Annotated in this window: 374 protein-coding genes, 3 rRNA genes, 7 pseudogenes and 3 riboswitches (1 of these 387 running past the window's edge); of the genes and pseudogenes, 216 read left to right on the plus strand and 168 right to left on the minus strand. The window is 63.0% G+C overall.

The features are described 5' to 3' along the window. Positions 1 to 65 precede the first annotated feature (65 nt). Positions 66 to 791 carry an anti-sigma factor family protein gene (locus FA94_RS26450; RefSeq protein WP_035556823.1) on the minus strand — a complete coding sequence of 242 codons (726 nt, stop codon included), beginning with the start codon at positions 789 to 791 and terminating at the stop codon, positions 66 to 68. Between the two features lie 269 nt (positions 792 to 1,060). Between FA94_RS26450 and FA94_RS26455 the strand changes: the two genes are divergently transcribed. From FA94_RS26455 to FA94_RS26465, 3 genes are all read left to right on the plus strand, one after another. Continuing rightward, a complete protein-coding gene (locus FA94_RS26455) occupies positions 1,061 to 1,339 on the plus strand; it encodes a DUF4148 domain-containing protein (protein ID WP_035556826.1) in 279 nt (92 codons plus the stop codon). Between the two features lie 114 nt (positions 1,340 to 1,453). Beyond that, positions 1,454 to 2,545 (plus strand): catalase family peroxidase, encoded by a 1,092-nt coding sequence (locus FA94_RS26460; RefSeq protein WP_035556829.1) that lies wholly within the window; start codon positions 1,454 to 1,456, stop codon positions 2,543 to 2,545. After that, positions 2,542 to 3,069, plus strand: coding sequence for a cytochrome b (locus tag FA94_RS26465; protein WP_035556832.1), 528 nt, complete (start codon positions 2,542 to 2,544; stop codon positions 3,067 to 3,069). The genes FA94_RS26460 and FA94_RS26465 overlap by 4 nt, the downstream gene beginning before the upstream one ends. Before the next feature lie 22 nt (positions 3,070 to 3,091). On the opposite strand, the gene FA94_RS26470 is transcribed toward FA94_RS26465, so the two are convergent. Beyond that, positions 3,092 to 5,587 carry a GcvT family protein gene (locus FA94_RS26470; RefSeq protein ID WP_035556835.1) on the minus strand — a complete coding sequence of 832 codons (2,496 nt, stop codon included), beginning with the start codon at positions 5,585 to 5,587 and terminating at the stop codon, positions 3,092 to 3,094. Positions 5,588 to 5,982: 395 nt separating this feature from the next. Between FA94_RS26470 and FA94_RS26475 the strand changes: the two genes are divergently transcribed. Next, the gene (locus FA94_RS26475) at positions 5,983 to 6,768 is read left to right on the plus strand and encodes a DeoR/GlpR family DNA-binding transcription regulator (protein WP_035556838.1); all 786 of its coding nucleotides are present in this window, start codon (positions 5,983 to 5,985) and stop codon (positions 6,766 to 6,768) included. A gap of 229 nt (positions 6,769 to 6,997) precedes the next feature. Beyond that, positions 6,998 to 10,501, plus strand: coding sequence for a DEAD/DEAH box helicase (locus tag FA94_RS26480; RefSeq protein ID WP_035556841.1), 3,504 nt, complete (start codon positions 6,998 to 7,000; stop codon positions 10,499 to 10,501). 437 nt (positions 10,502 to 10,938) lie between these two features. Here FA94_RS26480 and FA94_RS26485 read toward each other — a convergent pair whose 3' ends face one another. After that, a complete protein-coding gene (locus FA94_RS26485; protein ID WP_197070246.1) occupies positions 10,939 to 12,159 on the minus strand; it encodes a Fic family protein in 1,221 nt (406 codons plus the stop codon). A 740-nt stretch (positions 12,160 to 12,899) separates the two neighbouring features. Between FA94_RS26485 and FA94_RS26490 the strand changes: the two genes are divergently transcribed. The 4 genes from FA94_RS26490 to FA94_RS26505 all read left to right on the plus strand — a co-directional run bounded on the left by FA94_RS26490 (position 12,900) and on the right by FA94_RS26505 (position 18,421). Continuing rightward, positions 12,900 to 13,637 (plus strand): response regulator transcription factor, encoded by a 738-nt coding sequence (locus FA94_RS26490; protein WP_035556844.1) that lies wholly within the window; start codon positions 12,900 to 12,902, stop codon positions 13,635 to 13,637. Continuing rightward, the gene (locus FA94_RS26495) at positions 13,634 to 15,088 is read left to right on the plus strand and encodes a FecR family protein (protein WP_051980760.1); all 1,455 of its coding nucleotides are present in this window, start codon (positions 13,634 to 13,636) and stop codon (positions 15,086 to 15,088) included. Before FA94_RS26490 ends, FA94_RS26495 begins: the two co-directional genes overlap by 4 nt. Positions 15,089 to 15,154: 66 nt before the next feature. Then, on the plus strand, positions 15,155 to 17,776 hold the full coding sequence (locus FA94_RS26500) for a CHASE2 domain-containing protein (protein WP_035556849.1): 2,622 nt from the start codon (positions 15,155 to 15,157) through the stop codon (positions 17,774 to 17,776). A gap of 36 nt (positions 17,777 to 17,812) precedes the next feature. Beyond that, entirely contained in the window at positions 17,813 to 18,421 is a 609-nt protein-coding gene (locus FA94_RS26505) for a DUF4136 domain-containing protein (RefSeq protein ID WP_035556852.1), read from the plus strand. A 45-nt stretch (positions 18,422 to 18,466) separates the two neighbouring features. Here FA94_RS26505 and bluB read toward each other — a convergent pair whose 3' ends face one another. From bluB to FA94_RS39255, 4 genes are read right to left on the minus strand one after another with little or no spacing between them, the layout of a single operon-like run. Beyond that, the gene (gene bluB, locus FA94_RS26510; protein WP_035556855.1) at positions 18,467 to 19,138 is read right to left on the minus strand and encodes a 5,6-dimethylbenzimidazole synthase; all 672 of its coding nucleotides are present in this window, start codon (positions 19,136 to 19,138) and stop codon (positions 18,467 to 18,469) included. After that, entirely contained in the window at positions 19,122 to 20,420 is a 1,299-nt protein-coding gene (locus FA94_RS26515; RefSeq protein WP_035556858.1) for a cobyrinic acid a,c-diamide synthase CobB, read from the minus strand. Before FA94_RS26515 ends, bluB begins: the two co-directional genes overlap by 17 nt. 3 nt (positions 20,421 to 20,423) lie before the next feature. Further along, positions 20,424 to 21,026 carry a cob(I)yrinic acid a,c-diamide adenosyltransferase gene (gene cobO / locus FA94_RS26520; protein WP_035556861.1) on the minus strand — a complete coding sequence of 201 codons (603 nt, stop codon included), beginning with the start codon at positions 21,024 to 21,026 and terminating at the stop codon, positions 20,424 to 20,426. Then, positions 21,023 to 21,445, minus strand: a complete 423-nt coding sequence (locus FA94_RS39255; protein ID WP_035563086.1) for a cobalamin biosynthesis protein — start codon at positions 21,443 to 21,445, stop codon at positions 21,023 to 21,025. The genes cobO and FA94_RS39255 overlap by 4 nt, the downstream gene beginning before the upstream one ends. A 238-nt stretch (positions 21,446 to 21,683) precedes the next feature. Further along, a riboswitch (cobalamin riboswitch) is annotated at positions 21,684 to 21,962 on the plus strand. 89 nt (positions 21,963 to 22,051) lie between these two features. Here FA94_RS39255 and cobW point away from each other — a divergent pair. From cobW to FA94_RS26545, 4 genes are all read left to right on the plus strand, one after another. Continuing rightward, positions 22,052 to 23,143 (plus strand): cobalamin biosynthesis protein CobW, encoded by a 1,092-nt coding sequence (cobW, locus tag FA94_RS26530; protein ID WP_035563089.1) that lies wholly within the window; start codon positions 22,052 to 22,054, stop codon positions 23,141 to 23,143. 6 nt (positions 23,144 to 23,149) lie between these two features. Next, positions 23,150 to 26,980 carry a cobaltochelatase subunit CobN gene (gene cobN / locus FA94_RS26535; protein ID WP_035556863.1) on the plus strand — a complete coding sequence of 1,277 codons (3,831 nt, stop codon included), beginning with the start codon at positions 23,150 to 23,152 and terminating at the stop codon, positions 26,978 to 26,980. Positions 26,981 to 26,997: 17 nt separating this feature from the next. Continuing rightward, on the plus strand, positions 26,998 to 28,200 hold the full coding sequence (locus FA94_RS26540; protein ID WP_081936119.1) for a magnesium chelatase ATPase subunit I: 1,203 nt from the start codon (positions 26,998 to 27,000) through the stop codon (positions 28,198 to 28,200). Positions 28,201 to 28,349: 149 nt separating this feature from the next. Continuing rightward, positions 28,350 to 28,889 (plus strand): vWA domain-containing protein, encoded by a 540-nt coding sequence (locus tag FA94_RS26545; RefSeq protein WP_051980761.1) that lies wholly within the window; start codon positions 28,350 to 28,352, stop codon positions 28,887 to 28,889. Positions 28,890 to 29,110: 221 nt separating this feature from the next. Here the strand turns inward: FA94_RS26545 and FA94_RS26550 are convergent, their stop codons facing one another. Then, positions 29,111 to 30,049 carry a flagellar brake protein gene (locus FA94_RS26550; RefSeq protein ID WP_035556872.1) on the minus strand — a complete coding sequence of 313 codons (939 nt, stop codon included), beginning with the start codon at positions 30,047 to 30,049 and terminating at the stop codon, positions 29,111 to 29,113. A 593-nt stretch (positions 30,050 to 30,642) separates the two neighbouring features. Between FA94_RS26550 and FA94_RS26555 the strand changes: the two genes are divergently transcribed. The 3 genes from FA94_RS26555 (at position 30,643) to rrf (ending at position 35,754) form a co-directional block, all read left to right on the plus strand. Continuing rightward, positions 30,643 to 32,173, plus strand: a 16S ribosomal RNA gene (locus FA94_RS26555). Between the two features lie 388 nt (positions 32,174 to 32,561). Beyond that, positions 32,562 to 35,441 (plus strand): 23S ribosomal RNA (locus FA94_RS26560). A gap of 199 nt (positions 35,442 to 35,640) precedes the next feature. Then, positions 35,641 to 35,754, plus strand: a 5S ribosomal RNA gene (rrf, locus tag FA94_RS26565). Together the 16S, 23S and 5S rRNA genes form the textbook arrangement of a ribosomal RNA operon. A gap of 108 nt (positions 35,755 to 35,862) precedes the next feature. On the opposite strand, the gene FA94_RS26570 is transcribed toward rrf, so the two are convergent. The 3 genes from FA94_RS26570 to FA94_RS26580 form a co-directional block, all read right to left on the minus strand. Then, a complete protein-coding gene (locus FA94_RS26570; protein WP_156126829.1) occupies positions 35,863 to 36,957 on the minus strand; it encodes a lipocalin-like domain-containing protein in 1,095 nt (364 codons plus the stop codon). 125 nt (positions 36,958 to 37,082) lie between these two features. Next, positions 37,083 to 39,656, minus strand: coding sequence for an FtsX-like permease family protein (locus tag FA94_RS26575; RefSeq protein WP_035556874.1), 2,574 nt, complete (start codon positions 39,654 to 39,656; stop codon positions 37,083 to 37,085). Next, positions 39,646 to 40,413 (minus strand): ABC transporter ATP-binding protein, encoded by a 768-nt coding sequence (locus tag FA94_RS26580; protein WP_231585032.1) that lies wholly within the window; start codon positions 40,411 to 40,413, stop codon positions 39,646 to 39,648. The genes FA94_RS26575 and FA94_RS26580 overlap by 11 nt, the downstream gene beginning before the upstream one ends. A 700-nt stretch (positions 40,414 to 41,113) precedes the next feature. Here FA94_RS26580 and FA94_RS26585 point away from each other — a divergent pair. From FA94_RS26585 to cyoD, 5 genes are all read left to right on the plus strand, one after another. Continuing rightward, positions 41,114 to 42,667, plus strand: coding sequence for a complex I subunit 4 family protein (locus FA94_RS26585; protein ID WP_035556877.1), 1,554 nt, complete (start codon positions 41,114 to 41,116; stop codon positions 42,665 to 42,667). A gap of 371 nt (positions 42,668 to 43,038) precedes the next feature. Further along, on the plus strand, positions 43,039 to 43,938 hold the full coding sequence (gene cyoA, locus FA94_RS26590) for a ubiquinol oxidase subunit II (RefSeq protein ID WP_035563097.1): 900 nt from the start codon (positions 43,039 to 43,041) through the stop codon (positions 43,936 to 43,938). A gap of 3 nt (positions 43,939 to 43,941) precedes the next feature. After that, positions 43,942 to 45,930 carry a cytochrome o ubiquinol oxidase subunit I gene (cyoB, locus tag FA94_RS26595; RefSeq protein WP_035556878.1) on the plus strand — a complete coding sequence of 663 codons (1,989 nt, stop codon included), beginning with the start codon at positions 43,942 to 43,944 and terminating at the stop codon, positions 45,928 to 45,930. Continuing rightward, complete coding sequence (gene cyoC, locus FA94_RS26600) at positions 45,930 to 46,550, plus strand: cytochrome o ubiquinol oxidase subunit III (RefSeq protein WP_035556881.1); 621 nt, start codon at positions 45,930 to 45,932, stop codon at positions 46,548 to 46,550. Before cyoB ends, cyoC begins: the two co-directional genes overlap by 1 nt. Next, positions 46,551 to 46,883, plus strand: a complete 333-nt coding sequence (gene cyoD / locus FA94_RS26605) for a cytochrome o ubiquinol oxidase subunit IV (RefSeq protein ID WP_035556882.1) — start codon at positions 46,551 to 46,553, stop codon at positions 46,881 to 46,883. 108 nt (positions 46,884 to 46,991) lie between these two features. Here cyoD and FA94_RS26610 read toward each other — a convergent pair whose 3' ends face one another. Together FA94_RS26610 and FA94_RS26615 are read right to left on the minus strand one after the other, a co-directional pair. Next, a complete protein-coding gene (locus FA94_RS26610; RefSeq protein WP_081936121.1) occupies positions 46,992 to 48,878 on the minus strand; it encodes a capsular polysaccharide export protein, LipB/KpsS family in 1,887 nt (628 codons plus the stop codon). Beyond that, positions 48,879 to 50,027, minus strand: coding sequence for a glycosyltransferase family 4 protein (locus tag FA94_RS26615; protein ID WP_035556886.1), 1,149 nt, complete (start codon positions 50,025 to 50,027; stop codon positions 48,879 to 48,881). A gap of 161 nt (positions 50,028 to 50,188) precedes the next feature. On the opposite strand from FA94_RS26615, the gene FA94_RS26620 reads away from it, so the two are divergent. Together FA94_RS26620 and FA94_RS26625 are read left to right on the plus strand one after the other, a co-directional pair. After that, positions 50,189 to 51,355, plus strand: a complete 1,167-nt coding sequence (locus tag FA94_RS26620; RefSeq protein WP_051980764.1) for a polysaccharide biosynthesis/export family protein — start codon at positions 50,189 to 50,191, stop codon at positions 51,353 to 51,355. A 112-nt stretch (positions 51,356 to 51,467) separates the two neighbouring features. After that, positions 51,468 to 52,772 (plus strand): glycosyltransferase family 4 protein, encoded by a 1,305-nt coding sequence (locus FA94_RS26625; RefSeq protein ID WP_035556889.1) that lies wholly within the window; start codon positions 51,468 to 51,470, stop codon positions 52,770 to 52,772. Positions 52,773 to 52,848: 76 nt separating this feature from the next. On the opposite strand, the gene FA94_RS26630 is transcribed toward FA94_RS26625, so the two are convergent. From FA94_RS26630 to FA94_RS26670, 9 genes and pseudogenes are all read right to left on the minus strand, one after another. After that, entirely contained in the window at positions 52,849 to 55,428 is a 2,580-nt protein-coding gene (locus FA94_RS26630) for a hypothetical protein (protein WP_035556891.1), read from the minus strand. 166 nt (positions 55,429 to 55,594) lie between these two features. Further along, the gene (locus FA94_RS26635) at positions 55,595 to 56,479 is read right to left on the minus strand and encodes an SDR family oxidoreductase (protein WP_081936123.1); all 885 of its coding nucleotides are present in this window, start codon (positions 56,477 to 56,479) and stop codon (positions 55,595 to 55,597) included. Next, positions 56,476 to 56,907 carry a hypothetical protein gene (locus FA94_RS26640; RefSeq protein ID WP_035556894.1) on the minus strand — a complete coding sequence of 144 codons (432 nt, stop codon included), beginning with the start codon at positions 56,905 to 56,907 and terminating at the stop codon, positions 56,476 to 56,478. The genes FA94_RS26635 and FA94_RS26640 overlap by 4 nt, the downstream gene beginning before the upstream one ends. 12 nt (positions 56,908 to 56,919) lie before the next feature. Further along, a complete protein-coding gene (rfbG, locus tag FA94_RS26645) occupies positions 56,920 to 58,062 on the minus strand; it encodes a CDP-glucose 4,6-dehydratase (RefSeq protein WP_231585144.1) in 1,143 nt (380 codons plus the stop codon). Continuing rightward, entirely contained in the window at positions 58,050 to 58,841 is a 792-nt protein-coding gene (gene rfbF / locus FA94_RS26650) for a glucose-1-phosphate cytidylyltransferase (protein ID WP_353611445.1), read from the minus strand. The genes rfbG and rfbF overlap by 13 nt, the downstream gene beginning before the upstream one ends. 55 nt (positions 58,842 to 58,896) lie before the next feature. Continuing rightward, positions 58,897 to 61,269, minus strand: coding sequence for a glycosyltransferase family 32 protein (locus FA94_RS26655; protein ID WP_035556896.1), 2,373 nt, complete (start codon positions 61,267 to 61,269; stop codon positions 58,897 to 58,899). Positions 61,270 to 61,448: 179 nt separating this feature from the next. Beyond that, positions 61,449 to 62,090: pseudogene (locus tag FA94_RS26660) on the minus strand (ABC transporter ATP-binding protein); the annotation flags it as partial. Next, entirely contained in the window at positions 62,087 to 62,878 is a 792-nt protein-coding gene (locus FA94_RS26665; RefSeq protein WP_408307147.1) for an ABC transporter permease, read from the minus strand. The pseudogene FA94_RS26660 and the gene FA94_RS26665, both read right to left, overlap by 4 nt. A 12-nt stretch (positions 62,879 to 62,890) precedes the next feature. After that, on the minus strand, positions 62,891 to 64,045 hold the full coding sequence (locus tag FA94_RS26670) for a KpsE/RkpR family capsule polysaccharide export protein (protein ID WP_035563119.1): 1,155 nt from the start codon (positions 64,043 to 64,045) through the stop codon (positions 62,891 to 62,893). 462 nt (positions 64,046 to 64,507) lie between these two features. Here FA94_RS26670 and FA94_RS26675 point away from each other — a divergent pair, with 462 nt between their 5' ends. The 10 genes from FA94_RS26675 to FA94_RS26720 all read left to right on the plus strand — a co-directional run bounded on the left by FA94_RS26675 (position 64,508) and on the right by FA94_RS26720 (position 82,577). Beyond that, positions 64,508 to 65,716, plus strand: a complete 1,209-nt coding sequence (locus tag FA94_RS26675; protein ID WP_035556899.1) for a capsule polysaccharide biogenesis protein — start codon at positions 64,508 to 64,510, stop codon at positions 65,714 to 65,716. Then, positions 65,709 to 66,494, plus strand: coding sequence for an SDR family NAD(P)-dependent oxidoreductase (locus FA94_RS26680; protein WP_035556902.1), 786 nt, complete (start codon positions 65,709 to 65,711; stop codon positions 66,492 to 66,494). Before FA94_RS26675 ends, FA94_RS26680 begins: the two co-directional genes overlap by 8 nt. Further along, positions 66,495 to 68,030 carry an LTA synthase family protein gene (locus FA94_RS26685; RefSeq protein WP_035556905.1) on the plus strand — a complete coding sequence of 512 codons (1,536 nt, stop codon included), beginning with the start codon at positions 66,495 to 66,497 and terminating at the stop codon, positions 68,028 to 68,030. It abuts the gene before it with no gap. Beyond that, positions 68,027 to 75,745, plus strand: coding sequence for a type I polyketide synthase (locus FA94_RS26690; protein WP_051980766.1), 7,719 nt, complete (start codon positions 68,027 to 68,029; stop codon positions 75,743 to 75,745). The genes FA94_RS26685 and FA94_RS26690 overlap by 4 nt, the downstream gene beginning before the upstream one ends. Next, positions 75,745 to 76,659 carry a UDP-3-O-acyl N-acetylglycosamine deacetylase gene (locus FA94_RS26695; protein WP_035556909.1) on the plus strand — a complete coding sequence of 305 codons (915 nt, stop codon included), beginning with the start codon at positions 75,745 to 75,747 and terminating at the stop codon, positions 76,657 to 76,659. The genes FA94_RS26690 and FA94_RS26695 overlap by 1 nt, the downstream gene beginning before the upstream one ends. Before the next feature lie 54 nt (positions 76,660 to 76,713). Next, entirely contained in the window at positions 76,714 to 78,051 is a 1,338-nt protein-coding gene (locus FA94_RS26700) for an aminotransferase class I/II-fold pyridoxal phosphate-dependent enzyme (RefSeq protein WP_035556912.1), read from the plus strand. 53 nt (positions 78,052 to 78,104) lie between these two features. Further along, on the plus strand, positions 78,105 to 78,758 hold the full coding sequence (locus FA94_RS26705; protein WP_035556915.1) for a GNAT family N-acetyltransferase: 654 nt from the start codon (positions 78,105 to 78,107) through the stop codon (positions 78,756 to 78,758). Positions 78,759 to 78,910: 152 nt separating this feature from the next. Beyond that, positions 78,911 to 80,341 carry a mannose-1-phosphate guanylyltransferase/mannose-6-phosphate isomerase gene (locus tag FA94_RS26710; RefSeq protein ID WP_035556917.1) on the plus strand — a complete coding sequence of 477 codons (1,431 nt, stop codon included), beginning with the start codon at positions 78,911 to 78,913 and terminating at the stop codon, positions 80,339 to 80,341. 262 nt (positions 80,342 to 80,603) lie between these two features. Beyond that, entirely contained in the window at positions 80,604 to 81,980 is a 1,377-nt protein-coding gene (gene cysS / locus FA94_RS26715; RefSeq protein WP_035556921.1) for a cysteine--tRNA ligase, read from the plus strand. Positions 81,981 to 82,184: 204 nt separating this feature from the next. Then, positions 82,185 to 82,577, plus strand: coding sequence for a carboxymuconolactone decarboxylase family protein (locus FA94_RS26720; protein WP_035556923.1), 393 nt, complete (start codon positions 82,185 to 82,187; stop codon positions 82,575 to 82,577). A gap of 132 nt (positions 82,578 to 82,709) precedes the next feature. On the opposite strand, the gene FA94_RS26725 is transcribed toward FA94_RS26720, so the two are convergent. Then, positions 82,710 to 83,396, minus strand: coding sequence for an HAD family hydrolase (locus FA94_RS26725; protein ID WP_035556926.1), 687 nt, complete (start codon positions 83,394 to 83,396; stop codon positions 82,710 to 82,712). Between the two features lie 242 nt (positions 83,397 to 83,638). Between FA94_RS26725 and FA94_RS26730 the strand changes: the two genes are divergently transcribed. The 7 genes from FA94_RS26730 to FA94_RS26765 all read left to right on the plus strand — a co-directional run bounded on the left by FA94_RS26730 (position 83,639) and on the right by FA94_RS26765 (position 89,056). Continuing rightward, positions 83,639 to 83,959: a YXWGXW repeat-containing protein gene (locus tag FA94_RS26730; RefSeq protein ID WP_035556927.1), complete on the plus strand. Its 321-nt coding sequence runs from the start codon at positions 83,639 to 83,641 to the stop codon at positions 83,957 to 83,959. Positions 83,960 to 84,284: 325 nt separating this feature from the next. Then, positions 84,285 to 84,980 (plus strand): RNA polymerase sigma factor, encoded by a 696-nt coding sequence (locus FA94_RS26740; protein WP_279614041.1) that lies wholly within the window; start codon positions 84,285 to 84,287, stop codon positions 84,978 to 84,980. Continuing rightward, positions 84,977 to 85,393, plus strand: coding sequence for a hypothetical protein (locus tag FA94_RS26745; RefSeq protein ID WP_035556933.1), 417 nt, complete (start codon positions 84,977 to 84,979; stop codon positions 85,391 to 85,393). The genes FA94_RS26740 and FA94_RS26745 overlap by 4 nt, the downstream gene beginning before the upstream one ends. Beyond that, complete coding sequence (locus FA94_RS26750; RefSeq protein ID WP_035556935.1) at positions 85,390 to 85,941, plus strand: periplasmic heavy metal sensor; 552 nt, start codon at positions 85,390 to 85,392, stop codon at positions 85,939 to 85,941. The genes FA94_RS26745 and FA94_RS26750 overlap by 4 nt, the downstream gene beginning before the upstream one ends. Before the next feature lie 70 nt (positions 85,942 to 86,011). Then, positions 86,012 to 87,601, plus strand: a complete 1,590-nt coding sequence (locus FA94_RS26755) for a DUF1800 domain-containing protein (protein ID WP_035556938.1) — start codon at positions 86,012 to 86,014, stop codon at positions 87,599 to 87,601. Between the two features lie 5 nt (positions 87,602 to 87,606). Beyond that, on the plus strand, positions 87,607 to 88,749 hold the full coding sequence (locus FA94_RS26760) for a DUF1501 domain-containing protein (RefSeq protein ID WP_035563126.1): 1,143 nt from the start codon (positions 87,607 to 87,609) through the stop codon (positions 88,747 to 88,749). 91 nt (positions 88,750 to 88,840) lie between these two features. Next, positions 88,841 to 89,056, plus strand: a complete 216-nt coding sequence (locus FA94_RS26765; RefSeq protein ID WP_035556941.1) for a YXWGXW repeat-containing protein — start codon at positions 88,841 to 88,843, stop codon at positions 89,054 to 89,056. 8 nt (positions 89,057 to 89,064) lie between these two features. Here the strand turns inward: FA94_RS26765 and FA94_RS26770 are convergent, their stop codons facing one another. From FA94_RS26770 to FA94_RS26785, 4 genes are all read right to left on the minus strand, one after another. Further along, complete coding sequence (locus FA94_RS26770; RefSeq protein ID WP_035556944.1) at positions 89,065 to 90,426, minus strand: sensor domain-containing diguanylate cyclase; 1,362 nt, start codon at positions 90,424 to 90,426, stop codon at positions 89,065 to 89,067. 280 nt (positions 90,427 to 90,706) lie between these two features. Then, entirely contained in the window at positions 90,707 to 91,951 is a 1,245-nt protein-coding gene (locus FA94_RS26775) for an MFS transporter (protein ID WP_081936127.1), read from the minus strand. Positions 91,952 to 92,018: 67 nt separating this feature from the next. Further along, positions 92,019 to 92,540 (minus strand): flavin reductase, encoded by a 522-nt coding sequence (locus FA94_RS26780; protein ID WP_035556947.1) that lies wholly within the window; start codon positions 92,538 to 92,540, stop codon positions 92,019 to 92,021. Then, entirely contained in the window at positions 92,533 to 93,936 is a 1,404-nt protein-coding gene (locus FA94_RS26785) for an LLM class flavin-dependent oxidoreductase (RefSeq protein WP_035556950.1), read from the minus strand. The genes FA94_RS26780 and FA94_RS26785 overlap by 8 nt, the downstream gene beginning before the upstream one ends. Before the next feature lie 227 nt (positions 93,937 to 94,163). Here FA94_RS26785 and FA94_RS26790 point away from each other — a divergent pair, with 227 nt between their 5' ends. Further along, positions 94,164 to 94,733, plus strand: a complete 570-nt coding sequence (locus FA94_RS26790) for a helix-turn-helix domain-containing protein (protein ID WP_035556953.1) — start codon at positions 94,164 to 94,166, stop codon at positions 94,731 to 94,733. Between the two features lie 23 nt (positions 94,734 to 94,756). Here the strand turns inward: FA94_RS26790 and FA94_RS26795 are convergent, their stop codons facing one another. Next, positions 94,757 to 95,125 (minus strand): BON domain-containing protein, encoded by a 369-nt coding sequence (locus FA94_RS26795; RefSeq protein WP_035556956.1) that lies wholly within the window; start codon positions 95,123 to 95,125, stop codon positions 94,757 to 94,759. Between the two features lie 441 nt (positions 95,126 to 95,566). Between FA94_RS26795 and FA94_RS26800 the strand changes: the two genes are divergently transcribed. Continuing rightward, complete coding sequence (locus tag FA94_RS26800; protein ID WP_035563130.1) at positions 95,567 to 96,361, plus strand: IclR family transcriptional regulator; 795 nt, start codon at positions 95,567 to 95,569, stop codon at positions 96,359 to 96,361. A 28-nt stretch (positions 96,362 to 96,389) separates the two neighbouring features. On the opposite strand, the gene FA94_RS26805 is transcribed toward FA94_RS26800, so the two are convergent. Then, positions 96,390 to 98,195 (minus strand): acyl-CoA dehydrogenase, encoded by a 1,806-nt coding sequence (locus FA94_RS26805; protein WP_035556958.1) that lies wholly within the window; start codon positions 98,193 to 98,195, stop codon positions 96,390 to 96,392. Between the two features lie 265 nt (positions 98,196 to 98,460). Here FA94_RS26805 and FA94_RS26810 point away from each other — a divergent pair, with 265 nt between their 5' ends. Genes FA94_RS26810 through FA94_RS26825 form a run of 4 tightly spaced genes read left to right on the plus strand, consistent with a single transcriptional unit; the run spans position 98,461 to position 103,504 of the window. Further along, positions 98,461 to 99,234 (plus strand): SDR family oxidoreductase, encoded by a 774-nt coding sequence (locus FA94_RS26810; RefSeq protein ID WP_035556961.1) that lies wholly within the window; start codon positions 98,461 to 98,463, stop codon positions 99,232 to 99,234. 23 nt (positions 99,235 to 99,257) lie between these two features. Then, positions 99,258 to 100,982 (plus strand): long-chain fatty acid--CoA ligase, encoded by a 1,725-nt coding sequence (locus tag FA94_RS26815; protein WP_035556964.1) that lies wholly within the window; start codon positions 99,258 to 99,260, stop codon positions 100,980 to 100,982. Then, positions 100,979 to 102,553, plus strand: coding sequence for a class I adenylate-forming enzyme family protein (locus FA94_RS26820; protein WP_035556966.1), 1,575 nt, complete (start codon positions 100,979 to 100,981; stop codon positions 102,551 to 102,553). Before FA94_RS26815 ends, FA94_RS26820 begins: the two co-directional genes overlap by 4 nt. A gap of 45 nt (positions 102,554 to 102,598) precedes the next feature. Continuing rightward, positions 102,599 to 103,504 (plus strand): SDR family oxidoreductase, encoded by a 906-nt coding sequence (locus tag FA94_RS26825; protein ID WP_035556967.1) that lies wholly within the window; start codon positions 102,599 to 102,601, stop codon positions 103,502 to 103,504. Between the two features lie 137 nt (positions 103,505 to 103,641). On the opposite strand, the gene FA94_RS26830 is transcribed toward FA94_RS26825, so the two are convergent. The 7 genes from FA94_RS26830 to FA94_RS26860 all read right to left on the minus strand — a co-directional run bounded on the left by FA94_RS26830 (position 103,642) and on the right by FA94_RS26860 (position 110,795). Beyond that, on the minus strand, positions 103,642 to 104,838 hold the full coding sequence (locus FA94_RS26830; protein ID WP_035556969.1) for an ABC transporter substrate-binding protein: 1,197 nt from the start codon (positions 104,836 to 104,838) through the stop codon (positions 103,642 to 103,644). Between the two features lie 80 nt (positions 104,839 to 104,918). After that, positions 104,919 to 105,626: an ABC transporter ATP-binding protein gene (locus FA94_RS26835; RefSeq protein ID WP_035556971.1), complete on the minus strand. Its 708-nt coding sequence runs from the start codon at positions 105,624 to 105,626 to the stop codon at positions 104,919 to 104,921. Next, positions 105,613 to 106,377, minus strand: a complete 765-nt coding sequence (locus FA94_RS26840) for an ABC transporter ATP-binding protein (protein ID WP_035563132.1) — start codon at positions 106,375 to 106,377, stop codon at positions 105,613 to 105,615. The genes FA94_RS26835 and FA94_RS26840 overlap by 14 nt, the downstream gene beginning before the upstream one ends. Next, positions 106,370 to 107,374 carry a branched-chain amino acid ABC transporter permease gene (locus FA94_RS26845; RefSeq protein WP_035556973.1) on the minus strand — a complete coding sequence of 335 codons (1,005 nt, stop codon included), beginning with the start codon at positions 107,372 to 107,374 and terminating at the stop codon, positions 106,370 to 106,372. The genes FA94_RS26840 and FA94_RS26845 overlap by 8 nt, the downstream gene beginning before the upstream one ends. Further along, entirely contained in the window at positions 107,371 to 108,234 is an 864-nt protein-coding gene (locus FA94_RS26850; protein ID WP_408307168.1) for a branched-chain amino acid ABC transporter permease, read from the minus strand. Before FA94_RS26850 ends, FA94_RS26845 begins: the two co-directional genes overlap by 4 nt. Before the next feature lie 63 nt (positions 108,235 to 108,297). Then, complete coding sequence (locus FA94_RS26855) at positions 108,298 to 109,344, minus strand: porin (protein ID WP_035556977.1); 1,047 nt, start codon at positions 109,342 to 109,344, stop codon at positions 108,298 to 108,300. Between the two features lie 530 nt (positions 109,345 to 109,874). Then, a complete protein-coding gene (locus FA94_RS26860) occupies positions 109,875 to 110,795 on the minus strand; it encodes a LysR family transcriptional regulator (RefSeq protein ID WP_035556979.1) in 921 nt (306 codons plus the stop codon). Between the two features lie 121 nt (positions 110,796 to 110,916). Between FA94_RS26860 and FA94_RS26865 the strand changes: the two genes are divergently transcribed. The 6 genes from FA94_RS26865 (at position 110,917) to FA94_RS26890 (ending at position 118,023) form a co-directional block, all read left to right on the plus strand. Further along, entirely contained in the window at positions 110,917 to 112,026 is a 1,110-nt protein-coding gene (locus FA94_RS26865; RefSeq protein ID WP_035556981.1) for a tartrate dehydrogenase, read from the plus strand. A 176-nt stretch (positions 112,027 to 112,202) separates the two neighbouring features. Further along, positions 112,203 to 113,498, plus strand: a complete 1,296-nt coding sequence (locus tag FA94_RS26870; protein WP_035556983.1) for an MFS transporter — start codon at positions 112,203 to 112,205, stop codon at positions 113,496 to 113,498. Between the two features lie 404 nt (positions 113,499 to 113,902). After that, the gene (locus FA94_RS26875; protein ID WP_035556985.1) at positions 113,903 to 115,081 is read left to right on the plus strand and encodes a quaternary amine ABC transporter ATP-binding protein; all 1,179 of its coding nucleotides are present in this window, start codon (positions 113,903 to 113,905) and stop codon (positions 115,079 to 115,081) included. Then, on the plus strand, positions 115,074 to 115,976 hold the full coding sequence (gene choW, locus FA94_RS26880; RefSeq protein WP_035556986.1) for a choline ABC transporter permease subunit: 903 nt from the start codon (positions 115,074 to 115,076) through the stop codon (positions 115,974 to 115,976). The genes FA94_RS26875 and choW overlap by 8 nt, the downstream gene beginning before the upstream one ends. A gap of 7 nt (positions 115,977 to 115,983) precedes the next feature. Continuing rightward, the gene (locus FA94_RS26885; RefSeq protein WP_035556987.1) at positions 115,984 to 116,982 is read left to right on the plus strand and encodes a GlxA family transcriptional regulator; all 999 of its coding nucleotides are present in this window, start codon (positions 115,984 to 115,986) and stop codon (positions 116,980 to 116,982) included. A gap of 105 nt (positions 116,983 to 117,087) precedes the next feature. Further along, on the plus strand, positions 117,088 to 118,023 hold the full coding sequence (locus tag FA94_RS26890; RefSeq protein ID WP_035556988.1) for a choline ABC transporter substrate-binding protein: 936 nt from the start codon (positions 117,088 to 117,090) through the stop codon (positions 118,021 to 118,023). A gap of 141 nt (positions 118,024 to 118,164) precedes the next feature. Here FA94_RS26890 and FA94_RS26895 read toward each other — a convergent pair whose 3' ends face one another. Next, the gene (locus FA94_RS26895) at positions 118,165 to 119,232 is read right to left on the minus strand and encodes a GlxA family transcriptional regulator (protein WP_035556989.1); all 1,068 of its coding nucleotides are present in this window, start codon (positions 119,230 to 119,232) and stop codon (positions 118,165 to 118,167) included. A gap of 1,208 nt (positions 119,233 to 120,440) precedes the next feature. Between FA94_RS26895 and FA94_RS26900 the strand changes: the two genes are divergently transcribed. The 15 genes from FA94_RS26900 to FA94_RS26970 all read left to right on the plus strand — a co-directional run bounded on the left by FA94_RS26900 (position 120,441) and on the right by FA94_RS26970 (position 146,326). After that, positions 120,441 to 121,835: an L-serine ammonia-lyase gene (locus tag FA94_RS26900; RefSeq protein WP_035556990.1), complete on the plus strand. Its 1,395-nt coding sequence runs from the start codon at positions 120,441 to 120,443 to the stop codon at positions 121,833 to 121,835. A gap of 36 nt (positions 121,836 to 121,871) precedes the next feature. Beyond that, a complete protein-coding gene (locus FA94_RS26905; protein WP_035556991.1) occupies positions 121,872 to 123,116 on the plus strand; it encodes a sarcosine oxidase subunit beta family protein in 1,245 nt (414 codons plus the stop codon). Positions 123,117 to 123,136: 20 nt separating this feature from the next. Continuing rightward, positions 123,137 to 123,463 carry a sarcosine oxidase subunit delta gene (locus FA94_RS26910; protein WP_035556993.1) on the plus strand — a complete coding sequence of 109 codons (327 nt, stop codon included), beginning with the start codon at positions 123,137 to 123,139 and terminating at the stop codon, positions 123,461 to 123,463. After that, entirely contained in the window at positions 123,460 to 126,462 is a 3,003-nt protein-coding gene (locus FA94_RS26915) for a sarcosine oxidase subunit alpha family protein (RefSeq protein WP_035556995.1), read from the plus strand. The genes FA94_RS26910 and FA94_RS26915 overlap by 4 nt, the downstream gene beginning before the upstream one ends. After that, a complete protein-coding gene (locus FA94_RS26920; protein ID WP_035556997.1) occupies positions 126,452 to 127,108 on the plus strand; it encodes a sarcosine oxidase subunit gamma in 657 nt (218 codons plus the stop codon). The genes FA94_RS26915 and FA94_RS26920 overlap by 11 nt, the downstream gene beginning before the upstream one ends. Before the next feature lie 109 nt (positions 127,109 to 127,217). Then, positions 127,218 to 127,481, plus strand: coding sequence for a hypothetical protein (locus tag FA94_RS26925; protein WP_035556999.1), 264 nt, complete (start codon positions 127,218 to 127,220; stop codon positions 127,479 to 127,481). 139 nt (positions 127,482 to 127,620) lie between these two features. After that, positions 127,621 to 129,039, plus strand: coding sequence for an MFS transporter (locus FA94_RS26930; RefSeq protein ID WP_035557000.1), 1,419 nt, complete (start codon positions 127,621 to 127,623; stop codon positions 129,037 to 129,039). A 426-nt stretch (positions 129,040 to 129,465) separates the two neighbouring features. After that, the gene (locus FA94_RS26935) at positions 129,466 to 130,038 is read left to right on the plus strand and encodes a GNAT family N-acetyltransferase (RefSeq protein WP_051980771.1); all 573 of its coding nucleotides are present in this window, start codon (positions 129,466 to 129,468) and stop codon (positions 130,036 to 130,038) included. Positions 130,039 to 130,258: 220 nt separating this feature from the next. Continuing rightward, complete coding sequence (locus FA94_RS26940; RefSeq protein ID WP_035557001.1) at positions 130,259 to 130,594, plus strand: DUF6916 family protein; 336 nt, start codon at positions 130,259 to 130,261, stop codon at positions 130,592 to 130,594. A gap of 58 nt (positions 130,595 to 130,652) precedes the next feature. Further along, complete coding sequence (locus tag FA94_RS26945; RefSeq protein WP_035557002.1) at positions 130,653 to 131,261, plus strand: phage tail protein; 609 nt, start codon at positions 130,653 to 130,655, stop codon at positions 131,259 to 131,261. Positions 131,262 to 131,437: 176 nt separating this feature from the next. Next, positions 131,438 to 140,107, plus strand: coding sequence for a DUF4347 domain-containing protein (locus FA94_RS26950; protein WP_051980773.1), 8,670 nt, complete (start codon positions 131,438 to 131,440; stop codon positions 140,105 to 140,107). Beyond that, positions 140,104 to 141,882: a TolC family protein gene (locus tag FA94_RS26955; RefSeq protein ID WP_231585033.1), complete on the plus strand. Its 1,779-nt coding sequence runs from the start codon at positions 140,104 to 140,106 to the stop codon at positions 141,880 to 141,882. Before FA94_RS26950 ends, FA94_RS26955 begins: the two co-directional genes overlap by 4 nt. Before the next feature lie 38 nt (positions 141,883 to 141,920). Further along, positions 141,921 to 142,730, plus strand: coding sequence for an efflux RND transporter periplasmic adaptor subunit (locus FA94_RS26960; protein WP_081936372.1), 810 nt, complete (start codon positions 141,921 to 141,923; stop codon positions 142,728 to 142,730). A gap of 5 nt (positions 142,731 to 142,735) precedes the next feature. Further along, on the plus strand, positions 142,736 to 144,175 hold the full coding sequence (locus tag FA94_RS26965) for an efflux RND transporter periplasmic adaptor subunit (protein ID WP_051981321.1): 1,440 nt from the start codon (positions 142,736 to 142,738) through the stop codon (positions 144,173 to 144,175). 36 nt (positions 144,176 to 144,211) lie between these two features. Beyond that, complete coding sequence (locus FA94_RS26970) at positions 144,212 to 146,326, plus strand: site-2 protease family protein (protein WP_051980775.1); 2,115 nt, start codon at positions 144,212 to 144,214, stop codon at positions 146,324 to 146,326. A 26-nt stretch (positions 146,327 to 146,352) separates the two neighbouring features. Here the strand turns inward: FA94_RS26970 and FA94_RS26975 are convergent, their stop codons facing one another. Continuing rightward, positions 146,353 to 146,766, minus strand: a complete 414-nt coding sequence (locus tag FA94_RS26975) for a cupin domain-containing protein (protein WP_035557003.1) — start codon at positions 146,764 to 146,766, stop codon at positions 146,353 to 146,355. A gap of 17 nt (positions 146,767 to 146,783) precedes the next feature. Continuing rightward, entirely contained in the window at positions 146,784 to 147,974 is a 1,191-nt protein-coding gene (gene ampC / locus FA94_RS26980) for a class C beta-lactamase (RefSeq protein WP_035557004.1), read from the minus strand. Positions 147,975 to 148,274: 300 nt separating this feature from the next. Here ampC and FA94_RS26985 point away from each other — a divergent pair, with 300 nt between their 5' ends. Beyond that, complete coding sequence (locus tag FA94_RS26985) at positions 148,275 to 149,327, plus strand: glycoside hydrolase family 18 protein (RefSeq protein WP_035557005.1); 1,053 nt, start codon at positions 148,275 to 148,277, stop codon at positions 149,325 to 149,327. Positions 149,328 to 149,357: 30 nt separating this feature from the next. On the opposite strand, the gene betA is transcribed toward FA94_RS26985, so the two are convergent. Genes betA through betI form a run of 3 tightly spaced genes read right to left on the minus strand, consistent with a single transcriptional unit; the run spans position 149,358 to position 153,148 of the window. Beyond that, the gene (betA, locus tag FA94_RS26990) at positions 149,358 to 151,046 is read right to left on the minus strand and encodes a choline dehydrogenase (RefSeq protein ID WP_035557006.1); all 1,689 of its coding nucleotides are present in this window, start codon (positions 151,044 to 151,046) and stop codon (positions 149,358 to 149,360) included. Positions 151,047 to 151,060: 14 nt separating this feature from the next. Beyond that, positions 151,061 to 152,530, minus strand: a complete 1,470-nt coding sequence (gene betB / locus FA94_RS26995) for a betaine-aldehyde dehydrogenase (RefSeq protein ID WP_035557007.1) — start codon at positions 152,528 to 152,530, stop codon at positions 151,061 to 151,063. Positions 152,531 to 152,560: 30 nt separating this feature from the next. Next, the gene (betI, locus tag FA94_RS27000; protein WP_035557008.1) at positions 152,561 to 153,148 is read right to left on the minus strand and encodes a transcriptional regulator BetI; all 588 of its coding nucleotides are present in this window, start codon (positions 153,146 to 153,148) and stop codon (positions 152,561 to 152,563) included. 264 nt (positions 153,149 to 153,412) lie between these two features. Here betI and fdhA point away from each other — a divergent pair, with 264 nt between their 5' ends. Continuing rightward, complete coding sequence (gene fdhA / locus FA94_RS27005; RefSeq protein ID WP_035557009.1) at positions 153,413 to 154,612, plus strand: formaldehyde dehydrogenase, glutathione-independent; 1,200 nt, start codon at positions 153,413 to 153,415, stop codon at positions 154,610 to 154,612. A 142-nt stretch (positions 154,613 to 154,754) separates the two neighbouring features. Here the strand turns inward: fdhA and FA94_RS27010 are convergent, their stop codons facing one another. Then, a complete protein-coding gene (locus FA94_RS27010) occupies positions 154,755 to 155,750 on the minus strand; it encodes a GlxA family transcriptional regulator (protein WP_035557010.1) in 996 nt (331 codons plus the stop codon). 457 nt (positions 155,751 to 156,207) lie between these two features. On the opposite strand from FA94_RS27010, the gene FA94_RS27015 reads away from it, so the two are divergent. From FA94_RS27015 to FA94_RS27060, 10 genes are all read left to right on the plus strand, one after another. Next, positions 156,208 to 157,482, plus strand: a complete 1,275-nt coding sequence (locus FA94_RS27015) for a serine hydroxymethyltransferase (RefSeq protein ID WP_035557011.1) — start codon at positions 156,208 to 156,210, stop codon at positions 157,480 to 157,482. A gap of 18 nt (positions 157,483 to 157,500) precedes the next feature. After that, a complete protein-coding gene (locus tag FA94_RS27020) occupies positions 157,501 to 158,472 on the plus strand; it encodes a dipeptidase (RefSeq protein WP_035557012.1) in 972 nt (323 codons plus the stop codon). Positions 158,473 to 158,521: 49 nt separating this feature from the next. Then, positions 158,522 to 159,058, plus strand: coding sequence for a DUF5943 domain-containing protein (locus tag FA94_RS27025; RefSeq protein WP_035557013.1), 537 nt, complete (start codon positions 158,522 to 158,524; stop codon positions 159,056 to 159,058). Positions 159,059 to 159,138: 80 nt separating this feature from the next. Continuing rightward, positions 159,139 to 161,202: an NADH:flavin oxidoreductase gene (locus FA94_RS27030; protein WP_035557014.1), complete on the plus strand. Its 2,064-nt coding sequence runs from the start codon at positions 159,139 to 159,141 to the stop codon at positions 161,200 to 161,202. Positions 161,203 to 161,204: 2 nt separating this feature from the next. Beyond that, positions 161,205 to 163,118: a (Fe-S)-binding protein gene (locus FA94_RS27035; protein WP_035557015.1), complete on the plus strand. Its 1,914-nt coding sequence runs from the start codon at positions 161,205 to 161,207 to the stop codon at positions 163,116 to 163,118. A gap of 4 nt (positions 163,119 to 163,122) precedes the next feature. Further along, positions 163,123 to 164,316 (plus strand): electron transfer flavoprotein subunit alpha/FixB family protein, encoded by a 1,194-nt coding sequence (locus FA94_RS27040; protein ID WP_035557016.1) that lies wholly within the window; start codon positions 163,123 to 163,125, stop codon positions 164,314 to 164,316. Then, a complete protein-coding gene (locus tag FA94_RS27045) occupies positions 164,313 to 165,104 on the plus strand; it encodes a drug:proton antiporter (RefSeq protein ID WP_035557017.1) in 792 nt (263 codons plus the stop codon). Before FA94_RS27040 ends, FA94_RS27045 begins: the two co-directional genes overlap by 4 nt. A 73-nt stretch (positions 165,105 to 165,177) precedes the next feature. Continuing rightward, complete coding sequence (locus tag FA94_RS27050) at positions 165,178 to 166,491, plus strand: aromatic ring-hydroxylating oxygenase subunit alpha (RefSeq protein ID WP_035557019.1); 1,314 nt, start codon at positions 165,178 to 165,180, stop codon at positions 166,489 to 166,491. A gap of 33 nt (positions 166,492 to 166,524) precedes the next feature. Then, positions 166,525 to 167,778, plus strand: a complete 1,254-nt coding sequence (locus tag FA94_RS27055; protein ID WP_035557021.1) for an FAD-binding oxidoreductase — start codon at positions 166,525 to 166,527, stop codon at positions 167,776 to 167,778. Between the two features lie 133 nt (positions 167,779 to 167,911). After that, positions 167,912 to 168,772, plus strand: a complete 861-nt coding sequence (locus FA94_RS27060; protein WP_035557023.1) for a glycine betaine ABC transporter substrate-binding protein — start codon at positions 167,912 to 167,914, stop codon at positions 168,770 to 168,772. Positions 168,773 to 168,888: 116 nt separating this feature from the next. Here the strand turns inward: FA94_RS27060 and purU are convergent, their stop codons facing one another. Both purU and FA94_RS27070 read right to left on the minus strand, forming a co-directional pair. Beyond that, positions 168,889 to 169,764 (minus strand): formyltetrahydrofolate deformylase, encoded by an 876-nt coding sequence (purU, locus tag FA94_RS27065; protein ID WP_035557027.1) that lies wholly within the window; start codon positions 169,762 to 169,764, stop codon positions 168,889 to 168,891. Between the two features lie 173 nt (positions 169,765 to 169,937). Further along, the gene (locus tag FA94_RS27070) at positions 169,938 to 170,852 is read right to left on the minus strand and encodes a choline sulfate utilization transcriptional regulator (RefSeq protein WP_035557031.1); all 915 of its coding nucleotides are present in this window, start codon (positions 170,850 to 170,852) and stop codon (positions 169,938 to 169,940) included. Positions 170,853 to 171,029: 177 nt separating this feature from the next. Between FA94_RS27070 and betC the strand changes: the two genes are divergently transcribed. The 3 genes from betC (at position 171,030) to FA94_RS27085 (ending at position 174,981) form a co-directional block, all read left to right on the plus strand. Next, complete coding sequence (gene betC, locus FA94_RS27075) at positions 171,030 to 172,568, plus strand: choline-sulfatase (RefSeq protein WP_035557032.1); 1,539 nt, start codon at positions 171,030 to 171,032, stop codon at positions 172,566 to 172,568. Between the two features lie 40 nt (positions 172,569 to 172,608). Beyond that, positions 172,609 to 173,562, plus strand: a complete 954-nt coding sequence (locus tag FA94_RS27080; RefSeq protein WP_197070247.1) for a choline ABC transporter substrate-binding protein — start codon at positions 172,609 to 172,611, stop codon at positions 173,560 to 173,562. A 267-nt stretch (positions 173,563 to 173,829) separates the two neighbouring features. Then, positions 173,830 to 174,981, plus strand: a complete 1,152-nt coding sequence (locus FA94_RS27085) for a porin (RefSeq protein ID WP_035557033.1) — start codon at positions 173,830 to 173,832, stop codon at positions 174,979 to 174,981. Positions 174,982 to 175,082: 101 nt separating this feature from the next. Here FA94_RS27085 and FA94_RS27090 read toward each other — a convergent pair whose 3' ends face one another. Further along, positions 175,083 to 175,892, minus strand: coding sequence for a CerR family C-terminal domain-containing protein (locus FA94_RS27090; RefSeq protein ID WP_035557036.1), 810 nt, complete (start codon positions 175,890 to 175,892; stop codon positions 175,083 to 175,085). 139 nt (positions 175,893 to 176,031) lie between these two features. Between FA94_RS27090 and FA94_RS27095 the strand changes: the two genes are divergently transcribed. The 5 genes and pseudogenes from FA94_RS27095 to FA94_RS38200 form a co-directional block, all read left to right on the plus strand. Continuing rightward, a complete protein-coding gene (locus FA94_RS27095; protein ID WP_035557037.1) occupies positions 176,032 to 177,174 on the plus strand; it encodes an HlyD family secretion protein in 1,143 nt (380 codons plus the stop codon). Continuing rightward, the gene (locus FA94_RS27100) at positions 177,167 to 178,789 is read left to right on the plus strand and encodes an MDR family MFS transporter (protein ID WP_035557038.1); all 1,623 of its coding nucleotides are present in this window, start codon (positions 177,167 to 177,169) and stop codon (positions 178,787 to 178,789) included. The genes FA94_RS27095 and FA94_RS27100 overlap by 8 nt, the downstream gene beginning before the upstream one ends. Positions 178,790 to 178,806: 17 nt before the next feature. Further along, a complete protein-coding gene (locus tag FA94_RS27105; RefSeq protein ID WP_035563151.1) occupies positions 178,807 to 180,270 on the plus strand; it encodes an efflux transporter outer membrane subunit in 1,464 nt (487 codons plus the stop codon). 31 nt (positions 180,271 to 180,301) lie between these two features. Further along, positions 180,302 to 181,114 (plus strand): SDR family NAD(P)-dependent oxidoreductase, encoded by an 813-nt coding sequence (locus tag FA94_RS27110; RefSeq protein ID WP_156126712.1) that lies wholly within the window; start codon positions 180,302 to 180,304, stop codon positions 181,112 to 181,114. A 153-nt stretch (positions 181,115 to 181,267) separates the two neighbouring features. Beyond that, positions 181,268 to 181,563 (plus strand): annotated as a pseudogene (locus tag FA94_RS38200) (acetyl-CoA carboxylase, carboxyltransferase subunit beta); the annotation flags it as partial. Positions 181,564 to 181,586: 23 nt separating this feature from the next. Here the strand turns inward: FA94_RS38200 and lhpH are convergent. The 6 genes from lhpH to FA94_RS27145 form a co-directional block, all read right to left on the minus strand. Further along, complete coding sequence (gene lhpH, locus FA94_RS27120) at positions 181,587 to 182,594, minus strand: trans-3-hydroxy-L-proline dehydratase (RefSeq protein WP_035557039.1); 1,008 nt, start codon at positions 182,592 to 182,594, stop codon at positions 181,587 to 181,589. 33 nt (positions 182,595 to 182,627) lie between these two features. Beyond that, positions 182,628 to 183,749, minus strand: a complete 1,122-nt coding sequence (locus FA94_RS27125; protein WP_035557041.1) for a branched-chain amino acid ABC transporter substrate-binding protein — start codon at positions 183,747 to 183,749, stop codon at positions 182,628 to 182,630. 203 nt (positions 183,750 to 183,952) lie between these two features. Beyond that, on the minus strand, positions 183,953 to 184,423 hold the full coding sequence (locus FA94_RS27130; protein ID WP_035557043.1) for a ribonuclease: 471 nt from the start codon (positions 184,421 to 184,423) through the stop codon (positions 183,953 to 183,955). A gap of 143 nt (positions 184,424 to 184,566) precedes the next feature. Then, the gene (locus FA94_RS27135) at positions 184,567 to 185,325 is read right to left on the minus strand and encodes a molybdate ABC transporter substrate-binding protein (RefSeq protein ID WP_197070248.1); all 759 of its coding nucleotides are present in this window, start codon (positions 185,323 to 185,325) and stop codon (positions 184,567 to 184,569) included. 297 nt (positions 185,326 to 185,622) lie between these two features. Then, on the minus strand, positions 185,623 to 185,997 hold the full coding sequence (locus tag FA94_RS27140) for a glutaredoxin family protein (protein ID WP_035557050.1): 375 nt from the start codon (positions 185,995 to 185,997) through the stop codon (positions 185,623 to 185,625). A 280-nt stretch (positions 185,998 to 186,277) separates the two neighbouring features. Next, positions 186,278 to 186,607: a helix-turn-helix domain-containing protein gene (locus FA94_RS27145; RefSeq protein WP_035557053.1), complete on the minus strand. Its 330-nt coding sequence runs from the start codon at positions 186,605 to 186,607 to the stop codon at positions 186,278 to 186,280. Between the two features lie 461 nt (positions 186,608 to 187,068). On the opposite strand from FA94_RS27145, the gene FA94_RS27150 reads away from it, so the two are divergent. The 6 genes from FA94_RS27150 to FA94_RS27175 all read left to right on the plus strand — a co-directional run bounded on the left by FA94_RS27150 (position 187,069) and on the right by FA94_RS27175 (position 191,028). Further along, positions 187,069 to 187,290, plus strand: a complete 222-nt coding sequence (locus FA94_RS27150; RefSeq protein WP_035557055.1) for a hypothetical protein — start codon at positions 187,069 to 187,071, stop codon at positions 187,288 to 187,290. A 223-nt stretch (positions 187,291 to 187,513) separates the two neighbouring features. Next, a complete protein-coding gene (locus FA94_RS39260) occupies positions 187,514 to 187,657 on the plus strand; it encodes a hypothetical protein (RefSeq protein WP_167444682.1) in 144 nt (47 codons plus the stop codon). A gap of 19 nt (positions 187,658 to 187,676) precedes the next feature. After that, positions 187,677 to 189,467, plus strand: coding sequence for a replication endonuclease (locus FA94_RS27160; RefSeq protein ID WP_035557057.1), 1,791 nt, complete (start codon positions 187,677 to 187,679; stop codon positions 189,465 to 189,467). Positions 189,468 to 189,490: 23 nt separating this feature from the next. Beyond that, a complete protein-coding gene (locus FA94_RS27165; protein WP_156126713.1) occupies positions 189,491 to 189,745 on the plus strand; it encodes an ogr/Delta-like zinc finger family protein in 255 nt (84 codons plus the stop codon). Beyond that, positions 189,742 to 189,948, plus strand: a complete 207-nt coding sequence (locus tag FA94_RS27170) for an Ogr/Delta-like zinc finger protein (RefSeq protein WP_035557060.1) — start codon at positions 189,742 to 189,744, stop codon at positions 189,946 to 189,948. The genes FA94_RS27165 and FA94_RS27170 overlap by 4 nt, the downstream gene beginning before the upstream one ends. A gap of 24 nt (positions 189,949 to 189,972) precedes the next feature. Then, positions 189,973 to 191,028 carry a hypothetical protein gene (locus tag FA94_RS27175; protein WP_063771803.1) on the plus strand — a complete coding sequence of 352 codons (1,056 nt, stop codon included), beginning with the start codon at positions 189,973 to 189,975 and terminating at the stop codon, positions 191,026 to 191,028. A 91-nt stretch (positions 191,029 to 191,119) separates the two neighbouring features. On the opposite strand, the gene FA94_RS38205 is transcribed toward FA94_RS27175, so the two are convergent. After that, entirely contained in the window at positions 191,120 to 191,308 is a 189-nt protein-coding gene (locus FA94_RS38205; protein ID WP_081936129.1) for a hypothetical protein, read from the minus strand. Positions 191,309 to 192,428: 1,120 nt separating this feature from the next. Between FA94_RS38205 and FA94_RS27180 the strand changes: the two genes are divergently transcribed. Together FA94_RS27180 and FA94_RS27185 are read left to right on the plus strand one after the other, a co-directional pair. Beyond that, entirely contained in the window at positions 192,429 to 193,007 is a 579-nt protein-coding gene (locus FA94_RS27180) for a class I SAM-dependent methyltransferase (protein WP_035557062.1), read from the plus strand. Between the two features lie 1,085 nt (positions 193,008 to 194,092). After that, positions 194,093 to 194,464, plus strand: a complete 372-nt coding sequence (locus FA94_RS27185; RefSeq protein ID WP_035557064.1) for a hypothetical protein — start codon at positions 194,093 to 194,095, stop codon at positions 194,462 to 194,464. Between the two features lie 9 nt (positions 194,465 to 194,473). Here the strand turns inward: FA94_RS27185 and FA94_RS27190 are convergent, their stop codons facing one another. Both FA94_RS27190 and FA94_RS27195 read right to left on the minus strand, forming a co-directional pair. Further along, positions 194,474 to 195,511: a phage portal protein gene (locus FA94_RS27190; protein WP_035557066.1), complete on the minus strand. Its 1,038-nt coding sequence runs from the start codon at positions 195,509 to 195,511 to the stop codon at positions 194,474 to 194,476. Continuing rightward, entirely contained in the window at positions 195,508 to 197,286 is a 1,779-nt protein-coding gene (locus FA94_RS27195) for a terminase ATPase subunit family protein (protein ID WP_035563161.1), read from the minus strand. Before FA94_RS27195 ends, FA94_RS27190 begins: the two co-directional genes overlap by 4 nt. A 153-nt stretch (positions 197,287 to 197,439) precedes the next feature. Here FA94_RS27195 and FA94_RS27200 point away from each other — a divergent pair, with 153 nt between their 5' ends. From FA94_RS27200 to FA94_RS27350, 32 genes are all read left to right on the plus strand, one after another. After that, the gene (locus FA94_RS27200) at positions 197,440 to 198,459 is read left to right on the plus strand and encodes a GPO family capsid scaffolding protein (protein ID WP_035557068.1); all 1,020 of its coding nucleotides are present in this window, start codon (positions 197,440 to 197,442) and stop codon (positions 198,457 to 198,459) included. 40 nt (positions 198,460 to 198,499) lie between these two features. After that, positions 198,500 to 199,516 carry a phage major capsid protein, P2 family gene (locus FA94_RS27205; protein WP_035557070.1) on the plus strand — a complete coding sequence of 339 codons (1,017 nt, stop codon included), beginning with the start codon at positions 198,500 to 198,502 and terminating at the stop codon, positions 199,514 to 199,516. Then, the gene (gene gpM, locus FA94_RS27210; RefSeq protein WP_035557073.1) at positions 199,516 to 200,160 is read left to right on the plus strand and encodes a phage terminase small subunit; all 645 of its coding nucleotides are present in this window, start codon (positions 199,516 to 199,518) and stop codon (positions 200,158 to 200,160) included. The genes FA94_RS27205 and gpM overlap by 1 nt, the downstream gene beginning before the upstream one ends. Before the next feature lie 138 nt (positions 200,161 to 200,298). Next, entirely contained in the window at positions 200,299 to 200,790 is a 492-nt protein-coding gene (locus FA94_RS27215) for a head completion/stabilization protein (RefSeq protein ID WP_035557079.1), read from the plus strand. Then, positions 200,790 to 200,996, plus strand: coding sequence for a tail protein X (locus FA94_RS27220; RefSeq protein ID WP_035557081.1), 207 nt, complete (start codon positions 200,790 to 200,792; stop codon positions 200,994 to 200,996). Before FA94_RS27215 ends, FA94_RS27220 begins: the two co-directional genes overlap by 1 nt. Positions 200,997 to 201,021: 25 nt before the next feature. Next, entirely contained in the window at positions 201,022 to 201,363 is a 342-nt protein-coding gene (locus tag FA94_RS27225; protein WP_035557083.1) for a putative holin, read from the plus strand. 6 nt (positions 201,364 to 201,369) lie between these two features. Continuing rightward, on the plus strand, positions 201,370 to 201,651 hold the full coding sequence (locus FA94_RS27230; RefSeq protein WP_035557085.1) for a phage holin family protein: 282 nt from the start codon (positions 201,370 to 201,372) through the stop codon (positions 201,649 to 201,651). Continuing rightward, entirely contained in the window at positions 201,648 to 202,454 is an 807-nt protein-coding gene (locus FA94_RS27235) for an N-acetylmuramidase domain-containing protein (RefSeq protein WP_035557087.1), read from the plus strand. Before FA94_RS27230 ends, FA94_RS27235 begins: the two co-directional genes overlap by 4 nt. Continuing rightward, a complete protein-coding gene (gene lysB, locus FA94_RS38810; RefSeq protein WP_035557089.1) occupies positions 202,451 to 202,885 on the plus strand; it encodes an Rz-like lysis system protein LysB in 435 nt (144 codons plus the stop codon). Before FA94_RS27235 ends, lysB begins: the two co-directional genes overlap by 4 nt. After that, positions 202,779 to 203,012: an Rz1-like lysis system protein LysC gene (gene lysC / locus FA94_RS39570; RefSeq protein WP_231585036.1), complete on the plus strand. Its 234-nt coding sequence runs from the start codon at positions 202,779 to 202,781 to the stop codon at positions 203,010 to 203,012. Before lysB ends, lysC begins: the two co-directional genes overlap by 107 nt. After that, positions 203,005 to 203,421, plus strand: coding sequence for a phage tail protein (locus FA94_RS27245; protein ID WP_035557091.1), 417 nt, complete (start codon positions 203,005 to 203,007; stop codon positions 203,419 to 203,421). The genes lysC and FA94_RS27245 overlap by 8 nt, the downstream gene beginning before the upstream one ends. Continuing rightward, positions 203,421 to 203,891, plus strand: a complete 471-nt coding sequence (locus FA94_RS27250) for a phage virion morphogenesis protein (RefSeq protein ID WP_035557093.1) — start codon at positions 203,421 to 203,423, stop codon at positions 203,889 to 203,891. The genes FA94_RS27245 and FA94_RS27250 overlap by 1 nt, the downstream gene beginning before the upstream one ends. A gap of 86 nt (positions 203,892 to 203,977) precedes the next feature. After that, on the plus strand, positions 203,978 to 204,667 hold the full coding sequence (locus FA94_RS27255; protein WP_035563163.1) for a phage baseplate assembly protein V: 690 nt from the start codon (positions 203,978 to 203,980) through the stop codon (positions 204,665 to 204,667). Next, positions 204,664 to 205,026, plus strand: coding sequence for a GPW/gp25 family protein (locus tag FA94_RS27260; RefSeq protein ID WP_035557095.1), 363 nt, complete (start codon positions 204,664 to 204,666; stop codon positions 205,024 to 205,026). Before FA94_RS27255 ends, FA94_RS27260 begins: the two co-directional genes overlap by 4 nt. Continuing rightward, positions 205,023 to 205,937, plus strand: a complete 915-nt coding sequence (locus FA94_RS27265; protein WP_035557097.1) for a baseplate J/gp47 family protein — start codon at positions 205,023 to 205,025, stop codon at positions 205,935 to 205,937. Before FA94_RS27260 ends, FA94_RS27265 begins: the two co-directional genes overlap by 4 nt. After that, positions 205,930 to 206,472 carry a phage tail protein I gene (locus FA94_RS27270; RefSeq protein ID WP_035557099.1) on the plus strand — a complete coding sequence of 181 codons (543 nt, stop codon included), beginning with the start codon at positions 205,930 to 205,932 and terminating at the stop codon, positions 206,470 to 206,472. Before FA94_RS27265 ends, FA94_RS27270 begins: the two co-directional genes overlap by 8 nt. Before the next feature lie 2 nt (positions 206,473 to 206,474). Further along, complete coding sequence (locus FA94_RS39265) at positions 206,475 to 209,120, plus strand: hypothetical protein (protein WP_051980781.1); 2,646 nt, start codon at positions 206,475 to 206,477, stop codon at positions 209,118 to 209,120. An 11-nt stretch (positions 209,121 to 209,131) separates the two neighbouring features. Then, positions 209,132 to 209,548: an XkdW family protein gene (locus tag FA94_RS39270; RefSeq protein ID WP_035557101.1), complete on the plus strand. Its 417-nt coding sequence runs from the start codon at positions 209,132 to 209,134 to the stop codon at positions 209,546 to 209,548. A 35-nt stretch (positions 209,549 to 209,583) separates the two neighbouring features. Further along, positions 209,584 to 209,766, plus strand: coding sequence for a hypothetical protein (locus FA94_RS27285; protein ID WP_035557103.1), 183 nt, complete (start codon positions 209,584 to 209,586; stop codon positions 209,764 to 209,766). Between the two features lie 47 nt (positions 209,767 to 209,813). Then, positions 209,814 to 210,170 carry a hypothetical protein gene (locus tag FA94_RS27290; protein ID WP_035557106.1) on the plus strand — a complete coding sequence of 119 codons (357 nt, stop codon included), beginning with the start codon at positions 209,814 to 209,816 and terminating at the stop codon, positions 210,168 to 210,170. A 63-nt stretch (positions 210,171 to 210,233) separates the two neighbouring features. Next, positions 210,234 to 211,406, plus strand: coding sequence for a phage tail sheath protein (locus tag FA94_RS27295; protein ID WP_035557109.1), 1,173 nt, complete (start codon positions 210,234 to 210,236; stop codon positions 211,404 to 211,406). A 15-nt stretch (positions 211,407 to 211,421) separates the two neighbouring features. Further along, complete coding sequence (locus FA94_RS27300; RefSeq protein ID WP_035557112.1) at positions 211,422 to 211,931, plus strand: phage major tail tube protein; 510 nt, start codon at positions 211,422 to 211,424, stop codon at positions 211,929 to 211,931. A gap of 81 nt (positions 211,932 to 212,012) precedes the next feature. Beyond that, complete coding sequence (locus FA94_RS27305) at positions 212,013 to 212,363, plus strand: phage tail assembly protein (protein WP_035557114.1); 351 nt, start codon at positions 212,013 to 212,015, stop codon at positions 212,361 to 212,363. Positions 212,364 to 212,371: 8 nt separating this feature from the next. After that, positions 212,372 to 212,497 carry a GpE family phage tail protein gene (locus FA94_RS38230; protein WP_081936148.1) on the plus strand — a complete coding sequence of 42 codons (126 nt, stop codon included), beginning with the start codon at positions 212,372 to 212,374 and terminating at the stop codon, positions 212,495 to 212,497. Continuing rightward, complete coding sequence (locus tag FA94_RS27310) at positions 212,490 to 215,369, plus strand: phage tail tape measure protein (protein ID WP_035557115.1); 2,880 nt, start codon at positions 212,490 to 212,492, stop codon at positions 215,367 to 215,369. The genes FA94_RS38230 and FA94_RS27310 overlap by 8 nt, the downstream gene beginning before the upstream one ends. A 15-nt stretch (positions 215,370 to 215,384) precedes the next feature. Further along, on the plus strand, positions 215,385 to 215,816 hold the full coding sequence (locus FA94_RS27315; protein ID WP_035557118.1) for a phage tail protein: 432 nt from the start codon (positions 215,385 to 215,387) through the stop codon (positions 215,814 to 215,816). Then, on the plus strand, positions 215,816 to 216,901 hold the full coding sequence (locus FA94_RS27320) for a phage late control D family protein (RefSeq protein ID WP_035557120.1): 1,086 nt from the start codon (positions 215,816 to 215,818) through the stop codon (positions 216,899 to 216,901). The genes FA94_RS27315 and FA94_RS27320 overlap by 1 nt, the downstream gene beginning before the upstream one ends. A gap of 524 nt (positions 216,902 to 217,425) precedes the next feature. Next, on the plus strand, positions 217,426 to 217,947 hold the full coding sequence (locus FA94_RS27330; protein WP_035557131.1) for a PAAR domain-containing protein: 522 nt from the start codon (positions 217,426 to 217,428) through the stop codon (positions 217,945 to 217,947). After that, the gene (locus tag FA94_RS27335) at positions 217,944 to 218,678 is read left to right on the plus strand and encodes a VRR-NUC domain-containing protein (protein ID WP_035557133.1); all 735 of its coding nucleotides are present in this window, start codon (positions 217,944 to 217,946) and stop codon (positions 218,676 to 218,678) included. The genes FA94_RS27330 and FA94_RS27335 overlap by 4 nt, the downstream gene beginning before the upstream one ends. Positions 218,679 to 218,687: 9 nt before the next feature. Next, the gene (locus tag FA94_RS27340) at positions 218,688 to 219,860 is read left to right on the plus strand and encodes a DUF3396 domain-containing protein (protein WP_051980783.1); all 1,173 of its coding nucleotides are present in this window, start codon (positions 218,688 to 218,690) and stop codon (positions 219,858 to 219,860) included. Positions 219,861 to 219,985: 125 nt separating this feature from the next. Then, positions 219,986 to 220,255 carry a BrnT family toxin gene (locus FA94_RS27345; protein WP_035557135.1) on the plus strand — a complete coding sequence of 90 codons (270 nt, stop codon included), beginning with the start codon at positions 219,986 to 219,988 and terminating at the stop codon, positions 220,253 to 220,255. Then, a complete protein-coding gene (locus FA94_RS27350; RefSeq protein WP_035557136.1) occupies positions 220,239 to 220,601 on the plus strand; it encodes a BrnA antitoxin family protein in 363 nt (120 codons plus the stop codon). The genes FA94_RS27345 and FA94_RS27350 overlap by 17 nt, the downstream gene beginning before the upstream one ends. Positions 220,602 to 220,793: 192 nt before the next feature. Here the strand turns inward: FA94_RS27350 and FA94_RS27355 are convergent, their stop codons facing one another. Next, the gene (locus FA94_RS27355) at positions 220,794 to 221,861 is read right to left on the minus strand and encodes a glycosyltransferase family 9 protein (RefSeq protein WP_167444675.1); all 1,068 of its coding nucleotides are present in this window, start codon (positions 221,859 to 221,861) and stop codon (positions 220,794 to 220,796) included. A 107-nt stretch (positions 221,862 to 221,968) separates the two neighbouring features. Continuing rightward, a complete protein-coding gene (locus tag FA94_RS38235; RefSeq protein ID WP_081936151.1) occupies positions 221,969 to 222,496 on the minus strand; it encodes an IS21 family transposase in 528 nt (175 codons plus the stop codon). Positions 222,497 to 222,742: 246 nt separating this feature from the next. Between FA94_RS38235 and FA94_RS37395 the strand changes: the two are divergent. Continuing rightward, a pseudogene (locus tag FA94_RS37395) lies at positions 222,743 to 223,041 on the plus strand (ISNCY family transposase); the annotation flags it as partial. 317 nt (positions 223,042 to 223,358) lie between these two features. Here the strand turns inward: FA94_RS37395 and FA94_RS27375 are convergent. Continuing rightward, the gene (locus FA94_RS27375; protein ID WP_051980789.1) at positions 223,359 to 224,066 is read right to left on the minus strand and encodes a hypothetical protein; all 708 of its coding nucleotides are present in this window, start codon (positions 224,064 to 224,066) and stop codon (positions 223,359 to 223,361) included. Between the two features lie 118 nt (positions 224,067 to 224,184). Here FA94_RS27375 and FA94_RS27380 point away from each other — a divergent pair, with 118 nt between their 5' ends. Further along, complete coding sequence (locus FA94_RS27380) at positions 224,185 to 225,078, plus strand: LysR substrate-binding domain-containing protein (protein WP_035557143.1); 894 nt, start codon at positions 224,185 to 224,187, stop codon at positions 225,076 to 225,078. A 94-nt stretch (positions 225,079 to 225,172) separates the two neighbouring features. Here the strand turns inward: FA94_RS27380 and FA94_RS27385 are convergent, their stop codons facing one another. The 8 genes from FA94_RS27385 to FA94_RS27410 all read right to left on the minus strand — a co-directional run bounded on the left by FA94_RS27385 (position 225,173) and on the right by FA94_RS27410 (position 236,142). Beyond that, the gene (locus FA94_RS27385) at positions 225,173 to 225,475 is read right to left on the minus strand and encodes a hypothetical protein (protein ID WP_156126716.1); all 303 of its coding nucleotides are present in this window, start codon (positions 225,473 to 225,475) and stop codon (positions 225,173 to 225,175) included. A 237-nt stretch (positions 225,476 to 225,712) separates the two neighbouring features. Then, on the minus strand, positions 225,713 to 226,486 hold the full coding sequence (locus FA94_RS27390; protein ID WP_197070249.1) for a methyltransferase domain-containing protein: 774 nt from the start codon (positions 226,484 to 226,486) through the stop codon (positions 225,713 to 225,715). Between the two features lie 64 nt (positions 226,487 to 226,550). Next, positions 226,551 to 226,712 carry a hypothetical protein gene (locus FA94_RS38825; protein WP_156126717.1) on the minus strand — a complete coding sequence of 54 codons (162 nt, stop codon included), beginning with the start codon at positions 226,710 to 226,712 and terminating at the stop codon, positions 226,551 to 226,553. Then, on the minus strand, positions 226,679 to 227,263 hold the full coding sequence (locus FA94_RS38250) for a helix-turn-helix transcriptional regulator (protein ID WP_081936159.1): 585 nt from the start codon (positions 227,261 to 227,263) through the stop codon (positions 226,679 to 226,681). Before FA94_RS38250 ends, FA94_RS38825 begins: the two co-directional genes overlap by 34 nt. Before the next feature lie 170 nt (positions 227,264 to 227,433). Beyond that, complete coding sequence (locus FA94_RS39575) at positions 227,434 to 227,649, minus strand: hypothetical protein (RefSeq protein WP_231585037.1); 216 nt, start codon at positions 227,647 to 227,649, stop codon at positions 227,434 to 227,436. Beyond that, complete coding sequence (gene pbpC / locus FA94_RS27400; protein WP_231585038.1) at positions 227,646 to 229,754, minus strand: penicillin-binding protein 1C; 2,109 nt, start codon at positions 229,752 to 229,754, stop codon at positions 227,646 to 227,648. Before pbpC ends, FA94_RS39575 begins: the two co-directional genes overlap by 4 nt. An 85-nt stretch (positions 229,755 to 229,839) precedes the next feature. Further along, the gene (locus tag FA94_RS27405; RefSeq protein ID WP_051980791.1) at positions 229,840 to 235,074 is read right to left on the minus strand and encodes an alpha-2-macroglobulin family protein; all 5,235 of its coding nucleotides are present in this window, start codon (positions 235,072 to 235,074) and stop codon (positions 229,840 to 229,842) included. 156 nt (positions 235,075 to 235,230) lie between these two features. Continuing rightward, positions 235,231 to 236,142: a LysR family transcriptional regulator gene (locus tag FA94_RS27410; protein WP_035563181.1), complete on the minus strand. Its 912-nt coding sequence runs from the start codon at positions 236,140 to 236,142 to the stop codon at positions 235,231 to 235,233. 181 nt (positions 236,143 to 236,323) lie between these two features. Between FA94_RS27410 and FA94_RS27415 the strand changes: the two genes are divergently transcribed. From FA94_RS27415 to FA94_RS39930, 4 genes and pseudogenes are all read left to right on the plus strand, one after another. Then, positions 236,324 to 239,770 carry a molybdopterin-dependent oxidoreductase gene (locus FA94_RS27415; RefSeq protein ID WP_035557153.1) on the plus strand — a complete coding sequence of 1,149 codons (3,447 nt, stop codon included), beginning with the start codon at positions 236,324 to 236,326 and terminating at the stop codon, positions 239,768 to 239,770. A 23-nt stretch (positions 239,771 to 239,793) separates the two neighbouring features. Further along, positions 239,794 to 240,729: a bifunctional Delta(1)-pyrroline-2-carboxylate/Delta(1)-piperideine-2-carboxylate reductase gene (gene lhpI / locus FA94_RS27420; protein WP_035557155.1), complete on the plus strand. Its 936-nt coding sequence runs from the start codon at positions 239,794 to 239,796 to the stop codon at positions 240,727 to 240,729. 25 nt (positions 240,730 to 240,754) lie between these two features. Beyond that, positions 240,755 to 242,206 carry a short-chain fatty acid transporter gene (locus tag FA94_RS27425; protein WP_035557158.1) on the plus strand — a complete coding sequence of 484 codons (1,452 nt, stop codon included), beginning with the start codon at positions 240,755 to 240,757 and terminating at the stop codon, positions 242,204 to 242,206. Between the two features lie 107 nt (positions 242,207 to 242,313). Continuing rightward, positions 242,314 to 242,487, plus strand: a pseudogene (locus tag FA94_RS39930) (hypothetical protein); the annotation flags it as partial. Positions 242,488 to 242,564: 77 nt separating this feature from the next. Here FA94_RS39930 and FA94_RS27435 read toward each other — a convergent pair. Both FA94_RS27435 and FA94_RS27440 read right to left on the minus strand, forming a co-directional pair. After that, entirely contained in the window at positions 242,565 to 242,813 is a 249-nt protein-coding gene (locus tag FA94_RS27435) for a hypothetical protein (RefSeq protein ID WP_035557162.1), read from the minus strand. A gap of 583 nt (positions 242,814 to 243,396) precedes the next feature. Beyond that, a complete protein-coding gene (locus FA94_RS27440; protein ID WP_035557164.1) occupies positions 243,397 to 243,606 on the minus strand; it encodes a hypothetical protein in 210 nt (69 codons plus the stop codon). A 661-nt stretch (positions 243,607 to 244,267) separates the two neighbouring features. Here FA94_RS27440 and FA94_RS27445 point away from each other — a divergent pair. Both FA94_RS27445 and pstS read left to right on the plus strand, forming a co-directional pair. After that, positions 244,268 to 245,755, plus strand: a complete 1,488-nt coding sequence (locus FA94_RS27445) for an MFS transporter (RefSeq protein WP_051980793.1) — start codon at positions 244,268 to 244,270, stop codon at positions 245,753 to 245,755. Between the two features lie 67 nt (positions 245,756 to 245,822). After that, the gene (gene pstS, locus FA94_RS27450; RefSeq protein WP_081936161.1) at positions 245,823 to 246,914 is read left to right on the plus strand and encodes a phosphate ABC transporter substrate-binding protein PstS; all 1,092 of its coding nucleotides are present in this window, start codon (positions 245,823 to 245,825) and stop codon (positions 246,912 to 246,914) included. Positions 246,915 to 246,964: 50 nt separating this feature from the next. Here pstS and FA94_RS27455 read toward each other — a convergent pair whose 3' ends face one another. After that, a complete protein-coding gene (locus FA94_RS27455; protein WP_035557168.1) occupies positions 246,965 to 247,441 on the minus strand; it encodes a hypothetical protein in 477 nt (158 codons plus the stop codon). 11 nt (positions 247,442 to 247,452) lie between these two features. Beyond that, positions 247,453 to 248,220, minus strand: coding sequence for a DUF2092 domain-containing protein (locus FA94_RS27460; protein WP_035557171.1), 768 nt, complete (start codon positions 248,218 to 248,220; stop codon positions 247,453 to 247,455). An 824-nt stretch (positions 248,221 to 249,044) separates the two neighbouring features. Between FA94_RS27460 and FA94_RS37405 the strand changes: the two genes are divergently transcribed. Both FA94_RS37405 and FA94_RS27470 read left to right on the plus strand, forming a co-directional pair. Then, positions 249,045 to 259,415, plus strand: a complete 10,371-nt coding sequence (locus FA94_RS37405) for a YDG domain-containing protein (protein WP_197070250.1) — start codon at positions 249,045 to 249,047, stop codon at positions 259,413 to 259,415. A 68-nt stretch (positions 259,416 to 259,483) separates the two neighbouring features. Continuing rightward, positions 259,484 to 261,031 carry a ShlB/FhaC/HecB family hemolysin secretion/activation protein gene (locus FA94_RS27470; RefSeq protein WP_156126718.1) on the plus strand — a complete coding sequence of 516 codons (1,548 nt, stop codon included), beginning with the start codon at positions 259,484 to 259,486 and terminating at the stop codon, positions 261,029 to 261,031. Between the two features lie 159 nt (positions 261,032 to 261,190). On the opposite strand, the gene FA94_RS27475 is transcribed toward FA94_RS27470, so the two are convergent. The 6 genes from FA94_RS27475 to praA all read right to left on the minus strand — a co-directional run bounded on the left by FA94_RS27475 (position 261,191) and on the right by praA (position 269,677). Continuing rightward, positions 261,191 to 261,892: an AIM24 family protein gene (locus FA94_RS27475; RefSeq protein ID WP_035557174.1), complete on the minus strand. Its 702-nt coding sequence runs from the start codon at positions 261,890 to 261,892 to the stop codon at positions 261,191 to 261,193. Between the two features lie 10 nt (positions 261,893 to 261,902). Continuing rightward, on the minus strand, positions 261,903 to 262,136 hold the full coding sequence (locus tag FA94_RS27480) for a DUF2964 family protein (protein WP_051980799.1): 234 nt from the start codon (positions 262,134 to 262,136) through the stop codon (positions 261,903 to 261,905). 54 nt (positions 262,137 to 262,190) lie between these two features. Further along, on the minus strand, positions 262,191 to 263,591 hold the full coding sequence (locus tag FA94_RS27485) for an efflux transporter outer membrane subunit (RefSeq protein WP_035557177.1): 1,401 nt from the start codon (positions 263,589 to 263,591) through the stop codon (positions 262,191 to 262,193). Positions 263,592 to 263,593: 2 nt separating this feature from the next. Then, positions 263,594 to 266,755, minus strand: a complete 3,162-nt coding sequence (locus FA94_RS27490) for an efflux RND transporter permease subunit (protein WP_035557180.1) — start codon at positions 266,753 to 266,755, stop codon at positions 263,594 to 263,596. A 3-nt stretch (positions 266,756 to 266,758) separates the two neighbouring features. Continuing rightward, positions 266,759 to 268,510 carry an efflux RND transporter periplasmic adaptor subunit gene (locus tag FA94_RS39935; protein WP_035557183.1) on the minus strand — a complete coding sequence of 584 codons (1,752 nt, stop codon included), beginning with the start codon at positions 268,508 to 268,510 and terminating at the stop codon, positions 266,759 to 266,761. 684 nt (positions 268,511 to 269,194) lie between these two features. Continuing rightward, on the minus strand, positions 269,195 to 269,677 hold the full coding sequence (gene praA / locus FA94_RS27500; protein WP_035557186.1) for an alkane oxidation protein activator PraA: 483 nt from the start codon (positions 269,675 to 269,677) through the stop codon (positions 269,195 to 269,197). 895 nt (positions 269,678 to 270,572) lie between these two features. Here praA and FA94_RS37410 point away from each other — a divergent pair. The 4 genes and pseudogenes from FA94_RS37410 to FA94_RS27525 all read left to right on the plus strand — a co-directional run bounded on the left by FA94_RS37410 (position 270,573) and on the right by FA94_RS27525 (position 273,539). Continuing rightward, positions 270,573 to 271,415 carry a hypothetical protein gene (locus FA94_RS37410; protein ID WP_156126719.1) on the plus strand — a complete coding sequence of 281 codons (843 nt, stop codon included), beginning with the start codon at positions 270,573 to 270,575 and terminating at the stop codon, positions 271,413 to 271,415. Positions 271,416 to 271,512: 97 nt separating this feature from the next. Further along, positions 271,513 to 271,908: an ABC transporter permease subunit gene (locus FA94_RS27515; RefSeq protein ID WP_081936375.1), complete on the plus strand. Its 396-nt coding sequence runs from the start codon at positions 271,513 to 271,515 to the stop codon at positions 271,906 to 271,908. Positions 271,909 to 272,004: 96 nt separating this feature from the next. Next, positions 272,005 to 272,244: pseudogene (locus FA94_RS39275) on the plus strand (ATP-binding cassette domain-containing protein); the annotation flags it as partial. Positions 272,245 to 272,309: 65 nt separating this feature from the next. Beyond that, the gene (locus FA94_RS27525; protein ID WP_035557196.1) at positions 272,310 to 273,539 is read left to right on the plus strand and encodes a porin; all 1,230 of its coding nucleotides are present in this window, start codon (positions 272,310 to 272,312) and stop codon (positions 273,537 to 273,539) included. Between the two features lie 108 nt (positions 273,540 to 273,647). Here the strand turns inward: FA94_RS27525 and FA94_RS27530 are convergent, their stop codons facing one another. Then, complete coding sequence (locus tag FA94_RS27530) at positions 273,648 to 274,193, minus strand: glutathione peroxidase (protein WP_035557199.1); 546 nt, start codon at positions 274,191 to 274,193, stop codon at positions 273,648 to 273,650. Between the two features lie 255 nt (positions 274,194 to 274,448). Here FA94_RS27530 and FA94_RS27535 point away from each other — a divergent pair, with 255 nt between their 5' ends. The 7 genes and pseudogenes from FA94_RS27535 (at position 274,449) to FA94_RS27565 (ending at position 282,769) form a co-directional block, all read left to right on the plus strand. Then, positions 274,449 to 275,333: an ABC transporter substrate-binding protein gene (locus tag FA94_RS27535; RefSeq protein ID WP_231585148.1), complete on the plus strand. Its 885-nt coding sequence runs from the start codon at positions 274,449 to 274,451 to the stop codon at positions 275,331 to 275,333. A gap of 68 nt (positions 275,334 to 275,401) precedes the next feature. Then, positions 275,402 to 276,773: pseudogene (locus tag FA94_RS27540) on the plus strand (LLM class flavin-dependent oxidoreductase). A 221-nt stretch (positions 276,774 to 276,994) separates the two neighbouring features. Further along, the gene (locus FA94_RS27545; protein WP_051980803.1) at positions 276,995 to 277,336 is read left to right on the plus strand and encodes a hypothetical protein; all 342 of its coding nucleotides are present in this window, start codon (positions 276,995 to 276,997) and stop codon (positions 277,334 to 277,336) included. A 134-nt stretch (positions 277,337 to 277,470) separates the two neighbouring features. Then, positions 277,471 to 277,776, plus strand: a complete 306-nt coding sequence (locus FA94_RS27550; RefSeq protein ID WP_156126720.1) for a hypothetical protein — start codon at positions 277,471 to 277,473, stop codon at positions 277,774 to 277,776. Between the two features lie 21 nt (positions 277,777 to 277,797). Continuing rightward, positions 277,798 to 279,072: pseudogene (locus tag FA94_RS27555) on the plus strand (HlyD family secretion protein). Positions 279,073 to 279,086: 14 nt separating this feature from the next. Continuing rightward, positions 279,087 to 281,342: a peptidase domain-containing ABC transporter gene (locus FA94_RS27560; RefSeq protein WP_051980805.1), complete on the plus strand. Its 2,256-nt coding sequence runs from the start codon at positions 279,087 to 279,089 to the stop codon at positions 281,340 to 281,342. Next, on the plus strand, positions 281,342 to 282,769 hold the full coding sequence (locus tag FA94_RS27565) for a TolC family protein (RefSeq protein WP_035557205.1): 1,428 nt from the start codon (positions 281,342 to 281,344) through the stop codon (positions 282,767 to 282,769). Before FA94_RS27560 ends, FA94_RS27565 begins: the two co-directional genes overlap by 1 nt. Here FA94_RS27565 and FA94_RS38840 read toward each other — a convergent pair. The 5 genes from FA94_RS38840 to FA94_RS27585 all read right to left on the minus strand — a co-directional run bounded on the left by FA94_RS38840 (position 282,732) and on the right by FA94_RS27585 (position 286,464). Beyond that, the gene (locus FA94_RS38840) at positions 282,732 to 282,974 is read right to left on the minus strand and encodes a hypothetical protein (RefSeq protein WP_156126721.1); all 243 of its coding nucleotides are present in this window, start codon (positions 282,972 to 282,974) and stop codon (positions 282,732 to 282,734) included. The genes FA94_RS27565 and FA94_RS38840 overlap by 38 nt on opposite strands. Positions 282,975 to 283,176: 202 nt before the next feature. Next, positions 283,177 to 283,506, minus strand: coding sequence for a chaperone modulator CbpM (locus FA94_RS27570; RefSeq protein ID WP_081936376.1), 330 nt, complete (start codon positions 283,504 to 283,506; stop codon positions 283,177 to 283,179). After that, the gene (locus tag FA94_RS27575) at positions 283,494 to 284,489 is read right to left on the minus strand and encodes a DnaJ C-terminal domain-containing protein (RefSeq protein WP_035557209.1); all 996 of its coding nucleotides are present in this window, start codon (positions 284,487 to 284,489) and stop codon (positions 283,494 to 283,496) included. Before FA94_RS27575 ends, FA94_RS27570 begins: the two co-directional genes overlap by 13 nt. A 144-nt stretch (positions 284,490 to 284,633) precedes the next feature. Next, positions 284,634 to 285,323, minus strand: a complete 690-nt coding sequence (locus FA94_RS27580; RefSeq protein ID WP_035557211.1) for a CBS domain-containing protein — start codon at positions 285,321 to 285,323, stop codon at positions 284,634 to 284,636. Positions 285,324 to 285,423: 100 nt separating this feature from the next. Then, a complete protein-coding gene (locus FA94_RS27585; RefSeq protein WP_035557213.1) occupies positions 285,424 to 286,464 on the minus strand; it encodes a zinc-dependent alcohol dehydrogenase family protein in 1,041 nt (346 codons plus the stop codon). A 202-nt stretch (positions 286,465 to 286,666) separates the two neighbouring features. Between FA94_RS27585 and FA94_RS27590 the strand changes: the two genes are divergently transcribed. The 6 genes from FA94_RS27590 to FA94_RS27615 all read left to right on the plus strand — a co-directional run bounded on the left by FA94_RS27590 (position 286,667) and on the right by FA94_RS27615 (position 292,959). Continuing rightward, a complete protein-coding gene (locus FA94_RS27590; protein ID WP_081936163.1) occupies positions 286,667 to 288,340 on the plus strand; it encodes an oleate hydratase in 1,674 nt (557 codons plus the stop codon). 103 nt (positions 288,341 to 288,443) lie between these two features. After that, positions 288,444 to 289,280: a universal stress protein gene (locus FA94_RS27595; RefSeq protein WP_035557216.1), complete on the plus strand. Its 837-nt coding sequence runs from the start codon at positions 288,444 to 288,446 to the stop codon at positions 289,278 to 289,280. A 236-nt stretch (positions 289,281 to 289,516) separates the two neighbouring features. Continuing rightward, positions 289,517 to 290,914, plus strand: a complete 1,398-nt coding sequence (locus tag FA94_RS27600; RefSeq protein ID WP_063771804.1) for a PAS domain-containing sensor histidine kinase — start codon at positions 289,517 to 289,519, stop codon at positions 290,912 to 290,914. Beyond that, a complete protein-coding gene (locus FA94_RS27605; RefSeq protein ID WP_035557218.1) occupies positions 290,911 to 291,558 on the plus strand; it encodes a response regulator in 648 nt (215 codons plus the stop codon). Before FA94_RS27600 ends, FA94_RS27605 begins: the two co-directional genes overlap by 4 nt. A 146-nt stretch (positions 291,559 to 291,704) precedes the next feature. Further along, a complete protein-coding gene (locus FA94_RS27610) occupies positions 291,705 to 292,136 on the plus strand; it encodes a response regulator (RefSeq protein ID WP_035557222.1) in 432 nt (143 codons plus the stop codon). Next, a complete protein-coding gene (locus FA94_RS27615; protein WP_081936165.1) occupies positions 292,129 to 292,959 on the plus strand; it encodes a helix-turn-helix domain-containing protein in 831 nt (276 codons plus the stop codon). The genes FA94_RS27610 and FA94_RS27615 overlap by 8 nt, the downstream gene beginning before the upstream one ends. Before the next feature lie 76 nt (positions 292,960 to 293,035). On the opposite strand, the gene FA94_RS27620 is transcribed toward FA94_RS27615, so the two are convergent. Together FA94_RS27620 and FA94_RS27625 are read right to left on the minus strand one after the other, a co-directional pair. Continuing rightward, entirely contained in the window at positions 293,036 to 293,227 is a 192-nt protein-coding gene (locus FA94_RS27620; RefSeq protein ID WP_035557225.1) for a DUF2964 family protein, read from the minus strand. A 308-nt stretch (positions 293,228 to 293,535) separates the two neighbouring features. Beyond that, complete coding sequence (locus tag FA94_RS27625) at positions 293,536 to 294,777, minus strand: GNAT family N-acetyltransferase (protein ID WP_231585040.1); 1,242 nt, start codon at positions 294,775 to 294,777, stop codon at positions 293,536 to 293,538. Between the two features lie 281 nt (positions 294,778 to 295,058). Here FA94_RS27625 and FA94_RS27630 point away from each other — a divergent pair, with 281 nt between their 5' ends. Beyond that, entirely contained in the window at positions 295,059 to 295,460 is a 402-nt protein-coding gene (locus tag FA94_RS27630; protein ID WP_035557227.1) for a hypothetical protein, read from the plus strand. 120 nt (positions 295,461 to 295,580) lie between these two features. Next, on the plus strand, positions 295,581 to 296,624 hold the full coding sequence (locus tag FA94_RS27635; RefSeq protein WP_035557230.1) for a rod shape-determining protein: 1,044 nt from the start codon (positions 295,581 to 295,583) through the stop codon (positions 296,622 to 296,624). Between the two features lie 54 nt (positions 296,625 to 296,678). Here the strand turns inward: FA94_RS27635 and FA94_RS27640 are convergent, their stop codons facing one another. The 9 genes from FA94_RS27640 to atzF all read right to left on the minus strand — a co-directional run bounded on the left by FA94_RS27640 (position 296,679) and on the right by atzF (position 306,197). Then, entirely contained in the window at positions 296,679 to 297,455 is a 777-nt protein-coding gene (locus FA94_RS27640) for a GntR family transcriptional regulator (protein ID WP_035557233.1), read from the minus strand. A 35-nt stretch (positions 297,456 to 297,490) separates the two neighbouring features. Next, the gene (gene hpxZ / locus FA94_RS27645; protein ID WP_051980809.1) at positions 297,491 to 297,913 is read right to left on the minus strand and encodes an oxalurate catabolism protein HpxZ; all 423 of its coding nucleotides are present in this window, start codon (positions 297,911 to 297,913) and stop codon (positions 297,491 to 297,493) included. After that, complete coding sequence (locus tag FA94_RS27650) at positions 297,904 to 298,599, minus strand: cysteine hydrolase family protein (protein ID WP_035557235.1); 696 nt, start codon at positions 298,597 to 298,599, stop codon at positions 297,904 to 297,906. The genes hpxZ and FA94_RS27650 overlap by 10 nt, the downstream gene beginning before the upstream one ends. Continuing rightward, entirely contained in the window at positions 298,596 to 300,239 is a 1,644-nt protein-coding gene (locus FA94_RS27655; protein WP_035557237.1) for an ABC transporter ATP-binding protein, read from the minus strand. The genes FA94_RS27650 and FA94_RS27655 overlap by 4 nt, the downstream gene beginning before the upstream one ends. A gap of 2 nt (positions 300,240 to 300,241) precedes the next feature. Continuing rightward, positions 300,242 to 300,934 (minus strand): biuret amidohydrolase, encoded by a 693-nt coding sequence (biuH, locus tag FA94_RS27660; RefSeq protein ID WP_035563219.1) that lies wholly within the window; start codon positions 300,932 to 300,934, stop codon positions 300,242 to 300,244. A gap of 103 nt (positions 300,935 to 301,037) precedes the next feature. After that, the gene (locus tag FA94_RS27665; RefSeq protein ID WP_051980811.1) at positions 301,038 to 301,964 is read right to left on the minus strand and encodes an ABC transporter permease; all 927 of its coding nucleotides are present in this window, start codon (positions 301,962 to 301,964) and stop codon (positions 301,038 to 301,040) included. Continuing rightward, the gene (locus FA94_RS27670; protein WP_035557242.1) at positions 301,957 to 303,081 is read right to left on the minus strand and encodes an ABC transporter permease; all 1,125 of its coding nucleotides are present in this window, start codon (positions 303,079 to 303,081) and stop codon (positions 301,957 to 301,959) included. The genes FA94_RS27665 and FA94_RS27670 overlap by 8 nt, the downstream gene beginning before the upstream one ends. 75 nt (positions 303,082 to 303,156) lie before the next feature. Beyond that, the gene (locus tag FA94_RS27675; RefSeq protein WP_035557244.1) at positions 303,157 to 304,254 is read right to left on the minus strand and encodes a BMP family ABC transporter substrate-binding protein; all 1,098 of its coding nucleotides are present in this window, start codon (positions 304,252 to 304,254) and stop codon (positions 303,157 to 303,159) included. Between the two features lie 23 nt (positions 304,255 to 304,277). Beyond that, entirely contained in the window at positions 304,278 to 306,197 is a 1,920-nt protein-coding gene (gene atzF, locus FA94_RS27680; protein WP_051980813.1) for an allophanate hydrolase, read from the minus strand. Positions 306,198 to 306,555: 358 nt separating this feature from the next. Here atzF and FA94_RS27685 point away from each other — a divergent pair, with 358 nt between their 5' ends. From FA94_RS27685 to FA94_RS27695, 3 genes are all read left to right on the plus strand, one after another. Continuing rightward, complete coding sequence (locus tag FA94_RS27685) at positions 306,556 to 308,601, plus strand: zinc-dependent metalloprotease (RefSeq protein WP_081936170.1); 2,046 nt, start codon at positions 306,556 to 306,558, stop codon at positions 308,599 to 308,601. Between the two features lie 156 nt (positions 308,602 to 308,757). After that, the gene (locus tag FA94_RS27690) at positions 308,758 to 310,314 is read left to right on the plus strand and encodes a gamma-glutamyltransferase family protein (RefSeq protein WP_081936172.1); all 1,557 of its coding nucleotides are present in this window, start codon (positions 308,758 to 308,760) and stop codon (positions 310,312 to 310,314) included. A gap of 168 nt (positions 310,315 to 310,482) precedes the next feature. Next, positions 310,483 to 310,914, plus strand: coding sequence for a DUF1801 domain-containing protein (locus tag FA94_RS27695; RefSeq protein ID WP_035557253.1), 432 nt, complete (start codon positions 310,483 to 310,485; stop codon positions 310,912 to 310,914). Between the two features lie 22 nt (positions 310,915 to 310,936). Here the strand turns inward: FA94_RS27695 and FA94_RS27700 are convergent, their stop codons facing one another. Genes FA94_RS27700 through FA94_RS27710 form a run of 3 tightly spaced genes read right to left on the minus strand, consistent with a single transcriptional unit; the run spans position 310,937 to position 313,246 of the window. Continuing rightward, entirely contained in the window at positions 310,937 to 311,527 is a 591-nt protein-coding gene (locus FA94_RS27700; RefSeq protein WP_035557256.1) for a flavin reductase family protein, read from the minus strand. 1 nt (position 311,528) lies between these two features. Continuing rightward, on the minus strand, positions 311,529 to 312,284 hold the full coding sequence (locus FA94_RS27705; protein ID WP_035557260.1) for a GntR family transcriptional regulator: 756 nt from the start codon (positions 312,282 to 312,284) through the stop codon (positions 311,529 to 311,531). Then, entirely contained in the window at positions 312,281 to 313,246 is a 966-nt protein-coding gene (locus tag FA94_RS27710) for a polysaccharide deacetylase family protein (protein ID WP_035557263.1), read from the minus strand. The genes FA94_RS27705 and FA94_RS27710 overlap by 4 nt, the downstream gene beginning before the upstream one ends. Positions 313,247 to 313,562: 316 nt before the next feature. Between FA94_RS27710 and FA94_RS27715 the strand changes: the two genes are divergently transcribed. The 9 genes from FA94_RS27715 to FA94_RS27755 all read left to right on the plus strand — a co-directional run bounded on the left by FA94_RS27715 (position 313,563) and on the right by FA94_RS27755 (position 322,799). Continuing rightward, positions 313,563 to 314,621 (plus strand): ABC transporter ATP-binding protein, encoded by a 1,059-nt coding sequence (locus tag FA94_RS27715; RefSeq protein ID WP_035563232.1) that lies wholly within the window; start codon positions 313,563 to 313,565, stop codon positions 314,619 to 314,621. Positions 314,622 to 314,691: 70 nt separating this feature from the next. Then, on the plus strand, positions 314,692 to 315,987 hold the full coding sequence (locus FA94_RS27720; protein ID WP_035557266.1) for an ABC transporter substrate-binding protein: 1,296 nt from the start codon (positions 314,692 to 314,694) through the stop codon (positions 315,985 to 315,987). Positions 315,988 to 316,042: 55 nt separating this feature from the next. Continuing rightward, entirely contained in the window at positions 316,043 to 316,957 is a 915-nt protein-coding gene (locus FA94_RS27725) for an ABC transporter permease (RefSeq protein WP_035557269.1), read from the plus strand. 2 nt (positions 316,958 to 316,959) lie between these two features. After that, positions 316,960 to 317,865: an ABC transporter permease gene (locus tag FA94_RS27730; protein WP_035557272.1), complete on the plus strand. Its 906-nt coding sequence runs from the start codon at positions 316,960 to 316,962 to the stop codon at positions 317,863 to 317,865. A gap of 148 nt (positions 317,866 to 318,013) precedes the next feature. Further along, positions 318,014 to 319,312 carry an acyl-CoA dehydrogenase family protein gene (locus FA94_RS27735; RefSeq protein ID WP_035557275.1) on the plus strand — a complete coding sequence of 433 codons (1,299 nt, stop codon included), beginning with the start codon at positions 318,014 to 318,016 and terminating at the stop codon, positions 319,310 to 319,312. Between the two features lie 103 nt (positions 319,313 to 319,415). Beyond that, positions 319,416 to 319,934 (plus strand): SLATT domain-containing protein, encoded by a 519-nt coding sequence (locus FA94_RS27740; RefSeq protein WP_035557278.1) that lies wholly within the window; start codon positions 319,416 to 319,418, stop codon positions 319,932 to 319,934. A 301-nt stretch (positions 319,935 to 320,235) separates the two neighbouring features. Next, positions 320,236 to 321,006 carry a DUF4118 domain-containing protein gene (locus tag FA94_RS27745; protein WP_035557281.1) on the plus strand — a complete coding sequence of 257 codons (771 nt, stop codon included), beginning with the start codon at positions 320,236 to 320,238 and terminating at the stop codon, positions 321,004 to 321,006. Positions 321,007 to 321,009: 3 nt separating this feature from the next. Further along, on the plus strand, positions 321,010 to 321,906 hold the full coding sequence (locus tag FA94_RS27750) for an alpha/beta hydrolase (RefSeq protein WP_035557284.1): 897 nt from the start codon (positions 321,010 to 321,012) through the stop codon (positions 321,904 to 321,906). Next, positions 321,903 to 322,799, plus strand: coding sequence for a MipA/OmpV family protein (locus tag FA94_RS27755; RefSeq protein WP_081936174.1), 897 nt, complete (start codon positions 321,903 to 321,905; stop codon positions 322,797 to 322,799). The genes FA94_RS27750 and FA94_RS27755 overlap by 4 nt, the downstream gene beginning before the upstream one ends. Positions 322,800 to 322,879: 80 nt before the next feature. Here the strand turns inward: FA94_RS27755 and FA94_RS27760 are convergent, their stop codons facing one another. After that, positions 322,880 to 323,584, minus strand: coding sequence for a YceH family protein (locus tag FA94_RS27760; RefSeq protein WP_035557286.1), 705 nt, complete (start codon positions 323,582 to 323,584; stop codon positions 322,880 to 322,882). 245 nt (positions 323,585 to 323,829) lie between these two features. Between FA94_RS27760 and FA94_RS27765 the strand changes: the two genes are divergently transcribed. Both FA94_RS27765 and FA94_RS27770 read left to right on the plus strand, forming a co-directional pair. Then, complete coding sequence (locus FA94_RS27765; protein WP_035557289.1) at positions 323,830 to 324,402, plus strand: helix-turn-helix domain-containing protein; 573 nt, start codon at positions 323,830 to 323,832, stop codon at positions 324,400 to 324,402. Positions 324,403 to 324,408: 6 nt separating this feature from the next. Beyond that, positions 324,409 to 324,984, plus strand: coding sequence for a GNAT family N-acetyltransferase (locus FA94_RS27770; protein ID WP_035557292.1), 576 nt, complete (start codon positions 324,409 to 324,411; stop codon positions 324,982 to 324,984). 82 nt (positions 324,985 to 325,066) lie between these two features. On the opposite strand, the gene FA94_RS38845 is transcribed toward FA94_RS27770, so the two are convergent. Both FA94_RS38845 and FA94_RS27780 read right to left on the minus strand, forming a co-directional pair. Then, complete coding sequence (locus FA94_RS38845) at positions 325,067 to 325,978, minus strand: hypothetical protein (RefSeq protein ID WP_156126722.1); 912 nt, start codon at positions 325,976 to 325,978, stop codon at positions 325,067 to 325,069. Positions 325,979 to 326,351: 373 nt separating this feature from the next. Next, a complete protein-coding gene (locus FA94_RS27780; RefSeq protein WP_035557298.1) occupies positions 326,352 to 326,984 on the minus strand; it encodes a LysE family translocator in 633 nt (210 codons plus the stop codon). Between the two features lie 199 nt (positions 326,985 to 327,183). Then, positions 327,184 to 327,278, plus strand: a riboswitch (glycine riboswitch). 182 nt (positions 327,279 to 327,460) lie between these two features. Between FA94_RS27780 and FA94_RS27785 the strand changes: the two genes are divergently transcribed. Beyond that, positions 327,461 to 328,672 carry a D-amino acid dehydrogenase gene (locus FA94_RS27785; RefSeq protein WP_035557301.1) on the plus strand — a complete coding sequence of 404 codons (1,212 nt, stop codon included), beginning with the start codon at positions 327,461 to 327,463 and terminating at the stop codon, positions 328,670 to 328,672. Positions 328,673 to 328,823: 151 nt separating this feature from the next. Further along, a complete protein-coding gene (locus FA94_RS27790; protein WP_035557304.1) occupies positions 328,824 to 329,084 on the plus strand; it encodes a BON domain-containing protein in 261 nt (86 codons plus the stop codon). Between the two features lie 38 nt (positions 329,085 to 329,122). Here the strand turns inward: FA94_RS27790 and FA94_RS27795 are convergent, their stop codons facing one another. From FA94_RS27795 to FA94_RS39800, 4 genes are all read right to left on the minus strand, one after another. After that, the gene (locus FA94_RS27795; protein ID WP_035557308.1) at positions 329,123 to 330,280 is read right to left on the minus strand and encodes an acetate/propionate family kinase; all 1,158 of its coding nucleotides are present in this window, start codon (positions 330,278 to 330,280) and stop codon (positions 329,123 to 329,125) included. 12 nt (positions 330,281 to 330,292) lie between these two features. Further along, positions 330,293 to 332,686, minus strand: coding sequence for a phosphoketolase family protein (locus FA94_RS27800; RefSeq protein ID WP_035557310.1), 2,394 nt, complete (start codon positions 332,684 to 332,686; stop codon positions 330,293 to 330,295). 306 nt (positions 332,687 to 332,992) lie between these two features. After that, positions 332,993 to 333,238 carry a hypothetical protein gene (locus FA94_RS27805; RefSeq protein WP_035557313.1) on the minus strand — a complete coding sequence of 82 codons (246 nt, stop codon included), beginning with the start codon at positions 333,236 to 333,238 and terminating at the stop codon, positions 332,993 to 332,995. A 54-nt stretch (positions 333,239 to 333,292) separates the two neighbouring features. Further along, positions 333,293 to 333,415: a hypothetical protein gene (locus FA94_RS39800; protein WP_279614052.1), complete on the minus strand. Its 123-nt coding sequence runs from the start codon at positions 333,413 to 333,415 to the stop codon at positions 333,293 to 333,295. 315 nt (positions 333,416 to 333,730) lie between these two features. On the opposite strand from FA94_RS39800, the gene FA94_RS39805 reads away from it, so the two are divergent. Continuing rightward, positions 333,731 to 333,856, plus strand: a complete 126-nt coding sequence (locus FA94_RS39805) for a hypothetical protein (protein ID WP_279614053.1) — start codon at positions 333,731 to 333,733, stop codon at positions 333,854 to 333,856. Positions 333,857 to 333,973: 117 nt separating this feature from the next. After that, the gene (locus tag FA94_RS27810; protein WP_051980815.1) at positions 333,974 to 334,513 is read left to right on the plus strand and encodes an ankyrin repeat domain-containing protein; all 540 of its coding nucleotides are present in this window, start codon (positions 333,974 to 333,976) and stop codon (positions 334,511 to 334,513) included. Between the two features lie 124 nt (positions 334,514 to 334,637). Here the strand turns inward: FA94_RS27810 and FA94_RS27815 are convergent, their stop codons facing one another. The 4 genes from FA94_RS27815 to FA94_RS27830 all read right to left on the minus strand — a co-directional run bounded on the left by FA94_RS27815 (position 334,638) and on the right by FA94_RS27830 (position 338,406). Then, a complete protein-coding gene (locus FA94_RS27815; protein ID WP_035557315.1) occupies positions 334,638 to 335,330 on the minus strand; it encodes an HAD family hydrolase in 693 nt (230 codons plus the stop codon). A 14-nt stretch (positions 335,331 to 335,344) separates the two neighbouring features. Then, positions 335,345 to 336,382 carry a phosphogluconate dehydrogenase (NAD(+)-dependent, decarboxylating) gene (gnd, locus tag FA94_RS27820; RefSeq protein WP_035557318.1) on the minus strand — a complete coding sequence of 346 codons (1,038 nt, stop codon included), beginning with the start codon at positions 336,380 to 336,382 and terminating at the stop codon, positions 335,345 to 335,347. Positions 336,383 to 336,615: 233 nt separating this feature from the next. Then, the gene (locus FA94_RS27825) at positions 336,616 to 337,956 is read right to left on the minus strand and encodes a sugar efflux transporter (RefSeq protein WP_035557321.1); all 1,341 of its coding nucleotides are present in this window, start codon (positions 337,954 to 337,956) and stop codon (positions 336,616 to 336,618) included. A 153-nt stretch (positions 337,957 to 338,109) separates the two neighbouring features. Beyond that, complete coding sequence (locus FA94_RS27830) at positions 338,110 to 338,406, minus strand: DUF2628 domain-containing protein (RefSeq protein ID WP_035557324.1); 297 nt, start codon at positions 338,404 to 338,406, stop codon at positions 338,110 to 338,112. Between the two features lie 240 nt (positions 338,407 to 338,646). On the opposite strand from FA94_RS27830, the gene FA94_RS27835 reads away from it, so the two are divergent. Further along, entirely contained in the window at positions 338,647 to 338,967 is a 321-nt protein-coding gene (locus FA94_RS27835) for a thioredoxin family protein (protein ID WP_035557327.1), read from the plus strand. 91 nt (positions 338,968 to 339,058) lie between these two features. Further along, entirely contained in the window at positions 339,059 to 340,078 is a 1,020-nt protein-coding gene (locus FA94_RS27840; protein WP_035557329.1) for a class I fructose-bisphosphate aldolase, read from the plus strand. Between the two features lie 90 nt (positions 340,079 to 340,168). Here the strand turns inward: FA94_RS27840 and FA94_RS27845 are convergent, their stop codons facing one another. The 4 genes from FA94_RS27845 to FA94_RS27860 all read right to left on the minus strand — a co-directional run bounded on the left by FA94_RS27845 (position 340,169) and on the right by FA94_RS27860 (position 348,353). Then, positions 340,169 to 341,194: an alpha/beta hydrolase gene (locus FA94_RS27845; protein WP_035557331.1), complete on the minus strand. Its 1,026-nt coding sequence runs from the start codon at positions 341,192 to 341,194 to the stop codon at positions 340,169 to 340,171. A 167-nt stretch (positions 341,195 to 341,361) separates the two neighbouring features. Next, positions 341,362 to 345,576: a CheR family methyltransferase gene (locus FA94_RS27850; RefSeq protein ID WP_081936177.1), complete on the minus strand. Its 4,215-nt coding sequence runs from the start codon at positions 345,574 to 345,576 to the stop codon at positions 341,362 to 341,364. Between the two features lie 206 nt (positions 345,577 to 345,782). Next, positions 345,783 to 346,055: a hypothetical protein gene (locus FA94_RS27855; protein WP_035557335.1), complete on the minus strand. Its 273-nt coding sequence runs from the start codon at positions 346,053 to 346,055 to the stop codon at positions 345,783 to 345,785. A gap of 129 nt (positions 346,056 to 346,184) precedes the next feature. Then, complete coding sequence (locus tag FA94_RS27860) at positions 346,185 to 348,353, minus strand: hybrid sensor histidine kinase/response regulator family protein (protein ID WP_035557338.1); 2,169 nt, start codon at positions 348,351 to 348,353, stop codon at positions 346,185 to 346,187. 282 nt (positions 348,354 to 348,635) lie between these two features. On the opposite strand from FA94_RS27860, the gene FA94_RS27865 reads away from it, so the two are divergent. The 5 genes from FA94_RS27865 to FA94_RS27885 all read left to right on the plus strand — a co-directional run bounded on the left by FA94_RS27865 (position 348,636) and on the right by FA94_RS27885 (position 354,963). Next, a complete protein-coding gene (locus FA94_RS27865) occupies positions 348,636 to 350,210 on the plus strand; it encodes an FAD-dependent oxidoreductase (protein ID WP_035563238.1) in 1,575 nt (524 codons plus the stop codon). Next, a complete protein-coding gene (locus FA94_RS27870) occupies positions 350,207 to 350,389 on the plus strand; it encodes a hypothetical protein (protein ID WP_035557339.1) in 183 nt (60 codons plus the stop codon). Before FA94_RS27865 ends, FA94_RS27870 begins: the two co-directional genes overlap by 4 nt. Before the next feature lie 99 nt (positions 350,390 to 350,488). Further along, on the plus strand, positions 350,489 to 351,679 hold the full coding sequence (locus FA94_RS27875; protein WP_035557341.1) for an HlyD family secretion protein: 1,191 nt from the start codon (positions 350,489 to 350,491) through the stop codon (positions 351,677 to 351,679). 82 nt (positions 351,680 to 351,761) lie between these two features. After that, positions 351,762 to 353,348, plus strand: a complete 1,587-nt coding sequence (locus FA94_RS27880; protein ID WP_035557345.1) for a DHA2 family efflux MFS transporter permease subunit — start codon at positions 351,762 to 351,764, stop codon at positions 353,346 to 353,348. A 1-nt stretch (position 353,349) separates the two neighbouring features. Next, positions 353,350 to 354,963 (plus strand): efflux transporter outer membrane subunit, encoded by a 1,614-nt coding sequence (locus FA94_RS27885; RefSeq protein ID WP_035557347.1) that lies wholly within the window; start codon positions 353,350 to 353,352, stop codon positions 354,961 to 354,963. A 57-nt stretch (positions 354,964 to 355,020) separates the two neighbouring features. Here the strand turns inward: FA94_RS27885 and FA94_RS27890 are convergent, their stop codons facing one another. From FA94_RS27890 to glgX, 3 genes are all read right to left on the minus strand, one after another. After that, entirely contained in the window at positions 355,021 to 357,135 is a 2,115-nt protein-coding gene (locus FA94_RS27890) for an AI-2E family transporter (protein ID WP_035557350.1), read from the minus strand. 6 nt (positions 357,136 to 357,141) lie between these two features. After that, on the minus strand, positions 357,142 to 357,381 hold the full coding sequence (locus tag FA94_RS27895) for a DUF2934 domain-containing protein (RefSeq protein ID WP_035557353.1): 240 nt from the start codon (positions 357,379 to 357,381) through the stop codon (positions 357,142 to 357,144). A gap of 168 nt (positions 357,382 to 357,549) precedes the next feature. Continuing rightward, positions 357,550 to 359,766, minus strand: coding sequence for a glycogen debranching protein GlgX (gene glgX / locus FA94_RS27900; RefSeq protein WP_035557356.1), 2,217 nt, complete (start codon positions 359,764 to 359,766; stop codon positions 357,550 to 357,552). A gap of 177 nt (positions 359,767 to 359,943) precedes the next feature. Here glgX and FA94_RS27905 point away from each other — a divergent pair, with 177 nt between their 5' ends. Beyond that, positions 359,944 to 360,348: a PRC-barrel domain-containing protein gene (locus FA94_RS27905; RefSeq protein ID WP_197070251.1), complete on the plus strand. Its 405-nt coding sequence runs from the start codon at positions 359,944 to 359,946 to the stop codon at positions 360,346 to 360,348. A gap of 27 nt (positions 360,349 to 360,375) precedes the next feature. Here FA94_RS27905 and FA94_RS27910 read toward each other — a convergent pair whose 3' ends face one another. The 4 genes from FA94_RS27910 to FA94_RS27925 all read right to left on the minus strand — a co-directional run bounded on the left by FA94_RS27910 (position 360,376) and on the right by FA94_RS27925 (position 365,140). Next, positions 360,376 to 361,410, minus strand: coding sequence for a PDDEXK nuclease domain-containing protein (locus FA94_RS27910; RefSeq protein WP_035557360.1), 1,035 nt, complete (start codon positions 361,408 to 361,410; stop codon positions 360,376 to 360,378). 227 nt (positions 361,411 to 361,637) lie between these two features. Then, positions 361,638 to 362,078, minus strand: a complete 441-nt coding sequence (locus tag FA94_RS27915) for a response regulator (RefSeq protein ID WP_035557362.1) — start codon at positions 362,076 to 362,078, stop codon at positions 361,638 to 361,640. A gap of 210 nt (positions 362,079 to 362,288) precedes the next feature. Next, positions 362,289 to 363,971 (minus strand): ATP-dependent DNA ligase, encoded by a 1,683-nt coding sequence (locus tag FA94_RS27920; protein WP_035557364.1) that lies wholly within the window; start codon positions 363,969 to 363,971, stop codon positions 362,289 to 362,291. Beyond that, a complete protein-coding gene (locus tag FA94_RS27925) occupies positions 363,968 to 365,140 on the minus strand; it encodes a ligase-associated DNA damage response exonuclease (RefSeq protein WP_231585149.1) in 1,173 nt (390 codons plus the stop codon). The genes FA94_RS27920 and FA94_RS27925 overlap by 4 nt, the downstream gene beginning before the upstream one ends. Before the next feature lie 340 nt (positions 365,141 to 365,480). Between FA94_RS27925 and FA94_RS27930 the strand changes: the two genes are divergently transcribed. The 4 genes from FA94_RS27930 to FA94_RS27945 all read left to right on the plus strand — a co-directional run bounded on the left by FA94_RS27930 (position 365,481) and on the right by FA94_RS27945 (position 371,621). Further along, a complete protein-coding gene (locus FA94_RS27930; protein ID WP_035557367.1) occupies positions 365,481 to 366,383 on the plus strand; it encodes a YihY/virulence factor BrkB family protein in 903 nt (300 codons plus the stop codon). 293 nt (positions 366,384 to 366,676) lie between these two features. Beyond that, complete coding sequence (locus FA94_RS27935; protein ID WP_035557370.1) at positions 366,677 to 369,007, plus strand: hybrid sensor histidine kinase/response regulator; 2,331 nt, start codon at positions 366,677 to 366,679, stop codon at positions 369,005 to 369,007. Positions 369,008 to 369,136: 129 nt separating this feature from the next. Then, on the plus strand, positions 369,137 to 370,228 hold the full coding sequence (gene zapE / locus FA94_RS27940) for a cell division protein ZapE (RefSeq protein ID WP_035557373.1): 1,092 nt from the start codon (positions 369,137 to 369,139) through the stop codon (positions 370,226 to 370,228). A 307-nt stretch (positions 370,229 to 370,535) separates the two neighbouring features. Next, entirely contained in the window at positions 370,536 to 371,621 is a 1,086-nt protein-coding gene (locus tag FA94_RS27945) for a hypothetical protein (RefSeq protein WP_035557377.1), read from the plus strand. A gap of 125 nt (positions 371,622 to 371,746) precedes the next feature. On the opposite strand, the gene tkt is transcribed toward FA94_RS27945, so the two are convergent. The 13 genes from tkt to FA94_RS28005 form a co-directional block, all read right to left on the minus strand. After that, complete coding sequence (gene tkt, locus FA94_RS27950; RefSeq protein WP_035557380.1) at positions 371,747 to 373,825, minus strand: transketolase; 2,079 nt, start codon at positions 373,823 to 373,825, stop codon at positions 371,747 to 371,749. Between the two features lie 263 nt (positions 373,826 to 374,088). Continuing rightward, positions 374,089 to 374,643, minus strand: coding sequence for a cupin (locus FA94_RS27955; RefSeq protein ID WP_035557384.1), 555 nt, complete (start codon positions 374,641 to 374,643; stop codon positions 374,089 to 374,091). Between the two features lie 72 nt (positions 374,644 to 374,715). Then, positions 374,716 to 375,033 carry a hypothetical protein gene (locus tag FA94_RS27960; protein WP_231585041.1) on the minus strand — a complete coding sequence of 106 codons (318 nt, stop codon included), beginning with the start codon at positions 375,031 to 375,033 and terminating at the stop codon, positions 374,716 to 374,718. Positions 375,034 to 375,107: 74 nt separating this feature from the next. Continuing rightward, positions 375,108 to 375,242 (minus strand): hypothetical protein, encoded by a 135-nt coding sequence (locus FA94_RS39810; RefSeq protein ID WP_286166061.1) that lies wholly within the window; start codon positions 375,240 to 375,242, stop codon positions 375,108 to 375,110. Beyond that, positions 375,239 to 375,484, minus strand: coding sequence for a DUF6723 family protein (locus tag FA94_RS27965; RefSeq protein ID WP_035557388.1), 246 nt, complete (start codon positions 375,482 to 375,484; stop codon positions 375,239 to 375,241). Before FA94_RS27965 ends, FA94_RS39810 begins: the two co-directional genes overlap by 4 nt. A 723-nt stretch (positions 375,485 to 376,207) precedes the next feature. Next, positions 376,208 to 376,495: a PAAR domain-containing protein gene (locus FA94_RS27970; RefSeq protein WP_035557391.1), complete on the minus strand. Its 288-nt coding sequence runs from the start codon at positions 376,493 to 376,495 to the stop codon at positions 376,208 to 376,210. A gap of 9 nt (positions 376,496 to 376,504) precedes the next feature. Further along, complete coding sequence (locus FA94_RS27975) at positions 376,505 to 377,464, minus strand: T6SS immunity protein Tli4 family protein (protein WP_231585042.1); 960 nt, start codon at positions 377,462 to 377,464, stop codon at positions 376,505 to 376,507. 80 nt (positions 377,465 to 377,544) lie between these two features. Next, complete coding sequence (locus FA94_RS27980; RefSeq protein ID WP_035557397.1) at positions 377,545 to 379,482, minus strand: esterase/lipase family protein; 1,938 nt, start codon at positions 379,480 to 379,482, stop codon at positions 377,545 to 377,547. A gap of 33 nt (positions 379,483 to 379,515) precedes the next feature. Continuing rightward, positions 379,516 to 382,209, minus strand: a complete 2,694-nt coding sequence (locus FA94_RS27985; protein WP_035557400.1) for a type VI secretion system Vgr family protein — start codon at positions 382,207 to 382,209, stop codon at positions 379,516 to 379,518. Between the two features lie 285 nt (positions 382,210 to 382,494). Then, positions 382,495 to 383,781 carry a cytochrome c gene (locus FA94_RS27990; RefSeq protein WP_035557403.1) on the minus strand — a complete coding sequence of 429 codons (1,287 nt, stop codon included), beginning with the start codon at positions 383,779 to 383,781 and terminating at the stop codon, positions 382,495 to 382,497. 2 nt (positions 383,782 to 383,783) lie between these two features. Further along, the gene (locus tag FA94_RS27995; RefSeq protein ID WP_035557405.1) at positions 383,784 to 385,418 is read right to left on the minus strand and encodes a GMC family oxidoreductase; all 1,635 of its coding nucleotides are present in this window, start codon (positions 385,416 to 385,418) and stop codon (positions 383,784 to 383,786) included. Positions 385,419 to 385,420: 2 nt separating this feature from the next. Then, positions 385,421 to 385,870, minus strand: coding sequence for a sugar dehydrogenase complex small subunit (locus FA94_RS28000; RefSeq protein WP_035557409.1), 450 nt, complete (start codon positions 385,868 to 385,870; stop codon positions 385,421 to 385,423). Positions 385,871 to 386,074: 204 nt separating this feature from the next. Next, the gene (locus tag FA94_RS28005; protein WP_035557412.1) at positions 386,075 to 387,187 is read right to left on the minus strand and encodes a porin; all 1,113 of its coding nucleotides are present in this window, start codon (positions 387,185 to 387,187) and stop codon (positions 386,075 to 386,077) included. Positions 387,188 to 387,563: 376 nt separating this feature from the next. On the opposite strand from FA94_RS28005, the gene FA94_RS28010 reads away from it, so the two are divergent. After that, positions 387,564 to 388,793, plus strand: coding sequence for an AAA family ATPase (locus FA94_RS28010; protein WP_035557414.1), 1,230 nt, complete (start codon positions 387,564 to 387,566; stop codon positions 388,791 to 388,793). Positions 388,794 to 388,804: 11 nt separating this feature from the next. Next, a complete protein-coding gene (locus FA94_RS28015; RefSeq protein WP_035563244.1) occupies positions 388,805 to 390,553 on the plus strand; it encodes a cobaltochelatase CobT-related protein in 1,749 nt (582 codons plus the stop codon). Between the two features lie 31 nt (positions 390,554 to 390,584). Here the strand turns inward: FA94_RS28015 and FA94_RS28020 are convergent, their stop codons facing one another. The 3 genes from FA94_RS28020 to FA94_RS28030 form a co-directional block, all read right to left on the minus strand. Continuing rightward, positions 390,585 to 391,445 carry an MBL fold metallo-hydrolase gene (locus FA94_RS28020; protein WP_035557417.1) on the minus strand — a complete coding sequence of 287 codons (861 nt, stop codon included), beginning with the start codon at positions 391,443 to 391,445 and terminating at the stop codon, positions 390,585 to 390,587. Positions 391,446 to 391,479: 34 nt separating this feature from the next. Beyond that, positions 391,480 to 392,313 (minus strand): class II glutamine amidotransferase, encoded by an 834-nt coding sequence (locus tag FA94_RS28025; RefSeq protein WP_035557420.1) that lies wholly within the window; start codon positions 392,311 to 392,313, stop codon positions 391,480 to 391,482. Positions 392,314 to 392,404: 91 nt separating this feature from the next. Beyond that, on the minus strand, positions 392,405 to 393,082 hold the full coding sequence (locus FA94_RS28030) for a MarC family protein (protein WP_035557423.1): 678 nt from the start codon (positions 393,080 to 393,082) through the stop codon (positions 392,405 to 392,407). A 298-nt stretch (positions 393,083 to 393,380) separates the two neighbouring features. Here FA94_RS28030 and FA94_RS28035 point away from each other — a divergent pair, with 298 nt between their 5' ends. The 5 genes from FA94_RS28035 (at position 393,381) to FA94_RS28055 (ending at position 399,194) form a co-directional block, all read left to right on the plus strand. Beyond that, the gene (locus FA94_RS28035; RefSeq protein ID WP_035557426.1) at positions 393,381 to 393,599 is read left to right on the plus strand and encodes a DUF3311 domain-containing protein; all 219 of its coding nucleotides are present in this window, start codon (positions 393,381 to 393,383) and stop codon (positions 393,597 to 393,599) included. Then, positions 393,596 to 395,068 (plus strand): sodium:solute symporter family protein, encoded by a 1,473-nt coding sequence (locus FA94_RS28040; protein ID WP_035557429.1) that lies wholly within the window; start codon positions 393,596 to 393,598, stop codon positions 395,066 to 395,068. The genes FA94_RS28035 and FA94_RS28040 overlap by 4 nt, the downstream gene beginning before the upstream one ends. Before the next feature lie 293 nt (positions 395,069 to 395,361). Then, positions 395,362 to 397,005, plus strand: a complete 1,644-nt coding sequence (gene glgA, locus FA94_RS28045) for a glycogen synthase GlgA (RefSeq protein WP_035563246.1) — start codon at positions 395,362 to 395,364, stop codon at positions 397,003 to 397,005. Between the two features lie 100 nt (positions 397,006 to 397,105). After that, positions 397,106 to 397,495, plus strand: coding sequence for a VOC family protein (locus FA94_RS28050; RefSeq protein WP_035557431.1), 390 nt, complete (start codon positions 397,106 to 397,108; stop codon positions 397,493 to 397,495). A gap of 274 nt (positions 397,496 to 397,769) precedes the next feature. Beyond that, a complete protein-coding gene (locus FA94_RS28055) occupies positions 397,770 to 399,194 on the plus strand; it encodes a DUF1254 domain-containing protein (RefSeq protein WP_035557434.1) in 1,425 nt (474 codons plus the stop codon). Between the two features lie 4 nt (positions 399,195 to 399,198). Here the strand turns inward: FA94_RS28055 and FA94_RS28060 are convergent, their stop codons facing one another. After that, the gene (locus tag FA94_RS28060; protein ID WP_081936180.1) at positions 399,199 to 401,109 is read right to left on the minus strand and encodes an FAD-binding oxidoreductase; all 1,911 of its coding nucleotides are present in this window, start codon (positions 401,107 to 401,109) and stop codon (positions 399,199 to 399,201) included. 251 nt (positions 401,110 to 401,360) lie between these two features. Between FA94_RS28060 and FA94_RS28065 the strand changes: the two genes are divergently transcribed. Continuing rightward, the gene (locus FA94_RS28065; protein ID WP_035557437.1) at positions 401,361 to 402,008 is read left to right on the plus strand and encodes a glutathione S-transferase family protein; all 648 of its coding nucleotides are present in this window, start codon (positions 401,361 to 401,363) and stop codon (positions 402,006 to 402,008) included. Positions 402,009 to 402,028: 20 nt separating this feature from the next. Here FA94_RS28065 and FA94_RS28070 read toward each other — a convergent pair whose 3' ends face one another. Continuing rightward, on the minus strand, positions 402,029 to 402,919 hold the full coding sequence (locus FA94_RS28070; RefSeq protein WP_035557439.1) for a phytochelatin synthase family protein: 891 nt from the start codon (positions 402,917 to 402,919) through the stop codon (positions 402,029 to 402,031). A 238-nt stretch (positions 402,920 to 403,157) separates the two neighbouring features. Here FA94_RS28070 and FA94_RS38255 point away from each other — a divergent pair, with 238 nt between their 5' ends. Then, complete coding sequence (locus FA94_RS38255) at positions 403,158 to 403,367, plus strand: DUF1289 domain-containing protein (RefSeq protein WP_081936182.1); 210 nt, start codon at positions 403,158 to 403,160, stop codon at positions 403,365 to 403,367. Positions 403,368 to 403,386: 19 nt separating this feature from the next. On the opposite strand, the gene FA94_RS28075 is transcribed toward FA94_RS38255, so the two are convergent. The 4 genes from FA94_RS28075 to FA94_RS28090 all read right to left on the minus strand — a co-directional run bounded on the left by FA94_RS28075 (position 403,387) and on the right by FA94_RS28090 (position 407,143). Next, positions 403,387 to 404,448: a GGDEF domain-containing protein gene (locus tag FA94_RS28075; protein WP_231585043.1), complete on the minus strand. Its 1,062-nt coding sequence runs from the start codon at positions 404,446 to 404,448 to the stop codon at positions 403,387 to 403,389. Positions 404,449 to 404,515: 67 nt separating this feature from the next. Then, on the minus strand, positions 404,516 to 404,929 hold the full coding sequence (locus FA94_RS39595) for a hypothetical protein (protein WP_231585044.1): 414 nt from the start codon (positions 404,927 to 404,929) through the stop codon (positions 404,516 to 404,518). A gap of 903 nt (positions 404,930 to 405,832) precedes the next feature. Continuing rightward, positions 405,833 to 406,177: a cupredoxin domain-containing protein gene (locus FA94_RS28085; protein ID WP_035557448.1), complete on the minus strand. Its 345-nt coding sequence runs from the start codon at positions 406,175 to 406,177 to the stop codon at positions 405,833 to 405,835. A 33-nt stretch (positions 406,178 to 406,210) separates the two neighbouring features. Continuing rightward, complete coding sequence (locus tag FA94_RS28090) at positions 406,211 to 407,143, minus strand: metallophosphoesterase family protein (protein ID WP_035557451.1); 933 nt, start codon at positions 407,141 to 407,143, stop codon at positions 406,211 to 406,213. Positions 407,144 to 407,473: 330 nt separating this feature from the next. Between FA94_RS28090 and FA94_RS28095 the strand changes: the two genes are divergently transcribed. Genes FA94_RS28095 through FA94_RS28105 form a run of 3 tightly spaced genes read left to right on the plus strand, consistent with a single transcriptional unit; the run spans position 407,474 to position 410,055 of the window. Then, entirely contained in the window at positions 407,474 to 408,220 is a 747-nt protein-coding gene (locus tag FA94_RS28095; protein ID WP_035557455.1) for an SDR family NAD(P)-dependent oxidoreductase, read from the plus strand. Positions 408,221 to 408,247: 27 nt separating this feature from the next. Further along, the gene (locus tag FA94_RS28100) at positions 408,248 to 409,363 is read left to right on the plus strand and encodes an alkene reductase (RefSeq protein WP_035557458.1); all 1,116 of its coding nucleotides are present in this window, start codon (positions 408,248 to 408,250) and stop codon (positions 409,361 to 409,363) included. A 44-nt stretch (positions 409,364 to 409,407) separates the two neighbouring features. Further along, positions 409,408 to 410,055, plus strand: coding sequence for a glutathione S-transferase family protein (locus tag FA94_RS28105; protein WP_035557460.1), 648 nt, complete (start codon positions 409,408 to 409,410; stop codon positions 410,053 to 410,055). Between the two features lie 132 nt (positions 410,056 to 410,187). Here the strand turns inward: FA94_RS28105 and FA94_RS28110 are convergent, their stop codons facing one another. Both FA94_RS28110 and FA94_RS28115 read right to left on the minus strand, forming a co-directional pair. Further along, positions 410,188 to 412,362: a M1 family metallopeptidase gene (locus FA94_RS28110; protein ID WP_035557463.1), complete on the minus strand. Its 2,175-nt coding sequence runs from the start codon at positions 412,360 to 412,362 to the stop codon at positions 410,188 to 410,190. Between the two features lie 619 nt (positions 412,363 to 412,981). Beyond that, positions 412,982 to 413,596 carry an HAD family hydrolase gene (locus FA94_RS28115; RefSeq protein ID WP_035557465.1) on the minus strand — a complete coding sequence of 205 codons (615 nt, stop codon included), beginning with the start codon at positions 413,594 to 413,596 and terminating at the stop codon, positions 412,982 to 412,984. 299 nt (positions 413,597 to 413,895) lie between these two features. Here FA94_RS28115 and FA94_RS28120 point away from each other — a divergent pair, with 299 nt between their 5' ends. Continuing rightward, on the plus strand, positions 413,896 to 414,669 hold the full coding sequence (locus FA94_RS28120) for a YkgJ family cysteine cluster protein (protein WP_035557468.1): 774 nt from the start codon (positions 413,896 to 413,898) through the stop codon (positions 414,667 to 414,669). Positions 414,670 to 414,744: 75 nt separating this feature from the next. Here the strand turns inward: FA94_RS28120 and FA94_RS28125 are convergent, their stop codons facing one another. The 3 genes from FA94_RS28125 to FA94_RS28135 all read right to left on the minus strand — a co-directional run bounded on the left by FA94_RS28125 (position 414,745) and on the right by FA94_RS28135 (position 418,844). Next, on the minus strand, positions 414,745 to 415,719 hold the full coding sequence (locus FA94_RS28125) for a hypothetical protein (RefSeq protein ID WP_035563250.1): 975 nt from the start codon (positions 415,717 to 415,719) through the stop codon (positions 414,745 to 414,747). 363 nt (positions 415,720 to 416,082) lie between these two features. After that, positions 416,083 to 417,438 carry a sigma-54 dependent transcriptional regulator gene (locus FA94_RS28130; protein WP_035557471.1) on the minus strand — a complete coding sequence of 452 codons (1,356 nt, stop codon included), beginning with the start codon at positions 417,436 to 417,438 and terminating at the stop codon, positions 416,083 to 416,085. A 242-nt stretch (positions 417,439 to 417,680) separates the two neighbouring features. Continuing rightward, positions 417,681 to 418,844 (minus strand): epoxide hydrolase family protein, encoded by a 1,164-nt coding sequence (locus FA94_RS28135; protein WP_035557481.1) that lies wholly within the window; start codon positions 418,842 to 418,844, stop codon positions 417,681 to 417,683. A gap of 140 nt (positions 418,845 to 418,984) precedes the next feature. Here FA94_RS28135 and FA94_RS28140 point away from each other — a divergent pair, with 140 nt between their 5' ends. After that, positions 418,985 to 419,356 (plus strand): CidA/LrgA family protein, encoded by a 372-nt coding sequence (locus tag FA94_RS28140; RefSeq protein ID WP_035557483.1) that lies wholly within the window; start codon positions 418,985 to 418,987, stop codon positions 419,354 to 419,356. After that, positions 419,353 to 420,093, plus strand: a complete 741-nt coding sequence (locus FA94_RS28145) for an LrgB family protein (RefSeq protein ID WP_035557487.1) — start codon at positions 419,353 to 419,355, stop codon at positions 420,091 to 420,093. Before FA94_RS28140 ends, FA94_RS28145 begins: the two co-directional genes overlap by 4 nt. 89 nt (positions 420,094 to 420,182) lie before the next feature. Here FA94_RS28145 and FA94_RS28150 read toward each other — a convergent pair whose 3' ends face one another. Next, positions 420,183 to 421,184, minus strand: a complete 1,002-nt coding sequence (locus FA94_RS28150) for a DUF4148 domain-containing protein (RefSeq protein ID WP_081936184.1) — start codon at positions 421,182 to 421,184, stop codon at positions 420,183 to 420,185. A 257-nt stretch (positions 421,185 to 421,441) separates the two neighbouring features. Next, on the minus strand, positions 421,442 to 422,341 hold the full coding sequence (locus FA94_RS28160; protein ID WP_035557495.1) for a DMT family transporter: 900 nt from the start codon (positions 422,339 to 422,341) through the stop codon (positions 421,442 to 421,444). A 346-nt stretch (positions 422,342 to 422,687) separates the two neighbouring features. Between FA94_RS28160 and FA94_RS28165 the strand changes: the two genes are divergently transcribed. Together FA94_RS28165 and FA94_RS28170 are read left to right on the plus strand one after the other, a co-directional pair. Next, the gene (locus FA94_RS28165) at positions 422,688 to 425,009 is read left to right on the plus strand and encodes a PA14 domain-containing protein (protein ID WP_231585045.1); all 2,322 of its coding nucleotides are present in this window, start codon (positions 422,688 to 422,690) and stop codon (positions 425,007 to 425,009) included. 169 nt (positions 425,010 to 425,178) lie between these two features. Further along, positions 425,179 to 425,760 (plus strand): alpha-ketoglutarate-dependent dioxygenase AlkB, encoded by a 582-nt coding sequence (locus FA94_RS28170; RefSeq protein WP_035557500.1) that lies wholly within the window; start codon positions 425,179 to 425,181, stop codon positions 425,758 to 425,760. Here FA94_RS28170 and FA94_RS28175 read toward each other — a convergent pair. The 6 genes from FA94_RS28175 to FA94_RS28200 form a co-directional block, all read right to left on the minus strand. Continuing rightward, the gene (locus FA94_RS28175) at positions 425,757 to 426,476 is read right to left on the minus strand and encodes a carbonic anhydrase (RefSeq protein ID WP_035557503.1); all 720 of its coding nucleotides are present in this window, start codon (positions 426,474 to 426,476) and stop codon (positions 425,757 to 425,759) included. The genes FA94_RS28170 and FA94_RS28175 overlap by 4 nt on opposite strands. Before the next feature lie 37 nt (positions 426,477 to 426,513). Continuing rightward, positions 426,514 to 427,197 (minus strand): type 1 glutamine amidotransferase domain-containing protein, encoded by a 684-nt coding sequence (locus tag FA94_RS28180; RefSeq protein ID WP_035557506.1) that lies wholly within the window; start codon positions 427,195 to 427,197, stop codon positions 426,514 to 426,516. Positions 427,198 to 427,384: 187 nt separating this feature from the next. Next, positions 427,385 to 428,020 (minus strand): carbonic anhydrase, encoded by a 636-nt coding sequence (locus tag FA94_RS28185; RefSeq protein ID WP_035563251.1) that lies wholly within the window; start codon positions 428,018 to 428,020, stop codon positions 427,385 to 427,387. Positions 428,021 to 428,452: 432 nt separating this feature from the next. Beyond that, positions 428,453 to 428,761 carry a DUF4148 domain-containing protein gene (locus FA94_RS28190; RefSeq protein WP_035557509.1) on the minus strand — a complete coding sequence of 103 codons (309 nt, stop codon included), beginning with the start codon at positions 428,759 to 428,761 and terminating at the stop codon, positions 428,453 to 428,455. 186 nt (positions 428,762 to 428,947) lie between these two features. Continuing rightward, complete coding sequence (locus tag FA94_RS28195; RefSeq protein WP_035557512.1) at positions 428,948 to 430,099, minus strand: porin; 1,152 nt, start codon at positions 430,097 to 430,099, stop codon at positions 428,948 to 428,950. Between the two features lie 347 nt (positions 430,100 to 430,446). After that, the gene (locus tag FA94_RS28200) at positions 430,447 to 430,707 is read right to left on the minus strand and encodes a DUF1488 family protein (RefSeq protein ID WP_035557515.1); all 261 of its coding nucleotides are present in this window, start codon (positions 430,705 to 430,707) and stop codon (positions 430,447 to 430,449) included. A gap of 218 nt (positions 430,708 to 430,925) precedes the next feature. Between FA94_RS28200 and FA94_RS28205 the strand changes: the two genes are divergently transcribed. Further along, positions 430,926 to 432,422 (plus strand): MDR family MFS transporter, encoded by a 1,497-nt coding sequence (locus tag FA94_RS28205; RefSeq protein WP_035557517.1) that lies wholly within the window; start codon positions 430,926 to 430,928, stop codon positions 432,420 to 432,422. A 19-nt stretch (positions 432,423 to 432,441) separates the two neighbouring features. Here the strand turns inward: FA94_RS28205 and FA94_RS28210 are convergent, their stop codons facing one another. Continuing rightward, positions 432,442 to 433,587: an alpha/beta hydrolase family protein gene (locus FA94_RS28210; protein ID WP_035557520.1), complete on the minus strand. Its 1,146-nt coding sequence runs from the start codon at positions 433,585 to 433,587 to the stop codon at positions 432,442 to 432,444. Positions 433,588 to 433,589: 2 nt separating this feature from the next. Next, positions 433,590 to 434,558 (minus strand): AraC family transcriptional regulator, encoded by a 969-nt coding sequence (locus FA94_RS28215; protein WP_063771805.1) that lies wholly within the window; start codon positions 434,556 to 434,558, stop codon positions 433,590 to 433,592. A gap of 253 nt (positions 434,559 to 434,811) precedes the next feature. Between FA94_RS28215 and FA94_RS28220 the strand changes: the two genes are divergently transcribed. Continuing rightward, positions 434,812 to 436,398, plus strand: a complete 1,587-nt coding sequence (locus FA94_RS28220; protein ID WP_408305011.1) for a phospholipase D family protein — start codon at positions 434,812 to 434,814, stop codon at positions 436,396 to 436,398. Here the strand turns inward: FA94_RS28220 and FA94_RS28225 are convergent. Beyond that, positions 436,393 to 437,283 carry a LysR substrate-binding domain-containing protein gene (locus FA94_RS28225; protein ID WP_051980817.1) on the minus strand — a complete coding sequence of 297 codons (891 nt, stop codon included), beginning with the start codon at positions 437,281 to 437,283 and terminating at the stop codon, positions 436,393 to 436,395. The genes FA94_RS28220 and FA94_RS28225 overlap by 6 nt on opposite strands. 187 nt (positions 437,284 to 437,470) lie before the next feature. Between FA94_RS28225 and speB the strand changes: the two genes are divergently transcribed. Further along, complete coding sequence (gene speB / locus FA94_RS28230; protein WP_035557523.1) at positions 437,471 to 438,433, plus strand: agmatinase; 963 nt, start codon at positions 437,471 to 437,473, stop codon at positions 438,431 to 438,433. Positions 438,434 to 438,492: 59 nt separating this feature from the next. Further along, the gene (locus FA94_RS28235) at positions 438,493 to 439,593 is read left to right on the plus strand and encodes a polyamine ABC transporter substrate-binding protein (protein WP_035557526.1); all 1,101 of its coding nucleotides are present in this window, start codon (positions 438,493 to 438,495) and stop codon (positions 439,591 to 439,593) included. A gap of 45 nt (positions 439,594 to 439,638) precedes the next feature. Here FA94_RS28235 and cobM read toward each other — a convergent pair whose 3' ends face one another. From cobM to FA94_RS28250, 3 genes are all read right to left on the minus strand, one after another. After that, positions 439,639 to 440,364 carry a precorrin-4 C(11)-methyltransferase gene (cobM, locus tag FA94_RS28240; RefSeq protein ID WP_035557529.1) on the minus strand — a complete coding sequence of 242 codons (726 nt, stop codon included), beginning with the start codon at positions 440,362 to 440,364 and terminating at the stop codon, positions 439,639 to 439,641. Positions 440,365 to 440,503: 139 nt separating this feature from the next. Next, positions 440,504 to 441,226, minus strand: a complete 723-nt coding sequence (locus FA94_RS28245; protein WP_035557532.1) for a cobalt-precorrin-6A reductase — start codon at positions 441,224 to 441,226, stop codon at positions 440,504 to 440,506. Beyond that, complete coding sequence (locus tag FA94_RS28250) at positions 441,223 to 442,536, minus strand: bifunctional cobalt-precorrin-7 (C(5))-methyltransferase/cobalt-precorrin-6B (C(15))-methyltransferase (RefSeq protein ID WP_051980820.1); 1,314 nt, start codon at positions 442,534 to 442,536, stop codon at positions 441,223 to 441,225. The genes FA94_RS28245 and FA94_RS28250 overlap by 4 nt, the downstream gene beginning before the upstream one ends. Positions 442,537 to 442,620: 84 nt before the next feature. After that, a riboswitch (cobalamin riboswitch) is annotated at positions 442,621 to 442,799 on the plus strand. 118 nt (positions 442,800 to 442,917) lie between these two features. Here FA94_RS28250 and cobG point away from each other — a divergent pair. From cobG to cobJ, 4 genes are read left to right on the plus strand one after another with little or no spacing between them, the layout of a single operon-like run. Beyond that, positions 442,918 to 444,531 carry a precorrin-3B synthase gene (gene cobG / locus FA94_RS28255; protein ID WP_081936187.1) on the plus strand — a complete coding sequence of 538 codons (1,614 nt, stop codon included), beginning with the start codon at positions 442,918 to 442,920 and terminating at the stop codon, positions 444,529 to 444,531. Further along, positions 444,524 to 445,150, plus strand: coding sequence for a precorrin-8X methylmutase (locus tag FA94_RS28260; protein WP_035557536.1), 627 nt, complete (start codon positions 444,524 to 444,526; stop codon positions 445,148 to 445,150). Before cobG ends, FA94_RS28260 begins: the two co-directional genes overlap by 8 nt. Then, positions 445,151 to 445,882: a precorrin-2 C(20)-methyltransferase gene (locus tag FA94_RS28265; RefSeq protein ID WP_035557538.1), complete on the plus strand. Its 732-nt coding sequence runs from the start codon at positions 445,151 to 445,153 to the stop codon at positions 445,880 to 445,882. Then, a complete protein-coding gene (gene cobJ, locus FA94_RS28270; RefSeq protein WP_081936188.1) occupies positions 445,879 to 447,624 on the plus strand; it encodes a precorrin-3B C(17)-methyltransferase in 1,746 nt (581 codons plus the stop codon). The genes FA94_RS28265 and cobJ overlap by 4 nt, the downstream gene beginning before the upstream one ends. A gap of 67 nt (positions 447,625 to 447,691) precedes the next feature. Here cobJ and FA94_RS28275 read toward each other — a convergent pair whose 3' ends face one another. Genes FA94_RS28275 through FA94_RS28285 form a run of 3 tightly spaced genes read right to left on the minus strand, consistent with a single transcriptional unit; the run spans position 447,692 to position 452,340 of the window. Further along, positions 447,692 to 448,516: an alpha/beta hydrolase gene (locus tag FA94_RS28275; protein ID WP_035557544.1), complete on the minus strand. Its 825-nt coding sequence runs from the start codon at positions 448,514 to 448,516 to the stop codon at positions 447,692 to 447,694. Between the two features lie 60 nt (positions 448,517 to 448,576). Beyond that, a complete protein-coding gene (locus FA94_RS28280) occupies positions 448,577 to 451,201 on the minus strand; it encodes an AAA family ATPase (RefSeq protein WP_035557547.1) in 2,625 nt (874 codons plus the stop codon). Beyond that, positions 451,198 to 452,340, minus strand: a complete 1,143-nt coding sequence (locus FA94_RS28285) for a metallophosphoesterase family protein (protein WP_035557550.1) — start codon at positions 452,338 to 452,340, stop codon at positions 451,198 to 451,200. Before FA94_RS28285 ends, FA94_RS28280 begins: the two co-directional genes overlap by 4 nt. 201 nt (positions 452,341 to 452,541) lie before the next feature. On the opposite strand from FA94_RS28285, the gene FA94_RS28290 reads away from it, so the two are divergent. Together FA94_RS28290 and FA94_RS37415 are read left to right on the plus strand one after the other, a co-directional pair. Next, positions 452,542 to 453,822, plus strand: a complete 1,281-nt coding sequence (locus FA94_RS28290) for a DUF445 domain-containing protein (protein ID WP_035557553.1) — start codon at positions 452,542 to 452,544, stop codon at positions 453,820 to 453,822. A gap of 78 nt (positions 453,823 to 453,900) precedes the next feature. Then, positions 453,901 to 454,374 (plus strand): GNAT family N-acetyltransferase, encoded by a 474-nt coding sequence (locus FA94_RS37415; protein ID WP_051980821.1) that lies wholly within the window; start codon positions 453,901 to 453,903, stop codon positions 454,372 to 454,374. Positions 454,375 to 454,403: 29 nt separating this feature from the next. Here FA94_RS37415 and FA94_RS28300 read toward each other — a convergent pair whose 3' ends face one another. Then, the gene (locus FA94_RS28300; protein ID WP_035557556.1) at positions 454,404 to 455,252 is read right to left on the minus strand and encodes a LysR substrate-binding domain-containing protein; all 849 of its coding nucleotides are present in this window, start codon (positions 455,250 to 455,252) and stop codon (positions 454,404 to 454,406) included. A gap of 103 nt (positions 455,253 to 455,355) precedes the next feature. On the opposite strand from FA94_RS28300, the gene FA94_RS28305 reads away from it, so the two are divergent. Further along, positions 455,356 to 456,003, plus strand: a complete 648-nt coding sequence (locus FA94_RS28305) for a LysE family translocator (RefSeq protein WP_035563264.1) — start codon at positions 455,356 to 455,358, stop codon at positions 456,001 to 456,003. A 50-nt stretch (positions 456,004 to 456,053) separates the two neighbouring features. Here the strand turns inward: FA94_RS28305 and FA94_RS28310 are convergent, their stop codons facing one another. Continuing rightward, positions 456,054 to 456,734: a TetR/AcrR family transcriptional regulator gene (locus tag FA94_RS28310; protein ID WP_035557559.1), complete on the minus strand. Its 681-nt coding sequence runs from the start codon at positions 456,732 to 456,734 to the stop codon at positions 456,054 to 456,056. A 110-nt stretch (positions 456,735 to 456,844) separates the two neighbouring features. Here FA94_RS28310 and FA94_RS28315 point away from each other — a divergent pair, with 110 nt between their 5' ends. Beyond that, positions 456,845 to 457,978: an FAD-dependent oxidoreductase gene (locus FA94_RS28315; protein WP_035557562.1), complete on the plus strand. Its 1,134-nt coding sequence runs from the start codon at positions 456,845 to 456,847 to the stop codon at positions 457,976 to 457,978. 41 nt (positions 457,979 to 458,019) lie between these two features. Here FA94_RS28315 and FA94_RS28320 read toward each other — a convergent pair whose 3' ends face one another. Beyond that, positions 458,020 to 458,382, minus strand: a complete 363-nt coding sequence (locus FA94_RS28320; protein ID WP_035557565.1) for a translation initiation factor Sui1 — start codon at positions 458,380 to 458,382, stop codon at positions 458,020 to 458,022. A 243-nt stretch (positions 458,383 to 458,625) separates the two neighbouring features. Next, on the minus strand, positions 458,626 to 458,949 hold the full coding sequence (locus FA94_RS28325) for a hypothetical protein (RefSeq protein ID WP_035557568.1): 324 nt from the start codon (positions 458,947 to 458,949) through the stop codon (positions 458,626 to 458,628). 451 nt (positions 458,950 to 459,400) lie between these two features. Between FA94_RS28325 and FA94_RS28330 the strand changes: the two genes are divergently transcribed. After that, positions 459,401 to 460,168, plus strand: coding sequence for an SAM-dependent methyltransferase (locus FA94_RS28330; protein WP_035557571.1), 768 nt, complete (start codon positions 459,401 to 459,403; stop codon positions 460,166 to 460,168). A 122-nt stretch (positions 460,169 to 460,290) separates the two neighbouring features. Here FA94_RS28330 and FA94_RS28335 read toward each other — a convergent pair whose 3' ends face one another. Then, positions 460,291 to 461,049, minus strand: a complete 759-nt coding sequence (locus FA94_RS28335) for an arylamine N-acetyltransferase family protein (RefSeq protein WP_035557574.1) — start codon at positions 461,047 to 461,049, stop codon at positions 460,291 to 460,293. Positions 461,050 to 461,253: 204 nt separating this feature from the next. Beyond that, positions 461,254 to 461,373, minus strand: partial view of a GNAT family N-acetyltransferase gene (locus tag FA94_RS28340; protein ID WP_231585047.1) — the 3' portion only. The gene runs 585 nt beyond the window's last position; 120 of the gene's 705 nt are visible here — the last part of the coding sequence; its start codon lies beyond the right edge, outside the window; its stop codon occupies positions 461,254 to 461,256.

Here is a 461,373-nt window from a genome sequence, read left to right on the forward strand (position 1 = left end):
GCCTGGGCGGAATTTATTCCATCGCGTTGCGTGATGGTGAGAACGCAGGTGAGAGGCGCGGGCGTTCATCGCAGGGTCATGGCGTCGGCGGCGCGCATCAGGCCGTGGGTGCGGGCGTCGCCGGCAACCACGAAACGCTGCCGCTGCGCGGTCCATCCCAGCAGCCGCAGATCGCCGATGCGCCGCGCGGCCCACTGCGGCCGGTCCGGCGCCAGCAGCGCGAGGGTCGAGATCAGCACCACCGGCTGGTTGTCGGCGTTCAGGTAGACGAATTCGCTGGCGCGCTGAAATGGCCCAAGCGACAGCACCCGCTGGTCGACGAGCCGCAGGCCGATACCCGACAGATTCGGCGCGGCCGGGTCGGCGCGGGTCGGCGACGTTGCGGAAAACGGCGTTGCGGCGGTTTCGGCCAACGCCATGACCGCGGCGTTGTTGAGCGCCGGCACGGACACCTGGGAGGCGGCGAGCCAGCCGCTCGCGGCGGCCACCGTCAGGAACAGCGCCGCCAGCGTGTTGAGCAGGCGGTTGGGGCGCATCGCCCCGTGCGCCCGTTCGCGCCCGCCGCGTGAACCCTTGACGTGCTCCGGCGCGGGTTCGTCGGTGGTTTGAAAGGCCGCCTGGATCTGCGCGTTGAGCCGGCCGTAAAACGCCACCCGGCGCGCCTCCGCAGGTTCCTTGCCCAGATAGTCCCGCAGAAACGCGGTGCGTTCCGGCGTCAGGGTGCCGTCGGCATAGGCCTGAATGTCGGCTTCGGAAAGCGGCGAGTCGGGCGGGGCGTGGGTCGAGGTCATGGTGTCGGTGTGCGTCGAAGGTGTGCCGAAGGTGCATCGAAGGTCGGCTATCGAGGAGGCGAACACAGGGCGGGGCGTGTTTATTCCATGGATTCCCCATGATGCGCGCGCCATTTTTATTCTGCGTGGCGACGCGTGCTAACCCACTCGAAGCGCCTTTTATTCCCACCTGGAAATTTGTTTTTTATTGAGCGTGAACGCAGGAATAAAAGCTCGCAACGTGTGGTTCTCCCTCATGCAAACCTGCACAACACTCTCAGGAGTTCATCATGAAGAAGATCGCTTTTGCCGCTTTGTCCGTTGCCATTCTCGCCACCTCGTCGGGCGCTTTCGCACAGGCCAAGACACGCGCTCAGGTCTATCAGGAATTGATCGAGGCACAGCAGAACGGCCTGAATTACGTGACCGATACGTCGTATCCCGAAGTGAACCCCATCTTCGCGCAGCAGGTCCAGCAGCATAAGCAGGCGCTGGCGGCCGAAGCCGCTCGTGCAGCCGACACCGGCGGCGTCGCGAGCAGCACCGTGGAGTCGGGCAGCGCCAATTGAACGTGCCGGCTACCGGCGCGACGATCGAACGGGCGCGCCGGAAGTCGATCGGAATAGATCGCTGAATTGCGTGTTAGCCGGTCAGTGCATCTATCCGAGCAACCAGGAGGCTTCGTGCCCAAACCCCCCGTTCCCCTTTCCGGGTCAGTCTGCGTGCCGTGCCGGCTCGCCGCGATCGGCGCTGTCGTGGCGGTACTCGCCGGCGGTTTCGCCTACACCGCGGGCTGGCTGAGCCCTGCGCGATTGACCACCTCGCGCATCATCAACACGTTTCAGGCGGCCGCCGGGCAGCCGCATCCGGGCTACCGGCGCAATCATGCGAAGGGCCTGTGCGTGGAAGGCTATTTCGATAGCAATGGCGACGGCGCGGTGCTGTCGAGCGCCGCCGTCTTCGCACCCGGCCGCACGCCGGTCACGGGACGCTTCGCGATTCCCGGCGGCAATCCGTCCGCGCCGGATACGAGTACGCCCGTGCGCAGCCTGGCCTTGCTGTTCCAGTTGCCGAACGGTGAGCAGTGGCGCACCGGCATGAACTCGACACCCGTGTTCGCGGTGCATACGCCCGAGCAGTTTTATCAGCAGTTGCTGGCCGCCAAACCCGATCCGGCGACCGGCAAGCCGGACCCCGTCAAGCTCAAGGCATTCTACGCCGCCAATCCCGAGACCCAGCCTTTTCAGGCGTGGGTGAAGGGCCATCCGCCTTCGTCGAGTCTGGCCAATGGCGCGTACTACGGCATCAACGCGTTCCTGTTCACCGATCGTTCAGGCAACACGCGCGCGGTGCGTTGGGCGATGGTGCCCGATACGCCGTATGCGCCGATCACCGACGCGCAAAAGGCCGCCAAAAACTATCTCGCGGCCGATCTGAATCAGCGCCTCGACAGCGGACTCTTGCGCTGGCATCTGATCCTGACCGTCGCGCAACCGGGCGACCCGACCGGCGACGCCACGTTGCAATGGCCCGACGATCGTCAGCATATCGACGCCGGCACGCTGGTGCTGGAACACACGACGTCGCAGGAAGACGGCATGTGCCGCGACGTCAACTTCGATCCGACCGTCCTGCCGTCCGGTATCAAGCCTTCCGACGATCCGCTGCTCGCGGCGCGTTCGGCGGCGTACGCGGTGTCATACCAACGCCGGACTCGCGAAGAAGCATTGCAGCCCGCGCTGCATCGAACCCAGGCCAACGGAGATCATTCATGACGCCGACGAGTCCCCATTTCAATCCGCTCGCGCGCCTGTTGCACTGGCTCATGGCCCCCTTGATCGTCGCGATGCTGTTTATCGGCGTGGGCATGGTCGCGACCGTTTCGCACGCGCACAACACGCTGATCGCGATTCATAAACCGCTCGGCATTGCGTTGCTGCTGCTGGTGGTGCTTCGAGTGGGCGTGCGTATCATGCGCGGCAGTCCGCCGTTGCCCGACGACATGGCCGCGCCGCAGCGTTTTGCAGCGAAGGCATCGCACCTCGTGCTGTATGCGTTGATGGCGGCGATGCCGTTGATCGGCTGGGCGATGCTGTCGGCCGCGGGTTATCCGCTGCCGCTGCATCTGCCGCCGATCGCGCCGCATAACGTCGCGCTGTTCGCGCTGTTGCGCGCGTTGCATACGTGGCTCGCGTTCGCGTTGTTCGCGACCGTTTTGCTGCATCTCGCGGCGGCGCTGTTTCATGGCCTGATCCGCCGCGATGGCGTGTTTTCCAGTATGGCGCGGGGTGGGCGTTAGGCCTCGACGTTAGCCCCATCTTTTAGCCCTTCACGCGCTCCGAACGCGGGTCATACGGCGCCTTCAGGTGCAACGTTGCCGGCAGCAGATCGCCGGCAACGTCGATGGCGTACGTGCCGCTGGTCAGATACGCGGCATCGGCAGCGCCGTTCGGATGGTTCACGTAGCCCATCGCGACCGGACAACCGAGCGTGTGTCCGAACGCCGCCGAACTCACGAAGCCCACCGGTTCGCCGTCCCGCAGAATCGCTTCGCCGCCCCACAGCATGCGGTCGGCGGCGCCGTCGGCGGTCAATACGACCATGCGGCGGCGCAGCGGTTCGGCGCGCAGTTTCAGCAGCGCCTCGCGGCCACGGAACGGGATGTCCTTATCGAGTTTGCACGCGAACGACAGGCCCGCTTCGAACGGATTCGTGTCCGGTGTAAGTTCGCGGCCCCACGCGCGATAGCCTTTCTCGATCCGCAGCGAGTCGATCGCGTAGTAACCGGCGTTGACGAGACCGAACGCTTTGCCGGCTGCGTGCAGCGTCTCGTACACGCCGACCGCGAATTCGACCGGCACATACAGTTCCCAGCCGAGTTCGCCGACGTAGGTGAGCCGGGTGGCGCGTACCGTCGCATAACCGAAATCGACCTCGCGGCTTTGACCGAAGGCGAACACTGCATTGCTCCAATCCGCTTTCGACACGCTTTGCAGCAACTCGCGCGAACGCGGGCCCATCACAGCAAGCACCGCGTATTGACCGGTCACGTCGACCAGCGTGCAGTGCTTGTCGCGCGGAATCGCCTTGTCGATCATGTCGAAGTCGCGCGTGGTTTGCGCGGTGCCGGTGACGAGCAGGTACTGGTCGTCGGCGAGACGTGTGAGCGTGAAGTCCGACTCGTACGCGCCGCGCTCGTTGAGCATGCCGGTGTACACCGTGGTGCCGGGCGGCACGTCGACGTCGTTCGCGACCAGGCCTTGCAACACGGCTTGCGCGTCGCGTCCCTTGACCAGAAATTTGGAGAACGACGTCATGTCGAATAGCGCGACGCCTTCACGGCAGGCGCGATGTTCGGCGCCGCTCCAGGGCAGCCAGTTCTGCTGGCCGAACGCGTAGTCGATCTGCGCTTGCGCAGGCGTCGGCGCGAAAAAGTTGGCGCGCTCCCAGCCCATTTTGCTGCCGAAGCACGCGCCGTCGTCGCGCAGGAGCCCATATAGCGGCGAGCGGCGGAACGGCCGCGCGCTGTCGAGTTCGCGATTCGGCCAGGGCATCGCGTAGTGCAGGCCAAGCGTTTCCTTCACGCGATCGTGCAGCCATGTGTCGTTGCCGTTGAAACGCGCGAAGCGGCGGATGTCGACCGGCCATAGGTCCATGGTCGGCTCGCCCGCGACGATCCATTCGGCGAGCGCCATGCCGGCGCCGCCCGCCGACGCGATTCCCATCGAGTTGAACCCTGCGCCGACGAAAAAACGCCGCAATTCAGGCGCTTCGCCCAGCATGAAGTTGTTGTCCGGCGTAAACGATTCGGGGCCGTTGTAGAACTGCCGGACCTGTGCCGTTTCGAGCGCGGGCACGCGTTGCAGCGCGTTCTCCATCAGGATTTCGAACTGGTCCCAATCGTCCGGTAGCAACTGGAATTCGAAATTCTCGGGAATGCCGTTCATGCCCCACGGTTTCGCGTCCGGTTCGAAGCCGCCCATCACGAGGCCGCCCACTTCTTCCTTGAAATAGATGAAGCCGTCCGGGTCGCGCATGACCGGCAGGTCCGGGTGCACGCCGGGAATGCGCTCGGTGACGATGTAGTAATGCTCGGCCGAATGCAGCGGCACGGTGACGCCGCACAGACGGCCCACGGCCTTGGCCCACTGGCCCGCGCAATTCACGACGATGTCGGCGCCGAGCGTGCCTTCTTCGCCTTCCTTGTTGCGCCACGCGAGGCCGCTGACTTCGCGCGCGCCGTTCGCCTGGGCGCCTTGCTCGGTGCGCGTGTGGATGGCGGTCACGCGGGTGTCTTCGACGATGCGCGCGCCACGCGTGCGGGCGCCGCGGGCGAGTGCCTGGGTCAGATCGGTGGGATTCGCCTTGCCGTCGCCGGGCAGCCAGACGGCGCCGAGCAGGTCGTCGGTGCGCATGACCGGCCACAGGTCGCCGGCTTCGCGCGGGCTGACCACGTCGCACGCCACGCCGAAGGCGCGCGCGACGGCGGCGGTGCGCTTGAGTTGCGTCATGCGCTCGGCCGTGCGCGCCACCGACAGCGAGCCACATTGCTTCCAGCCGGTGGCGAGGCCGGTGTCGGCTTCGAGTTCCGCGTAGAGCGCGGTCGAGTAGCGGATCAGCTTCGTCATGCTTTCCTGCGCGCGCAACTGGCCGACAAGCCCGGCCGCGTGCCAGGTCGTGCCGCACGACAACTGGCCTTGTTCGAGCAGCACGATGTCGGTCCAACCCAGCTTGGTCAGATGGTAGGCCACCGAGCAGCCGATGATCCCGCCGCCAATGATGACAACGCGGGCATGGGAAGGAATGGGTGTGGACATGTGTTGAAATGCATGGTTTTAGTGTACGTAGAATGCGACAAAATTTTGGAAAAAGCAACGATCGATGAAGTTTACGGGCATTCAAATTGATGCTGACCGTGGTCGAAGATGTCCTGGTCGTATCGTTCAAGGAGTGGTGAGCATGAAATGTCCGAACTGCGGCGCGGCCGTCCTGATTAAGGAAAGTCGCGACACTGATGTTGGCGTTCAACAAGCAGGTGAAGGCGTCGCACGTCGATCCGGCGTTTATTCGCGGCGGCACGAGATCAGGCGACTTGACGTCTCCCTAGTGGCTTGTGGCTTTATGTGGGTATGCGTTGAAGTAAACTAGCAAAAATTGTTGTATTTGCTAGACTCATTCGCTCACTATCTGTCCCCACCGTGTCCCCACCGCCATGTTCTCCAACCAGCGCCAAGCTGAAATCCTGCGACTCGTCCGCGACGAGCGCACCTGCACGATCACCGATCTGGCCGCCCGTTTCGACGTCTCCGACGAAACCATCCGCCGCAATATCAAGCCGTTGATCGCGGAAGGCCTGCTGATCAAAGTCCACGGCGGCGTGATGCTGCCCGAGCGTCTCGACGAGCCGCCGTTCCAGCGCCGCATGGTGGCGAGCCTCGACGGCAAACGCGCCATCGGCGCGCGCATCGCCGAGCTGGTGCGCGACGGCGAGTCGCTGATTATCGAAGGCGGCACGACCTGTCTGCGAATCGCCGAGGCGCTGGCCGCGCGCTCGCGTCTCACGGTCGTCACCAATTCGATCGAAGTCGCCCGTGTGCTGAGCGCGCGTAACGGCAACCGCGTTTTTATCGCGGGCGGCGAGTTGCGCGCCGACGACTCCGCCGCGTTCGGCGATAGCGTGCTGGCTTTCCTGCGGCAGTTTCACGTGCGCTATGCGATCGTTTCGGTGACCGCCATCGACCTGCAGGCGCGTTTCATGGACGCGCTTCCCGCCGATGTGGCGTTTGCGCAGGCGGCGTTCGCCCAGGCCGAGCTGCGGCTCGTCGCGGCGGATCACGCGAAGTTCGGGCATAGCGCGCTGGTGCATGCATTCGGGGCGGACGCGGTCGATCTGCTGGTCACCGATCAGACGCCCGCGCCGGCGCTCGGGCAAGCATTGGCGGCGGCGGATGTGGAAGTCCTCGTGGGCGCGAATGCCGGGCCCGCTGCGGAAGTTTGACCTGTCCGCCCACGCTTAGCCCAACGCTTGCCCCAACGCAAAACGCCCGCCACAGCGTAAGCCCGCCACCGCGTAAAATGGCCGGTTACCGTAGGCGAACGGCACCGAAGACTCACTTGCGCGGACCTCAGCGACCACCGCCGCTTTACACGCAAGCGCGCGATTCGCACAATCCGCGCTCGGCTGCCTGCGCCTTTGCCAGAACAGATGAACCCCGGGATGGACCCTGATGTCGTCAGTTTTCTTTGATCGGGAACGGATTACGGAATGGCTCGGTGATCACACCGTTGCCAAAGCGCGCTCGGTCGGCGCCGTCACGAATGTGAAGTGGCACGGCGATTCCCTGAGCGGCAACGTGCAGGGCACACGCACGCTGCCGTACAAAACGCGCGTGCGATTTCGCACCGACGGCGGCCGGCCGTGGGCGCTCAGCGATTGCTCGTGCCCGGTGGGCCGCGATTGCAAGCACGTGGCCGCGCTGTTGCTCGCCGAGCTCGACTATCACGACGAGATGGACCACATCACCAACGTCAATCTCGACGACAGCGGCGAGTCCTATCCGTCGGCCAGCGCCGCCGAAAAAGCGACGCCAGCACCGAAGCCGGCCGCCGGCGTGCGCCCCGAACTGGTCAGTTGGCTCGAGCGTTTCCGCGCGCGCGCCGAAGCCGCCGATGCCGACGCCCAGAAAGCCGGCGCAGCGCGCAGCCAGACGCTGGCGTATCTGCTGAACTGGTCCAACTTCCATATGCGTCACGAGGTCGTGCTGTACCGCGCGCGTTGCAATCCGGACGGCACGGTTTTCGACGTCGACGAGCCGTGGGCCAATGTCGAAGCCGCGCTGCTCAAGCAACCCAAATTCGTCTCAGACGAAGACCTGTCGATCTTGCGCGGCCTGTGGCTCGGCCGTTCGCGCGAGGACTTCGGCCAGTTCATCCTGCGCGGCACCAGCGGCGCCGAGATGTTGCAGAAGCTGATCGCGACCGGCCGTCTGTTCTTCGAATTCAGCCCCGCGCCCGGTCGCGAAGGGCCGGCGCCGCTGTCGCGCGGCGTCGACCGGCCCGGCCGGATCGAGTGGGAGCCGCTCGCTGACGAACGCCTGCGGCCCGTGCTGTGCACCGAGCCGCGCGCCAGCATGGTGTTGCCGACCGAGCCGGTCTGGTATGTGGACGGCGTCGCGAATGAAGCCGGCATCGTGCAGTTATCGTTACCGTTCCAGCAGTTGCCCGATTACCTCGCCATGCCGCCCATCTCGCTCGCCGAAGCGCCGCTGGTCGCGTCGGTATTGCGTGAGATCGCGCCGGAATTGCCGCTGCCGCCCACCCACGACACCTCGGCGATCCGCGTGATCGACGTCGACCCCGTGCCGGTGCTGACGCTGAACAGCCACACGCTGCCGTCCACAGGCAAGACGGGCATGCGCAAAACCGAGGCGGTCGAACTGGCCGCCGTGAGCTTCGACTACGACGGCGTCAGCATCAATGTCGACAGCAACGTCACGCTGGTGCCGATGCCCGGCGGCGACGTGATTCATATCCGCCGCCGTTACGAGGCCGAAAAGAAGCGCCTGCTCGAACTGCGCCGCACCGGCTTGCAGAAAGTGCCGACCAGTCGCGTCTACGCGTCGCGTCTGCTGCCGGACACGATGCTCGGCTTGCCCGACGTCGACGCGTGGTCCACCTTCGTCAACGACGCCGTGCCCGAACTGGTCGGCCGAGGCTGGCGCGTCACGATGGCGCCGGCGTTCCGCTACAACGTGATCGAGATCGACGCGATCGACGGCACCGCGCATCAGGCGGGCGACGGCTGGTTCGATCTGGAGATGGGCATCCGCATCGGCGAGCGCAATGTGCGGCTCGAACCGCTGCTCGCCGACCTGTTCCGGCGCGACCGGCGCTGGCTGAACGGCGCGCTCGAAGCGATCGCCGACAACGAACCGATCGAGCTGAAAACCGAGGAGAACAAGCGTCTGCGGCTGCGCGCCGATCGCCTGAAACCGGTGGTGCGCGTGCTGGTCGATCTGTTCGACGCGCTCGGCGGCACCTTGGCCGACGGTGCGCCGCTGCGCGTGCCCGCCGTCGACGCCGGCCGGCTGGAAGCGCTGAATAGCACGGGCCGCTGGCAATTCCACGGCGACGATTCGGTGCGGCAACTCGCGCAGCGTCTGCAGGCCGGACCGGGCTTGCGCGAGGTGCCGGTGCCGCGCGGCCTGAAAGCGGACTTGCGCGCTTACCAGCAGCAGGGTCTCAACTGGATGCAGTTCCTGCGCGAACACGATCTCGCCGGTGTGCTCGCCGACGACATGGGACTCGGTAAAACCGTGCAGACGCTCGCGCATATCCTCGCGGAGAAGGAAGCCGGGCGGCTGACCCGGCCCGCGCTGATCGTCGTGCCGACCACGCTCGTGCATAACTGGCGCGAGGAAGCGCGACGCTTCGCGCCCGAGCTGAAAGTACTGGCGCTGAATGGCCCGCAACGCAAGGAGCGCTTCGAGTTGATCGGCGAACACGAACTGGTTCTGACCACGTATGCGTTGTTGTGGCGCGACCAGAAAGTGCTCGCCGAACACGACTACCATCTGCTGATTCTCGACGAAGCGCAGTACGTCAAGAACGCCAGCACCAAGGCTGCGCAGGCGATCCGCGGTTTGCGAGCGCGGCATCGGCTGTGTTTGACGGGCACGCCGCTCGAGAATCACCTCGGCGAACTATGGTCGCAGTTCGATTTTCTGCTGCCGGGTTTTCTCGGCAGCCAGAAAGACTTCACCAAACGCTGGCGCAATCCGATCGAAAAGAACGGCGACGGCGTGCGCCGCGCGCTGCTGGCGCGGCGCATCCGGCCGTTCATGCTGCGCCGTCGCAAGGACGAGGTCGCGAAAGAGTTGCCGGCCAAGACCACGATTGTGTGTTCGGTGGATCTGGAGGGCGCGCAGCGCGATCTGTACGAAACCGTGCGCACGGCGATGCAGGAAAAAGTGCGCGCCGCGGTCAGCGCGCAGGGTCTCGCGCGCAGTCACATCATCGTGCTCGACGCATTGCTGAAGCTACGGCAGGTGTGCTGCGATCCGCGCCTCGTCAGAACGCTCAGAACGGGCGGCGAGGTGGAGCAGTCGCTGGAAAAGCCCGCCGACCGGCGCACTAAAGCGCAGCGCGTGGACAAAATGGACAAGGCAGACAAGACCGACAAAGCCGCGCGCGCGATGCGCTCGGCCAAGCTCGATCTGCTGCTCTCCATGCTGCCGGAACTGATCGACGAAGGGCGCCGCGTGCTGCTGTTCTCGCAGTTCACCGGCATGTTGGCGCTGATCGCGGAAGCGCTCGACGAAACGGCGATGCCGTACGTGCTGCTGACCGGCGACACGACCGATCGCGTCACGCCCGTGCAGCGATTCCAGCAAGGCGAGGTGCCGCTGTTCCTGATCAGCCTGAAGGCGGGCGGCGTGGGGCTGAATCTGACCGCCGCCGACACCGTCATTCACTACGATCCGTGGTGGAATCCGGCTGCCGAAAATCAGGCGACCGACCGTGCGCATCGGCTGGGTCAGGATAAGCCGGTGTTCGTCTACAAGCTGATCGCGGCAGGCAGCATCGAGGAAAAGATCGTGGAGTTGCAGGAGCAGAAAGCGGGGCTCGCGGACAGCATTCTTTCCGAAGATGCCGCCGGCGCCACGAAGTTCTCCGACGACGACCTCGACGCGTTGTTTGCGCCGATGCCGGAGATTGAAGGCGGCCGATAAGAGGTCGAAAAACGGCGATAAGCGGCCGATAAGCGGCATTTTCTCTGCATGAAACCAGCGGCTTTAAACGCCGCCGCGATTTAGCTTCATTCGCGAACGCGGGTAGTAAAAAGACGCGTCTGTAACAAACGTCTTCGTATGTAAATTGACCTTCGCCAACCTTTAAATTCAGACGATTTTGTCGCTCGGCGCAGCCTTGATCCGGCGAGGGCGATGCTTACGTCACACGTAATAGCTACCTCGCGAACCGTTACAAAGGCAGTTCTTTCATCTTGAGCGGATTTTTCGAAGCGGCTACGTTTAGCTCACTCGTGCGGCTAGACCCCCGCGAGCGTGTGGTGTGTTGAGCGGCGTCGGCTTCGTTAATGAAGCGACGCCGCATTTTTTCAGTGTGACCGCGTGAGCCGCTCAATGACGTCACCGCCTCGCGGAATTCTTCACGCCAGTTCTTTGCCGTCCGGTGCGCCGTCGATGATGGGTACAGGAACACCGTCCGCCTCAGGCCATAAGCCTGGAAAAAGGAATCGCAGACTGAAGAAAGGCAGTCCCGGTTCCAGCGGCCCCACGCGGCTCGCGCTCCTCACGAGTCGAAGCGCAAGCAGTTGGGCGATGGTTCGCGAGGCGGTTCGGTCCGACGAAACCAGCATGGCTTTGAATTCGCCGCGCTCCAGCCGGCCTATCTGGAACAGGCGATATAGGGCGCGGCCAAGCTGCTCGGGCTGAATGGCATTGCGCGAGTGCGACATGCTGCGGCCAAAGTCGTGCGTGATCTGCAAGGCGAGGCTGCCGAAGCGATGTTCCAGCGTCGCGAACGCAAGTTGACCGGCCATGAAATTCACCTGATCGATACAGATGTCGAGCCAGAAAGAAAGAAACTGGGTCAAGCCGCTGGAACTCAGGTTGCCACGACCATCGGTGTCGTTTCGACGACGTTGGTCGGCCGCGCCGAGTGCCGCGTAATAGTCACTCTGTCGGCGAGCGAGGCCCCGCATGGGAGACCACAGTCCGTCGGTCAGTTTCAGATGCGTGAGCAACAGGTGGTTGTGCAGTCGGCTTACCCGGCCGTTTCCATCCGGGAAGGGGTGAATCCAGGACAAGCGATGCAATGCCGCTCCCGCGGCGACCACCTTGCGGCTGGTCGAATAATTGTCCACGCCGTAACGGAATTCGAAATGCCGGAGCAGGTCGGGCAGTGTGTCGACGGGCGGCGCGCGATGGGTGCCTACGGTCACTTCGATCTTGCGTAAGGCGCCCGGAATGAGCGTGCCTCTGGCTTGATCTTTCGCGTCTTTGATAACAAGCGACGCTTCCGGCAATTGCGCGTACAGATCCCGGTGAATCCGGCAGATCCAGTCCGGACTGAACTGCTGGGCCCAGGACGATTGCAATGCGACCGGTTCGAGATCCTTCTCCAGACGCATGTGGGCTATCGCGAGTTGTTGACGCCGATACGTCTCATCTTCCTCTGAGAAGTTATGTTCAATAGCCGCCTCGAGATCCGCCGGATACGTGTGCTGGCCCTCGATCTTGTTCGTGTAATAGGAATTCATCGCACGCAACAGCGGGGTAAGTGCGTCGCGAGAGGCTTGACTCGCGCTTGCTGGTAATTGCGCGGCTGCGGCCCGCAGATCGGCGACTTTATCGAGGATATCGATCATTTCGCCGTCGTTCGGAAACGCTGGCTCGAGCATGTTGCTGGCGTGCATGTGGCGAATTGGAATTTGTCTTTACCATTGAAGTATATAGAAAAATTATGGCAAATGGCGGACCTCGGGCGGATTCTAGCGCAATGAATGCGAAGCGGAACCGTGCCCGTTCCGATAAGCGTCGGCCTTGGGGCGATCAAATTCGCTTAACAATATTTAAACGATTTATTTTGAGACTGTTCCTATACTGACTCGCAAATTGTCAAATCGCCGCATCTCGAAACGACATGCGGCGTAGATATTTAAAGGCAGACGGGGCCAATCAGCCGCGAGCGAGACCAAAAACGATCCGAGTAATGACTCGCGTAACTCCTGAGTCATTCCCTTTAAGGGGCGACATCCGCGTTCCGCCGGAACCTGAGAGACGGCGGCGCGAAGCACAACAGGCAGCTCCAATCGCTGAGCCGCCCGGATAGCGGCGTCACCGCATCCGCCGAAAAGAACGGCTGTTTTTTCGATTATGATGAACTAGCCCCCCTCGATAATCCGCGCCATAAAGCCAAATTACGCGCAAATTTTGAGACGGGCGGCGGCAGAACGGAACAGGGCGCAAGGCAAAGGACCGTAAGTCGAAGAAATGCAGCCGGAGTTGGAAAGGGAACCCGGATCGTCGGCGCTTATGCCGGCATCCCGGTCATCTGCCGGCCAGCCGGCCATCAGTTACGTAGCACGTTGTCGCGTTGCGGGGATTTATGAGAATTGCTGTCCTGGATGACGATTCGGCTCAGGCCGATCTGGTTTGTCAAACGCTGTCGGCCGCCGGCCATATCTGTCACGCATTCGGCGCGGGCCGTGAACTGGTGAGGCAGTTGCGGCGCCAGACCTTCGATCTGCTGGTGCTCGACTGGAACGTGCCCGACATGTCGGGCGAAGAGGTGCTGCACTGGGTGCGCGAAAGCCTTTCCGAGCGTCTGCCGGTGCTGTTCATGACGAGCCGCGGCCGCGAAACCGATATCACTTCGATCCTCAACACCGGCGCGGACGATTACGTCGTTAAACCGGTTTCGGCCGCCGTGCTGCTGGCGCGGGTCGGCTCGCTGTTGCGCCGCGCGTATCACCTGAAGCCGGCCGCGGTGAAGGAAGTGTTTGGCGAATTCGAGTTCGATCTGGGCGCCAGGCACGTGGTGGTGCGCGGCGCGGCCGTCGCGGTGACGCAGAAGGAATTCGAACTCGCGCTGCTGCTGTTCCAGCACCTGAGCCGGCCGCTGTCGCGCGCGCACATTCTCGACGTGATCTGGAAACAGGCCGTCGACATCCCGTCGCGCACCATGGATACCCACGTTTCGATGTTGCGCAGCAAGCTGGGCCTGCGCCCCGAACATGGCTACCGTCTGACGCCGATATACGGCTATGGTTATCGCCTCGAGCGGATCGAATCCGCCACGCAGCCGGCAGCCGCCGGCGAACGCCCTGAAGCGGGGGAGGCGTGACGGTTTCCGGGGAGGTGGCAGGGCGCGGCAGTGCGAATTCGCAGCGCCGCGGCAGCGCCGTGTGGCTGGCCGCCGGGTTGGTCGCGTTGACGTGTGTTGCGTCGATGCCGGCGCAGGCGCAAGTGTCGCGCGGAGCGAAAGCGCATCCGACGGCGGCGCCTTCGTACGTTCAGTACGTGACTCATGACGGCGACACGCTGTATGACATCGCCGGCCGCTATCTGCGCGACCCGGACGATTGGGCGGTGCTGAGCCGCCTCAATCATGTTGCCGCGCCGCGCCGGATGCCCGCCGGCATCGCGTTGCGCTTGCCGGCCGACAAGCTCAAACAGGATCAGGAATCCGCGCGCGTGATCGCGACGAGTGGTCCGGCCGAGCACGCGTTCGGCCAGAGCCCGTACGTGCCGCTCACGGAAGGCGCGACACTCGGCGAAGGCGATCACATCCGCACCGGCCGCAACGGCTTCGTCTCGCTCGAATTGCCGGACGGCTCGCACGTGACGGTGGCGCAAGATGCCGAGGTGGATATCGCACGGCTGCGGCGCACCACGCTGACGGGCGCGGGCGATCGCGTTCTCGATCTGCAGCGCGGCGAAGTCGAAAGCCAGGTCACGCACGCGACGAAAAAAGACGACCGCTTCCAGATCCGCTCGCCGTCGGTGGTGGCGGGCGTGCGCGGCACGCGTTTCAAAGTGGCCTACGACGGCGACGCGCACACCACGGCGGTGGAAGTGCTGGACGGCGCGGTCGGCGTCGATCCCGCCACGCTCGACGGCCACACGCTGGCATCGGCGCCGCTGCCGGGCGTGCCGTTGCAGGCGTCCGCGCAACTCGTCAAGGCGAGCTTCGGCAGTGTCACGCGCACGGGCGGAGCGATCGGCGATCCGATGGCGTTGCTGGCGGCGCCGGCACTGACGCAGCCGGCCAAGGTGCAGGACGGCAAAACGGTCGCGTTCGATCTCGTGCCGGCCAGCGCGGCGGCGGGCTACCGCGTGCAGATCGCGCGCGACGCCGATCAGCTCGACCTGATCCGCGATCTGCGCGTCAGCGCGCCGCACGCGGACTTCGGCGAGCTCGCCGACGGCACGTACTTCGTGCGGATTGCCGCGATCGATACACACGGGCTCGAAGGCCTGCCCCAGGTGTACGCGTTCGAACGGCGTCAGTTCGGATTGTCGGCGTCGGCGGGGCCGCGCGCCGGCAGCCGCGACTATGAATTCCGCTGGTTCGTCAGCCGCAGCACGGTCGAGACGCGCTTTCGTTTCGTGCTGGCCGCGAGCGCGGATCTGCGTCATCCGATCGTCGACCGTACCGATCTGAAGGGCGGCCAACTGGTGGTGAGCGACCTGCCGGCCGGCGTCTACTATTGGACGATCGTCGCCGAGCAGTTCGAGAACGGCCGCTTCTATGAGAAGAGCAGCGCGGTCCGCTCGTTTACGCTTGCGCGCTGAGGCTGGTAGATTCTCGGGACCGGGCCGGACCTCGGCCTGCTCCAACGATTACGACCACGCAACGCCTTGTCGATCACACCCACGCGTCTGAGCCTCGATCCGCGCGCCCGCCTGGGGCGGCGCGCCGGCCGCCGTTTCCTGATCGAATGGGTGGCGATCGGCTGCCTCGGCATCGTGGTGATTCTGCTCAGTTCACTGGGCCGGCTGAGTGCGAGCGTCGATCAGCTGGTCTACGACCGCTTTCTGAGCCTGCATGCGCAGCCCGTGCTGCCCGATATCGTGGTGGTCGAAATCGACAACGCGAGCGTGGCGCAACTCGGGCGCTGGCCGTGGCCGCGTAGCGTTCACGCGCGGCTGCTCGAGCAGATTGCCAAAGCCAAACCCGCCGCGGTGATCTTCGACGTGCTGTTCACCGAGGCCAATCCGGAAGACGCGGCACTGGCTCGCGCGATCGCGCTGAGTCCGACCTATCTGCCGGTGCTGCTCACCGCGCCGGACAGCGCGGGGCACCGTAGCGTGGCCGAGCCGGTCGCGCCGCTGGCGCAGGCGGCGGCGGGGCTCGGCCATATCAATTTCGAAGTGGACAGCGACGGTATTGTGCGCAGCGTCGCGCAATTCGAGGGCGACGCGCAGTCGCGCTGGCCGCAACTGATGGTGCCCGCCGCGCAGGCGGTCGAGCGCGGCACGCTGCGGTTGAACGATGTGCGGCGGGAAGGTGTGAAGGTGGAGAGCGGAGCCGCACGCACAACTGCAAGCACAGCCGCACGCACCGCAACGCCCGCCCAAAACCAGGACAGCGACGACGAAGGCCGCTTCCTTATCCCCTTCGGCCCGAACGCACAAAGCTATACGAAGCTCAGTTTCGCGAGCGTCCTCAGCGGCGACGTCCCGGCGGACCAGTTGCGCGGCCGCATCGTGCTGATCGGCGTGACCGCGTCCGGTTTGTACGACCGTTTCGCGACGCCGGTGTCCGGCGAACTGGGCCCGCTGCCCGGCGTGTATATCCACGCGAACGTGCTCGACACGCTGCTCACCGGCCGCGAGATCGAGCCGGCCGAGCCGTGGGTGTTGTGCGCGGTCTCGCTCGTGCCGCTCGCCGCGTTGCTGGCGGGGTTTCTGGTGTTGTCGCCGCGTCGCTCGATGTTGCTGACCGGCGCGCTGTGCGCGCTTGCCGCGGCCGGCAGCGCGGCCTTGCTGTTTGGTGTACGGCTCTGGATGTCGCCGGTCCCGGCGATTCTCGGCGCGGTGGTCGTGTATCCGATCTGGAACTGGCGACGCCTCGAAATGACGATGGCCTATCTACGCGGCGAACTGCAGCGTCTCGCGGACGAACCGCATCTGCTGCCGGAGACGCCGTCGCGCGGCCGCGAGTTCGGCGGCGACGTGCTGGAGCAGCACATGGCGCTGATGGCGCAGGCCGCGCAGCGCGTGCAGGACATGAAGCGTTTCGTGTGGGACAGCCTGGACAGCATGCCGGAGCCGATCCTCGTGAGCGATGTGCGCGGCGTCGTGCTGATTGCGAACCATGCGGCGAAAGCGCATTTCGCGCGGCTCAATGCGCCGGCGCCCGAAGGCCGTTCCATGCAGGCGGTGCTGGGCGGCCTGACGCTGGTCAAGACCATCGACCGCGACGCCGCCACGGACGCGGACAACAATCTGCTCGCGCACGCACAGTGGCCCGCGCTGCTCGATCCGGCGCACCGCGAGTTCGCCGGCTTGATGGCGCAGGGCGTCGAAGTGCGGGACGCGAGCGAGTGCGATTATCTTTTGCGCTACGCGAATTGCACGAACGAACAGGGTGAGACGACGGGGTGGATCGCGGGTCTCGTCGACGTGTCGGCGCTGCACGCGGCCGAGCGTCAGCGGGAAGATGCGTTGCGGCTGCTGTCGCACGATATGCGTTCGCCGCAGGCGTCGATTCTGGCGCTGGTGGAGATCGAGCGCGCCCGCGAAGAGCCGGTGCTTGCGCGTGGCTTGCTGGAGCGCATCGAGCGTTATGCGCAGCGGGCGCTGACGCTTGCCGACGACTTCGTGCAACTGGCGCGCGCCGAATCGCAGGCGTATGTGCTTGAGCCGGTGAGTCTGACTGAGATGCTGATCGATGCCAGCGACGAGGTCTGGCCGCAAGCGCACGCCAAACGGATCACGCTGCAAACGGTCGCCGGCGCGGGAACGCAAGTTCAAACGGAAGCGGAAGCGGAAGCGGAAGCCGACGCAGACGCAGACGCAGAGGCAGACGCAGACGCAGACGCAGACGCAGACGCAGAAGAAGGCCACTGGATCTGCGCCGACCGCTCGCTGATGACGCGTGCGCTGGTCAACATTCTGAACAACGCGGTCAAGTACAGCCCGCCTGACACGCGGATCACGTGCAGTCTCGCGAGCCTTGAACCGACGTCCGTACCCGGCGGCGCGCGACGCGTGTCGTGCACGATCCGCGACGAAGGCTACGGGATTCCGATGGAACAGCAGGCCGGCTTATTCGAGCGTTTCCGGCGCTTCCACGAGACGGAGCGGCCCGAAGTAGGCGGTGCGGGCTTGGGCATGGCCTTCGTGAAGACTGTCGTGACGCGCCATGGCGGCGATGTCGCGGTGGTCAGCGCGCCCGGCAAGGGCACGGCGTTCACGATCGAACTGCCGGCGCTCGACGACGCGCAATCCGAGGCCTTCGCGTTGCCGCGCGCCTGACACGACAATGAATACGCACTTTATTGAAGCGAGAAGATGGTGAAAGCGATCCTGATCAGTGCCGCGCTGGCTGCGGCGAGTCTCACCGGTTGTGCGGGCCTGAGCGCCGACGTGCACACGGTCCACGCCACCGATGCCGTAGCGGCGTTGCAGGGCGAGCGGACCTATGCGCTCGCGCGCATGCCGTCGCAGGATGCCAGCGCGGATCATCCGCAATTCGAAAGCTTGCTGCGTGACGTGTTGGCGAAACAGGGCTTCGCCGAGACGCCGGGCAAAGCGGCGCGTTATCTGTTGTCGGTCGCGTACGACACCCGGCCGGCGGCGATTGGTGTCGACGTGAAGGATTGCGTGCCGGGCGACTGCGGCCATCAGCCGGACGCGCCGTTCGCGCTGTTCGGCGGTCCCGCCTACCGGCATGCGTTGACGCTGAGGTTTTTCGAGCGCACGACCGGCCAGGAGGTTTACAAGGTCAGCGCGGTCAGCAGCGATCGCGACGCCGATCCGTTGCACGCCGCGCCAGCGCTCGTGAAAAGCGCACTGGCGCAGTTGCCGTTCGCGGAGCCGGCGGACTGGCACGTGAAATTGCGCGAGGATGAAACCAGTGGCGTGCCGGAGGTGGTGTCGGTGAAGCCGTTGCAGCCGTAACGCGCCGGGTTTGTTGCGACGCTGTTGCGAGGGCAATGCAACGCCTCATTCCGTCCCGCTGACGGGACCCTCTCCCTGTTCCGGCCAGCGGTTCTCAAACACGCATTCCGCGAGCGGCATACGGCTCGCCCAGCGCTCGGTTTCAAGCATCGGCTCACTATAAAACCGGTCGACGTGGCCGAGACACAGAATCGCCACCGGCCGCGCGCCCGCCGGCATATGCAGCAGCGTGCGAACCGTGTCGACGTCGAACAGCGACACCCAGCCCATCCCCAAACCTTCCGCCCGCGCGGCCAGCCACATGTTCTGGATCGCGCACGCAACTGACGCGAGGTCCATCTCCGGCAACGTGCGGCGGCCGAAAATATGCCGCTCGCGGCCGTCCATCAGCGCCATCACCAGCAGTTCGCCGCACTCCAGCATGCCTTCCACTTTCAGCTTCATGAACTCTTCGCGGCGCTTGCCGAGTGCGTCGGCGGTGGCGAGCCGTTCGCTTTCGACGGTGGCGTGCAACGCCGTGCGCAGCGCGGGATCGGTAATGCGCGCGATGCGCCAAGGCTGCATATAGCCGACGCTCGGCGCGTGATGCGCCGCGTCGAGCAGACGTTGCAGCACAGCCGGATCGACCGGATCGCGCACGAAGTGGCGCATGTCGCGGCGTTCGTAAATGGCGCGGTAGACGGCGTCGCGCTCGGAATCGTTAAAAGGCGTTGCCATGGAACAGGGCGGCCGTGAAGGCCGGGTTGGAGGGCCAGTAAGCGTGCATATAGGTTGCCACGATGGCGCCGTGGCGATATAGGGCTTCGCCCGATGTCGCGCTGTTCGGCCGCGTGGCGTGGTGCAACGGCGTGAGCGGTGTGCTCAGCTTCGAGTAGTGAAACGTGTGGCCGGTCAGCGCGCCGTGCGGGCCGTCGAGCTGTTGCATGCCGAGCGCGGTGAAGCGTGTTTGCATCGTCGCGTGACCGGGCAGCAGGCCGAGCATCGGCGTGCTCGCGCCGTGCGTGTCGGTGAGCTGGTCGAGCAGGTACAGCATGCCGCCGCATTCGGCGACGACCGGTTTGCCGGCCGCCGCGTGTGCGCGAATGCTTGCCGCGCTGCGCGTGTTGCTGGCGAGCGTCGCCGCGTGCAGTTCCGGATAGCCGCCTGGCAGGTAGAGGGAATCGGCGTCTGGCGGGAGGGCTTCGTCGGCAAGCGGCGAGAAGTAGGCGAGCCGCGCGCCGAGTGCTTCCAGCAGCGTGAGGTTGGCCGGGTAGACGAACGAGAACGCGGCGTCGCGCGCGATTGCAATCGTTTTGCCTTCCAGCAGGCGCGGTAGCTTGGCCGTTGTGGGCGGGCCGAACTCGACCGGCGGCGGCAGCGCGGCCAACGCGGTTTCGGCGAGCGTGTCAGCGGCGCGATCAAGGCGCGCGTCCAGATCGTCGATCTCAGCCGCCTGGTGCAGACCGAGGTGGCGATCCGGCAACTGGATTTCGTCGCTGGCGGCAATGTGGCCGCACCAGCGCAGCCCGGCCGGCAACGCCTCTTCAAGCATCTGCGCGTGCCGCGCGGAGCCGACGCGATTCGCGAGCACGCCGTAAAACGGCACCTGCGGCCGGAATTGCGCGAGACCGAAGGCGACCGCGCCGAAGGTCTGCGCCATCGCCTTCGCCGAAATCACCGCGAGCACCGGCACGCCGAACGCGGTGGCGAGATCGGCGCTGCTCGGCGTGCCGTCGAACAGGCCCATCACGCCTTCAATCAGGATCAGGTCTGCTTCGGCCGCCGCCTGCGCGAGCAATGCGCGGCACGCGGGCTCGCCGACCATCCACAGATCGAGCGACAGCACCGGCGCGCCGCTCGCGCGCGCCAGAATCATCGGATCGAGAAAGTCCGGGCCGGTCTTGAACACGCGCACGCGCCGTCCCTGGCGCCGGTGATAGCGCGCGAGGCCCGCGGTGATCGTGGTTTTGCCTTGACCCGAGGCGGGCGCGCTGATGAAGAGCGCCGGGCACGCGGACACGGCTTAAAACTCCACGCCGCGCTGCGCTTTCACGCCTTGCTCGCGGTACGGATGCTTGACGATGCGCATTTCGGTGACGAGGTCGGCGGCTTCGATCAGCGCGTCCGGCGCGTGACGGCCGGTCACGACCACATGCAGCAGCCCGGCGCGGGCGTTCAACACGGCGAGGACTTCGTCGAGCGGCAGGTATTCGTACTTGAGGACGGTGTTCAGTTCGTCGAGGATCACCATCTGGTAATCGCCGCTTTCGATCATCCGGCGCGCTTCGTCCCAGCCTTTGCGCGCGGTGGCGATGTCGGCGTCGCGATTCTGCGTGTTCCACGTATAGCCGTCGCCCATCGTGACGAAATCGCAGTGGGCGATCGCGCCGAGGAAGTCGCGCTCCGACGTATGCAACGCACCCTTGATGAACTGCACGACGCCCAGCCGCATGCCGTGGCCCAGCACGCGCACGGCCATGCCGAACGCGGCCGTGGTTTTGCCTTTGCCGGTGCCGGTGTTGACGATCAGCAGACCTTTTTCGACAGTAGCCTGAGCCTGTTTCTTTTCGTGACCTTCGCGCCGGCGCTCGGTCATCCGTTGATGGGATTCGGGATCGGTTTTCATGGCAGGTCCTGGGGTTGGATGGCGTGGTCGGTGGAGGTGGCGATCGCCACGGTGACACCGGCATGAATCGTTTTACGTACGGTAAGGCGGGCTCGCGACGCGGTCGGTTCGCCCGCCGCAGCCAGCAGCGCGCATGGCTCACACACGCCGTCCACGCCGAGATGGTTTTTTGCCGCTGCCGAGTAGGTTTCTACCGGCACCGCCGCGATCTGCTCACGGCTGAAGAAAGCCAGCGGCAACGCATGGCGTGTGCAGAAATCAAGCAAGCCGGCTTCCCGGGATTTACTGTCGATCGATGCGACGACCCGGATCTGATCGAACCGATACGTGCCGAGCGCGACGCGCACGGCTGCTTCGATCTGTTCGGCCGAACTATGCAAGCGGCAGCCGATGCCGACACTTAGCCACGCGCGGTTCATCGCGGCGTGCATGGCGCGCGCCACGTCGTCAGCGGATTGGAAGGATGAAACAAGCAGGAGCGTTTGAGGGCTGGCATCGAGGTCATGCAATACAACGAATTCCCGTTTTACGGCCCATGCGAACGCATGAGCGGGCGCATAGGCGGGCACCAAACGCGCGCATACGATAGCACACGGTGCCCCGCCCGATAAGCCTTCGCGGCCGGTGTCGCCTTGACGTCGGCGGGCCGCGGGCCTACACTCGCACGCACTTTTGGTGCTCGTGTGCGCGCTCTCGCGCATGCAGTTAAACGGGAAACAGGGTGCCCGCCTGCAATGGAACGGGTCAACCTGTGCTGCCCCCGCAACGGTAAGCGAAATGTGGCGTCCGGTTCAGTCTCCGGCGCCGCGGAGCCGGCTTCAATGTCCACGCGCAAGGCCGCGTCGGCATGTCACCACTGGGCGAGAACCTCCTCGCCCGGGAAGGGGAAGCGGCGCTTTCGCCAGCCCGGATACCGGCCAGAACATGCAGAGCGAACGCCGCGGGGATGCGGCGCGCGCTCATGACCTCCGCACAGAACGAAACGCGCCGGCGTACCCGTGCAACTCCTACGGATGGACCTCACGATGCAAACTCAAATGCGCAAGATTCCCGTCACCATCGTCACGGGCTTTCTCGGCAGCGGCAAGACCACGCTGCTGCGGCACATTCTTCAGCATGCGGGCGGCAAGCGCATCGCGGTGATCGTCAACGAGTTCGGCGAGCTCGGTATCGACGGCGAAATCCTCAAGGGTTGCGGCATCGGTTGCGACGAAAACGGCGTCGAAACGGAAGGCCAACTGTATGAACTGGCGAACGGCTGCCTGTGCTGCACCGTGCAGGAAGAGTTCTTTCCGGTGATGGAAAAGCTCGTGGAACGGCGCGGCCAGATCGATCACGTGCTGATCGAAACCTCCGGCCTCGCGTTGCCCAAGCCGCTCGTGCAGGCGTTCAACTGGCCGCAGATCAAGAATAGCTTCACCGTCGACGCGGTGGTCACGGTGGTGGACGGCCCGGCTGCTGCGAGCGGCCAGTTCGCCGACAATCCGGTTGCTGTGGACGCGCAGCGCCAGGCCGATCCGAATCTCGATCACGAATCGCCGCTGCACGAACTGTTCGAAGACCAGTTGTCCGCGGCCGATCTGGTGATTCTGAACAAGACCGATCTGCTCGACGACGCGCAGCAAGGCGCGGTCGAGGCCGTGATCCGCGAAGAGATTCCGCCGCAAGTGAAGATCGTGCGCGCACATATGGGGCAGCTCGATCTGCATACGTTGCTCGGGCTCGAAGCGGCGTCGGAAGAAACGATCCATTTGCGCCACGACCACCATGGGTCCGCCGAGGACGCCGATCACCATCACGACGAATTCGATTCGGTGGTCGTGCAGGCGGACGCGCCGTCGCGCGAAGCGGTGATCGCCGCGTTGCAGTCGCTCGTCGAAACCAACACGATTTACCGCGTGAAGGGTTTCGCGGCGCTGCCGGGCGCGCCGATGCGGCTGGTGATTCAGGGCGTGGGCCGCCGCTTCGACAGCTATTTCGATCGACGCTGGCAGACCGGCGAAGGCGGCCGCAGCCGCTTCGTGCTGATCGGCGAAGACCTCGACCAGGCCGCGCTGCAACGCGCGTTCGATGTTGCGCTGGGCGTCGCGTCCAGCCACGAAGCGCACCAGGCGTAAGCGCTCATGCATCTGCTGCGCACGACGCCGGGCGGCTTTGTCGACGATACGCAAGGCGTGATCCGTATCGATCAGCAGCCTGCCGAGATCGTCGTGCTCAGCTCCGCCGACACCACGCTGTCGCTGCTGGCGAGCGTGTTTCCGCGTCTGGGTGAAGGCTTTCCGAGTCTGCGACTCGCGAATGTCACGTATCTGCGGCAGCCGGCTTCGGTCGACTTCTATGTTGAAGACGTGTTGCAGCATGCACGCGTGGTGGTGGTCGATCATCTCGGCGGCGAGGCATATTGGCCGTACGGCATCGAGCAGGTGGTTGCGCTCGCCGAGCGTAAGCAGCAGACGCTCGCGATGTTTTCCGGCGACCTGCAGGAAGATCCGAATCTGCTGGCGCGCAGCACCGCGGACGCCGATCTGTGCCATCAGTTGTGGCGCTATCTGCGCGAAGGCGGCGCGCAGAACGCAGAAGCGTTTTTGCGCTGCATCGCGCACCGCACGTTCGGCTGGGGACGTGAACCGGCGCCGCCGCGCGCGTTGCCCGCCGCCACGCTCTATCACCCCGAACGCGATACGCCGAGCGTGGCCGATTGGCAGGCGCGCTGGCGCGCCGGCGCGCCGGTGGCCGCGATCCTGTTCTACAAGGCGCATCTGCAGGCGGCCAATACGGCGGTGTTCGATGCGCTGATCGACGCGCTCGAAGCGCAAGGGCTCAATCCGCTGCCGATCGCGATCACGTCGCTGAAAGATGCGATGAGCCGTGACGTCGTGCAGTCGTTGTGCGCGCAACATCAGGTCGCGCTGGTGCTGAACACGACCGCGTTCGCCGCGTCCGCGATCGACGATCCCGAGCCGCTCGCACTCGCCGGCGACGCGCCGGTGCTGCAGGTGATCCTGAGCGGCGGCAATCGCGAGGACTGGCTCAAGGACAACCATGGCCTCAATTCGCGCGATATCGCCATGCATATCGCGCTGCCGGAAGTGGACGGTCGCATCATCACGCGTGCGATCAGTTTCAAGGGCCTGGCCTATCGTTGTCCGCACACCGAAGTCGATGTGGTCCGCTATCAGCCGGATCTCGAACGCGTGGGCTTTCTTGCCGAACTGAGCCGCCGCTGGTGCCGTCTCGGCACGCTCGACAACGCGGACAAGAAACTCGCGCTGATTCTCGCCAACTATCCGATGAGCGAAGGGCGGATCGGCAATGGCGTCGGGCTCGATACGCCGGCTTCGGTGGTCGGCATTCTGGCGATGCTGCGCGACGAGGGTTATCGTCTCGCCGACTTACCGGCAGACGGCGGTGCGCTGTTGCAGAAGCTCACCGAAGGCGTGACCAACGATCCGGTGGTGCGGGATTTGCGGCCGGCCTTGCAAAGCCTCGCGCTCGACGACTATCTGACTTACTTCAACGCGTTGCCCGCCGATGCGCGCGAGGCATTGAACGCGCGCTGGGGTGCGCCCGGGCAGGACCCGACGTTGCGGCGCGGCCGTTTCATGATCGCGGGATGGCGCTGCGGGCAGGTGTTCGTCGGCATTCAGCCGTCGCGTTCGCGTGAGCAGGGCGACTACGCGAGCTATCACGACGCCGAACTCGTGCCGCCGCATGCGTACCTTGCGTTCTATTTCTGGCTGCGTCATCAGTTCGGGATCGACGCGGTCGTGCATGTCGGCAAACACGGCAATCTCGAATGGCTGCCCGGCAAGAGCGTTGCGCTCAGCGAGGCCTGCTGGCCCGATCTGATTCTCGGGCCGATGCCGCATCTGTATCCGTTCATCGTCAACGATCCGGGCGAGGGCAGCCAGGCGAAGCGTCGCGCGCAGGCCGTGATCATCGATCATCTGATGCCGCCGCTCACGCGGGCCGAAACGTACGGGCCTTTGCAGGACCTCGAACGCCAGGTCGACGAATACTATGAAGCGCTGATGGTCGACCCGCGCCGCTCGAAACTCTTGCGGCGCACGATTCTGGCGACCATCGTCGAACATAAGCTGCATGAAGAGCTGAGTCTCGCGGCGCCAAACGGGCAGGACGCTGAAGATACGCTGCTGACGCGCGTCGACGCCTGGCTGTGCGAGTTGAAAGAAGCGCAGATTCGCGATGGGTTGCACACGTTTGGTCAATCGCCTGACGGTGTCCAGCGGCGCGATACGTTGCTGGCGTTGGGGCGCTTTCCCGTCGGTGATGGGCAAGGCGGCAAGGCCGGTTTGATCGATGCGCTGGCGCGCGATCTGCGGATGGATCATCTGTTCGATCCGTTGTCGGTGGATTGGTCGGCGGCGTGGGACGGGCCGCGTCCCGATGTGTTGCAGCGCGTGAGCGAGGCGCCGTGGCGGCATTGCGGCGATACGCGCGAACGGCTGGAATTGCTGGCGGCGGCGATGTTGCGTGGCGTGTGTGGCGATGGCGGCGAGTGCCGCGACGGCGGCGATCGCGCCGAATTGGATTTAACGCCGGCCGCGGGAAGTTTGCCGCAGGCGGAGCGCGTGATCGAGCGTCTGCGCAACGATGTATTGCCGCGCCTCGACGCGTGCGGTCCGCAGGAAATGATGCAGTTGAAGCGCGGCCTCGAAGGGCGTTTCGTGCCGCCGGGGCCGAGCGGATCGCCGTCGCGCGGACGCCCTGACGTGCTGCCGACCGGCCGCAATTTCTATTCCGTCGACACGCGCGCGGTCCCGACGCAAGCCGCCTGGTCGCTCGGATTGAAGTCCGCCCAGCAACTGATCGAGCGGCATTTGCAGGAGAAAGGCGACTATCCGCGCGCCATCGGTCTCTCGGTATGGGGCACCGCGACGATGCGCACCGGCGGCGACGATATCGCTCAGGCGCTCGCGTTGCTCGGCGTGCGGCCGAAGTGGGCGCCGGGCAGTCATCGCGTGACCGACTTCGAGATCATGCCGATCGACGCGTTCGACCGGCCGCGTATCGACGTCACGCTGCGCGTCTCCGGGTTTTTCCGCGATGCGTTCGCCAACGTGATGCATCTGTTCGACGCCGCCGTGCAAGCCGTGGCCGAACTCGATGAGCCGGAGGAGCTGAATCCGATTCGCGCGCGCGTGCTGCGCGAACGCGACGCGCTGATCGCGCGCGGCATGGACGCCGTCGAAGCGCGCCGGCGCGCCGGCTGGCGCGTGTTCAGCGCGCGGCCCGGCGCGTATGGTGCGGGTCTGCAGGACATGATCGACTCGCAACACTGGCAGACCGACGCCGATCTCGCGAATGCGTATCAGGCGTGGGGCGGTTACGCGTATACGCAGAAGAGCGCGGGCGAAGAGGCGCGGCAAGCGTTCGGCGTGCGCCTCGCCGCGATGGATGTGGTGCTGCAGAACCAGGACAATCGCGAGCACGATCTGCTCGATTCGAACGATTACTACCAGTTTCAGGGCGGCATGGTCGCGGCGGTGCGGCATCTGGCCGGCGATCAGCCGAGTGTGTATCACGCCGATCACAGCAATCCGGCCGCGCCGCGCGTGAGAACGCTGCATGAGGAGATCGCGCGGGTGATTCGCTCGCGCGTGGTCAATCCGAAATGGCTCGACGGCGTGAAGCGTCATGGATATAAGGGGGCGGCGGAAATTGCCGCGACCGTGGACTATCTGTACGGTTATGACGCGACCGCGCGCGTGGTCGCGGATCATCAATATGCGCTCGTTACTGAGGCTTATCTGAACGACGCGGATACCCGCGAGTTCTTGCAGCGGCACAATCCGCATGCGTTGCATTCGATTTGCGAGCGGCTGCTTGAGGCGATGCAGCGAGGGTTGTGGCAGGCGCCTGGTGAGTATCGTGGGCAGGTTGAACGGCATTTGCTCGCGAGCGAGCAGCAGATTGAAGGGGCGCGGATATGAGTTCATCGGATCAGGGTATGGACCCAAAGGCGGGCGAGAGCGTGACTCAAGGCACTGATCGAGGCGCAAACCAAGGCGTGACCCAAGGCGTGGCTCAAAGCGCAAACTCGCGCCTCGCTTTTCCGTTTGCCGCGCTGGTCGGGCAGGCGCCGTTGCAGCAGGCGCTTCTACTGGCTGCGATCGATCCAGGGTTGGGCGGCGTGCTGGTCACCGGGCCGCGCGGCACGGCGAAGTCGACCGCGGCGCGCGCGCTGGCCGAGTTGTTGCCGGAAGGACAATTGGTGAACCTGCCGCTCGGCGCGAGCGAAGACCGCCTGATCGGCACACTCGATATCGAAACCGTGCTGCGCGACGGCGCGGTGCGCTTTTCACCCGGCTTGCTCGCGAAGGCACATCGCGGCGTACTGTATGTGGATGAAGTCAATCTGCTGCCGGACGCGCTCGTCGATGCCTTGCTCGACGCGGCGGCAAGCGGCGTGAATACCATCGAACGTGACGGTGTTTCACATAGCCACGACGCGAGCTTCGTGCTGATCGGCACGATGAACCCCGAAGAAGGAGAGTTGCGGCCGCAACTAATCGACCGCTTCGGGTTGATGGTCGAGTTGCAAAACTGCTTTGAGCCGCAGGTGCGCCAGCAGATCGTGAAGGCGCGACTTGCGTTCGATCTCGATCCGCAGGGCTTTCGCGCGGACCATGCGCAGCAGCAGGCGCTTTATGTTCGGCGGATTCAAACCGCCCGGGCGACGCTGCCGCAACTCGCGTTCGACGATGCGGTGCACGCGCGGGTCAGCGCGTTGTGTATCGACGCGGCCGTCGATGGTTTGCGCGCCGATCTCGTGATGCTGCGCGCGGCGCGGGCGTTGGCGGCGCTGGAGCAGGCCGCGGCGGTGACGGCGGAGCATGTGGATCGTGTCGCCGAGGCGGCGCTGGTTCATCGGCGTCATCAGCGGGAGAGTTCGGCGCGGGGTGAGCCGCGTGATGCGGATGCCGGGCGGCAGGGGCGGGGTGGAGATGAGCTTGAGGGGCGGGGTGAGGCTGCTTCGTCGGCTTTGTCTGCTTCGTCGTCTGGGTCTTCGCAAGGCGCCGGGGTGTCGTCTTTCGGTGCTAATGCCTCCCATGGTGGTTCCAGCGAAGCCGACTGGGGTTATCTACCGCCCGAGCCCGCCGGCACCACTCAAGTCAAAGGCGTCATACCGCTCAGCGTAAAAAAACGCTGAGCCATCGGAAGGGCGCAGCCGCTGACTCACGCAGCGGTTTTCGATGGCGGCAAGGCGCGCGTGCAAGCGCAGGGCCGCTTTCGGGGTCGCGTGATCAATCGGTCGACAAGCAGGGCAAGCGCGTGGCGTGGCCGCCCACACTTGCGGCAATGCGCGGGCAGACGCTGCGCGCGGAACATCTGCGGTTCGTGCGCGAAGCGCCGCGTGGTGGCGTGCTGCATTGTTTCTTACTCGATTGTTCGGCGTCGATGCTGGCGGGAGAGCGACTCGCGCTTGCCAAAGGGCTGCTGATTGCGTTGTTCGACCGCGCGAGCGCCGCGCGTGCCGAGGCGGCGTTGGTCTGTTTCGGCGGTTCGGATGCGGATGTGCGTTTCGGGCCGGCCGTGCCGCGCTGGTGGAACGAGCGTTGGCTCACGCCGGTGGGCGGTGGCGGTGGGACGCCGCTTGCGGTCGGTGTCGGGCGAGCGGTGAGGTTGCTGGAAGACAGTGTGCGCCGCAAACCTGCCCAGCAGCGCTGGCTGTGGATCTTGACCGACGGCCGCACAAACGATGAACCGGCGCGTCCGCGCGCTGTGGATCAGATCGTAGTGGTCGATTTCGAGCGGGGCGCGATACGGCTGGGGCGGTGCGCATCACTCGCCGATGGCTGGGGCGCGCGGTACGTTACGGCGGAAGAGTTGATTGGCTGATTGAATGGGTGGGGAGGCGGCCTGGTTAAACGCTTCGGTCAAGCGTCTCGATCCAAGCGCTCAGATCAAGCGCTCAGATCAAGCACTCAGATCAAGCACTCAGATCAAGCACTCAGATCAAGCACTCAGATCAAGCACTCAGATCAAGCACTCAGATCCAACTCCCCGACCGCACGCCCAAGCAACACATCCGCCGCGCCGCTCGCCGCCCCGTCCCCGCGTCAACCGTTCGTCCAATGCGACACATCGTCCTGACGATCGAACACGAAGACTTTCATCGCCATTTGCTGCGCTGTATCTAGCTGGTCGAATTCCAGCCCATGGGTCGCCGGCTCGCCGGGACTGCCGGCTTTGTGCACATTCCGAATCACCGCGGTCGTTTCGATCTCGGTGTCCATTTCCGCCGACTTCAGCCGGAAGGCGACCCGCAGCCGCTCACCAACCGCGCCCACGGTCCACGAAGCGGCCAGCGACATGCCGAGCGCGCTAATCCCTTTCGCGAGCCCGAGGCCTTCGTACGATTCCCCCGTCTCACCGATACCGAAACGCACCGCGAGGTGCGTATTGACGCGGATCGACTTGCGTTCGCGCAGGCGACGGATCACGCCGGGCTTCGACAGCACGACGTAATCGAACGGCGAACGGCAGATCGCCTCGATCGTGCAGACGAAGCGAAACACCGCATGGCTCGCGATCGCGACGATTTCGATGTTCTCACCCAGCCCAAGCGGCAGGATCCGGCCTTGATGCAGTGGCGGCGTGACGAATAACGCGTGATTCGGCGCAAAGCCGATGATCCGGCACGGATGCATGGGCGCCCCGCTGCCGACTTGCGACCGTACGCCGATCAGTGCGCCGATTTCCAGGTGCATGTCCTTGATCGTCAACGGGTTTGCGGGATCGGCGTGAGGTTCGGCCTCGGCCGGCTCGTGCGTCGTTCGGTCCAGCAGGTCGCCGCGATACGGCTGGAAGTGCGTGAACAGGAAGTTGCGCTCGTCCGTGGTCGCGAGAATGGTCCCGTTGGTAAACAGGAGCGTGCCGTCGGCGTCGACGATCGGCCATTCGAGCGGCGCGCCGACCGGCACCGCGTCCATTGATAGAACCGCCGACGGAGCGGCGGGCGGGTTTTCCTCGGAGTGTTGCTCGACTGGATTGTCCATGGTCGGCTATTTTTGTGAGTGACGGGATATCTATGGTTGACGGACGGGTAGCGAAAAACTTTAGTTTCCGGTCGTTGGCGGGCGCGCGTGTCGTCGCTATGGTGTTGATTTGTCACGAGATCACAATCTGATCGACGCGAGTGCGATGTTCCTCCGGCAGGATCCAATTTAAATCGGATGGCTAACTAATTTTAGCGATGAGTCACGGCGACCCATCGAAGATCTTCTTCATCTTCGGAAAATATTGCGTGAAGGGGGTTGACGACCTGCGAGCCTATCTCCATAATCTCGTTTCTCTGCTGCAGATGCAGCGACGCAGAACGAAGCGGTGCCGGGTAGTTGTGAGGTTGGCGACACGCGGTGCTGGTTTGGTAGTGAATGCGTAATCGATCTTTAAAAATTAACAGCCGATAAGTGTGGGCGCTTGATGCGAGACGCGAGGTGGATCTTTCGGGGTCTGCCGCAAAGCGAAAGTATCAAGTCTCACACAGTAATGAAAGGAAGGTTTGACTGTCGAAAGACGATCGAACAATTCGTCAGTACGTTGAGTGAGCGACCGGTTCTTAACGGAACCGAAAAACAGTAACAGGTTTGAACTGAAGAGTTTGATCCTGGCTCAGATTGAACGCTGGCGGCATGCCTTACACATGCAAGTCGAACGGCAGCACGGGAGTAATCCTGGTGGCGAGTGGCGAACGGGTGAGTAATACATCGGAACGTGTCCTGTAGTGGGGGATAGGCCGGCGAAAGCCGGATTAATACCGCATACGCTCTACGGAGGAAAGGGGGGGATCTTAGGACCTCTCGCTACAGGGGCGGCCGATGGCAGATTAGCTAGTTGGTGGGGTAAAGGCCTACCAAGGCGACGATCTGTAGCTGGTCTGAGAGGACGACCAGCCACACTGGGACTGAGACACGGCCCAGACTCCTACGGGAGGCAGCAGTGGGGAATTTTGGACAATGGGCGAAAGCCTGATCCAGCAATGCCGCGTGTGTGAAGAAGGCCTTCGGGTTGTAAAGCACTTTTGTCCGGAAAGAAAACTTCTGTCCTAATACGGCGGGAGGATGACGGTACCGGAAGAATAAGCACCGGCTAACTACGTGCCAGCAGCCGCGGTAATACGTAGGGTGCAAGCGTTAATCGGAATTACTGGGCGTAAAGCGTGCGCAGGCGGTCCGCTAAGACAGATGTGAAATCCCCGGGCTTAACCTGGGAACTGCATTTGTGACTGGCGGGCTAGAGTATGGCAGAGGGGGGTAGAATTCCACGTGTAGCAGTGAAATGCGTAGAGATGTGGAGGAATACCGATGGCGAAGGCAGCCCCCTGGGCCAATACTGACGCTCATGCACGAAAGCGTGGGGAGCAAACAGGATTAGATACCCTGGTAGTCCACGCCCTAAACGATGTCAACTAGTTGTTGGGTCTTCATTGACTTAGTAACGTAGCTAACGCGTGAAGTTGACCGCCTGGGGAGTACGGTCGCAAGATTAAAACTCAAAGGAATTGACGGGGACCCGCACAAGCGGTGGATGATGTGGATTAATTCGATGCAACGCGAAAAACCTTACCTACCCTTGACATGTATGGAAGTCTGCCGAGAGGTGGATGTGCCCGAAAGGGAGCCATAACACAGGTGCTGCATGGCTGTCGTCAGCTCGTGTCGTGAGATGTTGGGTTAAGTCCCGCAACGAGCGCAACCCTTGTCCCTAGTTGCTACGCAAGAGCACTCCAGGGAGACTGCCGGTGACAAACCGGAGGAAGGTGGGGATGACGTCAAGTCCTCATGGCCCTTATGGGTAGGGCTTCACACGTCATACAATGGTCGGAACAGAGGGTTGCCAAGCCGCGAGGTGGAGCCAATCCCAGAAAACCGATCGTAGTCCGGATCGCACTCTGCAACTCGAGTGCGTGAAGCTGGAATCGCTAGTAATCGCGGATCAGCATGCCGCGGTGAATACGTTCCCGGGTCTTGTACACACCGCCCGTCACACCATGGGAGTGGGTTTCACCAGAAGTAGGTAGCCTAACCGCAAGGAGGGCGCTTACCACGGTGGGATTCATGACTGGGGTGAAGTCGTAACAAGGTAGCCGTATCGGAAGGTGCGGCTGGATCACCTCCTTTCTAGAGCTGAACGTGTCGAACGTTGAGCGCTCACGCTTATCGGCTGTGATTCTGAATGGACAATCTTCAGTGCATAGTGTTCTGCGAGCAGGTAATGCGCAGAGTACTTTGCATTGGCGATTGAGCCAGTCAGAGTGATACGTGGTTATAGCAACCATGATATCGGCTGTCGTTCTTTAACAATCAGGAAGAAGTAGTAAAGAGATTCACGAAAGCATATCTAGAGATGGGTGTGTGAGTAGGTGAATCAGGGTTGTGATTGTATCAATGTATGAAAAGGTGATCGAAAGATTGCCTTGGAATACGGCGCAACACGAATACTCAACCTGTAACGATGTGACCCGCGCTGCGTTCCCAGTGAACGCGGTATGAGACACACCCGTTATAGGGTCAAGCGAACAAGTGCATGTGGTGGATGCCTTGGCGATCACAGGCGATGAAGGACGCGGTAGCCTGCGAAAAGCTACGGGGAGCTGGCAAACGAGCTTTGATCCGTAGATGTCCGAATGGGGAAACCCACTCCGAATGGAGTATCCATGACTGAATACATAGGTCATGCGAAGCGAACGCGGTGAACTGAAACATCTAAGTAACCGCAGGAAAAGAAATCAACCGAGATTCCCAGAGTAGTGGCGAGCGAAATGGGATCAGCCTGTACTCTTTATCTTCATTGTTAGTCGAAGGCTCTGGAAAGTGCCGCCATAGCAGGTGATAGCCCTGTAGACGAAAACAGCGAGGAAGAACTAGGTGTACGACAAGTAGGGCGGGACACGTGAAATCCTGTCTGAAGATGGGGGGACCATCCTCCAAGGCTAAATACTCGTGATCGACCGATAGTGAACCAGTACCGTGAGGGAAAGGCGAAAAGAACCCCGGGAGGGGAGTGAAATAGATCCTGAAACCGCATGCATACAAACAGTAGGAGCCTCCTTGAGGGGTGACTGCGTACCTTTTGTATAATGGGTCAGCGACTTACATTCAGTGGCAAGCTTAACCGATTAGGGCAGGCGTAGCGAAAGCGAGTCCGAACAGGGCGATTCAGTCGCTGGGTGTAGACCCGAAACCAGGTGATCTATCCATGGCCAGGATGAAGGTGCGGTAACACGTACTGGAGGTCCGAACCCACTAACGTTGAAAAGTTAGGGATGAGCTGTGGATAGGGGTGAAAGGCTAAACAAACCTGGAAATAGCTGGTTCTCTCCGAAAACTATTTAGGTAGTGCCTCGTGTATCACCTTCGGGGGTAGAGCACTGTCATGGTTGTGGGGTCCATTGCGGATTACTACGCCATAGCAAACTCCGAATACCGAAGAGTGCAATCACGGGAGACAGACATCGGGTGCTAACGTCCGGTGTCAAGAGGGAAACAACCCAGACCGCCAGCTAAGGTCCCCAAATATTGCTAAGTGGGAAACGAAGTGGGAAGGCTAAAACAGTCAGGAGGTTGGCTTAGAAGCAGCCATCCTTTAAAGAAAGCGTAATAGCTCACTGATCGAGTCGTCCTGCGCGGAAGATGTAACGGGGCTAAGCAATATACCGAAGCTGCGGATGCACATTTATGTGCATGGTAGGAGAGCGTTCCGTAAGCCTGCGAAGGTGCATTGAAAAGTGCGCTGGAGGTATCGGAAGTGCGAATGCTGACATGAGTAGCGATAAAGGGGGTGAAAAGCCCCTTCGCCGTAAGCCCAAGGTTTCCTACGCAACGTTCATCGGCGTAGGGTGAGTCGGCCCCTAAGGCGAGGCAGAAATGCGTAGCTGATGGGAAGCAGGTTAATATTCCTGCACCATTGTTAAATGCGATGGGGGGACGGATCGCGGAAGGTTGTCCGGGTGTTGGAAGTCCCGGTCCTTGCATTGGAGAAGGCGCTTAGGCAAATCCGGGCGCGGAATTCAAGGGTGCGAGGCCATTCACCTAGGTGAAGAAGCAATCGGAAGTGGTTCCAAGAAAAGCCTCTAAGCTTCAGTTTAACAAGACCGTACCGCAAACCGACACAGGTGGGCGAGATGAGTATTCTAAGGCGCTTGAGAGAACTCGGGAGAAGGAACTCGGCAAATTGGTACCGTAACTTCGGGATAAGGTACGCCCCTGTAGCCTGATGCGCCTGCGCGCGTAGGGTGAAGGGGTTGCAATAAACTGGTGGCTGCGACTGTTTAATAAAAACACAGCACTCTGCAAACACGAAAGTGGACGTATAGGGTGTGACGCCTGCCCGGTGCCGGAAGATTAAATGATGGGGTGCAAGCTCTTGATTGAAGTCCCGGTAAACGGCGGCCGTAACTATAACGGTCCTAAGGTAGCGAAATTCCTTGTCGGGTAAGTTCCGACCTGCACGAATGGCGTAACGATGGCCACACTGTCTCCTCCCGAGACTCAGCGAAGTTGAAGTGTTTGTGATGATGCAATCTCCCCGCGGCTAGACGGAAAGACCCCATGAACCTTTACTGTAGCTTTGCATTGGACTTTGAACCGATCTGTGTAGGATAGGTGGGAGGCTATGAAGCGTGGACGCCAGTCTGCGTGGAGCCATCCTTGAAATACCACCCTGGTTTGTTTGAGGTTCTAACCTTGGTCCGTAATCCGGATCGGGGACAGTGCATGGTAGGCAGTTTGACTGGGGCGGTCTCCTCCCAAAGTGTAACGGAGGAGTACGAAGGTACGCTAGGTACGGTCGGAAATCGTGCTGATAGTGCAATGGCATAAGCGTGCTTAACTGCGAGACCGACAAGTCGAGCAGGTGCGAAAGCAGGTCATAGTGATCCGGTGGTTCTGTATGGAAGGGCCATCGCTCAACGGATAAAAGGTACTCTGGGGATAACAGGCTGATACCGCCCAAGAGTTCATATCGACGGCGGTGTTTGGCACCTCGATGTCGGCTCATCTCATCCTGGGGCTGTAGCCGGTCCCAAGGGTATGGCTGTTCGCCATTTAAAGAGGTACGTGAGCTGGGTTTAAAACGTCGTGAGACAGTTTGGTCCCTATCTGCCGTGGGCGCTGGATATTTGAAGGGGGCTGCTCCTAGTACGAGAGGACCGGAGTGGACGAACCTCTGGTGTACCGGTTGTCACGCCAGTGGCATCGCCGGGTAGCTATGTTCGGAAGAGATAACCGCTGAAAGCATCTAAGCGGGAAACTCGCCTTAAGATGAGATATCCCCGGGGCTTCGAGCCCCTTGAAGGGTCGTTCAAGACCAGGACGTTGATAGGTCAGGTGTGGAAGCGCAGTAATGCGTTAAGCTAACTGATACTAATTGCCCGTAAGGCTTGATCCTATAACAGGTGTGTCTCTCTCTCGACCCGCGTTAGCGCTTTAGCGCTTACACGGGTCCGATCCCCGAAGGGGAAGACACACGGTTGAGATCAGTGTTGTGCAATACAGGCACAACCCAAAGTAACACTGAGAGGCATCCTCTCAACTACTTCTTCCAGATTGGCTGTATTGCCCCAAAGGCAGTGCGGCAACAAGTCATGCCTGATGACCATAGCGAGTCGGTACCACCCCTTCCCATCCCGAACAGGACCGTGAAACGACTCCACGCCGATGATAGTGCGGATTGCCCGTGTGAAAGTAGGTAATCGTCAGGCTCCCTAGCAGAAAACAGAAACCCCACCCTAAAAGGTGGGGTTTCTGTCGTTTACGGTCACGAATTCGCAAGCAGAGGGCGGTTCGCAAAACTGCCCCGATCGAAGCGGCTACTCCTTGCCAATCCGCAGCGCATCCGCATAGCCCGTCAGTTCCAGATACGCTCGTCCCACGTCCGCGCCATCACGGCTCACGCGCACTGCGCCTTCCCAGTACACCGCACCTGTCGATTGCCGGGAATCCAGTTCCTGGTCGTCCATTAACGGATCGAGTCGCCATGTCAGCGGGCCCGTTTTCACCGACATCGAGACAGGGTACGACGTGTTGGTCCGCGGCGAACGCCACGTACGAACCGGCGTGAAATCCACCTCATCGCGACTGAACTGCGTTACCTGACCATCGGGTTTGCGAAGCGCCGCGTGTGCCCACATGGCATGTCCATCGCGACTACGCACTTTGAACGCCATCAAAGCCGAGCCGTCAGCGAGATTCGCGCCCAACCAATCCCATCCGACGGCATTCGCATCGAGCAAGGTACTCGACCATTCGTGATCGAGCCACGCCATGCCGGTCACCGCCGTGTCGCCGCGCGATGAAGCGCCGGCGCCGACCGGCCGCACGACACTGCCGCTCACGCGCAATTGAGGCTCGCTGTAGTAATAACTCGCCTGCTCGGGCCTCGGACCTTTGCGCGAATAGCCGCGTTCGCCCTGAATCAACGGCGCTTGAGAAGGCGTCAGCATGAGATGCAGTGAAAAGCCGTTGGCATCGACGGTGACGTTGTAGTGGCCGTCGTCGGCGCGGACGATTTTCCAGGTGTCGAGTTTGACGTCGGTATTAACCGGTTTTGCATAGGCGAGCCCGAAACCTTCGCGCGCGATGCGCTGATCGTGCGCAAGATGGCCGAGCGCCGGATCGCTCAACGCGGCGTGCGCGATGATCAACTGCGACGGCGCGAAGGCACTCGGATCGGCGCTGTCGTGTCCGGTTGCCGAGCGGAAAAAGGTGATCTGAAACCCGATCGGTTGGTGGTCCGGCGTAGTGAGCCAACCCGTCGCGTACCACCACTCGGTGCGAAACGCCGGGTGTGCACCGCTGTCCTGCGGCAAGGCGATCGCGTGGTCCGGTGTGACCGCGGCAAATTCAGGCGCGGCAGCAAAAGCGTTCGACGCAGTCAGAGCAACCACGCACAACAAGCCGCACATACGCTGTCGATGCACGGCATGCACGGCATGCACGACATGCGCGCAAGAGCCCAACCCATGGCGAGAGAGTGAAAGTGGGATCGTGCGCATCGCGTCGCGAATCCGCTCCAGCGGCAGAACCCCCATCACCAATCCTCCTTCACCGCGCGCACGGCATTCACCGACACCGCGCCGCGTCCCGCGATCACCGCCGTCGAACACGACGACGCCAGCATCACCAGCGCGACGGTGGCCAGCGCCGTCCACGGTACATGCAGCGACATGGTCCAATGAAACGATTGCGGATTGACCACGAACACCAGAATCAGGCTGATCGCAAAACCCAGTACGAAGCCCATCGCGATACCGCAGGCCGTGAGCATGCCGCCTTCGAGCGCGAGAATGCCAAGCACCTGCGAACGGGTTACGCCGACGTGCCGCAGCATGCCGAACTCACGCGCCCGCGCGAGCGTTTGCGCGGAGAACGTCGCGGCCACGCCGAACAAGCCGATCACAATCGCGACCGCCTCGAGAAGATACGTGACCGCGAAACTTCGGTCGAAGATGACCAGCGTATGCGCGCGGATTTCACCCGGTTGCGCAAGCTCCAGCGACGCGCCAAAGGGCAGAGCGCGGAGCCCCGCCATAACGCGTTCAACTGGCTGGCCGGGTTGAACGGTGACCGCGACCTCGGTTGCGCTCGTGTCGGCAGTCAGGCGACGGTAGTCGGCGAGCCGGATCTGAATCGCGCCGGTCTGACGCACGTAGTCGCGCCATACGCCCGCCACCACGAACACCTGTCCCGTTGTTTTGCCGAGCGGCAATCGCACACGTTGTCCCAGCTTGTAGCCATACAGATCGACCATGGCTTCGGATACCCAGATCGGCATTTCACCCGCGTGAAAATCCGCGGGGCTCAGCACTGCGCCCGTCATCTGTAAATTCGCGCCGGGATCGGCGGCGTCGATTTCGCGGGCGAGCATCACGACGTCCGGTCGTGCCGGATCGAGCGTGAGACGCGCGGTGCGCGAGAACGCGGCCGTCCTGATGCCGGGCACGGCGGCGACAAGCGCCTGCTCATCCGGCCGCATGCCGCCGGTGTCACCGTTCGGCGCGACCCGTACATACAGATCGGCGGACAGCAGATGGACCAGCCAGTCTTCGACGGAAACGCGGAAGCTCGCCACCATGATCGCCATCGCGACGATCAGCGCGAAGCTCGACAACACCCCGCCTATGGCAATCGACGCATGGCCAGGCGCATTCGCAAGACGCGCCAGCGCCAGCGTACTCGCGGCACCGGCACGACGTCGCGAGGCGAAAGCGCGGCTCGCCGCACCGAACACCAGCGCGGTCACACGCGGCATCAACGCAATGCCGCCGACCAGCAGCAACGCGACCGCCAGATAGCCGCCGATCGGTGTATCGAACCACGGCGGCATCTGCGTGAGCACGGCGGCGCCCAGCAAACACAGCAACGCGGGCCACGGTGTGGCGAGCCGCGCCAACGCGCCTTCTTCGGAACCGGCCTTGAGCGCCGCCGCGGGTCGCGCGCGGGCCGCCTCCAAAGCCGGCGCGAGGCTACCCAATACCGACACGGCAATGCCGAGCGTCAGAAACAACGCGGTCGCGAACGGTTCGAAACTGATTTGAGGCTGCACGCCGGGAAAATAACCACCGCCCAGATCGCTGCCGAAAAACCGCAGCGCGCCGCTCGCCAACGCATAGCCGAGCGCGAGTCCGGACAGCGCGCCGAGCAGGCCAAGCAGCGCGCCTTCCATCAGGATCTGACGCAGCAGTTGACCGCGCGTCAGGCCCAGCACGCGCAACATGGCGAACTGCGCGCGCCGTCGCACGACGCCTAACGCCTGGGTCGAAAACACCAGAAACGCGCCGGTGAACAACGCGACCAGCGCCAGCACATTCATGTTGATCCGGTAAGCGCGCGACAGGCGATCCGTGCGGCTTTCGGCATCGCGTGTTTCGGCGATCACCCAGCGGCTGCCGAGTTGCGTCTGCAGATCCTGTTTGAAGCGTTCGCGATTCACGCCGCGTTCGAGTTGCACGTCGACGCGCGACAGCTTGCCGAGCTTGCCGAATTTCCACTGCGCCGCGGCGATATCCATCACCGCGAGCCGCTGACCCGGCCGCGTCCTGACCAGGCCACCCGCGACGCGAAAACGCACGATCGCCGTGCCGCTTTGCAGCGCGAGCAGATCGCCGGTTTTTACGTTGAGCCATTGTTGTGCGGCTGCGGAGAGGAACACCGTATCGGACGCGAGCGTATCGAACGGGCGCTCCGTCGAGGGCACGCCGATCAGATCGGGCGCGATACGGCCGGCCTTGAATACATCGATACCGAGCAACGGCAGGGCGGCGTTCTGGCCCGGCACGGTGACATCGAGCGCCAGCACGGGACTGGCGAGCGCCACGCCGGGTTGGTCGGCGAGTCGCGGGTAGACGGACTCGTCGAACCAGGCTTGCGCGCCGCGCACCTGCAAATCGGCCTCGCCGGAAAGGCTGCGGGCCGCCGCGGAAAATTCGTTGAACGCCGCGCTGTTGATCAACTGCACCGCGTAGCCGAGCGCCACGCCGAGCGCGATCGTTGCAATCGCAACCAGTGCGCGGCCGCGATGACTGCGCCATTCCGCGCCCAGTAACCAGCGCGCGAGCACGCGATGTCCTTGCATGCGCAGCGGTTGGCGCGGGTTAGCGGACATGGCCGGAGGAGCGCGCGGGGACGCGAGCCTGGCCCGAGCCGGACTCTGAGCCGGACTCTAAGCCCTCCAGCGTCGGCCGTCCCGCCAACGCATGCAAACCCCCCTCGCTAAGAATCAGGATGCGATCGGCCACCGCCGCCGCGGCTTCCGAGTGCGTGACCATGATGGTGGCCGCGCCGGTCGCCTTGCTTTGCGCGCGGAACAGACCGAGCACGTCGTGCGCGGTATCGGGATCGAGATTGCCGGTAGGTTCGTCGGCGAGAATCAGTTTCGGGCGATGCACGAGCGCACGCGCAATCGCCACGCGTTGTAGTTCGCCGCCGGAGAGTTGCCGCGAAAAATCGTCGCCACGTCCGCTCAATCCGACCGCCGCGAGCATGTCGAGCGCGCCGTCCGTGGGTAACCCGTTGAGCAGCAGCGGCAGCGCGACGTTCTGCGCCAGCGTCAGATGCGGCAACACATGAAACGCCTGAAACACGAAGCCGAGTTTCTGCCGACGCAGACGGGTCGCCGCGTTGTCGTCGAGGCGCGCGACGGGACTGCCGTCGATGATCACGTCGCCACTATCCGCGCTGTCGAGGCCGGCGATCAGATTGAGCAGCGTCGATTTACCGACACCCGAGTCGCCCATGATCGCGACGAATTCACCAGGTCTGAGTATGAAGTCGAGCTGCGCCAGCACGATGCGTCCGGTGCCGTAGGTCTTGCTGAGGCCACGGCACTCGAGTGCGGGAACGACGTCTTCATCATCAGGCATGCGGTTTCCGAAAGTGAGGCCGACGATCGATCAGGCGTGCGCATGACGCGCACCAATCGCTGAAAGGGCTAAACGCCGCCGCCGAACCGCCGAAGTATATTCGGCTTCTGTAAGCCGCGCAGTCCGCTGCCGCGACGATCGAGGCCACTCTCAAAGAACCCGCCGGCCGATCGCCGGCGACGCCGTTTTTGAGCGCAGAGCGACGTTTCTCTAGAGTGCCGGATCAAAAAATATTTCGACTTCAACACCGGCGAAATTTTTGCCAACCACCCGAAAATGACCTCGGGAAGACCCTGAGATGCCGCCAGCGTTATTCCGGCCCATGCACCACGCCGAGGCGTCCCTGCAAGAGTCTTCAACTGACGCTTAATTGCGTTCATTTGCCGGCAAAATTTGCGCACGCCGACACGTCAAAACGGCATTGTGCGTCTGCACATTTCTACCCATTTCGCAAGGCCGTGCGTGGCAATGACGCATTGACTCGGGCGTTGCTGCATTGTTGCGCTGCAAAAGTATTCTTATCTTGGTAATCTCCCACCCTTGATCATTCGGCTGCGGGTAAACGTGAGGCGGGCACCACCGTTTCCACGTCAATTTCAGCGAAATTCAGCCTACATATCCATTTCAATGCTTTCGTTTTTGAAGGCGTTGACGCGGCGTTTTGTATTTCAAGTTTTCGACAGAGTTTTCGACAGAGCACATGCCATTGCCTCTTCTTAGCCTACTCATCTGGATCCCTATTGTCGCTGGCCTGGTGGTCTTGCGCGCGGGATCCGACGCGGCACGTAGCCGCACCCGCTGGATCGCGCTGATTGGCGCGGTGGCGGGTTTTCTGCCGGTGATTCCGCTGGTCGCGAATTTCCGCAATGACGTGACGTCGATGCAGTTCGTCGAGAACCTTCAGTGGTCGCCGACCTTTGACATCGCATGGCATGTAGGTGTGGACGGCATTTCGCTGTGGCTCGTCGCGCTGACGGCACTGACCACCATCATCATCGTGGTCGCCTCGTGGGAGTCGATCACCGAGCGCACCGCGCAGTACTTCGGCGCGTTCCTGATGCTGTCGGGTTTCATGCAGGGCGTGTTCACGTCGATGGACGGCATGCTGTTCTTCATCTCGTTCGAAGCCACGCTGATTCCGCTGTACCTGCTGATCGGCACGTGGGGCCAGGCGAACCGCCGCTACGCCGCGATCAAGTTCTTCTTCGTGTCGTTCCTCGGCTCGCTGCTGATGCTGATGTCGATGCTCTATCTATATAGCCAGACGCACAGCTTCGACCTCGCCATGTGGCGCGAGACGCATCTCGGCACGTGGCCGCAGGTGCTGATTTTCCTCGGCTTCCTCGCGGCGTTCGGCGTGAAAGTGCCGATGTGGCCGCTGCATACGTGGCTGCCGGACGTTCACCTGGACGGCCCGACCGGCGCCGCCGTGATGATTGGCATGCTGAAGCTGGGCGGCTACGGTCTGCTGCGTTTCGCGCTGCCGATCGCACCGCAGGCCAGCCACTTCTTCGCGCCGATGATGATCACGCTCTCGCTGATCGCGGTGATCTATTCGAGCCTGCTGGCGCTCGTGCAAACCGACATGCGCCGCCTGCTCGCGTATTCGACGATCTCGCACATGGGTCTCGTGACGCTCGGCCTGTTCGTCTTCAACCGCATCGGCCAGGCCGGCGCGATCGTGCAGATGCTCTCGTACGGCGTGGTGTCCGGCGCGATGCTGCTGTGCACGGGCATGCTCTACGACCGCACCAAGACCGCCTCGATCGCCGAATACGGCGGTGTCGCGAACACCATGCCGCGCTTCGCCGCATTCGTGATGCTGTTCTCGATGGCCAACATCGGCTTGCCGGGCACGTCGGGTTTCGTCGGCGAGTTCATGGTGCTGATGGGCGCGATCCGCTTCAACTTCTGGATCGGCGCGATGGCCGCTTCCACGCTGGTCCTGAGCGCGGCGTACACGCTGTGGATGTACAAGCGCGTGATCTTCGGCGCGATCGCGAATGCGCGCGTCGCCAAACTCAAGGATCTCGGCAACCGCGAATTCATGTTGCTCGGCGCGATGGCGCTGCTGGTGCTGGTGATCGGCCTCAATCCGAAGCCGTTCACCGACGCGATCGATCCGTCGGTCGGCACGCTGCTGGCTCAATCGGAACGTTCGGTGCATCCGTCGGACTCCGCGCCTGATGGTGGCGAGCATCTGCAGGCAGCGGCGCCCGCGCCGGTTGCCGCAACGACCCGCACGCCGGGTTGAGTGGAATGAAGCATTTCGCTGCTGCAGCATCCGGAGAATGGGGCTGCAGTGTCGATCTGCTTTTTTCAGTCTGGCACAAGTCTCGTCGCACGCCTCTGACGCAGCGCAACCCTTGAGGTCGCCCTGCGTTTTATTGCTTGTTTGAAGGGACTTTCGTGCTGTGACGGTTGTTTGAAGCTCAGCAAGTGAGCACGGCAAGTACTGATCCTCGCGCAAAACCTGCGGCAACGTGTCGCACAGTGCTGCGACGCAATAGATCGTTGCTAAATCGAGGCTTTATTAGCGCTTGACGTGCCCCTACTATGCGAGCGCTTACTAATGGAGAGCGGTCGAATGACGTTCGTTGAAGTCGTAAAAAAGAGGCAATGGATATGAAAGGAAAGACTCTGCGGGGGTCGATCGGTTTCCTGTCCACGAGCCTCGTGTTGTTGCTCTCGGGTTGCAGCAACCTCGATATTTTGAATCCGAAGGGGAGCGTGGGTCTGGCGGAACGCGAGCTGATCGCAACGTCCACCTGGGCCATGCTGATCGTCGTCATTCCGGTGATTGCGCTGACGCTGCTGTTCGCGTGGCGTTATCGCGCGTCGAACAAGAGCGCGGACTATCAACCGGGCTGGACCCATTCGACCGGTGTTGAAATCGCCATCTGGACGATTCCGACGCTGATCATTCTGTTCCTCGCTGTCCTGACGTGGAAGACCACGCACGAACTCGATCCGTACAAGCCGCTCGAGTCGCAGGTCAAGCCGATCAACGTCGAAGTCGTCGCACTCGACTGGAAGTGGCTGTTCATCTATCCGGACCTCGGTATTGCGTCCGTGAACCAGCTGGCGATTCCGGTCGGCACGCCGGTGAACTTCGTGATCACGTCCGACACGGTGATGAACTCGTTCTTCATTCCGCAACTCGGCGGTCAGATCTACGCCATGGCCGGCATGCAAACGCGTCTGCATCTGATCGCGGACGAAGCCGGCAATTTCGCGGGCCAGTCGGCCAACTTCAGCGGCAAGGGCTTCTCGGACATGAAGTTCCGCACGCTCGCTTCGTCGCCGGAAGAGTTCAACGCGTGGGTCGCGAAAGTACGCGCTTCGTCGGACAACCTCAGCATGGACCGCTACCACACGGTATCGGCGCCGAGCGAGAAGGACCCGGTGCGCTACTTCTCGTCGGTCGATCCGAAGCTCTTTCACAACATCATTGCCCGATACAACAACGGTAACGTCATCGACAACATGAATGACGCTAACTGTGCGCCAAAGGGTAAGGGGTAACGCATGTTCGGCAAACTCTCACTAGACTCGATTCCGTACCACGAGCCCATCATCATGGTCACGGCCGTGATGATCGCCCTCGGCGGTGCGACGGTGCTGGGTCTGATCACCTATTTCGGCAAGTGGCGCTACCTGTGGACCGAGTGGCTCACGTCGGTCGACCACAAGAAGATCGGTGTGATGTACATCGTGATCGCGCTGATCATGCTGTTCCGCGGCTTCGCGGACGCGATCATGATGCGTCTGCAACAGGCCCTCGCGTATGCGAACCCGGGCTACCTGCCGCCGCATCACTACGACCAGGTGTTCACGGCGCACGGCGTCATCATGATTTTCTTCATGGCTATGGCGTTCATGATCGGCCTGATGAACATCATCGTGCCGTTGCAGATCGGCGCGCGCGACGTAGCGTTCCCGTTCATCAACTCGCTGAGCTTCTGGATGACGGCAGTCAGCGCGATCCTGATCAACATCTCGCTGGTGATCGGTGAATTCGCGCAAACGGGCTGGCTGGCTTATCCGCCGCTGTCCGAATTGCAGTTCAGTCCGGGTGTCGGGGTCGACTATTACCTGTGGAGCTTGCAGCTCTCCGGTATCGGCACCTTGCTGACCGGCGTGAACTTCTTCGCGACGATCGTGAAGATGCGCGCCCCGGGCATGACCTTCATGAAGATGCCGGTGTTCACGTGGACCGCGCTGTGCACCAACGTGCTGATCATGGCGTCGTTCCCGATCCTGACCGTGACGCTCGCGCTGCTCGGTCTGGACCGTTACCTCGGCATGCACTTCTTCACGAACGACGGTGGCGGTAACGCCATGATGTACCTGAACCTGATCTGGGCATGGGGTCACCCTGAGGTGTACATCCTGATCCTGCCGGCGTTCGGTATTTTCTCGGAAGTCGTGGCGACCTTCGCCAAGAAGCCGCTGTTCGGCTACAAGACGATGGTGTGGGCGACCTGCGCGATCATGGTGCTGTCGTTCCTCGTGTGGCTGCATCACTTCTTCACGATGGGTTCGGGCGCCGACGTCAACGCGTTCTTCGGTATCGCCACGATGGTGATCGCGATTCCGACCGGCGTGAAGGTGTTCAACTGGCTGTTCACGATCTACAAGGGCCGTCTGGAATTCACGCCGCCGATCCTGTGGACCATCGGCTTCATGATCACCTTCACCATCGGCGGCATGACCGGCGTGATGATGGCGATCCCGGGCGCGGACTTCGTGCTGCATAACAGCCTGTTCCTGATCGCTCACTTCCACAACGTGATTATCGGTGGCGTGCTGTTCGGTTATCTGGCCGGCTTCAACTACTGGTTCCCGAAGGCGTTCGGCTTCAAGCTGAATGCAAAGCTGGGCAAGGCTTCGTTCTGGTTCTGGCAGATCGGTTTCTGGGTCGCGTTCACGCCGCTGTACGTGCTCGGCTTCATGGGCATGACGCGCCGTATCAACCACTACGACAACCCGCTGTGGCACCCGTGGCTGATCCTGGCCGCAGCTGGTGCGGGCCTGATCGCTATCGGTATCGCTTTCCAGGTGTTGCAGATCGTGGTCAGCATTCGCGATCGCAATTTGCCGGAGAACCGCGACCTCACGGGCGATCCGTGGGACGGCCATACGCTGGAATGGGCCATGAGCTCGCCGCCGCCGTCGTATAACTTCGCCATCATTCCGACGGTGCGCAAGCTGGACGCGTTCGCCGACATGAAGGCGGACAAGAGCGCGCAAGCCAAGCCGGTGTATCGCGACATTCACATGCCGTCGAACACGTCGGCGGGTCTGATCGCTGCGATGTTCTCGCTGGTCCTTGGCTTTGCCGGTGTCTGGCACATCTGGTGGCTGGCTATCATCGGTCTGGTCGGCTCGATCGGCACGGTGATTGTCTACAGCTTCCAGAAGAACGAAGGCTATTACATCCCGGCGGCTGAAGTCGCGGCGATCGAAGAGAAGCGCTCGGGCGCAGGCGCCCAGCTGGCGATGGAGGTGGATTGATGTCGAGCAATACAATTAACGTGGGCGCAGCCGCAGACGCGCATCACCACGACGCGGACCACGTGCCGTCGCATTCGGTGTTCGGTTTCTGGCTGTACCTGATGACCGACTGCATCATCTTCGCGGCGCTGTTTGCTGTGTTCGCGGTGATGGGCCACCAGTTCGCCGGCGGCCCGACCGCCAAGGACCTGTTCGAGATTCCGGGCGTCGCGCTGGAGACCACGATGCTGCTGCTGAGCAGTATCACGTATGGTTTCGCGATGCTGGGCGCGTACAAGAACCGTAAGGGCGTGTTGCTCTTCTGGCTCGGCGTAACGTTCCTGCTCGGTCTGTCGTTCCTGGTGCTGGAATTGCGCGAGTTCTCGCACCTGATCGCCGAAGGCGCGGGTCCGAGCCGTAGCGCGTTCCTGTCGTCGTTCTTCACGCTGGTCGGCACGCACGGTCTGCACGTCACGTTCGGCCTGATCTGGATGGTGGTGCTCGCCATTCAGGTAACGCGGCACCGCGACCTGACCGAACGCGACATGATTCGCCTGACGTGCCTGAGCCTTTTCTGGCACTTTCTGGACGTCGTGTGGATCGGCGTTTTCACCTTTGTCTATCTTGCGAGCGTGATCTAAATGGACCATAGCCATAACGCACACTCGGGTGAAGGTCACGGCAGCCTCGGCAGCTATACGATCGGTTTCATTCTCTCCGTTGTTCTGACCGTCGCGGCTTTCGGGCTCGTGATGACGGGCACGCTGTCCGGTGAGAATGCACTGCTCGCGATCGCGGGTCTCGCGTTCGTGCAGATCGTCGTTCACCTGGTGTTCTTCCTGCATTTGAATTCGTCGTCGGCGCAGCGTTGGAACGTGATGGCGTTCGCCTTCACGGTGCTGACCGCGGTGATCGTGATCGGCGGCACGTTGTGGGTCATGCATAACGTCAGCATGCACATGATGTCCCGCTAAGCGGAAAACGCAGCTGGTTGTTGAAAAGCCCCGCAAGACGAAAGTCTTGCGGGGCTTTTTCCTTGTCTTCGTCGCGATGCAGTTGAAGAGCCGCGGCTAGTTCACGTTCTATTGCGTGCGATTCCTGAGCCGCTGCTGGACGCGCCATGCGGCATGGCGTATTCCGTTGCGTGTCCAGCGAATTGCTTTGAGCAGCGGCCGCATGCGGTTACCGCGCACTTTTTCGAGCGGGCGGGCAGCTTGCGGCGCGAGTTGTTCCACCACGGCTTCCGGTGTGGTGAAGAGGCGCGTGTGCCAGTCCCAGTAGAGCGGATAGCGCAGCAACGCGCCCGCGCATAGCATGTCGAGCGTCAACGTGCGATGCCGCCACGGCAGCGGCGCGAGCGCGTCGTGGGTCAATCCCCAGCCGGCGTAGAACGGCAGTCCGTAGGTGAACACCGCTTTGCCGCGTAATAGCGCGTCGAAGCCGGCCAGCGACGATAACGTGTGAACTTCATGCGCCGCGTCGACGAGCGACAACAGATCGCTTTCCGTATCGACGATATCCGCGAGTTGTTGCGCGTCGACGAGTCCCTGTCGATTGCCCGACAGTACATCGGGGTGCGGCTTGTAGACCACGAAGGCATCGGGACGCAATCTGCGCACTTCGCGCAGCAACGCGTCGGCCGTGCCGATCGCGCGTGTGCCGAGGCGAATCGACGCGTCGTCGGCCACCTGGCCGGGCACCAGCACGATGTGTTTGCCCGCCGGCGCGGTCCACGCGGGCCGCCGACGACCGAGGTTGTACTTGGTGACGCCGAGTTTCACGACCTTGTCGCGCAAGGCTGCCGCGCGCGCCAATTCGGCTTCGGAGAAGGTGGTTTCGTTCAGCAGCACGCTCAGATCGCTGGGCTGGCTCGCGTCGAAATAGAGGCCGCGACGATCGATCACCTGGCTGCGCGGCGCGATCATGTCCGAGCCGAGTCCCGTCGAATGAAAGAAGCCGTCTTCAATGCGAACGCGCTGAACCTCGGGCGCGAGGCCTTCCGCGCTGCGAGCGCCCCACAGTACCGCGCATTCGTTGGTCTGCACCGATTGCGGCGTTTGCGTCCAGCGCAATGCGGCTCCGCTAGCGCCGATGTACGGCGTCGCGAACGGGCGCTTCCACCATTGGAAGCGGATGCCCACCACCTGCTGTAGATCGGCGAAGCGCTGTTGTACTGCGTGCTGCAATTCGATGCTGTCGAGCAGATCGTCGAGCGTGCCGGGTGTGTGCGTGGCCGGGTTCAGGTAGCGGGTGAAGCGCAGGAACACTACGTCGAACAAGGCGGCGAGCGTGGGGCGGGCGGTGCGTTGCGGGAAGAGCAGGTCGTCGTGGGTTAAGCCCCAGCCTGCGTAATAGGGTGTGCCGAACGTGTGAACCTGAACGCCCGCGAGCAGCGCTTGCATGCCTTCCGGCGCGCCGAGCGTAAAGACGTGATCGACATGCGCCAACGAGGCGCACAACGATTCGTGTTCGGCCACGCGTTGAATGCCGGGCGGCAACATGTCCGTCGATGCCGACAGCCAGCGCCCACTGCCTTGATCGTCCGATCGTGCGAGCCAGAATTCGGCGTGCGGATGTTTCGCGTGCGCGGTTTGCAACATACGCGCGAATGCCTGCGATGAGTTGCGTGTTGCGACTGCGCCGAGGCTGTTCGATCGCGCGCGCTCGTCGATGAGCATCACGCGGGTTGTGCGGCTGGTTTCGAGTAGCGCGGCGGGGCAGTTGCTGTGCGCGCGGCGCACGGTCGACGCATGGCTGCGCGCGAAACGTTGCATCAGACGTTCGACGGCTGACCCGGTGTACGGTCCGTCTTCTTCATCGCTACGGCTTAACGCCGAATTCAAAGCGGCAGCGAACGTTTCGGCGCGCGTATCGCGCAGCGGTACGACGAACCACGACAGTAAAGGTGTGCCCGATGGCCCGCGCGACCAGACAGGACCGGGCCAGGTGGCATCGACACGTTGCTTCATCTAGCGCAGCGTCTCGAGAAAGCCGTCGACGTGTTCGAAATGTTCTGCCCACGTGGGCTCGCGAAAGTTCTCGATACGCTTCAATTGAGCATCACGCTCGGGACTATTCGCGCGAGAGTAGGCCTGAATGCGAGCAAGCCAACCCGGACCGTCCAGTGGATCGAGGTACTCGGGAATGTTGTCGGCGATTTCGTGGAATACATCCAGATCGCTTGCGAGTACCGGTACTCTGAGTGCGAGTGCTTCGGCGAGCGGCATGCCATAGCCTTCGACAAACGAAGGGAACAAGAGCGCCTGAGCGTGTTGCAAATAGGCATGCAACTGCTCGTCGGAGCAGTGCGATTCTTCTATCACGACGCCTTTCAGGCTATCGCAGCGCTCCAGCATGTCGACGACGTTCTCGCACTCCCAACCACGCCGGCCGATCACGACGAGTTTCGGGGCGGTCGCGCCGAGTTGTTCGACGAGACGGCGCCATACGTGCAGGATGAACCAGTGGTTCTTGCGCGGCTCGATCGTGCCGAGCATCACGAAGTAAGGCGTGGGCAATGGACGCGGTGCAGGAGGGCGTTGCATGACGCCGGAGGCCAGACGTGCGACCACGCAGGGCGGTTGTTCGAGGCCGGCGCGTTGCGCTTCGGCCGTGAGCGAGTCGAGCGTGGCCTGCGAATTCATGATCAGTCCGCTTGCCCGATTTAATGCTGTGTGCATACGGCGCCGATGAATCGAATCGATGCCGGGGCGACAATATTCTGCGTGTGTCAGCGGAATCAGATCGTGAACCATGAATACGGAGCGAATCTGGCGCCGTGTCATTGCGTCGTAATAACGGTCGAATTCCATGCCGTTGTGACTGGTGTGCAACAGGATTCCGCTAAGCCTTGTTTCTCGCAGGCGATTTAGGCAGGCGCGCGCGATTAGCGCGCGAATTGCATTCCGATTTCGAGTGGACGCGAGAAGCCATGCAAACGTTTGCTGCGAATCCCGTTCACTCAACATCGTGGAAAAGCCGCGCTCGCTAAGAATGGCACGTGATTTAGCGCCGTATTTTTCAATGTAGGCGAGGCCGACGCGATCTACGCCGGTGGGCAAAAGCCCGTCAAATAGGCGCGTAAGAAGACGTGTGACGTCGAGAAAGAGGGTTGACACGTGAGCGTAGAACGGTTTTGGCGGTTTTGTTATCTGGCGCGCAGAACTTTTTTTCGTGCTTCTGCTAATCATTTTTCTCGAGAACGCGCCATTCTACCCGAGTGCATGAGACAATCCGCGCCAAAGTTTTACTTACTAACTCTTGCTAACTGTTGCAATAAATGTCGCGTCTGTCTAGTCGTATGGTTTTTGCCGCAGTCGCCTTTGGGGCGGTCTCGCTGAGTGGTTGCTCGAGTATTCCGACTTCGGGGCCCAGTACTTCACAAATAAACAATGCCGGCGCTGCCGCCAATCCGGCGGGGATCCAGATTGTCGATGTGACGGATGAGGTCGCGCGCAAGCTCTTTGCGGAGCGCAGTATCGGCGACTTCTCGGCTACGTTGGGTAATAGCACGACGTTCCAGCAGCAGCTTGGCGTAGGCGACACGATCGAGGTATCGATCTGGGAAGCGCCGCCCGCCACGCTGTTCGGCGCCGCGCAAATCGATTCGAAGGGCGGTACGACCAATGCACGTGTAACGGTTCTGCCCGATCAGACTATCGACGGCGACGGCAAGATCAATGTGCCTTTCGCCGGCGAATTGAGAGCCGTGGGCCGTACGCCGACCCAATTGCAGCGTGATATCACGGCGCGCCTGAAGAACATCGCGCACGATCCGCAGGTCCTGGTGAAGCTCTCGCGCAATGCGACGTCGTACGTCACGGTGGTGGGCGACGTGGCGAGTAGCAACCGGATGCCGCTGAGCGCGCGTGGCGAGCGTCTGCTCGATGCATTGGCGACTGCCGGCGGCGTCAAACAGCCGGTCGACAAGATCACGCTTCAGGTCACGCGTGGCGACATCGTGGCGTCGCTGCCGCTTGAAACGGTGATTCGCGATCCGCGTCAGAACGTGCCGCTGCATGCGGGCGACGTGGTCACTGCATTGTTTCAGCCGTTTAGCTTTACGTCGCTGGGTGCGACCGGCAAGAATCAGGAAATCAATTTCGAGGCGCAAGGCATTACGTTGGCGCAGGCGTTGGCTCGCGCGGGTGGCCTGGAAGATTCACGGTCGGATGCACAGGGCGTGTTTATTTTCCGGCTCGAAGACGCAAAAGCATTGCCGTGGCCGAATACGCCCGTGCGCACTACCGCGGATGGCAAAGTGCCGGTGGTTTATCGCGTGAACCTTCGTGACCCGAATTCGTTCTTCGTCGCGCAGAGTTTTATGATGGATAACAAGGATCTGCTGTACGTGTCGAATGCGCCGATCGCCGAGGTGCAGAAGTTCTTGAATGTGGTGTTCTCGGTGGCGTATCCGGTGATTACGGGGGTTCAGACGTTTAAGTAACGACGGGTCCCGTGCGCAGACCTAAGAGAGAGCGGCACGGGTTGTTGAAAATGCGAAACGAACGGCCGTTTCTGCACTGTAATGCAGACTAATTAAATAAAGAAAGGGCGAAATGAAGCGCGTTGTCGCAATCGATGGACATAACTTGGCATTGCAGCGGGGGACGGGCGTGGCCACTTACGCCAAAAATCTGGCTGACAACATCAAAGAAGCTGGCTGGGATTCGTGGAGCCTGTACGGTGGCCCAATCTCGGCCAGTCAGACGCCGCTAATGCGTGAAATCTCGTTCTTCGATTACCTTGGCGGCACAGCGCCAAAAAAAGGCTGGGTTTCGGATGCCTACGCGCAGACCAAAGAGCTGTTTCGTGCGCCTTTGGGATACAAGGTCATCGATATCCCGACGACAGGAAAAGTAGAGGCGCGTCGTTTTGCTGGACGGTTGCCGGAAGAATCGAAAATATTTAATGTTGAAAATCTATTCAACGTTTCTCGCCGTTATTTCAAAAAATATAACAAATTTCTAAGGGTTCGTTTTTCGGAGCCACCGGACGTCATGCATTGGACCTACCCTTTGCCTATCAAAGTGGTTGGCGTTCCGAATATCTATACCATTCACGATCTGGTGCCGCTACGCCTTCCATACACAACGCTCGATAACAAGCGGTACTACCATCGCTTAATAAAAGGCTGTATCGAAAACGGCAAGCACATCTGCACAGTTTCTGAAAAATCTAAAGAAGACATCCTTCGTTTGTTCGAGGTGCCTGAATCCAAAATCACGAATACGTATCAATCGGTAGAAACTAGTCTGGTGGCGGGCACCAAGAGTCAGAGTGAGGCAGAATTGGAAGTCGCCGGTATCTATGGCCTTGCCCCGCAGAGTTACTTCCTTTTCTTTGGGGCGATCGAACCGAAAAAGAACGTCGCACGACTGATCGAAGCATTTCTGTCTGCGCGTCTGGACGCAAAGCTCGTGATCGTAGGCGCAATGGCCTGGAAGTCTGGCGAGGAAATGAAGTTGTTAGATAGCATGCTAAAGCAGCGTGCCGGTTTGAGCGAGCGAATCCAGGTTTTCGATTATGCGCCTCGTCCATTTCTTCTAAGTTTGATTCGCGCGGCCAAGGCGGTCGTGTTTCCGTCGTTGTACGAAGGCTTTGGCCTGCCCATCCTCGAAGCCATGCAGTTGGGCGTCCCGACCCTCTGCTCGACCGAGGGCTCGTTGCCGGAAGTTGCCGGCAATGCGAGTGTGTACGTCGATCCGTACGACGTTGCAGCGATTGCGCGCGGGCTGAAAATACTCGATCAAGATCACGAGGTTCGTCGTCAATTGACGTTGGCGGGCGCCGAGCGGGCAATGATCTTCGACGCGCAGAGCTACCGCACGCGACTGATGAACATGTACGAGAAGGTGATGTAAGCGCGCAGTCGGACGTCGATGCTGAGCAAAATGGCCTCCTAGTTGGAGGCCATTTGACGTCGCAATTATGAATCGATCAGGTCGGCTCTTTGGGCAGACCGAGTTGATCCTCTTCCGTAGCGATTTTTTTGTAGTGCATGGCCAGGCGCCAGAGAGGAAGGGAGGCGATCGAAAGTCGATAAGTTTTGGTCCAATCTATGTAGGACCGTAATTGGGCGTTAAGGCTATCTCGCTGTTCCAGAGATCCCGTAAGTTCGGCACACGCTATGCTGTACTGCTGCGTAGCCTGTTCGAGTGACCGAGACTGTCGCTCGAGTTCGGAGGCCCGGATATCTGATTCAGCCCGAGCGCTGTCTCCGCGAGCAGATTCAACGTCGAGTTCCTGTTTGAGCTTGTCGTGCTGCTCGGTCAGCGTGGCCACCTTCATCTTGGCGGTGGCCAACTCGCGGGCCAAGCAGGCAATTTCCGCGGCCGCGGCTGAGTGTTGTTTCGCTTCTTCCGCCGATGCAACGCGAAGCCTTTCGATCTCCGCCTTTCGATCTGCCAAATCCTTGACAAAATGCGCGTGCTTTTCGCTGAATTGCTGATTTTTTGTCCGTAGATCGTCCCCTCGCGCGACCTCCGCCGTGAGCGTTTCCTGCTGTTGCTGGTGATGTTCACAAAGCGCTATCTGCGCCACGCTAAGCTTTTCGCGTTCAAAGACCGCTTCTGACAGTTCAAGCGACAGACGGGCAGATTCGTTCGCCGCAGCGATTGCTTCGGTTCGAATCTTGTCGTGTTCGCCGATCCAAGTGGCAATTTGTTCGCGCAGTTGATTGCACTCGGCCATGTAGATAATCCGCTCTTCTTCAAATTCCGCGGTTTTGTCAGCGAGCTCCCGGCAAAGCGCCTCGCGATTCTGTTGGAGGATGAGCGCGTCCGCCTGGACTGTGTCGCGCTCGCCGACAAGCTTCGTCAGTTGCTCTCGCAACTGTTCACGATCTGCAGCGGCAACGCTCCAGCGAACGTCCCACTCAGCGCCTTTGGTAGCAAATGCGAGAGCATCCGATTCGCGGTCCTTGTGCGATGTACCCAATTTTTCACCAAGCAGATTCCTCTCGGCTGTAATTGCAGCGACTAGTCCGTTAAGGCGCTCACCCGTAGCAGCAGCGCTATTCGATAGACTTTCCAATTCGAAAGACTTCGCTGCAGACTCTCGCTGCAGGTTTTCCCTTTCGGAAATGGCCGCTGTCAATTCCGCGCGCAAGGCGTCCCGCTCGAAGGCTACGTCCGCTAACTTTTGATTGACACGATCACGATCGGTGACCGCTGCTTTCCATTCGGATTCGAATACGTTGCTCTGGGCAAGAGTTTCGCCTAGTTGGCGTTCTAGTTGTTCACGCAAACAACCTTGCAAACCGTCCCGGGTGTCCTTCACACACCCTCGAAATCTGAATAGCTGTGCGGCTCGTTCAGGTGTCCACTCGGATATGTCAGTGAGCCACTTCACCGGATCACCGGATGTCGTCACCGCTTTTACCAGATCGATGAGTGGATCGATCGTTTTGTCGAGAACTTCATGCGACAGGGTGAGCCTGTTGGTAAGAAAACACAGTACCGATGCAACCTGTTCGTCGCTTAGAACGGGAGCCTCGGCAATTCTGGCCGGGTCGCTTAGGCACCAAGTATTGTATGGCGAGCGTCCAGTGACGATCACGCGCTTTTGAAACAGGAGGCCGGTCATCGCCGAAGTCGATGATATTGTGACCATTCCGTCGGCGCTAAGCAGCATGGGTTCTGAAAGTCCCAACGACAACGTTTGCGGCAGGAAGCGCAGGCGGTTTGTCGCGGCGGCCAGCGCGGCCTCCATGTCTTCGGTTAAACGCTGGCCGCCGTGGTAGGTCGGGACACCAATCCAACCAGGTGGAAGCGCTTGAGCCCACGCATAGAGAAGGTTTTCGAGCTCGATGGGTTGATATGCACCCTCATAGGTCACGGCATCGGTGGGTTGCGTCACGAGCAGAGCGACCGGACCTTCGCGCCGGAACTCGTCTAGCGCTGCGACAACCTGGACGCCGCGCGCATCTGCGATGTGGGCGGTTTGCTTGATCGCTGACAGCAAGCTCATCGCCTCACGGCGAACCTGCGCGGTCAGAGGGAGCGAGCTGATCTCGTCGGCACTCGTTTCCAGCAATGACTTCGTCTGGTGTCCGATCGGATCGAATGCCGTGCGCATGGGATGACCGAGTCGTGGCAACGGAGCTTGCTCGATGCTAAGAATAGCTATCCCGGCGAAGGCGCGTTGAGCAAACGAATTCTGCGACGACATCACAATCAACGTGGGCGCGTACAGTTTGCGGATATCAATGAGCCGCTCTAGCAGTGGATTGCTCTCTTCGGATTGGCTGTATGCTGCCTTGGCATAGCTTCTGCGTTCGTGGTTGAACGCGGCGAGCGTCTCGAACGGATTGATTTCGTAAAGTGTGACTGCTCCGGTGGCGTCGGGATGGGCATCGCTCCAATTTTTGCACGTCGACTCGTTGGCCGTTAGCGCAAATTGCCAGCCTTCTTTTTCGCAGGCGCGTCTGAAGTAGTCCACCCACAGAAAATGGGCGGATATGAGCGACGGTGAATTTCGGAAAATCACTGGCTCGAGGAAAAAAAGTACCCGCATCATTTATCCTTTCGAGGGCGTCGATAGCCGGGGCATGGCCATCATTGAGTAGCGGTAATGTACTTTGGAATTTACCCGTTCGAACACCGTGCCACTGGTTGAGACGTAAATCTCCACACTTCCTCTGCTCTTCACCACCGCAATCCTCTTTCCAATGCCCAGCAGTAATCTACGCGGCCGTGTCGTTGGTCAATGCCGTCCATGTTGGGGATTGAAGCATTTCACGCACGTAGACTTCAAGAGACTCATTCCATGTCGGCATCATGTCGATGCCAAGTGCCTGCAGTCGGGCATTTAATGCCCCTTCATTCGGAGATACCTTTGCGACCCGCGCGAAGGCGGGTCCCGGACTGACCCTGCACGATAAGCCGGAAGCTTCGACGATCGCCGCCACGTACTCAAACCGGCTAGCGACACCTTGCGCGACGACGTTGAAGACTCCAGTCTCTCCAGAATCGACAATCCTCATGACTTGCCGAGCGACACTTCCGATATAGGTCGGGTTGCCCCGTTGAGATGCATCGCTGGTCATTTCGGGCTTGCTGCGTGCTTCGAGTAGACGCTTCCAGACGAAATTTTTGCTCAGCGCCGGTGCACCTCCGTAGAGCCAACCCGTTCGAACAATGATATGACGGCAGCCGCTCTGCACGATCGCGGCCTCGCCGGCCACTTTGTTTCGGTGATGCACCGTGGTTGGGCGCAGTTCATCGGTTTCCAAGTACGGCTCGGTTTTCCAGTCACCATAGCAACCGGTGCTTGAGAAGTGAACCAGCAGTGCTCCAGCTTCACGACACGCCCGTGCCAGAATTCCGGGCAGATAGGTATTAGCCACGACGTCATCGTTTGGATTCTGCTCGGCAGATTCAACGTTGGTAGCCGCTGCGCAATTGATGACGACGGTTGGTCGCGCCGATTGGATCGACTCAACCAGCGCTTTCTCGCTTAACGTTCTGAATTGATCACGATTCAGGTGGGCGAGATCGAAGTCAGCCAGTACGTTCTGGAATGCGCCGCCTAGCAGCCCGCTACCTCCTGTGAGGACGAATTTATTCATCGTGTTTCCAACCAGGCCCACGAAAAGGCTTCAATGTCGCGTCGCTCCGACTCGGAGGGATCGTGTGGAATGCTGGCAAGGTTAAGCAGCAGGTTTGTGTCTTCTCCCAAGCCACCAAATGCGACCCATAGCCCGGGCGAGATGGTCAAGCGCCCATAAGTCTCGGCCGTGCTGGGCCCGAGCCGGAAATCACGGCTCGTATTCGATGCTTCGTCATAGACGCGAACCTGCACCTCCCCACAGGGAACCACGAAGTTGAGCGTCATGGTGCGGTGCAACTTCCAGCCTTTGATTGCGCCTTTTTCTACCATCGAAAAGTAGGCCTCACCGAAGCCAGCAAAACCATGATCAGTCGCCTTCATCCCATGCAGCACATCGCCGCCCGCAGTAACGATCCGCTTCAAAGGAGTGAATAGAATTCCCTGCATTTTGCAATGCTCCTATTGTGCCCAGGTTCTTTGGCGTTCACCCGCAGCGCGCTCGTACTCCGCGATCTGGCGAGTGGTCAGTTCCAATGCCGGAGCGTCCGATTTCTGAACGTCGCGATACCAGACTCCAGTCATCTCCATGCATTCCGCGTAAGATAGATTGGGTTCCCAACGCAGTTCTAGCAATGCTTTGTCAATATTGAGCTTGAGTAGGCTGGATTCCTGGAAAGGGGAGTTATTAGTTACGACGTAGCCTTCGCTCGGATTTTCGAAACCCCAGACTTTGGCCAGCGACGCAAGCAGTTCGAGAACCGTCGCATTCTGTTCCGCGCGCGGCCCGAAATTAAAACTCTCACCGTTAAGTTCTGCTCGATCCACCATCCTGCTGGCTAGCGTCAGATAGCCGCTCAACGGCTCAAGCACGTGCTGCCACGGACGCGTAGCGTTGGGGCTGCGAATCTGGACAGGTTTGTTGTTGCACCACGCGCGAATGCAATCCGCGACAATTCGATCGGCTGCCCAGTCGCCGCCACCTATGACATTTCCGGCTCGAGCTGTCGCCAGACGGACAGGGTGGCCCGGCTTCGTAAAGAACGAGTGAAAGTACGAATTGAAGACGAGTTCTGCCGCGCCCTTGGAGCCGCTGTAGATGTCCTTGCCACCGAGGCGATCGGTTTCCCGATATCCCCAAGGCCACTCGACGTTGTCGTAGGCTTTGTCGCTGGTAATAACAACAGCCACGCACGGCCAATCGGCCTCACGCAGCGCTTCGAGTACGGCCGCCGTCCCCATTGCGTTCACGCCGAAGGTTTCGAACGGTTCCGCATACGAGGTCGAGACGATGGCTTGGGCCGCGAGATGGAACACGAAATCGGGCTTGAACTCGCGGTGCAGGGCTCGGAGGCGCTCAACATCACGAATATCGCCAATTTCGTGGCGGATACTTTTATGAATTGAGGCTGCTTCGAACAGGGACGGAGTCGTAGGAATGCCGTTCGAGTAGCCGCACACGTGCGCACCTAGTTTCGCCAACCATGTCGCGAGCCAGCTTCCCTTGAAGCCGGTATGTCCAGTGATCAGGACCTTGCGGCCGCTGTACGCATTATTGAAAAGGGGCACGTTAAATTCTCCAGCTTTAAGCGTCATTTCCAGCATTTCCACGGGGCGTTGCCTTTGTCCCACAACTCGCGCAGAAAAACGAGATCGCGAACAGTGTCCATACATTGCCAGAATCCGTCATGGCAAAACGCGCTCAGTTCTTTATCTCTCGCAAGCAATTCAAGCGGAGTGCGTTCCAGAATCGTTTCATTCGATTCGATCAAGTCAACAATCTGCGGTTCGAAAACCATGAATCCACCGTTGATCCAACCTTCGCCGATCTGCGGTTTTTCGGTGAAAGTGGTGACCGAAGCGTCATTGATCGCGAGGCCACCGAAGCGGGCAGGCGGGCGAACGGCAGTCAGTGTTGCAAGGCGACGCTGCGCGCGATGGTGAGCCACCAGATCGCTGATATTCACATTTGCCACGCCGTCTCCGTAAGTCGCCATGAATGTGCGATTTCCGAGGAACTGCGAGGCCTGCTTGATACGACCGCCGGTCATGGTTTCCGCGCCAGTATCGAGCAGATGAACCTTCCACGAATCCTTGCCCGAGTCCTGATGCATTGTAATGCCGCCGTTTTCCAGATCAACGGTCAGGCTACCTTGACGGGTGTGGTAGTTCAGGAAAAAGTCTTTGATCTTCTCGCCCTTGTAGCCGAGGCAAATGACAAATTCGTTGAATCCGAATGAGGCATAGTTCTTCATGATGTGCCACAGAATCGGAAAACCGCCCACCTCTACCATCGGTTTGGGTTTGGTTTCCGTTTCCTCTCTCAGGCGAGTTCCCAGCCCACCGGCCAGAAGTACGACGGGAATTTTTTGGTCTTGTTGCATAGCGGATTGATAGCTAATGTTGTTTATAAGAAGCTTGGAAATGCGTGCGCGAATGTTAGATCAGCCGTTTAAGCGCGACGCCGGAAAGCGCGAAGTCTGAATGAGCGCTGACGTGCATGCGGAACTCCACTTTCTCGAGTGCCTCGTGGGCTTCAAATTCAATCGAAAAATTCTTGTCCGAGTCCAGCTTGTGAACAGGTGTCGATTTGACCACTGTGATTTCACCTGCGCTAGCGGTCACGTCGACAGCTGTGTCCTTCAGCGATTTGTAATCTCCAAAGGTATACGAAAGCTTGTATTTCCCTTTATCGAGATTGATGTACGGGCCATAAACAAGATGACCCGCCGACCGATTGGTCAGAATCTGGTTGCCGCTCTTGATGCCAATGGTGGTGCTCAATTGTGAACCATCTCCCGAGTACTGGAATTCTTGCGGGCTGGCAATGTCTTTGAGCAATGTATTTGCCTGACCGCCTTTGGTTCGCGAATGATCGAGATAGATCGAGCCGGCGTCGTGCCAGGAGCACGCAAAGTGATGGCACAAACTGGTGTTTTCGCTCAGTCCGTTCAGAATGAACGGCTGAGCCGGATTACCGGTCGGCGCGAGCGGGGAGAACCAGTCCTGCGGATAGATCTTCGTATTCGCAACGATCACGGGTGCGTCGATGTTCGGAGAGGTACCCATGCCGTCGACGTGATGCCCCTTATTGGCGAAGTACAGTGCAACGAGTTGCGGTGCCCAGAAATAAAAGCCCTTCTTACGCCATGCAGTGAAACTGCCGAAATTCGTGTACAGCTCGCACATGAATTTGCTTATTTCGCTATCGGGCTTCGAAGCCATTGAATGCGCGGTGTACCAGCCGCCTTTCTTCTCGTCAATGCCGATAAAAGCATCATATTCGGAACGCTGTTCGAGTTCTTCGATCAGGCCGCGATAGACGTCTCCGTTGACGATTTCCACGTCGGCGTCCAAATACGATCCACCGAATTCGCGGAGTACATACCATCGGAAGAAGTCAGTCAGAAACGCGTGGTCCCGTTCTGCATGCAGCTTCTTGACGTACGGGTTAATGTCCATCGGCAGGTTCGATGCGTTCCAGTGCATGATCTTGAAGTCAGGCAGTTGCTCTTGCCAGGTGCGCAAGTAAGCTTGGAATTGATCAGGCTTGCCATCGAAGCCAAAATAGATGCGGTGCAATATCTTCAGAGACTTGGTCTTCTCCAATGATTTTGTGCTCCCTACGGCCGGCGCTTTGATTACGTCTAGATCCAACTCGACAGATTTGATTGTCATACGATCAATGTTTTGAACGGACAGCACGACTTCCAGATTTTTTGCGCCATTTACGGAAGTGGAGAATGGCACAAGTAGATCCCGGTCACGGTTGAGCGGAAACGACATTCTTGCTTCATTCAGCGTGTTCGCGCCATTTCGTTCGGTAATCGCAACGTGGGCGGTGCCGTGCAGCGGGAGCGTCGTACATTGGATTCTTGCGACGTAGTTACCCTGGGGCAGGCTTGCGTAGGGACCGTACAGTGCCACGCCGTCGGGAACGTTAACTTCGATGCCGGATTCGGTTTGCACACCGACACGAGTTTGCATCCACGATGCGTCGAAATGCCGGGGAAAAGCTGATGCCTTTGCCAAGGATTCGCGATATTCCGAGAACGTTAGCGCCTGCTCCCGCGCCTTCCTTGAAAACTTGTTCTTCGAGAAATCGACGTTAGAATTGGCAAACATGTGATAGATGCACGTTTTGCCTTCCTGGTAGTCGAGCGTGTCCCCAAGGATCGTGAACTTCGGCGAGAAATAGGTTTGGGGATAAACCTTCGCCCGCGCAGCCACAACGGGGCTTTCCAGGTTTTTGAAGAAACCGTCGTCGGCTACGTTGATGCCCTTCTTCAAGAAGTGGAGTGACATCAGTTGCGGACCTATCAAACCGCGCTTTTCGCGCCACGGCCATAGGTCAGGTAAGCAGTTATCGTACAGATTCTTCATGAATTGCACGAGCTCGGCGCCTTTCTTCGCCGCGAAAGTCTGCGCCGTAGGGTGGCCGTTTTCCTTTTCTTCCACGCCGAAGAACACGTCGTACTCGTCTTGAGAGTACAGATCTTCTATCAAACCATGCAGGATCTTCCCGTCCAGCAATTCGCAATCTGCATCTAGATAGATGCCGCCATATTCGGCTAGCACTTTCCAGCGGAAGTATTCCGACAAAAATACCGGTGCACCGTTATTGAAGGCTGTCGTCGTCCATGCATTTTCGTAGACGTCGAGGTTTGTCATGTTCCAGCGCATGACCTTATAGTCCGGCATCTCCCTCGCCCATGATTCGAGGTAGTGCTCGAACGGATCATGAAAAGGGGAAAAGTTGTCGAAATAAATACGGTGAATAATCTTCGGATTACTCTGTTTCGGGATCGGCATGTTGGCCCTCTGCTGATTGATCTTGTCGACTCAGTATGTAGATCTATTTATAAATGTCCGGCGACTCAGTTCGCCGTCGTGGCTATGCCGCTGGCTTCTATGCTTTCCCCGATGTCGCTTTGGGGTTCAGTCGGGAGGCTCTCGGCGCCGCGATCGGAAGCATGAATAGGTGCGACGCCGTCCTGATAGCAGGTGTAGGCATCGTCGACACTCTCGAAATTGTGAAGTTTTCCATCTATCAGGACGGACGCCCGGTCGCAGTGCTCTCTGATATATCCTGCGTCGTGGCTCACAATGACAAGCGAGCGGTCCTTGCGACGTTCAAACAGTTCATGATGACATTTCGCGTGAAATCGACTGTCGCCGACTGCAATGATTTCGTCGATCAGGAAGCAGTCAAATTCGATCGCCATTGAGATAGCAAAGGCAAGTCTGGCACGCATGCCGGACGAATAGGCTTTTACAGGCTCACGGAGATAATATCCCAATTCGGAGAATTCATGGACGAACGGTTCCGCGACTTTCGCGTCGGCGCCGTATATTCTGCAAATGAAACGCAGGTTATCCATACCGGTAAGACTGCCCTGAAAGGCGCCCCCAAAAGCTAAGGGCCACGAAACGCTCATTCCTCGCACAATGGAGCCAGAAGAGGGCAGTTCAGCTCCACTGATCATGCGAATCATCGTTGACTTGCCTGCACCATTACGGCCCAAAATACCTACTTTTTCGCCTTTTTCGACGCGTAGGTTTATCTTGTCGAGCACTGTGCGGCGACCTTGTCGAGTTCGATAGACCTTTGAGAGGTTTTCCAGTTCGATCATTCCGGCTCCACGCGCATGCTCACATCGCGCACAAGTACGAGACCGATAAAAAGAAGGATTAGATCTGACGTAATCATGTAACTGACATCGTAGTGCGGCTTGATCAGCGTACCGAAATAGCCGCTGCGCAGCATCTCCACGCCGTGCACCATTGGAATCAGGAGGACGAATTTCTGGGCGACAGGGGGTAACCACTCAACCATGAATGGAGCCCCAGACAGGGGAAACAGCAGATAAGCAATTGTGTGCCAGATTCGATCGAGAGTTTCACTTTTCTCGCTCAACGCGCCGACCGTAAATCCGAGGCCCATACCGAGAAATGCCAGATAAATCCAACCGGCAATCATCAATGTGATGTTCTGCGGAGGGGCCATCATACCGAGCGCGACGAAGAACGTCGTTAGGAATATAAGTGACATGGTTGCGCCAGCCACTTCTAGGACAACTCGGGCAAGGAACAGGTCAATCACCCTTACATTGCGGTGATAAAGAAGGCTTTGGTTAGGAAGGATGGCGAGCGCGCATCGATTGGCGCAATTTCGCCAAAGCAGGACGGTCGAATAACCCGTCACTGCGAATGCGGTGATGGGTAGATTGCCACCATGGGTTGCTTTCGCGGCGATCCACAATGCCGTTACGCCAAGGGTGAACGACATCGGTTCGAAGAAAATCCAGAGAAAACCGATGTTATGCCGTCCATAACGGGTCAGAATTTCGCGCATGAGCAGCGCGCCAACCACGCGGCATTGGATCTGGAACGATCGATACAGCGACGTTCTTTGCTTCACCGTCATCTCCTGTTAGTCGCGATGTTCACGCATGCCCGCGAGCAACAGACTCAGAACGCCCCATAGAATCATTCCCAATGCGCACACCTCAAAAATGGACTTCAATCGCTTCGGTTCAATTGCGACGTCCGGTGTGTTCGGTTGAACCAATCTCTCCAGGTAAAGCTGTTTGCGCTGGGCTTCGGCGCGAGAATTTTCCAAGGCGGCCATTGCTGATGCTAGTTGCCTGTCAGCAAACTGCGAGTCGAGTTGCAGACGCGCGTAGGCCGCCGCTTTGCTCGACAGAGAGTTCTTGGCACCTGTCACGCCGCCTGTCGCGGCTTCAATCTGCTTTTGAAGCGTCTCGATGCTGGTCTTCAGAACCGGAATCTGCGGATTTTGCGGCGCGATCGATTGAAGTTGCAGCAACTGCGTCTGGGCGGCAAACATCTGCGTCTGAAGCGCCGTGACCTGTTGCAATTGCAATGCCGACTGCTTTTCCGGATCGAAAACCGTATAGGAATCACGATACGTCGCAAGCGCCGCTGCCGCGTCTTGTGCCTTGCCGGCTGCCGAGTCGACCTGATGCTGCGCGAATTCGACCGTGTCGGTCGCCGCGCGTTCGTTCATGCGGTTGACGAGTCGCTCGCTCATTTCGAGCAGTTTCTCGTTGATGTTTTCTGCGTCGTTAGCGGTATAGCCGCGAACCTGGAGTGTCGTAATAGCCGATGTCGAATCGAAATCCACGGAGACAACGTGCCTGCCGTAATACTTCCACAAGGCTTCGAAGCTGTCGTCGATGCTGCGTGAAAAGTGACTCAAGACGTCGCCATGATTTCCATAGGCCGTGGCAATATAGTCCTTCTGATTCAACTCCTTAAGCGCGTCTCGCGACTGAATATAGTCAATCACCGGGTAGGTATCGTCCTGCGCCCGCGAAAACCCAGTTCCTTGCAGCAACGCCCCCACCACGCTCGTCTGACTCTGCCGTTGCGCACTGCGCACCACAAAACGAGACTCGGACACATAAATATCCGAAGCGATCAACCCAAAATACACAATCGCAATAGTAGTCGGCACGACGACGGTCAGCGCAAAAATGCGGTTGACGCCCTTGATACGTTCGACCAGCCCTTTCTTTTTCCCCGAAGGCGGCAGCGCTTCGTTGTTGCTAGATACTGTTTCCAACGTTTTATCCAAACTGAATAGTTCTTCCAATCCCCATGCTGCCTGACAGGTCTAGCAAAGAGAAGGGCGGGAGCACTCGAAAACGATCTGCAGCCCAATGCGAGCGCAAACGTTTTACGTGAGCCAACACGAATCCTTACGCGATGTTTTTCCGCGACTGAAAACGCGCGATACGCGCGCAGTTCCCTTGCGCAAAACTTAACAATCGTATGCCTGCTCAATAGAGCAAGGGCGGCCGATTATAGCCACCGACTACGCCCCGCGCCATCCACTTCCTCGTCCTTCGAAAAAATTTCCCAATATTTCTAACTCTTTCTTATGTTTTATGCGGTAATGATGTATTCTCCGATGCTTGCTTAAGACCAGCAAGCCACTATTCAAACGATTCCGAGATTTCGGGGGGAAGTCACGTCATCACGGCGTACTTTTGCTCTCGCTCGGGCCGCTTTTCGACGTACTTACATGCACCGCTCCTTTCTCGCCCTGCAAGGCACGGCTTCTCCGTTCTTTAGCCGACTTGCGGTTGCATTGCGCGAGCGCGGCCATGCGGTTCGAAGAATTAATTTTTGTGGCGGCGATCTGGTGTACGCCGGAAATGGCGATGCACAAAATTTCAGCGGACAGGCGAGCGACTTAAGCGACTGGTATGTCAATCAAGTGAAATGCAACAGCTTTACCGACGTCTTAATGTTCGGTGACTGCCGCGACATTCACCGTCAAATGCATCCCATTGCACAAGCCAACGGGTTGCGCGTCCACGTTTTCGAAGAAGGTTATGTCCGCCCGCATTGGCTGACGCTGGAAAAGCACGGCGTCAATGGCCGTTCGCAATTGCCGCGCGACCCCGCCTGGTATCGCGATCAGCGCCGGGTGACGCCACCGGGCCCGCCCGGTCAACCGACCGGCTATAACCTCTACGAACGCGCATTCCACGATATCCGCTATCGCGGCGCGAACACCTTTTTCGCCACGCGCTTTCCGCATTACCGCAGCCACCGTCCGAGAAACGGCTTCTTCGAGTACTCCGGGCTGGCTGCCCGCGCATTGCGTCAACGCCAGCATCATCGCGATTCCGACCAGGTCACGCGCGAGTTGCTGGACGCCGGCCGCGCGTATTACATCTTCCCGCTGCAATTGAATTCGGACGCACAGATAGTGGTGCATTCACCGTTCGACAGCGTGCGCGAAGCCATTGCCAAAGTACTCACTTCGTTTGCCAGTCACGCGCCGGCCGACAGTTGGCTCGTGATCAAGAACCATCCGCTCGACACCGGCCTGATCGATTATCGTCGTCACGCCGAGCAACTCGCGCGTGAACTCGGTATGGCCGAGCGCCTGCGTTTCATCGACGCCGGCCATCTGCCGACGCTGCTCGATCACGCACGCGGCGCTGTCGTGGTGAACAGCACGGTGGGGTTGTCGGCGCTGCATCACCGCCGTCCTTTGATCGCGTTGGGCACCGCCATTTACGGCATGCCAGGCCTCACCTGGCAGGGCTCGCTGGACGATTTCTGGCTGCACGCCGAAGCGCCGGACATGCATCTGTACCAGGCCTTTCTGGACTACGTGGTGCACCACACCCAGATCAACGGCGACTTCTACACGCGCAGAGGTATCGCCATGGCGACGGCCGGCGCGGTACGGCGACTCGAGGCGGCCACGCATGCGTAACAGCGCGCCATGCCACGTCGTCATTACCGGCGCGAGCGCGGGGCTTGGCCGCGCGCTCGCGCATGCGTATGCGGCGCCCGGTGTGGTGCTGGGTCTGATCGGCCGCGATGCCGACCGTCTCGACGCTGTAGCGGAAACTTGTCGCGCGCAAGGCGCGCAGGTCGACGCCGGCCTGATCGACGTACGCGACGGCGCGGCGATGCAAACATGGCTCGACCAGTTCGACGACCGTCATCCGATCGATCTGCTGATCGCCAATGCGGGCGCGGCGAGCACGCTCGCGTCGGCTCAGGATTGGGAAGGGCTGGCGCGCACGGCGGCGATCGTCGACACCAATTTCTACGGCGCGATCCACGCGGCGCTGCCGGTCATTGCCCGCATGCGGCCGCGCAAGAGCGGCCAGATCGCGCTCATCAGCTCGATCGCCGCGCTGCGCGGCATGGCGATTTCACCCGCGTATTGCGCCAGCAAATCGGCGATCAAAGCGTATGGCGACTCGGTTCGCCCGATCCTCGCGCGCGACGGCGTACGCATGTCGATCGTCTTGCCGGGCTTCGTGAAGACGGCCATGAGCGATGTCTTCCCCGGCGACAAACCATTCCTCTGGTCGGCGGAAAAAGCCGCGACGCACATTCAGCGCAAATTGCAGAACGGCCGCGCCGAAATAGCATTTCCTGGTCTGCTGGCGTTCGGCATGCGTCTTCTGCCGTTGCTGCCCGCGGTCGTGGCCGACGCGATTCTCGGCGGCCTGTCGTACCTGCCACGCGAGGAGCGCTGATTGCAAGCGACGCTCGCGCTCAACCTCATCGCCGCCGCCGGTCTCGCGCTTCTGCCCGAAGCGATCGCGTTGCCGCGCGCGTCGTTGCGCCGTTCGCCGGTTTCGTTCGCGCTGCATATCGCTGCTATCGCATTGATTTACTCGTGCCTGCTGCTGATCACCGGTCGCGTGCACTTCTCGGCGTTCGTCGCGATTGCGCTGGTCGCGTTGCTGGCCGGTGTGAGCAATGCGAAATACGCGTCGCTGCAGGAGCCGTTCGTTTTTACGGATCTGAGTCTGTTCAGCCAGTTGTTCTCGCATCCGCGGCTCTATCTGCCGTTTCTCAGCGTGGCGACAGTGGCGGCGATCGTGATCGGCGTCGCGGGGGTGATCGTGGGCTTCATCGCGGAGACGCCGCTTGCGCAACGTCCGGTCGGCGCGCTCGCGTTGCTGGCCTGCGTCAGCCTTGCCGTGGCCTATCTGTGCGCCGCGCGCTTACCGCTCGCGCTGAACCCGGTCGACGACCAGAAGCGCCATGGTTTCTTCGCGGTGTTCGTCGCGTATCTGCTGAACGGTATGCAGCCTTCCACCGCGCGTCGGTTGCAGGACGCGTTGGCCGCGGGTCCGTTCGCGAGCGGCGCGCCGCAATCGGCGCCCGACGTGATCCTGATCCAGAGCGAGTCGTTTTTCGACGCGCGCCGTCTGGCGCCGTCGATCGATCGCGCGATCCTGAAGCACTTCGACCGCGCGCGTCGCGAGTCGGTCCAGCATGGCGATCTGACGGTGCCCGCGTGGGGCGCCAATACCATGCGCACGGAGTTCGCGGTGCTGACCGGCGTCGATCAGCAGCAACTGGGCTACGCGCGTTTTTATCCGTACGCCTTCGTGCGCCGCGCCTGTGCATCGCTGGCCTCGTGGTTCAAGCGCGGCGGTTATAAAACACTGGTGATTCACCCGTACTACGCGGATTTTTTCGGGCGCGACCGGGCTTTCAAACATCTGCAGATCGACCGTTTTATCGACATCAAGGCCTTCGCCGATGCGCCGCGCGCCGGTCCGTATGTGTCGGACATGGCGGTCGCGGAGTCGATCGTCGCCGCGCTCGACGAGCCGCGCAACCAGCCCGCTTTCATCTTTTCGATGACGATGGAAAACCACGGCCCGTTGCATCTGGAGCGGGTCGAGGCCGGCGAGGGCGCCGCCTTCCACGCATTGGGCGACGACCCGCGCTGGCGCGACCTGACCGCTTATCTGCGCCACCTCGCCAACGCCGACGCGATGCTCGGCCACCTGATCGCGGCATTACGCGCGCGGCGGCGCGAGACGGTGCTGTGTTTTTACGGCGATCACGTGCCGGCGTTGCCGCACGTGTTCGTCGATCTCGGGTACGAACCGTCCCGCAGCGATTACTTCATCTGGCGCAATTATGGCGACGCGCCCGCTATCCGGAAAGATTTGTGCGCCGAGCAGCTCGGGCCCGCTCTCGTTCGATCGCTCGAACCGGTGAGGCCTCGTGGCAAGCCGGCGCGCACGCTGTACCCAACAACTGAACAATGACGAAACAGATTGCAATTGTGGGGATGGCTTGCCGTTTCCCCGGCCATGTAGAGAGCCCGGAAGACTTCTGGGCGCTGCTGCGCGACGAAAAAGACGCGGTCACTCAGGTGCCGGCCGACCGCTTCGGCACGGAGTTCTATCAGCATCCGTCGAAGCGCGAAGCGGGTAAGAGCTATACGTTCTCGGCCGGCGTGCTCGACGACGTCGCGGGTTTCGACGCGGCGTTCTTCGGCATTTCGCCGCGCGAGGCGCAGCAGATGGATCCGCAGCAACGGCTGCTGCTCGAACTCGCGTGGGAAACCTTCGAGGACGCGGGCGTGCGTCCGCGCGAGATGGAGGGCAGCAACTGCGCGGTGTATATCGGCGTGGCGAGTCCGGACTACGGCAACCGTTTCGTCGACGACCTGAACGCGGTCGATCCGTATTCGGCGACCGGCAACACGCTCAGCATTGCGTCGAACCGTCTGTCGTATCTGTTCGATCTGCGCGGGCCGAGCGTGTCGGTGGATACGGCGTGCTCGTCGTCGCTGGTCGCCTTGCATCAGGCGTGTCAGGCATTGCAATCCGGCGATGCCGAGATGGCGCTTGCCGGTGGCGTGAATCTGCTGCTGCATCCGTTCGGTTTCGTGACGTTCTCGAAGGCCTCGATGCTGTCGCCGCGCGGTCGTTGCCGCGCGTTCGACGCGACCGGCGACGGCTACGTGCGTTCGGAAGGCGGCGCGCTGGTGATGCTCAAAACGCTCGACCGCGCGCTAGCCGACGGCGACACGATTCACGCGGTGATCGCCGGTTCGGGCGTCAACTCGGACGGCTACTCGCAAGGCGGCATCAGCGTGCCGGGCGCGGCCACCCAGGCGGCGCTGCTGCGCACGGTGTACGACCGCGCGGGCGTCGATCCGCGTTCGCTCGCGTATGTCGAAGCGCACGGCACGGGCACGGCGGTCGGCGATCCGATCGAAGCGCGCGCGCTGATGGAAGTGGCGTCGGCGGGGCGTGAGGTGGACCGTCCGCTGTTGATCGGCTCGGTGAAGACCAACGTGGGCCACCTGGAAACCGCGTCGGGCATGGCGGGCCTGATGAAGGCGATTCTGTGCCTGAAGCATCGCGCGGTGCCGAAGACGCTGCATTTCGAAACGCCTAATCCGGCGATCGATTTTGTCGGCGGTCGCCTGCGCGTGGTGGATCGTCTGACGCCGCTGCGTAGCGACGGGCAGCCGCTGGTGATCGGCGTCAACTCGTTCGGCTTCGGCGGGACGAATGCGCACGTCGTGCTGAAAGAAGCGCCGGGCGCTGTCGCTACGGCGCAAGCGGCTAGCGACACGCACAACGAAACCGGCAACGACATCGCACCGTTGCCGCTCATCCTCTCGGCGCGCTCGGCCGCCGCGCTGCCGGCACTCGCTGAGCGCTATCTGGCCGCGCTGGAGAACGGCACGTCGTGGAACACGCTCGCGTCGAACGCGGCGCATCGTCGGCAATGGCTCAAGTACCGCGCGGTGATCGCGCCGGCCACGTCAGACGAAGCACGCGCGGCACTCGGCGCGCTAATCGCGCCGACGCCGGATCAGACGACGTCGGCACTCGTGCAAGGCGACACACCCGGCGACGACACACGTCTCGCACTCGTGTTTTCCGGCAACGGTTCGCAGTGGGCCGGCATGGGCAAGCAGTTGCTCGAGCAGGAGCCCGTATTCAGCGCCGCGCTCGACGAACTCGACGCATTGTGGTGCGCCGACGGCAGCCCGTCGCTGGTCGCCGCGTTGCGTGAAGGCGTGAGCGCCACGCTGCTGGAAGCCACCGAACACGCGCAGCCGTTGCTGTTCGCGCTGCAGGTCGGCGTGGTGCGCGTGATCGAAGCGCGCGGCGTCGGCTTCGACGTGTGCCTTGGCCACAGCGTCGGCGAAGTCGCCGCCGCGTGGGCCTCGGGCGCGCTGACGCTGGCGCAGGCTGTTCACGTGATCAAGATCCGCAGCCGGGCTCAAGCCGCCACGCGCGGCACGGGCCGCATGGCCGCCGCCGGTCTCGGCGAAACCGCCATGCGCGCGCTGCTCGCGCAACTGGGCGTCGATGCCGATGTGGAAGTGGCGGGCGTGAACAGCCCGCAAGCGGTGACGCTGGCCGGTCCGTTGGACGCATTGCAACGGGTCGAAGCGGCAGTGAAGGAAAGCGGCCGCTTCTTCCAGATGCTGGATCTCGACTACGCGTTCCATAGCCGCCAGATGAATCCGATCGAGCCGGGCGTGCTGCAAGGCCTCGCCGATCTGACGCCGGGCGTGGCGACACGCCGTTTCGTTTCGACGGTGACGGGTGCCGAACTCGCGGGCACGGAGCTCGACGCGCATTACTGGTGGCGCAATATCCGCGAGCCGGTGCGTTTCGGCGACGCCGTCGCGCAGGTCGCGCAAACCGGCGTGCGCCTGTTCCTCGAAGTCGGCCCGCACTCGATCCTGCGCACGTACGTGACGCAAACGCTCGACGACGTCCGCGTCAGCGGCCGCTCGCTGGCCACGCTCAAGCGCCATCACGACAGCGCGCGGATGCTGCAACAGGCGATCCACGCGACGATCGCGAACGGCGCGCGCGTTGACGCGCAACGCTTCGCGCCGATGGGCGCGCGCGTGGCGCTGCCGTCGTATCCGTGGCAGCACGAACGCTACTGGCTCGGCCCGACCGCCGAAGCCTACAACCTGGTTAACCGGCGCCGCGAACATCCGCTGCTCGGCTACCGTCTGCACGAGCATGCGCTCGCGTGGGAAAACCAGCTCGATCCGGCCGGTTTGCCGATGCTCGCCGATCATGTGGTGGACGGCGGCGTGGCGTTTCCGGGGGCGGGTTACGTCGAGATGGCGCTGGCCGCCGCGCGCGTGCATTTCGGCACCGCGAGCTGCGCGGTGGAGAACCTCGAAATCCGTTTGCCGGTGGTGTTCCAGCCGCAGCATTCGAAGCTGTTCCGTTTCACCGTCGACGTTCGCACCGCGAGCTTCACGATCGAAACACGCGACCGCATGTCCGACGAAGCGTGGTCGCTCAACGTCACCGGGCGTCTGCTCGCGAGCGGTTGCGCGCTGAGCGACGATGCCGCGACGAGCCGCCTGCCGGCCGCCACGCTGACCGATCTGTTCGCCCGGCCGGCCATGTCCGGCGCCACGCTGTACGACAACACCACGGCGATCGGCCTGACGTACGGCCCGGCGTTCCAATGGGTCCGCTCGGTGCAGGTCGACGCCGACGCCGACATTGCGCTCGCGGAAGTAGACGTGCCGGCGGTGCTCGCGCAAGCGCCGGCTGACCTCGACGCTTATGCGTTGCATCCGGCCTTGATGGATAGCGGTTTTCATCCGCTGTTCGCGTTGCTCGCGGCGGCGGATCAAAGCGGTCTCGACCATGCGGCGTACGTGCCGGTGCAACTCGGCCGCATCGACTATCTGCGCGGCGACGCGATCCGCTATGTGCTCGCGCGGATCGAGCGGCGCAGTCCGCACTCGGTGGTGGCGTCGTTCGAATTCGCCGACGCGCAAGGCGCGATCGTCGCGCGGCTCGGGGCCTGCCGGTTCCGCCGCGTCGATCTGAAGGGCCGCCGTCAGCAGGCGCCCGCACGCTACACCTATATCGTCGAAGCCAAACCGCTCGCCGCCGATGTCGACGCGCACACGCTGCCTGAACCGGCCGCGTTGCTCGTCGATGCCGCCGCCGCGCTGGCCGGCCGCGAAGATCAGTCGCGCCGCCATGTGCACCTGACCGAAATGCTGCCGCTGCTCGACGTGCTGGCCGGCGCCTACGCGCTGCAGGCGCTCGACGCGCTGAAGGTGTTCGACCACGCGGCGCTGCCGGACTGCGCGCATCCCACGTTGCTCGCGCGGCTCGCGCAGATCGCCGTGGAAGACGGTCTCGCGACGCGCGACGGCGCCCGTCTCGTGCGCGACGACGCGGCCTGTGCGAACCTGCCGGGCATCGACGAACTGTGGCGCGAGCTGATCGCGCAATCGCCGGCGCACGTGGCGGAGTTGACGCTGCTCGCGCATTGCGGCGCGGCGTTGCCGGCAGTCTTGCGCGGCGACGTGAGCGGCGCGCAAATTTTGCCGCCGTCGCGCAGCAGCCTGGTCGAGCATTTCTTCGAAGCCTCGCCGACATGGACCCACGTCAACGCACTGGCCGGCGAGTGCCTGCATCGCGCGATCGAAGGCTGGAGCGAGCCGCGCCGTCTGCGCGTGCTCGAACTGGATTCGCCGTCGAGCGACGTGCTGCAACCGCTGGCGATTCACGTGCCGGTGTCGCGCTGCGATTACACGATCGCGGGCACGCATGAACAATTGAGCGGCTTCGACGCGAGCGGGCATCCGTCGATGCACATCGCCACCATCGAGTTCGGCGAGACACCGCGTCTGTCCGGCATCGAGGCGGGCGAGCGCTACGACCTCGTCGTCGCGAGCCATGTGCTGGCGGCCCAGACCGAGCCGCGCGCACTGCTCGCCGCGCTGCGCGGCTGGCTTGCGCCGGGCGCGCTGGTGGTCGTCACGGAGCCGCGCAATAGCCGCTTCGCCGACATCGTGTTCGATCTCGACGCGGAGGCCGCGCATGCGAACGCGCGCCGGGCGGCCTGGTTGTCGCCGCAAGCGCTGACGAAGCAGCTCGAAGCGGCCGGCTTCGAACAGGTCACGCGACATGCCGAACAACATCTGGATCTGGAAGGCGCGCCGACGCTGATCGTGGCGCGCGAACCGCGAGCGGCCTCGCGCGCCGCCGATGCAGGCAACGTTGCAACGCAGGCGACGCAGGCTCAACCGACGCATTGGTCCTTGCTGTACGCAGCGGATAGCGGTGATAGCGCGTCTGGCGCTGGTAGCGACACTAGCGACACACTGGCCGCCGCACTGCAAGCCGCTGGCCATTCGACGTCGACGACTATCTTGCACACGTTGCGTCACGACATGAGCAAACTGGCCGCACCGGCCGGGCACGTTCATCACGTGGTGTTCATCGCACCGGATCACAGCCTGTCCGCAAACGCGGACGGCGCCGACGTGATGCTCGCGCAGCAGCAGACCACGCTCGCGCTGGCGCAACTGGTGCGCGATCTCACCGCGGTCGCCGGCATCATGCAGCCGCAACTGTGGATCGTCACGCGCGGCGGCGCGCCGCTCGCGGCGCCGTTCGCGGACGCCGCCACGCTGCGTCCCGAGCAGGCGGCGATGTGGGGTTTGGGCCGCGTGCTGGCCAACGAACATCCGGAACTGTCGTCGCGTCTTGTCGACGTTTGCACCGGATGCCGCGACGCGGGCGCGCTGCTGGCGCGTGAACTGCTCGCCGCCGACGGCGAAGAAGAAGTGTTGCTGACGCCGCATGGCCGCTACGTGCCGCGCATGTTGCCGGCCGCGACCGCCGCGTTGCGCGACAAGGACGCTGCGCCGCTGCGCGCGCAGAACGAAGCCGCGGTGCTGGGTTTCGCGTCGCCGGGTTCGTTGCGCAACCTCGAATGGTTCGGTTTGCCGCAGCGCGAACTCGCGCCGGACGAAGTCGAAATCGAACCGGTCGCCACCGGCCTGAATTTCCGCGACGTGATGTACGCGATGGGCCTGCTGTCCGATGAAGCGGTCGAAAACGGCTTTGCGGGCGCGACGATCGGCATGGAGTTGTCCGGCCGCGTGGCGCGCGTGGGACGCGACGTCGCGCGTTTCGCGCCGGGCGACGCGGTGCTCGGTTTCGCGCCCGCGTCGTTCGCGAACCATGTGTGGACCAAGGCCGAGGCCATCGCGCACAAACCCGCGCGTCTCACGTTCGAAGAAGCGGCCACGGTGCCGACCACCTTCTTCACCGCGTACTACGCGCTGTGCGAGCTGGCGCGTTTGCGTCGCGGCGAGCGCGTGCTGGTGCACGGCGCGGCGGGCGGCGTGGGGATCGCGGCGATTCAACTGGCGCGTCATCTCGGCGCGGAAGTGTTCGCGACGGCGGGCAGCCGCGAGAAGCGCGAATTCGTGCGCCTGCTCGGTGCCGATCACGTGTTCGATTCGCGCAGCCTTGCCTTCGCCGATGAAATTCGGGAACGCACGCAAGGCGCGGGCATCGATATCGTGCTGAATTCGCTGGCGGGTGAGGCGATGGTGCGCAGCATCGACACGCTGCGTCCGTTTGGCCGTTTTCTCGAACTTGGCAAGCGCGATTTTTATGAAAACAGCCGGATCGGGCTGCGTCCGTTCCGCAACAACATCAGCTATTTCGGCATCGACGCGGATCAATTGATGAGCGCGTTGCCGGGCCTGACCGCACGTCTGTTCGACGAGGTCATGCAACTGTTCGCGGATGGCGTGCTGCATCCGCTGCCGTATCGCGCGTTTCCGGCCGAACGGGTCGAGGAAGCGTTCCGGCATATGCAGCAGGCGCGGCAGATCGGCAAGATTCTCGTGACCTATCCGGCGGGCACGCCGAGCCCCGCACGCGCGAGCTCGACGGCGGCGGCGTTGCAACTCGATCCGGCGGCGGCGTATCTGATCGTCGGCGGTACGGGCGGTCTCGGTTTCGCCACCGCGCGCTGGATGATGTCGCGCGGCGCGCGCCATCTGACGCTGGCCAGCCGTTCCGGCTCGCTCACGCCGGAGTTCGCCGAAGAAGCCGCGCGCTGGCGTAACGAAAACGGCACCCAGGTGCATGCCGCCGCGTGCGACGTCACCGACGCCGCCGCGCTCGACCTGCTGCTCGCGGATATCGGTCAGCGCGGCACGCCGCTCAAAGGCGTGCTGCATTCGGCGATGGTGATCGACGACGGCCTCGTGCGCAATCTCGACGACGCGCGTTTCGCCGCCGTGCTCGCGCCGAAGCTGGCCGGTGCGTGGAATCTGCACCAGGCCACTCGCACCGCGGCGCTCGATTTCTTCGTGGTCTATTCATCGGCGACGACTTTCCTCGGCAATCCGGGGCAGTCGAGCTACGTGGCGGCCAACAGCTTCCTCGAAGCATTGATCGTGCAACGTCGCGCGGCCGGTCTGGCGGGCACGTATATGGCCTGGGGGCCGCTCGACGACGTCGGTTTCCTCGCACGCAATGCGGAGACGCGCGAAGCGTTGCAGGCGCGCATTGGCGGTTTGTCGATCACGTCGGCGGAAGCGCTGCATGCGCTCGAACGTGCGCTGGTCGACCTCAACGCGGGCGAAGCGGTGGTGCGGCTCGACTGGCAGGCGCTGTCGCTCGGCATGCCGGCGGCGCGCGCGCGCCGTTACACCGAGTTGCACGCGCGCGGCAGTCACGAGCCGGCGCGCCAGGGCGGCGCGCAGATGCGCGATCAGATCGCCGGGCTGCCGTTCGCGGACGCGCTGCATCTGGTCGAGGAAACCTTGCAGGCGCAGATCGCGCGAATCCTGCATATGTCGCCGGAAAAAATCGAAACCGGCCGCTCGATCCTCGATATGGGCATGGATTCGCTGATGGGCATGGAGTTGGGCATGGCGGTGGAAGAGAGCTTCCAGGTCAAGCTCTCGATCATGACGATGGCCGAAGGCGCGACCGTGCATTCGCTCGCGCAACGCATCGTCGAGTCGATCCAGACTCAGGACGAGACGGCAGATAACGGCGTCGCGGCGCAGGTGGCGGCGGTCGCCGCGCAACATGCGCTCGACGTCGGCGCGCATGCGCTGGCCGATGTCGCGGATGCCATGTCGGCGCAAGCCGGCGCGTTGTCCGCATCCACGTCCGCGCCGTCCGGTGTCACGACGGAGCTCGTCTGATGCGCGCGCCGGCCGGCTGGAGCGACCGCGAAGGCACGCTTGCCCGCGAGCTGACGTTGAGCGGTCACGGCCTGCATACCGGCCGTCGCGTGAACGTGCGGATCCTGCCGGGCAACGCCGACAGTCGGCGCGGCATTGTGTTCCGCCGCGTGCAGGACGGCCGCGCGCTCGCGGAACTGCCGGTGAGTCCGACGTTGCGGCGCGGCCAGCCGCTCTGCACGATGCTCGAATCGAGCGACGGTGTGCGGGTGCGTACCGTCGAGCATCTGCTCGCGTCGCTGCTGACCTGCGAAATCGATCGCGCGACGGTCGAGCTGGATGCCGAAGAAGTGCCCATTCTCGACGGCAGCGCGCAGCCGTGGATCGACGCGATCCGCGCGTGCGGCCGGATCGGTTTGCCGCACGCCAAGCGCTTCATTCGCGTGCTGCGCCCAGTGAGGATCGCCGACGGCGCGGGCACCCGCGACGAACGCAGCATCTCGATCGAACCGTCGACTCACTATGAAATGACGGTGCGCAACGACCTGAAGGGCTTCGGCGAACTGCGCTGGGACGGCGCGCTGACGCCCGCGAGTTTCGCCGAGCAGATCGCGCCGTCGCGTTCGTATGGCCGCGTCAAATGGGCGATTCCCGCGATTCTCGCCGGCTACGTGCGCGGCATGCCGATTCTGCGCGGCGCGCGTTTGTCGTGCACCGCCGCGATTGTCGGCAACCGCGTAGTGGGCGGCATGCGCGTGCCCGACGAATTCGTGCGGCACCGCGTGCTCGATCTGGTCGGCGATATGGCCATGGCCGGCGCGCCGTTGCTCGGTCGCGTGAATGCGCTGCGGCCGAGTCACGAAATGAATTACCGGCTGGTTGCCGAACTGCTCGCCACGCCGGATGCGTGGGAGTGGGCCGAATTCACGGCTTGAACATTACCAGCGCACCGCGTGCGGGGTGGCTGGTTACGAGGTTATCGGAACACTATGGGATTGGGCGACAACATCCGCCAGCAACTCGCCGCGAAGGCGTTGATGCGGCAACTGGAACGCGTCTCCGAAGAAGCGCAGACGCCGGGCGCGCCGTTGGCCGCAGTCGGCCCGCGCGCGGTGCAGGACGCCTCGCGTGCCGCAATGTGCAGCTTCGAGACGATGCCCGGTTATCAGCAGGTCGAGATCTTGCGGCAGATGGGCGAAAAATTGCAGGTGCAGTCGCCGTTCTTCCGCGTGCACGACGGCATTGCGGGCGCGACCACGCGGATTGGCGGCGCCGAGTATCTGAACTACGCGAACTACAACTACCTGGGCCTGGCCGGCGATTCGCGGGTGTCGGCACGCGCCAAGGAAGCGATCGACCGTTACGGCACCTCGGCGTCCGCGAGCCGGATGGTGGCGGGCGAACGGCCGGTGCAGCGCGAACTGGAAACGGCGCTCGCATCGTTCTATGAAGTCGACGATTGCGTCGTGTTCGTGAGCGGCCACGCGACCAACGTGACGGTGATCGGCTCGCTGTTCGGACCCGGCGATCTGATCGTGCACGATTCGCTCGCGCATAACAGCATCGTGCAGGGCGCGCAGTTGAGCGGTGCGAAACGCCTGAGCTTCGCGCACAACGACTGGCAGGCGCTCGACGCGCTGCTCGCGCGCGTGCGCCACGACTACCGGCGTGTGCTGATCGCGATCGAAGGGCTGTACAGCATGGACGGCGATATTCCCGATCTGGCGCAGTTCGTCGATATCAAGCGGCGCCATGCAGCGTTCCTGATGGTCGACGAAGCGCACTCGCTCGGCGTGCTCGGCGAGCATGGCCTGGGCGTGCGCGAACAGTGCGGCGTGGCGAGCGGCGATGTCGATATCTGGATGGGCACGCTCAGCAAAACGCTGGCGGGTTGCGGCGGTTTTATCGCCGGCTCGCAGGCGTTGATCGACATCTTGCGGCATCTGGCGCCGGGCTTTCTGTACAGCGTGGGTCTCGCGCCGTCGCTCGCGGCGGCTTCACTGGCCGCGCTGGAACGTCTCGTTGCCGAACCGGAGCGGGTGGCGCAATTGCGCGCGCGCGGCCGGCAGTTTCTCGACGAAGCGCGCGCGGCAGGACTCGACACCGGCAAGAGCGCGGGCTACGCGGTCGTGCCGATCATCACCGGCAGCACCTTGAAAGCCGCGCAATGGGCCAACGCGATGTTCGCCGACGGCATCAACGTGCAGCCGATTTTCTATCCGGCCGTCGAAGAAAAGGCGGCACGTCTGCGGTTTTTCATCTGCTCGACGCACGAGCCCGAGCAGATCAGCCGAACCATCGCGGCGCTCAAGCGCCTGCCTCGCTAGAGAGAAGCCATTCCGCCATGCACGCCGTACAAGCCGACCGTCCCGACCTTGGTATGCCACCGCGCGAGCGCGTCTCCGCCGCGCTGAGTTTTCGTCCCGCACGGCCTGACGACGCCGACGCCTGCGCGCCGCTGATCTTCGCTTCGGGCGTGCGCGAGTTCGGCTTCTTTCTGGGCGAACCCGCTGCGACCTGCATCGATTTTCTGGGCTTCGCGTTCGGCTCGAAGCAGGGCCGTTTTTCGTACCGGCGTCACCGCGTGGCCGTGGACGGCAACGCCCGGGTGGTCGCGGTGCTGGCCGTGCACGACGGTCGCAGAACCTGGCTCGACGATCCGCACGTCGCGCTGATGCTGCTGCTGTTTTTCGGCATCCGCCGCACGGTGCGCATGCTGTTGCGCGGCCTTACGCTGGAGAGCGAATTGCCCGCGCCGAAGTCGTCGCAGACGCTGATCGCACATTGCGCGACGCACGAACAGGTGCGTGGCACGGGGCTGTTCAGCGGGCTGTTCGCCGACGCACTGCACGCCGGCTCGCTGGAACGCGACGGCGGCCGGCAGGTTGTGCTGGATGTGCTGGTCAGCAATACGCGTGCATACGCTCTGTACCGGCGGCTCGGGTTCATCGAGTTGCCGCGCCGTGCACCGGTTTCGCCGCGCCTGCCGCGCGAACTCGAATCGGTGCGGATGCAGTTTGTCGGCAGAGGCTGAGCGGGCGGTTCGACTCCCCCAGTTCAGCGGATTCAGGAATCAATAAGCCGCAGCGCAGGCGGCGCCATGACGGGTTGAGAGGTCTGTCTGGCGTTAGCGCTGTGGGACGAAGGTTTCACACCTCAATAAAAATACGTAGGAAGGGTAAGAGCATGCAGATTCATCCGGTGATTCTTTGCGGTGGAAGCGGCACCCGGTTGTGGCCGATGTCGCGTGGCGGCTATCCGAAACAGTATTTGAAGCTGACGGGCGACAACACGCTGGTTCAACAGACCGTGATGCGCCTGCGCGGCGTGGCGGACATTGCCGCGCCGATCGTCGTCACGAATAATGACCAGCGTTTTCTCGTGGCCGAACAGTTGCGTCAGGTGAACGTGGCGGCCTCGGCGATCGTGCTCGAACCGGCCAGCCGCAACACGGCGCCGGCTATCGCGATCGCGGCGTTGCTGGCGCTGCGCGATTCGCCCGAGTCGCTGCTGCTCGTGCTGCCGTCCGATCACGTGATCGCCGGTGAAGCTGCGTTCGTCAAGGCCGCCTCGGCCGCGGCGCAGATCGCCAAAGACGGCTTCCTGGTCACGTTCGGCATTACGCCGACCGAGCCGCATACCGGTTACGGCTACATTCGCACGGGCGCGAGTCTCGCCGACGGTACGACGGCTTTCGCGGTCGACTCGTTCGTCGAAAAGCCGGATGCCGAGACGGCCCAGCGTTTCATCGCGCAAGGCGGTTACTACTGGAACAGCGGCATGTTCATGCTGAAGGCTTCCACCTACATGGAAGAGCTGCGCCGCTTCGAACCGGAAATCGCGTTGCAGGCCGAGCTTTCGCTGAAGGCCGCGCAGCATGACAACGACTTCGTGCGTCTGGACGAAGCGACCTTCTCCGCAAGCCCGAACATCTCGGTCGACAACGCGGTGATGGAAAAGACCCGGCGCGCCGCCGTGGTGACCGTGTCGGATCTCGGCTGGAACGATATCGGCTCATGGACCGCGCTGGCCGACATTGCCGAGCGCGACGCGCAGAGCAATGCGCTGTTCGGCGACGTGCTGACCGATGCCGTCAGCAATTCGTACATTCGCGCCGAGCACCGCCTGGTGGCGGCGATCGGTCTGGACAACGTGGTGATCGTCGAGACCGCCGACGCGGTGCTGGTTGCGCATCGCGATCAGGCGCAAGACGTGAAGAAGATCGTCGCGCAGTTGAACGCGATGGGCCGTCACGAGTCCGTCACCCACCGCCGCGTGGTGCGGCCGTGGGGCTCGTATGAAGGCATCGACAGCGGCGACCGCTTCCAGGTCAAGCGCATTGTGGTGAGCCCGGGCGCGCAACTGAGTCTGCAGATGCATCATCATCGCGCGGAACATTGGATCGTCGTGAAGGGCACCGCGCTCGTGACGAACGGCGACAAGGAAATCGTGCTGACCGAGAATCAGTCGACCTACATTCCGCTCGGCGTCACGCACCGTTTGCTGAACCCGGGCAAGATTCCGCTCGAGCTGATCGAGGTGCAGTCGGGTGCGTATCTCGGCGAGGACGACATCGTTCGTTTCGAAGACACCTACGGCCGCGTGCCGAAGGCTTGAGGATTGATACTCGACACTCGACACGAGGATTGACCTGTGCGGGTACAACGCGTTAGCATCGACTCCATGACCGCTTCTATCGTTTCCCTTCCGTCTGCTTTGCGCGCATGCTGTCGCGGCCTGCCGAGGGGAGCTTGCGTCTAGCGAGTCGATCTGTACACGTCCGCATCCCTGAGGCCACCCGTCACACGACCGGTGGCCTTTTTGTTTTTTGGTCCGCTGATTTTGCTGATGCAATCGCTCAGCGCTGAAGGAAACCCCTATGCCGCTCGCTCTCTACGACACCTGGTCGCGCACGTTGCGCCCGTTCACGCCGCTTCGACCGGATCACGTCGGCCTGTATTGCTGCGGCCCGACCGTGTATGACCACGCGCATATCGGCAATCTGCGGACCTATGTGTTCGAGGACGTGCTGCGCCGCGCGTTGGTGCAGAACGGCTACACCGTGCGGCACGTGGTGAATATCACCGACGTCGGTCATCTGGTCTCCGACGCGGATGACGGCGAGGACAAGATGGAGAAGGGCAGCCGGCGCACCGGCGAAACGGCATGGGCCATTGCCGAACGCTACACCGCGGCGTTCCAGCACGACTGGCGCGCGTTGAACCTGCTGGAGCCGACGCTCTGGTGCCGCGCGACCGATCATATCGCCGAGCAGATCGACTTCATTGCCGAACTCGAGCGTCACGGCTACACGTACCGCACGGCGGACGGTATCTACTTCGACACAGCCAGGCAGGACGATTACGGCTATCTCGCGCGGCTCGACATAACGGGTCTGCAAGCCGGCAAGCGGGTGGCCGTGGGCGACAAGCAGCGCGCGACGGACTTCGCGCTGTGGAAGTTCAGCCCGCCCGGCAGCACGCGGCAGATGGAGTGGGAAAGTCCGTGGGGCGTCGGCTTTCCGGGTTGGCACATCGAGTGTTCGGCGATGTCGGCAAAGTATCTCGGTCCGTGGTTCGATATTCATTGCGGCGGCGAAGATCATATCGCCGTGCATCACAGCAATGAAATCGCGCAGACCCAGGCGCGCCACGGCACGCGGCTCGCCAACTTCTGGCTGCATGGGCATTTCCTGATGCTCGACGCGGGCAAGATGGCGAAGTCGGGTGGCGACTTCGTGCGCTTGCAGACCTTGATCGAGCGTGGCGTCGATCCACTGGCTTATCGCTACCTGTGCCTGGGCGCGCACTACCGCAGCAGTTTGCGGTTCAACATGGAAGCGCTGGATGCCGCGCAAGCCGCGTTGGACCGCTTGCGTAAGGCGTATCGGCAATGGCCTGAGGGTGGGGCGCCGGACGCTGAAGCGGTCGCGCGTTTCAACGCCGAGGTCGATCAGGATCTGAACCTGCCGCGCGCGCTCGCTGTGTTGTGGGACGTGGTGCGAAGCGATCTGCCGGCCGCCACGCGACGGGCGACGGTGGATTGCTTCGACCCGGTGCTCGGGCTGCGGCTCGCGGACTGGCGCGAGGACGTGGTGACGATTCCCGCCGGGATCGCGCGGCTGGCCACGCAACGCGACGAGGCGCGTGCCGCGAAAAACTGGAGCGAGGCGGATCGTTTGCGTGAGCAGTTGCGTATCGAGGGCTGGCAGATGGAAGACAGCGCGAACGGACAGGTGCTGCGCCCGCTCGACTGAGGGCTCACGCGGTTGAGTTCGTCGGACGGCGAAGCGGTGCATCTGAGCGATCTGGCGGGGCGCATGGTGATCCACGCGCACCCGTGGAAGACGCCGGGCAGTGAGCGCTGCCGTTTGGTACTGGCGCAATTCTGTGCACAATGAGTGGAAGCATGCGCGCTCGCGCATGCTTCGCCGATACCCGTCAGCCAGAAAGGAGCACGCATGAGCCAGCTTAAAGCCGTCGATTACGCCGCGGCATCGCCCGAAGTCAAAGCCGTGTACGACGACATCAAGCAGACCCGTCAGGTCGAGGACGTCAACAATTTCTGGAAGTTCATCGCCCATCATCCGCCCACGCTCGCGCGCACCTGGGACAGCTTGAAAGACGTGATGGCGCCGGGTGCGCTCGATCCGCTGATCAAGGAATTGCTGTACGTCGCGGTGAGCGTGACGAACAACTGCGGCTACTGCGTGGCGAGCCATACGGCCGCCGCGCGTCGCGCCGGTATGACCGACGAGATGTTCGGCGAACTGCTGGCCGTGGTCGGCATGGCGAACGAGACCAACCGGCTGGCGGTGGGATACCGCGTGCCGATCGATCCGGCGTTTGAATAGATGAGTAGAGGCTTGGGCAGGCGTTCGGGCAGGCGATTGAATGCGTATTGATGCCCACTTTGACGTGCGCTTCAACGCTCGCTCTTGACGCTCGCTTTTAACCCCTGCTCTTAACCCCCGCTCTTAACCCCGTTAAGCCCCGCGCCATCCCGCAAGCAGCGCCGGCAGTTCGGCCATGTCGCGAAACACCTGCACCGCGCCGACGCCATGCAGCGCGGTCACGCTGCTATGGCCGAGTTCCTGCGGGCAATAGCCGAACACGGTGGCGCCGGCCGCGACGCCCGCGGTCGCGCCCGTCACCGTATCTTCCACCACCGCGCAACGCTTCGGGTCTACGCCCAATCCGGCGGCCGCGGCCAGGTAAACATCGGGAAACGGCTTGTTGCGCGGCGTTTCGTGACCGCTGAAAACGCGTCCTTCGAAGCAGTCGAGAATGCCCGCCTTGACGAGCTGCAACTCCACCTTGATACGATCCGCGCCGGACGCCACCGCGATGCGTCCATTCAACGCCGCATGCAGCGCCCGCACCGCCGACGCCGAGCCGGGAATCGCCACCAGTTCGCGCTCGAGTGCCGCATTGCGCCGCGCGCGAAACTGCATCAGCCACTCAGGGGTAATCGCGACGCCGGTACGCGCTTCGATCAGCGCCGCTTCGTCCCGAACCGCCTTGCCGACGAAAATGCGCATGGTTTCCGCCACGCTCAACTGCCAGCCCAACTCGCCGAGCATCTCGCACAGCACGCGGTTAGTAATCGGTTCGGAGTCGACGAGCACGCCGTCGCAGTCGAAGAGTACGGCGTCGAAAGGGAAATCGGCCATCGGGGCGTGTAGAGAGAGGAGGTGGGGAAGCGGGAAAGCATACCTCACGGGTGGGCGATAACCCTTCATTTGCACAACGCCTGCTGTCATCGAGCCGACAGTGGCCCGTGAATCACACAGTCGGTCAGCCCATCTTCCACGTCATCAAACTTCCTGCCAAACAAAGCGACGGATTTTTCCCGCTGCCGCGTTCAACCAGAAACGAAGCCGCTTCTGACTTCGCCTCTTAGGGAGAAACCAACATGACATCGACCAAACCGGTCCGCCTGCTGAGCTCGGTGATTCTCGCCACGTTGACCTGTGCCGCCACGTTGACGGCCGCACCGGCCTTCGCGCAAGCCGTGATCGTCGCGCCGATGGCGCCCCCGCCGCCGCGCGTCGAAGTAATGCCGGCGCCGCGTAACGGCTATGTGTGGGATCAGGGCCGCTGGCGTTGGGACCATGGCCGCTACGTGTGGGTGCGGGGCCATTGGCAACCGGTGCGCGTCGGTTATCACTGGGTGCCGGGCCATTGGGTGCAGCGCGGTCCGAACTGGCGCTGGGTCGAAGGCCATTGGGCATGATCCCCGTGTGCGCCGTGGCAACCCACGCTATGAGGGCTTCGGCGCGCCTGAACGCTTTGCATGATTGAACCAGGCAACTTGCCATGAAAACGCTCGTGATAATTCTGCTGGCGACGACGCTCGCCGGCTGTGTGGTCTACCCGGCGCGGCCGGCGGTTTATCGTCCGGCAGTCGTCGTATATTGATCGGGGCGATGCAATCGTCGGCAGGCACAGCAGTACGCAGTGAACGCCCCGCGATTTCGTTATCCGCGCGCGGCTTGCAAACCGCTGCGCGCCCAACCCGAGGTGAGAAGGTGAAGCCAACGTGAGCAGCATCAGAAGGAGTGGCGGCAAGTGAACGACCTTCGTCCGACGACGCGATCCGCGTGGCCGGCGCAACCCCGGCCGCGACGGCCCGGGCCGCCGGGGCCAACGCGATCCGCGCGACGCAGCCGGCTCGCCGCGGGGAGCGTCACGCCTTGAGCGAACGCGATCCCGACGCGGAACTGCTTGAACAGGTCGGCCGGCAAGATCCGGCCGCCGTGCGTTCGCTCGTCGCGCGTAAATTGCCGCGCCTGCTCGCGCTCGCCACACGCATGCTGGGCGATCGCATGGAGGCGGAAGACGTGGCCCAGGAGGTGTTCGTGCGGATCTGGAAGCAGGCGTCGCGCTGGCGCGAAGGCGAAGCGAAATTCGACACCTGGGTCCATCGCGTCGCGCTCAATCTTTGCTACGACCGTTTGCGCGGCCGGCGCGAAGATCCGTACGACGAGCTGCCGGACGAGGCCGATCCCGCCGCGCTGCCCGATGCGCAACTGGAAGCGCGCGCTCAGGACGAGCGGGTGCGCACCGCGCTCGCCGCGCTGCCGGCGCGGCAACGCGAGGCGCTGGTGCTCAACTACTACCAGGAAATGTCGAACATCGACGCTGCCGCCCTGATGGGTATCACCGTCGATGCGTTGGAAAGCCTGCTGGCACGCGCGCGCCGCAATCTGCGCGCTCAACTGGCCGGCAGCGGCCTTAGCAAGGACACATCATGACGCCCGAAAGATTTCATCAGATCGTCGAGGCCTATGGCGCCGATGCGCGCCGCTGGCCGCAAACGGAGCGCGCGGCGGCGCAGGCGTGGGCCACGTTGCACCGCGCCGAAGCCGACGCGTTGCTGACCGAGGCCGCCGGCCTCGATGCGTGGCTCGCCGCCGACAAGGTCGAGCCGCCGGGCGCGGCGCTGCGCGAGCGGGTGATCCGCAGCGCGCCGGTGCGCCAGCCGGCCGCGCCACGACGCTGGTGGTGGTCGGGCGCGGCGGTGGCGGGCGTCGGCCTGCTGGGCGGCGCGGCCGGCGCGTTCGCCGTGTCGTTCTTCGTGCTGACCGAATCGGTGCCGCCGGTGCATGAGTCTTCTTATTTAACTTCGAGCTTCGGTGGGACCTCCGCCGATTGGAGCGGCGAATGAACGGCCGGTCATTGAAATTCGTGCTGGCGGCGTCGCTGGTGGTCAATGTGTTTCTGTTCGGCGCGATCGTGGGCGGCGCGTATCAGTGGCTCGCGGCGCATCGCGCGACGGCGGCGGTGACGGCGCAGCAGCGCGCGCTGCGCTTCGCCGCCGAGCCGTTGTCCGCCGAGCGGCAGCAGGCCTTTATCGCCGGCTTGAAGCAGGCGCGCCGCGACGGGCGCGACTTTGCCCGCGAGGGTAAGGAAGGGCGTCGTGAAGTGTTGCGCCTGCTGGCCGCGCCGCAGTTCGATCGCGCGGCGCTGGACGCGGCGCTCGCCCGCACGCGCGCCGCCGACAGCAATCTGCGCGCGAACGTGGAAGGCAGCGTGGCGGATTTCGCGGCGACGCTGTCGCCCGAGGAGCGCGTCGAGTTCGCCGACAGCCTGAAGGTGCGCGGTCAATGGCGCGAAACCGCGCCGGCGCCGAAGAAGAAGCCGCCCGATCAGCCGAACCAGGCCAACTCGCAGAACCCGCCGAACCCGACTTCGAGCGGATCGTCGGCGAATTAAAACGGCGTCACACGCGACGGATTTTCACGCGCGGGCCGTTTAAACCCTATCGAACGCCGAAGAGGATGGTATGGCCAACTCACCGAACCTGAATGCCGCCGCGATTGCACTGAATCGCTTCGGCCTGGGCGCGCGGGCCGACGACACGCCGCCCGCCGACCCGAAGGGCTGGTTGCTCGCGCAACTGGAGCAGTACCAGCCGCGGCCGGCCGCGTGGGCGAGCCAGCCGAACTCGGTGGCGCTGTCCACCGAGTTGCTGCAGGAGCGCATGGAGCTCAATCAGCAGAACCGCCAGAATCCGGCCGCCGATGCGGCGGGGAATCAGACGCCAAATCAGACGCCAAATCAGGCAAATGCGCAGCCCGCACCGCGACCCGGCGCGCAAGCCAGGCTCCAGCAGAATGCGCAAACGGCGGCGCAGACCGACGCAACCAACCCACCGCAAGACGCCGCTCAAACCGCCAAACAAGCCGAACGGAAAGCCATTCGCGGCGAAATACTCGACCTGTACCGCTCATCGGTGAATGCGCGGGTGGAAAGTGCGTTGACCACGCAGACGCCGTTCGTCGAGCGGTTGGTGCATTTCTGGGCCAATCACTTTGCCGTCTCCACCGAAAAGCCCGGCGTCGCCGCGCTGGCCGGTTCGTTCGAAGCCGAAGCGATTCGCCCGCACGTGCTCGGCCGTTTCGAGGACATGCTGGTCGCGGTCGAACGTCATCCGGCCATGCAGTTGTTTCTCGATCAGACGCGTTCGGTCGGACCGGACAGCATGGCCGCGCTGCGCGCCGAGCAACGCAATCCGGAGCGCAAACGTGGGCTGAACGAAAATCTCGCGCGCGAAATCATGGAGCTGCACACGCTCGGCGTGCGCAGCGGTTATAGCCAGGACGACGTCACCGAATTCGCTCGCGCGCTGACCGGCTGGAGTCTCGCCGCCGGCAGCGGCAAAGGCGCCGGCGGCAACGCGCGACGCTTCGGCGCGCAGCCCGACGCCGCGCCCGGCACGTTCGTGTTTCGCGCCGCGCTGCACGAGCCGGGCTCGCGAACCATCATGGGTCGCCGCTACGACCAGCCCGGCGAACAGCAGGCGCTCGCGATCCTGCACGACCTCGGCGCGGCACCGGCCACCGCGCAGCATATCGGCGGCAAGCTGGCGCGACATTTCGTGGCCGACAATCCGCCGCCCGGCGTGACGGAGCGGCTTGCCAGCGCGTTCGAGCGCAGCGGCGGCGATCTGCCGACGGTCTATCGGGCGCTTATCGACAGTCACGAAGCGTGGTCGCCCACGGCCGTGAAGTTCAAGACGCCGTGGGAGTGGACCATTTCGTCGATGCGCGGGCTCGGCTGGCAGGACCTCGGCAAGCTGCAGACCGCGCCGATTCTCACGCAACTCGGCCAGCCGGTCTGGCGGCCTGGCTCGCCCGCCGGTTACGACGATATCGCCGCGAGTTGGGCCGCGCCCGACGCGCTGGTGCGCCGGGTGGAAATGGCGCAGCGTTTCGCGTCGCGGGTGGGCGACCGGCTCGATGCCCGCTCGCTCGGTCAGACCTTGACGGCCGGTTCGCTCAGCGAGCCGACCGCGACGGCGGTGTCGCGGGCCGAGAGTGCCTCGACGGCGATCGCGCTGTTGCTGGTGTCGCCGGATTTTCAACGGAGATGAATGCCATGTTGTCACGCCGTAAATTTCTGAGCGTTGCCGCTGCGGGCGCCGGCGCGATGCTCGTATCGCCGCAGATCGTGTTCGCGAGTGTCGCCACCGATCGCCGTTTCGTTTTCGTGATCCAGCGCGGCGCGGCCGACGGGTTGAACATCGTCGTGCCGTACGCCGATCCCGCTTATGCGAATCTGCGCGGCGCGCTGGCGATCGATACGTCGAACGCGGCGAAGCTCGACGGCACGTTCGCGTTGCATCCGGCGCTCGCGCAAACCGCGTCGATGTATGCGAATCGCCAGGCGCTGTTCGTGCACGCGGTGGCGTCGCCGTATCGCGACCGCTCGCATTTCGACGGCCAGAACGTGCTGGAGACCGGCGGCACCGCGCCGTATCAGATGAAGGACGGCTGGCTGAACCGGCTCGTCGCCCAGTTGCCCGCCACGCGCGAAAACGCGATCGCCTTCGCGCCGACCGTGCCGATGGCGCTGCGCGGCGCGGCGCAGGTGACGTCGTACGCGCCGTCGGCGTTGCCGCAAGCGCCCGACGATCTGCTCACGCGCGTCGCGCAACTGTACGACCAGGACGCGCAGTTACGTCCGCTGTGGGATTCGGCGATGGCGGCACGCGGCCTCGCGGGCGACGCCGGCGCGCGTCAGGACCCGGCCAGCCTCGGCAAGCTCGCCGCGGGTTTTCTGTCGCGCGACGACGGTCCGCGTATCGCGATGATCGAAACCGGCGGCTGGGACACGCACAGCGCGCAGAACCCGCGTCTCGCCAATCAGTTGAAAGCGCTCGACACGATGCTCGCGTCGTTGCGCGACGGCATGGGGCCGTTGTGGAGCAAAACCACGGTGCTGGTGGCGACGGAGTTCGGACGGACCGCCGCCGCCAACGGCACGGGTGGCACGGACCACGGCACGGGATCGGTGGCGATGGTGCTGGGCGGGTCGGTGGCGGGCGGACGGGTGATTTCGGATTGGCCCGGCCTCGCGCCGCACGCGCTTTATGAAGCGCGCGACCTGAAACCGACCACGTCGCTGGACGCGGTGATTGCCGGGACGGCAGGTGAAAGTCTTGGGCTCGATCCGCAGCGCACGGCTTGCGCGTTGTTCGGTTCAACCGCGCGGCCGCTGACGGGGGTTTTGCGGGCGTAGAAGAAGCAGTAAGCAGAAACAGGAAGTAGAAGCAGAAGTAGAAGTAGAAGCGGAAAACCGGTTCACCTAAAAAACACTCAGGAGAGGAAAAATGAAAATCAGATCGTCTGTACGCGCCGTTTCGATTGCGGGTCTTTGTGCCGTGGTCCTGTCAGCTTGCGTGGTGGAACCGGCCCGGCCGGCGCAGCCCGCGCCGCTCGTCGAAGTCGTCCCGGCCGCGCCGGCGCCGGGCTATCACTGGGTGAAGGGCCACTACCGCTGGGAAGGCAATCACTGGCAATGGGTCCCGGGACACTGGGTGGGTTGAGTGAGACCTCAAGCCGCCACGCGATTCCGCCCGGCTTCCTTCGCACGATAAAGCGCCGCGTCGGCCTGCGCGAGCAGCCCGTCCGGCGCCGCCAGCTCACTGTTGCGCGTGGTGGCGATCCCCACCGACACCGTCACCCGGCCGGCCGGCGTAAACGGCGCCGCCACGCCGCGCTGCACGACCGCTACGCGCAATCGTTCGGCCAGTTGACTGGCCATCTGCGCGCCGCAATCCGGCAACACCACGACGAATTCCTCCCCGCCGTAACGCGCGATGAAATCGCCGCTGCGCCGCAGGCTCGACTGCAAGACGGCGGCCACGGCGTTTAGCGTGTCGTCGCCGTGCAGGTGGCCCAGGGTGTCGTTGAAACGTTTGAAATGATCGATGTCCACCATCATCAGCGAAAGCGGATACGCGGACGCTTGCGCGCGCGCCAGTGCTTCCGGATAGCGCTCGTCGAAGTAGCGGCGGTTGTACAGGCCGGTGAGGCCGTCGCGCGCGGCGAATTCGCTCAGCCGCGCGTTGGCGGTGTGCAATTCGCGGTACAGGTGGCTGATTTCCCAGATCAGCACGCCGAGCACGGTGCTCGACGCCAGCACCGACGCGACCCGCGCAACGTACCAGCCGATGCTGAAGCGCGAGTTCGCCGCCAGCGTCACGACGATATCGCCGAGACCGGCGAGCATCGCGACGCCGAGCCACAGGTCGAGCAGGGTGCGCAAGCGTGTCGATGCAATGAGGCAAAGCAGCGCCGCCGCACTGATGAGTGCGATGCCGATCCCGGACGGGCTATGCGGCAGCCTCGTATACGTCTCTTCGCTGACCAGCGCCGGCAGCGCGTCCGCGTGGCGGATCGCGACGTAGCAGACCAGCATCGACAGCAGCAGCGGCCCGCCGCATAGCACGCCGCCCGCCCGTGCCGCGGCGCCCGGCGCGACCAGCGGCGTGGGAAAACGCCGCCTCACCCACAGCGCGATCACTACCAGCAGCGGCGAGCCGCCGTGCCAGAACGCCCAGATCCACACCGCGCTTTGCGGACTCGCGCCGAGCAGGCCGGTGGCCGAGAACACGCCCGGAAACGCCAGCAACTGCACGGCGACGGTGACGGCCGTGTACACGTAAGCGCCGGCGAGCGCCGCCAGAAAGGCGGCCCGCGTGATCATGAATTGCGTCCACAGCAGGTAGGCCGTGAGGCCTTCCGTCGCGATGACGGCCATCGTGAAGAGCGGCAGGAACGGTGCGATCGTCGTGGCGGGCAGACGCGCGACCGGCAGCACCGCGAGCACCGTGCCCAGAATCAATCCGGAAACCGCGAACGCAGCAAGACGGTGGCGGCGGTTGACCGCCAGGCTCATGATGCTGCTTTTCATGCGACGAATAGAGTGGGGTGAAAGGACTGCGAAAGGGTTTGCGCGGTCAGGCCGGACTGTGGTCTTTCAGGCAAGCGCGCATTTTATCGGCTGATCGCGAGTTGGTCATGAAGAAATATGAACCATGACGTCGGGGCTGGTATGAAGATTGATGCGGATTAGCGCGGGTTTTAGGCGGAATCGAAGCGACCAGGTGCGTCCGTTTGGAAGCTAGGATCGCTAACTTTTCTTCAGTCGATTGCCGGTTGCTTGCGTGCTCAACTGGCCGCTCAACGTTGCTTCAACGCCGCCCGCCCGCGAGCCGCCTCGCGTCCGGCAATCTCCGCAGGCGCAGCATCGCGACACAGCCGAGCAGCGGGCCGATCGCCAGCATGCTGAAAGCGCCACGCCAGCCGGCCAGCGCAACCACGTCCGGCACCAGATGGATGCTGACGAGCGTCAGCAGAAAACCCGCGCAGGTTTGCGCGGTCAGCAGCGTGCCGATCGACGCCGGTTCCGCCAGCTCCGCGATGCTCGCCGAAAACTGCGCCGAATCGGCGATCACCGACACCCCCCAACACAGCGCGACCGTCGCGATCAGCCACACCGGCGCGCCGGGCAGCCAGCCCATCAGCGCGGCGCAGGCGCCGCTCATCGCCATGGCGCCGACCGTCAGCGTGGTGCGGCCGAGGCGATCCGCCAGCACGCCGCCGAGCCACGCGCCGAGCGCGCCGGCCGCGACCGCGCCGAAGGTCAGCCATTCGGCGGCCACGCGCGGCTGCGGCATGCCGGCCGCGGCGAAGCTCGTCTGCAGGAATACGGCGAGCCAGGCCCACATCGCATAAAGCTCCCACATGTGACCGAGATAGCCGAGATTCGCGAGCCGCAGCGCCGGGTTGCGCCACGCGGCGGCGAGCGCCGTCCAGTCGATGCGGACCGCGCGCGCCATGCCCGGCCCGACGCCGCACAGCAGGATCGCCACGCCGGCCAGCAAAGCGCAGCCGGCCGAGATGCCGTAGATCGCGCGCCAGTTCGAGCCGCCGAGCGCCGCCAGCAGATGGGGGCTCGCCGAGCCGAAGGTGAGGGCGCCGACCAGCAGCCCGATCAGCAGGCCGAGATCGCCTTTGGCCCAGGTGGCCGCGAGCCGCATGCCGACCGGATAAACCCCCGCCATGCAGATGCCGGTGATAAAGCGCAACAGGATCGCGAGCGGACTCGCCGGCGCGATGAACGCGAGCGACGCCGTGACCCCGCCGGCCGTCAGCGCGCTAGCCATGAAGAGTCGTCGCGGATCGAAGCGGTCGGCGAGCGACAGCAGCGCGCTCGTCACCGTGCCCGCGACGAATCCGGCCTGCACCGCGCTGGTCAGCAAGGTGGCTTGCAATGCGGAGAGTCCCTGCGCCTGTTTGACGATCGCCACGACCGCCGACGACGAAAACCACACGCTCATCGCGCCGACCTGGCAGAGCAGCAGGATCACCAGCGAACGCGTTTTTCCCGCCATCGCGGCGAGCGGCGGGGACGGGGTGGCCGGAGCGTTGTTCATGCGGGTCGTGGGCTGCTGGGTGGTGTGATCTTGAGCGGTGGTTCGTGGCGCTTTCGTGGAACTTCGTTCATGCCGCCGGTTCAGCGGCATGCGCCGCATGAACGGAGCGCGCGCCGACCCGATGGTAACGGCGGCCGTAGTAGATCAGCGCATCGCCGGCGCCCTGCGTTTGCACGGCCTTCACCGCGCAAAAGAATACGGTGTGCGTACCGATCTCCGTTACCGATTCGATCTCGCAGTCCAGCGACGCGAGCGCGCCATCCAGCGCCGGCGCGCCGGTCGTCAGCGTGTTCCATTGCGCGGCGGCGAAGCGTTCGTCGACCTGCAGCGCGCTGCTGGCGAAATGCGCCGCGAGCGCCTGCTGTTCGGCGCTCAGCACGTTGACGCAAAGCTGGCCGTTGGCGCGAAACGCCGCGTTATTGCGGCTGCTTCGATTGATGCAGACTAGCAGCGTGGGCGGCTCGTCCGTCACGCCGCAGACCGCCGACGCGGTGCAGCCGGCGCGACCCGCCGCGCCGTCGCTGGTCACGATGTTGACTGCCGCGCCGAGTCCGGCCATCGCGTCGCGGAAGCTGAGCTTGTCAATCATGAGCGCCTCCGTCGGCGAGGGGCTGCGCGGCCGCCCAGTCCGGCGAGCGAAAACGTGCCGCCGTGTGCGTGGCGGGCAAGCGCGCGTGACCGAACAGCTTGTCACGCAACGTGCCGTCGCGATACGCGCGCTTATACGCCCCTCGCTCCTGCAACACCGGCACGACCAGTTCGATGAAATCCTCGAAGCATTCCGGCGCGACCGTGCGCGACAGATTGAAGCCATCCACGCCGGTTTCATCGGTCCACGCGATCAGTTCGTCGGCGATCCGTTCTGCCGAGCCGACGAGCGGCGCCTGGCGGCTGCCCAGCACCATCTGTTCGAGCAGTTTGCGTTTGGTCCATTGCGGCCCGGCGGCGCGCGTCATCGCCTCGATGTTCGAGACGATCGCCTGGCTCTTGCCGGTCTCGATCGGTTCGTCGAGGTCGTAGCGCGCGAAATCGATACCGAGCGACGCGGCCGCATGCACGAGCGCCGCCTCCGAACTGACGTAACGCTGATACTCCGCGTATTTGTCCTGCGCGTCGCGATCCGTGCGGCCCGTTATGATGGTTTGGCCGAGCAGCACCTTGATATCGTCCGCGCGACGGCCGGCAGCCACGGCATGCGCGCGAATGTCGTCGACGATCGTTTTGACCGCGGGCTTCGCCTGACCGTTGACGAACACGCATTCCGCGTGTGCCGCGGCGAACTGCTTGCCGCGTGTGGAGGAACCCGCCTGATACAGCACCGGCGTGCGCTGCGGCGACGGTTCGCTCAGATGCATCGCATCGACCCGATACTGCTTGCCGTGATGATGGATCACATGCACTTTCGACGCGTCCGCATAGAGGCGCTGCTCCCGGTCGCACAGCACCGCATCGTCTTCCCAACTGCATTCCCACAGTTTGTAGACCAGTTCCATATATTCGTCCGCGAGGTCGTAGCGGTCGTCGTGCGCCATCTGGCCGGTGAGGCCGATCGCGCGGGATGCGCTGTCGAGATAACCCGTGACGATGTTCCAGCCGACCCGGCCGCGCGTCAGATGATCGAGCGTCGACATGCGGCGCGCGAACAGATACGGCTGCTCGACCGAGAGGTTCGACGTGACGCCGAACGACAGATGCTGCGTGACTGCCGCCATGGCCGGGATCAGCAGCGTCGGATCGTTGACCGGCACCTGGACCGCGCCGCGAATCGCCGCGTCGGGATTGCCGCCATAGACGTCGTAGACGCCCGCCACGTCCGCGAAAAAGATGCCGTCGAACAGGCCGGCTTCCAGCGTGCGGGCGTAGTCGGTCCAGTACTGCAAGTCCCGATAGCGGGTGGACTGATCGCGCGGATGCGTCCACAGGCCTTGCTGGATGTGACCGACGCAGTTCATGTCGAACGCGTTGAGTACGATTTCCTTCGGCATGGTGTCTTCCGGTTCGGGGACTGGGACGCTGGCGCCAGCGGTTCGTTTAATATAGTGGACGAAAAATCACTATGCAAGACATTGATTTCGGGCTTTAATCGGGTCGACGCGGGTCAATGCGTGCGGCCGACGCAGCCCGTCCAGCCCGGTTGCAAGCCCATGCCGTAGCGCTGCAAAACACGTCGATATAATTCGCCGGTGCTCACTTTGTCGAACTCTCCGCTGCCATGTCCGAATCCGTTGCTGTCGATCTGACCCAGGCGATCTCGTCGCGCGTGAAGACCGAGCGCGAGGCGCGTAACTGGTCGTTGAGCGAACTGGCGGAGCGCTCCGGCGTTTCGAAGGCGATGATCAGCAAGATCGAGCGCGGCGAGGCGAGTCCCACCGCGACGGTGCTCGGGCGTTTGTCGGGCGCGTTCGGCTTGACCTTGTCGACCTTGCTCGCGCTCGCCGAGCAGACCGGCGAACGGCTCGCACGCCACGCGCAGCAAGCGGTCTGGCAGGACCCTGAAACGGGCTATATCCGGCGGCGCATTTCGCCGCCCACCGGCGGCGTGCTCGAACTACTGGAGATCGAATTGCCCGTGGGCGTGAAAGTCCCATATCCGTCGGATGCGTTCGTGTTTCAGCATCAGCAGATCTGGGTCACGCAAGGGGTGTTGACGTTTCGGGAAGGCCGGCAGATTTACCGGCTCGAAGCGGGGGATTGTCTGCAACTCGGCGCGCCGGCCGAATGCGAATTCTTCAATGCGGGCGACGAGGTGTGCCGCTACCTCGTCGGCCTGGTTCGACGTTAAGTACGTCGGATAGCGCCTGGCGTTTAACCGCCGCCACCGCCTTGGGTGCCGATGGTGATCTTGTTGTTCACCGACTTCACGCCGGCCACCCCCTTCGCGACTTCTTCCGCTTGCGGAATCTGTGCGCCGTCAGGCACCGATCCAGTCAACGTTACCGCACCGCCGCGAGCCCGGACAAACACGTTCGACACGTCGAAGCCCTGGGCTTTCGCCAATGCTTTGCGCACTTGCAGGCCCAACGTGCGGTCCGTCTTCTTCATGGATTTTGCACTCGGTGCTGCCATGCCCATATCGCCGGACGCCATCGCATCGCTCGCCTGGGCGTAGGCGCTGGACGCCGTCGCCACACACAATGCAATGCCGAGCGCCTTCAAAAGATTGACTGTTTTCACGTTTTCTCCATCCTCGAAAAGTTGATGTCGCTTCGTTGCATGCAAAAAACCACGCGCTTGCGAGCACTTTTCTGCCCACGAGGAGCACCCTGTCTTGTAGAAGAGTGAGGCTGCGGCGCTCCCGGCGCGCTTAAACAATACTCCAGCCAACGCGCTCATGCTGGAAAAACTGGCCTCGGTGTGGTGTGTTTCGATGCGTGCGCGTCGATGCTTTCGAGGCGCCAGGGTGGCCGTTCAGAGCGCGCAAAGTTTCAGACTATAATTCCGCGACCCGGATCACCGACGATCCCTGGGCGCGGTGTGTCCTTCAAATACAGCCGTTTCGCGGGAGCGCGTTTCGTTTTGAGCAAAACCCATCACAGCCCGGCCGATCGTCCTGCCGACAGTCCCGATGTCGCCGATCCGGCGCCCGCGTCGGCTGCCTCCACCGGCGCGCCTGCGCTGCTCGCCAGCCGCACCGCGCACGAAGCGCATAAGGACGACCGGCACTTCGTCACAGCACTCGCGCGCGGACTCGAAGTGCTCGCATGTTTTCGTTCGGGCGACAAGTCGCTGAGCAATCAGGAGCTGGCGCTGCGTTGCCGGTTGCCGAAGTCCACGGTCTCGCGGCTGACCCATACGCTTACCTTGCTCGGTTATCTGATTCATCTGAAAGAGAGCGGTAAATACCGGCTCGGTACGGCTTCTCTGGCGTTGGGCAGCGCGATGCTGGCGCGCCTCGACGTGCGCAAGATCGCGAGGCCGGTCATGCAGGAACTGGCCGACATCTCCGGCGCGACGGTGTCGTTGGGCACGCGCGACCGGCTCTCGATGATCTACGTGGAGAACTGCCGCGGCTCGGTCGCACTTACGTTGACGCTCGAAGTCGGCTCGCGCATTCCGGTCGCCACCTCGGCGATCGGGCGAGCATGGCTCGCGGCGATTCCCGAGCATGATCGTCTCAGCTTCATGGAGCAGGTGCGCGAACTTGATCACGTTGCCTGGCCCAAAACCCGCCGTGGCATTGAGAAAGCGCTCGACGATTACAGCGCGCTCGGTGTGACGACTTCGTTCGGCGACTGGCAGAAGGATGTGAACGGCATTGCGCGCGCATTCCAGCCGGGCGGCGAGCTGCCCATCATGGCGATCAATGTGGGCGGCCCGTCGTTCAAGCTCTCGAAAGAGTTTCTGCTCGAAGAAGTGCGGCCGCGCCTGATCGACGTGGTGACGCAACTGGAAACGGCGCTGTCGCATTGAGCGGCAGGGCTCCGAACAAACCGCTACATCAAAACCACTGCGGCGCCATGCTAAGCGTGGTGTCGTCCAGACCACGCAACGTGGTCAGCATCAGCGAGACACGCGGCAATTCCCACCGGAAGAACCATTGGCACGCGTGCAGCTTGCCGCGATAGAAATCCCTGTCAGCCGTGTTGCTCACCTTCGGTAGCGCGGCGCTTGCAACGATCGCCTGCCGCAACCACGTCCACGCCAGCACGATATGACCGAATGCTTCGAGAAAAGCATTCGCATTGGCGAGCGCGCGTTCGCTTTCGTGGGCGAGCGTGGGCAGCAACGCCTCCACGGTGTCGGTCAATTCGCGCCATGCCTGGCTCAGCGCGTCCGCATGCGCTTGCAGCGGCGCATGAGCGTGCGCGGCGTCTAGCGTGCGTTGAATCTCGCGTTCCAGTTGCTTGAGCGCGGCACCCTGTTTCATCACCACTTTGCGGCCCAGCAGATCGATTGCCTGAATGCCGTGCGTGCCTTCGTGAATCATGTTCAGCCGGTTGTCGCGATAGAACTGCTCGACTGGATATTCACGCGTATAACCGTAGCCGCCGTGAATCTGGATCGCGAGGCTATTCGCTTCGAGACACCATTGCGACGGCCAGGATTTCACCACCGGCGTCAGCAGATCGAGCAGCAGGCCTGCTTCGGCGCGCGCGATATCGCTCTCACCAGTGTTCTGTTCGTCGACCAGACGCGCCGCGTACAGACACAATGCATACGCGCCTTCCACATAGGCTTTTTGCGCTAGCAGCATGCGGCGCACGTCCGCATGTTCGATCAGCGGCAGTTGCGGATCGAGCGGGTTCTTGTTGTCCGGGCGACGTCCTTGCGGCCGTTCGCGCGCATAGTCGAGCGACGCCAGATAGCCGCGATAGCCGAGCATCACCGCGCCAAGCCCGACGCCGATGCGCGCCTCGTTCATCATGTGGAACATGCAGGCGAGACCCTGATGCGGTTCGCCGACCAGCTCGCCGATGCACTCGCCATGCTCACCGAACGACAGCATGGTCGACGTCGTGCCGCGCCACCCCATCTTGTGAATCAGCCCCGCGAGCGCGACGTCGTTGCGCGCGCCGCGGCTGCCGTCTTCATTGACGTGGTACTTCGGCACCGTGAAGAGCGAAATACCTTTGACGCCCGGCGGCCCGCCGGGAATCCGCGCGAGCACGAGGTGCACGATGTTCTCGCTCAACTCGTGGTCGCCGCCTGAAATGAATATCTTGTTGCCGCGAATCGAGTAAGTGCCGTCTGCGTTGAGCGTGGCGCTGGTGACGAGATCGGACAGGCTCGAACCGGCTTGCGGTTCGGTGAGCGCCATGGTGCCGAACGCGCGGCCTTCGAATAGCGCCTGCAAGTACTTGCGCTTTTGCGCCGCGCTGCCGAAACGCTCGATGACATTCGCATTCGCCGTGGTCAGCATCGCGTAAGACGCGGTGGCGATGTTGGCGCTCTTGAAGAGCGACAGACAGGCAAACGAAATCACCGACGGCAATTGCATGCCGCCCCATTCGTAGTCTTTACCCGCGGCGAGAAAACCGGTGGCGCGCAATGCGTCCAGCGCCTCTTTCACTTCGGCCGGCAGGGTGACCCGCTCACCGTCGAATTGTGGTTCGTGTTCGTCGGACAGGCGGTTGTGCGTGGCGAACTTTTCGGCGGCGACCGCGTGCGCGGTATCGAGCGCTGCATGGAAGGTTTCGCGGCTGTGGTCCGCGTGCCGCGCGCGACGTGTGAGCGTCTCCGCCTCGAGCACCTCGAACAACTGGAACTCCAGATCTCGCGAATTAATGATCAGCGCATCTTGCATGAAAGAAGACCTGTTCGAAGATAAGCCGCTATGCAGAACAGCTAGACAGGGTGTGCGAAAAACACATCGCAATGTAGCTGCACAGCGCAATGGAAAAGCGCGGTATTCGGGTAAGTCCCGATCACCCACCGATCAACGACGCATGCCAGTCTATAACAAAAGTGAATGGGCGTGCTTTTATTTACAGGCCGAATTCCGGCACGTATGATGGTTGAAAAAAACTGGAATTCCAATCTGCATTGCAGAACAAATGGAGGAGCATAGGATGTCTGTGAAAGACCTGTTTCAACTGGACGCCAAGGTTGCACTGATCACCGGCGGCTCGCGTGGACTCGGCTTGCAAATGGCCGAAGCGCTCGGCGAAATGGGCTGCCGTGTGGCCATCACCGCGCGTAAGGCGGATGAGTTGGCCGAAGCGAAAACCCATCTGCAAAGCCGTAGTATCGAGGTGCAAACGGTGGTCAACGATCTGCAGCGTTTCGAGGGTATTCCTGGGTTGGTCGATGAAGTGCTGGGGGTGCATGGCCGCATCGATATTCTGGTGAACAACGCGGGCGCCACGTGGGGCGCACCCGCCGAAGACTATCCCGACGAAGCGTGGCACAAGGTGATGAACCTGAATGTCAACGCGCCGTTTTTCCTCGCGCGTGAAGTCGGCAAGCGCAGCATGATTCCGCGGCGGGCGGGCAAGATCGTCAATATCGCTTCGGTGGCTGGATTGAAGGGTTCGCCGCCCGGCATGAATACGATTGCGTACAACACGTCGAAGGCGGCGGCGATCAATTTCACGCGGGCGCTCGCGGCGGAATGGGGCAAGTACAACATCAACGTCAACGCGATCTGCCCGGGGTTTTTCCCGTCGAAGATGTCGGCGGGATTGCTCGATCAGCTCGAAGACACGATCGTCTCGCGCACGCCGTTGCAGCGTCTGGGCGGCGATGAAGATCTCAAGGGCCCGATTGTGTTTCTCGCGAGCGAAGCGTCGCGTCATATTACCGGCCAGTATTTCGCGGTGGATGGTGGGTCTATCATCGTTTGAGCGGCGGGTCGACAGGAGAGGTCATGAATCAACTTCATCATCCGCATTGGCCGCCGCAAGTGCCGTTGCATCTGACGCTGCCGGAAACCAATCTGTTCTACAACGCCGAGGTCTCGGCGGCGCGCTTTCCCGACAAGCCGTTCATCATTTTCTACGACACCCCGATCACGTTCGCCGAGTTCAAGGACGAGGCCGAACGGGTCGCGGGTTTTCTGCAGCACGAATGCCACGTCAAGGCGGGCGATCGCGTGTTGCTGTATATGCAGAACAGTCCGCAATGGATCGTCGCGTATTACGGCATTCTGCGGGCGAATGCCGTCGTGGTGCCGGTCAACCCGATGAACCTGGGCGTCGAACTGGCGCATTACGTCGAGGACAGCGGGGCGACCACCATCATCGCGCCGCAGTGTCTGTTTCCGAATGTCGAGCCGTTGATCGGCAGCGGGCCGGGACAGGGCATCGAGCACGCAATCGTCGCGACGTATAGCGATTATCTGAAGCGGCCGTCGCCGATTGCCGTGCCGGAATTCGTCGCGGCGCCGCGCAAGGCGTTCACGATTCCTGGCGTCACGCCGTGGCAGGAAGTACTCGATCGACGTCATACGCCCGGACCGCTCACGAGCCGCGCCGACGATCTGTGCGTGATGCCGTACACGTCCGGTACGACAGGCAAGCCGAAGGGTTGCATGCACACGCATCGCAGCGTGATGAGCACGCTGCTGGGCGGTTGCGTGTGGTTCGCGGCGCCGTCGGATGGCGTGCATCTGTCGGTGTTGCCGCTGTTTCACGTGACCGGCATGCAGGGCGGCATGAACGCCGCGATTTATTCCGGCGCGACCATTGTGCTGATGCCGCGCTGGGATCGCGAAACCGCCGTGCAATGCATGCAGCGCTATCGCGTGACCGCGTGGCAGTCGATCTCCACGATGATGGTCGACTTTCTGTCGAACCCGAAACTCGGCGACTACGATCTGTCGAGCCTGAGCGGCGCGCGCGGCGGCGGCGCGGCCATGCCCGACGCGATCGCGAAGAAACTCAAGGCGCTGACCGGGCTCGATTACGTCGAAGGCTACGGTATGACCGAGACGATTGCCGGCACGCACATCAATCCGCCGCATCGACCGAAAGCGCAGTGTCTCGGCATTCCGGTGTTCGACGTGGATTCGCGCGTGATCGATCCGGCCTCGCTGCAGGAGTTGCCGCAAGGCGAAACCGGCGAGATCGTCGTGAATGCGCCGCAAGTCATGCAAGGCTATTGGCGCAATCCGAAGGCGACCGAAGAAGCGTTTGTCGAACTCGACGGCAAGCGCTTTCTGCGCACCGGCGACCTGGGTCATATCGACGAAGACGGTTATTTCTTCATGACCGACCGTCTGAAGCGGATGATCAACGCGTCCGGCTACAAGGTGTGGCCGGCGGAGGTGGAAGCGCTGATGTACCGGCATCCGGCGATTCACGAAGTGTGCGTGATCGGCGTGAAAGACGAGAAGCGCGGCGAGACGGTGAAGGCGCTGGTGGTCCCCGACGAAGCGCATGCGGGCACGATCACCGAGCAGGAGATTATCGACTGGTCGCATGAGCAGATGGCGCCGTACAAGGCGCCGCGGATCGTCGAGTTCGTGACGTCGTTGCCGAAATCGGGCAGCGGCAAGATTCTGTGGCGCAAATTGCAGGAGGAAGACGCGGCGCGCACGGCGGCGCGTAGTGGTGGCGGTAACGGCAATAGCAACGGAGGCGCATCGCGATGACATGGCTTGATGCGTTACTGGATGAACCGTTCGTCTGCATTACGGATATGCTGCGTCGCTTTGCCGGCGAGCGCGGCGACCACGCCGCCTTGATCTGCGATGGCGAAGTGCTGAGCTACGCCGCGCTCGACGCGCGCGTCGATCGTTTTGCCGCCGCGTTGCAGCGCGACGGCATTCGGCCTCGCGATGCGATTGCGTTATGCGCGGGCGCCTCGGTGGATTACGTGGTGGCGTTTCTCGGCGGTTTGCGCGCCGGGGCCGCGGTGGCGCCGCTCGCGCCGTCGTCGAGCGCCGCCAGCCTGGTCAGCATGATCGGCAATGCCGGCGCGCGGCTGCTGTTTCTCGATGCCGACGTGAAGCGCCTGCTCGAACCGGTCGCCGCGCAAATCAGCGCCACGCCGATCGCGCTGGATTCGCACATGGGCAGCATCGCTCTCGATACGTGGCTCGCGCCGCAAGGCGCCGCGCCCGCCGCCGTGACCATCGACCCCGCGTGGCCGTTCAACATCATCTATTCGTCCGGCACCACGGGCACGCCGAAAGGCATCGTGCAGTCGCACGGCATGCGTTGGGCCTACGCGGCACGCACGATTCAGCGCGGCTATGGCCCGGACGCCACGACGCTGATCTCCACACCGCTGTATTCGAACACCACGCTGGTGAGCTTCATGCCGACGCTGACCTTCGGCGGCACGGTCGTGTTGATGCCGAAATTCGAGGCCACGCGTTATCTGGAACTCGCGCAGCAACACCGCGTCACGCACACGATGCTGGTACCGGTGCAGTATCAGCGGCTGATGGCGCATCCGGAATTCGACCGCTACGACCTCTCCAGCTTCCAGGCGAAGTTCTGCACCAGCGCGCCGTTCGCGGCCAGCATCAAGGCGGACGTGGTGCGTCGCTGGCCCGGCCGCCTCACCGAGTACTACGGCATGACCGAAGGCGGCGGCTCGTGCCAGCTGGAGGCCGACGTTTACCCATCCAGGCTGCACACGGTCGGCCAGCCGGTGGAGGGCCACGACGTCCGCCTGATCGACGAACTGGGGCACGAAGTCGCGGTGGGCGAGGTTGGTGAAATCGTCGGCCATTCGCCGGCAATGATGACCGGCTATTACCGCCAACCCGAGAAGACCGCCGAGGCGGAATGGTACGACCCGAGCGGCAAGCGCTTTATCCGTACCGGCGACATGGGCCGCTTCGACGCTGAGGGGTTTCTGACGCTGCTCGATCGCAAGAAAGACATGATCATCTCGGGTGGCTTCAACGTGTATCCGAGCGATCTGGAGGCAGAAGTGCGCGAGCATCCGGACGTCGCGGATGTGGCCGTGGTCGGTGCGCAATCGGAGCAATGGGGCGAGACGCCGGTCGCGTTCGTGGTGCGCCGTCCGCTTGCAGAGATCGACGCCGACACGTTGCTCGCATGGGTCAACGCGCGGGTCGGCAAGATGCAGCGGCTGTCCGCGCTGACGTTCGTCGACAGTTTGCCGCGCAGTCCGATCGGCAAGGTGTTGAAGCGCGAATTGCGCGAGCGGTTTTATCCCGCCGCGCACGAGGGAAACACGTCGGCATAGCCGAACCCATACTGAAGCTTGCAGCAGCAACCACGGGACAAACGCATGGACAATTTCTCAGACAAGGTCGCGGTGATCACAGGCGCGGGTTCGGGCTTCGGCCGGGAGTTCGCGCGGCTCGGCACGAAACTCGGCATGCGGCTTGTGCTGGCCGACGTGCAGCAGGACGCGCTCGACGAAACCTTAGCCGAAGTCGAAGCGGCCGGCGCGCAAGCCATTGCGCGTCGGGTCGACGTCGCGAAGGGCGACGAGATCGATGCGCTGGCGCGCGACACGCTTGCCACGTTCGGCAGCGTGCATCTCGTGTTCAACAACGCGGGCGTGGGCGGCAGCGGCGGGCTCGTGTGGGAAAACACCGAACGCGACTGGCAGTGGCTGCTAGGCGTCAATCTGTGGGGCGTGATTCACGGCGTGCGCGCGTTCACGCCGCTGATGCTGGACGCCGCAAAACGCGACCCGGCGTATCGCGGGCATATCGTCAATACGGCGTCGATGGCCGGCATGCTCAATCCGCCGCTGATGGGACCGTACAACACGTCCAAGCATGCAGTGGTGTCGCTGACGGAATCGCTGTATCAGGATTTGTCGCTGGTCACGCAGCAGGTGGCGTGCTCGGTGTTGTGTCCGTATTTCGTGCCAACGGGGATCGCGAAAGCGCAGCGCAACCGTCCGTCGGAACTTGAGAACGACGCGCCGGCGACACTCTCGCAGCGCGTGGCGCGAGCGCTGAGCGAGAAGGCGGTGAGTTCGGGCAAGGTGAGCGCGGAAGAGGTCGCGACGATGGTGTTCGACGCGATCCGCGCCGAACAGTTTTATATTTTCTCGCATCCGCAGGCGCTCGCCGCGGTGAAAACCCGCGCGGACGATATCGTCACGCCGCGCAATCCGACCGATCCGTTTGCCGAGCGGCCGCAGGTGCGCGAGCAGATTATCGACGCGTTGAAGGGCTGATGAGCTGATGAGCGGAGCCGGCGTGACGCACGCCGGTTTCTCGAATCAAGACGTGCTTAAAGCAATCCGCAAGAAAAAGGCGCCGTCTGAATGAACTTCAAACGGCGCCTTTCCTTTGGCCCAGCCTCAGCGCTTCACTATTTCGCCGCCGTCAGCGTGCTTAATGCCGCCGACTTCAACTGTCCACCCTGAACCACCGCCGCCAGCGGATTGCCGATCACGAAACCGCCGTGATCGTCGACCCCGGTCACGCTTTGCGGATTGTTCTGCGGCGGCAGTGCCTTCACCGCGCGGTCGAACTGGTTGCGGATCGCCGTGGCGTCGCTGACGCTGCCGGCCAGTTTCATCGCCAGCGCTGTCGCATACACCGCGGTGTAGTTCAGCGACACTTCCTGGCTCGGATCGCGTCCACCGTGACTCTTGCGGAAACGCTCGACGAACGCCTTCGCGTTCGGCGTGTTGTCGTCCGCCAGCGGCAATACGCCGATTGCGCCATTCAGCGCCGCATAGCCACCGGCCACTTTGGCCACTTCGTCGAGCTTGGCCTGGTCCATCACGATGAAGCCGCCCTTGAAGCCCAATTCGCGCGCCTGCTGCGCGACGAGTCCGGTCGGTTCGGACGGGCCGCCGATAAACATCACATCCGGTTTCGCCGCGAGCACGCGGCTCACGCCGCTGTAGAAATCGGTCGCGCGGTTATACGACATGGCGTTGTCCGCGACGATCGTGCCGCCCGCCGCTTCCCACGCCGGTTTGAATGCGGCGACCCAGACCTTGCCGTAGTCGGTATCGGTGGCGGCGAGCGCGACCTTCTTGCCGTAGGTCGCCATTTCATACTTGATGAAGGCGTTCAGATACGACGTGAAGGCCGGCGGAATCCGCACGGTGAGCTTGTTGCCGCGTTCGCTGATCTGCGGCACGCTGGTGTAGGAGAGCAACAGCAGCTTCTGCTGTTCGTTGCTGGTCTGCACCGCAAAGCCGCCGCCGGAATGCGGCACGAGCACGACCGCCGCCTGCTGTTCCTGCGCGAGACGTTTTGCGTTGATCGCGGTTTCGCTGGGGTTGTATTTGTCGTCGAGCGGCACGACCTCGAATTTGATCTGCTTGCCCGCGACCTCGATGCCGGCCTGGTTGACGTCGGCGGCGGCCATCTGCATGCCGTCGAGCACTTCCTGGCCGTACTTGGCGGCGCCGCCGCTCAACGGGCCCGAGTAGCCGATGTGCACCACCTGTTGCGCGACGGCGGGCGCGGCGCCCAGCAGCGCCAGCGCCGTCATGGCCGCCGCTGCGGTCACGGCCCGGCCGGCCTGGCCGCCAATGCGTTTGATCGTCATGCGTGTCTCCCTGGTAGTGGCGAAACGGGCGACGCTCGCGCAGCGCGAGGCCATGCCTCGAATCGTTGAAAATCGCGGATTCAGCCGCCGACGTACGCGCGCCGGATCGCTTCGTTGTTCATCAGACTCGCCGGATCGCCTTCGAGCACGATGCGCCCGTTCTCGATCACATACGCGCGGTGCGCGATCTTCAGCGCGGCGAACGCGTTCTGTTCGGCGAGCAGCACGGTGGTGCCCGCGCGGTTGATCTGCTGGATCACGTCGAATACCTGCCTGACCACCAGCGGCGCGAGACCGAGCGACGGTTCGTCGAGCAGCAGCACCTTGGGCCGCGCCATCATCGCGCGGCCGATCGCGACCATCTGCTGCTGACCGCCGGACAGCGCGCCGGCCGCGTGGTCCTTGCGTTCGGCGAGCAGCGGGAACAACGCGAACACCTGGTCTAGATTGCGCTGGTTGCCGGCCTTGTCGCCGCGATGCACGTACGCGCCGAGCGTGAGGTTCTTCAGCACCGACATGCCGGGGAACAGCTTGCGGCCTTCGGGGCACTGAATCACGCCGGTGCGCACGATCTGCGCGGGCGTCATGCCGAACAGCTCGCGCTGGCCGAAGCGCAGGCTGCCGCTCGCGGCACGGCGCAATCCGCTGGTCGCGAGAAAGATCGAACTTTTGCCCGCGCCGTTGGCGCCGAGCAGCACCACGAGTTCGCCGTCGTCCGCGTGCAGCGTGATGCCGTCCAGCGCGCGGAAGCTGCCGTAGTCGAGCGCGACGTTGTCAAACTTCAGCATGCTCGCTCCCCAGGTAAGCATCGATCACAGCCGGGTTCGAGCGAATCTCGGCGGGCGTGCCTTCGGCGATTTTCTTGCCGTAGTTCAGCACCATGATGCGATCCGCGAGCTTCATGATCATGTTCATCTTGTGTTCGACGAGGCACACCGTCACGCCGTGTTTGACCAGTTTGCGGATCAGGTCGGCCAGGCCTTCGGTCTCTTCGGGATTGACGCCGCCTGCGGGTTCGTCGAGCAGCATCAGGCTCGGTTCGGTGGCGAGCGCGAGTGCGATGGCCGCGCGTTTGCGTTCTTCCTGCGAGATGCCGCCGGCGAGCTGGTCGGCCAGCGTGGATAAGCCGACGAAGTCGAGCGCCTCGCGCGCCTTGTCGCGGCAGAGGCGTTCTTCGCGCTTCAGCCGCTTCGACTGCGTGAGCACGTCCCAGAGTCCGGAGCGGGTGCGCAAGCGATGGCCGACGATCAGGTTGTCGAGCACGCTGGCCCGATCGAACAGCGCGGTGGACTGGAACGTGCGCGCCACGCCCAGGCGCGCCATGCGGTCGGCGCCGAGCTTCGTCACGTCCTCGCCCTTGAAAAGAATGCGGCCCGAGCTCGGCAGATGCGTGCCGCTGATCAGGTTGAAGAAGGTGGTCTTGCCCGCGCCGTTCGGTCCGATGATCGCGTTGATCTTGCCGGCTTCGAGGTGCGTGCTGATGTTGTCGACCGCGACGAGGCCGCCGAAGCGTTTGCTGAGCGCGTCGATTTCAAGCATGGCGATCACCTCGCGCGGGCTGCGATTGACGCCGCGAGCGCGTGCCCTGCGAAGGCGCCGCGCGCCGCGCTCGCATCGCCTGATATAAACCGACGAACCCGTTGGGCAGAAAGATCACCAGCAGGATCAGGATCGGGCCGAACACCACGAAGCGATATTCCTGCAGAAATTGCAGGTACTGCGTGAGCCACGGAATGGCGAGCGCGCCGAGCAGCGGACCGGCGAGCGTGCCGATGCCGCCCACCAGCATGTACATGGTCATGTCGAAGGTCTGGTCGACGCCGGCCAGGTCCGGTCCGAGAAAGCGCACCGAGCCCGCATACAGACCGCCCGCGAAGCCGGCATAGACCACCGACAGCACGAAGGCCAGCACCTTGTTGCGCATCAGGTTGATACCGAGCGACTGCGCGAGGCCGTCGCTATTACGGATCGCCATGAATGTGCGGCCGAGCAGCGAATTGACGATGCGATGCATCAGCCACACGCCGAGCACCAGAAACGCGAACACGAGGTAGTAGAGCGCACGCGGATTTTCAAACGACACGAGGCCGAAACCCGACGGCGCCGGAATGCCGATAATGTCGCCCACACCATGCGTAACGCTGTCCCACTTCTCGATGACGAGAAACATGATGTAGCCGACGCACAGCGTGAAGATCGAGAAATAGTGGCCGCGCAATCGCAGCGACACGAGTCCCACCAGCACGCCGAGCCCGCCCGTCACGACACCCGATGCAACGAACGCGAGCCAGAACGGCACCTGGTGATCGACCGTCAGAATGCCGACCGTGTACGCGCCCACCGCCATGAAACTGCCGTGCGCGAGATTGAACTGCCCGGTATAGCCGGTGATCAGATTCAGCCCGACCGTGGCCAGCGCGAAGATGTACGCGGTGGACATCACGGTGAGCAGGTAATCGTTGCTGGCGAGAAATGGAAACACCAGGCCGAGCGCGAACAGCAGCGTCCACCCGAGCTTGCCGTCGAATCGTTTCATGATGCGCGCAGCTCCCTGGCGAAGAGCCCTTGAGGGCGAACCGACAGAATCACCACCAGCAGCACGAAAGCGATGATGTCCTTGTAGTCGGTCGAGATATAGAAGGCGCCGAAGCTCTCCGCCATGCCGATGATCAGCCCGCCGACGATCGCGCCCGGCACGCTGCCCATGCCGCCGAGAATGATGATCACGAAGGCCTTCAGGATCACCAGTTGGCCCATGGCCGGGTAGACGAGGTTGATCGGCGCGTAGAGCGTGGCGGCGACCGCGGCCAGCAAGCCGGAAATGCCGAAGGTCAGCATGGTGACCTTGTTGGCGTCGATGCCCATCAGCGACGCGCCGTCGCGATCCTGCGCCATCGCGATGATGCTCGAGCCGATCACCGTGTATCTGAGGAAGAGTTGCAGCAGCACCACCAGCGCGAACGCCGCGCCGATAATCAGCAGCCGTTGCAGCGGCGCGCTGACGCCGCCCAGGTCGACGATGCCCGCGTAGGGCGTGGCCATACGATGAAAATCCGCACCCCAGAGCGCCTGCGCACCCGCTTCGAGAAACAGCATCAAGCCGATGGCGGCGATCATCGGATGCAATTCGGAGGATCGCCGCAGCGGGTGGAACACCAGCCGCTCGGCGAGGATCGCGAGCGCCGCGGTCGCGAGGCCGGCGCCGAGCATGGCGAGCCAGTAGTTCAGGCCGAACCGGCTCATCAGATAGAACGACACGAACGCGCCCACCATGTAGAACGCGCCGTGCGCGAAATTCGGCACCGCGAGAATGCCGTACACCAGCGTGAGACCGAGTGCGACGAGGCTATAAATGCCGCCGAGCGTCAGCCCGTTGAGGACCTGCTGCAGAAACATATCCACGCTTGAACCCTCCGACCATTGTTGTCCGCGCACCCGCTCCTTGTCGTGCTGTCGACGCTAGAACATATGGCGGATGCCCACGTTCACGCCGGCCGTGGTGCCCGTCGCTTCGTTCAACGCGTTGTTGACGGAAATGCCGGTGTGCATCGCGCCGTGATTGGTGACGAAGCCGACCTGGCCGTACACCGCGGTCGCTTTGGATAACGAATATTCAAGCCCGGTCGAGGCCAGGATCGAATTGTTCGATGAGCTGTTGGCGTCGCGCGTGACGTACACGCCGGCGTCGATATTGAGCGCCGGCGTGATGTGATAACTGGCGCCGCCCGAATACACGCGATCGTTGAACGAGCCGGCGACCTTGTACTGCACGTACGACGCCTTGACGATCAGATTGTTGAACGTGTAACTCGCGCCGAGCGCGCGGCCGTTGAACTCGACCACGCTGGGAATCGCGATCGACGCGGCGCTGCCGCCCGCATTGCCGCTATACAACGCGGCGTCGACGGCGAGCGAGCCGAGGTGATAGCGCAGACTCGCCGAGTACTGCCGGCCCGCCTGGAAGTCGCCGGCGGCGCCGCCCAACGCCATCATCGCGCTGGCCTGCAAACCGGCAATTTCCGGCGACGTGTACGACACCGCATTCGGATTGAACAAGCCGGTCACGTACACGTTGTTCAGATACGTCACCAGGCCGCTGCCGAAATACGACATCTGTCGCGGGTCGAAGTCGTACACCGCGAGAAAGAACGGCGAGAACTGCAGGCCGGCCTTGATCGTGCCGAAGCCGCCGTCCACGCCAACCCACGCCTGGCGGCCGAACTCGTTGCCGTTCGAATTGTTGAGCGAGCCGTTCGCGACGCTGATACCGCTTTCGATTTCGAAAATCGCGCGGGTGTTGCCGCCCAGATCTTCCGTGCCGCGCATGCCGAAGCGCGAACCGGACAGGCCGCTGTCGGTGAACGAATACTGATGACCGGCGCTTTGGCCGGTCGCCGCGTTGAGCGTTTTGCTGGTGTACATCAGTGAACCGTCGACGATGCCGTACAACGTGACGCTGCTCTGCGCATGCGCGCACTGGATCGAACCCAGCGCACATGCACTCATGAATCCGAGAATGACTCCAACTCGATTGCGATGGCTTGCCGGCATGCTTCGTGTCTCCCTGGTTTTTGGAATCGAGTGAACTGGCGAAGTAATGCTTGTGTTGCAAAGTGCAGGCGATCTGCGGCGCGAAGCGTTTTCAACAGGCGACAGCGAGCCCTCGCAGGCTGATCAGGGATGCGAAATATCGGCGTGGCTGGTAAGCGCTGCGGGTGAGCTTGCCTGACGTCGTGGCGCTGGCTCCGTCGTGCGGGCCGGCGTGGCGGGGGGCTCACCGACTACGTGTTTCCGTGCAGGATGCAGGCGCAATTTCGCACGACCGTTCGCACTGTGTCAACGAGGGAAATTGCTGGTTGGACTGCAATGCAGGCCTAAATAGGGAAAACACCTGGCGCGTAGGGAGCGCTTGATTTTCCTTGTAACACTTTGTGAATAATGGTTTAAGCGAATTTACCCAGTTTGAATCAGCGCACGTACGAGTGTTCTGGAAGTTCTGCATTGCAGAACTGTGGCTGGCTCCGCGCGGAAGCCGTTCACTTCGCCTCGCGCGCCCCGAGCGTCTCGACCAGCATGTCGACGAACGCCTTGACGCGCGCCGTCATCTGCAACTGCTGCGGGTACACCGCGTAGATATCCGCGCCGGGCGTGCGGTAGTCGGGCAGCACGTGAACGAGTCGGCCGTCGGCGAGATAGTCCGCGATATCCCACTCCGCGCGCATCAGGATGCCCTGGCCGTCGAGCGCCCACTTCACGGCGATTTCGCCGTCGTTGGTGGTGAGGTTGCCGCGCACTCGCACCGTTTCGGTTTTCTCCGTCGCGCCGCGTCCGCTAGTGAGCCGCCATAAGCCGTAGCCGTCGTCGCCCTGACGGATGCCGATGCAGTTGTGCTGCGCCAATTCGGCCGGGCTGCGCGGCGCGCGCCGCTCGGCCAGATACGCGGGCGACGCGCACAGCAGGCGACGATTGCGCGCCACCTTGCGCGCAATCACGCGCGCGTCGGGTGGTTCGCCGAAACGCACGCAGACGTCGAACGCGTCTTCGCTGATGGGCGGCGGGTCGACCGAGAGTTGCAACTGCACGTCCACTTGCGGAAAGCGCCGCACGAAACGGGAGATCAGCGGCGCGACATGGCTGCGGCCGAAACCGAGTGTCGCGTTCACGCGCAGCAGGCCTTTGGGCGCCGCCTGCGAGCCGCCGAGCAACTGCGCGAGATCGTCCATTTCGCTGAGAATGCGGCGCGCGCGGGTCAGGTACAGCTCGCCTTCGGGCGTGAGGCTCATGCGCCGCGTGGTGCGGTTCACCAGCGAGACGCCCGCGCGCGTTTCCATCTGCGCCAGATGCTTGCTGACGGCCGCCGTACTCAGGCCGAGTTCGCGCGCCGCCGCGGTCAGGCTGCCGCTGGCGGCCAGCGTGGAGAAGAAGGCGAGGTCGTCGGGTTGTATCGAGGCGGTCATACGCAGCGGCCCATTGTTAACCTGAAGTTAAGGATGCTTTGAGTCTAGCAGCGTTTGCAAGGACCGTTGCCGATCTACGATGCCACTCATACCTTCACAACAGACGGACACGGAGACGCCCATGAAAACCTATCGCATCGCAACCATTCCCGGCGACGGCATCGGCAAGGAAGTCGTACCTGCGGGACAGCGCGTGCTCGAAGCGATAGCCGCGCGCAGCGACACGTTCGGCTTCGCGTTCGAGAGTTTCGACTGGGGCGGCGACTACTACCGCGAGCATGGCGTGATGATGCCGGCCGACGGGCTCGACGCGCTGCGCGACAAGGACGCGATCCTGTTCGGTTCGGCGGGCGATCCGCACATTCCCGATCACATCACGCTGTGGGGTTTGCGCCTGAAGATCTGCCAGGGCTTCGATCAATACGCGAACGTGCGTCCGACGCGGATCCTGCCCGGCATCGACGGGCCGTTGAAACGCTGCGCGCCGCAGGATCTCGACTGGGTGATCGTCCGCGAGAATTCGGAAGGCGAGTACGCGGGCGTCGGTGGCCGCGCGCATCAGGGGCATCCGATCGAAGTCGCGACCGATGTTTCGATGATGACGCGTGCCGGCGTCGAACGGATTCTGCGGTTCGCGTTCAAACTCGCGCAGTCGCGGCCGCGCAAGCTGCTGACGGTGATCACCAAGAGCAATGCGCAGCGTCACGCCATGGTCATGTGGGACGAGATCGCGTTGCAGATCTCGCAGGAGTTTCCCGACGTGCGCTGGGACAAGGAACTGGTCGACGCGGCCACCGCGCGCATGGTCAACCGGCCCGCCACGCTCGACACGATCGTCGCGACCAATCTGCAAGCGGACATTCTGAGCGATCTCGCCGCCGCGCTGGCCGGCAGCCTCGGCATTGCGCCGACGGCCAATCTCGATCCCGAGCGGCGTTATCCGTCGATGTTCGAGCCGATTCACGGCTCCGCGTTCGACATCATGGGCAAAGGGCTCGCCAATCCGGTCGGCACGTTCTGGTCGGCGGTGATGATGCTCGAGCATCTCGGCGAAGACGCCGCCGCGCGCCAGCTGATGGCCGCGATCGAACGCATCACGGCGGATCCGTCGCTGCATACCGGCGACCTGGGCGGCAGCGCGACCACGGCGCAGGTGACGGATGCGGTGTGTGCGTTGCTGGCGTCGGAAGCGGCAGGTGGAACGGCGGCCACCGACGCTAAAGCGGCCTGAAACACCGGCGGCATCCACAGCACCTGAGGCACATGAAGCACCCGAAGCACATGAGGCACCCGAAGCACCCGAAGCATCGCGCGCTCCGAGCGCGCAAGACGAGAACATAACGCCCGGGCGCACCCCGTCACGGGCGATCTCGCTGCACCCTGCAGAGATAGAGCGGAGACAGAGACATGAACACCGAATTGCAAGCCCGTGTGGTTCGCAAGCTCACCTGGCGCATTTTGCCTTTCGTGATGCTGCTGTACTTTGTGAGCTTTCTCGACCGCGTGAACGTCGGCTTTGCGGCGATCACGATGAACCACGACCTCGGCCTCACACCGACCATGTTCGGCCTCGGCGGCGGCATCTTCTTTCTCGGCTACTTTCTGTGCGAAGTGCCGTCGAATCTGATTCTGAACAAGGTCGGCGCACGGTTGTGGATTGCCCGTGTGATGGTGACGTGGGGGCTGGTGTCGGCGGCGTCGGCGTTCGTGAGCGGCCCGACTTCGTTCTATACGCTGCGCTTTCTGCTCGGCGTCGCCGAAGCCGGTTTCTTTCCCGGCATCATTCTCTATCTGAGCCAGTGGTTTCCGGCCCGCCAGCGTGCGGTGGCCGCGGCCGCGTTCATGGCGGCCGCGCCGTTGTCGACGGCGATCGGTTCGCCGATTTCCGGCGCGATCATGCAGATGCCCGCGTTGCTGGGCCTGAGGGACTGGCAGTGGCTGTTCATCATCGAAGCGATTCCCGCGGTCGTGCTCGGCTTCGTGGTGCTGAAAGCGCTCACCGATTCGCCGGACAAAGCCACCTGGCTCGCCGACGATGAAAAAGCCTGGCTCATCGCCACGCTGCGCGATGAGCGCATGGGCCGCGAATCGCAGGCCGGCCACGCGGCGGGTGCGCTCGCCGCATTGCGCGACGGCCGTGTGTGGATCATGGCGATGATTTATTTCGGCACGTCGGCCGGGTTGTACACGCTTGGTTTGTGGGCGCCGTTGATCATCCGCCAGTTTGGGTTCAGTGCGCTGGGTACGGGGGCGTTGAACGCGATTCCGAGTGTGCTGGCCGTGCTCGGCATGGTCTGGTGGGCGCGGCATTCCGACCGGCGCGGCGAGCGCACGTGGCACGTGGTGATTCCGTGCGTGGTGGCGGCCATCGGGCTGGCGTGGGCCGGCGTCGCGGATACGGCGGTGGCGGTCGTGCTGGCGCTGGTGCTCGTGAATGTCGGGATCAGCGCGGCGAAGGCGCCGTTGTGGGCGATGCCGAGCACGTTTCTGTCCGGTGCGGGCGCGGCCGCCGGTATCGCGATGATCAACTCGATCGGGAATCTGGGCGGCTTTGTCGGGCCGTTCGCGATCGGCTGGTTGAAAAGCGTGACGGGTGGTTATGCGGCGGGCTTGTATGTGGTGGCGGCGAGTCTCGCGGTGTCGGCGTTGCTTGCGTTGATGGTGGGAAGGCGCGGGTTTCGGGCGGCGCACGCGCCGCAGTGATCGTTCAATTCGCGCGAGGCGGCCGGCTGCTGCATGCGGGGTCGTCCGTGCATTCCTGATATTTCGCGTTTTCCTTACGCGCCGCCGCGGCCGCAATCGCCGTCTTGCGGCACGCTTGTTGCACCGCCGCAACCCGGCCGTGCCGGCTCAGCGCTGCGTTTTTTTCGCGTAATTCGTCGCCACTTGCTCTGGCGCGACACGCTGCCTCATCCCTCCCGACTCCCGTCAAACCCTTATCCAGCAAGCCTCCGGCCATCCGCCGCCGACTCCCGTGCGACACAGGTGTCGTATTTCCACATGTGCCTGTCGCAAATAGTCGGCAACGCGTACTTTTTTCTGGCAACTATGTATGCACAGCGCGGACGCACGTCCGCCACCGCAGCAACAGGAGAGGAGAGCGTTCAATGAATTCCCCCAAGGTCGTGGTCGAAGGGCTGTGCAAGGTGTTCGGCACCAACCCGAAACAGGCACTCAACATGCTGGCCGGCGGCGCGACGAAAGAGGACGTGTTCGCGCAAACCGGTCAGATCGTCGGTGTTCATAACGTGTCGTTCGAGGTCAAGGAAGGCGAGATCTTCGTGCTGATGGGCCTGTCCGGCTCCGGCAAGTCGACGCTGATCCGCCTGATCAACCGGCTCGTCGAACCGAGCGCCGGCAAGGTGCTGATCGACGGCCGCGACGTGGCCGCCGTGCCGCGCGCCGAATTGACGGCGCTGCGCCGCAAGGACATGAGCATGGTGTTCCAGTCCTTCGCGCTGATGCCGCAGCGCACCGTGCTGTCCAATGCGGCGTTCGGCCTCGAAGTGGCGGGCGTGAGCCGCAAGGAGCGCGAACAGCGCGCCATGACCGTGCTGGAGCAGGTCGGCCTCGCGCCGTTCGCGGAGAAGTTGCCCGCGCAACTGTCCGGCGGCATGCAGCAGCGCGTGGGTCTGGCGCGCGCGCTGGCGGTCAACCCGTCGCTGATGATCATGGACGAGGCGTTCTCCGCGCTCGATCCGCTCAAGCGCAAGGAAATGCAGAACGTACTGCTCGATCTGCAGCGCGAGCAGCAGCGCACCATCCTGTTCGTCTCGCACGATCTGGAAGAGGCGATGCGCATCGGCACGCGCATCGCGATCATGGAAGGCGGCAAGGTCGTGCAGGTCGGCACGCCGCAGGAAATCATCACCAACCCGGCCGACGACTACGTGCGGGCGTTCTTCGAAGGCATCGACACCAGCCGCTATCTGACCGCCGGCGACCTGATGCAGACCGACGCCGTGCCGCTGATGCAGCACTCGCAGCCGATCGACGCGTCGAGCGTGGCCGCGACGCTGAACGGCAGCGCCGACTACGCGTTCGTGCTCGACGGCGAGCGCAAGTTTCGCGGCTTCGTGTGCCGCGATGCGATGGGCAGCGCGTCGCCGCAACTCAATCACATCGAATGCATCCGCCGCACCACGCCGCTCGACGACGTGGTCGAACGCGTGGTGGCGAGCCGCGCGCCGCTGCCGGTCGTCGAAGCGGACGGCTCCTACTGCGGTTCGGTCAACAAGACGAACGTGCTGAACGTTCTCACGCGTCATCGAGGTTCCCATGTCTGAAGTCATTCCACTTGGCGCCTGGGTCGATCACGGCGTCCACTACCTGCTCGACCACGACGCGGCAACTTTTGATTCCATCGGCAAGGTGATCGAGAGCTTTGCCGCGCTGGTTGAACATGGCCTGCAGGCCGTGCCGATGTGGGCGCTGATGGCGTTTTTCGTGGGCATCGGGTTGTGGCGCGTGGGCTGGCGTTTCGCGACGTTCACGCTGCTGGCGCTGTTGCTGATCTACAGCACCGGCTTCTGGGATCAGATGGTGATCACGCTCGGCCTCACCCTGTCGTCGACCCTGATCAGCCTGCTGCTCGGCATACCGCTCGGCATCTGGACGGCGAAGAGCCGCACGGTCGAGACGATCGTGCGCCCGGTGCTCGATCTGATGCAGACCATGCCGGCGTTCGTCTACCTGATTCCGGCCGCGATGCTGTTCGGCCTGGGTCGCGTGCCGGGCATCATCTCCACCGTGATCTTCGCGATGCCGCCGGCGGTGCGACTCACGTCGCTCGGCATCAAGCACGTGAACCGCGAAATCGTCGAAGCAGGGCAGGCGTTCGGCTGCACGCCGTGGCAACTGCTCTACAAGGTGCAGTTTCCGAACGCGCTGCCGTCGATCATGACCGGCGTGAACCAGACCATCATGATGGCGCTCTCCATGGTGATCATCGCGTCGATGGTGGGCGCGGGCGGGCTCGGCAACGACGTGCTGGCGAGTATTCAACGGCTCGACATCGGGCTCGGTTTCGAAAGTGGACTTTCCGTGGTGATGCTCGCGATCATTCTGGACCGTATTACCGAAAGCTTCGGCCGTGCACCGGGCATGGCGCGCGCTCCGCTGCTGTCGGGCTTGCGCGGTCTCATGAAAGTGCGCCGCGAGCCGGCGGCGCAACACGGCTGAGCCGCCGATGAAGCGCGACGCGATCACACCGGTTGACGCCCCGGCCGATTCGCCGTTGTCCGGGCTGGCGCACGTCGGCTTTCTGACGCTGCCGAACTTTTCGATGATCGCGTTCACCAGCGCGGTCGAGGTGCTGCGCATGGCCAATTACGTCGGCCGAGCGGAGCACTACCGCTGGTCGGTGATCACGCCGGACGGCGAACCGGCGCGCGCCAGCAACGGCATTACGGTGAAGCCCACCACGACGCTGGCCGAAGCCGGCCTGCCGGATGTGCTGTTCGTGTGCGCCGGCTGGCACGTGCGCGATTACGTGGACGAGACGGTGATCGCGTTACTGCGCGACGTGGCTGCCAAAGGTATTCCGCTCGGCGGCATCTGCACCGGACCGTATGCGCTGCTGGCGGCGGGACTGCTCGACGGTTATCGCGCCACCGTGCATTGGGAGGACATGTCGCCGCTGAACAAGCGTTACCCGCACGTGCGTTTCGCCGACGAACTGTTCGTGATTGACCGCGACCGGATGACCTGCACCGGCGGCACCGCGCCGCTCGATCTGATGCTGAACCTCGTCGGCATGCGGCTGGGCCACGCGGTGGCGGCGCAAGTGTCCGAGCAGTTTATCGTCGAGCGGATTCGTGGCTCGACCGACTATCAGCACATTCCCGTCGACGCGCGGGTCGGCTTTTCGCGCGCGGAATTGATCGAAGTGGTGCGGCTGATGGAAGCGAACATCGAAGAGCCGCTCTCGCTCGATGAACTCGCGCGGCTCGTGCATCTCTCGCAACGTCATTTGCAGCGGATGTTCAAGATGTTCCTGAGCGTGTCGCCCACGCATTACTACCTGACACTGCGCCTGCGTCGCGCGCGTGAGTTGCTGCGTAATACGGATGCGTCGATTGGACGTGTCACCACGGTGTGCGGGTTTCATTCGCCGTGCCATTTCAGCAAGGCGTATCGCGCCCAGTTCGGGCATGCGCCGAGTGTCGAGCGGCGCTTGTCGGCGTAAATGGTCGGCGTAAAGCGTCGGCGTGAATAGTCGGCTTAAAAAAGTCTCACTGACAGAATCCGTTTAATAAAACCAGTCGAGCATCAACTACTCTGAGGGAATGCCATGAAACGTTTGTGGGCTGCGTCGTTGTGCGCGCTGTCTGTGTCGTCTGTGTTCGCTGCGGATCCCGCCACCTGTCGCGACGTGCGATTCGCCGACGTGGGCTGGACCGATATCGCGGCCACCACCGGGCTGGCGTCGACGGTGCTCGAAGGACTCGGCTACAAGCCGACCAAGACGATCGCCTCGGTGCCGATCACGTTCGCCGGCGTGAAGAGCAAACAGATCGACGTGTTCCTCGGCTACTGGTCGCCGACCATGGACCCGATGATCGACCCGTTCAGGAAGGCCGGCCAACTCACGGTGCTGCCCACGCCGAACCTGACCGGCGCGAAATATACGCTGGCGGTGCCGGATTACGCGTACCAGGCCGGTATCAAGAACTTCAGCGACATCGCAAAGAACTACGACAAGCTCGACGGCAAGATCTACGGGATCGAGCCGGGCAATGACGGCAATGCGTTGATCAAGAAAATGATCGACAGCAATCAGTACGGGCTCGGTAAATTCAAACTGGTGGAGTCGAGCGAGGCGGGCATGCTGGTCGAGGTGAACCGCGCGGTTCGCGAGAAGAAGCCGATCGTGTTCCTCGGCTGGGAACCGCATCCGATGAACGTGCAGATGAAGATCGATTATCTGTCTGGCGGCGACGACGTGTTCGGCCCGAACTACGGCGAGGCGCGCGTGCTGACGGTGGTGCCGAACGATTACTCGGCGCGTTGCCCGAACGTCGCGAAGCTGGTGTCGAATCTGCACTTCACGACCGATATCGAGAACCACGTGATGCTGCCGATCATGAACAAGACCGACCCGAACAAGGCCGCGAAAGATTGGTTGAAGGCGAACCCGGCGGTGCTGGATAAGTGGCTCGCGGGGGTGAAGACGTTCGATGGGAAGGATGGACTGCCGGCGGTGAAGGCTTATGTAGCGGGGCAGTGAGTTTGATCGGAGGGCTTTCGCGTTGCCGTGGGCGGCGCGGGAGCGCGGTTCAAATGTCGTGAACCAGTGCGTTGGACTGAGTGCCCTGGATTGTTTCAGTCCAACGCGCTGCGTCAAGGCGCAGTGCCCAGATTGCCGCCTTCAGATCGCCTGAGCGCGGCCCGGGAACGTTTCGTCGTAACCGGCGCCGTCGTCCACTTCCGCGGCCGTGCCGCGTTGCTCGCGGTACATCATCGGCGGTAAACCGAATTGCTTGCGGAATTCGCGGCCCAGATGCGATGCATCGGAGAAGCCGCAACTCGACGCGATATCGGCGACGGTTTTATCCGAGCTTGTCAGCAGCCAGGCAGCGGTGCGCAAACGCACCTGCTTCGCGTAGGCCTGCGGTGCCTTGCCGGTTTGCGCTTTGAAGAGCCGCTCGAGTTGACGCGGCGAGAGATCGAGCTTGCCGGCCAGTTCATCGAGCGATAAAGAGCGGCCTACGTGCTGTTCCATCAGCAGAATTGCGCGCTTCACTTTCGGATGTGCGGCGGGAGCGAGGCCTGGCGGATGCGGCTGCGGCGCATTGCCTTTCTGCATGTCGTCGACCAGCAGGATGCGCAGCGCTTTTTGCACCGTGGCGGTTTCGAAGTGACGCAGCAGGATCGCGGCGGCGACGTCGATCGAGGCGCGGCCACCGGAGCAGGTAATGCGTCTGCGGTCGATCACGAAGAGACGATCGGCCACTAGCGCTTCTTCATTGACCGACGGAAAGCGTTCGATGAAATCCCAATAGTGAAACCAGCTCACGCAGATGCGGTGACCTTCCAGCACGCCTGCGCGCATTAGCGAGAAGACGCCGGTGCACATGCCGACTAAGGTTGCGTCGGTCGCGGCGGCGCGGCGGATGAAGGCGAGGGTTGCATCGTTGGCTGCCGGGCCGGAATGCAGCAGGCCACCTACTACGACGACGTAGTCGAAGGGCTCGGCGTTGTCGAAGGTTTCCCATGGGGTGATCTGGATGCCGCAGCTTGCTCGCACGGGGGCGAGCGTTTCGCCTATCACGCTCCATGAGCAACGGACCGGCTTGCTGAAGTCGCCTTCGTCGGCGGACAGGCGTAGTAAGTCGACAAAGCCGGAGAACGCCGTCAGCGTGAAGTTCGGGAGGAGGATGATGCCGAAACGGATGCGTTGTTTGGGCGGGGTGTCGGCGCTGTGGAGTGGGTGCATGCGTGCAGCTTTTGGGGTTGCTTGGTGGGGCTAGCATAGCACCTGGAGGTTTTTGTTTATGCTGTGGTTTTGGGGGTGTTTTGTGCTTTGGTGTTGGCCTTTCCTTGATGCGGTAGTGGTCTATTAGCGTTGCCCCTGTGCGGGGCGGCACCTACTTCTCTTTGCCGCGGCAAAGAGAAGTAGGCAAGAGAAAGCCGCTCACACCGCTAATTCTGAAGTGGGTCCCCCGCACAGTCGCGGTAGTGGCTCATCTGGAATCTGTGTTCTCGCACATTCCGCGCTCGTGACAAAGGCGTCATTCTTCCGGCGGCGCTGCGCGCGCCGTGGCGGTCGTTCAAGCACGGCCCCTGCTAAGCGGGGCTCCCGCGCAGTTGCGGTAGTGGCTCATCTGGAATCTGTGTTCTCGCGCATTCCGCGCTCGTGACAAGGCCGTCATTCCTCCCGGCTTGCGCTGCGTGCTCGTCGGAAGGGTCCAACGCCGAATCAGTGGTGTTCCTCCGCGCAGCGAGAGCCGTCGGCTCCGCCTCGGCGACGCGCCAAAATGTGATGCTGATTTCGGCGTTGCCCACAAAGCCCCCATGTCCCGGCGAGGACCCGCCGCGGGCGCGCACAGCCCCGATGTTTTGATGAACAACCGCCACGGCGCGCGCAGCGCCGCGGGAAGAATGACGCCTTTGTCACAAGCGCGGAATGCGCGAGAACACAGATTCCAGATGCACCACTGCCGCCGCTGCGCGAGGGCCCCGCTTAGCAGGGGCCGTGCTTGAACGACCGCCACGGCGCGCGCAGCGCCGCCGGAAGAATGACGCCTTTGTCACGAGCGCGGAATGTGCGAGAACACAGATTCCAGATGAGCCACTACCGCGACTGTGCGGGGGACCCACTTCAGAATTAGCGGTGTGAGCGGCTTTCTCTTGCCTACTTCTCTTTGCCGCGGCAAAGAGAAGTAGGTGCCGCCCCGCACAGGGGCAACGCTAATAGACCACTACCGCATCAAGGAAAGGCCAACAAAACAAAAAACCACCACCACCAACCATCCCAAACCCGCCCAAAACCATAAAAAACCCGCCCAGCGCCGCATCAGGCCGCGCCCCCTGACGACCCCATCCCACGCCAATGGCGTTTTTATTCTATCGACCAAAACCCACGTGAGTTGCAATACACCAACCCCAAACCCAACCGCATAAAGCGAAACAAGGCCCCCGAAAATGAACGTCAGCGTCTTCGATCTGTTCAAGGTCGGCATAGGCCCATCCAGCTCCCACACCGTGGGCCCGATGATCGCCGCCTGCCGCTTCGCCTCCCACATCGAAGACGCCAACCTGCTGACCTTCGTGCGCAGCATCAAGATCGAACTATTCGGTTCCCTCGGCGCGACCGGCAAAGGCCACGGCACGGACAAAGCGGTCCTGCTAGGCCTGGAAGGCAATCTCCCCGACCTGATCGACCCGGACCTGATCGAACCGCGCCTGAAGACCATCCGTGAAACCAAACAGCTCACGCTACTCGGCAAACACCCCATCAAATTCGACGAACGCGACCACCTCGGCTTCTTCCGCAAGCTGATGCCGGGCGCGCCAGGCTCAGGCATCGTGCATCCGAACGGCATGCGCTTCCAGGCCTTCGACGAAAACGCGCAACTGCTCGTCGAGAAAGAGTATTACTCGATCGGCGGCGGCTTCGTGGTGAATCGCGAAGGCGATCGCGTCAACGGCCTGCGCGTCGGCGCGGAGGTCCCGCATCCGTTCCGCACCGGCGACGACCTGATGCGCGTGTGCCGCGAAACCGGCCTGTCGATCGCCCAGATCACGCTGCGCAACGAATGCGCGTCGCGCCCCGAACACGAAGTACGCGAAGGCCTGCTGGCGATCTGGCGCACCATGTCGGCCTGCGTCGAACGCGGCTGCAAGGTGCGCGGCGAGTTGCCCGGTCCGATGCACGTAAAGCGCCGCGCGGCCGACCTGTGCGCGCAACTGCGTTCGCATTCGGAAGAATCGTTGCGCGATCCTCTTTCCATGCTCGACTGGGTCAATCTGTACGCGATGGCCGTCAACGAGGAAAACGCAGCGGGCGGGCGGGTCGTCACGGCGCCGACCAACGGCGCGGCCGGCGTGATTCCCGCAGTGCTGCACTACTACGTGAAGTTCATGCACGCATCGAACGACGCCGGCATCGTCGACTTCCTGCTGACGGCGGCCGCGATCGGCATCATCTACAAGGAAACTGCCTCGATCTCCGGCGCCGAAGTGGGCTGCCAGGGCGAGGTGGGCGTGGCCTGTTCGATGGCCGCCGCGGCGCTCGCCGCCGTGATGGGCGGCACGCCCACGCAGGTCGAAAACGCCGCCGAAATCGGCATGGAACACAACCTGGGCATGACTTGCGATCCGGTCGGCGGCCTCGTGCAGATTCCGTGCATCGAACGTAACGCGATGGGCGCGATCAAGGCGCTCAACGCGGCGCGTATGGCAATGAAAGGCGACGGCCAGCACTACGTGTCGCTCGACAACGTAATCAAGACCATGCGCGAAACCGGCGCGGACATGAAGACCAAATACAAGGAGACGTCGCGCGGCGGCCTGGCCGTGAACGTCATCGAATGTTGAACACGCATTGAAAGACCGTACCCACAAGGATTAACGATGAGCCGCTATTCGATATTCAGCCTCTTGCGCAACGGGATGTCGTATCACGAGAACTGGGAGCGCCAGTGGAAGAGCCCCGAGCCCAAACGCGAGTACGACGTGGTGATCGTCGGCGGCGGCGGGCATGGTCTCGCCACGGCCTATTACCTCGCGAAAGAACACGGCGTGCGCAATATCGCCGTGCTGGAAAAAGGCTGGATCGGCGGCGGCAATACGGCGCGCAATACGACGATCGTGCGTTCCAACTACCTGTGGGATGAATCCGCCGCGCTCTACGAAAAGGCGATGAAACTGTGGGAAGGGCTCTCGCAAGATCTCAACTACAACGTGATGTTCAGCCAGCGCGGCGTGATGAATCTCGCGCACACGTTGCAGGACGTGCGCGACACGGAACGTCGTGTGAATGCCAACCGGCTGAACGGCGTGGACGCCGAATTCCTCACGCCGGCGCAGATCAAGGAAATCGAGCCGACCATCAATCTGAATAGCCGCTATCCGGTGCTCGGTGCGTCGATCCAGCGTCGCGGCGGCGTGGCGCGTCACGATGCGGTCGCGTGGGGCTTCGCGCGCGGCGCGGATCAGGCCGGCGTCGATATCGTGCAGAACTGTCAGGTGACAGGCATTCGCCGCGACGGCAGCCAGGTGATCGGCGTGGACACCACCAAGGGTTTTATCAAGGCGAAGAAAGTCGCCGTGGTGGCGGCGGGCAATACGTCGACGCTCGCGGATATGGCCGGCATACGCCTGCCGCTGGAAAGCCACCCGTTGCAGGCGCTGGTGTCCGAGCCGATCAAGCCGGTGGTGAACACGGTGGTGATGTCGAACGCGGTGCATGCGTATATCAGCCAGTCCGACAAGGGCGATCTGGTGATCGGCGCGGGCGTCGATCAATACACCGGGTTCGGCCAGCGCGGCAGTTTCCAGATTATCGAAGGCACGCTCGAAGCGATCGTCGAAATGTTCCCGGTGTTCTCGCGGGTGCGGATGAATCGCCAGTGGGGCGGCATCGTGGATGTGTCGCCGGACGCGTGCCCAATCATCAGCAAGACCGACGTGAAGGGCCTTTACTTCAATTGCGGCTGGGGCACGGGTGGCTTCAAGGCGACGCCGGGTTCGGGCTGGGCGTATGCGCACACCATCGCGCGCGACGAGCCGCATCCGTTGAATGCGCCGTTCTCGCTGGAGCGTTTTTACACCGGCCATCTGATCGACGAGCACGGCGCCGCCGCCGTCGCCCATTAACCGACTTTGGAGAGAATCAGATGCTACTGATCGAATGCCCATGGTGCGGGCCGCGCGCCGAAACCGAATTTTCCTGCGGCGGCGAGGCGGATATCGCCCGTCCGCTCGACACCGAAAAACTCACCGATAAAGAATGGGGCGACTATCTGTTCATGCGCAAGAACCCGCGCGGAGTGCATCGCGAGCAATGGATGCATGCGCAAGGATGTCGCCGCTGGTTCATGGCGCAACGCGACACGGTGAGCTACGAGATGCAGGGCTACGACACGTTCGAGCGTCCGCTGCTCGCGATGGACGGCAACGAAGGCCAGGCACAAAGCCAGGTACAAGAGGGTAAGACGCAATGAGCCAGACAGACCGACTCCCCAACGGCGGGAGAATCAATCGCGCCATGCCGCTGACGTTCACGTTCAACGGCCGCCAGTATCAGGGCTATCAGGGCGACACGCTGGCCTCGGCGCTGCTCGCGAACGGCGTGCACTTCGTTGCGCGTAGCTGGAAATACCATCGGCCGCGCGGCATCGTGACGGCGGGTGTGGAAGAGCCGAACGCGGTCGTGCAACTGGAAACCGGCGCCTATACGGTGCCGAACGCGCGCGCCACCGAAATCGAGTTGTATCAGGGGCTCGTTGCCAGCAGCGTCAACGCGAAACCGAGCATCGAAAAAGACCGCATGGCGGTCAATCAGAAGTTCGCGCGTTTCATTCCGGCGGGTTTCTACTACAAAACCTTCATGTGGCCGCGCAAGTTCTGGCCGAAGTACGAAGAAGTGATTCGCGACGCCGCCGGTCTCGGCAAGGCGCCCGAACACAACGACGCGGACCGCTACGACAAGTGCTTTGCGCATTGCGACGTGCTGGTGGTGGGCGGCGGCCCGACCGGGCTCGCGGCGGCGCATGCGGCGGCGTTGTCCGGCGCGCGCGTGACGTTGATCGACGATCAGCCGGAGCTCGGCGGCTCGCTGCTGTCGTGCCGCGCGGAGATCGACGGCAAACCCGCGCTGCAATGGGTGCATAAGATCGAAGACGAACTGCGGCAGATGCCCGATGTTAAGATTCTGTGCCGCAGCACCGCCTTCGGCTATCAGGACCACAACCTCATCACGGTGACGCAGCGGCTCACCGAGCATTTGCCGGTGACGCAACGCAAAGGCACGCGCGAACTGATGTGGAAGATCCGCGCGAAGCGCGTGATTCTCGCGACCGGCGCGCACGAACGGCCGATCGTGTTCGGCAATAACGATCTGCCGGGCGTGATGCTGGCGTCGGCGGTGTCGACCTATCTGCATCGTTACGCGGTGCTGCCGGGCCGCAACGCGGTGGTGTTCACGAACAACGACGACGGCTATCAATGCGCGCTCGACCTGAAAGCGGCCGGCGCGCAAGTGACGGTGGTCGATCCGCGCGCGAGCGAGTCGAAGGGCACGTTGCCGGCGCTCGCACGGCGCTACGGCGTGAAAGTATTGAACGGCGTCGCGATCACGGCGGCGCACGGCAAACTGCGGGTGGCGTCGGTCGAGCTGGTGTCGTACGCGAAAGGCCAGATCGGCGCTAAACAGAGTGACTTGCCGTGCGATCTGCTGGCCATGTCGGGCGGCTGGAGCCCCGTGTTGCACCTGTTCGCGCAATCGGGCGGCAAGGCGCACTGGCATGACGACAAGGCCTGTTTCGTGCCCGGCAAGGCGATGCAACCGGAGACCAGCGTCGGCGCTTGCGCGGGCGATTTCACGCTGGGCCAGGGCATCCGCTTTGCAATGGATGCCGGCATTGAGGCGGCGCGCGCGGCCGGCTTCATCGTGACGCGGCCGAATCCGGTGCAGGTGGCCGAAATCACCGAGGCGAAGATGCAACCGCTGTGGCTGGTCGGCGGTCGTGAGCTGGCAACGCGTGGGCCGAAGCAGTTCGTCGATTTCCAGAACGACGTGTCGGCTGCGGATATTTTTCTGGCGGCGCGCGAAGGCTTCGAATCGGTCGAACATGTGAAGCGTTATACCGCGATGGGTTTCGGCACGGACCAGGGCAAGCTCGGCAACATCAACGGTATGGCGATTCTCGCGCAGGCGCTCGGCAAGACCATTCCCGAGACCGGCACGACCACGTTCCGCCCGAACTACACGCCGGTCACGTTCGGCACGTTCGCCGGCCGCGAGCTGGGCGAGTTTCTCGATCCGGTGCGCAAGACCGCGGTGCACGAATGGCATGTGGAAAACGGCGCGGCCTTCGAGGACGTCGGCAACTGGAAGCGTCCGTGGTATTTCCCGAAGGGGGGCGAGGACATGCACGCCGCAGTGGCGCGCGAATCGCTCGCGGTGCGTACGAGCGTCGGCATACTCGACGCGTCGACGCTCGGCAAGATCGACATTCAGGGCCCCGATTCGGCGAAGCTGCTGAACTGGGTCTACACCAATCCGTGGAGCAAGCTGGAAGTCGGCAAGTGCCGTTACGGCCTGATGCTCGACGAAAACGGCATGATTTTCGACGACGGCGTGACGGTGCGCCTCGCCGACCAGCACTACATGATGACGACCACGACCGGTGGCGCCGCGCGCGTGCTGACGTGGCTCGAACGCTGGCTGCAAACGGAGTGGCCGGACATGCGCGTGCGGCTCGCGTCGGTCACGGATCACTGGGCCACGTTCGCCGTGGTCGGTCCGAATAGCCGCAAGGTGCTGCAGAAAGTGTGCGAGGACATCGACTTCGCGAACGCGGCGTTCCCGTTCATGAGCTATCGCGAAGGTACGGTGGCCGGTGCGGCGTCGCGGGTCATGCGCATCAGCTTCTCGGGCGAGCTCGCCTATGAAGTGAACGTGCCCGCGAACGTCGGGCGCGCGGTGTGGGAAGCGTTGATGGCGGCGGGCGCCGAATATGACATCACGCCGTACGGCACCGAAACCATGCACGTATTGCGCGCGGAGAAGGGCTACATCATCGTCGGTCAGGATACGGACGGCTCGATGACACCGTATGACGTCGGCATGGGCGGGCTGGTCGCGAAGTCGAAAGACTTTCTCGGCAAGCGCTCGCTGACGCGTTCGGACACCGCGAAGGCGGGGCGCAAGCAACTGGTCGGGCTGTTGCCGGACGATCCGTCGTTCGTGATACCCGAAGGTTCGCAGATCATCGCCGGGCCGTTTCAGGGCGACACCGCGCCGATGCTCGGTCACGTCACGTCGAGCTATTACAGCCCGATCCTGAAGCGGTCGATTGCGATGGCGGTCGTCAAGGGCGGTCTCGACAAGATCGGCGAAACGGTCACGATTCCGCTTGCGAGCGGCAAACAGATGGCAGCGAAGATCACCAGCTCGGTGTTCTACGACAGCGAAGGAGCACGTCAACATGTGGAATGAAACTCGAGGCACGGGCTCGGTCGTGGATCGCGCGGTCGGCAAGCAAACCGGCGTATGGCAGGAGTCGCCGCTGGTCGGCACGGATGCGTTGCTGAAGAAGCATCTGGCGACGGCCAACGCGGCGTTCAGATTGAGCGAACGGCCGTTTCTGGAACTGGTGAACGTGCGTGGCGATACGCGCGACGCGGCGTTCATGCAGGCGATGGAAACCGTGCTCGGCTGCCGTCCGCCGGAAAAGGCCAACACGATTGCGCGCGGCAATGGTTACGACCTGCTGTGGCTCGGTCCGGACGAATGGCTGGTGCGCTCGGCCACCGCGCACGATGCGACCCGCAGCGCGCCGTTGCAGGCGAAACTAGGCGCCGCGTTCGCGGGCGTGTTTGCCGCGGTGGTGGATATCGGCAGCGGCTATACGGTGCTTGAAATTAGCGGCACGCGCACGCGTGAGGTGCTGGCGCGCGGCTGTCCGCTCGATCTGCATCCCAAGCTGTTCGGCGAAGGGCAGTGCGCGCAGAGCCACTATTTCAAGGCGTCGATGACGCTCGTGCCGACCGGCGCGAACAGCTTCGATATCGTGGTGCGTCGCAGTTTCGCCGATTACTTCGTCAAGATGATCCTCGACGCGGCCGAGCCGCTGATGTCGTAACGCGCGGCATGGCGACCGTGCACGGCATGCGCGATGTGCCGCGCAGTTGCATTCCATGGCGAGCGGTGTCGGCACGAACCGCCCGCCATGTTGACGGCGCCAGTCCGACATGACGTCCACGCGTTTAGCCACCGCGCGCCTCACCGAGCGCGCCTGCCATGAGCACGATGCCGATGCCGCACTCGCACTGCTCGATCAGAGCATCGTGCTGCGGCATCGGCGCATCGCGCTGATCCGCTATCTGCTCGCGCAGCAACTCGGCGCGCCGCTGGAGGCGCGTCATCATCAATACGTCGAAAGAATCGCCGCGCGCCTGAGCGCGGACACGCTCGCGCGCATTGCCGGCGCCGCGCGTGCGCGCCTGCGTCCCTAGCACGCGAGCGCAGCCCGGAACGACGCCCCCGTTCCATCCCGATGACGGTTTTCTTCTATGTGGCCGATTTATGTCCACGTCTACTGAAAACCTGATCGGAGTACTCACGCGGCAACCGCCGCATCAACGAGGGGATGACATGTCCACCGCTTTCCAGCCGCGCGCGAGCGCCGCCGCCCGACTCGAACGATTGCCGTTTTCCGGTTATCACCGGACCATTTTCCTCATCATCGCCGCTGCGTTCTTTTTCGATTCGATCGATCTCGGCACGATGACGTTCGTGCTCGGCTCGATCAAGGCGGAGTTTCATCTGTCGACCGCGACGGCCGGGTTAGTGGCGAGCGCGAGCTTCTTCGGCATGGTGATCGGCGCGGCGGTGGCGGGCCTGCTCGCGGATCGGTTCGGCCGGCGGCCGGTGTTTCAATGGAGCATGGTGTTGTGGGGCCTGGCGTCGTATTTGTGTTCGACGGCGCAGAGCGTCGAGGCGTTGATTTTCTATCGCGTGCTGCTGGGTATCGGCATGGGCATGGAGTTTCCGATCGCGCAGACTTTGCTGTCGGAGTTCGTGCCGGCCGCGTCGCGCGGCAGGCTGATCGCGTTGATGGACGGGTTCTGGCCGCTCGGGTTTATCACGGCGGGCGTGGTGTCGTATTTCGTGTTGCCCGCATTCGGTTGGCGCACGGAGTTTGCGTTGCTCGCGATTCCCGCGGTGTTCGTGCTGATCGTGCGGCGCGTGGTGCCGGAGTCACCGCGTTGGCTCGAGCATCGGGGGCGTCTGGCCGAAGCCGACCAGGTGCTGGCTGAAGTCGAAGCGAAGGTGATGAAAGCGACCGGCCTGACTCAACTGCGTGCGCCGGCGATGCACACCGAGCCGGCCGCTGTGAAAGGGACGGGCGCGTTTCGCGAGATCTGGAGCCTGGCCTACCGGCGTCGCACGATCATGGTGTGGACGTTGTGGTTTTTTGCGTTGCTCGGCTTCTATGGGCTCACGTCGTGGCTGGGCGCGTTGATGCAGCAGGCAGGCTTTGCCGTGACGAAGTCGGTGCTGTACACGGTGTTGATTTCGCTCGGCGGCATTCCCGGGTTTATCTGCGCGGCCTGGCTGGTCGAGCGATGGGGACGTAAGCCCACCTGTATCGCGTCGCTCGCTGGGAGCGCGGTGATGGCGTACGTGTACGGGCAGACCGCGTTGCATGCGCAAACGCCGGCGCTGCTGATCTGTGCCGGCCTGGCGATGCAGTTCTTTCTGTTCGCGATGTGGGCCGTGCTCTATACCTATACGCCGGAGCTTTACGGCACCGGCGCGAGGGCGACCGGGTCGGGGTTTGCTTCCGCGATTGGGCGGGTGGGGTCGTTGATCGGACCTTATGTGGTGGGCGTCGTGTTGCCGGTTTTTGGGCAGGGCGGGGTGTTTTCGCTGGGGGCTTTGTGTTTTGTCGTGGCGGCTGTCGCGGTGTGGGTCCTGGGGATCGAGACGCGAGGGCTCGTGCTGGAGACGCTGGTTCAGGATGCCGTTCAGGCCGATGGCGAGTTGGGGTTGCGTCCGATTCGGGAGTAGGTTTCTGACCGCCGGCCTCGGCGTTGCCCGGCACCGAACGTCTTTTTAGTTAAGCCCCACTGCATCGAGCGAGTCGGCACGCGAGATGGAAGTGGGGCTTGCCGTTTCTAAAACCAAAACGCCAAACGCAAACCGCTATCACAAAATAAAAAATAATAAACCGCTCACCCTCAAAAAACACGATCGTGCAAAATTTCTAATTATTACAATTCAGGCAAGCGTTTAATCAAAAAGCCAGTTCATCAAATTTTCATTCTCCCGTTCCAGGTGAGCCGAAATCGATTCGCGTTGATTAACAGACCTCAACCGCAATCAGGGAAATCCCTCGTCAGCTTTTCCTTAATATTTGATTGCGGGTGCATTAACAACCGGCTACGATCCGGTCCCATACGCATCTCATAATTTCTTGTAAGAGCTTCGATCAGCATGAAAGGGACGCCGATTTCAGGCGCGACGGCCGCAGCGGAGCAACCCGCCGCGGTGTCGTTGCGAGCGTCGACGAATGCCGACCGTGAATTTCTGAAGGCCGTTTTCTTCAGCACGCGGTTCGACGAATTCGCCGCCTCGGGATTAAGCGTCACGGAGATCGACGCGTTGCTCGCGCAACAGTTCGATATGCAGGATAGCTATTACCGGCGCCATTATCCGGCCGGCCGTTTCGACGTCGTGATGTCCGGTGACATACCGGTGGGCCGTCTGTATCACGACTGGAAGCGCGGGCGCGGATTGAGCGTGATCGACATTGCCTTGCTGCCGAACTTTCGCGGCGCCGGCATCGGTACGCGGCTGATGCAGGCCTTGGTCGGGCGGGCGGCGCAGGCCGGTCTGGTCGTCAATCTGTACGTCGAGATGAACAACCGGGTGCAATCGCTTTACCGCCGGATGGACTTCGTAAAATGCGGAGAAAATGGCATTTACGAATCGCTCAGGCGAGAAGCCGCGCCATTCGGTTCGATCGTTGAACCGCTACCGGGCTTGCAGTCCAGTATCGCCGAATGAAGTTTTAAATGCGGGGCGCATATAGCACCCCGTATAACAAGAATATTCAAGTCCGGTTTGAAATATGCCGTTAATCATGCATCGGGCCGTTTCGGCGCATCGCAACGGTGTTTGAAAACCTGCGCGCGTAATACACATCGGCACACTGGCTCAATCGGTAAAAAGCGACCGGCAATTATCTTGAGCCACGGTGTGCGACAAACTCACTGCCGGGGGGCGAGTGTCTGCAATTCCTACTCATGCCGAGTTGACTGAGTCGCTCGGCAGTCTCTTCACGTTGACGTCGCCGCAGGGCTACGCGGTCGAAGCGCGCTTGAACAGCGCGCCGGCCGGCGTGCCGATGGACGACGGCTACGACTGTTATCAGGCGCGCTTCGATCTGCCGCCCGGCGTTCAACTTCCCCAGGATGTCTACCGTGTCAGCGCGCCCGACGGCCGCGCGTGGGACCTGTTCGCCACGCCGGCGCGTCCCTCGGTGGAAGGCCTGGCGTGCCTGTGCATCGTTGTGCACGTTCCCAAACCGGCGCTCCAACAGCCGGCCGAGTCCCCGCAATGACGCCGGCGATCGTGCTAACGCCCCGGCGTTCTACCCGTCGTACCTCAAGGAGATTTTCATGAGCGATCCGTATCTCGGCGAAATCCGTATGGTGGCTTTCGACTTCGCGCCGTATGGCTGGGCGCTGTGTCAGGGCCAACTCCTGCCGCTGTCGCAGAACCAGGCGTTGTTTTCGCTGCTGGGCACCCTGTACGGCGGCACCGGCACCTCGACGTTCGGTCTGCCGAATCTGGCCAGCCGCTCGCCGGTGGGCACCGGCCAAGGCGCCGGGCTGACGCAGATCGTAACCGGCCAGTCCTCCGGGCTGGAACAGTTCACGATGACCTCCGCGCAGTTGCCGACGCATACGCACCCGGCCGTGCTGCCGGCTGCGACGCTGACGGCTGCGGTCAGCGTTCCGGCTTCGACGGCGGCGACGGGCGGTGTGGAAGCGCCTGGGCCCACCACGGTGCTCGGCGAAGTCGTCGCAGGCGGACGGGCCGCCACGATGTACAACCCCGCCGCGCCGGACACGTCGCTCAAGCCGTTCAACGTCACCGTGCCGTTTCCGCAGACAACGGTGCCGATCGGCGTGGCCGGCTCCGGTTTGCCGGTGCCGTTGCGCAATCCGTATCTCGGTCTGAACTTCTGCATCGCGTTGCAGGGCATTTTCCCGACGCGCGGATAAGCCGGGCGGCGGGCGGCGAGTAGCCAAAGCCACAGGCAGCAACACGAAAGAGCAGTCGTAATCGCGGCCGCCACCTCGACGCCCCAACCGGCGGCAATGTGGCGGCCGCAGCAGCAGCCGGTAATCAGCAACCGGTCAACAAAAGGGCGCAGCGGCGGCCCGGTGGAGCGCGTGTCATGAAGATCATCCAGCAACTCATCAAACGTTTCGATGACATGCGCAGCGCGCGCGACAGCGGCGATGCCCGCCTCGACCTGCGCGGCAAACCCGCTCGTGTCGCCGCGACGCCGGCGCCGTTTCTGATGGCGCTCGAACCGCGGGTGGTCTATGACGCGTCGGTGGCGGCGGTCGCTCCGCAGCACCACGGCGCCGAAGCGCAAACGCATGCGGGCGCTGCCGCGTCGACCGAGGCGACCGTGCATGCCGCGCCGAAGACGATCGCCGAACACGACGTGCGGCACGGCAAGTCGGGCGCCAATGCCCCGGCGCAAAACAGCAAGCCGGCCAACCAGGCCGGCACCGCGGACCCGCAGAAAACCACCCAGACCAGCAGCACCGTTGCCACCCAGAAAGCCGTCCAGACCGACGCCGCCCTGAGCGCCGCGGTGATCGATCCGACCGCGGCTGCGGCTGCGCATGCGGTCGTGTTCATCGACCCGAGCGTGGTCGACTACCAGTCGCTGATCGCAGGCCTGCCGGCCGGCACCCAGTACGTCGTGCTGAACGCCAACACCGATGGCTTCGCGCAGATCGCGCAGTATCTGCAAACGCACCAGGGCATCCAGTCGATCCATCTGATTTCGCATGGCTCCGACGGCGAGATTCAAGCCGGCGCTGCGTGGCTCAATAGCGCCGATCTGTCGGATTACAGCGCCGATCTCACGGCGATCGGCGCCGCCATGGCCCCGGGCGGCGATTTCCTGATCTACGGCTGCGACGTTGCCGAACACGCCGACGGCCAGGCGCTGGTGCAGCAGATCGCGGCAATCACGCATCTGAACGTCGCGGCCTCGACCGATCTGACCGGCTCGAGCGCCGTGGGCGGCAACTGGACGCTCGAATACGACGTCGGCAACGTGCATACGCCGGTGCTGTTATCGGCGGCGGTGGAGCAGGCTTACGACCACGTGCTGGCCACCAACATCGAAAACTACACCTCCGCGACCGGCTTCGACACGGGCGGGGATGTGACGTCGTTTACGCTCGATGGCCTGATCTACACGTTCAAGGACGTGAACGGCAACCCGATCGCGATTCGTACGATCGTCACAACGGATTCGTTCCTGCAGGCGCTCGCCGACGAAAACAGCTCCGACAACGCGTTGCAGTTCAATCAGGACTCCGTGCCCGGCGTGACCTCGATCGTCGTTACACGGGTGGGCAATACGCCGTTCAATTTTCAGAGCATCGACCTGGACGTTCTTGCCGATAACGCCGTCACGGTCTACGCCGACAGCAATACGGCCGACGGCGTGTCGATCCCGTCGGACGGTAACTTCACGGCCACCACCGTGACGCTGACCGGGCATGCCTCGTTTGCGGATGCCCAAAGCATTACGATCTCCGGTGGCAACCTGTTCGCCGATTTCGGGCACCTCGTCTACGCGGACGTGGGGCCGTCGCTGACCGCCTCCACCGGTAGCGCGGCGTTCACCGCCGGCGACAACACGGCCTCGACGCCGGTTGTCGTGGACAGCCATCTGACGCTGACCGACACCACGAGTACCGGCGCGAAATCGGCCACGATCACCATCAGTAACGTCCAGACCGGCGACGAGCTTCTGTTTACGCCCAGCGGCTCGACGGGCAACATCTCCGCGGTGTTCAGCGGCAACGTGCTGACGCTGTCTTCGACAGGCGGCACCGCGACGATCGCGCAATGGCAGACTGCGCTCGAATCGATCACGTTTACCAATACCCAGATCACGCCGAACACCGCGACCCGCACGATCAGCTTCTCGATCACCGACAACAACAACGCCGTGGCGACGGCGACCCGCACCCTCACGGTCGCGGACACCGACCAGACGCCGATCGTCCACACCTCCGGCGGCGCGACGACCTATGTGGCCGGCGCTACCGCCGCCACGATCGACAGCGGTGTGACCGTTACCGACAGCGACACCACGCACCAGTCACTCGCGACGGTGACGATCGGCAACGCCGGCACGGGCGACACGCTGGCGTTCAGCAACACCAATACGACCCTCTACGGCAATATCACAGGGTTGTTTGCGGGTACGACACTGACGCTGAACGGCTCGGCCACCGACGCGCAATGGCAGGCGGCGCTCGACGCCGTCACGTTCTCGTCCGGCGCCGGCACCACGAGCGGCGCGCGCACCATCAGCTTCTCGATCAACGACGGGACGAAAACCAGCGCGTCGGCCACCAAAACGCTCAACGTGAGCCCGGTGCCGATCGTCACGACGGACTCCGGTTCGGCCTCGTTCGTGTCGGCCGACAACGCGACGTCGACGCCGGTCACGGTGGACAGCGGCATCACGGTGGCGGAAAACGGCGGCGCGGGCACGCTCGCGTCGGTCAGCGTGCAGATCACCACCAATTTCCAGCAGGGTCAGGACAGCCTGCTGTACGTCAACAACCCGGCTACGATGGGCGACATCAGCGGCTCGTACAACGCGTCGACCGGCCTTCTGACCTTGACGTCGGCGTCGCACGCGTCGCTGGCGCAATGGCAGGCGGCCTTGCGCTCGATCACGTATACCGACACCGCCGCGTCGCCCGCCACGCCGATGCGCACCATCAGCTTCACCGCCAACGACGGCTCGAATAGCGGCCCGATCGCGACGCGCACGGTCACGGTAACCGCGACCGACAACACGCCGATCGTCACGCTGTCGGGCGGCAGCACCTCGTATGTGGCGGGCGCGCCGGGCGTGGTCGTCGACAGCGGCGTCAGCGTGACGGACCGCGACTCGAACCCGACGCTGACGCAGGCCCAGATAACGATCACCAACGGTGTGCAAACGGGCGATACGCTGGTGTTCGTCAACGATAGCTTCGTGACCGGCTCCTATGACAGCACCAACCATATATTGACGCTGACGGCGAGCGGCAGCGTCAGCGACGCGCAATGGAACACCGAACTCGACAAGATCCAGTTCTCCAGCGCCGCCAATGCGACGGCCGGCGCGCGCACGCTCTCGTATGTCGTCAACGACGGAACCAAACTGAGCAACGCGGTGACGCGCACCGTGAACGTGGTCGTCGCGCCGGTCGTCACGACCGATTCCGGTTCGGCCGCCTTCGTCGCGGGCGACAACACCGCGTCGACCCCGCTCACGGTCGACAGCGCGCTCACGGTGTCCGACGGCAGCAGTACGACGCTCGTTTCGGCGACAGTGCAAATCACCAGCAACTTCAATTCGAGCGAAGACCTGCTGATCTTCACGCCCAGCGGGGCGACCGGCGACATTGCCGGCTCGTACAACGCATCGAACGGCCTCCTGACGCTGACCTCGGCGTCGCACGCGACGCTGGCGCAATGGCAGGCCGCGTTGCGCGCGGTTGCGTACGACGACCTCGCGGTCACGCCGAACAATGCGACCCGCACGATCTCGTTCATCGTCAACGACGGCGCCAACAACAGCCCGGTCGCAACCCGCACGGTGGCCGTGCAGGATACCGACCAGACGCCGATCGTCACGCTGTCGGGCAGCAACAGCGCGTACACGGCGGGCTCCGCCGCGACGATCATCGACAACGGCATCACGATCAGCGACCTCGACAATTCGACGCTCGCGTCGGCGACCGTGTCCATCGGCGCGGGCTTCCACGTAGGCGACACGCTGGCGTTGAGCAGCGACAGCTTTGTGACCAGTTCATACGACGCGACCCATGGCATCCTGACGTTGACCGCCACCAGCGGCAACATCAGCGTCGCGCAATGGATGTCCGAACTCGATAACGTCACGTTCTCCAGCGCGCCGGGCGTGCCCGCGGGCGCGCGCACCGTGTCTTTCACGGTGAACGACGGGACTGAGTCCAGCGCGGTGGTCTCGCGCACGGTGACCGTGACCGCGGTGCCGGTCCTGACGACCGATTCCGGCTCCGCCGCCTTCGTCGCGGGCGACAACATCGCGTCGACGCCGGTCGCGGTCGACAGCGGTCTGACCTTGGCCGACAGCAGCAGCACGACGCTCGTTTCTGCGACAGTGCAAATCACCAGCAACTTCAATTCGAGCGAGGACCTGCTGATCTTCACGCCCAGCGGGGCGACCGGCGACATTGCCGGCTCGTACAACGCATCGAACGGCCTCCTGACGCTGAGCTCGGCGTCGCACGCGACGCTGGCGCAGTGGCAGGCCGCGTTGCGCGCGGTTGCGTACGACGACCTCGCGGTCACGCCGAACAATGCGACCCGTACGATTTCGTTTACCGTCAACGACGGCGCCAACAGCAGCCCGATCGCAACCCGCACGGTGACCGTGACGGATACGGATCAGACGCCGCTTCTCACCACCACGGGCGGCAGCACCGCGTTCGTCGAAGCCGACAATGTCACCTCGACGCCGGTCGCGATCGATAGCGGCGTGACGATTTCGGACCTCGACAATTCGACGCTGGCGCACGCGACGGTGTCGATCACCGGCAACCTGCACAGCGGCGAGGACGTGCTTGCATTCAGCAACACCAACGCGACGCTGTTCGGCGACATCTCCGGGACGTACAACGCGCTCACCGGCACGATGCAACTGAGTTCGTCGAGCGGCACCGCGACGCTCGCGCAGTGGCAGGCGGCCTTGCGCGCGGTGACGTACACCGATACGGCGATCACCCCGAACACCGCGAACCGCACGATCAGTTTCTCCGTCAACGACGGCGCCAAAGACAGTCTGGCGGGCAGCAAGACCGTGTCGGTCACGGGCGTCGACCAAAGCCCGGTGTTGAGCGCGTCGAGCGGCAATTTCGACTATCTGCCGGGCGCGGCCGCGCACAACATCGACAGCGGCATCACGCTGACCGACAGCGACAGCACGACCATGGCGTCGGCGACGATCCAGTTCAGCTCCGGTTTCCAGAGCGGCGACCAGTTGAGCCTGAATTACAACGCGGCGACGATGGGCTTCAACTTCAACATCACGTTCGACGCCGCGGCCGGGACCTTGACGATCACCCGCACCGGCGCGATGACCCTCTCGAACTGGCAGGCGATCATCGACAACGTGCAGTTTTCGGCGGCGCCGGGCGTACCGCTCGGCACGCGCGCGCTGTCCGTGGTCACATCGGACGGCGTCAAGGACAGCAACACGCTGACGTACAACGTCGATGTGATCAGCTCCGCGCCGCAACTGTCGACCACCAGCACGGGCAGCGTCACCTTCACCGCGGGCGACAACGTGGCCGGCGTGCCGATCGTGGTGGACGGCGGGCTCAGCGTGCTCGACCCGCTCGGCAATCCGATCGTGTCGGCGATGGTGTCGATCACCGGCAACTATCAGTCCGACCAGGACGTGCTGCTGTTCGTCAACGACGGCGCGACGATGGGCGATATCTTCGGCAACTTCAACGCGGCGACCGGCGTGCTGACGCTGACCTCGTCCAGCGGCACCGCGACCGACGGGCAATGGGCTGCCGCCATGCGCGCCGTGACGTTTACCGACACGGCGGTGACGCCCGATACGGCGTCGCGTTCGATCAGCTTCCAGATTACCGACGGCACGCAAAACAGCACCACGCTGATACGCACCGTCACGGTCGCGGACACCGACCAGACGCCGATACTCGCCACCGCCAGCACCGGTTCGGCCTCGTTCGTGGCCGGTGACAACGCCACCTCGACGCCGGTCGCGATCGACACCGGCATCACGGTATCCGATCGCGACAACGGCACGCTGGCCTCGGCGACGTTCCAGATCGGCGCGGGCTTCAACGCCGGCGAAGACGTGCTGGCGTTCACCAACGACGGCGCGACGATGGGCAACATCACCGCCAGCTACGACGCCGTGCATGGCACGCTGACGCTGAGCTCGGCCAGCGCGAGCGCGACGCTCGCGCAATGGCAGGCGGCGTTGCGTTCGGTGACGTACACCGATACGGCGGTCACGCCGGACAACACCATGCGCACGATCAGCTTCACGGTCAACGACGGCGCGAAGAACAGCGCCGCACTGACGCGCAGCGTCACCGTCGCGGATACGGATCAGACGCCGATTGTCGGGTCGACGGGTACGGGGTCGGCCACGTTCGTGTCAGGCGACAACGGGCCGTCGACGCCGGTCGTCATCGACAACGGCATCACGGTGTCCGATCTCGACAACACGACGCTGGGCTCGGCGACAGTGCAGATCGGCGCGGGTTTCCATGCGGGCGAGGACGTGCTTGGCTTCACCAACGACGGCGCGACGATGGGCAACATCACCGTCATAAGCTACGACGCCGTGCACGGCACGCTGACGCTCAGTTCGACCGGCGCCACCGCCACGCTCGCGCAATGGCAGTCCGCGCTGCGCTCGGTGACCTACGTGGACACGGCGGTCACGCCGAGCGGCGCGACGCGCACGATTGACTTTACGGTGAACGACGGCACGAATCCCAGCGCCGTCTACGCGCGCAACGTCGACGTGACCGCCGCCGACCAGACGCCGATCCTGACGACCTCCGTCGGCAGCAGCGCCTTCGTCGCGGGCGACAACGTCGCGTCGACGCCGGTCGTCATCGACAACGGCGTGACGGTGTCGGACCTCGATAACACGACGCTGGCGTCGGCGACGGTGCAGATCGGCACGGGTTTCCATAGCGGAGAAGACGTGCTCGCGTTCACGAACGACGGCGCGACGATGGGCAACATCACCGCCAGCTACGACGCGGTGCACGGCACGCTGACACTCAGTTCGACCGGCGCCGCCGCCACGCTCGCGCAATGGCAGTCCGCGCTGCGTTCGGTGACGTACACCGACACGGCGGTCACGCCGGACAACACCACGCGCACGATCAGCTTCACGGTCAACGACGGCACCAAGGACAGCGCCGCGGGCACGAAGGGCGTGACCGTCGCCGACGTCGACCAGACGCCGGTGACCACGACGTCTAGCGGTAACACGGCGTTCGTGTCGGGCGACAACGCCACGTCGACGCCGGTCACGGTGGACAGCGGCCTGAGCGTGTCGGACCGCGACAATGCGACGCTCGCGTCGGCGACTGTCTCGATCACGACGGGTTTCCATGCCGGCGAGGACGTGTTGTCATTCACGAACGGCAACGCCACGACGTTCGGCAACATCACCGCTTCGTTCGACGCCACGACCGGCGTGCTGACGCTGACGTCGGCGGGCCAGTCGGCCACGGTCGCGCAATGGCAGGCGGCGCTGCGCGCGGTGACCTACATCGACACGGCGTTGCTGCCCGACAGCGCCCAACGCACCGTCAGCTTCACCGTCAACGATGGCCAGAAGGACAGCGCGGTCGGCACGAAAGCGATCACCGTGACCGCGACGGATCAGACACCTCTGGTCACCAACGGCGACACGAGTCCACTGACCTTCAACAGCGGACCGAACGCGCAGCCGGTCACGATCGCGTCGCAGATCAGCGTGACCGATGCGGACAGCAGCGCGACGCTGGCATCGGCCACGGTGTCGATCAGCGGTGGCTTCCACGCCGACCGCGACGTGCTCGCGTTCACGGGCAGCGCGGCGACCGGCAATATCGTCGGCAGCTACGACGCAACGACGGGTGTGCTGACGCTGAATTCGGCGGGCCACAGCGCAACCTTCGCGCAATGGCAGGCGGCGCTCGCTGCCGTCACCTACGTGGACAGCGCAAGCGAAACCGTCGCGAGCAGCCGGACGATCAGCTTCTCCGTCAACGACGGCCAGAAGAGCAGCGTGCCGTCCACGCGGACCGTGAACATTGCGGCGGCGCCGGTGACGGTGACCCAGCCGACGCAGTCGACACAGCCGATGCCGGCGAACCAGGTCACGCTGCCGCCGCGTGGCAACGGTGCGGGCGCGGCGTCGTCCGCGACGCAGTCGAACACGCCGAATGCGCCGTCCACGTCCGCGCCCGACATCGTCATCACGTTCCCGCGCAACCTGACCGACAGCATTTCGAACCCGCTGATCGTGCTCGACGCGTTCGCCGAAGCACCGGAAGTCGGCTCGATCCCGGCCATCCACACGGCCACCTTCAGCGCCGACGAAATCGGCACGAGTAGCTACGCGAATAGCGGCAGTGTCGGCGGTTCGAACCATCACGGTTCGCTCAGCGACACCTCGGTCGGCCCGATCGACACGACGCCCGCGCCGACCAGCGCGCCGCTGTCGCTCGATCTGCCCGCACTCGCCATGCATCTGAACGTCGCGCCGGATCAGGCGTTCGTCGTATCGCTGCCGGTCATGCTCGGTTCGAGCGAAGGTTTGCCGGTCGGCGCCGACGCGCATGTCGAACTGCGTCTCGCCGACGGCCGTCCGCTGCCGAACTGGCTGCATTACGACCCGGTGCGCGGCACGCTGAGCGGCAAAGTGCCGGCGAATCAGCGCGGCCTGCAGATCGCGATCATCGCGCACGACGCTCAAGGTCATCAGACACGCCGCGACGTGGCGATCGAATTCGGCGGTGCGAGCCGCTCCACGCAGTCAGGGCATGCCGGACACGACACATCGCACGGCGCGGCGCATCCGCCCGCCGTCGCGCCGAATGCCACCCGGGCCACCCCAGCCACGACACCGCACGCGGCGCTGCCGTTCAATAGCCCGCCGCTGGCCAAACCCTCGCTCGCCGAACAGTTCGTGCGCGCCCATGCGACGCTGCACGTGGCCCGTCCGGTCAACGCTGCTGCCACCACCGTCGCGCCCGAGACTGCCTCGCGAGGTCACGCATGAGCGTCCGCCGTTTTCCGAATCCCGTCATCTTTATAAAGAGAGCCGCTGAATTGAACTCCTCGTCCGTAGCGGTGCGTGCACCGCGTCCCGCCTTGCTGGCACTGTCGCTCGCCGTGATCTGGCTGTCGGGCTGCGCAATCAAACCCACGCCGTTCACCGAAGCCGAACGCACGCAGACCGCGCAAACCGACCGCACGTCGATGTTCGCGCAACAGCAGGCCGTCAGCGGCCCGATCACGCTAGACGAAGCCATGGCGCGCGCGATCCGCTACAACCTCGATCATCGGCTGAAGATGATGGAAGAGGCGCTCGCGCAGAAGCAGCTCGATCTGTCGAATTTCGATCTGCTGCCCAAGCTCACCGCGCAGGCCGGTTATACGACGCGCAATCATGAACTCGCGTCGTCGTCGACCAACGTGTTCACCAATGAGCAATCGCTCGCGCCGTCGTATTCGACCGACAAGAACGACCGCACCGCGGATCTGTCGTTCTCGTGGAATCTGCTGGACTTCGGCGTCAGCTACTACGAAGCGAAAGAGCAGGCGGACCACGTTCTGGTGCTCGAACAACGCCGCCGTAAAGTCGTGCAGTTGATGATGCAACAGGTGCGCGAAGCGTACTGGCAGGCGACCGGCGCGCAACGTCTGCGCGATCGTATCGGACCGCTGCTCGATCAGGCACGCGGTGCGTTGAACGATTCGCGCCAGGCGCAGCGCGAAAACCTGCGTGCGCCGCTCGATACGCTGAACTACCAGCACGCGCTGCTCGATCTGATGCGTCAGCTCGAAGAGATCCGCGATCAGCTCGAAGAAGCCAAGCCGCGTCTGGCCGCGCTGATGAATCTCGAGCCGGGCAAGGACTACACGCTCGCGCCGCCGGAAGGCTTCGCGGTGCCGACGTTCGACATGCCGATGGACCGCATGGAAGAAACCGCGCTGGAGCGTCGTCCGGAACTGGTCGAGGCGAGCTACAACGAACGGATCAGCGTCAACGAAACCCATAAGGCGATGGCGAAGATGCTGCCCGGCATCGAGTTCAGCCTGGGCACGCATTACGACAGCAACAGCTTCCTCGTCTACAACGCGTGGCGCGCGGCGGGTATCAGCGTGAGCTGGAACCTGCTGAACCTGATCAACGTGAAGAACATCAAGGGCATGGCCGACGCGCAGCTCGAAGTGGCGAAGACGCAGCGTCTCGCGCTGAGCATGGCGGTGCTGACGCAAGTGCACGTGGCCACCAGCGAGCTGAGCGCGAAACGTCGCCAGTTCGATCTGCTCAAGCAGATGAACGACGTCGATCAGCAGATTCTCGAACACACGCATAACGCGACTCAGGCGAACGCGCAGGGCAAGCTCGAAGAAATTCGCGCGGCGACCGGCGCGATGATGTCCGAGCTGCGTCTCTATCAGAGCTACGGCGAACTGGAAAACGCGTACGGGCAACTGCTCGCCACGCTCGGGCTCGATCCGGTGCCGGATACCGTCAAGGGTCACGATCTGGCGTCGTTGCAGCAGTCGATCAATCAGGAACAGCAGCGCTGGGTCGCGCTCGGCCATGGCATCGCCACCAGCGCTGTTCCGGTGGGTGCGGCGGGCGGCGTGGCCGTCAATCCGGCAAGCGCGCCGGTCAAGACGCCGGCAGCCAGCACGCCGGCCGCCGCGCAACCCGTTGCGCCGGTCAACCTGCAAGCCAACGCACAGACGGGCGCACAGACCAGCGCACCGGCCACTATCCAGGCAACCGGTCCCGCAACAGGTGGAGTCAAGACGCAATGAAGTTTTCGCAGTGTGCGGCGTGGTGTGCAGTCGCAGTCATGTTGTCCGCACAACCGGTCTGGAGCGCGCAGCCTGGCGCCCAGCCGGACGTAAAACCTGTCGCGAAGCCGGCGGTCAAGCCGGTTTCCGTGCAAGCCCCGGCGCTCGCGCCGCAGCCGGCGTCGGCGCAAACCGATGCGTCCGGCGACGCGGGCAAGATCCGCATCCAGCTCGTGTCGCGCGATCAGGTGGATCTGTCGAGCGAAATCGCCGCCAAGATCGCGACGCTGCCGTTGCGTGACGGTGACGCGTTCCGCACCGGTCAGACGCTGGTGTCGCTCGATTGTTCGCTGTACACGGCGCAATTGCGCAAGGCGCAGGCCGAAGCCGGCGCCGCCAGCGATCTGCTGAATGTGGATCAGCGGCTCGCGCAACTGCATTCGGTCGGTGAGCTCGAAGTGCAGCAGGCGGCCGCCAAACTGAAGGCGAGCAACGCCGAGGTCGCCTACATGCAGGCGACCGTGCGCAAATGCGTGATCACCGCGCCGTTCGACGGCCGCGTCTCGAAGCGCTCGGCCGCGCCGCAGCAGTTCGCGGAACCGGGCAAGCCGCTGCTGACGATCGTCGACACCAGCCGTCTCGAACTGAAAATGATCGTGCCGTCGAAGTGGCTCGTCTGGCTGAAGCCCGGCCATGCGCTCAGCGTGCAGGTCGACGAGGTCGGCAAGACCTATCCGGCGCAGGTCGCCCGCATCGGCGCGCGCGTCGATCCGGTGACGCAGACCGTCGACGTGACGGCCGCACTGGCCGGCAACGTGCCCGAGTTGCTGCCCGGCATGAGCGGCTGGGCTACCTTCGCCAGCCGATGACCGCCATGCATCCGGCGCCCGGTGGGCCGTCGCCCGGGAACCACGCGAATAACGTGCGAATCGACCCGCAGCAACTGGCCATGCTGTGGCAACTCGCGGCCCGCGCGCGCGACGCGCAGACCGAAGCGACCCTCGGCTTCACCGTGGTCAACGAAACGCTGTCGCTGCTGCCGTACCGGCAAGCCGCCTGGTGGCGCGGCACCGCGCCCGGCACTGTGGCGGCGGTATCCGGTTTGCCGGAGAGCGATCCGAATGCGCCTTACGTGCAGTGGCTCGGTGCGCTGTGCCGGGTGCTGGCGCGCGCGCCTGAAACCGCTGCACCGAGTGCCGCCGACGCGACCGTGGCAGCGCCCGCGGAGCGCGCGCGTGCCTTCACCGCGGCGGATCTCGCCGTCGATCCTTCAGCCGCGCACGTCGTGCAGGACTGGCAGGCGTGGTGGCCCGAGCATGGTCTCTGGCTGCCGCTGGCCGATCGCAGCGGCCGGTCGCTCGGCGGCGTGGTGTTCGCACGCGACGCCGCCTGGACCGCGGTGGATTGCGCGTTGCTCGGCGAGCTCGCGCAGGTCTGGGCGCATGCCTTCGCGGCGTTCGGGCCGCGGCCTTCGTGGTTCGAACGGGCGCGCGTGATTTTGAAGCCGGGGCGGCAGCAGCGTCGCGTATTGATCGGGTTGGCGATTGCGTGTCTGATTCCCGTGCGGCTGACGGTCCTCGCGCCGGCCGAAGTCACGCCGAAAGATCCGTTCGTGGTGCGCGCGCCGCTCGACGGCGTGATCGACCGTTTGTACGTGCAGCCGAACCAGCCGGTCGCAGCCGGCACGCCGCTGCTCGGTCTCGACGCCACGACGCTGCAGTCGCGCTATGCGCTGGCGCGCAAGGACTTCGATACCGCGCAGGAAGAGTATCGGCAGACCGCGCAGCTCGCCGTGACCGACGACCGCAACCGCCTCGACATGGCCGAACGCAAAGGTAAGCTCGACCAGAGCGCCGTGCAGCTCGACTACACGGCGCAGCAACTCGCGCGCGTGCGGGTCAGCGCGGCGCGCGCGGGCGTCGCGGTGTTCTCCGATCCGAACGAATGGACCGGCAAGGCCGTCGCCGTCGGCGAAAAGATCCTGTTGCTGGCGGACCCGGCGCATGTCGAACTGAGCGCGTATGTGCCGGTTGCCGATAACGTCGACGTGAAAGCCGGCGCAACGATCACGCTGTATCCGAAGAGCTCGCCGCTCGCCACTTACGAAGCGCGCATCGACTCGGTCGCGTATCGCGCCGAGCCGACGCCCGACGGCGTGCTCGCATACCGCATCCGCGCGACCTTTAGCGACGCCACGGCGCGGCCGCCGCTCGGCGCGATGGGCACCGCGCGGATTCATGGCAACTGGGTGCCGTTGTTCTACTACGTGCTGCGTCGTCCGTTGACGCTGGCGCGTCAGTGGCTGGGCTGGTAACGCCATGTGCTCCGCCCGTTTGAGTGGAATCGCAACATGAGCCGGCTGCCGCAACTTCGCCAGGAACTGACGCTCAGCGTCGGCGCGCCCTCGTCGGAAGGCGCGCCGACCTGGATGCTGCACGACCCCGCTGCGAACCGTTTCTTCCAGCTCGGCTGGCCGGCCTTCGAGCTGCTGTCGCGCTGGCCGCTCGACGACGCCAGCGCGATCGTCGCCAGTGTGAATCGCGACACGACGCTGACCGTCACGATCGACGACATGGAAGCGCTCGTGCGCATGCTCCATCAGCAGAACCTGCTGGTCGCGTGCACCGCTGCCGACGCCGACCGGCTCGCCGCCCGCGCCGAAGCAGGGCGGCTCGGCCAGGCGATGTGGCTGCTCAAGCACTACCTGATGATCCGCATTCCGCTGTGGCATCCCATGGCGTTTCTGCGGCGCACCGCGCGCTATGCGTCGTTCGCGTTTCGCCCGGTGTTCTGGATGATGATCGCCGCCTGCGCGGTGCTCGGGCTGTTCCTCGTGTCGCGCCGCTGGGACGAATTCCTGCATACGTTCCACTCGTACGCGGATCTGCAAGGGCTCGTCGCGGTCGGCATCGCGATCGGCTGTGCGAAGGTGCTGCACGAATTCGCGCATGCGTTCACCGCGCAGCGTTACGGCTGCCGCGTGCCGACCATGGGCGTGGCCTTTCTCGTGATGTTGCCGGTGCTGTACACGGATACCACCGAAGCGTGGAAAGTGCCAAGCCGCGCGAGCCGTCTGCGGATCGGCGCGGCCGGCATGCTGAGCGAACTCGCGCTCGCCGCCGTGGCAACGCTCGCGTGGAGTCTGCTGCCCGACGGCCCGCTGCGCGCCGGGGCGTTTCTGCTCGCCACCACCACGTGGATCGGCACGCTGGCGATCAACGCGAGTCCGTTCATGCGCTTCGACGGCTATTTTCTGCTGTCGGACTGGCTCAACATGCCGAACCTGCACGACCGCGCGTTCGCGCTCGGCCGCTGGTGGCTGCGCGAGTGGCTGTTCGGTTTCGACGAGCCGCAGCCGGAACCGTGCTCGCCGTCGCGGCGGCGGTTTCTGGTGGGCTTTGCGTTTGCGACGTGGTTTTACCGGCTCGCGGTGTTTTTCTCGATCGCGCTGGTCGTGTATCACGCGTTTTTCAAGGTACTGGGGCTGATGCTGTTTTGCATCGAGTTCGGCTGGTTTATCGTGCGGCCGATGTGGCGCGAAACGCTCGCGTGCTGGGAGCGTCGCGCGCAATTGCGCTGGCGGTGGCAGACCCGGCGCAGCGCGTTGCTCGGTGCGTTGCTGATCGGCTTTCTGGTGTTGCCGTGGCACGCGGGCGTGAATGCGCCGGCAGTGTTCGGGCCGCAGCATGCGCAAGGCTTGTACACGGTCGCGGCGGGTTATGTGGCGGCGACGCCGCCGCCCGCCCAGGACGGTCAGACGGTGCACGCGGGCGAGGTGCTCGCGACCATCGTGTCGCCGGATCTCGAGTACAAGCTCAAAGCCGCCCAGGCCGATGAAGCCTTGCTGCGCTGGCAGGTCGAACAGCAGGCGTTCGACGATCGTCTGCGCGAGCAGGGCGTCGCGCTGACGCGGCGCTGGGACGCGGCGCGTCAGACGATCGCGGGCTTGCAGGCGGAAATCGAACAGTTGACGATTCGCGCGCCGTTCGCCGGCACGCTCGATGTGCCGGGCGACGCGCTCGCGGCCGGCACGTGGCTGCCGCGCGGCGAGCGGCTATACGACGTGATTGGGCCCGGCGGTATCAAGGGCGACGCGTTTGTCGGCGAGAACGACGTGGGCCGCGTGCGGACCGGCGAGCCGGCGGTGTTCGTCGCGACGCTCGCGGAAATGCGGCCGGTGCATTGCCGCGTGCAGGCCGTCGACAAAGTGAATATCGGCGTGCTCGACGAGCCTTCGGTCGCGAGCCAGTATGGCGGCCCGATTCCCGCCGAGCAGGACGCGAAGACGCATCAACTGGTGCCGTTGCAGGCGACCTGGCGAGTGCGGATCGGCGACTGCGATAGCGGCAGGATGCTGACGCGCGAGTTGACGGGAAGCGCGTCGCTGGATGGCGGGCGGGAGAGTTATGCGGGCAAGTGGCTGCGTGCGCTCGTCGCGGTCATGCAGGGGGAAGGCGGCTTTTAAGCCAACTTTCGTCGCGTGGCGACCGCTCAGTTCGGTGCGGCCACGTTGAACGGCTTGCCCGGAATCCACGCCCACGTGGCCAGCACTTTTGCGCCTGCCGGGCCGGCCTTCGTGACGTGGACGACGTTCGCCGGCATCCGGTAGCTCTCGCCGGCATGCACGATCCGATCGGGCTGGCCGTCCACCTGCACGGTGACTTCCCCTTCGAGCACATACGCGACCTCCGGGCCGGTCGCTTTGTGCCGCGCTTTAGCTGCATTCGGCGGAAATTCGGCGATGCCCATGCCCATCTCGCGGTTGGTCCCTGACACGGGGACGCGTTGCAGGACGATGGTGTCTTTGGTGGGCGGTGGCGTGCCGGCTGCCTTGGCTGATTGCAGCGGTGCGCTCAGTGTCATTGCCGCCGTCACGATCGACGCGAAGCGAAACACGCGGTTCATGGCGATTCCCCTTTTGATCAACGTGCGCCGCTGGCGGCGAGTGCCGTCAGAATCCGATGCGCGACAGTGACGCGATCGTCGATCGGCACGTTCTTGTTCGCGAGCATCACGATGCCGAGCTGCTTGCCGGGGATAAACGCCACATACGCGCCGAAGCCGTTCGTCGAGCCGGTCTTGTTGATCCAGACATCCTGCTGCGGCGCTAACGGCGGCTTGATTGCGGTGACGGGGGTCGCTTTCATCGTCATCGCCGTCGAGTTGCCTTCGAGCAGGGTCTTCAACGCCACCGGAGTCGCGTACTGCTCCCAGATCAGGTCCTGCGTCATCACGCCCGCCGTGAAGTAACCCGTATGCGTCGCCGTGATCGCGCGTTGCCAGGCGCCGTCGATCTGCACCAGATTCATGTTCGCTTGCAGGAAGCGCGTCATGTCGGTTGCCGTCGTCTTGACGCCGTACGCCTCGGCGGATAACACGCCGGGCGCGACGCGGATCGGCGCGCCGTCTTTCTTGTAGCCTTGCGCGTAGTCCGGCATGCGGGCGGCCGGCACGTCGATATAGCTGTTCTTCAGGCCGAGCGCGGGGAACAGGCGCTGTTGCATTAGCGGCGTGAACGCTTCGCCCATGCTTTTGGCCGTGATCAGACCGAGCGTGCCGATGCCGGGATTCGAATACGTCCGGCAAGTGCCTGGCGCGCAACCCGGTTTCCATGCTTTGAGGTAGCCCAGAAACTGCTCGTCGTTCTGGATCTCGTCGGGCACCTGCAGCGGCAGCACGCCGGGCGTATGCGTGCCCAGATTGACGAGACGCACGTTGCCGAACGGACTGCCTTGCAGCGACGGCAAGTAGTGGCTCGTCTTGTCCGACAGCGATAGCTTGCCGCTGACCTGCGCGTACGACGCCAGCGTCGCCGTGAAGGTCTTGCTGACGGAGCCGATTTCGAACAGGGTGTCTTGCGTGACTGGCTTGCCGGTTTCCGTCGACGCCACGCCGTAATTGAACACGTAGGGCTGACCCGCCACGATCACGCCGACCGCCATGCCGTGTACGCCGTCTTTGGCCATGAGCGGTTGAATGGCGGCGTCGACCGTGTGTTGAATGTTGGCTTGCGAGGCATTGTTGTTGTTGTTGTCGGCCGCGTGCGTGGCGGCGGTGGCGCACAGGGCGACGAATGCGATCGTCGCGATTGGGGTGAGGGGGCGGAGTTTCATTTGCGTTGTTTCCTTGAATATCGGCCAGGCCGCACTATCCGATATTTACGGTTGGCTGACAATCGACGATATGTTGCGTGAGGGTAAAGAAAATCTTGTGGGCGAGGAGCGCACGCCGATTACGGACTGGTCCACTCCGGTTTCGAATCACCCGTCTTTACCTCCCTATCTGAGCAGGTGTTTTCCCCGAGGGAATTACTAAGCTGCCTGTGTGCCATTTCTGGTTATTCAGCATGCCGGGCGGATAGAGCGACCCGTTAGTGAAAATGGCCAAAATTGATTCTCACTCAGGAGAAAACTTTGAAAGCCAACATGATAAAAGGCATTGCGGCCGGTCTTTTATGCGCCGTGATCGCAGCGTGTGGTGGAGGTGCTTCAGATCCGGTCGGTGTCAGTCAAAAGAAAATGTCCCATGCCGCCGTTGTGGCGAAGGGATTTATTTTCAGTCCCTACAAAGATCTCACGATCAATATGAACTGGAACACGAATGTGATTTCCACCAACGTGACGGGGTCGTTACAACCCATTCTGAGTGTGATGCCGGGCAAGCTCAATACGCTGACCTGGGCGTTCGCCACCGGCGAATGCGGGAGCGAAAACTGGGCGGGGCTGACGCCTTCGCAGGTGGCGGGGGCGAACGTTCAGGCGGCCGTCAATGCGGGCAAGAGCTATATCGTGTCCACCGGCGGCGCGGCAGGCTCGTTCACCTGCGGCTCGGACGCCGGCTTTAGCAAATTTATCCAGACCTATTACTCGGCCAATATGCTCGGTGTCGATTTCGATATTGAAGCGGGCCAAAGTCAGGACGACATTAACAACCTGATCCAGCGCGTGATCGTTGCGCAGAGAACTTATCCCAACTTGCGTTTCAGCTTTACGATCGCGACATTGGGCGGTAATTCGCCGCAAAGCCTGGGCGGCACGGGCGAGATGGTCATGAACGCCATTCAATCCGCCGGCTTGACGAATTACACGATCAACCTGATGACCATGGACTATGGCAGTTCCATTCCCGGCAATTGCGTGGTGGGCAGTAGCGGTTCGTGCGATATGGGGCAATCGGCGGTGCAGGCGGCGATCAATCTGCATGGCTATTACGGCGTGCCGTATAGCCAGATCGAACTCACGCCGATGATAGGCGGCAACGATACGCAAGACGAGGTCTTCACCACCGCCGACGTCGCGACCGTCTCCTCGTTCGCGACGCAGAACGGCCTGGCCGGCGTGCATTTCTGGTCGTTCGATCGCGACAACGACTGCGCGCCGGGCTACGCGTCGCCCACCTGCAATAGTTATGGCCAGGCGGGCACGCTGGGCTTTACCAATCAGTTCATCGCGCAGTTGGGCCTTTGATCGACGTGAGCGAAGCCACAACGGCGGCGTTCACACCGCCGCTGTGGCCTCACGTTTTCTCGACGGCGTGCCGTTCGCGACGAAGTAGGGCGTTTCGACGCGCGCCAACGCTGTCCGTCCGCGAATCCGGTCCGCGATTTTTTCCGCGAGCATGATGGTCGGCGCGTTCAGATTGCCAGTCGTGATGAGCGGCATGATCGACGCGTCGACCACGCGCAGCGCTTCCATGCCATGGACGCGCCCCTCATTGTCTACGACCGCCATGTCGTCATAGCCCATCTTGCACGAGCACGACGGATGGAACGCCGTCTCCGCACGCATGCGCACGAAGGCGTCGAGCTGTTCGTCGGTGCTCAGCTCGGCGCCGGGGTTCAACTCACGGCCGCGATAACGGTCGAGCGCCGGTTGCCGCATGATTTCGCGCGTAATGCGAATGCCGTCGCGGAATTCGCGCCAGTCGAGCGGATCGGCCATGTAGTTGAACAGGATGCTCGGATGCACGTTCGGATCGCGCGAAGCGAGCTTCACGCGGCCGCGGCTCGGCGAACGCATCGAGCCGACGTGGGCCTGAAAGCCGTGCATCCTGATCGCGTTCGAGCCGTTGTAATTGATCGCGACCGGCAGGAAGTGATACTGGATGTTCGGCCACAAATCGTCGTCGCGTGTGCGGATGAAGCCGCCCGCTTCGAACTGGTTGCTCGCGCCGATACCCGTGCCGTTCAGCATCCATTCGAGGCCGATGCCGGGCTGGTTCCACCATTGCAACGCGGGGTAAAGCGACACCGGTTCCTTGCACTCGTACTGGATATACATCTCCAGATGGTCCTGCAGGTTTTCGCCGACGCCGGGCAGATCGTGCACGAGCGGCACGTCGAGTTCGCGCAGCCACGTCGAGCGACCCACGCCGGAGCGCTGCAACAGTTGCGGGGAGGCAATCGCGCCGCTGCACACCAGCACTTCGCGGCGCGCCTGCGCGTTCACCGCCTTGCCGTGATGCAGATACGTAACGCCGACCGCCCGTTTGCCGGAGAACAGCACGCGATCGGTCACCGCATGCGTGACGATGGTCAGATTCGGCCGCGTTTTCGCGCGATCCAGATAGCCGCGCGCCGTGCTCGAACGCCGGCCATTCGCGGTGACGGTGCGGTCCATCGGGCCGAAGCCTTCCTGCTGGTAGCCGTTCAGGTCGTCGGTACGCGGAAAGCCGGCCTGTACACCGGCTTCGACCATCGCGGCGAACAGCGGATTGTTGCCGGGCTTGCTGGTCGTGACATGCACGGGGCCGTCGCCGCCGTGATACGGATTCGCGCCCACGTCGCGCGTTTCGGCCTTGCGGAAATACGGCAGGCAATCCAGATAGGTCCAGTTTTCCAGACCCGCGCGCGTGGCCCAGCCGTCGTAATCGAGCGCATTGCCGCGGATATAGCACATGCCGTTGATCAGCGACGAACCGCCGAGCCCTTTGCCGCGACCGCATTCCATGCGGCGGTTATTCATATGCGGCTCGGGGTCCGTTTCGTAGGCCCAGTTATAACGGCGGCCTTGCAGCGGATAAGCGAGCGCGGCCGGCATTTGCGTGCGGAAGTCGAAGCGGTAATCGGGACCGCCTGCTTCGAGTAGCAGCACGCTCACGTCCGCGTCTTCAGTGAGGCGCGACGCGAGCACGTTGCCCGCCGAACCTGCACCGACGACAATGTAGTCGTATTCGTTCGAAGCCATCGCGTTTCTCCTCGTCAGAATACCGGTTGATAGGGGCCGAGTTCGACCTGCACGGACTTGATGCGCGTGTAGTGTTCGAGCGTGGTGAGGCCGTTTTCGCGGCCGACGCCCGACTGTTTATAGCCGCCCACCGGCATTTCGGCGGGCGACTCCCCCCACGTGTTGATCCAGCAGATACCGGCTTCGAGCCGATGAATCACGCGATGCGCGCGCGCCAGGTTTTCGGTCACGACGCCCGCGGCGAGTCCGTACGCGGTGTGGTTCGCGCGGCTGACGGCTTCGTCTTCGGCGTCGAAAACGAGCAGGCTCATCACGGGCCCGAAGATTTCCTCGCGCACGATACGCATCTCGTCACGACAGTCGGCGAACACCGTGGGCTCGACGTATTGACCGTTGGCGAAATGACCGTCGGTAAGACGCTTGCCGCCCGCGATCAGGCGCGCGCCTTCCTGCACGCCGCTTTCAATGTAGCCCAGCACCTTCTGCAATTGCGCGCCGCTGACCAGCGGGCCGAAGTTGGTGCGCGCGTCGTTCGGCGCGCCGACGCGAATGCGCTTCACCCGTTCCAGCACGAGCGCTTCGAAGCGTGCCATCACGCTGCGTTGCACGAACACGCGCGTGCCGTTGGTGCAGACCTGGCCCGAGCTGAAGAAGTTGGCGCTCATCGCGATGTCGGCGGCGCGTTCGAGGTTGGCGTCGTCGAACACGAGCAAGGGCGACTTGCCGCCGAGTTCCATCGTCACTTCTTTCAGCGACGAAGCGCCGGCGAGCGACATCACTTTCTTGCCGGTCTCCACACCGCCGGTAAACGAAATCTTCTCGATGTCCGGATGCGCGGCGAGCATCGCGCCTACGCGGCCATCGCCTTGCACGACGTTGAAGACGCCAGGCGGCAGGCCGGCTTCGGTGTAGATCTCGGCGAGCTTTAACGCCGACAGCGGCGTGATTTCGCTCGGCTTGAAAATCATCGCGTTGCCCGCCGCGAGTGCGGGCGCGGATTTCCAGCACGCAATCTGGATCGGGTAATTCCACGCGCCGATTCCCGCGCATACGCCCAACGGTTCGCGCCGCGTATAAACGAACGAGGTCGGCCGCAACGGAATCTGCTGCCCCTCGATGGCGGTGGCGAGCCCCGCGTAGTACTCGATCACGTCCGCGCCGGTGACGATGTCCACGGCCTGCGTCTCCGCAATCGGCTTGCCGGTGTCGCGTGTTTCGAGCGCGGCGAGTTCGTCGTTGCGCTCGCGGAGTAGCTCGACCGCGCGGCGCAGAATGCGCGAGCGCTGCATGGCCGTGAGCGAGGCCCATTCGCGCTGACCGTCGCGCGCGGATTGCACCGCACGGTCGACGTCCGCCGCCGACGCCTGTTGCACCGTGGCGAGCGTTTCGCCGGTGGCGGGGTCGAGCGTGTCGAAGGTTTCTCCGCCGGTCGCGTCGACATAGCCGCCGCCGATATAGAGACGTTGGGTTGCGAATACCGCCATGACTTGCTCCTTGCTGAAGAGTGGACTGGTCTAGGCGCGTGCCGCCAGCACCAGATCGATATATTCATTGGCCACGCGCAGTGCCGCTTTGGGGTCGAACGGTTCGCCCGACAATGCGCCGCGCAGCCACAAGCCGTCGATCAGCGCCGCGAGGCCGCTGGCCGCGCGGCGCGCCGCCGGACGCGGCAGCGCTTTCGAGAAATCCGCGCACAGATTCGAGTTCAGCCGCCGCGTGTTCACGTACTGCAAGCGCCGCAATTGCGGCTTGTGCATGCTCTCGGACCAGAACGCGAGCCAGGTTTTCATTACCGGACCACTGGTTTGCTCCGCGTCGAAATTCGCGGCGACCACCGCACGCAGTTTCGAGCGCGGGTCGGCCTTGGCGGCGCGACGGCGGCGCGACGTGGCCTGCCACAAATCGCGCAATACGTGCCGCATGGTGGCTTCGAGCAGCCCGTCCTTGTCGCCGAAATAGTGGCTGACGATGCCGGTGGAAATGCTCGCGCGCTGCGCCACGGAAGCGAGCGTGGCGCCCGCGAGACCGGTCTGGTCGATCGTGAGCAGGGTGGCGTCGATCAGTTGCGCGCGACGGATTTCGCGCATTCCGAGTTTGGGCATGGCGCTGGCAGTAACAGGGCAAAAGGCGGGCACGTATCGTTTCGCCCACCGGGTCGATGGGGCATGTTAGTTTTTTTATATTGAACGGTCAATCAATAAAAGACGGCCAGCATCAACGTGGACGCGGCTTGCGGCGGCCGTGTCGGTTCCGGTCAAACTCCTGTCGCGTTAGACCCCAGTGCTTTGTTCAGCGGGCGCTACGCTCGTTGAACGGCGTGCCGCGCGAGAGTCGGTCACGCCGCTCACAAGACATGGAGACAGACAATGAGCAGCAATCGCGGCGTCGTGTATCTCGGGCAGGGCAAGGTGGAAGTGCAGTCGATCGACTTTCCGAAGATGGTCGATCCACGCGGCCGGTCGATCGGCCACGGCGTGATCCTGAAGGTGGTGAGCACGAATATTTGCGGCTCCGATCAGCACATGGTGCGCGGCCGCACGACCGCCGAAGTCGGCCTCGTGCTCGGTCATGAAATCACCGGCGAGGTGGTCGAGGTGGGCCGCGACGTCGAGACGCTGAAGATCGGCGATCTGGTCTCGGTGCCGTTCAACGTGGCCTGCGGGCGCTGTCCCACCTGCAAGGCGCAGCACACCGGTGTGTGTCTGAACGTGAACCCGGCGCGTGCGGGCGGCGCGTATGGCTATGTGGACATGGGTGGCTGGATCGGCGGCCAGGCCGAATACGTGCTGGTGCCGTATGCAGACTTCAACCTGCTGAAATTCCCCGACTACGCGCAGGCCATGTCGAAAATCCGCGACCTCACATGTCTGTCCGACATTCTGCCGACCGGTTATCACGGCGCGGTGATGGCCGGCGTGAAGCCGGGCGCGACTGTTTATATCGCGGGCGCGGGGCCGGTGGGCATGGCGGCGGCGGCGTCTGCGCGACTGTTGGGCGCGGCCTGCACGATCGTCGGCGATATGAACGAAGCGCGGCTCGCGCATGCTCGCAAGATGGGTTTCCAGACGATCGATCTGTCGAAAGACGCCACGCTAACGGAGCAGATCGAGCAGATTCTCGGCAAGCCGGAAGTGGATTGCGCGGTGGACTGCGTGGGCTTCGAAGCGCACGGTCACGGCAGCAGCGGTTCGCACGAGGAAGCACCGGCTACCGTGCTCAATTCGCTGATGGAAATCACGCGGGCGGCCGGCGCGATCGGCATTCCCGGGCTCTACGTGACGGACGATCCGGGCGCGGCCGACGCCGCCGCACGCAAAGGCGCGCTGAGCATCCGCTTCGGGCTGGGTTGGGCGAAGTCGCACTCGTTCCATACCGGGCAAACGCCGGTGATGAAGTACAACCACAATCTGATGCAGGCGATTTTGTGGGACCGTCTGCCGATTGCGGATATCGTCAACGTGACGGTGGTGTCGCTGGATGATGCGCCGGAAGGGTATCGCCAGTTCGACGGCGGCGCGCCGCGGAAGTTTGTGATTGATCCGCATGGGTTGTTGAAGGCGGCTTGATGCGCGGTGGGGGGGCGTAGCGGGAACCTGAGAGTGCCGCACCCACAAAAACAAAACGCGTTGAACGGTGTTCCGTTCAACGCATTTTTTGTTGTCTTGGGCTTTTACGACCAAAGCCGTTCAAGCTGAATTCAAGCCGACCTCAAGCCGCCATCACCGGCATCGCCGCCAGCGAAGGCGCCTGCTTGCGCCGCTCGCGCGTGGGCGCCGTGCCGAACGCGTCGCGATAACTCTTCGAGAAGTGGCAAGCCGACTGGAACCCGCACGCCATCGTGATGTGCATGATCGACATATCGGTCTGCAGCAGCAATTCACGGGCGCGCCGCAAGCGCAGCGTCAGATAGTAATGCGTCGGCGTCATCCCCAGATGTTCGCGGAATAGCCGCTGCAATTGCCGTTGCGACATCCCCGCGAGCCGCGCGAGTTCTTCGCGCGAGAGCGGCTCTTCGATGTTGTTCTCCATCAGCGAGATCACTTCGAACAGCGACTTGTTGGCCGAACCGAGCCGCGCCACCAGCGGCATTTTCTGTTGCGCGCTGGTGTCGCGCACATGTTCGACGATGAACTGCTCCGCGATCTGCGTGACGCGCGCCGTGCCGACGCGCGGTGCGATCAGGTTCAGCATCATGTCGAGCGGCGCGACGCCGCCGGTGCAGGTCACGCGATCGCGGTCGATCACGAACAGCTCTTTCAGAAAGCGCGTGTCGGGAAACTCTTCCTTGAGCGCCGACATGTTCTCCCAATGAATCGCGCACGCGTAGCCGGCCAGCAGACCGGCGCGCGCCAGCGCATAAGTGCCCGTGCACAGGCTGCCGAGCACGCTGCCCATGCGCGCGAAACGGCGCAACGCGGACAGGTGATCGGGAGTCGTCGCGCGTTGCACGTCGATGCCGCCGACCACGAACACGATATCCGGCTGCCCGACGCATTCGACCGGACCGGTGTCGACCGACAGGCCATTACTCGCCGCGACCGGACCGCCGTCGGGACTCACGATCGACCAGCGGTAAAGCGTTTGCCCCGTCAGATAGTTCGCCATGCGCAGCACTTCGATGGCGTTGGTGAACGCGATCATTGTGAAGTTGGGGAGCGGCATGAATGCGAAATGCGACAACGACGCCGTGCGATCGGTGGACATGGGAGGAGTGATTCCTTCGAATCTGTAATGTCGCGTCGCCGTGGGGAACGGCGACTGCTGCAATTCTGAGGACTAGCGCAACTACCGTGCCATCAGGCTAAACCCTCGGTTGGCTGGCGAATGGCCTGGAACACTCAACGAACAGCACCAGAACGGAGCCCGACAAGACGGTTGGCGCACCCGAAGCGCGCACGACGTTCAGGTGCAGTGCAGCATGAGCGGGTCGCGGGCGTCGTTCAGCGGCGCGCTTGCCGCGAGCGACACGCTCAGCGACCTACGCCGACTTGTCGAAAAAGGACGTCTATGGCGGAAAAGGCAAAGAACGCGTCTGAATTCGTAAATTGACGCGCGGGGCAAGCGTCAAGAATAGACCCAATGCAGAGCGGCGACAGCGCGGCGCAAACACCGCACCGGGCGGCGCTCACGGCCCTTCCGTCAACGACTTAACGGACTTTCCATGTCGAACCCGAATCCCTTCTTCGAAGAACCGCTGGCCACCCGCGACGCGGCCGTGCGCGGCGCCATTCTGAAAGAACTCGAGCGCCAGCAGTCGCAGGTCGAACTGATCGCGTCGGAAAACATCGTGTCGCGCGCGGTGCTCGAAGCGCAGGGCTCGGTGCTGACCAACAAGTATGCGGAAGGGTATCCGGGCAAGCGTTACTACGGCGGTTGCGAATACGCGGACGTGATCGAAACGCTGGCGCTCGATCGTATCAAGCAACTGTTCAACGCGAAATTCGCCAACGTGCAGCCGCATTCCGGCGCGCAGGCGAATGGCGCGGTGATGCTCGCGCTGGTCAAGCCGGGCGACACGATCCTCGGCATGTCGCTCGACGCGGGCGGCCATCTGACGCACGGCGCCAGGCCGGCTCTGTCGGGGAAATGGTTCAACGCGGTGCAGTACGGCGTGAAGCGCGACACGATGTTGATCGACTACGAGCAGATCGAAGAGCTCGCGCAGCAGCACAAACCGGCGTTGCTGATCGGCGGCTTTTCCGCTTATCCGCGTGAACTGGACTTTGCCCGCTTGCGCAAGATCGCCGACGGCGTCGGCGCGAAACTGATGGTGGACATGGCGCACATTGCCGGCGTGATCGCGGCGGGCCGTCACCAGAATCCGGTGGAACACGCGCATGTGGTCACGTCCACCACGCACAAGACCTTGCGCGGTCCGCGCGGCGGTTTTGTTCTGACGAATGACGAAGACATCGCCAAGAAAATCAATTCGGCGGTGTTCCCCGGCTTGCAAGGCGGTCCGCTGATGCATGTGATCGCCGGCAAGGCGGTGGCATTCGGCGAAGCGCTGCAACCGGGTTTCAAGACCTATATCGACAACGTGCTCGCCAATGCAAAGGCGCTCGGCGAAGTGCTGAAGGAAGGCGGCGTCGATCTGGTGACCGGCGGCACGGACAACCATCTGCTGCTGGTCGATCTGCGTCCGAAGGGCCTGAAAGGCAATCAGGTCGAGCAGGCGCTGGAACGCGCGGGCATTACCTGCAACAAGAACGGCATCCCGTTCGACGCCGAGAAGCCCACGGTCACCTCCGGCGTTCGTCTCGGCACGCCGGCGGGCACCACGCGCGGCTTCGGCGTGAGCGAGTTCCGCGAAGTGGGGCGCCTGATCGTCGACGTGTTCGACGCGCTGCGCGATCACCCCGAAGGTCATGCCGTCACCGAACAACGCGTGCGCCGCGAGATTTTCGCGCTGTGCGAACGCTTTCCCATCTACTGAGCACGCCTGGAGCGAACCATGAGTACTCTGCACGACAACAGCATCATCATCGACGGTCTGAACATTTCGAAGTTCGAGCGCTCGGTGTTCGAAGACATGCGCAAGGGCGGCGTGACCGCGGTCAACTGCACGGTGTCGGTCTGGGAGAGCTTTCAGAAGACCGTCGACAACATTGCCGAAATGAAGCAGCAGATCCGCGAATACGGCGAGATGCTGACGCTGGTGCGCACCACCGCGGACATTCATCGCGCGAAGAAAGAGAACAAGACCGGCATCATTTTCGGTTTCCAGAACGCTCATGCGTTCGAGGACAACCTCGGCTATATCGAAGCCTTCAAGGACCTCGGCGTGAACGTGGTGCAGCTCTGCTACAACACCCAGAACCTGGTGGGCACCGGTTGCTACGAGCGCGACGGCGGCCTGTCCGGTTACGGTCGCGAAGTGATCCAGGAGATGAACCGCGTCGGCATCATGGTCGATCTCTCGCACGTGGGCGGCAAGACTTCTTCTGAAGCGATCGCCGCGTCGAACAAGCCGGTGTGCTACTCGCACTGCTGCCCGTCGGGACTGAAAGAACACCCGCGCAACAAGAGCGATGAACAGTTGAAAGAGATCGCCGACGCGGGCGGTTTTGTCGGCGTGACGATGTTCGCGCCGTTCCTCAAGCGCGGTCCGGACGCGACCGTCGACGACTATATCGAAGCGATCGAATACGTGGTGAATCTGATCGGCGAAGACCAGGTGGGGATTGGCACGGACTTCACGCAAGGCTATAGCACGGAGTTCTTCGACTGGATCACGCACGACAAGGGTCGTTATCGTCAACTGACGAACTTCGGCAAGGTCGTGAATCCGGAAGGCATTCGCACGATCGGCGAGTTTCCGAACCTGACGGCTGCGATGGAACGCGCCGGCTGGAGCGAAACGCGCATTAAAAAGATCATGGGCGAGAACTGGGTGCGTGTGTTCGGCGAAGTCTGGAGCGTTTGAATTCCACGCTGGCCTGCCACCCCCACACGTAAAAAAACGGAACCCTCACATGCAACCGCAACTGCCTATCAACGTCGATCCGGACACCGGCGTCTGGACCACCGACGCGCTGCCGATGCTGTACGTGCCGCGCCATTTCTTCACGAACAATCACACCGCCGTCGAAGAGGCGCTCGGGCTCGATGCGTACGCCGAGATTCTCTACAAGGCCGGCTACAAGTCCGCTTACTTCTGGTGCGACAAGGAAGCCGAAAAGCACGGTATCGAGGGTATGGCGGTGTTCGAGCATTACCTGAACCGACTGTCGCAACGCGGCTGGGGTCTCTTCAAGATCACCGAAGCCGATCCGTCCAGCTCGCACGCACGCATCGAATTGCATCACTCGTCGTTCGTGCTTGCGCAACCGGACAAGGTCGGCAAGCTTTGCTACATGTTCTCCGGCTGGTTCGCGGGCGCGATGGACTGGGTCAACGACACGGCGCCCGAGAGCGCGCGCAAGGGGCCGCCGTCCCATTCGCGCGAAGCGCAGTGCGCGGCCGAACACCACGACCATTGCGTATTCGAAGTGTCGCCGCTCGCGGCGTAGTGCCTGACTGACGCGTTTATCACGACGCCGACAAGCGCGCGGCAGAGCGCAACAAGCTATTTATTCCGAGGTCGATCGCGATGCGTTACCCGAACCTTTTCAAGCCTCTCACGCTGAACCAACTGACCTTGCGTAACCGCATCGTCAGCACGGCGCACGCGGAGGTGTATGCGGAACCCGGCGGCTTGCCCGGCGACCGTTATATCCGTTACTACGAAGAGAAGGCGAAGGGCGGTGTGGGCCTCGCCGTGTGCGGCGGCTCGAGTCCGGTATCGATCGACAGTCCGCAAGGCTGGTGGAAGTCGGTCAATCTGTCGACCGACAAGATTATCGATCCGCTCGCGCGGCTCGCCGAAGCCATGCACCGCCACGGCGCGAAAATCATGATTCAGGCCACGCATATGGGCCGCCGTTCGGCGTTTCATGGCGAGCACTGGCCGCATCTGATGTCGCCGTCCGGTGTGCGGGAACCCGTGCACCGCGGCAACGCGAAGATCATTGAAGTGGAAGAGATTCGCCGCATCATCCGCGACTTTGCCGCGGCAGCCAAACGCGTGAAAGATGCGGGCATGGACGGTGTCGAAATCTCGGCGGCGCACCAGCATCTGATCGATCAGTTCTGGAGCCCGCGCACCAATTTTCGGACCGACGAATGGGGTGGCTCGCTCGAAAACCGTCTGCGCTTCGGCACCGAAGTATTGAATGCTGTACGTGAAGCGGTGGGCGCGGATTTTTGCGTCGGCCTGCGCATGTGCGGCGACGAGTTTCATGAAGACGGGCTCGATCACGAACAACTCAAGGAAATCGCTCAGGCAATGAGCGAAACCGGCCTGATCGATTACCTCGGCGTGATCGGTTCGGGTGCGGATACGCACAACACGCTCGCCAACTGCATGCCGCCGATGGCGCTGCCGCCGGAACCGTTCGTGCATCTCGCCGCCGGGATCAAATCGGTCGTGAAGCTGCCGGTCATGCACGCGCAGAGTATTCGCGACGCGGGCCAGGCGGAACGGTTGCTGGCGAGCGGCATGGTGGATCTGGTCGGGATGACGCGCGCGCAGATTGCCGATCCGCACATGGTCATCAAGATCCGCGATGGCCGCGAGGACGAAATCAAGCAGTGCGTCGGCGCGAATTATTGCATCGACCGTCAGTACAACGGGCTCGACGTGCTGTGCGTGCAGAACGCCGCGACGTCGCGCGAAGAAACCATGCCGCACGTGATCGCGAAGACACGTGGGCCGAAGCGCAAGGTGGTGGTGGTCGGCGCGGGTCCGGCCGGACTGGAAGCGGCGCGCGTCGCGAAGTCGCGCGGCCATGACGTCGTGCTGTTCGAGAAGAACGACTACGTAGGCGGTCAGATCATGCTGGCCGCGAAAGCGCCGCAGCGTGAACAGATGGCGGGCATCGTGCGCTGGTTCGATATGGAAACGAAGCGCCTTGGCGTGGACCGCCGTCTCGGTGTCGCCGCCGACGACAAAACCATCATGGCCGAGAAGCCGGACATCGTGGTGCTGGCCACGGGCGGTTCGTCGTTCACGTCGCAGGTCGCGGCTTGGGGTGTCGACGAACGGCTCGCCGTCAGTTCGTGGGACGTGCTGTCCGGCAAGGTCGAACCCGGCAAGAACGTGCTCGTGTACGACGGCGTCAGCACGCACGCCGGCGCGGGCGTCGCGGATTTCATGTCGAGCCGCGGCTCGAATGTCGAGATCGTGACGCCGGACGTGAAGGTCGCCGACGACGTGGGCGGCACCACGTTCCCGATTTTCTATCGCCGGCTCTACGCGCAAGGCGTGATCCATACGCCGAATTACTGGCTCGACAAGGTCTACGAGGAAGACGGCAAGAAGATCGCCGTGATCCGCAACGAGTACACCGAGGAGCAGGAAGAGCGCGCGGTCGATCAGGTGGTGATCGAAAACGGCAGCACGCCGAACGACGAACTGTACTGGAAGCTCAAGCCGGAATCGGTGAATCTCGGTCAGGTCGACGTGCACACGTTGTTCGCGTCGGAGCCGCAACCGTCGCTCAGTGAAGAACTCGGTAATGGCCGCTTCCTGCTGTTCCGTGTCGGCGACTGCATTTCCATGCACAACATTCACGGCGCGATCTACGACGCGCTGCGCCTTTGCAAGGATTTCTGACGATGAGCCCCGTGTTTGTCATCACCGTCCTGCTGTGGTTGTCGGTGGCGGGTCTGGCGTTCGCGCTCGTCAAACGCGCCGCTTACTGGCGCGAAGGCCGCGCCACGGCGGCGGGCGCGTACGGCTGGACCCATCTGCTGACGATTCCGAAACGCTACTTCGTCGATCTGCATCACGTGGTGGCGCGCGATCCGTACATCGCTAAAACGCACGTGGCCACGGCGGGCGGTGCGATTCTCGCGATGGCGCTGGTGTTCGTCAATTACGGCCTGGCGATCTACTCGCCGTGGCTGGATAAGCTGATTTTTCTGGCCGCGCTCGTGATGCTGGTCGGCGCCGTGTTCGTGTGGCGTCGCCGGCATGGGGCGAAAGCGGTGCCGGCGCGGCTCTCGCGTGGGCCCTGGGATCATCTGCCGCTGTTGCTCGGCTCGTTCGCGCTGGGGCTCGTGCTGTTCATCGCGTTGCCGGCGGGTGCCATGTCGGGTGCGCTGGCTGTGGTCGTCGCGTTGCTGATCGCAGCGGGCGCCTTCACGATGACGTTCGGCGCGGCGCGCGGCGGTCCGATGAAGCATGCGATGGCGGGCTTGCTGCACCTGGCATTTCATCCGCGTCAGGAACGCTTTGCCGAGCGCAACGACAACGACGTCGTGCCGCCGACGGCCCTGAAGGTGCCGCTGCTCGACGCGAAGGAATACGGCGTCGGCAAACCGGTCGAGTTTCGCTGGAACCAGTTGCTCAGTTTCGACGCGTGCGTGCAGTGCGGCAAGTGCGAGGCGGCCTGTCCCGCGTTCGCCGCCGGTCAGCCGCTCAATCCGAAGAAGCTGATTCAGGATCTGGTCACCGGCATGGTGGGCGGCACGGACGCCGACTACGCGGGCAGCCCGACGCCCGGCATCCCGCTCGGAAAACACGCTGGCGCACCGGGAAAACCGCTGATTTCCACGCTGATCGAAGCGGACACGCTGTGGTCTTGCACCACGTGCCGTGCCTGCGTGCAGGAATGCCCGATGTTGATCGAGCATGTCGATGCGATTGTGGACATGCGCCGCAATCAGACGCTGGTGGAAGGCAGCGTGCCGGGCAAAGGCCCGATCACGCTCGCGAATCTGCGCGAAACCGGCAGTTCGAACGGTTACGACATCGGCGCGCGTTACGACTGGGCGGTCGATCTGCAAGTGCAGGTCGCGCAACCGGGGCGCCGGGTGGAGGTCTTGCTGATCGCAGGCGAAGGCGCGTTCGACATGCGCTATCAGCGCACGCTGCGCGCGCTGGTCAAGGTGCTGAACCGCGCGGGTATCGACTATGCGGTGCTGGGCGGCGTCGAAACCGATACCGGCGACACGGCCCGTCGTCTCGGCGACGAAGCCACCTTCCAGCAACTCGCCCGCAAACTGATCGGTACGCTTTCGCAGTATTCGTTCGGCAAGATCGTCACGGCCGACCCGCACGTGCTGCATAGCCTGCGCAACGAGTATCGCGCGCTGGGCGGTTTCTACGAGGTGCAGCATCACACCGCGCTGATCGACGAACTGGTCACGAGCGGCAAGCTGTCGCCGCGAGCGGTCGCCGCGCTGGCGGAACGCAAGATCACCTATCACGATCCGTGCTATCTGGGCCGCTATAACGGCGAGACGGAAGCGCCGCGCCGTCTGCTGAAGAGCATCGGCATCAAGGTGGTGGAAATGGAGCGCAACGGCATGCGCGGACGGTGCTGCGGCGGTGGCGGCGGTGCGCCGCTGACCGACATTCCCGGCAAGCGGCGCATTCCGGACATTCGTATCGACGACGCCCGCACGATCGGCGCGGAGATCGTCGCGGTGGGCTGCCCGAATTGCACGGCCATGCTCGAGGGCGTGGTCGGCCCGCGTCCGGAAGTACTGGACGTCGCCGAACTGGTTGCAGCAGCGCTGGAGTAACGCGATGAATACGCTCAAACGAATCGATCCGCGCCGGCCGTTCGCGATCACGGCGGAGGGACTTAAACGCATCACGCTGGGTATGACCGGCGTGGTGGGGTCATTGGAACTGATGGCGGCGTCCGGTGCGGCGCATCGCGAGCAGGTCAAAGCGCGTCGTACCACGGCCGCGCCGCAGCGCGTGCTGCTGGTGGCCGCCCATGCCGACCGTGGCGCACTGGACGATCATGCACGCCAGACGCTGGCCGGCGCCGCGTTGATCGCGGACACGCAGACCGAAGTCGTGCTGCTCGTGTTCGGTGAATTTACCGGCGACGCTGCCGCGCTCGGTGCCGACAAGCTGATCGAATTGCCGATGTTCGACCGCCGCCGCTTCGCACCGGTCGACGAACTGAACGCGCTGGCCGCGTGCGTGGTCGCGTATGCACCGGTGCATGTTTTCCTGCCCGATAACGCCACTGGCGACGGCGATCTCGGCCGTCGTTATGCCGCGGCTGCGAATGCGAGCGTCGCGACGCACGTGGTCGAGATCGACGCCGCGCATGTCGCGTCTTATGTCCACGCGAATACGGCGTTCGCCACGCGTTCGCTACCGGACGTGATATTGCTCGCGGCAAATGCCGTCGAACCGAAGTTGCCTTTTGTCGGTGCAGGCGAACGAGTCGTCTGGCGTTTCGACGGCGCGACGGCCGGCGCTGGCGGTAGTGCTAGTGCTAATGAAAGCACCGTGCGCGATCTCGGCATCGAGGAAATCGACGCCGCGCAACTGGCGCTGGAAGAAGCGGATTTCATCGTCTCGGCCGGTAACGGCGTGAGCGATGTGCCCGCGTTCGAGCGTCTTGCGGTCACGTTGGGCGCCGCGATCGGTGCAAGCCGCGTCGCCGTGGACGACGGCAAATTCACTCGCGACAAGCAGATCGGCGCGACCGGCAAGACGGTTGAAGCAAGCGTATATATCGCGTTCGGTATCTCCGGCGCGGTCCAGCATTTGCAAGGCATCAAGGATTGCCGTCATGTGATCGCGGTGAATCTCGATGCCAGCGCACCGATTGCCAAGCGCGCGAATCTGACCGTGATCGCGGATGCGCAGGAAACCATCGCGGCGCTCAACGAGGCGGCTGCCGCGGCGCGTAACGCGCGCGGCACGGGCGCTGCGCTGTTGAATTCATCCGCTGTTGCCGAAGGAGCGCTCGCATGAAGATCGCCGTGCTGGTTTCCGTGGGCCGTCATCCGGTCAGCGGCGTGGCGCGCTATAGCCGCAACGACGCTGCCGCGCTGACGCTGGCGCTCTCGCTGGTCAAAACCCACAAGGCGACACTCGACGTGTTGCACGCGGGCGGTGCATCGAATCCCGCGTTGCAGGAGTATCTGGCGCTCGGCGCTCGCTCGGTGGAAGTGCTTGAAACGCGCGCGTCCGACGGTGTGCAAGCCGACGCCGCGACTCAGCTCGCCGCGCGTCTGCGTGGTTACGACCTCGTGCTGACCGGCACGCGCGCCGAAGGCGCGTTTGACAGCGGCATGCTGCCGTATCGCGTCGCCGCAGCGCTCGACATGCCGCTAGTCGGCGCGGCGGTCGACGTCACGCTGCGCGACGGTTGCGCCGAAGTCCGCCAGTTCATGCCGAAGGGTCTACGCCGACGCGTCGAAGTGCGCTTGCCCGCGCTGATCGCCGTGCATCCGCTGGCCAATGCAACGCCGACCTACGCGTACGCCCGTTTGCGGGAAGGCACGATCCGCCCGGTCGCCGCGTCAACCGTAGTGAATGCAGACGCAACCCACGCCGACAACCTCGTCTGGACGACCCGTCCCGTGACCGCCAAACCGGTGCGCCTCGCCGCCGCCGAAAAGCGTTCCGGCCACGCCCGCATGCTCTCGGCGACGACCACCGAAAGCCGCGGCGGCAGCGTCGTAATTGAAGGGAGTTCCGTCGAAAAAGCACAAGTGATTCTGGCGTATTTGCGCGAGCATCAACTCGTGGATTACTGATTTCCGGTTCGGGCCAGCAGGCGACCAGGAGGGCCTGGCGCTGCGCCAGACGTGACATGCAACGGAGCACACAATGAAAGTTTCGGCAGACGTTCGCGCAATGATCGAACGCCGCAAAAAGAATCACACGCTGGAAGCGCCGTTCTATACGAGCGAGGCGATTTTCGCGCTCGATATGGAAGCGATTTTCCGGCAGCACTGGATTCAGGTGGCAGTGGAACCGGATGTGCCGGAACCGGGCGATTACATCACGGTGGAGATCGGCCAGGACTCGATCCTGATTGTGCGCGACGACGATATGCAGGTGCGGGCGTTTCACAACGTCTGCCGCCATCGTGGCGCGCGGCTGTGCAATAGCGACAAAGGCTCGCTCGGCAATATCGTCTGCCCGTATCACAGCTGGACGTATAACCTGAACGGCGATCTGATGTTTGCCGAGCACATGGGCGACCAGTTCGACCGCTGCAAACACAGCCTGAAATCGGTGCATGTCGAGAATCTCGCTGGGCTCATTTTCATTTGCCTGGCCGAGAATCCGCCCACCGATTTCTCGGTGATGCGTGCCGCGATGGAGCCATACATGCTGCCGCACGATCTGGCCGGCTGCAAGATCGCCGCGTCGATCGACATTATCGAAGATGGCAACTGGAAGCTCACGATGGAGAACAATCGCGAGTGCTATCACTGCGTCGCGAATCACCCCGAGCTGACCATTTCGCTTTACGAATACGGCTTCGGCTATCAACGCACGCCGGCCAACGAAGAGGGCATGGCCGCGTTCGAGGAAACCGTGGCGCGTCGCACCGCGCAGTGGGAAGCGATGAAGCTGCCCTCGGCGGAAATCGAACGGCTTGCCGATCTGGTGACGGGTTTCCGGACGCAGCGTTTGCCGCTCGATCGCGACGGCGAATCGCAGACGCTGGACGCGAAAGTGGCGTCGAAGAAATTGCTGGGCGGTTTCGAGCAGGCCGATCTCGGCGGTCTGTCGTTCTGGACCCAGCCGAATTCGTGGCATCACTTCATGAGCGACCATATCGTCAGCTTTTCGGTGATTCCGCTGTCAGCCGGTAAAACGCTGGTGCGCACCAAATGGCTGGTGCACAAAGACGCGCGCGAAGGGATCGATTACGACGTGAACAATCTGACCGCTGTGTGGCGCGCCACCAACGACCAGGACCGCGCGCTCGTCGAGTACTCGCAACGCGGCGCGACCAGCAGCGCGTATGAGCCGGGCCCGTATTCGCCGTTCACCGAAGGGCTCGTCGAGAAGTTCTGCGAGTGGTACATCGGCCGGATGGCGAATTACAGCGATGCACCCCAAACCCACGACGCCGACGGCACCATACCGGCTTCACACGGCGAAAAAGTCGTGTCTTTCATGCGCTGAGCGCGATACCGCAACCAGGAGCGGGAGTAAACAATGATGCGCGATCAGGCGACGTTTCAGGTCAGCCCCGAGTCAGCCCCAAGCCGCGCGGAGAACCGTGTCACGCAGCCGCGTTTCTGGGACGCGCTGCCGGCGCGCTGGGACAGCGATAGCGACGATACGCTCGTGTGCTGCCAGGTTCGTCAGGAAACGCACGACGTGAAGAGCTTTTTCTTTCGTGCGCCGTCCGAACGGGCTTTCGTGTTCGAACCCGGGCAGTTCATTACGCTGGAACTGGAGATAGACGGCGAGTCGGTGAATCGCTGCTACACGATCTCGTCGCCGCCCACGCGGCCGCACACGATTTCGATCACCGTGAAGCGCGTGCCGGGCGGCAAGGTGTCGAACTGGCTGCACGACAATCTGCAGGCGGGTTCGCCGGTTCGCGTGCTCGGGCCGTCGGGTGAGTTCACCTGCGCGCGGCATCCGGCGCGCAAGTTTCTGTTTCTGTCGGCGGGATCGGGCATTACGCCGCTCATGTCGATGAGCCGCGCACACCACGAACTTGGCGAAGATAGCGACATTGTGTTCGTGCACAGCGCCCGCACGCCGGACGACATCATCTTTGCGCGCGAGCTGGATCTGATCGCGTCGAATCAGGCGCACTTTCGCACGGCGTTTGTTTGCGAGCGGCTCGGCGCGCGCACGAATTGGCCTGGCGTGACGGGGTTTCTAAGCTTGCCGTTGCTCAAGCTGCTTGCGCCGGACTTCATGGAGCGCGAGATTTTCACGTGTGGTCCTGCGCCGTACATGCAGGCGGTGCGCAATCTGCTCGACGAGGGCGGCTTCGATCGCGGCCATTATCACGAGGAAAGTTTTTCGTTCGAGACCGTCAGCGAAGTGGCCGCGCAATTGACTACCGCGCATGTCGCGGATGCGTTGCAAGCCACAGGCGCTAACGCTAGCGCGGAGAGTTTTGTCGAGGCACGTGAGCAGGCGCTCGGTTTTGCGCCGGAGGTGGCGCCTGCCACGGTCGAAACGGAAACGCGTTTCAAGGTGAGTTTCGCCAAAAGCAATCGCGAGATCGAATGCGGCAGCGGCCAGCATGTGCTCGACGCGGCGAAGAAAGCGGGCGTGCGCTTACCGGCGTCGTGTACGCAAGGCATGTGCGGCACCTGCAAGGTCAAACTGGTGTCCGGTGAAGTATCGATGAAGCACGCGGGCGGGATTCGTCAGCGGGAAATCGATCAGGGCATGGTGCTGCTGTGTTGCAGCAAACCGCTGACCGATCTCGTCGTCGATAAGTAAGACAAGACGCGCGAGTGCGTGGGCAAGTCGAAGTCGCGTGTGGACAACTCAACGTCGTAAAACAACGCTACCCGGCAATTCTGGCTGGCGATTCTAAATGCTCATTGGGTGGATTGGAAACGGGAGAACGGCGATGAGACTGATCAAAAAGATACTGGTGTTGAGCGCGATGAGCGCGGCGCTGGCGGCCGGCAGCGTGAGCATGGTGTCGGCGGATACGAAGCCGACCATCAAGATCGGCTACGTGGAAGGCTGGGACGATAGCGTCGCGACGTCGAACGTGGCCGCGCAGGTGATCGAGAAGCGCCTGGGTTATCAGGTGACGCTCGTGCCGGTTGCGGCTGGTGTGATGTGGCAGGGCGTGGCGCGCGGCGATCTGGACGCGACCCTGTCGGCCTGGTTGCCGGTCACGCACGGCGCGTACTGGAACAACTTCAAGGACAAGGTGGTCGATCTCGGCCCGAACTTCAACGACGCGAAAATCGGTCTGATCGTGCCGGACAATGCCGACGTAAAAACCGTGGGCGATCTGGAAGCGAAGAAGGCGGAGTTCGGTTCACGCATTGTCGGTATCGACGCCGGTGCGGGCGTGATGCAGAAGACCAGCGAAGCGATCAAGGCCTATGGCCTCGATTATCAGTTGATGCCGAGCTCGGGCAGCGCGATGACGGCGGAACTGGCGCGCTCGGAAGCAGCGAGCAAGCCGATCATCGTGACGGGCTGGAAGCCGCACTGGATGTTCGCGAAGTACAAGCTTAAATTCCTCGACGATCCGAAGAAGGTGTTCGGCGACTCGGAGCATGTGGATAGCGTTATCAATCCTGAGCTGGAGAAGAAAGCGCCGACGGTGGTCGCGTTTCTGAAGAAGTTCCAGTGGAAGCCGGGCGAGATCGATAGTGTGATGCTGGCCACGCAGAACGGCGAGAAGCCGACTGCCGCGGCGGATGCGTGGATCAGCGCGCATGGCGATCGGGTGGATAGCTGGGTGAAGTAAGCTTGGGTTGTCTGGTTTTGTGTGAAGGAACCGCCGCTGTTTGAGCGTGACGGCTCGCAAAAAACGCCGCTTTTAGCGGCGTTTTTGTTTGTCGAAGCTATCGACGGCTATTGATGCTATTGCAGTACGACGGTTCTATCACCGTTGATAAACACCCGACGCTCGATAAACGCCTTCACCGCACGCGCCAGCGTAATGCTCTCGACGTCGCGTCCGGTGGCCAGCAATCGTTCCGGACTGTACGAGTGATCGACGCGTTCCACGACCTGTTCGATGATCGGACCTTCGTCGAGATCGTCGGTCACGAAATGCGCGGTGGCGCCGATCAGTTTGACGCCGCGCGTATGCGCCTGGTGATACGGCTTCGCACCCTTGAAACCAGGCAGAAACGAGTGATGAATATTGATCGCGCGTGCCGCCAGCGCACGGCTCGTTTCGCCGGACAGAATCTGCATGTAGCGCGCGAGAATCAGCAATTCCGCGCCGGACGTGTCGAACAGATCGAGCAGGCGCGCCTCCTGTTGCGGCTTCGTGTCCGCCGAGATCGGCAGATGATGAAACGGTAAGCCGTGCTGCTGCGCGAGCGGTTCGAGATCGCGATGATTCGAACCGATGCCGACAATATCCATTTTCAGCTCGCCCATCCGCCAGCGGAACAGCAGATCGGCGAGACAGTGCTCCAGCTTCGAGACCATGATCAGCACTTTCGGGCGCGTGCCGACGTCGTGCATGGCCCATGTCATCCTGAAGCGTTCGGCAATCGGCTCGAACTCGCGTTTGAGCGACGCGGCTTGCAGCGTTTCGTTACTGTCTACGCCGTGGAACACGCAGCGCACGAAGAAGCGCTCGCTGAGGTCGTCGTCGAACACGGTCAGTTCGTCGATATAGCAATGATGCCGGTCGAGAAAGCCGACGACAGCGGCGACCTGGCCCGCCGCGCTCGGACACGCGACGGTGAGAACCAGTTGATCGGGACGGGAATCGGCGGACATGCGCTCTCCACATAAACGATAGAACGATGCCGCAGGGCGCGGCATGCATCATCGCAGTAGAGCAAATGGACGGCATGCGCGGATAGAAGCTAACCGCCGTTGCGCTGGAACGGGTGCGCCAGGCGCGGGTTCGCAGACTGAGCTGACTGAGCTAACTGATTCAATTCACACGCTCATTCCGTATCGAGTCCGCATTCGCCGAGCAGCCATTGGCGGAATGCATTGATGACCGGTGTCGCCGCGCGCTGCGTGACGAGCAGATAGCCGCGCTCCGTGACGACGGGTGCATCGAACAGTTCGACGAGTTGCCCGGTCGCTAGTAGTTCGTCTACGAGCGGCGCCCAACCCAGCGCGACACCCTGGCCCATGATCGCCGCGTGCGCCACCAGCGTGAAGCTGTTGAATGTGATGCCGCGATGCGCGGCCGGTGTGTCGAGACCGTGCGCGGCGAACCAGTCGGCCCATGACAGCCAGCGCGCCGGTTGCGTGGGCTCCAGATGCAGCAGCGGCACGCCCGGCAAGTCGGACGGCGTGCGCAGTGACGGATGCGCGGCGAGAAACGCCGGGCTGCATACCGGCATGACGTGTTCAGGAAAGAGTTTCACCACGCCGCGCGCGGTCCAGTCCGCGTGGGCGTCGCCGAAAGCAATCGCAATGTCCGCCTGATCGTGCGACGGATCGAACACGCTCTGCGACGTGATGATTTTCACGTCGACGTCCGGCATCAGCGCCTTGAATTGCGACAGACGCGGCATCAGCCAATACGTGGCAAAGCCGAAGTCGGTAGAGAGCGTGAGCGTTTGCGGCGTGCGCCGCGCGCGGATTTCGGTGGTCGCCGCGCGGATCGTGTCGAGTGCATGGCGCACCGCGTCGAACAGCCGCTCGCCATCTTCCGTCAGCGTGACGCCGCGATGGCCGCGTTCGAAGAGCGGCGTGCCGAGCGCTTCTTCCAGTTGTACGACGCGCTGACTGACCGCCGGTTGCGTCGAACCGAGTTCTCGCGCGGCGGCCGTGAAGCTGGCGAGACGCGCGGCGGACTCGAACATCGTCAACGCCTGCATAGGCGGCAAGCGATCCTGCCTCGACATAACGCCCCCTTATAGACACATAACGAATTGCCGTCTTCACAGCCGCGAATTGGACGGCAATAGTGGTGCTCATCGCGGAGCGCATCACACATTGCGCGCGACGCCTCCCGCTTCTTGCACCGCTTCTTGCACTATTCCTGGCACCGACACTTGCGATTCTATTCGAGGCGCACTCTCATGCTTGACAGCAAAAAGAATATTCTCATTCTTATGGCGGATCAGATGACACCGTTTGCGCTCGCCGCCTACGGAAATACGCTGACGAAAACCCCCAATCTCGATCGCCTCGCCAAACAGGGCGTGGTATTCGACTCGGCCTATTGCGCGAGTCCGCTGTGCGCGCCGTCGCGGTTTTCATTTCTGTCGGGCAAGCTGCCTTCCGCGATTGGCGCTTACGACAATGCAGCGGAATTTCCGTCGCAAACGCTGACGTTCGCGCATTATCTGCGCGCCGAAGGGTATCGCACTATCCTGTCCGGCAAGATGCATTTCTGCGGCGCCGATCAACTGCACGGCTTCGAAGAGCGGCTCACCACCGACATCTATCCCGCAGATTTCGGCTGGACGCCGAATTGGGACGACTTCGATACGCGCCCGAGCTGGTATCACAACATGAGTTCGGTGCTCGACGCCGGGCCATGCGTGCGCACCAATCAACTCGACTTTGACGACGAAGTCACCTTCACCACGCGTCAAAAGCTCTTCGATATCGCGCGCGAGCGTCATGCCGGCAAAGATGCACGACCGTTCTGCATGGTGGCCTCGTTGACGCATCCGCACGACCCGTACGCCATTCCGCAAAAGTACTGGGACATGTATCGCGACGAAGATATCGCGTTGCCCACGCATCGCGATTCGTTCGATGAAGCGGACGCGCATTCCAGGCGTCTGCGCCACGTGTGCGAAACCGATCGCACACCGCCCACCGATCAGCAGATCCGCAACGCACGCCGCGCGTACTACGGTGCGATCTCCTATGTCGACGACCAGTTCGGTGCAATCCTCGACGCGCTTGACCAGTCCGGACTCGCGCAAGACACGGTGATCGTCGTCACGTCGGACCATGGTGAAATGCTTGGCGAGCGCGGGCTCTGGTACAAGATGACGTTTTTCGAGGGCGGTTGCCGCGTGCCGCTGATCGTGCACGCACCGCAGCAATTCGACGCGCACCGCGTGCGTAATTCGGTGTCGCATCTCGATCTGTTGCCGACGCTGGTCGAACTGGCGCGCGGCGATGCGCCTACCGCATGGCCCGATTCGCTCGATGGCCAGAGTCTCGTGCCGCATCTTCTCGGTACGCAGGGCGGCCACGACGAAGCCATCGGCGAGTACCTTGCCGAGGGCGCGATTGCGCCAATCGTGATGCTGCGACGCGGGCGTTTCAAATTCATTCACACGCCGGTCGATCCCGATCAACTCTACGACGTCGATGCCGATCCGCTGGAGCGCGAGAACCTCGCGGCGCGTACGGAATACGCGTCACAGGTCGCCGCGTTGAGCGAAGAGATCGCGCAGCGCTGGCATCTCGATGCGCTGCACAACGAGGTGCTGCAAAGCCAGCGGCGCCGCCGCTTTCATTTCGACGCCACGACGCAAGGCACCGTGGCGTCGTGGGACTGGCAGCCGCATGTGGATGCAAGCCAGCGGTATATGCGCAATCACATCGACCTCGACACGCTCGAAGCGATGGCGCGGTTTCCCGCTGTTGTCCGTTGATACCCGAACGCTTTATCGACCTCACCTACAGGAAGCCGACATGATGAAAAAGCTCTTCAAACAGGCGGTATCCGGCTTGGCGCTGCTTTGTGCGGCGACGACCTTCACGGCGGCTGCGGAGCCGCAATCGTGCACGCAGGTCAATATGGCGGGGCCCGGCTGGACCGATATCGACGCGACCAATGCAATGACCGGCGTGCTGCTGAAGGCGCTCGGTTACAAGCAGAACGTGGCCAATCTCTCGGTGCCGATCACTTACCAGGGCTTGAAGAAAGGCCAGATCGACGTGTTCCTCGGTAACTGGATGCCGGCGCAGGCGCCGGTCGTCAAGCCGTTCGAGGAAGAGAAGTCGATCGAGGTCGTGCATCCGAATCTGAGCGACGCGAAGTTCACGCTTGCGGTGCCGGATTACGTCGCGGCTGCGGGTATTCACTCATTCGCGGACCTCGCGAAGAATGCCGACAAGTTCGACAGCAAGATCTACGGCATCGAGCCGGGCTCGCCGGCTAATCAGAACATCAAGAAGATGGTCGACGACAAGGCCTTTGGACTCGGTAGCTGGAAGCTGGTTGAATCGAGCGAAACCGGCATGCTCACGCAAGTAGAGCGAGCCGTGCGCGATAAGAAGTGGATCGTGTTTCTCGCATGGGAGCCGCATCTGATGAACACCAAGTTCAAGCTGACCTATCTGGACGGCGGCGATAAGTACTTTGGTCCCCACTACGGCGGTGCAACCGTCAATACCGTCGCGCGCAGCGGCTATGCGGAACAGTGTCCGAATGTGGGGCGTCTTTTTAAACAACTCACGTTCAATGTCGATCTGGAAAACGGCGTGATTACCGAAGTACTGGAGAAGAAAACCGGTGTGGATGTCGCAGCGACCGAAGCACTCAAACGTCATCCGGAATTGTTAAAGAGCTGGCTGGATGGCGTGAATACCGTGAGTGGCGCCAATGGGCTGCAAGCCGTGCAGACCGCACTCGGCGTGAAGTAATGGTGATGTTGTCGCTTTAAGGTCGCTGAGCGACAGATTCATGTCGCTTCCGGTCGAATCAAACTAAATCTGGACCCGTATTCTTGTCCCGTCGATACCGCTTCGTCTGGTCAACGAAGTCATCGACGCCGGCCTCAGCCGTTTCAGTCAGTCTCAACCGGTTTCGAACTGCCCGTCATGCGAGAAGCGCGGCGCGCTGGGTGACAGCGCGCGGCAGGGATCGCTTTATCCAACGAAATAAGCAGGCAAAGAGCAGGGGAGAATCAGATGAAGAAGAACAGTGCCGTCAGCCTATCCGGACTCGCGATCGCGGCCAGCGCCGTATGCGCTTCTCCAGCGGTCCATGCACAAAGCAGCGTTACGCTGTACGGCATTCTGGATGCGGGTATTACGTATGTGAACAATGCCGGCGGTGCGCATCAATTCAAATTCGACGACGGCGTCTCGTACGGCAACCGGATCGGCTTCAAAGGTGTTGAAGATCTCGGCGGCGGATTGCAGACGGTATTCGTGCTCGAGTCGGGTTTTCACCTGGGTAATGGGCAATACGGATTCGGCGGTGCGGAATTCGGCCGTCAGGCTTATGTCGGCCTGAAGAGTAATACCTGGGGGACGGTCACGCTCGGCAATCAACTCGACATGACCGAGGAATTCGTCTTTCTGTACAACATCTCAGCGTGGGCGAGCGGCTACGCGATTCACCAGGGCGACTTCGACCGGATGAACGGCGACCGGTTGCCGAATTCGATCAAGTACATGTCGAACGACTATGCGGGCTTCTCGTTCGGCGGCATGTATTCGTTCGGCAATACCGCGGGCGATTTCCATCAGAAGAGTGCGTGGAGCGTGGGCGCGCGTTATGAGCACGCTGCGTTCAATATCGGCGCGGCTTATACGCAGTTGAACAATCCGTTCGGCATCTACGCGTTCGACCCGTACGCGATGATCGGCACCAAAACCTTCCTCGGCCAGCCGACGGTGTCCGTCGATCCGGCGACCGGAGCGGTGACTGATCTGTATAGCGCATCGTCGTTCCCGGTCGACAAGCAGGGCGCGTTCGCGATTGGTGCGGCTTATACGATCGGCAACGTGATGCTGACCGGCGACTTTACCTACACGACCATCAAGGGTCTGGGGCAAACCTCGCATATGCAGGTTTATGAAGGTGGCGCGTCATACACGATCACGCCCGCGTTGATGCTGTACGGCGGCTATCAGCACACGAGCTTTGAAGGCAACCACTGGAATCAGGGTTCGCTGGGTCTGCACTACCTGCTGTCCAAGCGCACGGATGTGTATATCTCCGGCGATTATCTGCGCGCGTCGGATGGCGTGAATGCGGTGATCGGCTATAGCTTCACGCCGTCGACGTCGAACACGCAGTCGGACGTGCGGATCGGGATGAAGCATTCGTTCTGATGCGAAGGTTGCTTGCCGCGATACCTTGCGGCAAGCACCTCGCGATGCGATGGAACCCGATGCTCGTGAAGCTCGGCGCGCGCTTCACGAAGCAGGGCGATTCAAGCCGGTTTGCGTGACTTTGCTTTGCTCGCGGCGGGCGTGATGGCTTTGGTGGGCCTGGCCGTCTTGGTGGCCTTAGCGGACTTGGCACTCGGCAAGGCCGCTTCTTCACGTTCCCGACTCCAGTGCTCAAGCAGCGTACGTGTCTGCTCGCGGATGGTCGACTTGAGCTGTTCAGCCTTCTCGGCATCGATGCTCGTCCAGCCGAGCATGGCCAACGTCGAGCGATGCGCGACGTGAAAAATCACCAGTTGCCCATGCAGGCTGAAGCTGCGGATCAGCGTCGTCGGGTCGTTGGCGGCACGCCCGGTAATGCGCGAGAGGAGCGCCGCGCTCGCATCGTTTAGCGGCTCGCGGATCTTGCACGCCAGGATATGCGTCGCGCTTTCGGGTTCATAGCCGGCCTGCTCGCGCGCAAAAAACATTCGCCGACCAGGTTTGTTCGCCTTCTCGAAAGTGCGGTCGGCCATCACGTCCTGAATGCCGAGAAATGCGTCGATCAGGACCGCGATGTCGGCGTTGTCGCGCAGCATCTGTTGCGCGTGTTCGACGGCCGGCCCGAAGCTCTCCCATGCGTCGTCCGCGAGCGCTTCGACGCAGGCGCGATAGACCCCTTCCTTATTCTCGAAGTAGTACTGCAGCGCGGGCGCGTTGACGCCGGCGCGCGCCGCGATATCGCGCGTCGACGCGCCTTCGAACCCGTGTTCGCCAAACAGCTCGACCGCCGCCTCGATGATCCGATGACGTGTTTCTTCGCCGCGCGCATAGCCGCCTTCCGGCGAGCGCCGCAGTCTCTTTGCGGTGTTCATGCGTTGTGTTCTCCGCCTTTTCCGTTTCTCTTCATGACAGCTGTAGGACACCCCTACGAGGTTCCGCAGAAATATATCACTTGACACAATTTTACCGGCTGGAATAATTGTGCCAACTGGAAACAATTGGACCACCTAGATGTCAACCACCGCAGGCTCTCCCTCCCGCCCGACTCCCGCTGACGATCAGCTTACGGCAGGCGCTCGACGTCCTTCCCGGCGAACCGTGTTAATGGCGCTCGGCGTCGTCGCGCTGATTGTCGGCGCGGTCTGGCTAGCACGCTGGTGGACCGTGGGGCGCTTTATCGAAAGCACCGACGACGCCTATCTGCAAGCCGACAGCGTCACGGTCGCGCCGAAAATCGCCGGCTACGTCACTGAAGTTTATGTCGCGGACAATCAGGTGGTGAAGCCCGGCGATCCGCTCGTGCATCTCGACGCGCGCCAGTATCGGGTGGCGCTGGACCAGGCGCAGGCCACGATCGACGCGCGCAAGGCCGACATCGAGCGAGCCCAGGCGGATATCAAACAGCAGCAGTCGAATATCGCGCAGGCCCAGGCGCAGCAGCAGGTGGCGCGTGTGAGCGCCCAGCATGCCGGCGACGAAGTGCGGCGTTACGCGCCGCTCGTTGCGACCGGTGCCGAAACCAGTGAACGGCTGGCGGAATTGACCAGCAGCCGCGATCAGGCCAACGCCACACTGGCGGCGAATTCCGCAGCGGTCGAGGCGGCCCGCTCGCAGATCGGCTCGGCCACCGCGCAACTCGCGCAGGCCCGCGCGCAACTCGAAGCGGCCCAGGCCAGCGCGCAGCAATCGCAACTCGACCTGGACAACACCGTGGTGCGCAGCGTGCTCGGCGGCAAGGTCGGCGACCGCACGGTGCGTGTTGGGCAATACGTGCAACCCGGCACGCGGATGCTGACGGTCGTGCCGGTGCAAAGCACGTATCTGCTGGCCAATTTCAAGGAAACGCAGGTCGGCCAGATGCGGGTTGGTCAGCCGGTGGAAATGCACGTCGACGCGTTGCCGGGTCATACGCTGCACGGCGTGGTCGACAGTTTCTCGCCGGGCACCGGCTCGCAATTCGCGCTGTTGCCGCCGGAAAACGCCACCGGCAACTTCACGAAGATCGTGCAGCGGGTGCCGGTGCGGATTCGCATCGACACCGGCGCGGAGACGCGCAGCGTGCTGTTGCCGGGTCTGTCGGTCAACGTGGATGTCGATACGCGCTCAGCGCGCGACCGCGACGAACGGATCGATGCCGAGAACCACCATGGCTGAGCCGGGCGCCGCAGTGCCCGCCACGCCCTCCACAGCCCCTGCAGCCACCGCGCCGCATGCCGAGGAACGCGCCAGCGTCAGCGACTGGATCGCTGTTGCCGCCGGCGCGCTCGGCGCGTTGATGGCCACGCTCGACATTTCGATCACGAACTCCGCGCTGCCGCAGATCCAGGGTGAAATCGGCGCCACCGGCACCGAAGGCACGTGGATTTCAACCGGCTATCTGATGTCGGAAATCGTGATGATTCCGCTCGCCGCGTGGCTCACGCGCGTGTTCGGCTTGCGCAATTTTCTGCTGACCAACTCGGTGCTGTTCATCGGCTTTTCGATGATGTGCGGCTGGTCGCACACGTTGCCGATGATGATCGTCGGCCGCATCGGGCAGGGCTTCGCCGGCGGGGCGATGATCCCGACGGCGCAGACCATCATCCGCACGCGGCTGCCGCTTTCGCAGATGCCGGTGGGCATGACCGTGTTCGGCCTGACCGTGTTGCTCGGGCCGCTGTTTGGCCCGGTGGTTGGCGGTTGGCTCGCTGAGAACATTAGCTGGAGCTGGTGCTTCTTTATCAATCTGCCGGTCTGTATTGCGCTGATGACCTTGCTGATCGTCGGCCTGCCGTCGGACCGGCCGCATTGGGAAGCGTTTATGAAGGCGGACTGGATCGGTATCGTCGGATTGGCGATCGGCCTCAGTTCGCTTACCGTGGTGCTGGAAAACGGTCAACGCGAGCGCTGGTTCGAATCGTCGATGATCGTGACGCTCACCTGTGTGTCGCTGTTCGGCATGCTCCTGATCGCCGCCTCGCAAATGACCGCGAAAAAACCGATCGTGCGGTTGAGCTTGATGCTCAACCCGAACTACGCCAGCGTGATCGTGATCGTCTCCGCGGTCGGCGCGGCGCTGTATGGCGTGTCGTATCTGCTGCCGCAGTTTCTCGGCGTGGTGGCGGGTTACAACGCCGAGCAGGCCGGCGCGATCATGCTGCTGTCCGGGTTACCCGCCTTCCTGATCATGCCGGTGCTGCCGAAGCTATTAAGCAAATTCGATTTTCGGGTACTGGTGATCACCGGGCTGACGTTATACGCGATCAGTTGCATGATCGACATCGACCTGACCGCGCAGAGCGTCGGCCACGATTTCGTGTGGTCGCAACTGATTCGCGGCACGGCGCAGATGCTCGCGATGATGCCGCTCAATCAGGCGTCGATGGCGGCCGTGTCGCGTGAAGATTCGGGCGACGCCGCCGGGCTCTACAACATGGCGCGCAATCTCGGCGGGTCGATTGGCCTGGCGATTATCGGCACCGTGATCGACCGGCGCACGACATTTCATGCCGCCACGATCCGCGAGTCGGTCAGCGCCAATTCGCTGATCGGTCAGGAGACGCTGGCGGCCAACGCGGCGAACTGGTTCACCCATACGGGGGATATGGCGTACTCGCAGATGCGTGCGCTCGGCCAGCTCGGTGCGCAGATCCAGGTCCAGGCCACCGTGATGACTTACTCGGAAACCTTCTATCTGCTCGGTATCGCGTTGCTTGCCTGCATTCCGCTCGCGCTGCTGTTGAAAACGCCGCGCAGGAATGCGCCGCTGCCTTCGTCCGCTGGACACTAATGCTCTTCAATCGCCCCATGATGTCCAACCGTCTGACGTGTTTCGCACTCGCCGCCGTTACGTTGCTGTCCGTCTTACCGGGCTGCACCGTCGGCCCGGATTATCACGGTGCGCCGCCGGTCGCGCAGGACGCCCGTAGCAGCGCTACTTTCGTGCGCACGCCGGCTGCCGGCACCACGGCGGCGCCCGCGTCGAACCAGTGGTGGCTGGCCTTCAACGACCCGCAACTGAACGACCTGATCGCCGCCGCGTTCGCGCACAATCCCGATGTCGATGCCGCGAAAGCGCGACTGCGGGAATCGCGCGCGCAATTGCAGCAGCAACGGGCGAACGAATTGCCGAAACTCTCCGGCGATGCGGCGGCGCTGCGCATGCGTGAGCCCGACGTGAGCGCGCTGAGCTCGTCGAGCGGAGGCAGCTCGGGTTCGTCGGGAAGAGGGCCGTTGCAGCTTTATACGGCCGGCTTCGACGCCACGTGGGAAATCGATCTGTTCGGCGGCACGCGGCGCGCGATCGAAGCGGCCTCCGCGGATGCCGAAGCGGTCGACGCCGATCTCGCGGACACGCGCGTGTCGCTCGCGGCGGAAGTGGCGCAGGCGTACATCGATCTGCGCGACCAGCAGGCGCGGCTCGCACTGGCGCAGCGTCAGGCGGAAACCGAGCAGAAAAGTTTGACGTTGACGCAGCAGCGCAGGGCGCGCGGCACGGCGGCGGACGTCGACGTCGAACGTCTGACCACGCAGGTGGAAAACACGCGCGGCACGCTGACGCCGCTCGACGCGCAAGTGACCGATTCGCTCGATCGCCTCGCCGTGCTGACCGGCCGTGCGCCTGGCGCGCTGGACGCGCAACTTGCCGACGTGCGGCCATTGCCGGCGCTGCCCGCTACGGTGGCGATCGGCGATCCATCGACGATGTTGCAGCAGCGGCCCGATATTCGCGCGGCCGAGCGACGGCTCGCGTCGAGCAATGCGCAGATCGGCGAACACGTCGCGGATTTTTTCCCGAAGGTGACGCTGCTCGGCGATATCGGTTTCAGTGCGGGCGATCCTGGGCACCTCGTGCGCAAGAGTAATTTCAGTTGGATCGGTGCGCCGTATCTGCAATGGAATGCGCTCGATTTCGGGCGTACCTTGGGTAGCGTGCATGCGGCCGAAGCCTCGCGCGACGAAGCCGAGGCGCGTTATACGAAGGCCGTGCTCGGCGCGTTGCAGGATGCGAATTCATCGCTGTCGCGCTATGGGCATCAGCGTGAGCACGTTGTGACGTTGCAGAAGGTGGAGGCGTCCGCGAGTCACTCGGCCGTGTTGATGCGGCAGCGGTATTCGGCGGGCGTGTCGACGTTGATCGATCTGCTGGATACGCAGCGGGAAGAATTTACCGCGCAGCAGAATGTGGTGGCGGGGCAGGCGGAGTTGCTGAAGGACTTTGTTTCGCTGCAGAAGAGTCTTGGGATTGGGTGGGAGGCACAGCGGGGCTAGGGCGCGATTCTTTGAAAAAACCTGCGGTGTCTTGAGCGATTCGATTGATGGGGTACGCTTGCGTTTTGACCAGCGTGAGTTTTCATCGATGAAACTGAAAAACAGAGTCGCCATCATCACCGGCGCGCAACGCGGCATCGGCTATGCGATCGCGAGACGTTACCTCGACGAAGGCGCACACGTCGTGCTCGCGGATGTGAACGATGCTCGTGACCAGTTGCCGGGTTTGAACGGCGCGCAAGGCACTGCCAGCTTTGTGAGGACGGACGTGAGCATCGATGCGCAGGTCCGTGCGCTGGTCAGCAAGACGCTCGAGTTGCATGGCCGTGTCGATATCCTCGTCAATAACGCGGGCATCGAATTTGCCAAGACCGTTGTGACAACAACGGAAGACGAGTGGGACCAACTGATGGCGGTCAATCTCAAGGGTGTCTTTCTCTGCTCGCGCGCTGTGATTCCCGTCATGCAGCAGCAAGGCAGCGGCGTGATCATCAACGTGGCGTCCGAACTGGGGCTCGTCGGCGAGGCGGGCGTCGCGGCCTACTGTGCGTCGAAGGGCGGGGTCGTCATGCTAAGCAAGGCGATGGCTATCGACCATGGGCCGCAGGGTATCCGGGTAAATTGCCTGTGCCCGGGGCCGGTCACGACGCAATTGCTCGAAGACGTTTTTGCCAGCAGCGACGATCCCGACGGTATGCGTCGAACCTTCGAAAATCAGACGGTACTGAAGCGCCTTGGGCGACCGGAAGACATCGCGGCCGCCGCCGCGTTTCTCGCTTCCGACGACGCCGCTTTTATGGCGGGAAGCGATCTGGTGGTCGATGGGGGATGGACTGCGCGGTAGGACTTTGAGGTCGGCTCGGGGCGCACCCGGGGAGCTCCAGCGCGCTAGCGTGATAGATTGAGTCTGTGTTTCAGCAGGGTGATATTGCGTCACCGATTTTCTTCACCTGCCTGGATGACGATCGATAGATCACAGGAGCGTGTATGAACTGGGGAGGCGGGACTTCCTTTCATCTCCGTGCTCACCAATCCGACGACCGGCGGTGTATCGGCAAGCTTTGCCTTTCTCGGTGACGTGGTAATCGCCGAACCGAAAGCGCAGATCGCATTTGCGGGTCCGCGAGTCATCAAGCAGACCGTTGGCGAGACCTTGCCCGACGGCTATCAGCGATCTGAATTTCTGGTGGAGCGGGGGCGATCGATATGATCGTGGACCGTCGCAAGATGCGCGAGGAGATCGCGCCCTTGGTGGCACTGCTTACGCGTCTACCGACGGACTCGATGGTCTAACTGATACCTCTGCTGCAATCGATCTACCGAACAAGGAACCCGTATGTGAGCGGGTCTCGCTCATCAACAATCCAGTTTGCGAAGCCGCACACGAAAGCGTTGCCTTCGACTTCGGGAATGACAGCCTTGAAATCACCAACAGTCGTCTCGCTCAGCACGCGGCCTTTGAACACAGTACCGATGATGGATTCATTGACAAGCGTCTCATCCTTTCCCAACCGGCCACGCAGATAGAGCTGGGCAACACGGCCACCCGTACCGGACCCGGTGGGCGAGCGATCCACTTCACGGTCCGCGAAAACGCAGCAATTCGCCTGGGTCGAACCGGCATGTCGGGGTGCGTTGGCGATGATGGTCCCGTAGATATGATTGATCTCCGGGATATGTGGATGCTCGACAGGGAACGCGGCGTTGGCGGCCGCCTTCACCTCGGCACCGAAGCGGATCAGTTCTTCCACCGACGACTCGCGAACTTCGAGTCCGTGCGGTTGGCCATCGGTGTAGAAGTAGAACGCGCCACCGAACGCAATATCGCCCGTCACCTTCCCAAACGACGGCGTGTCAACCGTGACGTCTTTTTTCCAGATGAACGACGGCACGTTGACGAAGCGTACGTTGCCCGCATGCTCGCCATCCCACTGCACGAACGCTTCGATGAACCCGCACGGCGCGTCGATTCCCACCCGTGTTTCGGGTATCTGACGCTGTACCCAGCCCAACTCGACCGCCGCGGTTGAAAGCGCAATGACACCGTGGCCGCAGTGGTCGCTGTAGCCTTCGTTGTGAAGGAAGATGATCCCGAAGTCGGCATTCGGGCTAACCGGTTCCGTCAGATACCCGCCGTACATGTCGGCATGGCCGCGCGGTTCGAACATCAGCGCGCGGCGAATGTCGTCGGCGTTCTCTTTCAACCATGCGCGCCGCTTGACGATCGTGTCGCCAGGCAGCCGCGGCAGACCGCTGGTGACGATGCGAAAGGCTTCGCCGCCGGTGTGGACTTCGACAGTCGAGAGGGTGCGGGAAATTTTCATGTGTGCTTCGTGAGGTCAGTGGGGCGATTGCGCTTACTGGCCGTACGGAACCGGCAGACCGTTCTTGATCACATACACGGTGGTCGGTGCGCCCTTGAGGTCGCCGTATTCGTCGAACGAGTAGGTGCCGGCAACGCCCTTGTAGTTTTCCCTGGCCAGTTGAGCGATGAGTTTCGCCTTGTCGGTCGTCGTGCCCGCCTTCACCATGGCATCAGCCAGCAACTTCACGCCGTCGTAGTAACTGACAGCGTAGACCTGCGTATCGGTGTTGTAGGCGGCCTTGTATTTCTGCAGGAACTCGCGGCCGGCCGCCGTCTTGTCGAGCGCAATGCCGCCCTGCGCGCAATACACGATTGAAGCTGCATCGCCCGCCACCTTGCCCATGTCCGCCGAGCAGATACCATCGCCGCCAAGCAGCTTCGCCCGGAGGCCGCGCTGGCGCATCTGCTTCGCCATCGGCGCGCCCTGTGCCGCGTAACCGCCGAAGAAAATCACGTCGGGATTCCTGGCCTTGATGGTGGTGAGAATGCCGAGAAAATCGGTCGCCGCGGAGTTGGTGAACTCCTGATCGACAATCTGGATGCCGTTTGCCTTGGCCACCTTGATGAACTGTTCGGCGACGCCCTGACCATACGCCGTGCGGTCATCGATTACCGCCGCAGTTTTGGCTTTCAGCGTCTTCGCCGCGAACTGCCCCATTGTTCCGCCGAGTTGTTCATCGCTAGCACCGATACGGAAAATGTTCTTGAAGCCTTGTTTCGTCAGGGCAGGGTTGGACGCGACCGGCAGCATCGGCACACCACCGGCATTGAAGACGCGTGACGCAGGAATAGCGACGCCCGAGTTGTACGGTCCGACAACCGCGACGACTCCGCTGTCGACCAGCTTCTGGGCGACCTGCACGCCGATTTTTGGATCAGCCTGGTCGTCTTCCGAATCGAGTTTGAACGTGACTTTCTGACCGGCAACCGTGACGCCCGTTTTGTTCAGCTCTTCGATCGCGAGACGTGCGCCGTTCTCGTTGTCCTTGCCGTTCGGTGACTGCGGTCCGGTAAGCGGAGCCGAGTGACCGATGGTGACGACGACCTGCGCGTTGGCGGACAGCGTAAATCCAGCGGCCACGGCAGCAACCGCGATTGTTGCGAGACGGCGCATACGAACTCCAGGTGAGCTAAGGGGAGGTCAGACCATTCCAGTCGGGTCGGCTGACGATGTGACTTCGAGAATGTAGGGGGGCTGCGGGCATCGGGATAGTCGGGTTAACGGTCGGCCGGCCCCTGACGTGCGACGCGGCAAGGGTCGCCTCGGCGTCGAAATTCTGTTTTATTACGGCAGCCATTCGGCTCGCCTGGCTCAAGTCATTCTGCAATGCGTTTGAAACTGGCGTAGTAATCGTCGGTGTAATAGCAGTCGCCGATCTGCCTGCGCGATCCACCGCACACGATGCGTCGCTGCCCGCGGTCCGCCGAGCCAGGCGTGCGAACTGTGTATGCGTGGTAATAGCCGCGCGGATGCAGCGGCAGTAATACCGCGCTGTTACGAAACAGGACCCCATCCTCGCCAAAAGGGTAGGGACCGCCCGCTTTGATCAAACGCAATGTTTCGGCGGCTTCCCCCGGCAATTGCGCCTTGGTGACCGTGACTGGCGTGCTCCGCGCCTGGGCGCCCGACGCGGCGGCTGTGTCGCTCGCGGATTGCCCAGGCTGAACCGGCGCCTGACTCGCGGATGCACCCGCATCCGGAGTAGCGTTTCGCGATCCGTCCTTGCCGCATCCGCCGAGGATCGCGCTCAAGGCGAGGATGTAGGAGAAAGCCCACGCTCGCATCACGAAACGGTTGTCTCCGGGTTGACTAGCATTCGACGACCATCATCCATTTGAGGGTACAGCCAACAGCGGAGCGAATCAACGTTCAGCCCGAAACTGGGATTTTTTTACTCGATAATTGCTGATTTCTTCGGTGGTCTGTCAAGTCACTTTGCACCGTTCGCGGCGAACATCTCCTTCGCCTCGGGTGAAGCCAGGAACGCGATGAAGCCTTCGGCTGCATCACGTTGTGAGGTGTTCGTCATAAGAACGGCGGTGTACGCGAGCGTGCTCTGGAGATCACCCGGGAGCGGGCCGAGGAGCTTTATGCCGGGTGTAGTCGCGATGAGCGGTATCGTACCTGCGACCATGTCGTTGCCGTTGCCCTTTAACACGGGTTCAAAAATCCCATTGGGAGTCGTGCGCACAATTTTCGACTTGAGTGTTTCTGCAATTCCCAGCTGCTCAAGGGTGTTCGCAAAGGCTTGTCCTGATTTAACACTGTTAAAGACGAGGAGGTCCGCACCGAGCAACGTGTTCCTGAGTTTCTCAACAGTTGAAATGTCGTACGCTGGACTGTCCTTGCGGTTACCGAGGCCGACGCCAACATGCGCGATTATCGGTCTGTCCCCGGCACTCACCTTGCCCGATTTCGTAAGATTGTCAGCGAAGTCCGGCTGAACGATAACAACGTCGGCCGCTTCGCCGTCTTCAATCCTTTTCTTCACAGCCGGCGATGGATCGAACACCAGCCTGACCTGGTTATGTGTCTGCTGGCGATAAAGATCGACGACCTTGGTCAAGGCGGGTTCGAGGGGGCTGTCGCTCATGACCTTAATGTCTGCTGCTTGAATTGATGCAGCGAACGTACAGAATGAGCCAGCCAGAAAGGTGCTCAAGCTGATGCGTTTAAGTTTTGCGTTCATGGAACCTGCCTCGCCGCCGGCCGACATATCAGACGAATCTCCGATTGAACCGGCAAGACCGCCAAGCCAACAACGAAGTAGGTCATGGACTGGGTCATGGCAGTCTCCTTACAAGGTCGCAAGCATGCTTTTATTGTAGGTCAGCGCTCACCGAAGTGGCGTGCGAGGAGCACACGCATCACTGACCCTGTAGCGGCTTGCCGGTGCTGAGGCGACGTTCAAATGACCGCGAGACTGCGCCGGCGACTGGCCGGAGTCAGCCGACAGGGGCCCACGGCGAAGCACTACGCACCCGCGTCAGACGATCCCGGCGAAGCGTTGCTCCAGATACGCGATGATCGCCTTGGAATCGTAAAGCCAGCGCGACTGGTCTTCTTCCTGAATATGCAGGCACGGCACCTTGATCTTGCCGCCGCCTGTCAGCAAATTCTCCCGTTGCGCGGAATCGTTTTTCACGTCGTGCAGAGTCATCGGTACGTTCAGACGATGCAGGGCACGTCGCGTCTTGACGCAGAAAGGGCACGCATGAAACTGATACAGCGACAGTCGCGCCGCTTCCTTTTTCACTGCGGCCTGACCTTGTACCGAACGGCGTTGCGGCCGCGGGCGGCTAAGGGCGTCGCCGAGCACGATTAGCTGGCCGAGACCGACACGCAGGGCTTTCATCAACATAAGGGTATCTCTAGCGGGGAATAGAAGCTGGCAAGTCTACTCGTTCCAACATCCGGTCACTTTGTAGTGGTCAAGCTTCTTTGGATACCCACGATGGGGCTTTTCAATAAATAGAAGTTTCGTATCGCACTGGCGGCGACCGATTTGCCGCCGAATGTATGCGCCTGTTGTGAAAGTCAGCGATGTAGCCCGTGATGTCGCGCCGGGCGCGTTCGTGGCTGGTGTACTCCTACATGTGGGTTGACATAATATAAAGCATCTAGCTAACTTAAAGCTGGCGTTACACCTGCGGGATCCAAGCCCCACAAGCGTTAGCGGGTAGCGCCAGCCACCGAAAACCCGTGGAAAATTTTTCCCAAGCGCCCATCCAGATCGACTGGACATCGGGCGATTTCGCGCGTTCGTAAGCTGCCGCCGCGATAACTTCCATCGGTTCGATACCGCAAGTCACAGCGATTTTCAGGGCAGTGGTTTCGTCGAAGTGGCTGCGGCCTGCGCGGTAGCCACTGATCGTCGAAGCGCGAATGTTCAGCGCTTTCGCCAGCGCGTAGTCAGATTCGACCTTGAGACAACGCTTGGCGTCGTCCAGATAGTCAACTGTTCCTTTCATCTTGTAACCCCTTGAAATTCAAGATTAACCCTGACGCGTAGCGTAGTTCGATGTTCGAGAATATGCAACGATCGAGGGTTACGAATGATTCGAGGCCTTGACATAGTTTTAGGTCTCGAACTATTCTCCGGCTGTCGCCTTGGCAACCGGTCCCAAACCCCGCCGGTGCTGGAGTTGATCCCTCCAGCCGCCGGGCGACACTTACGCGGAAAACCGTTCAAGGGGTTGAACAGGGGAGGTCAGATGCGACACATCTCGTTGCAATTCACACATTCAAGTTGCAAATCACTCGGCGCATGCGGGCGAGCGTCGGCGGAGTTCAGCGGCGAAGCGGACGCGATTCGCAGAGAGCTGAACGCACACAACGAAGTGCAACGAGCTCGCTACCGGAAGCATGCCGCAAGTCGGTTGATGACACTCGCACCTCAAGGACGCTCGCACCTAAACGCCCTAGGTGTTGCATGACGCACGTCGATATTCAACAAGCTATGCCACGTGTGGTCGCGCCGGGTGTCATGGAGTGCGGCCCTTACTTTGAACGACATGCACGCGGCGGGTATTTCATCGTCGGCCGGCGTCAAATCCACTGGTACGAAGAAGTCGTGCCACAGGGTGATTCCTATCTGCTAACGCGCGATGAGGCGCTTGGCGCTGCACTTAACGAAAAGCAAGGGCGCGAGTGAATTCCGATATCGCGACTATTGAGCAGCGGGCAGGCCGCACGGAGCTGATTGAAGACCTAGCCGCGTTCGGGGTTGGCGCTGGGGTCATGGTTCCCCCGTTCGTTCTCTACGCCCCGCAGCGCACGCTAAGCAGCGATCAAGCGGCGGCCCATGCGCTGAATGCGCTGCGGCCACTTCTGAGCAAGCTGGCGCGGCGCCGCCGTGTCATTCGCTAGGAAATTTCATGAACAAAAAGAAGCCGCAAAAGCCGATGCCGCTTTGGGCGATCTGGCTGGTTTCGCTCCTTGCCTTACTCGCATGGAGTGCTGTCAACGGGGAGCCGCAAGCCGTCGAGCCAGTCGCGGCGCGGTCGATTATCTGTAGGTGATCGGGTAGGGGGTAGGCGGATGTGGGTCTATGCAAACGCCATTGGGACGGAGTTGCCAAAGCTGCCGGCCATGCAGAAGGCGCGTAAGCGTTTGCCGTACAAGTGGTATCGCCGTGCATATCGGAAGGCCGAGGGCGCAGGTCGTGAGAGTGCCCGCAAGCGTGGCGCGGCGCATCTGTTTGACATGAACGCGGCCGATCGCAGCATGGCCGCGTTTGTAGACGAACACGCCCCGGACTCGATGCCGGTTCGCCCTGACGCATCCGATTACGAAATCTGCATGAAGGCGCGCACGCTCGCCAATAATTTTGTGCTTCGGGCGCTCGGACTCGACGCCAATCAAGCGCTTGTCGTCGCGGCTCGCACCTGTGCCGCTTACGGTGTCGTGCTGCCGAATTTCGACGAGCCGGCGCAACAGGTCCTTCGCGTGAAGTGCGAATTGTGGTGGCGCCGCCAGTTACGACGGCTGCATATCCGTTCGCTGGAACATTCGAACATCCGCCTGCACTACGTCCACTACAAAGCCGAGCCATACGCGAGCGATGAAGCGGTGCGCCGGCGCATCGCGCAGAACCGGCGCAACGCGGCCACTCTCGAATCCGTCACGCTGGAAAACGAACTCGGCCACCGTTTCACGCTCGCCGAACTTGCGGCAAAGAGCATTTCCAACAAGGCACTGAAACGCGGCGAGCTGATGACGCGTTTGCGCGGCTGTGAAGACCTTGCAATCGCGGCGCACTTCGAAGGTGTGATGTTCACGCTCACTTGCCCGAGCCGCTTTCACGCGATCCGCCAATTGGGCGACGGCACGCGGTTCATTCCGAACAAGAAATACAACGGTGCATCGGCGCGCGACGGGCAGGTGTATTTGCGCAAAGTGTGGGCGCGGATTCGTGCGCAGCTCAAACGCGAAGGCGTGACCTACTTCGGGATGCGTGTGGCGGAGCCGCACCACGACGCTACACCGCATTGGCATGGCCTGATTTTCTCGGACAACGTCGATCGCGTGTGCGCGGTGATGCGCGCTCACGGTCTGCGCGACTCGGGCAACGAAGCCGGCGCGCAGGCTCGGCGCGTGAAGTTTGAGCGCATCGACGGCGCGAAGGGCTCGGCGGTCGGCTACATCGCGAAGTACATCGCCAAGAACATTGACGGCCACGCGGTCGGCGACCACAAAACACAAGAGGGCTACATCGTGCAGGCGGATATGTGGGGCGAAGACGAAATCACACCGTCGCAGCGCGTCGAAGCGTGGGCGGCGCTGTGGGGCATCCGCCAGTTTCAGCAGTTTGGCGGTGCGCCTGTTGGCGTGTGGCGTGAGTTGAGACGCGTGAAGGTCGAAGACCTGCCAGCCGCCGAGGAATCGCCGGCAATTGTCGCCGCGTGGCATGCAGCACAGAAAACCGAAACTCACAAGGCAGATTGGGCGGAATACGCGCGAGCAATGGGCGGCATCGCCGGCGAAGAACGCTTGATTTACGTCAAGCGCACTACGCAGCATCGCGAAGGCCGTTACGGTATCGCGCCGGTCAAAGTACCCCACGGCGTCGCCGCAACGGGCGTCGCGTACATCGTCGACGGCATGTGCGCGTATTCGAAGGAGACAGAGATTTTTGTTCCGGCAACTCGCTTTGAGTGGCGGAAGGTTCAGCGCAGCGGCGAAGCCGCGAGCACTCGGACTCGTGTCAATAACTGTACGCGCAGCGTTTGGCCAGGGGTGGCCGATCCGGCTGTGCATTTGAAGCGCAGCTTCGAAGTCAGCGTCTGCGAGGAAAGGGATGGCGCGAAGTGGGACCAATGGAACCTGTAGACCGGGGAATTCCCATGACACAAATGAAGATCGACTGCCCATGCTGCGGCGGCGAAATTGACGCGCGCCATACGGAAGGTCTGTCAACAACGCTGCGGCGCATGTACTTCGTCTGCGAAGACTGCGGCTATCGCACACCGGCGGGCTTCGAGATTCTTTTCTCACTGTCGGCGTCTTCCCGGCCGCGGGAAGGCGTGTCCCTTGAAGTTCGACCGTCGCCGATGCTGCGGGGCGCGGTGAACGCGCGCACGACGATGAATCGGGAGGATCGGCCGTGAGATTCACGATCGCTTGCCCGCACTGCGGCGCTCGCGGTATCGCGCGAGCGATGGAAAAGAAGTCCGAGACGGACTGGGAGATTGACTTCCAATGCGATGACGTGACATGCGGCCATACGTATCGTACGAAGCTCGAAATGTTTCCGCCCGAGTTGCCGATACCGAAACGGCCGCGGCGATGCAACGGTGAATTGCATTTTTGATTTTCAGCATCCTCAGGAAAAACGATGAACAGCCAGAATCCTATGCCGACGAGAATCCCGTTAGTTCTGCTCGCTCTCGCAGCCACGGGAACCGCAGGCTGTCTTTCGATCTTCGCCGGATGGCAGCGCGGCGGGTTGGTCGTGGAGCGCGTGCTTTTGACGTGTTTGAGCGTCGTGCTCGTTATGGCCGCTCATTTGCTTCCTGCTTTTTGCCGTCCGCATGGTTGGCGAATCCGCGTACTTGGGGCCGCGCTGTGGGTCGGTTGCATGGGGATGACTTGTTATAGCCACGCAGTGTTTTTTGTGACGGCTCAGAAACACGCCGGCGACGCTCGCGCAGCGGCCATCCCGGCAGCCCCAATCCCCGAACGCAGTCTGACGCAGATCGCGAGTGACCGAGCCAGCGCCGTAGCGCGACTAGCCCGCGTGACTGAACGCAGATGTGAGGAAGGGTGCGCGGCGGTTCGCATAGAGCGCAAGACCCTTAGCGCGCGACTTGTGGCACTCGATGCCGAATCTACGGACGTGAGGCGCCGCGAACGGGCGCTTGATCGCGCCGATGACGAGCGCACTGCTGCGAAAGCTGACCCGTTTGCCGCGGTAATTACGGATTTCGGTCTAGCCCCCGGTCAGGCACATTTGATAGCGGGGATTGGGTTCTCTATGGTGCTAGAGGGCGTTGCCTGCTTCTGTTGGTTGCTCACGTTACGGCCCGCCTACGAGGCAGCGATTTCAGTCATTCCAGAACAGAAAGTCAGTCACGGGTTGGCCATCACGCGAGCAGCGCCGGCCAGTACGGCTGGCGGCCATTTGGGTAATGACGTCGTCAAGCCGCCAAACGTGGTTCGCTCCCCACCTAGGGAGCCGGTGAATGATCTGACCGTTGTGCATGCTGCGATCCGCGACGGCAAAGTGCGCGCGACGGTAGCCGAAATTCGCAGGCACCTGCGATGCTCGCAGGCGAAGGCCGCAGCACTTCGCAAACAGCTCGTAACAACTCAGTCGTGCGACCGTGAAGGCATCAAATTGGTGCGGAACCCATCGACAGTACGTCAAGCCAGCCTCAATTTAGGCGATTGACGCCACCAAATCCGGGCTTTGCGCGAGGGGTGTAGAGTACGTTGGAGGGGAGAGGGATGCCCTCTCCCCTAGGCCAATGGCCGTTCAGGTATTACTTATTACTGCCGTGAGGCGTTTTGTTGCGAGGAACCCAAGTGCTGCCAGGTTGGCTCGTGGGAGGGAACTGACGGTTTTCCGGCACGGTGGTGAAATTTTCCTTCAATCCACCGCGCGGACCACGCTCCTGATAAATCCCGCCCTGATTTCCCGAGTTGGTACCCGGTTTGTTGCCGTTGGCCATAAAAACTCCTATGAGTATGGCGTTGACTCGGCAAGCTATGAAACCCTTAGAACAGTAAGTTATTGCTAAATACTTCTGTATGCAATATCGTCACCCGTCCTGTCTACGCAGGGTAGCGGAAGCTTGCCAAAAGGTAATTTCCGCTTGGCGGGGTCGGTTGCAGCCGGCCCCGTCATTCTTGCTGGCACTCCCATCGCGAGAGTGCCAACCTTGCCGAGCATATACACCATCAAACTTAGATGCAACCCAGATTTAGTGGCATAAGAGCGTTGTGTCGGACGATGTTGTAGGTTTTAGATCACCATCCATCTTTAACCTGAACCGCAAAACAGCTCATATCGCAGCATTCTGATGCATCCCTAATTTTTGAGCCTTGATTTATCTGGGGTCCCACTTTCGCGGGCCGGAGTACGTGAACGCCCGCAGGCTGCGAAGCTCATCGATTTGGCGGATGCATATCGCTCCCGAATTTACCGAAGCCGTTCGGGAATCGGATACCAAGGGGCCGTTCTGTTGCCTTTTATCCACATTGGGTACGCGGTAGACACCTGCTCGGAAGTAACGTAACGAAGCCAGCTAGCCAATCGTCAAGAAAGGTCGACACGCGCATCACATTGCATCGCTCGGCCAGCCTCGAAATTTGCCGCACACCGGTCAGACTGGCGCCACGCGAAGCAGTAAACCCGCTGCATCAAAACTAGCCAGTTAAGAGGAGGGCAGGCGGGGAGGGGGACTGCGATTTAAACCGTCAAAGCGGCTGACTCCGTCCGGCCCCTGTCGTGCCGGGATGCTGCCTGCGCCGCGTGTCTAGGCGCTGGACGGTCTTGTGCGGGTCGGGGATGCGGGGATGGGGATGGCACCCTACGGGCACCTTGGGCGCTGCGTGGGGCCTGGTAGGGGGAGACGACTTGCAACGGGGCTTGCGCGGCCGGCGCGTAGGGCGGAGAACGGCCACTTTCAGACACTCGACGTCAAACGCTAATTCGCTGACAATCTGCCCGCTAACGCGAATGTTGAAAGGACTTAACCGGCCCGTCTGAACGGTCGGCATCGGTCTCCGTGCGGCCCTTATGCGGGCAACGGGAATCGTTTCAAAAACTCCCTCTAGGATATGCTCCCCATGTTCCCCGATCCTTGGCTAGACCGGTGGCTGGTATTGATCAAGGCGCGCTCCGGCGAACGGCCCGTCCTTGAGATTGGCTGTGGCTACGGCGACGATACCGCTAGCTTAGCGAAAGCCGGTTTGCGCGTGATCGGCTTTGACACGTCACGCACCTCGGTAACGTCGACCAGGATCAGAGTACCCTCTGCGCGCATCGAGCGACGAGACGTTCGTGATCCGCTTCCCGAAGATGCCACGGACCTTGGCGTTGTGTTGGCGAGTCTGTCGCTTCACTACTTTGCCTGGGCAGAAACCGTGTCGATCGTGGATCGCGTGCGATTGGCGCTACGACTGGGTGGGGTGCTGGTATGCCGACTGAACTCTATCGAGGATACAAATTTTGGCGCAGATGGATACGAGGAAATCGAACCGAACTATTTTCTGGTGAACGGACAGCCGAAGCGCTTCTTTGACGAAATCGCGGTGCGTCGACTCTTTGCGGATGGTTGGAACACGATCGCGTTAGAGCACATCACGACCGACAAATACCAAAAACCCAAAACCGCTTGGGAAGTAGTTCTTGAGCGGGTGCGGTGATCCGTTGCAGAATGGGCATCGGGTGTTCTGAGTGGCTCTATATATCTCCGCGGCGAATGAAGGGTAGCTCCTGCGTAGATGAATACGCGGGCATTCTCCACAGCTTTCGAATGACCGCTATCGAGAAATGTACAGGTCAGCTCAGGGTCGTCTACGGAAGTTTGAGGCTCAAGCGCCTCAAACCGTCTGCGGCCAACATTCTTCCTCTCGGTATGGTCGTGAACTGATGCTGGACCTCGCCCGAAAGGTTGTCGGCAATCTGCGTTACTCAGTTAGCAGCCTAAGCACCATAACGCGCTGCACTGCATCCAAGGCTTGTAATAGCGGCCACCGATTGACCGCCGACGACTGTCCTAATCTGCATTCGGTAGATGGAATGGTAGAAGTAATGGTAGTGGATCCTGCGCCCCTCCGCCCCCAAGTCCCCACGGCGAGGGAAACATTACTTGAGGCTCGAATTTCGACTTCAATGATATATATGAAAGCGGGGGTTCGTTGCTTACTACTTCGCCGCTATATTGATATCTGCTGATCGGCCCAAGCGTTTTGATTGCGACGCGATATGTCAGAGGTACATGTTTATCTACGATGATGCTCGCTGAATGTGCCACCGTATGAACTGATAGGCCAATCATAATGACATACAACATCTTTCTGCACATTGGTGGTTACCGGTTGATTGGTTTGTTCGAAGTTCGTTTGTGGTCCAAATTGATATGCAGTTTCGATCTGAATTTCGTTAGATAAAACACCAGCGACTCGGGCATCGCATCAGGTCCATCATGTCGAATAATAGCGATTGTGGATTACCACTTGCTTTCGGCCAATATGAGCTGTGAATCAACGGCCGGACGAGGCGGATTGATTGAGACAAATGGCCTCAATATCATCTTGAGTGTCCGCTCTCAGAGCTGGTGATGGACCGCTCAGGGTCGAACTGAGCCGTCGGTCTGCGGTAGTCGTCTGCGAGGCCGCGCGCACCGCCCGGGAGGTTCAAGGGTCATAGCTTACCCAGTGCGTCAAAATGGGGGCATATCATAGCCTCAGAAGTACTGTATGTTTACACAGTATTTTTGAGGCTTATCGTGAAACTCCCAGCTTTTACCCCTCCAACCCTTGACGACTTGCGGAACTGGTGGCGCGACCACCGCGGCGAAGGGGACGTCGAACGGCTGATTCTGGAGGTTCAGTATTTGCGACTCGTGCTCCTGCGACTACGCGGCGAAGCCGACGAAGCCGTCAGGCTTGCGAGGGAGGTTGATCGCAGCCTCGTCGGCCGCGATTCGCCGATCATGGAATTGCGGATTGTGCTCGCTCAGGAGGTACTACGCGTCGGCGATATCGACGATACACCGCGACACGATGCTGTACCGAGAAGCGTCCGAGAATACGCCCGCAATCCGGACGCGGTAACGTTCGAAGCTCAAAGCCGGCGCAAACGCGGGCAGGCTAAATGACGGCTGCGCCTAAGCCGCCGCCCGTTTGATGGAATAGGTATTAAATCGGACAACCTCGTCACCGACCCACTCGTTGAGCTGCGTGAAGCGGCGTTGAAGTGGTTCAATTTCGTTGGCCCCAAACACTTCGGCGGCCGTGTCTGCGGCGCCGAAACCGCCGGTGTTGCTCGGAACGACGCCGATAAGCTGCGGAGGTACGCGATGCGCGGCAAGTAGATCGTCGCGCGTTACATTTTTGATGTTGAAAAACTCGTCTTTCGCTGTGACCTCGGACACCGGAATAAGCTGAATCCCTTCCTTTTTGCCCTGTGGCGCGTACATGAACAGGTTGCGGAAATTGCCCGGTCCCTTGCTGTTTTTCAACGCCTCGCGCAGCGCGTCTACGTCTTCCTGCTTCTGGGCTGCATCTGTCATGTAGAGAATGAATCCGGCGTGCGATCCGTTTTCGTAGTAGCGGCGGCGAAACAGCGTCGCCGACTCATTGAGCCATGCCGCGTGCAGTGCGCCCAGATATTCGGGCAAGCCATACACCTCCTGATTGATATCCGGCTCTATCAGATGATGGACGGTCCCGCCCGCAAATTCGTGCTTCTCCTGGATGCCGTTGACCTGAAAATACCGCTGCAGGTCGGTTGCACGACGCATGTATTTCGACGGCGCGCGTTTAAGCGCGAGCGTCCCGCCGATTCGATTCTGCTGTTTCTCAAGATAGGCGTTTCCGAACACCATGAAGTCAAGCGCCCACTTGTCGAATTCCTCGCGCGTGAGCAACTTGTGGGGGATGAACGTGGACGACAGCACATTGCGCTTGAAGTAGATGGCGGAGCTGTGATGCACGCCGGCGCGGAAAGACTTCGCCAGGCCTGCAAATGAAACCGGTGGCTCGAACCATTCACCGGCCGACCAGCTCTCGACGTAATCCAGAATCTCGGCCCGGTCCATGACCGGCATCGCGTCGCCGAACGTGAAAGCCTCGGCGCGCGCTGGCGGTTCTGCGGGAATGGTGGATGCCGCGGCGCGCGCGTGGTTTTGTTTGCGTTTGCTCAATTGGAAAACTCCATAAAACCTGTGTTGTTGGCGGTGACGCCTTCCAGCGGCTCGTTGCCGAGTGCGTGCAGGCAAGCCCATGCAAGATCGGCGTGGCCGGTTTCCTCGCTGCGGCTCGCTTCATAGGTGACTTTCCGGCCGCTTGCGGTCATGGTTTTGCGGATCGCCATGAACGACTGCGCGAGATCGGTCCAGCCGGCGTCGAACTCGAGCCGTCCTTTGCCGATCACCGACAGGCCTTTGAGTACGAGCTGCCCTTTGACCTCAGGCGAGTAGTTGAGCGCCACCGCATGCGGATAGAACTGGCGAACGAGCTGATAAACGCCCTGGCCGATACCGGTCGTATCGATCGCCATATATTCGACGTTGTATTCCTGCGTGACGCGCTTGATCGCGTCGGCCTGGGCTTCGAAGTCCATGCCGCGCCATTGCTCCTTGTGCAGCACGCGGAACTTGCCACCCGGCACCGCCGGCGGCGCCACCACAATCAGGCCGGCCGAGTCGCCGGATAGCGCCGGGTCGTAACCGACCCATACAGGGCGCCATGCGAAAGGGCGGGGCGCCAGTGGCTTGAAGTCTTCCCAAAGCTCCCACGAATCCACCATGCAGCGCTGCAGGTCCGCGAGCGGGAAAATCGATGCCGTATCGTCGATGAAATGACACATCAGCAGGTTCAGATATTCCTCGGGGCTGTATTCGAGGCGCAGCTCGTCAAGATCGAACAGATTGCAGCCGCCGGCCACCGCGTCTTCAACCGTCACAATCTGGCGCCACTGCCGGTCTTCGCAAAGCCGGCCGCGCGCAAGCGCCTTGTGCGTGACGTCAAGATGCAGGTGATCGGCCTTCGCGCGGCCGCGATTGAAATGGTCGCCGGTCCAGAAGGAATAGGCCTCATGCTGCATGCTCGACGGCGTGGAGAAATACGTTTTTCTCCACTTGCTATGCATCGCCATGCCGGATGCGACCTTGTTCAGCTTGCGAAATCCGCCGACCCAGAAATACTCATCGAAGTAGAAGTTGCCGTGATAGCTCTGCGCGGTGCGCGCGTTCGTGCCGAGGAAATACAGCATGGCCTCGTTCGGCAACAGGATCGGCTCGCCGGACAGATCCACGTCTGCGGCCTCGCGCGCGAACTGGCACATGTACTGACGAAAGACGTGCGCCTGTGCCTTGCTCGCCGATAGAAAAATCTGGTTGCGGCCCGTCTCGATGGCGTCGACCAGTGCCTCGCGGGCGAAATACCACGTCGCGCCGATCTGCCGCGATTTCAGGAGATTGCGCGTGCGCTGGTCGCGCTGGCGATACCAGACCTTCTGGTAGTCGAACAGCGAGTCACGGAACGCCTCGACGATCCGGTCGCGCTGTTCGTCGCTGAATTCATTGCGTGCGGCCTTCTGTTTGCGCGGCGCCGTGTTGCGCGCCGCGATGTTCGGATTGAGGTCGCTTTCCCGGCCTGTCTCCCCGTACTTGTGGACACGCGCCATGCGCTCGACCTGACGCATCAGCAGATCGACTTCCTTGAAGTCGCGACCGTCCTTTTCCGGCTTCGCGATCAGCACCGCAAGCCGCGTTTCCAGCGACGACTCGATGCGTTCGATCGGCGACGCCTTGTCCCATTCGTCCCGCTGTTTCCACGCCTCCACGGTCGCGCGCTTCAACTCAAGCTGACGTGCAATCGACGTCACTCGCCATCCCTGCCAGTACAACGCGCGAGCGATGCGGCGGGGGTCGGCATTCGATTCAAGAACAGGGGTGATGTCGGCGGTTTCTAGCATGGCGCCAAGTTTCTCGCGACGCGCGCGCGAGAGCATCCCCATGCGTCTGTACCCATATCGGGGACATGCGCCAACGGTTGAGCCGCAGCGCTTGCAAACGCAAGATATGAACTCACGCAAACCAACCCTTCAGACCCTGCAGGAGACCTCACAATGCAATCTCGCAAGCTGTCGCTTATGTCGTTCGCCGTCCCGGCGATCGCATTCGCTTTTACGATGGACGCACACGCGGCAACGCTCGCCGCGAGTAGCGCCCTTAACCACGCCGATCTGATCGGCGGCCACCTCGGCGCCGGTGCGCTCGCGATCGGCTCCGTTACGGCGGCCGGCGCCGGCGAATCGGTCAAGCACGCGGCGACCCGATTTTTCCGTATCGCTGTTGAAGGTGCGACGAGCGACGGCCGGACGATCGACCGCGCATCGCTCACGCAGATGGCGAAGAACTACAACCCGGAGATGTACGGCGCGCGGCTGAACCTCGAACACTATCGCGGCATCATCCCCGACAGCCCTTTCAAGGCATACGGCGACGTGATCGCGCTTGAAACGCGCGATGAAACCGGCCCGCTCGCTGGCAAGCTCGGCCTCTATGCGCAGATCGCACCGACGCCCGACCTCGTTGCGCTCACGAAGGCAAAGCAGAAGATTTACACGTCGTGCGAAATCGATCCGTCTTTCGCCGACACGAATCAGGCGTATCTCGTTGGCCTCGCGGTGACCGACAGCCCGGCCAGTCTCGGCACGCAGGTACTTTCCTTCGCCGCGCAGAATCCGGCGGCCTCACCGTTCGCCAGCCGCAAGCTCAAGCCGACAAACCTTTTTACCGCTGCCGAAGACCCGGTGACGATCGAATTCGACGAAGCCGCCGCGCCGGCGTTTGGCGCGCTGTTCTCCCGCGTGGCCGAGCTGCTGGGCAAGTCGAAGAAGAAAGACGCCAACGACGACACACGGTTCGCCGACGTAGGACAGGCCGTTGAAACGCTCGCCACGCACGGCAAACAACAGGCTGATGCCGTGGCCTCCCTGACGCAGACCGTCAAGGAACTGTCCGAGCTTCGCGAAGCCGATCGAAAGGCATTCGACGAACTGCACACGCAGCTTTCGAAGACCAGCAACACGCCGACACGGCCGCCGGCGACCGGCGCCCCTGCTGCTGTTGTCACCGACTGCTAACCCGCATTCGTGCCCCTCACCGTTCCCGGAGAATTATTAAATGCGCAATGACACCCGGATTGCTTTCAACAAGTATGTGGAAGCGATCGAACAATTGAACGGCGTTCAGGACGCCACGCTGAAATTCGCTGTCTCGCCGAGCGTTCAACAGAAGCTTGAAACCCGCATCCAGGAATCGAGCGACTTCCTGAAACGCGTCAACATGATTGGCGTGACCGAACAGCAGGGCGCGAAGCTCGGCCTGGGGATCGGCGCGCCGATTGCAGGCACCACCGACACCACGAAACAGGATCGCGAAACGACTGACGTCAGCGACCTCGACGAGAACGGCTACGTTTGCACGCAGACGAATTTCGATTCGCACATCACCTATTCGAAGCTCGACGCGTGGGCGAAATTCATCGATTTTCAGGCCCGTTTGCGCGATGCGATCGTCAAGCGCCAGGCGCTCGACCGCATGACGATCGGCTTCAACGGCACCTCGCGCGCGGCGACTTCCGACCGCACGAAAAACCCGCTGCTGCAGGACGTCAACAAGGGGTGGTTGCAGAAGTATCGCGACCAGGCCGCGGCCCGCGTGCTGCATGAAGGCAAGACCGCCGGCAAGGTTCAGATCGGCAAGGGCGGCGATTACGAAAACCTCGACGCGCTGGTTTTCGACATCCTGTCGAGCATGGTGGACCCGTGGCATCAGGACGACACGGAACTGTTCGTTTTCTGCGGCCGTGGCCTGATGCACGACAAGTATTTCCCGATCGTCAACACGTCCCAGGCGCCGACCGAAACCCTCGCGGCTGACGTGATCATGAGCCAGAAACGCATTGGCGGCCTGCCGGCGGCAAGCGTGCCGTTCTTCCCGCCGCATGCGCTGCTGATTACCCGCTTCGACAACCTGTCGATCTACACGCAGGACGGCGGCCGCCGGCGCAACATCGTCGATAACTCGAAGCGCGATCGCATCGAAAACTATGAGTCGAGCAACGACGCGTATGTCGTCGAGGATTTCGGCTGCGGCGCGATGGCCGAGAACATCGAGCTCATGCCGAAGGCCGCGTAATGAAAAGCCCCGCCCAACGCCACTACGAACGCGTCTCGGCCGAACAGGCGGCAGCTTCGGCCGCACAGGGCGAATCGCTCGCCGGCGCGAGCGCGTACGAGCTGATGCTTGCGAAGCTGGCGGCCGACCGCCGGCGCCTGAAAGCGATCCAGTCGATCGAACGCAAGATCGACGTGAAGCGCGCCGAGCTGCTGCCCGAGTACGTGGACTATGTCGCTGGCGCGCTGCGCGGCGGGCGGGGCGCGCAGGACGATGTGCTGACAACCGTGATGATCTGGCGCGTCGACGCGGGCGACTTCGCCGGCGCGCTGGATATCGCCCGCTATGCGATCGCGCACCGGATGACGCTGCCCGACCAGTACGACCGGCCGCTCGCGACCGCGATCGCCGAAGAATTCGCGCAGGCCGCACTAGCGGCGTTCAAGCTCGGCGACACATTCGACGCCGACCAGCTCGCCGAAGTGATGGCGCTGACGAGCGCCGCCGACATGCACGACCAGGTGCGCGCGAAGCTGCATAAAGCGCTGGGAAAAGCACTACAGGATTCGGACAGGGCTGCGGCCCTCGACCATCTACGCCGCGCGTTGCAGCTCGACGAACGCGCCGGCGTGAAACAGGACATTGCCCGACTCGAAGCGAGTTGAGCGATGCGGCCAGCGCCGACGCTGGCCGCAAGTAAGGAGCCCCCCCGGCATGGCGGCGCCGGCTGACGAAACGCAACACCTGACGGAAACGCGTTTCCGACGCCGGCCCACCGCCATCATTTTTCTGAGCCATGTTCCATGAACAGCTTTATCGCGACCGCACAACCCACCACGCCGCAGACACCCGGCTCGCCGGCCGATTCCGCGATCGTCACGAACGATGGCTGGTTTCCCGACATCGACATGAACGCCTTGCGCGCGTCGATGCGGCTCGACGGCACCGTGACGTATGAACGCCTGCGCGACGCCGCGCTCGACGCGATCGCGAGCGTGAATGCGGAGCTGGCCACATGGCAGGCCGGCCACGTTGCGGCCGGTCGCACCGATCTGGCCGCTGTACCGGCGCCGAACATCGGCGGAGAAAGTGTGCAGCTCGCGCGCTATCGCCGCGCCGTCTTCAATCTCGCGCACGCCGACCTGACCGAGCGATACCGCGATTTCGACTCGACGAAGTCCGGCGGCCAGAAGGCTGAAGACCTCGAAGCGACGATCTGCGAAGCCCGCCGAAACGTTCGCTGGGCATTGAGCGACATGCGCGGGCTGTCGCGCTCCACGATTGAGCTGATCTGATGATCGTCATTGCACAACAGGGCGACACCGTCGACGCGCTGTGCTGGCGTCACTACGGCCGCACCGATGGGACCGTTGAGGCGGTCCTCGAAGCGAATGCGGGCCTCGCCGACTACGGCGTGATCCTGCCGATCGGCACCCCGGTTTTTCTTCCCGAGCTGGCGAGCGTCAACACGTCGACGCCGCTGCTGCAACTGTTTGACTGATACACACGAACCCACGGAGCCGACCATGGCCGAACCGAGTACCACTACCCTCGCACTGTCGGCCGCGATTGGCCTCGCGAGCCTCGCACCGGGCATCGACGGCAACGCGCTGATCGGCGCCTTTACGGGCGCCGCGCTCGTTGTCGTCACGTCGAAGGATATCGGCGCGTTCAAGCGCCTCGCCTACATGCTGATTTCGCTGGTGATGGGCTATCTGGCCGCACCCGAGATCGTCAACGCGACCCCGATCAGGTCAACCGGCGTGGCGGCGTTCTTCGCGGCCGCGATGGTCATTACCGTCACGCTGCAACTGATCGAGCGCGTCAAGACGCTCGACCTGTTCGCGATGTTCAGGAAAGGAGGGTAGGTCACCGTGTTCTATCACTTCACCCCTATCGCGCTGATCGCGCTGGCGGCCTATTTCGCCGCAATCGTGCGCGTGCTGACCTACCGCCGGCAGGGCGCCCGGCACCGTCGCCACGTCTCATGGATCGCCTGGGCGCTTGTCGTCGTCATGGGCGGCTCGGCGATCGAGCTGGCGCTACACGCGAAATCGACCGGCATTTTCGAAGCGGGCTCGGCGGTGATGCTGGCCCTGTTTGTCTTTGGCGTGCGCGGCAACGTCGCGCGCCTGCTCTGGAGCAATGAACCATGATGACGCACCGTTTCGGCGACCATGGCGACGACGTCGGCCTGTTGCAACGCCGTTTGATCCGCGCCGGCTACCCGCTCGACGTCACGCACCTGTACGACGACGCCACGGAGTCCGCGGTTGTCGCGTTGCAGAAGAAAACCGGCCTCGTCGACGACGGCGTCGCTGGCCCCAAGACGCTCGCCGCGCTCGCAACCGGCCAGCGCGACCCCAAACACCTCGCGCTCGCCGATCTGGTCGCAGCGGCCGACAGGCTTGGCGTGCCGCTCGCCTGTGTGCGTGCCGTCAACGAAGTGGAATCGAACGGATCTGGCTTTTTGCTCGACGGCCGGCCGGCAATCCTGTTCGAACGTCACATCTTCTGGAAACGGCTACAGGCGCGCGGCATCGACCTGGCGCCGATCGCCGCGAAGTATCCGAACATCCTTTCACAGACGCGCGGCGGCTACATGGGCAAGGCGGCCGAGTATTCGCGGCTCGCGTCGGCCGAGCTGATCGACGCCGGCGCGGCGTATGAGTCGGCGAGCTGGGGCGCGTTTCAGGTGATGGGCTATCACTGGGAACGGCTCGGCTATTCGAGCATCGACGAACTCGTCGCACGCATGGAGGACAGCGAAGGCGATCAGCTCGATCTGTTTGTGCGCTACGTGGCGGCCGATGCGGCTTTGCTTTCAACGCTGAAGGGGAGGAAGTGGGCGGCGTTCGCCAAGGGCTACAACGGGCCGGATTACGCCCGTAACCTGTACGACGCGAAGCTTGCACAGGCCTATCTGAAGTACGCAGGCACCAACAGGGCGGCCGCATGAACGCGTTCGCCGCAAAGTGCATCGCGGCCGGCGTCGCGCTGCTCGCGCTCTACGGCGGCTATCGGTACGTCACGGCGCTTCACGAAGCGCTGGTGACAGCCCAAAAACAGGCCGCCGACGCGCGGCAGGGCGCGGCCGACCGCGATGCAATCATTCAACGCCTGCTCACCGACGCCGACGACAAGGCCAACCAACAGCGCAAGCTCGATGCCGATCACTCGGCGATCGACTCGAAGCTCGCCGGCATTCGTGCCGAAATCAGGAGATACAACGATGAAAGCGCAGCATTCCGCGCGTGGGCTGCTGGTGATTTACCTGCTGACGTTGTCCGCATGCACGCAAGCCCCGCTATCACCGGCGCCGCAGATTACCTTGCAAGAGTGCCAGGCGGTAACGCGCTGCACGCTGCCGGCGATGGCACCGACGACTAACGGCCAGCTCGACGACGCGTTACACATGGTCAAAGCCGCGTGGGCGCAATGCGCGGCCAGGGTAGATATGATTTTCGACTGCCAGACCAAAGCGGCACCAACGCACGCGGCGGCCACCCATGATTAAGACGGCCAGCCTGCGTGCGGCGCTTGTCGCTGCTATCCCGGAACTCGCGATCAATCCCGAGCGCCTGACGATTTTCCTCGACGAAGGGCATATTCTCGCGACCGGCACGAGAACGCCGTCGTTCGAATACCGGTACACCGCACATGCGATCGTGCAGGACTTCGCCGGCGACTCCGACCACGTCTTTATCGCTATCGTCGAGTGGGCGCGCGCCAATCAGCCGGACCTCGTCACGAACGCCGATGAACGCGAGCGCGGCATTACGTTCGAAGCCGACATTCTCAATAATGAAACGGTCGATCTGTCGATCAGGCTGCAGCTCACCGAAAGTATCGTTGTATCGGTCGACGCGAGCGGCGCGCGCACGATCAAACACGTCGACGACTCGGCCGATCACTGGCTCGGATGATGGAAAACGATCTGCAGGCACTCGACAGATGGGCCGGCGGCCTGCTCGCGCAGCTCGAACCGGCCGGCCGCCGCGCCGTCACCCGCGACGTGGCGCGCGAGCTGCGGCGCAGCCAGCAAACTCGCATCGCCGCGCAGCGCAATCCCGACGAAAGCCCGTTCGAATCGCGCAAGCCGCGAACAGGGAAGGGCGGCAAGCTGCGCGACAAGAAGGGGCGCATCAAGCGCGCCGCGATGTTCGCGAAGCTGCGCACCACGCGCTATCTCAATGTCGAATCCGACGCGCTCGGCCTTGCTGTCGGATTCGCCGGCCGCGTCTCGCGCGTGGCGCGTGTCCACCAATACGGGCTTAGAGATAAGGTCGCGCCGAAGGGCGTCGAATACAAATACCCGGCGCGAACGCTGCTCGGTTTCACGGCACAGGATCGCGAGCTGATACGCGATCTGCTGCTGAAGCACATCACAAAATAGCCCTGTTTTCAGGGGCTAACTGTACCCGCACCCCTCACATAACCCGCGACTCGCTTCGCGCGCATGCAGCCGGCAACATGGTCGGCATGGACGCTAACGAATTCCGACGACTGATTATCAACATGATCCGCAAGGGCGCGATCATGGACGTCAATCACGCCAGCAATCCGCCGACATGCCGTGTGTCGATCGGCGACCCTGACGACCCGGACGGCGAAGGCCTGCAAACGAACTGGCTGCCGTTCCTGTCGGTTCGAGCTGGTACTACGCGCGAATGGAACCCGCCAACGAAGGGCGAAGGTGTTGTGCTGATCTGCCCGATGGGCGATCCGGCACAGGGCGTTGTTCTCTGCGGCCTGAATACCGACGCTGCGCCGGCACCGAGCAATAGCCCCGATACGCACACGCGCGCTTATCCCGATGGCGCGATCGTCGAATACAACCACGCGAATCATTCCCTCTCGGCCACGCTTCCCGCCGGCGCAACCGTCAATGTGACCGCCCCCGGCGCAGTCAACGTCAATACGAAAGAAGCTAACGTTAAAGCTGACACCGTCACGCTTGACGCGGACGTGATCGTTAAGCGGTCAATGACCGTGATCGGTGCATTCGCTTTCCAGGGCGGCATGTCCGGTAAAGGCGGCAAGGGCAAGACGATCACGATCGAAGGCGGCGCCGACTTCACTGAAGACGTGCGGGCGGCCGGTGTGAGCGTATCGGGTCACAAACACCCGACACACGGCGAATACGCCCCGACCGACGAGCCGATCAAATGAAAGGCATGGACGCTAAAACCGGCCGCTCGATCTCTGGGCTGGCCCACCTGTACCAGTCGATCGGCAAGATCCTGACGACCTCGCTCGCCTCGCGCCTGAAGCGCCGGCCGTTCGGCTCGGAAATCCCCGACCTGATCGACGCGCCGAACAATGGCGCGACGCGCGTGCGCGTCTACGCCGCGATCGCGACCGCGCTCATGCGCTGGGAACCGCGCCTGACCCTGACCCGCGTACAGCTCTCGACCGACACCACCGAATCCGGCGCCGGTGTGCAGGTCGTCGATATCGAAGGCACGGCCACCGACACCGGCGACGCTGTCGCAGCCCGTGTTCAGGTAGGCAATGGGGGTGCGGCATGAGCGTGACCCCCATCGACCTGTCGCAACTGCCGTCCCCGGATATCGTCGAAACGATCGACTTCGAAACGCTGCTGGCCGAGCGCAAAGCGCGGCTCGTCTCGCTGTATCCGGTCGCCGATCAGACCGACGTTGCCGCCGCGCTCGAACTCGAGTCCGAGCCGATGGCGATTCTGCTGCAGGAGAACGCCTATCGCGAAATCACCTTGCGCCAGCGCGTCAATGACGCTGCGCGCGCGGTCATGCTCGCCTATGCGATGGACGGCGACCTCGACCAGCTCGCGGCCCTGTTCAACATCGAGCGGCTGACTATCGCCCCGGCTGATCCGGCGAACAACGTGCCGGCCACCATGGAAGGCAATACAGACTTGCGCGCCCGTGTGCAGCTCGCGCCGCAAAGTTTTTCCGTTGCCGGCCCTGAAGGCGCCTATGTATCGCATGCACGCAATGCAGATGGCCGCGTGCTGGATGCCTCGGCAACAAGCCCCGCGCCGTGCGAAGTGCTGGTAACGGTTCTCGCACGCGACGGCGACGGCACCGCGCCGCAGGATCTGCTCGGCACGGTCGCCGCCAACCTGCAGGCCGATGACGTTCGCCCGCTCACGGACAGGGTGACAGTGCAGGGCGCGGGTATCAAACCCTACGCGGTCATCGCCGAGCTGGTTTTCTTTTCCGGGCCGGATCGTTCGGTGGCGCTTGCTGAAGCCCGTAAGCGCATGGCGAAGTACACCAGCGAGATGCGCAAGCTCGGCATGGAAATCACGCTCGACGGCATCTATGCCGCAGCGCGGCCGGCCGGCGTGCAGAAGGTGAATCTGATCAGCCCGACCGCCGGCATCGCGGTATCGAAGACCGAAGCGGCGTATTGCACGCTGATCGATCTGCGCGACGGCGGGGTGTACGCCAATGTCTAACCTGCTGCCCCCGAATTCGACGGTGCATGAACGCAATATCGCGACCGTCAACGCCCGTATCAGCGACATTCAATCGCCGCTGCGCGACCTGATGAACCCGGACACGATCCCGCTCGCGCTGCTGCCGTGGCTCGCGTGGCACCTCGGCGTCGACGCGTGGAAAGACTACTGGCCCGAACAGATTAAGCGTGCGCGGGTCAAGGCCGCGATCCCGATCGCGCGGAAGAAGGGCACGGCGGCGGCCGTGCGTGAAGTCGTCGCCACGTTCGGCGGAAATATCGCGCTGCGTGAATGGTTCCAGATGACGCCCCCCGGCGTGCCTGGCACGTTCGACATTGTGATGACCGTAAGCGCGCGCGACGGCGTGCCGGCCACGGCCGCGTATGTCGCCGACATCATCGCCGAGATCGACCGCACGAAGCCGGTCAAGGCTCACTACACCTTCACGCAAGGCTATTCGATTCAAGGCGCGCAACGCGTTGCAGCGGCCTTTCGGCCGGCCCTGTACCGCCGCCTCACACTTACGGATAAATGAACATGGCCGGAGCCCTCTTTCATATCACCGATGCTGGCCGCGCCGCGCTTGTGGCACCCGGCAACACGGGCACCAGCGCGCACAAAATCGTTGCGATCGGCGTCAGCACAGCCGCCTTTGACGCGTCCGACCGCACGCTTAAAAGTCTGCCGAGCGAGCTGAAGCGGCTGACCACGTTCAGCGGCGACAACGTCGCGCCCGACACGATTCACGTCACGTTGCGCGACGACACGCCCGACCAGTACAAGCTGTTCGGCTTCGGCCTGTACCTCGAAAACGGTGTGCTGTTCGGCGCCTACAGCCAGAGCGCTGCTGATGGTCCGATCATGGAGAAGTCGCCGGCGGCCATGGTGCTGCTGTCGTCTGACGTGCAGTTCGCCACGATCGACGCGGCGCAGCTCGTTTTCGGTGACGCCAGTTTCACGAATCCGCCGGCGACGACCGAGCGGCAAGGCGTCGTCGAGCTGGCGACGCAAGCCGAAGTCAACGCCGGCACCGACGACGTGCGCGCCGTCACGCCGAAGACCGCGGCGACCCGCTACGCGGCGCTGACGGGCGCGGCGTTCAGCGGCCCGGTATCGGCGGCGGCCGCCGCTGGTGACACCGAAGCACAGCTATACGCAAAAGGCGCAAGCGGGGCAGGCGGCCGCGAAGGCAAGCTGCGTTTTTATGGCACGTTCGGCAACAGCGACGATACGAATACACGCCTCGCCGCATCGATTCGCGCCGGCTTTAACGGCGGCAATTGGGGGACTGAATATCTCGATTTCTGCCTGAACTATGGCGCGGCGAACGACGCCGAACGCGACGCGCTGCAGGCTCGTGTGCTGCGTCTCGTTGCGGGCGGCCGCGCATTGTTCAACACGGCGGTCGACGACGGCACCAGCATCGCGCAGTTCGGCGGCAATGTCAGCACGCGTGGCGTGCATAGGTTCGGGTATGGCGCAACGGTCGGATGGGCATCGGCCGACGCGTCGGTCGCCTATTTCCGTTCGAACGGGAATGTGTCGGTCGGCTCGGAGGCGGCGGCCGGCTTCCTCGATCTCGTCGCCGGCGGCGGCGCTACGCGCGTGCGTATCCTGCCGTCCGGCCGTGTTCTGTTCGGCACCTCGACCGACGACGGCACCAGCATTGCGCAGTTCGCCGGCAACACCCGCACCTATGGTTCGCATTCCGCCGGCGCCGCCGGTACGGTAACGGCCTGGGTTGCAGCAGATACCCAGTATGGCTATTTCCGCACGGCAGGCAACGCGTCGATTGGCTCGGAGGCTGCGGCCGGTTCGACGGAGCTGATCGCGGGCAACAAGTCGTTTATCAAGGTGCTGCCGTCCGGCCGCGTGCTGATCGGCGACACCGCCAACGATGACGGCACGAACCGCATCCAGATCGACGGCCCCGCCCGCATCAACGGAAACATGTATCTCAACACCCGAGGCAGCGAAGGTCAGCTATGGATCGGCCCGAATGAGGGGTACTTCTTTGCGAACAGCAAGCAGGCGGGCTACTACTCGCCGAAGTACGGCCAATATCAATACGACTTCGCGCTCAAGAATCTCACCGTGCAGAACAATGAAGTCTGGCACGCCGGGAATCTGAATCCGCTGGATCTCGGCAAGGGCGGCACCATCTACGGTGACGTGACTTTCGCCACCGGCCGGCGACTGCTGCTCGACGAAGGCTCGGCGGCGAATCCCTCGCTGTCGTTCGTCAATGACGGTGCGCCCGATACCGGTTTTTTCCACGTTGCTGATGGCGTGTTCGCGGTTTCGAACAACGCTCGCGAAACAATGCGTTTCGGCACTGACGTTGTGTCGATACAGCGCACGTTCTTATCGAACGTCACGAATGTCACCGGGACCAACGGCGTTTTCCGGTCGTCGGGCGATATCGGCGGATCGTTCGTCGACTGGAGCACGACCGGCAACCGCATCGCAGCGGTTCAGGTCGACGCGCCAAACTTCAACACAGCCTATATGGGCATGCGCTGGACGCGCTGGGGCGGCCGGCACCTCGCCGCAATCGACGCCTATGAAGGCGGCTCGGGCACGTCCGAGCCGAGCATCGTTTTCCATCTCGACGGCCGCAATAACGCCTGGTCGTTCGGTCGTAATGAGATCGCCCGCAGCGATGGGCTTCGCGTATGGGGCGGCTGGAATTTCGATCCGGCGACCAGGCTCAACACAGCAGGCGGCACGATGACCGGCCGCCTGCTGATGACGCAGCCTGGTGCGTATGGCGAAATCGGTCTGAAGAGCACGGACGGCACCGCCATGTTCATTCGCGGGCGTGCCAGTGGCGGCGGCATGGAGTGGGTCAACAGCGCATACAACGCCGTCCCTGCCTCGATGGATGACGGCGGCAACATGACTTTTGCGGGCATCGTGCGCGTGGCCAATGGCGGCGCATGGGTCGCGACGGACGGCAACGTCTACGGCGCGGCGTGGGGCGGCTACCTCTCCAACTATCTGGCCAACAAGGCAAACGCCGGCGCGCAAGTGCGCTGGAACAGCGGCGTCGTCGAATTCGGCGCGGTCAATGTCCACTCGGAAGGCACGGCAGACCTCGGCGACCCGTGGGTCATGATCGGCTTGCGCCGGGTCGGCGACGGCGGAATTTATATCCGTGGCACATGGCTACGCAATCAATAGGACCGGCTCACATGGAACCCATTCTGTACACGCACGACATGCTGATAACCGTCATCCAGACGAAGTTTCCCGCGCTGGTTCACGGCCGCGATTTTCTCGTCGGGCATCCCGTTGATCCGGACACGAACAGGCAGACCGGCGAACCGTTCATTGCGGTCTGGAAAAGCGCCGAAATTCCGCAGCCCGACGCCGGCACGCTCAAAGCGGAGTTCGCCGCGAACGAGTCGACCTACCGCGCGATGCTGATCCGCACGTACCGCGACCGGCTGCTCGTCGCGACGGACGGCAAGGCCAATCCGCCGCAGGATGCGCCGCCCGACGTGAAAGCTCAAGCGGCCGCCTGGCAACAGTATCGCCAGACGCTGCGTGACCTGACCGGACAACCCGACTTTCCTTTCGACGTTCAATGGCCGGTCATGCCGGCCTGAAAAACAGCCTTCAACCCGAACCCGGAGTACCAACGATGAACAGGCCCAAAACCCTCACGCTCACCTTGCCGACGGACCGCATGGAAATCGTCCTGGCGGCCCTGGCCGAGCTGCCGTACCGCGTTGCACAGCCGGTCATGGACACGGCGCATGCGCAGTTTGGCGAACAGATGAACGCCGCACAAACGCCGGCGGCAGACGCCGGCACCGCCGCTTAAACGGCACTGGCACCACCAACGCTATCCAATCCTGAAGGGCTCCAGACATGGCACTCAAGAAAACAATCCTCATCGACGCAATCGGCGTCCCGGCGGCGTATCACGTTATCGACGGCGTCAACGTCAGCCGCAGCTCGAACACCACGTCGGCGATGGTCCTGAGCTACTACACCGAAGAAACGTTCAAGGCCGGTAAAAGCCCGCTCGGCATGGCGACCGCGATCGCGCTCACCGGCATTCCGCCCGAGGGTTCGGATTCATTTCGCCACGCAGAACAAATGCTCGTGCAGGCGAAGCCCGCCGAAGGCGACACCGATCCGACGCAGTATTTCGGCACGCAGAACCGCTACCTGTTTTCGGGCGCCGAAATCGTCGCCGACGCAGTGAAAACCATCCCGGCCTGACGCCGGCAAATCCACCGGGACAGGGACAACACCCACACCACCCAGCTACAGGAGCGGCACAACATGGCGCAGGACTATCACCACGGCGTACGCGTCGAAGAAATCAACCAGGGCACGCGGCCGATCCGCGCTGTCTCGACGGCGATCGTCGGCGTCGTCTGCACGGCCGAAGATGCGGACGCTACCGCGTTCCCGCTCGATACGCCCGTGCTGCTGACGAACGTTATTTCCGCGCTCGGCAAGGCCGGCAAGAAAGGCACGCTTTACAAGACGCTGAACGCGATCGGCAAACAGACGAAGCCGGTTACGGTCGTCGTGCGCGTGGCCGAAGGCAAGGACGAAGCCGAAACGACCTCGAACGTCATCGGCAAGGTGACGGCCGATGGCAAGTACACCGGCCTCAAGGCGCTGCGTTCGGCACAGGCCTCGCTCGGCGTGAAGCCGCGCATTGTCGCCGCGCCCATGCTCGATACGCAGGCCGTGGGGACCGAGCTGGCCGCCACGGCGAAGGCGCTGAAAGGCTTCGCCTACATCTACGCCGCCGGCGCAAAGACGAAGGAAGAAGCCACGGCCTACCGCAAGCAGTTCAGCGCGCGCGAAGTCATGGTGATCTGGCCGAACTTTCTTGCGTGGGACGACAACGCCAACCAGACGGTCGAAGTCCCGGCCACGGCCTACGCCGTTGGTTTGCGTGCGCTTATCGACGAGGCGACCGGCTGGCACAAGACGCTTTCTAACGTCGCGGTTAGTGGCGTGACGGGTATCAGCCTGCCGGTTTCGTGGGATCTGCAAGATCCGGACACCGATGCCGGCTACCTCAACGAACAGGACGTGACGACGCTGATCAACCGGAACGGTTATCGCTTCTGGGGCTCGCGCACCTGCTCGGACGATCCGCTGTTCGCGTTCGAGAACTACACGCGCACCGCACAGGTGCTGGCCGACACGATGGCCGAAGCACAGATGCCGGTCGTCGACGGGCCGCTGAATCCGTCGCTCGCGCGCGACATTATCGAAAGCATCAACGGCAAGTTCCGCGAGTGGAAATCGCAGGGCTATCTGATCGACGGCTCGTCGTGGTTCGACCCGGAGCCGAACACGACCGACGTTCTCAAATCGGGCAAGTCGTACATCGACTATGACTATTGCCCGGTTCCGCCGCTCGAAAACCTGATGCTTCGCCAGCGCATCACCGACCGCTATCTCGCCGATTTCGCCTCACGCGTCACGGCCTAACAGGGAGTAAGAAAGATGGGCATGCCACGCAAAATGAAGGGCTTCAACCTGTTTCATAACGGGACGAACTTTGTCGGGCAAACGAAGGAAATCACGCTGCCGAAGCTGACGCGCAAGATGGAGGACTATCAGGGCGGCGGCATGAGCGGCCCGATTCAGATCGACTTCGGGCAGGAGGCGATCCAGCTCGAATGGACGTGCGGCGGCTTCATGCCGGACGTTCTCAAGCAATACGGCATCACGAAACACGATGGCGTTTTGCTGCGATTCGCGGGCGGCTATCAGGCCGAAGACAAGGGAGGCTACGACTCGATCGAAGTCGTCGTGAAGGGCCGGCACAAGGAAATCGACTTCGGCTCCGCGAAGCCGAAGGAAGACACCGAAATGAAGATGACGACCGTGGCGAGCTATTACAAGCTTTCCGTGAACGGCGAAGACCTCATTGAGATGGACTTCATCAACATGATCGAGAAGATCAACGGCGTCGACCTGCTGCAGCAACTTCGCAACGCGATCGGCCTGTAACACGCGCAGGCCTGCCCCTCGATCGGGCAGGCCTCATCAGTCACATTCGCAATCACACTCACCACCCGCACGGATACAACCATGACCACGAAAGACACCGCTTCGCAAGACCTCGACACCACCGCGCCGGCGGCCAAAGACCCGAACACGCACACGCTCGATTTTCCGATCAGGCGTGGTGCGCAGACCATCACCGATATCACGCTGCGCCGGCCGACCTCAGGCGAGCTGCGCGGCACGTCGCTGTCGAGCCTCGTCGACCTCGATATCGCCTCGCTGCAAAAGGTGCTGCCGCGTATCAGCACGCCCACGCTCACCGAAATGGACGTGGCGCAGCTCGACCCGGCCGACCTCGTGCAATTGGGAGGTATCTTCGCCGGTTTTTTAATGCCGAAGGAAATGAAAGCGAAGCTGGACTCCCTGAACGCGTAGAAGACGCGATGGCGGATATCGCGACGGTTTTCAGCGGATGGACACCGGCCACGATGGACGCCTATTACCCGGCCGAGCTGATGGAATGGCGCGAGCGCGCGCGACTACGAAGCGGAACGAATAACGATGGATAACGCCCTGAAACTGCGCGTGATGTTCGACATGATCGACGGCATCACGAAGCCCCTGAAAACCATGCTCGCCGGTAACAAGGGGCTCGCCAGCTCGCTCAAGGAAACGCGGCGCGAGCTGGCCGATATGGGCAAGACGCAAAAGGACGTTGGCAAATTCCGCGAGATGCACGCAGGCCTGACGAACACGTCCACCAAGCTCAACGCGGCACGCGGCCGGGTGAAGGAGCTGGCCGGCTCGCTGCGCGCGTTCGGGCCGCCCTCGCAGCAGATGACGGGCGAACTGGCGAAGGCAAGGCAGGCCGCCTCCCAGCTCGGCGCCGAACAGAAGAAACAGACGGCTGGCCTGCAGGAGATGCGCGAACGCCTCGCCGGCGCTGGCATCGATACGCGCAATCTGTCGCAGCACGAACGCGAGCTGCGCACGAACATCGCGGCCACCACGGCCACGATGAATGCGCAGATGGGCAAGCTCGATGCAATCAGCGAACGCGAGCGCAAGCTGGCGACCGCCCGCAAAAGCATGAAATCCATTCAGGGTGTGGCCGCCGGCATGGCGGTCGGCGGCTATGCCGCGCGCTCGACCGGCATGGACATGCTGGGCGGTATGCATGAATCCCTCGACGAAGCGAAGAAGGTGCAGAACGAGCGCGGCCGTATTACGGCGCTCGGCCTCGGCGACCATGCGACCAAAGACGCTGAAGCCTACGTGCGAAAGATGGACGCGACCGGCACCAGCCTCGCCGAAAAGATGACCTTGATGCGCGACAGTATGTCGATTTTTGCCGACGAGCATCATGCTCAGATGGCCATGCCGACGCTGACAAAAATGAAGTTCGCGAATGAAGCCATGTTCGGCGGAGAACAGGGGCACGAGAACGAAGAGAAGTTCATGAACATGCTCAAGGTCATTGAGCTGCGCGGCGGCACCAAGAACGAAGCGACGTTCAAGAGTGAAGCGAACATGGTTCAAAAGGTGCTGTCCGCGACCGGCGGCCGCGTGGGCGGCGACGAGTGGCGCAACTTCATCCAGACGGGCAAGACGGCGGCCAAGCAGATGCGGCAGGACGCGTTCTTTTACCAGATGGAGCCGCTGATTCAGGAAATGGGCGGGCATGCCGCGGGCACCGGCGTTTCTGCCGCGTACAGCAACCTAATGCAAGGCAAGACTACCGTGCGCGCCGCAAAGCGCATGGTGGATCTGGGACTCGTCGACAAGAAGTCCGTCGAGTACACCACGACAGGAACGGTCAAGCGCATCAAGCCCAACGCGCTGATCGGCCACGAGCTTTACAACCAGTCACCGTTCGAATGGATGGAAAAAGTCCTGCTGCCGAAGCTGGCCGCGAAGGGCATCACCGACAAGGAAAAGGTTCTCAGCGAGTTCGCCACCATCATGACGAACGGCAACGGCGCGAACCTGTTTTCGACGATGTACCTGCAGCGTGACCAGATTCACAAGAGCGAGCGGCTGAACAAGGGGGCTTACGGTATCGACGACCTCGACAAGCTCGGCCGCGAGCAAACGGAAGGGAAGGAGCTGGCCGCGCTGTCCAAACTAAAAGACCTGAAAGAAGAGATGGGCGAAAAGATCATTCCGATCTATAACGCCGCGCTTGATAAAACCTCGTCTGCCGTCGACAAGATCAACGGATTCATGAAGGAACATCAGACGGCCTCCCGCGTAATTCTCGTCACGCTTGCCGCGCTCGCCGCGTTGCTGGTCGTCGCCGGTACGTTGACGATTGTGCTGGCCGGCATACTCGGCCCGATGGCGGTCCTTAAATTCAGCATGACCACGCTCGGCATGAAGGGCGGGATGTTGCGCGCCGTATTCGGCGGCCTGTCGTCGCTGCTGCGTGGCGGCGTCGTCGGGAGTCTGCGCATAGCCGGACAGGCGCTCATGCTGCTCGGCCGGCTGGCGATGGCGAATCCGCTGATCGCGGTAATCAGCCTGATCGCGCTCGGCACGTTCCTGATCTGGAAAAACTGGGACACGCTCGGTCCCAAGTTCGCGAAGATGTGGGCGGGCATCAAGGCCGGCGCGGGCAAAGCGTGGGATTGGGTCTCATCGAAATGGGGCGCATCCGTCGATTGGGTCAAGGAGAAGGGTTCGGCAATCGGCGACGGTATCAGCGCCGGATGGGACCGGGCTAAACAGATGGCCGGCGGCGTTGTCGACGGGTTGTTCGCCGATATGCAGACCGCCGCGAACGGCGGCCTGCTGGGCATTGGCGCGCTGATCCTGAATTGGTCGCCGCTCGGTCTCTTTTACAAGGCATTCGCCGGCGTGCTGTCATGGTTCGGCATCGACATGCCGGCGACGTTCACCGAGTTCGGCGCGAACCTCCTTTCCGGCCTGGTCAACGGCATCACCAGCGGGCTAGGCGCGGTGAAGGACGCGATTACAGGCGTCGCTGATTCGACTGTCGGATGGTTCAAAGAAAAGCTCGGCATCCATAGTCCAAGCCGCGTATTCGGCGAGCTGGGCGGCTTCATCGGGCAGGGCGCAGCGATCGGCATGGAAGGCGAACAGGGGCGGGTAGCGAAGGCGGCGATCGGCCTCGCCACGATCGCGGCAACCTCGTTCGGGATGCCGGCGCTGGCCAAGGGCACCGCGATCGCACAGGCGGCCTCTGTCCCGATCGTTCGGGCGACCGTACCCATTGATACCCGGCCACCCCTGACAGCGGCACCAGCGGCCGCCAGCGCGGTCGGTAATGCGGCACCGGCGGCGTTCGGCCCGATCACCATTCACATTCACGCGGCTCCGGGCATGGACCCGGCTGAAATCGGACGCATGGTGCGCGCCGAGCTGGAGCGCGCGACGCGTTCGCAACAGGCTCGCCGTGGATCGAGCCTGTCGGACCAGTAAGCGGAGAAAACAGACATGATGATGTCCCTCGACCAGTTTGTGTTTAGCCTGACCTCGGCACCGTTCAAGGAGTTGCAGCGTCAACGCAACTGGAAACACCGCACCAGCTCGCGAGTCGGCGCCCGCGACTCAAGCCAGTTCGTCGGCGTGGGCGATGACACGATCACGCTCGCTGGCACCGTCGCGCCCGAGTCGGTCGGCTCGATTGCGTCAATCAAGGAGCTGGCGACGATGGGCGACGCGGGCGACGCGTATGTGCTGGTGGACGGCGCAGGCAATGTGTACGGCGCTTTCACCATCGACTCGCTGAACGAGACGCAGACCTATCACACGACCGAAGGCATCCCGCGAAAGATCGAATTTTCGCTGACGCTGAAACGCGTCGACGATGAAGCGCTCTCGATGGTGAAACAGAAGGCGCAGAAGGCCGACGAGGAGGGCGAATAATGTTCGCGGACAAAAACAACGCCACCGGGCGAACGGCCGCGCCGGTCGATCGCGTCGAACCGCAGGCCGACTATCGCGTGACGCTCGACGGCCGCGACCTGTCGCGCCTCATCGCACCGCGTCTCATTTCCCTGTCGATTTCAGAGTCGCGCGGCGACGAAGCCGACATGCTCGACCTCGTGCTCGACGACTCGAAAAACGACCTTGCGATTCCGAAGCGCGGCGCTGAAATCAAGGTATCGATCGGCTGGGTCGGCGAGCCGCTGATCGACAAGGGGACATTCACCGTCAACGAAGCCGAACACAGCGGCGCGCCGGATATCATCACCGTGCGCGCCCGCTCGGCGTCGATGACGAATGCAATGCACGAGCGCCGGGAAAAGAGCTGGCACGGGCAGACGCTCGGCGCGATCGTGCGCGCGATCGCGACGCGCCACTCGCTCAAGCCGGCGATCGGCGCCACGATTGCGAAGATCCTGATCGACCACATCGACCAGACCCACGAAAGCGACATGTCGTTTCTGACGCGCCTCGCGAAGCGTTACGACGCCGTGATGAACGTGAAGGATTTGCGTCTGCTGTTCATGCCGATCGGCACCGGCAAGACGGTAAGCGGCAAGCCGCTAGGCGTAATCGCACTGACGCGCTCGAGCGGCGACCGACACCGTTACCACGTCGCGCAGCGCGAAAGCTATGCGGGTGTGCGCGCGCATTATCACTCCAACACGAAGGGCAAACGCAAGTCGGTTGTGATCGGCGGTGAGAACAACAAGAACATGAAGGTGCTGCCAGAAGACTATGCGACAGAAGCCGAAGCACGCGCGGCAGCGCAGGCCGAGTATGACCGCACGCAGCGCAGCCAGGCGACGTTCGACTACACGCTTGCCCGAGCGCGGCCCGATGCCTTCCCCGAAATGCCCGTGACCGTTTCAGGCTTCAAACCGGAGATCGACGCAACGCCGTGGCTGGTGAAGAAGGCGACGCACACGATCAACGATAGTGGATTCGAAACGGCGCTAGAAATGGAAATGCGAGACGATCCGACCACTGCCCGGCACCGCTCGCACTTCCGGAAAGGTGGCTAGAAAGGTTCTTTTGATAGAGTGCTGACGGTCAGTTCTGACCGGACATGCATGCCGCATGCTCCGCAAACTGCGGAGCATGCGGCCACTCTGAGAGAGCGAATGCGATGCCAATAGCGTGCACCGGAGCGGGCTTCCATAAAGCCGTCAAAGACAACATAGACGCGCTTGAGCCTGACGCGCCCACGAGCATTTCGACCTTGCCCGCCTGCGTCAGTGTTACGGCGCCCTCCGCATGGAAGCCGGGCAAATCTGCATCGTCTGGCGAGATCATCGGCGCTGTCTACGTAACCCTGATTTTGCTTACGGTCCTGTTTGTCGCCCGCATTCTCGACAACAGAGGAGTGTTAAACCGGAACCCCGGAAATCTCCGCCGCCCCAAATCCAGTCCGGATCAGGAACGCGTCTAGATCATTTATCTTCGCCGCTTTGTTAAGCCCGTCCCGCATCTCTTAATCCCCGTTCGCTTTCGCTCCTGAAATAGCACGTGCTACATTCATCAGACCAAAAAAGGGAGTGTATGCATTATGGGATTTGCGTTCATTCGTGAGGGGGACACGACCTCACATGGAGGTCGCGTGCTCGCCTGCACCGTGACCAACATGGTCGATAGCAAGCCGCTAGCGTTGTTGGGCGACAAGGTTTCTTGCCCGAAGTGCGGCGGGATTTATCCCATCGTCGACGTGAAGAATCTCGGCATGACGTTCGACGGTCGCCCTGTTGCATCTGAGGGCGACAAGACCGCGTGCGGCGCATCGCTCATCGCCAGCCAAGGCACCGCCACCGCCGAGCCCACCAGCGGCCCGCATGGGTCCATCGGCGGCGGCAAGAGCGTGTTGTCGCAAGCGAGCCAGGACACGCCCCAGCGCGGTCGATTTCAGGTGCTCGATGACGCCACGCGGCAGCCCCTCGCGAGTCACCCATACACCGTCACGTCATCGGATGGACGCGTGATTCAAGGGAAGACCGACGCGAACGGGTTTACCGAATGGCTCGAAGGGCATCAAGCCTCATCCCTATCGTTCCACCAACCGGGGACCGAGGCATGACCGGATACGCACCGGGATCGTCGTCGGGGGGCATGAGTCCAGGCGAAGGCCAAACTACCCAGGTCGGCGCCAGCGCCGCCCGACTGTCGCCGAAGGACCGCGAAATTCTGTGTCACACATTCTGCAAATGCCGGCAGATCGGCGTCGCCACTAAAGCCGGATCCGTGCAGCGTCAGCGGTGCGTCGAACAGCGCCTGGATCTGGTCAATGAGGTCTCAAGAATGGAAACGGGGGCCCCGACCGAATACCGTCCGGAGCAGCCCTACGACATGACCGCCGAACCGCCGTCCCCAATCATGGATTACGACGATCCGCTTGAGCCCCACTCCAGCATTCGCCAATGGATTCGCGATGTGTGGCCCGGAAAGGGCAAGGCGTACCAGCCCGGAGACGTCCGGCGTCCCGATGTGGTGATCGTCAACGACCCGACGCAACCGCCCGTACAATCGAACATCAAGACGGTTGTCGAAATGAAATTCCCTGGGGACCGATACGGCCCGGACCAAGAGGCTGATTACGTCGAGATTGCAGGCAGTCCGGCGAAGTTTGCACACCTTGATGCCGCCGAATGCGGTTGCGGTGACGGAGAAGGACAGAAGCAAACCGCTTCTTCGAAGCAACCCGCGCCACAATCGGACCTTGATGAACTGTACGGCGGCGGCAGTAGCGCACCCGGCAGCCCGCCGCTCGCGCCGACGCCGCCTGCCCCGATCCCTGTTCCTGCCTGGTAAGTTGACGCGATGACAAACGACGAGATTGAAGCCTGGGCAAAAGATCCGCGACGCGCGGACACGATGCCATTCGGGCTCTACGAGCCCCCACGCCGCAAGGGAATAACCGGCGCGGCGCTGGTGGTTCGGGGCACGCTGTACTTCCGCAACGGCTTCACTCCCGAGGTCCGACAGGCGCTGATCAGTTGCTTCGAGCAGTACCGTGCGGTGATCGAAGAGTACTGCCAAGCCCTCGAAGCGGCAGCCGGCAAATCACCATCCAAGACCGGGCCCCTGCGGTGGCTCTATGCTGAGGGCGAAGAACCGTCCGCGCACGACCCGGCACACGGATTCGAGCGTCTGGCGAAGACGGTTCCCGCGAACCAGACCCTGGCCGTAGCCATGACGAGCGCAGACCACAAGCTCGCCACTGGTTTCTACGATTTCACCGCGTTTGCCCTTAGCGACTGGAAAGCTGAGCGCAATCGCGGCCTCGACGCAATCACCTTCACCGTGCCCCGGGCGTTCCTCGTGCATCGCCCCGCCCGGTTTCAGGCGATGTTTAACGCCTTCGCCGAGGCCCTGCCGACCGTCCATGGTCACGCCGGCTTTGCGGTCAACGTGCCTCCGATGGGACGTAGGCCTAACGAAGCGAGCGAGTATTTCTACGCACGTCGCTTCGGGCCGGGTATAGATGTAGGCGACCCCATGCGATCGAACGTGCGAAAGCTGTTCACCAAGATCAAAACCGTTGACTGGCTAACCGCACTTAACGCGGAGCTGGTCCGCGAGGTCGGCGGAGCTTCATCGCTCGCACTCCCGCCTGACTGGTACATCAGCCAACCCTTGGGCAATGGCGGCCTGCTTATCCAGGCTGGGGCCGCACCAGAGACAGGCATCTCGGACGGACCGGGTAAGCCGGTTCTGCCTCCAGCGGCATACGTGATCCTCAACAACGCGCTGCACCCGATCGTCGTCGACACACTCGACACATTGCAGGACGGGACGCTCGACAGCACCGCACCGCTACTAAGCACCGCTGTTAGCACTGAAAGATGGTTGCGCCGGTTCGCCGTGCCGGACGACCAGATCAACGCGTGGTGGGTCGAACTGCACAAGACACCAAAGGTCACGGACGACCGAACAGCGATCGAGACGCAAACCAAAAAGCTTCGGGAGCGAATGGGCTTACCGGCGGCCTGAGTACTGGCAGATTTTCAATCTATGGGGGTTGGGCAATAGCCCGACAGAAAGCCGGGTTCATACCCGGCTTTTTGTATGCACAAAAATAGCTTGCAAGTCATAATTTTTGTGCATACAATAATGACATGCAAATCGAATTCGACCCGGCCAAAGATCAAATCAACCAAGGCAAGCACGGCGTTTCGCTGGCGATGGCCGAAGCATTCGAGATGGACATCGCGGTAGTCTGGATCGACGACCGATTCGATTACAACGAAAAGCGGTTTAATGCTCTCGGCCCGATAGGCGATCGCATCTACTCGCTTTCCTTCACTATGCGCGGCGAAACGCTACGCCCAATCAGTCTGCGCAAGGCCAACCGTAGAGAGGTGATCAAATATGTCAACGAAGCGTAAATTTCATATCCCCAGCGCCGCAGAAGATGCGGCACTTACCAAGGCGGCCGAGAGCGATGCGGACAATCTGCCGCTTACCGATGCGCAATTGAACCGCATGCGCCCCGCGCGTGAAGCGCTGCCGGCGATGGTCGGCAACCAAGCCGCAGAGGCATTGCTTAAGCGTCCCGGCCGGCCGGCGACGCCGATCGACCAGCACAAGGTACGCACGACGATCAGGCTCGATCCTGACCTTATCGACGCTTTCAAAGGCACGGGCGCCGGATGGCAATCGCGTATGAACGACGCCCTTCGTGAGTGGGCCAGCTCGCACGGCATGATTCACGGCCGCCAGAAATCTATCTAAAGAAAACGATCGTTTTCTTTACGGTTTAAGCCAGGGGCATTTGATGCCCCTTTTTCGCATATGCGGTGAAACAACCCGTAAATTTATCTACGTAACGGAAACGGTCTTCGAAAGTGGACACGAAAAAGCCTGCTGAGCGCAGGCTTTTTTACGAGTGGGTGAGGGGGGTTATTCAGCCGCAATGTCCTTTTACTAGCGCACGTTTGATAATGCGCGTTGCCGCATCGAGCGAACTTCGCTGGTTCCCCGCGAAAGTTCGCGACAATAGTTTGTCACCTCGCTGGCCACTCTCGCCGCTGCAATGCTGTTGATATCCCGCTCCGAAAAGACAGGGCGTATCTTTGAGTTTGAGTGGAGCCGCCACTCGGGCTTGATTTCACAGAAGATCGCGACGCCGGGTTTCCCCAAGGCTGCGGCGATGTGCATCAACCCGCCGTCTGCGCCGATAAAAAACGAACTCCGCTGTATCAGCTCGGCCGCGGCGGCCACATTCGGCAGGTCGATGTGTGACTCGACGTGACCGCAGTCCTGTTGTTCGCAAACTGCCCTGACCGTATCGAGCGCCGTCTCGCCTGCGCCAATCAGGATAAAACTCGGACCCGGAATCTGCTCCGGCCAACTCGAAGAAATCAGGCGCACAAGCTCTGCCCAATTTCCGTACGTGCGGCGCTTGTCGCCGCCGCCGACCGCGATCGAAATAGTGAACGGCTGCGGCCGCCTTGTGCCTTGCGCCGGGACCGTCAATGCCGGTTCGATCGGACCAGCTTCGCGCGGCTTGAAAACGCGCGCGATCTGCTCATAGGCGAGCTGAATCCTCGAAAAACGCTCGTCCCTACGATGCGCCATGATCGACAGCCACGGCGTGAACGGATGGTATTGGAGTTTCTTGAAAATGGTTTTCGTCGACAAACTCTGGACAATCACCATGTCGTATCGCGCGTCGCAATCATCCAGCGAACGAGACACGCGCCGGAATCGCTCGTCCCCGATAAACAGCTCTATTGGGCCATGAGGCATGCACAAGTCGATGGTTATGCGCGAGTCGATCAGAAACCTCTGCGACAGGTCCATGATGGAATCGCCGATCGTCGCCCAGTCGTAATACCACAAGAGTTTTCGCGTGGTCTGAGGGGCATCACTTGCAATCAAAAGCTGCTGTCCACTGAGAAGCATTAACGCATTGCGTTTAATGTTCGACACGGACAGCGCTTGCGGAATTGACAGCCTGTTCTTGAGTGTTCTGCGGCCGATACCTGCCATTGACTTCCCCGGATGAAAGCTAAAGTTATGTATTTGTAATGTTAAGAGAATTATATCTAAGAAGGCACACCGACTGAATCGGAGTCGAAGCATCCGTTCAGCGCCCGTCAGCGTGCCGATTCTTTGCGTACGTATGCTGGCGGGTCGGCACCTGCAAATAGCCGCCCAGCGCGCCACATTCGCGGCAGTTCAACCGCAAGCTCTTGCCAGCGTTCAAGTACGGCTGAAAATCTGCCTTCACTTTTCGCGCGGCGGATTTTGTCCACGACATTCCAGCCACGAACATAGAGTGCGAAGCTGCGCTGACTCGAAAGGAAATGCGGCGCGTGTATGCCGACCCACGCGAGGATTTCGGCCGGTGGCACGTCTGGCGCCGCGGGATCAGGGTCAATGTTGGGGACGACTGGGCTTTCGTCGCGCGGCGTAGGACCGCCGGGATTGGTTTGGCTGGCGCCGCTTTGCGCAAGCAGGCGAAGCAGTTCGATTCGATGCCACGGGATTGGCGAGCGGCCGGCAACGTAGTTGCGGACAGTCCGCGAGCAACAGCGGAGTTTTCTGGCAATCGCAGCGATCGTAAGGCCGCCGGTCAGCTCCAGAAACTCATGTACACAGCCGTGTCGTTGCTCTGCGAACACCTGGGAATCCCTGCGGGAAGTCTGAAGGGCGCGTAAACTAACGTAAACATTACAATCTCGCAAAAGTCGCTACAGATTGTAAGCATCGCGGTGAAGTGGTTAGCTAGATGATTTGACATAATATAAATTATCAACAATCTGTCTGTAGAGGCTAAGTTGTAATGTCCGCTTCTAGCCATGTTCAGATGTCCGCTTTCCAGCGGCATAAGCTTGACCGGCGCCGATCTTCCGGTGCCGGAGGCTGCGATGGCTGCAACGGACACGATCACCATGACGATGCACGAGGTGGACAGGTTCAAGGTCGTCCAATCGGTCGTCGACGGACGGCTGATGCCCTGGCGTGCGGCTGAAATCGGGCCGAAGGTGCACGCGGGCTGGTTTCCCGTCGACGTGAGCGCACCAGCAATCACCAGTTGCCGGCCGGCGTGGCGGATCGTGCGCTGACCCTCATCCGTGAGTTCTACGCCGATTTTGGGCCGACGCTGGCGCGCGAGAAACTGCGCAAATGTCACGGGCTGATGCTGTCCAAGAAAACGGTGCGACAACCGTCGCGCGTCGGGTTCGCCGTCACGAACCAGTCAGGGGCAGGCGCCGAAGTCGAAGGAGCGCAGGACCGGCACAAAAAAGCAGCGCGAAATCACGGTTGAGGATCTGAACACCGCGATTGGCAAAACAGCGGCCAGCCTCCAGGACTCCGTACTCAGAACCCCGTCATCCGGTTATGGGATTTATCAACCGGGTGCGAGGTCAGGTATCCACACCGGTCACGATCTCGCTAAAGGCAAAAATCGGCCAATAGCCGACTTGCCCCGGCACAATCGCATCGCCGGAAAGCGGCCATTCGCCGGGAGCGTAGGAAACATTACGGCTCGATAAACAGAAACCTTGCATATCTTCCGCTTCCGTAATTCTCGGGCATTCGACATTTCTGGTAGCACTGTACCAACCGGAAACCGGCCTTCTCACGATCTGACTCATCGCCTTCCTGAGACCAGATACCGTAACTTTTCTCTGCGAGAGTGACGAGAAAGTTCCTCTCCCCTCCCGAGAGCGTTGAGCGCTCCAGCAGATCGCACACGAGATTTGCAGTCACCACGCCAAACAGGCGGCGCTGTGCACGAGAGTCGAGCGCAACCATGAGTTGTATCGCCTCTGTGAATATTTCCTCGCCCTCCTGCGCTGACCGCTGCAACGTGATCGCAGGCAGAGCAAGCGCAGTGATATAAAACTGGTCCTGCTCATCGAAGCTGTCGAGTCGTACAGTCAAATCCTGAGCTTTCACGAGTACGGCTTGTTGACGTTTCACACGCGACCAGCAGGCAAGAGACGCGTGCGGATGTTCATGTCCTAGCTGTTCCAGATAACGTATTCCGTTCTGCCAGTCACCCAGGTGCTCGCCGAATACATGGGAAGCGAGCGCCGCCAATTCAACGAGATCGGACTCGCCCATCGGGGACGATAGCCTTGTCCAGAGCCTTTCAGCAACACCCTCAGGCTTCTTCGTATGGTCCTGCCAGTCCTGCTTCAAGGCTTGACGAAGCAATTCGTCGTTCATCGGCATCGTATTCATACACACCTCCCGTTAGATTGCCTAAATGGTAGATTCGAGGCTGGTGTGCGTACAGCGCATGTTTTACAGGTATAAGTTGCGTTCAACGCATCTTTATGAAGGAGCCACAGCGAACTATATGGATCTCAACCTGCTACTCGCGCTGAAAGCGCTGATTGAAGAGGAAAGTGTGTCGCGTGCAGCGATCAAACTTAACCTGAGTCCGTCGGCGATGAGCCGAAGCCTTGCTCGCGTCCAAGATGCTTTCGGCGATAAGGTCCTGGTTCGAGCAGGAAAGAGAATGGTGGTTACGGAAACAGCACGGCACCTGAAAGACCCGCTGGACCGGATCCTTCACGACGTCGGATTGCTGCTTGGCAGGCAACAAAAAGCGATCGCGACGGAGAGAGTCGTCAATATAAGTGCTAACGATGGATTCATTGACTCGTTTGCCGTGCACCTCATTGCAGAAGCGCACAAGGTCTGGCCGCTTGTGAAGATCCGTTTTTCGCCAAAACACGAAAAAACCCCTGAGTATCTTCGCAGTGGCGACCTCGATTTCGAAATCGGGGTGGTCGGCAACACCGGTCCGGAAATCTTGATTAGAAAGCTGTTCGATGACCGTATGGTCGGTGTTTGCAGGAAGGGACATCGACTGGCACGACGCAAAATAACACTCGACACCTACCTTGCCTTTCCGCACATTAGCGTGTCCCGTAAAGGTCGATTTCATGGGCCGATCGATGATGCGTTGAGGGTTCAGGGGCTGACACGGAACGTAATCGCTGTTGTCCCGAGCTTCAGTTCGGGTATTGAACTCGCCCAGCGTTCTGACTGGATCGCTCATGTTCCTGAAAAGCATACAGTCCAGTCCCGGCGCGACGTTGTGACCTTCAAACTGCCGATAGTCACACCAGCTTTAGCCATTTCAATCATGTGGCATCCCCGGTTTGAACACGACCCGATTCATACCGGGTTGCGAGACATGATCGTGAAAGTCTGCAGGCGGATCACTGGGGCGTCGGTGGATTGATACTTGAACGTAGGTGGCGATCAGTGAAGCCACAGCCGTGCTAGTAATGAGGGGGCTTGACGTGGGCTTACGCGGCGCCGTGAAAAGCGGCGCGCTACAGGCGGGAGTCGGCCTGGGTGCCGGCCGGTCGGCACGACGCAGAGATGCCCGGCAACGAACCGGACATATCAACTGCGACAAGTATTTCGTGCAGTCCGCTCGCCGCCTGGTCATCGCAGCTCCCCAACACCGTCTGCGCAGCTCGCAGGATCGACATGCGGGAATGCAGACGCCTTTCACAGTCGGCAACGTAACGTGCAAATTCGATAGGCTCGTCGACAGACAGTCGATCAATCAACTCTCGATCATCCTTCACGATCAATGGATTCATTCTTGCGAAACTGAAGATCCGCTTCAACGGCAAGAACCTCTGGCTGCGGACGATCGTGTCGACGCTGTTCGCCGAATTCGTCTACTCGTATGTATGCAGCTTCATCGGCGAAGGGGTCGATGTGTACGACTATTACACCAACTTCAACCCGTTCTCTCTCGCGGTGAAGTGAGCTCGCGCGTTAGCGCACGCCGCACCGGGCCGACGGTGCGGCGGCCTGGCATAGCGCCAACGCTGGCGCATTCTGCCGCCTGGTCGTGCCGCTCAGCGGCGCGCAACCATGAAGAGCCGTTCGAATGGCAGCGTGCATGAGCCATCGTCGTTCTGGTAGTGGCGCGCCAGATGGCTCGAATAGTTCTGGCAATACACCTCGAACGACGCGGGATCGAGCATGCTGCTGACCGGTCGAAGCGGCGCGCCCTTCGCCCACTCGACGAGTCCTTCGACGCCGCTGAACGTCAGCTCATAGGTCGAAGTCCAGATCTCACAGGTTACGCCGAGCGATGCCATGATGGCCGCATATTCATCCGCACCGAGCACAGGAGCCTGCCTGAGCTTTCCCTGCAACCTGCCCTTCCATTCAGCCGTCCCGGCAACCGCAAGGATTGCCGTATAGAAAGGCGTGCAGAACATGTTCGGCATCTGGATCGCAAGCGTTCCTCCCGCCGTCAACATCGCGCCCAGTCGCGCCAGTTGACGGGGGTGATCGGCGATCCACTGGAAAGACGAGCCGAGGTAAAGCAGATCGGTTCCCTCGTCGGCCTCGAATGTTTCGATCAGGCCGGTACGCCATTCGACGTCGGCCGCCGGTTGCAACTGGCGGGCCTCGTCGATCAGCGACGCGGACGAATCGATTGCATGGATGTCGGCGTGGGGATAGCGCCGGCGCAATGCAAGCGTCGAACAGTCGCCTGAACCGCACCCCAGATCCGCGATTCGGCTCGGCTCGCCCTGAATTTTCGCAATCAGTTCTTCGTTGGGCCAGTTGCGTTCCAATGCGAATAGCCTGTACTGATTCGCGTCCCATTCAGTCACCACGCCGAATCTCCCGCACTTGCCCCAACTTGCGATAATGGCCCTTCAACAGCGGGACGGATTCGAACTATGCATCGGCAAAGTGCAGCGTTTCCCGTTGCTGTTTCCTGATGTAGTTGCCCACCATGATCCTGCTGTCGGCGGCCTGAATCAGGAACATCTCTCCTGCGGAGAAGTCGGCCTCGTAATCGACAATCAACAGATCATCGGAGCGAATAATGGGCGCCATCGCACGGAAATTTTCCACTCTGGTTGCGTAGAGCGTCGATTCCGCCAGTGTCGTGTCGACACACGATGGGTCCGAAGCAGACGCTCGTTGGTTTCACCCTTGCGCCGTTGCCTGTCGAGCGGTTGATCGGCCCGCAGTTGCGCCGTAGTGACAGAGAAGAATTCGGCGACAAGCGCAAGTGTGGCGTCCGTAGGCGTGGCCGTGCGTCCGAGCAAAATATTGTTGATCGCCTTCTGCGATACGCCAGTTAGTCTGGCGAGTTCGCGTTCACTGACGCAAACGTCATCCATCAGGTATCGCAGCACATGCGCTGTGGACTGAAGCAGAACAGGTTCGGTATCGGTGCCGGCCAGGTCCGATGCAAGGTCAGCCGGGCTCACACCGAAAAAGTTGCCCAGCACCCTGAGCGTCGAGGCGCGAGGGTTTGACGCGCCGTTGACGAGCGCCTGCAGCGCAGACAGTGTGATGCCACTGCGCTTCGACAATTCATTGACGCTCGCTATACCGTGTCGGCGCATCAACGTTCGGATGTGTTGGGCGATGGTGCTCAACGTGGCTTCCTGGCAGGATGATTATCTCGTTCGCATGATAAGTGAAAACGGCTACGGCTTGACGCACATTCTGAACACCGCGTTGCATGTACGAGGTTCGACGACACGCTTCGAAATGACAATGACTTCACCTCAAGGTCTTAACGCTCGAACCATCGTTCCGCAGCCTCCTATCTCACCTCGACCGTCACCCGATCGTAACGCCCGCTTTCGTCGAACGCCGTAATCGCATAATCACCCGGCTGCGGAAACTGCACGGTCCACCCACGCCCCGCCGCAGCGCGACCGACCAGCATCCCGTTCACGAGCCAGCCGACCGTGCCGCGCGCACCATTTACACCCAGACGCACCTGTGGCGGCGCAGCGCCGTATGCGCGCTGAATCACTTCCCCGGCACTCGCGCCGGTAATCGCCAAACGCCCGCCCCACCCGTCTGCGGTGCACACCCCGGCGCCCAGCGTGGTGGATCGAGACGCCGGCTGCGCTCATCGAGCCACGGTTCGAGCACCGCGGGCCATAACGGACTTTCGGCTTCCCGCAACGGATGATCCGTGCAGTCCGACGTAGCCCGCAATCCGCTCACGGCGTCGACGGTGTAACGCAGAATCGGTTCGCCGCCGCGCACCGGATCGGGAAACGTCGGCGGCGCCACGCCACCGAGCAGCCATGCCCGACGTTGCGCGGCACACAAGGTATCGGGCTGCGTGTCGACCGCATTGCCGAGCGGCCAGCAGATCTGCGTCTGCGTCACATCCGGCGGCGGTTCGCGATGCAGCGTTGCGACCGCGTCGGGCAACGCCGCGAAGACGCTCATCATCAATGGCGTCGCCGCGTTGGCGCCGAAATAACCGGGGTTCGGCGTGCCGTCAGGCCGTCCGATCCACACGCCGACCGTGTAGCGATCCGTCACGCCGACGGCCCACGCGTCGCGAAAGCCGAAGCTCGTCCCGGTCTTCCACGCAATGCCGTGCGGCGCCCCGCGTTCTTCGATCGCGCGCCCCAACGGGCCGCCCGTCTCCAGAATATCGCGCACGATAAACGCCGCGCCCGCGCTCATCATCCGATGCTCGTCGCGCGGCGCATCGGGCGTGAGACGCGGCTGGCCCGCCATGCCGCCGCGCGCGAGCGAAGCGTACGCGCCGACCAGGTTCTCGAGCGTCGTATCGGCGCCGCCAAGAATCACCGCCAGATTCGGCGTGGCGCCGCGTGGAAAGCGTAGTGTCAAACCGCCCTGACGCAGCTTGTCGACGAAACGATCCGGGCCGTACTGGTCGAGCACCTGCACCGCCGGCACGTTCAACGAGCGTGTCAGCGCTTCCGAGACGCTCACCGCGCCGCTGAACGATTGCTCGAAGTTGCCCGGCTGATAGCCGCCGAACGATTGCGGCACATCGGACAGCAGCGACTCCGAATCGATGATCCCGGCGTCGAGCGCGAAGCCGTAGAGAAACGGCTTGAGCGTCGAACCCGGCGAACGCCACGCGCGCACCATGTCGACGTGGCTGGCGCGTTCGAGATCGCCGAAGTCGGCCGAACCCGCATAGGCGCGAGTCTCGAGCGTCGCGTTGTCGATGACGAGCGCCGCGCACGACGCATGGCGCGGCAACGTGCGCACCCGCTCGAGCAGCAGCGCCTCGACGGTGCTTTGCAGATCGGCGTCGATCGTGCTCGTCACGTGCAGTTTGCCGTGCGCGCCGCGCTTCAGGCGCTCGGCCAGCAACGGCGCCAGCATCGGCTCACGGATCGTCTGCGCGTAGACAGGCTCGGTCAGCGCATCGGCAATCACGGCAGCCGGCCAACGATCCGTCATCCGCTGCAGCACCTTGTCGCGCGCGCGCCGGGCACGCTCGGGAAAACGGTCGGGGCGCAGCAGCGACGGCGCCTGCGGCAGCACCGCGAGCATCGCGGCCTCCGCATGGCTCAGATTCGAAGGCGGCTTGCCGAGATAGGCGCGGCTCGCCGCGTCGACGCCTTCGAGCACGCCTCCCATCGGCGCATAGTTCAGATAGAGCGTGAGGATTTCGCGCTTCGAGAAATGGGCCTCGAGTTGCAGAGCGCGCAGAACCTGGTGCAGCTTGCCGGTCAGTGTGTGCGGCGTCGGGTCGATCACGCGCGCGACCTGCATCGTGATCGTCGAGCCGCCGGACACGATGTGGCCGTGCAAGGCCCACTGTGCGGCAGCGCGCACGAGCGCAAACGGGTTGACGCCCGGGTGCCACCAGAACGCGCGGTCTTCGTAGCCGATCACGGCCTCGACATAGAGCGGTGAAACCTGGGCGAGCGTGATCGGATTGCGCCAGATGTAAAGCTTGTCGGGAAACGCGCGCAGCGGCGTGCCGTCGCGCGCCGTGACGATCAACGAAAACGGTGCCGAGCGCCCCGGCGTCGGCAGCGGACAGAGACTGTCGGCGACTGAAGCCAGCACGCCGACACCAACGGCCGCGGCAAGCGCCACACGCACCGCGCGCGACGCCCGAGCCCAGCCCAACACGCGACAAGCGCGCGCCCGGCCACCTGCCCAGCGTGAACGTGCCGGCACTACCACGCGGTCCCCGTCGCTCGACACTGCCGCTACCTCAGTTGACCGTCGCAGCCGAAGCAGCGGACGAAGCCGCCCTCGCGCTGGCCGGTTCCGCCGCCACGGCGCGCGTCGCACTCGCGGCAGCAACCGGCGCCGGCGCCGCCGGCGCAGCGCTGTCGACAATCGTCATCTTCGTCTGCGGATCGAGCACGCCGAACACCTCGGGCCGGTACATATCCTGCGCGAAAAGCGGCGGCACCGTGTACTGCCCGGGCGTCACGACGCGCGCGCGGTAGAACAGATCGAGACTGCCCCAGCCGAGTTTCACCGCCGCCACGAAGCGATCGTCGCGGAACTCGACGTGCTGGATGCGGTTGCTCTGCATCGCCTCGTTGACATTGATGCCGTCCACCTTGAGGCTATCGCCGTTCTCGCCTTGCACGAGGTTCGCGTTCTCGATTTCGAGGCCGGCCGGAATCCGGTCGACGACGATGGCGGACGCCGTCACATAGCTCGCCGCGCTCGCGTGAAGATGGACCAGCACCGTATCGCCGATTTTCAGCGTCTCGTTGCCGAGGGCCGTGCCGTCCGCCTTCCGATACTCGCGGGTCAGCGAGATCTGCGGCACGCCGCTCGCGGGCTGCGGCGTGTGCACGGGGCTACCGCTCAACGCCAGTTCCACGAACAGGTGTTGATCCGACGGATTCGTCACGGTCAGCCCCTGCGCGAACTCCGTCGCGCTGACGTCGGCGAACTGCGTCGCCACGCTGTCGACGCTGCGCGTGCCGCTCGCGCTATCGATCGTCGCGCGCCACGGCTTCGGCTCCTCGGAGGCCAGTGACTGACCCAGACGGAACAGCGCGAGACGCTCCTGCGTGCTGAAGTAGTACGAACCGCGCGCTGCCATCTCACCCTGCACGCGGCCGAGCAGCGTCGCCGCCTGCGGCGCCTGGATGTTGTCGCGCCTGAGCAGCACGAATTCCATCGCCTGGTCGCGCAGATTGCTGCCGTAGTCCCACCACCAGTAGCCGCTCCGGCGCTCGACCTTGAGCCCCTGCGCGATGGCCTGCTGGCCGCGCGCGTTGTCGCCCATCAGGTTCAGCGCGATGCCCAGTTCGACCAGCGAGAGCCCCGAGTTGGCGTACACGCGCTGATCGAACAGCAGACGCAGCGTCGCGAGCGGCGCCTTGCGTTCGTGCGCGAGCACGTACGCGGCCTGCACAAGCGCTTCGTACGAGCGGTTGTTGCGCGTCACGTCGTCGATCAACTGGCGCAGCGTGTCCGGGGTCACGTGCGTGGGCAATGGCGTGATCTGCGCGCTGCCCTCCTGCAAACCGCGCAGCAGATAAGCGGTCGCCTTGCTGTAGAGCGCGTCGGGCACCGCGAAACCTTGCGCGCGTGCGTCCTGGAGGAAGCCCGTCACATAGGCGGACAGCCAGAAGTCGTCGGGCGTGTTGCCCCACAGGCTGAAACCGCCGTGCGCCGACTGGTAGCCGCCCAGCTTGCCGAGCGCGAAGTCGATCCGCTGGGCGCGCTCCTCGCGGGTGTAGACCTTGAGGCCGTAGCGCTTCGCCGCCGCCTCGTCGACGTAGAGCCACGGATAGGCACTGCTGGTCGCCTGCTCGGCACAGCCGTACGGATATTCGAGCAGCCACTTGACGGCCGCCTTCACGTCGACGGGCGGCGTGTTCGAGACGAACAGATGCGCCGACAGCGAGCCCGGATACAGACCCGCAATGGCCGGGTCGCGGATCGTGAGCGTCGCGCCCGGGTCGATCGTGTAGCGCAGCGTCTGTTGTATCGACGGGGTCGGCGCTTCCACTTCGAGCGCGTAATGACGCGTCAGCGCCACCCCCGCGCCCTGCACCGCGACGTCGATGGCATGCAAGCCTTGCTGGTCGCCGGCATCGACGTCATAGCGCAGCGTCACTTTCTGCTGCGGACGCAAGGTCACGTCGCGCGAGCCGTTCTGCACCGTGAGACCGTCCTGCGCCTTCACGTCGATCCTGAACGTCCCGGTGCCGCCCGTGAGGTTCTGCACGTCGAGGGCGAGCGTCGAGTGATCGCCAAAGTTCAGATAGCGCGGCGTCGACAGCTCGGCGATTACCGGCGCGGCGACGACCATCTCCTGGCTCTGGCTACCGAAGCGGTCAGCGGTTGCGACGACCGCGGCAAGCCGCAGCGTGCCGTTGAAGTCGGGCAGCGTCAGCGGGATGTCGGCTTCGCCGTTTGCATCGAGCGTGATGGGGCCGGTGAACAGGTCGACGAGCTTCACCTTCTTCGGCAGATCCTGGGTCGACTTAGGCGTCGTATCGCCGCCCCATTTCAGCTTGCCCTTCTTGCCCGCCAGCTTCTCGATCAGACGACCGTAGATGTCGTGCAGGTCCGCGCCGTATTGCAGCTTGCCGAAGAACCCCTGGAACGGATCGGGAACCGGGAACTTCGTGATGTTGAGAATCCCCACGTCGACGGCCGACAGCGTCAGCATCGCGCTCTGTCCTTTCGCCGCCGGCACCTTCACCTTGATCTTCACGACGGTCTCGGACTTGACCTTCGCCGGCGCGTCGATCGACACGTCGAGCCTGCGGTCCTGGCGCGCGAGCGGCAGCGCAATCAGACCGAGCGCGCGCGCCGGCGTGACCAGATCGCCTTCGTTGCCGGGGCGCAGCACCATCACGTTCACATACAGGTCGTGCCGCTGCCAGGCCGGCTCGACCGGAATGTCGACCGTGCTGCTCGCGCCGTCGATCTTCACGCGCTTCGTCCACAGCGTGCGGTCACCGTCGACCGTGATCAGCGCGCTACCGGCGTGCGGTGGCGTGATCGTCAGATGCGCGGTGTCGCCGCTGCGGTACGCGTCGCGATCGAGCTTCAGCGTCACGCGGTCGGGACGCTGGCCGGCCTGCTCATTGGTCTGCGCGTTCCAGCCCGCATAGAAGCGATAGCGCTGCGTGAGGCCGGTTGCCGCGTCGAACAGTTCGAGGCGATAGCGGCCGTATTTGACCGGCACGTGCAATTGCCCGCGACCGCCCGCCGGAATATCCAGCACGCCCGTGTACATCAGCTCGTCGGTATCCGTGAAGCCGGAGTTCCAGCCGCGCTGGTCGTCGAAGCGCCAGTAGTAGTCGCGGTTCTCGCGGAACATTCGCACCTGCAGGCCCTTGGTGGCTTTCGGATTACCGGTCTGATCGACGCGGATCACTTCGAAATCGGTGGGGGAGTTTTCCGGTGCGTAGTCGCCGGTGAACAGCGGACGAACGGCGGTCAGGACCGGCGCCGGCCAGATGGTGCGTTCGAGATTGCGTACCACCGGGCGGCCGCCCGATTCGAGCAGGCTCAGCGTAGCCCGTACCGTGACCGGCGAATGCGCGTCTTTCGCGGGATCGGCGGGAATTTCAAAAGAGAGCTTGCCGTTGTCGTCGAGCGCCTGGTCGTCGAGTTGCTGGCGCGCATGCAGCGCGTCGTCGTTCGCGTCGCCGAACTCGAAACCCGGATAGCGTGCGTTGAGCGGATTCTTATCGCGCTCGAACTCCGCGACGCCGAGCAGACGATTGCCCGCCGCCGGCGCACCGTACAGGTACATGCCCGTCACATCGACGTGGAACGCCTGCCCCGGCGCGAGCACCGCCGACGGACTTGCCAGGTCGAGCTTCATGCGCTCCGGCAGGAATTCCTCGACCTTGAACTTCACGGTCGCATTCGGCGCCTTGCTGGCCGGGTCGTTGCGCAACTCAAGCGCCCAGCCGCCGGTAGGAGCGTCCCCAGGCAGCGTGATCTTCTGCTGGTAGTAGCCGGGACGCCCGGCCACCGGTTGCCAGGTCGAGACGAACTGCGTCTTGCCGTCGGCGCGCCGCAGCGTCGCCTGCAACGGCTGCGGCGGTACGGGCCGGCCGTCGGCGTCGCGCGCGAGCACCGACATCGTGAAGGTCTCGCCCGGCCGGTACAGGTCGCGCCCACTCCACGCGAAGAGCCGCACCAGCTTGTAGTCCGACCCGGCGATGTCGAACTCGCCGAGATCGAGCGCCGCTTCGTGCACCGACAGCACCGACATCTGCCCTTCTTTCTGCGCCAGCACGAGGGCGGCGCCGTCGGGCTGCTTCGCGAACGACGCGTGTCCGTCACCGTCGGTCTGCCCGCGCCCGAGCACCTTGCCCTGTCGGTCGAGCCAGGTGATGTCCACGTTCGATACGGCACTGCCGTCGGTCAGCGAGCTGACGAAGGCTTCGGCCGCGTGATCGAAAAGCCGCAGATGCAGCCCGAGGTCGCTGACGTAGTAGTAGGTGGTCTGGTATTCGTAGCGGAAGCGCCCCGGCTGCGACATCACGGCGACGTAGATGCCGGGTTCCTGCAGCGCCTTGATCGTCTCGACCGGCAGATAGGTCACGCTGCGCCGGTCGGTTTGCTGCTCGGTCAGGAAGCGCCCTTGATAGACGCTATCCGCCATCTTGTGGAGGCCGTCGAGCGACCAGAGCGATACCGCGCCGTGCAGATCGCTGTTCAGATCGGGGTCGCGGGATTGATTGCTGTTGTCGCCGGAATCATCGTCGTCGCCCGACGAGGGCGACGGCTGCTTGCGCGCGAGCATCGCATCGATGAAGCGCGGCAACTGGTCCGGCCGCACGCGCATGAACTGCACGTCGACTTCCGGCACATTCACGGTGACCACCGGCAGGCCGCCGCTCTCCTTCGCCGGCAGCACCATGCCGCGGCTCGCGAAATAAAACGCGGGCGAGACGGCGGGCGTGTTGATCGAATAGCGGACTTCGCGGCCGAGCTTGCGACCGTCCTTGCCGGTCAGCGTGTCCTGAATCTGCACGACGTAGCGCGTCAGCGGCTCGACGTGCGGGAAGTAGAGTAAGCGCGGATTGTCGCCGACGACCCATGCGCCGGAGACGGCCACGCCACCCGCGAGATCGGTCAGCTTCTCCGACGTGCTGACTTCGCTCGCCGCCGATGCGCCTTGCGCACTGGCGGCGCTGTCGTCGCTATCTTCGCTATCGGTCGACGCGGTCGTTTTGGCGTTGCCTTTCGACGGCATCTTGAAGACGCGTACGACCTTATCGTAATCGGTGCCCGCATCGAGCGGCTGTGAAAATGTCAGCGCCAACGCCGGGTGTCCGTCGAGCTCGCGGTTGGCGGCGTCGATCACCGTGAATGGCGTGTTGGGATCGGAGGCTACGTCCGCTTCTTCCGCGTGGCCGCCATGCAGGTAGTGCACCATGGCCCAGATCGCCAATGCGGCGACGATCAGCAGGAAGGCGGCGAGTCCACGTTTGTAGTTCTTCTTCATACGACCCCTGGTCGAATTCGCTGCGGGCGCTAGAGTGGTCGGCGCAGCATTTTTTGGCAAGCGACTTTAGCATGCGTGGAAGGCGTTACGACGAGTACCTGTGCGCAAACACCTTCAACAAGACGGAAGGGCAAAGCGGCGTGATTACCGGTGCGACTACTGCGCGGTCTTTCTCCACGACCGAAACAGATCGAGCAGGACACGACATGGCGTCGACATCGCACCGCCCCTCCGCCAGACTGCGCCGACATCCATGGTCGGCACCGTCACGCTGAGATCCCGGCGACTAATCCGGTTTCCCTCCAGAGACCAGGGTCGATAGACCAGATCCGAAAGGATCGTGACACCCTGCCCGAGCGCGACAAGACTTCTTACCGCTTCGATCGATTTGCTCTGCATCCAGACATTCGGTGCGACGCCGTAACTTCCCCAGTACTTGCCGACCGTTCGCAAATGCTCGTCCATGTCCAGAAGCAGATAGTTCTCGCGCGCAACATCTTCGAGTGTGACCCGTTGCGCCTCTTGCAGAGGATGGTCAGGGGAAGTCCACAACCGGCGGGTAAAGCGAAGAATCGTCTCGTACTTCAGGGTTTTGATTTCCGCCGTGTTCGACACCAGCAGGAGCGCGATATCGAGGCGATCGTCGACGAGCATCTCCTCAATGACATCCCGCTCGCTTTCGACGATGCTCACACTCAGGTTGCCGAAACGTTGGGCAATCGTGGAAATCAGCGACGGCATCAGGTAAGCCGAGATGGTTTCGGTCACGCCGATCCGGACATGTCCCGAGATCTGTTCTGGATCTTCCTGTGCCGCTGCAACGGCGCGCTCGACCGACACCGCCGCGTGTTGCACATGGCGCAGAAATCGCTCTCCCGCCTGGGTGAGCCGAACCCCTTTCGAATGACGCTGAAGCAGCGTCACGCCCACCGCATCCTCGAGTTTCTTCAACGCGATCGTCATGGACGACTGGGACACCGCGCAAAGGTCGGCCGACTGGGAAATCTTCCCGGTGTCGGCGACGGAGACGAAGTATTCGATCTGGCGAAGCGTGATGGATGTGCTCACGGGCATAAACCTGGAAAGGCCGGGCAGCGATGGAACAGCGCTGCCTCGAAGACCGGACAGTACATCGGATCGGGCCGCCTGATATTGATCCAATATATATCAGGCTATCAAAAGTATGAATTTGTCATGATCATTTCGGCTTCCTAGCATGCCGTAATCATGAAGCGGACGATGCGAACGAATGGATACGCAGGAGAAAAAGGGGTTTTGCACGCTGTGCCGGTCGCGGTGCGGCACGATCAATGTCGTGCGTGGCGACATGATGATCAAGGTACAGCCCGACCCCACGCATCCGACCGGCCATGCGATGTGCATGAAAGGTAAAGCCGCGCCTGAACTGGTGCATAGCCCGAGCCGCGTGCTGTATCCCATGCGGCGCACGCGCCCCAAGGGTTCGGCCGATCCCGGCTGGCAGCGCATCGGCTGGGACGAAGCGCTGTCCGAGATTGCGGAGCGTCTTGCGCATTTCAGGCGCGAGAACGGCGCCGAGTCGGTTGCGTTCGGCGTGACCACGCCGAGCGGAACACCGATGAGCGACAGCATCGACTGGGTCGAGCGATTCGTCTGGTTATATGGAAGTCCGAATATCTGCTACGCGACCGAGATCTGCAACTGGCACAAGGACAGCGCCCATGTCTTTACGTTCGGTTGCGCAATGCCGACAGCGGACTACCAGAACGCCGAGCTCATCATTCTGTGGGGAAACAATCCCGCCAACACCTGGCTGGCCCAGGCCGATGCGATCGCAAAGGGTCGCCGCAACGGGGCACGGCTGATTGTCGTCGACCCGCGGCCGACAGCGCTCGCCCGCGAAGCGGACCTCTGGCTGCGCGTCCGCCCGGGAACGGACGGGGCGCTCGCGATGGCGATCGCGCGACAGATGATTGCGATCGGCAACGTCGACGATGCCTTCGTCCGGACATGGACGAATGGCCCGCTGCTGGTGCGTGCCGATACTGGCCGGTTCTTGCGGGAACGGGACATCGACAGGCACGCATCGAACAACCGGTACGCAATCTGGAACCAGGCGCTCGATCGGCTGGAACTGGTCGGCGAAGAGGTCGGCACCACGCCTTTCGATCTGTCGATGTCGGGCACGCGTTACGTCGCGATCGATGATTCGACCGGCCGCCGGACCGAGGTGGCATGCACACCGGCATTCGACCTCTATGCGAGGGCGCTCGACGACTTCACACCAGAACATGCGAGCGCGATTACCGGCGTCAGCGCAGACGACATCATCAAGGCCGCCGAGATGCTGAGGCCGCGCCAGCGTATTGCGTATCACGCGTGGTCTGGGGTTGGCATGCACACCAACGCCACGCAGACGGAGCGCTCCATCGCGACGCTGTATGCGTTGACGGGCGCGTTCGACACGCGTGGCTCGAATCGGGAACTGAAGAAGCAACCGGCCAATGTGGTCAGCAGCTACGCGATGCTGAATCCGCAGCAGCGTGCGAAAGCGCTCGGCCTCGACGAGCGGCCGCTCGGGCCACCTTCGCAGGGTTGGGTGACCGCGCGCGATGTCTATCGGGCCATCCTCGACGGCGAACCCTATCGGATCCGTGCGCTGGTCGCATTCGGCACGAACATGGTGATGTCCCAGGCGGATAGCGGCATCGCCCACGACGCGCTCTGCGCGCTCGACTTCCACGTTCACTGCGATCTCTTCGAAACGCCGTCGTCGCGCTATGCGGACATCCTGCTGCCCGTGAACACGCCGTGGGAGCGCGAAGGGTTGCGGCTCGGCTTCGAGATCAACGAGCGTGCGGTCGAACTGATCCAGCTCCGGCAGCGCATGGTGCCGCCGAGGGGAGAAAGTCGCGCGGACTACGATATCGTCTTCGATCTCGCTGTACGTCTCGGGATGGGTGACGCGTTCTTCGGCGGGAGCGTCGAAGCGGGATGGAATCACGTGCTCGAACCGCTCGGACTGGACGTCGCATCGTTGCGCGCCCGTCCGGAAGGTGTCGACAGGCCATTGGTCCAGCGCGAGCGGCAGTATGCGTCGGCGACGCCCGACGGCGCACGCGGGTTCAACACGGAGACCCTGCGCGTCGAGCTGTATTCCGAGAAGCTGCATCGCCACGGCTACCCGCCCGTTCCACACTACGTGCCGCCGCAACACGGCCAGGACGGGGACGCGAACAATCGCCGCCGTTTCCCTTGCACGCTGACCTCGATGAAGAACGGCTACTACTGCCACAGCCAGCACCGCGGTCTCCCGAGCCTGCGTCGCCGCGCACCGTATCCGGTCGCTGAACTCAACAACGCGCTGGCGGCGGAACACGGCATTGTCGACGGTGACTGGTTCCTGATCGAAACGACGAACGGCTCGGCGCGCTTCAAGGCGCGTCTCGTCGCGGAACTCGCGCGGGACGTGATCGTCGCCGAATACGGCTGGTGGCAGGCCTGCGACGAGATCGGCATGGATTCGCTCGAAGCCGGCGGTCAAAGCAACAGCAATTTCAACCAGCTCGTCTCGGCGGCAGTGCTCGATCCGGTAAGCGGCTCGTCGCCGCTGCGCTCCGTGCGTTGCCGCGTCCGGCGTGACCCGTCGATCGATCCGGCGCGTCGGGCGTGGCCGGGGCTGCGGGAATTCGTCGTGTCCGCCGTACGGCTAGAAGCGAGCGGCGTGCGAGCCGTCACGTTCCGGGCCGCGGATGGCGGGGCGCTGCCGGACTACCTGCCCGGCCAGCACGTGACCGTGCATATTCCGGCGCTCGGCGACGGCGGCACCACGCGAGCCTATTCCCTGACCGGCGCGGCTCGCGAAGACAAGCGCCGGACCTACTCCATCGCCGTGCGTCATCAAAAAGGCAACACTCGCGACGGCGTGGCTTTCGAAGGCACGATGTCCTCGTACATCCACGGCGCTCTCAAGGTCGGCGACCCCGTACTGCTTGGCGCGCCCGCCGGTACGTTCATCGTGCCGCCCGCGTTGAAGCAGCCGGTCGTGATGTTCGCGGGCGGCATCGGGATCACGCCGTTCGTCTCCTATCTGGAGTCGATCCAGGATCTGGGCGACCAGGCACCGGAGTCGCGACTCTTCTATGCCAATCTGAACAGCCGGACTCACGCCTTCCGGGAACGCATCGAAACATTGAAACGGCGCTTGCCGAAGCTGGAAGTGGTCGACTGCTACAACCAGCCCAATGACGAGGCACTGGGCCACGATTTCCAGATGCGTGGCTACCTGACGGCCGACGTGGTCAGCGACGATCTGATCCAGCGGCGCGCCAGGTTCTATCTATGCGGCCCCGAGCCGATGATGCAGGCGATTACGTCCGGGCTGATCGAGCGTGGCGTGCCGCCTGTCGACATCTTCAAGGAAGCATTCCGGTCTCCGTCCCGGCCGGCGGCCGATCCGTCAAAGCGATTCGCCGTGCAGTTCACGCGATCGCATCGCACGGCCACCTGGACACCGAGCGACGGAAGCCTGCTGTCGTTTGCGGAAAACCTCGGGATCGCCATGCCGAGCGGTTGCCGCGTCGGGCAGTGCGAGAGTTGCGCGGTCAGGGTCGTAGCGGGAGAGGTCACGCATCTGAGCGGGCACGGACCGGACGAAGCGGAGGTGTGTCTTGCCTGTCAGGCCATTCCAGCCACCGACGTCGTCATCGACGCATGAGTTCATTTGAGAAAAGGACTGACATGAAAATTTTTGACACCCTCGCGACACGCGAGGCCCTCGATTTCGAATCGCTGATCTCGCGTCTGAGACAAGCCTTTATCGACGGCTGTCATGTGCCGCTACGTCATTCGCACGTACTCAATACAGACAGCGAAAACGAGGGAACCGTTCTCGTGATGCCGGCGTGGCAAGACAACGGTTACCTGGGCATCAAGACAGTCAACATCTTTCAGGGCAACGCGAAACGCGGCATGCCCGGACTGCACTCGACCTATGTGCTGTATGACGGAAGAACCGGCGCCCCGCTTGCGCAACTCGACGGAAACGAAATCACGTCGCGCCGCACCGCTGCCGCTTCGGCCCTGGCCGCAACGTATCTGGCCCGCCGCGATGCCTCGCGCCTCGTGCTGCTGGGCGCGGGTCGGGTCGGCAGCCTGGTTCCGCTCGCCTACCGCAGCCAGTTGCCGATCGCGAACGTCGAGGTGTGGGATAGAAATCCGGAAGCCGTTGCCGCGCTGGTCGATCAATTGATCCGTTTGGGCTTCAATGCGGCGCCCGTCGCCCACCTTGAAGCGAGCGTTCGTCGCGCGGACGTCGTGACGTGCGCAACGCTTGCGACGGAACCTGTCGTATTCGGCGAGTGGTTGTCTCCGGGCTCGCATCTTGACCTGATCGGCAGCTTCACGCCGCGCATGCGTGAGGCAGACGACGCTTGTTTCCGGCAGGCGGAAATTTATGTCGATACGGACGAAGCGCCGCAAAAATCCGGCGACTTGCTCGGCCCGCTGTCTCGCGATGTCATGACGATCAGCAGCCTCAGCAGAACGCTGACGGCACTGTGTCGGGGCGAGGTCGAGGGGCGCGTCAACGACAGTCAGCGAACCGTTTTCAAAGCAGTCGGCACTGCACTGGAAGATCTGGCGGCTGCCGTGCAGGTTTACGAAAAATCAAACTGAAACCGTGACGCGAAAGGAGATCGAGATGAAAGAATTGACGGAAATGCGCAAGAGTGACGCGTCCGACGCCGAGCGTGAGGGCGTACTCGAACGAATGGCCGGCAGCGTGGCGCGCTGGTCGGAAAAGTGGTTTCCGGACGCGTATATTTTCGCGGCCATTGCGGTCGTGATCGTGGCGGCCGGCGCGCTGGCGATCGGCGCGCCGGTCAGGCAGGTCGGCATTGCGTTCGGCGACGGTTTCTGGAGCCTCATCCCGTTCACGATGCAGATGGCGATCGTCGCCATCTCGGGTTACGTCGTCGCGGTATCGCCGCCCGCGTCGAGACTGATCGACGGGCTCGCGCGCCTGCCGTCGTCCGGGCGTGCGGCGGTGGCGTTCGTCGCGCTGATCAGCATCGGCGCATCGTTGTTCAACTGGGCCATCAGCCTGATCTTCAGCGGTCTCCTGGTTCGTGCGCTTGCGCGCCGTACCGACCTGCGCATGGATTACCGGGCCGCCGGCGCGGCCGCATATCTGGGCATGGGCGCGACGTGGGCGCTTGGCTTGAGTTCGTCCGCCTCGCAACTGCAGGCGAATCCGGACAGCCTGCCCAAGGCATTGCTGGCCATCACCGGGGTGATCCCGTTCTCCGAGACCATCTTTCTGCCCCAGTCGATGCTGATGGCCGCGGTGCTGACCGCTGCGTCGTTGCTGATCGCTTATCTGTCCGCACCCAGCGACGCGCGTGCGAAGACCGCGACTGAGCTGGGGATTCAACTCGACGAAGCGCATGCGACGATCGCGCGACCGACACGCCCGGGAGACTGGCTCGAATACAGCCCGCTCATCACCGTCGTTATCGTCGCGATCGGTGCGATCTGGGGTTGGCACGAGCTCACGACGAAAGGCCCGATGATCGCGATCTCGAATCTGAACACCTACAATTTCCTGTTCCTGATGCTCGGAATGTTACTGAACTGGCGGCCACGGCGATTCCTCACCGCCGTTGCACGTTCGGTGCCGTCGGTTGCCGGCGTACTGATCCAGTTTCCGTTGTACGGTGGCATCGCCTACCTCCTGACGAAAGCGTCGGCGCCCACCGGATTGCCGCTCTCCGATCACCTCGCGCATTTCTTCGTCGCGCTGTCCTCGCATTCGTCGTTTCCCGCGGTGATGGGGGTGTATTCCGCCGTCCTCGGATTCTTCGTGCCTTCCGGCGGCGGCAAGTGGATTATCGAAGCACCCTACGTGATCGAGGCCGCCAAACTGCTGCAGGTGCACCTGGGCTGGGCGGTGACGATCTACAACGCGGCCGAGGCATTGCCGAACCTGATCAACCCGTTCTGGATGCTGCCGCTCCTCGGCGTGCTCGGGCTGCGCGCACGCGACATTGTCGGATTCACGTTCACGCAACTGGTCGTGCATCTCCCGCTGGTGATCTTCATGCTCTGGGCCTTTGCGGGGACGCTCACCTACCATTCGCCAGTCATGCCTTAACTCACGCCGCGCTCCCGATGACCGACTGACTTCGCCTCAATCCTTCCGCGCGCCGCGCACTCGAAGCAGCCGAACGATGCCGCAGCTTTACCGCGGCCGCCAACGAACGGAGTCTGACACACGGCGCGATCCGCCATCAGATCCGGCAGATCGAATCGATGCTGGAAATTTTTTCGCAGCGGCGATTTGGGAATTCTCCCCGGCTGTTCTTGCCAAAATGGCCACAGCACCTCACCGAAGATTGCTGTGGCCATATGTTCCGGCTAAAAACACTGATGTAAAACATTTACGAAAAGTCGCGACGCTGAATCACTTTATTTTTCCGCGCAGACATTTTAATTTACATCAGTGCGGAATATCAGCCGCGGTGCCAAACCGTGTTGTTCGACCACAGCAACTTACCGTCAGTCGCCAGAACACCCGTTTTAGGCGGTTGATCGTCAGTAAAATTGACGGTCAGAACCGGGGCGCCCAGGTTCGAGCTATAGCCTTGAAACGGACCGCGGCCGCCTGAATATTGAACGGAAACAACGTCCCAGGCACCGGTAATCGTGATTTTGGTATTGTTGCCATCGATCCACTGTCCTGCAAATGTGTTTGCACTCATGTCTTTATCCTCGGAATGGCCTCTCACAGGGACCAGCGAATTATTGAAGTGAGTAGGCATCTGCAATATGCAACTGGAAGGCGTTGCCCCGTTAAACGTGGCGCCACAAAAAAATCCATAATAAATAGAAAGGGCCTTCGTGGCACGCCAATAATGGACCGCTGCATTTTACAAGTAAACCAGATTGTGGGTAAAATATGATATCGGCATAAGAATGTGAAATAAAATGATTTAATTCGATTATTTCATGCCTGATAGATTGATAATCTCGTGCCGTCTCGCCTGGTTCAACTGGAGTCCACTATTCCCGATCTGATGAACTCACTTTGTCACAGGCTTGTCATTGAAATCATGAATCACTTGGTTCAAGTCAAAGGTGCTTGAAAATATCGCCGGGATACCGTGAACGAGAACCGCTGGACCTTCATTGAGACCAGAAGACGTTCTCCGGCAACGAGCGCTCGAGATCGAGGACGTGAAGCGGTGAACCGCGAAACGCCAGCGCATGCGGTTCGGGCGCAAGTTGACGAAGATCGATCGCGGGATCGAGCAACTTGAGCCTCGCGGGGCTGCCAACTAGCAGTCAGACAAACACGTTAATGATCCCGCCAATCAACCCCACCACAGGCGCAACCGCTGCAACCGCCGCGGCAACGTGGACCACGTCGCCGGCGATACGGTCCACTGTCTGAACGAAATTCGAATTCGACGACGGCGCACGCTGGTTCGACGACGACGTCGTCCATTGATTTGATGCTGCGACAGCGGAGCTCGCAAGGGAACCGATATTCACGCACACCTCCAGTGAGATCAAACAAGGGAGAACAGGTTGGCAGCCCGCATGACGACATTCAGTGCTTACCGACCCGTAACACCCCTTACTTTAAATAAGCGTTGCTGGTCGCGCTCGCCGGCGCGTCCACGTGCAACATCGCAGCCATGCGGACCTGATTCATCGGACGCTGGAATCATATGAAACATTTTCCTTTCCGGCAAGTAAGCTGTTGTGAGAGATTTGGTAAGGAAATGGAAGTTCTTTTGATAGAAATACGGCAGTGCGCGTTGAGGTTTTTCCACGCTACAAAAATCATTACGGATTCCAGATGATCTGGATTTCGCCCAATGCCCTCTAAAATTCAGTACATAGTCAGCGCACGGAACGCCATTCATACCGCTCGACAAAAACTTCACCAACGCAAAGCCCCTCTTCTTCCGTCGTCACCTGCAACGGTCATCCACGCGACCCTCGCTAAAGTCACGATACCGTCACGAAATCACCGCCACACTGCGGCTCTCAACTGCGGCCGCTTCAGCCCACCTCGTGGTGCACTTCGCGTTGAATTGAGCATAGACTTGGCAAGCGCGATTTCCATCGAGCGCTGCTATGCGCCGCACAACGCTGGTCACACGCGATTCGCCGCTGCAACAGTAATCATCTGACCAGGAGCTTACGTATGCACGACATGGCGGCTACGGACGACTTGCAAAAAGCGAATATCAAGTCGGTCCAGGAGTACATCGACGAGCGGCCGATGTGGGCAGACGGAACGCGCTTACCTTCAATTCCAATGACCAAGATGCAGTGGCGCATCTGGTCACTCGCCGCGGCCGGAAAGTTCTTTGAAGGCTTCGTCGTGTTTATGACCGGTGTCGCGCTGCCGCTAATCTCGCGCGAGTTCGGCATCGGCGCGGCGCAGAACGGCTTTATCAGTGCGGCGAGCCTGTGTGGCATTCTGGTCGGCGCGGTGGGACTGGGCGGCATGTCCGATCACTTCGGACGCAAACGCATGTTCATCGTCGAGATGATCATCTTCGTCGCGTTCCTCGTGCTGCTGGTGTTCTGCACCAATTTCGTTTCGCTGGTGGTGTGTCTGTTCGGTCTGGGCGTGGCGCTCGGTTGCGACTATCCGACCGCCCACATGATCATCTCCGAAAGCATTCCGAGTACGAGTCGCGGCAAGCTGGTGCTGGCCGCGTTTGCCTTTCAGGCGGTGGGCGCGCTGGCGGGAACGGGCGTGGGCTTTCTGGTGCTGTCGATGGTGCCGACGCTCGACGCATGGCGCTGGATGTACGGCACGGCGATTTTCCCGGCCTTGCTGGTCACGATCGGGCGCTTCTTCATTACCGAAAGTCCCAACTGGCTGCACGTACGCGGCGCGACCGATCGGGCGGAACTCGCCGCTCGCCGGTTGCTGGTTCGTTACCCGCAGTATCCGGCCGAGATCGTTCTTGCGCGCGAATTCGTCGTGGTCGGAAAAGGTGAGCACGAGAAAGGCAGCTTCCTCGCGCTGTTCGAACGGAAGAACCTGCGCGCGACGATCTTCGCCTCCGCGCCCTGGTTTCTGCAGGATCTGGGCACCTACGGCATCGGCATCTTCACGCCGACGATTCTCGCCACCGCGTTCGGCGCCAAGCCCGATCACGTGCGCAGCATCGCCGATCTGATCCTCAACGATATCCTCGCCGCCAAGGGCGCTGCGCTGATCACGGCCCTGCTGATCATCGGCATCATGTTCGCGGTTGCGCTGGCGGACAAGTTCGGGCGAATCTGGCTTCAGGTCGTCGGCTTCGTCGGCTGTGCGGTCGGCTTGCTGATCGCGTCGTTCTCCGACAGCTTCGACGGCACAGCGAAAACCGCGATGATTTTCGCGGGCTTCATGCTCTTCAATTTCATGACCAATCTCGGACCGAACGCGCAAACCTATCTGCTCGCGGGTGAAGTCTTCCCCACCTCGATCCGCGGAACCGGCGCGGGCTTCGCGGCAGCGGTCGGCAAAATCGGCGCGGTCGCCACGGCGTTTCTGTTTCCGATCCTGCTCAACAGCATCGGCACGGGTCCACTTCTTTACATTCTGGTGGGTACGTCGCTCCTCGGCGCCGTGGTCACGTGGTTGTTCCGTATCGAAACCAACGGGGTGAACCTCGACCAGATCGGCCGCTAATCGTACGCGGCCGATTACCGGCACGCGATTGAAGCAATGCTTTCGCAACAAGGCGACGGAGACTCGCATGGCTTACCCGCGTAACAGGCAGGGATTCTGGTTAAAGTGGCGCAACTTCGCAGGATGGACGCTCGGTGCGGCGACACTCACCATGCTGGTCAGTGCCCCCGGTCTGGCACAAGAGATGACGCTCAACGAAACAGGCTCGACCCTGCTCTATCCGCTTCTTACCATTTGGGTCGCGCAATACGCCAGGTCCCACCCCGGCGTTCAGATCAATATCGGCGCCACCGGTTCCGAGGCGGGTGTCCAGCAGGTGATCGCGGGCAAGGTGAATATCGGCGCGTCGGACGCCTACATGTCGGACGCGGAGATCAAACACAATCCGCGGATCATCAATGTGCCGCTGGCCATCGCCGCCCAGTCGATCAACTACAACGTGCCGGGGCTCAACGCGATTCATCTGAAGCTGGATGGCCCGACGCTTGCCGGGATTTATTCCGGTACGGTCCGCTCGTGGGACGCACCGCAAATCACGGCACTCAACCCGGGTGTGTCGCTGCCTCATCACGCGATCGTGCCGATTCGTCGCGCGGAAGGTTCGGGCGACACGTTCGTGTTCACGCAATTCCTGACGTTCTCCACGCCTTCGTGGGAGAGCGATCACGGTTACGGCACAACGATCTCATGGCCCAGCGTGCCTGCCGGCATAACGGCCACCGGCAATGCGGGCATGGTGAAGTCGATCCAGTCGACCGACTACTCGATTGGTTATGTCGGCGTGAGCTATAGCGATAACATTGCCCAGGCGAAAATCGGCACGGCGGCGCTGAAGAATGGCGCGGGCGAATTCGTCTTGCCGACCCGGGACACGATCATGGCCGGCGCTGCTTCGCTCGGCGCACGCACGCCGCCTGACGAGCGCCTCACGCTGGTATTCGCGCCCGCTAGCGACGCTTATCCGCTCGTGAACTATGAGTACGCCGTTGTCTCTACCCAGCAATCCAGTCCGGCAACCGCCGCCGCGATTCGTCGTTTTCTGCTCTGGACGATTCTGCCGTCCGAAGACAACGAGGCGTGGCTGACCGGCGCGCACTTTATTCCGTTGCCACCGCACACCTGGGAATTGAGTCAGGCGCAGATCCAGTCGATCAAATGAAAAAAGCCCTGCGCGACGCGCAGGGCTCGACGCTCATTGCGTAACGCCCCTCAGGGCTGATTGACCACGATGTAGGTCACGTTGCTGCCTTGATACTGCGGTTGATACCAGACCGTCCCGCATTGCATGTACGCGACATTGACACGCATCACCTGAACGCAACTCGGCGGCAACTGATTGGCGCGTATCACCGAGCCGACCACCGCCGACGTAACCGCCACCGTTGCGGTCACGGCCGCGGCCGTCGCGATCGGATGATAGTGGTCGTCATAACGGCCGCCGTGATTGTCGACGTTGATGTTGACGTCACGATTGCTGTTCACGTTGACGTTCTTGTTGCTGTTCACCGTGGTCCGACTCGAACTGCGGTTCACCTTGTTGCCGCCCGCCGGCCCGGGTCGATTGATGGATGCCTTGGCCTGCCCTTTTTCACGCGGTCCGGCCAGCGAGTCGGCCGACGCGGCAGCGGTGACAAGCGCAACAGCCGTGACCGCCAGCAGAACGAATTGCGAATGTGTCCGTTTCATCTGGTCACCCCTTATTCCTTGACTTTCTTGAACGGGATCGACGTATCGCCCTTGCCCGGTGCGAACGTAAAGCTGGATTCCTTGATGGCCGGCGTCAGGTTCCAGCGGTACACCGCGCTGTATTCAGGCTTGCTGTCGTCGTCGGTCGTCGTGATGACGAGCTTGCAGGGCAAGGGCTTGTCGGAGCGGGACACCCACAACTGCCAGTCGGCGCCATCCTGGCGGAACGCCAGGTGATCACACACCTTGCCGTCGACCTTCGACGGGCCGACGTACGCCGCGCTCTTGAGCGCGTCGATCTGCGACTGATCGCTGCCGAACAGGAACAGATCTTCCATGGGCAACTGCAGGCCGTAGTAGTCCTCGAACTGGTGCAAGGCATCGAGGATTTTCGGCGGTGCGTTGACCGTGGTGTAGTACTTCAGGCTCGGCGAGTACTGCGTAAGCTGTTTGCCGTTGTAGAAGTACTCGCGGCTTTGCGTGTCGGTTTCGGCTCGCGCGTAGAGATGACTTCTGCCCTGCACCACCATCTCCGTGGTGCCGAGCGTCTTGATCTTTTGCCCGTTGTCGAGCACGACATCGCGCTCCACCGCGGCGTTCACCTGGAAATCAGGCAGGCTGCGAAGGTAATCTCCCATTTGCACCACTTTATCCACGACCTGTGGATTGACCACGGCGGCGGAGTCGGCGGGTTCGGGGGCATTGGTTGCGTCGGCGGCCCAGACTGAGGTGGTCAGTGGAACCACCAGCAGACATAGCAATCTGGCGCTAGGTGCCATAGGGCTTCTCCTGAATAGTCGTAGTACAGGATCGAAAAACGACGGTAATAGCGATTTCGAACAGGCAGCTGATACGGCGGGTCAACGCGGGCCGGCCTCAGCCCAATGGTTATTGCTTGTGTTTCGTTGATGCGTATTTCAGTGACACTCAATGAAATGCGAATTCGCGCAGACATTCGAAGCCACGGATTCGAATTCGACAAGCGGTGGAGGATGGATATCCGCGTCAGACTTTACTTCAATTTTCACTGCATGCGTGATGTTGGCGATAAAAATAGGGATCAGTAATTCGTGCTGAATCGAAGTCCATATCACATATTTACAATGGTGGCGCATTCGCTGCCAAAAATTCCAGCCATTCCATTATGCGTATGCCGGGAACCCCTTGGCCAATGAACATCGGCATGCCGTGGAACGGTTGCTGTATTGCATCATCGATTGATATGTTGAATTTTTCTTTTCGGGTGCTACACTCAATTCGCGCACAATCATGCATGACAGGTGTGGCTTTCTTTTAAACCACCGCTGACTTTTCATGGAAGTCAGTGTGAAAGCGAGCCTGCGCAAGATACTGCTCGTCATGCCGGCGTTTTATCGCGTTCGCTTCGCGCAACGATTCAATCGTGAATCGTTGTAATAGACATGCCGTTGCAATACGCATTTCATTCGACTATTCGTCGTTGTCCAGATGTCCACGCAATGAAAATTCGACCTCCGCGTTAAAGGTCGATCCGTGATCGCCACCCTGCGGTTCGCGACGATTCTGCATGCCGTTTTCGCCGAAGCTTCCCATTCCGATTGCGATGCTCACGATTGACGACGCCATGAACCATATCTTTCGCCTGTGCTGGAATCGTGCTCTCAAACAGTGGGTCGTTGCGTCCGAGCTGGCCACGCGTCGATCGGCGGGCGCCTCCGGCCAATGTGGCCGAGCCGCGAAACGCGGCGTGGGTTCATCGTTCGTCGTGACGGTGTCGTTCATCGTCGCCGAGCTGGCGCATGCGGGCGGCCCGAGCGGCGGACAGATTGTCTCCGGCGCCGGCAGTATCCAGCAATCGGGCGCGACGACCACGATCCAGCAAGGCAGTCAGACGCTCCAGTTGAACTGGCAAAGCTTCAATATCGGCGCGGGCCAAACGGTCAATTTTCTGCAGCCGGGGCGCGGTTCGATCGCGGTCAATCGCATCCTGGGCAGCACGCCGAGCGAGATATTCGGGCGTCTGAACGCCAACGGCCAGGTGTGGCTGATCAATCCCAACGGCGTGCTGTTCGGCCCCACGGCGCAGGTCAACGTGGGCGGCCTGGTGGCCACTACACTGGACCTCGACGCCGGCACCCTCGGCAGCAATAGTCGCCGTTTCAGCGGCTCCGGCAAGGGCAGCGTCGTCAATCAAGGCACGATATCCGCCGCCGACGGCGGTTACGTCGCCCTGCTGGGCAACGTGGTCTCCAACCAGGGCGTGATCAGCGCGCGGCTCGGCACGATTGCGCTCGCCGGTGGCAGCGCCGCGACGCTGACGTTCAACGGCTCGCAGCTCGTGCGACTCCAGGTGGACGGCAGCACGCTGAACAACCTCGCGGAGAACCGCCAGTTGCTGATCGCCGACGGCGGCCAGGTGATCATGACGGCCGGCGCCAAAGATGCGCTGCTGGCCAGCGCGGTGAACAACACGGGCAAGGTGCGCGCGCAGACGGTCGAAAACCATCAAGGCACAATCACGTTGCTGGCGGGTATGGAAGCCGGCCAGGTCAACGTCGGCGGGACCCTGGACGCCAGCGCGCCGGGCGGCGGCAACGGCGGCTCGATCGAAACCTCGGGCGCGCATTTCAGCGTGGCGCCGGGCACCCGGATCACGGCGGCCGCGCCCAGCGGGCGGGCCGGTACGTGGCGGGTCGACCCGATCGATCTGACTATCGACGCCACCGCCGCCACCGCCATTTCGAGCACGCTGCAGGGCGGCACGAACGTCACCGAGCAGACCACGGCGTCGGGCGCCTCGGGCTTCGGCGTGCAGGCGCCGGGCGCGGGCGACATCAACGTCAATTCGGCGATCAGCTGGACCAACGCGGCCGCCAGTCTGACGCTGCAGGCGCTCAACGCGATCTACGTGAACGCGCCGGTAACCGGTGCGGGCGCGGTGACGATGCAGGCCGGCACCGGCAATCTGACCATCGCCTCGGGCGCGTCTATTGTGGGCGGCGCCGGCGTGGTGCTGGCCACCGCCGCCAACTTCGTGAACAACGCGGGCAGTGCCGCCGTCAGCACGGGAACCGCGTCGCCGTGGCTGATCTATTCGACCAACCCCATGAGCGATACGGCCGGTGGACTCACGCCTTCGTTCATCCAGTACAACGCCGCATACAACGCCACGAACCCCACCGCGCCGGTCGTCGCCGGCAACGGCTTCCTCTATGGCCTGGCGCCCACCGTCACCCTCACCGGCCTGACCGGCAGCGTGACCAAAGTCTACGACGGCACGACGCTCGCCAGTCTGAGCGGCGCCAACCTGGTGACGACGGGACTCGTCAACGGCAATATCGTCACGAAAGCCACCGGCACGTATGCGTCGGCAAATGCCGGTTCGGGCATTTCGGTCAGCTCGCCAACCTCGATCGCGAACGTCAGCTTCGCCGATTCGACCGGCACCATTCCCGTGTACGGCTACAAAGCGGCCGGCTCGCCCGCCACCGCCATCATCGGCATCATCACGCCCGCGCCGCTCACGGCCACCATTGTCGGCAATCCGACCAAGGTGTACGACGGCACCACCTCGGCGCCGCTCACGGCGAGCAATTACGGTTTCACCGGTTTCGTGGCCGGCCAGGGCGCGACGGTCAATCAGGCCAGTTCCGTCTCTTATGCAAGCGCCGACGCCGGCACGGCGATCCCGGTCAATGCGACGTTCACGTCGACGAATTTCGTCGCGAACACCGGCACGAATCTGGCGAATTACTCGCTGCCGGTCTCCGCGACGGGCAGCGGCGCCATCACGCCCGCGCCGCTGATCATTAGCGGGCTGATCGCCGGCAACAAGGTCTACGACGGCACGCGGGCCGACACGCTCAACGTGAACGGCGCGTCGCTGTTCGGCATCATCGGCGCGGACAGCGGACAGGTGGCGCTGAACGCATTGGGCGCGGCCGGCACCTTCTTTACCCCGAACGTCGGCACCGGCATCACGGTGGTCGCCAGCGGCTTCACCCTGACGGGCGCGAAGGCGTCCAACTACCAGATCAGCCCGCCCTTGAACCTCGCGGCCGACATCACGCCGAAGCTTCTGTCGATCACGGGCGTCACCGCGAACAGCAAGGTGTACGACGCTACGACGACGGCTTCGCTCAACGTCGGCAGCGCTGCCGTGTCGGGGCTGGTGCCGTCCGACAGCGGCAACGTCACCCTGTCGACGAGCGGCTCGACCGGCACCTTCAGTCAGGCCGATGTGGGCAGCAACCTGGCCGTCTCGGCGAACGGCTTCGTGCTGGCCGGATCGGCGGCCGGCAATTACTCGGTCGCGGCGCTCACCGGCGTCACGGCGAATATCACGCCGGCGGCGTTGACCATTACCTTCTTCGGTTTGCCGACCAAGGTCTACGACGGCAGCGTCAACGCCACGCTCGGCGCGGCGAACTACACGATCGCCGGTTTCGTGGGCGGCCAAGGCGCCACCATCGGACAGACCTCGTCGGTCTACGCCAGCAAGAACGCCGGGACCGGCATTGCCGTCACCGCGACGCTGGCGCCGTCGGATTTCACGCCCGCGGCGGGCACCTCGATGTCGAACTACACGTTCCCGGCCAGCCTGACGAATCCGAACGGCATCATCCAGCAGGCGCCGATCGTGGTCGGCATCATCAACAACCCGACCAAGGTTTACGATTCGACGACCACGGCGACGCTCGGCCCCGGCAACTACCAGGTGAGCGGCGCGATTCCCGGCGAGACCGTCAACCTGAATCCGGCGCCGATCACCGGCGCCTATGCGTCGCCCAACGTCGGCTTCCAGGGCGTGAGCACCAGCCTGAACGCGGCCAATTTTTCCGCGGGGCCCGGCACCCTGCTCTCCAACTACGCGCTGCCCGCCACGGCGATCGGCATGGGCACGATCGTGCAGATGGCGCTGAGCGGCAGCTTTACCGCGGCGATTACCAACAATCCGTCGAAGACTTACGACGGCACCACCGTCGCCACGATTCCCGCCGGCGACTTCACGCTGTCGGGCTTCCAGGGCAACGACAGCGCGGCCGTGTCGCAAACCATCACCGGACAATATGCGTCGAAGAATGCGGGCCAGCAGCCCGTTTCGGCCACGCTGACCTTGGGCGACTTCACGGCGGGCGCAGGCACGAATCTGGGCAACTACACGTTCCCCGTGATCGCCTACGGCGTCGGCACGATCATTCCGGCGCCGCTCACGGTCAGCATCGTCGGCAATCCGAGCAAGGTCTACAACGGCGTCGCGAGCGCGCGGCTCAACAGCGGCAACTTCCAGATCGGCGGCTTCGTGAGCGGCGAAGGCGCGACGATCACGCCGTCCACCCAGTTCAACTACGCGCAAGCCAATGCGGGCGGCTGGACCGTCAGCGGACAACTGGTGCCGGGCAACTATGCGGCCAACGGCAATACGCTGTTGAGCAACTACACGCTGCCGACCACCGCGTCGGGCCCCGGCACGATCACGCAGGCGCCGCTCTATATCCTCAACACCTACGCGAACAACAAGGTCTACGACACGACCACGGCCGATACCCTGAATGTCGGCAGCGCCGCGCTGTCGGGCCTGGTGGCGGGCGACACGAACAGCGTAACGCTGAACACCTCCACCGCCGGTACGTTCGCGCAGTCCAACGTCGGCAACGGCATCGCGGTAAGCGCGAACGGCTTCAGCATTTCAGGCAGTGCCGCCGGCAATTACGCGCTGCAGCCGATCGCCGGACTGACGGCGAACATCACCCCGGCGCAACTGTTCGTGAACGGCGCCATGGCGAACAACAAGGTCTACGACGGCACTACGGCGGCGACGATCAATAGCGGCGGCGCCACGTTGTCGGGCGTGCTCGGCAACGACAACGTCACGCTGGCTTCCGGCGCCGCCAGCGGTCAGTTCATCACACCGGCCGCGGGCACCAATCTGCAGGTGGTCGCGAGCGGCTTCACCGTCGGCGGCGCGCAGGCGGGTAACTACACGGTGTCGCAACCGTCGAACCTGATCGCCAATATCACACCGGCGCCCCTCACCGTCGTGATCAGCGGCAATCCGGTCAAGCAGTACGACGGCAGTACCTCGGTGTCGCTCGGGGCGTCCGATTTCACGCTCACCGGTTTTGTGGGCAGTCAGAGCGCCACGGTCACGCAGACCGCGTCGAGCGGTTATTTTTCGCCGAACGTCGGCACGAACATTGGGATCGGCGCCACGCTGGAGCCGTCCGACTACGCCGCGCCGCTCGGCACGAACCTCTCGAACTATCTGCTGCCGACGTCCGCGACGGGTTCGCTCGGCGCGATCACGGCGAAGGTGATCGACCTCACCGGCACGCGCGTCTATGACGGCACGATCAATGCCGCTTCGGGACTCTTCAGCTCGGGCGGTCTGGTCAACGGCGTCAACGGCCAGACGCTCACGTTGAGCGGCGTCGGCACGCTGCCCAGTAAAAACGTCGGCAACAAGGTGCCGCTGGGCAGTCTGGGCACCCTCGCGTTGTCCGACGGAACCGGCCTCGCGAGCAACTACACGCTGACGGGCGGCACCGATTGGGTGACCGTGACGCCGGCCCTTCTGACGGTCCTCAATACGACCGCCAGCAACAAGATCTACGACGGCACCACGGCCGCGGCGCTGCAGAATGCGCTGCTGTACGGCGTGATCGGCGGCGACAACGTGTTGCTCGGCAACGCGGCGACCGGCACGTTCAACAACAAGAACGTCGGCACCAACAAGCCGGTGTCCACGCAGATGACGATCTCCGGCACGGACGCCGGCAACTACACGCTGGTCCAGCCGAGCGGCATTGTGGCGAGCATTACGGCGCTCGGTATCACGGTGGGCGCCACCGGCATCAACAAGGTGTACGACGGCACCACCGCGGCGCAGGTGTCGATGAGCAGCCCCGGCGTGGTGGCGGGCGACAATGTGGCGTTCACCAGCGCGTCGTCCAGTTTTGCGCAGGCCGACGTCGGCAACGCCATTCCGGTCACGGTAATGGGCATCGGCGTGAGCGGCAGCGATGCCGGCAACTACACGCTGAACAACACCTCGGCCACGACCAGTGCCAACATCACGCCGTTCGTGCTGAATCTGACCGGCAACCGGGTGTACGACACCACCGCTATCGCGGCGGCCAACCTGTTCGGTGCGAACGGCACGCTGGCCGGCGCCAACGGCGAGACGCTGACGCTGACCGGCACAGGGCAACTCACGGACAAGAACGTCGGCAATCAGAAGGCCTTCGCGGCGAACGGCCTGAGCGGCTACACGCTGACCGGCGTAGGCGGCGCCAAGTCGACCAACTACACGTTGAGCGGCGGAACGGACTGGGTCACGATTACGCCCGCGAGCCTGACGGTCACCGGCACGTATGCCGACAACAAGGTGTACGACGGCACGACCAGTGCGGCACTTCACGGTGCGGCGCTGAACGGCGTGCTCGGCTCGGACAACGTGACGTTGGCCAACGACACGGTCGGGCAATTCAACGACAAAAACGTCGGCACCGGCAAGCCGGTCACCACCAGCATGACCACGACGGGCAGCGACGCCGGCAATTACACATTGACCCAGCCCGGTGGCATCACCGCCGACATCACGGCGCTCGGCATCACGGTCGACGCCACCGGCAACAACAAGGTCTACGACGGCACGAGAAGCGCCACTGTGGCGCTCGGCAGCACGGGCGTGGTGGCGGGCGACAACATCTCGTTCACCAGCAGCTCGGCCACCTTCCTGCAGCCCAACGTCGCTAACGGCATCCCGATCGCCGTGGTCGGCATCGGGGCGACCGGCGCCGACGCGGGCAACTATACGTTGAGCAACAGCACGGCGTCGACCAGCGCGAACATCACGCCTTATGCGTTGAGTCTGCAGGGCACGCGTGTCTACGACGCGACCACCGGCGCCAACGCGACGCTCTTCGGCAGCAACGGCGTGCTCACTGGCGTGAACGGCGAAACGTTGACGCTCGGCGGCGCCGGCACGCTGTCCACCAAAAACGTCGGCACGCAGCAACCGTTCGCGGCCGGCGGCCTCGCCGGCTTCACGCTGACGGGCAACGGCGCGGCCCTGCAGAGCAACTACACGCTGACGGGCGGCACCGACTGGGTCACCGTTACGCCGGCGACGCTCACGGTCAGCGGCGCCTCGGTGAACACGAAAGTCTACGACGCCACCACGAGCGCCACGTTGAGCGGCGCGACGCTATCGGGCGTGCTGCTGGCCGATACGGTCACGCTCGGCAACGACACCAGCGGCACGTTCGCCGACAAAAACGTCGGCACGTCAAAAACCGTGACGGCGTCCACCATGACGATCGGCGGGGCGGATGCCGGCAACTACACGCTCGTGCAACCCACCGGCCTGACCGGCACGATCACGCAGCGTCCGATCACGGTCACGGCCACCGGCAGCGACAAGGTCTACGACGGCTCGACTTCGGCGACGGCGGGCGTCGCCAGTACCGGCGTGCTGGCGGGCGACACCGTGAGCTTCAGCTACGGCACCGCCGCGTTCAACTCGCCGAACGCGGGCACCGGTATTCCGGTTCAGGTCGGCGGCATCACCGGCAGCGGCATTGATGCGGGCAACTATTCGTTCAACACCACGGCCACGACCTCCGCGAACATCCTCCAGGCGGTGCTGAACCTCACCGGCACGCGCGCTTACGACGGCAGCACGAACGCGGTCGCAGGCCTGTTCGGCAGCAATGGCGTCGTGACCGGCGTCAACGGCGAAACGCTTACGTTGAGCGGCACAGGTACGCTGACGTCGAAAAACGTCGGCACGCAGACGCCGTTTACCGCCACGGGTCTGAATGGCTTCTCGCTGAGCGGCAACGGTGCTGCGCTGGCCAGCAACTACACGCTCGCGGGCGGCGTCGACTGGGTCACGATCACGCCGCTGTCGATCACCGTCGGCGCAACGGGGCAGAACAAAACCTACGACGGCACGACGGCCGCGACGGTGACGCTCGGCAGTAGCGGCGTGATCGCGGGCGATACGTTGAACTTCAGCTACGGCTCGGCCAGCTTCAGCACACCCAATGCCGGACACGCGATTCCGATCGCTGTAAGCGGTATTGCCGGCAGCGGCGCGGACGTGGGCAATTACGCCATCAATACGACCGCCACGACGAGCGCAGATATCGATCCGTTCATCCTCACGCTGAGAGGCACACGCGTCTACGACGGCACGACCGACGCCAACGCGATCCTGTTTGGCAATAGCGGCGTGCTGAGCGGCGTCAACGGCGAAACGCTGACGCTCACCGGCACCGGTACGCTGGTGGGCAAGAACGTGAGCCCGGCCCAGGCGTTCACATCGACGGGCCTGAACGGTTTCACGCTGACCGGCAACGGCGCGGCGCTGGCCGGCAACTACACGTTCGTGGGCAGTGTGCCGTGGGTCGCGATTACGCCGAAGGCGCTGAGCGTGACGGCCGTCGGGCAGAACAAAACCTACGACGGCACGACGCTCGCGCAACTCGGCAGCTTCACCGTGAGCGGCCTCGTGGCGGGCGACAACGCGTCGATCTCGTATGGCGCGGCCAATTTCGGCTCGCCGAATGTCGGCACCGCGATTCCGGTGACGGTCACGGGTATCAGCGGCAGCGGCGGGGATATCGCCAACTACACGTTCCCCGGCTCGGCCACCACCAGCGCGGATATCACGGCGGCGATCCTCAACCTGACCGGCACGCGCAGTTACGACGGCACGGCCAACGCGTCCGCCGGGCTGTTCGGCAGCAATGGCGTGTTGACCGGGGTGAACGGCGAGACGCTGACGCTGGGCGGCGCCGGCACGCTGGCCACGAAGAACGCGGGCACCCAGCAACCGTTCGCCGCCAACGGTCTCGCCGGCTTCACGCTGACGGGCAACGGCGCGGCGCAGGCCAGCAACTACACGTTCGCCGGCGGCGTCGACTGGGTCACCGTCAACCCGCTTGCCGTCACGCTCACCGCCAGTGGACAGAACAAGACCTACGACGGCACCACCACCGCCCAGGTCACACTCGGCGAGAGCGGCGTGCTGACCGGCGACACCGTCACGTTCCACTACACGGGCGCGAACTTCAACACGCCGAACGTCGGCAACGCGATTCCGGTGCGGGTCTCCGGCATTACCGGCAGCGGCGCGGACGCCGGCAACTACACGTTCGCGAACAGCGCGACGACCAGCGCCAATATCACCCCGGCCATTCTCAATCTGACCGGCACGCGCAGCTACGACGGCACCGCCACCGCAGCGCCGGGGCTGTTCGGCAACAACGGCGTGCTGACCGGCGTCAACGGTGAAACGCTGACGCTCGGCGGCACGGGTGCCTTGTCCTCGAAGAACGTCGGCACGCAGATTCCGTTCGCGGCGAATGGGCTCGGTGGTTTTACGCTGACGGGCAACGGCGCGGCGCAAGCCGGCAACTACACGTTCGCCGGAGGCGTCGACTGGGTGAGCATCACGCCGCTCTCGCTGACGCTCGTCACCACGGCGCAGAACAAGACCTACGACAGCACGACGACCGCCCAGATCAGCGGCTTGACGATTCGTGGCCTGCTGGCGGGCGACTCCGCCAACTTCAGCTACACCGGCGCGAACTTCGTCACGCCGAACGCCGGCAATAACATTCCGGTGGTGGTGTCCGGCATCGTCGGCACGGGCAGCGATCTCGGCAACTATTCGTTCAACACCACCACGCTCACGGTGGCGAACATCACGCCCGTGGTGCTGAACCTCACCGGTAGCCGGAACTATGACGGCAGCAATCAGGCCGCCGCCACGCTGTTCGGCAACGGCGGCGTGCTGAGCGGGGTCAACGGCCAGTCGTTGACGCTGAACGGTGCCGGCACGCTGACGAGCAGGAATGTCGGGCAGCAGCAACCGTTCGCATCGGGCGGCCTCGCCGGTCTCACGCTGACCGGTAACGGCGCGGCGCTCGCGAGCAACTACACGCTGGCAGGCGGGGTCGACTGGGTGAGCGTGTCGCCGCTGGCGATCACGGTCACGGCGACAGGTCAAAACAAGGTCTACGACGGCACGAGAACCGCGTCCGTCAGTCTGGCCAGCAACGGTGTGGTGAGCGGCGACAACGTGACGTTCAGCCCGGGCGCCGCCAGCTTTGCTTCGCCGAATGCCGGCAACGGCATCGGCATTGCGGTCGCCGGTATCGCCGGCAGCGGCGCGGACGCGGGCAACTATACGTTCAACAACGCGGCCGCCACTTCCGCCGACATCACGCCCGCCCAGCTCAATCTGACCGGCACCCGGATCTACGACGCGACGACGAGTGCCACCGCAAGCCTGTTCGGCACGAACGGCACGCTGCAAGGCGTGAACGGCGAAACACTGACGCTCGGCGGCGCCGGCACGTTGTCCACGAAGAATGTCGGCACCGCGCTGCCGTTCGCGGCGGGCGGCCTCGCCGGCTTCACGCTCAGCGGTAACGGCGCCGCGCTCGCGAGCAACTATGCACTGGCCGGCAGCACGGACTGGGTGACGATCACGCCGGCCACGCTCGCTGTCGTCGGCACGACGACGACCAACCGGCCCTACAACGGAACCGTGCTCGACGGTCTGTCGGGCGCGACGTTGTCCGGTGTGTTCGGTAGCGATCTCGTGACGCTCGGCAATCACACCGTGGGCACGTTCCAGGATCCGAACATCGGCAAGGACAAACCGGTGGGCACCGGCATGACGATCGGCGGCGTCGACGCGGGCAACTATGTGCTGGTGCAACCGGCCGGACTCACCGCCGACATCGTCGCGCCGGTCACGCCCGTGCCGCCTGGTGCGCTCGCCAGCACCCAGGCCCTGCTCGGCGCCGACGCCGTGTCGACGCCGTACGGCACGGCGTCGTCGACCTCCGAAGGCAATTTCGCGGGCAACCAGAAACAGGAGGACCGTCCGGTGGAGCGCAATCTGACGCGCACGGATTTCCGCTCCGGGCTCGCCCTCACCGTACTGAACGGAGGCGTCAAGCTGCCGACGAATTGAGGCCTCTCGTTGAAGCAAAAAATAAAGTGCGCCGTAGCGCGTCCAATACCTTCTTCAAACTGGCGAACATGACCGCGATTCACTCGAACGGCTTACGTATCACCCGTATGTGTGTCGCCCTTTCGCTCGCTACGACTGCCATCACCGCGCTCGGGCAGGTGCGGATCACACCACCGCCCGATAGCGGTCAGCTTCTTCAACAGGTGCCGCAGGCGCCGATACAGCCGCCGTCGTCGAACCTCGGCCTGACCGTCGAGCCGCAAAGCCCAACGCCGGCGGACAATACGACGTCGTTTCCGGTGCGTTCCATCGTGATCACGGGCAACACGGCGCTACCCACGGCAACGCTGCACGCGCTGGTGGCGTCCAGCGAGGGCAAACGTCTCACGCTGAACGATCTCAACGCGCTGGCCGAGCGCATCAGCGACGCGTATCACCAGCAGGGTTATCCGCTGGCGACCGCGTATGTGCCGCCTCAGGCGATCAAGGACGGCGTGGTGCGGATCGACGTGGCCGAAGCGCGTTATGGTGCGGTATCGCTGAACAATCAGAGTCGCGTCGCCACGCGTGTGCTCGATTCGACGCTCGCCGCGCTGCAACCAGGGCAAGCCATCACCGAATACGAACTCGAACGCACCCTGCTGCTGCTCTCCGACATTCCCGGCGCGACCGCCAGTTCCACGCTCAAGCCTGGACAGCAGGTTGGAACGTCGGACCTGCTGGTCGATATCGCCCCGCAGCAGCGTTTCACGGGCGAGGTCGGGGTGGACGACTTCGGCAACAAATACACCGGCCGGGTACGCGGCAATGGCAGCTTCAACGTCAACGGACTGTTCAACCAGGGCGACGCGCTGAATGTCAATGCGATGACGTCCGGCAACGGCATGACGTATGGGCGCCTCGGCTATACGTACCTGCTCAACGGTGAGGGCACAACGCTAGGCGCGTCGGTTTCCGGGCTCGACTATCACCTCGGCGACGATCTTTCCGCACTGGAAGCGCACGGCTCGGCGTTTGTCGGCAGTGTGGTGCTGGCGCATCCGTTGATTCGCAATACACGGGGCAATCTGTTCGGGCAGGTCGAATTCGATTACCGCAAGCTCAACGACAATATCGACATTATCGGCATCCAGAACGACCGTCAGACCAGTAGCTGGACGGCCACGCTCGCCGGCGACGAACTGGATTCGACCGGCGTGATCAACGCGCGCGCCTCGCTCACTTACGGAATTCTGGCCGCCAATAACCTGCAGACCGACTATATCGATCAACTCGGCACGGACACGTCCGGACACTACGTCAAACTCGCGCTTTCGCTGTCCCGCCTGCAGCAACTCACGCGCCACGATGCCCTCTATTTCGGCTTCTCCGGACAGACCGCCAGCAAGAACCTCGATACCTCCGAGCAGTTCTATCTGGGTGGTCCGGACAGCGTGCGTGGTTACGATGTGGGCGTGCTGGCCGGCGCGCAGGGCTATCTGGCGACGCTCGAATACCGTCACGACGCCGTGTTCCCGCGCGTGCCGGGTGTCTGGCAGTTTTCCGCGTTTGTCGATAGCGGCTGGTGCAGCAATACAAGGATCCGTTCGTACCGGGGCCCAACACCGGCCAGTTGAGCAGCGCGGGCGTCGGGGTTCAGTGGAGCGGCCCGTATCGCGTGATGCTTAGCGTGAGCGTCGCCGTTCCGTTTGGCAAAAGGCCCGAGTTGCTAGGCAGCAATACGAGCCGGTCAACGCACGCGTGGCTACAGTTCCGCAAGGGATTCTGATCGGGGTCTACCGATCCGAGGTCGAGTTATTGAGGTACATGGACTGAATCCCCACGCGCCCCGGACCCGTGAACCGGTTCACGATGAAATTGACGCCCGCGCCAAAGAGGCCACTGGTCAATCTGTCGACCACCGTATCCATCTTGACCTGCGGATCCTTGTAAAGCCAGCCGCCGGGTTCGATGTCGATGGTCTCGCCGGCCGCCAGTACCTTCTCGAACACATTGCCATAGCCGTGGAGCCAAAGCACCCCTTCGCCGCCGTGTCCGTGGAACTTGTCGATAAAGAAACCAGTTTGTCCGAACAGCATGTTGGTGATGCCGCGAATCCGTTCGAAGGTGTATTCCACGTTGCCGGTGGCGGCTAGAAACTGATGCTCGCGCACATGCAATTCCTCACCCGCGCGAAGATGGATCGGCACGATGTGACCGGCGCCGTCACGGCTGAACGCAATGATGCCGTCGCCGCTCGCCTCCGTAATGAACACCTGCATGCCGGCGAGCATGCGCTTCACGGCGCCTTTGACGGGCCGGATGCCAATCCGGACATTCGAGTTCTTCCACAGCAGAATGTGATGCTCGAAGTAGACCGGCTGCCGGGAGACGTCAACCGACAACACCGGCACCAGCTCGCCGCCAATGTGATAGGTGACGCCGCCGAACGTTTCGTCCGCCGCAGCCGTTGGCAGAAGCCGGGGCAATTGATTCATGCGTTTCCTTTCACTCGTTAGCCGACACAAAAAGCATCGAAATATAAAGAATCGTCGACACCACGATAATCGCCACGCCGACCAGTACCTTCACGCGATTGAACTCCAGCCCGCCGTCGATCGCCACGGCAATGCCCACGACCGCCGACAACGTACCGATTGCCGCGAGCAGAACATGCACCTTGCTACGAATCAGCTTTCTGCGTTCGGGCGGGAATCGGTCTTTCAAAGAGTGATGTTCCATTCGAAGCTCCTTCGTGCGGAATGGTACGGGACCGTGGCGCAGGCTCACCGCACACTACTGCGTGGTGTTCATCGTCCAGCCATATCCCAGCGCCTTATACAACGCGACAACCTGCGCAAGCTGCTGATCCTGCAACTGCGACTGCTGCAACTGCGCCGCGAAAAGATTGCGTTCGGCGTCGAGTACTTCCAGATAGCTCGTATAGCCGCCTTCGTACAGATCATGCGCAAGCGACGTGTATTGAACCAGCGCCTCGACCTGTTGATTGGTCGCCTTCAACTGATCGCGCGTACTCGTCACGCCGACCAGTGCGTTCTCCACATCCGCGAACGCCGACTGGATGGTCTGCTGATAGCTGAATAACGCTTCCTGCTGCTGTGCCTCGGCGGTGCGCACTGAGCCGGCAATCGCACCGCCGGTGAAAATCGGCTGCGATATTGCGCCCGCGAACGACCAGATGCGCGCGGGTCCGGTCCAGAGTCCGGACAGTGCGGTGCTCGCCGCGCCGAACAGACCCGTCAACGATATCTCCGGAAAGTATTGCGCGCGTGCCGCGCCGATCGATGCATTCGCGGAGACCAACGCCTGTTCGGCCTGCAGCACATCCGGCCGCCGCTCGAGCAGCGACGACGGCAGCCCCGCCGGAATCGCCGGCGCGGTTAATTGCGTGAGCGGCTTGCCGCGTGGAATCGGCCCCGGGTTATCGCCGAGCAGCAGCGACAACGCGTTTTCCTGCTGTGCGATCTGTTGCTCGAATGCATACACCGAAGTCTGCGCCGATTGAAACTCCGACTTCGCCTGACTCACCTGCAGTTGCGAAACCACGCCACCGCCGAAACGCTCCTGAAACAGCGTCAGTGCGTCGGACCGGCTCGCCAACGTCGATTTCGCGATCTCCAGCCGTTGATCGAGATCGCGCAATTGCAGATAAGCGGTCGCCACGCTCGCGATCAACGCGATACGTGTGGCCTGTTGCGCGGCCTGCGTGCCGAGATAGTCGGCCCGCGCGGCTTCGGTCATGCGCCGCACCCGGCCGAACAGATCGATTTCCCACGACGCCATCAAGTCGAGCTGAACCTGATTGCCGACAGCCGGCGGATAACCCGGCGCGGGCACGCCGCGGCTGCGGCCACCGGCCAGGTTCGCGCCGACTTGCGGGAACAGTCCGGCGCGCGTTGTCATCAAGCGGCCGTAAAACTCGTCGACGCGTGCGGCCGCGATGGAGAGATCTTTGTTCTGCGCCAGCGCCCGCTCGATCAGCGAGTCGAGCACAGGGTCGTTGAACTGATTCCACCATTGCAGCGCGGACGGGTCGACCACTTCGGCATCAGGCGCTGCGTAACGGAACGATGCGGGCGTGACCACTTCGGGCCGATGATAGTTGGGCCCAACCGTGCAGCCGGCCAGCCAGCACGCGCAGACCACCGGGGCGAGTCGACGTAGCGAGGGTTTCATGTTCAACCCTCCTTCGGCCCGGGCGCAACGGGCGGCTCGGTGGCCGGCTCAGGTTTGCCCTTGCGTCGCGACGACAGGGTTTCGAAGCCCCAGAAGAACATCGGAATAAAGAACAGCGCGATAACCGTCGCGCCGAGCATGCCGAAGATCACGCCGGTGCCGAGCGAGCGGCGGCTCGCAGCCGACGCGCCGCTCGCGATCGCCAGCGGCACGCAGCCGAGAATGAACGCGAGCGAGGTCATGATGATCGGCCGCAGACGCAGCTTGGCGGCCTTCAACGCGGCGTCGTAAGGCGACAGGTTCTCTTTCTCGCGCATCTCGACGGCGAACTCGAAGATCAGAATCGCGTTCTTCGCCGCGAGCGCGATCAGCACGGTCAGGCCGATCTGGAAGTACACGTCGTCTTCCATGCCGCGTAGCAGGATGCCGATCAGCGCGCCGAACAGCGCGAACGGCACCGCGAGCAGCACGCCGATCGGCAACGACCACTTCTCGTATTGCGCGGCGAGAATCAGGAACACCATCAGCAATGCAAACGCGAACACCGCGGCGGCGGTCGAGCCGGCCTGTTTCTCCTCGTAGGCCTGGCCGCTCCACGCATAGCTGTAGCCGTCGCCCAGCACTTCCTGCGCGGTCTGCTCCATCGCGGCGAGCGCGTCGCCCGAACTGTGCCCGGCCGCGGCGTCGCCGGTGATCTTGGCGGCCGGGAAATTGTTGAAGCGCGTCACGATGTCGGCGCCCGGTACGAAGCGGAACGTGGTGACGGCCTTGATCGGCACCATGTCGCCGCTGCGGTTGCGCACATACAGTTGCTGGATATCGTCGGGCTGCGTGCGGTATTGCGGCTCGGCCTGCACGATCACCTGGAAGAGCCGGCTGCTCTTCGGAAACTGGCTGACGTACGACGAACCGAACATGGTTTGCAACGCCGCATAGATGTCCTGCACCGGCACGCCGAGCGATTCCGCCCGCTCGCGATCGACCTCGACCAGCAATTGCCGCGAGTGCGTGTTGATGGTCGAGTTCACGCCGCGCAGCGCCGGGTTCTGGCGCGCCTTCGCAATGAACGCGCGCACGCGTTCTTCGAGGTCCTGGTAGCTGCCGTCGCCGGTGCTTTGCAGCCAGAACTCGAAGCCGCCGGTGGTGCCGAGACCCGGAATGGACGGTGGATTCAGCGGCACCACCACGCCGTCCTTGTAACCGGAGAAGGCCTTGTTCGCGTCGCGGATCAGGTCTTCCGCAGTGCCGTTTTCGCCGCGTTCCTTGAAACCCTTCAACGTGATGAACAAGGTGCCTGCGTTCGACTTGTACTGCGAATCCACCAGGCTGTAGCCGATTGGCGCCGCGACCGATTTGACCGCCGGCTGTTTGGCGAACCATTGCTCGGCGCGCTGCGACAGATCGCCGGTGCGGTCGAGACTGGCGGCGTCGGGCAGCACGACCGCGCCGAGCAGATAACCCTGATCCTCGGTCGGCACGAACGACGACGGAATGTGTTTGAAGAGGCCGCCCGTCGCGATGATCATCACGACGATCAGCAGGATCGACACCACGACGCGGCGAATCGCAAGTTGCACCGCGCGGCCGTAGCCTTCGGTCATGCTCTCGAAGCGCCTGTTGAACCACAGGAAAAAGCGGTTCTTCTTTTTCGTTTCCGGTTTGAGCAGGATCGCGGCGAGCGCCGGCGACAGCGTCAACGCCACCACGCCCGACAGCACGACCGACACGGCGATCGTCACCGCGAACTGCTTGTACAACTGCCCGGTAATGCCGGACAGAAACGCCACCGGAATGAACACCGCGAGCAGCACCAGCACGATCGCGATCACCGGTCCGGTGACCTCGTCCATGGCGCGTTTGGCGGCCTCTTTCGGCGGTAGACCGAATTCGGACATATTGCGCTCGACGTTTTCGATCACGACGATCGCGTCGTCCACCACGATGCCGATTGCCAGCACCATGCCGAACAGCGTCAGCATGTTGATCGAAAAACCGAACGCCATCATGCCGATGAACGCGCCGAGAATCGACACCGGTACCGCGAGAATCGGCACGAGCGTCGCGCGAAAACTCTGCAGGAAAATGAACACCACCAGAATCACGAGAATCACCGCGTCGCGCAACGTGTGCACAACCTCGCCGATGGACTCCTGCACGAACTCGGTCGTGTCGAGCGCGACCTCGTATTTGAGGCCGGGCGGAAAGCCCTTCTGCATCCTTTCGAGGGTCTGGCGCACCTCTTTCGCGACCTGCAGCGCGTTGGCGCCCGGTTGCTGGTACACGGCGATCAGCGTGGCGGTTTTGCCGTTATAGCGGCCACGCAGCGAGTAATCTTTCGCACCGAGTTCCGCGTGGCCGATATCCTTGATACGCACCGTCGACGCATCGCCCGAACCGGCGCGCAGAATGATGTTGTCGAAGTCGGCGGGTTCGGTCATGCGGCCTTTGGTGGCGACCGGGAAGGTCTGCTGCACGGGCCCGTTGGTCGGCGACTGGCCGAGGCGGCCGGCGGAAAACTGCTGGTTCTGGTTGCTGACGGCCTGCTGCACGTCGGCGACGGTGATGCCGAGCTTCGCCATCCGGTCAGGCTTGATCCAGATGCGCATGGCGTAGTCGGCCGAGCCGAAGATCGACGCCTGATTCGCGCCCGGAATCCGCTTCAACGCGTCGAGCACGTAGACGTTCGCGTAGTTCGCCACGTACGACTGGTCGTACGTGTTGTCCGGCGAATAGATCGCGATCACCATCATGAACGCCGACGAGCGCTTCTGCACCGAGACCCCTTGCGCGGTCACCGAATCGGGCAGCGTCGGCAGCGCCAGATTCACGCGGTTCTGCACATCCACCTGCGCGAGCGACGGGTCCGTGCCGGTCTTGAAGTACGCGGTGAGCGTCATGTTGCCGGTCGATGAACTCGACGAGTTCATGTACATCATGTTGTCCGCGCCGTTGACCTGCTGCTCCAGCGGCGCCGCCACGTTCTGCGCGACGACTTCGGCGCTCGCACCCGGATAGGTTGCGCTGACGGTAATGGTGGGCGGCGCGATGTCGGGAAACTGCGAGATCGGCAGGTTGAACATCGCGACCGTGCCGGCCACCACCAGGATGATCGACACCACTGACGCGAAAATCGGCCGGTCAATGAAAAAGTGGGCGAACTTCATCGCTCAGCCTCCGGTCGTGGGGCTGAGGGTGACATCGACGCGGCGCGATTTGTCGGGCGCGTCGGTGGCGACGATCCGTGCGGGGCGGTGCATGTCGATCCGCGCGACGTCGACGCCCGCGACGATCAGCGCGGAGCGCACGGTCGCGGCACGCGCGGCGGCCAGTTTGACGTTGTCGGCGTAGGAGCCGGTGGCGTCGGTGTAGCCGGAAATCGCCACGCGCGCACCGGGCGAAGACGCCAGTTGGCGTGCCACGGTGGCTAGTGTGTCGGCGGATTGGTGGTCGAGGCTTGAACTGCCGACAGCGAAGAAGAGTTCGGTGTGGGCCGGTTGTGCGGCGCCGGCTGTTGTCGTGCTTGCCTGAGCGCCGGCGTTGCCCCTGGCGCTGTTGGTGCCGTTGCCCGTTGCGCCCGTTGCGCCCGCTGTTGCGGCACCGCCAGCGGCACCTGCCGTCGCGCTCGTGCCGGACTGAGCCGCGCCACCTTGCGCCCCTGCCCCCGCACCGTTTTGACCCGCCGCCCCGGTCGTTGCGCTCGCACCCGATTGACCCGCGGCTTTACCGCCACCCCCCGCCGTTCCACCCGCCCCGCCCGCGATCGCCGCGATATTCACACTCGCGGCCGGCAACGGCACCACACGCGCATTCACCGCCGCTCCCGGCATCAATCGCATCGCGTTGTCGATCACGACCCGATCGCCCACCTGCAGGCCGGAATTGACGACCCAGTCGTTGCCGTTCCATTCGCCGGCTTCGATCGCGCGTTGCTGCGCCTTGTTGTCTTTATCGACGGTCCACACGTATTCGCCGCGCGCTCCCTGCATGACCGCGCCCTGCGGCACGGCGACCGCCGCGCTGCGCTGCGCGCCGAGCAGCTTGATCCGGACGAACTGCCCGGGCCGCAACGAGCCGGCCGGGTTCGGCACGGCGGCGCGAATCAGATACGTGCCGGTCTCCGAACTCAACGCCGCGTCCTGAAACGCGATATGGCCGCGCTGCGGATAGATGCTGCCGTCGGCCAGCACGATCACCGCTTCGAGATCGCCGAGCGGCGGCAGCTTCAGCGTGCCGTTCGCGGTCTGCGCCCGCAATTGCAGCATCTCGTTCTCGGACAGCGAAAAATTGATCCACATCGGATCGAGCTTGGCGACGTAAGTCAGCAGGCTATTGGACGAATCGATATACGAGCCGTCCTGCTTCTTCGCGAAGCTCGACAGGCCGGTGACCGGCGCGGTGATCGTCGTGTAGCCGAGATTCAGATTCGCACTGGTGACGTTGGCGCGCGCCTGTTCGAGCGCGGCGGCGGCGCTCAACTGCTGGCCGATCGAATCGTCGAGATCTTTCTGGCTCAGCGCATTCTTCGCGACGAGCGGCCGCACGCGATTGAGATTCGCCTGCGCCGTATCGAGCCGCGCTTTCTGCTGTGCCATTTCGGCGCGCGCGGCGTCGAGCGCCGCTTCGAACGGCTTGCGGTCCATCACGAACATCACGTCGCCCTGATGAACCATCGCGCCTTCCTGGTAGACGCGCTTCTCCAGAAAGCCGTTCACGCGCGCGCGGATCTCGACCTGTTGCGAACTCTCCGTCTGGCCGACGTAGTCGAAAGGCACGGGCACGTCGCGCAGCGCGACGTCGACCACGTCGACGTTGACCGGCGCTCGCGCGGCTTCCGGCGCCGGTTTGTCGTGGCATCCACTCAGCGCTGCCAGCACCGTAATGGCGAGGCCAGTGGTTAAGACGTGCAACGCTCGCATCATCGTGATCTCCGTCGGCAAAGCGGCTGGACCGTGGTGCACGGACGCCGGGACGCAATCGCGCTACGCCGCGGCGTGTTGCCGGTGCGTGCGCGTGGAACCATCTTGATACTGCGCTGCAGCGCCAGGTATTCCGCACGAATGTGCGTGTGCTCAACGTGAAATCCGTCTGCGGACCAATTCGCTTCCGCTCGTTAAAAACGGACAAACGTGGAGCGTCCTGTCGTTCAGCGACGACTCACGGCCTATGACAAAGCCGTTAAAGCGACCGCAAAAAACGGGTGAACCGCATGGAAATGAAGGGAGGCAAACCGCACGGACGAGTGCGGCGCCAGCAAGCGTGTTCCGGGTGACTCGTCCACTGATGCATACGTGCTCCTTATTTTTCTAGCAGTATGTCAATCGGATATCCAGTACCGTTGCACCGAGTTAGAAGGCAATGGCCATTTGCCCGGGAATGTTTCGTGCGTTTTCCCACCTCTGCGCGCAGGCAGTGTAGCACCGCTAATCGAAAAACAACATGTGAGGGTGGGAATCAGGCTGCGCGAATAATAGGTCTATTTTGTGCGCTTTTCAGCGTGCGCCACATAGTGAGTTGGGCCATAGACCAGGCTGCCAGGCGAGTTGACGGATCGCCGACCGTTGCGCGAGCTTCGCCGGTTTTTGCGGCGAAGCTCGACAGCTCGATTACGGCGAAACCGTGAACGCCGGATTCGGGCTGACCGACAGGCTATTCACCTTGCAGTTGCCGGACAGCGGCTGATTGCTCGCGCTCAGCGTATTGGTCGCGTTGCTCCACGCGCCGCTGATCGTGGAAGGACCGCAGTTCGCGCCGAGCACGCTGAAGCCGACGTTCGCCACATTGCCGGTCGTCGTGCTGGTGGCGACGAGCTTCCACGGCAGTCCGATGATCTGCGGCACGCCGCACAGGCCACCGCCCGTGATCGCGACCGAGTTGATCTGCGCGTACGTGCCGTCGGTGCTCACCACGCCGCTGAGCGTGATACCGCAACTCACATTGGGCGCGATCGGTGTGCTGACGTTGATCGTGCCCGGTGCGCTGAAGGAAGCGCCTGCCGGTCCGATCGTCGCCGCGGCGGCGATCGGCGCGACGGCGGCGAATGCGATAGCGATGGCGCTGCTGCATGCGAAAGTTTTGATCAGCTTCATGATTTACCTTCCCAGAAAAAAGGCTAAAGAAATTGCTGGAGTTGGGCAGCCGGCGGCGCTGTGCGTGGACCTCGCCGCCTGACCGTTTGACGCGCCTGACTACTGCCATCCGCTCGGTCGGCGGGCATCGTCATGCCTGCCGCCGTCGGCGTCGTTCGTGATCCTGATCGCCTTGGTGTGGTGTTTTCAGGAAGGCCGAACCTCATGCGATTGCTGTTTCGATTGCGATTGCCATGTTGGTTGCGATTGCACGAAGGCCCGCATAATGACGGCCGACACAGCGCCACGCACAGGTGTCCCAAATCCCATTGCTTTGTCTCCGTCAGTATTTTTAATTCGCCACGTACGATAATCGTTCGGCATACGTAAGCCGGTTTGATACGGACGTAACAGGCCACGACATTAAAATGCCGCGTATAGCACTGCCCGGCCCAGTTAGCCGACGATCTATTCAGTCTGAAAATGCGCGCCGCATTTAAAAACGGGTTGAATCCCGTAATAGGCGTGGTGTCTCGCGAGACGCTTGTGCCATCGCACTCCTCGTTGGATTGGGATGCTGCAGTGCACCGCAGTCATTGGCCGGATGTTTCAAATAATTATGTGGGCACACAGTAGTCTGGACGGCGCGGCCTGTATATAGAATTTTTGATCCAAACCGATGCTTTCGGCTGAGCCTTGTATTGCCGTCGTTTCGCGGATGTTTTTAAACGGTCGAATGAATCCGGTGTCACGGTGCGGAGGCGTTTAATAGTTTCGACCTGATGCAATTAGCGTATTCTGACTGCCGGGCCGACTAATTTAGAAAGCGCCGCGATCCGATTGATTGCGTCGGCAATCGGCTGTTAATGGGGAAACGCGCACTATGTCATTCCGGAACGCGAGAAAACCTACCGCCATGCGGTTATGGCTTTTCGCCGGCTGTGGGGTATTGGGCTTCGGCACGATAGCGCTGACTGCGATCTTGATGGGGCAGTGGCCGACGCGCGCGGACCCCGCCACGCAGGTTGCGATTCAAGCGGAGGCCGAGCCTGGAAATAACGGACCGGTCACGAATCGCCATAACCTGGCGGTGGCGTCTCCTGCGGCACCGCCCTCCTCGACTCACGAAGGGATTGACGTGCTATCGCGGCTGGAAACGGCGGGACGCGATAAATCGCTGATCCAACCGGAAGCCAACCTCAGCAATACGCTCGACGAAGCGCTGCAGCGTGCTTTGTCGTTTCCCGATTTCGGCGCGCTCGCGGGACGCACCGACCCGGAGGGCCTCTTTGAAGCCGCGGCCTGGGTCGATGCCTGCGAGCGTGGCGCCTTCGCCGCTCAGGAGATGTCGTTGCGATGCCGGGAACCGGATCTGCACGGCGCGCATTACGCGGACGACCTGTTGAAGCAGGCCGCCGATGCGGGCCAACCCGGCGCCGTTCTGAGCCTGGCCGCACGACACCCCGAACAGTGGCTGGAGATCCCTTTGCGCAGCGGCGGCATGCTCGGCGACCGCGTGTTCGCACTCGCCGCGCGGGGCCGATCCGCCGCGCTCGTGCTGCTCAGTCAACTGTGCGCCGTGCCCGACGCCTGCGTCGACGAACAATTGACGCGCAACGTGCTGGCGCTGCTGCAGTTGAGCATCTACAAAACGGGGACGTCGGAGACGGGTGACTATCTGACGGGCGCCGAGATCAACCGCCGCGAAGCGGTCGATCGCGCCGAACGGATTCGCACTGCACTGCAATGGCCGCCTTGAGCCATCGCAGCTAGGCCGCAGCAAGCGGTTCACGCCGCGTCGGCGCCGCGGCCACCGCAGCGGGTTGCGACAGATTTTTCGGATCGAAAACGCGTTCATGCAGCCGCGTGAACGAGCGGAAATTCCACAAGCTGCGCGCCACGAACACGCGCTGCACCCAGCGATACAGGGGCTGGTGGAAGCCGCACAGACGCTCGGCTTCAGCCGCGCCGAACTGATCCTTCATGTGGTGCTGCCCGGTGCGCTGCCCACCGCGCTGGTGGGCCTGCGTTATGCGCTCGGTTCGGCATGGCTCGCGCTGGTGTTGGCCGAGCAGGTGAACAGCCAGGGCGGGCTCGGCTATCTGGTCACGTTTGCCCGCGAAGTCTATCGCACCGACATTATCGTCGTGTGCCTCATCATCTATGCGCTGCTGGGCCTCGCTGCGGATTTCGGCGTGCGCGCTCTCGAAAAGGGACTACTGTCATGGCGTCCGGCATTTCGCGCTCGTTGAATCATCCTGTTGCCGTGGACGACACGCTCGCCGTGCGCGTCCGCGACCTCACCAAACGGTTCGGCGCGCGCCGCGTGATCGACGGTCAGTCGCTGGAGATTCGTCGCGCTGGCCGGACCGAGCGGTTGCGGCAAGAGCACGTCGTTGCGCGTGCTCGCCGGGCTCGATCGCGAGATCGACGGCGACGTGCGGGTGTCGACGAGTCGGACGTTATCGCTTCGACGAGTCGGACGTTATCGCTTGAGGTTCGCTACTAGCGCGCCCTACCCGCACAGTTTGCCGATATCCATATCGATTATGGTTGTTTGTTCAATCAGTTCGGCTTGCTTAAGGTGACTTGCCACCTCGCTTCTCGCACCGGCAAATCATCCCCGACTTCAATAAAACTGATTTGAACAACCATGAAAAAAATCATCTTCGCCTTTGGCGTGTCGTCTCTTCTGGCCGGTACTGCCAGTGCTCAAAGCAGCGTCACGCTGTACGGCATCGTGACCGGCAACGTGACGTATTCGAACAATGCGCAAACCGCGGTGACGTCGGCCTCCGGCAAACCTAAAGGCGGTACACAGGTCGCGCAACTCGACGGCGGTTCGTCGGGACTGTCGTCAAGCCGCTGGGGCCTCACCGGCGCGGAAGATCTGGGCGGCGGACTGAAGGCGATCTTCAAGCTCGAAAGCGGCTTCAGCGTGAATAGCGGCGCGCTTGGACAAGGCGGCACCGAGTTCGGCCGTCAGGCGTGGGTGGGATTCACCGCCGACAAGTACGGCACGTTCACGCTGGGGCGTCAGGCCGATACGTCGGTGGAGTTCATCTCGCCGCTGCTGGCCGGCTGGTACTGGGGCAACCTCGCGATCCACCCCGCCGACTACGACAACCTGAACTTCACGCACCGTATCAACAACACGGTCAGGTACCTGTCGGATTCGTTCAGCGGGTTCCGCTTCGGCGCGTTGTACAGCGTGGGCGGCGTGGCCGGGAATGTCACGCAGAATCAGTTCTGGTCGACCGGTTTGAGTTATAGCGGCGGGGCATTTGCCTTCGCGGCGTCGATCATCAATGCGCGCAATCCGAATTCGTCGCTCTACGGTACGAACGCCAATGCGAGCGCGACCGGCAATAACCTCGGTTCCGCCGGCTCGGCCACGGCCGCGGAGTCCAATCCGGCGATCGCGGGTTTCGCTTCGGCGCATACGCAACAGACGGTGTCGGTCGCGACCACGTACACGGTGGGCGGTGCGATTTTAGGCGCGGCTTATTCGACCACACAGTTCCGCGGGCTCGGCTCGAACGCGTCGCTGAATACGCTCAATTACAGCGGCTCGACGACACTCAGCACGGTCAGCGCGAGTCTGCGTTATCAGGCGACGCCGTACCTGCGCTTCGGCACGTCGTTCGATTACACGCAAGGCGGCAGTGTGGGCAGCAAGGGCAATGCGAAGTACGAGCAATTCAATCTCGGCAGCGCGTATTCGCTGTCGAAAGCGACCGAGCTTTACCTGACTGGGGCATTCCAGCATGCGAGCGGCACGGATTCGCTGGGCCGTCCCGCGGTCGCGGCGATCGGCTATCTGACACCTTCCGCGACGGACAGGCAGGTGGCGGTATCGGCGGGGCTGAAGCATCTGTTCTGATGCACTCGAATGACAGGGCCTGTTGCATGGATGGCCCTCTCCTACCTGATGCGGGACCGTGGATGCGCTGCATTCCGATGGTCCCGCGCCAGTACTTCATCACCGCCCTTAGCGTGCCAGTTCGGCCTCGATTGCCGCGACGAGGCGCGGGTCGTCGGCGGTGACATCGGGAGAGAAACGCCCCACTACGCGACCATCGCGACTGACCAGGAATTTTTCGAAATTCCACAGCACGTCCGGCACAGCGTTGGGTTCGATGCCGTAACCCTTGAGCCGTTCGCGGAACGGACCCTCGCCGGTGGCGTCGGGCTGCGCGGCCGTCAGCGTGTGATACAGCGGATGCTGGTCGGCGCCGACCACCGAGATCTTCGAGAACAGCGGGAATTTCACGTCATAGGTGCTGGTGCAGAAGGTCTGGATTTCCTCGTCGCTGCCCGGCTCCTGGCCTTTGAAGTTGTTCGCTGGAAAACCCAGTACTTCGAGACCGTCGCCGCGTTTGTCTTCGTAGAGTTTTTCCAGACCTTCGTATTGCGGCGTCAGCCCGCATTTCGAGGCCACGTTCACGACCAGCAGCACCTTGCCTTGAAACGGCTTCAGTGTTTGCGGCGTGCCTTCAATCGACGTGACGGGTACATCGTATAAGGCTTGACTCATGGATCACCTTCGGTTGGTTGAGGGATGGGCACACGATACGCCGCTTTTTGAATTTCGGCAGAACGCGGCATAGCCACCCTTCAATATCCTTATTCCTATTGATTGGTTCGCCTGGTTTCGGCGGGACGCTATTGTCGAGCGCGTGCACGGTCTCACGCACTCCACCCCAAACAGAATGAGAGTTCAGTCATGAAACCACAACGTTCACTACGCTTCACCGGCTTAGCTGTGCTCAGTGCGATCGCGTCGATCGCCATGGGCTTCAGCACGCTCGCATTGGCCGGCGTCGCGCTGGATCTCAGTCCGCAGCAACCGGACCGGATCCGCGTGCAAAAAGATCCGGCGGCCGTGAAAGCCGTGTCCGCGCAGTTTCGTTTCGTGAAAGACGACACGCTGACGATCGGCATTCATCCGACCATCCCGCCGATCAGCACCTATGCCACCGACGCCAAAACCGTAGTCGGTTTCGATGCCGACCTCGCGCAAGTAGTCGCGGATAGCCTGGGTAGAAAGCTGGAGCTGGTGCCGGTGGCATGGGCCGACTGGCCGCTTGCGCTGGAGTCCGGCAAGGTCGACGCGGTGTTGTCGAACGTCACGGTAACGGAGGAGCGCAAGCTCAAATTTGATTTTTCCAGCTACCGTCAGGATCAGGTTGGCTTTTACGTGAAGTCCGATAGCAAGATCGTTTCGCTGAAGGAGCCGAAGGACGTGGCCGGCCTGCGAATTGTCACGGACTCCGGCACCAACCAGGAAAAGATCCTGCTGGCGTGGGACAAGGAGAATGTCGCGCACGGTCTGAAGCCGGTCGCCGTCCAGTACTACGACGACGTTGCCGTGAGGAATCTCGCGCTTCAAGCCGGCCGCGCCGATGCCGTGTTCAGCGTCAATGCGACCCAGGCTTATCAGGCCGCGCAGCAAGGCAAGACCCGACTGGTCGGCACGGTAAGCGGCGGCTGGCCGCGCACCGCCGAACTCGCAATCGCGACGCGCAAAGGCAGCGGTCTCGCCGATGCGCTCACCACCTCGTTGAACGACCTGATTGCGTCGGGTACGTACACGCGTGTGCTGGACCGATGGAATCTCGGCTCGGAGGCGATCGCGCGGTCGGCGACTAATCCGCCGGGGTTGCCGAAGCTCTGAGGCGGTTCCTATCCTCGATTGCAGCGTAAGTGTTACAACCATGCCGCCCGGCTAAACGGAGTGTCGCGATGAGCGAGAAAAAACGGCAGATCAAGCTAGGCGCGTTTCTGATGGAGACGGGCCACCATATCGCCGCATGGAGGCACCCCGAGGCTCAGGCCGATGGCGGGCTCAACTTCGAACACTATGCGCAAGTCGCGCGTATCGCCGAACAGGCCAAATTCGACGCGATCTTTTTCGCCGATAGCGTCAGCGTGCGCGATACCAATCTCGCTTCGCTATCGCGTACCGCGCGCGCGGATCACTTCGAACCGTTGACGCTGTTGTCGGCGCTCTCGGTGGTCACGCGCAACATCGGCCTGATCGCGACGGTGTCGACCACCTTCAACGAACCCTACAATCTGGCGCGCAAATTCGCGTCGCTCGATCATCTGAGCGGTGGCCGCTCAGGCTGGAATCTCGTCACGTCGAGTACGGAATCCGAGGCGCTGAACTTCAGTTTCGAGCAGCATCCGGACCATGCGGTGCGTTATGAACGCGCGAAAGAGTTCTACGACGTGGTCGCGGGTCTGTGGGATAGCTGGGAAGACGATGCCTTCTCGCGCGACAAGCAGAGCGGTGTCTATTTCAATCCCGACAAGCTGCATGTGCTAAACCATCGCGGCAAGCATTTCAAGGTGCGCGGGCCGTTGAACGTTGCGCGTTCGCCGCAGGGCTGGCCCGTCGTCGTGCAGGCAGGCGCATCGGATGCCAGCAAGGAACTCGCCGCGCAAACCGCTGAAATGATTTTTGTCGCGCACCAGACGCTGGAGGAAGCGCAGACGTTCTATCGGGACATCAAGGGACGGCTCGCGCGCTACGGGCGGCAGCCGGATCACCTGAAGATCATGCCCGGCATCTTCCCGGTGATCGGCAAAACCGAAGCCGAGGCGCGTGCAAAATTCGACGCGTTGCAGGAACTGATTCATCCTACGGTCGGGTTGGCGCTACTGTCGAATATGTCGGGCGGTGTCGACCTGTCCGGCTATCCGCTGGACGGGCCGGTTCCCGATCTGCCGGAAACCAATGGCGGTAAAAGCCGTCAGCAGTTTGCTGCTGGACCTGGCGCGGCGCGAGAACCTGACGATCCGCGAACTGTATCTGCGGATTGCGGGTGCGCGCGGACATCAGCAGGTGGTCGGTACGCCGGGGAGCGTCGCCGATCAGTTACAGCAATGGTTCGAGGAAGAAGGCGCGGACGGCTTTAACATCATGTCGCCGTGGCTGCCCGGTGGGCTGGGTGAGTTTGCGGAGTTGGTCGTGCCGGAGTTGCAACGGCGTGGGCTGTTCAGGACCGAGTACGAGGGGTGCACGCTGCGGGAAAATCTGGGGCTGCCGCGACCGGTGAATCGGTATGTTCAGGTTGCAACGGACCAACGCCTGACTGTAGCAGCGCAATAGCACATTCCATCGCATCTCCCCTTGCGAAATGGTGTTCGTCGCCATGCGACGAATGCGCTCACGTTCACGCACCTTTCTTCACTACCCCTCCGAAGTTTCTTCAACCGATCTCGGCGTGTCATTTTGATCAGTTGGCGTTGACAATGATTCGCATTACAGATAATTTACGAGCCGTGGCCACGCGAAAAATTTCTCCAATTTTTTAATCCACAGGAATCCAGATGATTGTTGAATTGAATCGGCAAGAAATCGAACAGGTCTCCGGTGCCGGCTTGACCGGCACAGTAGCAGGCACGGTCGGAGGAACAGTCGCAGGGCAAGCAATCGGTCCGGAAGTCGGAGCAGGATTTGGCGCGGCGGTTGGATCATTCCTTCCCGGCATCGGCACTTTGGGCGGCGCAATTATTGGAGCCGGCATCGGCACCATGTATGGCGGCCTGGCGGGCGGAGCGGCGGGCGCTTACGTAGCGGACAAACTTCAGGATCACGGGTGGGCATACTTCTTCCCCAACGGGGCGCCGACGTTCAATGACCTTTTGCAGTTTACTGATCAGCTTCAATAAAATTCCTGACTAAAGCGCGCCAAGCTTGGCGCAATAGCTGGGCCTAGCGTTCAAGTATTTATATGATATCCACCAGAAAATTTCTAGAAAAATTCATTGCGTTTTCCACTCTATTCATGGTGATAATAATCTCCATGTTTTTCTTGCTGGCCGAAGACTACGCTATAGATTATGTGACCGGAAGCGCTTTATGTCTGATCAGTATAATTTTTCTGAGGAAGATCGCTTCAAAAAAATGGCCCGGCTTTCTTAATATCCCGTGGTACAAAACCGACCTGCCGATTTACGGTGCACTTTTCGGACTGGCATTGTCACTGCTGGGAATTCTATCCAAAATGAATGGTGGTACTGCCGCCATTGCCTTTGCCTTGCCCGCCTCGCTCGGAACTGCATTGTACGATTATGTAGAAATCTTTCATGAAAAAGATAAAGGCAATTAGTAGACGGCAATTGAGACTTCAATGAGCAGCCGTACCCAACTTTTCCGAAATAAAGCACTCGATGCCCAGCGCACGTCGGTAATCGGCGAGATCGTGCTGGCGCGCCCTGTCTCGTTCTCGTTCCTGACGGCTGTAGCCATCTGCATGGCGCTCGCCGTCGCCTCGTTATTGGCGTTCGGCAGTTATACGCGCCGCACCACGGTGGATGGCGTCGTCATGCCCAACATCGGACTCGTCAAGGTCTATTCACAGCAGTCGGGCATTGTGTTGCGCAAGGCAGTCGTCGAAGGTCAGTACGTAACGCGCGGCATGGTGCTCTATACGCTCTCCACCGACCTGCAGAGCGCCGCCGAAGGTCGCACACAGGTCGCGTTGATCGAGCAGGCACGTCAGCGCAAACAATCGCTGCTGCGCGAGAGCGACAAGATACGTCTGCTGCAACGGGATGAGCGCGATACGCTGCAGGCGAAGCACGCCAGTTTGCGCGCCGAACTCGCCCGCCTCGAAGACCAGCTCGCACGTCAAGTCGAACGCGCATCGCTTGCGGCCGACGGCGTTGGCCGCTATCGGCGTCTCCTCGCCCAGGACTACGTCTCGACCGACCAGCTCCAGCAACGGCAAGCCGATCTGATCGACCAGCAGTCGAAGCTGCTCGGGCTGCAGCGCGACCGGGCCAACGTCTCCCAGGCAGTCAAGGCGAGCGCGAACGAACTCGCCGGTCTTGCGCTCAGGCAGCAGAACCAGTTGGCGCAGCTCGATCGCAGCGTGATCGATGTCGACCAGACACTGATCGAAAGCGAGGCGCGACGCTAACTCGTCATCACCGCGCCTGAGAACGGTATCGCGACCGCCGTCATTGCCGAACCGGGCCAGACGATAGACGCCATCCATCCGGCTGTGAGCATTGTGCCGGAAGGCTCGCGTTGGTACGTTCAGTTGTACGTGCCCAGCGCGGCGGTCGGCTTCGTCGGCGTCGGCGTTCCGGTGCGAGTGCGCTACCAGGCTTATCCGTACCAGAAGTTCGGCCAGTATCGCGCGCAGGTGACGTCGATCGCGCGGACGGCGCTGTCGGCCGCCGAACTGTCGATGAGTGGCATGGCCGCAGTCGGTGCACGTGGAGGCGACGCTACGTTCTACCGCGTCACGGCCACGCTTGATCAGCAGACAGTGACCGCGTACGGCAAGCCGCAACCGCTGCAGTCGGGCATGGCGCTCGAAGCCGACATCCTGCGCGAACGCCGGCGTCTTTACGAATGGGTGCTCGAGCCGCTCTACAGTCTCACCGGCAAACTCTAATGTCTCTTTCCGCCATGTTCTTTTCCGACCGCCTCTCGTTCGGTTTTAGCAGCAAGCTGCCCATCTTCTTGCAGACAGAAGCAACTGAATGCGGACTCGCCTGTCTTGCGATGGTCGCCGGCTATCACGGCGACCATGTGGATCTCGCCACGTTGCGCGGCCGCTTTCCGGTATCGCTAAAGGGAACCGCGCTCGCTCGCCTGATCGAGATCGCACAACGCCTCGAACTGGGTACTCGTGCACTAAAGCTCGACCTCGACCAGATCGGGCAACTCCGCATGCCGTGCATCCTGCATTGGAACTTCAACCACTTCGTCGTGTTAAAAAAGATCAGCGGCAAGCTCGCTGTGATACACGATCCCGCACAAGGCATTCGCAAGTTGCCGCTCGACGTGCTATCGCGCTGTTTCACCGGCGTCGCACTGGAGTTGTGGCCCACCGGTGGTTTCAAACAGCGCGATCCGGCACCGCCGATCAGGTTGCGTGCGCTGCTCGGTCCCGTGTCGGGGCTATCCCGCTCGCTTGGCCAGGTGCTGGCGCTCGCTTTCGCGCTCGAAGTGTTTGCGATCGTGCAGCCGTTCTTTATGCAATGGGTCATCGACGAGGTGATCGTCAGCGCCGACCACGATCTACTCACCGTGCTGGCACTCGGGTTCGGGCTCCTGCTGTTTATGCAGCAGGCGACCAGCGCAGTCCGCGCGTGGGTGCTGATGTACTTCGGCACGACGCTAAATGTGCGGTGGCGTGCGAACGTGTTCATGCATCTGCTCAGCTTGCCGGTGCGCTACTTTGAGCGACGCCATCTCGGCGACGTCGTGTCGCGCTTTGGTTCGATCGACGCGATCCAGCAGACGCTCACCACATCGTTCCTGAGCGCGGTAATCGACGGCCTGATGACCGTCGCCACGCTTGTGATGATGTTCATCTACAGCAGCGCGCTCGGTGGTATCGCGCTCGGCGCGATGGCGCTTTATACTTTGCTGCGCTGGCTTTGGTACCGTCCTCTGCGGCGCGCAACCGAAGAGCAGATCGTACGCGCCGCGAGACAACAGAGTTACTTTCTCGAAAGCGTGCGCGGCGTGAAAACGATCAAACTGTTCAATCGGCAGAACGAGCGCTGTGCGAGTTGGCTGTCTCTGTTCGTCGAGCAAGTCAACGCCGGATTGCATACGCAGAAACTGCAGTTGCTGTATCAGCAGGTCAATGGGTTGCTGTTCGGCATAGAAGGCTTGCTGGTTATCTGGCTCGGTGCACGGATGGTGATGGAGGGCCAGTTTACCGTTGGCGTGCTCATGGCATTCAACGCGTACAAGATGCAGTTCGATAGTCGCGTCGGCGGCCTCATCGATAAGTATTTCGAGGTGCGCATGTTGCAGTTGCAGGGCGAGCGGCTAGCCGACATCGTATTCGCGAGCCCTGAGCCTGACGCCAGCCTGCGCCATGTGCCGGGCGAAGCCGACCACCTCGCCGCGAGCATCGAATTTGACGCGATCTGCTTCAGCTATGCGGAGGGCGAGCCGACCGTGCTCGACGGCGTGGCGCTCGCTATCACTCCCGGCGAATCGGTAGCGATAGTCGGGCCGTCGGGATGCGGCAAGACGACGCTCGTCAACGTCCTGCTCGGCGTGCTAGAACCGACGGCGGGCAAAGTGCGGATCGGTGGAATCGAACTCGAGCGGCTCGGACTCGATCGCCTGCGTGCGCTCGTAGGCACCGTGTTGCAAGACGACGTGCTCTTCGCCGGCTCGATTGCGGACAACATTAGCTTCTTCGATCCGGACGCCGACTTGCGATGGGTTGCAGAGTGTGCAGGGCTCGCCGCGGTGCATGCCGATATTGTCGCGATGCCGATGGGCTACAACACGCTTGTCGGCGATATGGGCACTGTCCTGTCCGGGGGGCAGAAACAGCGCGTGCTACTTGCCCGCGCGTTATACAAGAGGCCGAAGATTCTCGTACTCGACGAGGCGACGAGCCATCTCGACCTGCAGCGCGAGCAGGAGGTCAACACGGCCGTCGGCGCGCTGCGGATCACGCGCGTGATCGTCGCTCACCGACCCGAGACGATTGCGTCGGCCGATCGCGTCGTGATGTTGAACAGTGGACGGATCGTGCTCGACCGGCCGACTACGCAGTCTTTCGAGACCGCTTCAGCGGCGCCGATGGGCAGCTCTCGCGGCGCTCACGAGCCGGCGGCCGTAATCGCATCGGCCCGCCCGTTTGCGACGCCTGGCGTTGCCACGCCGTGGCCCGTCGAACAGCCCAACTGATGAAACGGCGTCTTCTCGCCGCCGCGGTCGTTGCGCTAACCGGTGCCCCTCGCGTCAATGCCCAGATGCTTCTTGACGTGTTCGCCACGCAGAGCAGCGTGTGGCTCACGCCTGCAGCACCACTGTTAAAAGACGCTTCATGCCGCGAGTTGCCGGACACGCGACCGCTCGAACTCGACGACGTAGTCCTGCAGGCGGTTTGTGCGAATCCGCAGTTGCGTGTGGCGTGGGCACAGGCGCGCGCGCAAAGCGCCGCGCTGGGTATTGCCGATACCGCCTACCTGCCGACGCTGAACGGGACAATGGGCGCCGAGCGTGACACGCTGTCCACCACCTACGACTACAGTGCGCTGGGCGCAGGCTCGATCCGCCAGTCGCAGAATACGTCGAGCAATTACGGGGTGCTGAACCTGAGTTGGGTCCTGTTCGACTTTGGCAAGCGCGGCGCCTCCCGGCGGCAGGCCGGCGCGTTGCTCGCAGCGGCGAACGCCACGCAGGACGACACGCTGCAGACGGTTTTTTTCAACGCGGCCCAGGCGTTCTACTCTCTGCGAGACGCCCAGGCATCACTCGATGCAGCGCAGCGCACCGAAGCGATCTCACGCGAAAGCCTCGATGAGACGAGAGCGAAACATGTCGCTGGCGCCGGCGCGCTAGCCGACGAACTGCAGGCCCGCACCGGCCACCGACGCGCGCTGCTCGAACGGGTCTATGCGGAAGGCGAGGTCCGCGTGGCGACAGGCGTTCTTGCCGTCGCGCTAGGACTCGAGGCGAACGCCGCGATACGAATCGCGTCCGCCGAGCGCGACGCGGATGCGCCGGAGGACATCAGCGCCGGTATCGACGCACTGATCGACGAAGCGAAGCTGCGCGAACCCAGGCTTGTCGCCGCACAGGCAAAACTCGACGCGGCTCGCGCGAATGTCGACGCCGCACGCGCGCAGGGCCGCCCGACCCTCGCGCTCGTCGGCAGCCTCACGCAGAACAACCCGTCATACCAGCAGCAACCCCGGTCGATTCCGATCACGCAAAGCCGCGGCAGCACGATCGGCGTGCAACTGACGATTCCACTGTTCGAAGGTTTCGCGTCCGACTATCGAATCGAGCAGGCCCAGGCGCAAGCCGACGCGCGGGAGGCGATGCTGCGCGACGACCAGTTGCAGGTATCGCTCGACGTGTGGAAGAGCTACCACAGCGTGCGGGCCGACGCCGCCAATCTGGCCAACTCGCGAGATCTGCTCGACGATGCGCAGCACGCGCTCGATATTGCGCGCGGCCGTTACAAGGAGGGTGTGGGCACGTTCACCGAACTGCTGAATACACAAACCGCGCTCGCCGATGCCCAGAAACAGCGCGTTCTTGCGGCGTCGAAATGGCGCGCCGCACGTCTCAAACTCGCCGCGAGCCTCGGCAAACTCGGCCGGTAGATATCGAGGCCGAGAAAACCGCAAACCCCAACACCATCGCACAGATCGCACCCGCCGCGGCAAGCCGAAACATCAGCGTCTGAAAATAAGCCTCGGGCACACCAAACGCAAAGATCGAAACCAACGCGCCTAACTGGATGACAACCGCCGACATCGACGCGGTCACCAGATAAGCGCGCAACCTGACGGTAGTGGAAAGCTTCATGGGCTGCTGCCTGATAAGCAAAACGCGACGAGCGTTGCGCGCGCAACCAACCGTCCCAAACGACGAAACCGTCCGGGCGGCACACTACGCACATCACAGTACGCACATCAACCGACGTTCCAGCCTATCAAGCGAACCTTAATGGAACCTGATGCGGCGAGAATCTTCGCCGCATGAATCCCAAATCACCAGCGCACGCGCCCTAAGCCCCACGCGGACGCTTCACGCGCGCCCGCAGCGCCTCGATCTCGTCCAGCAGGTCGAGCGCAAGCGCGATGCCCGGCGGGTTGATCTCCAGATCGTGCGCGAGGCGCTGCGCGGTTCGCACGCGCCGTAGCGCGACGCCGCTAAAACGCCACTCCTCGGGCTTTTCGCCCGCGGGTTCGAACACGCCTTCAGAAACCCACAGCGTCATCTCTTCCGTCGATGCCCCGCTCACCCGGCACAACTCGACCAGCGTGAATTCGACGTTTTCATCGACGATCTGGCCTTCCATGTAAGTCGTCACAGTGGTCTCCTTCACGAGGATGATCCATAAAAGTGCGCGCGCGGATCGAAGCTGAAAGACCGACGCATCGTCTCGTAAGCGGCCTTCGCGGCATCGCTGTCCGCGGGCGGCAGCACGAGATTCAGCACCACGTACAGATCGCCCGGCGGGTTGGCGGGAATCCCCTTGCCTCTCAACCGTAGACGCCGTCCGCCTGCCGAGCCGGCCGGCACGGTCATCTCGACGGAACCGTCGACGGTCGGCACCGTGACTTGCGCGCCGAGCGCCGCTTCCCATGGCGCGACCGGCAACTCGATGGAGACGTCGCGGCCATCCACGCGAAAACGCGGATGCTCGCGAAAGCCGACTTCAAGGTAGAGATCGCCGGCGTTTTCGGGCGTCGAGCCGGGGCCGCCCTGACCGGCCAGCCGCAGGTGCTGCCCCGCGCGAATGCCTTTCGGAATGGCGACGTCGAGCGTGCGCGTTTCCAGCGTGACATGGCCTTGCGCGTCCACCGCCGGCATCTGTAGGGAAATGGAGCGTTGCGCGCCCCGATACGCGTCTTCGAGATCGATCAGCACCTTCGCGTGATGATCCTCGCCGCGCATGTCGAACGGCCGGTGCTGTGACTGCGCCCCGTGTCGACCCTGCGGGCCGTGCGCGCCGCCGCCGAACATCTGCTCGAAGAACGACTGAAAATCGGCCTGCGCGCCGGCCTCGTCACCCGCACTGCTGCCACCCCCCGCGCCGCCACCACGGAATTCGAAGCCCTCGTCCCAGTTCGGCGGCGGCTGAAATTCCTGACCGTTGCGCCATTCGCTGCCCATGCGGTCGTAGGCGGCACGCTTCTCCGGGTCCTTGAGCACTTCGTAGGCTTCGCCCAGTTCCTTGAAGCGCTCTTCGGCGTCGGCCTCCTTGCTGACGTCCGGGTGATACTTGCGCGCGAGCTTGCGATACGAGCGTTTGATGTCGTCCTGAGACGCACCGCGCTCGAGCGCAAGCACCTCGTAATAGTCCTTGTATTTCATCCTGGCGGCAGCTCCTTGAGGTCAGGAAGCAGCGGTGCGGCGCCTGCGCGCCGCACGGCAGTCACCGTTTTACTTTATACCAATCTGGGCGGCCCGCCAGTGGCGCAGCCCACATGGAAACCCGCCCCAACCGGCGGCGGTCCATCAAATGCCGGGCAGTACCGGATAAGGCTCCGTGTGGTCTTCCACCCGCTTCACGCCAGGAATACCTTCGGCCGCCACCCGCACCGCTTCGACGGCTTCCATCGAATGGAACACGCCCCAGAGGTGAATCACGCCGTCCGTCACGACGACGTTGCGCCCCGCGAACGCCCACGTGTGACCGGCCAGTTCGCCGAGCAGCATCGCGCGGATCTCGCGGTCGGAGAAGGTGGTGTCGGGTGCCGGTTCCTCGGGCAGGCTCGCCAGCGCCTGAACCAGGTTGGCGCGGCTGACAATGCCGGTGAGCTGTCCCGCCTTGGTGACCGGCACGCGTTTGATGCGACGCGTTTCGAGCAGGTTGGCGATTTCGCCGAGCGGCATGTCTTCGTCCACCGAGACCACCGGGCTCGACATGATGTCCTGCACGTGCATCGCATGTGACTTGACGTAGCCGCGGGCGTCGTCGTTCGTGGAGAACAGTTCGAGCCACGACGATCGGCGGCGTTGTTCGGTGCCGATCTCCACGCGGTGCAGCAGATCGCCTTCGCTGATCATGCCGATCAACTTGCCGGCTGCATCGACCACGGGCGCGCCGCTGATCTTGCGCTCCACGAAAATGCGCGCGACTTCGCGCACGGTCATCTCGGGTTTGACGGCAATGACGTTACTGGTCATCACATCCGCTGCACGCATGATGAATCTCCCTGACGGTTGCGTTGAATGTTTTGCCGCACGCTCACTCTGCGCGGCGCGTTGCCTGAGCATGGCCGTGAGGCCGTATGACGCACGGCGGTTATGACACTTCGATAATCACTTTCAGCGCATGCGTTTCGGCCGCGCGGCTGAAGGTGTCGTAGGCGCCGGCCATGTCTTCGAGCTGGAAGCGATGCGTGATGAGCCGCGTGGGATCGATGCGTCCCGCGCTCACGGTTTTCAGCAGCATCGGCGTGCTGATCGTGTCGACCAGCCGGGTGGTGATCGAGATATTGCGGTCCCACAGCTTGTCGAGATGCAGATCGGCCTTCACGCCGTGCACGCCGACGTTGGCGATCACGCCGCCCGGCGCGACCAGCGCTTCACACAACTCGAAGGTTGCGGGCACACCCACCGCTTCGATCGCGCAGTCGACGCCGATCTGTCCGGTCAGCGCGAACACCGCATCGACCGGATCGACCCGGCCGCTGTCGATGCACGCCGTGGCGCCGAAGCGGCTCGCCACCTCCAGCCGGTTCGGGTCGAGATCGATCATCACGATCTGCGCCGGCGAATAGAGTTGCGCGGTCAGCAGCGCGGCGAGGCCGATCGGCCCCGCGCCGACAATCGCCACGGTGCTGCCGGGCTGGACCTTGCCGTTCAGCACGCCGCACTCGAAGCCGGTCGGCAGAATGTCCGACAGCATCACCAGCGCTTCTTCGTCGGCGCCGGCGGGAATCGGGTACAGACTCGTTTCGGCGTGCGGGATGCGCACGTATTCGGCCTGGGTGCCGTCGATCCGGTTGCCGAGAATCCAGCCGCCGGTGGTGCAATGCGAATACATCGAGCGGCGGCAGTAGTCGCAGCGGCCGCACGACGAAATACACGAAATCAGCACGCGGTCGCCGACCTTCAGCGTCGACACCGCCGCGCCGACTTCCTCGATCACGCCGACGCCTTCGTGGCCAAGCACGCGTCCCGGCTCGCAGCTCGGCACGTCGCCCTTGAGGATATGCAGATCGGTGCCGCAAATCGTGGTGCGCGTCATGCGGACGATCGCATCCGTGGGAGCGATGAGGGTGGGCATCGGCCGTTCGTCGAGCGACTTCTTGCCGGGACCGTGATACACGAGCGCTTTCATGTGCTGCCTCCGTGGTACGCAATGAGCAATGAGCTTGCAGGACTGACTTTAAGCTCGTCCACGCCCTGCCCATTGACGTGCATCAAGCGATCCCTTTGCCCGCCGAAGCCTCGCTCGCTGCGACCGTTGCTTGATCCAACGCAACCGCGTCGGCGCGGGCCGCGCGTATGTTGAGCCGACGTCCGCTGTCCGTATTGGGGGCATGGCGGCGTTTATCGAAAGGACCTCCCTCGTGCAAAAAACTGATCCGCTTCACCACGCAACTCGCCACGCCGACCTCGCTACCGACCGACTCGCCGACACGGCGGACGGCCAGTTCTACCTGGTCGGCGGCGGCATCGCCGCAATGGCGGCCGCGGCCTTCCTGATCCGCGACGGCCGGGTACGTGGCCGCGACATCACGATTCTCGAAGCGCTCGACAAACCCGGCGGCAGCCTCGACGGCGCGGGCACGGCGCAAAGCGGTTACGTGGTGCGCGGCGGGCGCATGCTCGAAAGCAAGTATCTGTGCACCTACGATCTGTTCTCGTCGATCCCCACGCTCGACGACAGCAAGAGCGTCACGCAGGAAATCTTCGACTGGAACGAGACGATCCGCACCTCGTCGACTTCGCGGCTGGTCAGGAACGGCCGACGCGAAGCCGCGCCCGCGTACGGGCTCGACGAAAAACATCTGCTCACGCTGGGCCGTCTGTCGATCGAACCGGAACGGATGCTCGCCGACAGCCGGATTGCCGACCACTTCGACGCATCGTTCTTCGAGACCAATTTCTGGCTGATGTGGTGCACGACCTTCGCGTTCCAGCCGTGGCATAGCGCGGTCGAATTCCGCCGCTATCTGCTGCGTTTCGCGCATATGTCGGCGGGCTTCAACCAGTTGCACGGCATCATGCGCACGGTCTACAACCAGTACGATTCGATGGTGCTGCCGCTGCGCCGCTGGCTGGACGATCACGGCGTGGTCTTCGAAGCGGACACCTGCGTGACCGATCTGCTGGTCGACGAGACGGACACGCTCAATCGCGTGCGCGGGCTGGTCTGCGAAACCGCGCAGCGGCGTGTCGAGTTGCCGGTCGGCCCCGCCGACAAAGTGATCGTCACGCTCGGTTCGATGACCGCCGCGTCGAGTCTGGGCGGCATGGATCGCCCCGCGCCGTTGAACACTGTGGACAGCACCGGCGCCTGGCGTCTGTGGAAAAACATCGCCGCCGGCCGGCCCGAATTCGGCCACCCCAGCGTGTTCGCCGATCACACCGATGCGTCGAAATGGCTCTCTTTCACCGTGACGCTGCGCGATCCGACGCTGTTCCGGCTGATCCGCGATCTGACCGGCAACGTGCCGGGCGAAGGCGGTCTGATCACGTTTCCGGAATCGAGCTGGCTGGCCTCGATCGTGTTGCCGCATCAGCCGCATTTCATCGGCCAGCCGGCCGACGTGCAGGTGTTGTGGGGCTACGGATTACGCGTCGACGAGCCGGGCGATTTCGTCGGCAAACCGATGCACGCCTGCACCGGCCGCGAAATCCTGACGGAGATGCTCGGTCATCTGCAGATCGACGCCGAAGCCGCTCGAATCCTCGATCACGCCAATTGCATTCCATGCATGATGCCGTTCATCACGAGTCAGTTCCTGCCGCGCAAGCATGGCGACCGGCCGGCCGTGACGCCGGAAGGCTGGCGCAATCTCGCCTTCATCGGGCAGTTCTGCGAGTTGCCGGACGATGTGGTGTTCACGGTGGAGTATTCGGTGCGCTCGGCGCAGAACGCCGCTTATGCGTTGCTCGATCTCGATCGTGCGGCGCCGGCAGTCTACAAGGGGCAGCACGATCCGCGGGTGGTGCATCAGGCGTTCTCTTCGCTGCGGGACCGGACGTAGAGAGCGTGATCTGAATCAACGCCGCGCGGCCTCGCGCTCATAGACTCGGGGCACACGTTTGTGCGTCGCATGTGCGTCGTTCGTTGACTTTCGGAGCCTTGCCATGAGCTACAGGACCCTCGTCGTTCATCTGGATACGAGTCTGCGCGCGCATCCGCGTCTGGAACTCGCTATCACCCTCGCCAGACAGTTCGGCGCGCATCTGACCGGCGTGTTTGCGCTGTACACGCCGAATCCGCGTTCGCTCGACGTGATGTCCGGCACGTCCGGTTACTTCGAGGCGCACCAGCAGTTGCGTGCCGAGCGGCGTGGCGCGCTCGAACGGCTCTTTCATGCGGAGCTGAAGCGCGCCCAGGTGCCGGGCGAGTGGCTCGCCACCGATCAGGCGGCCACGCTCGCCATGCCGCAACTGGGCCGTTGCGCGGACCTGATCATTGCCGGTCAGGACGACCCGCAGGATCCGGAGGCGTACGTCGGCGACAATTTCGCGGCCAACCTCGTGCTGTCCGCCGGCCGGCCGGTGCTGCTGGTGCCCTACGCGGGCAGCGTCGAGTCGGCCGGGACACACGTCCTGGTCGGCTGGGACGGCAGCCGCGAAGCTGCCCGCGCGGTCCACGACGCGCTGCCGTTCATGCGCTCGGCCGCGCGTATCACGGTCGTGGCGGTGAACGGCGCGCATCGCGACGCGACGGCGCGGATTCCGATGGCCGGCATTGCCACGGCGATCGCGCGGCATGGCGTCCATGTCGAGACCCGCGACGTCACGGTCGATTCGGAGGCGTCGGTCGGCGATACGCTGCTCTCGGAAGCGGCCGGACTCGGCGTGGACCTGCTGGTGATGGGCGGCTATGGCCGTACGCGCTGGCAGGAACTGGTGCTGGGCGGCGCGACCCATACCGTGATGCAGTCGATGACCTTGCCGGTGCTGCTGTCGCATTGAGCCGGCGAGCCGGGGCGTCATGTCGGACGCACTGGTACGAATCGCGCAAATCGCGGAAAATGCGCGGAGCGGGTTCGGCGCGCGGCTTGCATGAGTAGGCGCCGCGCGGCCACCGCTGATCGTTGACTACTGCTTTGCTGGCCGCGCTCGTCCGTCGAGATATCGCGCCGTTCCTGATCCGCCCCGCGCTGTTATCGGCACGACTTGCGGATCGCTCTTCACTCCAGGAGGCGCCCATGCCCTGTCGCGGTAAAACGCCCCTCACACCCGAATCGCCTTCCGCGTCGCCAACGCCTGCGCCCGCGCGCGCACCGACCACCCAGCGGTTGCGACGCCCCGCCCTGATCGCGGCGACGACACTGGCCGTCGCGCTGGCCATTGCATTTACCGCGTGGCAGTGGGCCGTTTCAAGTTTCGCCGGCGACACCCCCGCGGCCGCTCACACCCTGCTGGCCGCGTATGTGATCGCAGCCTGCCTGCTCTGCGCCCTCGCCTTCGTCCTGGCGCTGCAGCACGGCGGCTCCAGCGCGAGGAACGAGGCGCTCGACCAGTCGAGCCTGAACGAAGCGCGCATGATGGGCATCATCCGTTCGTCGATGGAAGCGATCATCACCGTCGACGAACGCCAGAACATCGTCATCTTCAATCCCATGGCCGAGCATGTGTTCGGCTGCAGCGCGCACGAGGCGATCGGCGCGTCGCTGGCGCGCTTCATCCCCGAACGGTTTCGTGCGGGCCATGACCGGCATGTCGCCCAGTTCGGCGTCACCGGCGTCTCCGAGCGGCAAATGGGCCGGCAGCAACGCGTGCTATTCGGCCTGAGAAGCAACGGCGAAGAGTTTCCTATCGAAGCGTCGATCTCGCAGGTGCGCGACGGCGACAGCAAGCTCTACACGGTCATGCTGCGCGACATCACCGAGCGCTTCGAGGCGGAAAGCGCGCAACGCAAATCGCGCGAGGAATTGCGCGAACTGTCGGCCAATCTGCAAAAAGTGCGCGAGGAAGAGAAGACCCGCATCGCCCGTGAGTTGCATGACGATCTCGGCCAGCAACTGACCGCGCTGAAAATGGACCTCTCGTCGGTCGAGCAGGCGCTGGACACCCGCACCGACCCCGAGGTGCTGCAACAGCTCGGCGGCATGCGCCGGCTGATCGATGCAACGGTCGCGTCGGTGCGGCGGATCGCCGCCGATCTGCGGCCGGTCATGCTCGACGACCTCGGCCTGATTCCGGCGATCGAATGGCTCGCCAACGACTTCACGAACCGCTACGGGATCGATATAGATCGCGACGTCGAGGTCGGCGAAGCGAATTTCACCCCGGCCGGCGCGACCACGCTGTTTCGTATCGTGCAGGAGGCGCTGACCAACGTCGCGCGTCACGCGGAGGCCACGCTCGTCACGCTCACCGTGCGGCTGGACACGGACACCTGCATCGTGCGGATCGCGGACAATGGCCACGGCGCGAGCCGTTCCACCGCGCCCACCGAAAAATCATTCGGCTTGCTCGGCATACGCGAACGCGCGCACATGCTGGGCGGCACCGTCGACATTCATACGGTCAACGGCCAGGGTTTCGCGCTGACGGTGCGCTTCCCGGCCACGGCCGTGCAACAGCAGGAGATGGAAACATGATTCGAGTGCTGATAGCCGACGATCACGCGCTGGTGCGCGACGGTCTGCGGCATATCCTGCGCAACGCCGACGGCTTTGAAGTCGTCGGCGAGGCCAACGACGGCGCGAGCGCGATCGCGCTCGTCCGCTCGCAAGCCGCCGAGGTACTCGTGCTCGATCTGTCGATGCCCGGGCGCAACGGCGTCGAACTGATCAAGCAGATCAAGGAGGAAATGCCGGCGCTGCGAATTCTCGTGCTGACCATGCATGCCGAGCAGCAATACGCGGTGCGCGCATTCAAGGCGGGCGCGTCGGGCTATCTGACCAAGGAAAGCGCCAGTGCGGAGCTGGTCGCGGCGGTCTCCAAAGTGGCGTCCGGCGGCGTCTACGTGAGCCTCGCCATGGCAGAGCGTTTCGCGCAGAGCCTCAACGAGCCGGCCGACACGCTGCCGCATCAACGGCTTTCAGATCGTGAATTCGACGTGTTTCGCCGCATCGCCGCCGGCCAGACGCTCACCGAGATTGCCGGCGAACTGTGCGTCAGCAGCAAGACGGTCAGCACGTACAAGACACGCATCTTCGAGAAAATGCAGATGCCGCATGAAGCCGCGCTGGTGCGCTACGCGCTGCGCCACAAACTGCTCGGCGACGACGACGAGATTTGACGCCCGGCTTATCTGCAACGCCCCCGCTGTTCTTCTGACTGCAACACCTTCGTGTAGGAAATTCCCTACACGACTTCCTCCTCGCCTACCTGAAGTTCGTTCAGCGCCGATTTCTTTTTGAGATAGCGCGCCCGATACTGCCAGCCATGAACTCAAGCCCGTCACAACACGCGTTGCGCGTGTTCCTCGTCGAGGATGCGCTGGCCATTCGGGCGCGCATGGCGGCCCGTCTGGGTGCGATCGAAGGTGTCGAAATCGTCGGCGAAGCCGAGGAACCGGACGCCGCGCTCGCGGCGATCGGCGCGACTGCTGCGGACGTCGTGGTACTCGATCTGCGCCTCGCGGGCGGCACCGGTCTGGAGTTGTTGCAGCGCCTCGCGCAGCGCAACTCGCCGGTCGTCACGATGGTGCTGACGAACCATTCCGGCGCATGGTTCCGGCAAGCCTGCCTGACGAACGGCGCGCGCTATTTCTTCGACAAGACCAGCGAATTCGATCTTGCCTGTCACACCATCAAGCGACTTGCCCACGCGCATTGCGCACGGGATCTCTATCATCTGGGAGCACACCATGTCTGATGTTGCCGACTACCTTGAAACCCGGCCGCTAACGCCGACCGCGGCTGTCGTGCCGATCGTGCCGATCTCGTCTTTAACGGGCGCCGCCGTGTCGCCGCAAGCGAAACAGGCCGGGCTCGCGGCCCCCGACGCGAAACGCGCCGGCGTGCCCTGCTCGAGCTGCGCGATGCATTCCTTCTGCATGCCGGAAGGTTTGACGAGCGCCGAGGCCGAGCGCATCGAAGCGTTGATCTGCCCGTCGCGCACCATCCGCAATGGCGAGACGCTGTTTCGCACCGGCGATTCGTTCCAGAGTCTCTACGCGGTCCGCGCGGGTTCGTTCAAGACCATCGTGATGCATCGCGACGGCCGCGAGCAGGTCACGGGCTTTCATCAGGCCGGCGACATGCTCGGGCTCGACGGCGTCTGCTCAGGCCACCATAGTTGCGACGCGGTCGCGATCGAAGACAGCCAGGTCTGCATCATCCCGTTCCATCTGCTCGAGGCCATGTGCCGCGACGTCAAGGTCGTGCAGCAGCACGTCCATCGCATGATGGGCGGCGAGATTGTGCGCGAGGCGACGCTGATGATGCTGCTCGGCACGATGTCCGCCGAGCAGCGCGTGGCGACCTTCCTGCTGAACCTGTCGGGCAAACTGCAGAAACGCGGTTACTCGCCCGCCGAATTCCATCTGCGCATGACGCGCGAAGAGATCGGCAGCTATCTCGGCATGAAGCTCGAAACCGTCAGCCGGATGTTGTCCAAATTCCAGAAAGACGGTCTGGTCGACACGCACGGCAAACAGATCCGGATTCTCGACATGGAGGGTCTGCGTCGCGTGTAGATGCAACGACGCTACGGCACGGCGAAACGCAGGCGCAAACGCTGAGATTCAAGCGCTGAGATTCAACCGCTCAGACTCAAGCACTGTCGTGAGGCGTCGGAATCAGCAGCGCAACGAAACCGATCACGCCGATCACCAGCGCCGCCGCGCCGTAGTGAATGAAGCCGGGGCTGTCGTCCAGCAGGCCGCGGATCGCCGCGCCGATCCCCGCCAATGCCGTGAACACCGCCACCACCGCGCAAACGATTCTGGGTTCGCCACTGACCATGATGTCCTCCTGGGCCGAGGCACGCGAGGCCCGGCACGGAGGGTGTCCGCGAGCCGGCGAGTCGACGTAGAGAGATCATCATCGGCCTGTTGGCGGCCGAGCGGTTGATTTGCGGCAAAGAAATATCTGTCGCCGGCGAGCGGCCGTCCGTTCGATGCGGCGGTCGATTGGGCCGCCGCGTCCTGAACGATCCGATCTCGTTACCGCCGCCCCTCACGCGGCGGCGCATCACGTCTATGTCAGATCGCCCGCCTCGATCAGTTCGCCTTCGTGCAACCGCAGCGGCGCCCCTGTTCAGCCCCGGCGAATCACTCCGGCTGCGGCCGTACGCGCGCGGAAGGCTGCAAATCGGGCTCATGCGGCTTGTCCGCTTTGCCCGCGTCTGCTGAATCAGCCGCACCGGCATGCGCGAGGCGCTTGACCCGCTCAGCCACGTTCCTCGCACCGCGTCGCGCCCGCATCGCCAGCAGTCCCCAGATCGAATTGACGATCTGCACGGTCCACGCGGTGCTCGCCTCGTCGCGCGACCAGTACGATTTGAAGCGCTCGACACCGACGCCGAAGTCGAGGTCGTAACCGTTATCGAAGGCCCATTTGACGCATTGCTCGACCGCGATCAGGCCGGGACAGCATTTGCCGACGTACGGGTCGTAGCCCGCGAAAATTGCGCTGGCCCACGGATTGCCGAGACTGACGATAATCCCGGCCACCGGCGCTTCGTCCAGCGTGACCACGATCAGGCGCGCCATGGACGGCACATCGGCCGAATAGATCAGCTTGCCGAGAAAACGCTCGAACTCCGGCGAATCGAGCCACACGCTGCGTTTGCCGACCCGATCGCTCCAACTGCGCTTGCAGTTGAACATCCATTCGATGACCGCCGCGGTCTCGCTTTCCTCCGTGGGATCCATCACACGCACCGCCACCTCGCCTTCCTTCGACAGCCGGTTCGCGAAGGTGCCGGGCCGTTTGCCGAACAGCGTGCCGAGCGAGCTGCAATACTCGTCCCACGTCCCCTGACCGCGCAGTTTCGCCGCCGACGCGTTGTGCGCTTCGGCGAACAGCACATGGCGCTCCTGTGTCACCAGCCGATGCAGATCGAGCATGTTGCGCACATACGGCAGGTGAATGAAATCGGCGCCGCAGCGCCGCCGGGCGGTGTGCCAGGCGCCTTCCACCCGGGCCGTCGTCGCCGCGTCGTTCTCGACGAGAACGCTCGTGTAGTCGCCGCCTTCGGGACCGAGCGGCACCAGATAGGTCCACAGCACGCGCTTCACCGTTTCGAGCGGCCAGATCATTACCAGTTGCCCGGCTTCACGACACACGATGCATTTGAGCCCGCGACCATGCGGCTTCGTCACATGTTTCCATGCGAGCCAGCAAAAACTGAACGACTGGTAGTAATAACCGTGCGCCCTTAACCAGAGCGCATCCCATTCGGGCTGCAATGCGCGAAAATCGTCTTCGTCGCTGATGATGTCGTAACGCCGCGTGCTCGGGGTGCCCGGGGTACTTTGCGTGCTGTGCCCGGTCTGCGTAATCGCGTCCACATTGGCTCCCGGAAAGCCGGACGTGTTGACGCGCGCACAAGTACGTCGCGGACACGAAGCATCGCCGGCATGGGTGAAAACGGATGCGCAAAGCATGCGCCGGAGCGTTATTCGCGTGTGTGCGGTGCCGAACATTACAGTACCGCAACGCGACATTTCAAAACCTTTCAGTGGCGCCGAACCAGCGCCGCGCAGGAACCGCCGTTGTGCCCCCGTTGTGCCGCGGTTGCGTCGCAACTGCGTTATTCTTTGCGCCGAAGGCTCGCCACGAGGAGGCAATCATGAATAACAGACGTTTTTGCTATCGGTCTCTGGGCGCGGCGGCCGCCCTGCTGCTCATGCTGTTCACGTTGCTGACCCCGCCGCCCGCACGGGCGAGCGAAGAAGGCGCCAACGCCAGCACCGAAGCCGCCGGCCAGCGCGCGCGATTTCTCCAGGACTTCTGCGGCGCGTCGCCGGAAGACATCGCGCAATACAAGGACAAGCTCAGCAAGATCCTCACCGAAGCGAGCGACTTTGAGACCCGCTGGCAGAACGGCTGGCGGCTCGGCGAACGCGACGCGCTGCAGTTGCGCGCGCTGCAACTGAATTCGCCGGCCGAATTCGCCACGCGCGTCAAAAACAATTGCGAGCGCGTCAAGTGGCAGGCCGACAACTCGCTGCGGCCACGCCCACCCAAGTAGTCCGCGCCGCGAAACTGTTATTCTTCACGCTCTTTCGACCGTCATCTGGTCCCCTGCCGCCTCCGGGCGGCCTCCCCAAGCGGCGCTCATGCGCCCGGCATCCAAGAGACAGGTATCTGCATGTTCGGTTTTCTGCGTGGCTATTTTTCCAATGACCTGGCCATCGACCTCGGCACGTCGAACACCCTGATTTATATGCGCGGCAAGGGCATCGTGCTGGACGAGCCCTCGGTCGTGTCGATTCGCCAGGAAGGCGGTCCGAACGGCAAGAAGATCATTCTGGCCGTCGGCAAAGAAGCAAAACAGATGCTCGGCAAAGTGCCGGGCAACATCGAGGCGATCCGCCCGATGAAAGACGGCGTGATCGCCGACTTCAACATCACGCAGCAGATGATCAAGCGCTTCATCCAGATGGCGCACGAGACGCGCATGTTTGCGCCGTCGCCGCGCATCATCATCTGCGTGCCGTGTGGCTCGACCCAGGTGGAGCGGCGCGCGATCAAGGAGGCCGCGCACAGTGCCGGCGCCTCGCAGGTCTATCTGATCGAAGAGCCAATGGCGGCGGCCACGGGTGCGGGGCTGCCGGTGTCGGAAGCGACCGGGTCGATGGTGGTCGACATCGGCGGCGGCACGACCGAAGTGGGCGTGATCTCGCTCGGCGGCATCGTGTACAAAGGCTCGGTGCGGGTGGGCGGCGACAAGTTCGACGACGCGATCGTCAATTACATTCGCCGCAACTACGGCATGCTGATCGGCGAGCAAACCGCCGAAGCGATCAAGAAGGAGATCGGCTCCGCGTTTCCGGGCTCCGAAGTCCGGGAGATGGAGGTCAAGGGCCGCAATATGTCGGAAGGCATTCCGCGCAGCTTCACGGTATCGAGCAACGAGATTCTCGAAGCGCTCACCGACCCGCTCAATCAGATCGTCTCCGCCGTGAAGATCGCGCTGGAGCAAACGCCGCCGGAACTGGGCGCGGACATCGCCGAACGCGGCATTACGCTGGCGGGCGGCGGTGCGTTGCTGCGCGATCTGGACCGCCTGCTGGCCGAGGAAACCGGCCTGCCCGCGTTCGTCGCCGAAGCGCCGCTCACCTGCGTGGTGCGCGGTTCGGGCATGGCGCTGGAACGAATCGAGAAGTTTGGCGGGGCGTTCTCGTACGAGTGATTTTCGTACGAGCGATTTTCGTTCGAGCGATTTTCGTACGAGTAAGGCGGCGGTTCAGGACACGAACGGCAACTTGCTGTCCCGCGCGGCCGCCAGCATGGACAGCGTGATCTTGCGCACCTCCAGCTTGCTCTGCGTGATATGCGCGCGTAGCAGGATGATCGCTTCGGTCAGCCGCCCGCGTTCGATCAGGTTCAGCATGGTCGAATGTTCGTCGTAGGTGGCGCTGGTGCGGTGCGGCTTCAGAAAGTCCAACCGCCGCACAATGCGAATCCGCTCGGTCACTTCGTTATGGACGCGCAGCATTTCCGCATTGCCGGTGGCGGCCACCAGTTGCCGGTGAAAGTTTTCGTCCATGCCGAACATTTTCACCGGATCGCTCTCGCGCTGCGCGGGTTCGACACACCACACCGCCTTCAACGCATCCAGCACCGCATGCGCGGTGTCGCCACCCGCGCCGATCCGTTCGACAGCCGCCACTTCCAGCACGATGCGTAAATCGTAGAGCTGATCGAGCTGATCAAAGTTGATCGGCGAGACTTTCCATCCGCGCCGGAAGCCGACTTCCAGATAGCCTTCGCGTTGCAGCCGGAACAGGCCGTCGCGCATCGGCGTGCGCGACACGCCGTAGTGTTGCGCGATGCCGTTTTCCGAAAAGCGGTCACCCGGAAACAGCCGGAAGCTGAAGATGTCGTTTTTCAGTTGCTGATAAACCTGTTCGGCAAGCGGATTCGCTGCGCCCGGCGAACTGGCCGCAGCGGGCGCCGCGGTCGGGTCCTGCGTGGTCGTGACGCTGCGTGTCTCGAGCAGATTCGTCGGGTCGTCGTTCATCTTGCCTGATTCCCTTTTTTCTTATTATCGGCGTTTCAGGGCGTGTTTATCGGGTCGAGTGCGTCGTTGCCGCGAATCGGGCCGATCAGGCTTACATGAGCGGCGACGATTTTCCAGCCCTCAGTAGGACCGAGCCGCGCCCACGTCTGCATCTGGCGGCCGAGCAACGGTGTCGCGTCGCTGGTGAATTCGGTGCTGACCGTCGCAAAGTCGCGGCCGAAGGTCGTCACCACGGTGCGATGCAAGGTGCGTGACGTCGGCACCGGCTCGCAACTCTCGCGCCACGCGCGAATCGCCGCCCCGCCATGCTGGATTTCGCCGATGCCGTAGCGGACGGTCTGCGGCGTGTGCCAGAACAGCGCGTTCATCGCGGCGATGTCGTGGTCGACCAGCGCCCGTTCGTAATCGGCAAACGCCGCCTGCACCTGTGCCACGATCTCCGGCTGATTTATTTCCATGCTGGGTGAGCCCCGTCGAGTTTCATCAAGGAAGACAGCGGCGCGGTCCAGCCGACAATACCGCCTTGCGAGCGCACCATGTCGAGCGTCGCCTGTTTGAACGCGGGGAAATAGCTCGCGGTCGCGTCTTCGATCAGCAGACTGTCGTAGCCGCGGTCGTTGGCTTCGCGCATCGACGTCTGCACGCACACTTCGGTGGTTACGCCGGCGAACACCAGGTGCGTGATGCCACGCAGCGCGAGTTCTTCGCCGAGGCGTGTCGCGTAGAACGCGCCCTTGCCCGGTTTGTCGATCACGAGCTCGCCGGCCAGCGGCGTGAGCGGCTCGACGATCGCATTGCCGGGTTCGCCGCGAATCAGAATGCGGCCCATCGGACCGGCATCGCCGATACGCCTGTTCGGCGCGCCACGCAGACGTTTGGCCGGCGGGCAATCGGACAGGTCGGCGGCATGCGCCTCACGCGTATGCACGACCAGCCAGCCATGGCGACGCGCGAACGCCAGCAGCGCGGCCACGGCCGGCACGATTTCGGCGAGCAGCGAGACGTCGTTGCCGAGCGATTCGCCGAAGCCGCCCGGCTCGATGAAATCGCGCTGCATGTCGATGACGACGAGCGCGGTGGACGTGGCGTCGAAAGAAAACGGGCTGGGTTGAGCGTCGATCGTCGAGGTCGTGGCGGCGGTCATTCAATCGCTTCCTTGTCGTGTTCCGCGGGCACGGCGTGCCGCGCCGGGGTGTCGCCATGCCCCGCCATGTGTTGACCGAGCACGGCACGATCCGCGTGCGCCGCCGGGGTGTCGAACACCAGTTCGCCTTCGGCGATCACCATGATGCGGTCCGCCAGTTCCAGCAATTCGTCGAGGTCTTCGCTCACCAGCAGCACGGCCGCGCCGGCGTCCCGCGCGGCCATCAGACGCGCATGAATATCGGCCACCGACGCGAAATCGAGCCCGAAAACCGGGTTCGCGACGATCAGCACGTCCACCGGTTGGCCGAGTTCGCGCGCCAGCACCGCGCGCTGCACGTTGCCGCCCGAGAGCGTGCCGATCGCCCGTTCGGGCAGCGGCGGCCGCACGTTGAACTCCGCGATCCGCTGCGCCGCGCGCTCGCGCAACGCGCGACGGTCGAGCCACCAGCCGCCGCGCCGCAACGGCTCACGGTCGAAGTCGCGCAACGCGAGATTCTGCGCAACGCTCATTGCGCCGACGCAGGCGTTTTTCAGCGGCTCCTCGGGGATCGCGAATACGCGTCGCTGGGTCATCTCGGCGCGGGTCGCGTGGTACGGCTTGCCGGCTATCCGCATGTCGCCGGTTTTGACGCGGCGCTGGCCGACCAGTGCTTCGACCAGTTCCTTCTGGCCGTTGCCGGATACGCCCGCGAGTCCAAGAATTTCGCCCGCGCGGACCGACAACGTGGCGTGTTTCACTGCGGTGTGGCCGCGATCGTCTTCCACCGATACATCGCGCAGCGCAAGACGCACGGCAGCGGATTCGTCGAGCGGTTTGCGCGGCAGACGTTCTACCTTGACGGCGGCAAGCACGGCGGCGTTGGCGGCGGCGGGTGTTGCGGTCGTAGTGGGCGTAGTGGTCGCCGTGCCCATCATCCACGCCGCGAGCTGGTCGCGGCTCGTGTCCGCCACCGCGCTCGTGCCGACCTGACGGCCCTTGCGCAACACCGTGACGTCGTCGGCATAAGCCATCACCTCGCGGAACTTGTGCGTGATCATCAGCACCGTCAACTCGCCGCGCGTGGTCAACGCGCGCATCAGGCCCAGCACTTCGTCCGCTTCCTGCGGCGTCAGCACCGAGGTCGGCTCGTCGAGGATCAGAAAACGCTGCTGCAAATAAAGCTGCTTGAGAATTTCGAGCTTCTGCTTTTCGCCGGCCGCCAGCGCGGCGACCGGTGCGTCGAGCGGCAGCCGGAACGGCATGCGCTGCATGAACGCGGCGAGCGCGGCGCGTTCCGCTTTCCAGTCGATTTTCCACGGCATCTGGCCGCGCGCGAGCAACAGGTTTTCTTCGACCGACAGCCCGCTAGCCAGCGTGAAATGCTGATACACCATGCCGATGCCGAGCGCCTGCGCGTCGCGCGGCGAATGAATGTGGACCTCGCGGTCGTCGGCGGCGATCTGCCCGTCGTCGAGCAGGCCGTAGCCGACCAGCCCCTTGACCAGGGTGCTCTTGCCCGCGCCGTTTTCGCCGAGCAGCGCGTGAATCGTGCCGGCTTTCACCTTGAGCGAGACGCCGTCCAGTGCGCGGAATGCGCCGAACGATTTGCCCGCGTTCATCACTTCCACGCCGAGCGCTTGTCGCTGTGCCGTCGCCATGATCAGCCACCCAAGGTCTGGAGCAGCGCGGTCGAGTTCGAGACCGTGCCGAATACGCCGCCTTGCATCGTGATCATGTGCAGGGCGGCGGCGTGATTGCCGGGATCGGTCGCGCCGCAACAGTCGGCCAGCAGCGTGCATTCGAAGCCGCGGTCGTTGGCTTCGCGCATGGTCGTGTGGACGCAGACGTCGGTGGTAATGCCCGTCAGAATCAGATTGACGATGCCGCGCGTGCGCAGGATCAGTTCGAGGTCGGTCGCGCAGAACGAGCCCTTGCCCGGTTTGTCGATCACGATTTCGCCCGCCAGCGGCTTCAGTTCGTCGATGATCTCCCAGCCCGGCTCGCCGCGCACGAGGATCCTGCCGCACGGCCCGTCGTCACCGATGCCCACGCCTTCGGTGCCCGCGCGACGGCTGCGCCAGCGCTTGTTGGCGGGCAGGTCGGACAGATCGGGGCGGTGCCCTTCACGCGTATGGATGATCGTGAAGCCCTGCTCGCGCAGCGGCTTCAGCACACTGTTGATCGGCTCGATCGGCGCGCGCGTGAGCGACAGGTCGTAACCCATCTTGTCGACATAGCCGCCGTGGCCGCAGAAATCCGTCTGCATGTCGATGATCACGAGCGCGGTGTTGTCCGGGCGCAGGTTGCCGTCGTAGGGCCATGGGTACGGCTTGGCTTCGATGAATCGGGTCATGGTCGGCATGTCCTCGTTGGGGTTCGTGTGCGCCGAAGGAAAATGCGTTCGGCTTTCCGTGTGCGGCGAAAGCAGCAACAACGTCTGCAGCGGCGTGAACATTTCAGCGGGTCAGGCTGAGTTCGCCGGGCGCGCCCGCGAGGGTGCGATCCGGACGGCAATTGACGATCATGATCGCGAGCGTCAGCACATACGGCGCGGCGTTGAACAGGTAGTAGCCGCTGGTTACGCCGACCGCCTGCAACGCGGGCCCGAGCGCGCCGGCCGCACCGAACAGCAACGCGGCCCACAGGCAGCGCAACGGTTGCCAGCGCGCGAAAATCACCAGCGCGACCGCCATCAAGCCTTGTCCGCTGGAGAGCCCTTCGTTCCAGCTCCCCGGATACACCAGCGACAGATACGCCCCGCCGACTCCCGCGAACACACCGCCCACCGCTGTCGCGGCGATGCGTACGCGGGTGAGCGGATAGCCCATCGCGCGCGCGGTTTCGGCGTGATCGCCGACGAGCCGCAGCACCATGCCCCAGCGGGTATTGCGCAATCCCCATTGCAGAACGAAGGCCAGCGCCACGCCGATCACGAACAGCAGATTCAGATGCAGCGCGTTATGCAGTTGCGGCGACGACGACCACGCGCCGAGATCGATAAACGGCAGCATCGGCGCTTGCGGTTCGATGAAGGGTTTGCCGAGATAGAACGCGAGTCCGGTGCCGAGCAGCATCAACGCGATGCCGAACGCAATGTCCGACACGCGCGGCAACGAACACACGAGACCATGCAGGCAGCCGAGCAGCAAGCCGACCAGTCCGGCGGCGAGCACGCCCACCCACGGCGAGCCGCTCAGAAACGCGGCGGCGTAACCGCTCATCGCACCCGAGACGAGAATGCCTTCGAGGCCGAGATTCACGCGCCCGCCCTTCTCGGTCAGACACTCGCCGAGACTGACGAACAGATAAGGCGTGCTGACGCGGATTGCGCCGGCGAACAGCGACAGCAACAGGATCACGATGGGCGAGTGCATATCAGGCATGGGTCTGCTCCAGTTGCACGGCAGGTTCGGTGCGCGCGGCGGCCTGCAATTTGACGCGCCACGCGGCAATCCGGCCACCGAGCGCTTCCCACGCGAGCAGGTTGGCGAACAGCAGGCCTTGCAGCACCAAGGTGGTGGCGTCGGGCAGATCGAGATGCCGTTGCAGCAGGCTGCCGCTCGCTTCAATGCCGCCGATCATCAGCGCGCACGCAATGATGGCGAGCGGATTCTGGCGCGCGGCGAAGGCCACCAGGATGCCCGCGTAACCGTAGCCCGCGAGCAGCGACGCATTCGCGCTGCCCTGCACCGCCGCGACCTCGAACATGCCGCCGAGGCCGGCCGCCGCGCCGCCGAGCACGCAGGCGCTCAGCGCCAGCAGGTTGACGGGCAGGCCAACCAGCCGCGCGGCGCGATTGCTGCCGCCCACCACGCGCATCGCGAAACCTTGCGTGCTGAACTTCACGAAGACCCACGCGGCGATACATGCCACCACGCCCCAGAACAAGCCCCAATGCGTGTCGAGCCCCGGGATCGAGCCGATCATCAACGCGTCGGGCACCGGCAGCGTGGACGGCTTGTTCAGGCTCGCGGGATCGCGCAGCGGTCCTTCCACCAGATGCTTGAACACGGCGATCGCGATATACGACATCAGCAGGCTGCTGATCGTCTCGTTGACGCCGCGCCACTGCCGCAACGCACCGACCGCGCCGATCCAGATGCCGCCGGCCAGCATGCCGGCGAGCGCCATCAGCGGCGTGGCGATTAGCCAGGGCGTGTTGTGCGGCAGCAGTTGCGGGACGATCGCCGCGCCCAGCCCGCCGAGCGCGAGCGCCCCTTCGCCGCCGATCACGATCAGCCCGACCTGGGCCGGCAACGCCACGCACAACGCGGTCAGCATCAGCGGCGCCGCGCGCAGCAAGGTGCTTTGCCATGCGAACGACGAGCCGAACGCGCCTTCGAAGATCAAACCGATTGCATCGGGCGCGGGCTGCCCTTGCACCAGCAGGAACAGCGAAAAAAGCAGCAAGGTGCCGAGCACCGCCAACACGGTCGGCAGCGCGGGCAGGAGCGACAGCAGCGCTCTCGCGGCGAAGGGATTGGGGGGATGGGCACGCATCACGGCTCCTCGATTCACGCAATTTCGTCAGGCAAACGCGTCAAGCTAAAACATCACGTACGCGCCGCGCCGCGATCAGATCTGACCGACGACGCCCGCGACCAGATAGTTCATGCTCTCGAGCGTGTAGTCGGTCTGCCCGTGGCTCGCGCCCGAGGCGATCGCCATGCCGCCCTTGTTGTCCTTCATCGGGCCTTTGAAGATCACGAAATTACCGGCCACCATGCTGGTTCTGATCGCGTCGGCGTTCTGCTTCGCGGCCGCGCTGACCTTCGCGCCGTACGGCGACATCTTCACGAAACCTTCCTTCAGGCCGCCGCGCAGCACGTTGGGTTGCGGCGTGCCGGCCTGCGCGCCCGTCACCAGTTGCCTGTACGGCGTCGCCCAGTCCCACTCGGCGCCGGTCAGATAACCCTTCGGCGCGAGCGCCGCCTGGCTCGCGTGATAGCCGCAACTCATCGCGCCGCGTTTCTCCGCGGTTTCGACCACGACCTTCGGACCGTCGACGTGGCAGGTCACCACGTCGCAACCCTGATCGACCAGGCTGTTGGTCGCCTCGGCTTCCTTGACCGGCATCGACCAGTCGCCGGTGAAGATCACCTGGGTGGTGATCGACGGATCGACCGACTGCGCGCCGAGCGTGAACGAATTGATGTTGCGCAGCACCTGCGGGATCGGTTTGGCGGCCACGAAACCGAGCTTTTTGCTCTTCGTCATATGACCCGCGACCACGCCGTTCAGGTACTGGCATTCGTCGATATAGCCGAAGTAGCTGGTGATGTTCGGCGGGTTGCCCTGCTTCCACAAACCGCCGCAATGCGCGAAACGCACCTTCGGATACTTCGCCGCCATCTTCAGCACGTGCGGGTCGAAGTAACCGAACGAGGTCGCGAAGATCAGCGTGGCGCCGTCCTGTTCGATCATCGCTTCCATGGTTTTTTGCACGGCGATGGTTTCCGGCACGTTCTCTTCTTCGACCACCTTTACATCGGGCATCTTCTTGATCACGGCGGCGGCTTGCGCCTGCGCCTGGTTGTAACCGTAGTCGCCGCGCGCGCCGACGTAGATCACGCCGACGGTGGTCTTCGGCGCGGCAAACACCGACTGGAACGGCAGGATATTGCCGAGCGTCAGCATGCTGGCGCTGGTGATGAAATGGCGGCGGCTGGTCATGGTGTCCAATTCCTGATCGAGGGTTAGAGAGCGTTGGCTTGCGGGTTCGGCTGAAGACCGGCGGGCGAGTCGCCGTGCGGGCTGTCGTGCGGCTCGGCGCGCTCGGCCGTGGCGCTGTCGAGCCACGCGAGCCAGCCGCCGAACGCGGTGATGTCGTGCGCGCCGCTGGCGTCGCTCACGGCCGACGGTTCGCAGATAAAGCCCTTCACCGCGCGACCGTCCGCGAGTTGCAGCGTGCCGATGCCGAGCGGCGCGGGTACGTCGGCGACGAATGGGCCGAAGGTGCGCAGCGGGATCTGCCAGACTTCGACGGCAATCGGTGCGCCCTGGTGCGACGCGTCCGTGCGGACCAGGCCGGGTTTGGGCGGTTGGGTGTTGGCGAGCGCGTAGAGCCGGTAATCGGCCGTTGTGGCGGTGGCTTCGACGAAGCGCGCGCCGGCTTGCTGAAGCTGCCAGTTCAGCGGCTGGCCACGCAGATGCGCGCCGACCACGGCGAGTGCGACGCTGGGTTCCTGGAATGGCAAAGGGGCGATCGCGCTGGCGATGGTGTCGGTGCTCGTTCCAGCGGCAACGCTGTTTGCGTCGGCGAACAGCGCCTCGATCCGCGCCCCCAGTTCCGCGAGCCGACGATCCGCGCCGCTTGGCGCGATCAGCGTGACGCCGGCCGGCAAGCCGTCGTACCGACGCCGGCACGGCACGGCCAACGCGCACAGATCGAGCAGGTTCACGAAGTTCGTGTAGTAGCCGAGCTGGCTGTTCAGTTCGACCGGATTGGCCACGACGTCCGCGATCAACGGATGGGTCGGCGCGGTCGGCACGATCAAAACGTCAATGGTGTCGAACAACGCTTCGGCGCGCCGTTTCAGATCGACGAGCGCGTACTGGCCGTTGAACGCATCGACGGCGCTGAACCGGTCCGCCTGGCCGATTACCTTTGCGACGACCGGGTCGATCGCTTCACGATGCGTGTCGAAAAAAGCCCCGAGCGCGGCACGGCGCTCGGCAACCCACGGACCGTCGTAGAGCAGCGCGGAAACCGCCTTGAGCGGTTCGAAGTCGACCGGCTGGAGGCTCAAAGACAGATGCGTCGACAGTGTGTCGAGCGCCGAGGAAAACGCCTCGCTCGCTGCGGTGTCGCCATAAAATTCGAGCGAATCCGGCACGCCGATTCGCGGGGCAGCGTGCAGCAGACCCTGCATCGGGAGCTTGCGCGAATAGCCGTCGAGCGGATCAAAAGCCGCGATTTCGACGAGCACGCGCCACGCGTCGCCGACGTCGTGCGCGAATACGGAAATCGTGTCGAGGCTGCGGCAGGCCGGCACCACGCCGCGCTTGCTGACCAGTCCCAGCGACGGTTTCAACCCGACGAGTCCGTTGAAGCCGGCAGGCACCCGCCCCGACCCGGCGGTATCCGTGCCGAGCGAAAAAGCTACGCAGCCCGCCGCCACGGCAACCGCCGAGCCCGAACTCGAGCCCCCCGACACACGCAGCGGATCCACCGGATGCCGCACGGCGCCATACGGCGAACGCGTGCCGACGAGGCCGGTGGCGAACTGGTCGAGATTGGTCTTGCCGATCAGGATCGCGCCGGCATCGAGCAAACGCTGCACGGCGAACGCGGACACGTCGGGCGTGGTGCTGAACGCGGGGCAAGCGGCGGTGGTCGGCAGACCGGCGACGTCGATGTTGTCCTTCACCGCGAACGGCACGCCGAACAGCGGCATGCGCTCGAAGACGGCGCCGCCCTGCTCTTCATAGGCCATTTCGAGCGCACGGGCGCGCGCCATCAGGTCGGCGCCCGGCACACGGAGCGTCCAGACTTCCGGCCGGTCGATGTCGTCGATACGTGCGAGCGCCGACGCTACGACTCGAGACGGCGTGAGAACGCCCGAGGCATAGTCGTCGAGAAGGCTGCGAACCGTAAAAGGTCGTGGAATAGACACGCTGTTTTCCTTGAGTCCAATCTTGAATACAAGTTTGAACTCAACTAAGCAGGAGCTATGCCAAATCCAGTGCCGGCTTCGGTGCAGAGCCTGCGAGCCTTGCCTGGTAAGGGTTGCGAGGCGACGCTGTCGGTCCCGGCGCATCATTGCGGCGCTCACGGCCAGCCGCGCTCGTGGTGCAGCGCTCACCAACTCGGGGCCGGCTCGCCCAGTCTTTGCGCCCGGCCGTGTGCCGTTGCGACGCATAGTCCGCCCGTGGCGCCGACGTTATATTTCGCCCGGTAGCCGCCACTTATTTAATTCATTATCCCGATCGAATGAGCGTGTTTCTGGATCGGAATATCGCGAGGGAAATCTTATGCCGCGAACGTTAAAACACGTTCTGATTTATTGCACCCTGCTTTTAACGGGCGTCTTTCTCCTTTCCGCCGCTAATGCAGCCGATACGCAAGCACTTTGGCAAGATTCAGACAATCCGCGAAACGACACACTGAGATCAAGAATTGAAGCGGGATATCCGGCACAGCGGCGAATTCTCACCCTGGATTTCGCCAACCTAAAATCAGAAATCGCAGCCATTCCGATAGTTTCAGAAGAAATAACGCCACGATCTAAATACCCGGATATCCGGCTGTCTTTACCTTTACCTGAAGGCGGTTTTTCCGAGTTTGTCCTGTCCGATTCCGGGACCCTGCCGCCGGCGCTAGCCCAACGCTACCCGGAAATCCGCAGCCTGAAGGGCCGCGACGCCGAAGGACGCACCGTGCGTCTGGACATGTCGCCGCAAGGCATGAAAGCCATGGTCTACGACAAGGACGGCGCCTGGCTGGTGCAGCCCGCGGAAACACTGAGCGGTAAGGTGCAAAACGCCCCGGCGCGCGGCGGACAATACTGGAGCTTCCGCCGTCATTCGCTCCCTGCTTCGGATCAGCCATTTCACGAACACATCAGCGATTCGGCTTCCGGCGATCGACACTCCGACGCGAACCGCGACGCGTCCCAGTCGCGCACCGCGACCGGTAAAATTCGCCGCGATTATCGTATTGCCGTGGCGGCGACCAGTGCCTATACCGCCAAATTCGGCGGCACGGTGGCCGGCGGATTGGCGTCCATCAGCCTGATGATCAACCGCGTCAATGAAATATTCGAGCAGAATTTCAACGTGCATCTCACGCTGATTCCCAATAACGACAAGCTTATTTATACGAAGGCCGCCACCGACCCGTACCTGAATAGCGGCGATGTATTGCTGGCCAACGTCGAGAATCTGGACCGTGTCGTCGGCGCGGCCGGCTTCGATCTTGGGCACGTCGTCACCACGGCTAGCGGAGGCGCCGCCGGACGTATCGGCAACACCTGCCGCAACGATGCCGGTACAAACAATAAGGCGGCCGGCATGTCGGGACGGACCCATCCCGTGGGAGATGCGTTCCACGTCGATTTCGTCGCGCATGAGTTAGGGCATCAATTCGGCGCCTGGCACACCTTCAACCGCTGCGGCGGAGGAAGATCGACGCTACCGGGCTCGGCGCTCGAACCCGGCAGCGGCTCCACGATCATGGGATACGCGGGCATGTGTCTGCCCGTGGAGAATCTGCAGGATCACTCGGATCCGTACTTCCATGCCGTCACTCAGGCTCAGGTGAATGCCTGGATTTCATCGAAAGGCGGCGACTGCGCGGTTAAACGTCTCAATCCGGGCAGCGCGCCGACCCTCGAGCCGCTCAGTCTGTCGGCCGGCGGCCTCGACACGCTGACGATCCCCTCGGGTACGCCGTTCGTCCTGCGGGGCCACGCGACCGGAAGCACACGCGCAAGGATGACGTATGGCTGGGAACAGTTCGATGCCGGGCCGGTGCAGGGCATCGTACTCAAAGACGACGGCCTGGGTCCGCTGTTCCGTTCCTATCTCCCCAATATCAGCGGCGAGCGCGTGTTCCCGCGCCTCGCGGCGGTCCTCGGTGACGAGCCGTTGGGCAAGGGAGAGGCCTACCCCGCCACGAACCGCACACTGACGTTCCGCTTGACGGCGCGCGATACCCTCCAGAACACCACCGCCAGCTCGGATGTCACGCTCAATGTGCTGAAGACCGCGCGTCCTTTTGCCGTGACACTGCCGGGACGCTCGGCGACGCTATCCGGCGGCTCCGTCCAATCGATCGGCTGGGACGTCGCGAGCACCGACCAGGCGCCGATCTCGTGCACGGCGGTGCGTATCGATCTGTCGGTGGATGGCGGGTACACCTATCTGCCGCGCCCGCTGGCTGCTGCCGTACCGAACACCGGCAGCGCGTCCGTCATGCTGCCGCGCGTGAGTGAGCGGACCGCGAAAGGTCGCGTCAGGGTAAGTTGCATCGGCAATGTCTTCTTCGCGGTTTCACCTGCCAACTTTGTTATCCAGTAACGACGCGGAACGCGTCACGTAGTAACGCGCCGTGCCGATTATTGTCTGCACGGCGCGCGAATTTATACTCCGTACTCCGACGGGTTCGCTCACGCCCCGTCTCTCGCTGCGGAGTAGCCATTGCCCGATACCCGACTCGCCGTCTCGACCGGCGGCATGGTCACCAGTCCTCATGCGTTAGCTAGCGAGGCCGGCCGCGACGTGTTGCGCGCGGGCGGCAATGCGATCGAAGCCGCGATAGCGATCGGCGCGGCGCTGTGCGTGACGTATCCGCACTTCACCGGTTTAGGCGGCGACGCGTTCTGGGTTATCGCCGACCGGCACGGGACGCTGCGCACGTTATCGGGCATCGGTCAGGCCGCGGCGCAACTGCCCGCATTCGACGGCGCCATTCCGCTACGCGGCGCGGCGGCAGCGCTCACCAGCGCTGCCACGGTCGATAGCTGGTCACAGGCCGACGAGATCAGCCGCACAGTCTGGGGCGGCCGGCAGACGTGGGCGGCACTCTTCGCGCGCGCGATCGAATACGCCAGCGAGGGTTTCCCGGTGACGCCGTCGCAGCACTTCTGGCAAAGTCTGCGTGCCGATGAATTGCGCGCCCTGCCCGGCTTCGCCGCGACGTTCGCGCCGCACGGCCGGATTCCCGCCATTGGTGAGCGCTTCGCGCAACCGGCGCTGGCAGGAAGCCTCGACCGTCTGGCCCGGTTCGGTGCGCAGGAGTTTTATCGCGGCGAACTGGCCGAACGCATGGCTCGCGGCTTGCAGCAGGCCGGCTCGCCGCTGCGCTTGAGCGACCTCGCCCAAACCCGCGCACGCGATGAAGCGCCGCTACGGGTTGCTTACCGCGGTGGCGAACTGGTGAGCATGCGACCGCCAACCCAGGGCGTCACCACGCTGCAGATCATGGGGATACTCGAACGCTTCGATCTGGGTCAGATCGCCGAAGGCAGCGCCGACTACTATCACCTGCTGGTGGAAGCGGTGAAATGCGCATTCATGGATCGCGATCGCCACGTGGCCGATCCGGAGTTCACGCACGTGCCGGTCGACGACATGCTCTGCGCCGCCACCCTCGACGCGCACGCACGCACCATCCACCCGCACAGCGCACGGCCGTGGCCGCACACGTTCCGGCCGGGCGACACGGTGTTCATCGGCGCGACGGATCGCGAGGGCCGTAGCGTGAGCGTGCTGCAAACGGTGTACTTCGATTGGGGCAGCGGCGTGGTGGCGGGCGACACGGGCATTCTGTGGCACAACCGCGGCGCGTCGTTCAGCACGAACCCCACGCATCACAACGCGATACAACCGGGCAAGCGTCCGTTCCACACGCTCAATCCCGGTATGTTTCTGCAAGACGGCCGGCCGCGTTTGCTGTTCGGCACGCAAGGCGCCGACGGTCAGCCGCAAACGCTGGCCGCCATCCTAACGCGCCTGATCGACTACGGCATGGACCCGCTGACCGCGCTGGCCCGGCCACGTTTCCTGCTGGGCAAAACCTTCTCCGACACGCGCGATGCGTTGAAACTCGAAGCGGATGCCGGCGCCGACGTCTTCGCGGCCCTCGCCGCGCGCGGGCACGAAGTCAGCGCGATCCCGGTGCAGAGTCCGCTGGCGGGTCACCCTGGCGTGATTCGCCTCGACGCGAACGGCGCGGCGTGCGGCGCGCACGATCCACGCAGCGATGGGCGCGCGCTCGGCGTCGATTTCTAGTCAGCCAGCCAGCCGGTTACGGCACGGCGCAACGGCCCTACGGGAAACCGGATCAGCCCGCGCAACGAGCCTGCTAAGCTACGCGGACGCCGTGTGGGCCAGACGCGCTTGCGCTGCCAAAGACCGCTCGCGCGCCCCATTCCAGAACCAGAAAAAATCGGAGACAAGATGAAGCCGACCGCTCATCCGGATAGCGACACCGCTTCAGCGAACATCACCAGACGGATCGAAGAACTGGCGGACTGGCGTGGCGAAACGCTCGCGCGCATCCGCGAACTGATTCACGCGGCCGACGCCGACATTCAGGAAGAGTGGAAATGGATGGGCACGCCCGTCTGGTCGCACGACGGCATTGTCTGCACCGGCGAATCGTACAAGCAGGCCGTCAAGCTCACGTTCGCGCGCGGCGCCGCGCTCAAGGACCCGAAGAAGCTTTTCAATGCCAGCCTCGACGGTAATACGCGGCGCGCGATCGACCTTCACGAAGGCGAGAAGATCAACGAGGCCGCCTTTAAGCAACTGATTCAGGCCGCGGTAAAAGCCAATACCGAAGCGCTCGCAGAACGCGCGGCGAAGAAAAAAAGCAAACCGCGCGCGTGAATCATGTAGTGGAATCTGACGCCTATTCCAGCGTAAAGCGGTCCCGCGTGGTCACGTAATCGCTGGCGCCGAAACGGCCCACCGGAAAGTAGTGCTGCAGCCGCACGCGCCAGGTGTCGGTGTCGATCAACTCGTCGCGCGCATGGAGCCGATGCACCCGGCCGATGAAAATCTGCCGGCTGCTCGTTTCCAGCGTCTCCCAGATCGTGCATTCGAACGCAACCGGCGCTTCGGCGATTCGCGGCGGCGCCACGTGGGTGCTCGGCACCGCCGTGAAGCCCACCTCGGCCAGCTCGCTCACGTTGGGCGGCAGCCGTTCCCCGCAGCGATGCATCTTCAGTGCGATGGCTTCGTCGGCGAGATGCACGACGAACTCGCCCGTGCGCACGATATTGACCGCCGTGTCCTTCAGCGTGCCGTCCGCGACGCGGTTGATGCTGATCATCACGATCGGCGGTTCCTCGCCGAGCATGTTGAACATCGAAAACGGCGCGGCGTTGATCGTGCCGTCGGCGCCGAGCGTGGTGACGAGCGCGATGGGACGCGGCACGATCAGGCTCGCCATCAGTTTGTAGCGCTGGTATTCGGTGATCGCGTCGAAGTCGATTTCCATGTCAGCGCCCCTGAATCGGAACAGCGTGCCCGACGAGGCCGAGCAATTGGCCCAGACTTTTTTCGCCACGCATGCGCGTGATTTCGATGCGCTCCTCGATATGCCGCAAATGCGCTTCCATCAGCGCCATTGCACCCGCGGCATCGCGCGCTTCCAGACAATCGACGATCGCCGCGTGTTCCGCGTGCTCGCACGGCGCGTTGCCCGGCGTCTCGTAGACGCCGACAATCAGCGAACAGCGCGAGACCAGTTCCTTCAGGTAGTTCTGCAGGATCGAATTGCCCGCCAGCGCCGCGATGCGCATATGGAAACCGCTCGCAAGCGTCGCCCATGACGGTTGATCGAAACGATGCATCGCCGCATGCTCGCTCGCGAGTTGTTGACGCAAGGTCTCGATGTCGTGCGCGCTCGCGCGCTGCACGGCCAGTTCCACCAGCATTCGTTCGACCGAGCGCCGCGCTTCGAAAATCTCGCGGGTTTCCTCCGGCGTCGGCTCGGCGATCACCGCGCCTTTGTTCGGGCGCAACACCACGATGCCATCGTAGGCGAGCTTTTCCAGTACGCGGCGCACGACCGCGCGGCCGACGCCGAACAACTGGCATAGCTCGGGCTCCGGCAATTTCGTGCCGGGCGTCAGGCGATGATTCAGCACGCCGTCGAAGATCGATTGATAGAGGCGCGCGTCGACGTCGGCGTCTTCCTTCTGCGCTCCCTTCGGCGTTCTTTTAGCGGTGGCCGCGCCGGCGTTCGCGCTCATGCCTCGGCCGGCTGCAACACGCCGTCCCGTTCCAGTTGGTCCATGTGATCCGCGATCGCGCCCGGCGTGGTGATCCACACGTCGCCGCGCGCGCGTGCCGCGGCGATATGTTCGAGCGCGCGCCGCAAATGCCGCAAGCGATACGGCTGCCCGACCAGATAAGGATGCAGCGCGATGCCCATTACCAGCGCCTGCGGCTGCGCGCCACGGTTGGCCTGGTCGAGCATTTCGTCGAACTGGTCGACGATCATGTCGGCGAACGCGCGGCCGTCCATCAGGCGGCCCACCATCATCGGCAGATCGTTGAGTTCCTGCGGATACGGGATCGACCACAGCGGCGCGCCGCGCGTGGCCATCCGCACCGGACGGTCGTCGTGGCACCAGTTCAGCGTATAGCGGTAGCCGGTTTCGGCGAGCAAATCCGGCGTTAGAGCCGACTCCGAAATCCACGGCGAGAGCCAGCCGTGCGGCGGCGTGCCGGATTCGTCGGCGATCCGTTCGCGGCAATGCAATAGCAGCTCGCGCTCGCCGGCTTCGTCGAGTTCGCTCTGCCGGTGCGCGTTGGTGTGGCCGTGGCCGATCAGTTCGTCGCCGCGCGCCACGCACGCCGCGATCAATTCCGGGCAGTGATCGTAGAGCGCGGTATTGATCAGCGTGCCGGCCGGCATGGCCAGTTGATCGAACAGTTCGATGCAGCGCCATGCGCCCACCCGGTTGCCGTATTCGCGCCAGCTATGGTTCAGCACATCCGGTTGCGGCGACAACGGACCAAGCGCCGCGCCGAGACCTTCGCCAAAGGCAAAGTGCTCGATATTGAAGCCCAGATAAACCGCCAGCCCGCTGCCGCCCGGCCAGCGGAACGCGTCGCGATCGGTGATCGGCCGGTACGAAAAACGGCCGTGCGTGGCGAGCCGTTGACGCGCGCGGTTCTCTGCTACGGACAAATTGCGTGTGTCGTTCATGGAAAGAAAGCGTGGGTGACGAAACGCGGCCGGCGCCGTTGCGGATGAACCGGTTTGGCCGGTTCATGCCCCGCGACGGACCGAAGACGCACCGTGATCGCGCAAACCGGATGGCTCGGATCGCTAACGATCGACGCTGCGGATCGTTTGCAATATATGCGCCAACTCGCCGACGTTAAGCGGACCGGCGTGTCGGCGATCGACGCGCGTCGCGACGCAATGGATGGCACATGTTTTGCATTTACGTCGCTTCGCATAGGCCGTGCGGTTTCTCGCATGCGTGCCGCGCTTCGCCGTTCACGAGGACTTGCCCTTCATGATTCAGCCTGTTTCAAAGGTGCTCGACACCCACGCCGCCGATATCGAACTGGTCCATGTGTCGAAGCAGTACGGCGACGCGCTGGCCGTCGACGCCATCGACCTGCGCATTGCCGGCGGCCAGTATTGCTGCCTGCTTGGGCCCTCGGGATGCGGCAAGACCTCCACCTTACGCATGATCGCCGGGCATGAATCGGTCACCGAAGGTGACATTCTGATCGCGGGCCGCAACGTCACGCGCGCCGAGCCCGCGGCGCGCGGCACGGCGATGGTGTTCCAGAACTACGCGCTGTTTCCGCATCTGAGCGCGCTCGACAACGTCGCGTTCAGCCTGAAAATGCGCGGTATCGCGAAAGACGAGCGCCGCAAGCGCGCCGGCGAACTGCTCGAACTCGTCGCGATGTCCGCGTATGCCGAGCGTAAACCGGCCCAGTTGTCGGGCGGTCAGCAGCAGCGTGTGGCGCTGGCGCGCGCGCTGCTGAATCAGCCCGGTTGCCTGCTGCTCGACGAACCGCTGTCCGCGCTCGACCCATTCCTGCGCGTGCAGATGCGCGCGGAACTCAAGCGCTGGCAGAAGGATCTGGCCATCACGTTCGTACACGTCACGCATTCGCAGGAAGAAGCCATGGCGCTGGCCGATCTCGTGGTCGTGATGAGCCACGGGCGGATCGAGCAGAGCGGCACGCCGCATGAGGTGTTCAACCGTCCGCGCACTGAATTCGTCGCGCGCTTCCTGGGCGGTCATAACGTCTTCAAGAGTAATGGCCACTTGTTTACCGTGCGCGCCGATCATCTGCGGATCGTGCCGCATGGCGTGACGCCCGTGCAGAACGCCAGCGGCGACAGCGGCCTGACGCGGATCGGCGGCGTGCCCTGCACGGTGCGCGAAGCCGAATACCAGGGCACGCATCTGCGCATGACGCTCGATCCGCTCGACGGCTCCCCCGAACTGATTTCGCTCGTCAGCGATAGCGACTATGACCCGGCGCGGCTCGGTCCCGACGCGCGCGTCGTGGTCTGGTGGAACGAGCAGGATGCGCATCCGCTCGCCGCCTGAGCGGCGGCATGCTTGTAGTGAATAGAACGTCAAATCGAACGTCAATCCCGCGTCAACTGAGGAGAAAGCAATGACTGAAGCGAACGAGAGCCCGGCAGCGGCCGCCGTAGAAGGCAAGGAAAAAGGCCTGTCGCGCCGCACGTTCATCAAGGGCGCGGTGGCGGCGGCCGGCATTGCCGGTTTTCCGTACGTGCACGCACAGGAAAAGATCACGCTGCGTTATCTCGGCACGGCGGTCAACCAGAGTTCCGACATTGCGAAGAAGTTCAAGGAAGACACCGGCATCGAGATTCAATACATTCCGGTCACCACCGACGACGTCGCCAAGCGCATCATCACGCAGCCCAACTCGTTCGATATTGTCGACACCGAATACTTCTCGCTGAAGAAACTGATTCCGGCCGGCACGCTGGCGGGCATGGACACGAAGCGCATCAAGCTCGCCGACAAGATCACGCCGGTGCTCACACGCGGCGAAATCAACGGCAAGAAGATCGGCGACCAGGGCACCGCGCCGAAGAAGGTGATGTTCCTGACCGGTCCGCGGTCGACCGAGTTCTCCGCCACGCCAACGCAATGGATGACGCTGATCCCCACCACCTACAACGCGGATACGCTGGGCATTCGTCCCGACCTGATCAAGCGGCCGATCGACAGTTGGGCGGAATTGCTCAACCCGCAATTCAAGGGTAAGGCGGCGCTGTTGAACATTCCCGCAATCGGCATCATGGATTCGGCAATGGCGATCGAGGCGATGGGTCATATCAAGTACGGCGACAAAGGCAACATGACCAAGGCCGAGATCGATCAGACCATCAAGATCCTGATCGAAGCGAAACGCGCCGGCCAGTTCCGCGCGTTCTGGAAGGACTTCAACGAAAGCGTGAACCTGATGGCGTCGGGCGAAGTGGTGATTCAGTCGATGTGGTCGCCCGCCGTGACGAAGGTTCGCACCATGGGCATTGCCTGCAAATTCCAGCCGCTGAAGGAAGGCTACCGTTCGTGGGCCTCGGGTTTCGGTTTCCCGCGCTCGCTGCAAGGCAAGAAACTCGACGCCGCGTATGAGTTCGTCAACTGGTTCCAGGACGGCTGGGCCGGCGCGTATCTGATGCGTCAGGGCTACTACTCCGGCGTGCTCGAAACAGCGAAGACCCACATGCAGCCGTACGAGTGGGACTACTGGATCGAAGGCAAAGCGGCGGCGCAGGACATCAAGGCGCCGGACGGCCAGTTGCTCGAAAAAGCCGGCACCGTGCGCGACGGCGGCTCGTACACGCAGCGCATGGGCGCGATTGCCTGCTGGAACGCGGTGATGGACGAGAACATCTACATGGTGCAGAAGTGGAACGAGTTCATCGCGGCCTGAGTGTCCAGCCGAGCGATCAAACACGCGTTCAATCAAGGGACTAACCGAGCAAGCCATGGCCACCATCGACCTTTCGTCGCGCGCGCAGGACGAGCCCGTCAAGCACCGGCGCGCGCCGGCCTGGCTGCAGGCGACGCCGCTGACGCTGACGTTCCTGCTGTTTTTCATCGTGCCGCTGGTGATCACGCTGATCGTCAGTTTCTGGGACTTCAACGAATACCAGATCATCCCCGCGTTCACGCTGAAGAACTACGCGGCGATCTTCAACGGCTGTTCGTCGATGACCGACGTCTGCGTAACGCTCAAGACCTACTGGTCGACGCTCAAATTCTGCGCGATCGTGTGGGCGGTGACCCTGCTGCTGGGTTTTGCCATCGCCTACTTTCTCGCGTTCCATGTCCGCACCACGAGCATGCAGACAGTGCTGTTCCTCGTCTGCACGATTCCGTTCTGGACCTCGAACGTGATCCGCATGATCTCGTGGATGCCGCTGCTCGGCCGCAACGGCCTCGTCAATCAGGCGCTGATCGGCGCGCATCTGATCGATCAGCCGCTCGAATGGCTGCTGTATTCGAACTTTTCGGTGGTGCTGGCGTTCGTGCATCTGTACACGTTCTTCATGATCGTGCCGATCTTCAACGCGATGATGCGGATCGACCGCTCACTGCTCGAAGCGGCACGCGATGCCGGCGCGAGCGGCTGGCAAGTGGTGCGCGACGTGGTCGTGCCGCTGTCGAAAACCGGTATTGTGATCGGCTCGATCTTCGTGATCACGATCGTGATGGGCGACTTTCTGACGGTCGGCGTGATGGGCGGCCAGCAGATCGCGTCGGTCGGCAAGATCATTCAGGTGCAAACCGGCTATCTGCAGTTTCCCGCGGCCGCCGCCAACGCGATCATTCTGCTGGCCGTGGTGCTGATGATCGTGTGGGCGTTGACGCGGGTCGTCGATATTCGCAAGGAGCTGTGAAGATGCAGGCCATTCGCGTCAAACACCGGGAACGGCGGCCGGCCAGTTTCTACTGGCTCGCGCTGCTGTTCGGCCTGTTCGTGCTGTTCCTGTATGGACCGGTGATCACGATTTTCATTCTGTCGTTTCAGGGCCCCGAGGGCGGTCTCACGTTCCCGATGCGCGGCGTGTCGCTGCACTGGTTCGCGGTGTTGCGCGACGGCGTGGGCGACATCGATATCTGGGCCGCGTTCGGGCGTTCGGTGCGGCTCGCATTGGCGGTGACGGTGCTGACGGTGCTGTTTTCCGTCGCGGCCGGCCTCGCGTTCCGGCGCAAGTTTCGCGGCGATACCGCGGTGTTTTATGTGTCGGTTGCCAGTTTGATCATGCCGTCGATCATCGTTTCACTCGGCATCGGCCTGACCTTCCGCCTGCTCGACAACGGCGTGAAGTATCTGGCCAGCGCGTGGGGCTATCAGTCTTTCGCCGATAGCTATACGACCTCGATGGGCCTGTTCACGTCGGCGCTCGGCGCGCATTTGACGTGGACGCTGCCGTTCGGTCTGCTGGTCATGTTCGCGGTGTTCAACCGCTTCAATCCGGCTTACGAAGAAGCGTCGCGCGATCTCGGCGCGACGCCGTGGCAGAGTTTCCGCCACGTCGTGCTGCCGATCATCGGACCTTCGGTGGTGGGCGTCGCCATGTTCGGCTTCACGCTCTCGTGGGACGAAATTGCCCGTACCTCGCAGGCTATCGGCGACCAGAACACGCTGCCGCTCGAACTGCAGGGACTCACCACGTCGGTCACGACGCCGGTCATTTACGCACTGGGCACGATGACGACCGTGTTGTCGCTGACGGTGATGGGCGTGTCGCTATTCGCGGTGCGGTGGCTATCGCGCAGGCGCGCAGTGGCGGCGTTGAAATAGCGCGGGTGGCGACAGCCGGTCGAGTCGAACCCAGCGCGCATTTCACTTCTCGTGCTAAGAATCGGCCAATTTCTTCGTTGCTAGCGCACGCCCTGCTCCCGTACCGTTCTCCGATTGCGCACCACGCGCACCTGTTTTCGGAGAACCTATGGCAGCAAATGAATCGCAATCAAGCCGGACACACTCCATCGCCGACGCCGCACAACTAGCCGGCGAAGACGAACTGACGCGCCGCTTCGCGCCAGTCTTCGCGCGGATCGCCGAAGGCGCGGTGCAGCGCGAACAGCAACGCGAACTGGCCTATGCGCCGGTCGACTGGTTGCGCGAGGCGGGCTACACCAGACTGCGCGTGCCGACAGCGTACGGCGGCGAAGGCGTGTCGTTCACGGCGTTTCTCACGTTGGTCACGCGACTCGGCGAAGCGGATTCGAATCTGCCGCAAATCCTGCGCGTACACGGCGGTTTTATCGAGTCGCTGCTGGAAAGCGACGACGAGCCGTTGCGCGACCGCTGGTTCACGCGCATCGCGCAAGGCCAGATCATTGGCGGCGCGACCTCCGAGCGCGGCGCCGCGACGGACAACAGCGTGCGTCTCACGCAGACTAACGGCGCATGGCATCTCGACGGCGAGAAGTACTACACCACCGGCACGCTCTACGCGGACTGGGTCGACGTCACCGCGCACGACGGCGAGAGCCATGTGCGCGTCATCGTCAAAGCCAACGCGCCGGGGCTCGAACGTATCGACGACTGGGACGGCTTCGGCCAGCGCCTGACCGGCAGCGGCACCGCGCGCTTCAACCATGTGCCGGTTGCGATCGACAATCTGTACCGCCGCTATCGCGCGTCCGAGCCGCGCAGCAACAGCCTGCTCACCACGTATTACCAGGCGCTGCATATCGCGAATCTGGCGGGCATCAGCCGCGCGGCGTTGCGCGACGCGGTCGTCTTCACGCGGGCTAAAACCCGCACCTTCGGCGTTCCCGGCGAATCGAGTCCGCGTGACAACCCGCTGGTGCAGCGGGTGATCGGACGGCTCGCCAGCCTCGCCTATTCGACGCAGAGCCTGAGCACGTCGCTGGCGCGCGCGATCGACGAAGTCTCGACGGCCCACGCGCAAGGCCGCAGCAATGAACAGGCCTACGTGCATCTCGACATTCAAACGTTTCAGGCGCAGCAGATCGTGATCGAACAGACACTGCAAGCGGCGACGCTGCTGTTCGAAGTGGGCGGCGCGTCCGCGACCAGCGAGTCGCTTCGCTTCGACCGCTACTGGCGCAATGCGCGCGTGCTTGCCTCGCATAACCCGGCGATTGTCCGCGAGGCCGCGATCGGCGACTTCTATCTGAACGGCAACGCGCATAACGAGCGCTTCGGGCTTGAGCCGCAAAGCGCTTCGGTTGCGGTTGCGGTTGCGGCTTCGGCCTCTGTTTCTGTCGCCGCGTAATTAGCCGGCGTCTTCAACTCGGTCGAATCTACGCCGCCCCAGGGCGCCCGGTCGGCACACGCATGCGCTAAGCTTGCGCAACCGAACAGCCCTGACGAGCGCCATGAAGAACCTGCCCGCCTACGAGCCTCCCGTCGACGAAGCCGAACTGCTGCTGAAGTGGATCCGCCGCGCGCGCGAATCGCAGATGAGCCATTACGACATGGCCGACCTGTTATCGGCGCGCGACCGCCAGCTCGGCTGGCTGGTCACCGCGTTGACCGCGTTCGTCGGCACGGCGGTATTCGCGTCGCTGACGGCGGCGGCGGTCGCGCCGGCGTTGCGGATCTTCGTAGGGTTGGTGAGCGTCGCGGCGGCGGTGTCGGCGGCGTTGCAAACTTTTCTGCGCTATGCGGAGCGCGCGGAAAAACACCGCGCCGCCGGTGCGCGCTATGGCGCGGTGCGCCGCCGGCTCGAAGCGATCTTCGCCGGCGACGCCGATGCGCGCGACGGCCACTACCTTGCCGCCACGCGCGAAGAGCTCGACCGGCTCGCCGAAGATTCGCCCAATGTGCCGCCACGCGTGTTTTATCGCACGCAGCGCAAGCTCTCCACCGACCCGCTGCGCAGCCGCGACGCCTGAGCCACGCGAAGCCCTGAAGAGCCCGCGCACACCGGCCCCGTCCGGTCGTCGCGCCACCTCGATCCCGCCACGGCTTAAGCCTCGCTTAAGCGGACGCCGCCCATAATCCGTGACGCTCGGCATACCCGCTCGATCCCCGTGCGATGGCGCCCGGATTCACGCCGCCGCCTTACTGTCCGATACCAGAAGCCTTACATTTTGGCGGCCTTTGAGGTGGCCTGATTATGGTATCGTCCGGCCTGCGCTTTGAATGCGCATGCCACACTCAATCGGGCGCGAAATCGCTCCCCAAAAAAATATCATGGATGTCCAAAACGCCCGTCGCTGGGCACCACGGGGTACACGCGCCTGGCTAGTCGCGGCCGCTGCATTGGCGGTTGCCTGCGACGTGCGCATGTTGCTTCACCCATTAATCGGCCCTTTCTTGCCGGGCACCGCGTTCTGCATCGCGGCGTCGCTGGTCGAGTATTTTTTCGGCCTGGCGCCTGCCCTGACAGTGATGCTGCTCGGCCTCGGCATTGCCGACTATCTGTTCGTGCCGCCTTACGCGGCCATCACCGTGTTCAATCACGCCGACGTGGTGCTGCTGATCTCCTATCCGCTGGTCACGCTGCTCGTCATCATTCTGATCGAACGCTTGCGGCGCTCGCAGTTCCGCGCCGAGTTGATCGCGTCGGTCGCGCAGTCGCGCTATGAAATGCTGCTGCGTCACGATAACGAACGGATGCTCGCGCGCCGCGCCGTCGACGAAACGCACCGGTTGTTGCGCCATCTGTCGCATCACCACCGCACCTTCATTTTTATTCAGGCGCTCGAACGCGATGCGCTGCAGCCGGCCGACGACCTCAAACAGCACAGCGTGCTGCCGCGCCTGCCCAATGAAATCGCGCCGGGCCCGCGCTTTGCCGACGTCGATCCCGACGACATTCAGCGCCTGGGCAAAGCACTGCGCCCCGGCACGCACCGCGTGCGCCTGAAAACCGGCGACGGCGCGGCGAAGCTCACCGAATGCGTGTGCGAACGCTTCACCACGCACGCCGGCGACTTCCTCGTGTTGCGGATCGGAGCCTGAGCCATGAATCAACCGACCCAGCCGACCAGCCTGTTCTTTCCCGGCGACGACCACGCGGTGCTGATGCTGCACGGCCTGTCGAGTTCGCCGCTCGAATTGCGTTTTCTCGCGCGCTATCTGAATGCGGAAGGCTTTACCGCCTGCGCGCCGCTGCTGCCCGGCTATAGCGCCGGCTCCGAAGAAGCCGCGATGGAAACGTGGATCGACGCGGCCGTGCGCGAGTACGACGCGCTCGCCGCACGCTTCACGCATGTGTCGATCTGCGGGCTGTCGATCGGCTCGGCGCTGGCTCTCGCGCTCGCGCATCGGCGTCCGCGGGCGCAATCGCTCGTGTTGTTGTCCTTGACGCTTTCTTACGACGGCTGGGCGATTCCCTGGTATCGTTTCCTGCTTAATTGGGCTTACTACACGCCGATGCGCAAGCGCTGGCGCTATCGCGAGGCAGCGCCGTTCGGCCTGCGCAACGAGGCGCTGCGCGCCAAGATCGCGCGCGCGATGCAGCGTAGCGACTTCAGCGAAGTCGGGCCGTCCACGATCTCATTGCCGGCGCTGCACGAGGCGAGCCGTCTGGCGTCCGAAGTTCGCACGCTGGTGCGCGACATCAAGACGGATTGCCTGATCGTGCATGCGATCGACGACGAGACATCGAGCCCACGTAATGCCCAATTCGTGGCCAGCCATATCGGCGCGGCCTTTTTACGCACAATCTGGCTGGATGACTCGTATCACATGATTACGTCGGACAACGAGCGCGAAATCGTCGCGCGCGAAACCGCGCTGTTTCTGCGCGAAAGCGAAGCCGTTCGTAGCGGCGGAGACGACGGCCGCCAGCCCGTCGTCTCGAAGGCGCTCGCGCGGCGCCTGCGGCAACTTGCGGCACTCGGCAAGGAGCGGGCATGAGCGCGCGCGTGAAGCCTGCTGGGCATGGCCTTGTTGGACACCGCGTTGTTGAGCACCGCCAGCCGGCGCGTGCGTCGTCGCTGACGCTGGCATTGGCGCTAAGCGGCGCGTTGCTGGGTTTGACGACAGCGCAAGCCGCGCATGCCGACGACACGACGCCCGCTACAAACACTGACGCCAGCACCACGACCCCTACGTCGTCCGACAGCAAATGGAAGATCGGCGTTGGCCCCGGCCTGGTGGTCACGCCGAAGTATCCGGGCTCGCGGCAACTGAGCTACATCCCGTTTCCGGCGCTGGACATTTCCTACGACGACCGCTTTTTCTCGCAAGGCCCGGACGTGCTCGGCGTCAACGTGCTGCGCGGGCCGGCCTATCACCTGGGCGCGGCGCTGAGTTTCGACTTCCAGTCGCGCAAGGAGTCGGACGATCCGCACCTGCACGGTCTCGGCGACGTGGACGGCGGTCCCAAGCTGAAGCTGTTCGGCGACTACACGTGGTGGGCGTTCACCGGATCGGTGGCGCTGTATCAGGATATCGCCGGGCATCATCAGGGCACGACGATCAGCACCGATCTGGTGGCGTCCGCGCCGGTGGGCGGCTGGCTGTTCTCGGTCGGGCCGGGTTTCACGTGGGCCAACGGCACGTACACGCGGACCTTTTTCGGCGTCTCGCCGCAGCAGAGCGCGGCGTCGGGTTTGCCGACGTACAACACCAGCGCCGGCGTACGCGACATCCATATGAACGCGATGGTGACTTACGATTTTTCGCGGCACTGGAACGGCTCGGTCGCGGCGACCTTCGGGCGCCTCGAACACAATGCGGCGAATAGCCCGATTACCGAAAAGCGCTTCGAGTTGAATACGCTGGCGTCGGTGAATTACAAGTTCTGATGGTTGTTGAATGCGCGCTTGCCGGGCCGGCTTGCATCGATGTCGGCCCCGACTCAAGCGCGCAATAGGTGAAACGCCGCTCAGGCGTCGTCGCCCAGATCGTCGACCGCGATCCCCAACTCCGCGGCCATGCGCCGCACTACCGTCTTGAGCCGGCTCACTTCTTCCGCGAGACGCTTCTGCTCAGCCTTCACCGCCTCGAACGCGGATAACGGCACGGAGTCGTCGTCATCGCCCGGCTGGGCCAGATCGCTCGCGCTGACTTCGCCGCACAGCAGATGCGTCCAGCGGTTCTCACGCTCGCCCGGCGTGCGCGCCAGTTTGACGACGCGCGGCGGATCGTTGGCCGCGAGTTCGTCGAGAAACGCCTCGACCGATGAGATGTCCGCGAAACCATGCAGGCGTGCGCTGTTCAGGCGCAATTCGGCTGCGGTCTGCGGGCCGCGTAGCAGCAAGGTGGTCAGCAACGCGCCCGACTGGCTCGGCAAGCCCAGTACCCGGTTCATGTTCTGCTCGAAACGCGGCACGCGGCTGCTGCTGCCTTCCATCACCAGACTCAGTCGTTTCAGACCGTCGACGGCGGTCAGCACTTCGGCTTCGGTAGCGTTCATCACCGGCGCGCGGCCGGTTTTCTGATTGCAGCCCAAGGTCAGCGCGTTCAACGACAGCGGATAACTGTCCGGCACGGTGTGCTGCTTTTCGACGAGCACGCTGAGCACGCGCCCTTCGAGCAGGGTCAACGCGCGGAGGGAGGGACGGGAAACAGCGTCGGGAGTGGTGTTCATGGATGATGTTGCGGCTGGAGTCGCCGGGTCTCGTAGATGTGGTGCGTTGCCGTTGCACAGCCTGGCGGCGCTTTCTGGATGGCGGCCCCTATGATAAACGGGCCAGACGGTGCGCGGTGCATGAATGCCGGTCGCCGCGCGCCTACGTTCACGTTCACGCTGCGGGCGGTGAACGCAAGGCCGAACTTCACTCCCCCTTTTTGTTCCGATTGACGAATTTCCATATTCGAGATAATTTCCCGAATATGGAAAATATACACCCCGACGACAACGCCATCGACCGCCGCATCGCGCAGCGTCTGCGAGCGCTACGCGCCGAACGCAACTGGTCGCTCGACGATCTCGCGCGGCTCAGCGGCGTCAGTCGCGCCACGCTGTCACGCCTCGAAAACGCCGCCGTGAGCCCGACCGCGAGCGTGCTCGGCAAGCTGTGCGTGGCCTATGGCCTGCCGATGTCGCGCCTCATGCATATGGTCGAAGAGGACTTCGCGCCGCGGGTGCCGCGCGCCGAGCAGCCCTTGTGGACCGACGCCGCGGCCGGCTTCCGGCGTCGCTCCGTGTCGCCACCCGCCCAGGCGTTGGCCGGCGAAGCGCTGGAGTGCGAACTCGAACCCAGCGCGCACATTACCTACGACGCGTCGCCGAGGCCGGGCCTCGAACATCATCTGATTCTGCTGGACGGCCAACTGCGAATCACCGTCGACGGTCAGAGCCACGATCTGCAGCCTGGCGATTGCCTGCGCTACCGGCTGTTCGGCCCGAGCGCTTTCGTGACGCCCGCACACAGCGGCGCCCATTACTTTCTTTTCATCGTGTGAGCCGACATGAGCGCCATGACCATCACCCCTTTTTCCGCCGACGATCTCGAACGCCATCTGCCGGAACTCGGTACGCTGCTGCATGCTTGCGTGCATGACGGCGCCAGTGTCGGTTTCGTGCTGCCCCACGGCGTCGACGAGAGCGAAGCGTTCTGGCGCGGCAAGGTGCTGCCGACGCTGCGTAATGGCCGGCTGGTTCTGCTTGTCGCGCGTGAAGGCGACGCAATCGCCGGCACCGTGCAACTGGATTACGACACGATGCCGAACCAGCGACATCGCGCCGAAGTGCGCAAGCTGCTGATTCATCCGGCGTGGCGTCGTCGGGGGATCGCCCGTGCGTTGATGATGGAGTTGGAGCGGCACGCGCTGCGTTTGCAGCGCAGCCTGCTCACGCTCGACACGCGTACCGGCGATCACGCCGAGCCGCTGTACATCGCACTCGGCTATCAGGCGGTCGGCATGATCCCGGGCTACGCGCGCGGACCGGACGAGGAACGCTTCGACGCCACGACGATCATGTATAAGTCACTGCGCCCGCGACACCTTGAAGATGAATCGCGAATGGACGGATCGGCGCGATGAATAACCCATGCCGCGTGCTCCCCGAGCAGGTCGGCGTCATACTGCCGACCGTTACATGCGGCCATCGCCAGGCGCCGCACGCTCATTCGGAATCGCTGGATTTTCTGTCGCGCGGCACGCCTCGTTCGAGAAGGTGAACCTTGCTGGCCTGACCCGCTGCCGCGTCGATATGCGCCTCGATGAACTCCAGCGCACCTTCCGCGACTTCGCGTGGCGGCAACTTCTTCAAGGCCTCCGCTGTGCGGCCCGTTTCATGCGCGACAAACTCGGTGTTGTAGTCCACGTTGTCTTTCAGTGACGCGCCCTTGTACCCTTTCGCATCGATTGCGTATAAGTCGTAGTGACCCTCCCCGTATTCACCGTTGCCGAAGATGCGGGCACCTTCCGGCGTTTCAGAAACGATAATCGCGTCGCCCTGGATCATCTTCTGAATTCCGCCGAAGTGATTGGACGGACTAAAGCCATGCGCGGCGATCTCTTCTCGAAGACCGGGACGCTCAACCCGATACACGGTTGAAAACGACGACTTCTCCAGCATGCCGACTTCATTGATATGCATGCCGCGCGGCACGGCGTTCGGGCTGAGATAGGGATTGGGACCGCGTATTCCGGCATGACTGGCGGACGGCGCGCTGCCTTGCGCCGAATCGGCCGGCCGGTCTGCCGTGGTCCCATCCGGGCGACCCGCTGCGGGCGTGGGTGATGTGTCCTTCGGCGATGCTGGACGCGACGGTGCGGGCGACACGTCCATTGGAGAGGGAGGACGGACTGGAACCCCGGATGGCTTCTGGAGCATCTCGGTCGGGCCGCCGGCTAACACCGCGAAAGATATCGCCAATAAAATATCGAGGGTCGATTGCTTCGGCTGCTTCCCTTCGTTCGCTGGTACCGAACCCGCCTCGCACGTGCCGCTCTGGCGGTTATTCCAGTTGAAATGCCTGCACTGGAATTCGCTCCAGGTCTCCTTGCTGGACTGCCATCGCGGTTCAGTCAACGCCCGTTGCGTACGAACGTGCGCTGCGCCCGCGTGACCGTCTCCCGGCAAGAGACTCGGCCCCTGTCCCGTCGGCGCGTTCGTCTTCGTAGGATCGGGGCGAGAGGCCGGGGCCATGGACTGCTGCCCGCCGGCGCTAGCACCGGTGCCGACAGACTTCCTTTGAAATGCAGATTGAAGGGGGGAATCGCTCCGAATGGGCATGCTCATGTCGTTCATCCGCCTTTTCCAATGTCGTCCGCCGGGGTAGCAGACTAAGGAGTCAGCATAGACATGACGACAGTCAGGCGGTCATAGCGGAGTAACGCAACGACACGCCGACACAACGACACGCCGAAGGCGGAGCATTGGCCCGGGAATGCTATCGAACCGCTTACCGACGCGAATCGAGCGCGATCCGCACCGCGAGTCCGGCGAGCACCGTGCCCATCAACCAGCGCTGCACCCTCAGCCACACGGGACGACCCGCGAGGAACCCGGCGATCGACCCCGCCATGCTCGCGATAATCGCATTCACCGTCACGCTGACCACGATCTGCACGCAGCCGAGAGCCAGCGACTGCAACAGCACACTGCCATGTCCCGGCGAAATGAATTGCGGCAGCAGCGACAGATACATCACCGCGATCTTCGGATTCGCGATGTTGGTGACGAAGCCCATGGTGAACAGCTTACGGGGGCTATCGTGCGGCAGATCGCGCAGCTGGAACGGCGAACGGCCGCCGGGTTTGACTGCCTGCCACGCGAGATACAACAGATACAGTGCGCCGCCGAAGCGCAATGCGTCGTACGCAAACGGCACCGTGAGCAATAACGCGGTAATGCCGAACGCCGCGCAGAACATATAGAACACGAAACCGAGCGCCACGCCGCCGAGCGACACGAGACCGGCGCGCTTGCCCTGACAGAGCGATCGCGAGATCAGATAGATCATGTTCGGTCCCGGCGTGAGCACCATGCCGAGTGAAACCAGACCGAAAGCGAGCAGCGTTGTGAAAGCGGGCACGGCGTTCTCCTCGTTGATGAATGGGAATTGTGCCGCCGACTATAGCCGATCGCCGCCACGCCGACCCGGTACACAATCGCAGCACACGCACAGGACAGCGCGCACGCATACCCACGCTCGGACCGCACACACGCGCTGCAACGCAGCGCACGAAACACTTGCGGCAATAATTTTTGCCCGGTATCGTCGTGCCGTTCTGCAATGCAGCGCGGGAGAGATCGTCATGCGGTTAGTGACGACGCCGACGGAGCAACCGCCCCGGAAACTCTCAGGCAAAAGGACCGCGCAGCGGGAACATCTGGAGAGCGACGCCGCCGACACTTGCGCGCGTCCACCGAAGGGGATTCCCCACTCCGGCTCGCATTGAGCCGGCATGGCGCGGGAAGAAACTCTCAGGTACAGGGACAGATGGGGCATCGACGCCGGTTTCGACACGAAATCGACACCGGTGATGCTCAACTCATCTGGACTATGTCATGTCACGAATCGCCATTATCGGCGCCGGCATTACCGGCGTCACGACCGCTTACGCCCTCGCTCAACGCGGCCACCACGTCACGGTTTTCGAACGCCATCGCTATGCGGCAATGGAGACGTCGTTCGCCAACGGCGGCCAGCTATCGGCCAGCAACGCCGAAGTCTGGAACAGCACCGCTACCGTGCTGAAGGGGCTGCGCTGGATGCTCACGCGCGACGCCCCGCTGCTGCTCAATCCACTGCCCACGTGGCACAAATACTCGTGGATGGGCGAATTCCTGCGGCAGATTCCGCACTACCGGAGCAACACCGTCGAGACCGTGCGGCTCGCGATTGCCGCGCGCGAACATCTGTTCTCGACGGCGCGTAGCGAGGGCATCGAGTTCGATCTCGAACGGCGCGGCATTCTGCATATCTACAAAACGCAGAAGGAATTCGCCGCGGCGAACAAGGTGAATGCGTTGCTGCGCGAAGGCGGCCTCGACCGCAATCCGGTGTCGGCGACCGAGTTGCAGCGGATCGAGCCCACGCTGCAAGGCGATTTCTTCGGCGGTTTTTTCACGCCGTCCGATTCGACCGGCGACATCCACAAGTTCACGCGCGGTCTCGCGGATGCCTGCGTGCGGCACGGCGTCGAGTTTCACTACGACGCCGAGATCACGGCGATCGAGCAGCCCGTGGAGGGCAAGTTTTCGCTGACGGTCAATCTGGAAGGCGAGTCGCAGCGCTTTGCGTTCGAGCGGATCGTCGTCTGCGCCGGGGTGAAGAGTCGCGATTTCGCGGCGATGCTCGGCGATCACGTGAACATCTATCCGGTGAAAGGCTATTCGATCACGGTCTGTCTCGACGACGAAACCAGTCGGCGGCGCGCGCCATGGGTGAGCCTGCTCGACGACAGCGCGAAGATCGTCACCAGCCGGCTCGGTGTGGATCGATTCCGCGTGGCGGGCACGGCGGAGATCAACGGCTTCAACCGCGATATCCGCTCGGACCGGATTGCGCCGCTGGTGGACTGGACACGGCGCTACTTCCCCGAAGTGTCGACGTCGCGTGTGATTCCGTGGGCGGGTTTGCGGCCGATGCTGCCGAGCATGCTGCCCAAGGTGGGACGCGGCAAACGGCAAGGCGTGTTCTACAACACCGGGCACGGGCACCTCGGGTGGACGTTGTCGGCGGCAACGGCACAGGCGGTGGCTGCGGCGATTGTGTAGCCTCCGTTTGCAACGCGCCCCTGCTGTGGGACGTCCCCCTACAGCAGGGGCGAACGCCTTTGTGGATGGCGATCACGGCGGCAAAGGCCGAATGCAAAATCCGTCACATCTGCTAGTGTTCTCCCATCCCCGCAATCTCCGTGGAGAACTCATGCCACACCACCGTTCCACGAAACACAGCACGACCAGCCCGCGCCTGACCGACGCTCAGATCGCCGCCGAAGCAACCCGTCGCCTCGCGTGGGATACCGCGGTTCCCGAGCACGCCGTCAAGGTGAAAGTCGCCGCCGGTCGCATCACGCTGCGCGGCGAACTGCAACGCGATCAGCAACGAATCGCCGCCCTCGAAGACGTCACGCGTCTGTTCGGCGTCACCGGCGTATTGGATCGCACGACCATCAAGCCGAAATAAGAGGCTAGGTCAGCGGAAAAGAAAGCGGCCAGATCAGTTCAATGCGCCTCAGCGCGCAACAGCGTCCGGCAATGCCGCGCGATCTGCTTCTCTTCCTCGGTATGAATCGCCCTCACCTTGCCCGCCGGATCGCCCTCCACGAGTCCCATGAAAGCAAGCCCGTCGCACACGCGCTTGCGAATCCCCGCGCTGTGTTCACCGATCCCACCCGTGAACACCAGCAGATCGATCCCGCCCAGCAACGCCGCATACGCGCCAATGGTTTTGCGCACCGCCGTAGCGAACGCATCGAGCGCCAGCGCCGCATTGGCATCGCCCGACGCGGCCAGTTTTTCCAGCGCCTGCATATCGCTTTCGCCATCCGTATAACCGGCGAGGCCGCTGTGCCGATTCAATAGCGTCTCCAACGCGGCGGCGTCCAACTTCTCGACCCGCATCAGATACAACAACACGCCGGGATCGAGATCGCCGCTGCGCGTGCCCATCGGCACACCGCCGGTCGGCGTCAACCCCATCGACGTATCGACCGACTTACCCTCGCGTAGCGCGCACAGGCTCGACCCGTTGCCGAGATGTGCGAACACCGCGCGAGGAGGCAGCGCGTTGCCGAGCTGCGTGACCAGCGACTCATACGACAGCCCGTGAAAACCGTAGCGGATCACCCCCGCCTTTACATACCGCCGTGGCAACGCGAGTTGCGCCGCGCGCGGCGGCAGCGTTGCATGAAACGCGGTATCGAAGCAGGCGAAATGCGGCGCGTCGCCGAAAATCCGCGCGGCCTCGTCGATCAGTGCGAGCGCCGGCGGAATATGCAGCGGCGCGAAATGCACGGCGTCCTGCAGACGCTGACGCACCTCGGGCGTGAGCCGCTGATGCTTGCGCAAATGCGGCCCGCCATGCACCACCCGATGCCCGACCGCCGCGGGCCGCCCATGACCCTGCTGCGCGAGCACCTCGGCGAGCTTGCGCAACGCGTCGGTCTGCGACTCCAGCACCCGCTCCTGCTGCACCAGCACGCGGCCGTCCGGCGCCTTGATCAGCAGGCCGCCGTCGCCGCGCCCGATGCCTTCCGCACTGCCGGCGAGCAGCAACGCTTCGTCGCCGCTCGCGTAGGTGAACAGCCCGAACTTCAGCGACGACGAACCGCTGTTCAGCACCAGAATCGTCGGCGCCGGGGCGCGCTCTTGAGGTTCCATCGCCTGCCTCGCTCAGCCTTTCCAGGTCCAGTTGCGGATCTCTTCCTTGTCGATGCCTTCGGCATGCGCATAAGCAAGATGCTCGATGATCTGGCCGCGCAGCCATTCCTTCGCATGGTCGCCGACGCCGCGCAACGCCGGCACGCGATCGATCACGTCGATGGCAAGCGAGAAACGGTCCACCTGGTTGATGATCGCCAGTTCGAGCGGCGTATTGATGTTGCCCTTCTCGTGATAGCCGTGCACGTGCAGATTGTCGTGATTGGTGCGGTTATAGGTCAGCTTGTGCACCAGCGAAGCATACGAATGGAAGTTGAAAATCACCGGCTTGCTGGTAGTGAAAAGCGAATCGAAATCGCGGCTCGACAGCCCATGCGGATGCGCATGCTCGGGCATCAGACGGAACAGATCGACCACGTTGACGAAGCGGATCTTCAGATCGGCGAAACGCGCCTTCAGGATCTCTACCGCGGCGAGCGCCTCCATGGTCGCGATATCGCCCGCGCAGGCGATCACCACGTCCGGCTCGACGCCCTGATCGGTCGACGCCCAGTCCCAGATGCCGATGCCTTTGGTGCAATGCGTGACGGCCGCGTCCATGTCGAGATACTGCAGATGCGGCTGCTTGTCGGCGACGATCACGTTGACGTAATCGCGCGAACGCAGGCAATGATCGGCCACGCTCAGCAGGCAGTTCGCGTCGGGCGGCAGATAAATACGCACTACGTCCGGGCTTTTATTCGTGACCACATCGAGAAAGCCGGGGTCCTGATGCGTGAAGCCGTTGTGATCCTGACGCCAGACCAGCGACGTGATCAGCAGGTTGATCGACGGCACCGGCTGCCGCCAGCCGAGGTCGCGCTTGGCTTTTTCCAGCCACTTGGCGTGCTGGTTGAACATCGAATCGATCACGTGGACGAACGCTTCGTAGGTCGCGAACAGGCCGTGACGGCCGGTCAGCACGTAACCTTCGAACCAGCCTTCGAGCGTATGTTCGCTCAGCATTTCCATCACGCGGCCATCGGTGGAAAGTTCGCCGCCGTCGGCGTCGCTCGCTTCGGTTTGCGCGAGCCAGGTCTTTTCGGAGGCCTCGTAGATCGCCGTCAGCTTGTTGCTGGCGGTTTCGTCGGGGCCGAACACGCGGAAGTTCGTCATGTTGTTGCGCATCACGTCGCGCAGGAATGTGCCGAGCACTTCGGTGGGCGACGTGTACGAGGCCGCCGGTTTTTTCACCGCGACCGCGTAGTCGCGGAACGGCGGCAGGTCGAGCGTCTTGCACAGCAAACCGCCGTTCGCGTGCGGATTGGCGCTGATACGGCGCGCGCCTTCGGGCGCGAGCTCGCGCAGTTCTTCGACGAGACGCCCCGCTTCGTCGAATAGCGATTCGGGTTCGTAGCTGCGCAGCCAGTGTTCGACCAGCTTCAGGCTTTTGCTATTCGTGACCGGATCGAGCACCGGCACCTGGTGCGCGCGCCACGAGCCTTCCACTTTATGGCCGTCCACTTCCTTCGGGCCGGTCCAGCCCTTCGGTGAACGCAGCACGATCATCGGCCAGCGCGGTCGCGTGGCGTCGTTGCGTTCGCGCGCATGCTGCTGGATCGCGCGGATTTCGCCGATGCATTGTTCGAGCGTCGCGGCCATCTGCTGATGCATCGTGTCGGGGTCGTCGCCTTCGACGAAATACGGCTTGTGGCCGTAGCCGGTCAGCAGTGCTTCGAGCTCTTCACGCGGAATCCGCGCGAGGATGGTCGGATTGGCGATCTTGTAGCCATTCAGATGCAGCACCGGCAGCACCGCGCCGTCGCGGATCGGGTTGAGGAATTTGTTCGAGTGCCACGAGGTGGCGAGCGGGCCGGTCTCGGCTTCGCCGTCGCCGATCATCACGGTGACGATCAGGTCGGGGTTGTCGAACGCCGCGCCATAGCCATGCGACAGGCTGTAGCCAAGCTCGCCGCCTTCATGAATCGAGCCAGGCGTTTCGGGCGTGCAGTGCGAACCGATGCCGCCGGGAAACGAGAACTGCCGGAAGAAGCGGCGCATGCCGGCTTCGTCTTCGCTGCGGTCCGGATAGATCTCCGAGTAGTGTCCTTCGAGGTAGCAATTGGCGAGCGTGGCGGGCGCGCCGTGACCGGGGCCGGCAATGTAGATCAGATTCAGATCGAGCTTGCGGATCATCCGGTTCAGATGCACCAGCAGGAAGCTTTGTCCCGGATCGGAGCCCCAATGGCCTAGCAAGCGGTTCTTGATGTGTTCGGGTTTGAGCGGCTCGCGCAACAGCGGGTTGTCGCGCAGGTAGATCATGCCGGCCGACAGGTAATTGCAGGCCCGCCAGTAGCGGTCCATCTTGCGCAGCGTGTCGGGATCCAGAATCGTCGGCGGGGTCGCACGTGAGGTTGCTTCGGCCATGGCGTCACTCCTCGAAAAGGACTGTCAGGCAGGTTAGCGGGTGCTGCGGCGATGATGCGTGACATGCGCGGGCTTTTAAAAAAAGCGATGAAACGGCCGGCTTGTCATGCGCATGACATAACGGAAGCGTCAAAGCAAAGACTCGACGCGCATCGCGTGGCGGGACTTCGTCGACGATTGTCAGGGGTTGTGACCCAGAGTGCGCGTCATGGTTCGACGCAATTCGCTCATGCTTTGATATAGATCGCGTTTGCCGCGCTCAAGCGACGGCCGACACGAGCATCGGCCGCGATTGTGAGGTAAAAACTAGTCGGCCGTGCGCGCCTTTTTGGTCGGCGAACGACCTGCCTCCAGCGCGATCTCCTCCCGTCCCGGCGGACGGTAACGCCATTTACCGGCGCTCGGATCGTTACGGGCGTCGTCGTGACGTCGTTGCTCGGCACGCGCCTCGTCGGCACGGCTGAGTTCCGCGCGCCGGTCACGCGTGGCGGCAGGCGTATCGGACTGACGCAGCGTTGACGGCGGCGGTCGTTGCGTGGGTAGTGACGACATGATGACTCCCTGATCGAGGATAGGCGTGAGACTGCTTGGGAAAGGATTTGCCGGTCAGCGCTTCTTGCCTGTCCAGCGGCGGTCCGGGCGATGCAGAAGATGGATTTGACGCAGGTAGATCGAAGCGCCGAACATCAGCGCCGTGCCGGCCACGATGCCCCAGATTGCGGATGTCATGATTTTCCTTTTGGCCCGCCTGTCACGCAGCGCCTGAGCGCCGGCAACGAAACCGCAGGCAATCGACGGCGCATGTGGCTGACTTTGAACAAACCCGCATCACTCGTGCCGCGATGCACGGAGTATGCGCCCTAATGAACCACACGTCTGGTCGCCGTTCTATCGCGCGGTGCAGCGGCCGGCCGGTGCTCATGCGTTAGACTTTAAGCACGGATTAAGCGAACCGGTTTATGCTCGCCGCGCGGTGCGCATCGGCGGAGCGCATCGGACGCGTGTAGCACGCCTTCCTCTCATCCTTCATTCTCAACGGCCATCATGTCGACACCCAGCCGCTTCAAGGCGCCTCTGATTCTCGTTCTTTCGATCGTGCTGCTGTTCGCGGGCGTCTCTGTGCTGATCGGTGTGTTCGGGTTGCTGGTCAAGCTGTTCGGGGTGACCTGACGCGAGGCCGGACATGCGAGGTGGGCACGGGATCTGCGCGGACTGTACGCGGACTGTGTATTCTGAGCGTTCGCGCGGCGCCAGCATGGCGCCCAGGCTCATTGCAAGGAGATTCCATTGACCCACCATCCTGAACCCTCCCCGGCCGACCCGTCGAAGATCGATCCTGAACTGATCGAACTCGCGCAGCAGGTATTCGATCTCGCACGACGCGGCGACGCCACGATGCTGGCCGCGGTAATCGAAAAAGGCGCACCGCCGAATCTGCGCAACGACAAGGGCGACAGCCTCGTGATGCTGGCGAGCTACCATGGTCACGCGGATGCGGTGCGCGTGCTGCTCGAACGCGGCGCCGATCCGAACCTGCGCAACGACAACGGCCAGACGCCGATCGCGGGCGCGGCGTTCAAGGGCTTCGACGCGGTGATCGAGACGTTGCTCGCGCATGGCGCGGATGTGGAAGGCGCGTCGCCCGACGGCCGCACCGCGCTGATGGTTGCCGCAATGTTCAACCGCACTGCGATCATGGAGTTGCTGATTGCGCACGGTGCCAACCCCAACGCGCGCGACGCGAACGGCGTGAGCGCGCTGGATGCCGCCGGCCGCATGGGCGCGGGAGACACGCAGGCGCGGTTGAAAGAACTCGGCGGCGCCTGAGTTCCGGTTTTCTGTTGAAGCGCTGGAGTGGCGTTGGTCCAAGCGTCATGCCATGCCTTAGTACGGCACGGCATGAAGCGTGGCAGCCAACCCAACTCGCAACCGGGAAGGGCTACCGCCCGTATCAGCCCTTCCCGCCCAGCAGCGCATCCAGATCGATCTCCGCCAACTCGCCGATCCGTTCGACGCTTACATCCGCCGGCGGATTGCTGGAGATTTCCTTCGGATCGAAAGCGTAGTGCCCCTGGCGCGGAAACACCGTGGTCAGCTTCTCGCCCCACGCCTTCTTCATCGCGGTCAGAATGCGCAGCTTGTCGTCGACCATCACATAGTGGCGCGCCGGGTAGCACTCCATCACCTGATCGAGCATCTGCTCCTTGTGGATGTAGATCAGCACGCGCCCTTCGACCTCGTCCCATAGACCCGAACGGGCAATCTTGCGCGGCTGGAACACCACGTCGCCATCGGACAGAATCACCGTAGGCCCGCGTTGCGCGACGTGCCGCAACGCATCCAGCGCGCCCGGATAGAGCCGGTTCGCGAACGGATACTCGATCAGAAACGACGCCATCAGCAACAGGCGCGTGTCGCGCGGATGTTCGAGCCGGTAGCGCTGCAACGCGCCAAGATAGTCGGCGTAACCCAGTTCCGAACGCAACTGCTCGAAAATCTCCCAATAGCGTGCGCTGTTTTCCGCACCGAACGACTTCATCATGTGCGCGCGCAAATCCGCCAGCACATGATCGTTGTCCAGCAAGGTGTTGTCGCAGTCGAACAGAAACACGACGTCGTGCGGCGTGGAGGGGGTGGCTGACATTGCTGCTCCGTTGATTAACTCTTCTGCCCGTCGGGCGGCGTAGCGGCTTTCTCGACGTGGCCGCCGAAGTCGTTGCGCATGGCCGACAACACCCGGTTCGAGAAGTCCGCTTCGCCGCGCGAACTGAAGCGCGCGAACAGCGCCGCGCTCAGCACCGGCGTAGGCACGCCTTCGTCGATGGCGGCCGCGACCGTCCAGCGCCCTTCGCCCGAATCCGATACGCGGCCCGCGTAGTTCTTCAGCTCGGCATCGTTGACCAGCGACCCCGCGATCAGATCGAGCAGCCACGAGCCGATCACGCTGCCGCGACGCCAGACCTCGGTGACCTCGGCGAGATTCAGATCGTATTGATACAACTCGGGACGGCGCAGCGGCGTGGTTTCAGCGTCGACTTCACGCGCGTGTTTGCCGGCGTCGGCGTGATGCAGGATATTCAGCCCCTCGGCGTACGCGGCCATGATCCCGTACTCGATGCCGTTGTGAACCATCTTCACGAAGTGCCCCGCGCCCTGCGGCCCGCAATGCAGAAAGCCCTGATCCGCCGTGCTGGCGCTGGCCGTGCGGCCCGGCGTGGGCGTCGCCGCCCCCGCGCCCGGCGCGAGCGCCGCGAAGATCGGTTCGAGGTGTTTCACCACCTCCGGCTCGCCGCCGATCATCAGACAGTAGCCGCGTTCGCGACCCGCCACGCCGCCGCTCGTGCCGACGTCCACGTAGTGCAGCTTGCGTGCGCCCAGTTCGTTACCGCGACGAATGTCGTCGTGGTAATAGGAGTTGCCGCCGTCGATCACGATGTCGCCCGGTTCCAGCAGCGGCACCAGCTTGTCGAGCGTGGCGTCGACCACGGCGGCCGGCACCATCAGCCAGATGGCGCGCGGTTTCTCCAGTTGCGCGACGAGGTCTTCGAGCGAGGTGACGCCCGCCACGCCGTCCTGTTTCAGTTTGTCCACCGCCGCTGCCTGCACGTCGTAGGCAATGCAGTGCTGACCGCCTTTCGTGAGGCGTCGCACCATGTCGGCGCCCATGCGTCCCAATCCAATCATGCCTAGCTGCATATCTCGCTCCGGAAAGTGCGTCGTTGCGTTGCTCGCCCTGGTTCGTTTTGCTGTGCATCACCGCGCGCGCCAAAAGACGATACGCCTCTTTGCAGAGGTTTTGCACGGCGTAAAGTTCCGCGTGAATGGAATTGGTTTGGTGTGCCGCCCGTGTGGGTTTCGATTCGGCTGACGGTCGTCTTACAGGTGGGTCTTTTTACGCGGCTGTTGCGTGTGGGTTTTGCACGTTGCGCTTAGGCCCGGTCACGCCGTCCACCGCCGCGTGCCTGCAACTTCACATATTGCGCACGCGCGAAGCGCTTCACCGCGCGCCACATCAGCGGATAGCGGTCGCCCGGCACCGCGAACAGCACCAGCGCACACAACGCCAGCAAGCCGCAAAACAGAAACGTGCCGCGATAGCTGAACGCCTGCACCAGCAAGCCCGACAACACGCCCGACAGAATCGAGCCGACCCGCGCCGCGTTGAAGAACAGCGCGGTGGCGCGGCCCGGCGCATGCGGCATCAGATCCTGCACATAGGTCATGCCGAGGCACGAGGTCACGGCGACCACGAACGCGTTGAGGATCTGCATCGGGATCAGCATATGCACCGTGCCGGCCATCGACATGCCGACGAAATACACCGCGTGCACCGCCGCGCACGCCGCCAGCCAGTTCGGCTTGTGCAGCGAGGACGACTTCGCGCCGAGCGCGAGCATCATCGGGATTTCGGTCAACGCGCCGAGGCCGAGCATCACCGACACGTCCAGATGCGTGCCGTTCAGGCCATGCACGATGTACAGCGGCAGCACGATCATCGTCGCATTCGCGGCGAGCCCCAGCAGCGTGAGCGCGGCGACCGCGCGGCCGATGTCGTTGGCCGACGCGACGCCGGGCAGGTCTTCGTGTGCGTCTTCGCCCGGCGTGGTGAGCGGCGGCACGGTGATCGACGCCGACGGCTCCGACGCGGTGTCTTCCACCGTGTGGTCGCCCAGATGACCTTGCGGCTCGCGCATACGCCAGACGATCGCCGCGCAGGCCGCGAAACTGGCCGCGGCGAACAGGAACAGGCCGTAGAAACTGCTGGCGGCCAGCACCAGCGCACCCACCGACGGCCCGAACACCCACGCCGCCGACAGAATGGTCCGCAAGGTCGCGCTGGCGAACACGCGCTCGGCCGGGTCGCCGACCGGCAACGCCGCGCGGCTGAACGAGAAGACCATGGAAATCGCCGAGCCGCCCGCGCCGATAAAGACGATGCCGACCGCCAGCAGCAAGCGGTAATCACGCACCACGCATAAACACAGATAGCCGAGCGCGGCCGCCACCAGTGCCGCGAGCAGCAACGGGCGATGCCGTCCGCTCGCATCGCTCCAACGGCCCGCGAGGGTGCTGGCGAGCACACCGCTGGCGGCGATCAGCGTCATGAAGACGCCGAGCCTGAACGGCGTCATGCCGGCGCGTTCGACGCCGAACAAGGACAGATACGGAGCGGTGAACGACATCGCGACGCCGAGCATGAGGGTCGCGGCGGCGAGCGGCTTGAAGCCAGGGATGCGCAGCAGGTCGAAAAAACGTGAGGTTTTCAACACGGGTGGCGGTGGGTCAGGAGGAGCGTGCCCGCGAAACGCAACGCGCGCCGAGGACTTCGTAGCCGGAACAACCGGGGCATTATCAACCTGGCTTGCGGGCGCGTAAACCCGTGCCGGTCGCATCCCAAATCCGCTTACCTAGAAGTTTGCGCGTCACAGCACGACATACCCGCGCTTTTCCAGCGTCCAGCGATGCCACTGATTGCCGTACACCCCGCAACCGACGCTGAACAGCACGCCGAGCACAGTACCGATCCAGTCGGCCGTTTCGCCCCACAGCCCGGAGCAGAACAGAATCACGCTGACCGCCAGCATCACGAACGCGGCAAACCACATCTTCTTCGACAGCGCCCACATGAAACCCAGCAGGCATGCGCCCCAACTGAAGCCGGTCGGGACGGCGACGGTGTCCTCGTTGCCGGGATAATGCAGATAGATCCTTGCTCCCATGTCCTTTCCTCAATGCAATACGCCGCCACTCGACGGCGCGTGACGATGTTTAACACGCCACGAGAACAGGCGGATGAAAATGCGCGCAAAAGGGGCGGCCGAGCTCGCCGTGCGGTGCTTCATCGAGGCCTTGCTCACTGACGATTAGAAGCATAGCTGCTACTCTTACCGAATTCACGCGCCGGCCTTCCCACCCCGCGAAAGGCCTGCCGGCACAGATCGAACCGCACCGGAGCATGCATGGCCACCCAGACCGCCTACTCAACGAAAGCCCCTTCGCGCGCCGAACTCGACGCCCTGCCCGGCGCCACCGTCGTCGAATTCGGCACCGACTGGTGCGGCTATTGTCAGGGCGCGCAGGCATCGATCGCGAAGGCGTTCGAACCGCATGCCGACATCCGCCACCTGAAAATCGAAGACGGTCCCGGCCGGCTGCTGGGCCGTTCGTTCAAGGTCAAGCTTTGGCCCACGCTGGTGTTCATGCGCGACGGCATCGAAGTCGCGCGCGTGGTGCGGCCGACCGGCGCGGCGGACATCACGCAAGCGTTGACGTCGCTGTGAGCCGATGAGATAGCAGGTCGAGTCACCAGATTCATCGCAGGTTTTACTGCAGGATTCCATCCGCAAACCGGATCAAAAGGGAGCACACCTCATGGACACCCGTAGCGAGCTGCAAGCCACCGTCAAGGCCATGGTTCAACCCGGCAAAGGCCTTCTCGCCGCCGACGAAAGCGGCCCGACCATCGCCAAACGCTTCAAGACGATCGGCCTCGAATCGAGCGAGGAAAACCGCCGCGCGTACCGCAATCTGCTGCTCACCACGCCGGGGCTCGGCGAGTTCGTGAGCGGCGTGATCCTCTATGAAGAAACGCTCGGCCAGAAAGCCGACGACGGCACGCCGTTCCCGCAACTGTCGGCGAAAAACGGCGTCGTGCCCGGCATCAAGGTCGACCTCGGCAAGATCCCGCTAGCGCTCGCGCCGGGCGACGAAATCACCGAAGGGCTGGACGGCCTCGCCACACGCTTCGTCGATTACAAACGGCAAGGCGCGCGTTTTGCCAAGTGGCGCGCGGTCTACAACATCACCGCGAGCTTGCCGAGCCGTCTCGCGATCGAAGCGAACGCGGATTCGCTGGCGCGCTACGCGGCGATTTCGCAGGAAGCGGGCATCGTGCCGATCGTCGAACCAGAAGTGCTGATGGATGGCGATCACACCATCCAGCGCAGCGCGGAAGTGACCGAAGCCGTGCTGCACGAGGTGTTCAATGCGTTGCACCGGCACCGCGTGGTGCTCGAACATATTCTGCTGAAGCCGAGCATGGTGCTGGCCGGTTCCGAGCACGCCCATCAGTCGTCGGTGGCCGAGATCGCGGCGCATACCGTGCGGGTGTTGCGGCGTACGGTGCCGTCGGCGGTGCCGGGCATCGTGTTTCTGTCCGGCGGTCAGACGCCCGAAGAAGCCACCGCGAATCTGGATGCGATGAATCGCCTCGGGCCGCTGCCGTGGAATCTGAGCTTTTCGTATGGGCGCGCGTTGCAGGAACCGCCGCTGCAAGCGTGGAAGGGCCAGCCGGGCAACGTCAAGGAAGCGCAGGAGGCCTTGCTCAAGCGCGCGCGGCTGAACAGCGCGGCCGCGCTGGGGAAATACGACGCGGCGCAGGAAAAAGGCTAACGGTTAGCCGTTAGCCGTAAAAGTAAACGGCGAGAGGCTGCTCGCCGACAAACCTCGCACGGCTGCGCGTTCATCATCGCGCGGCGTCCTTTATAAAGGCGCCGCGCCGAACGCCTGCCGCTGCGCAAGCGAGACGAAAGCCTGCGCGTCACGCGCGGCCTCCACCACCGGCGCCATCCCGAAGAACTCATGCGTCGCGCCGCGATAATTGCGGTGCTCCACCGCTACGCCCGCCGTATGCAGTTTCTGCACCAGCGTCTCACCGTCCGAGCGTAACGGATCGATGCCCGCGGTCACCACCACCGTCGGCGGCAAACGGGACAGGTCGGCGCTCACCACATCGATCAACAGGCTGGTCAGATCGCTCTCGCTATTGATCACGTTCTGCATGAACCACAGCATCATCGGCTTGTTCAGCGGCCGCGCATTGCGGTTCTCTTCATAAGATACCGACACGATATTGTTGCTCGCCACCGGATAGATCAGCGTTTGATGCATGGGCGTGTGCATGCCGGCATCGCGAGCGCGGATCGACACGTTGATCGCCAGATTCGCGCCCGCGCTCTCGCCCATCACGGCGAGTTTCTCCGGATCGCCGCCGAGGCTCGCCGCATTCTCGACCAGCCAGTGCCACGCGCTGAACGCGTCGTCGTGCGCCGCCGGCAGACGATGTTCGGGCGCTTGCCGGTAATGCGCGGACACGACGATCGCGTGGCTTTGCGCGGCGATGGCGCGCGGCGTTGCGTCGTAAGTGTCGAGATCGGCGATCACCCAGCCGCCGCCGTGAAAATACAGCATCAGCGGGAACGGCCCCTCGCCTTGCGGCGTATAAACGCGCGCCGGATTGCCATGGCCTGCCGCGCCCGGAATCACGATGTCTTCAGTACGCACCGCCTCCAGTTCCAGCGAAGGCCGCGCGCTGAACGCCGGCTGCGTCATCAGTTTCTTGACGGCGTCGGCGGGCGTGGGCTGTTTTCTCGCCTCCGCTACCGTGCATTTTTCGATCGGTTTGGGATTGAGGCTCTTCAGTGCGTCGAGCACGGCCTTCATATCGGGATCGGCATGTCCGGTGGGATCGAGTCCCACCATGCCTTTGATCGTGTCGCCGAGTGTCATGTCGCAACTCCTGATGGGTGAAGGCACGGACCCATCGGAGGCACTTTCAAAGCGGCGCTCGACGACCGTGTATGCGGTCGAATTCAGCAAGCGCTATACCCATCGAACGAAGCATTCAACGGCCCATTCGATGGCGAAACATCAGACTAAACGCTCAGCACTAACGCTCAGCGGTTCGCGGTGGTTGCGCGCGCAATCTTGTCGAGCAGCGCCTGCAACGAAACCGGTTTGCCGAGATGGCCGTCGTAGCCCGCGCGAATCGCACGCGTGGCATCCTGCGGACGGCCGAAGCCGGTCAGCGCGAGCGCCGGCACCGCAGCGGTGGCCGGCAGCTTGCGCAACGCCGCGATCAGCTCATAGCCGTCCATGCCCGGCATGCCGATATCCGACAGAATCAGATCGAACGTCTGATGCGCGGCGACCGCCAGCGCGGCCGCGCCATTGGTTTGCGGCCACACCTGCGCGCCTTCCATTTCGAGCAGGCCCTGAAACGCTTGCAGGCTCTCTACCGCGTCGTCGACCAGCAGAATGCGCATGCCCTTCAGCAGACTGGCGTCGCCCTGAGCCTCGCGCGGTTCGATTCGCGGCGCGGCATTGTCGGCCGGCAGCCAGACGCGGAAACGCGCGCCCTTGCCCGCGCCCGCCGACTCCGCTTCGACCCGTCCGCCATGCATTTCGCTCAGTTGCTTGACGAGCGCGAGTCCAATGCCCAGGCCGCCGCTATGCCGCCGGTGCGCGCCCTCCGCCTGGCTGAACATATCGAACACGTTGGGCAGAAACGCCGCCTCGATGCCGCGCCCGGTATCGCGCACTTCAATGCACGCATGGTCGTTCTCGCGCGACAGTTGCAGCGTCACGCGTCCGCCCGGCGGCGTGAACTTCACCGCGTTGCTGACGAGGTTCCACAGAATCTGTTCGAAGCGCACGGCGTCGGCGTCGATAAAAAACGGCTCGGCGACGCCGATCACCTCGACGCTCACCTGATGCGCGGACGCATCCGCCTCGATCGCGCTGGCCACCTGCGCGGTGATCGCCGCGATATCGACCCGCGAGCGTTCCAGCGCCAGCTTGCCGGTACGCACGCGCGACAGGTCCAGCAAGTCATCGATGATCTTCGCAAGGCTGATCACCGAACGGCGGATCGCGTCGGCCGCGTCGCGCACTACCGGCAAGCCCTGGGTGGACGGCGCGCGATCCAGCATGTCCGCTTTCACATGAATCAGGTTGAGCGGATTCTTCAGTTCATGCGACAGCACCGCGAGAAATTCGTCCTTCAGGCGGCTGGCGGCTTCCACCTTCTGCCGCACCGAGCGTTCCAGCGAAATCTTGCGTTGTTCGAGCGCCTCGGTGCCTTTGCGCTCGGTCAGATCGCGTACGATCTTCGCGAAGCCGCTGAAACTGTCCGACGCGACCGGCGTAATCACACCGCTGCAATAGAGCCGCGCGCCGCTCTTATGGACGTACCAGCGCTCGTCTTCCGCGCGGCCGTCGTTCTGTGCGCGGCGCCGTTCGCTGGCGGATTCGTTGGCTTCACGCTCTTCCGGCAGGTACAGGCGGTCGAGCGTTTGTCCGACCATCTCGTGTTCGCTGTAACCGAAAATACGCTCGGCGCCCTTATTCCAGGTCGCCACGCGCCCGTCCATGTCCTGCACGATGATCGCGAAATCATTCGTGCTTTGCGCGGCCAGATGCAGGCGCTCTTCACTGGAGCGCACCAGTTGCTCGGCACGCCGCAGCGCCGAGATATCGACGATGGTCAGCACCGCGCCCTCGATGCGATCGTCGGTGGTGCGATACGGCGACAGCCGCGTGAGGAAATGGCGCCCGTTGATGCCGCGAATCTCGCGTTCGATCAGTTGCAGCGAATCGAATACGGCAACCGTGTCGTCGGCCAGTTGCGGGTAGTCGAGCCGGTGTGTGATGTCGTGCAGCGGACGGCCCACGTCCGACGGAATCACGTTGAACAGTTCCGTGGCGGCGGGCGTATAGCGCTTGATACGCATCTCTCGATCCACGAACACCGTCGCGATGCCGGTCGACGCGATCACGTTCTGCAAGTCGTCTTTGGCCTTGCTGGTTTCCTCGATCTTGGCCTGCAACTCGGCATTGACGGTAAACAGTTCCTCGTTCAACGACTGCAATTCTTCCTTGCTGGTCTCGAGTTCTTCGGTGGCGGCGCGCAGTTCCTCGTTGATCGCCTGCAATTCTTCGTTCGACGCCTTCAGCTCTTCCGTCGAGGCTTCCGACTGCTCGACCGTCGAGCGCAATTCCTGTTTCGTACGATGCAGTTCGTCCTCGAGATGCACCAGCAGCGAATCCTGTGCGGCAGGCTGGGTCCGCGGCCCGAGCGCTCCGGCAGCAGCGCCGGCCGCGACCTCCTCGAACACCACCAGCGCGAATTCCGGCGCGTCCTCCGAACGGCGATAAGGGCGCACGATGATCCGCACGCGCGCTTCCGGCGTGAATTCGATCGACGCCGTGGTCACTTCGCTATTGCCGCGCAGCGACTGGAACAGCGCCGCGCGCAATTGCAGACGCAGCGCCGGGTTCACCAGCATGATCAGGTTGTACGACGGCTCGCCGCGCGCGAAACGCAGATAGCGGCCGGCATGCTCGGAGATATGCAGGATGTTCGCGTCGGTATCGACCACGATGCTCGGCGGCGCATACAGCTCGAGAATGCGGTGATGCAGCGCCGAGAACGGCAACGCCTGCGGTAGCGGCTGCACCGGGCCGGCGTAGGGGGTGGCGCTCACGCCGCCGTGCTGAATGACCGGCATGCTGATCGGCGGACGCACCGCGGTCGTCACGCGGTTCGCGCGGTAGATGCGGTTTTTCTTGTCGACCGGGGTGAAGAGTTCGCCGGCCGCCTCTGCGGATTCGGAGCTGCCGAGCAACAGATAACCGCCCGGCTGCAACGCGAAATGGAACATTTGCAGCACCTGGCTCTGCACGCTGCGGTCGAGATAGATCAGCAGATTGCGGCACGACACCAGGTCGACGCGCGAAAACGGCGGATCGCGCAGCACGTTGTGCACCGCGAACAGCACCCGTTCGCGGATCGGCTTGCTGACCCGGAAGTGCGAGCGCTCCGGCGTGAAAAACTGCCGCAGGCGTTGCGCGGAAACATCCGCCGTAATCGACTCCGGATAGAGCCCCGCACGCGCGAACGCGATAGCGCGTTCGTCGATGTCGGTGGCGAATAGCTGCACCGGAATGCCGTCGTGATGCGCGGGGTGGTCGGCGAGCAGCATGGCGAGCGAATAGGCTTCCTCGCCCGTCGCGCAACCGGCGACCCACACGCGCAGCGGATCGTCCTCGGATTTCTTCTGGAACAGCTTCGGCACGATCTCGCGCTCGACCACCTCGAAAGTCTCGCGGTCGCGGAAGAAATTCGTCACGCCGATCAGCATGTCCTTGAGCAGCGCCGGGGTTTCTTCCGGATGCGTGAGCACATAGTCCTGGTAACTCTGCAGATCGGGAATTCCGTTGACCTGCAAACGGCGTTCGATACGCCGCAGAATCGTCGCGCGTTTGTAATGGCGGAAGTCGTGGCCGGTGCGCGCGCGCAACGTGGCGAGCACGCCGAGCAACGCGCGCTCGGCGGTGGAGGCCGCGTCGGGCTGGGCGGCGGCGAGCGCTTCGGGTTCTTCTTCGGCGGCCGGCAGGCGGATCGCGCGGGCGTTGTCGGCCAGTTCGCGGAGCTTGCGCGGCATCTCGGCGGCCGGCAGCGCGAAGTCGATCATGCCGGTCGCCATCGCGTTCTGCGGCATTTCCGGGTACTCGGCGTCCGACGGCTGCTGCGCGATCGTCACGCCGCCCTGCTCCTTGATCCGGCCAATCCCGGTCGAGCCGTCCGCGCCCGTGCCGGAAAGCACGATCGCAATGGACCGCTCGCGGTGCGTGTCGGCGAGGCTGCGAAAGAACAGGTCGATCGCGATCGGGCGGCCACGCGGCCGCCCGACTTCGGTCGGCGTCAGGTGGCCGTCGTCGAGCGCGAGGTCGTGCGACGGCGAGATCACGTAGACGTGGTTCTTTTCCACCTGAACCGGGTGTTGAACCTGCAGCACCGGCATGCGGGTGGCGTGTTGCAGCACCTGGTCGGCGCTGCTCGCATGGTTGGGCGACAAATGCAGCACGACCACGAAGGCCATATCCATATCGGCCGGCGCGTTCTCGAAGAAACGCAGTAGCGCCTGCACGCCGCCCGCGGACGCGCCAATGCCGACCACTGGAAAATTCAATGGGCTCGACTCGGACGCAGCCGTCTGCGCCGAAGTCGCGGCGGCGCTTTCGGCGTGGGTGGAGGTTCCTGTTTGCGTGCTCGTGGTCGCCGTGGTCTGCGCGTTGGCTGGAGACGCCCCTGCTTCACTGCCGGTCATACCCATCCTTGTGTGCTGCGCTGCGTCCCAGCGGCCTCGCCGTCATTGCGACGTGGGCCTCCCTTTGTTCAGCCCGCATTGTCGCGTGTGTCGGGCCGCATTGCAAAGGCTGGGATGGGGCTGGACGGGGTCGGTGCGGGCGCTGGGCCGCCCGCTTCCTGCTCGCCTGGGGTTCGCCTGGGGTTCGCCTGGTACTCGCGGCGTCCTTATTGCCCCTTTGTGTCGCTGCTGGCGTCGGCGCCGGGGGTATTGGTCGAATCGGTCATCGGCTTTTTGGCCTTCTTCGTGTGATGCTTTTTCATCGACTTATGTGCGCTCGCGCCGGACGCCTGCATGTCACCGCCCTCGCGGGTCGAACCGGCGTTGGTGCCCGCGTTCGGGTCGTTGCCCGCCGCGCCGCCGCCCCCGCTGCCTTGCGCCATGGCCAGCGACGAGGCCGCGAGCAACGTTGAGATGAGCAATGCGTGTTTGATCTTCATGATCCTTCTCCCGTTCCTGAAAGTAGCGGGTCGCGCCGGCTGCGCCAGCCGGATACGCGAACCTCGTCTACTTCACAGCAAGGGGTGTGCCGCGAGTCATGAAACGCTTCGAACACGCCGCGCCACGCCTTAGGGTTCGCAGACCACCAGCGCGTGCAGTTCGTCGATATTGAACGGCTTCGCGAGAATCGCAACGCCGAGACGCCGTGCGCGGTCGAGCTCGTCGGCGTAGCCGGTCATCAGCGCGATCTTCTGCGACGGCCACGCGCTGCGGACTTTTTCCGCGAGATCGATGCCGTTGAGCTTGCCGGGCATCTGGATATCGGACAGCACGAGCTCGAAGCGCGCGCCGCCCGTCAGCACGTCGAGCGCCTGGTCGGCGGTCGGTTCGTGCCGCACTTCGCAGCCGAAGGTCTCCAGCACGGCAGCCACGCCCGCCGCGACGTCTTCGTTGTCCTCCACCAGTAGCACCACGCCCGCCGAAGCGGGTATCGGCGGGCGAACCGTTTCGAGGTTCGCGGCGGCCGCGGCCTGCCGTTCGCGGTGACGCGGCAAGTACAGCCTGACCGTCGTGCCGCTGCCCGGCACGCTTTCGATCTTCGCGGTGCCGCCGGCCTGCTCGCACATCGACAGCACCTGCGCGAGACCGAGACCCGTGCCCGAGCCGCGCAGCTTGGTGGTGAACAGCGGCTCGAAGGCGCGCCGCGCGACGGCTTCGGGCATGCCCTCGCCGTCGTCGGAACAGGCGATCAGCACGTATTCGCCGTCGGGCAGCAAGGTATCGCTACCCACCAGCCGGTTGTTCTGGCAACGAATCACGAAGTGGCCGCCGCGCGGCATCGCATCGCGCGCGTTGACCGCGAGGTTCATGATCGCGAATTCGAGGTCGGTCGAATCGGCCAGCACCTGCCAGACGTTGTCGACCATGTTCAGCGCGAGTTCCACGTTATCGCCGAGCGCCGCGTCGATCAGCGGCGCGGCGGCGGGTAGCCAGTTCGCCAGATCGACCGCCTCCTGCTTGAGCGGCTGCTTGCGCGCCACGCTCAGCAGACGCCGCGTCAGCGATTCGGCGGTGGCGGTGGCGCGCTCGACCGCGAGCACTTCTTTTTCGAGGTTGTTGTAGCGCTTGAGGCGCGCCAGTTCGGTATTGGCCGCGACTACCATCAGCAGATTGTTGAAGTCATGCGCGACGTTGGCGACCAGATTGCCGAGCGCGCCCATACGCTGCAACTGGCGGCTCGATGCTTCGGCGGACAGCCGCATCGCGACTTCACCCTGCCAGCGCTCCCACGCGCGGCGCTCGCCTTCGAGTTGGCGCAGCGAGTAAAACACCAGCAGCCAGATCGCGATGCACGGCACTGCCGTGAACGCGGCGATCATGATGAAATGCTGACGCCACGCGACGCCGATCGACTCGGTCGCGTACGCGCTCATCACATACAGCGGATAGTCGCCGACGCGGCGAAACGCCAGCAGTCGCTCCACGCCGTCGACGGTGGAATGCAGGCGCACATGACCGAACAGTTGTTTGTCGCGCAGGGCTTCGGTAAAGGCGCTCTGCGAGGTGGGCTTCGAACCCGGCGGCCATTCGGGGTAACGCACCAGCAGATTGCCGTCCTGGCGATACAGCCCCAAGGCCAGCGACGAATCGCCATTAGTCAGTTCACGGTAGAAGCGTAAAAAGTAGTCGTTGCGCAGCGCGACGGACACTTCACCGAGGAACTGGCCATCAACACCGGAGCGGCCGGTCGAGGTGGTGAACACATTGGTGCGCGACACAGGCCCGAAGATCGGCAACGAGAAATACGGTTGCGGACGCATGGCCTTGGCGGCGATAAAGTCGTCGCGCTGCGCGTTCGACAGGGTCGGCGCCGGATACGCGAGACTCGACACCAGCAGATCGCCTTTCGCGCCGAGCAGATAGATGGACGACACCTGCGGAAAGTCACCGCCGATTTCGCGCAACCGGCCGTGCAACTGCGCGTCATGCGCGCGAACCTGCGCGTCGTCTTCATTGCCCAGCAAATCGACGATGCGCGACGCCATCTGCTGGTTGAGGTCCATCACCTTGACGGCCTGTTCCTCGGTCACGCGAGCGAGCCGGTCGATCATGTCGTTCGAATCGGCAATGCGGCGCTGGTAATCGAAGTAGCCGTAACCCGCCAGACAGACCAGCGGAAACACAATCGATACGGCGAGCACGATCAGCAGCATGCGCCGCGTGGCCGCGAAGTTTCGCGACGGCATCGGGAAATCGACTGCAACTCGCTCCGCACGCTGCACGGCCACGATCTCCATGAAAGGTCTTTACAAGGCAAGGCGCGCATTTCTTTCGAATACCCATGCGCGGCGCGTTGTTCGTGCGCTATTTCCTGCTTTCCTGAATTTACCTCACTTCCGTCGTTCTCCCTAGCGCGCGCGACGACGAAAAATGTCTTCGGACAAGTCGGGCGGTCGTGGGCACGTGGATTGCTGACGCAGAGGCGTTCGGCGAATTCCGCCATGCCTGTGTGCTGCGCTGCAATGCGCGACATTGCTTTAAACATCGAATCGAAGTTCACCGCCCGCGAGGAACCGGCCATGTCCACCACTGCCCGACGCGTCGCCCAGCTCTCGCAACTGCGAGCGGATCGTGCTGAACGCGTGGAGGTGGACGACGAAAAAATTCTGCTGGTGCGCGACGGCGATACCGTTCGCGCCTACGCCGCCGATTGCCCGCATGCCGGCGCGCCACTGGAAGAAGGCGCGCTGTGCAATGGAAAAATCATTTGCCCGTGGCACAAAGCCATGTTCGATGTCGCCACCGGCGACGTGCTCGAACCTTGCGCGCTGATCGCGCTCGACCGTTACCCCGTGATCGTGACCGGCGACGACGTGATAGTCACCCCCGAAAAACTTCCGCGCCCGATGCACAACGCATCGTCGCGCGATCCGCATTACGTGATCATCGGCGCGGGCGCGGCGGGTGCCGCCGCTTGCGCCGCATTACGCGAAGGCGGTTTTGCGGGCCGCCTCACGATGATCGGCGCCGAGCCGCACGCACCTTACGATCGCACTGCACTCAGCAAATTCGTGCCGTCCGGTGAAATGGCGCCGGCCGACGTACCGCCGCTGCTGTCGCCCGACTGGTACGCGCAACACGACGTGGAACGGCTCGTCGCGACAGTCGCACGTCTCGACGTGCCGAAGCGCACGATTCATTTTGAAAGCGGCGGCGAACTCACTTACGACACCGCGCTGCTCGCCACCGGCAGCACGCCGAAACTACCCGATATCCCCGGCTGCGAACTCGGCGGCGTGCATGTACTGCGCACGCTCGACGACGCCGCCGCGCTGGTCGACGCGTTCGGCGACGACCCGTCGCAAGTGCGGGTCGCGATTATCGGCGGCAGCTTTATCGGTCTGGAAACGGCCTCGGCGTTACGCACGCGCAATGCGCAGGTCACCGTGATCGCGCCGGACAGCGTGCCGTTCGCGAAGCAGTTCGGCGAACGTGCCGGCGCGATGATCCGCGAATTGCACGAGCGTCATGGCGTGGTGTTCCGACTCGGCGCGAAGGTCGCCTCGCTCGAAGGCGAAGAAGGCAACGTGCATGACGTGATGCTCGAAGGCGGCGAACATGTGGCTGCCGATCTCGTGTTGCTAGGCACGGGCGTTGCGCCGGCTACCGGTTTTGTCGAAGGACTCCCGTTGCAGAAAGACGGCGGCGTGATCGTGAATGCCGGCATGCAGGCCGCGCCCGGACTGTATGCGGCCGGCGATATCGCGGCGTTTCCGCTGGTCGAGAACCGCGAGCCGTTGCGTATCGAACATTGGCGGCTCGCGCAACAGCACGCGCGGATCGCGGCGCAAAACATGTGCGGTGCGCGGCATCGTTATAGCGGCGTGCCGTTTTTCTGGACCTATCACTTCGGTAAAAACTTTGAATACCTCGGCCATGCGAGCGAGTGGGACGAGTTCGTTGTCCATGGCGAGTTGGAGAACCAGCAATTCGTCGCGCTGTATGTAAAAGACGGCCAGGTTGCCGCCGTACTCGCCTGCGAGCATGAAGCGCACACCGCGCGTCTGATCGATGCGATGCGCGACGGTCTGTCGCGCGCTGACGCGTTGGCGATTATCGAAGAAGTCGATTCCCTGAAGGAGAAACCGCAATGACGGAACACAAGGAAAAACATCCGCACTCGAACAAGAGCGAGAAACAGATCGACAAACAGGTCGAAGACAGTTTTCCCGCCAGCGATCCGCCCTCCACGGGCGGCACCACGAAGATCGTGCCCGACAAGGAACACGCGTCGAAGCCGCACACGCCGGCCGATAAGCCGGGTCACCGCTAGCACGCTTTCCGTACCGATACCGCCCCGACGCACCGCCGACGGGGCGGTTTTCTCTGCTATGCATCTGCTGCCCCTCTCGAACGACGGGAACGAATCGCCATGTCAGACGAAACCGACGCCGCTGAAGACACACAAGAGCAGGACGAACATAAAAAACCGCAGGACAGTAAAGACGAGAAGTCGGACAGCAATAAAGACGACGACAGTGGCAAAGGTGATGGCAAAGGCGACGACGGCGACGACAAAAAGCGCAAGAAGCCCAGCAAAAAACCGCTGATCATTCTTGCCATCGTGGTGATCCTGCTGGCGATCGTTGCGTTCATCTGGTGGTTCGCGACCCGCAACGAACTGACCACCGACGACGCCTACACCGACGGCAACGCAATCACCATGGCGCCGAAAGTCTCGGGCTACGTGGTGCAGCTCGCCGTCAACGATAACGTCTACGTCCACAAGGGCGATCTGCTGATCGTGATCGACAAGCGCGACTATCAGGCGCAAGTCGATCAGGCTCAGGCCCAGGTCGGCCTCGCGAAAGCGCAACTGAATGCCGCCCAGGTTCAGCTCGATATCGCGCGCGTTCAATATCCGGCGCAGTACCGTCAGGCCAGGGCACAGACCTCGTCGGCGGAAGCGAACCTCAAGCAGGCTCAGGCCGCGTACATCCGCCAGCATGCGGTGGATCAGCGGGCCACGTCGCAGCAGAATATCGACACCGCCGATGCGCAGCAGCAATCCGCGCACGCCAGCGTCGAGCAGGCGCGCGCGCAGCAGCAGACCGCGAGCCTCGTGCCGCAACAGATCCGCCAGACGGAAGCGACCGTCGAGGAACGCCGTCAGCAGGTGCAGCAAGCCGAAGCACAACTCGAACAGGCGCAACTGAATCTCTCGTACTGCGAGGTGCGCTCGCCGTCCGACGGCTGGATCACGCGGCGCAACGTGCAGCTCGGCAGCTTTTTGCAGGCGGGCGTGTCGCTATTTTCGATCGTCACGCCGCAGGTGTGGGTGACGGCGAACTTCAAGGAGTCGCAACTCGAACGCATGCGGCCCGGCGACAAGGTGAAGGTCGAAGTCGACGCGTATCCGAAACTCGATCTGCACGGCCACGTGGACAGCGTTCAGCTCGGCAGCGGCTCGCGTTTCTCGGCGTTTCCGGCGGAGAACGCCACCGGCAACTTCGTGAAGATCGTGCAGCGCGTGCCGGTGAAAATCGTCATCGACGACGGCTTGCCGCGCGATCAGCCGCTCGGACTCGGTTTGTCGGTCACGCCGAAGGTGTATCTGAAATGACGGCGCTCGTGTCGACCTCGAAAACGGCTCTCGTTCGCGTGGTAGTTGCCGGCCGCGCCAATCCGTCTGACGCGGTGTGCCCATGAGTTCAGCCGACGCCAGCCAGGACCACGCCAACTGGAAGCCGGCCGCCAATCCGTGGCTGATCGCGATTGTCGTGACGCTCGCGGCATTCATGGAAGTGCTCGACACGACCATTGTGAACGTCGCGTTGCCGCACATTGCCGGCACCATGTCCGCCAGTTACGACGAAGCCACGTGGACCCTCACCTCTTACCTCGTGGCCAACGGCATCGTGCTGCCGATCTCGGGTTTTCTCGGCCGCGTGATGGGTCGCAAGCGCTACTTCCTCGTCTGCATCATCGCGTTCACGGTCTGTTCGTTCCTGTGCGGAATTGCTACCGATCTTTGGCAACTGATTATCTTCCGCATTTTGCAGGGCTTTTTCGGCGGCGGTCTGCAGCCGAACCAGCAGTCGATCATTCTCGACACCTTCCCGCCCGAACAACGCGGCCGCGCGTTTTCGATTTCGGCGATAGCGATCGTCGTCGCCCCCGTGCTCGGGCCGACGCTCGGCGGCTGGATCACCGACAACTTCTCGTGGCGCTGGGTGTTTCTGCTCAACGTGCCGGTCGGCGTGCTGACCACGCTCGCGGTCATGCAACTGGTCGAGGACCCGCCGTGGAAAAAGAATGCCGACACGAAAGTATCGATCGACTACATCGGCATCTCGCTGATCGCGATCGGGCTTGGCTGTCTGCAGGTCATGCTCGATCGCGGCGAGGACGACGACTGGTTCTCATCGAACTTCATTCGCATCTTTGCGGTGCTGGCAGTCGCGGGGATTGTCGGTGCGACGCTCTGGCTGCTGTACACGAAGAAACCCGTGGTCGATCTGCGCTGCCTGAAAGATCGCAATTTCGCGCTCGGCTGCATGACGATCGGCGCCTTCGCCACCGTGCTGTACGGCAGTGCGGTGCTGGTGCCGCAACTCGCGCAGCAGCAACTCGGCTACACGGCGATGCTCGCGGGCCTCGTGCTGTCACCCGGCGCGGTGCTGATCACGCTGGAGATACCGATCATCAGCAAGCTGATGCCGTATATCCAGACGCGTTTCCTGGTCGCGACGGGCTTCGCGTTGCTGGCGTGCGCGCTCGCCTATTCGCATCTGCTGGTGCCCAATATCGATTACGCGACGCTGGTGAAGATGCGCAGCGCGCAATCGCTCGCGATCGGCTTTCTATTCGTGCCGATCACCACCCTTGCCTACCTGACCGTGCCGCCAAAGTTGAACGACGACGCGTCGGCGCTCTTCACGATGTTTCGCAACGTGGCGGGGTCGATCGGCATTTCGCTGTCGACCGCACTGATCCGCGAGCGTACTCAGGCTCGCATGGCGCATCTTTCCGAACACATGTCCACGCTCTCGCAAAACTACAACGACGCCGTGCAGCGCAGCGCGAAAACCATCGCCGACATGACCGGCGTGCCATTCGCGCAGGCCATGCAAACCGCCACCGGCCGCCTGTACACCGAGTTCATTTCGCAATCGACCATTCTCGCTTACGTCGACGTGTTCGCGATTCTCGCGGTGTTCTGCGCGCTCTGCATTCCGATGACGTTCTTCTTTTCTCCGGCCAAAGCGGCCGGCGGTGCGGGAGGACATTGATATGACACGCTCGCGTTTTGCTCCAAAGCTATCGGTGCTTTCTCTGGCCATGTTGCTCGCCGCTTGCAGCGTCGGGCCGGATTTTCATGCGCCCAACGCCGACGTGCCCGCGCAGTGGCGCGATCCGCAGCGCGCCGCTGCTGCTGCTTCCACGGCTTCGGCCACGGCCACGCCGGCTTCCGCTGCGAGCGTGGCGTCCGTGCCGACGCTCGACACCGATCCGGACCCTCGCTGGTGGCGCAATTTCAACGATCCGCAGCTCGACACGCTGATCGAACGCGCCGTGCGCGGCAATCTGGATTTGCAGGAGGCCGTGTTGCGCATCGTCGAAGCGCGCACGCAGGTGCAAAGCGCCGCGGCTCAGGGACTGCCGAACGTGCGCGCGACCGGCAGCTACCAGCGCGAACAGCTCGGCGTGAAGGGCTTTCTCGAATCGGACGGCGTCTACGACAAGGTCAACCAGCTCGGCGCGGCGAACTCGCCGGTCAACGCAATCGCGCCGGGTGCGGGCGCGACGCTGCAAAGCGGCGCGAACAACCTGCTGAACCAGCTCACCGCGCCGGTCAATCTCTGGCAGGCGGGCTTCGACGCGTCGTGGGAGTTGGACCTGTTCGGCCGTGTGCGTCGCTCGGTCGAGGCCGCGAAGGCGCAAACCGAAGCGGCCGAGGAAAGCCGCAACGACGCGCTGCTGTCGCTCGAAGCCGAAGTCGCGCAAACCTACCTGCAATTGCGCGGCGCACAGGCCTTGCACGACATCACGGTGAGCCTCGTCGATCAGCAGCGCGAGATCGTCACGCTGACGCAGAGTCAGGCGAAGGTCGGTCTCGCCAGCCAGATCGATGTCAAAAGCGCCGTCGCGCAGCTCGCGCAAACCCAGGCGCAGTTGCCGCAATTCGACCAGCAGATCGCCCAGGCGTTGAACGGCCTCGCTTATCTGGTGGGCGAAGCGCCCGGCGCCCTGGAAACGGAACTCGGCACGCCCGCCGCGGTGCCGCCGGTGCCGCCCACTGTGCCGGTCGGTTTACCGTCGACGCTGGCGCGCCGCCGGCCGGATATTCGCCGCGCCGAGGCCAACCTGCATGCCGCGACGGCGAACGTCGGCGTGGCGGTCGCGCAGTTTTACCCGGACGTGTCACTGACCGGCCAGGTCGGCACGCGCGCGACGAATGCAAGCGATCTGTCGCGCTGGTCGCATCTGTTCTATTCGTTCGGGCCAAGCGTGTCGCTGCCGATTTTTCAGGGCGGTGTGCTGGTGTCGAATCTGCGGATGTCGAAAGCGCAGCAGGCGGAGGCGGCGCTCGATTACCGCAAGACCGTGCTGACGGCGCTGCGCGATGTCGATAACGCGCTAGTGGTGTATCGCACCGATCAGGCGCGACGCGACGCGTTGGGCGACAGCGTGGCTGCGCAGCAAACTTCTTACGAACTGGCGCGGGACAGCTATCGGAAAGGGATCACGAGTTTTATCAACGTGCTCGATGCGGAGCGGCAACTAGCGCAGGCCCGGCAACAATATGCGCAGGGCACCGTGCAGGTGAGCACCGATCTGGTGGCGTTGTATAAGGCGCTGGGAGGTGGGTGGCAAGGTGGGGAGGCATCGAACGTTAGCCGCTAAACGATGGGGGTCGTTTAGCGTGTACCGCTAGCGCTCGCCCGTTTGAGGCGGTGCAGGTCACGCGTTGACCACCGCCAGCGCCTCCTCTTCGTGCGCGCTTTCAATACGCCGGCACGCGGCCAGCATTTCCCGCAATGAACTTGCGTAACACTCCGCGCCGAGGGCGCTTTGCAGATCGGCACTCCACTTGCCCGTATCCTGAGCGCCCCACAAGCCGACGACGATATGCACCTGTGGCAACCTCGCGCGAAGCCGCCTGACCAGATAGCGCAAATGCGACGGAATGCCGTCGATCTGCAGGTAGAGAAGGCAAACGGTATCGACGTCGTCCGCGTCGAGCCGCTCTATCGCGGCCCGCGACGCGGCGTCGTGCGGCAAGGTCCGCGAGACGAAACCGTGCTTGCCAAGTAGCTGCAACAGAATCGTGGCCGCGAGCGGATCGAGCGGCCCGCGTCCGGGTAGGCATAGCACGCGGTTTCGCGCTGGCTGAGAGGTGCTGCCTTCGCGTCCAGAGGGAGACTTTGCCGGCACTTCGAAGGTAGTGGCGAGCGGCTTGTCCGTTGCGACATTGCCGGTGGAAACGCCTTGCATCTTCAGTGGCTCGACTCGCCGCGCCGTGTTGCCTTGCACGCCGGCGCTCCGGTCTGCCTCAGCTTCGACGGACGCTGCGTCGGCAGCTTCCGGATCGTTCGGCGGCACGACGGGACTTATCGCGCTCCATGCCTCCTCCACCACCGGCGGCGCAGGCTCTTCGTCTTCGTAACCGTCGAGGCCATCCACCAGATCGTTGGTCGTCGATTCTATCCGCGCGAGTTGCGCCGCTGTCACGCTGCCGCGTTCCACGTCGTTGGCCGCGAGCTGCAAGCCCTTGATCGCCACCTCGTCGTAGTACGTCGACAACGAGCGGTCCCGCAACAGAATCTCGGCCTGTTCGATCGCTTCGTCCGGATCGCCCGCGAGCGCACGCTGGTAGAAATTCTCGACGGGAGTCAGCGCGGGCTGATCGCCGAGCAATACGTCGAGAAACTCCAGACGCCGCACATGACGACCCAGCACCAGCAGACACAACGTGAGCGGCGTCGACAGAATCAGCCCGATCGGCCCCCAGATCCAGCTCCAGAAAATCGCCGCGACCACCACGGAAAACGGCGAGAGTCCGGTGCTGCGTCCGTATAGCAGCGGCTCGACCACCTGCCCGACCAGCAGTTCGACGGTCGCGAACAGCGCCAGCGAGCCGATCGCCATCGCCCAGCCGGGACTCACGGCGGCAGCGAGCGCGGTGGCCAGCGTCGCCGAAATCCAGATGCCGACATACGGCACGAGCCGCAGCAACGCCGCGAGAATGCCCCACAGAATCGGACTCGGCACGCCGATCAGAAACAGCCCCGTGCCGATCACCACGCCGACGCCCGCGTTCAGTCCCAACTGCGAAACGAAATAGCGACTCAGACGCCCAGCGGCTTCATCCATCACCGTTGTCGTGCGATGCAAATCACGCGAGCCGAACAACCGGATCGCGCGGTCGCGCAAATCGTCACGTTGCAACAGGATCACGATCATCACGACGAACACGATGAACGCGGTTTCGAGCGGACTGATCGCGGGCGACAACACCCGGCGCGCCAGTTCGAACGGCGTCGGTATCGGCTCGCGCACTTCCACAGGCACGGCGGCCGGCGCGTGCGCCGTACCGGGCGACGCGCTGCCGCGCAACGGCTCCGCTGGCGGCGGTTCGCTGGTCACGCGTTGCAGCGCCTGGCCAGCCGCGCCCGCAAAACGGTCGAGCTTGCCGATCGTCAAGCTATGCACGGTTTCCATCTTGTGTTGAATGGTCGCCTGATAGCGCGGCATGCCGGCCGCCAGATCGCTCAACTGGGTGGCGATCAGCGTGCCGAGCAGGCCGATCACGGAGACCGACACCAGCACGGCGGCGAAGACGGACGCGACATGGCCCAGCCGCAGACGCGCTAGCGCATCCACCAGCGGCGCGACCAGAAAGCTGAGCAGAATCGCGAGCGTGATCGGTATCAGCACCGCGCTCGCGAAGTACAAACAGGCAACCACCGCCATGCCGACCGCCAGCGCGATCAGACTGTCGATGCCGAAGGCGGCGGGCGGCGCCTGAATCCGGGTGGCGGGCCGCGCGCCGCGTGGGTCGGGTAGGTCTTTCATTGCCGACTACTTGGCGGGCTCCTTTGCCGCTTCTTTGGCGGATTGTCGGGTGGGCGGTTCCTCCACGCCTTCATCGCCATGTCCCGCTACCGGCTTACTCTTGCCCAGCGGCGTATTCTGTTCGACCTCGGCGCGTGCCTGTTCCCAATACTCGTCAGGCGGGCCCTTCGTGCCGGTGGCTTGCTCCCACAGGTAATAGGCGCGCTCGCGAATCTGTTCCTCTTGAGAGGTTGTGTCCTGTTCCATTTGATCACCTCGGTTAGACCTGACGAAAACCGGTATCGGTTGTGCTGCGCGCCGGCCGCACAAAAACATCGGCGGCCACGCGCGCAGTTGCAGGCAATCGAGCAAGCGCTATACCCGGCTATTCAAATGCTTCGGGGTCGTGCGCTTCGTCGGTCCATTGATGCGATGTCACGCCGCGTCGGGCGTTTCGCTTTCGTCCGTGGTGAGCTGTTCTTCGAGGCGGTCGAACACGCGTTGCGTCGCGCGGCTCGGCGCTTCGAGCGCGAACAGCAGTAGCGAGCGCGCCGTCACCTGGTACGCGTCGCCCGCGCTGAACTGCGGCAACTCGGCGCGCACCGGCATATTGGTGTCCAGCAGACAGGTCCACTGATCGCCCTCGGGAATATCGGGCAGCGTGAAATTGACGACGTCGTGATGTGCGTTCAGCACCAGCATCAACGTCGCATCCGAAGCCGGCCGGCGAATCCCGCTCGCCTGCGCGCGGCCGTCGATCACGAGGCCGAAGCAGCGCATCGACGGATCGTCCCACTGTTCCTGCGACAGATCCGTGCCGTCGGGCGACAGCCAGCGCGCGTCGGTGACTTCCAGCGCCTCGTTGAATTCGCCGCTCAGAAAACGCCCACGCCGCAGTACCGGCAAACGATGCCGCAAGGTGGTCAGATTCTTGACGAACTCGGTGAGCGCGCGGCCGTCGTCGTCGATCGCCTCCCAATCGACCCAACTGATCTCGTTGTCCTGGCAATAGGCGTTGTTATTGCCTTGTTGCGTGCGACCGAATTCGTCGCCCGCGAGAATCATCGGCGTGCCTTGCGACAGCAGCAGCGTGGCCAGCAGATTGCGTTTCTGGCGCTCACGCTGCTGACGGATCTCGGCGTCGTCGGTCGGGCCTTCCTCGCCCATGTTCCACGACTTGTTGTCCGAGTGGCCGTCTTTGTTGTCCTCGCCGTTGGCCTCGTTGTGCTTGTCGTTGTACGAGACCAGATCGTTCAGCGTGAAGCCGTCGTGCGCGGCGACGAAATTCACGCTCGCCCACGGACGCCGTCCGCGATGATTGAACTTGTCGCCCGAACCGGTCAGCCGGGTGGCGAGATCGGCGACCTTGCCTTCGTCGCCCTTCCAGTATTCGCGCACGGTGTCGCGAAAGCGGTCGTTCCATTCCGCCCAGCCCGGCGGAAAGCCGCCCACCTGATAACCGCCGGGGCCGCAGTCCCATGGCTCGGCGATCAGGCGCACGCTCGATAGCACCGGGTCTTGCCGGCAGCTATCGAGAAAGCCGCCGCCTTCGTCGAAACCGTGGGTTTCACGGCCGAGAATCGTCGCCAGGTCGAAGCGGAAACCATCCACCTTCATTTCCGTCACCCAGTAGCGCAAGCTGTCGGTCACCATTTGCAGCACCCGCGGATGCGACAGGTTCAGCGTATTGCCGGTGCCGGTGTCGTTGATGTAATAGCGCGGCTCGTCGGGCATCAAACGGTAGTACGACGCGTTGTCGATGCCCTTGAACGAGATCGTCGGGCCGCGTTCGTTGCCTTCGGCGGTGTGGTTGTAGACCACGTCGAGAATGACTTCGAGATTGTTGTTGTGAATGCGGTCGACCATTTCCTTGAACTCGGCCACCGAATCCGTCGACGATGCGAAGAAACGCGGATCGGCCGCGAAAAAGCCGATCGTGTTGTAACCCCAGTAGTTGGTGAGACCTTTGTCGAGCAGATAGCTGTCGTTGACGAAGGTCTGGATCGGCATCAATTCGATCGACGTCGCGCCGAGGTTGCGAATGTAGTCGAGCACGGGCTGCTGGCCAAGGCCGGCAAAGGTGCCGCGCAAAGCCTCAGGCACGTCCGGATGACGTTTGGTAAAACCTCGCACGTGGGTTTCGTAGAAGATCACGCGCTCCCACGGCAACGCGTTGCGCTCAGGGTGGCTCCACGAGAAATTGGCGTCGACCACCTTGCACTTCGGCACGAACGGCGCGCTGTCGCGTTCATCGAACGATAGATCGCCCTCTTCCGAGCCGAGCGTATAGCCGAAGATTTCCGGCGCCCATTTGAGTTCGCCGATATGCGCCTTGGCATACGGGTCGAGCAGCAGTTTGTTCGGATTGAAACGGTGACCTTGTTCCGGTTCGTAAGGGCCATGCACGCGGTAACCGTAGATCGCGCCGGGCTTGAGTCCGGGCACGAAGACATGCCACACCTCGTCGGTATATTCGGGCAGTTCGATGCGTTCGATTTCGTCCGTGCCGGTGTCGTCGAACAGACACAGTTCGACCTTGGTGGCGTGCGCCGAGAACAGCGCAAAGTTCACACCGCTGCCATTCCATGTCGCGCCGAGTGGGAACGGCGTGCCTTCGGCAATGCGCATCGAGAAGTTGGCCTGGGATGACATAGCGTTTCCTGTGAAAGCATGGGCGCTTGCGCGCGAGTTGGGCTCGCTGATGTAGCAACTTCCAGACCTGAGAGGGTGCGAGGCACAACTGAGGCACAACTCTTGCAGCCGGCAAGGTGGAATCGGATCCATCACGCGCCGCAATGAGCGCCCACTACATCAGGGAGAAAACACATCATGCGCCGACTTCATCTCAAACCGCTTGTCGCCTCCGCGCTGCTGCTCGGCGCGCTGACAGGCTACGGCAATGCCTACGCACAAGGGGCGCCCCAGGCGATTACGGAAAAACGCACGGACGTGGTCCAACTCGCGAGTGGGTATAGGGCGTCGAAGCTGAACGGCGCTGACGTCTACAACAGGAATAAAGACACCATCGGCACGCTAGACGACCTGATCGTGTCGCCGAGCGGCGATCGCGGCACCTACGCAATCCTTTCCGTTGGCGGTTTTCTTGGCATGGGCAAGCATCTGGTGGCCGTGCCGTTCAACGATTTGCAGATCAATAACCGGCGGGTTGTGCTGCCGGATGCCACCAAGAAATCGCTTGAGGCGTTGCCGGAGTTTAAGTACGCGCCAGATTGATCGATCCGCGAGAATTGCGGTCGGGCATTATTCTTCGTGCTTGATGTTCAGGCGCAATCGGGCTGCCGCGATCGACTGATGGAGCTTGGCCTGCAGGGTTTCCCGTGGGGGCAAAACGGTCAGATACTCCGCAACGTGAATGCCGCTCTTGTCGAGTTCGAGCAATTCGATTTGTTCCTGCTTTTTTCCCGCGCAGAGAATGATGCCGAGCGGCGGCTGCTCGTCCGCCTCCTGTTCGTGTTTTGCCAGCCAGCGAAGATACAGTTCCATCTGGCTCTTGTATTCGGCCTTGAAAGCGCCGAGCTTCAGTTCGACCGCTACCAAACGCTTGAGCTTGCGGTTATAAAAGAGCAAATCGATGTAGAAGTCATCGTTGTCGATCTGCAGTCGCTTCTGGCGCGCTACAAATGTAAATCCCGCGCCCAGTTCAAGCAGAAATTGCTCCATTTCCCGCAGGATGGCGTCCTCGAGATCCCGTTCCAGGTAATGATCGTTCAGTCCAAGAAAATCAAGAATATACGGGTCTTTCAGCAACACGTCCGGCGACACGCGCTGCTCCTGCCGCAATTGCGCGAGGTCGTGTCTTACGGCCTCATCGGGCCGCCGCGAAATCGCCGTGCGCTCGAATAGCATCGAACTGATACGCTCCTGCAACTGTCGTGACGACCAACGTTCGAGCCGGCACAATTCGAGGTAAAACTCGCGTTTCAGCGGATCCTCGATGTACAGGAGCGCCTTGATGTGCGTCCAACTCAATTCTCTCCGCACCGCGGAGAGAATGTTGTCATCGGGAAAAATCTCGGCGGCCCGCAGGCAATGACGCAACTGCTGCGCACTCCAGCCGCGCCCATATTCCGCGGTGAGGGTTCGCGCAAGCGATGCAATCACCTGCTGTCCGTACTCAGCGCGCGCACCATTAAGCACCTCCGCGCGAATGCACCGTCCCACCTGCCAGTACAGCAGGGTTAGCTCTGCATTGACGGCGGCTGCGGCGCGCTCCCGCGCCGAATCGATCAGCTGTCGGACTTCGGAAAGTAGAGGGGCATGCGTAAGGGCGCTCATGCTGGATCAGTCTCGCGTGTCAGAAAAATGGCGTTATTAGCTTCCTCATGCCACGGTGACTTGATCGGAGCATTGCCACCGCGTTGTTCATGAATGAAGACCGACACGTTACCGGATCGTGACCCTACCGGCAAACCAAGCAGCAGGTGCAACGCTTGGACACGCTCCATCGCGGGGGGCGTAGCAGTTCGCTGGTGAGAAACAGGGCTTTCAACCACAAGTCGCCCTTACGGCGGCCCGGCCGCATGCAGTGCCGCCGCCGATTCCAGCACCCGCAACAGCCGTTCCGGCGTCAGCGGCTTCGCGCAATGCGCATCGAAACCGACCGCCTTCGCACGCGCCCGATCATCGCGCGACGCGAAAGCCGTACACGCCACCAGCAACATATGCGAAGTGTCCGGATGCGCGCGCAGACGCCGCGCCAGCTCCAGCCCATCCAGCCCCGGCATCTTGATGTCCAGCACGACGGCAAACGGCTGCCATTCGCACGCCATGTCGCACACGGCGTGCGGATCTTCCAGCGCGCGGCATTCGAAGCCGTCCGCGTTCAGCAGCATCTGCAAGGCCTCCGCCGCTTCACGGTAGTCGTCCACCACCAGCACGCGACGATGCGAAGCCATGGCGTACTGAATCGGCCGCCACACTACGACGTCGTCGTTGTCGTCCATTCGGTCATCGAGCCTCACCCTGTTCTCCTTATTCTTCCGGCGCCCTGTGCGCGCAACCCGCGGCGTATTCGCAAGATTCGCTCCCGCGATCCGGCAAACTGCGTCTCTCATCGGATGAACTCGCAGACGCGGGTCACGTCGATAGCATGCAGTCAACTGGGGGCGCGTCAATAAAAGACAGCGGGTTTTCCAGGGTTTCCGCTCTGAGGGTTATCCCGTTCGATCGTCGATAAATCCTTTGAGCATAACGAGCGTGTCGGCGTCGTCGATGGTTTTGTCGGTACGCCAGCGCAGCATGCGTGGAAAACGGACCGCCACACCCGATTTATGGCGCGGGCTCGCCTGAATGCCTTCGAAGCCGATTTCAAACACCAGGGTGGGCGTAACGCTGCGCACGGGGCCGAATTTTTCGATCGTGGTCTTGCGCACGATCGCGTCGACCTGGCGCATCTCGTCGTCGGTGAGACCCGAATAGGCCTTCGCGAACGGCACGAGCGTACGCACGCCGTTCGCTTCGTCCCAGACCGCGAACGTGAAGTCCGTGTAGAGACTCGCGCGGCGGCCGTGACCGCGTTGCGCGTAGAGCAGCACGGCGTCTACCGCGTAGGGATCAATCTTCCACTTCCACCAGGTGCCCGATGCTTTGGTGCGGCCTACGCCATACATCGAGTCGCGCTCTTTCAGCATCAGACCTTCCACGCCACGCGCGCGGCTTTCCTCGCGCAGTGTGGCGAGCGTCTGCCAGTCCGGCGCGTCGATCGACGGCGAGACGCGCAGCAGATCGCGCGCCAGCGTGCCGTCTATCGACACGGCCAACGCGTCGAGTTGTGCGCGCCGTTGCGCAAGCGGCGTGGTGCGCAGATCCTTGCCTTGCGCTTCGAGCAGGTCGTAGGCGAGCAAGGTGGCGGGCGAATCGGCGAGAATCTTTTTCGTTAGCGTTTTCCGCGCAATACGCGGTTGCAGCCGCGCGAACGGCAAAGGCGCACTCGCGCCCGGCTGCCATGCGAGGATTTCGCCGTCGATCACGTAGCCGTCCGGCAACGCGTCGCCGAGCGCCGCGACTTCGGGAAAGCGGTCCGTGATCAACTCTTCGCCGCGCGACCACAGCCAGACGCGCCCATCGCGTTTGACCAACTGTGCGCGTATGCCGTCCCACTTCCATTCGATCTGCCAGAGCGACGGCCCGCCGAGCGTCGCCGGATCGGCCTGCAACGGATGGGCGAGAAAGAACGGATACGGCAGGCCGAGATCGCTGTCGTGCCTGAACTCGCCGTGCTGCGCGTCGCCGTCTTCGTCCGTGGCTTGTGGCGCGATCAGACGCAGATAGCGCGCGGCGTCGGGCTTCTGCTGCGAGTCGGTCCAACCGACCATGCGTTGCGCGATCCGCTTAGGGTCGACGCCCGCGACTTCCGCTAACGCCCTCACCACCAGTTGCCGCGCCACGCCGACCCGAAAGCCGCCGCCGATCAGTTTGGTCAGCAGAAAACGGCCGCTCCAGTCGAGTTCGTCCCAATAGCTGAGCAAACGCGTGCGCAGTTCGTCGGGCGCGATGCCGCGCAGCGGCAGCACGCGTTGCTCGATCCATTGCGTGAGCCCGAGTTCGGAACTGCGTTGCGCGGGCGGCAAGATATGCGCGATGGTCTCGGCCAGATCGCCGACCGCGTGATACGACTCTTCGAATAGCCACGGCGGCAGGCCGGCCCGTTCGCGCGCGATCTCGCTCAACTGACGGGTGGGCACCGATTGACGTGGCTTGCCGCCGGCCAGGAAGTACGATGCCCACGCGGCGTCTTCCGGCGCGGCCACGGAGAAATAGGCGGTCAGCGCTTCGAGTTTGTCGTGCGTGGAGGTGCTGGCGTCGAGCGCGGTGTAGAGGGCGGCGAAGCGGTTCATGGGGTGTTTGCGCCAGTGATTGAATCGCCGCGCGCTTCGGGCTGGTCGATGCGTTGGATGCGCTCGTCAGCCTGCTCGGCCGATGCATGACGCTCCGCATCGCTGTCCTGCGCGGACGCCGTTTCATCCGCGACCGCCGCATCCGCTTCGACCGTGTCGTCGCCGTATTGCGTTTCAAACGCGCCGGCTTCAAGTCCTTGCTCGCGCAACCAGCGCACCATCGGCTCAACCGAACCATGCGTGACGATCACGCGACCGGCCTCCGTTGCCTGAATCGCGCTTTGCAAGCTGGGCCAGTCGGCGTGATCCGACAGCACGAAACCGCGATCGACGCCGCGTCTGCGCCGCGCGCCACGCAGGCGCATCCAGCCCGACGCAAACGCGTCGCTATAGTCGCCGAAGCGCTTGAGCCACGCGCTGCCTTGCGCGGACGGCGGCGCCACGATCAACGCCTGGCGGAACATCGCCTTGTCCTTACGCTCGATTTCGCTGACCAGCCTGACCGGCGGCAACGGCACACCGGCGTCGCGATACGCGCGATTGAGCGGTTCGACGGCGCCATGACAGAAGATCGGGCCGATGCCCGCGTCGACGCTGGCCAGCACGCGCTGCGCCTTGCCGAACGAATAGCAGAACAGCACCGACGCACGTCCTTCGGAGGCATTGTGGCGCCACCATGAATCGATACCGTCGAACACGCTTTGCGGCGCGTCCCATCGGTAAATCGGCAAGCCGAAAGTCGATTCGGTGATGAAGGTATCGCAGCGCACGGGTTCGAACGCGTCGCAGGTGGGGTCGGGGTCGAGCTTGTAGTCGCCCGAGGCGACCCATACGCGGCCGGCGTGTTCGATCCGCACTTGCGCGGAACCCAGCACATGTCCGGCGGGATGCAACGACACGACCGTGCCGCCGATCGCGAGACGCTCGCCGTAAGCGAGCGTTTGCAGCGTAATGCCGGGCAAGCGCGACAGCAGCACGTTCGCCCCAGGTTGCGCCGCAAGATAATGCCGATGGCCGAAGCGTGCGTGGTCGGAATGCGCGTGGGTGATCACCGCGCGCTCGACCGGCCGCCACGGGTCGATGTAGAAGTCGCCCGCCGCGCAATACAAACCTTCGGGGCGCGCGACGACGAGGTCTTGACTGTCGTCGTGCGTGCGGTCCTGCTTCACAGGCTGCTTCTCGTCCTGCTTCTCATGCTGATTGTCAGACGCGGTATTCAATGGCGGCTCCGTTGCGGTGGCCCCCTCGGCCGGTTGCGAAAATCCTGCCCGTTGCCGACCGGTAAGCCTTGCTGCGCAGCGGCAAGCAAACTGTATTCCTGACACGCGCGCGGCACGCGCCGCAACGGCGTATCGCGCAAGCGAACCGCCGCCAGCCCGCTATCCACGCTCAGTCGAACCACCCAGCCACAGTATGGCTGCGTTCTTGCTTCTGTTCACGCAATAGAGTTCAGCACGTGGGCAAGGGCGGCCTTCCCGTCACCGTCCGCCACGTGCGCCGCGAGGCCCCATGCAAACGCTCATCGACGAACACGCGTTATATGTCGCGAAACATCCCGGTAGCTTCGTGCTGCAAACGCTGAAGGCGTTCCGCGCGAATCAGGGCCTGCTGCTCGCGGGTGCGGTGGCGTATTACGCGTTGCTGTCCATCGTGCCGTTGCTGATCCTGATCGTGATCGTGCTGTCGCGGATGGTCCCGCAGCATGTGCTGCTGACCGCGCTCGGGCATCTGCTGCAATGGCTCGTGCCGGGGCAATCGAGTGCGCTGGTGCGCGAGCTCGCGAATTTTCTGGCGCACCGCGCGGTGATCGGCTGGGTGCTGCTGGTGACGATGATCTTCTTCAGTTCGCTCGCGTTCACCGTGCTGGAAAACGCGATGTCGTTGATCTTCGTGCATCGCGTGGTGGCCAGGCGGCGGCACTTTTTGCTGTCGGCATTGCTGCCGTATTGCTACATTCTGTTTCTCGGCGTCGGCCTGCTGATCGTCACGTTCGTGTCGAGCGGGTTGGAAGCGATCGGCGCCGAAGGTGTCGATCTGTTCGGCCTGCATGTGTCGCTGCAAGGGCTCTCGCGAGTGGTGTTGTATCTGCTCGGCCTGGCCGGTGAAATCTTCGTGCTGACGTCGATCTATCTGGTCATGCCGGTCGGCAAGCCGTCGCTCAAACACGCGCTGTTCGGCGGCGTGGTCGCGGCCGTGCTGTGGGAAATCACCCGCCATGTGCTGGTCTGGTATTTCGCCACGCTCTCGCAGGTCAGCGTGGTGTACGGCTCCTTGACCATGGCCATCGTGATCCTGTTCAGTCTGGAATGGCTCGCGACGCTGCTGCTATTCGGCGCCCAGGTGATCTCCCAATACGAACGCTTCGGACTCGAACCGGCCGGCGCCCCGTTGCCCAAAATTAAAACCGGCTGAAGGCGTTTCATGACGAACTACCTGGCGTCGTCAATGCGTATCGCATGACCGGCGCCGGCTGTCTGGCGCGCACACTTCCCGAGCGGGTTAGTCCAGTCGCGATTTGCCACGAGACTGCGGTAACATCCCTCGATGCCAGCGGGCCTGGCGCAATCGCCGCTTCATGCCCAGCAGGCCTCAGGACACGACGATGAGCATCGCGCAGCGCAACGACTTACCAACTACCGCCAGCGGCAAACGAATCACGACGCCGGCCATCCACGCCTCGATCGGGCCACGGGTCCCATAACGCAATGTCAAGCACGGACCGCCCGCAGCCTTCCGCCGACGCACTATTCGAGCACGCCGCCTGCGGCTTGCTGCTGACCGATCACCGCGGCCGCCTCCTGCGCGTCAACGCGAGCTTCTGCGATTGGCTCGGTTATGACGCCGCCGAACTCATCGACCTGAAGCACCTGCAGGATCTGCTGAGCGCCGGCGGCAAGGTGTTCTATCAGACGCACTGGGCGCCGCTGCTGCAAACGCAGGGCTCGGTGAGCGAGATCAAACTGAACATGGTGCACCGCGATGGCCACATGGTGCCGATGCTGCTCAACGCAGCATGCCGCCGTCACGGCGAAGCCGACTTCATCGAGATCGCGGTGCTGATCGTCGAGGACCGTCATAAGTACGAGCAGGAATTGTTGCTTGCACGACGTAACGCGGAGGCTTCGGTGGCCGCGCATCAGCGCGCGCAACAGGAGTTGCAGGAAAGCCGCGACGTGCTGAGTCTGGCGATGCGCGGCGCGCGCATGGGCGCGTGGTCGCACGAGCCCAAGTCCGGCAAGTTCTGGTGGAGCCGCGAACTGGAAGCGCTCGCGGGCTACGCCGAAGGACGCTTCGCGAAGATGCCCGGCGGCTTCTTCGAACTGATCCATCCGCGCGACCTGATCGCGCTCAACGAGGCAGTGGAACGTGCGCTCGCGAGCGGCGACGATTACGTGGTGGAATTCCGCTTTCTGCATGCGAGCGGCGACTGGTGCTGGATGGAAGGCCGCGGCCGCTCAACCTATGACCGCCAGGGCGAGCCGCTGACCGTCTACGGCCTCGGCACCGACATCACCGAGCGCAAGGAAGCGCAGACCGTGCTGCTGCGCCAGGCGGCGATTTTCGAGCACCTGAGCGACGCGATCGTGATCACCGATCTGCGCGGCAATATCACCGACTTCAACGTCGGCGGCGAACGCATGCTGGGTTATCGGCGACGCGAAATTCTCGGCAAACCCATTACGATGTTCCACCCGCAACAAGACGCGTTGCGGGTTCGCCGCGAAGCGCTCGCCGCGCTCGCCGCCGACGGCACCTGGCGCGGTGAATTGCCGTTCGTGCGGCGCGACAGTTCGCGCGGCGTGTGCGACACCGTCGTCAAACCGCTGGCGAACGCGCGCGGCGACATCTACGGCGCGGTTTGCGTGAGCCGCGACATTACCGAGCGACGGCGCGCCGAGCAGCAATTGCAGCGCTTGAATCTCGAACTCTCGAAGGCCGATCGTCGCAAGGACGAATTTCTGGCCACGCTCGCGCACGAGTTGCGCAATCCGCTCGCGCCGATGCGTAACGTGCTCGAGATTTTGCGGCTCAAGGAGTTTGCCGATCCGCAACTGAACTGGTCGCGCGACGTGTTCGACCGTCAGTTGCAGCATATGACGCATCTGGTGGACGATCTGCTCGAAGTTTCGCGCATCACCCAGGGCAAACTGGAGTTGCGCAAGCAGCGCCTCGAACTCGCCCGCTCGATGCAGTCGGCCATGGAAGCGGCGCGGCCCACGGTGCAGGCGTCATCGCATCATCTGAGCGTGACGCTGCCGCGCGAGCCGCTTTATCTCGACGCGGACCCGACGCGCCTGTCGCAAATGATCCTCAATCTGCTGAACAACGCCGCCAAGTACACGCCGCCGGGCGGCCGCATTTCACTCGCGGCAGAGCGCGAAGGCGACGAGGCGGTGATCGTGGTACGCGACTCCGGCATTGGTATTCCGCGCGAGCATCTGAACAGCGTGTTCGAAATGTTCTCGCAGTTGGCGCCCGCACTCGACCGCTCGCAAGGCGGCCTCGGCATCGGTCTCGCGCTGGTGCGCGGGCTCGCGGAACTGCACGGCGGCACGGTCGCGGCCTTCAGCGACGGCGCCGGCACCGGCAGCGAGTTCATGATCCGCCTGCCGCTATCGCGCGCGGCGTCCGCACCGGCGGACCATGCGACGCCCGAACCCGCGCACGCGGCCGGCCTGCGGGTCGTGATCGTCGACGACAACGCGGATGCCGCCGACAGTCTCGCGATGGTGCTCGAACTCGAAGGCCACGAAGTGCGCACGGCCGGCGACGGTCTCGCGGGGCTCGCGTTGATCGGCGAATTCGCGCCGCACGCCGTGATTCTCGATATCGGATTGCCACGGCTCAACGGCTACGAGGTCGCGCGACGGGTTCGTCATGAATATGGCGACGCGAGCATTCTGCTGATCGCGGTAACGGGCTGGGGTCAGCAGCAGGATAAGCAGACCGCCGTGGAAGCGGGCTTCGATCATCACTTCACGAAACCGGTCGATCCGCGCGAGTTGCAGCAGGTGTTGGGGCGGCAGCGGGTTTGAGGCTGGGTTTGAGCCCTGCGGGCAGCCCTTGCTAAACTAACGCGCTCGTTTCTCGCCGGTTATCCATGTTCAACGATTTCACCATCACCGTGATCATCCACGCCCCTTCATCCTGCGGGACGCTTGCGCATGCTTGATCCGGCTCAGGTCACCCGCAGCCTCGCCGCGCGCGGCATCGAGCCCGACGCCAGCCAGCGCGACGCGATCGCGGCGCTCGTCGCGCTGCTGCATTCGGAAGCCCGGCGCGAGAACGTCGACGCTACGTCTGCGCGCCAGGGCGTCTATTGCCACGGTCTGCCGGGCCGCGGCAAAAGCCTGGTAGTCGACACCGTGTTCGAACTGGCCACGTGCAGCAAACGACGTTTGCACTTCCACGAATTTCTGCGCGAGATGAACCGGCGGCTCGTCAGCGAACCTCGTGGTGACGACCGGCCTGGTTCGGTCTCGCGGCAGTGGCTCGATGGCATCGACCTGCTGTGCTTCGACGAATTCCATGTGCACGATATCGCCGATGCGTTCCTGATGGCCCGTTTCCTCGATACCGCGATCAGCCTCGGCACGCGCATCGTGCTGACCTCGAACTACGCGCCGGATGCGCTGCTGTCCGACCCCGAGTTTCACGAGCGTTTTCTGCCGACCATCGAGCAGATCGAACGCTGCTTCACGGTGATCCATTTCGACGGCGCGCGCGACTATCGTTTCGGTGGCGAAGAAGCCGACGCGCCGCGTTTCTTCGCGCCGCTCGACCCGTCGAATCACGACGCGCTTCGGCAGATTTTCGTGCGTCATGAAGGCGACGATGCGAGCCTCGAACCGGTCACGCTGAGTGCGGCGGGCCGGCCGCTTACCGCCCGTGCGGCGGGCACGGCGTTGCTGTGGGCGGACTTCGACAGCTTGTGCGTGGCGAGCCGTTCGCACCTCGACTACCTCGATCTCGCCGGGCAGTGGCATGGGCTGATTCTCGACAACCTGCACACCGACTGGCTCACGAAATCGCATACGTTGCAGCGGCTGGTGTGGCTCGTCGATATTTTCTATGACCGCAAGCGGTCGCTGTTTATCGCGTCCGATCAGCCGATCGAAGCGGCACTTGCAGGGTTGGAAGGCGCACACGATCTGTCGAGAACGCTGAGTCGGCTCGCGGAAATGCAATCGCGCGGATATCGCAGCACGCTTGAAGATGTGGCCGATGGGGCTGGGCAAACAGCGGTCGAAACCTGATTCGCGCCAAGCCTTAAGACGCGAGCGGTCGGCTTCGCTCTGGCGCGAGGCGCAAGCGCAAGCGGCAGCGCTAAACGCGAGCAGTCAGCAAGGCAACCTCGCGCATCTCCTGCGCGCATTCCTGCAAATCTTGCAATGCAACGGCAAACCCTGCGCGACAGCACAGCGCGCGTTAGCCCGCGCAAACTCCCTATTCATAAGCTGAAACGACGACTCAACCACGCCCACCCCAGGCGCGGGAATGCGCCCTGCTAACGCCGTTGCGGGCTCATTCTTCAGCGGATTACGCTCCGCCTCCTTCGTTGCCATGATCAGAACCGCTTCTGTCGCCGCAGCACTTTGCGCGGCCTGCCTCACATCGGCTTGCGTCCATATCGGCCCGTCCCGTCTCAAAGCCGACCAGGTCGACTACGCCCGCGCGCTAGGCGACGCCAAAAAACGCGAGATTCTCGCCGCCGTGGTCGGCCTGCGTTATGGCGATGCGCCGGCCTTCCTGACCGTCAGCAGCATCATCGCCGCCTACACGTTCGACGCCACCGGCGGCGCCACCGCCAACGCCGGTTCCGGCAGCCAGCCGAGTTACGCGCTCGCCACCGGCAGCGTGTCCTATTCGAATCACCCCACCTTCACGTTCGCGCCGACGACCGGCGAGGCATTCGCGTCCGCGTATATCCGGCCGCTCGCGCCATCGCTCGTATTGCCGCTTGCCGAGGGCGGCATTCCGATCGATCTGTTGCTACGTATCACCGCGCAATCGGTCGGCGGTTTGCAGAACGGCAACGCGCTCGGCGGCGAAAACAGCGCGGGCGCGCCGGGCTTCTTCGAACTGCTGCAAGCGCTGCGTCGTCTGCAGCTCGCGGGCGAACTGAATGTCGAGTCGCGCCAGGCCGACGCGAAGAGCGGCCAGATGGGCGTGTATCTGGTGATGGGCGCGGCCACCAGCGGCGAATCGCCGCAAACCGGCGCGGATCTCGCGCGGGTGCGCAAGCTGCTGCATTTGTCCTCAACCACGCGCACGTATGAGATCGTCTACGGACCGTCGTCGTCATCGAAAAAGGGCGACAGTATCCCGATGGTCACGCGCTCGGTGCTCGGCATTCTGAGCGATCTCGGCGCGCAGGTTCAAGTGCCCGTCGCGCGTATCGACGATGGGTCGACCAAGCCGACCGTGGGTCTGATCGGCGGCGAGACGCGACCGACGATCATCGTCCATTCCGGCAAGACGCCCCCCGATAACGTGTATGTGATGATTTCTTATGGCCCATCCTCGTATTGGGTGGACCGCAACGACTTCGATTCAAAATACGCGTTCACCGTCGTGCAAAATCTGATGGCGCTGGCGGAGGCCGATACGAGCAGCAAGGCCCCGGTGGTGACGATTCCGGCGAATTGATTGGAGCGTTCGTTGAAACTGAGGTTATCGGCGTGACATAAAAAAACCGGCGGTTTTTACGCCGCCGGTTTTGTACTGCGCATCATGCAGTTCAAAGCGAACCGAATTAATGCGTTAAAACCCGCTTAACTCCGTTTCGCCTGCGCCCTCTCAATCTGCTGCTTCGCCGCCTCATACACATGCTCGGGCGTAAAGCCGAACTTCTTCTTCAGCTCGGAGAGCGGCGCGGACGCACCGAACGTATGCATCACCACCTGTGCGCCATGCCGGCCCACATAACGATCCCAGCCCAGCGAAGCCGCCTGCTCCACCGCCACACGCGCAACCACGTCATCCGGTAGCACGGCATCCTGATACGCCTCGTCCTGACGCTCGAACACATCCCACGACGGCATCGACACCACGCGCGCCGCGATGCCCTCGCTCTTGAGTTTTTCGTAGACGTCGACGCACACCGACAATTCACTGCCGGTCGCCATCAGAATCACTTGCGGCTTCTGCCCATCGGGTGCATCGGCGAGCACATACGCGCCCTTCTGCACGCCCTTCGCCGACGCATAACGACTGCGGTCGAGCGTCGGCAATGCCTGGCGCGATACGACGATGCACGACGGCCGCCGTGGATGCGACAGCGCCACACGCCACGCTTCGGCGACTTCGTTCGCGTCGCCGGGACGCAGCACGGTCAGTCCCGGCACGCCACGCAGCGACGCCAGTTGCTCGATCGGCTGATGGGTCGGGCCATCTTCGCCGACGCCGATCGAATCGTGCGTAAAGACGTAAATCGCCGGCACTTCCATGATGGCCGACAGACGGATTGGCGGCTTCATGTAGTCGCTAAAAATCAGGAAAGTCGAGCCGAACGGCCGTAGATTCGACAACGCGAGGCCGTTCACCGCCGAGCCCATTGCATGTTCGCGAATGCCGAAGTGCAGATTGCAGCCGCCGTAGTTATCCGCTTCGAAGCTGCCCGCCCCTTCGAATTTCAGATTGGTCTTGGTGGACGGCGACAGATCCGCCGCGCCGCCGATCATCCACGGCACGCGTGCGGCGATGGCGTTGAGCACCTTGCCCGACGAATCGCGCGACGCGACGCCCTTCGGGTCCGCGTCGAAGGTGGGAATGTCGCTGTCCCAGCCGGTGGGCAATTCGTGCGCTTCGATCAACGCGAGTTCGCGCGCCAGTTCCGGATACTGCTTGTTATAAGCCTCGTGCTTCGCGAGCCATGCGTCGCGCGCCGCCTTGCCGCGTGCGCCGATGCCTTGCGCGAAACGTTCGTGCACGCCGTCCGGTACGTAGAAAAATTTGTCTTCGGGCCAGCCGTACGCCTTCTTGGTCAGCGCAACCTCTTCGACGCCGAGCGCTTCGCCGTGCGCCGCCGACGTGTCCTGCTTATGCGGCGAACCCCAGCCGATAATGCTGTGCACCACGATCAGCGTCGGCCGGTCCGTGATGCTTTTCGCCTCGACGAACGCGGCTTCGAGCGCGGCGGCGTCGTTCGCGTCGTTGACGTGCAGCGTGTGCCAGTTGTAACCGCGAAAGCGGCTCTCTACGTCGTCGCTGTACGCGAGATCGGTGTGGCCTTCAATCGTCACGCGGTTGCTGTCGTAGATCCAGATCAGATTCGACAGCTTCAGGTGTCCCGCGAGCGAAGCCGCTTCGTGCGAGATGCCTTCCATCATGTCGCCGTCGCCGCATAATGCGTACACGCGGTAGTCGAAGAGCGGCACGTCCGGCTGGTTGAAGCGGCTCTCGTACCAGCGCGCGGCCATCGCCATGCCGACGCTGTTGCCGAGTCCCTGGCCGAGCGGTCCGGTGGTCGTTTCCACGCCGGTGGTCATCCGGTACTCGGGGTGGCCCGGCGTCTTGCTGTCGAGCTGACGAAAATGTTCGATGTCGTCCAGCGACACCGCGGGGCCGCCGGTCGGGTGGCCTTCTTCGTCCACGGCCTTCACGTTGGCCAGATGCAGCAGCGCATACAGCAGCATCGACGCATGCCCTACCGACAATACGAAGCGGTCGCGATTCGGCCACAACGGTTCGTCCGGATCGTAACGCAGATGGTTTTGCCACAGATGGTAAGCAACCGGCGCCAGCGCCATCGGCGTGCCGGGGTGACCGGAATTGGCCTTTTGCACGGCGTCCATGGCCAGCGTGCGAATCGTGTTGATGCACAACTGGTCGAGGGCGGGATCGTTTTGCATGGGGACACTCCTTGTTCGGCGGTGGGGAACATGGCCGGCATGCCGCGCCTCATTCAGCGATTCGGCGAGCGTGGCCGGTGGTGGTGTTCAGGGGATAACGCAGGGAAACCGCACAGGCTCACCGATGATGCGCCCATGCGCGCGATTCTGCACGCTAGCTGCCAGGCAGCGGCGGGCGGCGGATGGGTTGGACGATGGATCTTTCAAGAGGCTTGCGACACTTGCTCCGACGCATGGAAAAAAGAGGAATGGCGCGCGTTTGTTTATCCGCTGCGAGCCGCATGCAGCCAAAACTCGATCAACGGGCCGAGCTTGCCGTCGATCGGATCCATGGGTGGAAACGGCAACGCGTCCATCGCTGCCATCTCTTGCGGGGTGAGCGCTTCGCGGCGGATGTCCCACTGCTGCCCGTCCGGATAACCGCCCACCACCTGAAAATGGCGCGCGAAAGATTGCAGGCAATGGCCGGTGCCGGCGGGTAGCAACAACGCATCGCCCGCGGACACGGTCACCACTTTGCCACCCGGACCGCCGACGATCACCTGCGCGGAACCGTCCGCGATGCCGAGCACTTCGTGCGCACTCGCGTGGAAATGGTGATAGTCGAAAATACCGTCGCGCCATTGCGGCGGCCAGTCGTTGCGCTCGAACAGAATCTCGAACGCCGCCGCAAGGTCGCCGCTATCGGGCAAAAGTGCCCGGCGATAAATCACGACCGGTAGTTTGCGGTTGTTCGGCACCCAGTCGTGCGGCTCCAGCATGAAGGCTTCGTACTCGGTCTGCGCCGCGTCGAAACCGTGCTTCGAATCGTTGAACATGGTTCGCTCCTGTGCGTGCTGCCGGGTGGTCGCCGATGGTGTGCGGTGCGGCGGTGCAGCTTTGCGCGCCATTTACTCCTTGCGCTGCGACTCTCGGCCGCCGCCGCCCGGAGGCTCGGCCTGCGCGCCAGTGCCGAGCGGGACTTCGGCGCTCTGCGCGGGATGTTCGGTCGAACGCGGCGGATTGGTGGCCTTGTCGACGCCCGTCTGCTCGACCGGTTCGATGCCCAGCGGACTCGGTTCGACGTAATGCGTGCCGCTCGGTTTGTTGCGCTGCTTCGTTTCCGGTGAGATGTTCCATACGTTGGTGGTAGCGCCGGATTTCCCTTGCTCGGGGTCGCTGTTGTCGCTTCTGCCGCTATCGTTGTCTTGCGCGTCGCTCTGCTCCATGTCGCTCTCCTTGACTGGCCTGTCGGCTATCTGATCTGTGCAGCAACAATTGGTCCTTGTGTGTGAAACGCGCGTCAGCCGGCTTCGCGCAACGGTTCCGCCGGCTCAGTGCGAACCGCCGTTGCGGCGGCGAACGCGGAGGTCACGTCCATTGTTTGTAAAAAGGAGAACGTCATGACGATCGCGACGATTTGCGAGTCCAGCGTCACTGCTCCGGGGCCAAGCGATCCGCGGCCACGATCTCGCGTCCGTAATCGATCGCGGCGCGACGTGCCTCGTCGGCGGTCGCGTAAGGCCCGATCTCGGGCGCGCCATCGAATGGAAACAGAAGCTTCCTGTCCGCTTTTCTGACTACCTTCAGCCCACCTACGTAACGGCCGTCGCCTGTTCCGTGATAGCTCGCGTAAATCTCGAAGTCATCGTCAGCAACGTCGGCCTTATGTCGCGCCATGTGTCTTTTCCCTTATCCCTGCACTCGTGGTGCGTCGTATTCCGTGTCGTGTTGCGACGCGTTCTAACCAGAGTCGAGCAAGCCCCGTTCCACGCGACGCTGAAGCGCGTCCGTTGGGGAACTCGGGTGGGGGTGGGATGAGTAGAGAGCCGCGAAGTCGGCGATCACGGCGGAGCGATTGCCGAACTTGCTGGCGAGTTGCTGGCCAGGTGGCCGCCGTCATGACGAAATTCGAAGTGCGCGTCGCGACACTGGCGGCTGAACGGAGTCACCTTGACGACGAGACGCAACTCAAGGGGGCATGACTCGTCCCCGACGCGCGGGCCTCGATACGACGAGTCGGACGAAGTATTTTGAGGATCTGGCAACGTCTTTTTCCGCTTTGCGCCAGCACCTTTGTTCGAGTGTCGACGAGTCCTGGCGGCAGGATTGTCAACCGTAGCGACCATCACAGTATCGCCGAGCGGGGCGACCACAGTTAGGCATTCAGTCCTTTCTCCGGGGTGTCAACAAGTCGGGATGCATTGAAGGGACGCACAACCCGCCATGCTTGCTATGAACGCAAACAGCACCATCAAACTTAACGTTTTTCTAACCATGATGTGACTCTCCTTGATAGTAGCTCTCGCGGCAACGGCCATAACACGAGTGGCTCAATGCCGTGTCCGCCAAATTCGGACAAACCGCGCCCGGTTGATTCCCTGCTGTAGTGTGTATTAGTCCCTACACGTCAACATAAGACGTCGTTTGCGACGGCACGAGACGCGGATGCGGTGTACAAAGGCAGACGCACAGATCGTCACTCAGCGCTGCCTGTCGTCCATCGGGTCCGGTCATGGACACGCGTGGGCCATCGCATTTGATCAGCCCAACGGTCTTGCACTCAGGGCATTGGACGGGATCGGCTTCGTAGGCCTGCTCGCGCCCTTCGAGCAGGTCGTTACCGTCTCCACCCTGCACGATGCCGCCTACCGTCGTTTTGTCGCCTTTCACAATATCGAAACGCCGCATCTCACTCTCCTACACCGCACCCGGTCGCGGCCGGAGGCTATTCAGCAGTGCGTCCCACACTTGCAGCGCCCCTGCCTCATCGACCGGCGACGTTGCCTGATCGGGCGGCAGGTCGCTTTGTGAAGACGTACCCAGCAGCAGTTCAACGGACGTGTGCGGTTGCGCCAGCGTGGCGGGATTGCCCGGCGCCAGCAGATAGAACCGGTAGACCGTCACCGGCCCGTCCTGAAGCACAAATAGGACTTCTTCTGCGTCCATACCGGCGACTACCCGCTTGCCCTTGCGCAGGACGCGATAGCTCCCGGGCATACGATCAAGTTTTGCGCGCAGTTCGGACAGGTTCTTGGTGAGCGGCTGACCTTGATCCTGCTCGACCGCGTCCCGCATCTTGATCAGGAGTAACGCCGGCCGGCCTGGCATCAACGCGAACGACTGGCTGACTTCTTCGGGATAAGTCGACGAGCCGGTTACGATCCCGCCGTCGAAGCAAAATCCGGACTCCGTCGGGACGTTCCAGTTGTCGCGCGCCTTGATTCGCCGATACATGTCGTCATAGACACTTCGGGAAATGTCTAGGCCATCCTCTCCAATGGTACCGGTCGTGTGGAAAAGTGTGTGATCTGCAAGGCTGTACCCCTCCGAATAGAAAGGTAATTTGATGCCTTTTACGAAACCCTTTTGATAGATAAAAACTCGTGAATCGCTGACAGGCGAGAATGCCGTTTCCAGCCATGCGCGGCCGGTCTTTTCATCGAGATTGGAGGGGTTCACGCGTTGCTTGGTTTGCAACTCGCGCTCCCGCGCCTCGACCTTGGCGCGATAGGTTTCGCGCGACATGCCGCGCGTAGTTTCCAGCTTTTCACCCCGCCATTCGTAGGTCTGGTTCGAAATCTCGCTCGACGTCGGTCGGTCGAACACAAGGCGGCCGATACACCACGGCCGCACTTTGGAGAGGAGAGGATTGTTCATCGTTGGTTCCACGGAAAGCGCGAGAGAGCAGACGCAAAGGCCTGCCAACAGAAAGAGTGCGCGAGCGAGACGATTCATGATTATTCTCCCGGCACCGGAATATTCTTCCCGTTCACGATCTGGACCACGCTGTAAAGCATCGCCCAATGAGTCCACGGATGCGCATTGCTCTTCATATGCTCGTATCCACCCTGCACAAATGCCATCTGAACCCCCTTGGCCGGGTCGCCTGGAACATCGGGCCTCAAGCCGCGCGCCTGTGCGTCCGCCGACCACACGGGCACGGTACCGTCGCCACGGATAATTCCCGTCTTGCTCGCCACCTGTGACCAGTTTGTCTTGTCATTCACTTCCGGCAAAGTATTCGTCTTCTGGACTGTAAAGGTGACGCTAAGATTGTGCTTCGATATGAGCACGCGAATCTCCCCCTTGCCCGAGTCGTGGAGCAACTTGGCGCTCTTAAGGTCGTCCTCGGTAACATCCGACGGCACGTCCCCAGTCCAGATTGCATTGCCCCACGCCAACAGATCCTTTGTCGGCTCCCCTTTCTCGATTGTGGGCTTGCCTTTGTCGCCCGCCTCTTTTTTCACACCGGGCTGCGGTGTCCGGAAGTCGAGCCCACCCTCGCCGTATGCCACATACGTCGTGCCGTGGTATTGATTCTTCAGTCGGCTTTGGTTCGTTACTACATCTACGACGGTGTTCTTATAGTTCGACACCACAGTGTCTTTTCGACCTAGTCTCTCAAGCCGGTCCTTCGTGGCCCCTGCCGGATCGAGCTGCTCTTCTCTCGGCTGCAAACCGTACCACGCCGGATTCAGATGTAGCTCTCTGGTTACATCACCTTCTTTGGGAAACTTCATTATCACCTGCCCGTCCGGCCGCGCAAAAATCCACCACGGCTCGCCATTGTGATAGTCCGGCATAGGCGTGAGCTCCATCGGTCCCGGTGCGTTAGCCATCACTGCGATGAACTCGTCGGCATCGCGTCCGAGCAGACTGCCATTGATAAAGCCATTCAGGCCGCCTTCGGGACCACCCCCTGTCTTGAACCTCTTAGCCGCTAGTGGCGCACCGGTGGCCGGCTGGCAGCCGTGAAATACGCCGTGCGCGAGGCCATCGAGTCCGTGGTTCAACACCGCGAAGCGAGCAACCAAGCCGCCCATTGAGTGCGTCAGGATGATAGCCTTGCCCGTATCGTTCTCCTTGCATATCTCGGAGATACCCATCAGCCGTGTCGTTTTTTTTGTCTGCGGATCCAGAATATCCAAACCGCTCACCACATCACGCCCCGAATCGTCGTTCGACTGCAACCAGTTGTATCCGATTGCGTATACACGGTAGCGAAACTTCGTGAATTTCTTGAATTCTGCTGAGTCCGCGGCAATCGCCTGACCGTTTCCAAAGGCGCCGTAAACCGTCGGATCAGTGCCCAGCACCGGATGAAGCGCCCATTTCTCGCCCTCCGGATCGGGATTGATCCACGCGCCTTCTGGCTTGCCAAACAGCATCGGCTTGTTTAATTGCTGTTCAAGCCACAACAGGACAGGTTGATAGCTGCTGCGGTAAACCGACCCCCAGCCGCGGCGTCGCGCTTCCTTCTCGGTTATCGCGTCTTCTTTCCCAAGATCGATAAGCGGACCGAGTGGCGTCACCGTCACGCTATGGGGATCGAAGAGGACTTCACGTGACGACGCACTTCGAAACCATCCAGCAATAAGGGAGCACAAGCCGCCGAGTGTTGCCCCTATTGCGTCGGTATTCGGTGCGGACCATGCCGTGTCACCAGTGTCTTTGGCGGCCAGCGGCGAGCCCATCACGCCCGGTATGAAAATCACGGGAATGATCGGACCGAGGTGGTGCAACGACTCCTTCGCGCGGGTATCGTCGGCCGGCGTCAAGGTCGCATGGGCGTAAGAGTCACCACTCTCGTCGGTGTGCGACGCAAGGCGGACGACTTCCTGTTCGGCATCGTCATCGCCTGAGGTCTGGCTCGTTGTGCCAGGATTGTCGGTCATGGATTCTCGCTTATAGTGGTCCCGTTCAGCCGTTTATGCTTTGCCCGTGTCGGGGCGCAATACACGGATCATCACGGTTTCTATGTCGCTGTTCTTTTGTTCGGCCGTATGGCCTAGTTCGTCCGTGACGCCGCTCAGACGCGTGCCGTCCGCACGCACGATCTCGTAAGGATGGTTCTTGAGCGGGTCGCCCGTCACCCGGTCGCGCAAAAGGTATTTGTCGTTAAACGCCGGCTTTTCGAGGTTATTCATATGCTCCGCTACCGAACTAGGCCCCTGCCTGCTAAACGACGCCGATTTGATCGTGCGCGCGCCGCGCGTGCCATCCTCAATACCTTGCGGGGTAATGCGAATGTACGAGCCTCCGCATTTGAGCATCAGCTCGGTTTTAGCGTCGATCTCGATGTTGCCGTTATTGCTCTTAAGCGTTAAGCCGAGCTCGGAAAGTAACCGCAACTGATCGGCAAGCGCCTGAATATCGATTGCACCTTTGCCCGCAATCAGTTTCATGCCTGCGCGCTGGACGAACACGCTGATCTTGTCCGCGACGCTCGCAACCAGCGATTTGCCAACAGCCCAGTACGTATCCTTGCCACTGACGAAGTTCAGGTGATCGTCCGCCACGATCTGTGCCGATGCATGTGTGGTAAAGCCGATGCTTTCTGGGCTCGACCCGAGCATGACGGGTTTGGCAAAGCCACTTGCGTTACCCGTTCCGCCGCCCGCCGTGCTGCCGCCGTTTGTTACGCCCGCTTTGCTGTGCTGAGTCGCTTTCGCAAACTGTGCAAGCGCTTCCCTCCCGGGTTTCAGATCCTCGGCCTTGGCCGTCGAACTGGCGGTGGATAGCGACTCGACAAGCAGATCCGCCCGCGCCAGTATCTCGCGTGGCTCGGTAGTATCGAGCGGCTGTCCGTCGGCGCCTGTTTGATGCGTACTGAAGTACAGCCCCTCGCCCGCGTGGACCGCGCCAGCGTAGTCGGTGCGCAGCGTAAAGCCGCTGCCGGTGTACGCGCCTCGCGAATTGCCGTCCTGAACGATCTGGTATCCGACATGGAGCATGCTCATGCCGTGACTGCTCATGATTTGCATACGGCTCTGGCCGGTGGAGTCATCCATCACAAACTGGTTATAACCACCGCCACCGCCAAACTCTTTGGACTGATAGCCTGAAAGCAAGGCGTTCGAATGCCACTGCGGCTTCGCCGCTCCGTTATAGACGCGATGAAGCGCAATGGGCCGGTCGATATCATTTCCGATGTGGCCGATCAGTAATTCCTCGCCCGCGCGCGGCATATGGACAGCACCATAACCATCGCAGGTGTCAGACTGCGCGACGCGCACCCAGCACGATGCGCGTTCATCCCCGGGATTGAGCCGGTCCCAAATGAAGAGAACCTTCACCCGGTTCAACTCGTCCGTGTAGGCCTCCTGCCCCTTCGGACCAGCCACGATGGCCGATTCCAGCTTCGCCTCGGGCTTGCAGTGTTCGAACGGACTGCGGTACGGCAACGTCGTGCGTTGTGCTTCAATGGACACACGATAGAAGCCCGTAGAGCCGTCCGCGTAATTCACACTGAACGTGTGATCTGCATCGTCGGCACGCGCCTGCGCGACCTGATTACTCAGACTGTGAGGGTAGTTAGCTTCATGGCCGGACAGCGGGAGATTGTTCTCGATAGTCCACTCGACCTCGATGGTTGCGAATTCGCGCTGATCCGCGGCGTCCTGATCGTGCTCCGGATGCCCGGTCAATGTGAACCGCCGACCTGCGTCCATCACCCGCAGGCTACCTACCCCGTCAAACCGCTTCGCTTGCGACTCCCACTCCTCCATGCGAATCTTCGACAGGCCATCGCCGCGATCCTGGTCCGGATACGTATAGCCGCCTGTATATTCGTAGACTTCCGCCTGGGCGGGTAACACGCCCTGATTTGCCGCCGTCGGAATTGAAGTTCCTTTGGGATTGAACGGCGTTGACGGACTCTTGTAGTCGAACGTGCGTGTCGACAGCATCACGGATTGCAGCGTCCGCGTACCCGACCACTGCGTGAGCGCGTCGGCTTCGCTTCCGGTGCTTGCGCGGTAGAAGCCGACTGTCGCAGGTGACAGTGAGTCGAACGTTTCCAGTCGGTCGGTGATGACAAGCGTGTGCGATTGGCCGTCGGCAGCTTGCTGCCAGCATCCATACAGTCCTTCCGACTCCAGCAGGCGGTGCACGAAATTCCAGTCAGTCTCGTCCTGCCGGCAGTACGACCGCGTGGGTAGTGGCTTCGTCAATGCGAAGCGGTACTCGCCCTGCGCCTGTGGATGCTGGTTGAACACATCAGTGATGATCTCGTCGACGCTCTTGTCCTGCCAGTGCCGCTGGTCGCGGCGAAACTTCAGGAAATGCATCCACGATGAAAAGCCGAGTTGGTAGCCGGTCAGGGTGCCGTCGGCGCCCAAACGGCGCGCGGTATGCACGTAGCCGTGATGCGGCAGATAAGACCCATCGGTCTGCTGTATCCAGAGTGTGACGCTTTGGGCGATTAGCGTTTTGAGTTCGACATCACCCGAAGTCGACACGCAGTCGAGCAGAAAAAGAAAATCGCGACCTATCCGTGAGCGGCCAGCGACGCGATGAGGAAGCAAAACGCCATTACCTGCCGGCGTATCCAGCTTAAGAAGACGGCCCTGCTGCGACAGCCCTCCCGTTATTGCGCCGATTCCTACTCCCCGTGTGGCCATGCCGCCTCTCTATTCGCCAATTTTCTGGCGGCATTCTAGGCGTTAAAACATCTGCAAAGCAATAATATATTGATTGTGAATTGCGATTTTACAAATTTGCAAAGTTATTCAATGCAAAACGGATATTCAGAAGAGCGTCGAATTATGAATAAACTCGGCGGACCGCCCCGCACCGGCTGCGCCGTCATACCTTGCTAGCAGAAAGCGCCGCTCGTATAAGGCAATGAAGAATACAAATTTTCATTAATACGACCGGCGCTTACCTGCAATGCTCAACGAAACGACCTACCGCAGCTTCCCCACATCCTTCTCCGTCACCTGCACCGCCTCCGGATTCCCAAACTGCGTCGTCACGTAATTGGCAAGCGCAGCAATCTGCGCATCGTTCAACTGCGTAGCAAACGCCGGCATCCCGACATCGTTACCCGCAGTCTTGCGCTGCACACCATGCAAAATCACCTGCACCAGATTGCCCGGATTCGACGCCCCCACCGTGGTGTTATGCAGCAGCGGCGGATAGTACCCATCCGGCGTGCCCTTGCCTTGCGCCTGATGGCAAGTCGCGCAATTGCCGAGATACAACCGCGCCGGATCGAGCGTGCCGTCGCTCATCGCAACACCCCGCAACCGCGTCACGTCCGTGGCCGGCTTGCCCCACGTAGCGCGCGCTTGCCGGCTGCCGTCGCTGACCGCGGGCACCGTGCGCACGTAGGTAGCGATCGCGTTGATATCGGCGTCCGTCATCTTCGAGAAGCTGTGTTCCACCGCCTCACCCATCGGCCCAGCAGCTTGCGCGAGACCCGGCACGCTGCCCGTCTGCAGATACTGGACGAGCTGCGCATGGGTCCATCCGCCAATCCCGCTGTTGGTCGCCGACGTGATGTTGTAGCCATCCCAACCCGCCAGCACCGAACCGCCGAGAAAATCGCCGCCGGTTTCGTCGAGCGCTTTCTCCTGCATTGCGAAGCCGCGCGGCGTGTGGCACGTGCTGCAATGCGCGAGGCCTTGCACGAGGTACGCGCCACGATTCCATTCGACGCTCTGGCTCGACTTCGCCTGATACGGACCGCTCGTCAGGAACAGCCAGTTCCACGCGCTCAGCGGCCAACGCATGTTGAGCGGCCACGGAATGTCGCTCGCGCGCGTGGGCTGATTCACCGGCGCAACGCCGTAGCGGAAGTACGCGTACAGCGCCTTCACGTCGTCGTCGCTGACCTTCGCGTACGAGACATACGGCATGGCCGGATACAGATTGTGGCCGTCCTTCGAGACGCCTTTGCGCAGCGCGCGATCGAAGTCGTCGAGCGACCAGGTGCCGATCCCCGTTTGCGGATCGGGCGTGATATTGCTTGAATAAATCGTGCCGAGCATCGGTACTTTCAGCGGCAAGCCACCGGCAAACGGCTTGCCCTTTACCGTGCTATGACACGCCATGCAATCGCCGGCCGTCGCGAGATATTCACCGCGTTTAATCAATGCGGTGTCGTTGCCGTTCACCGACGTGTCCGCCTGCGCCAACGCGGGCAGAGTCAACGCACCGGCCAGCAGCCAGAAAAAGGTTTTCTTCAGCACGTTCAAACTTCCTTCTTCAACTGGTCGGCCATGCGCAGCGCCAGCGCCGCGATGCTCAGCGTCACGTTGACGGTGCCCACGGTCGGCATCGTCGCGCTGCTCGAGATAAACAGGTTCGGGTGATCGAAGGTACGGCAATGCTTGTCGACCACCGAATCGCGCGGATCGCTGCCCATGATGGTCGCGCCCGTGATGTGATTGTTCGGCGCGAACTCGTCCTGATACTCGATCTCGGTGCCGCCCAGCACTTTCGCCGCGTTGGCGTAGACCTCGCGCGTATGCACGGCGCCGCGCTTCACGTAATCGTCGATACGATACGTAATCTCCGGACGGGGAATACCGATCGCGTCGGTCTCCGTTTTGCTCGGCACGATGCGGTTTTCCGGCGCCGGCAGAATTTCGTGGAAGCAGTCGAACTCGACAAAACGCGCCGCGCGGTCGCGAATCTGCGCGTCCAGTTCGGCCGGTTTGATCAGCTTGCCCTGCTTGAAAATCTTCTGCGTTTCCTGATCGATACGCGACAGGTTCGACAGATGGATCTTCTTCGCGGCTTCGGTCGCGCGGAATGCGCCGTCGCGGAAACCGATCAGCGAGGTCATTTCCTGCGGTCCGCGGCCCGGCCACAGTTTTTCGTCGGCGTAGAACGTCACGCCAGTGCCGGGGTGGTCCATCAGGTTGCGGCCCACCATGTCGGAGCTATTGCCCACGCCGTTCGGGAAATCGTGGCTGGTGGACATCAGCATGAGCTTCGGTGTTTCAATGCCGTTCGCAGCCAGCACGAAATACTTGCCTTCCACGCGATACTCGTTGCCCTGCGGGTCTTTATACAAAGCCGCGACGATGCGCTTGTCCGCGCCCACTTCGAGCTTGTAGACGACCGCGTTGTCGATCAGTTTCGCGCCGGCCTGCTCCGCTTTCTCGACGTGCACAATCCCGTTGTACATCGCGCCGATCGGACAGATCGGCATGCAATTGTTGTTGCCGCAACAGGTCGGGCGGCCGTCGTACGGGCGGCTATTGCGCGCCACCGGTTCGGTCACCACGTGATAGCGCGAGTCGAACGCGTTGAGCTTGCCCTTGATGGTCTGCTCGTTGTACGACAGCGGCAGCGGCGCCATCGGATACGGCTGGCTGCGCGGCGAACCGAGTTCTTCGTCCGTCGGGCCCCACACGCCGAGTTCTTCTTCGGCGCGCTGATAGTACGGCTCCAGTTCGTCGTATTCCATCGGCCAGTCACGGCCCACGCCGTACACCGTCTTCATGTGGAAGTCGTTCGGCATGAAGCGCCACGCGGACGCCGCCCAGTGCCACGTTGTGCCGCCCACCGCGCGAATGTACTGCGAGTTGAATTTGTGCTCGCCCTTCAGGATCAGATAATTGTTCGGCGGACCGTATTCCGGATGCGGCGCCCATTGACTCGACGGATACGGCGCCGAGTTATCCGACTTGTCGAACTGGTTGCGAAAGCGTTCGACGATTTCCCAGCGCGGCATGCGCGGCCCGGCTTCGAGCAGGATCACGGACTTGCCGGCCAGCGCCATCTGATGCGCGACGATCGCGCCCGCCACGCCCGAACCGACTACGACGATATCGGCCTGCTGGGTTTTGGGTTGTGTTTGACTGTGTGAATCGGCCATGCTCAGGCTTGCCTTTCGATCGGTTTGGCAGCCCAGAAACCGGGCTTGTTGGGGCAGTACGAACGGATGATCAGCGTGTCGGAAACCACGTCGTACATCAGCGCCTGTTCGTACGTGACCACGGTCGTATCGACGGTGCCGAGGTACCACGCTTCGAGAATTTTCAGCGCGAGCGCCTGCTGCGAGGCGTCGGCGGAACCGGCGGCGAGCGCGCCGGCCAGCTTCGGCAACTGCTGCGCGACATCGGGCGACGACTTCTGCAGCGCGGCCAGCAGGCGCGTGCCGACGTCGCGATTCAGCGTGGCTCGCGCGGTCAGCGATTGCGACAGGCTCATGAACGCGTCGACGGGCGCGGCGGAGGTGTCCGCGGCGAGTGCCTTGAGCGCGAGCGAGCCGGTCAGGCCCGCGGCGGTCAACGCGAGTGCGCCCTGGAGCCAGCGGCGGCGCGTCATGCTCGACGCTTCACCGCTCGTGGCGAAGGCTGTCCCGTCGCGGGACTCGCCGTGAGTATCGTGTGGAGTCAATTGTTGTTTATCCCTTGTGAGGCGTTCTTCAAAACTTATTGCGGGGTGATGCGAGATCGGCCGAATGCAGCACGAGCGGCACCACGAGCGCCGTTCGCTCGTAGCACGTTCCATGCCGCTTATCGCGCAGCGTCAGAACTGATGCAGCATGCCGACATAAGCGCCGGTCTGCGATTCGCCGACCAGCGGACTCGTGTTGCTGGTCGAGTCGCGCGGCGACGCTTCGAGCGAGAAGTTCGAGTTGCCGCCGTTGTTCACGTAACCCACCGTGCCATACAGGAAGGTGCGCTTCGTCAGGTTGTAGGTGGTGCCGAGCACGTACATCATCGCGTGGCCGGACGGGTCGTGCGCGACGTCGCCGCTGCCGTCGCCGACCTTCACGTAGTAGCCGCCCGCCGTCACCGCCCAGCGCGGCTGGAAGTTGTAGGTCGCGCCGAGCCAGTAGTGATCCGCGCTATCGGCCACGCCGACCGGCGAGTCCGGCGCCGAGTAGTGCGTATAGGCGCCCTGAATCTTCACCGCATCGAAATGCACGTTGGCGCCCACGAAATATTCGCGCGACGCCTGGAAGATATTGCTGAAGCGGCCGTTGCTGTCGCGCAGTTCGTCGTAGATACCGCGCACGTCGAACAGCGTGGAGTGATAGCTCAGCATGATGCCGTCGGAGCGGCCGAACTCGCCGTTGGCACCGCTGTTGAACGAGCCCGGCTGATTGCCGAACGAGTATTGCCCCTGCACGTCGAAGCCCCAGAACACCGGGCTGTGATATTCAACGTTGTTGCTGGTCTGCTGCCAGTTGCGCCCGCGCACCAGCGAGGCCGACGAAAACGCCTGCTGCACGAACGGATCGAATTCCCACACGCCGTCGCTATCGATAAACAGATTGCGGCCCGCCTGCAGCGTGCCCCACTCCTGGCTCTTCAAGCCGACGAACGCGCGCCGCGACCAGAGGCGCCCGCCGCTGGTGGTGCCGTTCATCACCTGCAAGCCGGTTTCCAGGTTGAAGATCGCATTCAGGCCACCGCCCAGATCTTCATTACCCTTGAGGCCCAGCATGCTGGTGCCCCAATCCCCGCCCTCCGCGCTCCAGCGGCTCGAACTGCCGCCCGCGGCGTTGTTGATGTGATTCAGGTATTCCAGACCCGCGTCCAGGCGGCCATATAACGACACACTGGTTTGACCATAAGCCAGCGGACTGGCCGCTACCGCGAGCGCCGCCATTAATTTTTTAGCAGGTAGTCTCATTGTTTTGCCGTGAATTGTTTTGTATCGCGAGGGAGGGCAAAGCCAAATGCAGATGATTCAAAACTACTCGGTGCAGCGTCGGCCGCGCTCAGGCTGCGACCGCCCGGACAACACCGGTGTAAAGCGGGATTCGAAAACGATGAGGGGTAGAACGATGGATAGATGTTGCGAAACTACATCCTGCGCGGTCGAACTATAGGGGATACGCGGCTGATAGCCTATCCGTTTGACGCAATAAACTTTTGCGGACCGCGGACTCGACATTGAGTGGGCAACCGAAAAGGGAGATCGAAAGCTACTCAAGATAAGATAGATGCTCATTACGTCCGCGCCAAATAGAAACGCATAAACCGTTATCGATCCTTTACCTCCTGCCATGAATGCGCCCGAACTGACCGAAGACGAACACCTTGGCCTTTACCAACGCGCAACGGATAACGGCGCTGAATGGTGGCGCGTCAGCGTCGCCGACCGCCCGGAAAACTATCGCCTCGAACATGGCACGGACGACGGCGAGCGCACTGGCGCGGTCGATATCGATCTGGTGGTCGACGCGGAAAACCTGCGCGCCAAGCTGAAAAAATGGCGCCGCGAAGGCTTCGCGATCGATACCGACGACACCAACGCCGAGCACGACGCGGCCGAACGCATCGCCTTCATGCCCGCCTTGCAGCGCGCCGCAGCGCTCGCGGCGGTGGCGAAACAGCGGCACGCCGAAGGCGTAAACGAGAGCGAGAGCGTGCGCGTCGGCCATGTCGACGTGCCCTGCGGCATGGATGGTCCGCTGGTGCCGCGCATCAATCCCGCCTATCTGTTTTCCGAGCGCTTCAACGACATCGTCGAAGATATCGTCGAGAACCGCCGCGTCATGCTGATCGGCCACACCGGCGCCGGCAAGACCAGCCTGATCGAACAGGTCGCGGCGCGCTCGCGACACGGCGTGCTGCGCTCCAACATGAACGGGCAGACCACGGTCGGCGATTTCGTCGGCTTCTGGACGGTCAAGGGCGGCGAGACTTTATGGGTCGACGGTGTGCTGCCCACCGCGATGCGCGAAGGCCTGTGGCTGATCGTCGACGAAATCGACTTCGCCGAGCCGTCGATTCTCGCCGCGCTCACCGCTGTGCTCGAACCGCACGGCCGCCTCGTGCTGAAGGAGAAAGGCAACGAGATCGTCGCGCCGCATCCGGCATTCCGGCTCTTCGCCACCGCGAACGCGGTCGGCGCAATGAGCCAGTTCCGCCATCTGTATCAGGGCGCCAATCTGATGAACGAGGCGTTTCTCGATCGCTGGCGCGTGTATCTGCTCGACTATCTGTCGCCCGCCGAAGAAGCCGACGTGCTGATCCGCACGCTCGCCCCGCACATGACGCGCACGCTCGCCACCACGCTCGCCGCGATTGCCGCCGACTGCCGCGCGGCGTTCTCGCGCGAAGATCTGTCGAGCGCGTTCTCGACGCGGCGCCTGCTCGATTGGGCCGAACTGATGTTGCGCACCGGCGACCCCGAACGCGCGGCCGGGCCGGCCATCTACGCGAAGGTGAGTCCGGAAGACGCCGCGTTGATTCGCGGCATCATTCGCCATCACATCGCGCCGGCCGCCTGAACGTGGGCACGATGCACGCTACGCACGACACGCGCGGTTTCACCTTCGAATCCACGCTCAGCAAAGTCGCCCGTGTGCTGACGGGGCAATACGGCGTGACGGTCGCGTTCAGTCCGGACGGGCCGCGCGTCGAACCTGGCCGGATCGTGATTCCCGATTACGAGCTGAACGGCGGCATCGAGCGCGATGTGCTGATCGGCTATCTGGATCTGCTGGTGGCGCGCGCGAAACATGCGTCGCTCGCGGAGCTCGACGCGTTGCCGGCCGGGATCGAAGCGAAATTTGCGCAGGTGATCGACGACCGTCGCGTGTGCGGTGAATTGCTCGACGAGTATCCGGGCGCGCGCTGGTTCATCGGCAAACTGCGCGTGCATGCGGCCGAACGTGTGCGGCAACGCTGGCCGAAACTGCATTGGCGCGACCGGCTGGTCTGGCTGGTGGAGCGCGCGCTGTGGGACGAGTCGCCGACGCAAACCGAAGCGGTCCATTCGCTGCTCGCCGCGTTGCACGCGTCGCAGGATCTATTGCACGAAGCACGTGGCAGCCGCTCGACCGCGCAGAGCATCGCGACGGCGCGAACGCTGGTGGCGCGCGTGCGCGCGTTGTCGGCGGGTGACGTGAACAGCATGGTCTTCACCGCGGACCCGGTCGAAGATATCGACACAGAAACGGCCGCGAGTTCGTCCGCGCCGCTCGACGACGAAGACGACACCGTGCTGCCCGATCACGACAGCGCGAATTCGCCGCCGTCGGAGCGCAGCGGCGGCGCTCAGGCGGAGAACGCGGTCGGCATGGGCCAATCGCTCGGCGACGCGCAACCGCCTTCGGCGGATAGCGAAGGCGAAGCCGGCGCTGCTGTAGCCAACACAGTGCGCGCGCAACTGTCCATTCCCCTCGCCACCGAATTCGACGACATCGCCGACCTCACCGGTCAGGGCGACAGCGCGGCGTGGCGTGAACTGCGCGCGCAAGCCCGTGCGGACACCGCGCCGCTGAAGGAAAAACTCGAACGTGCGCTGAGCGCCGACGAACGCACGCGCTGGCGCCGCGAGCAGGAGCGCGGCGAGATCGACCGTACCGCGCTCGCGAAACTCGCCACTTCGCCGGGTTACCGCACGCCGTTTCGTACGCAGCGGGCGCACAAGGGGCGCGACGTGGCGGTCACGTTGCTGATCGACCGTAGCGGCTCGATGGCCGGCCGCAAGATCGAACTCGCGCGCCAATGCGCGACCGCGTTGTGCGATGCGCTGACGCAGTTGTCGTTCGATTGCGAGGTGCTGGGCTATTGTTCGGTCGAATCGGAGCCGATGCGTCAGCTTTATCAGCGGCAGCTTGCCGCGGGCGCGGATTTGCGGCGCTATAACCGGTTTGTCGAGCGGCTCGATCTGAAAGTCTACAAACGCTTCGGCGCGACGGACCTGAGCGGCATCGCGCGGATCGACTGCGGACACGAGAACCCCGACGGCGAAGCGCTCGCGTGGGCCGCGACGCGTCTGGCGGATCATCAGGCCAGCCGGCGCATTCTGATCGTATTCTCCGACGGTTATCCCTCAACCGGCGACGGCGACCCGCAAGTGCTGCGCAGCGATCTGCGCGAACGCGTGGCGGCGATCGGCCAGCGCGGTATCGAGTTGGTGGGGATCGGCGTGTTGACCGACGCCGTGGAGGATTTTTATCCGCACAACGTGGTGGTGAGCCGTCTCGCGGAATTACCGTCGACGGTGTTCTCCGTACTGAGCACGATGCTGCTGAAGCGCTAGCGCAACTCAGCTTGGCGCGACTCTTACGCGCTCAGAACGCGTTCAGCGGAATCTTCAGATAGCGCACGCCGTTCGCCTCCGGCTCCGGCAGCGCGCCCGCGCGGATATTGATCTGGATAGCCGGCAGAATCAGCGTCGGCATGCCGAGCGTGCGGTCGCGCGCGGTGCGCAGCGCGACGAACGCCTCTTCGCTCACGCCGTCGTGCAAATGGATATTGTCGCGGCGCTGTTCGGCCACGGTGGTCTGCCAGCGCGGTTCGCGCGAGGGTGGCGGGTAGTCGTGGCACATGCACAGCCGCGTTTCCGGCGGCAGCGCCAGCAACCCGCGCGCGGACTCGTATAGCGTACCCGCGTCGCCGCCCGGAAAATCGCAGCGCGCCGAGCCGAGGTCCGGCATGAACAGCGTATCGCCGACGAACACCGCATCGCCGATCCGGTACGCCATGTCGGCGGGCGTATGGCCCGGCACATGCAGCGCCTCGCCGCCCAATCCGCCGATGCTGAAGGTCTCGCCCGGGGCGAACAGATGATCGAACTGGCGGCCGTCAGTGCGCATCTCGTCGGCCAGATTGAAGACACGTTTGAACGCGCCCTGCACGATGCGGATATCCGCGCCGATGGCGATCCTGCCGCCCAGCGCGCCCTTCAGATACGGCGCCGCCGAAACATGATCGGCATGCGCGTGCGTCTCCAGCAACCATTCGACCTGCAAGCCATGGGCTTTGACAAAGTCCACGACGCGTTCCGCCGACGCCGTCGACGTATGCCCGGACTTCGGGTCGTAGTCGAGTACCGGGTCGATCACCGCGCAGGCCGAGCCTTCGGCGGCGAACACCACATACGTGAACGTGCCGGTCGTGGTGTCGTAGAGGGCTTCGATCAACGGGCTCATGCTCTGCTCCATGCTACTCATCCTGCTCCAAGGTTCACGCCAGTTGCGGCTTGAACGGATATTGCTCGATCGTGCCGCCGCGCGCCACCACCGCCGTGCTTTCGGGAATTTCCTCCCACCAGCCCGGCAGATCGGCGAGCGGCTCGGACAGCACCAGAAACGCGTCGTCGCCGGCCGCCGTGATGCGCGAGTCGTCCGGATACAACTCGTGCAGATGATGAAACGACGTGCTGTGAAACAGCGAGCGCGACGCCCCTTCGCTCGAATAGCGTACCGCGACGATCTGCTCGCCGTCGGTCGCGCACACCGTCATGTTCAGCGGTTCGTCGACGCCATGCGCGCGGCCGGTGGTTTCGACGAAACCCACCATACGTTCGAGCGCGGTAACCGGCGCGAGTTCAAGGCCGAACGTCAGCGCCAGAAAGAACAACACCTCGGAATCGGTCGAGCCTTCAATCGAAGGAAACAGCTCGGGGTCGATCGCCAGCATCAGATCGCGCCGCACCACCGGATAGTTGCGCACCAGGCCATTGTGCGCGAACAGCCAGCGGCCATAGCGGAACGGATGACAGTTGGTTTCCTGCGAAGGCGTGTCGGTCGCCGCGCGGATATGCGCGACGAACAGCGGCGCGCGAATCGCCCGCGCGGCTTCGCGCAGATTGCGGTCGCTCCACGCCGGCTGGATGCAGCGGTAACGGAACGGAATATCGGTCGGGTGGCCGTACCAGCCGATACCGAAGCCGTCGCCGTTCGTGGTGGTATGGCCGAGCCGCGAATGCAGGCTCTGATCGATCAGCGAGTGTTTCGCGTTGAACAGCACCGTTTCGAGCTGAAGCGGGTTACCTGTATAAGCGAGCCAGCGGCACATTGGGTTCTCTCCGGTGCGATGCAACCTGGCGGCGGTTGCGCTCTGCTGCGACACAACGCTCCGGCGCGGCAGGCTGCCGCCCGGCCCGACACTACTTGATCACCGGCTGCAACGTCGCGATCGGAATCAGGAATTCGGAGAAGCCGGTCAGCATGATCTGCACGCCAATACACAACAGCAGAAACGACGAGACGCGCATGGCGACCTTGGTGCCTTCCACGCCGAGGTAACGGGCGAAAATCACCGCACGGCTGTATACCAGATAGACGCTGAGCGCCACCAGCAGCGAGATAACCACCGACGCAACGCTCGACAGCACGAACTCGGACAGCTTGTGCGTGCGGTTCGCGGTCAGCGCGATGGCGGTGGCGATCGAGCCCGGCCCGGTGGTCAGCGGAATGGTGAATGGGAAGAACGCCTTCGACATGGCGTTGTCCGCGTCGACGCGTTTCACCGCCGGTTGCTCGGCCGGCTGGGTATCGGGCGCGTTGAGCATCTGCCAGCCGCCGACCGCGACCGCGAGGCCGCCGCCGATGCGCAGCGCCTGCATCGAAATGCCGAAGAAATGCAGGATCGGGGTGCCGATAAAGAACGCCACCAGCAGCACGCAGACCACGTTGATGGCGATCTTGCGGGCGAGCGCGGTGCGCTCCTCGGTGGTCAACGACGCAGTCCGGTCAAGGAAGACAAAGGCAATGCCGATCGGGTTGATGATGCTGATCAGCCCGGTGAAGCCAAACAGAATGTCCGAGATCAGACTTTCGACCATATGCGTTTTCCGTGATGAACGACTGCTCGCGTCGCGTGACCGGGATGATATCGCGCCGCGCCAGCCGGCACGGTGAAAAGTGCGCAACCGGCACCCTTGCCATAGCCTCGTCACCGCGGACGCCGCGCATTGCAGCGCAGCAAGCCGCGCGGAAAACACGCAAAAAAGATGCACGCGCAACTTTCGGAAAGCCTACACTTTTTTGACTTACTTTACGTACCCAAAGCATCAGGCATAAAGTCCCCAGCGAAGCCGCACTTTCAACGAGACGTACTTACCGGTTCGAGGAGTTGCCCCCATGTTGCTTCGTGTACTCGCCGCGCTGCCGTTCGTCGGCATACTGCTCGGTGTTCCGTTTGTGAATCGCGTCGAGCCGCTGATGCTCGGCATGCCGTTCGTGCTGGCCTGGATCGTCATGTGGGTCGTGCTCAGCGCGATCATCATGGCGGTCGTCTACCGTCTGGACCCGTCCAACCGTCAACTCGCCGCCGTCGAAGGCGAGGAGGTCCGCCCATGAGCGCCCTGCTGATCATTGCTGCCATTACGCTGTTCGCGCTGTACCTCGGCATACGCGCGCGGCGCGGCCACGACATGAGCCTCGAACAATGGACCGTGGGCGGCCGCAGCTTCGGCACCGCGTTCGTGTTCCTGCTGATGGCGGGCGAGATCTACACCACCTTCACCTTCCTCGGCGGCAGCGGTTTCGCCTATGGCAAGGGCGCGCCGGTCTACTACATTCTCGCGTACGGCACGCTCGCGTACATCATCTCGTACTGGATGCTGCCGCCCATCTGGCGTTATGCGCGAGACCACCGGCTCGTGTCGCAACCGCACTTCTTCGCGCGCAAATACGACAGCCCCGCGCTCGGCACGCTGGTCGCGCTGGTGGGTGTCGCCGCGCTGATTCCGTACCTCGTGCTGCAACTCAAGGGGCTCGGCATTATCGTCGCGACCGCGTCGTACGGCGCGATTTCGTCGACCACGGCGATCTGGCTTGGCGCCGGCGTCGTGACCGCTTACGTGATCGTCTCCGGCGTGCGCGGCTCGGCGTGGAATTCGGTGGTGAAGGACACGCTGATCCTCGCGATCGTGCTGTTCCTCGGCATTTATCTGCCGATTCACTACTACGGCGGCTTCAGCGACATGTTCCGCGCGATCGACGCCGCCCGCCCCGGCTTCCTGACCTTCCCGGCCAAGGGCTCGAGCGTGACCTGGTTCCAGTCGACGGTGCTGCTGACCGCGCTGGGTTTCTTCATGTGGCCGCACTCGTTCGGTTCGATCTTCACCGCGCGCGACGAACGCATCTTCCGCCGCAATGCGATGGTGCTGCCGCTGTACCAGCTGATCCTGCTGTTCGTGTTCTTCGTCGGCTTTGCCGCGACGCTGAAGGTGCCGGGCCTCAAGGGCGGCGACATCGACCTGTCGCTGTTCCGCCTGTCGCTGCAGACCTTCGACCCATGGTTCGTCGGCGTGATCGGCGGGGCCGGCATTCTGACCGCGCTGGTGCCGGGCTCCATGATCCTGACCTCGGCCTCCACGCTGCTCGCCAACGACGTCTACCGTGGCATGGTGAACCGCAACGCGTCGGACGCCACGGTGACCAATCTGGCGCGGCTTCTGGTGCCGGTGGTAGCGCTGGTGGCGGTCGGCTTCACGCTGCACGGCGGCGAAACGATCGTGGCCCTGCTGCTGATGGGTTACAGCTTCGTGACGCAGTTGTTCCCGGCGGTGATCTGCAGCCTGCGGCCGCATAACCGTGCCACCAAACAAGGCGCGTTCTGCGGGATTCTCGCCGGCGTGGCGGTGGTCACCATCACGACCACGATGCACCTGAGCGTCGGCCAGTTGATGCCGTTCCTGCCGGACGCGCTGAAGGACGTCAACATCGGCTTCCTGGCGCTGGCGGTGAATATCATCGTGTTCGCGCTGGTCAGTGCGGTGACGCAGCCGCATCCGGTCGAACAGACGCACGCGCCGGTGCATTAAGCTTCGCTTCCAGCAGGACTTGAAAGGGCTGTCGCCATTGGCGACGGCCCTTTTCCGTTTACCGGTCGCGCGCCGAATGTCAAATCTACATAAGAATGAAAAAACCGCCCGCGTTCCAGCGCGAACTTCAGCGCGAACGTCACGGCGAAATACAGCGGCCCGCACTGCAACACAAACCCGCAGCCGCGGCGCAAATCTTCCGCCCGCTCCGGGCACACCCCTTGCTGAACAGACACATCGCCGAATCCGGCCGCACTGTGCAAGTGCAAAAATTTGCGTCCCTGGGGGCCACCTTGTCGCTCAACGTTCTTCTTGTCGCTTCCGAAGCCCTGCCGCTCGCCAAGTCCGGCGGCCTCGGCGACATGGTCAGTGCCTACGCCGCCGCGCTGCGCGATGCCGGCGTGGATGTCTCGATTCTGATGCCCGCTTATCCCGAGGCGCTCGAACGCGCCCTCGACGTCGCGCCCGTCGCGCGCATGACCGGCCTGCCCGGCGGCGACGCCCGGCTGCTGCGCGCGCGTATGCCCGACACCGGCGTCACCGTGCTGCTGCTGCAAATGGATCACCTGTTCGCCCGCGAAGGGCTGTACCGCGATCCGCAAGGGCGCGACTACCTCGACAACCTGACGCGCTTCGCGTCGCTCGCCGCGGCGGCCACGCGTATCGCGCGCGGCGTGCGTAATCTGAAGCGCCCCGACATCGTGCACGCGCACGATTGGCATGCAGGCCTCACGCCGCTTTATATGCGGCTCGCGGGCGTCGCCGCGAAAAGCGTCTTCACGATTCACAACCTCGCGTTCCAGGGCAACCATCCGCTCGCGATGGGCGGCTGGATCGGCGTGCCGTCCGACTTGCTGACGCCCGCGCTGTCCGACGAACGCAGCATCGAGTTCTACGGCTCGCTGAGCATGATGAAAGCGGGCATCGTCCACGCCGACCGGGTCAACACCGTCAGCCGACGCTATGCGCGCGAGATTCTGACGTCCCGCTTCGGGCACGGCATGGAAGGCGTGTTGCAGGCGCAGGCGGGCAAGCTGTCCGGCATCGTCAACGGGATCGATACCGTTGCGTGGAATCCGGCGACCGATTCGCAGATTGCGCGCCCCTATTCCGTCGACGACACCGCCGGCAAGCAGGCCTGCAAGCGCGAGCTGCAACAGGCGTTCGGACTGACGCGTGACCCGTTCGCGCCGCTGGTCGCGATCGGCAGCCGGCTGACGGAACAGAAGCTTGCCGACGTCGTGGTGCACGCGCTGCCCACGCTGCTCGAACGGCATCCGCGTTTGCAATTCGCGATTCTCGGTCAGGGCGAGCCCGCGCTCGAACTGGCGCTGCAGCAACTGGCGGCAGCGTGGCCTGGGCGCGTGGGCGTGCAGATCGGTTATGACGAACGACGCGCGCATATGCTGCACGCAGGCGCGGACATGCTGCTGCATGGCAGCCGCTTCGAACCCTGCGGACTCACCCAGCTTTACGCGATGCGTTACGGCACGATTCCGGTGGCGTCGCGCGTGGGTGGGCTGGCGGATACGATCGTCGACTATGTGCCGCTCGAGGCGCCCGATCCGCGTGAGCCGCGTGACGTGCGGCTCATGCACGGTGAAGACAGCGCGACCGGCTTTCTGTTCGACGGCGAGCAGGTCGACGATGTCGTGCATGCGCTCGGACGGGCCTTGACCGCGTTCATGCAACCGGCGTCGTGGCACGCGTTGCAGCGCAATGCGATGAGCCGCGATTCGGGTTGGGAAGCGTCGACCGAGAACTATCTCGCGTTGTATGCGGAGATGGTCGATGCACGCCCGGCGCTGCGCGAGACGCGCGTTCGCAAGACACCGGTTCGGGCTCGCGCGGCGGGCTCCTCGGGTGCGACGCGCCAGGCTGCGCGTGCGGACGAGGGATTCAACGCGGGCGTCGGAGAGATGGCGCGCAGTGCATAACCCGCGCTTCGAATAACCCCACGCGGCAACGGTTGAACGACCCGACGCCGCGTCCCGCACGTTAAGCTCGCTGGCATACTCGTCTTTCCCGGAGTTGCCGATGCCGTCACCCGTTCTCCGCGTCGCCCGTCCCACCAACCAGCTCAATCAGGTCGCCGATTTCTACACGCGTGGACTCGGCTTCGAGGTGCTGGCGCGTTTCGCCGATCACGAGGGTTTCGACGGCGTCGTCGTCGGACGGCGCGACTGTCCGTGGCACATCGAATTCACGCATCAGCACGGCGTCAGCGTCGAACGCGCGCCGACTCACGAACATCTTCTCGTGCTCTATCTGCCCGCCCTCGACGAGTGGACCGCCGCGGTCGAGCGGCTTCAGGCATTCGGCGCGATGCCGTGCCAGGCCGAAAATCCCTACTGGGATCGCCAAGGCAAAACCTTCGAAGATCCTGACGGTTATCGAATCGTCCTGCAGCATGCCGCCTGGGGCTGAGTTCGATAATTCATCACGCATAGCATGCGCAAAAGCGATGTTCCACACCGGGCACACTCGCGCGATGTTGAACGCTTCCTGACAATCCCGGCGAACTGAATGCTGCTTGACAGCTCGCGAGCACGCAAGGCAAGCTTCGGCATCCAGAACAATTCCCGCTTCCATTCCCTTCCATTCCGGCTAGCTGCATTTCGCGTGTTGTGCCTGTCGTACCCGTTACCTCCCGTGTTCCGATTCCGTTGACGCTGTCCATGCCTGCTTCGAGAGGGTCGCCATGTCAAGAAGTCGAATCATCGCCGCCGTGCTGCTCGCTATCGCACTGACCGCCTGCCAGACGTCGCCGAGCGGCGACATGGCCCAGTCCCGCGCCGCGCCCGTGACCGCCAGCACCGCCGAGATCCGCTCGATCGCCAAAGACGCGTATCTCTACGGCACGCCCCTGGTTGCTGTGTACAGCACGATGTATGCGTTTTCAGTAGACAGCACCAATCCGCAATACAAAGGTCCCTTCAATTCCATCCTGAACGTCGCACGCGTTTTCACACCCGACGACACCGCTTTCGTCACGCCCAACTCCGACACGCCCTATACGTTCGCCGGTCTCGATCTGCGTGCGGAACCGGTGGTTATCACGGTCCCGCCGATGGACCGGAAACGCTACTTCGTGTTCCAGTTGCTGGACCTGTACACCTTCAACTTCGCCTATATCGGCAGCCGCACCACCGGCAACCACGGCGGCACATTCCTGATAGCGGGTCCGCGCTGGAACGGTCAGACGCCGAACGGCATCACCCAGGTGATCCGCTCCGAGACCGATCTGGTGAACGTCGTGGGACGCACGCAACTGTTCAATCCCGGCGACCTCGACAACGTCAAGCAGATTCAGGCGGGCTACAAGCTGCAGACGCTCTCGGCGTTCACCGGCACCGCGCCACCGCCCGCCGCGCCGGCCGTGCAATGGATCAAGCCGATCTCGCCGGCCGCCGCGCGCACCTCGCTCGAGTTCTTCAACCAGCTCGCGTTCGTGTTGCAGTTCGCCCCCGTCAATCCGGACGAAGCCGGACTGCGCAGCCGCTTCGCACAGATCGGCGTGGTGCCGGGGCAGCGCTTCGACGTGAACACGCTGTCGGCGGAGCAGAAGGCGGCGTTTAGCGCCGGCATGCAGGACGGCCAGAAGGCGATCGACGACCGGCGCGCGTCGCTCGGCGGCAAAACGGACACCTTATTCGGCACGCGCGAGTATCTGAAGAACGACTATGTGACGCGCGCCACCGGCACGCAGGTCGGCATCGGCGCGAATTCGCGGGAAGAAGCGCTGTATCCGGTGCTCGACAAGGACGCGAGCGGCCAGCCGCTGGACGGCAGTCAGCATCGTTACGTGCTGCGCTTTCCCAAAGGGCAATTGCCGCCGGTGAACGCGTTCTGGTCGGTGACCATGTACGGATTGCCGGACCAGTTGCTGGTGAAAAATCCGCTCGACCGCTATCTGATCAACTCACCGATGCTGCCGCAACTCAAAAAGGATCGGGACGGCGCGGTGACGATTTATATCCAGTCCGAAGCGCCCGCCAACGCCCGCAAGGCGAACTGGCTGCCGGCGCCGGATGGGCCGTTCATGATCACCCTGCGCTATTACTGGCCGAAGCAGGCGCTGCTCGATGGCAAGTGGAAGACGCCCGTGGTCAAACGCGTGAACTAGCGGGTTAAGTGCGCGCGGCGTCGACCCGCGTCATCCCGTCGGCGCTCCATTCTTCCGAGCCCACGCCGTGGTGTACGAAGAACAGGCCGTCGGGATCGTACTGGCGCTTCACCGCCGCGAGCCGCGCGTGATGGTTTCCCCAGTAGGCCCGCTGCCAGTCGCTTTCGAAGAAGTCGCTCTCGGACAGATACGTACCCGGGTCGGGCACGATGGTGCGCAGGATCTGCGTGGCCTGGGCGATGCTCGTTGCGCTGCGCCGCCCGTTGCGCGTATCCGGCTCATGTCCCGCGATGCCCGGAAACGCCGGCGCGCCCAGGTCCGCGAGGATCGCGAGCGCGAAGGCATCGAGTACCGCGGGATTGGTCGCGGTTTGCCAGGTCGCGTTCAACGCGTCGGCCGGAGCGCCCGCCAGTCCCTTGTTGAAGTGCAACGTGACGGACCAGCGCCGGCTGCTCTGCACCAGCGTGTCGGCGAGGTCGCCGCGCCGTGCGGGCGCCAGCAGCGCGGCCGGCAGCCAGGTCGAGGTGTAGCCGTACAGGTACTGGCCGGCTTCGATCAGGTTGTCCGTCCAGAAGACGTTGCCTGGGTCGGCGCCCGGGCGGTCGTCGACCGTTAGCGCGTCAGGGACGTGTTGCGCGAGGAAGGTCGGGTCCCAGAAGTGCCGCGCCGAGGCGGTCAGCACCTGGGGCGGTGTGGTCGTGCAGGCATGCTCGCCGTTCGCGACCCAATCGAAGAACGGCTGCCAGACGCGCATAGCGGTGTCGCGATCAAGCCCCTGGAACACCATCGAAATGCGCAGCGTATTGTCGCTGCGGAACGCCACCGTCTCGCCCCAATGCGGATTGATCAGACTGGCCGCGCTGAACGCGATGAACTCGCCCACCAGCGCGCGGAATGCCGTCTCCGACGACGCCTTCACCGTCGCGTTCACGACACCCACCAGATCGGGCAGTTCGTGCGTGCGCAACGTCAACTGCGTCACGACGCCGAAGCTTCCGCCACCGCCGCCTTTCAATGCCCAGAACAGATCCGGGTGCGTGCAGGCATTCACCGTGCGCACCACGCCGTCGGCCGTCACGATTTCGGCTTGCAGCAAACCGGCGGCCGCCGAGCCGAACCGCTTCGAAAAGCTGCCGAAGCCGCCGCTCTGCACCAGCCCGGCGACGCCGACCGTCAGGCAGCCGCCGCCTTGCACATAGCGCCCGCTTTGTGCGCTGACAGCGGCATAGACATGCCCCCACAGCGCGCCGGCGCCGATCGTAACCGCAGTCTCCGGTTTGACACGCCCTGCGCAACCGTCCGGGACGAAAGCGTCGTGCGAGGTGATGCCGCGCATGGCGTGCGTCCAGACCATCAGCGAATCGGCCGCGTTCGAGGTGCCCTGATAACTATGGCCGCCGCCTTTGACCACCAGCCGCAGGCGATGCCTACGCGCGAAGTCGACGGCGCTCGCAATGTCTTGCGCTTCGCCCGCTGCGACGACGTACGCGCTCGGCGCGGAGGTCCACGCGTCGAGCCAACCGCAGGTCTGCGTTAGCGCCGGGGTATCGCCGATATAGAAGGGGTTTTTAAGTCGCTTGAATTCGTCCGCGCACGCCTGGCTCGCGGGCGATTCGGCGCATACCGCGAGCGGGGAGCGAACCACGCTCAAGCGCCCGTTCACGGCCGCATTCAGTTGTTGCCAGGCGTCCGTGGAAGGCCACGCTGGATCGCCGGGTCGCACGCGACGCAGTGTCGGACCGGCTGCTTCGCTCGCCTCACTTGCCTCGATCGTCGTGTCGGCCTGCGCATTGGCCGGCCCCTGTGCGAGCGGTTGCGGTTGCGGTTGCGGTTGCGCCAACGCTCGCCAGTTCGCACCGAACCATGGCGCGGCGAGTGCGCCTTTGAGCAGAGTCCGCCGGTCGAATGCGCACATACGCTTGCCTGTCTCCCGAATGGCCGCGCTGCGCAACGCCCCGTGGCGCGGCATCAGGTGAATGCTTTACGCTGCGGTGTGATCGAACCGCATGCCCGTTCCGGCCGATAAAACGGTCGAAGGATAGTAGCCGCGAACCCCCGCATCCGCTACTACGAGAACGCGCGTTACCGCGCCGCCGATGCGATAAATGGCGCTAGACTACCGCCGGATCGAACCACCAAAATCGCACAATTATCCGGAGCGCATCGATGCCTTACGTTCTCTACTATTCGCCCGGCGCGGCCAGCATGGCGGTGCATTGGATGCTGATCGAACTGGGCGTCGCATTCGAAGCCCGCCTCGTCGATATCGATATCGGCAAGCAGCGCGAACCGGACTATCTGCGGCTCAATCCCTCGGGTCGGGTGCCGACGCTGGTGGTCGACGGCGTGCCGCGTCACGAATCGGCTGCACTGCTGATGCTGCTCGCCGAACGCCATCCCGAAGCCGGCTTCGCGCCCGCGCCCGGTTCCGCCGACCGCGCCGAGTGGTTCGAAACGATGATCTTTCTCGCCAACACGGTGCTGCCCGCCATGCGCGACTGGTTTTACGCGGAGGTCGACGGCGACGCGGCCGGCGCCGACGCAGTGCGCGCGCTCGCGGAGCGACGACTCGTTGAAGCGTGGGACCGGCTCGACGCGCAACTCGCCGACAAGCCGGGTTACCTGATCGGCGGCAAGCTCAGCACGGTGGATTTGATGGCGCTCATGCTGATGCGCTGGACCCGCAATCAGCCGCGACCGGCGACCGGTTGGCCGCATCTCGCCGGCTATATCCACCAACTGCGCGCGCTACCGTCGTTTATCGAATTGAATACGCGCGAAGGGTTGACCGAGTGGCTTAACCCGAACGATTGACCGGCACGGCGGGCCAGGCTTCAGCCCTGCCGCCTGCCGATCACCACGACGCCGCGCGACAACCCGCTCACGTTATCGACCGCGAGCGCCGCCGCGTACAACTGCGCCACCGGCACCCACACCGCCGGGTACTTGTAGCGCGCTACATCGAGCAGCAAGGCGCTGTCGCTCGCCGCGTCGTACGCAGCAAGCGGCGACCAGTGTCCGCCACCGGTTTCGCCGATCTCGACACGCCGGAAATTCAACAGCGCGAAACGATCGCCGTGGCGCGTGGTCTCGCGAATCAGATCGCGAAACTGCGCCAGCGTGAGGTCCGCCGCGTGGTAAGGCTGCACCGCGACCGGAAATGCCTGCAAGGCTGCGCCGAGCTGGTCGAGCGTCATGCCCTCGTGAGAAACGCGCGCCGCGTTGGCCACTTGCGGATCGACGCCGCGAAAGAAATCTTCCTGCGAGAAATACGGAAAGTCCGGATAGAGCGTCGAGGCGGGCCGGCGAATACCCAATGCGTTGAGCGCCATTACCGACGTCGCGACCGAGCAATACGCTTCGTTGCGCTGGGTTTCGAAATACTGCGAGAGCGGCCAGTACGACTGATTGGCCGCGGCGCCGATCAGGCGCTTCTGGCCGGCCGGCTGCGCCAGGGCGACGAGGTTGGGTGGCACGGGCAGCGGGCCATCGGCGGACTTCGCATTGATGGGCGGCGTTTGAGCTGAGGGCTGCGCAACGGGCTTCTGCGTGGCGGTTTGAATGGCGACCGGATTCGCGGTCTGACTCGCGGTCTCACTTGCCGTCTGACTGGTCGCTACCGGCGCCGGTGCGCAGGCTGCGAGTGCCGCCGTCATCAGCAGCGCGGCAATCCACGCGGGCCGACCGGCGCGCCCAACGGTACGCTTCAAGGAGTATCTGGACATGGATCCTTCCGCTGCGGATGAACTCGGAACGACTGCGCCGCCGATGCATCTCGACAGGCACGGCCAGGCTCCGGTTTTGTAACACGAAACGAAACTGCGCGTGAATCGCGGTACAGCCTTGGCGTCGCGCCTTACGCAAGCATCAACGGCGCGCTGCCCGGCCGTATCCAGTTCAACGGCCAAGTGCGGTAAGATCCGTCGCCATCGAAATCAATCCAACGGAATCAACAGCTTGAGCATGACTATCCCGTCACCTTGCGTCGACGTCTGCAGACTCGACGGCGCAACCGGCTTCTGCATCGGATGCCTGCGCACACGCGACGAAATTCGCGGGTGGAAAACCATGACCGACGACCTGCGCGTGCAGGTGATCGCTCAGAAAACCCACCGGGAAGTGACAGCGAAAGCGCAGATTCACGGACCTCGTGCGGCGATGCAAACGTCCTGAACGTGCTGATCGGCAGCGCTTATTCAGGCGGCACCGCGAACGCGAAACTGTTTTTGCCGCTGCGCTTGACGTGGTACATCGCTTCGTCGGCGGCGGCAACCAGCCGCTGATAATCGTCGACGAGATCGGGAAAGCTCGCAATGCCGACGCTGGCGCTGACCGAGCCGATGCCCATCTGCGTATCGGTCTCGACCACGCAGGCAATCAGCCGCTGGGCGATCTCGCCTAGTTCAGCGGCCTTCGAAAACTCCCGCACCAGCACCGCGAACTCGTCGCCGCCGATCCGCGCGACGACGTCGCCTTTACGCACCGAGACGCGAAAGCGCCGCGACACCGCGATCAGGAATTCATCGCCGACGCGATGGCCGAGCGAGTCGTTGATCTGCTTGAAACCGTCGAGGTCCAGATACAGCACCGCGATCTTGTACGGCGGCGGCGTTGCAAGGTCGCTGCGGCGGGCGATCGCATGCCAGTTTTCCGCGGCGTCTTCGAGCGTGGCGAACAGCTTGCGGCGGTTCGGCAGCCCGGTCATCGGATCGTGCAAGGCCGCCTGCTCGAACTCCTGCGATTGCCCCACCAGTTGACGGTTGCGTTTGGCGTACAAACCCAGCGCCGCGAGCAGCAGGCAAAACAGCAACGCGGCCAGCGCGATCAGCAGATTCGCGACATGCGCGATCCGCAGCCGCACGTCGGCGCTGTCGACATCGTGTTGAGCACGCCAGTAGGCGGACACCGTGGCGAGCCATGTGTCGATGCCGTTCAGCGGCGCGTCGGGCGCGAGCGCCGCGGGTGGTATGCGTGGCGCGGGAATCGGGCTGGCATTGACGAGCGCCGCGAGCGAATCGAGGCGCTGCGATAGCTCGACGCGCGCGATCTTGACGCCCTGGGCCGTGCGCTGGCTATTGCCGGGCGCCTGCTGCCACACGCCGACGACCGCACGCGCGCCTTCCGCGCGATGCACCGCGTCGAGCACGAGTCCGGCGTAGTCCTGTTTCAACTGGTCTGAGAAGATCGTTCTGATCTGCAGCGCGAGATACAGCAGGCCGATCAGCAGACATAGCAGCGATACGGCGGCCAGCATGGCCGGCGCCGGCCCGAAGCGGGTCGCGAAAGCGCGTTCCGTGCGGCCGCGCCAGGAGCGATGCCGCTCACGGATGGGAGTAGATGTCTTGTTGACTTGCGTTGCCATGCTGCCGATAGCTCACACGATGGAAGAACTGCCCCATGCGGGCGAACAGGCTTTTGTGTCGGTTGTTCGCGGCGTGGCGCTCGGAAGGGGAAGCGGCGCGCGCGTCGGTGGACCGTGGGTCTTTGGCGGGCCTGGCGGCGGTGAATTGTTGAATTGGCGAATCGGTTGCGGCCGTTGACCGGCGGTTCGCTGACGATGACGATGCGATCGGCGTGGCGTCTGTTGCATCAGTGGCGCGAGCGAGTTCCGGGTCCGGCGTGGACGGTCGTGCTACCTGACCGGACCACGACGCCAGGCGGCCACCCTGCTCGGCCTGTTGTTCCGCCTGTGCTTCGCTGGAGGTTCCGGCCGCCGTGGTGGGCGTAACCGTCATCGGCGTCTGCGTCTGCGCTGAGCCAGTTTCAGGGGCTGCGTTGGCCGCATTTGCCGTAGCTGCATTTGCCGTAGCTGCATTGGCCGTAGCTGCGTTTGCCGTAGCTGCGTTTGCTGTGGCTCCGTTTGCTGTGGCTCCGTTTGCCGTAGCCGCGTTTGTCGTAGGCATACCTGCCCGCCCCGCCGCACCGCCCGCGCCCACCGTCGCACCCGCACCAAGCGCCTGCCGCGCGCCCGCAATCGCCTCTGCATAAGCCTGCTGATCGTGATTGAACCAGACGCCGTACGCAACCGTCCCCATCACGCCAAGCGCCAACGCGCCGGCGATGGCGACGCCCATCGCCAGTCGGCCGAAGCGCGGCGGCGCGACGGCGGGCGCAGGCCAGCCGTACGTGTCGCCGGCGGGCGCGAGGCCGTCGATTGAAGAAACTGAGGGATTGGGCAAGTCGGTATCGTGGTACATCGCAATACGCTCCGGAATCCTTATGTCTGACGTGTATACAGACTGGGGTTTCGCGCGACCTTGCCGAGCCGACGCCTGGTCGTTCGAAGAATTTACCCCGCTTAACGGATAGCGACAACACGGCAATGCTGCGCTTTAAACGCCATCGTTGCGAGAGCTATTCGCGTCGGGCATTCAGGTAAAACCTGCCAGGCTACCCGTTGCCGGACGCGCCGCCGGGAAGCCTCCCGGCGCGCTATCGCCCACCGGAACAAGGCCCGGCGTGGCGAACGGCTCTCAACCGCGTTCGATGGGATTGATAGACGCAACAACCAGGCCTGCACCAGACTGGCGCTGTGCCGAACCATGAATTTTCGCGGGCGCCGCTTGAAACGCAGGGGCGAAAAACAACGGACGAAAGACCGCCCGCGAACGCATGTTGACCCGACCCACACGGCGCCGTTACTCGACGGTAATCGTCTCCTTCATGGTCGGATGAATGCCGCAGAAAACCTTGTACACGCCCGGCTTATCGAATTTGAACTGGTACGTGTCGTTCTGATCGAGCGCGGCGGAACGGAACAGACCCGCGTCGTTCACCACCGTGTGCGGCTCGCCGTCGAGGTTTTTCCATGTCACCGTTGAACCGGCTTTAACGGTCATCGCCATCGGCGTGAACATGAAATTCTTGATGACGACAGCGCCTGGTGTCTGCGCGCACGCAACAGACGAACCGGCCGCCGCCGCAAACAGGCTCGCGCCCAGAAACAGCACACATGACACGCGACGAAGAGTAGGGATTTGCATAGTCGATCTCCTGAATCTGAAAAGTGCGCTGGATCAGACCAGCGTCTTATCGTCGAGCGTTGCCTTGAGCGGATGGTGCGCGATCTTGATGCGGGTCACGCCGAGCATTCGGGGCAGTTGGTCGCTCGCCACCGTCAGCGGGCCGGGACCAGGGCCGTTGCCCGCGGTCGGCTGCGGATAAGCCGTGGAGCGCGCGGTGTGGAACGTGATGTTGCCTTCCACCTTCGAGACGATCTGATGAATGTGCCCGTTGAGCACCGTCACCGAGCCGAAGCGCTTCAGGTAGCTCATCGCCTGGCCCGCGTCGCCGGTGCCCCAGCCCCACGGTTCATAAATTGTCCACATCGGCATGTGCGCGAACACCACGATCGGTGTGCTGGACGAGCGTCCTTTCAGATCGTTTTCGAGCCACGCGAGCTGGTCGTCGCCGAGACCGCCCAGACCGTTCGGCTTGAAATGCATCACGTTGACGAGCGCGACGAAATGCACGCCCTGATGATCGAAGCTGTAATAGCCCTTGTTGTCCGAGGCCTGACCGAAACGGCTGAAGTATTCGGTGCCGGTGCCGTCGGTCACGTCGTGCTCGCCGGGCACCGTGTGCAGCTCGGTGATGTTCAGGCCGGACATGAGTTGCGCCGCGAGATCGAATTCCGCGGGCTTCGACAGGTGCGTGATATCGCCGGTATGAATCGTCAGCGCAGGCTTCACCGGCATCGCGTTGACGAAGTCGATGGTCTGCTTCAGCGTGCCCGCCACGTCCGGATTGGCCTCCTTGTTAAAGCCGATATGCGAGTCGCTGATCTGCAGGAAGAGCGGCACGCCGGACGTTTTCGCGTCGGCGGCGAGCGCCAGTTCCATGGGCGTGAGAATCCCGCCTGCCAGCACGAACACGGTGCCCACGCTGCCGAATGCCAGGCATTTGAGCGCGTTGCGACGTGACGCGTCGAACGGTTGATGTGACGACATGGTGACCACCTCAGGGTAAAGACTCGCGAACGGACCACCGGATCATCCGGCGGGTGTCGCGACTCGGTTCGTCACGCATGACTGGCGGGGTGTCGGTTTTATTCCAACTTATTGACTGCGCGCCGCCCCGGCGAGGTCGACCAATTGTCTTTACCTCGCTATTCCCATGCCTTTTGAGCATGCCTACCAGCTTATAAAGTCTTTTTCCTCCGGCTGCCGAACCACTAAATTGCATTCAAGCCAACGATTTGACGCCACTCGCAACGTACCGAACGCGACGGCGAACAAGTCGGCCCCATACCGCAAACACATACCCGTCAGGAGTTGAACATGAACCAGCCCGTCATTCTGATCACCGGCGCACTCACCGGCATCGGCCGCGCCACCGCCGTCGCTTTCGCGCAAAGCGGCGCCCGCCTCGTCGTCTCCGGTCGCCGCGCGGCCGAGGGCCGCGCACTCGAACAGGAACTGCGCGATCTCGGCGCGGATGCCCACTTCATCCAGGCCGACGTGCGCCGCGATGAAGAAGTGGCGAGCCTCGTCGACCAGACTGTCGCCCGCTTCGGCCGCCTCGACGCCGCCGTCAACAACGCCGGCACAGAAGGCCAACCCGGCGCGATCACGAACCAGACCGCCGAGAGCTACACCGCCACGTTCGATACCAACGTGCTCGGCACGCTGCTCAGCATGAAGCACGAACTGCGCGTGATGTCGGCGCAAAAGAGCGGCAGCGTGGTGAACGTGTCGTCGACCTACGGTCATGAAGGCGCCGCCTTCGCGTCGGTCTACGCGGGCAGCAAGCATGCGGTGGAAGGCATGACCAAATCCGCCGCGCTCGAAGTCGCGTCGCTCGGCGTGCGTGTGAATGCGGTTGCGCCGGGACCGACCGACACCGGCATGCTCGACCGTTTCACCGGCACGCCGGAAAACAAGGCGGCGCTCGCGGCGAAGGTGCCGCTCGGCCGGATCGGCAAGCCGGATGACGTGGCGCGCGCAATCGTCTTTCTCGCCTCGGAAGCCGCGTCGTTCGTGACGGGGCAGATCGTCAGCGTCGATGGCGGCAAGACCGCAGGCTGAATCCATTCCATAACGTGGACTAAAAAAATGAACGCTTCTTCCGAACTGAAACTGCTGTCGCCGGCCAACGTCGGGCCGATGTCGTTGTCCCATCGCGTGGTCCTCGCCCCGATGACGCGCCTGCGCGCCGATCCGGACGACAGCCCCAGCGCGATGATGGTCGAGTACTACCGGCAGCGCGCGTCCGCAGGCGGCCTGATGATCACCGAAAGCGCGCATCCGTCGCACGACAGCCGCGGCTATCTCGGCGCGCCCGGCATCTACACCGACGAGCACGTCAACGCATGGCGCAAGATCACCGACGCGGTCCACGCACGCGGCGCGCGCATCGTCATGCAGATCGCGCACGACGGCCGGCAATCGCACGTCGACCTGAGCTGGGGCAATGCGCCGGTGGCGCCGTCGGTGGTGCCTTATGACACGACCGTGTTCACGCAGAACGGCTGGGTGCCGAACTCGCCGCACCGTGCGCTCGAACTCGACGAAATTCCCGCGCTGATCCGCTCGTTCCGCGACGCGGCGGCGCGTGCGAAAGATGCCGGTTTCGATGGTGTCGAATTGCACAACGCCAACGGATACCTCGCCGATACATTCCTGCAGGACGGCACCAACAGACGCACCGATGCCTACGGCGGCACGCTCGAGAAGCGCGCGCGCTTTTCGCTCGAAGCCGTCGAGGCATTCGCTTCGGTGTGGGGCGCGGATCGCGTCGGCGTGCGGGTCTCGCCGAGCGGCCAGTGGGGCGCCATTTCGGACAGCGATCCGGAAGCGACGTTCGGTTACTTCGCGCAACGGCTAAACGAGTACGGTCTCGCGTATCTGCACGTGATCGAACCGCGCGTGATGGGCACGGAAACGCTGGTCGAGGGGCAAACGCCGGTTGCGTCCGCGTTCCTGCGCCGGTTTTTCAGCGGACCGATCATCGCCGCGGGTGGTTTCGATCGCGACGGCGCCGAGCAGATTCTGCAACGCGGTGACGCCGACCTGGTGGCATTCGGCCGGTGGTTTTCGTCGAACCCGGATTTGCCCGAGCGTTTCCGGCTCGGACAGCCACTGACTCAGTACAACCGCGAAGCGTTCTGGGGTGGCGACGAACGCGGCTATCTCGACTTTTCCACTTACGCGGAAGGCGTCGCGGCTTAACGCGCGCGTTCGGCATCTTCAACATCGTTCAAAGGAAGCCTGTCATGACAACCGAAACATTGACGCTGTACCACGGCGTTTCGTCGCCGAATTCACGCCGTGTCCGCGTCTTTCTCGCTGAGAAAGGCCTCACGGTCCCGCTCGTCGCGGTCGACCTCGGCAAAGGCGAACAACACGGCGACGCCTATCGCGCGATCAACCCACGGCGGGTCGTCCCGACGCTGGTGCTCGCGGACGGCACGTCGATCGGCGAGGTGCCGGTGATTCAGCGCTACATCGAAGACATCTATCCGGACGTGCCGCTTCTCGGCACCACCGCGAAAGACAAAGCGTTGATCGCGATGTGGGACCGGCGCGTGGAACAGGAGGGTTTCGCGTCGGTGATGGAAGCGATCCGCAATCTAGCGGCGGGTTTGAAGGGCCGCGCGATTGCCGGGCCGCACGATTACGCGCAGATTCCCGAGCTTGTAGAACGCAGCCGGCAGCGCACCGTCAATTTTCTGGCGGATCTCGACGAGCGCCTGCAAGACACGGCTTTTGTAGCGGGCGATCGTTTCTCGGTGGCCGACATTACCGCGCTGGTCACGATCGATTTCGCGGCCAAGGCGATCGATCTGCCCGTGCCGACGGCGTTGCAGTCGGTGAAGCGCTGGTATGACGGTGTATCGGCGCGAGCCAGTGCTGCAGCGTGATGGATCGGCGCGCGTGAAGCGTCGCCTCGTTCGAGGCGACGTCGACAATAAAGCTGAAACAGTTGCCCGCATCGCTGTGTTGTTACATCGGCGTATTGCGATGCGGGCCACCCTGCTACTCACTCCAACCGCTTATTGCCCCTGCTGCGCCTGCGGCTTCAGCCGGAACTTGCCCTGATAGCGGATCGTCGGACGTTGCGACTGCGTGGTCGGCGCCGTCATCAGCATCTGACGCGCGAGCGGTGCGGCCGTCGGACTGAGCGAACCGATACTCGTGGCCCGCGACGGATCGGCCAGGCCGTTCTTCACCAGCAACTTCGCCTCCAGTTGCAGGCTCGTCAGCAGCACAGGATCCTTCAGCGCATTACCCTGCGCGAGCAACTGACTCCACGCGGTGTTGCTGTAGTTGGTCACGTAGTAGTCGAGACCGCTCGGATCGGCGAGCACCGCGGAACAGCCGTTCAACCGCAGTTGGGTTTGCGTGTCCTTCAGCGCAATCGTCTTGCGCGACGTGAGTCCGTCGCCATAAGCGAGCGTCAACGGAATCGTCCACTGCGTGCCCGGATACTGGTTCTGGTTCGGGAACGGCGACTGTTTCAACGTCACGACGGTCTGGTTGGTCGTCAGATCGCACTGCGTATCCAGCGAGATCAACGGCACCCCCGTTTGCCGCACGAAGCTGTCGCCGATCGCGCCCATCGGCTGCCCGCTCGCCTTGCTCAGTTCGTCCCACAGGCGCTTCGGCGTACCGTTGCCGAGCGAGTAATCGGCCAGATACGACTGCAGGCCTTTACGCAGCAAGTCTTCGCCGAGATAGTTCTCCAGCATCTTCAGCACGTGGCCGCCCTTGTTGTACGTGAAGGCGCTCGCGCTCAGCACGAAGTCGTTCGACGCCCAGCCATTGAAGTTCGGCTGCACCGGGAAAGCGGTCGACTTCAGGTCGGCGTTGATCACCGCGTACTTTTCCTTCACGTTGTCGACCCAGTTGAAGCGGTCCGGGAAGAAGCGCACCTTGGTCTTGTTCTCGAAGAACGTCGCGAACGATTCGTTGAGCCACACGTCGTCCCACCAGTCGAGCGTGACGAGATCGCCGAACCACTGGTGCGCGGCTTCATGCGTGAGGACCGTCACGCCGTAGTCGGACATCGGCGTGCCGGGCGGCGGCAGAATGTCGTCGGCGAATTCCAGAATCGCCCCCCAGTTCTCCATGCCGCCGAAGTTCAGGTCCTTCTGGTCCTTGAACGCGTCGTTCGCGGCGATCGTGTCGAACTTGGTGAGCGGCAACGGAATCCCGGTGTAGCGATAGTAGTAATCGAGCGCCTGCTTGGTCTGCTGCATCGCCGGTTTGGCCCAGTCACGCATGCCGGGCGGCGTGAAGATACGCAGATGCAGACCCTTGCCGTCGGGCAGCGGGCTCGTGAAGTCGTCTTCGAGAATATCGAACTGACCGCCGCCGAAGAACAGCAGATACGACGGCATGGGCGGCGTCTTCTCGAACGACACCAGCTTGTAGCCGCTATCCACGTTCACCGCCGGTTTTTCGGCCGCGTTCGAGACGACGTTCCAGTTCTGCGGGACTTCGGCGCTCACCTCATAGGTCGGCCGGAAAGCCGGTTCGTCCCAGCCGGGGAACCATTGCCGCGACAGATTCGTCTCGCCCTGCGTGAGAATCGCGCCGCTGGTGCTGCCGTCGGTCGACTTCAGATCGACGCGGAACACGCCTTCGGCCGCGGAGCAGCCCGGATACGGATCGTCGCCGCAACTGCCGCCGGTCTTCGCGACGGGATCGTCGTAGGTCTTGAAGTTGATGATGCCGCTCCACTCCATATGCAGCGAGTAGTTGCCGGCGGCGATCTGGCCGCTGACCGGGCGGAGCTGGTAGAAATCGCCGTCGTCCTGCGGGGTGGCGATCAGCGAGATGTTGCCCGGCTGCAGCGTGATCGTGCCGTTGGTGAACTTGATCCGGTGGCCGGCAATCGTGATCGCATTGACCGCTTTCTGCACCTTGATCTGCACGTCCGCGCGGCCGTCGAACGACGAGAGCGCCGGGTTCGGCCGGAACCACAGCTTGTAGTTGATCGGCGTGACGGTGTCCGGCAACTCGACCGGCGGCACGCTCCTGTTGATCGATGTATCGGCAACGACCGGTGCGGCCGGCGGCGTCAGCGCGGCTTCGGACGCGGCGACGGGAGGCTGCGCGGCCTTGCTGCTCGGCGAAGGCGAGCCGTCGCTACCGCCGCATCCCGCCAGAACCACGATTCCGGCAAGTGCGAGGCACTGTATCTGCAATCGGAAATTTATACGCATTTTTAATCCTCGACTGACAATATCGGCATAAAGAATGTGCGATGAGTACTTGAGCTGTGTTTCTCTGTTTTTTTCAGCAAAAAAGGTCTCCCGCACTAGCACCGAATTGCTAGCGAGAATATAGGGACGTGTTACACCCTCAGCACTAACGGCTGATTTTCAAATGACGACTTCAATTCATTACAATGCTTTCCGAATGACGGCTTGAGCCGTTTTCTTCGGCTTTCACGCAATCGCCCACCTGACCGGCACAGCGGCGCCTCACCTGCGTCTCCGGGCAGGTGCATCAAAGCAGGATCAGTTTTGACGACAGTGCGTAGCCTAGTTTGGCAGACGTTCTCATGTCAACTTTCTTTCAAAATATTTCACGCACACGTTTCGGTGTATGCCTATCGAATGGATTAGGTAATCGCGAGAGTTAATCTTCTAAATCGCGGCATTCACGCCGACACTACGGGGAAACTTAATTTCCCATGAGTCTGGAATGTGTTATTAGCGTCGCCGACATCAATCGCGCTCAATGCGAGTTCAATTTGAACCGGCAATTGAGTTCGCCGCCATGCGGCATGGTGATGCGGCTGTCGGTGGAATGTTTTGCCGGAACGAGCGAGCCCTGCGGCTAGATCAGATCGCGTCGCTTGAACTCGTCGCGCAGTTCGGCGGCGCCGACGAAAAGATAGCCCTGCAAACCGGCGTCGATCGCACCGTTGACATTGGCCTGGGTGTCGTCGACGAACAGCGTTTCCGCAGCCGGCACGCCGAGTTGTTCGACGCAGCGCCAATACGTCTGCGCTGCGGGTTTCGCTGCACCGAACGACGCCGAAGCGTAAACGTCAGGACCAAACAGCCGCGCCACCGGCGAGTTCAGATAACCGATGTTCTCGGCCAGCATCCGGCAATTATTCGTCAGCACCGCAATGCGCCGATGTTGCGCGACGCTCGCGGCCAGCGCAATGACTTCGAGGTTCGGCGTGATCGACGCATGGCGCGCCGTCAGCCAGTCGTCGCGGCTAACCGGATAAGCCAGCAGCGCGCTCAACTCGCTCAGGTAGTCGTCGTCATCAATCTGGCCCGCGTCGACGCGGCCTTCGAGACCCGACGTCCAGATCGCGTCACGCACCGTGTCCGGCGTGCAACCTGAAATTGCCGCGAGACGCTCGACTCGCGCGGCGCGATCGTAATGCGAGAGCACCCCCTCCATGTCGAACAGAACCAGCGCGATCGGTACGTTCATGCTGACGGCCTCGCTTCGAAAGCTTTCAGAAATGAAGGCAGCCCATAATGCGGTGACGCCGCACGTCTGCCCGTTTTCGATTGTGCCCCGCCGATTGTCGGCAGGCCGCTTTTCGGCACGAGTTTTTCGGCACCCTTGCGGCAAAAAACAAAAAATCGCCCCGACCTGCCATTTGCCGCGCGCCGGATGCCTCATTCCGCCGTGCGGTCGACCCGTCAGATCTTTTTTCGACCCGCTGTCAGAATCTTGCGCCCTTCCCGACCAAGCACGACACCGACTTTTGTAGAGGGAATCAGAGGGTGGACGATATCAACTTTGAATGCACGGCCTGCGGTAAGTGCTGCCACGATTTACGCCTGCCGCTAACGCTGGCCGAGGCGGCCGCGTGGCTCGCGCGAGGCGGCCAGATGGAGCTGCTGTGCGAGGCCATTCCATGGCCGGTCGAACCCGAAGCCGGCAACGAACAGGCCGCCTACAAGAAGGCGCGTTCGGCGCCGACCATGAGCGGCACGTTGCCGGTGCGCGTCTCGGTCCTGCTGGTCGCCGCGTTCGCCGGCCCCTGTCCGAATCTGGACGCCGACATGCGCTGCCGTATCTACGAACAGCGGCCGCTGGTGTGCCGGATCTATCCCGCCGAAATCAATCCTTTCGTGCCGCTTGCACCGGAAAACAAGGGCTGTCCGCCGGAAGCCTGGCAGCACACGCCGCTGCAACGGCATGGCGTGCTGGTCGATGAAACGACGCGAGAACTCGTTGGCGAGTCGCGCCGTATGAGTGAGCTCGAGGCCGCGTTGCGCGTGAAGTTGTGTCTCGCGCTGGGTATGAACGAAGCGGCGCTGGCCAACGAAGGTTTCGTGATCTATGCGCCGGACAGCGACGCGCTGCGCAACGCGCTCGAACAGATTCGCACGACGCCGGACGCTCTGGTTGAAGCCGAGCCGTGGACCTTCGTGTCGAATCGCGCGGTGACGGTGGAAACGCTGCTGTCGGTCGGCGCGACGGGTCGTCTCAGCGAACCCACGACAGACGCGCATTTCCGCTATCACGGTTATTTCCCGGCGGAACCGGCGTGATTGCGCCGCGCGCTGGCGTCGCGTGAAGCAGGTTCAGGTGAGAAAAGTGAGAGGTTGGACACGCCGCCTGCGCGTCTAACTCTTCACACCGCGCACCGCGTAAGCCGACCACGTGGCAAGCCGCCCGACACTCAGCATCCTGGCAATCCGCTTCACTGCGTGCCGTACACGCCCACGCAAATGCGCCACGCGCATATGTCGCCAGAAACGGTCCGGCGCGAATTCGCCGAAACGCGCTTCCTTTTCGAGCAGCGCCTTGCCGCCCGGCAAATGAACGAACGAGCAGCAGCGAAACCAGCGCACGTCGCGATAGTTGTTGCCCGGCCAATGACGCCCCACGGCCTGGTAGGCGCCGACCTCGATCAGCACCTGCCCTTCGTCGACCAGCGTATTGAGCGCGGCGGAGATGAACGCTTCGTCGCCATGATGTTTGAGGCGCCCGCTTTCGCTGAGATAACGCGCGTAATAGGCGCGCGCGCACGGCACCAGGCGACGCAGTGAAGCCGGCGTGGCGAGCAGGAATTCGCCGCCGTACCAGCGCGGATTTTTCAGGCGCCGATCCGCGACGATTTCCAGATCCTCGACAACGCTCTCGCTGCCATACGCCGGAAACACCTGATCCGAAATATCGAACACGCCAAGCCCCGCTTCCGCGCAACGTTCGACGAGATTCCGGTCGAGCGGCAGCAGCGCCACCATATCGGCATCGAGCAACAACATCATCGTGTCTTCGGACAAACTCGCGGCCACCTGGTCCATCAGGTCGAGCTTGAAATGCGCGGCGTAGAACGGCGTGTTCTTCGGCAGTTCGATCGTCGCGGCCAGCTTCGTCACCGCCGGCCGATGCTCCGCCGGCATGCTGGCAAGCCGCTGCTCGACGAGTGCCGGCGCGTTCGTCATGATGGTCAACGCCGGCATGCCGACACGCCGCAAGCTGTTGTTCAGGCAGATCGCCTGGCTGACATACGACAGCGGATCGCGGTTGGTCGAATTCGGACCGGGCTTCGCGTCACCATCCACATAAACGAGCGTGCAAGGAAAAAGATTCACGTTGCTCCTCACCATGCGTGAGAGACGGTTCGCTTTTTCCAGCGCTGCCGCAATTGTTCGGAAGTCGAATCGGTGTGAGACTGATCTGCGGCGATGGAGTCAGATGAACCGGGGCGCAGGCATCAGGTATGCCCAATCGTTTCACGTCCTTGCATTACCTTTCCGCCAAAAACCAGCGAGACATAACGCAGCGAGAATCGATCGTGTTTCGGCGTCGCGGCTCTGCGCAATAATTGCAGGTTGCTGATTGGGCGCGCATGAACAACTTACTGATCAATGCAATGACCAGCGCGACATGTGACGCGCGGCACGTTGCAGCGTCATGCTGTGGTGAGGCGTAGCCGACTCACCTGAAAGAAAGCATCAGGCGCGCGCTTCGCTTTCCACACCTTCGCGCATGCCGTGCGCGGCCAGCAAACGGTACAGCGTGGCGCGTGAAATGCTGAGTTCACGGGCGGCGTCGCCGGGGCGGCCGCGATGACGCAACAGCGCGAGTTCAATCGCCTGGCGTTCGGCGGTTTCGCGTGCCTGCGCGAGCGTCACCGGCAGCGTCGTGGCGTAGCTCGACAGTTCGAGATCTTCGGCGCTGATCGTGCGCCCTTCCGACATGACGATGGCACGACGCACCCGGTTGATCAGTTCGCGCACGTTGCCGGGCCAATCGTATTGATGCATGGCCGTGATCGCGTCCGGTGAGAAGCCATATAACCGGCGGCTTGCGTCCTTGCGATAGCGGTCGAGCGTGGACAGCGCGAGCAACTCGATGTCCTTGCCGCGCGTGCGCAACGGCGGCTCGTCGATCCGCAACACGCACAAACGGTGATACAGGTCGGCGCGAAACCGGCCGGCTTCGATCGCGGCTTCCATGTCCACGTGAGTCGCGCAGATAATGCGCACGTCGATATCGATGGAACCCTGCCCGCCCAAACGTTCAATGGTGCTTTCCTGCAGAAAACGCAGCAGGTTCGCCTGGCTCTCAAACGGCAGATCGCCGATTTCGTCGAGAAACAGCGTGCCGCCGTTGGCCGTTTCGACGCGCCCGACTTTGCGCTGATTCGCGCCCGTGAACGCGCCACGCTCGTAGCCGAACAACTCGGATTGCAGCAGATGCGGCGGAATCGCGCCGCAATTGATCGCGACGAACGGCGCCTTGCGGCGCGGCGAACGCGCGTGGATCGCGGCGGCGGTCAGTTCCTTACCGGTGCCGGACTCGCCGGCAATGAACACCGGCGCGTCGGTGGTGGCGACTTTGCGGATCGAGCGGAACAGCGCGAGCATGGCGTCGCAGGTGCCGATCATCTCGCCTTCGGCCTCCGCGGTGTCGATGAACGCCGGTTCGCCGAGCGAGATCATGCCGCAGGCGTGGCCCACGGTGTCGACGATTCTTTCGTTGGCGGCCGGCAGCGTGATGTAGTCGAAGCAGTAGTCCCGCACCAGCCGGCGTGAATTCGCGTCGTCGAGTTGCGTGGCCGCGGCCATCGCCACCCAGCCGATGGTCGGCAAGGCCAGACAGGCTTCGAGCATGGCCGCGTCGCGCGGCTCGTACACGCTCGAAAAATCGACAAGGCCACCGGCCAGCGAGCCGTCCTGCATGACTTGCCGCACTTCCTGAACCGAGCCGATGACTTCGACGTTCCATTCGCGCGCCTGGAAGCTCGCGAGCAGATCCGCCGAAGGATCCCGGGTGAAATAGATGACGCGCCGCGTAATGGCCTTCATTTTATGCATTGTGTTTTGATGGTCCCGCACTGTCTGCACTGGACTGTATCGAGCCCAGCCCCCTCGGCGCTGCGCTATGCCGATGCGCTATGCCGATGTGTGTCCCGGATACGGTGAGGACCGTCGATGATACGCGGTACGGCCCCCATTCAGACCGAGTCTGACGAAATTTAATGGTTCGGCGCTCATGCTGTTTTGCGTTCTTTTGCGTTTTTTTGTGCTGTTCCAAACAGAGATCAGCGCTATTTGACGCTATGCCGCAAGGGTCTGAAAAACGTGCGGATCTCGTGGGCGAGTAACGCGGGCTGTTCCATGGCCGCGAAATGGCCGCCGCTCGGCATCTCGGTCCACTGCTGGACGTCGAAGGTTCGTTCGAGCCAGCTACGCGGCGGATGGTTGATCTCCTTCGGGAAACTCGCGAAGCCAACTGGCGGCACGACGCGTTGATCCGCGGCGAAGCGCATCGGTTGCAAACGGTTCTCCCAGTACATCTGGATCGACGGGCCGATGCTTTGCGTGTACCAGTAGAGCGAAATGTCGGTGAGCAGGTCGTCTTTCGAGAACACCCGCTCTATCTCGCCGCCGCAATCGCTCCACGCACGAAACTTTTCGCCGATCCAGGCGGCGAGTCCCACCGGCGAATCGTTGAGCGACGCCGCCAGCGTGAGCGGCTTCGTGCCGTGCAAGTGGGCGTAGCCGCCTTCGAGCGTGGCCCATTCGGTTTTCGAGCGCAGATAGTTTTCTTCGGCGGGCGTGAGCGGCTGCCGGTCCGCGCCGATCGCGGGTTCATACGAGGACGGCAGAAAGTTGAGGTGAATCCCGTCGACTTGCTGCGGATGCCGCGCGGCCAGCGCCACCGACACGCCCGCGCCAAGGTCGCCGCCCTGCGCGCCGAAACGCTCGTAGCCGAGCCCCTGCATCAACGACGCCCACAGGTCGGCCACCTGAAACGCGGAACAGCCTGGCTGAGCCGGCGCCGGTGAAAACGCGAAGCCAGGCAGCGACGGCGCGACGACGTCGAACGAATCCGCGGGGTCACCGCCGAACGCGGCCGGATTGCACAAGTGCTCGATAAGCGTGTGGAACTCGAAGAACGAGCCCGGCCAGCCGTGCGTCACAACTAGCGGATACGGCGCGGGACCTTCACCGCGCCGATGCACGAAGTGCACGCGCTGACGGTCGACATGGGCGAGGAATTGCGGCTGCGCATTCAGCTTGCGCTCCGCCGCGCGCCAGTCGAAAGCGTCGGCCCAATAGGCGGCCAGTTCACGCAGCCACGCGTTGTCGGCGCCTTGCTGCCACGCGGGCGACGGCGTGGCCGGCGCCCAGCGCGTCGCGCGAATCCGCCTGCGCAGATCGTCGATGTCGGCGTCGGGAATGGCAACGTGAAACGGGTCTATCCGCATGGGGGAACTCATCCGCAAGAGGCTGGGAAATCACGCGCGACGCCCAACGGCCACCCTGCGCACGCTACGAACACGAAGCAGGGGCCATGGTACACAATGGGCAAATTTTCCGTTTCCCCCTGTCCGTTCCGGAGACCGTCATGCTTGGAGCGCTCGCTGCCCTACTCACGTTTCAGTGCCTCGGTGAAGGCATTTCGTACCTGTTCCATGTGCCCGTACCCGGACCCGTGATCGGCATGCTGCTGTTATTCGGCTTCCTCATGCTGCGTCCGCAAGCCGCCGACGCGATCGAGCCGACCGCGCTCGAATTGCTGCGTCATCTGTCCTTGCTGTTCGTGCCGGCCGGCGTCGGCATCATGGTGTCGGCCGAGCGGATTCGCGGCGACGCGCTGGCGGTGATCGTCTCCATTGCGGTGAGCACGACGCTCACGATCGCCGTGGCCGCGCTCGTCACGCGTGCATTGATGCGCCGGCAGCGGACTGATCCGGTCGCGCCGGAGGCCGCATCGTGACCGCCATTCCGAAGCTCGGCGCGATCTGGGTCTATCTCGCCGCGAGCCCGCTGCTCGGGTTGACCATCACGTTGATCGCGTATCTGATCGCCCAGATGCTCTACACCAAAGCGCGCTTCAATCCGCTCGCCAATCCGGTGCTGATCGCGGTGGCGTTGCTGGTCGCGCTGCTCGAAATCACCCACACGCCGTATGCGACGTACTTCGAAGGCGCGCAGTTCGTGCACTTCCTGCTCGGCCCCGCGACGGTGGCGCTCGCGCTACCGCTTTACCGGCAGTGGCCCAAACTGCGCCGCTCGGCCTTGCCGCTGATCGGCGGGCTGGTCGCCGGATCGCTGACGGCGATCGTTTCGGCAGTGGGCGTGGCGGCGATGTTCGGCGCGTCGCATCAAACGCTCGCCTCGCTCGCACCTAAATCCGCGACCACGCCGATCGCCATGGCGGTGGCGTCGGAAATCGGCGGTATTCCTTCGTTGACGGCGGTGCTCGTTATCTCGACCGGCGTGTTCGGCGCCGTATTCGCGCGCGCGATTCTCAACGCGCTGCGGATCGTGGAACCGGAGGTGCGGGGCTTCGCGCTCGGCATCGCGTCGCACGGTATCGGTACGGCCCGGGCGTTTCAGGTCAGCGAGGAAATGGGCGCGTTCGCCGGTCTGGGCATGGGGCTCAACGCCATCTTCACCGCGTTCGTCGTGCCGGTGTTGATGCCGCTGGCGGCGCGGTGGTTGATGGGTTGATGTGCGCAGCGGGGAATCGTAGCGCGCGGAAAAGCGACGGCTAGCCGCTGTACCTGCGTCTGCGCTGGCGGCGTTCAGCAAGCGCAATCTCAAGGACGCTGCGCGTTGACCAGACTCGGCGCGCCGCCCGGCCCCGCCGGGTCCGGATTGCCGAATGCCGGCAGGCTGCCGTTGCTTCGCGCGCGAACAATCTCCTCGCGCACCTGCTCGCGCGTCTTCGGCCCGTCCGATTTCAACAATGTCCCGCCAGGCGCGGTGGATTGCAGCGACGTCGACTGAAGTGGCGCTTGCGCGGTCAGTTCGGCCTGGCGGTTCGACGGCGACGCCTGCTCGACGCCGGCGCCCGATGGCGTCAGCAGGATCAGCGGCGGCACGGCCGGCGCGCTGGCGACACCCTGTCCCACCCTGATCGTCGGCGCAACGGTACGCGCTCGCGAAGTCAGCACGGCAGGCTCGTCAAGCGGGACGTTGCTGGCCGCCATACGATCGCCTGAAGCACCCGTTACCTGGGTTCCCACACCGCGCCGTTTTGTCGCGTAGCCGGATGCACGGCTTGAATAATCGCGAGTGGCATAGCGGCGCTCACGAGAGTGATGGCCCTTCACCGGCGCCGACGTGCGCTTCGCTTTCGGCTCCTCCTGCGCCACGACCTGCGCCTGCGGCGAGGCTTGCGCGCGCGCCTGCACCTCGCGCTGCAGCGCGGCCACCTGGTTATCGTTTTTGTGCGTCGCCGCTACCGCATCGAGTTGCGCCTGCGCGGCGCCAAGGTCGTTGCGCTGCAAACTACTGCGTGCGGCTTGCAAGCCGCTGGACAACGCGGCATCCGAAGCACCGCCAGCCAGCACCGGACCGGACGTGATCGCCCCGCTCATGATGTCGCCGCGCGCGTGCCGGGCCGCCTCGCCGCCGCTGTCCATGCTGGGTTCATCCACCGAGAGCCAGTGCCGGCCTGCCGGTGAGACGTAGGCCGCAATCGCCACCGCGCCCACCACGAGACTGCTCAGAACGACTTTCCTGGGTTCGCCATGCATACCTTGTCCCCCTCCGATCGTGGCCGCACGCCGCGCTCGCCGCAACGTGTCCGAACTCATCAGAAGGTTCGCGGCGACCGGCAGATCGATGCCACCGCAACGACCACGAGTTCGGGGCCGATCCAGTCACGTACGAAAGTGTGATTGAACTGGATGCGAGGAAATCTCGGTTTCCGCGTTTGAAACGCCGAAACGTCGGAATGGGCCTGCCAGTTGTCCGAAAAGACCTGCGGCAGCGGGGTTTTCTTCCGAACCATGTTGGAACTGCCAGGCAATCCACCGACATGAAACCATGCCCGCAGGTCCGGCATATGGGACTAGACGAGCGGCCCTTCCGCCTGCTTGCCACGCATCGCCACCGCAATCGAACTGCCGACAATCAACGCGATGCCTAGCAGCGCCATCGCGCCGATCGTCTCGCCCCACACCACGTAGGCGAACAGCGCCGCCCAGACGATGCTGGTGTAGTTGTACGGCGCGAGCGCGCCCGCGTCGGCCTCGCGAAACGCCATCGTCATCAGCAACTGCCCGGCCGTCGCGAACGCGCCGAGCAGGGCCATCGTCACGAGCGCTTCGAGCGTCGGCGTGCGCCACGCCAGCAACAGCGAAGCGCCGGTGACGAGCGTCCCGATCACCGTGAAGTAGAGCACCGTGGTGCCCGAGTCGTCGGTGGCGCGAATGCGCTTGATCTGAACGATCGACAACGCGCCGAAGAACGCGCTCGACATCAGCAGCACCGGCCCGAGCCAGCTCGAATGCGCGCCGTCCGGGCGCACCACGAACAGCACGCCGATAAAACCGATCGCCGCCGCGATCGCATCGCGCGGCTTGAGCGTTTCCTTCAGCAGCAGCGGCGCCAGAACGATCACCAGCAAGGTCTCGGAATAAACGATCGCGACCGCCTCGCTGAGCGGCATGTACGGCAAGCCGGCGAAGAACAGACCCGACGCACCGAGCAACGTCAGCGCGCGTAGCGTCTGACCGCGCACGTCCATGTGTCTGAGACGTTCGGCAAGCGGCTTGCCGCGCAGGCAGACCGCGACGGCCGGCACGAGACCGAACAGCATGCGGAAGAACGTCACTTCGTTGGCCGGATAGGCGAGCGCCACGGATTTGGCGAGCGCGTCGACGAGCGCGAAACAGAACATCGAAACGAGGATCAGCGCGATGCTGCGCGGCGGTACGGCGGTCGTCCGAACGGCGGTAATGGGCGGCATGAGGGGTCCTGGGAAGCGCGCGTGACGAGCGCGGCGCCGGGGTTTTGCGTGATGTTCTTGCGGCGTTTATGAAGCGCGCGCCGTCGGAAAACGGATTATGCCCGCTGTCCGGAAGGCGGGTCGATCCCAGTCCAACGGGTCACCCAATGCGCATCGCATCACCGCCCTCGCCGTCCGGAAACTTTCCACCGACGATTCCGGGTAAGTCCCGATACAGGTAAGCAAAAGTAATAATATTATTCATATCGATTTCCGCATCGTGAGGCCAAGACTCTCTGTCCATGGCCACGTTCAGCTTTAATAATAATTATGACCATCTACTAAGCGGGGACATCAGGAGATACAGGTGCGCAATTATCTTGTGCTTGCGGCGCTGGCTACGCTTGGCGCTTGCGGTGGCAATGACGGCTCGCCCGGTGCGGCCGCATCGGCGAACAAACAGACCGTCGCGGCCGATCCTTCGGCTTCGGCCTCTTCCGCGGCGGCTGCGGCATCGGCTGCCTCGGCGGCCGACCTGGCCAGCGTCGACAACGAATTCCGGGCCGCGAAAACCGTTCCGCTCGGCATGAAAACGACCATCCCGCCGCTCGTGATCGCCGATCCGACGCTCAACCTGCCGCCGTACACACCGCCTGCGCCGCCCGCGCCGGTCTCCACCACCACACTCTCGTTCGGCGACTTCACCAGCTACCTCGCGCCCGGCTCGAATCAAGGCTGGCAGACCGGCGCCAACAGCTCGACGATCGCGATTCCCGCGCCGCCGACCAACGGCACGGGCGCTGGCGACAAGACCGTCGCGCTCGGCAGCACCTACGCCACCGCATCGTACGAAGCCGACCTGACGGTCAGCGCACCGGTCGGCAACGGCGCCGCCAACGCGGGCTTTCTCGTGCGCACCACCAACCCGACGGCCGGCGGTCCCGACAGCCTGACCGGCTACTACATCGGCCTCGACACCGGCACGCACTCGGTCGTGGTGGGACGCGAGAACAACAACTGGACGAACTTCATCGCGTATCCGGTCAGTTCGGTGGTGGGCGGCAGCACGCATCACCTGAAGGTGACGACGAGCGGCACCGCGATCACCGTCGACCTCGACCAGCAGCGCGTAATCAGCGTCAACGACGCCACCAATGCCCTGCCCGCCGTGTTCCAGTCGGGCAGCTTCGGGCTGCGGCGCTTCGGCGTCGGCGCAAGCTTCAGCAACGTCACGATTCGCACGTATCCCACCGTGACCTCGCCGAGCTACGATTTTTCCAAGGTGGTCGGCGCGGTGTACACGCCGTCGAACGCGGTGAACGCGATCGACTTCTGGGAGAACTACGACCCGGACATCGTCAATCGTGAACTGACTTACGCGCAGACCTACGGCATGAACACCATCGCCGTGTATCTGCACTACCTGGTGTGGGCGAACGATCGCGTCGCGTTCCTGAGCAAGTTCGAGAACCTGCTGAAAATCGCCGCGCGTCACGGCATCAAGGTCTCGCCGATTTTCTACGACGACTGCTGGAACCCTACGCCGCAATACGGCCCGCAACCCGCGCCGGTCTGGGGCGTGCATAACAGCCAATGGGTGCAGTCGCCGGGCACGCCGGTCGAACAGGCGTATTTCCAGCCGAGCGCGTCGAACGCCAGCATCACGTACAAGGCGAGTCTGGCGAGCTACATCACCGACTTCGTCGCGCCGCATCGCAACGATCCACGCATCATCTTCTGGGAGACGATGAACGAGCCCGGTTGCAGCGGCAATGGCGCGCTGCAGGAAACCCGCGCGGTGCTGATGAACGACGCGCGCATCGCGATCCTTAATGCCGGCGCCACCCAGCCGATCAACGCGCCGCAAGTGCAGGAGGACGAAGGCACGTACTTCTCGGACTTCTACGCGCTCCATCCGTACGGCAATCCGTACACCGGTCCGGTGAACGGAAGCTCGGTCAGTGCGCTGAATTCCGAAACCTTGCAGCGCGGCTTTCCGGGTACCACGGGGCAGACCATGCCGGGCATCGTCGCGAACTATGGCGGCAGCACGGGTTTTATCGTGTGGGAGTTGATGATCGGGCGCACCAATACGCGTTTCCACTGGGGGCAGGTGCCGAGCGCACCCGCTACGGTCGAACCGGCCATCCCGTTCCAGGGGACGATCTATCCTGACGGCCACCCGTGGCAGACCTCGGAGACGCAGGCGCTGACCGGTGGTTTCGACGTGAAACTGCCGGTGCTGCAGGTCGGCTATTACAACGATCCGACCTTCAAAAGCGCGCCGGTCAAGACGTCGGTTACGCCGTTGATCGACTTCGATCTGAACACCGAGCGCGGCACCGATTCGCCTGACGCCTCCGCCGGCGTCAATGCGACCGGCTATGGCGTGCGTTGGACGGGTGCGATTCAGGCGGCGCAGTCGGGGCTCTACACGTTCTCGATCGATAGCGACAACGTCGCACGGTTGTGGATCAACGGCGTGAAGATCATCGACAAGAAGAGCGCGTCGCAAGGCACGTTGAGCGGCAAGACCTGGCTCGCCGCGAAGCAGCGCGCGTCGATCAAGGTCGAGTACGTGCATGGGACGGGGCCGGCCAGCATGCATCTGCTGTGGTCGAGTTCGGCGGCGCGCAATCCGTCGGCGTTGCGGATCGTGCCGTCGGATTCGCTGGTGACGGCGAATTGATCAGGTGGTGAGAGAGTCGTCCGGCAGTGCGGTGCTGCCGGACGACTTGTCTATCCAGCAAGAACCGATCGACCTTTCCCAAGCGAAAAACCACTGTATAAAAACACAGTACAATAGACGACAGCAAACACCCGCGCCCTTCCGCGCCCTCGTTACCGTCGTTGGAATGATGTCCGCCCAGCAAGCCCTCTTCGCCGCCGAACCCGTCTCTCTCGTTCATGACGAAGAAGGCGGCATCCGCTATCTGCCCGACTCGATCCCGCCGGCTGTCGCGCAGCGCTGGTTCGACGAGGCACAGCGCAACGTCGGCTGGCTCAGCCAGCAGCGCATGATGTACGAACGCGAGGTCGCCGTTCCGCGCCTGCTCGCCACTTTCGCCCGCGAATCGGCCGATCTGCCCGCGCCGCTCGGCGAGGCGTTCGAAGCCGTGCGCGCGCTGATCGGCGCACCGTTCAATCGCGTCGGCCTCAATCTCTATCGTGACGGTAGCGACAGCGTCGCGCCGCACAGCGACAAAACGGACAAGCTCGTGCCGGGCCAGCCGATTGCAATCGTCTCGCTCGGCGTGAGCCGCCGCATGTCGATCCGCTCCAGAACAGGCTCCGGCCGAACCGTGCACGTCGAACTTGAACCGGGGAGTTGCCTCGTGATGAGCTACGCGTCGCAATTCACGCACGAACACGGCATCCCCAAGCTGGCGGATGTCGCCCGGCCGCGCATCAGTCTCGCGTTCCGCTGTTTCGCGCCTTAGATCAACGTGACCTTGCCCGTCGCCAGATCGTAAATACCGCCCACTACCTTGACCTTGCCGCGTCGCACGTACTGGCCGATCAGCGGTTTCGACACCATCAGCCTGCTCGTGTTCAGCTTCACGTTCTCGATCGTGGCGCGCGCAACCAGATCGTCATCATGAGCTGAACCGGCCAATTGCACCGCCGGCTTGAGCGAGCGAACCAGGTCGGGCAAGTGCCCCGGCAATACGGTGCCCTTCTGAATCACCTTGACGGTCGCGGCAATCGCCCCACAGTTCGTATGCCCGAGCACCATGATCAGCGGCACGCCGAGAAACTCGACGCCATACTCGAGGCTCGCGAGCATATCCTCGTTGACGAAATTGCCGGCCACGCGCACCACGAACAGATCGCCCGGGCCCTGATCGAAAGCGAGCTCCGGCGCGACCCGCGAATCCGCGCAACCGACGATCGCCGCAATCGGATACTGCGCCTCCACGCGCGCCACCCGGCCTGCGGAAAAGTCCTTGTTTGAAGGGCTATTCGCAGCGTAGCGCGCGTTGCCTTGCATGATCCGGTCGAGCGCTTCCTGCGGTGGAATCGAATTCGGCGCATTGCCGGCAACCGGTTCGGCCGCCATGACATCGTGCGGCGACAACGCCGCCAGCGTGATGGCGGACGCGCCGGCCAGTAGCCAGTCACGTCGCGTGGAAGAAATCGGATGGTGTTCGCACATGGCAGGTCTCCTATGTGCTGGTGCGCTACGGAGATACTCAGGTCACGCCAAGCCTGGCAAGCAACGCCTTCGCGGCCGCTTCCGACGAAGCCGGATTCTGCCCGGTGATCAGATTCCCGGCGACCACCACATGCGACAACCAGTCCGGCCCTTTCGAATAACTCGCGCCGTTTTTCTTCAACATGTCTTCGACCAGAAACGGCACGACGTCGGTGAGCCCGACAGCCGCCTCTTCGGTATTCGCAAAGCCTGTGACGGGTTTATCGCGCACCAGCGGCGTGCCGTCGGGCGTCTTCGTGTGACGAAACACCGCGGGCGCATGGCACACCGCGCCGACCGGCTTGCCCGCGGCATACAGCGCCTCGACGAGCGCGATCGAGTGCGGATCTTCCGCCAGATCCCACAGCGGCCCGTGACCGCCGGGATAAAACACCGCGTCGTAATCCGCCGCCGACACACTGGAGAGCGTGACCGTATTCGCCAACGCGGCTTGCGCATCGGCGTCTTTGCTGAAGCGCCGGGTTGCGTCGGTCTGCGCGTCGGGATCGTCGCTCTTGGGGTCGAGCGGCGGCTGTCCGCCTTTGGGCGACGCCAGGGTCGTCGCGATGCCCGCGTCTTTGAACACGTAATAAGGTGCGGCAAATTCCTCAAGCCAGAATCCGGTTTTTCTGCCGGTGTTGCCAAGCTGATCGTGGGACGTCAAGACCACCAGAATTTCCATATCGACCTCGTAAACGGTTTCGATTCGCCCGGCTTGCGCACGCCGGACGGCGCTGGAGTGGCGCCGCAGTGGCGCGAGCCGCTCCAGGCGCTCTGGCAGTATAGGTGGCGCCAGGTGACGTCGAAGAGGATTTCTTGCCGCGCGAGCGGGCCGCGTCGGCGGGCCGCTCACATCGAAAAACGCAATGTCAGACCGCGTAAATATTGGGGTTGTCCACCAGCGGCAAGAATTGGCCGGTGCGCCCGTCGAGCGCGAGCATCGTGCCGCTTTCGATGTCGAAGATCCAGCCGTGCAATTGCAGCGTTTTATTCACGAGCCCGACCGCCACCGACGGATGCGTGCGGATATTCGACAACTGCGCGATCACGTTGTCCTTCACCAGCGCGGACAGACGCTCGGCGTCCGAGTGATACGTGCGTGACGCGTTGATTGCTTTGGCGGCATCCGAATGACGCAGCCAGCTGGCCACTGCCGGCAGATGATCCAGATTCGTGCAGGTCGAGATCGCGGTCATCGCGCCGCAGTTCGAGTGTCCGCAGATCACGATATCGCGCACGCCCAACACCGACACCGCGTATTCGACCGTGGCCGACACGCCGCCCGGCTCCGGACCATACGACGGGACGATGTTGCCCGCGTTGCGGATCACGAACAGCGCGCCCGGCTCGGTCTGCGTCAGCAACTCCGGCACGACGCGGCTATCGGAACAGGTCACGAACAGCGTATTGGGGCTTTGCGCGGCCGATAAGCGCTTGAACAGCGCACTCTGCTGCGGAAAGACGTCACGTTGAAAGCGGATGATACCTTCGATGATTTCCTGCACGATGATCTCCAGATAGTCGAAGCTTAGGTCTGCAGCGCCCGCACCGGTCAAGCGGTGCGAGTCGGCTGTCTGTTGGCGGGACTATACCGCAGCAGGCGTCTGGCTCACCGGCCACGCGAGGTGGCGAATCGTGCGTGCGACCATCACAGCGTTTTGATCTGAAGGCCGCGCCCATAAAAAAAGCCCCGACTGTTACCAGCCGGGGCCAACTCTCTCGCTCGCACACCGGAACCGTGCGTGCATGACTACTGTATCTGGGTCGACGAAGCGGATATAGGTGCCGCGCTGGAAGAGTGCCTTCCATCGCGGCTCACTCTCGAAGCGTTGCGCTAATGCGCGGTTTCAACACCGGACACGCATAAGCGCAACACAACCAGGCCGCTCGACATTCACTGCGATTACATCGCGCTCCGTCGGATAAGGCACACTGAATCAACGGCTATACATCGCATTCCAGTCGGCCTTGGACACCGCCGGGCGACCGCTTTCCGACGCCCCTGCCGCGTTACCGCCATAGCCGCTGACGTTGCTGTTTTGCGCGGCCACGCGCGCTTCGGCGGCCTGAATCGCGTCGGGATAATGCGCCTGGTCGCCGTCGCCGACGTGATAGCCGGCCTGTTCGAGTTGAACCAGTTCGGCGCGAACCTGCTCGCGGGTGACACGGGTGGTCGACTGGGCAAACACGGTGGCCGAAGCAGTGAGCGAAGCGACGATAACAACGGCCTTGAGCAATGACTTCATGATAAAAACAACCTCCGGTAATTGATGGTTTGCGGTGCTGCGAGTCGGACTCACCGTCACCGCAGGACTCAATATAGGCGTCGATTCGTCGGAGAATAATGGGCGCGCATCGAAGGGATTGTTGCTGGATCTGGAGAAGTCGCGCTCAAGGCGCCGACTCAGAGTCGGGTACTCAAAAGCAACGACTCAAAAGCGGGTACGCAGCCCCACGGTGCCGACCACCTGATTCCCGGTCGACGACGCGCCGCCCGCTGTATTGATGAACGCGGTATAGCCCTGCCCGGTCACGTGCTGAAACATTGCTTCGGCGTACACGTCGGTACGCAGCGAGAGCGCATACACGGCTTGCAGATTCACCTGGTTCCATTTCGGATCGGCGCCGAAGCTCGTCGTGCCGCCCACGTGCGCGTCCGTGTACGTGTACGCCGCGCCGAGGCTGAACGCCGGCGTCACCTTGTACTTGCCGTTCACTTCGTAGTTGTCGAAGCGCATCGAGCCGTGCGTGGCGCCGAACGACGCGGTGTTCTGAAACTGGCTGTGCGTGTAGACGAAGCCGGCCGTCACGGGACCGAAACCATAACTCAGCGCAGCGCCTGCCGTGCGCTGAACCTCGGCGCCAAGCTGGAAGCCACCCGTGCCGTTCGCCGTCGATTCGCCGAGATCCACCGCACCCGCCGTGTTGGTGGCGGAGTTGGCGCCGTTGATCTGCAGATAACCTGCGGCCGCTTTGAACGGCCCATTGCTATAGCTCACGCCTGCGCTGTACGCGCGATTGACCGCGAAGTCGCTGTTGTTCGAGAACGCGTAGAGGCCGCCGAACTTCAGACCCGCGTAGTTCGCGCTGGTGTATTTGACGGCGTTGCTCATCCGCACCGAGTGGTTCAGATTGTCGTTGTCGAACGGATGCGCGAAGCCGGTGTCGCCGAACGTGCCCGCTGTGCCCGACAACGGCGCGACGAAATCGACCAGCGAATCGTACTGACGGCCGAGCGTGAGCGTGCCGAACTGCTGGCTGCTCAAGCCCGCATACGCCTGACGTCCGAACAGACGACTGTTCTGGCCGAGCTTGCCGTTCTGCACGTTGTAGCCATTTTCGAGCACGAATACCGCTTGCAGACCGCCGCCCAGGTCTTCGCCGCCGCGCAAACCGAAGCGGCTGCCGTTGACGTTGCCGCTGGTCGCCTGCACCAGCACGCCCTGCGTGCCGCCCTTCTTGACGTTGTTGGTGTACATCACGCCGGCGTCGATAAGGCCGTAAAGCGTGACCGAACTTTGTGCATGCGCGAGCGTGCCGGCGAGTCCTGCAAACGCCGCGACCGCGGCCGAAATCTTTTTCACTTGATGCTCCTGCGTAGCTGGGTGTGGGGTTGAACAGCGACGCGGAGTATAAAAACGCGGCCTTCGAAAACGAATGCCCGCGGCCTGGAGGAGTCCTTTATCGAATCAGGAACAATCGGTCACGGAGAAGTCGCAATCGTGGCGCGGTGCGCGTTGGCGCGATGTTTCGATGGCGTGATCGGCAGGCGTGGCATGCCGGGATGGCGCGTGGGGTGGTGTGTGAACAACGGTGCGCAGCACCGATGAAAAGCGCCGATGAGAAGCAACAAAGAAAAGCAACGATGAAAAGCACCAGCGGCAAGCATGCCGCGAAAAGCCCGGCGCGCGAACGCCGGACTTTCTATGCCCTAATTGAAGTCGTCCGTCTCGAGTTCCACGGACTGTCCGCCGTTTTTCTCGAGGACCCGGCGCGTAGCGTTTTCAATCCTTGCGCGATTTGCCTCGAACGTATTGACGAGATGATGGGCCGATGGGCCGTCGTTGCCGAAATGGTTGTTCAGCGCATCCAGCGACACGCTGCACCAGACGTCGGCCCCGTCGACATTGGCTTCGAAGGCGACGCGCGCCGCGGCTACCACTTCGCGGCGTCCGGTGAATTCGATCCTCATAGTGACCCTCCATGTGTGAAAGTAGCGTTGGACGCGCAAACGCCGTGCCAAAGCTGGGCGATCCGCTCAGGCTCGCCCGCACGATTGATGCGCTGCGCGCTTTCTCCGCAAGGTGCATACTCGACCCTCGGCCGCTTTCGCGCAGCCGCGCTGATGCGTCGCGGCATGACCGCAGTTGGTGCCGTGCGACGTGCCTGACATCCTAATACTAACGCCCCATGTCCTCCCGCAACCCACAATCGTCGCGTCCTCTAGTCATTGCCGCGGTCATGGCCTCAATGGCGATGGTCGCCATCGAAGCCACCATCGTCTCTACCGCGATGCCGCAAATCGTCGCGCAACTCGGCGACCTGCATCTGTATAGCTGGGTGTTCTCGTCGTTCCTGCTCACGCAAACCGCCATGACGGTGGTGTTCGGCAAACTCGCCGATCTGTACGGGCGCAAACCGATCATGCTGATCGGCATCGCGATCTTCCTGGTCGGCTCGGTGCTGGCCGGCTTCGCGTGGTCGATGCCCGCCATGATCGTGTTCCGCCTGATTCAGGGCGTCGGCGCGGGCGCGATCCAGCCGGTCACGCTGACCATCGTCGCCGATCTCTATCCGGCTCATGAACGCGGCAAGGTACAGGGTTATCTCGCGAGCGTCTGGGCGATTTCAGCGGTGGTCGGGCCGATGGTCGGCGGCTTCATCATCCATAACCTCTCGTGGGCATGGATCTTCTGGATGAACGTGCCGATCGGCCTCGCGTCTGCGGCCGGCTTCATCGCGTTCCTGCGCGAACCGGAGCGCCACGCGCGGCCGTCCATCGACTTCGCCGGCGCGGCGCTATTCATGGCGGCGATCGCCGCATTGATGATGGCGCTGACCTATGCGGGCGACGACGAAATCGCGCGCGCCTCGCTGGCGGGCGGCGCGTTCCTGCTGTGCGTGCTGTTGTTCGTCGCGCAGGAGCGTCGCGCGGCCGAACCGATGATCTCGTTCGCGCTATGGAGCCGCCGGCCGATCGCCGCATGCAACGGCTCGACGTTGCTCTCCGGCATGATCCTGATGGGCGCCACCACGTTCCTGCCGATGTACGTGCAGGGCGTGCTGCATCGCTCGCCGGTAGTGGCCGGCCTCGCGCTGACGATGATGATGGTCGGCTGGCCGACCGGCGCCACGCTCGCGGCCAAGTCGTTTCACCGCCTCGGCTTGCGGCGCATTCTGATCGTCGGCAGCGCGTTCGTGCCGATCGGCGCGGCGCTGCTGCTGTTCCTGTCGCCCGGCGCGTCGCCGTTGATCGCGGCGTTCGGCTCGCTGATCATGGGCTTCGGCATGGGCACGTCCAGCGTCAGCTCGCTGGTGCTGATTCAGGAAATCGTCGGCATGGACGAACGCGGCAGCGCCACCGCGTCGAACCTGTTCTCGCGCAATCTCGGCAGCACGTTGGGCGCGACGCTGTTCGGTGCCGTGCTCAACTTCGGGCTGACGCATTCCAAGGGTCTGGCGGTCGTCACGTCGGATCAGTTGAAGTCGCTGCTGCAGAATCAGGCAGCGAGTCTCGGCGACAGCGACATGATCCGTATGGTGTTGCATCAGTCGCTGCACCTTACGTTCATCTCGCTGTTCGTGATCGCGATTTTCGTGGTCGTGCTGCTGGCGTTCGTGCCGCCGGTCAACATTCGCACCGCGAGACCCGTGCCGCTCGAAGCGTTGTCGCCGCTGGAAGATTGACCGTCGGCTAAGGCTGCTTCTAAGGTTGTTTCGCGGGCAGCGTCGCGGCAAAAAAATCAACCGCCTGCGCCGCAGTCTTCGCATGCACCGCATCGCGATCCACGCCGGGATTGTCCCGGCAGATGCGGGCAAGACGCGTGGCCACCGCCGGCAAACAGGTATCGAGAAACGTGTAGTGCCACGCGTCAGGCACGAACGTGACGCTGGCCTTGGGCATCGATGCCGCGATGCGACGAATGTTAGTGTCCACCGGCGCGGTGACATCGCCCGCGCCCGCGACCAGCGACACCGGAATCGTGATCGCAGCCAGCGACTCCGCGGTCAGCGCCTCGCCCAGCGCGGGCGCAATCGCGAACACCGCCTTGACGCGCGGATCGCGATACGACGCACCAGACCGCGCACGCGACGCCTTGGTCTCCGCCGACGCCGCATCGTCCGTTGATTGATCGCGCAACGGCACCGTCGCGCCGGACGCGTCACGAATCCGCGCCGCTTCCGGCGGCTGGCAGATCGCATCGGCCGCCGGCGAGGCGCAGAACCGATCGAAGCCCGCCAGATCGGTGCGCGCTCCCGCCAGTTCCAGAACCGTATAACCGCCCAGAGAAAAGCCCACCGCGCCGATCCTGTCGCGGTCGACATGCGGCCCCAGCTTCGGGTCCGCCAGCACGCTATCGAGCACTTCGCTGGCGTCCGTCGCGCGTTCCCACCACAGCGTGAAACCGTCGCGGGTCAGCGGTTCGAGTTCGCTGTTGCCCGGATGATTGACGCCCGCCACGATATACCCGTGCGCGGCAAGCGCGGCGCCGAGCCAGTCGAGACTGTCCGCGCTGCCGCCGGTGCCGTGCGACAGCACCAGCAGCGGATACGTGGCGCGCACGGCCGACAGCGGCGCGCCGTCGGCGACGGGATGCCCAACGAACAACGGATCGCCGGGTTTGCCGACGTCATGCCGCTGCTCCGGCACGGACGGATCGACGGGATACCAGATGCGCGTGACCAGCGCCTCGGTGGCCGCGCCGCGCCAATTGCGCGCGACAGGCGGATGAATGATCCGCACCGTCTCACCCACATGCCAGCCGGCCCCGGCAGCCTCCGCCGACACAGCACCGTCCGCCCACGACAAAGCCGCCGCGCACAGGAGCGCGGCACCGCATCTACGAAACATGGTCAGTCCTTGCGAATGGGGATCATCAGATCCGTGACACAGGCGCGCTGCAATCCGGCGCGCGGCGGGCTGCGGTACAACTCGAGCGCCGGACGGGTATCGAGCGCATAGCCGCTTTGCGGCAGCCACACGCCGTACAGCGCGCGAAAGGTCGGCGCGATCAGCGCATACGGGCCGACCAGCCGGTGTACCGCGTAAAAACCGCCGTCCACGCGCAGCGGTTCGACCGGCGCGGGCGGCGCTTCATGCGACGCAACATCGGGCGACGTGACGATCCCCGCCAGATAGCGAAAACTGCCCTTGAGCGCCGGGTCGCGCACGCAAATGCCGACGCGCCGATCCGTGCGCGGGTCGTCTTCGCAGCGCAGCATGTGCATCAGATCGCGGAACGTCTGGCCGATCGTCGCAATCGGTCCTTCGTGGCGCAGGCAGAGCACGTCGATCGGCGCGATCTCCGCGAGTTCGACCGCGGGCCAGAGCGACATGCGGCCATCGTCGGGATTCGTTGCGTGGTTTGCGTTGGCCTCGTCGGCGTCGCTGGCGTCCCGCTTTTCCGTGGCGTCGGCGGCATCGACCATGTTGCCCGCCGCACCCGAGCGCCGGCTTGCCGCCGGTGTCGCGAGATGCTTCTGGCGTGCCTTGAACTCACTCGGCGTGACGCCGGTAAAGCCGCGAAATGCGCGGGCAAAGGCCTGCGGACTGTTGTACCCGGCATCGTGCGCGACGGCGGTCACGCGTGCGGACGCGTCGGTCAGACGTTGCGCGGCTTGCGCAAGACGCAGGCGCTGCACGGTCTCGACAATGCTCTCGCCGGCCAGCGCGCGATAAATGCGATGAAAGTGATACGGCGACAGATGCGCGACCGCCGCCAGACTGTCGAGCGTATGCGGCGCGCCTGGTTCGAGCAGAATCGCCTCGATCACACGAGCGATCCGCCGACGATAATCGAGTTCCGTGCTGGCTTTCATCATGGCGCTAGGATAGCGGCCTCGTCGCCACAAAACGGTGCAGAGCTTGCGAAATTTCATCGCGAGTTCACGGCGATGCTGCCGCGCGTCATGGCACTATGGCGGGCATTGCTTTGCAAGCCCCGCGCAACGTGCGTTGCTTTCCCGCTTGGTGCCGTACCGTAGCGTGCCCGACGCCTACACAGCATCACGGCACGACACGAAACCCGGCGAAGCGACACGACGCATACCGCGCTTGCCATGGAGTTCCGACGACATGATGCAGCCTGTAGCGAGCGTCACGCGTGCCTCGATCCGCCGCCGGCTAGGCGCTGCGCTGCTGCTGACCGGCGCCCTGCTGCTGGCCGGTTGCACGCTGCCGTCGCTGGCCGGCCGCACGGAATCGGCGGCGCTCGATCCGGTGCAGGCTCAATCGACCCATCTCGGCATGGCCGTAGCGGGACCGCTTGCGCAGCATCCGGGCCTGAGCGGCATCTATCCGCTCGAAAATCCCCACGACGCGTTCGCGGCCCGCGTCTTTCTCGCGCACGCGGCGCAACGCACGCTGGACGTTCAATACTATATCTGGCGTGACGATCTGACCGGCACGCTGATGCTGGAGCAACTGGTCGAAGCGGCGCAGCGCGGCGTGCGGGTGCGCCTGCTGCTCGACGACAACGGCATTCCCCCTTCGCTCGACACCACGCTCGCGGCGCTCGACGCGCATCCCAACATCGAGGTGCGCCTGTTCAATCCGTTCGTGGTGCGCAAGCCGAAGTCGATCGGCTTTATCACGGACTTCTCGCGCGCCAACCGGCGTATGCATAACAAGTCGTTTACCGCCGACAGCACCGCGACGATTCTCGGCGGCCGCAATATCGGCGACGAGTATTTCGGCGCGACCGACGGCGTGGTGTTCTCCGATCTCGACGTGCTCGCGGTCGGTCCCGCTGCCGGCGCTGTGGCGCATGACTTCGACCGCTACTGGTCGAGCGAGTCGTCGTATCCCGTGGACCGGATTCTGCCGCACGTGAGCGCCGATCAGTTGCCCGCGCTCGAGGCCAGAGCGAAGGCCGTTGCCAGCGATCCCACCGCGCTCGCCTACGAAGACGCGTTGCGCGAGTCGCCGATCGCCCAGCAGTTGCCCACCGGCACGCTGCCGCTCGAATGGGCCGCGACGCGTCTGATCAGCGACGATCCCGCCAAAGGCCTGAACCGCTCGCCGACCGACGCGCTGGTGCTGAAGCAGATGCACGAGATACTCGGCGACCCGGCCGAGGAACTCGACCTGGTGTCGCCGTATTTCGTGCCGACGGAGGTGGGCGTCCAGTACTTCACCCGGCTCGCCTCGCGCGGCGTGACGGTGCGCGTGCTGACCAATGCGCTCGAATCGACCGATGTCGCCGCCGTCCATTCCGGCTATGCGAAACACCGCGTCGCGTTGCTCAAGGGTGGTGTGGCGCTCTACGAACTACGTCGCCAGCCGGGCGCGGACGGCAAAACCGAACAGCGCGCCGGTCCGTTCGGCAGTTCGGGATCGAGCCTGCATGCCAAGACGTTCGCGGTGGACGGCCAGCGTGTTTTCGTGGGTTCGTTCAACTTCGACCCGCGCTCGGCGAAGCTCAATACCGAACTCGGTCTGGTAATCGACAGCCCCGCGCTGGCGGGGAAAATCCGTTCGACGTTCCAGACCCAGGTGCCGCAAGTGGCGTACACGCTTAGCCTCGACGACAAGGGCAAGCTGGTCTGGCTCGAACAGGACGGCGCCAACACGATCCGCTACGACACCGAACCGAACACCACCTGGGTGCGCCGGCTCGGCGTGTGGTTCATGTCGATCCTGCCGATCGAATCGTTTTTATAAATCGGCGGGCCGGCACAGGCCGATCATCCACGCATGCACGGCATCGACCGCGACCGAACGCGCCGGCTGCGCCGAGCGCATCAGCCAGAGCGGCGCCAACGCGAAGCCCGGCACCTGCGGCAAGACTGCCACGCGGCCGCTCGTCAACGCGTCTCCCGCCGTGAGCCGCGACACCATCGCGATACCCGCCTCCTGCTCGGCCGCCGCCACGACGAAGCGTGGATCGCTGACCGTCAACGCGCGGCGCGTGCGCAAACCGCCGCGCCTGAGTTCCGGCAGCCACGGCGCCCATTCCGGACGCGCTTCGTGAACCAGCAGCGGCGCTTGCGTGAGCACGTCGGGAAACGGCGCGTCACGCAGACGGCGTGCCGTTTCCGGTCCGCAGATCGCCACCGCCTCTTCGTCGAGCAACAACTCGCAGGTGACTTCCGGCGTACGGATCGGCCTGGCTGACACCACCAGATCGACATCGACGCGATCGATCTCGTTGACCTCCTCGTCGGTCACGAGCCAGATCTCGAGCGTCGGCAGCGCCTCCGCGAACTGCCGCATGCGCGGCATCAGCCAGCCTGAGGCGAATTGCGGCGCGCAAACAAGAATCACCGAATCCGGATTGCCATACGGCTCGATCCGGTCGCGCCCGTCGGCGAGTGTGGCGAGCGCCGTCGTGACGGTTTGCGCGTACAGCACACCGGCGGCGGTCAACGCGACGCCACGGCCGATCCGCCGAAACAGCGGCTGCCCGGTCCACTCCTCCAGTTGCTGGATCTGATGGCTGATCGCCGACTGGGTCAGCGCGAGTTCTTGGGCCGCGCGCGTGAAGCTGCCGACGCGCGCGGCGGCGTCGAAGGCGAGCAAGGCTTGCAACGGGGGCAGTCTACGCATGGGCGATCCGGGTCAGATATTAAAAATATCGATACTTCCAGCAAGATTCTTCGCTTTTCGCGGGAATTTTTCCCCGCAATCATAGCTCCAGTTGCCCTCCACACGTTTTCTCGTTTCAGCAGACATGAGAAATATTTGTGCGAACGGCGCCCTGCTTAAACTACGCGAAGCCACTGGACCGACAAGCATGACTCTGGATCTCTCCCCCCATCCGCACGCGCCCGGCAGCGAACTGTCTGCCGCCCCCACCTACGCCGGCGTGCTGTCGTTCATGCGCCGTCCCTATACGCGCGACCTCACGGGCGTCGACGTCGCCGTCTCAGGCGTGCCGCTCGACCTCGCGACCACCTTCCGCCCTGGCACCCGCTTCGGGCCAGCCGCGATGCGCGCCGCCTCGGTCCAACTGGCCGGACTCGGCGCGTTTCCGTGGGGCGTCGATCCGTTCGACCACTTGAACGTGGTCGACTACGGCGACTGCTGGTTCGACGCGCACAACCCGCTCGGGATTCGCGACGCGATCGTCGCGCACGCTCGCGGCATTCTCGCGACCGGCACGCGCATGCTGACGCTCGGCGGCGACCACTACATCACGTATCCGCTGCTGATCGCGCACGCCGAGAAATACGGCAAGCCGCTGAGCCTGATCCATTTCGACGCGCACTGCGACACCTGGCCCGACGACAACCCCGACTCGCTGAACCACGGCACGATGTTCTACAAGGCGATCCGCGAGGGCTTGATCGATCCGGCGCGCTCGGTGCAGATCGGCATTCGCACGTGGAATGAAGACTTCATGGGCGTGCGCATTCTCGACGCGCCGTGGGTTCATCGCCACGGCATTCAGGCCACGATCGACGAGGTACTGAAGATCGTCGGCGCCGCGCCGACCTATCTGACCTTCGACATTGACTGCCTCGATCCCGCCTTCGCGCCCGGCACGGGTACACCGGTGGCGGGCGGCCTGAGTTCGGCGCAGGCGCTGGAGATCGTGCGGGCGCTCGGCGCCGTGGATATCGTGGGCGCCGACGTGGTGGAAGTGTCGCCGCCCTACGATCACAGCGACGTGACCGCGCTCGCCGCCGCGCATATCGCGTACGACATGCTGTGCCTCATGCGCAACCAGAAGCTGCAACGCCAGCAGCGCGAGTAGACACCCTCACACGCACTGACGACACCCCCCACGAACCCCTAGCGGACGATCCGACGACCATGCCCCACACCGCCACGAAACCGATCCTCACCGCCTTACTGATGTGCGCATTCGGCACTGCGGCGCACGCCGACGACAAGCAGCTCAATCTGTACAACTGGGGCGACTACATCGCGAAAGACACCGTGCCGAACTTCCAGAAGGAGTTCGGCATTCAGGTGCGCTACGACGAGTACGACGGCGACGAGACCTTGCAGGCGAAGCTGTTGACCGGTTCGACCGGCTACGACGTCGTGGTGCCGACCTCGAATTTTCTTGCCAAGCAGATCGAAGCCGGCATTTATCAGAAGCTCGACAAATCGAAGCTGCCGAATCTGGTGAACCTCGATCCCACGCTGATGAAACTCGTCGCCGATGCGGATCCCGGCAATCGGTACGCGGTGCCGTGGGCGTGGGGCACGACCGGGCTCGGCTACAACGTCACGCGGGTAAAGAAGATTCTCGGCGACAACGTGCCGCTCGATAGCTGGGACGTGCTGTTCAAACCGGAATATCTGAGCAAGCTGAAGAGCTGCGGCGTGTCCATGCTCGACGCGCCGACCGACGTGTTCGCGGTCACGCTGCACTATCTCGGCCGCGATCCGAACAGCGAAAATCCGGCCGACTATCAGGCCGCGTACGAAGCGCTGAAGAAGATTCGCCCGTATATCACGCAGTTCAATGTGACGAGCTACATCAACGATCTCGCGGGCGACGATATCTGTTTCGCGCTGAGCTGGTCAGGCGATGTGTCGATGGCGAGTCATCGTGCGCGCGAGGCCAACAAGAGCTACCAGGTCAAGTACTTCATTCCGCAAGGCGGCGCGCCGGTCTGGTTCGACATGATGGCGATCCCGAAAGATGCGCCGCATCCGCAGGCGGCGCTGGAGTGGATCAACTATATCGAGCGACCGGAGGTTCACGCGGCGATTACGAACACGGTGTTCTATCCGAATGCAGATGCAGCCGCGCGTAAGTTCGTGAACGCGGACATTCTCAACGACCCGACCGTGTATCCGCCTGAGCCGGTGTTGAAGACGCTGTTTCTGCTGAAGCCGTTGCCCGCGCCGATCAAACGGCTGGAAGGCAGGTTGTGGGCGCAGTTGAAGTCGGGGTCGTAGAGGTTCACGTTTGACTCGTGCCGCCTGATAGACGACGCGGTACGTTCAATCCTTCGCGTACAACGTCGAGTCCGCGAAACCTTCGGCGGCCAGCACCTGGCCGACCAGGATCAACGCGGTCCGCTCGATCGATGTCGACTGCACCTTGTCGACAATATCGTCGAGCGTGCCGGTGATCTTCTCCTCGTCGGGCCAGCTCGCGCGATAGACCACCGCGATCGGACACGCGCCGCCGTAGTGCGGCCGCAGTTCATCGACGATTCGTGCGAGATGCCGCACGCCCAGGTGGATCGCCATCGTCGCGCGATGCCGTGCGAGGTCGGCGAGCTGTTCGCCTTCAGGCATGCGGGTTTTACTCGCGTAGCGCGTGAGAATCAGCGTCTGCGAAACGTCGGGCAGCGTGAGTTCGCAACCGAGCGTCGCGGCACAGGCGGCGGTTGCCGTCACACCCGGCACGATTTCGTACGGAATGTTCAGCTCGCGCAAACGACGGATCTGCTCGCCGATCGCGCCGTATAACGACGGGTCGCCGGAGTGCACGCGCGCGACATGCTGGCCGTTGTCATGCGCGGTTTTGAGCAACGCGATGATCTGGTCGAGATCGAGGTCGGCGGTGTTGACGACGAATTCGGCGGCGTGACCTTCGAGCACGGCGTCGGGTACCAGCGATCCGGCGTACAGGATCACCGGGCAACTGCGTACGAGACGCTGGCCTTTTACTGTGATCAGTTCCGGGTCGCCTGGACCCGCGCCGATAAAAAACACCGTCATTGACTGCTCCGTGGGTTGTGGGGGTGGCGTGGGTGGCATGCGCTGCGTGAGTGGCCGGTTCCGTTTTCTCGGCACAAGCTCACGTTGTGGCTGAGGCCGTGACTAGCGCTACGCTTCGAGCCGCCGTTAAGACCGAGGTTCACGCGAGCACTCGCAGTGCGTCGAGCAGACCGTCGACGCTGTCGAACTCACGATCCACCGCCGGCAGGTCGGGCCGGCGCAACATCACCACCGGCAAGCGACGTTCGCGCGCCACCTCGAGTTTCGCTTCCGTCGCGCCGCCGCCGCTGTTTTTGCTGACCACGACATCGAAGGTTTGCAGCGCGAACAACGCGCGTTCGCCTTCGAGCGTGAACGGGCCGCGCGTCGCGATGATCCTTGCGCGCGTGGCGTCCTGGTGCGGATCGAGACAGCGGACAGTCCAGAACTGATGCGCGGGAATTTCGTCGAGATGCGCGAACGGTTCGCGGCCGAGCGTGAACAGCGGCTTTCTGAATGGCGCGAGCGCCGCCGTGAGTTCGTTCCAGTCGCCGACCATCCGCCAATCGTCGCCGGCTTGCGGCTGCCAGGCCGGACGGCGCAGCGCCCAACACGGCACCTGCGCCGCATGACTGGCGCGCGCGGCGTTCGCGCTGATTTGCGCGGCGTACGGATGGGTCGCGTCCATCACGAGGCCGATGCGTTCGTCCGCGAGGTATTGCGCCATGCCGTCGCTACCGCCGAAACCGCCGACACGCACCGAGCACGCCAGATCGTCGGGCACCTTGCCGAGACCCGCGAGACTGTACACGTGCGTGGAATCGAGTTGATGCGCGATTCGTAACGCGTCGCCAGTGCCGCCTAGCAGCAGGATTCGCGTCATTGCGGGGTGCCGCTGTTTGCGGCGCTGACGGTGTTCGCGGTGCTGACCGTGTTTGCCTTGTTTGCGCCGCTCGCATCGCTTCCGACGCTTGCCGCGTCCACCTCACGCCACGGCTTCATCACCTCCAGCAACGTAATCGGCAACGCCTGCCGCCACGTATCGAAACCGCCGAGCGGTTGCGCATCCGCCAACGCAATCCGCGTCAACGTGCCGCCAAACCGCTCGCGCCACGCAACCAACGCCGCCTCGCCCTGCAACGTCACCGCGTTGGCAACCAGCCGGCCGCCTTCGCGCAAGCTCGCCCAGCACGCTTCCAGCACGCCCGGCACGGTCACGCCACCGCCGATGAACACAGCATCCGGCGCCGGCAAGCCCTGCAGCGCATCCGGCGCGCGACCGGCCACCAGTTGCAGACCCGGCACGCCCAACGCATCGCGATTGTGTTCGATAAAGCGCTGCCGTTCCGCGTGACCTTCAATCGCGATCGCGCGGCACGCTGGATGCGCGCGCATCCATTCAATGCCGATCGAACCGCTGCCCGCGCCCACGTCCCACAGCAACTCGCCGGGCGTCGGCGCGAGACGCGCGAGCGTGATGGCCCGCACGTCGCGCTTGGTCAACTGACCGTCGTGGCGAAACGCATCGTCGGGCAAGCCGCAAGTGAGCGGCAGACGCGGCGCGCCCTGGGTCGCCCGGCATTCGAGCGCGATCAGATTCAACGCGGCCACCTCGCTCGCGGACCACTGATCCGCGCGACCGTCGATCCGGCGTTCCAACTCCCCGCCCAGATGCTCCAGCACGATCATGCGAGTCGCGCCGAAGCCGCGCGCGTTCAGCAACGCCGCGAGCGCCGCGGGCGTGCGGCCATCCGCGCTCAGCACGAAAACGCGCGCGCCGTGATGCAAATGCGCGTTCAATGCCGGCAGCGGACGGCCCACCAGCGATACCGTCGCGACGTCCTGCAACGGCCAGCCGAGACGCGCGGCCGCCAGCGACAACGACGACGGCGCAGGCAACACCCGCAACTCATCCGCCGGCAATTGACGCGCGAGCGTCGCGCCGACGCCGAACAGCATCGGGTCACCACTCGCCAGCACGCACACCGCACCGCCACGCTCGGCGAGCAACGGCGCGAGATCGAACGGACGCGGCCACGCGGCCCGCCGCGCCGTGAGACGCGCGGGCAGCATCGCCAGATGCCGCTCGCCGCAATACACCACCGACGCCGCCAGCAACGCACGTCGCGCGGACCGCCCCAAACCGGCGAAGCCGTCGTCGCCAATGCCCACCACGGTCAGCCATGCCGGCATCCGACCATCCTTATTCTGTATCTTCAAATAATGCGCTGAGCCACGCCGATCAAGGCGTCCAGCCTCGTTATGCTGTTCGAAAAAAGGCATAATACAGCCGCCGGCGCCCTTCGGGGCCTAAGAGGGAACACAGTGTCACTGTGGCTGCCCCCGCAACTGTATGCAGCGAGTCCGCCCGCGCTGCGCGCCACTGGTTCAACCGGGAAGGCCGCGACGGACTTTGACCTGCCAGCCAGGAGACCTGCCGGCGAGACTGTTCGTGCCAGCCAACATCGGGCGGGGTGTACCGATGCCGCAGCAACGCCCGCTCCCAGGCTTGCTCGGGCCACCGCGCGACGCTACCCGGTGTCCGTTTTGAAGCAAGCTTCGTCCTCCCCTGTTATGCAACATGCGGCGCTCGCGCTGCGGCCGTCGGCCTGTCCGGGGCTGCTGCGGATCGTCGTCGCGCGCGACGGGGGGCTGTGCCGGATCAAGCTGCCCGGCGGCGCGCTGAGCGTGGCCCAGGCGCGCGCGATTGCCGATGCGAGCGTGCTGCACGCCGCCGGCGCGATTGAGGTGACCAATCGGGCGAATCTGCAGGTGCGGGGCGTGCGCAGCGGGCAGGAGGCGGCGTTGATCGAGGCGTTGATGGACGCGGGGCTCGGGCCGAGCGGCGCGTTGATTGAGCGTGGGCTTGAGCCGAGCAGCGTATTGATCGAGGCCGGGTTTGGACCGGCCGACGCGTTGATTAAGGCGACGCCTGGGCCGACGGAGACGATGGCAGCCGCGAAAGCCGGCCACGTAAATCCAACCGCCGCCTACCCAGCGACCGCCCTCGCAGCCGACGATGTCCGCAACGTGATGATCAGCCCCGCCGCGGGACGCGATCCGTTTGCGTTGTTCGATACAGGTCCCCTTTGCGCCGAATTGCTGGCGTTGCTGCAAAGCGAGCCGCGTTTCGCGGCGCTGTCGCCGAAATTCGCACTGTTGCTGGATGGCGGCGAAAAGCTTGCGCGTATCGATCATCCGCATGACGTGTGGCTGGCGGCGACGCGAGATGTCGATCACGTGCGGTTTGTCTTCGGGCTAGCGGGTTACCCGCCTGAAACCGGATCGCAACACGCCGGCCACACCGGCGCTTTAGCTGCCGTGCTCCCGTCACAAGTCTGCGCGCTGATCCGCGCGTTGCTGCACACGTTTCTCGACCTCGCCGCAGCCGATGCCACGCGTATGCGTCACCTGCTCGCCACCCATTCTGCCGATGCGCTCCTGCACCACGCGCAACGCTACGTCGATTTCCCGCTGTCACGCGATGCGTCGCTAGCCCGGTGGCAACGCCGCACACCCGCCGACGCGACGCTCCGGCTCGGCGCACACGAGCAAAGCCAGCCGGACACCTGGCACGCAGGCGGCCAGCCGCCGCTCGGACGTCTCGACGCGGCCACTCTGCACGGCCTCGCCACGCTCGCCCAACAGCACGGCAACGGCACACTGCGGATGACGCCCTGGCAAAGCGTCCTGCTGCCCGACATCGCATCACACGCCGTGCCGGCCGTACTAGCCAGCCTGGCTGAACTCGGCCTCGCCACCGACCCCGCGCAGGCCATTACGCGTCTGATCGCCTGCGCCGGTTCGACCGGCTGCGCCAAAAGCCTCGCCGACACCAAAACCGACGCGCTGCAACTCGCGCCGCGCCTGCCCGCCGATGTCGACGTGCATCTGAGCGGTTGTCCGCGTTCGTGCGCCGCCGCGCATTGCGCGCCGTATACGCTGCTGGCGATCGCGCCCGGCGCCTACGACCTGTATCGACGCGACGGCCAGCCCGGTTTCGGCGCCTGCGTCGCGCATCGACTAACGATAGACGAAGCCGCCGACACGCTCGCACGCCTGGCCTCTATCGACGCCCCAATCAACGCCGCTATCGAGGCCTCAATAGACACCCCTATCGACGCCCCTATTCACGACGCCGATAAGCGACACCCACGAGCAAAACCCATGAGTAACCCCGATGCTTGACTACATCCGCGACGGTCAGGAGATCTATCGCCAATCTTTCGCGACGATCCGCGCGGAGGCCGATTTGTCGCGCATTCCCGCCGACCTCGACAAGCTCGCGGTCCGCGTGATCCACGCGTGCGGCATGGTCGACGTGGTCGACGCGCTGCGGTTTTCCGAAGGCGCCGGCACGGCCGGCCGCGCGGCGCTCGCGCAAGGCGCGCCGATTCTGTGCGATGCGGGCATGGTCGCGCAAGGCATCACGCGCGCGCGTTTGCCGGCGAACAACGAAGTGATCTGCACGCTCACGCATCCGGACGTGCCGTCGCTCGCGCGCGAACTGGGCAACACGCGCTCGGCCGCCGCGCTCGAATTGTGGCGCCCGCATCTGGCGGGCAGCGTCGTCGTGATCGGCAATGCGCCGACTGCCCTGTTCCATCTGCTCGACATGCTCGATGACGGCGCACCGAAGCCCGCGCTGATTCTTGGCTTTCCGGTCGGCTTCGTCGGCGCGGCGGAATCGAAAGCGCTGCTCGCGGAAAACAGCCGCGGCGTGCCCTATGTGGCGATCGAAGGCCGGCGCGGCGGTAGCGCGATGGCCGCCGCCGCCGTCAACGCGCTGGCCACGGAGGTCGAATAAATGACCGTGCGAGGACGTCTAGTCGGACTCGGTGTCGGCCCCGGCGACCCGGAACTCATCACGCTGAAAGCGCTGCGTCTGCTGAAGGCCGCGCAGGTGGTCGCGTACTTCGTCGCGAAGGGCAAGAAAGGCAACGCGTTCAGCATTATCGAAGCGCATCTGCACGACACGCAGCAACATCTGCCGCTGGTCTATCCCGTCACCACCGAAGCGCTCGAACCGCCGCTCTCGTATGAAGCGATCATCGCCGAGTTCTACGACGGCGCGGCGGAGATCGTCGCGGGCCATCTGGATGCGGGCCGCGACGTCGCCGTGATCTGCGAGGGCGATCCGTTCTTCTACGGTTCGTACATGTACCTGCACGACCGCCTTGCGCCACGCTATGAGAGCGAAGTCGTGCCGGGCGTGTGCTCGATGCTCGGCGGCGCGGCCGTGCTCGGCGCGCCGCTGGTGTACCGGAATCAGAGCCTGTCGGTGCTCTCCGGCGTGCTGCCCGAAGCCGAATTGCGCCGCCGTCTCGCCGATGCCGACGCTGCCGTCGTGATGAAACTCGGCCGCAATTTCGACAAGGTGCGGCGCGTGCTGGGCGAACTCGGTCTCGCAGATCGCGCGCTGTACGTGGAACGCGCGACGATGGGCAACCAGCGCATCGTGCCGCTCGCCGACGTCGATCCGATGGCGTCGCCGTATTTTTCGCTGCTGGTCGTGCCGGGGGAAAAATGGCAAGGATGAACGCACCCGCCATCGTGATTCTCGGCGCGGGCGCGTTGGAAACCGCGCGGCGCATTCAGACGCTGTATGCCGGCAGCCAGGTGTACGCGCTGCAAGGACGCGTAGCCGCCGACGTGTCGTATGCCGAACTCGCCGCGCAATTGCGCGAGCTGTATGCGAGCGGTACGCCGATCGTCGCGTTGTGCGCGGCCGGCATTGTGATTCGCTGCGTCGCACCGTTGTTGACGAACAAAGGCGTCGAGCCGCCGGTGCTGGCGGTGGCCGAAGACGGCAGCGCGGTCGTGCCGCTGCTCGGCGGTCTTGCCGGCGTCAATGTGATGGCGCGCGAGATTGCCGCCGCGTTGAAGGTGCCGCCCGCGATTACGACGAGCGGCGAATTGCGCTTCGGTACCTGCGTGCTCAATCCGCCGGACGGTTACGCGCTGGCGGATATCGGGCAAGGCAAACACTTCGTGTCGGATCTGCTGGCGGGGGAAAACACGCGCGTCGAAGGTGAAGCGCCGTGGCTCGACGACGCGCAATTGCCGCGCTCGGCATCGGCGCGTCTCGCGATTCGCGTGACGCCGCGTGCGTGGGATGGGCGTGAGGATGAGCTGGTGATTCATCCGCGCAGCGTGGTGGCGGCGGTGGCTGCTGGTGCTAGCGATGGCGATGGCGCTCGTGCGAGTGCATGCTCGTCAAGCGCCGAAATTGCGGCAAGCGTACGCGCCGCATTGAACGAACATGGCCTCGCGACGCTTTCACTAGCCGCCCTGCTCGCCGCCTCGGATCGAATGACGGACCCCGCATTGATCGAAGCCGCTTCGAGCCTGAACGTGCCACTGCGCTTCGCCCAAACCCGTCCCGAAGACGGCGCCCCGCCCAGCAACCTGCTGCACGCGGCGTTGCGGATCCCCTACGAAACCCTCCACGACGACCCCGACGCGGGCGTCGCGCTGGCACTCACGCCGCTCGCCATCGACGCGAACACGATCGGCATGGGACGCGGCCGCCTGACCGTCATCGGTCTAGGCCCGGGCAGCGCCGAGCTGATGGTGCCCGCCGCGCGCCTCGCGCTCGACCATGCGACCGATGTCCTCGGCTACGACACCTACGTGAAAATGGCCGGCCCGTTCCGCGCCGATCAGCGGGTCCACGGCACGGATAATCGCGAGGAATTGCAACGCGCGCGTCATGCGTTCGAGCTGGCAAGCGCGGGACGTTCGGTGGTGATGGTGTCGTCGGGCGACCCCGGCGTGTTCGCGATGGCCGCTGCGGTGCTCGAAGCGCTCGAAGCCGCTGGGAACGACGCGTGGTCTGCGGTCGAACTCGCCATCGTGCCGGGGGTGTCGGCGGCGCTGGCGACCGCCGCGCAAGCTGGTGCGCCATTGGGTCACGACTTCTGCATGCTGTCGCTGTCGGACAATCTGAAGCCGTGGAGCATCATCGAAACGCGTCTGCGGCACGCCGCCGAAGCGGATCTCGTGATGGCGTTCTATAACCCGATTTCGCGTGCGCGTCCGTGGCAACTGGATAAGGCGCTGGATATCGTGAGAGGGTATCGCGCGGCGGCGACTCCGGTGGTGTTGGGGCGCGATATCGGCCGGCCCGGCAGCACGTTGCGTACGCTCACGCTGGGCGAACTGCGCTCGTCCGACGTGGATATGCGCACGATGGTGATCGTCGGATCATCGACGACGCGGCGCTTTGCGAAAGGTGTTGAAGGCGGCGAATGGGTTTATACGCCGCGATGGTATGAGTGACGCGGGATGAGTGACGTGGGATGAGCAGACATGATGCGCTGGCTGATACAAAAAATCAGCCGCCGCATCATCGCTTCATCCCTTCGTTCAACGCGCACATCTGCACACCGTCAACCCGCGCCAGGTCGTCCAGAATCGTGAAGTGATTGCATTCTGGCAACGGCACGAACGCAACCGTTTCCCCCGCCTGTCGGCACGCCGCCACATAGTCCTCCGAATGCCGGACCAGTTCCGGCAACTCCGCCGTGCCGACCGTAACCGTCATCGGCACCCCTTTGCCGATGTGCCGCATCGGGCTATAAGCCGCGATTTCAGCGGGCGTGAGTTGCAGTTTGTCGTTGAGCCATGACAGCGCAATCGGTTCGAGATCCACCAACGCGCTGATCGGCATGGCGTGCACCACCGCTTGGTGTGCCCGGTACAACGCGCTTAGTTGGCCGCCCGCCGAGTGTCCGGCGAGGCAGATCGGACCGCGCATGCCGAGTCCGTCGCGATCGGCCGCGAGCGCGGCGAGCAACGCGTCGATCTCGCCGACGATCTGCGTCATCGACGCCTCGGGCGCCAGCGTATATTCGGCCAGCACGACATTTAAGCCGCAACCCAGCGGCCCGCTCGCGACGAACGCGAAATCTTCCTTGCTGCGCGCCTGCCAGTAACCGCCGTGGATGAATACGAAAACCGGTGCGTCGGTCTGCCCGCACGGCAGCCAGTCGAAGCGTTGGCGCGGCAGCGGTCCGTAGCGAAGGTCGCGCCGGCATGGCACGGCCTCATACAGCGCCGTGCTGCGGGCTTGAAAGCCGAGCATGCGCTCGGCGACGTCCGCCACCGCCGCCACGTTGTCGTAGGCGGCGCGCAATGCCGTTCGATCCATGCCACGGTAAAGCTCGGTCATGATGTTCCTGAATGGTTCACTGCTTCACGGCCTCAGTGCCGGACAGCACGCTTAACAAGCCTAGGCCGCCACTTTCAAATCGTCGATAGCCCGTTGCCGCACGCCCAGATCGTCCCACAACTCCGGATGACACGTGAACACCAGAATCTGATGTCGCGTGGCCGCGTCGAGCAGCGCGCGCTTGATCGCGTCGCGGCGCGCAGCGTCGGTGTGCACGGCCGCGTCGTCGAGCATCAGCAAGGTTGGACGGCCTGACGCCTTCAGCAGGTCCGCGTAAGCGAGCCGCGTCAGGATGCCGAGTTGTTCGCGTGTGCCGAAGCTCAGCGCGTCGAGCGTATCCGCGCGGCCGTAACGGTCTAGCGTCGCGGGACTCAGATCGTCGCCGAGCGCGATCGTCGATTGCGGGAAAATTCGGCGCAGGTAATACCCGAGCCGCTCGGTCAACGGCGCACGCAATTGCGCGACTGCAGAGTCGCGTTCGTCGACGAGCACTTCGTCGAGCAGACTCAATGCGCCGGCTCGCAGGCTCAACTCTTCCTTGCGACGCGTGGCCTGTTCGACACGCGCCTCCAGCGCCGCCAACCGTTCACCGAGCCCGGACGCGCCGACGGTTTCCAGTTGGCTGCGCAACTGCGCGATTCGCACCTGACGCTCATGCTGCTCACTGCGCACCAGATCCGCCGACGCGCGATAACGCTTCGCCTCCGCCGCCGGATCGTCGAGCCGCGCCGCCTGCAATTCGCGCTCGCGCGCTTCCTGCTGCTTGCGCTGCGCGTCGACCTGGACGCGTTGTTCGACGATTTTCGTCTGCCATTGCGCACGGTTGCGGCAGAAGGTTTCATCGCTCAACTGCGCTTCCTTGCGCTGCAATTGCGCAGCCAGCGATTCCGCGTTGGCGACGCCGGTGGATCGTTTCTCCGCCGCCAGCGACAACACCTTGCGCGCCGCCTCCAACGCATCGCGCGCGGTCCCGGCGTTGCGGCGCGCTTCGTCGAGCGGCGGCGCGGCGGAGACGTCGGGCAAATGCTTCAGCCGGTCGTTCGACGCCTGCCAACGCGCAGCCGCCGAAGCCAACGCCGCACGCAGCGCGTCGATGCCTTGCGGTGCGTGGACTTTGAGAATGCCAGCATGACTCTTCTGCTGCGCGACGAGCGCCTTCCACTGTTCGCGCCTGAGTTCGCCTTCAACGAGCGACGCCACACCCAGCGCCTGCAGCAACTGCGTATGCTGCGCTTCCAGCGACGCCAGTTCGGTCAACTGCGCGGACAGGTCCGAAACGCCCGGAATCACCCGCAATTCACCGAGTTCGCCGAGGCCGATCAACTTTTCTTCGTCGACACGCAGCACGCCGTCGCCGTTTATCGTCCTCTCGTTGACGGTCAGCGCGCCGGTCAGCCTGTATTCGATGCGTGTCATCGCCGCTTCGGTGCGGGCACGCAAAACGGTCAATTCGCCGTCGAGCTTGGCGAGCTGTTTCAGCTTCGTCTCGTCGATTTCGACAGCCGCCGCTGCGCGAGCGGCTTCGAGCACGGCGTCATTCGCCTGGCCGGCGGCCTGGATGGCCACGTCGAGACGCTGGCTTTCCGTCTCGTAGAGGCCGATCTGATTGCGCAAGTCGGCTGCGGTTACGGCCGCGTTCGCAAGATCGAGCGCACGGTCGGCCGCCACCGACGCCAGCTCGAATTGCGCGACGCTTGTCTTGGCTTGCTCGTGATCGGCCTGTACCGCCGCGACGCTGGCTCTTTCAATATCAAGTTGCTGCCGCTCACGGGCCACAGTCGCTTCCAGCTCCGCCGCGCCCTGTTCCTGCTGCAACGACAGCGACAGTTCCGCTTCGCTCAGTTTCAGCGACTGCACCAATCCCTGCAGCCCGCGCTCCATTTCCGCAGCGGCCTCCGCACGCTGTTGCGCCAGCACGGCCTTCTGCTCATGAAGCTCCCACGGACGCTTGCGCTCGGTGTCTTCAAACGTTTCCTGCTGCGTCGCGAGCCGTGCAATGTTCTCTTCAAACTGCAGACGCTGCTGTTCCAGTTCGTCGCGGTCCTCAATCAAACTGGCGAGCGTCTGTTCCGCTTCGGCCAGCGGCCCGGTGGATTTCTGCGTGCGCGCGGTGAGCAATTGCCGGAGTTCGCGTTGCACGGCGACGATCAACGCATCCTCGCCGGCCGATTCGCTGCTGCCCGACAATTGCGACAACGCATCGCGCAGATACTGCGCCGCGTGGCCGGTGGAGTCGCGCACCTCCTGCGTGCCGCCTTGTTGCACCCACAACAAACCCGGCACACCCGCGTTCTCGGCCTTCAACGGCCCACGCGCGGCACGCGAAAACCCGAGCAACGCAGCGAGTTTGTCTTCGGCTTCGTCTTCGCCGAACACGCTCTGGCCGATCTTCAACTCGCAGCGCTGCCGCGTGACGAACTGCTTCGACAACCGGCAGGCAGTGCCGTCCAGATTGAAACTGACTTCCACCGACGGTTGTCCGCTCGCCTTGCCCCACGGCAATAAATCCTTCAGATGCGAAGCCTTGTAGCGCTCCAGAAACACCACGCGGACCGCTTCGGCAATCGTACTTTTACCGGCCTCGTTCGGCCCGACGAACAGGTTGAGTCCCGGTTGCAGATCGTCGATAACAATCCGCCCCGCGAACTGCTTGAATTCCTGAATCGCGATACTTTCCAACTTCATGCGGACCTCGCTTCGCGCGGCAGTTCACGTTGAAAACGCGCCAGAAGCAACAACGCTTCCGCCGCGCGCTTGACCTGTTGCGGATCGGACTGCGGGTCTTCCTGCAAGCCGCGCAGACGCGCCACCACTTTCGCGAGATAACCGCTTTGCGCGCCGAGTTCCGCGAGGTCGTCGGCGGTGGGCAGCACTTGCAGGCCGCTCAGATCGACGCGCAACGCGCGCACGCGCGCACGGGCTTCTTCGACCGCGACATGAATCGCTTCGGCGTCCGCCAGCGCGGTCGTGCCGCTCACGGCCACGCGCAGCACGTCATGGCTACCGAGCGCCGCGAGACGCGTTTTGAGCGCGTCCACGTCGGTCGGCACCGCGATCGTTTCGTCCCAGCGATGCCACTGATATTGACCGACCCGCACTGCATCGACGACCGGCGCGGTGCCCGGTTCGCTTATGGTCACGTCGAGCATGAAGCCCGGATCGTTCGCGCGGAACCGGTCCTGCTCGTGCGTGCCGGCGTACCAGGTGCGCTCGTCGACGCGCAGATGACCGTGCCAGTCGCCCAGCGCGAGATAGTCGAGACGCGCGCTCACGGCGCGCGTCGGCGCGATGGGATTCGACGAGTCGATGCCTTCCTGCAGAATGCCGCTCACGCTGCCGTGTGCCAGGCCAATGCGGTGATAGCCCGCTGGCGTCTCCGTCGTATCGAAGAAGCCGGTGGTGTCGTCGTAGGTGATGCGTTGCGTGAGGGGCGCGCACAGCAACGCACAGCGGCAATCGTCGAGCAGCACCACGCCGGGTTCGAGCACCACGCGCACGTTCGGCGCGATGCAGTTCAGACGCTGCGCGCGGGTCCACACGCTCTCCACCAGCGCCGCGTCATGATTGCCCGGCAGCATGATCCACGCTCCGCTGAACGCCTGCAGCGCACCGAACAGACGGCGAATCACCGTATCCGACACGGTCTGCAGATCGAAAACGTCGCCCGCGACGAGCACCGCGTCGACCTTGCGCGCGGCGGCTTCCGTCGCGATGCGGCGCACGGTTTCGAAACGCGCCTCCGCGAGATGCGCGGCTTCGTCCGGCTCGAACTGGCCGAATTGCGTGCCGATCTGCCAATCCGCGGTGTGCAGAAACCTGATCACTGTGCCTCCATGGCGTTCACATTGCGTTCTATTACACGACCTCGCAGTCTAACCGCGAATGTTACCGCGCCGACGCGGTAAAGCGAGTCCCGCGCCGCGCGATTGGCGCATGGACCGGCGAGCGGCGCTACACTCGCGTGTCTGGACGGGCGCCGACCGTGCCGTCTCATTGCCTCAGACCCGAACCCTGCCTAATCGCCGATGAATAAAGCAATCGAACTGAAACAGGCCAAGCGCACGCCCTTACTCCTGTTGCTCGCCGCCGCCTGCGTTTTCGTGGTGACCGCGTTCATGCCGCGTGGCGTGTGGGTGGACGGCATCAAGGCCGTAGCCGAAGCCGCGATGGTCGGCGCGCTCGCCGACTGGTTCGCGGTGGCCGCGCTGTTTCGCCGCGTGCCGATCCCGATCGTCTCCGCGCACACCGCGATCATTCCGCGCAATAAGCATAAGATCGCCGACAACCTCGCGGTGTTCGTGCAGGACAAATTCCTCGACGTGTCCTCGCTGGTCGGCCTGATCAAGCGGCACGATCCGGCGCGGAGCATCACCGGCTGGCTGACCGAGCCGGCCAATACCGCACGCCTCGGCGACTACGTCGTGAAGCTCACCGGCGGCATTCTGGAATTGACCGACGACGTGCGGATTCAGAGCTTCATCAAGGACGCGCTGCGCGACGTGCTCACCAAGGTGGACCTGTCGCAATCGATGGGCTCGATTCTCGATACGCTCACCAAAGACGGCCGCCACCAGGAGTTGCTCGACGCCGGCATCGAACAGGTGGTGATGCTGCTGCGGGAACCGCAGGCGCGCGAGTTTATCGCCGAGCGGATCGTCGACTGGGTCAAGAACGAGTATCCGAAGATGGAGAAAATTCTGCCCTGCGCGTGGCTCGGCGAGAAAGGCGCGGAAGCGATCGCCAATACCGTGGACCGCATGCTGCAGCAGATCAGCGACAACCCCACCCACGAATTGCGCGACCGGTTCGACGAGGCCGCGCACAAGCTGATCGTCAAGCTGAAGACCGATCCGGCGTTCCTGCAGAAAGGCGAAGACCTGAAGCGCTATCTGGTGGAAGGCGAAGCGCTTAGCACGTATGTGAAAGACATGTGGGGCGAGTTGCGCGCCTGGCTCAAGCGCGACCTGCAGAGCCCTGATTCCGCTTTGCATCCGCGTGTGATGGCCATGGGTCAATGGGTCGGCCGTGAACTCGCGAATGATCCCGCGCTGCGGCAATCGTTGAACGATCATCTGGAAGACGCAGCACGCGCGATGGCGCCGGAGTTCGCGCAGTTCCTCACGCGTCATATCAGCGATACGGTCAAGAACTGGGATTCGCATGAGATGTCGCGGCAGATCGAATTGAATATCGGCAAGGATCTGCAGTACATCCGGATCAATGGGACGATTGTCGGCGGGTTTATTGGCTTGTTACTGTATGGGAGTTCATTGCTGTTTGAGGTGCTGCGCGCGCACATTCAGTGATTTGCTGGGCGCGACCTTATCAGGCAAGCGACGTTGCTATGCTTTTTTTCCACCAATTGATGTCTACTCAATCTACTAATGACGAGCCTTTACTCGATTCGCCGTGCCCGCCCCACCGATCTACCGACAATCTATCTCGGTGAGCTGGACTACATCCGGCAGATCGAGCCGCAGCAAGAAACACGCTGGACGGGTGGGATGCAATTTCATCTGAAACAATGGACGACCGATCTCGATCGCATGTTCATCGCCGAATCGGGTGACACGTCGGTGGGCTATTTCTTTTGGGAAATCCACGGCGAAGCGGCGGTTCTCGCATCGATTTACGTCATCCCGGATCGGCGTGGCAATGGGCTCGGTCAGCAACTGCTCGCGCAGTTCATCGCCGATGCCCGTGCGCAGGGTTTTAGCAAACTAACGCTAGGGGTGAAGGCTGACAATCCGGCTCGCCGTCTCTACGAAAAAGCAGGCTTTAGCTATACGCATGACGAACACGGCTATCGTCATTACGTCTATCCGACGGCGGAGCGGATAACGGGCGCGGAAGCCTAAGCGTCTCAGGGAAACATTGAGCGACTGACCTAAACCCGCATCCCGGCCAGAATCTGCTCCGCGAGAAAATCGCAAGGCGGCCGGTCCGATCGGGCGCTGCGGGCAAGCACCACCTCGAGATCATCCAGCGGCGGCAAGCCTTCGTTTTGCGACAACTGAGCCAGGTGCGCCGGTACGCTGCACCTGGCAAGCGGCGCGACCGCGAGCCCGGCGTCCACCATGCTGATCAGGCCCAGCAGACTCGGGCTTTCGTACGACATGCGATATTTAATGCTCTCCCGCTGCAGCGCGCGGATCGCATTGGCACGCGCCGTACTCCCCTGCGCGAACACGGTGATCGGCAGCGGGCGCTCCTTCCACACTTTTCTCGCGGACGACCCCACCCACACCATCGGCTCGAAGCGGATGAATTCGCTCGCGACGCCCTTTACTTTGGTGATGCAGGCGAGGTCCAGCGTATTGTCTTTCAGCAACGCGACGAGCGCGGTACTGGCAAGGCCGATGACCCGAATGTCGACGCGCGGATGCGCCGCCGCGAATTTTCTCAGCACCTGGGGCAGCAACGACGAAGCGTAGTCGTCGGGAACGCCGATGGTGACGCGCCCCTTCATCTCCGGACGCACGATCGACGCCCAGGCTTCCTCCCGCATGGCCAGCATGCGACGGCCATAGCCCACGAGCGTCCTGCCCTCCGCCGTAATCACGACGTTGCGCGTACTGCGCTCGAATAGCGGCTTGCCGAGCGCGTCTTCCAGCGCCTTGATCTGCATGCTCACCGCCGACGGCGACCGGTGCACCGACTCCGCACCGCCCACGAACGATCCCGTCTCGGCGACCGCCACCACCATTTCCAGCACATCGAGATCGAGTTTTTTCATATTCGTCAGAAAATCTGAGCAATGGGTTCAGTTTAATGCGTTTTACTTGAAACTGCATCGAACCGATACTGTCAGCGACGATCTCTTGAAGGAACTGGTGAACATGCACGGTACGGCGTCGATTTACGGATTTCTCGCGGTAGGCGGCATGCTGGCCGTGACACCGGGTCCGAATATGGTCTACGTGATGTCGCGTTCAATCGCGCAAGGCCGCACCGCCGGACTGATATCGCTGGCTGGGGTGATGCTTGGGTATCTCTTCTATATGTTTTCAGCCGCGTTCGGCATTACGGCGCTGTTTTTAAGCGTGCCGTATGCAGGGAGCGTTCTCGGTGCGGTGGGCGCCGCGTATCTGTTTTATCTCGCGTGGCAGGCGGTGAAACCGGGTGGCCGCTCTCCGCTGGAGGTGCGCGATCTTCCTCGCGAACAACCTCGCCGGCTTCTCGCGATGGGCGCCACCACCAGCCTGTTGAACCCCAAGCTCGCGATGATCTTTCTGTCGCTGCTGCCGCAATTCATCGACTATCAGGCGGGCGGCGTGTTGAGGCAATCGCTGGTGCTCGGGTCGTCGTTGATCGTTGCGTTCGCATCGGTTAATGGCTTCGTGGCGATCTGCTCCGGGAGTATGGCGACGTTTCTCGCGAGCCGCCCCGGACTTCTGCTCGCGCAGCGCTGGGTCATGGGTTGCGTTCTGCTTGCCCTCGGCGGACATATGGCGATCGATGCCGTGAGGCTGGCGGGCGGGCAATGACTCGACTTCTTGACGACACGACACGACACGTCACAACACGTCAGATCGACTCAGCGAGCGCGCGTTGACGCAACACCCCTAAGGATAAGATCGATGCCCGCGACAAAATCGGCACGGTCGTCGTGCGTGGGCAACTGGCTCGCCACGCTGCGGGTGAACGGGTACTCATCCGGATCGAGTTCAGACCACACGGTCGACACCTCACCCAGAAAGTTGGAGCGATCGAGTCCTTGCTCCCGGGCGAAATGCGTATTCGCCGCGTTCTGCCCGCCGACACCGACGATGTAACTCAGCAACGCCGACACCGTGGCCCACTCTTCTTCGCGCGGTACACCCAGCGCCCTTAACTGCTGGCCGATGCGCTCGAACACGCGCACCGTCGGCAACTGCCCGGGGGCACGTGTGAGTGCCGAGCCGACCCATGGGTGTTCGTCGATCGCGTCGAACATCGCCAGCGCCAGCGCGCGAATGCTTGCTTCCGGCGTCGTGCCGTCCACGGGCGCGTTCATCGTTTGAGCGACGATGGCGTCGCACGCGGCAGTCAGCAGTTCGCCCTTGCTCGCGATGTGCCAGTAAATCGCACCGGGACCGGTAGCGAGCCGCTCCGACAGCGCGCGGAACGTCAGCCCCTTCTCTCCGCTGCTGTCGAGGACCTCGATCGCGGCCTCAATGATTCGCTCCGGTGAGAGCGAATCCTCTCGACGTTGAACGCTACGTGCTTTCTTTGCCATGCTTCGTCTTGACACTTCTGGAATGTTGTTCCAATATTACTATGGAATGACGTTCCAGAGACTGCCTTCAGCAGGTTTTCTGGCGATCTCCGACTGCTAAGGGAATCAGGATGGACACTTCAATTGCGATTATCGGTGCGGGACTCGGCGGGCTGACGCTGGCGCGGGTTCTCCACGTTCACGGCATCGCCGCGACGATCTACGAAGCGGAAGCCTCGGTCGACGCGCGAGCGCAGGGCGGCATGCTGGACATTCACGAAAACAACGGGCAATTCGCGCTCAAGGCAGCGGGACTCTTCGATCAATTTCTCGGCATCATCCACCCGGGCGGTCAGGCAACGCGAATGCTCGACAAGGACGGCAAGGTTCTGTTCGACCATCCCGACGACGGCACGGGCGGTCGACCTGAGGTACCCCGAGGGGAGCTTCGCCGGATTCTGCTTGAGTCGCTGCCTGCCGACTCGGTGCGCTGGGGGCACAAGGTCACGGAGGTGTCCGCGCTTGCCGGTGGACAGCACGTGCTGAAGTTTGCCAACGGCGCTACGGTCACGACCGATCTACTCGTAGGCGCCGACGGCGCATGGTCGAAAGTCCGCGCGCTTGTTTCGGATGCGAAGCCGGCGTACGTCGGCACATCGTTCATCGAGACTTACCTGTTCGACAGCGACACCCGTCACGCGGCAAGCGCGGAAGCGGTGGGTGGTGGCGCGCTGTTCGCGATGACGCCGGGTAAGGGCATTGCCGCGCACCGTGAGCCTGGTGGCGTGCTGCACACGTATGTGCAGTTAAACAAGCCCAAGGACTGGATCGACAGCATCGACTTCTCCGAGCCGGCGACGGCCTTGGCTCGCGTGGCAGAAGAATTCGATGGATGGGCCGCGGAGTTGAAAGCGTTGATAACCGATGGTGAAACCGACCCGGTGCCGCGCCCTATTCATGCGCTGCCGGTCGAGCACCGATGGTCGCGCGTGCCCGGCGTGACGCTGCTCGGCGATGCGGCGCATCTGATGGTGCCGTCCGGCGAAGGAGCGAACCTCGCCATGTTCGACGGCGCTGAACTGGCGAAGGCTTTAGTCGCTAATCCGGGGAATGTAGAAGCGGCGCTTGTCGCGTACGAAAAAGAGTTGTTTCCTCGCAGCGCGCTCGAAGCCCGAGAGGCGGAAGGTATTCTCGATATCTGTCTAGGCCCTAACGCGCCACGGCGTCTGGTCGACCTGTTGACCAATCATCAGGCTGTCGAATAGCGGGACCATTCAGCACATCGCGTTACCGTCGATTGAAGCGATTACCCGCCGGCCCGCTTCGCGCTGTGGCCGTATTTTTTGAGTGCTTCGATGACGCGCTCGCAATGATCGCCCTGCACTTCAATCACGCCGTCCTTGACCGTTCCGCCCGTGCCGCAGGCCGTGCGCAATTGCTTGCCGAGCACGGCCAACGCGAGAGGATCGAGCGCCAACCCTTTGACGATTGTCACGCTCTTTCCGCCGCGGCCTTTGGTTTCGCGACTCACTCGCACGACGCCGTCACCTGCCGGTAATGTTCTGGCAGCGGTCTTGCAAACGCATTGCGCGAGTACCTGCCGGCAGTCGGGACACATCCGCCCGCCTTCGGTCGAATAGACGAGGCCGCCTTTTGAACTGCTCTTCATGATTGGCTTACTGGAAGACTTGGAGATCGGGAACGCGAGGAGTTTAGCAGGTGCGTTGGTGCAATCGTCTCAGCCTTGGAATCAGGCCTGACTGCCGACCTCTTGTCTGGCGTCGCCGGTATTTCAGAGCCACGAAATAAGGGCGCCGGTCGTAACGACCCGGCGCCCCGCGCGATTGATTCGCCTATTCGCGGCTCGATCGCGACTAGTTCTTCATCTTGACCAAGCCGCTACTACTGGCGACTACTGGCCCGCAGCCGGCGACACCACGCTCGGCCTTGCCAGCGTGTTATTGCTCTTCGGCGCGCTGTTGGTCGACGTACTGTTCGTGCTGCTCGGCAGGCCCGAATTCGGCGCGCCCATCACCCTGCCGCTATCCGAGTTAGGCGTGCCTGGCGTACCGTAGCCGCTGTTAGCACCGTTGATCGGGTTCATCTGGTTCGCCGGACTTGCCGTGCTCCCTGATGACCCGCCGCTGTTCGAACCGCCGGCCGCTTGTGCATAAGCGCCGCCCGACAACGTGAGTGCGGCGACGGCCGCGATTAATGCGCTGGTTGCCTTGTTCATGATCCATCCCTCCTCGATCGGATTGGACTATCGACGCAGACGAATATCGCCTGCTTGACCATGAATCGAGCAAGCGGTGTGCCGCGAGATTGTGGGGATGCATCGAAGGCAGCGCGAATGCGTGTGTGGCTGCTGCAAAGTGGATGCTTTTACCGCGCGGATTCGGGTTGAACGCTTTAAGGTCGGAAAAATTCGGACTTTTTGAGTCGTGCGGCGAGGTTTGCATGAGCAGAAACTAACTGATTCCTCCCCTGATTGCCCTAGGAAATGACCATGACGGCGGCAGCATTCAGCGAAGAAAATTGAGTACATGGTAATTTGGTCAAGCCGGATTCCGTGTAGCATCGCGACCCACCACCACATTGCTGGCCCTTAGGAGGTTCATGTATGAAAGCTCTCTGCGAATGGATGTTCAAGCACCATAACTTCAAACCCTCTTCGCACGAGAATCATGTCCGACACGACCAACGATCCGCTTCGCTTTTCCACGATTGCACATCGTGACCATCACTATCTGAGCCCGCTTTCACGCATCAAAGCTCATCAATGCTTGCAAAGCCTGACCTGCAATCTCTCCGCCGACGACATCGTGCTCGACGCCGGTTGCGGCAAAGCCGCGCTGTTGCGCGATGCGCTGCAGATGTCGCCGGTGCGCGGCGTGGGCGTCGATATCAATGGATGCTTTCTCGACGAGGCGCGCGCTCTTTTTCAACGGGACATGCCGGACGATCCACGGCTATGTTTGATCAATTCGCCGCTGCTCGACCATGCGCGTCCGAACGAAGGCTACGCGGCGATTCTCTGTGTGGGATCGACGCATGCATTTGGTTCGTTCGAAGAATGCCTGCGCGTTAGTTTCGACTGGCTCAAGCCCAATGGCCGTTTGCTGATTGCCGATGGTTTCTGGAAGCAGGCGCCCTCGCAAGATTACCTGCAAGTTCTTGGCGGTACGGTCGATGAGTTCGTCTCCCATGCTAAGAATGCCGAACGCGCGCGTGACTGGGGGTATCACCTGCTTCGTACCGCAACCAGTAGCGATGACGAATGGGACGAGTACGAGGGCAAGTACTGCAATGCGATGATGCAGTACCTTGTCGCGCATCCGGACGATCCGGATTCGGAAACATTTCTAAACCGGATGCAGGGGTGGCATCAGGCTTATCTGGAATGGGGACGGGCTACGCTCGGCTTTGGTTATTACCTGCTTTCAAGGCCGTAATCGAGATTTGAAAGCGTGACCCGGTCGGCCATTTTTTGCGGACCGGGTTCGCCGTGGGGTATCGCTAGTCATTGCAGGCGGGCACGAGTCGATACGCAGACCGCCACCAAGTGCGACTGCTTTCACAGGAAAATCCCAAAGTGTTTGGCCAGTGCTTGCCGTCTCTCACCGACCGACGTGAGTTCCATCACGTTCCGCGACTCATTGTCGGTCTCGATCAGTTGAGCGCCGCTCAACGTAATTCGTCCGGACGATGTAGCACGTGAACAGATTTCTTTCCTGGTGAAATGGGACTGGTCAGAGGTCTGGTGATACACGCACATTTCATCGAAGTCTGAGATGCGGCGCGACTCGGTCGAAAACTTGAAAGATGGCTTCATCACATCGTTCATAGCCCTGCTCCCGGCCATTACCGTGAACGTGTCTCCGTCTCTTTGAATGCGATAGATGCGGTGGTCCCGCGTCTGATCGCCCGCATCGGACAGCTTCAACGGGGCCGTAAATGAATCGCCAAAACCAACGTCGGCAAGATACCGGTCTCCGTCAAGATCGACCAGAAGAGCCATGTGGTCGAATAGCGGACCCGTTGTACCGTCCTCCCTGAACACCTCTGCCGCAACCATAGTCACGTCGAAGCCGATATCGGTCAACAAACGCGCGAACAGTCCATTCAGTTCATAGCAAATTCCGCCACGCTTCTGTTCCACGATTTTCGTAAAGAGACGATCTTCCTCAAGGACGATCTTCCGACCGAGATGGATGTCCAGGTTTTCGAAGGGAACCGCCCGCATGTGCGCTCGATGCAGACTCTGGAGCGTCGCAACGTCAGGCCCGGGAGTCTCGTGGAAATCAAGCCGCGTCAAATATTGGTTGATTTTCATATCTATTCGAATGAATCAATTATTGGACAGATGGTCGTCGTTCTTCAACAAACTGTCGAAGATCCCTAAGTGGCAGGCAAGTACCTTTTTTGGCCGGGAATATCGGCAGCGTTACCCTATGCGTGCTCAAGTTGCGCCAACGAGGGCTGTCGAGACTCATCATTGTGATTGTCTTTGGGGCATTCAAGCGTTTCAGGCACGGCACTACATTGCCTTCCATTCACGTCGCAACAAACCGTAAAGCGCGCTATCCGTGAGCACGCCGTTCACGACGCAACTTTCGCGGAGATGGCCTTCCTTGGTGAACCCTATACGCTCCAGGCT

It is taken from the genome of Burkholderia sp. 9120, from assembly GCF_000745015.1.
GTDB lineage: Bacteria > Pseudomonadota > Gammaproteobacteria > Burkholderiales > Burkholderiaceae > Paraburkholderia.

Coding starts and splice junctions, on each gene's coding strand:
- FA94_RS28315 (WP_035557562.1), top strand. CDS start 456,845: ATGGACACTTCAATTGCGATTATCGGTGCGGGACTCGGCGGGCTGACG.
- FA94_RS27350 (WP_035557136.1), top strand. CDS start 220,239: ATGTCAACGAAGCGTAAATTTCATATCCCCAGCGCCGCAGAAGATGCG.
- FA94_RS28210 (WP_035557520.1), bottom strand. CDS start 433,587: ATGTTTCGTAGATGCGGTGCCGCGCTCCTGTGCGCGGCGGCTTTGTCG.
- FA94_RS27930 (WP_035557367.1), top strand. CDS start 365,481: ATGCAAACGCTCATCGACGAACACGCGTTATATGTCGCGAAACATCCC.
- zapE (WP_035557373.1), top strand. CDS start 369,137: ATGCTTGATCCGGCTCAGGTCACCCGCAGCCTCGCCGCGCGCGGCATC.
- FA94_RS26930 (WP_035557000.1), top strand. CDS start 127,621: ATGTCCACCGCTTTCCAGCCGCGCGCGAGCGCCGCCGCCCGACTCGAA.
- FA94_RS39270 (WP_035557101.1), top strand. CDS start 209,132: ATGGAACCCATTCTGTACACGCACGACATGCTGATAACCGTCATCCAG.
- lhpH (WP_035557039.1), bottom strand. CDS start 182,594: ATGAAAATTTCCCGCACCCTCTCGACTGTCGAAGTCCACACCGGCGGC.
- FA94_RS28160 (WP_035557495.1), bottom strand. CDS start 422,341: ATGCCGCCCATTACCGCCGTTCGGACGACCGCCGTACCGCCGCGCAGC.
- FA94_RS28265 (WP_035557538.1), top strand. CDS start 445,151: ATGACCGTGCGAGGACGTCTAGTCGGACTCGGTGTCGGCCCCGGCGAC.
- FA94_RS27790 (WP_035557304.1), top strand. CDS start 328,824: ATGCCACACCACCGTTCCACGAAACACAGCACGACCAGCCCGCGCCTG.
- FA94_RS37410 (WP_156126719.1), top strand. CDS start 270,573: ATGCGGTTATGGCTTTTCGCCGGCTGTGGGGTATTGGGCTTCGGCACG.
- FA94_RS26905 (WP_035556991.1), top strand. CDS start 121,872: ATGAGCCGCTATTCGATATTCAGCCTCTTGCGCAACGGGATGTCGTAT.
- FA94_RS27145 (WP_035557053.1), bottom strand. CDS start 186,607: ATGAAAGGAACAGTTGACTATCTGGACGACGCCAAGCGTTGTCTCAAG.
- FA94_RS27690 (WP_081936172.1), top strand. CDS start 308,758: ATGGTCACCAGTCCTCATGCGTTAGCTAGCGAGGCCGGCCGCGACGTG.
- FA94_RS28260 (WP_035557536.1), top strand. CDS start 444,524: ATGCTTGACTACATCCGCGACGGTCAGGAGATCTATCGCCAATCTTTC.
- cobM (WP_035557529.1), bottom strand. CDS start 440,364: ATGACGGTGTTTTTTATCGGCGCGGGTCCAGGCGACCCGGAACTGATC.
- FA94_RS27650 (WP_035557235.1), bottom strand. CDS start 298,599: ATGACCGCCGCCACGACCTCGACGATCGACGCTCAACCCAGCCCGTTT.
- cyoC (WP_035556881.1), top strand. CDS start 45,930: ATGTCGAGCAATACAATTAACGTGGGCGCAGCCGCAGACGCGCATCAC.
- FA94_RS26485 (WP_197070246.1), bottom strand. CDS start 12,159: ATGATCGATATCCTCGATAAAGTCGCCGATCTGCGGGCCGCAGCCGCG.
- FA94_RS27970 (WP_035557391.1), bottom strand. CDS start 376,495: ATGCGGCGTTTCGATATTGTGAAAGGCGACAAAACGACGGTAGGCGGC.
- FA94_RS27015 (WP_035557011.1), top strand. CDS start 156,208: ATGTCGAACCCGAATCCCTTCTTCGAAGAACCGCTGGCCACCCGCGAC.
- FA94_RS27605 (WP_035557218.1), top strand. CDS start 290,911: ATGATTCGAGTGCTGATAGCCGACGATCACGCGCTGGTGCGCGACGGT.
- FA94_RS27160 (WP_035557057.1), top strand. CDS start 187,677: ATGTGGGTCTATGCAAACGCCATTGGGACGGAGTTGCCAAAGCTGCCG.
- FA94_RS27285 (WP_035557103.1), top strand. CDS start 209,584: ATGAACAGGCCCAAAACCCTCACGCTCACCTTGCCGACGGACCGCATG.
- FA94_RS28035 (WP_035557426.1), top strand. CDS start 393,381: ATGTTGCTTCGTGTACTCGCCGCGCTGCCGTTCGTCGGCATACTGCTC.
- FA94_RS27085 (WP_035557033.1), top strand. CDS start 173,830: ATGAAGAAGAACAGTGCCGTCAGCCTATCCGGACTCGCGATCGCGGCC.
- FA94_RS27310 (WP_035557115.1), top strand. CDS start 212,490: ATGGATAACGCCCTGAAACTGCGCGTGATGTTCGACATGATCGACGGC.
- FA94_RS28070 (WP_035557439.1), bottom strand. CDS start 402,919: ATGTCCAGATACTCCTTGAAGCGTACCGTTGGGCGCGCCGGTCGGCCC.
- FA94_RS28215 (WP_063771805.1), bottom strand. CDS start 434,558: ATGATGAAAGCCAGCACGGAACTCGATTATCGTCGGCGGATCGCTCGT.
- FA94_RS26910 (WP_035556993.1), top strand. CDS start 123,137: ATGCTACTGATCGAATGCCCATGGTGCGGGCCGCGCGCCGAAACCGAA.
- FA94_RS26580 (WP_231585032.1), bottom strand. CDS start 40,413: ATGCCTGATGATGAAGACGTCGTTCCCGCACTCGAGTGCCGTGGCCTC.
- FA94_RS27180 (WP_035557062.1), top strand. CDS start 192,429: ATGTTCCCCGATCCTTGGCTAGACCGGTGGCTGGTATTGATCAAGGCG.
- FA94_RS26840 (WP_035563132.1), bottom strand. CDS start 106,377: ATGCTTGAAATCGACGCGCTCAGCAAACGCTTCGGCGGCCTCGTCGCG.
- FA94_RS28135 (WP_035557481.1), bottom strand. CDS start 418,844: ATGCGGATAGACCCGTTTCACGTTGCCATTCCCGACGCCGACATCGAC.
- FA94_RS27730 (WP_035557272.1), top strand. CDS start 316,960: ATGCAGGCCATTCGCGTCAAACACCGGGAACGGCGGCCGGCCAGTTTC.
- FA94_RS28310 (WP_035557559.1), bottom strand. CDS start 456,734: ATGGCAAAGAAAGCACGTAGCGTTCAACGTCGAGAGGATTCGCTCTCA.
- FA94_RS26845 (WP_035556973.1), bottom strand. CDS start 107,374: ATGAAACGATTCGACGGCAAGCTCGGGTGGACGCTGCTGTTCGCGCTC.
- FA94_RS27415 (WP_035557153.1), top strand. CDS start 236,324: ATGGATACGCAGGAGAAAAAGGGGTTTTGCACGCTGTGCCGGTCGCGG.
- FA94_RS27695 (WP_035557253.1), top strand. CDS start 310,483: ATGAAGCCGACCGCTCATCCGGATAGCGACACCGCTTCAGCGAACATC.
- FA94_RS27840 (WP_035557329.1), top strand. CDS start 339,059: ATGGACACCCGTAGCGAGCTGCAAGCCACCGTCAAGGCCATGGTTCAA.
- cobG (WP_081936187.1), top strand. CDS start 442,918: ATGCAACATGCGGCGCTCGCGCTGCGGCCGTCGGCCTGTCCGGGGCTG.
- FA94_RS27710 (WP_035557263.1), bottom strand. CDS start 313,246: ATGAACGACACACGCAATTTGTCCGTAGCAGAGAACCGCGCGCGTCAA.
- ampC (WP_035557004.1), bottom strand. CDS start 147,974: ATGAAACTCCGCCCCCTCACCCCAATCGCGACGATCGCATTCGTCGCC.
- FA94_RS27165 (WP_156126713.1), top strand. CDS start 189,491: ATGAAGATCGACTGCCCATGCTGCGGCGGCGAAATTGACGCGCGCCAT.
- FA94_RS26860 (WP_035556979.1), bottom strand. CDS start 110,795: ATGACCGCCTCGATACAACCCGACGACCTCGCCTTCTTCTCCACGCTG.
- fdhA (WP_035557009.1), top strand. CDS start 153,413: ATGAGCAGCAATCGCGGCGTCGTGTATCTCGGGCAGGGCAAGGTGGAA.
- FA94_RS28030 (WP_035557423.1), bottom strand. CDS start 393,082: ATGGTCGAAAGTCTGATCTCGGACATTCTGTTTGGCTTCACCGGGCTG.
- FA94_RS27960 (WP_231585041.1), bottom strand. CDS start 375,033: ATGGAGCAGAGCGACGCGCAAGACAACGATAGCGGCAGAAGCGACAAC.
- FA94_RS27735 (WP_035557275.1), top strand. CDS start 318,014: ATGGCAGCAAATGAATCGCAATCAAGCCGGACACACTCCATCGCCGAC.
- FA94_RS27845 (WP_035557331.1), bottom strand. CDS start 341,194: ATGACACTCGGCGACACGATCAAAGGCATGGTGGGACTCGATCCCACC.
- betA (WP_035557006.1), bottom strand. CDS start 151,046: ATGGCTTCGAACGAATACGACTACATTGTCGTCGGTGCAGGTTCGGCG.
- FA94_RS26695 (WP_035556909.1), top strand. CDS start 75,745: ATGCGCGCGCCGGCCGGCTGGAGCGACCGCGAAGGCACGCTTGCCCGC.
- FA94_RS28075 (WP_231585043.1), bottom strand. CDS start 404,448: ATGCTGGCCGCCGTATCGCTGCTATGTCTGCTGATCGGCCTGCTGTAT.
- FA94_RS26895 (WP_035556989.1), bottom strand. CDS start 119,232: ATGCACCCACTCCACAGCGCCGACACCCCGCCCAAACAACGCATCCGT.
- FA94_RS28115 (WP_035557465.1), bottom strand. CDS start 413,596: ATGAACGTACCGATCGCGCTGGTTCTGTTCGACATGGAGGGGGTGCTC.
- FA94_RS28000 (WP_035557409.1), bottom strand. CDS start 385,870: ATGACGCGCCGCCGCTGGCTCCAGGGCGCACTCGCGTTGACCGCCGCG.
- FA94_RS26690 (WP_051980766.1), top strand. CDS start 68,027: ATGACGAAACAGATTGCAATTGTGGGGATGGCTTGCCGTTTCCCCGGC.
- FA94_RS27070 (WP_035557031.1), bottom strand. CDS start 170,852: ATGTCGAGGCAGGATCGCTTGCCGCCTATGCAGGCGTTGACGATGTTC.
- FA94_RS39265 (WP_051980781.1), top strand. CDS start 206,475: ATGGCCGGAGCCCTCTTTCATATCACCGATGCTGGCCGCGCCGCGCTT.
- FA94_RS27355 (WP_167444675.1), bottom strand. CDS start 221,861: ATGGCAGGTATCGGCCGCAGAACACTCAAGAACAGGCTGTCAATTCCG.
- FA94_RS28180 (WP_035557506.1), bottom strand. CDS start 427,197: ATGGAAATTCTGGTGGTCTTGACGTCCCACGATCAGCTTGGCAACACC.
- FA94_RS26890 (WP_035556988.1), top strand. CDS start 117,088: ATGAAACGTTTGTGGGCTGCGTCGTTGTGCGCGCTGTCTGTGTCGTCT.
- FA94_RS26805 (WP_035556958.1), bottom strand. CDS start 98,195: ATGCAAGATGCGCTGATCATTAATTCGCGAGATCTGGAGTTCCAGTTG.
- FA94_RS27560 (WP_051980805.1), top strand. CDS start 279,087: ATGTTCTTTTCCGACCGCCTCTCGTTCGGTTTTAGCAGCAAGCTGCCC.
- FA94_RS26585 (WP_035556877.1), top strand. CDS start 41,114: ATGCCATTGCCTCTTCTTAGCCTACTCATCTGGATCCCTATTGTCGCT.
- FA94_RS26790 (WP_035556953.1), top strand. CDS start 94,164: ATGTCCGAATCCGTTGCTGTCGATCTGACCCAGGCGATCTCGTCGCGC.
- FA94_RS27805 (WP_035557313.1), bottom strand. CDS start 333,238: ATGTCGTCACTACCCACGCAACGACCGCCGCCGTCAACGCTGCGTCAG.
- FA94_RS27100 (WP_035557038.1), top strand. CDS start 177,167: ATGGCTGAGCCGGGCGCCGCAGTGCCCGCCACGCCCTCCACAGCCCCT.
- FA94_RS27265 (WP_035557097.1), top strand. CDS start 205,023: ATGAGCGTGACCCCCATCGACCTGTCGCAACTGCCGTCCCCGGATATC.
- FA94_RS26680 (WP_035556902.1), top strand. CDS start 65,709: ATGCGTAACAGCGCGCCATGCCACGTCGTCATTACCGGCGCGAGCGCG.
- FA94_RS27745 (WP_035557281.1), top strand. CDS start 320,236: ATGGATGTCCAAAACGCCCGTCGCTGGGCACCACGGGGTACACGCGCC.
- FA94_RS27600 (WP_063771804.1), top strand. CDS start 289,517: ATGCCCTGTCGCGGTAAAACGCCCCTCACACCCGAATCGCCTTCCGCG.
- FA94_RS28175 (WP_035557503.1), bottom strand. CDS start 426,476: ATGTGCGAACACCATCCGATTTCTTCCACGCGACGTGACTGGCTACTG.
- FA94_RS27935 (WP_035557370.1), top strand. CDS start 366,677: ATGTCAAGCACGGACCGCCCGCAGCCTTCCGCCGACGCACTATTCGAG.
- FA94_RS26965 (WP_051981321.1), top strand. CDS start 142,736: ATGCATCCGGCGCCCGGTGGGCCGTCGCCCGGGAACCACGCGAATAAC.
- FA94_RS28005 (WP_035557412.1), bottom strand. CDS start 387,187: ATGAGACTACCTGCTAAAAAATTAATGGCGGCGCTCGCGGTAGCGGCC.
- FA94_RS27905 (WP_197070251.1), top strand. CDS start 359,944: ATGCGCCGACTTCATCTCAAACCGCTTGTCGCCTCCGCGCTGCTGCTC.
- FA94_RS28090 (WP_035557451.1), bottom strand. CDS start 407,143: ATGTCGTCACATCAACCGTTCGACGCGTCACGTCGCAACGCGCTCAAA.
- FA94_RS26975 (WP_035557003.1), bottom strand. CDS start 146,766: ATGAACCGCGTGTTTCGCTTCGCGTCGATCGTGACGGCGGCAATGACA.
- FA94_RS27975 (WP_231585042.1), bottom strand. CDS start 377,464: ATGAACAATCCTCTCCTCTCCAAAGTGCGGCCGTGGTGTATCGGCCGC.
- FA94_RS27460 (WP_035557171.1), bottom strand. CDS start 248,220: ATGGCACCTAGCGCCAGATTGCTATGTCTGCTGGTGGTTCCACTGACC.
- FA94_RS27835 (WP_035557327.1), top strand. CDS start 338,647: ATGGCCACCCAGACCGCCTACTCAACGAAAGCCCCTTCGCGCGCCGAA.
- FA94_RS26785 (WP_035556950.1), bottom strand. CDS start 93,936: ATGCCGAAGGAAATCGTACTCAACGCGTTCGACATGAACTGCGTCGGT.
- FA94_RS27890 (WP_035557350.1), bottom strand. CDS start 357,135: ATGAAAGACCTACCCGACCCACGCGGCGCGCGGCCCGCCACCCGGATT.
- FA94_RS26900 (WP_035556990.1), top strand. CDS start 120,441: ATGAACGTCAGCGTCTTCGATCTGTTCAAGGTCGGCATAGGCCCATCC.
- FA94_RS27700 (WP_035557256.1), bottom strand. CDS start 311,527: ATGGAAATCGACTTCGACGCGATCACCGAATACCAGCGCTACAAACTG.
- FA94_RS26730 (WP_035556927.1), top strand. CDS start 83,639: ATGACATCGACCAAACCGGTCCGCCTGCTGAGCTCGGTGATTCTCGCC.
- FA94_RS27175 (WP_063771803.1), top strand. CDS start 189,973: ATGAACAGCCAGAATCCTATGCCGACGAGAATCCCGTTAGTTCTGCTC.
- FA94_RS26925 (WP_035556999.1), top strand. CDS start 127,218: ATGACGTCCACGCGTTTAGCCACCGCGCGCCTCACCGAGCGCGCCTGC.
- FA94_RS27470 (WP_156126718.1), top strand. CDS start 259,484: ATGACCGCGATTCACTCGAACGGCTTACGTATCACCCGTATGTGTGTC.
- FA94_RS26655 (WP_035556896.1), bottom strand. CDS start 61,269: ATGCCGATCCCGAAACAGAGTAATCCGAAGATTATTCACCGTATTTAT.
- glgX (WP_035557356.1), bottom strand. CDS start 359,766: ATGTCATCCCAGGCCAACTTCTCGATGCGCATTGCCGAAGGCACGCCG.
- FA94_RS27270 (WP_035557099.1), top strand. CDS start 205,930: ATGTCTAACCTGCTGCCCCCGAATTCGACGGTGCATGAACGCAATATC.
- FA94_RS27665 (WP_051980811.1), bottom strand. CDS start 301,964: ATGCCTGATATGCACTCGCCCATCGTGATCCTGTTGCTGTCGCTGTTC.
- FA94_RS38255 (WP_081936182.1), top strand. CDS start 403,158: ATGACTATCCCGTCACCTTGCGTCGACGTCTGCAGACTCGACGGCGCA.
- hpxZ (WP_051980809.1), bottom strand. CDS start 297,913: ATGGAAATAAATCAGCCGGAGATCGTGGCACAGGTGCAGGCGGCGTTT.
- FA94_RS26830 (WP_035556969.1), bottom strand. CDS start 104,838: ATGACGATCAAACGCATTGGCGGCCAGGCCGGCCGGGCCGTGACCGCA.
- FA94_RS39800 (WP_279614052.1), bottom strand. CDS start 333,415: ATGACATCCGCAATCTGGGGCATCGTGGCCGGCACGGCGCTGATGTTC.
- FA94_RS27475 (WP_035557174.1), bottom strand. CDS start 261,892: ATGAATCAATTGCCCCGGCTTCTGCCAACGGCTGCGGCGGACGAAACG.
- FA94_RS38230 (WP_081936148.1), top strand. CDS start 212,372: ATGGCGGATATCGCGACGGTTTTCAGCGGATGGACACCGGCCACGATG.
- FA94_RS27725 (WP_035557269.1), top strand. CDS start 316,043: ATGGCCACCATCGACCTTTCGTCGCGCGCGCAGGACGAGCCCGTCAAG.
- FA94_RS26825 (WP_035556967.1), top strand. CDS start 102,599: ATGGACAATTTCTCAGACAAGGTCGCGGTGATCACAGGCGCGGGTTCG.
- FA94_RS27485 (WP_035557177.1), bottom strand. CDS start 263,591: ATGAAACCCTCGCTACGTCGACTCGCCCCGGTGGTCTGCGCGTGCTGG.
- FA94_RS26725 (WP_035556926.1), bottom strand. CDS start 83,396: ATGGCCGATTTCCCTTTCGACGCCGTACTCTTCGACTGCGACGGCGTG.
- FA94_RS27300 (WP_035557112.1), top strand. CDS start 211,422: ATGGGCATGCCACGCAAAATGAAGGGCTTCAACCTGTTTCATAACGGG.
- FA94_RS26770 (WP_035556944.1), bottom strand. CDS start 90,426: ATGAAAAGCAGCATCATGAGCCTGGCGGTCAACCGCCGCCACCGTCTT.
- biuH (WP_035563219.1), bottom strand. CDS start 300,934: ATGACCCGATTCATCGAAGCCAAGCCGTACCCATGGCCCTACGACGGC.
- FA94_RS27315 (WP_035557118.1), top strand. CDS start 215,385: ATGATGATGTCCCTCGACCAGTTTGTGTTTAGCCTGACCTCGGCACCG.
- FA94_RS28010 (WP_035557414.1), top strand. CDS start 387,564: ATGAATGCGCCCGAACTGACCGAAGACGAACACCTTGGCCTTTACCAA.
- FA94_RS27205 (WP_035557070.1), top strand. CDS start 198,500: ATGCGCAATGACACCCGGATTGCTTTCAACAAGTATGTGGAAGCGATC.
- FA94_RS28200 (WP_035557515.1), bottom strand. CDS start 430,707: ATGAGGATCGAATTCACCGGACGCCGCGAAGTGGTAGCCGCGGCGCGC.
- FA94_RS27880 (WP_035557345.1), top strand. CDS start 351,762: ATGAGTTCAGCCGACGCCAGCCAGGACCACGCCAACTGGAAGCCGGCC.
- FA94_RS28190 (WP_035557509.1), bottom strand. CDS start 428,761: ATGAAGTCATTGCTCAAGGCCGTTGTTATCGTCGCTTCGCTCACTGCT.
- betC (WP_035557032.1), top strand. CDS start 171,030: ATGCTTGACAGCAAAAAGAATATTCTCATTCTTATGGCGGATCAGATG.
- FA94_RS27135 (WP_197070248.1), bottom strand. CDS start 185,325: ATGAACGCAAAACTTAAACGCATCAGCTTGAGCACCTTTCTGGCTGGC.
- FA94_RS26915 (WP_035556995.1), top strand. CDS start 123,460: ATGAGCCAGACAGACCGACTCCCCAACGGCGGGAGAATCAATCGCGCC.
- FA94_RS28205 (WP_035557517.1), top strand. CDS start 430,926: ATGTCCTCCCGCAACCCACAATCGTCGCGTCCTCTAGTCATTGCCGCG.
- FA94_RS27670 (WP_035557242.1), bottom strand. CDS start 303,081: ATGCGTGCCCATCCCCCCAATCCCTTCGCCGCGAGAGCGCTGCTGTCG.
- FA94_RS27915 (WP_035557362.1), bottom strand. CDS start 362,078: ATGGACGACAACGACGACGTCGTAGTGTGGCGGCCGATTCAGTACGCC.
- FA94_RS27060 (WP_035557023.1), top strand. CDS start 167,912: ATGAGACTGATCAAAAAGATACTGGTGTTGAGCGCGATGAGCGCGGCG.
- speB (WP_035557523.1), top strand. CDS start 437,471: ATGACTCTGGATCTCTCCCCCCATCCGCACGCGCCCGGCAGCGAACTG.
- FA94_RS26835 (WP_035556971.1), bottom strand. CDS start 105,626: ATGCTGAAGTTTGACAACGTCGCGCTCGACTACGGCAGCTTCCGCGCG.
- FA94_RS26455 (WP_035556826.1), top strand. CDS start 1,061: ATGAAGAAGATCGCTTTTGCCGCTTTGTCCGTTGCCATTCTCGCCACC.
- FA94_RS27455 (WP_035557168.1), bottom strand. CDS start 247,441: ATGAAACGGACACATTCGCAATTCGTTCTGCTGGCGGTCACGGCTGTT.
- FA94_RS27535 (WP_231585148.1), top strand. CDS start 274,449: ATGGGCTTCAGCACGCTCGCATTGGCCGGCGTCGCGCTGGATCTCAGT.
- FA94_RS38840 (WP_156126721.1), bottom strand. CDS start 282,974: ATGAAGCTTTCCACTACCGTCAGGTTGCGCGCTTATCTGGTGACCGCG.
- FA94_RS26570 (WP_156126829.1), bottom strand. CDS start 36,957: ATGTGCGGCTTGTTGTGCGTGGTTGCTCTGACTGCGTCGAACGCTTTT.
- FA94_RS26750 (WP_035556935.1), top strand. CDS start 85,390: ATGAACGGCCGGTCATTGAAATTCGTGCTGGCGGCGTCGCTGGTGGTC.
- FA94_RS27525 (WP_035557196.1), top strand. CDS start 272,310: ATGAAAAAAATCATCTTCGCCTTTGGCGTGTCGTCTCTTCTGGCCGGT.
- FA94_RS27040 (WP_035557016.1), top strand. CDS start 163,123: ATGAATACGCTCAAACGAATCGATCCGCGCCGGCCGTTCGCGATCACG.
- praA (WP_035557186.1), bottom strand. CDS start 269,677: ATGAAGCTGATCAAAACTTTCGCATGCAGCAGCGCCATCGCTATCGCA.
- purU (WP_035557027.1), bottom strand. CDS start 169,764: ATGTCCGCCGATTCCCGTCCCGATCAACTGGTTCTCACCGTCGCGTGT.
- FA94_RS27800 (WP_035557310.1), bottom strand. CDS start 332,686: ATGGCCGAAGCAACCTCACGTGCGACCCCGCCGACGATTCTGGATCCC.
- FA94_RS27215 (WP_035557079.1), top strand. CDS start 200,299: ATGAACAGCTTTATCGCGACCGCACAACCCACCACGCCGCAGACACCC.
- FA94_RS27985 (WP_035557400.1), bottom strand. CDS start 382,209: ATGGCCACACGGGGAGTAGGAATCGGCGCAATAACGGGAGGGCTGTCG.
- FA94_RS27055 (WP_035557021.1), top strand. CDS start 166,525: ATGATGCGCGATCAGGCGACGTTTCAGGTCAGCCCCGAGTCAGCCCCA.
- cobO (WP_035556861.1), bottom strand. CDS start 21,026: ATGAAAACCGATCCCGAATCCCATCAACGGATGACCGAGCGCCGGCGC.
- FA94_RS26720 (WP_035556923.1), top strand. CDS start 82,185: ATGAGCCAGCTTAAAGCCGTCGATTACGCCGCGGCATCGCCCGAAGTC.
- FA94_RS27515 (WP_081936375.1), top strand. CDS start 271,513: ATGCAGCCGCGTGAACGAGCGGAAATTCCACAAGCTGCGCGCCACGAA.
- betB (WP_035557007.1), bottom strand. CDS start 152,530: ATGGCGGTATTCGCAACCCAACGTCTCTATATCGGCGGCGGCTATGTC.
- FA94_RS26550 (WP_035556872.1), bottom strand. CDS start 30,049: ATGGACAATCCAGTCGAGCAACACTCCGAGGAAAACCCGCCCGCCGCT.
- FA94_RS27020 (WP_035557012.1), top strand. CDS start 157,501: ATGAGTACTCTGCACGACAACAGCATCATCATCGACGGTCTGAACATT.
- FA94_RS27530 (WP_035557199.1), bottom strand. CDS start 274,193: ATGAGTCAAGCCTTATACGATGTACCCGTCACGTCGATTGAAGGCACG.
- FA94_RS26755 (WP_035556938.1), top strand. CDS start 86,012: ATGGCCAACTCACCGAACCTGAATGCCGCCGCGATTGCACTGAATCGC.
- choW (WP_035556986.1), top strand. CDS start 115,074: ATGTCTGAAGTCATTCCACTTGGCGCCTGGGTCGATCACGGCGTCCAC.
- FA94_RS28065 (WP_035557437.1), top strand. CDS start 401,361: ATGCCTTACGTTCTCTACTATTCGCCCGGCGCGGCCAGCATGGCGGTG.
- FA94_RS27545 (WP_051980803.1), top strand. CDS start 276,995: ATGATTGTTGAATTGAATCGGCAAGAAATCGAACAGGTCTCCGGTGCC.
- FA94_RS26850 (WP_408307168.1), bottom strand. CDS start 108,234: ATGTTTCTGCAGCAGGTCCTCAACGGGCTGACGCTCGGCGGCATTTAT.
- FA94_RS26780 (WP_035556947.1), bottom strand. CDS start 92,540: ATGATTGACAAGCTCAGCTTCCGCGACGCGATGGCCGGACTCGGCGCG.
- FA94_RS27490 (WP_035557180.1), bottom strand. CDS start 266,755: ATGAAGTTCGCCCACTTTTTCATTGACCGGCCGATTTTCGCGTCAGTG.
- cobN (WP_035556863.1), top strand. CDS start 23,150: ATGCATCTGCTGCGCACGACGCCGGGCGGCTTTGTCGACGATACGCAA.
- FA94_RS28290 (WP_035557553.1), top strand. CDS start 452,542: ATGAATAAAGCAATCGAACTGAAACAGGCCAAGCGCACGCCCTTACTC.
- FA94_RS26950 (WP_051980773.1), top strand. CDS start 131,438: ATGAAGATCATCCAGCAACTCATCAAACGTTTCGATGACATGCGCAGC.
- FA94_RS28335 (WP_035557574.1), bottom strand. CDS start 461,049: ATGAAAATCAACCAATATTTGACGCGGCTTGATTTCCACGAGACTCCC.
- FA94_RS27640 (WP_035557233.1), bottom strand. CDS start 297,455: ATGAACGACGACCCGACGAATCTGCTCGAGACACGCAGCGTCACGACC.
- FA94_RS26870 (WP_035556983.1), top strand. CDS start 112,203: ATGAACACCGAATTGCAAGCCCGTGTGGTTCGCAAGCTCACCTGGCGC.
- FA94_RS38205 (WP_081936129.1), bottom strand. CDS start 191,308: ATGGCCAACGGCAACAAACCGGGTACCAACTCGGGAAATCAGGGCGGG.
- FA94_RS26545 (WP_051980761.1), top strand. CDS start 28,350: ATGCGCGGGCAGACGCTGCGCGCGGAACATCTGCGGTTCGTGCGCGAA.
- FA94_RS28060 (WP_081936180.1), bottom strand. CDS start 401,109: ATGTGCGCATTCGACCGGCGGACTCTGCTCAAAGGCGCACTCGCCGCG.
- FA94_RS27030 (WP_035557014.1), top strand. CDS start 159,139: ATGCGTTACCCGAACCTTTTCAAGCCTCTCACGCTGAACCAACTGACC.
- FA94_RS28220 (WP_408305011.1), top strand. CDS start 434,812: ATGATGCAGCCTGTAGCGAGCGTCACGCGTGCCTCGATCCGCCGCCGG.
- FA94_RS27720 (WP_035557266.1), top strand. CDS start 314,692: ATGACTGAAGCGAACGAGAGCCCGGCAGCGGCCGCCGTAGAAGGCAAG.
- FA94_RS27345 (WP_035557135.1), top strand. CDS start 219,986: ATGCAAATCGAATTCGACCCGGCCAAAGATCAAATCAACCAAGGCAAG.
- FA94_RS26470 (WP_035556835.1), bottom strand. CDS start 5,587: ATGTCCACACCCATTCCTTCCCATGCCCGCGTTGTCATCATTGGCGGC.
- FA94_RS27705 (WP_035557260.1), bottom strand. CDS start 312,284: ATGAGCGCGAACGCCGGCGCGGCCACCGCTAAAAGAACGCCGAAGGGA.
- FA94_RS26625 (WP_035556889.1), top strand. CDS start 51,468: ATGAAGCGCGTTGTCGCAATCGATGGACATAACTTGGCATTGCAGCGG.
- FA94_RS26630 (WP_035556891.1), bottom strand. CDS start 55,428: ATGATGCGGGTACTTTTTTTCCTCGAGCCAGTGATTTTCCGAAATTCA.
- FA94_RS28300 (WP_035557556.1), bottom strand. CDS start 455,252: ATGAAAAAACTCGATCTCGATGTGCTGGAAATGGTGGTGGCGGTCGCC.
- FA94_RS26775 (WP_081936127.1), bottom strand. CDS start 91,951: ATGAACAACGCTCCGGCCACCCCGTCCCCGCCGCTCGCCGCGATGGCG.
- FA94_RS27860 (WP_035557338.1), bottom strand. CDS start 348,353: ATGGAGATCGTGGCCGTGCAGCGTGCGGAGCGAGTTGCAGTCGATTTC.
- FA94_RS27050 (WP_035557019.1), top strand. CDS start 165,178: ATGAAAGTTTCGGCAGACGTTCGCGCAATGATCGAACGCCGCAAAAAG.
- FA94_RS37405 (WP_197070250.1), top strand. CDS start 249,045: ATGAACCATATCTTTCGCCTGTGCTGGAATCGTGCTCTCAAACAGTGG.
- FA94_RS28050 (WP_035557431.1), top strand. CDS start 397,106: ATGCCGTCACCCGTTCTCCGCGTCGCCCGTCCCACCAACCAGCTCAAT.
- FA94_RS27580 (WP_035557211.1), bottom strand. CDS start 285,323: ATGCGTGCAGCGGATGTGATGACCAGTAACGTCATTGCCGTCAAACCC.
- FA94_RS27770 (WP_035557292.1), top strand. CDS start 324,409: ATGAGCGCCATGACCATCACCCCTTTTTCCGCCGACGATCTCGAACGC.
- FA94_RS27595 (WP_035557216.1), top strand. CDS start 288,444: ATGAGCTACAGGACCCTCGTCGTTCATCTGGATACGAGTCTGCGCGCG.
- FA94_RS27715 (WP_035563232.1), top strand. CDS start 313,563: ATGATTCAGCCTGTTTCAAAGGTGCTCGACACCCACGCCGCCGATATC.
- FA94_RS26815 (WP_035556964.1), top strand. CDS start 99,258: ATGAATCAACTTCATCATCCGCATTGGCCGCCGCAAGTGCCGTTGCAT.
- FA94_RS27550 (WP_156126720.1), top strand. CDS start 277,471: ATGTTTTTCTTGCTGGCCGAAGACTACGCTATAGATTATGTGACCGGA.
- FA94_RS26465 (WP_035556832.1), top strand. CDS start 2,542: ATGACGCCGACGAGTCCCCATTTCAATCCGCTCGCGCGCCTGTTGCAC.
- FA94_RS27405 (WP_051980791.1), bottom strand. CDS start 235,074: ATGAAGAAGAACTACAAACGTGGACTCGCCGCCTTCCTGCTGATCGTC.
- FA94_RS28235 (WP_035557526.1), top strand. CDS start 438,493: ATGCCCCACACCGCCACGAAACCGATCCTCACCGCCTTACTGATGTGC.
- FA94_RS27340 (WP_051980783.1), top strand. CDS start 218,688: ATGACAAACGACGAGATTGAAGCCTGGGCAAAAGATCCGCGACGCGCG.
- FA94_RS28320 (WP_035557565.1), bottom strand. CDS start 458,382: ATGAAGAGCAGTTCAAAAGGCGGCCTCGTCTATTCGACCGAAGGCGGG.
- FA94_RS28275 (WP_035557544.1), bottom strand. CDS start 448,516: ATGACCGAGCTTTACCGTGGCATGGATCGAACGGCATTGCGCGCCGCC.
- FA94_RS38825 (WP_156126717.1), bottom strand. CDS start 226,712: ATGGCGCCCATTATTCGCTCCGATGATCTGTTGATTGTCGATTACGAG.
- FA94_RS27685 (WP_081936170.1), top strand. CDS start 306,556: ATGCCGCGAACGTTAAAACACGTTCTGATTTATTGCACCCTGCTTTTA.
- FA94_RS27755 (WP_081936174.1), top strand. CDS start 321,903: ATGAGCGCGCGCGTGAAGCCTGCTGGGCATGGCCTTGTTGGACACCGC.
- FA94_RS27105 (WP_035563151.1), top strand. CDS start 178,807: ATGATGTCCAACCGTCTGACGTGTTTCGCACTCGCCGCCGTTACGTTG.
- FA94_RS26760 (WP_035563126.1), top strand. CDS start 87,607: ATGTTGTCACGCCGTAAATTTCTGAGCGTTGCCGCTGCGGGCGCCGGC.
- FA94_RS27250 (WP_035557093.1), top strand. CDS start 203,421: ATGGAAAACGATCTGCAGGCACTCGACAGATGGGCCGGCGGCCTGCTC.
- FA94_RS27375 (WP_051980789.1), bottom strand. CDS start 224,066: ATGAATACGATGCCGATGAACGACGAATTGCTTCGTCAAGCCTTGAAG.
- FA94_RS26855 (WP_035556977.1), bottom strand. CDS start 109,344: ATGAGTGCATGTGCGCTGGGTTCGATCCAGTGCGCGCATGCGCAGAGC.
- FA94_RS27830 (WP_035557324.1), bottom strand. CDS start 338,406: ATGGGAGCAAGGATCTATCTGCATTATCCCGGCAACGAGGACACCGTC.
- FA94_RS27765 (WP_035557289.1), top strand. CDS start 323,830: ATGGAAAATATACACCCCGACGACAACGCCATCGACCGCCGCATCGCG.
- cysS (WP_035556921.1), top strand. CDS start 80,604: ATGCCGCTCGCTCTCTACGACACCTGGTCGCGCACGTTGCGCCCGTTC.
- FA94_RS27875 (WP_035557341.1), top strand. CDS start 350,489: ATGTCAGACGAAACCGACGCCGCTGAAGACACACAAGAGCAGGACGAA.
- FA94_RS28225 (WP_051980817.1), bottom strand. CDS start 437,283: ATGCGTAGACTGCCCCCGTTGCAAGCCTTGCTCGCCTTCGACGCCGCC.
- FA94_RS27615 (WP_081936165.1), top strand. CDS start 292,129: ATGTCTGATGTTGCCGACTACCTTGAAACCCGGCCGCTAACGCCGACC.
- FA94_RS27740 (WP_035557278.1), top strand. CDS start 319,416: ATGAAGAACCTGCCCGCCTACGAGCCTCCCGTCGACGAAGCCGAACTG.
- FA94_RS27150 (WP_035557055.1), top strand. CDS start 187,069: ATGACGCACGTCGATATTCAACAAGCTATGCCACGTGTGGTCGCGCCG.
- FA94_RS26450 (WP_035556823.1), bottom strand. CDS start 791: ATGACCTCGACCCACGCCCCGCCCGACTCGCCGCTTTCCGAAGCCGAC.
- FA94_RS26920 (WP_035556997.1), top strand. CDS start 126,452: ATGTGGAATGAAACTCGAGGCACGGGCTCGGTCGTGGATCGCGCGGTC.
- FA94_RS27895 (WP_035557353.1), bottom strand. CDS start 357,381: ATGGAACAGGACACAACCTCTCAAGAGGAACAGATTCGCGAGCGCGCC.
- FA94_RS27760 (WP_035557286.1), bottom strand. CDS start 323,584: ATGAACACCACTCCCGACGCTGTTTCCCGTCCCTCCCTCCGCGCGTTG.
- FA94_RS26635 (WP_081936123.1), bottom strand. CDS start 56,479: ATGAATAAATTCGTCCTCACAGGAGGTAGCGGGCTGCTAGGCGGCGCA.
- FA94_RS28305 (WP_035563264.1), top strand. CDS start 455,356: ATGCACGGTACGGCGTCGATTTACGGATTTCTCGCGGTAGGCGGCATG.
- FA94_RS27575 (WP_035557209.1), bottom strand. CDS start 284,489: ATGAAATACAAGGACTATTACGAGGTGCTTGCGCTCGAGCGCGGTGCG.
- rfbF (WP_353611445.1), bottom strand. CDS start 58,841: ATGCAACAAGACCAAAAAATTCCCGTCGTACTTCTGGCCGGTGGGCTG.
- FA94_RS27855 (WP_035557335.1), bottom strand. CDS start 346,055: ATGAAGATCAAACACGCATTGCTCATCTCAACGTTGCTCGCGGCCTCG.
- FA94_RS27425 (WP_035557158.1), top strand. CDS start 240,755: ATGAAAGAATTGACGGAAATGCGCAAGAGTGACGCGTCCGACGCCGAG.
- rfbG (WP_231585144.1), bottom strand. CDS start 58,062: ATGCTGGAAATGACGCTTAAAGCTGGAGAATTTAACGTGCCCCTTTTC.
- FA94_RS27980 (WP_035557397.1), bottom strand. CDS start 379,482: ATGACCGACAATCCTGGCACAACGAGCCAGACCTCAGGCGATGACGAT.
- FA94_RS26945 (WP_035557002.1), top strand. CDS start 130,653: ATGAGCGATCCGTATCTCGGCGAAATCCGTATGGTGGCTTTCGACTTC.
- FA94_RS27200 (WP_035557068.1), top strand. CDS start 197,440: ATGCAATCTCGCAAGCTGTCGCTTATGTCGTTCGCCGTCCCGGCGATC.
- FA94_RS27635 (WP_035557230.1), top strand. CDS start 295,581: ATGTTCGGTTTTCTGCGTGGCTATTTTTCCAATGACCTGGCCATCGAC.
- FA94_RS27235 (WP_035557087.1), top strand. CDS start 201,648: ATGATGACGCACCGTTTCGGCGACCATGGCGACGACGTCGGCCTGTTG.
- FA94_RS27565 (WP_035557205.1), top strand. CDS start 281,342: ATGAAACGGCGTCTTCTCGCCGCCGCGGTCGTTGCGCTAACCGGTGCC.
- FA94_RS26505 (WP_035556852.1), top strand. CDS start 17,813: ATGGTGAAAGCGATCCTGATCAGTGCCGCGCTGGCTGCGGCGAGTCTC.
- FA94_RS26620 (WP_051980764.1), top strand. CDS start 50,189: ATGTCGCGTCTGTCTAGTCGTATGGTTTTTGCCGCAGTCGCCTTTGGG.
- FA94_RS26700 (WP_035556912.1), top strand. CDS start 76,714: ATGGGATTGGGCGACAACATCCGCCAGCAACTCGCCGCGAAGGCGTTG.
- FA94_RS27225 (WP_035557083.1), top strand. CDS start 201,022: ATGGCCGAACCGAGTACCACTACCCTCGCACTGTCGGCCGCGATTGGC.
- FA94_RS28020 (WP_035557417.1), bottom strand. CDS start 391,445: ATGAGCCCGTTGATCGAAGCCCTCTACGACACCACGACCGGCACGTTC.
- betI (WP_035557008.1), bottom strand. CDS start 153,148: ATGCCCAAACTCGGAATGCGCGAAATCCGTCGCGCGCAACTGATCGAC.
- FA94_RS26705 (WP_035556915.1), top strand. CDS start 78,105: ATGCCACCGCGCGAGCGCGTCTCCGCCGCGCTGAGTTTTCGTCCCGCA.
- FA94_RS28140 (WP_035557483.1), top strand. CDS start 418,985: ATGCTTGGAGCGCTCGCTGCCCTACTCACGTTTCAGTGCCTCGGTGAA.
- FA94_RS27870 (WP_035557339.1), top strand. CDS start 350,207: ATGACGGAACACAAGGAAAAACATCCGCACTCGAACAAGAGCGAGAAA.
- FA94_RS28245 (WP_035557532.1), bottom strand. CDS start 441,226: ATGACGCGAATCCTGCTGCTAGGCGGCACTGGCGACGCGTTACGAATC.
- FA94_RS39805 (WP_279614053.1), top strand. CDS start 333,731: ATGTCGACACCCAGCCGCTTCAAGGCGCCTCTGATTCTCGTTCTTTCG.
- FA94_RS26475 (WP_035556838.1), top strand. CDS start 5,983: ATGTTCTCCAACCAGCGCCAAGCTGAAATCCTGCGACTCGTCCGCGAC.
- FA94_RS26640 (WP_035556894.1), bottom strand. CDS start 56,907: ATGCAGGGAATTCTATTCACTCCTTTGAAGCGGATCGTTACTGCGGGC.
- FA94_RS27675 (WP_035557244.1), bottom strand. CDS start 304,254: ATGACCAGCCGCCGCCATTTCATCACCAGCGCCAGCATGCTGACGCTC.
- FA94_RS27480 (WP_051980799.1), bottom strand. CDS start 262,136: ATGGAACATCACTCTTTGAAAGACCGATTCCCGCCCGAACGCAGAAAG.
- FA94_RS28330 (WP_035557571.1), top strand. CDS start 459,401: ATGTCCGACACGACCAACGATCCGCTTCGCTTTTCCACGATTGCACAT.
- FA94_RS27445 (WP_051980793.1), top strand. CDS start 244,268: ATGCACGACATGGCGGCTACGGACGACTTGCAAAAAGCGAATATCAAG.
- FA94_RS27585 (WP_035557213.1), bottom strand. CDS start 286,464: ATGAAAGCGCTCGTGTATCACGGTCCCGGCAAGAAGTCGCTCGACGAA.
- FA94_RS27785 (WP_035557301.1), top strand. CDS start 327,461: ATGTCACGAATCGCCATTATCGGCGCCGGCATTACCGGCGTCACGACC.
- FA94_RS26820 (WP_035556966.1), top strand. CDS start 100,979: ATGACATGGCTTGATGCGTTACTGGATGAACCGTTCGTCTGCATTACG.
- cobJ (WP_081936188.1), top strand. CDS start 445,879: ATGAACGCACCCGCCATCGTGATTCTCGGCGCGGGCGCGTTGGAAACC.
- FA94_RS27620 (WP_035557225.1), bottom strand. CDS start 293,227: ATGGTCAGTGGCGAACCCAGAATCGTTTGCGCGGTGGTGGCGGTGTTC.
- FA94_RS28085 (WP_035557448.1), bottom strand. CDS start 406,177: ATGCAAATCCCTACTCTTCGTCGCGTGTCATGTGTGCTGTTTCTGGGC.
- FA94_RS28150 (WP_081936184.1), bottom strand. CDS start 421,184: ATGAGTTCGGACACGTTGCGGCGAGCGCGGCGTGCGGCCACGATCGGA.
- FA94_RS26765 (WP_035556941.1), top strand. CDS start 88,841: ATGAAAATCAGATCGTCTGTACGCGCCGTTTCGATTGCGGGTCTTTGT.
- FA94_RS26610 (WP_081936121.1), bottom strand. CDS start 48,878: ATGAAGCAACGTGTCGATGCCACCTGGCCCGGTCCTGTCTGGTCGCGC.
- FA94_RS27305 (WP_035557114.1), top strand. CDS start 212,013: ATGACCACGAAAGACACCGCTTCGCAAGACCTCGACACCACCGCGCCG.
- FA94_RS27955 (WP_035557384.1), bottom strand. CDS start 374,643: ATGTTCAACGATTCGAAGCACGGTTTCGACGCGGCGCAGACCGAGTAC.
- FA94_RS27590 (WP_081936163.1), top strand. CDS start 286,667: ATGGCGGCGTTTATCGAAAGGACCTCCCTCGTGCAAAAAACTGATCCG.
- FA94_RS26970 (WP_051980775.1), top strand. CDS start 144,212: ATGAGCCGGCTGCCGCAACTTCGCCAGGAACTGACGCTCAGCGTCGGC.
- FA94_RS27080 (WP_197070247.1), top strand. CDS start 172,609: ATGATGAAAAAGCTCTTCAAACAGGCGGTATCCGGCTTGGCGCTGCTT.
- gnd (WP_035557318.1), bottom strand. CDS start 336,382: ATGCAGCTAGGCATGATTGGATTGGGACGCATGGGCGCCGACATGGTG.
- FA94_RS26875 (WP_035556985.1), top strand. CDS start 113,903: ATGAATTCCCCCAAGGTCGTGGTCGAAGGGCTGTGCAAGGTGTTCGGC.
- FA94_RS27245 (WP_035557091.1), top strand. CDS start 203,005: ATGATTAAGACGGCCAGCCTGCGTGCGGCGCTTGTCGCTGCTATCCCG.
- FA94_RS26540 (WP_081936119.1), top strand. CDS start 26,998: ATGGACCCAAAGGCGGGCGAGAGCGTGACTCAAGGCACTGATCGAGGC.
- FA94_RS26960 (WP_081936372.1), top strand. CDS start 141,921: ATGTTGTCCGCACAACCGGTCTGGAGCGCGCAGCCTGGCGCCCAGCCG.
- FA94_RS27655 (WP_035557237.1), bottom strand. CDS start 300,239: ATGGCGACGGCACAGCGACAAGCGCTCGGCGTGGAAGTGATGAACGCG.
- FA94_RS27435 (WP_035557162.1), bottom strand. CDS start 242,813: ATGAGTGCAAACACATTTGCAGGACAGTGGATCGATGGCAACAATACC.
- FA94_RS27290 (WP_035557106.1), top strand. CDS start 209,814: ATGGCACTCAAGAAAACAATCCTCATCGACGCAATCGGCGTCCCGGCG.
- FA94_RS27195 (WP_035563161.1), bottom strand. CDS start 197,286: ATGCTAGAAACCGCCGACATCACCCCTGTTCTTGAATCGAATGCCGAC.
- FA94_RS27750 (WP_035557284.1), top strand. CDS start 321,010: ATGAATCAACCGACCCAGCCGACCAGCCTGTTCTTTCCCGGCGACGAC.
- FA94_RS26480 (WP_035556841.1), top strand. CDS start 6,998: ATGTCGTCAGTTTTCTTTGATCGGGAACGGATTACGGAATGGCTCGGT.
- FA94_RS27010 (WP_035557010.1), bottom strand. CDS start 155,750: ATGTCCACCGATCGCACGGCGTCGTTGTCGCATTTCGCATTCATGCCG.
- FA94_RS27920 (WP_035557364.1), bottom strand. CDS start 363,971: ATGAACCGCTTCGCCGCCCTCTACACCGCGCTCGACGCCAGCACCTCC.
- FA94_RS27865 (WP_035563238.1), top strand. CDS start 348,636: ATGTCCACCACTGCCCGACGCGTCGCCCAGCTCTCGCAACTGCGAGCG.
- FA94_RS27295 (WP_035557109.1), top strand. CDS start 210,234: ATGGCGCAGGACTATCACCACGGCGTACGCGTCGAAGAAATCAACCAG.
- FA94_RS27125 (WP_035557041.1), bottom strand. CDS start 183,749: ATGCGCCGTCTCGCAACAATCGCGGTTGCTGCCGTGGCCGCTGGATTT.
- FA94_RS39935 (WP_035557183.1), bottom strand. CDS start 268,510: ATGATGCGAGCGTTGCACGTCTTAACCACTGGCCTCGCCATTACGGTG.
- FA94_RS39260 (WP_167444682.1), top strand. CDS start 187,514: ATGAACAAAAAGAAGCCGCAAAAGCCGATGCCGCTTTGGGCGATCTGG.
- FA94_RS27095 (WP_035557037.1), top strand. CDS start 176,032: ATGTCAACCACCGCAGGCTCTCCCTCCCGCCCGACTCCCGCTGACGAT.
- FA94_RS39255 (WP_035563086.1), bottom strand. CDS start 21,445: ATGAACCGCGCGTGGCTAAGTGTCGGCATCGGCTGCCGCTTGCATAGT.
- FA94_RS28015 (WP_035563244.1), top strand. CDS start 388,805: ATGCACGCTACGCACGACACGCGCGGTTTCACCTTCGAATCCACGCTC.
- FA94_RS28325 (WP_035557568.1), bottom strand. CDS start 458,949: ATGAACAAGGCAACCAGCGCATTAATCGCGGCCGTCGCCGCACTCACG.
- FA94_RS27220 (WP_035557081.1), top strand. CDS start 200,790: ATGATCGTCATTGCACAACAGGGCGACACCGTCGACGCGCTGTGCTGG.
- lhpI (WP_035557155.1), top strand. CDS start 239,794: ATGAAAATTTTTGACACCCTCGCGACACGCGAGGCCCTCGATTTCGAA.
- FA94_RS26675 (WP_035556899.1), top strand. CDS start 64,508: ATGCACCGCTCCTTTCTCGCCCTGCAAGGCACGGCTTCTCCGTTCTTT.
- FA94_RS27320 (WP_035557120.1), top strand. CDS start 215,816: ATGTTCGCGGACAAAAACAACGCCACCGGGCGAACGGCCGCGCCGGTC.
- FA94_RS27850 (WP_081936177.1), bottom strand. CDS start 345,576: ATGACCGGCAGTGAAGCAGGGGCGTCTCCAGCCAACGCGCAGACCACG.
- FA94_RS28100 (WP_035557458.1), top strand. CDS start 408,248: ATGAACGCTTCTTCCGAACTGAAACTGCTGTCGCCGGCCAACGTCGGG.
- tkt (WP_035557380.1), bottom strand. CDS start 373,825: ATGCAAAACGATCCCGCCCTCGACCAGTTGTGCATCAACACGATTCGC.
- FA94_RS27380 (WP_035557143.1), top strand. CDS start 224,185: ATGGATCTCAACCTGCTACTCGCGCTGAAAGCGCTGATTGAAGAGGAA.
- FA94_RS27045 (WP_035557017.1), top strand. CDS start 164,313: ATGAAGATCGCCGTGCTGGTTTCCGTGGGCCGTCATCCGGTCAGCGGC.
- pstS (WP_081936161.1), top strand. CDS start 245,823: ATGGCTTACCCGCGTAACAGGCAGGGATTCTGGTTAAAGTGGCGCAAC.
- FA94_RS27910 (WP_035557360.1), bottom strand. CDS start 361,410: ATGAGCGCCCTTACGCATGCCCCTCTACTTTCCGAAGTCCGACAGCTG.
- FA94_RS27035 (WP_035557015.1), top strand. CDS start 161,205: ATGAGCCCCGTGTTTGTCATCACCGTCCTGCTGTGGTTGTCGGTGGCG.
- lysB (WP_035557089.1), top strand. CDS start 202,451: ATGAACGCGTTCGCCGCAAAGTGCATCGCGGCCGGCGTCGCGCTGCTC.
- FA94_RS39595 (WP_231585044.1), bottom strand. CDS start 404,929: ATGACGGTTACGCCCACCACGGCGGCCGGAACCTCCAGCGAAGCACAG.
- FA94_RS27090 (WP_035557036.1), bottom strand. CDS start 175,892: ATGAACACCGCAAAGAGACTGCGGCGCTCGCCGGAAGGCGGCTATGCG.
- FA94_RS27335 (WP_035557133.1), top strand. CDS start 217,944: ATGACCGGATACGCACCGGGATCGTCGTCGGGGGGCATGAGTCCAGGC.
- FA94_RS26490 (WP_035556844.1), top strand. CDS start 12,900: ATGAGAATTGCTGTCCTGGATGACGATTCGGCTCAGGCCGATCTGGTT.
- FA94_RS26810 (WP_035556961.1), top strand. CDS start 98,461: ATGTCTGTGAAAGACCTGTTTCAACTGGACGCCAAGGTTGCACTGATC.
- FA94_RS26575 (WP_035556874.1), bottom strand. CDS start 39,656: ATGTCCGCTAACCCGCGCCAACCGCTGCGCATGCAAGGACATCGCGTG.
- FA94_RS27630 (WP_035557227.1), top strand. CDS start 295,059: ATGAATAACAGACGTTTTTGCTATCGGTCTCTGGGCGCGGCGGCCGCC.
- FA94_RS27610 (WP_035557222.1), top strand. CDS start 291,705: ATGAACTCAAGCCCGTCACAACACGCGTTGCGCGTGTTCCTCGTCGAG.
- FA94_RS27945 (WP_035557377.1), top strand. CDS start 370,536: ATGATCAGAACCGCTTCTGTCGCCGCAGCACTTTGCGCGGCCTGCCTC.
- FA94_RS26745 (WP_035556933.1), top strand. CDS start 84,977: ATGACGCCCGAAAGATTTCATCAGATCGTCGAGGCCTATGGCGCCGAT.
- FA94_RS26710 (WP_035556917.1), top strand. CDS start 78,911: ATGCAGATTCATCCGGTGATTCTTTGCGGTGGAAGCGGCACCCGGTTG.
- FA94_RS26955 (WP_231585033.1), top strand. CDS start 140,104: ATGAGCGTCCGCCGTTTTCCGAATCCCGTCATCTTTATAAAGAGAGCC.
- FA94_RS27965 (WP_035557388.1), bottom strand. CDS start 375,484: ATGGCGCGACATAAGGCCGACGTTGCTGACGATGACTTCGAGATTTAC.
- FA94_RS27795 (WP_035557308.1), bottom strand. CDS start 330,280: ATGGAACCTCAAGAGCGCGCCCCGGCGCCGACGATTCTGGTGCTGAAC.
- FA94_RS28040 (WP_035557429.1), top strand. CDS start 393,596: ATGAGCGCCCTGCTGATCATTGCTGCCATTACGCTGTTCGCGCTGTAC.
- FA94_RS37415 (WP_051980821.1), top strand. CDS start 453,901: ATGACGAGCCTTTACTCGATTCGCCGTGCCCGCCCCACCGATCTACCG.
- FA94_RS28110 (WP_035557463.1), bottom strand. CDS start 412,362: ATGCGTATAAATTTCCGATTGCAGATACAGTGCCTCGCACTTGCCGGA.
- FA94_RS28055 (WP_035557434.1), top strand. CDS start 397,770: ATGTCAAGAAGTCGAATCATCGCCGCCGTGCTGCTCGCTATCGCACTG.
- FA94_RS28095 (WP_035557455.1), top strand. CDS start 407,474: ATGAACCAGCCCGTCATTCTGATCACCGGCGCACTCACCGGCATCGGC.
- bluB (WP_035556855.1), bottom strand. CDS start 19,138: ATGGCAACGCCTTTTAACGATTCCGAGCGCGACGCCGTCTACCGCGCC.
- FA94_RS28105 (WP_035557460.1), top strand. CDS start 409,408: ATGACAACCGAAACATTGACGCTGTACCACGGCGTTTCGTCGCCGAAT.
- FA94_RS27815 (WP_035557315.1), bottom strand. CDS start 335,330: ATGTCAGCCACCCCCTCCACGCCGCACGACGTCGTGTTTCTGTTCGAC.
- gpM (WP_035557073.1), top strand. CDS start 199,516: ATGAAAAGCCCCGCCCAACGCCACTACGAACGCGTCTCGGCCGAACAG.
- FA94_RS28025 (WP_035557420.1), bottom strand. CDS start 392,313: ATGTGCCGCTGGCTCGCTTATACAGGTAACCCGCTTCAGCTCGAAACG.
- FA94_RS26935 (WP_051980771.1), top strand. CDS start 129,466: ATGAAAGGGACGCCGATTTCAGGCGCGACGGCCGCAGCGGAGCAACCC.
- FA94_RS28250 (WP_051980820.1), bottom strand. CDS start 442,536: ATGCCGGCATGGCTGACCGTGGTGGGCATTGGCGACGACGGCTTCGCC.
- FA94_RS26865 (WP_035556981.1), top strand. CDS start 110,917: ATGAAAACCTATCGCATCGCAACCATTCCCGGCGACGGCATCGGCAAG.
- FA94_RS28130 (WP_035557471.1), bottom strand. CDS start 417,438: ATGAAGGCCATTACGCGGCGCGTCATCTATTTCACCCGGGATCCTTCG.
- FA94_RS26885 (WP_035556987.1), top strand. CDS start 115,984: ATGAAGCGCGACGCGATCACACCGGTTGACGCCCCGGCCGATTCGCCG.
- cyoD (WP_035556882.1), top strand. CDS start 46,551: ATGGACCATAGCCATAACGCACACTCGGGTGAAGGTCACGGCAGCCTC.
- FA94_RS28170 (WP_035557500.1), top strand. CDS start 425,179: ATGTCCGCCCAGCAAGCCCTCTTCGCCGCCGAACCCGTCTCTCTCGTT.
- FA94_RS27885 (WP_035557347.1), top strand. CDS start 353,350: ATGACACGCTCGCGTTTTGCTCCAAAGCTATCGGTGCTTTCTCTGGCC.
- FA94_RS27995 (WP_035557405.1), bottom strand. CDS start 385,418: ATGGCCGATTCACACAGTCAAACACAACCCAAAACCCAGCAGGCCGAT.
- FA94_RS27330 (WP_035557131.1), top strand. CDS start 217,426: ATGGGATTTGCGTTCATTCGTGAGGGGGACACGACCTCACATGGAGGT.
- cyoA (WP_035563097.1), top strand. CDS start 43,039: ATGAAAGGAAAGACTCTGCGGGGGTCGATCGGTTTCCTGTCCACGAGC.
- FA94_RS27260 (WP_035557095.1), top strand. CDS start 204,664: ATGAAAGGCATGGACGCTAAAACCGGCCGCTCGATCTCTGGGCTGGCC.
- cyoB (WP_035556878.1), top strand. CDS start 43,942: ATGTTCGGCAAACTCTCACTAGACTCGATTCCGTACCACGAGCCCATC.
- FA94_RS27255 (WP_035563163.1), top strand. CDS start 203,978: ATGGACGCTAACGAATTCCGACGACTGATTATCAACATGATCCGCAAG.
- FA94_RS27025 (WP_035557013.1), top strand. CDS start 158,522: ATGCAACCGCAACTGCCTATCAACGTCGATCCGGACACCGGCGTCTGG.
- cobW (WP_035563089.1), top strand. CDS start 22,052: ATGCAAACTCAAATGCGCAAGATTCCCGTCACCATCGTCACGGGCTTT.
- FA94_RS27140 (WP_035557050.1), bottom strand. CDS start 185,997: ATGTTGATGAAAGCCCTGCGTGTCGGTCTCGGCCAGCTAATCGTGCTC.
- FA94_RS28280 (WP_035557547.1), bottom strand. CDS start 451,201: ATGAAGTTGGAAAGTATCGCGATTCAGGAATTCAAGCAGTTCGCGGGG.